437 protein-coding genes, 1 tRNA gene and 3 pseudogenes (1 of these 441 cut by a window edge) are annotated in these 448,183 nt (G+C 66.4%); 237 read left to right on the top strand and 204 right to left on the bottom strand.

Going from position 1 to position 448,183, the window contains the following annotated elements; genetic code table 11:
- Positions 1–1,738: the 5' portion of an AAA family ATPase gene (locus tag ACP3TD_RS17960; protein ID WP_426764335.1), read on the bottom strand. It extends 722 nt beyond the left edge of the window; the window shows 1,738 of its 2,460 coding nt (coding positions 1–1,738); it begins with the start codon at positions 1,736–1,738; the stop codon falls past the left edge of the window.
- A gap of 564 nt (positions 1,739–2,302) precedes the next feature.
- On the opposite strand from ACP3TD_RS17960, the gene ACP3TD_RS17955 reads away from it, so the two are divergent.
- From ACP3TD_RS17955 to ACP3TD_RS17945, 3 genes are all read left to right on the top strand, one after another.
- The gene (locus ACP3TD_RS17955; RefSeq protein WP_426764334.1) at positions 2,303–2,842 is read left to right on the top strand and encodes a hypothetical protein; all 540 of its coding nucleotides are present in this window, start codon (positions 2,303–2,305) and stop codon (positions 2,840–2,842) included.
- A gap of 270 nt (positions 2,843–3,112) precedes the next feature.
- Positions 3,113–6,760, top strand: a complete 3,648-nt coding sequence (gene metH, locus ACP3TD_RS17950) for a methionine synthase (protein ID WP_426764333.1) — start codon at positions 3,113–3,115, stop codon at positions 6,758–6,760.
- A 29-nt stretch (positions 6,761–6,789) separates the two neighbouring features.
- Complete coding sequence (locus ACP3TD_RS17945; protein WP_426764332.1) at positions 6,790–8,022, top strand: saccharopine dehydrogenase family protein; 1,233 nt, start codon at positions 6,790–6,792, stop codon at positions 8,020–8,022.
- Between the two features lie 117 nt (positions 8,023–8,139).
- Here the strand turns inward: ACP3TD_RS17945 and ACP3TD_RS17940 are convergent, their stop codons facing one another.
- Positions 8,140–8,964, bottom strand: a complete 825-nt coding sequence (locus tag ACP3TD_RS17940; protein ID WP_426767289.1) for an alpha/beta fold hydrolase — start codon at positions 8,962–8,964, stop codon at positions 8,140–8,142.
- Positions 8,965–9,170: 206 nt separating this feature from the next.
- On the opposite strand from ACP3TD_RS17940, the gene ACP3TD_RS17935 reads away from it, so the two are divergent.
- Complete coding sequence (locus tag ACP3TD_RS17935; protein WP_169793873.1) at positions 9,171–9,323, top strand: hypothetical protein; 153 nt, start codon at positions 9,171–9,173, stop codon at positions 9,321–9,323.
- A 92-nt stretch (positions 9,324–9,415) separates the two neighbouring features.
- On the opposite strand, the gene ACP3TD_RS17930 is transcribed toward ACP3TD_RS17935, so the two are convergent.
- The 8 genes from ACP3TD_RS17930 to ACP3TD_RS17895 form a co-directional block, all read right to left on the bottom strand.
- Positions 9,416–10,366, bottom strand: coding sequence for a S1C family serine protease (locus ACP3TD_RS17930; protein ID WP_426764330.1), 951 nt, complete (start codon positions 10,364–10,366; stop codon positions 9,416–9,418).
- A gap of 447 nt (positions 10,367–10,813) precedes the next feature.
- Positions 10,814–13,693, bottom strand: coding sequence for an ATP-binding cassette domain-containing protein (locus ACP3TD_RS17925; RefSeq protein WP_426764329.1), 2,880 nt, complete (start codon positions 13,691–13,693; stop codon positions 10,814–10,816).
- Positions 13,690–14,241, bottom strand: coding sequence for a hypothetical protein (locus tag ACP3TD_RS17920; protein ID WP_426764328.1), 552 nt, complete (start codon positions 14,239–14,241; stop codon positions 13,690–13,692). The genes ACP3TD_RS17925 and ACP3TD_RS17920 overlap by 4 nt, the downstream gene beginning before the upstream one ends.
- A gap of 97 nt (positions 14,242–14,338) precedes the next feature.
- On the bottom strand, positions 14,339–14,572 hold the full coding sequence (locus tag ACP3TD_RS17915) for a hypothetical protein (RefSeq protein WP_426764327.1): 234 nt from the start codon (positions 14,570–14,572) through the stop codon (positions 14,339–14,341).
- A gap of 145 nt (positions 14,573–14,717) precedes the next feature.
- Complete coding sequence (locus ACP3TD_RS17910) at positions 14,718–15,836, bottom strand: DUF6226 family protein (RefSeq protein ID WP_426764326.1); 1,119 nt, start codon at positions 15,834–15,836, stop codon at positions 14,718–14,720.
- A 205-nt stretch (positions 15,837–16,041) separates the two neighbouring features.
- On the bottom strand, positions 16,042–17,871 hold the full coding sequence (locus tag ACP3TD_RS17905; RefSeq protein WP_426764325.1) for a BCCT family transporter: 1,830 nt from the start codon (positions 17,869–17,871) through the stop codon (positions 16,042–16,044).
- Positions 17,872–18,135: 264 nt separating this feature from the next.
- Positions 18,136–19,593 carry an SLC13 family permease gene (locus ACP3TD_RS17900; protein ID WP_426764324.1) on the bottom strand — a complete coding sequence of 486 codons (1,458 nt, stop codon included), beginning with the start codon at positions 19,591–19,593 and terminating at the stop codon, positions 18,136–18,138.
- Between the two features lie 12 nt (positions 19,594–19,605).
- Positions 19,606–20,739: a PrpF domain-containing protein gene (locus ACP3TD_RS17895; RefSeq protein WP_426764323.1), complete on the bottom strand. Its 1,134-nt coding sequence runs from the start codon at positions 20,737–20,739 to the stop codon at positions 19,606–19,608.
- Between the two features lie 242 nt (positions 20,740–20,981).
- Between ACP3TD_RS17895 and ACP3TD_RS17890 the strand changes: the two genes are divergently transcribed.
- Positions 20,982–21,920, top strand: a complete 939-nt coding sequence (locus ACP3TD_RS17890) for a LysR family transcriptional regulator (protein WP_056077908.1) — start codon at positions 20,982–20,984, stop codon at positions 21,918–21,920.
- Positions 21,921–21,939: 19 nt separating this feature from the next.
- Entirely contained in the window at positions 21,940–22,791 is an 852-nt protein-coding gene (locus tag ACP3TD_RS17885) for a hypothetical protein (RefSeq protein ID WP_426764322.1), read from the top strand.
- Positions 22,792–22,828: 37 nt separating this feature from the next.
- Here ACP3TD_RS17885 and ACP3TD_RS17880 read toward each other — a convergent pair whose 3' ends face one another.
- From ACP3TD_RS17880 to ACP3TD_RS17850, 7 genes are all read right to left on the bottom strand, one after another.
- Complete coding sequence (locus ACP3TD_RS17880; protein WP_426764321.1) at positions 22,829–23,188, bottom strand: flavodoxin domain-containing protein; 360 nt, start codon at positions 23,186–23,188, stop codon at positions 22,829–22,831.
- Between the two features lie 14 nt (positions 23,189–23,202).
- Positions 23,203–23,364 (bottom strand): hypothetical protein, encoded by a 162-nt coding sequence (locus tag ACP3TD_RS17875; protein ID WP_426764320.1) that lies wholly within the window; start codon positions 23,362–23,364, stop codon positions 23,203–23,205.
- A gap of 185 nt (positions 23,365–23,549) precedes the next feature.
- Complete coding sequence (locus ACP3TD_RS17870) at positions 23,550–24,926, bottom strand: DUF3100 domain-containing protein (RefSeq protein WP_091723243.1); 1,377 nt, start codon at positions 24,924–24,926, stop codon at positions 23,550–23,552.
- Complete coding sequence (locus ACP3TD_RS17865) at positions 24,923–26,224, bottom strand: M20 family metallopeptidase (RefSeq protein WP_426764319.1); 1,302 nt, start codon at positions 26,222–26,224, stop codon at positions 24,923–24,925. Before ACP3TD_RS17865 ends, ACP3TD_RS17870 begins: the two co-directional genes overlap by 4 nt.
- Positions 26,225–26,233: 9 nt before the next feature.
- The gene (locus tag ACP3TD_RS17860) at positions 26,234–27,781 is read right to left on the bottom strand and encodes an aldehyde dehydrogenase family protein (RefSeq protein ID WP_426764318.1); all 1,548 of its coding nucleotides are present in this window, start codon (positions 27,779–27,781) and stop codon (positions 26,234–26,236) included.
- A 91-nt stretch (positions 27,782–27,872) separates the two neighbouring features.
- Entirely contained in the window at positions 27,873–28,838 is a 966-nt protein-coding gene (locus ACP3TD_RS17855) for an NAD(P)-dependent oxidoreductase (protein ID WP_426764317.1), read from the bottom strand.
- 105 nt (positions 28,839–28,943) lie between these two features.
- Complete coding sequence (locus tag ACP3TD_RS17850) at positions 28,944–29,843, bottom strand: MurR/RpiR family transcriptional regulator (protein ID WP_426764316.1); 900 nt, start codon at positions 29,841–29,843, stop codon at positions 28,944–28,946.
- A 439-nt stretch (positions 29,844–30,282) separates the two neighbouring features.
- On the opposite strand from ACP3TD_RS17850, the gene ACP3TD_RS17845 reads away from it, so the two are divergent.
- The 6 genes from ACP3TD_RS17845 (at position 30,283) to ACP3TD_RS17820 (ending at position 35,823) form a co-directional block, all read left to right on the top strand.
- Entirely contained in the window at positions 30,283–31,278 is a 996-nt protein-coding gene (locus ACP3TD_RS17845) for a patatin-like phospholipase family protein (protein WP_426764315.1), read from the top strand.
- A gap of 65 nt (positions 31,279–31,343) precedes the next feature.
- Positions 31,344–31,742 carry a hypothetical protein gene (locus ACP3TD_RS17840; protein ID WP_426764314.1) on the top strand — a complete coding sequence of 133 codons (399 nt, stop codon included), beginning with the start codon at positions 31,344–31,346 and terminating at the stop codon, positions 31,740–31,742.
- Between the two features lie 190 nt (positions 31,743–31,932).
- The gene (locus ACP3TD_RS17835; protein ID WP_426764313.1) at positions 31,933–32,277 is read left to right on the top strand and encodes a DUF3846 domain-containing protein; all 345 of its coding nucleotides are present in this window, start codon (positions 31,933–31,935) and stop codon (positions 32,275–32,277) included.
- Between the two features lie 46 nt (positions 32,278–32,323).
- A complete protein-coding gene (locus ACP3TD_RS17830) occupies positions 32,324–33,970 on the top strand; it encodes a DUF222 domain-containing protein (RefSeq protein ID WP_426764312.1) in 1,647 nt (548 codons plus the stop codon).
- Between the two features lie 378 nt (positions 33,971–34,348).
- The gene (locus ACP3TD_RS17825) at positions 34,349–35,053 is read left to right on the top strand and encodes a hypothetical protein (RefSeq protein WP_426767287.1); all 705 of its coding nucleotides are present in this window, start codon (positions 34,349–34,351) and stop codon (positions 35,051–35,053) included.
- A gap of 92 nt (positions 35,054–35,145) precedes the next feature.
- Positions 35,146–35,823: an AAA family ATPase gene (locus tag ACP3TD_RS17820; protein WP_426764311.1), complete on the top strand. Its 678-nt coding sequence runs from the start codon at positions 35,146–35,148 to the stop codon at positions 35,821–35,823.
- Positions 35,824–36,238: 415 nt separating this feature from the next.
- Here ACP3TD_RS17820 and ACP3TD_RS17815 read toward each other — a convergent pair whose 3' ends face one another.
- Positions 36,239–36,772: a GNAT family N-acetyltransferase gene (locus ACP3TD_RS17815; RefSeq protein ID WP_426764310.1), complete on the bottom strand. Its 534-nt coding sequence runs from the start codon at positions 36,770–36,772 to the stop codon at positions 36,239–36,241.
- Between the two features lie 143 nt (positions 36,773–36,915).
- Between ACP3TD_RS17815 and ACP3TD_RS17810 the strand changes: the two genes are divergently transcribed.
- Positions 36,916–37,641 (top strand): GOLPH3/VPS74 family protein, encoded by a 726-nt coding sequence (locus ACP3TD_RS17810; protein WP_426764309.1) that lies wholly within the window; start codon positions 36,916–36,918, stop codon positions 37,639–37,641.
- Between the two features lie 48 nt (positions 37,642–37,689).
- Here the strand turns inward: ACP3TD_RS17810 and ACP3TD_RS17805 are convergent, their stop codons facing one another.
- On the bottom strand, positions 37,690–38,049 hold the full coding sequence (locus tag ACP3TD_RS17805) for a VOC family protein (protein ID WP_426764308.1): 360 nt from the start codon (positions 38,047–38,049) through the stop codon (positions 37,690–37,692).
- 94 nt (positions 38,050–38,143) lie between these two features.
- Between ACP3TD_RS17805 and ACP3TD_RS17800 the strand changes: the two genes are divergently transcribed.
- Positions 38,144–38,440, top strand: a complete 297-nt coding sequence (locus tag ACP3TD_RS17800; RefSeq protein WP_426764307.1) for a hypothetical protein — start codon at positions 38,144–38,146, stop codon at positions 38,438–38,440.
- A 28-nt stretch (positions 38,441–38,468) separates the two neighbouring features.
- Here the strand turns inward: ACP3TD_RS17800 and ACP3TD_RS17795 are convergent, their stop codons facing one another.
- Positions 38,469–38,897, bottom strand: coding sequence for a VOC family protein (locus tag ACP3TD_RS17795; RefSeq protein ID WP_426764306.1), 429 nt, complete (start codon positions 38,895–38,897; stop codon positions 38,469–38,471).
- Positions 38,898–39,050: 153 nt separating this feature from the next.
- On the opposite strand from ACP3TD_RS17795, the gene ACP3TD_RS17790 reads away from it, so the two are divergent.
- The 3 genes from ACP3TD_RS17790 to ACP3TD_RS17780 are packed head-to-tail and all read left to right on the top strand — an operon-like array spanning position 39,051 to position 40,184.
- Positions 39,051–39,365 (top strand): hypothetical protein, encoded by a 315-nt coding sequence (locus ACP3TD_RS17790; protein ID WP_426764305.1) that lies wholly within the window; start codon positions 39,051–39,053, stop codon positions 39,363–39,365.
- Positions 39,362–39,589, top strand: coding sequence for a hypothetical protein (locus ACP3TD_RS17785; RefSeq protein ID WP_426764304.1), 228 nt, complete (start codon positions 39,362–39,364; stop codon positions 39,587–39,589). Before ACP3TD_RS17790 ends, ACP3TD_RS17785 begins: the two co-directional genes overlap by 4 nt.
- The gene (locus ACP3TD_RS17780) at positions 39,567–40,184 is read left to right on the top strand and encodes a class I SAM-dependent methyltransferase (protein WP_426764303.1); all 618 of its coding nucleotides are present in this window, start codon (positions 39,567–39,569) and stop codon (positions 40,182–40,184) included. Before ACP3TD_RS17785 ends, ACP3TD_RS17780 begins: the two co-directional genes overlap by 23 nt.
- 47 nt (positions 40,185–40,231) lie before the next feature.
- On the opposite strand, the gene ACP3TD_RS17775 is transcribed toward ACP3TD_RS17780, so the two are convergent.
- Positions 40,232–42,106 (bottom strand): Na+/H+ antiporter, encoded by a 1,875-nt coding sequence (locus tag ACP3TD_RS17775; RefSeq protein ID WP_426764302.1) that lies wholly within the window; start codon positions 42,104–42,106, stop codon positions 40,232–40,234.
- Between the two features lie 229 nt (positions 42,107–42,335).
- On the opposite strand from ACP3TD_RS17775, the gene ACP3TD_RS17770 reads away from it, so the two are divergent.
- The 3 genes from ACP3TD_RS17770 to ACP3TD_RS17760 all read left to right on the top strand — a co-directional run bounded on the left by ACP3TD_RS17770 (position 42,336) and on the right by ACP3TD_RS17760 (position 43,803).
- A complete protein-coding gene (locus tag ACP3TD_RS17770; RefSeq protein WP_426764301.1) occupies positions 42,336–42,584 on the top strand; it encodes a hypothetical protein in 249 nt (82 codons plus the stop codon).
- Positions 42,585–42,706: 122 nt separating this feature from the next.
- Positions 42,707–43,033, top strand: coding sequence for an ArsR/SmtB family transcription factor (locus tag ACP3TD_RS17765; protein ID WP_426764300.1), 327 nt, complete (start codon positions 42,707–42,709; stop codon positions 43,031–43,033).
- Entirely contained in the window at positions 43,030–43,803 is a 774-nt protein-coding gene (locus ACP3TD_RS17760; RefSeq protein ID WP_426764299.1) for a cation transporter, read from the top strand. Before ACP3TD_RS17765 ends, ACP3TD_RS17760 begins: the two co-directional genes overlap by 4 nt.
- Before the next feature lie 5 nt (positions 43,804–43,808).
- Here the strand turns inward: ACP3TD_RS17760 and ACP3TD_RS17755 are convergent, their stop codons facing one another.
- The gene (locus ACP3TD_RS17755) at positions 43,809–45,539 is read right to left on the bottom strand and encodes a DUF5671 domain-containing protein (RefSeq protein ID WP_426764298.1); all 1,731 of its coding nucleotides are present in this window, start codon (positions 45,537–45,539) and stop codon (positions 43,809–43,811) included.
- Positions 45,536–46,000: a hypothetical protein gene (locus tag ACP3TD_RS17750; RefSeq protein WP_426764297.1), complete on the bottom strand. Its 465-nt coding sequence runs from the start codon at positions 45,998–46,000 to the stop codon at positions 45,536–45,538. Before ACP3TD_RS17750 ends, ACP3TD_RS17755 begins: the two co-directional genes overlap by 4 nt.
- A gap of 174 nt (positions 46,001–46,174) precedes the next feature.
- On the opposite strand from ACP3TD_RS17750, the gene ACP3TD_RS17745 reads away from it, so the two are divergent.
- The 11 genes from ACP3TD_RS17745 to ACP3TD_RS17695 all read left to right on the top strand — a co-directional run bounded on the left by ACP3TD_RS17745 (position 46,175) and on the right by ACP3TD_RS17695 (position 57,947).
- Positions 46,175–46,780 (top strand): helix-turn-helix domain-containing protein, encoded by a 606-nt coding sequence (locus tag ACP3TD_RS17745; RefSeq protein ID WP_015938467.1) that lies wholly within the window; start codon positions 46,175–46,177, stop codon positions 46,778–46,780.
- 164 nt (positions 46,781–46,944) lie between these two features.
- Positions 46,945–48,276 carry an MFS transporter gene (locus tag ACP3TD_RS17740; protein ID WP_426764296.1) on the top strand — a complete coding sequence of 444 codons (1,332 nt, stop codon included), beginning with the start codon at positions 46,945–46,947 and terminating at the stop codon, positions 48,274–48,276.
- A 12-nt stretch (positions 48,277–48,288) separates the two neighbouring features.
- Positions 48,289–49,695: an FAD-dependent oxidoreductase gene (locus ACP3TD_RS17735; RefSeq protein ID WP_426764295.1), complete on the top strand. Its 1,407-nt coding sequence runs from the start codon at positions 48,289–48,291 to the stop codon at positions 49,693–49,695.
- Positions 49,692–50,984: a CaiB/BaiF CoA transferase family protein gene (locus ACP3TD_RS17730; protein ID WP_426764294.1), complete on the top strand. Its 1,293-nt coding sequence runs from the start codon at positions 49,692–49,694 to the stop codon at positions 50,982–50,984. The genes ACP3TD_RS17735 and ACP3TD_RS17730 overlap by 4 nt, the downstream gene beginning before the upstream one ends.
- Positions 50,985–50,992: 8 nt before the next feature.
- A complete protein-coding gene (locus tag ACP3TD_RS17725) occupies positions 50,993–51,799 on the top strand; it encodes an enoyl-CoA hydratase-related protein (RefSeq protein ID WP_426767286.1) in 807 nt (268 codons plus the stop codon).
- A gap of 57 nt (positions 51,800–51,856) precedes the next feature.
- On the top strand, positions 51,857–52,831 hold the full coding sequence (locus ACP3TD_RS17720; RefSeq protein ID WP_426764293.1) for a dihydrodipicolinate synthase family protein: 975 nt from the start codon (positions 51,857–51,859) through the stop codon (positions 52,829–52,831).
- Positions 52,831–53,646 carry an SDR family oxidoreductase gene (locus ACP3TD_RS17715; RefSeq protein ID WP_426764292.1) on the top strand — a complete coding sequence of 272 codons (816 nt, stop codon included), beginning with the start codon at positions 52,831–52,833 and terminating at the stop codon, positions 53,644–53,646. The genes ACP3TD_RS17720 and ACP3TD_RS17715 overlap by 1 nt, the downstream gene beginning before the upstream one ends.
- A gap of 23 nt (positions 53,647–53,669) precedes the next feature.
- Entirely contained in the window at positions 53,670–55,154 is a 1,485-nt protein-coding gene (locus ACP3TD_RS17710; RefSeq protein ID WP_426764290.1) for an aldehyde dehydrogenase family protein, read from the top strand.
- 176 nt (positions 55,155–55,330) lie between these two features.
- Positions 55,331–55,549 (top strand): hypothetical protein, encoded by a 219-nt coding sequence (locus ACP3TD_RS17705; protein WP_426764289.1) that lies wholly within the window; start codon positions 55,331–55,333, stop codon positions 55,547–55,549.
- A gap of 210 nt (positions 55,550–55,759) precedes the next feature.
- Positions 55,760–57,016 carry an aminopeptidase P family protein gene (locus tag ACP3TD_RS17700; RefSeq protein WP_426764288.1) on the top strand — a complete coding sequence of 419 codons (1,257 nt, stop codon included), beginning with the start codon at positions 55,760–55,762 and terminating at the stop codon, positions 57,014–57,016.
- A 61-nt stretch (positions 57,017–57,077) separates the two neighbouring features.
- Positions 57,078–57,947 (top strand): IclR family transcriptional regulator, encoded by an 870-nt coding sequence (locus tag ACP3TD_RS17695; protein WP_426764287.1) that lies wholly within the window; start codon positions 57,078–57,080, stop codon positions 57,945–57,947.
- A 26-nt stretch (positions 57,948–57,973) separates the two neighbouring features.
- Here ACP3TD_RS17695 and ACP3TD_RS17690 read toward each other — a convergent pair whose 3' ends face one another.
- Both ACP3TD_RS17690 and ACP3TD_RS17685 read right to left on the bottom strand, forming a co-directional pair.
- Positions 57,974–58,888 carry a serine hydrolase gene (locus ACP3TD_RS17690; protein ID WP_426764286.1) on the bottom strand — a complete coding sequence of 305 codons (915 nt, stop codon included), beginning with the start codon at positions 58,886–58,888 and terminating at the stop codon, positions 57,974–57,976.
- Positions 58,885–59,769 carry a LysR family transcriptional regulator gene (locus ACP3TD_RS17685; RefSeq protein ID WP_426764285.1) on the bottom strand — a complete coding sequence of 295 codons (885 nt, stop codon included), beginning with the start codon at positions 59,767–59,769 and terminating at the stop codon, positions 58,885–58,887. Before ACP3TD_RS17685 ends, ACP3TD_RS17690 begins: the two co-directional genes overlap by 4 nt.
- A 79-nt stretch (positions 59,770–59,848) precedes the next feature.
- Here ACP3TD_RS17685 and bla point away from each other — a divergent pair, with 79 nt between their 5' ends.
- Positions 59,849–60,790: a class A beta-lactamase gene (bla, locus tag ACP3TD_RS17680; protein ID WP_426764284.1), complete on the top strand. Its 942-nt coding sequence runs from the start codon at positions 59,849–59,851 to the stop codon at positions 60,788–60,790.
- Positions 60,791–60,826: 36 nt separating this feature from the next.
- On the opposite strand, the gene ACP3TD_RS17675 is transcribed toward bla, so the two are convergent.
- Complete coding sequence (locus tag ACP3TD_RS17675; protein ID WP_426764283.1) at positions 60,827–62,545, bottom strand: PucR family transcriptional regulator; 1,719 nt, start codon at positions 62,543–62,545, stop codon at positions 60,827–60,829.
- Positions 62,546–62,653: 108 nt separating this feature from the next.
- On the opposite strand from ACP3TD_RS17675, the gene ACP3TD_RS17670 reads away from it, so the two are divergent.
- The gene (locus ACP3TD_RS17670) at positions 62,654–64,204 is read left to right on the top strand and encodes a purine-cytosine permease family protein (RefSeq protein ID WP_426764282.1); all 1,551 of its coding nucleotides are present in this window, start codon (positions 62,654–62,656) and stop codon (positions 64,202–64,204) included.
- 67 nt (positions 64,205–64,271) lie between these two features.
- Positions 64,272–65,219 carry a polysaccharide deacetylase family protein gene (locus tag ACP3TD_RS17665; protein WP_426764281.1) on the top strand — a complete coding sequence of 316 codons (948 nt, stop codon included), beginning with the start codon at positions 64,272–64,274 and terminating at the stop codon, positions 65,217–65,219.
- A 170-nt stretch (positions 65,220–65,389) separates the two neighbouring features.
- On the opposite strand, the gene ACP3TD_RS17660 is transcribed toward ACP3TD_RS17665, so the two are convergent.
- The 6 genes from ACP3TD_RS17660 to ACP3TD_RS17635 form a co-directional block, all read right to left on the bottom strand.
- Complete coding sequence (locus ACP3TD_RS17660) at positions 65,390–65,998, bottom strand: DUF1349 domain-containing protein (RefSeq protein WP_426764280.1); 609 nt, start codon at positions 65,996–65,998, stop codon at positions 65,390–65,392.
- Positions 65,999–66,164: 166 nt separating this feature from the next.
- Positions 66,165–67,031, bottom strand: a complete 867-nt coding sequence (locus tag ACP3TD_RS17655) for an AraC family transcriptional regulator (protein WP_426764279.1) — start codon at positions 67,029–67,031, stop codon at positions 66,165–66,167.
- Positions 67,032–67,855: 824 nt separating this feature from the next.
- Positions 67,856–68,293 carry a HEAT repeat domain-containing protein gene (locus ACP3TD_RS17650; protein ID WP_426764277.1) on the bottom strand — a complete coding sequence of 146 codons (438 nt, stop codon included), beginning with the start codon at positions 68,291–68,293 and terminating at the stop codon, positions 67,856–67,858.
- 231 nt (positions 68,294–68,524) lie between these two features.
- Complete coding sequence (locus tag ACP3TD_RS17645; protein ID WP_426764275.1) at positions 68,525–69,295, bottom strand: SDR family oxidoreductase; 771 nt, start codon at positions 69,293–69,295, stop codon at positions 68,525–68,527.
- Positions 69,296–69,614: 319 nt separating this feature from the next.
- Positions 69,615–70,694 carry a DNA alkylation repair protein gene (locus tag ACP3TD_RS17640; RefSeq protein ID WP_426764274.1) on the bottom strand — a complete coding sequence of 360 codons (1,080 nt, stop codon included), beginning with the start codon at positions 70,692–70,694 and terminating at the stop codon, positions 69,615–69,617.
- 61 nt (positions 70,695–70,755) lie between these two features.
- The gene (locus ACP3TD_RS17635; RefSeq protein ID WP_426764273.1) at positions 70,756–71,094 is read right to left on the bottom strand and encodes a nuclear transport factor 2 family protein; all 339 of its coding nucleotides are present in this window, start codon (positions 71,092–71,094) and stop codon (positions 70,756–70,758) included.
- Between the two features lie 191 nt (positions 71,095–71,285).
- On the opposite strand from ACP3TD_RS17635, the gene ACP3TD_RS17630 reads away from it, so the two are divergent.
- The 3 genes from ACP3TD_RS17630 to ACP3TD_RS17620 all read left to right on the top strand — a co-directional run bounded on the left by ACP3TD_RS17630 (position 71,286) and on the right by ACP3TD_RS17620 (position 73,878).
- Complete coding sequence (locus tag ACP3TD_RS17630; RefSeq protein ID WP_426764272.1) at positions 71,286–71,822, top strand: MarR family winged helix-turn-helix transcriptional regulator; 537 nt, start codon at positions 71,286–71,288, stop codon at positions 71,820–71,822.
- A 560-nt stretch (positions 71,823–72,382) separates the two neighbouring features.
- Positions 72,383–72,946, top strand: a complete 564-nt coding sequence (locus tag ACP3TD_RS17625; RefSeq protein ID WP_426764271.1) for a hypothetical protein — start codon at positions 72,383–72,385, stop codon at positions 72,944–72,946.
- 434 nt (positions 72,947–73,380) lie between these two features.
- Complete coding sequence (locus tag ACP3TD_RS17620) at positions 73,381–73,878, top strand: hypothetical protein (protein ID WP_426764270.1); 498 nt, start codon at positions 73,381–73,383, stop codon at positions 73,876–73,878.
- 612 nt (positions 73,879–74,490) lie between these two features.
- Here ACP3TD_RS17620 and ACP3TD_RS17615 read toward each other — a convergent pair.
- Positions 74,491–75,018, bottom strand: a complete 528-nt coding sequence (locus tag ACP3TD_RS17615; protein ID WP_426764269.1) for a suppressor of fused domain protein — start codon at positions 75,016–75,018, stop codon at positions 74,491–74,493.
- 322 nt (positions 75,019–75,340) lie between these two features.
- Here ACP3TD_RS17615 and ACP3TD_RS17610 point away from each other — a divergent pair, with 322 nt between their 5' ends.
- The 3 genes from ACP3TD_RS17610 to ACP3TD_RS17600 all read left to right on the top strand — a co-directional run bounded on the left by ACP3TD_RS17610 (position 75,341) and on the right by ACP3TD_RS17600 (position 76,843).
- Positions 75,341–75,613: a DNA gyrase subunit A gene (locus ACP3TD_RS17610; RefSeq protein WP_426764268.1), complete on the top strand. Its 273-nt coding sequence runs from the start codon at positions 75,341–75,343 to the stop codon at positions 75,611–75,613.
- Between the two features lie 21 nt (positions 75,614–75,634).
- The gene (locus ACP3TD_RS17605) at positions 75,635–75,985 is read left to right on the top strand and encodes a hypothetical protein (RefSeq protein WP_426764267.1); all 351 of its coding nucleotides are present in this window, start codon (positions 75,635–75,637) and stop codon (positions 75,983–75,985) included.
- 441 nt (positions 75,986–76,426) lie between these two features.
- Entirely contained in the window at positions 76,427–76,843 is a 417-nt protein-coding gene (locus ACP3TD_RS17600; RefSeq protein WP_426764266.1) for an SRPBCC family protein, read from the top strand.
- Here ACP3TD_RS17600 and ACP3TD_RS17595 read toward each other — a convergent pair.
- Positions 76,837–77,250: an Hpt domain-containing protein gene (locus ACP3TD_RS17595; protein ID WP_426764265.1), complete on the bottom strand. Its 414-nt coding sequence runs from the start codon at positions 77,248–77,250 to the stop codon at positions 76,837–76,839. The two genes, ACP3TD_RS17600 and ACP3TD_RS17595, sit on opposite strands and share 7 nt — an antisense overlap.
- Before the next feature lie 206 nt (positions 77,251–77,456).
- On the opposite strand from ACP3TD_RS17595, the gene ACP3TD_RS17590 reads away from it, so the two are divergent.
- A complete protein-coding gene (locus ACP3TD_RS17590) occupies positions 77,457–78,263 on the top strand; it encodes an oxygenase MpaB family protein (RefSeq protein WP_426764264.1) in 807 nt (268 codons plus the stop codon).
- Positions 78,256–79,182 (top strand): DUF817 domain-containing protein, encoded by a 927-nt coding sequence (locus ACP3TD_RS17585; RefSeq protein WP_426764263.1) that lies wholly within the window; start codon positions 78,256–78,258, stop codon positions 79,180–79,182. Before ACP3TD_RS17590 ends, ACP3TD_RS17585 begins: the two co-directional genes overlap by 8 nt.
- Here the strand turns inward: ACP3TD_RS17585 and ACP3TD_RS17580 are convergent.
- From ACP3TD_RS17580 to ACP3TD_RS17555, 6 genes and pseudogenes are all read right to left on the bottom strand, one after another.
- The gene (locus ACP3TD_RS17580) at positions 79,170–79,592 is read right to left on the bottom strand and encodes a universal stress protein (RefSeq protein ID WP_426764262.1); all 423 of its coding nucleotides are present in this window, start codon (positions 79,590–79,592) and stop codon (positions 79,170–79,172) included. The two genes, ACP3TD_RS17585 and ACP3TD_RS17580, sit on opposite strands and share 13 nt — an antisense overlap.
- Positions 79,593–79,692: 100 nt before the next feature.
- The gene (locus ACP3TD_RS17575; protein WP_426764261.1) at positions 79,693–81,087 is read right to left on the bottom strand and encodes an LLM class flavin-dependent oxidoreductase; all 1,395 of its coding nucleotides are present in this window, start codon (positions 81,085–81,087) and stop codon (positions 79,693–79,695) included.
- Positions 81,087–82,351 (bottom strand): annotated as a pseudogene (locus tag ACP3TD_RS17570) (LLM class flavin-dependent oxidoreductase). The gene ACP3TD_RS17575 and the pseudogene ACP3TD_RS17570 overlap by 1 nt, the downstream one beginning before the upstream one ends.
- 25 nt (positions 82,352–82,376) lie before the next feature.
- Positions 82,377–83,198, bottom strand: coding sequence for an ABC transporter ATP-binding protein (locus ACP3TD_RS17565; protein WP_426764260.1), 822 nt, complete (start codon positions 83,196–83,198; stop codon positions 82,377–82,379).
- Positions 83,174–84,031, bottom strand: coding sequence for an ABC transporter permease (locus ACP3TD_RS17560; RefSeq protein WP_426764259.1), 858 nt, complete (start codon positions 84,029–84,031; stop codon positions 83,174–83,176). The genes ACP3TD_RS17565 and ACP3TD_RS17560 overlap by 25 nt, the downstream gene beginning before the upstream one ends.
- Positions 84,028–85,128, bottom strand: a complete 1,101-nt coding sequence (locus tag ACP3TD_RS17555) for an ABC transporter substrate-binding protein (protein WP_426764258.1) — start codon at positions 85,126–85,128, stop codon at positions 84,028–84,030. Before ACP3TD_RS17555 ends, ACP3TD_RS17560 begins: the two co-directional genes overlap by 4 nt.
- A 511-nt stretch (positions 85,129–85,639) precedes the next feature.
- On the opposite strand from ACP3TD_RS17555, the gene ACP3TD_RS17550 reads away from it, so the two are divergent.
- Positions 85,640–86,818, top strand: coding sequence for a PQQ-dependent sugar dehydrogenase (locus ACP3TD_RS17550; RefSeq protein ID WP_426764256.1), 1,179 nt, complete (start codon positions 85,640–85,642; stop codon positions 86,816–86,818).
- A 43-nt stretch (positions 86,819–86,861) separates the two neighbouring features.
- Here ACP3TD_RS17550 and ACP3TD_RS17545 read toward each other — a convergent pair whose 3' ends face one another.
- Positions 86,862–87,746, bottom strand: coding sequence for a helix-turn-helix transcriptional regulator (locus ACP3TD_RS17545; RefSeq protein WP_426764255.1), 885 nt, complete (start codon positions 87,744–87,746; stop codon positions 86,862–86,864).
- Positions 87,747–87,884: 138 nt separating this feature from the next.
- Between ACP3TD_RS17545 and ACP3TD_RS17540 the strand changes: the two genes are divergently transcribed.
- The 3 genes from ACP3TD_RS17540 to ACP3TD_RS17530 all read left to right on the top strand — a co-directional run bounded on the left by ACP3TD_RS17540 (position 87,885) and on the right by ACP3TD_RS17530 (position 90,385).
- Positions 87,885–88,292 (top strand): (R)-mandelonitrile lyase, encoded by a 408-nt coding sequence (locus ACP3TD_RS17540; RefSeq protein WP_426764253.1) that lies wholly within the window; start codon positions 87,885–87,887, stop codon positions 88,290–88,292.
- A 111-nt stretch (positions 88,293–88,403) separates the two neighbouring features.
- A complete protein-coding gene (locus ACP3TD_RS17535; protein ID WP_426764252.1) occupies positions 88,404–89,444 on the top strand; it encodes an NAD(P)-dependent alcohol dehydrogenase in 1,041 nt (346 codons plus the stop codon).
- A gap of 191 nt (positions 89,445–89,635) precedes the next feature.
- Positions 89,636–90,385: a hypothetical protein gene (locus ACP3TD_RS17530; RefSeq protein ID WP_426764251.1), complete on the top strand. Its 750-nt coding sequence runs from the start codon at positions 89,636–89,638 to the stop codon at positions 90,383–90,385.
- Between the two features lie 12 nt (positions 90,386–90,397).
- Here the strand turns inward: ACP3TD_RS17530 and ACP3TD_RS17525 are convergent, their stop codons facing one another.
- Both ACP3TD_RS17525 and ACP3TD_RS17520 read right to left on the bottom strand, forming a co-directional pair.
- Positions 90,398–90,988 carry a GNAT family N-acetyltransferase gene (locus ACP3TD_RS17525; protein WP_426764250.1) on the bottom strand — a complete coding sequence of 197 codons (591 nt, stop codon included), beginning with the start codon at positions 90,986–90,988 and terminating at the stop codon, positions 90,398–90,400.
- Complete coding sequence (locus tag ACP3TD_RS17520; protein ID WP_426764248.1) at positions 90,985–93,081, bottom strand: penicillin acylase family protein; 2,097 nt, start codon at positions 93,079–93,081, stop codon at positions 90,985–90,987. Before ACP3TD_RS17520 ends, ACP3TD_RS17525 begins: the two co-directional genes overlap by 4 nt.
- A gap of 155 nt (positions 93,082–93,236) precedes the next feature.
- Here ACP3TD_RS17520 and ACP3TD_RS17515 point away from each other — a divergent pair, with 155 nt between their 5' ends.
- Genes ACP3TD_RS17515 through ACP3TD_RS17500 form a run of 4 tightly spaced genes read left to right on the top strand, consistent with a single transcriptional unit; the run spans position 93,237 to position 97,984 of the window.
- Positions 93,237–94,658, top strand: coding sequence for an extracellular solute-binding protein (locus ACP3TD_RS17515; RefSeq protein WP_426764247.1), 1,422 nt, complete (start codon positions 93,237–93,239; stop codon positions 94,656–94,658).
- Positions 94,655–95,623: a carbohydrate ABC transporter permease gene (locus tag ACP3TD_RS17510; protein ID WP_426764246.1), complete on the top strand. Its 969-nt coding sequence runs from the start codon at positions 94,655–94,657 to the stop codon at positions 95,621–95,623. Before ACP3TD_RS17515 ends, ACP3TD_RS17510 begins: the two co-directional genes overlap by 4 nt.
- A gap of 8 nt (positions 95,624–95,631) precedes the next feature.
- Positions 95,632–96,537, top strand: coding sequence for a carbohydrate ABC transporter permease (locus ACP3TD_RS17505; RefSeq protein ID WP_426764245.1), 906 nt, complete (start codon positions 95,632–95,634; stop codon positions 96,535–96,537).
- 10 nt (positions 96,538–96,547) lie between these two features.
- Positions 96,548–97,984: a glycoside hydrolase family 32 protein gene (locus ACP3TD_RS17500; protein WP_426764244.1), complete on the top strand. Its 1,437-nt coding sequence runs from the start codon at positions 96,548–96,550 to the stop codon at positions 97,982–97,984.
- Here the strand turns inward: ACP3TD_RS17500 and ACP3TD_RS17495 are convergent.
- From ACP3TD_RS17495 to ACP3TD_RS17430, 14 genes are all read right to left on the bottom strand, one after another.
- Entirely contained in the window at positions 97,981–99,090 is a 1,110-nt protein-coding gene (locus ACP3TD_RS17495; RefSeq protein WP_426764243.1) for a LacI family DNA-binding transcriptional regulator, read from the bottom strand. The genes ACP3TD_RS17500 and ACP3TD_RS17495 overlap by 4 nt on opposite strands.
- A gap of 88 nt (positions 99,091–99,178) precedes the next feature.
- On the bottom strand, positions 99,179–99,640 hold the full coding sequence (locus ACP3TD_RS17490; protein ID WP_426764242.1) for a hypothetical protein: 462 nt from the start codon (positions 99,638–99,640) through the stop codon (positions 99,179–99,181).
- Positions 99,637–100,218, bottom strand: coding sequence for an Asp23/Gls24 family envelope stress response protein (locus ACP3TD_RS17485; RefSeq protein ID WP_426764241.1), 582 nt, complete (start codon positions 100,216–100,218; stop codon positions 99,637–99,639). Before ACP3TD_RS17485 ends, ACP3TD_RS17490 begins: the two co-directional genes overlap by 4 nt.
- Positions 100,215–100,802, bottom strand: a complete 588-nt coding sequence (locus ACP3TD_RS17480; RefSeq protein WP_426764240.1) for an RNA polymerase sigma factor — start codon at positions 100,800–100,802, stop codon at positions 100,215–100,217. Before ACP3TD_RS17480 ends, ACP3TD_RS17485 begins: the two co-directional genes overlap by 4 nt.
- Before the next feature lie 129 nt (positions 100,803–100,931).
- Entirely contained in the window at positions 100,932–101,162 is a 231-nt protein-coding gene (locus ACP3TD_RS17475; RefSeq protein ID WP_426764239.1) for a CsbD family protein, read from the bottom strand.
- 63 nt (positions 101,163–101,225) lie between these two features.
- Entirely contained in the window at positions 101,226–101,846 is a 621-nt protein-coding gene (locus ACP3TD_RS17470) for a hypothetical protein (protein WP_426764238.1), read from the bottom strand.
- Entirely contained in the window at positions 101,843–102,424 is a 582-nt protein-coding gene (locus ACP3TD_RS17465; RefSeq protein ID WP_426764237.1) for a hypothetical protein, read from the bottom strand. The genes ACP3TD_RS17470 and ACP3TD_RS17465 overlap by 4 nt, the downstream gene beginning before the upstream one ends.
- Before the next feature lie 93 nt (positions 102,425–102,517).
- Positions 102,518–102,823: a hypothetical protein gene (locus tag ACP3TD_RS17460; RefSeq protein WP_426764236.1), complete on the bottom strand. Its 306-nt coding sequence runs from the start codon at positions 102,821–102,823 to the stop codon at positions 102,518–102,520.
- On the bottom strand, positions 102,820–103,011 hold the full coding sequence (locus tag ACP3TD_RS17455; protein WP_426764235.1) for a DUF2273 domain-containing protein: 192 nt from the start codon (positions 103,009–103,011) through the stop codon (positions 102,820–102,822). The genes ACP3TD_RS17460 and ACP3TD_RS17455 overlap by 4 nt, the downstream gene beginning before the upstream one ends.
- Positions 103,008–103,544, bottom strand: coding sequence for an Asp23/Gls24 family envelope stress response protein (locus tag ACP3TD_RS17450; protein WP_426764234.1), 537 nt, complete (start codon positions 103,542–103,544; stop codon positions 103,008–103,010). Before ACP3TD_RS17450 ends, ACP3TD_RS17455 begins: the two co-directional genes overlap by 4 nt.
- A gap of 129 nt (positions 103,545–103,673) precedes the next feature.
- The gene (locus ACP3TD_RS17445; RefSeq protein WP_426764233.1) at positions 103,674–104,534 is read right to left on the bottom strand and encodes a CPBP family glutamic-type intramembrane protease; all 861 of its coding nucleotides are present in this window, start codon (positions 104,532–104,534) and stop codon (positions 103,674–103,676) included.
- Positions 104,535–104,679: 145 nt separating this feature from the next.
- The gene (locus tag ACP3TD_RS17440; protein ID WP_091723135.1) at positions 104,680–104,874 is read right to left on the bottom strand and encodes a hypothetical protein; all 195 of its coding nucleotides are present in this window, start codon (positions 104,872–104,874) and stop codon (positions 104,680–104,682) included.
- 503 nt (positions 104,875–105,377) lie between these two features.
- Positions 105,378–105,782 (bottom strand): hypothetical protein, encoded by a 405-nt coding sequence (locus tag ACP3TD_RS17435; RefSeq protein ID WP_426764232.1) that lies wholly within the window; start codon positions 105,780–105,782, stop codon positions 105,378–105,380.
- Between the two features lie 9 nt (positions 105,783–105,791).
- Positions 105,792–106,511, bottom strand: coding sequence for a GAF and ANTAR domain-containing protein (locus ACP3TD_RS17430; protein WP_426764231.1), 720 nt, complete (start codon positions 106,509–106,511; stop codon positions 105,792–105,794).
- 73 nt (positions 106,512–106,584) lie between these two features.
- Between ACP3TD_RS17430 and ACP3TD_RS17425 the strand changes: the two genes are divergently transcribed.
- A complete protein-coding gene (locus ACP3TD_RS17425; RefSeq protein ID WP_426764230.1) occupies positions 106,585–107,316 on the top strand; it encodes an ANTAR domain-containing protein in 732 nt (243 codons plus the stop codon).
- A gap of 53 nt (positions 107,317–107,369) precedes the next feature.
- Here the strand turns inward: ACP3TD_RS17425 and ACP3TD_RS17420 are convergent, their stop codons facing one another.
- A complete protein-coding gene (locus ACP3TD_RS17420) occupies positions 107,370–108,134 on the bottom strand; it encodes a Type 1 glutamine amidotransferase-like domain-containing protein (RefSeq protein ID WP_426764229.1) in 765 nt (254 codons plus the stop codon).
- A gap of 58 nt (positions 108,135–108,192) precedes the next feature.
- Here ACP3TD_RS17420 and ACP3TD_RS17415 point away from each other — a divergent pair, with 58 nt between their 5' ends.
- On the top strand, positions 108,193–108,525 hold the full coding sequence (locus tag ACP3TD_RS17415) for an ArsR/SmtB family transcription factor (protein WP_426764228.1): 333 nt from the start codon (positions 108,193–108,195) through the stop codon (positions 108,523–108,525).
- A gap of 12 nt (positions 108,526–108,537) precedes the next feature.
- Entirely contained in the window at positions 108,538–109,035 is a 498-nt protein-coding gene (locus ACP3TD_RS17410; RefSeq protein ID WP_426764227.1) for an SRPBCC family protein, read from the top strand.
- A gap of 97 nt (positions 109,036–109,132) precedes the next feature.
- Here ACP3TD_RS17410 and ACP3TD_RS17405 read toward each other — a convergent pair whose 3' ends face one another.
- Entirely contained in the window at positions 109,133–111,535 is a 2,403-nt protein-coding gene (locus ACP3TD_RS17405; RefSeq protein WP_426764226.1) for a beta-galactosidase, read from the bottom strand.
- A 123-nt stretch (positions 111,536–111,658) separates the two neighbouring features.
- Between ACP3TD_RS17405 and ACP3TD_RS17400 the strand changes: the two genes are divergently transcribed.
- Positions 111,659–112,252: a DUF1992 domain-containing protein gene (locus tag ACP3TD_RS17400; protein WP_426767285.1), complete on the top strand. Its 594-nt coding sequence runs from the start codon at positions 111,659–111,661 to the stop codon at positions 112,250–112,252.
- On the opposite strand, the gene ACP3TD_RS17395 is transcribed toward ACP3TD_RS17400, so the two are convergent.
- Together ACP3TD_RS17395 and ACP3TD_RS17390 are read right to left on the bottom strand one after the other, a co-directional pair.
- On the bottom strand, positions 112,249–112,863 hold the full coding sequence (locus ACP3TD_RS17395; protein ID WP_426764225.1) for a GNAT family N-acetyltransferase: 615 nt from the start codon (positions 112,861–112,863) through the stop codon (positions 112,249–112,251). The genes ACP3TD_RS17400 and ACP3TD_RS17395 overlap by 4 nt on opposite strands.
- Before the next feature lie 16 nt (positions 112,864–112,879).
- Complete coding sequence (locus ACP3TD_RS17390) at positions 112,880–115,063, bottom strand: transglycosylase domain-containing protein (RefSeq protein WP_426764224.1); 2,184 nt, start codon at positions 115,061–115,063, stop codon at positions 112,880–112,882.
- A 179-nt stretch (positions 115,064–115,242) separates the two neighbouring features.
- On the opposite strand from ACP3TD_RS17390, the gene ACP3TD_RS17385 reads away from it, so the two are divergent.
- Positions 115,243–115,872 carry a PadR family transcriptional regulator gene (locus ACP3TD_RS17385; RefSeq protein WP_426764223.1) on the top strand — a complete coding sequence of 210 codons (630 nt, stop codon included), beginning with the start codon at positions 115,243–115,245 and terminating at the stop codon, positions 115,870–115,872.
- Between the two features lie 29 nt (positions 115,873–115,901).
- Here the strand turns inward: ACP3TD_RS17385 and ACP3TD_RS17380 are convergent, their stop codons facing one another.
- The 3 genes from ACP3TD_RS17380 to ACP3TD_RS17370 all read right to left on the bottom strand — a co-directional run bounded on the left by ACP3TD_RS17380 (position 115,902) and on the right by ACP3TD_RS17370 (position 118,716).
- Complete coding sequence (locus tag ACP3TD_RS17380) at positions 115,902–117,275, bottom strand: ammonium transporter (RefSeq protein WP_426764222.1); 1,374 nt, start codon at positions 117,273–117,275, stop codon at positions 115,902–115,904.
- A 361-nt stretch (positions 117,276–117,636) separates the two neighbouring features.
- Positions 117,637–118,431, bottom strand: coding sequence for a carbon-nitrogen hydrolase family protein (locus ACP3TD_RS17375; protein WP_426764221.1), 795 nt, complete (start codon positions 118,429–118,431; stop codon positions 117,637–117,639).
- Between the two features lie 48 nt (positions 118,432–118,479).
- Positions 118,480–118,716: a DUF2630 family protein gene (locus ACP3TD_RS17370; protein WP_426764220.1), complete on the bottom strand. Its 237-nt coding sequence runs from the start codon at positions 118,714–118,716 to the stop codon at positions 118,480–118,482.
- Between the two features lie 84 nt (positions 118,717–118,800).
- Between ACP3TD_RS17370 and ACP3TD_RS17365 the strand changes: the two genes are divergently transcribed.
- Positions 118,801–119,199 (top strand): hypothetical protein, encoded by a 399-nt coding sequence (locus tag ACP3TD_RS17365; protein ID WP_426764219.1) that lies wholly within the window; start codon positions 118,801–118,803, stop codon positions 119,197–119,199.
- 18 nt (positions 119,200–119,217) lie between these two features.
- Here ACP3TD_RS17365 and ACP3TD_RS17360 read toward each other — a convergent pair whose 3' ends face one another.
- The 3 genes from ACP3TD_RS17360 to ACP3TD_RS17350 all read right to left on the bottom strand — a co-directional run bounded on the left by ACP3TD_RS17360 (position 119,218) and on the right by ACP3TD_RS17350 (position 120,409).
- Positions 119,218–119,556, bottom strand: a complete 339-nt coding sequence (locus ACP3TD_RS17360; RefSeq protein WP_426764218.1) for a DUF202 domain-containing protein — start codon at positions 119,554–119,556, stop codon at positions 119,218–119,220.
- Between the two features lie 5 nt (positions 119,557–119,561).
- A complete protein-coding gene (locus tag ACP3TD_RS17355) occupies positions 119,562–119,966 on the bottom strand; it encodes a YidH family protein (RefSeq protein ID WP_426764217.1) in 405 nt (134 codons plus the stop codon).
- A gap of 83 nt (positions 119,967–120,049) precedes the next feature.
- Positions 120,050–120,409: a YnfA family protein gene (locus ACP3TD_RS17350; protein WP_426764216.1), complete on the bottom strand. Its 360-nt coding sequence runs from the start codon at positions 120,407–120,409 to the stop codon at positions 120,050–120,052.
- A gap of 71 nt (positions 120,410–120,480) precedes the next feature.
- On the opposite strand from ACP3TD_RS17350, the gene ACP3TD_RS17345 reads away from it, so the two are divergent.
- The 3 genes from ACP3TD_RS17345 to ACP3TD_RS17335 all read left to right on the top strand — a co-directional run bounded on the left by ACP3TD_RS17345 (position 120,481) and on the right by ACP3TD_RS17335 (position 123,943).
- Positions 120,481–121,506, top strand: a complete 1,026-nt coding sequence (locus ACP3TD_RS17345) for an LLM class flavin-dependent oxidoreductase (RefSeq protein WP_426764214.1) — start codon at positions 120,481–120,483, stop codon at positions 121,504–121,506.
- 143 nt (positions 121,507–121,649) lie between these two features.
- A complete protein-coding gene (locus ACP3TD_RS17340) occupies positions 121,650–122,747 on the top strand; it encodes a ferredoxin reductase (protein ID WP_091723109.1) in 1,098 nt (365 codons plus the stop codon).
- A gap of 11 nt (positions 122,748–122,758) precedes the next feature.
- Positions 122,759–123,943, top strand: coding sequence for a fatty acid desaturase family protein (locus ACP3TD_RS17335; protein ID WP_426764213.1), 1,185 nt, complete (start codon positions 122,759–122,761; stop codon positions 123,941–123,943).
- Between the two features lie 20 nt (positions 123,944–123,963).
- Here the strand turns inward: ACP3TD_RS17335 and ACP3TD_RS17330 are convergent, their stop codons facing one another.
- On the bottom strand, positions 123,964–124,875 hold the full coding sequence (locus tag ACP3TD_RS17330) for a cation diffusion facilitator family transporter (RefSeq protein WP_426767283.1): 912 nt from the start codon (positions 124,873–124,875) through the stop codon (positions 123,964–123,966).
- Positions 124,876–125,018: 143 nt separating this feature from the next.
- Positions 125,019–125,396, bottom strand: coding sequence for an ArsR/SmtB family transcription factor (locus tag ACP3TD_RS17325; protein WP_426764212.1), 378 nt, complete (start codon positions 125,394–125,396; stop codon positions 125,019–125,021).
- 99 nt (positions 125,397–125,495) lie between these two features.
- On the opposite strand from ACP3TD_RS17325, the gene ACP3TD_RS17320 reads away from it, so the two are divergent.
- Both ACP3TD_RS17320 and ACP3TD_RS17315 read left to right on the top strand, forming a co-directional pair.
- Positions 125,496–125,693, top strand: coding sequence for a hypothetical protein (locus ACP3TD_RS17320; protein WP_015938384.1), 198 nt, complete (start codon positions 125,496–125,498; stop codon positions 125,691–125,693).
- A gap of 116 nt (positions 125,694–125,809) precedes the next feature.
- The gene (locus ACP3TD_RS17315; RefSeq protein WP_426764211.1) at positions 125,810–126,652 is read left to right on the top strand and encodes an alpha/beta fold hydrolase; all 843 of its coding nucleotides are present in this window, start codon (positions 125,810–125,812) and stop codon (positions 126,650–126,652) included.
- Between the two features lie 71 nt (positions 126,653–126,723).
- Here the strand turns inward: ACP3TD_RS17315 and ACP3TD_RS17310 are convergent, their stop codons facing one another.
- The 7 genes from ACP3TD_RS17310 to ACP3TD_RS17280 all read right to left on the bottom strand — a co-directional run bounded on the left by ACP3TD_RS17310 (position 126,724) and on the right by ACP3TD_RS17280 (position 133,353).
- Entirely contained in the window at positions 126,724–128,310 is a 1,587-nt protein-coding gene (locus tag ACP3TD_RS17310) for a carbohydrate-binding domain-containing protein (protein WP_426764210.1), read from the bottom strand.
- Between the two features lie 118 nt (positions 128,311–128,428).
- Positions 128,429–129,211 (bottom strand): polyphosphate polymerase domain-containing protein, encoded by a 783-nt coding sequence (locus tag ACP3TD_RS17305; protein WP_426764209.1) that lies wholly within the window; start codon positions 129,209–129,211, stop codon positions 128,429–128,431.
- The gene (locus ACP3TD_RS17300; protein WP_426764208.1) at positions 129,208–129,891 is read right to left on the bottom strand and encodes a DUF4956 domain-containing protein; all 684 of its coding nucleotides are present in this window, start codon (positions 129,889–129,891) and stop codon (positions 129,208–129,210) included. Before ACP3TD_RS17300 ends, ACP3TD_RS17305 begins: the two co-directional genes overlap by 4 nt.
- Before the next feature lie 76 nt (positions 129,892–129,967).
- Positions 129,968–131,092 (bottom strand): GtrA family protein, encoded by a 1,125-nt coding sequence (locus ACP3TD_RS17295; protein ID WP_426764207.1) that lies wholly within the window; start codon positions 131,090–131,092, stop codon positions 129,968–129,970.
- A 6-nt stretch (positions 131,093–131,098) separates the two neighbouring features.
- Positions 131,099–132,097 carry a phosphodiester glycosidase family protein gene (locus ACP3TD_RS17290; RefSeq protein ID WP_426764206.1) on the bottom strand — a complete coding sequence of 333 codons (999 nt, stop codon included), beginning with the start codon at positions 132,095–132,097 and terminating at the stop codon, positions 131,099–131,101.
- A 22-nt stretch (positions 132,098–132,119) separates the two neighbouring features.
- Entirely contained in the window at positions 132,120–132,563 is a 444-nt protein-coding gene (locus tag ACP3TD_RS17285) for a response regulator transcription factor (protein ID WP_426764205.1), read from the bottom strand.
- A gap of 46 nt (positions 132,564–132,609) precedes the next feature.
- Complete coding sequence (locus tag ACP3TD_RS17280; protein WP_426764204.1) at positions 132,610–133,353, bottom strand: ANTAR domain-containing protein; 744 nt, start codon at positions 133,351–133,353, stop codon at positions 132,610–132,612.
- 283 nt (positions 133,354–133,636) lie between these two features.
- On the opposite strand from ACP3TD_RS17280, the gene ACP3TD_RS17275 reads away from it, so the two are divergent.
- The 4 genes from ACP3TD_RS17275 (at position 133,637) to ACP3TD_RS17260 (ending at position 138,051) form a co-directional block, all read left to right on the top strand.
- The gene (locus tag ACP3TD_RS17275) at positions 133,637–134,230 is read left to right on the top strand and encodes an adenylate kinase (RefSeq protein WP_426764202.1); all 594 of its coding nucleotides are present in this window, start codon (positions 133,637–133,639) and stop codon (positions 134,228–134,230) included.
- 26 nt (positions 134,231–134,256) lie between these two features.
- A complete protein-coding gene (locus ACP3TD_RS17270) occupies positions 134,257–135,150 on the top strand; it encodes an NAD-dependent epimerase/dehydratase family protein (RefSeq protein WP_426764201.1) in 894 nt (297 codons plus the stop codon).
- Positions 135,151–135,234: 84 nt separating this feature from the next.
- Positions 135,235–137,142 (top strand): S8 family serine peptidase, encoded by a 1,908-nt coding sequence (locus ACP3TD_RS17265; protein ID WP_426764200.1) that lies wholly within the window; start codon positions 135,235–135,237, stop codon positions 137,140–137,142.
- A 48-nt stretch (positions 137,143–137,190) separates the two neighbouring features.
- Positions 137,191–138,051, top strand: a complete 861-nt coding sequence (locus ACP3TD_RS17260) for a phosphatase PAP2 family protein (protein WP_426764199.1) — start codon at positions 137,191–137,193, stop codon at positions 138,049–138,051.
- Between the two features lie 6 nt (positions 138,052–138,057).
- Here the strand turns inward: ACP3TD_RS17260 and ACP3TD_RS17255 are convergent, their stop codons facing one another.
- Positions 138,058–138,375, bottom strand: coding sequence for a MerR family transcriptional regulator (locus ACP3TD_RS17255; RefSeq protein WP_426764198.1), 318 nt, complete (start codon positions 138,373–138,375; stop codon positions 138,058–138,060).
- 143 nt (positions 138,376–138,518) lie between these two features.
- On the opposite strand from ACP3TD_RS17255, the gene ACP3TD_RS17250 reads away from it, so the two are divergent.
- From ACP3TD_RS17250 to ACP3TD_RS17240, 3 genes are all read left to right on the top strand, one after another.
- Positions 138,519–138,893 carry a J domain-containing protein gene (locus tag ACP3TD_RS17250; protein ID WP_426764197.1) on the top strand — a complete coding sequence of 125 codons (375 nt, stop codon included), beginning with the start codon at positions 138,519–138,521 and terminating at the stop codon, positions 138,891–138,893.
- A gap of 68 nt (positions 138,894–138,961) precedes the next feature.
- Complete coding sequence (locus ACP3TD_RS17245) at positions 138,962–139,339, top strand: hypothetical protein (RefSeq protein ID WP_426764196.1); 378 nt, start codon at positions 138,962–138,964, stop codon at positions 139,337–139,339.
- A gap of 109 nt (positions 139,340–139,448) precedes the next feature.
- Complete coding sequence (locus tag ACP3TD_RS17240; RefSeq protein ID WP_426764195.1) at positions 139,449–140,951, top strand: glycoside hydrolase family 1 protein; 1,503 nt, start codon at positions 139,449–139,451, stop codon at positions 140,949–140,951.
- A gap of 26 nt (positions 140,952–140,977) precedes the next feature.
- Here the strand turns inward: ACP3TD_RS17240 and ACP3TD_RS17235 are convergent, their stop codons facing one another.
- Together ACP3TD_RS17235 and ACP3TD_RS17230 are read right to left on the bottom strand one after the other, a co-directional pair.
- Positions 140,978–142,096, bottom strand: a complete 1,119-nt coding sequence (locus tag ACP3TD_RS17235) for an App1 family protein (RefSeq protein ID WP_426764194.1) — start codon at positions 142,094–142,096, stop codon at positions 140,978–140,980.
- Positions 142,097–142,161: 65 nt separating this feature from the next.
- On the bottom strand, positions 142,162–142,890 hold the full coding sequence (locus ACP3TD_RS17230; protein WP_426764193.1) for a DUF72 domain-containing protein: 729 nt from the start codon (positions 142,888–142,890) through the stop codon (positions 142,162–142,164).
- 70 nt (positions 142,891–142,960) lie between these two features.
- Here ACP3TD_RS17230 and ACP3TD_RS17225 point away from each other — a divergent pair, with 70 nt between their 5' ends.
- The 3 genes from ACP3TD_RS17225 (at position 142,961) to ACP3TD_RS17215 (ending at position 145,894) form a co-directional block, all read left to right on the top strand.
- Positions 142,961–144,769, top strand: a complete 1,809-nt coding sequence (locus ACP3TD_RS17225) for a glycoside hydrolase family 15 protein (protein ID WP_426764192.1) — start codon at positions 142,961–142,963, stop codon at positions 144,767–144,769.
- A gap of 118 nt (positions 144,770–144,887) precedes the next feature.
- Positions 144,888–145,178, top strand: coding sequence for a hypothetical protein (locus ACP3TD_RS17220; RefSeq protein WP_056078112.1), 291 nt, complete (start codon positions 144,888–144,890; stop codon positions 145,176–145,178).
- A gap of 14 nt (positions 145,179–145,192) precedes the next feature.
- The gene (locus ACP3TD_RS17215) at positions 145,193–145,894 is read left to right on the top strand and encodes an HAD family hydrolase (RefSeq protein ID WP_426764190.1); all 702 of its coding nucleotides are present in this window, start codon (positions 145,193–145,195) and stop codon (positions 145,892–145,894) included.
- Here the strand turns inward: ACP3TD_RS17215 and ACP3TD_RS17210 are convergent.
- On the bottom strand, positions 145,891–146,037 hold the full coding sequence (locus ACP3TD_RS17210; RefSeq protein WP_426764189.1) for a hypothetical protein: 147 nt from the start codon (positions 146,035–146,037) through the stop codon (positions 145,891–145,893). The two genes, ACP3TD_RS17215 and ACP3TD_RS17210, sit on opposite strands and share 4 nt — an antisense overlap.
- A gap of 139 nt (positions 146,038–146,176) precedes the next feature.
- On the opposite strand from ACP3TD_RS17210, the gene ACP3TD_RS17205 reads away from it, so the two are divergent.
- Positions 146,177–147,358, top strand: coding sequence for a zinc-dependent alcohol dehydrogenase (locus tag ACP3TD_RS17205; RefSeq protein ID WP_426764188.1), 1,182 nt, complete (start codon positions 146,177–146,179; stop codon positions 147,356–147,358).
- A gap of 19 nt (positions 147,359–147,377) precedes the next feature.
- Here ACP3TD_RS17205 and ACP3TD_RS17200 read toward each other — a convergent pair whose 3' ends face one another.
- The 5 genes from ACP3TD_RS17200 to ACP3TD_RS17180 form a co-directional block, all read right to left on the bottom strand.
- Positions 147,378–148,532 carry a serine hydrolase domain-containing protein gene (locus ACP3TD_RS17200; protein ID WP_426764187.1) on the bottom strand — a complete coding sequence of 385 codons (1,155 nt, stop codon included), beginning with the start codon at positions 148,530–148,532 and terminating at the stop codon, positions 147,378–147,380.
- Positions 148,533–148,626: 94 nt separating this feature from the next.
- On the bottom strand, positions 148,627–149,439 hold the full coding sequence (locus ACP3TD_RS17195) for a bifunctional allantoicase/(S)-ureidoglycine aminohydrolase (RefSeq protein WP_426764186.1): 813 nt from the start codon (positions 149,437–149,439) through the stop codon (positions 148,627–148,629).
- Positions 149,432–150,730: a DUF6986 family protein gene (locus ACP3TD_RS17190; RefSeq protein WP_426764185.1), complete on the bottom strand. Its 1,299-nt coding sequence runs from the start codon at positions 150,728–150,730 to the stop codon at positions 149,432–149,434. Before ACP3TD_RS17190 ends, ACP3TD_RS17195 begins: the two co-directional genes overlap by 8 nt.
- Before the next feature lie 3 nt (positions 150,731–150,733).
- Positions 150,734–152,332, bottom strand: coding sequence for a malate synthase A (gene aceB, locus ACP3TD_RS17185; RefSeq protein ID WP_426764184.1), 1,599 nt, complete (start codon positions 152,330–152,332; stop codon positions 150,734–150,736).
- A gap of 50 nt (positions 152,333–152,382) precedes the next feature.
- The gene (locus tag ACP3TD_RS17180) at positions 152,383–153,828 is read right to left on the bottom strand and encodes an NAD-dependent malic enzyme (protein ID WP_426764183.1); all 1,446 of its coding nucleotides are present in this window, start codon (positions 153,826–153,828) and stop codon (positions 152,383–152,385) included.
- 243 nt (positions 153,829–154,071) lie between these two features.
- Between ACP3TD_RS17180 and ACP3TD_RS17175 the strand changes: the two genes are divergently transcribed.
- Positions 154,072–154,827 (top strand): IclR family transcriptional regulator, encoded by a 756-nt coding sequence (locus tag ACP3TD_RS17175; RefSeq protein WP_426764182.1) that lies wholly within the window; start codon positions 154,072–154,074, stop codon positions 154,825–154,827.
- Positions 154,828–154,911: 84 nt separating this feature from the next.
- Here the strand turns inward: ACP3TD_RS17175 and ACP3TD_RS17170 are convergent, their stop codons facing one another.
- Entirely contained in the window at positions 154,912–156,417 is a 1,506-nt protein-coding gene (locus ACP3TD_RS17170) for a nucleobase:cation symporter-2 family protein (protein WP_426764181.1), read from the bottom strand.
- 135 nt (positions 156,418–156,552) lie between these two features.
- On the bottom strand, positions 156,553–157,461 hold the full coding sequence (gene pucL, locus ACP3TD_RS17165; RefSeq protein ID WP_426764180.1) for a factor-independent urate hydroxylase: 909 nt from the start codon (positions 157,459–157,461) through the stop codon (positions 156,553–156,555).
- 356 nt (positions 157,462–157,817) lie between these two features.
- Between pucL and ACP3TD_RS17160 the strand changes: the two genes are divergently transcribed.
- Positions 157,818–158,003 (top strand): hypothetical protein, encoded by a 186-nt coding sequence (locus ACP3TD_RS17160; RefSeq protein ID WP_426764179.1) that lies wholly within the window; start codon positions 157,818–157,820, stop codon positions 158,001–158,003.
- Here ACP3TD_RS17160 and ligD read toward each other — a convergent pair.
- Both ligD and ACP3TD_RS17150 read right to left on the bottom strand, forming a co-directional pair.
- Positions 158,000–159,244, bottom strand: coding sequence for a non-homologous end-joining DNA ligase (gene ligD, locus ACP3TD_RS17155; protein ID WP_426764178.1), 1,245 nt, complete (start codon positions 159,242–159,244; stop codon positions 158,000–158,002). The genes ACP3TD_RS17160 and ligD overlap by 4 nt on opposite strands.
- Positions 159,245–159,275: 31 nt before the next feature.
- Positions 159,276–160,661: an 8-oxoguanine deaminase gene (locus tag ACP3TD_RS17150; RefSeq protein ID WP_426764177.1), complete on the bottom strand. Its 1,386-nt coding sequence runs from the start codon at positions 160,659–160,661 to the stop codon at positions 159,276–159,278.
- Positions 160,662–161,080: 419 nt separating this feature from the next.
- Between ACP3TD_RS17150 and ACP3TD_RS17145 the strand changes: the two genes are divergently transcribed.
- The 7 genes from ACP3TD_RS17145 to ACP3TD_RS17115 all read left to right on the top strand — a co-directional run bounded on the left by ACP3TD_RS17145 (position 161,081) and on the right by ACP3TD_RS17115 (position 169,994).
- Positions 161,081–161,575 (top strand): nucleoside deaminase, encoded by a 495-nt coding sequence (locus ACP3TD_RS17145; RefSeq protein WP_045732180.1) that lies wholly within the window; start codon positions 161,081–161,083, stop codon positions 161,573–161,575.
- A gap of 6 nt (positions 161,576–161,581) precedes the next feature.
- Positions 161,582–163,156 carry an NCS2 family permease gene (locus ACP3TD_RS17140; RefSeq protein WP_426764176.1) on the top strand — a complete coding sequence of 525 codons (1,575 nt, stop codon included), beginning with the start codon at positions 161,582–161,584 and terminating at the stop codon, positions 163,154–163,156.
- A gap of 97 nt (positions 163,157–163,253) precedes the next feature.
- A complete protein-coding gene (locus tag ACP3TD_RS17135; protein ID WP_426764175.1) occupies positions 163,254–164,522 on the top strand; it encodes an XdhC family protein in 1,269 nt (422 codons plus the stop codon).
- On the top strand, positions 164,513–165,448 hold the full coding sequence (locus ACP3TD_RS17130; protein WP_426764174.1) for an FAD binding domain-containing protein: 936 nt from the start codon (positions 164,513–164,515) through the stop codon (positions 165,446–165,448). The genes ACP3TD_RS17135 and ACP3TD_RS17130 overlap by 10 nt, the downstream gene beginning before the upstream one ends.
- 2 nt (positions 165,449–165,450) lie before the next feature.
- Positions 165,451–168,291 (top strand): molybdopterin-dependent oxidoreductase, encoded by a 2,841-nt coding sequence (locus ACP3TD_RS17125; protein ID WP_426764173.1) that lies wholly within the window; start codon positions 165,451–165,453, stop codon positions 168,289–168,291.
- Positions 168,292–168,345: 54 nt separating this feature from the next.
- Entirely contained in the window at positions 168,346–169,326 is a 981-nt protein-coding gene (locus ACP3TD_RS17120) for an aldo/keto reductase (RefSeq protein WP_426764172.1), read from the top strand.
- A gap of 26 nt (positions 169,327–169,352) precedes the next feature.
- Positions 169,353–169,994 carry a uracil-DNA glycosylase gene (locus ACP3TD_RS17115; RefSeq protein WP_426764171.1) on the top strand — a complete coding sequence of 214 codons (642 nt, stop codon included), beginning with the start codon at positions 169,353–169,355 and terminating at the stop codon, positions 169,992–169,994.
- Here the strand turns inward: ACP3TD_RS17115 and nboR are convergent.
- Both nboR and aceE read right to left on the bottom strand, forming a co-directional pair.
- Positions 169,983–170,648, bottom strand: coding sequence for a nicotine blue oxidoreductase (nboR, locus tag ACP3TD_RS17110; protein WP_426764170.1), 666 nt, complete (start codon positions 170,646–170,648; stop codon positions 169,983–169,985). The two genes, ACP3TD_RS17115 and nboR, sit on opposite strands and share 12 nt — an antisense overlap.
- A gap of 85 nt (positions 170,649–170,733) precedes the next feature.
- Positions 170,734–173,475 carry a pyruvate dehydrogenase (acetyl-transferring), homodimeric type gene (gene aceE, locus ACP3TD_RS17105; protein WP_426764169.1) on the bottom strand — a complete coding sequence of 914 codons (2,742 nt, stop codon included), beginning with the start codon at positions 173,473–173,475 and terminating at the stop codon, positions 170,734–170,736.
- Positions 173,476–173,805: 330 nt separating this feature from the next.
- Between aceE and ACP3TD_RS17100 the strand changes: the two genes are divergently transcribed.
- The 3 genes from ACP3TD_RS17100 to ACP3TD_RS17090 are packed head-to-tail and all read left to right on the top strand — an operon-like array spanning position 173,806 to position 176,988.
- Complete coding sequence (locus ACP3TD_RS17100) at positions 173,806–175,374, top strand: NCS1 family nucleobase:cation symporter-1 (RefSeq protein ID WP_426764168.1); 1,569 nt, start codon at positions 173,806–173,808, stop codon at positions 175,372–175,374.
- 51 nt (positions 175,375–175,425) lie between these two features.
- Positions 175,426–176,184 carry an aspartate/glutamate racemase family protein gene (locus tag ACP3TD_RS17095; protein ID WP_426764167.1) on the top strand — a complete coding sequence of 253 codons (759 nt, stop codon included), beginning with the start codon at positions 175,426–175,428 and terminating at the stop codon, positions 176,182–176,184.
- Between the two features lie 48 nt (positions 176,185–176,232).
- A complete protein-coding gene (locus ACP3TD_RS17090) occupies positions 176,233–176,988 on the top strand; it encodes an SDR family oxidoreductase (protein WP_426764166.1) in 756 nt (251 codons plus the stop codon).
- 12 nt (positions 176,989–177,000) lie between these two features.
- On the opposite strand, the gene ACP3TD_RS17085 is transcribed toward ACP3TD_RS17090, so the two are convergent.
- Genes ACP3TD_RS17085 through ACP3TD_RS17075 form a run of 3 tightly spaced genes read right to left on the bottom strand, consistent with a single transcriptional unit; the run spans position 177,001 to position 180,075 of the window.
- Positions 177,001–177,378 (bottom strand): sterol carrier family protein, encoded by a 378-nt coding sequence (locus ACP3TD_RS17085; RefSeq protein ID WP_426764165.1) that lies wholly within the window; start codon positions 177,376–177,378, stop codon positions 177,001–177,003.
- 46 nt (positions 177,379–177,424) lie between these two features.
- The gene (locus ACP3TD_RS17080; RefSeq protein WP_426764164.1) at positions 177,425–178,441 is read right to left on the bottom strand and encodes an asparaginase; all 1,017 of its coding nucleotides are present in this window, start codon (positions 178,439–178,441) and stop codon (positions 177,425–177,427) included.
- A 47-nt stretch (positions 178,442–178,488) separates the two neighbouring features.
- Positions 178,489–180,075 carry a molybdopterin-dependent oxidoreductase gene (locus tag ACP3TD_RS17075; protein ID WP_426764163.1) on the bottom strand — a complete coding sequence of 529 codons (1,587 nt, stop codon included), beginning with the start codon at positions 180,073–180,075 and terminating at the stop codon, positions 178,489–178,491.
- Between the two features lie 96 nt (positions 180,076–180,171).
- On the opposite strand from ACP3TD_RS17075, the gene purD reads away from it, so the two are divergent.
- Positions 180,172–181,488: a phosphoribosylamine--glycine ligase gene (purD, locus tag ACP3TD_RS17070; protein ID WP_426767282.1), complete on the top strand. Its 1,317-nt coding sequence runs from the start codon at positions 180,172–180,174 to the stop codon at positions 181,486–181,488.
- A gap of 1 nt (position 181,489) precedes the next feature.
- A complete protein-coding gene (locus ACP3TD_RS17065) occupies positions 181,490–182,431 on the top strand; it encodes a phosphoribosylaminoimidazolesuccinocarboxamide synthase (protein WP_426764162.1) in 942 nt (313 codons plus the stop codon).
- Between the two features lie 39 nt (positions 182,432–182,470).
- Here ACP3TD_RS17065 and ACP3TD_RS17060 read toward each other — a convergent pair whose 3' ends face one another.
- A complete protein-coding gene (locus tag ACP3TD_RS17060; RefSeq protein WP_426764161.1) occupies positions 182,471–183,736 on the bottom strand; it encodes a helix-turn-helix domain-containing protein in 1,266 nt (421 codons plus the stop codon).
- A 133-nt stretch (positions 183,737–183,869) separates the two neighbouring features.
- On the opposite strand from ACP3TD_RS17060, the gene ACP3TD_RS17055 reads away from it, so the two are divergent.
- On the top strand, positions 183,870–184,094 hold the full coding sequence (locus tag ACP3TD_RS17055; RefSeq protein WP_015938339.1) for a hypothetical protein: 225 nt from the start codon (positions 183,870–183,872) through the stop codon (positions 184,092–184,094).
- A 178-nt stretch (positions 184,095–184,272) separates the two neighbouring features.
- Here the strand turns inward: ACP3TD_RS17055 and ACP3TD_RS17050 are convergent.
- From ACP3TD_RS17050 to ACP3TD_RS17030, 5 genes are all read right to left on the bottom strand, one after another.
- Positions 184,273–184,349, bottom strand: a tRNA-Pro gene (locus ACP3TD_RS17050).
- Between the two features lie 66 nt (positions 184,350–184,415).
- Positions 184,416–186,242 (bottom strand): ABC transporter ATP-binding protein, encoded by a 1,827-nt coding sequence (locus ACP3TD_RS17045; RefSeq protein WP_426764160.1) that lies wholly within the window; start codon positions 186,240–186,242, stop codon positions 184,416–184,418.
- The gene (locus ACP3TD_RS17040; RefSeq protein WP_426764159.1) at positions 186,239–188,047 is read right to left on the bottom strand and encodes an ABC transporter ATP-binding protein; all 1,809 of its coding nucleotides are present in this window, start codon (positions 188,045–188,047) and stop codon (positions 186,239–186,241) included. Before ACP3TD_RS17040 ends, ACP3TD_RS17045 begins: the two co-directional genes overlap by 4 nt.
- A gap of 132 nt (positions 188,048–188,179) precedes the next feature.
- A complete protein-coding gene (locus tag ACP3TD_RS17035; RefSeq protein ID WP_426764157.1) occupies positions 188,180–189,124 on the bottom strand; it encodes a metallophosphoesterase in 945 nt (314 codons plus the stop codon).
- Between the two features lie 6 nt (positions 189,125–189,130).
- The gene (locus ACP3TD_RS17030; RefSeq protein WP_426764156.1) at positions 189,131–191,449 is read right to left on the bottom strand and encodes a transglycosylase domain-containing protein; all 2,319 of its coding nucleotides are present in this window, start codon (positions 191,447–191,449) and stop codon (positions 189,131–189,133) included.
- A 37-nt stretch (positions 191,450–191,486) separates the two neighbouring features.
- Between ACP3TD_RS17030 and ACP3TD_RS17025 the strand changes: the two genes are divergently transcribed.
- From ACP3TD_RS17025 to ACP3TD_RS17015, 3 genes are read left to right on the top strand one after another with little or no spacing between them, the layout of a single operon-like run.
- Positions 191,487–191,642 (top strand): DUF4177 domain-containing protein, encoded by a 156-nt coding sequence (locus ACP3TD_RS17025; protein WP_011693223.1) that lies wholly within the window; start codon positions 191,487–191,489, stop codon positions 191,640–191,642.
- A 1-nt stretch (position 191,643) separates the two neighbouring features.
- Complete coding sequence (locus ACP3TD_RS17020) at positions 191,644–192,177, top strand: RidA family protein (RefSeq protein WP_015938334.1); 534 nt, start codon at positions 191,644–191,646, stop codon at positions 192,175–192,177.
- Between the two features lie 14 nt (positions 192,178–192,191).
- Positions 192,192–193,103, top strand: a complete 912-nt coding sequence (locus ACP3TD_RS17015) for an NUDIX hydrolase (RefSeq protein WP_426764154.1) — start codon at positions 192,192–192,194, stop codon at positions 193,101–193,103.
- A 103-nt stretch (positions 193,104–193,206) separates the two neighbouring features.
- Here the strand turns inward: ACP3TD_RS17015 and ACP3TD_RS17010 are convergent, their stop codons facing one another.
- Positions 193,207–193,884 (bottom strand): Crp/Fnr family transcriptional regulator, encoded by a 678-nt coding sequence (locus tag ACP3TD_RS17010; RefSeq protein ID WP_009359192.1) that lies wholly within the window; start codon positions 193,882–193,884, stop codon positions 193,207–193,209.
- 219 nt (positions 193,885–194,103) lie between these two features.
- Here ACP3TD_RS17010 and ACP3TD_RS17005 point away from each other — a divergent pair, with 219 nt between their 5' ends.
- Positions 194,104–195,288 (top strand): MarP family serine protease, encoded by a 1,185-nt coding sequence (locus ACP3TD_RS17005; RefSeq protein ID WP_426764151.1) that lies wholly within the window; start codon positions 194,104–194,106, stop codon positions 195,286–195,288.
- A gap of 15 nt (positions 195,289–195,303) precedes the next feature.
- On the opposite strand, the gene aroQ is transcribed toward ACP3TD_RS17005, so the two are convergent.
- Positions 195,304–195,765 carry a type II 3-dehydroquinate dehydratase gene (aroQ, locus tag ACP3TD_RS17000; protein WP_426764149.1) on the bottom strand — a complete coding sequence of 154 codons (462 nt, stop codon included), beginning with the start codon at positions 195,763–195,765 and terminating at the stop codon, positions 195,304–195,306.
- A 75-nt stretch (positions 195,766–195,840) separates the two neighbouring features.
- Between aroQ and ACP3TD_RS16995 the strand changes: the two genes are divergently transcribed.
- A complete protein-coding gene (locus ACP3TD_RS16995; protein WP_426764148.1) occupies positions 195,841–196,869 on the top strand; it encodes a LacI family DNA-binding transcriptional regulator in 1,029 nt (342 codons plus the stop codon).
- A 9-nt stretch (positions 196,870–196,878) separates the two neighbouring features.
- On the opposite strand, the gene ACP3TD_RS16990 is transcribed toward ACP3TD_RS16995, so the two are convergent.
- The 5 genes from ACP3TD_RS16990 to acs all read right to left on the bottom strand — a co-directional run bounded on the left by ACP3TD_RS16990 (position 196,879) and on the right by acs (position 203,296).
- Positions 196,879–197,682 carry a DeoR/GlpR family DNA-binding transcription regulator gene (locus ACP3TD_RS16990; RefSeq protein WP_426764146.1) on the bottom strand — a complete coding sequence of 268 codons (804 nt, stop codon included), beginning with the start codon at positions 197,680–197,682 and terminating at the stop codon, positions 196,879–196,881.
- A gap of 57 nt (positions 197,683–197,739) precedes the next feature.
- Entirely contained in the window at positions 197,740–198,663 is a 924-nt protein-coding gene (locus tag ACP3TD_RS16985) for a carbohydrate ABC transporter permease (RefSeq protein WP_426764145.1), read from the bottom strand.
- The gene (locus ACP3TD_RS16980) at positions 198,660–199,631 is read right to left on the bottom strand and encodes a carbohydrate ABC transporter permease (RefSeq protein WP_426764144.1); all 972 of its coding nucleotides are present in this window, start codon (positions 199,629–199,631) and stop codon (positions 198,660–198,662) included. The genes ACP3TD_RS16985 and ACP3TD_RS16980 overlap by 4 nt, the downstream gene beginning before the upstream one ends.
- Positions 199,632–199,765: 134 nt before the next feature.
- Positions 199,766–201,076: an ABC transporter substrate-binding protein gene (locus ACP3TD_RS16975; RefSeq protein WP_172830004.1), complete on the bottom strand. Its 1,311-nt coding sequence runs from the start codon at positions 201,074–201,076 to the stop codon at positions 199,766–199,768.
- Between the two features lie 207 nt (positions 201,077–201,283).
- Positions 201,284–203,296, bottom strand: coding sequence for an acetate--CoA ligase (acs, locus tag ACP3TD_RS16970; protein WP_426764143.1), 2,013 nt, complete (start codon positions 203,294–203,296; stop codon positions 201,284–201,286).
- A gap of 403 nt (positions 203,297–203,699) precedes the next feature.
- Between acs and ACP3TD_RS16965 the strand changes: the two genes are divergently transcribed.
- From ACP3TD_RS16965 to ACP3TD_RS16955, 3 genes are all read left to right on the top strand, one after another.
- Positions 203,700–205,109 carry a hypothetical protein gene (locus ACP3TD_RS16965; RefSeq protein WP_426764141.1) on the top strand — a complete coding sequence of 470 codons (1,410 nt, stop codon included), beginning with the start codon at positions 203,700–203,702 and terminating at the stop codon, positions 205,107–205,109.
- Positions 205,110–205,177: 68 nt separating this feature from the next.
- Positions 205,178–205,972, top strand: a complete 795-nt coding sequence (gene nth / locus ACP3TD_RS16960; RefSeq protein WP_426764139.1) for an endonuclease III — start codon at positions 205,178–205,180, stop codon at positions 205,970–205,972.
- Positions 205,973–205,988: 16 nt separating this feature from the next.
- On the top strand, positions 205,989–206,666 hold the full coding sequence (locus ACP3TD_RS16955; protein WP_426764138.1) for an NUDIX hydrolase: 678 nt from the start codon (positions 205,989–205,991) through the stop codon (positions 206,664–206,666).
- A gap of 74 nt (positions 206,667–206,740) precedes the next feature.
- Here the strand turns inward: ACP3TD_RS16955 and ACP3TD_RS16950 are convergent, their stop codons facing one another.
- Positions 206,741–206,932, bottom strand: a complete 192-nt coding sequence (locus ACP3TD_RS16950; protein ID WP_056078207.1) for a YegP family protein — start codon at positions 206,930–206,932, stop codon at positions 206,741–206,743.
- A 169-nt stretch (positions 206,933–207,101) separates the two neighbouring features.
- A complete protein-coding gene (locus ACP3TD_RS16945; RefSeq protein ID WP_426764137.1) occupies positions 207,102–208,829 on the bottom strand; it encodes a bifunctional 3'-5' exonuclease/DNA polymerase in 1,728 nt (575 codons plus the stop codon).
- A gap of 129 nt (positions 208,830–208,958) precedes the next feature.
- Here ACP3TD_RS16945 and ssd point away from each other — a divergent pair, with 129 nt between their 5' ends.
- The 7 genes from ssd to ACP3TD_RS16910 all read left to right on the top strand — a co-directional run bounded on the left by ssd (position 208,959) and on the right by ACP3TD_RS16910 (position 214,239).
- A complete protein-coding gene (gene ssd, locus ACP3TD_RS16940) occupies positions 208,959–210,158 on the top strand; it encodes a septum site-determining protein Ssd (protein ID WP_426764136.1) in 1,200 nt (399 codons plus the stop codon).
- On the top strand, positions 210,155–211,453 hold the full coding sequence (locus ACP3TD_RS16935) for a TadA family conjugal transfer-associated ATPase (RefSeq protein ID WP_426764135.1): 1,299 nt from the start codon (positions 210,155–210,157) through the stop codon (positions 211,451–211,453). The genes ssd and ACP3TD_RS16935 overlap by 4 nt, the downstream gene beginning before the upstream one ends.
- The gene (locus ACP3TD_RS16930; RefSeq protein ID WP_426764134.1) at positions 211,450–212,265 is read left to right on the top strand and encodes a hypothetical protein; all 816 of its coding nucleotides are present in this window, start codon (positions 211,450–211,452) and stop codon (positions 212,263–212,265) included. The genes ACP3TD_RS16935 and ACP3TD_RS16930 overlap by 4 nt, the downstream gene beginning before the upstream one ends.
- Positions 212,262–212,870, top strand: a complete 609-nt coding sequence (locus tag ACP3TD_RS16925; RefSeq protein ID WP_426764133.1) for a type II secretion system F family protein — start codon at positions 212,262–212,264, stop codon at positions 212,868–212,870. The genes ACP3TD_RS16930 and ACP3TD_RS16925 overlap by 4 nt, the downstream gene beginning before the upstream one ends.
- A 174-nt stretch (positions 212,871–213,044) precedes the next feature.
- Positions 213,045–213,389, top strand: a complete 345-nt coding sequence (locus tag ACP3TD_RS16920) for a DUF4244 domain-containing protein (RefSeq protein ID WP_426764132.1) — start codon at positions 213,045–213,047, stop codon at positions 213,387–213,389.
- Positions 213,386–213,847 (top strand): TadE family type IV pilus minor pilin, encoded by a 462-nt coding sequence (locus ACP3TD_RS16915; protein WP_426764131.1) that lies wholly within the window; start codon positions 213,386–213,388, stop codon positions 213,845–213,847. The genes ACP3TD_RS16920 and ACP3TD_RS16915 overlap by 4 nt, the downstream gene beginning before the upstream one ends.
- Positions 213,844–214,239, top strand: coding sequence for an Rv3654c family TadE-like protein (locus tag ACP3TD_RS16910; RefSeq protein WP_426764130.1), 396 nt, complete (start codon positions 213,844–213,846; stop codon positions 214,237–214,239). The genes ACP3TD_RS16915 and ACP3TD_RS16910 overlap by 4 nt, the downstream gene beginning before the upstream one ends.
- A gap of 25 nt (positions 214,240–214,264) precedes the next feature.
- On the opposite strand, the gene ACP3TD_RS16905 is transcribed toward ACP3TD_RS16910, so the two are convergent.
- A complete protein-coding gene (locus ACP3TD_RS16905) occupies positions 214,265–216,652 on the bottom strand; it encodes a DEAD/DEAH box helicase (RefSeq protein ID WP_426764129.1) in 2,388 nt (795 codons plus the stop codon).
- Between the two features lie 84 nt (positions 216,653–216,736).
- On the bottom strand, positions 216,737–217,429 hold the full coding sequence (locus ACP3TD_RS16900; RefSeq protein WP_426764128.1) for a GNAT family N-acetyltransferase: 693 nt from the start codon (positions 217,427–217,429) through the stop codon (positions 216,737–216,739).
- Positions 217,430–217,539: 110 nt separating this feature from the next.
- On the opposite strand from ACP3TD_RS16900, the gene ACP3TD_RS16895 reads away from it, so the two are divergent.
- Positions 217,540–218,433, top strand: a complete 894-nt coding sequence (locus ACP3TD_RS16895; RefSeq protein ID WP_314215723.1) for a rhodanese-related sulfurtransferase — start codon at positions 217,540–217,542, stop codon at positions 218,431–218,433.
- 27 nt (positions 218,434–218,460) lie between these two features.
- On the opposite strand, the gene ACP3TD_RS16890 is transcribed toward ACP3TD_RS16895, so the two are convergent.
- Positions 218,461–219,057, bottom strand: coding sequence for a hypothetical protein (locus ACP3TD_RS16890; RefSeq protein WP_426764127.1), 597 nt, complete (start codon positions 219,055–219,057; stop codon positions 218,461–218,463).
- Positions 219,058–219,109: 52 nt separating this feature from the next.
- Positions 219,110–219,613 carry a hypothetical protein gene (locus ACP3TD_RS16885; protein WP_426764126.1) on the bottom strand — a complete coding sequence of 168 codons (504 nt, stop codon included), beginning with the start codon at positions 219,611–219,613 and terminating at the stop codon, positions 219,110–219,112.
- 44 nt (positions 219,614–219,657) lie between these two features.
- On the opposite strand from ACP3TD_RS16885, the gene ACP3TD_RS16880 reads away from it, so the two are divergent.
- The 5 genes from ACP3TD_RS16880 (at position 219,658) to proC (ending at position 226,686) form a co-directional block, all read left to right on the top strand.
- Positions 219,658–221,298, top strand: coding sequence for a DUF7059 domain-containing protein (locus tag ACP3TD_RS16880; RefSeq protein WP_426764125.1), 1,641 nt, complete (start codon positions 219,658–219,660; stop codon positions 221,296–221,298).
- Positions 221,299–221,432: 134 nt separating this feature from the next.
- Positions 221,433–224,171 carry a type I DNA topoisomerase gene (gene topA / locus ACP3TD_RS16875; protein ID WP_426764124.1) on the top strand — a complete coding sequence of 913 codons (2,739 nt, stop codon included), beginning with the start codon at positions 221,433–221,435 and terminating at the stop codon, positions 224,169–224,171.
- Between the two features lie 52 nt (positions 224,172–224,223).
- Positions 224,224–224,643 carry an SseB family protein gene (locus ACP3TD_RS16870; RefSeq protein WP_091722920.1) on the top strand — a complete coding sequence of 140 codons (420 nt, stop codon included), beginning with the start codon at positions 224,224–224,226 and terminating at the stop codon, positions 224,641–224,643.
- Between the two features lie 7 nt (positions 224,644–224,650).
- A complete protein-coding gene (locus ACP3TD_RS16865; RefSeq protein WP_426764123.1) occupies positions 224,651–225,652 on the top strand; it encodes a Ppx/GppA phosphatase family protein in 1,002 nt (333 codons plus the stop codon).
- A gap of 200 nt (positions 225,653–225,852) precedes the next feature.
- Positions 225,853–226,686, top strand: a complete 834-nt coding sequence (gene proC / locus ACP3TD_RS16860) for a pyrroline-5-carboxylate reductase (protein WP_426764122.1) — start codon at positions 225,853–225,855, stop codon at positions 226,684–226,686.
- Here proC and ACP3TD_RS16855 read toward each other — a convergent pair.
- A complete protein-coding gene (locus tag ACP3TD_RS16855; RefSeq protein WP_171059109.1) occupies positions 226,683–227,321 on the bottom strand; it encodes a potassium channel family protein in 639 nt (212 codons plus the stop codon). The genes proC and ACP3TD_RS16855 overlap by 4 nt on opposite strands.
- Positions 227,322–227,361: 40 nt before the next feature.
- Positions 227,362–228,795, bottom strand: coding sequence for a TrkH family potassium uptake protein (locus tag ACP3TD_RS16850; RefSeq protein WP_426764121.1), 1,434 nt, complete (start codon positions 228,793–228,795; stop codon positions 227,362–227,364).
- 104 nt (positions 228,796–228,899) lie between these two features.
- Here ACP3TD_RS16850 and ACP3TD_RS16845 point away from each other — a divergent pair, with 104 nt between their 5' ends.
- Both ACP3TD_RS16845 and ACP3TD_RS16840 read left to right on the top strand, forming a co-directional pair.
- The gene (locus ACP3TD_RS16845) at positions 228,900–230,111 is read left to right on the top strand and encodes an acetoin utilization protein AcuC (protein ID WP_426764120.1); all 1,212 of its coding nucleotides are present in this window, start codon (positions 228,900–228,902) and stop codon (positions 230,109–230,111) included.
- A gap of 77 nt (positions 230,112–230,188) precedes the next feature.
- Positions 230,189–230,872, top strand: a complete 684-nt coding sequence (locus ACP3TD_RS16840) for an ArsR/SmtB family transcription factor (RefSeq protein ID WP_426764119.1) — start codon at positions 230,189–230,191, stop codon at positions 230,870–230,872.
- Positions 230,873–230,875: 3 nt separating this feature from the next.
- Here ACP3TD_RS16840 and ACP3TD_RS16835 read toward each other — a convergent pair whose 3' ends face one another.
- Positions 230,876–232,237: an alpha-hydroxy acid oxidase gene (locus ACP3TD_RS16835; RefSeq protein WP_426764118.1), complete on the bottom strand. Its 1,362-nt coding sequence runs from the start codon at positions 232,235–232,237 to the stop codon at positions 230,876–230,878.
- Positions 232,238–232,304: 67 nt separating this feature from the next.
- Here ACP3TD_RS16835 and ACP3TD_RS16830 point away from each other — a divergent pair, with 67 nt between their 5' ends.
- Entirely contained in the window at positions 232,305–232,997 is a 693-nt protein-coding gene (locus ACP3TD_RS16830) for a FadR/GntR family transcriptional regulator (RefSeq protein WP_426764117.1), read from the top strand.
- 6 nt (positions 232,998–233,003) lie between these two features.
- Here ACP3TD_RS16830 and ACP3TD_RS16825 read toward each other — a convergent pair whose 3' ends face one another.
- Positions 233,004–234,038 (bottom strand): LacI family DNA-binding transcriptional regulator, encoded by a 1,035-nt coding sequence (locus tag ACP3TD_RS16825; protein ID WP_426764116.1) that lies wholly within the window; start codon positions 234,036–234,038, stop codon positions 233,004–233,006.
- A 358-nt stretch (positions 234,039–234,396) separates the two neighbouring features.
- On the opposite strand from ACP3TD_RS16825, the gene ACP3TD_RS16820 reads away from it, so the two are divergent.
- Genes ACP3TD_RS16820 through ACP3TD_RS16800 form a run of 5 tightly spaced genes read left to right on the top strand, consistent with a single transcriptional unit; the run spans position 234,397 to position 240,325 of the window.
- A complete protein-coding gene (locus ACP3TD_RS16820) occupies positions 234,397–235,809 on the top strand; it encodes a Gfo/Idh/MocA family protein (RefSeq protein ID WP_426764115.1) in 1,413 nt (470 codons plus the stop codon).
- 38 nt (positions 235,810–235,847) lie between these two features.
- Entirely contained in the window at positions 235,848–236,813 is a 966-nt protein-coding gene (locus ACP3TD_RS16815; protein ID WP_426764114.1) for an NAD-dependent epimerase/dehydratase family protein, read from the top strand.
- A complete protein-coding gene (locus ACP3TD_RS16810) occupies positions 236,810–237,712 on the top strand; it encodes a 5-dehydro-4-deoxyglucarate dehydratase (protein WP_426764113.1) in 903 nt (300 codons plus the stop codon). Before ACP3TD_RS16815 ends, ACP3TD_RS16810 begins: the two co-directional genes overlap by 4 nt.
- Positions 237,712–238,815, top strand: coding sequence for a mandelate racemase/muconate lactonizing enzyme family protein (locus tag ACP3TD_RS16805; RefSeq protein WP_426764112.1), 1,104 nt, complete (start codon positions 237,712–237,714; stop codon positions 238,813–238,815). The genes ACP3TD_RS16810 and ACP3TD_RS16805 overlap by 1 nt, the downstream gene beginning before the upstream one ends.
- Positions 238,816–238,873: 58 nt before the next feature.
- On the top strand, positions 238,874–240,325 hold the full coding sequence (locus ACP3TD_RS16800) for an aldehyde dehydrogenase (NADP(+)) (RefSeq protein ID WP_426764111.1): 1,452 nt from the start codon (positions 238,874–238,876) through the stop codon (positions 240,323–240,325).
- Between the two features lie 55 nt (positions 240,326–240,380).
- Here the strand turns inward: ACP3TD_RS16800 and ACP3TD_RS16795 are convergent, their stop codons facing one another.
- The 4 genes from ACP3TD_RS16795 to ACP3TD_RS16780 form a co-directional block, all read right to left on the bottom strand.
- Positions 240,381–241,493 carry a M24 family metallopeptidase gene (locus ACP3TD_RS16795; RefSeq protein WP_426764110.1) on the bottom strand — a complete coding sequence of 371 codons (1,113 nt, stop codon included), beginning with the start codon at positions 241,491–241,493 and terminating at the stop codon, positions 240,381–240,383.
- Complete coding sequence (locus tag ACP3TD_RS16790; protein WP_426764109.1) at positions 241,490–243,556, bottom strand: DUF6807 family protein; 2,067 nt, start codon at positions 243,554–243,556, stop codon at positions 241,490–241,492. Before ACP3TD_RS16790 ends, ACP3TD_RS16795 begins: the two co-directional genes overlap by 4 nt.
- 27 nt (positions 243,557–243,583) lie before the next feature.
- Positions 243,584–244,726: an acetylxylan esterase gene (locus ACP3TD_RS16785; RefSeq protein WP_426764108.1), complete on the bottom strand. Its 1,143-nt coding sequence runs from the start codon at positions 244,724–244,726 to the stop codon at positions 243,584–243,586.
- 81 nt (positions 244,727–244,807) lie between these two features.
- Positions 244,808–246,076: an ABC transporter substrate-binding protein gene (locus ACP3TD_RS16780; RefSeq protein ID WP_426764107.1), complete on the bottom strand. Its 1,269-nt coding sequence runs from the start codon at positions 246,074–246,076 to the stop codon at positions 244,808–244,810.
- Positions 246,077–246,442: 366 nt separating this feature from the next.
- Between ACP3TD_RS16780 and ACP3TD_RS16775 the strand changes: the two genes are divergently transcribed.
- The 3 genes from ACP3TD_RS16775 to ACP3TD_RS16765 all read left to right on the top strand — a co-directional run bounded on the left by ACP3TD_RS16775 (position 246,443) and on the right by ACP3TD_RS16765 (position 249,938).
- Complete coding sequence (locus ACP3TD_RS16775) at positions 246,443–247,387, top strand: carbohydrate ABC transporter permease (RefSeq protein WP_426764106.1); 945 nt, start codon at positions 246,443–246,445, stop codon at positions 247,385–247,387.
- The gene (locus ACP3TD_RS16770) at positions 247,377–248,318 is read left to right on the top strand and encodes a carbohydrate ABC transporter permease (protein ID WP_015938286.1); all 942 of its coding nucleotides are present in this window, start codon (positions 247,377–247,379) and stop codon (positions 248,316–248,318) included. The genes ACP3TD_RS16775 and ACP3TD_RS16770 overlap by 11 nt, the downstream gene beginning before the upstream one ends.
- 264 nt (positions 248,319–248,582) lie before the next feature.
- Entirely contained in the window at positions 248,583–249,938 is a 1,356-nt protein-coding gene (locus ACP3TD_RS16765; RefSeq protein WP_426764105.1) for an ABC transporter substrate-binding protein, read from the top strand.
- 156 nt (positions 249,939–250,094) lie between these two features.
- Here ACP3TD_RS16765 and ACP3TD_RS16760 read toward each other — a convergent pair whose 3' ends face one another.
- Together ACP3TD_RS16760 and ACP3TD_RS16755 are read right to left on the bottom strand one after the other, a co-directional pair.
- Positions 250,095–251,540, bottom strand: a complete 1,446-nt coding sequence (locus ACP3TD_RS16760; protein ID WP_426767281.1) for an HNH endonuclease — start codon at positions 251,538–251,540, stop codon at positions 250,095–250,097.
- A 452-nt stretch (positions 251,541–251,992) separates the two neighbouring features.
- Positions 251,993–254,008, bottom strand: a complete 2,016-nt coding sequence (locus tag ACP3TD_RS16755) for a beta-galactosidase (RefSeq protein ID WP_426764104.1) — start codon at positions 254,006–254,008, stop codon at positions 251,993–251,995.
- A 176-nt stretch (positions 254,009–254,184) separates the two neighbouring features.
- On the opposite strand from ACP3TD_RS16755, the gene ACP3TD_RS16750 reads away from it, so the two are divergent.
- The 6 genes from ACP3TD_RS16750 to ACP3TD_RS16725 all read left to right on the top strand — a co-directional run bounded on the left by ACP3TD_RS16750 (position 254,185) and on the right by ACP3TD_RS16725 (position 260,752).
- On the top strand, positions 254,185–255,474 hold the full coding sequence (locus ACP3TD_RS16750) for an ABC transporter substrate-binding protein (protein WP_426764103.1): 1,290 nt from the start codon (positions 254,185–254,187) through the stop codon (positions 255,472–255,474).
- Positions 255,475–255,504: 30 nt separating this feature from the next.
- The gene (locus tag ACP3TD_RS16745) at positions 255,505–256,458 is read left to right on the top strand and encodes a carbohydrate ABC transporter permease (RefSeq protein WP_045729272.1); all 954 of its coding nucleotides are present in this window, start codon (positions 255,505–255,507) and stop codon (positions 256,456–256,458) included.
- Positions 256,455–257,372, top strand: a complete 918-nt coding sequence (locus tag ACP3TD_RS16740) for a carbohydrate ABC transporter permease (RefSeq protein ID WP_091722858.1) — start codon at positions 256,455–256,457, stop codon at positions 257,370–257,372. The genes ACP3TD_RS16745 and ACP3TD_RS16740 overlap by 4 nt, the downstream gene beginning before the upstream one ends.
- A gap of 23 nt (positions 257,373–257,395) precedes the next feature.
- A complete protein-coding gene (locus ACP3TD_RS16735) occupies positions 257,396–258,028 on the top strand; it encodes a Poxvirus protein I5 (protein WP_426764102.1) in 633 nt (210 codons plus the stop codon).
- Between the two features lie 60 nt (positions 258,029–258,088).
- The gene (locus tag ACP3TD_RS16730; RefSeq protein WP_426764101.1) at positions 258,089–259,375 is read left to right on the top strand and encodes an MFS transporter; all 1,287 of its coding nucleotides are present in this window, start codon (positions 258,089–258,091) and stop codon (positions 259,373–259,375) included.
- Positions 259,376–259,465: 90 nt separating this feature from the next.
- Positions 259,466–260,752: an ABC transporter substrate-binding protein gene (locus ACP3TD_RS16725; protein ID WP_426764100.1), complete on the top strand. Its 1,287-nt coding sequence runs from the start codon at positions 259,466–259,468 to the stop codon at positions 260,750–260,752.
- Positions 260,753–260,756: 4 nt separating this feature from the next.
- Here ACP3TD_RS16725 and ACP3TD_RS16720 read toward each other — a convergent pair whose 3' ends face one another.
- Positions 260,757–264,107, bottom strand: a complete 3,351-nt coding sequence (locus tag ACP3TD_RS16720) for a family 78 glycoside hydrolase catalytic domain (RefSeq protein WP_426764099.1) — start codon at positions 264,105–264,107, stop codon at positions 260,757–260,759.
- Entirely contained in the window at positions 264,107–265,384 is a 1,278-nt protein-coding gene (locus tag ACP3TD_RS16715) for a Gfo/Idh/MocA family protein (protein ID WP_426764098.1), read from the bottom strand. Before ACP3TD_RS16715 ends, ACP3TD_RS16720 begins: the two co-directional genes overlap by 1 nt.
- A 238-nt stretch (positions 265,385–265,622) precedes the next feature.
- Between ACP3TD_RS16715 and ACP3TD_RS16710 the strand changes: the two genes are divergently transcribed.
- The 6 genes from ACP3TD_RS16710 to ACP3TD_RS16685 all read left to right on the top strand — a co-directional run bounded on the left by ACP3TD_RS16710 (position 265,623) and on the right by ACP3TD_RS16685 (position 271,270).
- Complete coding sequence (locus tag ACP3TD_RS16710) at positions 265,623–266,297, top strand: YesL family protein (protein ID WP_426764097.1); 675 nt, start codon at positions 265,623–265,625, stop codon at positions 266,295–266,297.
- Positions 266,298–266,484: 187 nt separating this feature from the next.
- Positions 266,485–268,017, top strand: a complete 1,533-nt coding sequence (locus ACP3TD_RS16705; protein ID WP_426764096.1) for an extracellular solute-binding protein — start codon at positions 266,485–266,487, stop codon at positions 268,015–268,017.
- Positions 268,018–268,995: an ABC transporter permease gene (locus tag ACP3TD_RS16700; protein WP_426764095.1), complete on the top strand. Its 978-nt coding sequence runs from the start codon at positions 268,018–268,020 to the stop codon at positions 268,993–268,995.
- Positions 268,995–269,867 (top strand): carbohydrate ABC transporter permease, encoded by an 873-nt coding sequence (locus ACP3TD_RS16695; protein ID WP_015938269.1) that lies wholly within the window; start codon positions 268,995–268,997, stop codon positions 269,865–269,867. The genes ACP3TD_RS16700 and ACP3TD_RS16695 overlap by 1 nt, the downstream gene beginning before the upstream one ends.
- Before the next feature lie 26 nt (positions 269,868–269,893).
- Positions 269,894–270,595 carry a rhamnogalacturonan acetylesterase gene (locus tag ACP3TD_RS16690; protein ID WP_426764094.1) on the top strand — a complete coding sequence of 234 codons (702 nt, stop codon included), beginning with the start codon at positions 269,894–269,896 and terminating at the stop codon, positions 270,593–270,595.
- On the top strand, positions 270,596–271,270 hold the full coding sequence (locus ACP3TD_RS16685; RefSeq protein WP_426764093.1) for a DUF1961 family protein: 675 nt from the start codon (positions 270,596–270,598) through the stop codon (positions 271,268–271,270).
- A 6-nt stretch (positions 271,271–271,276) separates the two neighbouring features.
- Here ACP3TD_RS16685 and ACP3TD_RS16680 read toward each other — a convergent pair whose 3' ends face one another.
- The gene (locus ACP3TD_RS16680) at positions 271,277–272,290 is read right to left on the bottom strand and encodes a LacI family DNA-binding transcriptional regulator (RefSeq protein WP_426764092.1); all 1,014 of its coding nucleotides are present in this window, start codon (positions 272,288–272,290) and stop codon (positions 271,277–271,279) included.
- A 151-nt stretch (positions 272,291–272,441) separates the two neighbouring features.
- Between ACP3TD_RS16680 and ACP3TD_RS16675 the strand changes: the two genes are divergently transcribed.
- From ACP3TD_RS16675 to ACP3TD_RS16625, 11 genes are all read left to right on the top strand, one after another.
- On the top strand, positions 272,442–272,789 hold the full coding sequence (locus ACP3TD_RS16675; RefSeq protein ID WP_426764091.1) for an L-rhamnose mutarotase: 348 nt from the start codon (positions 272,442–272,444) through the stop codon (positions 272,787–272,789).
- A gap of 77 nt (positions 272,790–272,866) precedes the next feature.
- Positions 272,867–274,033, top strand: coding sequence for an L-rhamnose isomerase (rhaI, locus tag ACP3TD_RS16670; protein ID WP_426764090.1), 1,167 nt, complete (start codon positions 272,867–272,869; stop codon positions 274,031–274,033).
- Between the two features lie 5 nt (positions 274,034–274,038).
- Positions 274,039–276,075, top strand: a complete 2,037-nt coding sequence (locus ACP3TD_RS16665) for a bifunctional aldolase/short-chain dehydrogenase (RefSeq protein ID WP_426764089.1) — start codon at positions 274,039–274,041, stop codon at positions 276,073–276,075.
- Positions 276,072–277,586: a rhamnulokinase gene (locus tag ACP3TD_RS16660; protein WP_426764088.1), complete on the top strand. Its 1,515-nt coding sequence runs from the start codon at positions 276,072–276,074 to the stop codon at positions 277,584–277,586. Before ACP3TD_RS16665 ends, ACP3TD_RS16660 begins: the two co-directional genes overlap by 4 nt.
- Positions 277,587–277,590: 4 nt before the next feature.
- Positions 277,591–278,394, top strand: coding sequence for a (Fe-S)-binding protein (locus ACP3TD_RS16655; RefSeq protein WP_426764087.1), 804 nt, complete (start codon positions 277,591–277,593; stop codon positions 278,392–278,394).
- Entirely contained in the window at positions 278,394–279,866 is a 1,473-nt protein-coding gene (locus tag ACP3TD_RS16650) for a LutB/LldF family L-lactate oxidation iron-sulfur protein (RefSeq protein ID WP_426764086.1), read from the top strand. The genes ACP3TD_RS16655 and ACP3TD_RS16650 overlap by 1 nt, the downstream gene beginning before the upstream one ends.
- Positions 279,863–280,516, top strand: a complete 654-nt coding sequence (locus tag ACP3TD_RS16645) for a LutC/YkgG family protein (RefSeq protein WP_426764085.1) — start codon at positions 279,863–279,865, stop codon at positions 280,514–280,516. Before ACP3TD_RS16650 ends, ACP3TD_RS16645 begins: the two co-directional genes overlap by 4 nt.
- A 9-nt stretch (positions 280,517–280,525) precedes the next feature.
- Positions 280,526–281,545: an acetylxylan esterase gene (locus tag ACP3TD_RS16640; protein WP_426764084.1), complete on the top strand. Its 1,020-nt coding sequence runs from the start codon at positions 280,526–280,528 to the stop codon at positions 281,543–281,545.
- Between the two features lie 298 nt (positions 281,546–281,843).
- Positions 281,844–282,947, top strand: coding sequence for a 3-deoxy-7-phosphoheptulonate synthase (locus tag ACP3TD_RS16635; RefSeq protein WP_426764083.1), 1,104 nt, complete (start codon positions 281,844–281,846; stop codon positions 282,945–282,947).
- 182 nt (positions 282,948–283,129) lie between these two features.
- A complete protein-coding gene (locus ACP3TD_RS16630; protein WP_426764082.1) occupies positions 283,130–283,342 on the top strand; it encodes a helix-turn-helix domain-containing protein in 213 nt (70 codons plus the stop codon).
- A 192-nt stretch (positions 283,343–283,534) separates the two neighbouring features.
- Positions 283,535–283,633, top strand: a complete 99-nt coding sequence (locus tag ACP3TD_RS16625) for a 30S ribosomal protein bS22 (RefSeq protein ID WP_003792170.1) — start codon at positions 283,535–283,537, stop codon at positions 283,631–283,633.
- Between the two features lie 78 nt (positions 283,634–283,711).
- Here the strand turns inward: ACP3TD_RS16625 and ACP3TD_RS16620 are convergent, their stop codons facing one another.
- Positions 283,712–284,530, bottom strand: coding sequence for an HAD family hydrolase (locus ACP3TD_RS16620; protein ID WP_091722788.1), 819 nt, complete (start codon positions 284,528–284,530; stop codon positions 283,712–283,714).
- 88 nt (positions 284,531–284,618) lie between these two features.
- Here ACP3TD_RS16620 and ACP3TD_RS16615 point away from each other — a divergent pair, with 88 nt between their 5' ends.
- Positions 284,619–284,873: a glutaredoxin family protein gene (locus ACP3TD_RS16615; protein WP_426764081.1), complete on the top strand. Its 255-nt coding sequence runs from the start codon at positions 284,619–284,621 to the stop codon at positions 284,871–284,873.
- Between the two features lie 91 nt (positions 284,874–284,964).
- On the top strand, positions 284,965–285,669 hold the full coding sequence (locus ACP3TD_RS16610; protein ID WP_426764080.1) for a redox-sensing transcriptional repressor Rex: 705 nt from the start codon (positions 284,965–284,967) through the stop codon (positions 285,667–285,669).
- A 47-nt stretch (positions 285,670–285,716) separates the two neighbouring features.
- On the opposite strand, the gene ACP3TD_RS16605 is transcribed toward ACP3TD_RS16610, so the two are convergent.
- From ACP3TD_RS16605 to ACP3TD_RS16595, 3 genes are all read right to left on the bottom strand, one after another.
- The gene (locus tag ACP3TD_RS16605) at positions 285,717–286,613 is read right to left on the bottom strand and encodes a hypothetical protein (RefSeq protein ID WP_426764079.1); all 897 of its coding nucleotides are present in this window, start codon (positions 286,611–286,613) and stop codon (positions 285,717–285,719) included.
- 112 nt (positions 286,614–286,725) lie between these two features.
- Positions 286,726–287,190 carry a hypothetical protein gene (locus ACP3TD_RS16600; RefSeq protein WP_426764078.1) on the bottom strand — a complete coding sequence of 155 codons (465 nt, stop codon included), beginning with the start codon at positions 287,188–287,190 and terminating at the stop codon, positions 286,726–286,728.
- Between the two features lie 156 nt (positions 287,191–287,346).
- The gene (locus ACP3TD_RS16595) at positions 287,347–287,895 is read right to left on the bottom strand and encodes a YceI family protein (protein ID WP_015938250.1); all 549 of its coding nucleotides are present in this window, start codon (positions 287,893–287,895) and stop codon (positions 287,347–287,349) included.
- Between the two features lie 202 nt (positions 287,896–288,097).
- On the opposite strand from ACP3TD_RS16595, the gene ACP3TD_RS16590 reads away from it, so the two are divergent.
- The 10 genes from ACP3TD_RS16590 to ACP3TD_RS16545 all read left to right on the top strand — a co-directional run bounded on the left by ACP3TD_RS16590 (position 288,098) and on the right by ACP3TD_RS16545 (position 302,158).
- Complete coding sequence (locus ACP3TD_RS16590; protein WP_426764077.1) at positions 288,098–288,778, top strand: histidine phosphatase family protein; 681 nt, start codon at positions 288,098–288,100, stop codon at positions 288,776–288,778.
- A gap of 36 nt (positions 288,779–288,814) precedes the next feature.
- Positions 288,815–289,393 carry a TlpA family protein disulfide reductase gene (locus ACP3TD_RS16585; protein ID WP_426767279.1) on the top strand — a complete coding sequence of 193 codons (579 nt, stop codon included), beginning with the start codon at positions 288,815–288,817 and terminating at the stop codon, positions 289,391–289,393.
- Between the two features lie 15 nt (positions 289,394–289,408).
- Positions 289,409–290,164, top strand: coding sequence for a cytochrome c biogenesis CcdA family protein (locus ACP3TD_RS16580; RefSeq protein ID WP_426764076.1), 756 nt, complete (start codon positions 289,409–289,411; stop codon positions 290,162–290,164).
- Entirely contained in the window at positions 290,164–291,930 is a 1,767-nt protein-coding gene (gene resB / locus ACP3TD_RS16575; protein ID WP_426764075.1) for a cytochrome c biogenesis protein ResB, read from the top strand. The genes ACP3TD_RS16580 and resB overlap by 1 nt, the downstream gene beginning before the upstream one ends.
- A complete protein-coding gene (gene ccsB, locus ACP3TD_RS16570; RefSeq protein ID WP_426764074.1) occupies positions 291,930–293,012 on the top strand; it encodes a c-type cytochrome biogenesis protein CcsB in 1,083 nt (360 codons plus the stop codon). Before resB ends, ccsB begins: the two co-directional genes overlap by 1 nt.
- 201 nt (positions 293,013–293,213) lie before the next feature.
- Entirely contained in the window at positions 293,214–295,268 is a 2,055-nt protein-coding gene (locus ACP3TD_RS16565) for an Hsp70 family protein (RefSeq protein WP_426764073.1), read from the top strand.
- Between the two features lie 70 nt (positions 295,269–295,338).
- On the top strand, positions 295,339–297,357 hold the full coding sequence (locus ACP3TD_RS16560; protein ID WP_426764072.1) for a LuxR C-terminal-related transcriptional regulator: 2,019 nt from the start codon (positions 295,339–295,341) through the stop codon (positions 297,355–297,357).
- Between the two features lie 163 nt (positions 297,358–297,520).
- Positions 297,521–298,684 carry an IniB N-terminal domain-containing protein gene (locus ACP3TD_RS16555; protein WP_426764071.1) on the top strand — a complete coding sequence of 388 codons (1,164 nt, stop codon included), beginning with the start codon at positions 297,521–297,523 and terminating at the stop codon, positions 298,682–298,684.
- Between the two features lie 136 nt (positions 298,685–298,820).
- On the top strand, positions 298,821–300,671 hold the full coding sequence (locus tag ACP3TD_RS16550; protein WP_426764070.1) for a dynamin family protein: 1,851 nt from the start codon (positions 298,821–298,823) through the stop codon (positions 300,669–300,671).
- A complete protein-coding gene (locus ACP3TD_RS16545; protein WP_426764069.1) occupies positions 300,668–302,158 on the top strand; it encodes a dynamin family protein in 1,491 nt (496 codons plus the stop codon). Before ACP3TD_RS16550 ends, ACP3TD_RS16545 begins: the two co-directional genes overlap by 4 nt.
- Here ACP3TD_RS16545 and ACP3TD_RS16540 read toward each other — a convergent pair.
- Together ACP3TD_RS16540 and ACP3TD_RS16535 are read right to left on the bottom strand one after the other, a co-directional pair.
- Complete coding sequence (locus ACP3TD_RS16540; RefSeq protein WP_426764068.1) at positions 302,155–302,772, bottom strand: hypothetical protein; 618 nt, start codon at positions 302,770–302,772, stop codon at positions 302,155–302,157. The genes ACP3TD_RS16545 and ACP3TD_RS16540 overlap by 4 nt on opposite strands.
- A 5-nt stretch (positions 302,773–302,777) precedes the next feature.
- Positions 302,778–303,167 (bottom strand): PLDc N-terminal domain-containing protein, encoded by a 390-nt coding sequence (locus ACP3TD_RS16535; protein ID WP_426764067.1) that lies wholly within the window; start codon positions 303,165–303,167, stop codon positions 302,778–302,780.
- A gap of 62 nt (positions 303,168–303,229) precedes the next feature.
- On the opposite strand from ACP3TD_RS16535, the gene ACP3TD_RS16530 reads away from it, so the two are divergent.
- A complete protein-coding gene (locus ACP3TD_RS16530; protein WP_426764066.1) occupies positions 303,230–303,544 on the top strand; it encodes a DUF4229 domain-containing protein in 315 nt (104 codons plus the stop codon).
- Between the two features lie 48 nt (positions 303,545–303,592).
- On the opposite strand, the gene ACP3TD_RS16525 is transcribed toward ACP3TD_RS16530, so the two are convergent.
- From ACP3TD_RS16525 to ACP3TD_RS16510, 4 genes are all read right to left on the bottom strand, one after another.
- Positions 303,593–304,474, bottom strand: a complete 882-nt coding sequence (locus tag ACP3TD_RS16525; RefSeq protein ID WP_426764065.1) for a 1,4-dihydroxy-2-naphthoate polyprenyltransferase — start codon at positions 304,472–304,474, stop codon at positions 303,593–303,595.
- Positions 304,475–304,549: 75 nt separating this feature from the next.
- Positions 304,550–305,740 (bottom strand): AMP-binding protein, encoded by a 1,191-nt coding sequence (locus ACP3TD_RS16520; protein ID WP_426764064.1) that lies wholly within the window; start codon positions 305,738–305,740, stop codon positions 304,550–304,552.
- Between the two features lie 14 nt (positions 305,741–305,754).
- Positions 305,755–306,708 carry a 1,4-dihydroxy-2-naphthoyl-CoA synthase gene (locus ACP3TD_RS16515; protein ID WP_426764063.1) on the bottom strand — a complete coding sequence of 318 codons (954 nt, stop codon included), beginning with the start codon at positions 306,706–306,708 and terminating at the stop codon, positions 305,755–305,757.
- A gap of 22 nt (positions 306,709–306,730) precedes the next feature.
- Positions 306,731–307,171 carry a VOC family protein gene (locus ACP3TD_RS16510; protein ID WP_426764062.1) on the bottom strand — a complete coding sequence of 147 codons (441 nt, stop codon included), beginning with the start codon at positions 307,169–307,171 and terminating at the stop codon, positions 306,731–306,733.
- A 228-nt stretch (positions 307,172–307,399) separates the two neighbouring features.
- Between ACP3TD_RS16510 and ACP3TD_RS16505 the strand changes: the two genes are divergently transcribed.
- The 4 genes from ACP3TD_RS16505 to ACP3TD_RS16490 are packed head-to-tail and all read left to right on the top strand — an operon-like array spanning position 307,400 to position 312,324.
- Positions 307,400–308,671 carry an ABC transporter substrate-binding protein gene (locus tag ACP3TD_RS16505; protein ID WP_426764061.1) on the top strand — a complete coding sequence of 424 codons (1,272 nt, stop codon included), beginning with the start codon at positions 307,400–307,402 and terminating at the stop codon, positions 308,669–308,671.
- Between the two features lie 4 nt (positions 308,672–308,675).
- On the top strand, positions 308,676–309,623 hold the full coding sequence (locus ACP3TD_RS16500) for a carbohydrate ABC transporter permease (RefSeq protein ID WP_426764060.1): 948 nt from the start codon (positions 308,676–308,678) through the stop codon (positions 309,621–309,623).
- Between the two features lie 3 nt (positions 309,624–309,626).
- Entirely contained in the window at positions 309,627–310,562 is a 936-nt protein-coding gene (locus ACP3TD_RS16495) for a carbohydrate ABC transporter permease (RefSeq protein WP_426764059.1), read from the top strand.
- 4 nt (positions 310,563–310,566) lie between these two features.
- Positions 310,567–312,324: a hypothetical protein gene (locus ACP3TD_RS16490; RefSeq protein WP_426764058.1), complete on the top strand. Its 1,758-nt coding sequence runs from the start codon at positions 310,567–310,569 to the stop codon at positions 312,322–312,324.
- Between the two features lie 3 nt (positions 312,325–312,327).
- On the opposite strand, the gene ACP3TD_RS16485 is transcribed toward ACP3TD_RS16490, so the two are convergent.
- Both ACP3TD_RS16485 and ACP3TD_RS16480 read right to left on the bottom strand, forming a co-directional pair.
- Positions 312,328–313,089: a CPBP family intramembrane glutamic endopeptidase gene (locus ACP3TD_RS16485; RefSeq protein ID WP_426764057.1), complete on the bottom strand. Its 762-nt coding sequence runs from the start codon at positions 313,087–313,089 to the stop codon at positions 312,328–312,330.
- Between the two features lie 51 nt (positions 313,090–313,140).
- Entirely contained in the window at positions 313,141–314,391 is a 1,251-nt protein-coding gene (locus ACP3TD_RS16480) for an Nramp family divalent metal transporter (RefSeq protein ID WP_426764056.1), read from the bottom strand.
- Positions 314,392–314,661: 270 nt separating this feature from the next.
- Between ACP3TD_RS16480 and ACP3TD_RS16475 the strand changes: the two genes are divergently transcribed.
- Positions 314,662–316,122 (top strand): amino acid permease, encoded by a 1,461-nt coding sequence (locus tag ACP3TD_RS16475; protein ID WP_426764055.1) that lies wholly within the window; start codon positions 314,662–314,664, stop codon positions 316,120–316,122.
- Between the two features lie 93 nt (positions 316,123–316,215).
- On the opposite strand, the gene ACP3TD_RS16470 is transcribed toward ACP3TD_RS16475, so the two are convergent.
- Positions 316,216–316,950 (bottom strand): dienelactone hydrolase family protein, encoded by a 735-nt coding sequence (locus ACP3TD_RS16470; RefSeq protein WP_426764054.1) that lies wholly within the window; start codon positions 316,948–316,950, stop codon positions 316,216–316,218.
- Positions 316,951–317,062: 112 nt separating this feature from the next.
- Here ACP3TD_RS16470 and ACP3TD_RS16465 point away from each other — a divergent pair, with 112 nt between their 5' ends.
- Positions 317,063–318,118 carry a DNA polymerase IV gene (locus tag ACP3TD_RS16465; RefSeq protein WP_426767277.1) on the top strand — a complete coding sequence of 352 codons (1,056 nt, stop codon included), beginning with the start codon at positions 317,063–317,065 and terminating at the stop codon, positions 318,116–318,118.
- 110 nt (positions 318,119–318,228) lie between these two features.
- Here ACP3TD_RS16465 and ACP3TD_RS16460 read toward each other — a convergent pair whose 3' ends face one another.
- Positions 318,229–318,405, bottom strand: coding sequence for a CsbD family protein (locus ACP3TD_RS16460; protein ID WP_045729318.1), 177 nt, complete (start codon positions 318,403–318,405; stop codon positions 318,229–318,231).
- A 141-nt stretch (positions 318,406–318,546) separates the two neighbouring features.
- Here ACP3TD_RS16460 and ACP3TD_RS16455 point away from each other — a divergent pair, with 141 nt between their 5' ends.
- The 5 genes from ACP3TD_RS16455 to ACP3TD_RS16435 all read left to right on the top strand — a co-directional run bounded on the left by ACP3TD_RS16455 (position 318,547) and on the right by ACP3TD_RS16435 (position 322,744).
- Complete coding sequence (locus tag ACP3TD_RS16455; protein WP_426764053.1) at positions 318,547–319,008, top strand: SRPBCC family protein; 462 nt, start codon at positions 318,547–318,549, stop codon at positions 319,006–319,008.
- Complete coding sequence (locus tag ACP3TD_RS16450) at positions 319,005–319,679, top strand: pentapeptide repeat-containing protein (protein WP_426764052.1); 675 nt, start codon at positions 319,005–319,007, stop codon at positions 319,677–319,679. Before ACP3TD_RS16455 ends, ACP3TD_RS16450 begins: the two co-directional genes overlap by 4 nt.
- A 120-nt stretch (positions 319,680–319,799) precedes the next feature.
- Positions 319,800–321,026, top strand: a complete 1,227-nt coding sequence (locus ACP3TD_RS16445; RefSeq protein ID WP_426764051.1) for a thiolase family protein — start codon at positions 319,800–319,802, stop codon at positions 321,024–321,026.
- Positions 321,026–321,829 carry an enoyl-CoA hydratase/isomerase family protein gene (locus tag ACP3TD_RS16440; protein ID WP_426764050.1) on the top strand — a complete coding sequence of 268 codons (804 nt, stop codon included), beginning with the start codon at positions 321,026–321,028 and terminating at the stop codon, positions 321,827–321,829. The genes ACP3TD_RS16445 and ACP3TD_RS16440 overlap by 1 nt, the downstream gene beginning before the upstream one ends.
- Positions 321,830–321,835: 6 nt before the next feature.
- A complete protein-coding gene (locus ACP3TD_RS16435; RefSeq protein WP_426764049.1) occupies positions 321,836–322,744 on the top strand; it encodes a 3-hydroxyacyl-CoA dehydrogenase family protein in 909 nt (302 codons plus the stop codon).
- Between the two features lie 22 nt (positions 322,745–322,766).
- On the opposite strand, the gene ACP3TD_RS16430 is transcribed toward ACP3TD_RS16435, so the two are convergent.
- Positions 322,767–323,000 (bottom strand): DUF6480 family protein, encoded by a 234-nt coding sequence (locus ACP3TD_RS16430; RefSeq protein ID WP_056076498.1) that lies wholly within the window; start codon positions 322,998–323,000, stop codon positions 322,767–322,769.
- Positions 323,001–323,074: 74 nt separating this feature from the next.
- Here ACP3TD_RS16430 and ACP3TD_RS16425 point away from each other — a divergent pair, with 74 nt between their 5' ends.
- Positions 323,075–323,683: a GNAT family N-acetyltransferase gene (locus ACP3TD_RS16425; RefSeq protein WP_426764048.1), complete on the top strand. Its 609-nt coding sequence runs from the start codon at positions 323,075–323,077 to the stop codon at positions 323,681–323,683.
- Between the two features lie 8 nt (positions 323,684–323,691).
- On the opposite strand, the gene ACP3TD_RS16420 is transcribed toward ACP3TD_RS16425, so the two are convergent.
- Entirely contained in the window at positions 323,692–323,841 is a 150-nt protein-coding gene (locus ACP3TD_RS16420) for a hypothetical protein (RefSeq protein WP_426764047.1), read from the bottom strand.
- Between the two features lie 159 nt (positions 323,842–324,000).
- On the opposite strand from ACP3TD_RS16420, the gene ACP3TD_RS16415 reads away from it, so the two are divergent.
- Positions 324,001–324,720, top strand: a complete 720-nt coding sequence (locus tag ACP3TD_RS16415) for a tyrosine-protein phosphatase (RefSeq protein WP_426764046.1) — start codon at positions 324,001–324,003, stop codon at positions 324,718–324,720.
- Positions 324,717–326,888: a S1 family peptidase gene (locus tag ACP3TD_RS16410; protein ID WP_426764045.1), complete on the top strand. Its 2,172-nt coding sequence runs from the start codon at positions 324,717–324,719 to the stop codon at positions 326,886–326,888. Before ACP3TD_RS16415 ends, ACP3TD_RS16410 begins: the two co-directional genes overlap by 4 nt.
- Before the next feature lie 67 nt (positions 326,889–326,955).
- On the opposite strand, the gene ACP3TD_RS16405 is transcribed toward ACP3TD_RS16410, so the two are convergent.
- Complete coding sequence (locus ACP3TD_RS16405) at positions 326,956–327,663, bottom strand: DUF4397 domain-containing protein (protein WP_426764044.1); 708 nt, start codon at positions 327,661–327,663, stop codon at positions 326,956–326,958.
- Positions 327,664–327,770: 107 nt separating this feature from the next.
- Entirely contained in the window at positions 327,771–328,202 is a 432-nt protein-coding gene (locus tag ACP3TD_RS16400; protein WP_056076165.1) for a PaaI family thioesterase, read from the bottom strand.
- Positions 328,203–328,326: 124 nt separating this feature from the next.
- Between ACP3TD_RS16400 and paaZ the strand changes: the two genes are divergently transcribed.
- Both paaZ and ACP3TD_RS16390 read left to right on the top strand, forming a co-directional pair.
- Positions 328,327–330,435 (top strand): phenylacetic acid degradation bifunctional protein PaaZ, encoded by a 2,109-nt coding sequence (gene paaZ / locus ACP3TD_RS16395; protein ID WP_426764043.1) that lies wholly within the window; start codon positions 328,327–328,329, stop codon positions 330,433–330,435.
- Between the two features lie 218 nt (positions 330,436–330,653).
- Positions 330,654–331,049, top strand: coding sequence for a VOC family protein (locus tag ACP3TD_RS16390; RefSeq protein ID WP_426764042.1), 396 nt, complete (start codon positions 330,654–330,656; stop codon positions 331,047–331,049).
- A gap of 91 nt (positions 331,050–331,140) precedes the next feature.
- On the opposite strand, the gene ACP3TD_RS16385 is transcribed toward ACP3TD_RS16390, so the two are convergent.
- From ACP3TD_RS16385 to ACP3TD_RS16365, 5 genes are all read right to left on the bottom strand, one after another.
- Positions 331,141–331,890, bottom strand: a complete 750-nt coding sequence (locus ACP3TD_RS16385) for a hypothetical protein (protein ID WP_426764041.1) — start codon at positions 331,888–331,890, stop codon at positions 331,141–331,143.
- A 209-nt stretch (positions 331,891–332,099) separates the two neighbouring features.
- Entirely contained in the window at positions 332,100–332,405 is a 306-nt protein-coding gene (locus ACP3TD_RS16380) for a hypothetical protein (RefSeq protein ID WP_426764040.1), read from the bottom strand.
- 113 nt (positions 332,406–332,518) lie between these two features.
- Positions 332,519–333,163, bottom strand: a complete 645-nt coding sequence (locus tag ACP3TD_RS16375) for a TetR/AcrR family transcriptional regulator (RefSeq protein ID WP_426764039.1) — start codon at positions 333,161–333,163, stop codon at positions 332,519–332,521.
- Between the two features lie 63 nt (positions 333,164–333,226).
- The gene (gene paaK, locus ACP3TD_RS16370; protein WP_426764038.1) at positions 333,227–334,600 is read right to left on the bottom strand and encodes a phenylacetate--CoA ligase PaaK; all 1,374 of its coding nucleotides are present in this window, start codon (positions 334,598–334,600) and stop codon (positions 333,227–333,229) included.
- A 7-nt stretch (positions 334,601–334,607) separates the two neighbouring features.
- The gene (locus ACP3TD_RS16365; RefSeq protein WP_426764037.1) at positions 334,608–335,078 is read right to left on the bottom strand and encodes a hotdog fold thioesterase; all 471 of its coding nucleotides are present in this window, start codon (positions 335,076–335,078) and stop codon (positions 334,608–334,610) included.
- A gap of 284 nt (positions 335,079–335,362) precedes the next feature.
- On the opposite strand from ACP3TD_RS16365, the gene pta reads away from it, so the two are divergent.
- Positions 335,363–337,432, top strand: coding sequence for a phosphate acetyltransferase (gene pta, locus ACP3TD_RS16360; protein WP_426764036.1), 2,070 nt, complete (start codon positions 335,363–335,365; stop codon positions 337,430–337,432).
- 69 nt (positions 337,433–337,501) lie between these two features.
- Here the strand turns inward: pta and ACP3TD_RS16355 are convergent, their stop codons facing one another.
- A complete protein-coding gene (locus tag ACP3TD_RS16355) occupies positions 337,502–337,798 on the bottom strand; it encodes a hypothetical protein (protein ID WP_426764035.1) in 297 nt (98 codons plus the stop codon).
- 140 nt (positions 337,799–337,938) lie between these two features.
- On the opposite strand from ACP3TD_RS16355, the gene ACP3TD_RS16350 reads away from it, so the two are divergent.
- Together ACP3TD_RS16350 and ACP3TD_RS16345 are read left to right on the top strand one after the other, a co-directional pair.
- Positions 337,939–339,099: an acetate kinase gene (locus ACP3TD_RS16350; RefSeq protein ID WP_426764034.1), complete on the top strand. Its 1,161-nt coding sequence runs from the start codon at positions 337,939–337,941 to the stop codon at positions 339,097–339,099.
- 34 nt (positions 339,100–339,133) lie between these two features.
- Positions 339,134–339,310: a GNAT family N-acetyltransferase gene (locus tag ACP3TD_RS16345; RefSeq protein ID WP_426764033.1), complete on the top strand. Its 177-nt coding sequence runs from the start codon at positions 339,134–339,136 to the stop codon at positions 339,308–339,310.
- Here the strand turns inward: ACP3TD_RS16345 and ACP3TD_RS16340 are convergent.
- From ACP3TD_RS16340 to ACP3TD_RS16330, 3 genes are all read right to left on the bottom strand, one after another.
- A complete protein-coding gene (locus ACP3TD_RS16340) occupies positions 339,294–340,490 on the bottom strand; it encodes an NAD(P)/FAD-dependent oxidoreductase (RefSeq protein ID WP_426764032.1) in 1,197 nt (398 codons plus the stop codon). The genes ACP3TD_RS16345 and ACP3TD_RS16340 overlap by 17 nt on opposite strands.
- A gap of 4 nt (positions 340,491–340,494) precedes the next feature.
- On the bottom strand, positions 340,495–340,701 hold the full coding sequence (locus ACP3TD_RS16335; RefSeq protein WP_015938198.1) for a DUF2945 domain-containing protein: 207 nt from the start codon (positions 340,699–340,701) through the stop codon (positions 340,495–340,497).
- Positions 340,702–340,866: 165 nt separating this feature from the next.
- Complete coding sequence (locus ACP3TD_RS16330) at positions 340,867–343,104, bottom strand: S9 family peptidase (RefSeq protein WP_426764031.1); 2,238 nt, start codon at positions 343,102–343,104, stop codon at positions 340,867–340,869.
- Positions 343,105–343,803: 699 nt separating this feature from the next.
- Between ACP3TD_RS16330 and ACP3TD_RS16325 the strand changes: the two genes are divergently transcribed.
- Positions 343,804–344,226 carry an Hsp20/alpha crystallin family protein gene (locus ACP3TD_RS16325; protein WP_426764030.1) on the top strand — a complete coding sequence of 141 codons (423 nt, stop codon included), beginning with the start codon at positions 343,804–343,806 and terminating at the stop codon, positions 344,224–344,226.
- Between the two features lie 376 nt (positions 344,227–344,602).
- Here the strand turns inward: ACP3TD_RS16325 and ACP3TD_RS16320 are convergent, their stop codons facing one another.
- From ACP3TD_RS16320 to ACP3TD_RS16285, 8 genes are all read right to left on the bottom strand, one after another.
- Complete coding sequence (locus tag ACP3TD_RS16320; protein ID WP_426767276.1) at positions 344,603–345,598, bottom strand: ADP-dependent NAD(P)H-hydrate dehydratase; 996 nt, start codon at positions 345,596–345,598, stop codon at positions 344,603–344,605.
- Entirely contained in the window at positions 345,576–346,352 is a 777-nt protein-coding gene (locus ACP3TD_RS16315) for a histidine phosphatase family protein (protein ID WP_426764029.1), read from the bottom strand. Before ACP3TD_RS16315 ends, ACP3TD_RS16320 begins: the two co-directional genes overlap by 23 nt.
- Before the next feature lie 151 nt (positions 346,353–346,503).
- A complete protein-coding gene (locus tag ACP3TD_RS16310) occupies positions 346,504–348,201 on the bottom strand; it encodes an alkaline phosphatase D family protein (protein ID WP_426764028.1) in 1,698 nt (565 codons plus the stop codon).
- 85 nt (positions 348,202–348,286) lie between these two features.
- Entirely contained in the window at positions 348,287–349,402 is a 1,116-nt protein-coding gene (locus ACP3TD_RS16305; protein ID WP_426764027.1) for an LCP family protein, read from the bottom strand.
- Positions 349,403–349,558: 156 nt separating this feature from the next.
- A complete protein-coding gene (locus ACP3TD_RS16300) occupies positions 349,559–350,206 on the bottom strand; it encodes a low molecular weight phosphatase family protein (protein WP_426764026.1) in 648 nt (215 codons plus the stop codon).
- Between the two features lie 135 nt (positions 350,207–350,341).
- On the bottom strand, positions 350,342–350,959 hold the full coding sequence (locus ACP3TD_RS16295; protein WP_426764025.1) for a DUF305 domain-containing protein: 618 nt from the start codon (positions 350,957–350,959) through the stop codon (positions 350,342–350,344).
- A 65-nt stretch (positions 350,960–351,024) separates the two neighbouring features.
- The gene (locus ACP3TD_RS16290) at positions 351,025–351,543 is read right to left on the bottom strand and encodes a hypothetical protein (RefSeq protein WP_426764024.1); all 519 of its coding nucleotides are present in this window, start codon (positions 351,541–351,543) and stop codon (positions 351,025–351,027) included.
- 117 nt (positions 351,544–351,660) lie between these two features.
- Entirely contained in the window at positions 351,661–353,850 is a 2,190-nt protein-coding gene (locus ACP3TD_RS16285; RefSeq protein WP_426764023.1) for a heavy metal translocating P-type ATPase, read from the bottom strand.
- Between the two features lie 299 nt (positions 353,851–354,149).
- On the opposite strand from ACP3TD_RS16285, the gene ACP3TD_RS16280 reads away from it, so the two are divergent.
- Entirely contained in the window at positions 354,150–354,965 is an 816-nt protein-coding gene (locus ACP3TD_RS16280; RefSeq protein ID WP_426764022.1) for a PAS and ANTAR domain-containing protein, read from the top strand.
- A gap of 39 nt (positions 354,966–355,004) precedes the next feature.
- The gene (locus ACP3TD_RS16275) at positions 355,005–355,130 is read left to right on the top strand and encodes a hypothetical protein (RefSeq protein ID WP_426764021.1); all 126 of its coding nucleotides are present in this window, start codon (positions 355,005–355,007) and stop codon (positions 355,128–355,130) included.
- A gap of 39 nt (positions 355,131–355,169) precedes the next feature.
- Here ACP3TD_RS16275 and ACP3TD_RS16270 read toward each other — a convergent pair whose 3' ends face one another.
- Positions 355,170–355,607, bottom strand: coding sequence for a hypothetical protein (locus ACP3TD_RS16270; RefSeq protein WP_426764020.1), 438 nt, complete (start codon positions 355,605–355,607; stop codon positions 355,170–355,172).
- Positions 355,608–355,792: 185 nt separating this feature from the next.
- Between ACP3TD_RS16270 and nhaA the strand changes: the two genes are divergently transcribed.
- The gene (nhaA, locus tag ACP3TD_RS16265; protein WP_426764019.1) at positions 355,793–357,142 is read left to right on the top strand and encodes a Na+/H+ antiporter NhaA; all 1,350 of its coding nucleotides are present in this window, start codon (positions 355,793–355,795) and stop codon (positions 357,140–357,142) included.
- Positions 357,143–357,209: 67 nt separating this feature from the next.
- Here the strand turns inward: nhaA and ACP3TD_RS16260 are convergent, their stop codons facing one another.
- The 3 genes from ACP3TD_RS16260 to trxB form a co-directional block, all read right to left on the bottom strand.
- Positions 357,210–357,443 carry a hypothetical protein gene (locus ACP3TD_RS16260; protein WP_426764018.1) on the bottom strand — a complete coding sequence of 78 codons (234 nt, stop codon included), beginning with the start codon at positions 357,441–357,443 and terminating at the stop codon, positions 357,210–357,212.
- Between the two features lie 89 nt (positions 357,444–357,532).
- A complete protein-coding gene (locus tag ACP3TD_RS16255; protein ID WP_426764017.1) occupies positions 357,533–357,757 on the bottom strand; it encodes a hypothetical protein in 225 nt (74 codons plus the stop codon).
- Positions 357,758–357,902: 145 nt separating this feature from the next.
- A complete protein-coding gene (gene trxB, locus ACP3TD_RS16250) occupies positions 357,903–358,880 on the bottom strand; it encodes a thioredoxin-disulfide reductase (RefSeq protein WP_426764016.1) in 978 nt (325 codons plus the stop codon).
- Positions 358,881–359,000: 120 nt separating this feature from the next.
- Here trxB and chrA point away from each other — a divergent pair, with 120 nt between their 5' ends.
- Complete coding sequence (chrA, locus tag ACP3TD_RS16245) at positions 359,001–360,218, top strand: chromate efflux transporter (RefSeq protein WP_426764015.1); 1,218 nt, start codon at positions 359,001–359,003, stop codon at positions 360,216–360,218.
- Between the two features lie 132 nt (positions 360,219–360,350).
- Complete coding sequence (locus ACP3TD_RS16240; protein WP_426764014.1) at positions 360,351–361,088, top strand: GAF and ANTAR domain-containing protein; 738 nt, start codon at positions 360,351–360,353, stop codon at positions 361,086–361,088.
- A 55-nt stretch (positions 361,089–361,143) separates the two neighbouring features.
- On the opposite strand, the gene ACP3TD_RS16235 is transcribed toward ACP3TD_RS16240, so the two are convergent.
- Together ACP3TD_RS16235 and ACP3TD_RS16230 are read right to left on the bottom strand one after the other, a co-directional pair.
- Positions 361,144–361,869: a GAF and ANTAR domain-containing protein gene (locus tag ACP3TD_RS16235; protein WP_426764013.1), complete on the bottom strand. Its 726-nt coding sequence runs from the start codon at positions 361,867–361,869 to the stop codon at positions 361,144–361,146.
- Between the two features lie 223 nt (positions 361,870–362,092).
- Positions 362,093–362,377 carry a DUF1540 domain-containing protein gene (locus ACP3TD_RS16230; protein WP_426764012.1) on the bottom strand — a complete coding sequence of 95 codons (285 nt, stop codon included), beginning with the start codon at positions 362,375–362,377 and terminating at the stop codon, positions 362,093–362,095.
- 289 nt (positions 362,378–362,666) lie between these two features.
- On the opposite strand from ACP3TD_RS16230, the gene ACP3TD_RS16225 reads away from it, so the two are divergent.
- The 3 genes from ACP3TD_RS16225 to ACP3TD_RS16215 all read left to right on the top strand — a co-directional run bounded on the left by ACP3TD_RS16225 (position 362,667) and on the right by ACP3TD_RS16215 (position 365,463).
- A complete protein-coding gene (locus ACP3TD_RS16225) occupies positions 362,667–363,869 on the top strand; it encodes a carboxylate-amine ligase (protein WP_426764011.1) in 1,203 nt (400 codons plus the stop codon).
- A gap of 192 nt (positions 363,870–364,061) precedes the next feature.
- A complete protein-coding gene (locus ACP3TD_RS16220) occupies positions 364,062–364,436 on the top strand; it encodes a cupin domain-containing protein (RefSeq protein WP_426764010.1) in 375 nt (124 codons plus the stop codon).
- 37 nt (positions 364,437–364,473) lie between these two features.
- Complete coding sequence (locus ACP3TD_RS16215) at positions 364,474–365,463, top strand: alpha/beta fold hydrolase (protein ID WP_426764009.1); 990 nt, start codon at positions 364,474–364,476, stop codon at positions 365,461–365,463.
- 30 nt (positions 365,464–365,493) lie between these two features.
- On the opposite strand, the gene ACP3TD_RS16210 is transcribed toward ACP3TD_RS16215, so the two are convergent.
- From ACP3TD_RS16210 to ACP3TD_RS16185, 6 genes are all read right to left on the bottom strand, one after another.
- A complete protein-coding gene (locus ACP3TD_RS16210; RefSeq protein ID WP_426764008.1) occupies positions 365,494–366,135 on the bottom strand; it encodes a CDP-alcohol phosphatidyltransferase family protein in 642 nt (213 codons plus the stop codon).
- 3 nt (positions 366,136–366,138) lie between these two features.
- Positions 366,139–366,546, bottom strand: a complete 408-nt coding sequence (locus tag ACP3TD_RS16205; protein WP_426764007.1) for a hypothetical protein — start codon at positions 366,544–366,546, stop codon at positions 366,139–366,141.
- 109 nt (positions 366,547–366,655) lie between these two features.
- Complete coding sequence (locus ACP3TD_RS16200) at positions 366,656–367,420, bottom strand: ABC transporter permease (protein ID WP_426764006.1); 765 nt, start codon at positions 367,418–367,420, stop codon at positions 366,656–366,658.
- The gene (locus ACP3TD_RS16195) at positions 367,420–368,190 is read right to left on the bottom strand and encodes an ABC transporter ATP-binding protein (protein ID WP_426764005.1); all 771 of its coding nucleotides are present in this window, start codon (positions 368,188–368,190) and stop codon (positions 367,420–367,422) included. Before ACP3TD_RS16195 ends, ACP3TD_RS16200 begins: the two co-directional genes overlap by 1 nt.
- Positions 368,187–368,558 carry a DUF1048 domain-containing protein gene (locus ACP3TD_RS16190; protein WP_426764004.1) on the bottom strand — a complete coding sequence of 124 codons (372 nt, stop codon included), beginning with the start codon at positions 368,556–368,558 and terminating at the stop codon, positions 368,187–368,189. The genes ACP3TD_RS16195 and ACP3TD_RS16190 overlap by 4 nt, the downstream gene beginning before the upstream one ends.
- A gap of 1 nt (position 368,559) precedes the next feature.
- A complete protein-coding gene (locus ACP3TD_RS16185; protein WP_426764003.1) occupies positions 368,560–368,889 on the bottom strand; it encodes a PadR family transcriptional regulator in 330 nt (109 codons plus the stop codon).
- A gap of 208 nt (positions 368,890–369,097) precedes the next feature.
- On the opposite strand from ACP3TD_RS16185, the gene ACP3TD_RS16180 reads away from it, so the two are divergent.
- Positions 369,098–369,454 carry an SPW repeat domain-containing protein gene (locus tag ACP3TD_RS16180; RefSeq protein ID WP_426764002.1) on the top strand — a complete coding sequence of 119 codons (357 nt, stop codon included), beginning with the start codon at positions 369,098–369,100 and terminating at the stop codon, positions 369,452–369,454.
- Positions 369,455–369,542: 88 nt separating this feature from the next.
- On the opposite strand, the gene ACP3TD_RS16175 is transcribed toward ACP3TD_RS16180, so the two are convergent.
- Positions 369,543–370,289 (bottom strand): ABC transporter permease, encoded by a 747-nt coding sequence (locus ACP3TD_RS16175; RefSeq protein WP_426764001.1) that lies wholly within the window; start codon positions 370,287–370,289, stop codon positions 369,543–369,545.
- Positions 370,289–370,582: a hypothetical protein gene (locus ACP3TD_RS16170; RefSeq protein ID WP_426764000.1), complete on the bottom strand. Its 294-nt coding sequence runs from the start codon at positions 370,580–370,582 to the stop codon at positions 370,289–370,291. Before ACP3TD_RS16170 ends, ACP3TD_RS16175 begins: the two co-directional genes overlap by 1 nt.
- A gap of 354 nt (positions 370,583–370,936) precedes the next feature.
- Here ACP3TD_RS16170 and ACP3TD_RS16165 point away from each other — a divergent pair, with 354 nt between their 5' ends.
- Entirely contained in the window at positions 370,937–371,317 is a 381-nt protein-coding gene (locus ACP3TD_RS16165; RefSeq protein WP_426763999.1) for a hypothetical protein, read from the top strand.
- 36 nt (positions 371,318–371,353) lie between these two features.
- Here ACP3TD_RS16165 and ACP3TD_RS16160 read toward each other — a convergent pair whose 3' ends face one another.
- From ACP3TD_RS16160 to flgN (ACP3TD_RS16140), 5 genes are all read right to left on the bottom strand, one after another.
- Entirely contained in the window at positions 371,354–371,887 is a 534-nt protein-coding gene (locus tag ACP3TD_RS16160) for a hypothetical protein (RefSeq protein ID WP_426763998.1), read from the bottom strand.
- Between the two features lie 172 nt (positions 371,888–372,059).
- The gene (locus ACP3TD_RS16155) at positions 372,060–372,437 is read right to left on the bottom strand and encodes a flagellar assembly protein FliW (protein ID WP_426763997.1); all 378 of its coding nucleotides are present in this window, start codon (positions 372,435–372,437) and stop codon (positions 372,060–372,062) included.
- Complete coding sequence (flgL, locus tag ACP3TD_RS16150; protein ID WP_426763996.1) at positions 372,434–373,321, bottom strand: flagellar hook-associated protein FlgL; 888 nt, start codon at positions 373,319–373,321, stop codon at positions 372,434–372,436. The genes ACP3TD_RS16155 and flgL overlap by 4 nt, the downstream gene beginning before the upstream one ends.
- Positions 373,322–373,324: 3 nt before the next feature.
- A complete protein-coding gene (gene flgK, locus ACP3TD_RS16145) occupies positions 373,325–374,743 on the bottom strand; it encodes a flagellar hook-associated protein FlgK (protein ID WP_426763995.1) in 1,419 nt (472 codons plus the stop codon).
- A gap of 30 nt (positions 374,744–374,773) precedes the next feature.
- Positions 374,774–375,256: a flagellar export chaperone FlgN gene (flgN, locus tag ACP3TD_RS16140; RefSeq protein WP_426763994.1), complete on the bottom strand. Its 483-nt coding sequence runs from the start codon at positions 375,254–375,256 to the stop codon at positions 374,774–374,776.
- A gap of 223 nt (positions 375,257–375,479) precedes the next feature.
- Here flgN (ACP3TD_RS16140) and ACP3TD_RS16135 point away from each other — a divergent pair, with 223 nt between their 5' ends.
- From ACP3TD_RS16135 to ACP3TD_RS15995, 29 genes are all read left to right on the top strand, one after another.
- Complete coding sequence (locus ACP3TD_RS16135) at positions 375,480–376,322, top strand: flagellin (RefSeq protein WP_426763993.1); 843 nt, start codon at positions 375,480–375,482, stop codon at positions 376,320–376,322.
- A gap of 128 nt (positions 376,323–376,450) precedes the next feature.
- Complete coding sequence (gene fliD, locus ACP3TD_RS16130) at positions 376,451–377,767, top strand: flagellar filament capping protein FliD (protein WP_426763992.1); 1,317 nt, start codon at positions 376,451–376,453, stop codon at positions 377,765–377,767.
- Positions 377,764–378,282 (top strand): flagellar export chaperone FliS, encoded by a 519-nt coding sequence (gene fliS, locus ACP3TD_RS16125; RefSeq protein WP_426763991.1) that lies wholly within the window; start codon positions 377,764–377,766, stop codon positions 378,280–378,282. Before fliD ends, fliS begins: the two co-directional genes overlap by 4 nt.
- Positions 378,275–378,622 (top strand): hypothetical protein, encoded by a 348-nt coding sequence (locus ACP3TD_RS16120; protein ID WP_426763990.1) that lies wholly within the window; start codon positions 378,275–378,277, stop codon positions 378,620–378,622. The genes fliS and ACP3TD_RS16120 overlap by 8 nt, the downstream gene beginning before the upstream one ends.
- A gap of 146 nt (positions 378,623–378,768) precedes the next feature.
- A complete protein-coding gene (locus tag ACP3TD_RS16115; RefSeq protein WP_426763989.1) occupies positions 378,769–379,110 on the top strand; it encodes a flagellar basal body rod protein FlgB in 342 nt (113 codons plus the stop codon).
- 1 nt (position 379,111) lies between these two features.
- Positions 379,112–379,504, top strand: a complete 393-nt coding sequence (locus ACP3TD_RS16110) for a flagellar basal body rod protein FlgC (RefSeq protein WP_426763988.1) — start codon at positions 379,112–379,114, stop codon at positions 379,502–379,504.
- Positions 379,504–379,842 (top strand): flagellar hook-basal body complex protein FliE, encoded by a 339-nt coding sequence (gene fliE / locus ACP3TD_RS16105; protein WP_426763987.1) that lies wholly within the window; start codon positions 379,504–379,506, stop codon positions 379,840–379,842. The genes ACP3TD_RS16110 and fliE overlap by 1 nt, the downstream gene beginning before the upstream one ends.
- A complete protein-coding gene (gene fliF, locus ACP3TD_RS16100) occupies positions 379,842–381,440 on the top strand; it encodes a flagellar basal-body MS-ring/collar protein FliF (protein WP_426763986.1) in 1,599 nt (532 codons plus the stop codon). The genes fliE and fliF overlap by 1 nt, the downstream gene beginning before the upstream one ends.
- Positions 381,437–382,471, top strand: coding sequence for a flagellar motor switch protein FliG (gene fliG / locus ACP3TD_RS16095; protein WP_426763985.1), 1,035 nt, complete (start codon positions 381,437–381,439; stop codon positions 382,469–382,471). The genes fliF and fliG overlap by 4 nt, the downstream gene beginning before the upstream one ends.
- Entirely contained in the window at positions 382,461–383,204 is a 744-nt protein-coding gene (locus ACP3TD_RS16090) for a hypothetical protein (protein ID WP_426763984.1), read from the top strand. Before fliG ends, ACP3TD_RS16090 begins: the two co-directional genes overlap by 11 nt.
- Positions 383,201–384,541 (top strand): FliI/YscN family ATPase, encoded by a 1,341-nt coding sequence (locus tag ACP3TD_RS16085; RefSeq protein ID WP_426763983.1) that lies wholly within the window; start codon positions 383,201–383,203, stop codon positions 384,539–384,541. Before ACP3TD_RS16090 ends, ACP3TD_RS16085 begins: the two co-directional genes overlap by 4 nt.
- Complete coding sequence (locus tag ACP3TD_RS16080; protein WP_426763982.1) at positions 384,538–384,972, top strand: flagellar FliJ family protein; 435 nt, start codon at positions 384,538–384,540, stop codon at positions 384,970–384,972. Before ACP3TD_RS16085 ends, ACP3TD_RS16080 begins: the two co-directional genes overlap by 4 nt.
- A 2-nt stretch (positions 384,973–384,974) precedes the next feature.
- Positions 384,975–385,628: a C40 family peptidase gene (locus ACP3TD_RS16075; protein WP_426767274.1), complete on the top strand. Its 654-nt coding sequence runs from the start codon at positions 384,975–384,977 to the stop codon at positions 385,626–385,628.
- A 5-nt stretch (positions 385,629–385,633) separates the two neighbouring features.
- Complete coding sequence (locus ACP3TD_RS16070; RefSeq protein ID WP_426763981.1) at positions 385,634–386,812, top strand: flagellar hook-length control protein FliK; 1,179 nt, start codon at positions 385,634–385,636, stop codon at positions 386,810–386,812.
- A gap of 25 nt (positions 386,813–386,837) precedes the next feature.
- Positions 386,838–387,254: a flagellar hook assembly protein FlgD gene (locus ACP3TD_RS16065; RefSeq protein WP_426763980.1), complete on the top strand. Its 417-nt coding sequence runs from the start codon at positions 386,838–386,840 to the stop codon at positions 387,252–387,254.
- 47 nt (positions 387,255–387,301) lie between these two features.
- Positions 387,302–388,474 carry a flagellar hook protein FlgE gene (locus ACP3TD_RS16060; protein ID WP_426763979.1) on the top strand — a complete coding sequence of 391 codons (1,173 nt, stop codon included), beginning with the start codon at positions 387,302–387,304 and terminating at the stop codon, positions 388,472–388,474.
- Positions 388,475–388,642: 168 nt separating this feature from the next.
- On the top strand, positions 388,643–388,888 hold the full coding sequence (locus ACP3TD_RS16055) for a flagellar FlbD family protein (protein ID WP_015938139.1): 246 nt from the start codon (positions 388,643–388,645) through the stop codon (positions 388,886–388,888).
- Between the two features lie 3 nt (positions 388,889–388,891).
- Positions 388,892–389,722 (top strand): motility protein A, encoded by an 831-nt coding sequence (locus tag ACP3TD_RS16050; RefSeq protein WP_426763978.1) that lies wholly within the window; start codon positions 388,892–388,894, stop codon positions 389,720–389,722.
- Positions 389,719–390,519 carry an OmpA/MotB family protein gene (locus ACP3TD_RS16045; protein WP_364311127.1) on the top strand — a complete coding sequence of 267 codons (801 nt, stop codon included), beginning with the start codon at positions 389,719–389,721 and terminating at the stop codon, positions 390,517–390,519. The genes ACP3TD_RS16050 and ACP3TD_RS16045 overlap by 4 nt, the downstream gene beginning before the upstream one ends.
- A gap of 42 nt (positions 390,520–390,561) precedes the next feature.
- Positions 390,562–391,458 carry a flagellar motor switch protein FliM gene (locus ACP3TD_RS16040; protein WP_426763977.1) on the top strand — a complete coding sequence of 299 codons (897 nt, stop codon included), beginning with the start codon at positions 390,562–390,564 and terminating at the stop codon, positions 391,456–391,458.
- Positions 391,455–392,165 carry a flagellar motor switch protein FliN gene (gene fliN / locus ACP3TD_RS16035; RefSeq protein WP_426763976.1) on the top strand — a complete coding sequence of 237 codons (711 nt, stop codon included), beginning with the start codon at positions 391,455–391,457 and terminating at the stop codon, positions 392,163–392,165. Before ACP3TD_RS16040 ends, fliN begins: the two co-directional genes overlap by 4 nt.
- Positions 392,166–392,723, top strand: coding sequence for a flagellar biosynthetic protein FliO (gene fliO / locus ACP3TD_RS16030; protein ID WP_426763975.1), 558 nt, complete (start codon positions 392,166–392,168; stop codon positions 392,721–392,723).
- A 41-nt stretch (positions 392,724–392,764) separates the two neighbouring features.
- A complete protein-coding gene (gene fliP, locus ACP3TD_RS16025) occupies positions 392,765–393,553 on the top strand; it encodes a flagellar type III secretion system pore protein FliP (protein ID WP_426767272.1) in 789 nt (262 codons plus the stop codon).
- Entirely contained in the window at positions 393,553–393,828 is a 276-nt protein-coding gene (gene fliQ, locus ACP3TD_RS16020) for a flagellar biosynthesis protein FliQ (RefSeq protein WP_426763974.1), read from the top strand. The genes fliP and fliQ overlap by 1 nt, the downstream gene beginning before the upstream one ends.
- Before the next feature lies 1 nt (position 393,829).
- On the top strand, positions 393,830–394,588 hold the full coding sequence (locus ACP3TD_RS16015; protein ID WP_426763973.1) for a flagellar biosynthetic protein FliR: 759 nt from the start codon (positions 393,830–393,832) through the stop codon (positions 394,586–394,588).
- The gene (locus ACP3TD_RS16010; protein ID WP_426763972.1) at positions 394,589–395,668 is read left to right on the top strand and encodes an EscU/YscU/HrcU family type III secretion system export apparatus switch protein; all 1,080 of its coding nucleotides are present in this window, start codon (positions 394,589–394,591) and stop codon (positions 395,666–395,668) included.
- Between the two features lie 63 nt (positions 395,669–395,731).
- Positions 395,732–397,780 carry a flagellar biosynthesis protein FlhA gene (locus tag ACP3TD_RS16005; RefSeq protein WP_426763971.1) on the top strand — a complete coding sequence of 683 codons (2,049 nt, stop codon included), beginning with the start codon at positions 395,732–395,734 and terminating at the stop codon, positions 397,778–397,780.
- Positions 397,758–398,786 (top strand): hypothetical protein, encoded by a 1,029-nt coding sequence (locus ACP3TD_RS16000; RefSeq protein WP_426763970.1) that lies wholly within the window; start codon positions 397,758–397,760, stop codon positions 398,784–398,786. The genes ACP3TD_RS16005 and ACP3TD_RS16000 overlap by 23 nt, the downstream gene beginning before the upstream one ends.
- A gap of 4 nt (positions 398,787–398,790) precedes the next feature.
- Positions 398,791–399,024 (top strand): carbon storage regulator, encoded by a 234-nt coding sequence (locus ACP3TD_RS15995; RefSeq protein WP_364311144.1) that lies wholly within the window; start codon positions 398,791–398,793, stop codon positions 399,022–399,024.
- Between the two features lie 15 nt (positions 399,025–399,039).
- Here ACP3TD_RS15995 and flgN (ACP3TD_RS15990) read toward each other — a convergent pair whose 3' ends face one another.
- The gene (gene flgN / locus ACP3TD_RS15990; RefSeq protein WP_426763969.1) at positions 399,040–399,567 is read right to left on the bottom strand and encodes a flagellar export chaperone FlgN; all 528 of its coding nucleotides are present in this window, start codon (positions 399,565–399,567) and stop codon (positions 399,040–399,042) included.
- A gap of 159 nt (positions 399,568–399,726) precedes the next feature.
- Between flgN (ACP3TD_RS15990) and ACP3TD_RS15985 the strand changes: the two genes are divergently transcribed.
- From ACP3TD_RS15985 to ACP3TD_RS15970, 4 genes are all read left to right on the top strand, one after another.
- Entirely contained in the window at positions 399,727–400,521 is a 795-nt protein-coding gene (locus ACP3TD_RS15985; protein ID WP_426763968.1) for a sigma-70 family RNA polymerase sigma factor, read from the top strand.
- 269 nt (positions 400,522–400,790) lie between these two features.
- The gene (locus ACP3TD_RS15980) at positions 400,791–401,207 is read left to right on the top strand and encodes an MmcQ/YjbR family DNA-binding protein (RefSeq protein ID WP_426763967.1); all 417 of its coding nucleotides are present in this window, start codon (positions 400,791–400,793) and stop codon (positions 401,205–401,207) included.
- Positions 401,208–401,270: 63 nt separating this feature from the next.
- Entirely contained in the window at positions 401,271–402,029 is a 759-nt protein-coding gene (locus ACP3TD_RS15975; protein ID WP_426763966.1) for a phosphotransferase, read from the top strand.
- Between the two features lie 120 nt (positions 402,030–402,149).
- Positions 402,150–402,494: a YciI family protein gene (locus ACP3TD_RS15970; RefSeq protein ID WP_426763965.1), complete on the top strand. Its 345-nt coding sequence runs from the start codon at positions 402,150–402,152 to the stop codon at positions 402,492–402,494.
- A gap of 124 nt (positions 402,495–402,618) precedes the next feature.
- On the opposite strand, the gene ACP3TD_RS15965 is transcribed toward ACP3TD_RS15970, so the two are convergent.
- From ACP3TD_RS15965 to ACP3TD_RS15950, 4 genes are read right to left on the bottom strand one after another with little or no spacing between them, the layout of a single operon-like run.
- The gene (locus ACP3TD_RS15965; RefSeq protein ID WP_426763964.1) at positions 402,619–403,605 is read right to left on the bottom strand and encodes a sensor histidine kinase; all 987 of its coding nucleotides are present in this window, start codon (positions 403,603–403,605) and stop codon (positions 402,619–402,621) included.
- Entirely contained in the window at positions 403,602–404,285 is a 684-nt protein-coding gene (locus tag ACP3TD_RS15960; protein ID WP_426763963.1) for a response regulator transcription factor, read from the bottom strand. Before ACP3TD_RS15960 ends, ACP3TD_RS15965 begins: the two co-directional genes overlap by 4 nt.
- Positions 404,286–404,289: 4 nt before the next feature.
- Entirely contained in the window at positions 404,290–404,985 is a 696-nt protein-coding gene (locus ACP3TD_RS15955; protein WP_426763962.1) for a DedA family protein, read from the bottom strand.
- Between the two features lie 10 nt (positions 404,986–404,995).
- Positions 404,996–405,757, bottom strand: coding sequence for a phosphatase PAP2 family protein (locus tag ACP3TD_RS15950; RefSeq protein ID WP_426763961.1), 762 nt, complete (start codon positions 405,755–405,757; stop codon positions 404,996–404,998).
- Positions 405,758–406,176: 419 nt separating this feature from the next.
- Here ACP3TD_RS15950 and ACP3TD_RS15945 point away from each other — a divergent pair, with 419 nt between their 5' ends.
- Complete coding sequence (locus ACP3TD_RS15945) at positions 406,177–407,115, top strand: AfsR/SARP family transcriptional regulator (protein WP_426763960.1); 939 nt, start codon at positions 406,177–406,179, stop codon at positions 407,113–407,115.
- Positions 407,116–407,284: 169 nt separating this feature from the next.
- Positions 407,285–408,727: a sigma-54-dependent transcriptional regulator gene (locus ACP3TD_RS15940; RefSeq protein ID WP_426763959.1), complete on the top strand. Its 1,443-nt coding sequence runs from the start codon at positions 407,285–407,287 to the stop codon at positions 408,725–408,727.
- Between the two features lie 54 nt (positions 408,728–408,781).
- Here the strand turns inward: ACP3TD_RS15940 and ACP3TD_RS15935 are convergent, their stop codons facing one another.
- The 8 genes from ACP3TD_RS15935 to ACP3TD_RS15900 form a co-directional block, all read right to left on the bottom strand.
- Complete coding sequence (locus ACP3TD_RS15935) at positions 408,782–409,393, bottom strand: hypothetical protein (RefSeq protein ID WP_426763958.1); 612 nt, start codon at positions 409,391–409,393, stop codon at positions 408,782–408,784.
- Positions 409,384–410,205, bottom strand: a complete 822-nt coding sequence (locus ACP3TD_RS15930; protein WP_426763957.1) for an amidohydrolase family protein — start codon at positions 410,203–410,205, stop codon at positions 409,384–409,386. Before ACP3TD_RS15930 ends, ACP3TD_RS15935 begins: the two co-directional genes overlap by 10 nt.
- Complete coding sequence (locus ACP3TD_RS15925; protein ID WP_426763956.1) at positions 410,205–411,314, bottom strand: hypothetical protein; 1,110 nt, start codon at positions 411,312–411,314, stop codon at positions 410,205–410,207. Before ACP3TD_RS15925 ends, ACP3TD_RS15930 begins: the two co-directional genes overlap by 1 nt.
- A gap of 19 nt (positions 411,315–411,333) precedes the next feature.
- The gene (locus ACP3TD_RS15920; protein ID WP_091722551.1) at positions 411,334–412,896 is read right to left on the bottom strand and encodes a hypothetical protein; all 1,563 of its coding nucleotides are present in this window, start codon (positions 412,894–412,896) and stop codon (positions 411,334–411,336) included.
- Between the two features lie 2 nt (positions 412,897–412,898).
- A complete protein-coding gene (locus ACP3TD_RS15915; RefSeq protein ID WP_426763955.1) occupies positions 412,899–414,224 on the bottom strand; it encodes a hypothetical protein in 1,326 nt (441 codons plus the stop codon).
- A gap of 44 nt (positions 414,225–414,268) precedes the next feature.
- The gene (locus ACP3TD_RS15910; RefSeq protein WP_426763954.1) at positions 414,269–415,045 is read right to left on the bottom strand and encodes a hypothetical protein; all 777 of its coding nucleotides are present in this window, start codon (positions 415,043–415,045) and stop codon (positions 414,269–414,271) included.
- 48 nt (positions 415,046–415,093) lie between these two features.
- Complete coding sequence (locus tag ACP3TD_RS15905; protein ID WP_426763953.1) at positions 415,094–415,798, bottom strand: hypothetical protein; 705 nt, start codon at positions 415,796–415,798, stop codon at positions 415,094–415,096.
- Between the two features lie 215 nt (positions 415,799–416,013).
- Positions 416,014–417,294: a hypothetical protein gene (locus ACP3TD_RS15900; protein WP_426763952.1), complete on the bottom strand. Its 1,281-nt coding sequence runs from the start codon at positions 417,292–417,294 to the stop codon at positions 416,014–416,016.
- Between the two features lie 415 nt (positions 417,295–417,709).
- Here ACP3TD_RS15900 and paaA point away from each other — a divergent pair, with 415 nt between their 5' ends.
- From paaA to galU, 12 genes are all read left to right on the top strand, one after another.
- Positions 417,710–418,729, top strand: coding sequence for a 1,2-phenylacetyl-CoA epoxidase subunit PaaA (gene paaA / locus ACP3TD_RS15895; RefSeq protein WP_426763951.1), 1,020 nt, complete (start codon positions 417,710–417,712; stop codon positions 418,727–418,729).
- The gene (paaB, locus tag ACP3TD_RS15890; protein WP_426763950.1) at positions 418,726–419,106 is read left to right on the top strand and encodes a 1,2-phenylacetyl-CoA epoxidase subunit PaaB; all 381 of its coding nucleotides are present in this window, start codon (positions 418,726–418,728) and stop codon (positions 419,104–419,106) included. The genes paaA and paaB overlap by 4 nt, the downstream gene beginning before the upstream one ends.
- Positions 419,103–420,017 carry a 1,2-phenylacetyl-CoA epoxidase subunit PaaC gene (gene paaC, locus ACP3TD_RS15885; RefSeq protein ID WP_426763949.1) on the top strand — a complete coding sequence of 305 codons (915 nt, stop codon included), beginning with the start codon at positions 419,103–419,105 and terminating at the stop codon, positions 420,015–420,017. Before paaB ends, paaC begins: the two co-directional genes overlap by 4 nt.
- Entirely contained in the window at positions 420,014–420,544 is a 531-nt protein-coding gene (gene paaD, locus ACP3TD_RS15880; RefSeq protein WP_426763948.1) for a 1,2-phenylacetyl-CoA epoxidase subunit PaaD, read from the top strand. Before paaC ends, paaD begins: the two co-directional genes overlap by 4 nt.
- Before the next feature lie 10 nt (positions 420,545–420,554).
- Positions 420,555–421,796, top strand: coding sequence for a 1,2-phenylacetyl-CoA epoxidase subunit PaaE (paaE, locus tag ACP3TD_RS15875; RefSeq protein ID WP_426763947.1), 1,242 nt, complete (start codon positions 420,555–420,557; stop codon positions 421,794–421,796).
- Between the two features lie 28 nt (positions 421,797–421,824).
- Entirely contained in the window at positions 421,825–422,607 is a 783-nt protein-coding gene (locus ACP3TD_RS15870; RefSeq protein WP_426763946.1) for an enoyl-CoA hydratase/isomerase family protein, read from the top strand.
- A gap of 245 nt (positions 422,608–422,852) precedes the next feature.
- Positions 422,853–423,431, top strand: coding sequence for a hypothetical protein (locus tag ACP3TD_RS15865; RefSeq protein WP_426763945.1), 579 nt, complete (start codon positions 422,853–422,855; stop codon positions 423,429–423,431).
- A gap of 11 nt (positions 423,432–423,442) precedes the next feature.
- Positions 423,443–423,715, top strand: a complete 273-nt coding sequence (locus ACP3TD_RS15860; protein ID WP_426763944.1) for a PqqD family protein — start codon at positions 423,443–423,445, stop codon at positions 423,713–423,715.
- Between the two features lie 44 nt (positions 423,716–423,759).
- Entirely contained in the window at positions 423,760–424,932 is a 1,173-nt protein-coding gene (locus ACP3TD_RS15855) for a hypothetical protein (protein WP_426763943.1), read from the top strand.
- Between the two features lie 79 nt (positions 424,933–425,011).
- On the top strand, positions 425,012–426,571 hold the full coding sequence (locus ACP3TD_RS15850; RefSeq protein ID WP_426763942.1) for a polysaccharide biosynthesis tyrosine autokinase: 1,560 nt from the start codon (positions 425,012–425,014) through the stop codon (positions 426,569–426,571).
- A 7-nt stretch (positions 426,572–426,578) separates the two neighbouring features.
- Entirely contained in the window at positions 426,579–427,484 is a 906-nt protein-coding gene (locus tag ACP3TD_RS15845; RefSeq protein WP_426763941.1) for a nucleotidyltransferase family protein, read from the top strand.
- A 60-nt stretch (positions 427,485–427,544) separates the two neighbouring features.
- Positions 427,545–428,435, top strand: a complete 891-nt coding sequence (gene galU / locus ACP3TD_RS15840; protein ID WP_426763940.1) for a UTP--glucose-1-phosphate uridylyltransferase GalU — start codon at positions 427,545–427,547, stop codon at positions 428,433–428,435.
- A 27-nt stretch (positions 428,436–428,462) separates the two neighbouring features.
- Here galU and ACP3TD_RS15835 read toward each other — a convergent pair whose 3' ends face one another.
- The 8 genes from ACP3TD_RS15835 to ACP3TD_RS15800 form a co-directional block, all read right to left on the bottom strand.
- Positions 428,463–428,900, bottom strand: coding sequence for a VanZ family protein (locus ACP3TD_RS15835; RefSeq protein ID WP_426763939.1), 438 nt, complete (start codon positions 428,898–428,900; stop codon positions 428,463–428,465).
- A 110-nt stretch (positions 428,901–429,010) separates the two neighbouring features.
- Positions 429,011–429,610 carry an LPXTG cell wall anchor domain-containing protein gene (locus ACP3TD_RS15830; RefSeq protein WP_426763938.1) on the bottom strand — a complete coding sequence of 200 codons (600 nt, stop codon included), beginning with the start codon at positions 429,608–429,610 and terminating at the stop codon, positions 429,011–429,013.
- A gap of 177 nt (positions 429,611–429,787) precedes the next feature.
- Positions 429,788–431,461, bottom strand: a complete 1,674-nt coding sequence (locus ACP3TD_RS15825; RefSeq protein WP_426763937.1) for a DUF4012 domain-containing protein — start codon at positions 431,459–431,461, stop codon at positions 429,788–429,790.
- 200 nt (positions 431,462–431,661) lie between these two features.
- Positions 431,662–432,975 carry a UDP-glucose dehydrogenase family protein gene (locus ACP3TD_RS15820; protein WP_426763936.1) on the bottom strand — a complete coding sequence of 438 codons (1,314 nt, stop codon included), beginning with the start codon at positions 432,973–432,975 and terminating at the stop codon, positions 431,662–431,664.
- 48 nt (positions 432,976–433,023) lie between these two features.
- Positions 433,024–434,460: a sugar transferase gene (locus tag ACP3TD_RS15815; protein WP_426763935.1), complete on the bottom strand. Its 1,437-nt coding sequence runs from the start codon at positions 434,458–434,460 to the stop codon at positions 433,024–433,026.
- Positions 434,461–434,516: 56 nt separating this feature from the next.
- Positions 434,517–435,491, bottom strand: a complete 975-nt coding sequence (locus tag ACP3TD_RS15810; RefSeq protein ID WP_426763934.1) for a GDP-L-fucose synthase family protein — start codon at positions 435,489–435,491, stop codon at positions 434,517–434,519.
- A complete protein-coding gene (gene gmd / locus ACP3TD_RS15805) occupies positions 435,491–436,519 on the bottom strand; it encodes a GDP-mannose 4,6-dehydratase (protein WP_426763933.1) in 1,029 nt (342 codons plus the stop codon). Before gmd ends, ACP3TD_RS15810 begins: the two co-directional genes overlap by 1 nt.
- 44 nt (positions 436,520–436,563) lie before the next feature.
- Positions 436,564–437,808 carry a glycosyltransferase gene (locus ACP3TD_RS15800; protein ID WP_426763932.1) on the bottom strand — a complete coding sequence of 415 codons (1,245 nt, stop codon included), beginning with the start codon at positions 437,806–437,808 and terminating at the stop codon, positions 436,564–436,566.
- Between the two features lie 554 nt (positions 437,809–438,362).
- Here ACP3TD_RS15800 and ACP3TD_RS15795 point away from each other — a divergent pair.
- Entirely contained in the window at positions 438,363–439,613 is a 1,251-nt protein-coding gene (locus ACP3TD_RS15795) for a glycosyltransferase family 4 protein (RefSeq protein ID WP_426763931.1), read from the top strand.
- Positions 439,614–439,937: 324 nt separating this feature from the next.
- Positions 439,938–440,764: pseudogene (gene istA, locus ACP3TD_RS15790) on the top strand (IS21 family transposase); the annotation flags it as partial.
- Positions 440,765–441,195: 431 nt separating this feature from the next.
- Here istA and ACP3TD_RS15785 read toward each other — a convergent pair.
- A pseudogene (locus tag ACP3TD_RS15785) lies at positions 441,196–442,262 on the bottom strand (IS110 family transposase).
- Between the two features lie 783 nt (positions 442,263–443,045).
- Positions 443,046–443,981, bottom strand: coding sequence for an O-antigen ligase family protein (locus ACP3TD_RS15780; RefSeq protein ID WP_426767270.1), 936 nt, complete (start codon positions 443,979–443,981; stop codon positions 443,046–443,048).
- A gap of 921 nt (positions 443,982–444,902) precedes the next feature.
- On the opposite strand from ACP3TD_RS15780, the gene ACP3TD_RS15775 reads away from it, so the two are divergent.
- The 3 genes from ACP3TD_RS15775 to ACP3TD_RS15765 all read left to right on the top strand — a co-directional run bounded on the left by ACP3TD_RS15775 (position 444,903) and on the right by ACP3TD_RS15765 (position 447,662).
- On the top strand, positions 444,903–445,718 hold the full coding sequence (locus ACP3TD_RS15775) for a glycosyltransferase (protein ID WP_426763930.1): 816 nt from the start codon (positions 444,903–444,905) through the stop codon (positions 445,716–445,718).
- A 73-nt stretch (positions 445,719–445,791) separates the two neighbouring features.
- Entirely contained in the window at positions 445,792–447,117 is a 1,326-nt protein-coding gene (locus ACP3TD_RS15770; protein ID WP_426763929.1) for a hypothetical protein, read from the top strand.
- 131 nt (positions 447,118–447,248) lie between these two features.
- Complete coding sequence (locus ACP3TD_RS15765) at positions 447,249–447,662, top strand: transposase (RefSeq protein WP_426763928.1); 414 nt, start codon at positions 447,249–447,251, stop codon at positions 447,660–447,662.
- A 70-nt stretch (positions 447,663–447,732) separates the two neighbouring features.
- Here ACP3TD_RS15765 and ACP3TD_RS15760 read toward each other — a convergent pair whose 3' ends face one another.
- Positions 447,733–447,987, bottom strand: a complete 255-nt coding sequence (locus ACP3TD_RS15760; protein WP_426767268.1) for an IS110 family transposase — start codon at positions 447,985–447,987, stop codon at positions 447,733–447,735.
- Positions 447,988–448,183: the final 196 nt, after the last annotated feature.

The following is a 448,183-nucleotide window of genomic DNA, read 5'->3' as shown; positions in this document are numbered from 1 at the left end:
GGTTGCCGTTCTCGTCAACGAGCTCCATTGATGCTTTGGTGGCCAGAACGCTGATGCTCTTCAGATGAAGCTCGGCATCGGATAGGAGTTCCGTTACACGTGCGCCGGCTTTTCCTTCGAGTGAGATGCTCCGCCTCTTTCGGAGCTGATTTCGAAGCTCGTCAACTCGACTTGAAGTTGCGGTCCACATGGGAGATTCCGCAGCAGATACGCCATCCGCTTCCCAGCACGCGGCGAAATCCTCGACTGCCCGTGCTCTGGCAATGCGCCATTGCTTGGTCGCATCGGTCCGCGCCACGGCCTCATCCATCAAAGTTCGCGCGTCATCGGAGTGAAGCCAATCCGACAGTTCTGCCGTTGCAGTCAGAACCGAGTGTTGCGTGGCAATCCCTGCTTCGCGTGCACCATTGAATTTGTCCAATACCTTCTGCCCGAAGGAACTCAACGCATTGATGGGATCAGACGACTCGGCCTGAGAACCGATTTTGATGGTGGCAACCAGCAACTCGTTTGCAACGATTGCCAAGGCTTTCGTATCCTGGGCCACCCTCGCCCTCAAGGATGACAGATTCTGATTTCGTTTGACGGTTTCCCCCAGCGTTTTCAGCCAGCTTGGGCTCGGAGCCGCGCAAACGGGGCACGTGCGGTCCTCCAGATGGCGGTTCTTGGCTTCGTCGTGTAATTGTTCCAATGTCCCCGCAAGATATTGCTCAGCCGTTGTGCCGGCCTTCTCAAATTCCTTTATGGTAACTAGAACATTCGTGGCCGCCGTCGAGAGTCTTTCCTTGGTGTCAGCAGGCATTGAGTCGGAATTTAGGCCCGTCTCGAGCAATCCTGCGTCGTTCAGCCACTTGTCCTTGCAATCGCCGATGATGGGCTCAGGTACCGGGTCGAGAGGCGTTGTATTGCCGACAGAACGTCGATCGTTGTCGATCTGGGAAAGAGAGCGCATAGCCTCGTTTTTTGCGCTGCGCCACCGGTTTAATGCTTCCGCGGAAGCATTGCCCCGGAGGGTGATCGTCTCCTGAAGCGCGGTGAAACTTCCACCCAAGGCCAACAAGCCCTCGAAATAAGTTGCTAAGTCTTTGCTCAACTGCACTCGACGCTCAAGCGATGCGTAGGCGAAGACGGGTTGATGGCTAACTAAGGCCTGATGCCAGTTCGACCCGAGATCGACTTGCTGTGAGCCGTTCAGGCTTTCCAGGCGGGCATCGTGGGATTCGACGTCTCCTGTCTCACCCAAGACTGTCGCCAAAACTAAGCGGTCCCCCTGCGAGGAGAGGGTCACTTCGACTCGGGCCGATGATGAACCCCTCGCGAGATGTACCGGATCCCAGAGGGCAGCTTTACCGGCTCTCCCCCCAGTCGCTGCTGGTATGCTCCCGGACAGAGCCAGGTCAATCGCATCGCTAATACTGGACTTACCTGCACCGTTCAGACCATGTAGGACCGTGATTCCTGGCGTCGGATCAAAAACAAGCACAAGCGGATCGTCGTTCAGAATCCCGCGATAGTTGCATATGGAGATCCGCTCAAGTCGCCAACTCCGACCCGGATCCAGCCAAGGTGTGCCATCGCTTGATGAGCCGGCAAGTTCCGACGCAACGGCATGAAGACGATCCCAGCTTTCGGTGTTTTGGCGCGCCGTTGCTCGTCTCTGAGCAATCTCATTCACGATCTCTTCAAACGAAAACATCGTGAGAGCATCGGTTTGCTCTTCTTCGACTACCAGCGTCACGCATTCCCCCAGTTTTGAAGCGGCCTCGACGGTACAACGGATTTATCCTCGCATACTCAATGGTTAGTAGAGCATTCATGCTAGGGGTGCTGCTTGACGCCAAGCCTTGTCCGCTAAGTATCGTTTTTTGGAGTCGTCTACCCGGAATCGCGAAATTAGGGTGCCCGCCATGGCCTGAGGCATCGAAGTTGTCTCCACCAAGCACTACGGGATTCACCCTTCGTTGAAGATGCCAGTTAAATTGATTAAACCTGTGCATTGAACGGCGTTCGGGCGTCGAGAGGCACGGCCACGAAGGTGTGCAAGTGATTGCACCCCTTACCGACCATTCCACGCCGCTGGGGGAATGGCGATTTTTTGATACCAGGAGCCGACTGGACGCAGTCGATGTCATGCCTCTTGCATCACTGGTCCGTCATATGGTTCGGTCTGGCGGGTATTCTAAGTGCATCCCGGCCTATCCGCGTGGATATACTCACCAAAGCCTACGTCTCGCTGTCTTGAGAAAACTCTCGTGACAGCCATTTATTGATGATTAATCTAATTTACCGATATGATCCCCAAATGGAATTACTTAATCTGGATAAACCCGTACGAAATCACATGTCGCAAGAAATCGAGAGGGACGTGCAGGGAGGGGTGCTCTACGTGAGTCGCCGCCTCACTGATGAAGGAGCGAGTTCTTGGCCTGATCTGCTTCTGGCCGCCGCTGTTTCTGGTACGCCGAAATCTCTGGCGGAATCTCTGTTTTCCACTAGTGCGTTGCGTCTGACAGAGACTTCACAACGAAACGGGAAGCAATACGAAAAAGCAGTCCCCATCAATGCGGCCGAGACGCTTGCCGAGGGGGAGTTCAACAGATTTTACATCCGTGCGGTTTGTCTCCAAGCTACGAAACTGGGTCATGATGATGTGGAGGTATACCGGGCCAAGGCAGTGGTCAACCCTAGGATTGAGTCCGAAGATTTGATAGGTAGCCGCTTCTCTGCCGGACGTCTGTTGGGCGACATGCGTACGTCGACCTGGGCCGAGAGCGTTTTTGGGTTGCCTCCCGGTCCGAACTCTGGACTGAGTGTGAAAATTGTCGATTCGCAAAGCAATTGAGCATTTCGGGGTGAAGGTCTGTTGATCATTGCGGCATGCCTCGGAAGCGGAACCCGCCACAATATCTGCCTCTCCGAGGGCGGCCCGATGGCAGTCCGCGTTTCCGGTTCCGTTTCTTGCGGCGCCATCTGGAGCGAAAGCCCCAAATCCCGATGTGCGCCAAATCAACATGGATGGTCTCGCCGGCCCACAGGAGTACCGCACCAACCCGCCGCCGTAGCACACCGACACACAGCGCAACGTGTCAGCCCCCACCCGTAACCTGATGAGATGCTTCGTTTTGCTCTGGATATAGACTCTGTCGCCCGTCCCGTCCGCGCGCAGGCGCTCCTGGACGCGGTCAACCACAGGGTCGTCATTGCCGACGGGGCCATGGGCACCATGCTGCAGGGCCGGGAGCTGTCCCTGGAGGCGGACTTCCAGAACCTGGAGGGCTGCAACGAGATCCTCAACGACACCCGGCCGGACGTCATCGCGGACATCCACGACGCCTACTTCGCCACCGGCATCGACGCCGTGGAAACCAACACCTTCGGCGCCAACTGGTCCAACCTCTCGGACTATGGCATCGACGACCGCATCACCGAGCTCGCCCTCAAGGGTGCCAAGATCGCCCGCGAACGCGCTGAGGCAGCGGAAGCAACAGACGGCCGCATGCGCTGGGTCCTCGGCTCCATGGGGCCCGGCACCAAGCTCCCCAGCCTCGGCCACACCACCTACGACCACCTCAAGCAGACCTTCGCGCTCCAGGCCGAGGGCCTCATCGACGGCGGCGCGGACGCGTTCCTCATCGAAACCAGCCAGGACCTCCTGCAGACCAAGGCTGCCGTCAACGGCTGCAAGCAAGCCATTGTCGCCAAGGGCATCCGCCTCCCCATCTTCGTCGAAGTGACGGTCGAGACCACCGGAACGATGCTCATGGGCTCCGAAATCGGCGCCGCGCTCACCGCCCTGGAACCGCTCGGCGTTGACGCCATCGGCCTGAACTGCGCCACCGGCCCGGACGAGATGAGCGAGCACCTCCGCCACCTCTCCAAGCAGTCCTCCGTGGCCATCGCCTGCATGCCCAACGCCGGCCTGCCCGTCCTCGGCGCCAACGGCGCGCACTACCCGCTCTCACCCGCCGAGCTCGCCACCGCGCACGAGCAGTTCGTCCGCGAATTCGGTCTGGGCCTGGTGGGCGGCTGCTGCGGTACGACGCCGGAGCACCTGGCCGCCGTCGTCGAACGTCTTGCGCCCTTCCGCAACAAAGCCGTGCCCGCCACGGCGGACAAAACAGCTCCGGCACGAGTACCCACCGAGCGTGAAGCCGGCATCGCCTCCCTCTACCAGCACGTGAACTTCGACCAGGAGTCGGCCTACCTGGCCATTGGTGAGCGCACCAACGCCAACGGTTCCAAGGCCTTCCGCCAGGCCATGCTCGAAGAGCGCTGGGACGACTGCGTGGACATCGCCCGCGAACAGATCCGCGTCGGCGCGCACCTGCTGGACGTCTGCGTGGACTACGTGGGCCGCGACGGCGTCGCGGACGTCAAGGAGATCGTCTCCCGTTTCGCATCGGCCTCCACCCTCCCGCTCGTCATCGACTCCACCGAACCTCCCGTCCTGCAGGCAGGCCTGGAACTCATCGGCGGCCGCCCCGTAGTCAACTCCGTCAACTATGAGGACGGCGACGGTCCCAACAGCCGCTTCGCCCGCATCATGCCGCTGGTCAAGGAACACGGCACCGCCGTGATCGCCCTGACCATCGATGAACAGGGCCAGGCCCGCACCACCGAGGGCAAGGTGGCCATCGCCTCCCGCCTCGTCGACGCCCTGGTGGGCGAATGGGGGATGCGTGTCGAGGACATCATCGTCGACGCGCTGACCTTCCCCGTCGCCACCGGCCAGGAAGAGACCCGCCGGGACGGCATCGAAACCATCGAAGCCATCCGGCAGATCACCGCCAAGTACCCCGGCATCAACACCACGCTCGGTGTCTCCAACGTGTCCTTCGGCCTGAACCCTGCCGCGCGCATCGTCCTGAACTCGGTGTTCCTGCATGAAGCTGCGGAAGCGGGCCTCACCAGCGGCATCATCGACGCCGCCAAGATCGTCCCGCTCGCCTCCATCCCGGAAGACCAGCGCAAGGTGGCCCTGGACCTGGTCTGGGACCGCCGCGAATACGACGCGGACGGCAACACCACCTACGATCCGCTAGCCATCATGCTCGACATGTTCGCCGGCGTCGACACCGCTGCCCTCAAAGACCAGCGCGCCGCCGAGCTCGCGGCGCTGCCCACCGGCGCACGCCTGGAGCGGCGCATCATCGACGGCGAAGGCAAGGGCCTCGAAGCGGACCTGGACCTGGCCCGCAGCGAAGGCATGACCCCGCTCGGCATCATCAACGACCACCTGCTCGAAGGCATGAAGGTGGTGGGCGAGCGGTTCGGCGCCGGCGAAATGCAGCTCCCGTTCGTGCTGCAGTCCGCCGAGGTGATGAAGAACGCCGTCGCCCTGCTCGAGCCGCACATGGAGAAGTCCGACTCTTCCGGCAAGGGCACCATGGTGATCGCCACCGTCCGCGGCGACGTGCACGATATCGGCAAGAACCTGGTGGACATCATCCTCACCAACAACGGCTACAAAGTGGTCAACATCGGCATCAAGCAGGGCATCGCCGAGATCATGGCCGCCGCGGAGGAGCATAACGCGGACGTGATCGGCATGTCCGGGCTGCTGGTGAAATCCACCGTGGTGATGAAGGAAAACCTCGCCGAGCTGCAGGCCCGCGGCCTGGCCAAGAAGTGGCCGGTCATCCTGGGCGGCGCAGCCCTGACCCGCGCCTACGTGGAGCAGGACCTGGCGGAGCAGTTCGACGGGGTGGTCCGCTATGCCAAGGACGCCTTCGAGGGCCTCGCCCTCATGGAGCCGCTGGTGAAGGTGGCCCGCGGCGCGTCCCCGGACGACGTCGGCCTGCCGCCGCTGAAGAAGCGCATCCATCGCAGCGGCCCCACCTTCACCGTCACCGAACCCGAGGCAATGCCCGGCCGGTCTGACGTCGCCGCGGACAACCCAGTGCCCGCCCCGCCGTTCTGGGGCACCCGCATTGTCCGCGGCGTCTCGCTGCACGACTACTCCGCGTTCCTCGATGAGCGCGCCACCTTCATGGGGCAGTGGGGCCTCAAGCCCGGCCGCGGCGAGGACGGTGCCTCCTACGAGGAACTCGTGGAACGCGAAGGCCGCCCGCGCCTGCGCTACTGGCTGGACCGCATCCTCGGCGAAGGCATGCTGGACGCCTCCGTCGCGTACGGCTACTTCCCCGTAGTGTCCGAGGGCGAACAGGTAGTGGTGCTGCACCACGGCGAGGATCCCGACGGCGTCCTGGGCCAGGCGGGCCTGCTCGCCCCGGATGGTGGTTCAGGCGGCCCGATCGGCACCGACCGCCTGCGCTTCAACTTCCCGCGCCAGCGCCGCGACCGGCACCTCTGCCTGGCCGACTTTGTGCGCTCCCGCAAATCCGGCCAGATCGACGTGCTCCCGGTACAGCTGGTCACCGCCGGATCGAAGATCGAGGAGTTCACCTCCAAGATGTTCGCCGCCAACCAGTACCGCGCCTACTACGAGCTCAACGGCCTGGTCATGCAGCTCACCGAGTCCCTGGCCGAGTTCTGGCACTCCCGGATACGCAAGGAATTGGGCTTCGCCGCCGAGGAACCCAAGGACAAGGCAGGCCTGTTCAAGCTCGACTACCGCGGCGCACGGTTCTCCCTTGGCTACCCCGCCTGCCCCGACATGGAGGACCGCCGCAAGGTGGTGGAGCTGCTGAAGCCCGAGCGCATGGGCGTGGTCCTCAGCGATGAGCTGATGCTGCACCCCGAGCAGTCCACCGACGCCTTTGTGTTCCACCACCCGGAGGCCAAGTATTTCAAGGTGTGAGTTGAACGCCGCTGTGAAAGGCTGCAGTCATGGACACCTCATCGCGGGAACATGACCTCGTTCTCTACGGAGCGACGGGTTTCGTTGGCAGACTGATCGCCGGCTACATCGCCGAGCATGCACCGGCCGGTATGCGGGTCGGACTCGCGGGCCGGTCCACGTCCAGGCTCGAGGCGGTTCGGTCGCAGTTGCCGGCCGCGGCGCACGGATGGGCCCTCATCGAAGCCGACTCCGAGGACACGGACTCAATGGCCGCCATGGCTGCGACCACACGCGTGCTCTTCACCACCGTCGGTCCATACGCGAAACACGGACTGCCCGTCGTCGAGGCCTGTGCCCGGGCCGGTACCCACTACGGAGACCTCGCCGGTGAGGTGTCCTTCATCCGGGAGGCTATCGACCGCTACGACGATCTGGCCAAGATGAACGGGGCCCGGATAGTGCACTCCTGCGGCTACGACTCCGTGCCGTCCGACCTCGCCGTACTGCTGCTGCATCAGGCGGCAGAAGCCGATGCCGCAGGCGGTTTAGCCGAGGTCCAGCTCGTTGCAACGGCCAAGGCTGGCATCAGCGGAGGCACGATCGAGTCGATGCGCGGGCAGCTCGACGCAATGCGATCAAGCACCGCCCTGAGGTCACTAGCTGCGGACCCCTATGCCCTGAGCCCCGACCGTACACGGGAGCCGACGACACCACAGCCGCCTGACGCCGGTCCCGTGCACCGTTCCGAGGACGGCACCTGGACTGCGCCTTTCATCATGGCCCCGTTCAACACCCGGATAGTTCGCCGCAGCAACGCACTGCAGGGCTGGGCCTACGGCCGCTCCCTTCAGTACGGCGAGGTGATGGGAGTGGCACCCGGACCGGCAGGAGCGGTCACCGCCAGGGCAATGGCACTCGGGCTTCGGTCATTCATGGGCGCGATGGCTTTCCCACCCAGCCGGAAAGTGCTCGATCGCTTTCTTCCGGCACCAGGTGCGGGTCCGAGCACCGGCACGCAGCACGCAGGCTGGTTCCACTCGCAGGTGACCGCCCGTACCGAATCCGGCCAGCGCTACCAGGCCGTTGCTGCTGGCCCCGGTGATCCCGGCTATGCCGCCACCGCCGTGATGGCAGGGGAGAGTGCACTTGCTCTTGCCCTCGACGGTGACAGGCTGCCGACCGCTAATGGGTCGCTGACACCGGCCACTGCACTCGGCACCGTGCTCATAAGGCGGCTCCGAGCCGCCGGCCACACCTACCAGGTAACTAAACTGGCGTGAACCCAGGTCCTGCAGATCACTTGAGGTTCCGCCAGTACCATCTGTTGCCCAGGCAACCGCGGGGTGCTTGGTCGAAGTAGGCTTCAAACCGGGCGGGGGAGGGGCCAGCGGCGGCTGTCACGAGCGGGTGTCGAGGTACTGCAGAATCGCCCGGGCCGTTTCCTCCGGAGCGCTGACGTGGGGGCAGTGCCCGGTGGCCTGAAGCTGCACCAGGGTGCTGTGTTCCAGATTCTTGTGCAGGTAGGCGCCCACTTCCGGCGGGGCAAGCCGATCGTCGGAGCACTGCAGAATCAGGCAGTTGGTGCGCACCTTTCTCAGTTCAGGCCGGGTATCGGAGAAGAAGGTTACCCCGGCGAAATGCCGTGCGATGGCCGGATCTGTCCGGCAGAAGCTGGCCCGCAGGTCCTCCGCTAATTCCGGCTCCTGCGGGTTGCCCATAACCATGGGCGCCAAGACTGCGGCCCAGGCGAAATAGTTGCTGTCCAGAGATGCCAGCAGGCCCTCGATGTCTTCCCTGGAAAACCCGCCCACGTAACCGTCGTACGGGTCATCCGTATGACGGGGCGAAGGAGCAAGCAGGACCAGGTGGGAGAAACGGTTGGGGTCCTGCACGGCGGCGATCACGGCGATCATCGTGCTGACGCTGTGTCCCACCAGGATGACGTCCTCCAATTCAAGGGCGGCGCAGATCTCCAGCAGGTCCGACGCGTACCCATTGAGGGACCCGTACTTCTCCCAGTCATAGGCGCTGATATCCGAGTGTCCTGCACCCACATGGTCGAAAAGCACCAGCCGATAATCATCAGCGAAATAGGGCAGCAGTTTCCGCCACATCGCCTGATCGCAGCCAAAACCGTGGGCAAACATCATCACGGGCCCATCATCCCGCCCTGATATGGTCACGTTGTTCCGGCCGATTACCGCAGCAGCTGCTTCGATCACTTTCTCACTGACCCTCCGCCGGGTGGCGTCCACTCCCAGACTATCCACGGGAAACAACGAATTCTAAGGATCCTCCCACTATGACCGTCAAGGCTGTGTCGATCCAGCCCATTACGTACTGACGCGGTCCATCCACCCGGAGGCCAAGTACTTCAAGGTGTGAGTTGGTGCCCGTTTCCGCTGCTCAGACGGCCTAAGCTTCCCGTATGGGAATTATCATCACACTGCTTATTATCTGGCTGGTCCTCTCAGTCCTCGGCTTCGTCGTCAAGGGACTGCTCTGGCTGGCCTTCATCGGCCTGATCCTGTTTGTGGCCACCGCCGTATGGGGCTGGTTCAAACGCAGGGCCAACGTCTGACCTGAAACGTCCGACTTAAGGAAAGCGGACGACGGCGGGAGGTTTCCCGCCGTCGTCCGCTTTTTTGTGCCCGTGGGCGGCAAGCCGCAGACCTAGTTACAGGGTTGGGGCTTGCCGTGAGGCAAGGAAGTTCCGGCTATGCGCCACGCTGCTCCGTCCCACACGATGGTGTAGGTGATTCGCCAATTGGAACAGGTTTGTCCATCGACTCCGTGCTGGGCGTCCTGTCGTGTCTGCAAAAGGACGTTAGCTTCCAGGGAATCTCCTGCCCCTGTTACGTTGACTACGTCGAGCTTCGTCCAGTACGACGAGCCGAGTCCTTCACTCCACTTTGCCTCGCCGCCGAAACTTGCCCCCAACTCCGGTGTGAACTGTTTGAAAGCTGCAGAGTAAGCGCCGCGGTTGATGCCTTGGCCGTGCAGTAACAAGGCCTGGCCGATGTTGTTGGCCTGATCATGGTTCGAGCTGACTTTCATGGGGAATATCCCGGAATTTGGCGCGGGCGCCTCCCCGCAATCTACGGGCGCCATCGGTACTCCCCGTTTTTGCCATTCTGATACCGCTTCTGTAACCCTAGGTGCGGTGACTGCATAGGCCATGCCTTCCGAGTCTTTCCGGGTTGCGCTAACTACTCCGGTGACTTTCCCTTCCAGGTTGAGCAGAGGTCCACCGCTGTTTCCGGGATTGATTGCGGTGTCTGTTTGCAGCATGTTGCCGATAACTCCGCTCCCGAAGTTGATGTCGCGGTTCAGCCCGCTTACAACACCCCTGGTAAGGGTTAATGACTCTCTCTGAGGAAAGCCGAGTGCGGCAACTTCGGTTCCAATTGGTGGCTCCGAGGATTGAAACTGGAACTGATGGCCTGCCGCTTTAGACTCCAGGCGTACCAGTGCCAGGTCTGCAAGTTCATTGAACCCCAAGATCACGCCGCCCACCGAGGTGCCGCCAAAGTCGATGCTGATGGCTGCAGCATCGTCAACGACGTGGGCCGCAGTGACCACAAGATCAGGAGCGACCAAAAATCCAGTGCCGGTGGAGTTCACGGCGCAGCCTGTGACGCTCAGTTGTCCCACCCCGGACTGCACTTCGGCCACTACTTCCGGCCAGGATGTAGGCGCCGCCCGCTCCGATGACGTGGGCGGTGCAGTGGTCGGCGAAGGACTGGGGGCAGGGCTGGTTGGTGACGGTTGTTGCGTCACCGTGGGAGACGTTGTCGGTGAACTATCCCGAGGCGGTGTGGCGACAGGCGCGGTACATCCGGCGAGCAACAGCGCGGAGAGGGAAACTGCGGTAATAGATGGAAAAATTGCCGGGGCTGGAAGCTTTCTGGTCTCCATTGAATTCAGTCCTAACGCTCGGCCGGCAGCCGCGGAAGACGGCTAACTAAAAGCTAATCCGGGAAAAGAACAATTTCCGTATCAAGACCCCCCTATTTTTCTGGAGCGTAAATAGGGGGGGGCTTGTTTACCGTCTCAATAGCTCAGCAAACCCTAGGAAGTGAACTGGTGTCGGGTCCCATTCGTGGATGGTTCAGGCGCATGGACACCCTGGGCGCGGGCTTTCGCAATCCCGCCGGAGACCGGCTTCACCCGGCGCAGTGCGGCGAGAATGGCCCGGCCCACCACGATGATCCCGACGACGGTGGTGACCGCCCGCAGCGTGTCCCACCCCGCCGTCGAGGTCAGGAGCGAGTACAGCAGGAAGCTGCTGAGGTTGGTGCTTAGCGGCGCCCCCGGCACGTATGAGATACCGGTGCCGGCACCCACAGCGAAGGGCCAGAACCACAGGTTGGTCAGCAGCCCGAACAGGTACGACGCCACAACCCCGTACCCGCACAGCATCCACAGTTCGGCCTTCCCTCGCACCGTCTTGGGGAGCAGCCCGGCCCCGGCGCCTACCCACGCACACGCGAACACCTGGAACGGCGTCCACGGCCCGATCCCGCCCCACAGCGAACTCGACAGCGCGATGGTGGCGGCACCCAAGAGGAGTCCGAACCGGGCCCCGAACGCCCGGCCGGCCAGGATCAGCAGGATGAACACAGCCTCCACGCCGCCGACGCCAGTGCTCGCCACCCGCACCGCCGAGCCCACCGCTGCGAGGACGCCGAGCAGTGCCACGGTATGCGCTGAGCGCACCGATCCGTCCAGCAGAACCACGATGGCGACAGCCGCCACGGGTGCGATGGCCAGGGCCGCGTAGGGGAGCGCAGCGGCGGCGTCCGCCGGGAGGGCCGCCGCCAGCAGGGGCCAGCAGAAAGCACCGAGCGCCAGCAGGTTCGCGGCTGCGAGGACGGCGAGCTCAACAGGCCGCGGCATCCGGAGGCGATGCGACTTCTGCCGGGCCGGGACGTCAGGCAGCCTGTCGAGGAAACGGGGAGTCGAGAACGGTTGGGCCGGGATGGCGGGGACGGCAGCTGCGGATTTTGCGGGCGGCAACGCAACCGCGGGCGCCACGCCGTCACGCATCGGCAGGATCCGGGCGCCGAGGCCGTGGGCGAAGGAGTGGTCGTGGGTGGCAATCAGGACCGCAGCGCCGTCGTCCGCCGCAGCACGCAACGCCGACGCGACCGCAGAACGGGCTGCCGGGTCGAGGCCGCGGGTGGGCTCGTCGATGAGGAGGACCTGGGGCCGGTCCAGGGTCTGCAGTGTGATGGCGAGGATTCGGCGTTCTCCGGCCGAGAGGTCCCGGGGATGCTCGTACCCGATCGGCATACCGGCGTTTCCGCGCAGCCGGGCGAGATGCTCGGCCGCGAAACCGGGGGCCTGGGGTGCTGCATCTTTGCGCCGGGCCAGGCGACGTTCAGCCGCCTTGAGCTCGCCCGCCACGGTATCCCTGGTGAAGAGGTCATCCGAGGCGTCCGGCACCAGGGCCACCCTGCCGCCGTCGGCTGTTCCCACCTCGATCGTTCCCTTGTCGGCTTTACCGCGGTCGCCCTTAACCTCACTGAGCGCCAGCGCCACCAGGACGGAGGACTTCCCGGCGCCGTTCGGCCCCACCAGGGCCACTATCTCGCCGCGGTGCAGGGTCACGGAGGCGTCCCGCACCAGGGGGTTGCCGCTGCGGTGTACGGCGAGGTTTTCTGCCGCCAGTACGGTCACGGCAGCCGGGGCAGGAAGGACAACGGGAGGAGCCTCGGGAGGCGCAGCGTCAGCCGCCGGAGCCGCGCCCGGAACCAGTGCGCCGTCCCGGATGGTCCACCACGAATCGGCGATGGGGACCAGTGCCTGGGCCCGGTGTTCGGCCACGATGACGCAGACACCGGCGTCGCGGGCGAGGGCGTGGAGCACGGCGATCACGCGGGCGCGTGCCGTGGTGTCGAGGTCCGCCAAGGGCTCGTCCACCAGGAGCAGTGCCGGCTGTTCCACCACCGCGGCGGCGATGGACAGCAGCGTTGCCTCGCCGGCCGAGAGGGTGCTGATGGTCCGGTCCAGCAACGCCGAAACGCCGATGCGATCCGCCACCTCCTGCACGCGGGCCTTGGAATCGGCGGCTGAAACACCTCGCAGGTCGAGGGCCAGCGCGATCTCGTCCCGGACCCGGGTGGTGGCGAACGCGGCGCGGGGGTTCTGCAAAACGACCCCAACCACCTGGGCCGTCTCCCGCGGCGGGGTGGACACCCGGCCCAGCCCGCCAACGCGCACCGTCCCGGCCACCTCGCCGCCGTCAACATGCGAAAGGAGCCCGGCGATGCCCCGCAGGATGGTGGACTTGCCGGAGCCGGTGGGCCCGGTCATCACCGACACTGTCCCGGCCAACGGTGAAAACTCGGCGACGCGGAGCTGCGTCCCGCCAATGCGGAACCGGGCGTCACGCACCTGAAGCGGGCCGCCGTCGTCGTCCATGGAAACGGAGGTCCCCCGGCTGCCGAAGCCACGCAGCTCCAAAGCGGCGGCAACCCGGCCGGCGTGCTCCAGCGTCCGCTCCAGGATCGGCACCAGGGCGCGCGGACCAAACCGTTCGCTCCGCAACCGGAACGCCAGGCGGACGGAGGTGACGGCGTCGGCAAGTGCGGGTAGGGCGGACCACGCCACCACCAGCATGCGGGCGATGCCCTGCAGGGGGCCGCGGCGGGCCAGGTGTACGAAGCCGCGGGCCACGTCCACCCAGGCGTTCAGCAGGCCGAACGCGAGGATGGTCGCGGCAATGGGAAGGGCTGAAACGACTGCCGCCCACACCCCGGGCGCCGAAACCGGGCCGAGGAGGACCACATGGGCGTAGGGGGCCGGCAGCCGCAGCGGAGGCAGGTCGAGCAGGAGCGGCGCACCGAGGCCGGCCCCGTTGAAGAGAACCCGGTAGATGACCCGCGCCGCGATAAACACAACGGCGAGAACCGCCGCTGCGCGTAACGGCGCGGGTCGGAAAATCATGCCGAGGGGGCTGCCGGTTCGTTGTCCACCGTGTAGAGCAGTTCAAGGCTCTCGCCGGGGTTGAGCTTCAGGCTGTCCAGGCCTTCCTGCGCGTAACCCCACGCGCCGGCCGCGGGCTTCACCCAGAGCGCCCAATACGAGACGGTGTTCTTGTCATCGCACGCTTCGCGCGTAGTGCCGCCCTTGTGCTTGATGTCGAAGTCCGCGGCCGGCACACCGTTGACGCGGCACGCGAAGCTGGTGGGGTACTTGGCGGTGCCCTCGATCTTCACGCCGGCTTTGCCCAGCACGTCCGATGCCAGGGTGGCTCCGTTCGCATCCACGCAGACGGAGGTGTCCGCTGCGGCCTGGTCCAGCGAACCGGAATCGACGATGACCTTCACGCCTTTGCAGGGGCCGGCGTCGGCGCTGGCGGACGCGCCCGCGGAGGAGGCGGGGGCGGAGGAGGAGGGCTGGGTGGCGGCTGGCGTGGAACAGGCGGCGAGGGTCAACAGGACACCGGCGGCGAAGGAGCTCGCGGCGGCGGTGCGCATCGTAGTCAAAGTCACCTGTCAAGGGTAGGGCGTCGCGGGTGCGGATACAGGTGCCGTCACGCTGTGTGACGCTCCGTTCCGGGCCGGCTTCCCGGTCAGCAAAACTCCGGCGCTATTGCCAGGTTCTGGATTTGCTGAGAAGGTCCTGGTTGATCCACTTGCGGAGCAGGACGATGTCGAGCGCTATCCCGGCCACCACGATGGCGGTGAACAGCCACAGGGGCATGCTCCAGAAAATGACCGCCAGGATCAAAACGACAAGGATGGCTGCGGAGATGTAGCCGTACAGCCGGCGGCCCTGAGTTGCCCGCCTCGCCTCAGCTGCCTCGCGAAAATTGTTCAGCACTGCACTTCCCCCTGTGATGGCTGGTACCCGCCAGTGTAGCGGTGCGCCGTTTGCGGGCTTCGGCCGCACGCACCGCAACGGAAGCGTACGACGCCGGGTGGGCACCCGCCGTCGTACGCTTGCCGTCAGTGCCGTGCCCCGGTACTCAGCGCTGCCGCAGCGGCCAGGGTTCCCAGCCGCCCTGGACGTCCCTGAGCCGGATTTCCGCCTCGTGGAGCCTGGCTTCGTCAACGGGGCCGGGCTCGCCTTTGCCGCTTTCAGCGCCGGAACCGTCGAACGCCGTCAGTGCATACTCCCGCCACCGCCGGCGTCCCACCGGGTAACGTTCGGCATATCCGCCGGCCGCCACGCTGAGAACCAGCCGCTCCAGCCTGCCCGCTTCCGTCAGGACGGTCTCATCACACGCATCGCAGCCACACACGGGAAAATCGCAGCCACACACGGGAAAAGGGAAGTCGTGCAGCTCTCCGGCATGGACCACAACTCCCGGGAAACCGGTCAGGACGAAGGTCAGCGGGGCAGCGCCGGAAGCCCGCGGCGTGACCCTGATGGGGGCCACCACGTCCCGGACATCCAGCACCAGGTCTGCAGTCAGCGCATTGTCCTCGCGGACCTCCACGTCGTACACGGCCGCCAGGTGATCGATGAGGGCGCGGGCCACCAGGTGCAGCCCCGCGAACCTCTCAGTGTGGCTGGTCACGCTGTACCGTTCCGTGTCCGGCGGCCCGTCGCCCCACCTCCGGCCGTAGGGGATGACAGAGCCGTCTTCCGCGTAGTACGTATCCTCCGGGAGGGCGGGCCGGACATAGGCGCGGGCTGCTGGCAGGGATGCCGGCTGCGGCTGCACCATTGGCGGATCGGGCCGGTCCGCGGCCCATTCGGACACCTTGGTGATGAAGCCCTGGAGCGTTGCCTCGTCCACTTCGCGCAGGGCGTCGAGCAGGCGGCCAACTTCGAACCGCAGCTCGTCCGTTCCCACCATGGCGGGCGCGCCCTCGTACGCTGTCCATTCCGCATCCGGCCTGGCCCGTGCGAGGGTGTTGCCCGCAAACACGCCAGCCGCGTTCTTCAGCGTTGCGTCCGCGGCGATGTCCTGGCCGACGTCACGCAGGAACCGAAAGAGCCTGGTGGGATCCGCGGCAAGCTCCCCGGCCTCGACGCCCTGGTCCGTGCAGAACCCGACGAACCGCTCATAGCCACCAAGGTGCCGGACAGGCGGAGCCGGGTCGGGCGCCAGCCGGTAGGTTGCACTGCCGCGCGCCATGGGCTCCGGCAATCCTGTTGGCTCTCCCTCGAACAATTCCCCCGCTGACCCCATGCCGCGATCCTAGCGGAGCGGCAGCAGGCCACAGCCCTGGGAGCAGCGCCGGTTGCGGGCTGCGGCCCCATTCATCAAAAAGGAAGCGTACGACGCCGGGTGGGCACCCGGCGTCGTACGCTTCCTGTCCTGCTTGCTTGCCGGAGCCCGGCTAGGGTTTCGGGCGCCCGGCGGCGGGTTCGCGGCCCGGCGCACCGGGTTCGGAAGCCTCTGTGGCCGCCCGCTCGCTCAGCTGGGCCTCAACGGCTTCGCTGATCTGGTCCTGGACCTGGTCTGCCAGGTGCTCCTGGTAATGCTCCTGGACCGAGTCGGCCATGGTCTCCTGCACGTGCTCGGTCACGTGGGCGGTCATCTGGTCGCGGGCCAGCTTGCGCTGCGCCCGCATCAGCGTGGCGTGCTCCAGGTGGAAGGCCTTGGCCGTGGAGATGCACATGAGGATGATGACCACACTGAACGGCACCGCCGTCAGAATCGCGGCCGTCTGGATGGCCTGCAGGCCGTTGGCCAGAAGCAGGGCAATGGCAACGGCCGCGGAGGCCAGCGCCCAGAAAATGCGCAGCCAGTTTTTGGGCTCCACGTCCCCGCCGGTGGAAATCATGCCCATTACCAGGGCCCCGGAATCTGCTGACGTAATGAAGAAGATGGCAATCAGCAGGATGGCGCCCACCGTGAGGATAGTTCCGCCTGGCAGGCTGCCCAACAGGTTGAAGAGTGCTCCCTCGGTGTCCACCGTGCCGTCGTCGCCGATCAGGCCTCCGGCGCCGAAGAGCTCGCGGTATATAGCCGCGCCGCCCAGCACCGAGAACCACAGGAAGCCCACTGTTGTTGGCACCAGCAGGACGCCGGCCACGAACTGCCGGACGGTGCGGCCCTTCGAAATGCGGGCAATGAAGATGCCAACGAAGGGCGCCCAAGAGATCCACCAACCCCAGTAGAAGGTGGTCCAGGCGGCCTGCCAGGCTTCACCTTCGGCACCGGAGAATGCCAGGGTGTTGAAGGTCAGGCCAACAACGTTCTGCAGGTAGTTGCCAATGGACTGGACGAACTCGCGCAGCAGGAACAGTGTGGGACCGGTGAACAGCACCACCAGCATCAGCAGCGCGGCCAGGATCAGGTTGGTGTTGGACAGCCATTTCATGCCCTTGCCCACCCCGGACACCACGGACACGATGGTCAGCGTGATGATGCACAGGATCAGGCCGATCTGCGTCATGGTGGTCGCCTGGACAATGTTCGCCTGTTCAAGGCCAGATGAGATCTGCAAAACGCCAAGGCCCAGCGAGGTGGCCACGCCGAAAAGCGTGCCCACCAGGGCAACGACGTCGATCAGGTTGCCCCAGCCGCCGGCCACCCGCCGGCGGCCCAGCAGCGGCTCGAGGGTCCACCGGATGGAAATGGGACGGTTCCGCCGGTGTACCGCGTAGGCGATGGACACGCCCACCACCACGTAGATGGCCCAGGCGTGGAGTCCCCAGTGGAGATACGTCTGCGTCATGGCCTGCTGGGCGATCACCAGTGGTGAGCCTTCAACACCCGGCCGGGGAGACGCGAAGTGGTTCAGCGGTTCGGCCACCCCGAAGAAAACGAGCCCAATGCCCATGCCCGCAGCGAACAGCAGCGCGAACCAGGACATGATGGAGAATTCGGGTTCGTCCTCGTCCTTGCCCAGCTTGATGTCGCCGTAGCGACTCAGGCCGATCCAGAGGGCGAAGACCACGAAGAGCGCAATCGCCGCCACGTAGTACCAGCCGAACCACTTGATGACGTTGCCCTGGATGCTGGTGAACAATTCCGTGGCGGCGGCGGGGAAGATGGTGGCGAAGAGAACGAATACCACGATGATGGCCGCTGCGGGCCAGAAGACCCAGCGGGTCACAGTGGACTTTGTTGCTAGAGGCGGATTTGAAGCCCCTTTGGTGGAATCGGGCGGTGATTCCCGTGGTGGTTTGCTGATGGTCCCGGTGCCTGGTTCGGCGGACATTCCCAGTTTCTCCTTATGCGCTTTCTGCAAAACGCTCAGACTGCTTTTCGGACACTTCTTTTATCGGTCTTGTCTGTCTGGTTTTAGGGGTGTTGCCTTCAACTGTACTGATCCTGAGAGTCGGCTGGGAGCGGGCGTGGTCTTGCCCACATGCCAAAAGGCAGGACCCGTGGCGGGTCCTGCCTTTTGACTGACGGATGCGCGCTCCTGCGCCCGACTTTCGGGGTTCCTGTTGCGAAGGGAGTGCGGGAGCGGCATCCGGGCTTACATGATGCCGGTGGGAACCAGCAGGACCCAGGCCAGTGCGGGGGCAACCAGCACCACGCCGCCGGCGTACATCATCAGCTGCTTGTACACGCGCTGGCGGTCGTCCTCACGGGCGTTGGCCACCACCAGGGCGCCGTCGGTGGAGAAGGGGGAAACGTCCACCACGGTGGCGGCGATGGCGAGTGCGGCCACCGTGCCGGAGGCGCTCAGCGAGCTGGTGGCCAGCAGCGGCCCGGCCAGCGGGATGAATGCGGTGAGCAGTGCCGTGGAGGATGCGAAGGCCGAGCCGACGCCGATCACGTAGCAGAGGACCAGTGCCACCACCAGCGGTGCGCCCAGGGCCAGCGCCATTTCGGCGAGGGTATCGATGACGCCAACGTGCTGCAGGAGGGAGATGTAGGTGATCATGCCGGCCACCAGCAGGACGGTGGACCAGGAGACCCCGCCGATGAAGGTCTGGTGTTCCTTGATGTTCACCAGGGCCAGCAGGAGGCCGGCGGAGAGGGCCACGAAGCCGATGGGCAGATGGAAGCCCAGCGCGCAGACCAGCATGGCAACAATCAGCACCAGGGTCAGGATCTGCTGGCCGTGCGGGCGGCCGGTGCTGCCGGTTTCGAGGTCGGCGTGCTGGCCGTCGCCTTCGCGCAGCTTGCCCAGCAGGGCGAACAGCACCACGGTCAGCACGGAGAGGATCAGGTTGATCGCGAAGCTGGCGGTGAAGAGTGCGCCCTGCGAGATGGGGAAGCCGTTCTTCACGGCGATGTCGTGCACCAGCACACCTGCAACGGAGAGAGGGGAGAAGCCGCCGGCGTGGGCGCCGTTGATGAGGAACGCGCCCATCACTACCGGGTGGATGCGGGACTCGTAGGCAAGGCCGATGGCAGCGGGTGCCAGGAGGGCGACTGCGGCGGGGGAGAAGGTGCCCAGCGAGGTCAGGGCTGCGGCCATCAGGAAGAACACCCAGGGGAGCAGGAGCGTCTTGCCCCGGACCAGGCGGACGCAGGTCTGCACAATGATGTCGATGGTGCCGTTGCGCTGCGCCATGCTGAAGAAGTAGGTGACGCCGATGATGGTGATGACGATGTTGGCGGGGAAGTCCGCCAGGATTTCCTTGTCATCCATGCCGAGCATGAAATAGCCGACGCCGAAGGACGCCACCAGCCCCATCACGCCGATGTTCAGCGGCCACTTGGTGGCGACGACGAACATCACCACCAGGATGATCAGCGGGATGATCTGTACTGCGGTCATGCTCGGCTCCGATCCTGCGGTTGGCGCCTGGTTGAAGACGCCTCCCGCCAGGAACAGGGCAAGCGCACCCAGGAGGGTGATGCTTACGACCGCCATCAGCAGGATACGGCGGCGGCGGTTGGGGCGCGGTGACCGCTGGTCCGGGGACTGTTGGTCCCGGGTTTCCTCAACGGTTTCGGTGGGCTGCTGCACAGTGTTAGTCATGGCGGGTACTCCTCATCGAGTGGCTCCCGCGAGGGCTTCTGCGGCAGCGTTGCCGAGGGCCTCGGGGAGGTGGATAACGGTGGTGGCGATGGTCCGGGCCGTGCGGTCGACGCCGACGAGCACTCCGCCGTCGTTCTCTTCGGTCCAGGTTTCGAGGACCCCGGCGGGGGTCCGCAGCTTCAGCGCGGCACCCTGGGTGCCGCCTGTCATCTGGTGCAGGACGGTGCCCGGCGTGCGGGCTGCCAGGGTCAGGGCGATGCTGCCGGTGATGGCCAGCGCCGGGTGGGGGCGCCCCATCGACAGCATCATGACGTTGAGATCGCTGGCTTCTGTTCCTGCCGAAGATGCGCCTGCCGGAGCCGGGGCTGCGGCGATGGCGAGCTTCGGGATGGCCCGCGCCGCGCTCGCCGTGGTGGCGGCCAGGCCCATGCGGACGGCGGCCTGGCGGCGGATCTGGTCCAGGGTGTCGAGTTGAAGTTCGACGCCGGGCAGCCAGCTTTCGTACCGGGCGGGGTCCAGGCCGAGGTCCTCGGCGCGGACGATCACCACGGGGGCGCCAGCGTCCACCATCGAGACCGTCCAGCGGGTTCCGCCGGCGGTGATGGTGTCCGTGGCGGATCCGGTGGGCAGCAGGGCACCGGTGGTTTTCCCGGCGGGATCCTGGAAGCCGAGCCCCACGCGGTAGCCGGGGAACGGAACGCCCGGCATCTGCGCGTCGGGGACGATGGGCAGGGCGCCGGCGGGGGTGGCTACCCGCTGGACAATGACCTGGCCGGTATTGGTGTTGCGGGTGACAATCCTGGTGACGTCGCCGGTAGGGACCACCCATCCCTTTTCGATGGCGTAGAGGCCCACCACTGCCGAGCAGTTGCCGCAGTTGCTGCCCCAGTCCACGGCCGCCTCTTCAATGCCCACCTGGGCGAACGTGAAGTCGACGTCGATGTCCTCGTTGTCCGGACGGTGCAGGATCATGGCTTTGCTGGTGGTGGAGGTTGCTCCGCCCACGCCGTCGATCTGCCGCGAGTCCGGGCTGCCGAATACACGGGGGAGCAGCGAGTCCAGGCTGGTGTCCTCGCCCAAATGGCCGGCTTCAAACACCCAGCATTTGCTGGTGCCTCCGCGCATCCACTCTGCTTCGATCTTCATTGGTCTTTCACATCTCCTCATTGCCTCGGTTACTTCGAGGGGCCCTGATAAAAGATTGATCCGGATCACAAGTTAAGACAATGTTCAATAATTGAAGGGGGATGTAGCATTGCTTCAATCACTGCGCTTTCAAATGCTCAGCGTCGGTAATCGGCAGCGCACGGTGCAGGGCGGGCCGTTGGCAGCGCAAGGAACCAGCTCCGCATGAACCGTTTTAACCAATTCCGCCAAGGGGTAAAGCAATGCTTCACGACGACGAGGCGCAACTTTTCGATGTACGCCGCCTGGCAGTGCTCCTGGAGGTGGTGGAGCAGGGTTCCATCACCGCAGCGGCGGACCTGATGATGTATTCGCCGTCCGCGGTGTCCCAGCAATTGCGCAAGCTGGAGCAGGAAGTGGGGCAGCCCTTGCTGACCCGCCGCTCCCGCGGGGTGGTGCCCACCGAAGCGGGCCAGGTGCTGGCCGGACACGCCCGCCAGATCCTGCGCCAGATGAAGGCGGCCCAGTCAGACCTGGACCAGATCGCCGGCCTCAAGCGGGGTGCCCTGACGGTGGGCACGTTCCCCACGCTGGCAGGGTCCTTCCTGCCGATCGTCATCCGCGCCTTCAAGAAGCGGTACCCGGCCATCAGCCTGTCGCTGCGGAGCGCCCGCTTCGACGAGCTCGTGGCAGACCTGCAGTCCGGGGTGACGGGCCTCTGCCTGCTCTGGGACTACCCGTGGAACAGGTTCCAGAACGATTCCATCCGGGTCACCGAGGTGTTCCGCGAGAGCACCGTCATCCTGGTGGCGGCCAGCCACCCGCTGGCCGGTAAAGAACAGGTGAGTATGGAGGACCTGCGCAACGAGTCCTGGATCGTCCGTGCGGAGGCGCACCCGGTGGTGGAGGTCCTGCAACGTTCCGCGCACGACGCCGGGTTCGAACCGGCCATCGGGTTCCTCGCCAACGACTACCAGGAGGCCCAGGCCATGGTGAGCGTGGGGATGGGCGTGGCCATGGTGCCCAAAACCGCCGTCGCGCTTCAACACCCGGACGTCCGCGTGCTCAGCCTCGGCGACGAAGCGCCGCTGCGCCGCGTCCTGCTCGCCCAGCGCCAGGACAAGGTCTACGCGCCGGCCGAAGTGGCTTTCCAGACCACGCTGCTGGAGATCGCCCGCGAACGGGCCGGCGACTACCTCTAGGTCGCCTACCCTTGGACTTGTGGGGGTTAGGGATTTACTGAAGAACGACGTGTGGGCCGGGCGGATTTTCTACGGCACCCTGATCGCTGTGTTGCTCGGAGTGTTCGCGTGGCTGGCCGGAGGCAGGATACTGCAGACCCTGCCGTTCCTCTCGATCGGCGCGGTCTACGCGTTCGTGCTGTACCGCGTGGTCTCGCAGTCTGTCAGGGCTTTCGTGGTGATGCAGTGGACCCTCCTGCTGAACTACTTCACCCTGATTTCAATCGACGTATCGGACCGGCTGGCCATCCCGGCGTCGGCGCCGTGGTTTGCCGGGTTCCTGGTGGGCGGCATCATCGGCGGCCACGTCTGGTCAGGGCGTGGGACGGGCGCGGAGTTCCGGCAGCCGCGCAAGCGCGTCCTCAGGCACGACGGCACGTACGACGGCGGATGGCGGCTCGCGCTCATCAATGCCGCCTGTGCGGCGGTGCTTTTGGCGATGGGAACTGTCCAACTGCTGCTGCTCTCACCGACACCGGCCAGCGTTGCCGTTCTGGCCGCGGCCACCTTGGCGGGCTGGGCGCTTTTCCGGTTCCCGCCTCCCCTTGGCATCAGGAACGGGCTCCTGCTGGTGATTCCGGTGGTCTTCTTCGTTCTGATCTTCCTTGCTGGCGCCAGCGGCCAGTTGGGGATGCCGGCCGCGTGGGCGTACGGCGTCCTCGCCGGCATCCTGATCGGCGGGCGCTACTGGTCCGGGCCGAGGCTGGGTGCGCCCCGGCCGCCGTTCGTCGTCCCCGGCCAACGCCGGCGGAGGCGGAAGCGCCGTCCCAAGGCGAAACAGGCGAAGCTGAGCGCGCCGAAGGACCAGGCTTCGGAGCCCGCAGCGCGGTAGGAATCCCCCGGTAGTCCGCCCGACGCTGCCCAGGGCGTCAGCTCCCTGGCTGGAGCCTTGCCAGGAAGTCCTCCGCGAAATGCTTCACGCCGTCCCACTCCGTGTAGACGTAGTCGCGGGACGTGTCCGTGTCTGGTGAGCCCTGGCTGCTGGCGATCCGCTTCATGATGAGGCGTTTGACGAACCCGTAGTGGGTGTAGGGGATGGCGCCGCTGAACAGCCCCACCTGCGCGGGCCGCCAGCCGGTTTCATCCTCGAATTTCCCTACGTAGCCCCCGGCGCCTTCGGTGTCGCCGTGCGCCGCCATGCTCACCGAGAACAGCGCGGACGGCAGCCGCTCCAGGGTGCCGCGGTTCTTCCGGACGAAGTCCCCAACGTACTTCTCGTGCTTGCCCACGTGGACGGAGGCCCCTACCAGGACAGCGTCGTACCCGTCAGGGATGCATCGCCGGCGTCCTTGATGTCCGCAGCTGTGGCGTCATGGCCGTGCGCCTGGAATACGTCCGCGATGAACTCGGCGATCCTCGCCGTCTGCCCCTCGGTGGTCCCGTAGGGAATATAGATCCTGCTCATCGCCGGCCTCCTCAAGCTGCCCATGCCCGTCAAATCCACTCTGCCAAGCCCCGCCCCGAGGACGTAGGGCCGAACGTCCCCGGCGCGCACAGCTTTCCGGACGCACCACCAAACGGAAGCGGACGACGCCGGGATGCCCCCGCCGTCGTCCGCTCCTGTTGGGTGCCGCCAGGGCCGTGCGTGTGTCAGTGCCAGAGCCCCAGGGCGAACTCGGCGATCACCGTGGAGAGCAGGAACGAGGCCGTGATGGCCACCAGGCCCACCGGGATGATCTTCCAGCCGATGTTCTTCAGCAGCGGGATGTCCTTGCCCAGGGACAGGCCGGCCAGCGTGAGCATCACCGTGGCGATGGAGAGGAAGTCCACGGTCTTGACCGCGGCGTTCAGCGGCTCGGCCCCGAAGAACCACGGGCTGGAAATGTAGGCGCCGATGGTGGTGATGAAGACGATCGCCGAGATCTTCCGGGTCAGTTTCGCCAGGACGATGCTGACCAGCACCAGCGCCAGCATCACGGCGTAGCCGCCCACAATGCTGAGGCTGAAGCCCTTGGCCGCCACCGACGCCGTGCCGATGCCGAGCACCGTCAGCACGGACAGCGAAAGCCACAGCGGCAGCTTGATCGCCGCGGACGATTCGGCCACGCGCTCGCGGAACAGCCGGTTTTCTTCGGCCTGTGCTGCCTCACGCTCGAGGTCGGCCGCGCTGGGCCCTGCGGTGGGGCCGGCGGCACCGGCTGCCACTGCCTGCCGGCTTTCCTGCTTGCGGGTCAGCGCCCGGTAGAACTTGTCCGCCAGCGGCAGCGCAATGTAGATGCCCACATAGACGCCCAGCACGGTGGTGATCAGGTTGGATACGGCGGCCATGCCCAGCACTGCTTCCTGGTCGCCCGGGTAGGCAGCGGTGATGCTCGCCACCGAGGCGGCCATCATGGACCCGGACCCCACGCCGGCGCCCATGGCCAGGGCCAGCGGATCGAAGATCTTCCAGTTGGCCACCAGCGAGGTCAGCAGCGTGATGAACACGGCGCCGAACAGCGTCCCGAACACGTACATGGCCAGCACGCCGCGGTACTGGTCCGAGTCCGGCCCGTACTTCTCGGAGACCATGGCGAAGGACGGTTCGCGGTCCAGCGAAAACGTGGCACCTACGGTGGCTTTGCCCATGCGCAGCAGCACGGCCAGGGGCAGCGCCAGCACGATGGTGCCCAGCAGGTGGCCCACTTCCTGCAGCAGCAGCGCCGGGCCCGCCTTCAGCAGGGTGGGCAGGCTGGGTCCGATGTTGAACGCGAGCCGCGCCACCAACAGCAGCACCGCCACGCCCACCAGGGCGGCGGCCACCCGCTGCAGGTCGATGCCCAGCGGCTTGAACTTCTGGACGGAGACCAGCAGGCCGAGGATCAGGCCCCACACCATGGGGAAGATGATGATGGCGCCGATTCCAAGATCGATCTTGGCCTGCCCGATGAACTGGACGGCCAGGGCGATGACGAACGCCAGGGCGGCGATGGGGATGGTCAGCCTGGTGCCGGCCTTATCGGTCCGGGCTGTTTTGGCAGTGCTCATGATGCGCCTTCCTGGGTGAAAGCTTCCTGGGGGGAAGTACGACGGCGGTACGCCGCCTGGGTGAAGCGATTCCGTTGGGTGGGGGTTGAGGCAGCGGCGGCGACGGTCCAGGCCAGGGCAGTGCCTGCCTCGAACATCACGCCGTACGCCGGGGGAGTGTCCGCCAGGGCGGCGAACGCATGCGAATGGATGGGGACGTCCGCGCCCGGAATGCTCAGCCACGGGTGCAGGGACGGGATGACCTGGGAAATGTTGCCCATGTCCGTGGACCCGCCGCTGAGGCCGGAGGACCGGGACGTGTCCTTGCCGAACGCGTCCATCGCGGAGGTCCAGTGCGCCGCGAGGTCGTCGTCCTGGAGCAGCGGTTCGTACAACGGCTCGGTGTCCTCATACTCCAGCGTGGTTCCGGTGGCAACCGCGGCGCCCTCGAAGCAGCGGCGGACGCGTTCCAGCAGGGCATGGAACTCCGGCAGGGTGAAGGCGCGGCACTCGAACTCCACCACGGCCTTCTCCGGAATGATGTTGGTGACGTGCCCGGCCTCGGCCACGTAGCAGGCGATCCGGTGGTCGCTTGGGATCTGCTGGCGGAGCAGGCCGATGGCCACCTGGCTGAGGACTGCCGCGTCGGCTGCGTTTACGCCCTGGTGCGGGGCAGCTGCTGCGTGGGCTGCCTTGCCGGTGAACGTCGCCTTGTACCGGCCCACGGCCTGGGCGCTGGTCCCGGCCGGGTTGTAGGTGAGCCCGTCCTGGACGGGGTGGACCATCAAAGCCAGCCCCACGCCGTCGAACGCGCCCCGCTCCAGCATCAGCGCCTTGCCGCCGCCGTGCTCCTCCGCCGGGGTGCCGATGGCCTTGAGCGTGATGCCGAGCTCGTCCACATACGGCCGCAGGGCCAGTGCCGCGGCCACCGATGCTCCGGCGATCAGGTTGTGCCCGCATGCGTGGCCGATGCCCGGCAATGCGTCGTACTCCACGCACAGCGCGACGGTGAGGTCGCCGCTGCCGGCGCTCGCGGTGAAGGCCGTGGGCAGCCCGGACGTTCCGCGCTCCACGGTGAAGCCGCCATCCTCCAGCAGCGCGCTGATGGCTTCCGCTGACTGGACTTCCTCGAAGGAGATTTCCTTGTAGCCGTGGATGTTCCGGGCCAGCGCCTCCACTTGGGGCTTCCAGCGTTCGACGCCGTCCGCCAGGGCCGCGCGAAGGGCGCCCGCCGCCGGGGTAGGGTCAGTGCCGGTTGAGTCAGTGCCGGTGGGTTCTGTGCTCGTGGGCTCAGTGCCGGCGGTTTCGGTGGTTTCCATGGGGGCCTCCTAGTAGGACAGCGACGGGAACGGGGAGCCTGCCGCCCGGGTGGGCACCCAGATGGCCTTGGCCTGCGTGTATTCGTCCAGCACGCCCGGGCCTGAGGAACGGCCGTGGCCGGAGTCGCCGAAGCCGCCGAACGGCACGGCCACGTGGATGGTCTTGTAGGCGTTGATCCAGAACGTCCCGGCCTTGACCTCGCGGGCCACGTGGTGGGCGCGGGAGACGTCCGAGGTCCACACCGCGCCGGCCAGGCCGAAGTTGGTGTTGTTGGCGCGGGCGATGGCCTCGGCTTCGGTGTCGAACGCGTCGGCGCCCACCACCGGCCCGAAGACCTCCGTGGTTTCCAGGCGGTTCGCCGGGGTGACGCCATCCAGGAGCGTGGGCATCACCCAGTGGCCGCCCTTCAGCGCCGAGCCGCTCAACGACTCCGGCAACGTTGCCCCGGTAAGGCGACGGCCGCCGTCGTCCACTCCCGCCTCGATCAGGCTGGTGACCGTGGCAAACTGCTGCGGCGTGATGATGGGGCCCACCTCGGTGTCCGCGCTCAGGGGATCGCCCACGCGGAGCAGGGCGGCCTTCGCGGCCACCATTTCCACGAACCGCGCGTGCACGCTGCGTTCCACCAGCAGCCGGGACCCGGCCACGCAGGACTGGCCTGCGCCGGAGAAGATGGCTGAGATGGCGCCTTCGGCAGCGCGCTCCAGGTCGGCGTCGGCGAACACGATGTTGGCGCTCTTGCCGCCGAGCTCCAGCAGCGCCGGGATTCCTGCCTGGGCTGCGGCGACGGCCACGCGGCGGCCCGTGGGAACGGATCCGATGAAGCTGACCTTGCCCACGCGCCGGTCAGTGGTGAGGGCTGCGCCCACAGTCTGTCCCAGCCCGGCGGCCACGTTGAAGACGCCTTCCGGAAGGCCTGCCCCGTAGGCGATTTGGGCCAAACGGACGGACGACGCCGGAGTGAACTCACTGGGCTTGATGATCACGGCGTTGCCTGCGGCCAGCGGGGCGGCGGAGTTCCAGCCGGCCGTGAACAGGGGTGCGTTCCACGGGGTGATGGCGACCACGACGCCCCACGGCACGCGCTCGGTGTAGGTGTGCCAGTTACCCGGGACGGGGATGGTCTGGCCGGTGAGCTTGTCCGCCCAGCCGGCGTAGTAGCCGAACATTTCAGCCACCTTGGCGGCTTCGACGCGGGCGTCGCGGATGGGTTTGCCGGTGGTGGCGGATTCCAGGATGGCCAGTTCTTCGGCGTGCTGTTCCACCGCGCGGCTGACGTTGCGGAGGATGGCGGCCCGCTCGAAACCGTTCAGTGCGCCCCACACTTTGGCGCCCGCCGTCGAACTTTCCAAGATGGCGTTGGCGCCCTCGACGCCGGGGTCCGCGTAGGTGGCGAAGGGTTCTCCCGTGGCGGCGGCGGTGAGGGTGATGGCGTCGCCGCGGCCGGTGGCAACGCGGCCGGCCACGAACGCGCCGAGGCCGTTGGGGAAGGCGGCGTCCAGGACTGCCTTGGCGGTGGCCGCCGAGGAGGATGTTGGTGCTGTGGTGATGCTCAAGATGCTGTGTCCTTCGAAAATTAGCGCTTTGGGGGCTGTTGGCTGCGGGGCCGGAGGCCTGGTCTTTCGGACCGGTATTTCAGGCGGTGACTCAGGCCGCGGGGGAGGTGGTTTCGGGGGTGGCTGTACTGGTTTTTGTTCCTGTGGCTGGTGCGCCGTTTGTGCCTGGTGCGCCGGCGGGGGTGACGGCAGGTGCCACGGTGCGGGCGATCTCGGTGAAGTCGGCTTTGGGACCGAGCACTGCCAGGGCGTCCTGCCACTGGTTGGCCACCGTGGCCAGCAGCGCCGGCTTCTCACCGATCTGCTCCGCGATGTCCACGGCGAGGGACGCATCCCGGGCCATCAGGCCCATGGAGAAGCCGGAATCGTGGGTGCCGGTGAGCACCCAGTTGGGGTACATGTTGGCTGAGACCTTGCTGCCGCCGGACGCGCCGCTGATGCTGGCGGCCGCCGTCGCTGGGTCGATGCCGTAAGCCTTGGCCACGCCCAGCGCTTCGCCCACGGAGGCGAGGTTTGCGGCTGCCAGGACGTTGTTGAGGAGTTTGACCACGTTGCCGCTGCCCGGACCGCCGATGTGGCTGTAGTTCCCGCCGGTGAGGGCGAGCAGGACCGGCTCTGCGGCGGCCAGGGCGGCGTCCGTGGCACCCACGAACGCGCTCAGCGTGCCTGTTGCGGCGCCGTCGCGACCTCCCGAAACCGGTGCATCGATGAAGGCGGCGCCCTGTGCTTCGGCGAGTTCGGCCATGTGTTTGCTGGTGGCCGGCTCGGACGTGGTGGTGTCCACGATTGCCACGGTGCCCGGGACGGCGAGGAGCTGCGGCACCGTGGTTTCCACGATGCTGGCTGCGGGGAGGGAGAGCACTGCATAGGGTGTCCCGGCAACGGCGGCGAGGTTGTCAGTGGTGCTGATGCCGGTGCTTGCTGCCGCTGCGCGGGCTGCGTCCGAGGGGTCGAAGCCGGTGACTTCCCAGCCGGCTTTGTGCAGGGTGGCGGCCATGGCTCCGCCCATGGCGCCTAGGCCGATGACGGCGATGCGGCGGTTTTGTGGCTCGTTCATGCGGGTACTCCTGAGTGCCGGTGGCGGTTGTTGGCTGCTGGCGCGGATCGGCGCGGAGGGTTTTTACCCGGGCGTTGCCGACCTGCGGTGTTTAGTTCAGGGTGCTTAGTCGAGGTAGATGTCCAGGTCTTTCCAGAGCTGCTGGGTGCGGCGGATGGCGGCCCGGCTGCGTTCCGGGTGGGCGGCTTCCATGCCGGCGAGCAGGCCGTAGACCAGGGAGTTGGCGGCGGTGACCGACTGGAAGAAGGAGATGCCTTCGGAGGCGACCACCAGCAGGTGGTCGGCGGCGGTGGCCAGGCGGCCGCGGCGCAGGTCGCTGATGGCGATGACAGTGGCGCCGGCCTGCTTGGCGGCTTCGGCGGCGATGATGATGTGCTTCACCGAGCGCCACATGTTGATGACCACCAGCACGTCGCCGGGGCCCAGGCTGTTGGTGCTGGAGGCCAGGTGGACGCCGGCTCGGTTTTCCAGCGAGATGGGGTAGCCCATGGTGGAGCCGAGGTGGGCCATGACGCCGGCCGGCCCGGCGAACGAACCGATCCCTACGACGGTGATGGACTTGGCTGCGGCCATCGCCGCGATGGCCGCCTCGGCTTCCTCGGAGGTATTGGAATCCAGTGTCAGGCGCAGGTTTTCGATGTCGTGCGTGATGGCCTCACGGAGGGGGCTGCGGTGTTCGCCGTGCTCGGTGAGGGTGTCCTCGGTGGAGATCATCACGAGGTAGCGGGAGCGGAGTTCGCGCTGCAGGTCCGGCCAGCCGCGGTAGCCGAGGTGCTGCGCCGTGCGCACCACGGAGGAATTGTTCACGTCCGCGCGCTGGGCGATCTCGGCGATGTCCGCGTAGGAGGAGAGCTGGGGGTTGCGGGTGATGATCTCCACCACGCGGCTCTGGGCCTTGGTGAGCGGAACATCCGGCAGCGCGTCGCCCAGCCAGGCGCCCGACGAGGTGCCAGCCTCGCCGGCCTCTCCCGTAGCGGCATTCTCGCTGATGGCGTTGGTGTTCAAGATGTACCCGTCCTGTAACGCTTATTTGTTGTGCTGGCCCCTGTGGCCGGCTGTGCCGTAGATCACTCTGCAAACGCAATTGCATCAAATGTACTCTGCAATTTTGATTGCGGCTAGGTGTTTTCGTTTCGGGGATGTAAAACCTTGGCCATTGCGCGGCGGCGCGATGTTGTGCAACGATTCCGGTGATCGTGACCCGACCGCAGGAGGTGAGACCCATGAACGCTGTATCCGTAATGGGTGCTCCCCGGCGGTCCCCGATCACGCGGCTGAGCTAGCCGCCGCCGGGAGCGCCCCACCAGGCAATTCGCGAAAGGCGACTCCCATGTCTTCACCTTCTTTCTTACCTTTTGATGCGGCTTCGGCGGCCTCTTCGGTGTCTACTTCAGCACCTCCTTTAACTGCGTCTTCTACCGCGGGCATTGATGCCACCCCACGGATGCCCCGGTCCGGTGAGAGGGCTTTGGTCCTGGGTGGCGGCGGTTCAACCGGCAATGCGTGGCTGATCGGCGTTATCGCCGGTTTGTCCGGGGCCGGGCTGGATGTCACCGACGCCGACCTTGTCATTGGGACATCGGCCGGCTCGACCGCGGCGGCCCAAATCTCGGGCGCAACCCCGGCTGAGCTGCTGACCGCCATCCTTGACGCTCCGGCCCTAAGCCGCAGGTCGGCGTCGTACACGGTACCTGAGCGTCCTGCCTTACCTGGACCAGCGGCGGGCGGTGCAACTTCTGGGATGGTGGATGCAGGATCCCGGCCTCAGGCCGGCGTCGCCAGTCCGGGTATGGGTACCCAGCGGCCGTCACCGGCTGGCGGGGCGGTGAACCACCTGGAGCGAACGGGCAGGATCATCGCGGCGTCCGTGGACGCGGCCGACATGCGCCGCAAAATGGGCGCCGCGGCGCGAGACCTGGCTGCCGACTATGATCCCTCGGGCCGCTGGCGGGCCACTGTGGCTTCGAGGTTGCCGCACCAGCAGTGGCCGGACCCGTACACGCTCATCACGGCGGTGGACGCCACAACGGGCCAGCCCGTTGTGTTCGACCGCGACAGCGGGGTGGACCTCGTGGACGCAGTGGCCGCCAGTTGCGCCAGCGGGTTCGCGTACAGCGCCGGCGGGGGTGCCTATATCGACGGCGGCTACCGCGCAAACGCCGAAAACGCCGACCTGGCAGCAGGATATGCGCGCGTGCTCATCCTCTCTCCATTTAGCGGCAGGTCGCGGACGCCCGCTGACTGGGGGATGCATCTCGCAGCGCAGGTCAGCGGGTTGCGTGCCGGCGGCAGCAGGGTGGAGACGGTCTTCCCGGGCAGCGCCTATGAGCACCTGTTCGGCGCCAATGCAATGGATGTGTCGCTGCGGCCGGCCGCGGCCCGCGCTGGATATCAGCAGGGACTGGGCCTCGCCGAGGAACTTGTCGAATTCTGGCGCTGACTCTCTGGAAAACGTCCGGGTTGGGTTTTTCGGGGTGTAAAAACTGGGGGTGGTCCTGGTTTTCCATGACCCAATTTGTGCTATTTCTGGAGAATCCGGAAAAGCCAAGGCGATGCCGGTCTTTTTCTGTAATCCGACGCTTACAGAAAAAGACCTGGAAGACGCTTCTCGGTGGAAGGAAGTCAGCCGGGTTGACCGCCTTGGTCACGCCTGCTTGCCCGGTTTCGCAGGGATGCCCTTCAACGGCGGGTGCTTCCCGGCAGGACTGGCATAAAAATAAAAAGTGGGTATGGTATCGGTTAACGCAAGCACAGAAAGGCGTGATTCCGATGTCCGGAAAATCCTCCAAAGGCGGCGCTGCGAAAAAAGCGGGCAAGTCGATTCTGGAAAAACGGGCCGATAAAAAGGCCAGGCACGAAAACAGTGAACTGAATTTCGCAAAGCCGCGCAAGAACCAGCGCTAAGAGCCCGCGGGCGGCTGGATGGGGAACTCCTAGCCCCGTCCGGCCGCCCGCGTCATTGTGCGGCAACTGCGGTTCGGCGCCCGGACCCGACGCCCAGCGCTCAACGTCCGGCCTATGGCTCACAGCGCCAATCGATCGGCTTATGGCGCCGGGTGAACGTCGCCCAGCGCACGGACGAAAGACACAAATCATGAACACCCTCCTCAACGCCCTGGTGATCCCCGCCAGGCTCAACCACCCCGTCCACATCCGGTCCTTGCAGTTGGACGCCGCTTCCCAGCAGCGTGTAGCAGCGGGGGAAGTTGCGGTGCTGGCGGGACAGGACTGGCGCGCTTACCTGAGCAATGAGTCGGGCCGGGTCTTCCACAATGTGCGGGCGGAGGTCCTTCTCCGCGAGGCCGGAGTGGACGTGGAGAGCACTATCCACGGGACCGTCACGTTCCTTGGCCACACAGAACCTTTGGAGGACGCAGACGCTCCCCGCCACCTGATCAGGCTGGCGGAGCAGCTGTTCGATATGCCGCTCGCCGCCTAGCCGAGCAGCCACTCCGAATGTCAGACCCTCCTGCCATGCTTCAGTTATGGAAACCGGAGCGGTCACGGGTGCGGGAGGCAAGGCCAGGGTGGCCGCTGCCGTTGCATCGGTGGCCGGGTTGGTTGATGAACTTGCCTGTGTTGTGCGTGGTCCCCTGGCGGCACCAGGCAATGACAGCTGGGGCCACACTGACCGCGGCGATGGCACCGGCCGCGATTCGAGAGGCAATAGCGCCCACCGCAATGCCCGTAGCGGCGGCGCCAGCGATAACGCCCGCAGCCACGGAATCGGTAGCCATGGCGTATGCCGTAGCGGGGCTCCCATCTCTGCTGATCCGTTGGGGGAGTTGGCCGAATCGTGCTTGGCAGGACTGGAAGTGCTGGCCCGGGTCGAAGCTGCCACGGCGGCTGCGAAGGTCCGGCTGGTAGCCGCCTACGCTGAGGCGTCAGCCCAGATCGAGGGCCCTGCCGCCGATGCCTATGAGGCTTCGGCGCGTGAGAAGTCCTTAGTGGCGGAGGTCGCATGTGTACTCACCGTCGGCGAGGGTGCGGCCTCCGCCTTTCTGGGTGAAGCGTGTGCGTTGACGAGCACTTTACCTGCGGCATTGGACGAGCTGCAGGCGGGCGCCATCTCGTGGCAGCATGCACGGATTCTCGCTGATGAAACAGCGGGTCTGGAACCTGCGCGGGTCAAAGCATTGGAAGCACACTTCTTCGATCCGGATGCGCCCCATGCTGCCCGTGGTGCCGCTCCCGGGGAGCTGGTGCCGTCGCGCTTCCGCAGGAAGGTCCGGGCCTGGCGTGAGCGCCAGTATCCCGATTCGCTGGAGTTGCGGCGTGCCGTGAGTATGGCCGATCGTCGCATGGAGTACCGGCCCTTGGCTGACGGGATGGCCCAGATCTGCCTCATACTTCCCGGTGAAACCGCCTGCGCAATCTGGAACAAGGCCACCTCCATCGCACGCGGTTTGCAGAGCCCCGATGACCCGCGCACGCTGAGTCAGCGTAGGGCAGACGTCAGCGCCAACCTGCTCCTTGGATGTGTCGGGCAGGACCTGGAAAAGCTTCCAGCGCCGAAGGCTGACATTTTGGTTACCGTCCCCGCTTTCTCACTGTTTGGCGCCACGGACGAGCCGGGGGAGGTGGACGGTTTCGGGCCTGTCCCTGCGTCGGTGGCACGGAGGATCGTTGCCGAGGGAGCTGGGTCGTTTTACCGGGTTCTGGTGGACCCCCGGGATGGGGCGCCGCTGGAGATCGGCAGGACGAACTACCGGCTCCCTGAGAGTTTGAAGCGCTGGTTGAGGATGCGGGATGGCAAGTGCACCTTCCCGGGCTGCAGCAATCACACGCCGGACAACGAGAACGACCATCTCACGGCATGGCAGCACGGCGGGGCAACGGGAGTCGATAATTTGGCACAGTTGTGCCCCAAACACCACAGGCTCAAGCACCAGACCACGTGGACCCCCAGCCCCGCCAGCAAGAATGAACCGCCGGGCTGGACCTCACCCACAGGTCGCCACTATCCGGCGGAACAACCGGACTGGGTGTCACCACGGCTGCCACTCGCGCTTCTTGCCGGGGATTCGGCCATGCCTCCACACATTGACGGCGAAACTCCCGATCGAGTTGGCCGTGACGCCGGGGATGTCAGCCCGCTGGAGGATGCCCTCATTGCGTACCTCGCTGCCTAGCGCTTATAGCTAAACTGTCATTCACAAGTCGCCTTTACTTGCACTCGCGGATTCCGGGGAAGTAGAGGCGCGTTCTACGCAGTTGTCTCGTGACACGCTTGCGTCCGGTGGGGGATCCCCACTGGGGCACCCAATCCTCTGTTGTCCACAGTTCAGAGAGCGCCCCTTCAAACGCATGGGGGCTAAGACTCTGGCGAACCAGCGGGGATGACCACAGTAGCCGGCGGCGGAACGCACCGTCCGTTTCCTGTTATCCAAACTGCGGGTGCGTTGACCTCTGGCGTCTCTTGCCGTCAGTGTTGGCTGGGCGTAACGTCCGCAGCATAAGGTTTGTTGTTGGAGGCCGCCATGCGTGCGCTGCTACGCCATTTCATCTCCATGACATCAGTCTTGTCCGTCTGCTTCGGCCTTTCGGCGTGCACCCCCGCCGAGGCGCCATCCCCCGCACCGTCTACAGAGGTCCGCACGGCGCCAGCGCTGCCCACGATCCCACCGCTGCCGGACAGCGGCGACATCGACGCCGGTAAATACGTCGTCACCAGCTTCGCCGAGAATTTCGAGATCACCGTCCCAGATGGCTGGGTGAGTGAAGACGGCGACGGGCTGCGCAAGGACGACCCGGATCACCCGGGTGAAAGGGCGGTCTTCGTGGGCTGGTGGCACTCCGACCATGTGCCGAAGGACGCATGCGCGTGGCAGGGCGCGCTCGTCGAGGTCGATCCGTCGGCCAAGGCGTTCGTCGACGCGTTGACGGCGCAGACGTCAACGGCGAGCACCCCTCCCGCCGAGGTCGCGGTGGGAGATTACTCCGGCGTCGAATTCGACCTCTCCGTCGAGGGCGACGTGGACATCAAAGCCTGCGACAACGGTCAGTTTTGCGTTCACTCAGATTATTCGAACCTATGCACCCGCTGGTACTCGAGCGTCGCTGAGCGCGAGACCTACCGGGTGGTCAACCTGCACGGCCAGCGAGCTATGTTCTGGATGGTCCAATTCCACGAATCGGTCAATCCGGAGCTGGTACGAGAGGCACGCACCGTTTTCGACTCGATCGCGTTCAAGCTCCGACAAGTGACCAGCTGATGCGATAGCGCTCCCCTAACCGTCGCACGATAAAGGATCCTTAAACCCGCGCTTGAAGCGTCCGGTGGGCCGCCGGTTATGGGACCAAACGCGTGGTCGACGATCTACTGGCCGGCGCACTTGAGCGCGGGATTGCCAACGATTCCCTGTGGCAGAGTTGCTCCATGCGCCTGCTCGTGATTTTTGGTCCGCCTGCTGTGGGAAAGATGACCGTTGGACGCGAGGTCGCTCGGCAAAGCGAGTTTCGTTTGTTCCATAATCACGCGCTTATCGAGCCTCTACTTGAGGTGTTCAACTACGGGACGCCACCGTTTACTCGGCTTCTTGGCGATTGGCGCGCGGCAGTCGTCCAGGAGGCAGCCCTTTCGGGCACCGACTTGCTGTTCACATTTGTCTGGGGCCTTGAGCTGCAGACAGACGCCGACGAGCTTAGGAAATACATCCGCCCTTATGTCGAAAAGGGTGCAGAGGTAGCGTTCGTCGAACTGGCGGCAGATCTGGATACGCGGCTACAACGGAATCGAACCGAGCTGCGACTGGCTGAGAAGCGATCGAAGAGAAACGTGGAGTGGTCTGACACGAATGTTCGCGAAATGGAGCGTTTTCTTATGAATACTGACCTCGATGTCAGTTTGGATAAATCTTTGCCAGCAACCGCTCTTCTGGCTGAACACCGGCATATGCGGCTGGACAACGGCGGCCTTGCACCGCAGGAGGCAGCGGCTCGGATTCTCGCCTGGTTGGACAGCTTCCCGACGCGCCGCTCGTAGCCGGCTGCAAAAGCCTGGCCGGAGATGGCAGCGGTTGCTTCACCTATGGATTCCCGAACTGCTTTCGGCAGCCAGCGAGAAGTCAAGAAGCCTGCACCAATCTTTAACGCCTTGCCGCAACCCAGTGGAATAAAAGGGCAACCACAACAGCGATCACAGCCCCGACGAGCAACGCTTGGACCGCCCCAAGAGCTTGCCAGAGCAACGCTCACGTCACAAACCCAGCGAGAAAAATGCTCAGCGACCTCAAGACCTTGTTCGGCATCCCCATAAGTGGAAAGTAACAGAATGCTTGGTTATGCGGCAGTCAGAGGGCGGACGAGGCAGCCGGAATGAGCGCGCTGCGTTCAGCTCACCCATGCGTAACGCCTGGATTGAAGCGTTGTACGCCCGTCAGCCTTGGCTGCAGCAACGGCTAGAGGCGCAGCTCCATGAAGACGCTGTTCCGGTCCAGGACGTAGCCGGCAAAAGGCGCGCATTCCGTGAAACCGTGGCGAGCGTAGAGCCGCCGGGCAGGAGCGAAGTAATCCTCGGTTCCGGTCTCCAGGCAGACGCGCTCGAGCTCCTGGGCCCTGGCGTGGCCGATGATGTGCTTCAGCATGAGGCTGGCCACCCCGCGCCCACGCGCCGCCGCTGCCGTGCGCATGGACTTGATCTCGCCGAGCCGGCCAGCGCCGTGAAGTTCGGTTCCGCGAGCTGCGGCGCCGTGAGTCTCTAAAGCTTCGACATCACGCCCGGGCTCGGGATCATGAAGCTTGAGGGCGCCGCACCCCAAAAGCTCGCCGTCCTCGCGCGCTGTCCAGAAAGTGATCGAGGGCACGGACAAGGCAGAGTGGTCCAGGGCGTGCACGCTCTCAGCAGGCGAAGTGGCGAACATGTCCGCCAGATGTTCGCTCAGGAGCTGGTGGACATCACCGCGTACGGGATCGTCCCGGTCAATATCGATCATTCACTCAAATTTACCGGCTGGTGGCTGCCCGTCCGGACCCGGCAGCCACCAACTAAACCCAACCGCCGGCTGGATGCTTCTTTTGGAGCAGATAGGTACGAAAGGCCGTTGTTAGGACGGCCCAGCAGGTCCACCATGGCCGTATGAACGCTGAAGCACCGGCTGCGGTGAACCTCAACCTGCCCCAGCAATTCCTGCTGCTGGCAACGAATGACAAAGACGGAAAACCCGAAGTGCCTCTGTTCGCCCTCAGGACCACGGTGGCCGGCGCAATCCTGGCCGAGCTGGACCTGGTCGGCGCGATCGAGCCGCAGGGCAAGCACATCCGGGCCACTGGATCGGCCGCCAGGGACGACCTTGCACCTGAACTGGAACTGATCCGCGGAAAGTCCCGCCCCCATACTCCCGCCCGATGGGTTTCCATCATGGAAGGCCGTGCCCAGGTTCACCGGATCTACGAGGGCATGGCGGCCCTCGGCCTTGTGGAACACCTGGGGGAGAGGCACCTCGCGCGCTTCCGGCCGGTGCGTTATCCGGAAAAAGACCACGAACCCGAGGCGGCTCTCCTCAACAGGATCAAGTCAGCACTCAGCGGAGCCACCCCTGCCACCGTGGTGCCTGAGTCACCGGCCGACGGCGCAGCGGAGGAGTCGGCGACACAATCCAACAATCCAGCAACGGGGGCACAGAAGACGAGGACCCTGGCCCTCATCGCCCTGCTTGAGGCAGCAGGTCTACTGCACAAGCTGTTCCCGGACGCTGACAGGAACTGGGCGAGCGGTTTGGCCAAGGACTACTGGCCGGCGCGCGCCGTTGAGGACGAGTTGCGGCTCATCCGGCTGGCGGAGGAGGAAACCGCAATGCTCTAAGACCGCGGAGGACGGCACCGGAGCAAGAACCGCGTAAGGCGGCCATACTCAGCCGTCGCTCTTGTCGATGACGCAGAACCGGTTTCCGTCGGGATCCTCAAGGACGATGAAGTCGGGGTCCTCCGGGTAGAGATCCCAGTCCACGCGCCGGGCGCCAATCGAGACGAGACGCTCCACCTCGGCACCCTGGTCCTCCGCATACAGGTCCAGGTGGATCCGCGGGCGGTCCTGGACAGGGGTTTCGCTCCGCATGAGCGAGAGCAACGCGCCAGGGCCCGACGGCGGCGCGAGGGTTACCCACGTGTCGTCACCGGGTTCCCGCGGGACGTAGCCGAGGGCTGAGTTCCAGAAGTCGGTAGCGGCGGCGACGTTGTTGACGCCGAGGACGATGGTGCCGATGGTCAACATCCGCCCAGCCTAGACCCGTCCCATGCTGCCTGTCAGGGCCTCGCATGAGCCTTTCGCGCTGGTGGGACGGGTGCGCCCCGCTAGACTCGCCTCCATGGGGGAGCACAACACACCTGAAGACCGCATGCCGTCCAAACGCACAAAGTGGCGTGCCGCCGTCGTACCTTCGCTGGCCGTTGCCGTGGTACTGGCGGGGTGCCTGACCGCCTGGCTGAACCGGAACGCGTCCTTCTCTTTCGCCTATGCGCCGAACAGCAACAGGCCGTTCACCGGCGTCGGCGCGGACCTCATTACCGAAGGAACGCAGGCGGGCCTGGCCGTCGCCGTCGTGGGCCTGCTGGTGCTGGCGTTCTGGGCCGGTTTCAGGGTGGGCCGGCGGCCTGGCCGGTAGAACATCTCCGCCGCAGCTGATTCCGCCGCTAGTCCTCGTACCCGATCAGCCAGTGGAGCCCGTGCCGGTCGATGACCTGGCCGTCCGAAGCGCCCCACGGTTTTGGCGCGAGGGAATCAACCACGGTGCCGCCGTCGGAGAGCCTGCGGAACCATTCGTGCAGCACTGACGGTTCCGCCGTCCCCAGCAACGAGAGCATGACGCCTTCGGTGCGGACGCTCGCCTCGCCGGCCGCCGCGTCCGAGCCCCCTAGCGCCACGACGCCGGTGAGCGTTCCGTGGGCGATGGCGTCCGGGGAGCCGTCGCTCCTGCTGAAGTCCTGGTAAGTGTGCAGGGCAAGTTCACCGCCGAAGACATCGCGGTAGAAGCTCAGGGCTTCCCGCGCTGTTCCGGGAAAGCTGACATAGACCTGGGGCCCTGGCGTGCGAACTGTGTCCTGCGAAGGGGTATTGATCATCATCCATCCTCGGGTTCTGCGGAATCGGGCTGTTCCGGAATTTCATCCGGGTGCCGGCTGCGGGTGTAGCCCTTACGCCGGGCATCCGCCCAGCCTAGACCGGGAGGGCTGAGCCGGGAAGGGCGGTCCGCGCCCACGGCTAGACTCGCAGGCATGGGGGACAACGAAATACCTGAACAGCGAAAACCGTCCAAACGCACCGGACTCAGTGCCGTCGTGGTGCCTTTCCTCGGCCTCGCCGCGCTGCTCGTGGGGTGCATTGTCGCGTGGAACCAGCAGGCGAACGCCAGCTTTGGCTGGTTCGCCTACTCGCCGCTAAGCAACGACACCTTCAGCGGATCCGGCATGACGTTCGTTACCCAGGGGACGCAGATCGGGTTGGGCATCGCGGTGCTGGGCCTGCTGGTCCTCGCTTTCTGGGCCGGTTATCGGAGTGGCCGGCGGCGCGGGCGGACGACGAATCGATGACACGCCGCACTGACTTTTGGGCGCTTGCCCTGGTGGCCAGCGCCACGCTGATGGTGTGCGGCGCCGTCGCAACCTGGAACTTCGCCCTGGTTGCCGATGAACACGGCATCAGGGAAGGCGGGCTCTCTTTCACCATCCTGCTGGGCTTCGGCGTCGCCGCGTTCATGGTCAGCCTGCCGGGCTTTTTCGCAACCAGAAGCCGTGCACGGGCGCCCCGGGACTGACGGCCAGGTCCGGGCCGCCTATGCGGCACGCGCGGCCGAGTACATTTCCAGGTTCGGATCGCTGGAATTCACCCATCCTGAGGACAGGACGCTCATCGCGGAATGGGCTGAACCGCTGACGGGGCACGTGCTGGACGTGGGCTGCGGACCCGGCCAGTGGAGCAGTTTCCTGGCGGACCAGGGCAAGCACGTGCACGGCTTCGACCCGGTCCCGGAGTTTGTGGAGCACGCACACGCGCGGTTCCCGAATGCCGCCTTCCGGGTTGCAGGGTTCAAGGACCTCCCTGTTGCCGCTGGTTCCGCGGCCGGCATCCTGTGCTGGTATTCCCTGATCCACACCGAACCGGCGGACATGCCCCACGTCCTCGAAGAATTGGCCGGAAAGCTGGCGCCCGGCGGAGCCCTCCTTCTCGGGTTCTTCGAAGGCGCCCGGGTGGAAGAGTTCCCGCACGCCGTGGCCCCTGCCTACTTCTGGCCGGCCGCCGGCCTTGAAGAACGTCTCCGGGACGCGGGGTTTGACGTCGTTTCCGTAACGAGGCGCACCGAAGCGGGTGTCCGGCCGCACGCGGCAATCAGCGCCTGGCTCCGGCACTGAGGGCCAGGCTTATCCGAGCCACGCCAGCTCACCCAACCAGAGCCAGTTCACCCCAGCAGGTCGTCCTGGTAGCACCAGCGCCAGTCCTCGCCGGGCTCGATGCTGCGCATGACGGGGTGGCCGGTCGCTTCGAAGTGCCTGGAGGCGTGGGTGGCGGGGGAGGAATCGCAGCACCCCACGTTGCCGCATTCCAGGCACATGCGGAGGTGGACCGTCGTCGTTCCCTCCCGGACGCAGTCCTCGCAGATCGCGCCGCCGGGCACTTCCCTTGGTTGCGCGGACTCCAGGTGGTCGCACTCACCGCCGGGTTTGGCCACGCCTTCGCCGCCGCCGCCGCCCGACGGGTCAATCTCGTCCAGGGACACGTCCAGCATCGATTCCTCAACATCCAGCCGCTCAAGGACAGCGCTCAGGACCTCGTGCGCGTACTCGCCACCCCGCCGGAGCTCCAGCACCTTCTCGCGCTCGGCCTCCAGCATCGCAAGCCGCAGCCGGGCATAGCGCTCGCTGGGCGTGGACGTTTCCGCCGACGGCCGCCCCAGCCGCTCCCACGCCGCGAGCCCGCGTTCCTGCGTGCGCCGCTTCAGCATGGACACCACCTCCGGCGGGTCGTCATCCGTCCTGAGTTCGTGCAGCTTCGCGACGCCCGCGGCGGTGGCCAGCTGCATGAGCGATGCCTGGTTCAAAGCATCCTCGCGCTGGTCCGGCCCCTGCACCCGGAGGATCCGCACCAGCGCCGGCAGCGTGAATCCCTGCAGCGTCAGCGTTCCGCCCACCACCACCAGGGCAGCGAGGATCAGCACTGACCGGTGTTCCAGGTCCTCCGGCAGGACCAGTACGGCGGCCAGGGTGACCACGCCCCGCATCCCGGCCCACGACACAATGGCCGCGTACTGCCACGGCGGTGCCGGATCCTTCCGCTGCACCGACGGGATCAGCCGCGGCAGGTAGGTGGCCGGGAATACCCACACCGGCCGGAGGAAGAGCACGGCCAGCAGGATGACCGCACAGCCGGCCCAGATCCTGCCCGCGCCCAGGGAATCGTCCTGGACGCCGTCCACGATGGTGCGCACCTGCAGCCCGATCAGCAGGAACACCGAGTTCTCCAGCAGGAACTGCACAGTGTTCCAGTTGCTTCGCTGGCTGAGCCGGGCCGCGCCGTTGGGCATGGACGGCGCCTTGGTGCCCATGATGAGGCCGGTGACCACAACGGCGAGCACACCCGAGGCGTGGATCGCCTCCGCCGGCAGGTACGCCACCAGGGGCGCCGCCAGCGACGTCGACGTATTGATGGCAACGTTCCGGATCCGTTTGCGGAGCATGGTGAGCACGTACGCCGCGGCGATGCCCACCACCAGTCCGCCGCCCACAGCCAGCACGAAGTCCCCGGCAATCCCGGCAACGGACACCACTCCAGAGATGGCGGCGATCGCGGCGCGCAGGCAGATCAGGGCCGTGGCGTCATTGACCAGCGATTCGCCCTCGAGGATGGTGACGATCCGGCGCGGCATTCCCACCTTCCGCGCGATCGCCGTCGCAGCCACCGCATCCGGCGGCGCCAGGACGGCCCCCAGAGCGAACGCGGCGGCCAGCGGAATCTCCGGAAACAGCCACCAGACCACCAGGCCGACGGTGAGGGTGCCGAAGATGACATACCCCACCGAGAGCAGGCCGATGGCGCGGCGGTTGGAGCCGAAATCATAAAGCGATGTGCGCAGCGCAGCCGCATACAGCAGCGGCGGCAGCAGCCCCACCAGCACCAGTTCCGGGTTCAGCTCGATGTCCGGTATGAACGGGAGGAACGAACCCGCCACCCCGATCAGAACCAGCAGCAGCGGCACCGAAACGTTGAGCTTCCGGCCGAGGGCGCTGCCGGCGCACACCACGGCAACGAGGACCAGAAGGCCCAGGGCGATTTCCATGGGGTCATTCTCCCAGCAACGCCGCCACAGGGAACGGAAGACCAAAGGGAACGGCCCGCTCACGACGGCGCGACGCGGTCAGCGCGGCGAACGGACGGCCCGCAAAGCAATCCACCTAGGCGAACGCACGACGGCGGGAGGCGGCCGCCGTCGTCCGCTTCCTTGGCGACGTTCCCGGCCTGAGCGCCGTGACCGTTTACTCCGGCGGGCCGGAGGGTAACCATGGAATATGACTGATTCCGGAACCGGCGGCGCCGACGACCCCTTCGATGGCAGCGACGAAATCGTAGGAGGAACGGCCCCGGAAGAGACACCCGAGTCCATTGCCGACGACGTGCGGCACGAGATCCAGCTGGGCCACGTCCAGGACGATGTCAGCACTGTCCTCGAGGAACGGTTCGAGGAAGCCGGCATCGATGCGCGGCCCGAAGAGGTGGACGACCTCGCGGAGGAGATCGAGCGGGACGCGTCCAGCTAATCCGGAGGCCCAGCTAACCCGCTTGTCCGGCCGGACCACGGGGCCAGACAGTCCACGGGTCCAGGCGGCTCGGCTGTAATACAGCCTTGAATGAATACATCCTGCGATGTATTGTCCATGACATGGACACACTCACCCACGCCCCGGTCCTGGCGCGCTTCGGCTACGCCGTCTCGGACCCCACCAGGGCACAGGTCCTGCTGGCCCTCGCCCAGGCACCGTCATATCCGTCGGATCTGGCCGACTCCATCGGAGTGTCCCGGCAGAGCATGTCCAACCACCTCACCTGCCTGCGCGGCTGCGGGCTGGTGGTGTCGGTCCCGGACGGCCGCCGGACGCGCTACGAACTCGCCGATGCCCGGCTGGGCCACGCCATCACGGACCTCCTTGGCGTTGTCCTCGCCGTAGACCCGGCCTGCTGCGCGCCCGACGGCGAGTGCCTGGCATGAGCCGACCCCTGGCCCAGCGCCTTCCGTCCGAGCGGCGGGCCATCCTCACGCGCCGGATCCGCCTCTTCGCAGCTGCCACCATCACCTACAACGTCGTCGAAGCCGTGGTTGCGCTCTGGGCAGGCGGCGTAGCCGATTCGTCGGCATTGATCGGGTTCGGACTGGATTCGGTCATCGAGGTCGCGTCGGCCGTGGCCCTGTCGTGGCAGTTCTCCGCCAAGGACCCGGAGCGGCGCGAGCACCTCACGCTGCGGATCATCGCCATCTCCTTCTTCGCGCTCGCCGCCTTCGTCACCATGGACGCCGTTCGGTCCTTGGCGGGCGGGGGAGAGGCCCAGCACTCCACCCCCGGCATCGTGATCGCCGCCCTGAGCCTGGCCATCATGCCCGTGCTCTCATGGGCCCAGCGCCGGGCAGGACGCGAGCTTGGCTCCCGGACCGCCGTGGCCGACTCCAAGCAGACACTGCTCTGCACCTACCTTTCGGCGGTGCTGCTGGTGGGGCTGGTCCTCAACAGCACCCTGGGCTGGTGGTGGGCGGATGCTGCAGCGGCCATCGTGATCGCCGGCATCGCGGTCCGCGAAGGCTTCAACGCCTGGCGCGGGGACGTGTGCTGCGCGGTGCCCCACGCGGAGTCCCAGGAAGTGCCCCACACCGGCGACGTCACCAGTAGCGAGCAGGGCGCAGACGCCTGCTGCCCCGGGTGCGCTTCGTCGGAGCCACAACCGCAGCCACAGTCCCTGGGACTGACCGTCCGCAGCAAGAACTGAGCACCTCAGCCCTGAATGTCCGGAGGCGGCGCGGCCAGCGGGACCACGTCCAGGCTGCCCGGGCCCAGCATGATCAGGATGTGCGGCGCGGTCACGTCGTCCAGTGCCGCCATCAGCTGCTGGATGATTTCGTCGGGCCGGGCAGCCGGTGCCCCCGGCGCAAGGATGGACGACGGCGGCAGGCCGGTGCCGCCGTCGTCCGCCCTCAGCCAGGCGGTCACCTTGGCGCCTCCCGTGGTCTCAGCAATGGCCCGCGCCAAAGCACTGACGTCAATGGTGCCCGGGGGATAGCCGCTGACCAGCGTGACCTGATCTGTTACCCGACGTCGGGCGGGCGCCGCGGCTGCCAGCAGCGTGCGGTCGTGCCGCCACAACGTGAAGTGGTAGCCAGCCACTAATCCAGCCGCCACCAGCAGGCCCAGCGGCGCCCGGATCCGGTCCAGGAGGCTTCCACCCGAGACGTCGCCGAGCAGGTACTGGAACACCCGGTAGCCCGTCACCAGCAGCGTTATCAGGGCAACCACCGCGCTGACACCAAAGAACGCCACTAGGTAGATGCGCCGGCCTGGTGGGATTTCGCTTGCTGTCCGGGGCTGGTGCCGTGGCTTCCACGCCAGCCACCACACCGGGCCGCCCACTACGAGAGAGCTGATGCCGCCCAGCAGCAGGGTGCGCGCGGCGCCGCCGGCCAGCGGTGAGACGGCGGCAGCCAACAGGGCGTTCACCACCACCCCCACGCCGGACGCCGCTGCGGCAAGCGCAACCGCCGAGGTAACCAGGAGGCTGGCGCGCCTCGTTTCGGTGGAACGGGTGACCGCCACCGCCCGGTGGTAGCGCCACACCACCGCACCGATGGCCGCGGCCGAGATTGCCAGTGCGAGGGGCTCCAGCAGCAGGTTCACAGGATCGCTGCGGTCGAACGCGAGCCGCAGGAGGACGAACACCACCACGCCCACACCGCCCAGGGCTGCGATCCCCGCAATGAAGATGCCGACGGCGATCATGGCCACATCCGCCAGCGCGGTCCGGAAATGCCGGCCGCCTTCCCTGAACCAGTCCCACCACCACACCAGGGCGCCGCCCGCGGCCCACACCAGCGAACGGACCGGGGCATACCACCATGGCTCAACCGCTGCGCTGAGCGGGAAGCCGCGGATGGCTACGTCCAACAGTCCGCTGAGGGCGGCAACCGCCGCGCCGGCGCCCAGCAGCAGGCCGAAGACCGAGCCGAGGAGTGTCCTGACGTCCTCCAGGTGCGTCGACGGCTTGGCGGGGTGCTTCCACATCCACCGGTGCCAGAGCCAAATAGCCGCCCACACCAGGCCAGTGGCGAGCGGGGACTGCCACTGGCTTGCCTGCGTATCGATGAAAGACGTTGCCAGATTCAGCAGCGAGGTGGTGGCGAGGATGAGCGAGACGGCGTACATCCCGGACAGGTACAGGCCCCAGCCGGCGGCGTGGCGTTCCGCGGCGTCGTCGAGGCGCCGCCAGGCAAACCACCACAGCAGCAGGGCCAGCGGCCCGCCGATCAGGGTGAAGGCCAGGGGCAGTGCCAGGCTGGCAGGATCGCCGGTGACCAGCACGGAAGACGCACGGAAGAGCCGTTCCAGCAGCCCGCTCACACCCGACGCCGCAATCACCACCAGGGCGAAGAGCAACACATAGAGGATCAGGCGGCGGAGGGTGGCCAGGCCGCCGGCGGGGGCACGGGTGGTGGTGGCTGCCGGCGTGGTCATGGTTTAGCCGGAACCACGGAACAGGCTGTCAGGATGTAGGGCGGCTGGTCGATCTTCCAGGTGCCGTCGACTTTCAGGAGCGAGAACACGTCCTCCATCTCGTACTCGGACGGGCCAAACGGTCCGCCCTGGGACTGCTGGACGATCGAGACCCGCACCGTGGCTGAATCGGCGCGCTCCGCCGTCGAGACCAAAACGACGCGCGCCGGCCGTGGCTCGCCCTGGAAGCCTCCCCGGCATCTGCTCCGGGCGGCATCGGTGAGGTATAAATCGGCGGCGGCGTTGTCGCCGTCGATCACGGCTTTGCTGTACCGCTGCACCACCCCTGCGGGGCTGGCCTCATCCAGTTGCGCGGGCTCGCCGCGCGTGAAGACCACAGCCAGCGCAACCACCACCAGCAATCCGACGACGCCGATCAGCGCGAAAAGGATCCGGTCCGGTTTCCGCGCGGCGTCGCTCATGGCGACAGTATGCGCCCTGGCCAGGGGGTTTTGTATGTGTCTTTCGGCCCGGCACGGGGACTCAGTGCAGGGGTGCCGAAGGGCGAATCTTCAATATAGTTAGGAAAATCCGTTGACGGGGCGGAAATCTTCACTATAGTTGTGTGAGTAGCATCACCCAGTGAAAGATAAACGATGACCACCGAGACTAGCACCACCGCCCCGCCGGCCACCAGCGAACTGCTGGCCACTGTCGGCAACAAGGTGCGGTCCATGCGAAAGGACCGGGGAATGACCCTGGCCCGGCTTTCGGAAATCACCGGACTTAGCCAGGCGATCGTCAGCCAGATCGAACGCGGAATGGCCAACCCGTCCTTCACAACCCTCGCGCAGCTGGCCCACGGACTGGACATCCCCGTGGGACGGTTCTTCATCGGCCAGGACCAGTCCAGGTCCCCGGTGGTCCGGAGATCCGCGCGGCGCAACCTCCAAAACGTCACCCGCGAGTCCGTCGGCGAAGCAATTCATGAGCTGCTCACCCCGGACCGCGATGGCACCATCGAAGCGCAATGGATCAGCACGCCCCCAGGGCACGACACCAGCGCAACGCCCTTCACCCACAGCGGGGAAGAGTTCTGCTACATCATCTCGGGCCGGAAGGACGTCTACCTTGACGGCGTCTGCTACAGCCTCGAAGAGGGCGATTCCATCACCTACTCTTCGGAAATCCCCCACTGGTACAAGAACAGCTACGAAGAGGTATGCGTAGCCATCTGGGTCAACGCTCCCCACGCGTTGTAGGCCTGCCGGCCTTAACCGGCGCCGGCGCTTACCCCTAACCGTCCGGACACGTCTCCGTGGCCGCTGACACTCCTTGCCACTTTCGCATCAGGCGCCTCCTCCAACAGGCGTTCCTGCGTCATACCCTCTTACGCCCTCCAGGGCGCAAGCGTAAGGAAAATCCCATGCTTGACACCCAAACCACGGACAATGCTGTCCCGACACCCCGCACCACCCATTCATCCCCCCAAAAGAACGAGAAGTTCACGCCGGAAGTCCGCAAAGGCCTGCTGGGCCTTGGCCTCGGCAATGCCCTGGAATGGTACGACTGGATGGTCTTCGGCCTCCTGTCCGCCTTCATCGGGCCCAACTTCTTCCCCAACACGGACCCGCTGTCCGCAACGCTGAACGCGCTGGCCGTGTTCGCCGTCGGGTTCGCCTTCCGCCCCCTCGGAGGCATCCTCCTGGGCACGCTGGCGGACAGGATCGGCAGGCGCCGGGTGATGCTGCTGTCCATCATGCTGATGGCCGGCACCACCCTGATCATTGCCGTCACCCCCAGCTACGCCACCATCGGCCCCCTGGCTGGCATCATCCTGCTGGTCTGCCGCGTCCTGCAGGGCATTTCCACCGGCATCGAAGCCCCGCTCTCCACCTCGCACGCCGTCGAACTGGCTCCGGAGGGCCGCGAAGGCTACGTGGCCGGCATCATGTCCTTCTACGTGAACATCGGCATCCTGCTGGCCTCGTTGGTCAGCTTCCTCTGCAGCCTGGTGATCGGCGGGGCGGCCATGGGGGACTGGGGCTGGCGCGTGCCGTTCATCCTCGGCGCCCTCTTCGGCTTCGTGGTCCTGTACCTGCGCCGCTCCCTGCCGGAAACCCTCAAAGAAGAGGAGATGGCCACCAACACGCCCCGCGCTGTCTGGTCCGGTGTCCGCAAGCACTGGCTCTCCGTCCTGGCCATCATCTTCGTAGTGGGCGCAGCCCAGGCCTACAACTACGCCTGGAACGTGGGCCTGCCCAGCGCAGCCCGCAGCGGCTTCAAGGAAGACCCCACCGCCGTCTTCGCCCTCACCACTGTCCTTGGAGTCATCCTGGTGGCGGGCTCCTGGATCATCGGCAAGCTTGCCGACGGCAGGGCAATGTCCCGCTGGTTCCTGGTGACCCGCGTCCTGGCCATCCCGTCAGTGTTCCTCATGCTGCTCTACGTACAGCCCGGCATCGGCGCATTCGCGGCGGTCCTGCTGGGTGGCTCGGTGGTGCTGGTGCTGAACATGACCCTCTACAACGTGGTCAGCTCGTCACTGATGCCCAAGAACATCCGCGGAACCGGAGTGGCCCTGGGCTACGGCATCGGCGTCGCCCTCTTCGGCGGCACCGCCTCCTACCTGCTGGTCTGGTTCCAGTCCCTGAACCTCACCTGGATCTTCCCGGTCTACGTGGCCGTCCTGTCCATCCTCAGCATCGTCTTCTACATCGCCGCACGCCGCTCCAACGGCATCTTCGTCGGCAAGTAAGGAACCCCTCCCATGAACACCACACCCAGCTTCGCCGCGCCCGGAAACACCTCCACGGGCTCCCTGGAACTAGCCACCACGACGGCGGACCTCACCGCCCCCGTCATCTCCCGCTCCGACGTCCTGGTGGTGGGCGGTGGCCCCGCAGGCGTTGCCGCCGCAGTCACCGCGGCCCGCTCCGGCGCCAAAGTTACCCTGCTGGAACGCTACTCATCGCTGGGCGGCCTCGCCTCCGGCGGCATGGTGCTGGTGCTGGACGACATGATCAACGGCCAGGAAATCACCGTCACCGGCATCGTCTCTGAATACGTGGAGCGGCTGCAGAAGCTCGGCCTGGCCATTGTCCCGCCTGCCGATGACCGCAAGACCTCGGAGGAACTGTGGAACAAGTGGGGCCGCTACGGCACCTTCGACTTCCACTCCCACACCAACCCGAAGCCCATCTGCTACGCCGCAGCCTTCGACCCCGACGGCTGGAAGCGGGTCTCCAACGACCTGGTCCGCGAAGCCGGCGTGGACCTCCGCCTGCACTCCTGGTTCTCCCGCCCCATCGTGGACAACGGCGTGATCAAGGGCGTCATCACCGAAACCAAGATGGGCCCGCAGGCCTTCATGGCGGACGTGGTCATCGACACCACGGGCGACATCGATGTCGCCTCCCGTGCCGGGGCCAGCTACGCCAAGGACAATTACATCACTACGCTCGTCTTCCGCCTGGGCAACGTGGACACCCGGGCCGCGGAAGCGTTCGAGCAGGCCAACCCCAAGGAAGCCCGAGCCATCAACCGCAAGATCAAGCGCCTCCTCGGCGGTGCCTGGGAACTGTGGTGGCTCAAGACCCCCATCGACGGCGTGGTCTGGTGCAACGCCCCGCACATGTCCGGCTTCGACGGCACGGACCCGGCCGACATGACCGCCGCCGAGTTCGCCGCCCGCGACCGGATCTCCGAGGCCGTGGACTACGTCCGCGCCCACCTCCCCGGCTTCGAAAACTGCTACATGCTGGACGTCGCCTCCCAGATGGGTGTCCGGCAGACCCGCCTGCTGCAGGGCGAATACGTGATGACCAAGGACGACGTCACCCAGCGCCGCCACTTCGCCGACACCGTGGCCCGCGGCCGCGACTACTACTACCCGTACCGTTCGCTGCTGCCCAAGGAAGTGGACCAGCTGCTCGTTGCCGGCCGCCACTACTCCGCCACCCCGGAGGCGCAGAAGATGTCCCGCGAGATTCCGCCCTGCATGGCCATGGGCCAGGCCGTCGGCGTCGCCGCTGCGCTTGCCGTGGAGAACAACGTGCTGGTCCGCGACGTCTCCGCCCTGGACATCCAGCAGGGCATGCGCCGGCACGGCGCAGACCCGGGCGACGTCCCGTCGTCGAACGCCACGATTGATGCTGACGCGGCGGTGCCGGCATGAGCAGCGCGACTCTGGAGCAAAGTACAGAACGCACAGAAGAGGCAGCAGGAGGCACGACGACGGCAGGCGCCTCCGCATCACCCCTCGCCGGGGATGCGCGGCCGGGCACCCCGCTGCCGCTGGACGGCATCAAGATCGTGGACTTCACCCAGGTGTTCATGGGACCGTCCTGCACCCAGATGCTGGGTGACTACGGCGCGGACATCATCAAGGTGGAACGCCCCGGTGCCGGGGACATCTCGCGAAACTCGTTCCCGGACCCGGACGGCCAGGACAACCCGATCTTCCTCTCCATCAACCGCAACAAGCGCAGCGTCTCCATCGACACCCGCACGGAGGAAGGCCGGAGCGTCCTGCACGCGATCATGGCGGACGCGGACGTGGTGGTCAGCAACTTCCGCTCCGGTGTGATGGAGCGGATGGGCTTCGGCTACGAGGAGCTCAAGCAGGAGAACCCGGGCATCATCTGGGCCTCCGGCACCGGATTCGGCCCGGTGGGGCCGTACTCGCATAAGGGCGGCCAGGACGCCATCGCCCAGGCCTACTCCGGGGTGATGTGGCGGCGTGAATCGGACGACCAGAAACCGGCCATCTACCCCACCACCCTCTGCGACTACATCACCGGCATGCACCTGATGCAGGGCATCCTGCTGGCACTGCGCACCCGGGAAACCTCGGGTGTGGGCCAGAAGGTGGAGGTGACCATGTACGACTCCATGCTGCACCTGCAGATGCAGGAAGCCTGCATGCAGCTCAACCGCGGGTACGAGGTCAACTGGGGGGCCATGCCGCTGAGCGGCGTCTTCGAAACCACGGACGGCGCCGTGTGCATGGTGGGCGGCTTCACCCCGGACCCGCTGGCCCGGATCTCCGACGCCCTGGGCCTCGAGGAGGACCTCACCGAGCGCCCCGAGTTCGCCAACCTGGAGCAGCAGTTCAAGCACAAGCCCGCACTGCAGGCCATCTTCCGGGAACACATCGCCACCAACACCACCGAATACTGGACCGGCAAACTCGAGGAACAGGGGCTGCTGAACGCCCCCGTCCACACGCTGGAACAGGCGCTCGCCGATGCCCAGACGGAAGCCAACGGCATGATCGTGGAGGCCGAACACCCCGGCGTGGGCACGGTGAAGATGCTCAACGCCCCCATCCGGCTCTCGGCCACGCCGCCCACCGTCCGCCGCGTGGCGCCCCGCCTCGGTGAGCATAACGTGGAGGTGCTGCTGGAGAACGGGTTCGACGCCCAGACCATCGAGCGCCTGCAGCAGCTGGGGGTCCTGCGGTGAGCGCCACCATGGAAGAAGTCACCGAAGAACGGGTTGACCAGGTCACGCTGGACATCACCGATGGCGTGGCCACCGTGGTGATCGACCGGCAGCACGTCCTCAACGCCGTGGACGGCACCGCCCAGGCCCGGCTCAACGAGATCTGGGACCAGCTCGAGCACGATCCCTCTGTGAGGGCCGTGGTCATCACCGGCGCCGGCACCCGCGCGTTCTGCGTGGGGGCGGACATGTCCGCGTCCGCCGTGGACAAGACCGGCCTGGAGTACTGGGCCGGGCTGGACCCCAACGGGTTCGGCGGCCTGAGCCTCCGCACCACGCTGGACGTGCCGGTGATCGCCCGTGTGAACGGCTACGCGCTGGGCGGCGGCATGGAAATGGTGCTCGGGGCTGACATCGTGGTGGCTTCGGAGAACGCGAAGTTTGGTCTGACTGAACCCCGCGTGGGGCGGTTGGCGCTCGACGGCGGCATCCACCAGCTGGTGCGGCGTGTCCCCTACACGCAGGCCATGGGCTTGCTGCTCACTGGCCGGAAGGCGGACGCGGCGGAGATGCAGGCCATGGGCCTCGTCAACGAAGTGGTCCCCGCGGAGGAGCTCGACGCCGCGGTGCAGCGCTGGGTGGACCGGATCCTTGCCTGTGCCCCCACCTCGGTCCGGGCCGTCAAACAGATGGTCACGCAAACCAGCCACCTCACCGCCACAGAAGCCCGCGGGCTGCGGCTCCCGGCCCTCATGGCCGCACTGGACAGCGAGGACTCGGCCGAGGGCGTCCGTGCCTTCCAGGAAAAACGCCGGCCCGTGTGGCCCGGCCGCTGACCTGCCACCGTCCCTCCGCCCTTACCTTCACGCTTCGCATTGAAAGGAAACAGAACAATGCAGCAATCCCTTGCGCCCAAAAACCTGGCCCCTGACGCACTGCCCGCAGGCGTGTGGGGCGTGGTGGCCACCCCGTTCCAGGGCAGCACCCTCGACGTGGACCTGGATAGCCTGTCCGAACTGGTGGAGCACTATGAAGCCATCGGCGCCACTGGCCTCACCGTCCTTGGCGTGTTCGGTGAAGCCGCCGCGCTGACGGCGGAGGAACGGCGCCACGTCTTGGAAACCGTTGTCGAATGCACGTCGCTTCCGCTGGTGGTGGGAGTCACCTCGCTGGCTACCAGGCCGGCCATCGAGGAAGTCCGGGCGGCGCAGGAGATGGCGGGCGGCCGACTGGCCGCAGTGATGGTCCAGGCCAACTCGGCCCGGCCGGATGCGGTCACCGCCCACCTGGATGCCATCCACCGCGCCACCGGCGCCAAGATGGTGCTGCAGGACTACCCGCTGGCCAGCGGCGTCAGCATCGCCACGGCGGCACTGATTTCCGTGGTCAACGCGTGCCCGTTCGTCATCGCCGTCAAAGCCGAAGCCCCGCCCACCAGCGTGGCCATCGCCGAGCTGAGCGCCGCCGTCGACGTGTCCATATTTGGCGGCCTGGGCGGGCAGGGGCTGCTGGACGAACTCCAGGCCGGTGCGGCGGGAGCCATGACCGGATTCTCCTACCCGGAGGCGCTCATCGCCTGCGTTGCCGCATGGCAGGACCGGGGCTACGGGGCCGCCCGCATCGAACTGCTGCCGTACCTGCCGCTGATCAACTTCGAACAGCAGGCCAAGGTGGCGCTGGCCATCCGGAAGGAATGCCTCCGCGAACGCGGCCTGATCAAGGACTCCGGAGTCCGGCCACCGGCGGCAGGCTTCCCCGAAAGCCTGCGCGCCGCCATGCACACCCACCTCAGCGAAGCAGCCGATGCGCTCGGCAGCGCCACGGCCCAGGCGCAGTCCCCGGCACTCACCACCGCAAGGAGCTACTGATGGATCTCGGAATCGCCGGCAAGACCGCCCTGGTGGCCGCCTCCACCGGAGGTCTGGGCCTGGCCGTGGCCCGGGCGCTTGCTGCGGAAGGCGTCCGCGTGGCCATCGTGGGCCGGCGCCGGGACCGCGCCAAGGAGATTGTGGCCGAACTCCAGGCCGCGTACGGAATCGGCAGCGGTATCAACACTGCAGGCTTCGACGCCGTCGCCATCGAAGCGGACCTGACCACGCCGGAGGGCATTGAGTCCGCCGTCGAGCAGACCGGGGCGGATCTGGGCCCCATCGACATCCTGGTGCTCAACGGCCCCGGGCCCAGACCGGGTGCCGCAGCGACGCTCAGTGCGGAAGACATGGCTGCCGCCTTCGACCTGCTGGTCAAGCCGCACCACGCGCTGGTGTCCCGGGTCCTGCCGGGCATGCGGGAGCGCCGGTGGGGGAGGATCCTCGCCATCGGTTCCAGCGGCGTGACCGCACCGCTGCCCAACCTGGCCATCTCCAACACCGGACGGGCCGCGCTTGCCGGCTACCTGAAAACCCTCGCGGCGGAAGTGGCCCTGGATGAGGTCACGGTGAACCTCCTGCTGCCCGGCCGGATCGCCACTGACCGGGTCACCCAGCTGGACCAGGCCGCAGCGAAGCGCCGCGCCGCAACGCTGGAAGAGATCCAGCTCGAATCCCGCAAGACCATCCCCGCCCGCCGCTACGGGGAACCCGCCGAGTTCGGTGCGGCCGCCGCCTTCCTCTGCAGCGCCCCGGCGTCGTACATCACCGGCGTGGCGCTTCGCTGCGACGGCGGCCTGATCCGCAGCCTCTAGCCCAACGTTCCAAAGGACCCACTATGACCTCCACCGTTATTGACACCGAAACCAGCCAATTCACTGCCTCCCATGCCATCACCGCCCGGCACCTCATCAACGGCCAATGGCTGGGTGAAGCGGACACGGAGCGGATGAACCCTGCCCGCCCCGGCGAGATCGCAGCGGTTTCCCCCAGCGGCAGCGCTGCGGACGTGGATGCCGCGGTCACCGCCGCGGCGGCAGCGCAGCCTGCCTGGGCGGCCCTGCCCGCACCCTCGCGCGGCGCCATCCTCATCGCCGCCGGCAACCTGCTGATTGAGCGGCAGACCGCCATCGCCGAAGACCTGGTCCGTGAAGAGGGCAAGACCCTGGCCGAGGCCAAGGGCGAGGTGAAGCGCGCCTCAGACGTGCTGCGGTTCTTTGGTTCGGTCGGCTGGGCGGCCACCGGGGAGGTGCTGCCCAGTGGCCTGCCGGACACCACCATCACCACCCGCCGTGAGCCCTTGGGTGTGGTCGGCCTGATCACGCCCTGGAATTTCCCCATCGCCATCCCCGCGTGGAAGGCCGCCCCCGCGCTGATCAGCGGCAACGCCGTGGTGATCAAGCCGGCCGAGCTGACTCCGCTCTCCGCCACTCACCTGGCACGGGCCCTGCAGGACGCCGGGCTGCCCGCCGGGGTCTTCAACGTGGTCCACGGGAAGGGACGCGTAGTGGGAGAGGCGCTGGCCCGGGACGCGCGCATCGCCGGGCTCTCCTTCACCGGTTCCACCCGTGTGGGCCTGGGGCTCCAGGACATCCTGAACACCCGCCGCGCCCGCGTCCAGCTCGAGATGGGCGGCAAGAACGGCGTCCTGGTGCTCGATGACGCAGACCCCGCCAAGGCCGCGCAGGTGGTGGCCGCCGGCGCGTTCGGACTTACCGGCCAGGCCTGCACCGCAACGTCGAGGGTCTACGTCACGCCGGGTGTGAAGGAGAAGTTCCTCGCGGCACTGGTGGCCGAAGCCGCGCAGTACACCGCCGGGGACGGCCTGGACGGCACGTCGCGCATGGGTGCCGTGGTGAGCCGGCAGCAATTTGAGCAGGACCAGGAAGCGGTGCGCGCCGCCGTCGAACGTGGGGCCACCCTCCTGCACGGAAAGTACGACGGCGACCCCTCCGGTGCGCTGTTCTTCCCGGCCGCGGTGCTCACCGACCTGCCCGCCGACGACCCCGCGGTCACCGAGGAAATCTTCGGTCCCGTGGTGGCGGTCCTGGAAGTCCAGGACTACGAAGCAGGCCTGGCGGCGGTCAACGATTCGCGCTACGGCCTCACCGCCGGCATCTGCACCGATTCCCTGGCGCTGGCCACCGATTTCGCTGCCCGCGCCCAGGCCGGCGTGGTGAAGGTGAACAGGCCAACCGCCGGGCTGGACCTGAACGTGCCTTTCGGCGGCGTGAAGGACTCGTCAACGAACACGTTCCGCGAGCAGGGCCGGTCCGCGCTGGACTTCTTCACGTGGGGCAAGACCGTCTACACCGGGATCTGACAGGACCCGGAACGCGGCGGGCTCCAGGCACTGACCCAGGATCCGCCCCCAGCGGTGGCCCCGCACCGAACGGCCCCCAGGTACCTGCCTGGCGGCCGTTCGCGTCCCCGCAAGCAGTGTCCCGCTGTCGTCCGCCGGCCCTACCCGCACCACAGCCGCGGTGGGACGATGTTCCTATGCAGGAAAACAGGGTTGACAGCCCGAATGATGCAGGCCCGCATCTGCATGCCCACACCGCGCCCACCACGCAGCAGATGCGCACGGTGGGCCAACGCCGCCGCGACGCGGAGGAGAAGCTGGAGCACCACCTCCGCGAAGCCCGCCACAAGGATCATCCGCACGGGGATGAGTCAGCAGACGAACCGCGCCAGGATGACGGGGAGCGTTCGAACTAGGGAACCTGGTTGTTTTGAACGCAACAATCGAAGGGGTTCGCCGCAAGGCGGACCCCTTCTTGATGCGTCAGTGGATGCCCTTTTTCAATAAAAGCAACGTCAGGCCTTGACGTGTGCTGCATCACGGATCTAACTTAGAGCAACACGGTTGCAATGAACGCAACTTGTTCAAGCTCTTTCACAGAACTGCCCCGCAGAAAGGCGCATTCCATGACCATCACCGCCGATAACGCCTCATCCATCGCCGAACTCGAGCGCCTCAAAGTCCTCCACAACGGCACCAAGGGCAAGCTCACGTTCTCCGACGCCGAGTTCGAGCGCCGCCTGGGCGGCCTCCGCCAGATCATGGCCGCCAAGAGCCTGGATGCTGTCATCCTGACCAGCTACCACGGCATCAAGTACTACTCCGACTTCCTCTTCACCACGTTCGGCCGCAACTACGCCTTGGTCGTCACCTCCGACGACTCGGTCACCATCACCGCGAACATCGACGCCGGCATGCCGTGGCGCACCTCCTACGGCGAGAACATCGTCTACACCGACTGGCGCCGCGACAACTTCTACTTCGGCCTGCAGGAGGCCCTGCGCCAGCGCGGCGTCAAGGCAACCCGCCTCGGCGTCGAGGATGACTTCCTTCCCGGACTGACCCGCGAGAAGATCGCCGCCGCGTTCCCGGGCGCACAGCTCCTGGACATCTCGCAGGACGCCATGCGCCAGCGCATGTTCAAGTCCGCCGAGGAGATCGAGGTCATCAAGCACGGTGCCCGCATCGGCGACCTGGGCGGCGAGGCCATCCGCAACGCCATCCGCGAAGGCATTTCCGAGTACGAGGTGGCCCTGATCGGCACCGAGGCCATGGTGCACGAAATCGCCAAGACCTTCCCGGACCGGGAAGTCCGCGACACCTGGGTGTGGTTCCAGTCCGGCATCAACACCGACGGCGCCCACAACTGGGCCACCACCCGCAAGCTGCAGCAGGGCGACATCCTCTCGCTCAACTGCTTCCCCATGACCTCCGGCTACTACACCGCACTGGAGCGCACCCTCTTCCTGGGCCAGCCGGATGAGCGCTCCCTCGAACTGTGGAACATCAACGTGGAGGTGCACAAGCGCGGCCTGGAACTGATCAAGCCCGGCGCCGTCTGCAAGGACATCGCCGCCGAACTGAACGAGATCTACATCAGCCACGGGCTGCTGGCCAATCGCACCTTCGGCTACGGCCACTCCTTCGGCGTCCTCAGCCACTACTACGGCCGCGAAGCCGGGCTCGAACTGCGCGAGGACATCGACACCGTCCTGGAGCCCGGCATGGTGGTCTCCATGGAGCCCATGATCACCGTCGCCGACGGCCTGCCGGGCGCCGGCGGCTACCGCGAGCACGACATCCTGGTCATCGGCGAGGACAACTCGGTGGAGAACATCACCAAGTTCCCGTTCGGCCCGGAGAAGAACATCATCGAGGCCTAACCGTCCAGCACTGGAAGCGGCGTCACGCACACGTGGCGCCGCTTCCGCCGTTTAGGGAAAGATGGTGTCCACCATGACTCCTGCAAAGACCAGCCAAAAAGACGCAGCGGACAACGACGCCGCAGGTGACAACGGCAGCGCCGGCACCGGTACCAATGGCGCGGCGGACGCCAAAGGTGCCTCCGTCGTCGTCAACGCCATCGCCGTGCTGCGCACCTTCAGCGCCGAGGAACCCCTGCTGGGAGTCACCGAAATCGCCGGCCGCGTGGGCATGCACAAGAGTTCCGTTTCCCGGATCCTGGCCACCCTGGAGCAGGAAGGCCTGGTGGAACGGGACCCCGAAACCCGCCGGTTCCGCCTGGGCCTCGGGCTGATCGCCGTGGCCGGGCCGCTGCTGGCGGAAATGGACGAGCGCCGCGTGGCGTATCCCGTGCTGCGCAGGCTCACCGAGCAAACGGGGGAGACCAGTGCCCTCATGCTCTGGAATGGTGACGAGGCAATCTGCGTGGAGCAGATTGCCAGCCCCCACCAGATCAAACACACCACACCCCTCGGCGCGCGCTACCGGGACGCCATGAGTGCCTCGGTCCAGGTCTTCCTCGCCCACCAGCCCGCCGAGCGGGTCCGCGAACTGCTGCGCAGCGGCGCCGTCACCTTCCCGGGAATGGACGACGCCGGACTGGCGGCTTACGAGGCCAGGCTCAAGGAAGTCGCGGGGCGCGGCTGGGCCGGGAACTACGGCGAATCCTCCATGGACGAAGTGGGCGTCGCCGCGCCCGCCTACGACCACCGCGGCGACGTCACCGCCGTCGTTCTGATCCCAGCCCCAAGGTTCCGCGTCTCGCGGGAACGGCTGGAAGACCTCGGCGAAGCCTGCATGGACGCGGCCGCCCAGGTCACCACGCGGCTGGGTGGGCGCAGCCCTCAGTAGGAGCTACGGCGCGTCTTTTTGCGCTGTTACACGAGTTCGTCGTGCAGGATGCGGGCAGCCTGACCCATCGCCTGCTCCGCTGAAGGCTGGACGGCCGCTGGTACCCGGCTGCGCGTCAGGGCTACAACGGCCAGGGCCGGGCCGTCCGCGTGTTCGACGACGCCGGCCTCGTGCCGAAGATGGACGAAAGAACCCGTTTTCGAATACCAGGTTGACATATCTGCTGAAAAATCCGGCGCGAGGCGGTGCCGGAAAACGTTGGCGGCAAGCATCTCACGGAGGGGCGCCGCCACCGCCGGGGAGACGGTACCGTCCCAGATTTTTTGCAGCAGATCGGCGAGACCCCGCGCGGTGCCGGCGTTGGCCCGTTCAACGTCCAGTTGGGGCAGAGGAGACGGATGCCCCTGCTTGTCAGCCTGAACGACCAGTGAGTGCACGGTGGCGGCATCGCGGACGGCCGCCTGCGTGGCGAGCGAGGCATAAAGTTCGCCAATGGGATGGCGGAGGATGATGCCGCTGGTGCCCAGGGCCCGGAGCCACGCTGTGACGTCCCCGGGGGAAACGATGCGGAAGACTGCGTCAGCGGCGGTGTTGTCGCTGATCTCTATGGCGAGCCGGATGAGGTCCCCCACGGCAATCGTTGCCGGATGGGCAAAACGGGCAATGCCGGGGCCGCCCAGGGAGCGGCTTGCGCCGTCAATTCGCACTGGCATGCTGAGGTCGAACCCGCCCCTGTGGGCGGTGTCCAGCGCAGCCGCCGCGAGCGGCAGCTTCGCCAGGGACGCCAGCGGATAGGGCCTGTCGGCGTCCAGTGCCAACTCGCGTCCGGTGCCGAGGTGGCGCACCAGAAGGGACCCCGCAAGGCCTGCGGACTCCAGTACTTGGGCTGCCTGGCGCAGGGCACTCGCCCCGGCGCCGGCGTCGTACGCAGTCAAGCTCAAAGTTGCTCCCCTGGATCGGCGCCGAGTGCTGCGGCGATGTCCCGCCGAAGGGCTGCATCAAACAGTCGCCGCCCTTCCGGTGTGCGCACCTCCAACCGGTAGGACCGTGCCACCGGCAGCTGCCGGACTTCAAACCATTGCAGGCCCCACGCGGCAGCCTGCCCCCGGGTGCAAAGAATCCAGTCGTCGCCGGCCATGGCTCCTGCGAGTGCGTTGACCAGGCCGGGAGACTCGGCCACCTGATGTGCTGCCAAACCACATTCCGCAGCGGACTCCCGGAGCGCGGAGAGCAACTGGCTGGAGGCATCCTCGGCCAACACCACAAGATTGGAAGCCTCCTCCGGCCCCCGGGCGCGGGTGGGCCGCAAAGCTGCGAGTGTGAGTGGCCTGCGCCGGTCGGTCACCTGCGCGAGGCCCAGCGGCACCACCCAGTCAGCCCGTGCCGTCTCGACCGGAAGCAGGGCGGCGTCCGCTTCGCCGAGCCGAAACCGTAAAGTACGCCGCTCCCGGCCGACTTCCTCTATTTCGAGGTCTGTCCCCGCCCCGAGTGCCCGCACCCTCAGGGCCGCCCACAGCGCAGGATCGAGATCGCAGGGCACAAGCAGCCGGACTGTGCCGCGATGGTGCGATGCCGCGGCATCGATCAGCGAGCGTTCCGCGCCAAGCAGGGCCTGTACATGCTCGAGGAGCACCGTACCCAAGGACGTCAATCGCACTTGGCGCGTGTTCCGCTCGAGCAGCGCCCCGCCGAGTTGGGCCTCCAAACCCGCAACCCGGCGGCTTATGACGGGCTGCGTCGTCTGTTCATCCCGCGCGGCTGCCGAGAAGCTTTGCCGGCGGGCGACGGCCACGAACGCGCGCGCACCGCTGAGGAGGTCCATCCACCAATCATGCCGTTGACGCATAAATCCTGCTATTTCTGTCTTTGAGCGGACCACAATTTCATCCCAGACTGGCCGCATGGATCACCTTCACAAATCCCAGCTCCAAGAGCCGTCACCCCAACCCACCCGTCGCAGGGTCCTGATGTTCGGTGCAGGAGGGGTGCTGGCGGCCGGCGTGGCAAGTACGGCAGGCCAGGCCTCCGCGGCATCCGGCCCGGGCAACGTCGGCCGGCGTCTCGACACGGCGCTCAGCGGCCTCGAGTCAGTCCATGGCCTCACGATCGGCGTCGCGGCCGGCCGGTTGGGAGAGTCTCCTGCCTATGCCTACAGGGGTGGAGACGCCTTCCCGATGTGTTCCCTGTTCAAGACCCTGGCCGTTGCCCGACTGCTTCGCGACCACGCGTACGACGACGGCTTCTGGCAGCGCAGGATCTCATTCCGTAAGAACCAGATTGTGCAGGACTCCGTCATTTGCGCTGCCGACAAGGACCGGAACATGAGCGTGGAAGAGCTTGCCGATGCTGCCCTGCGTTTCAGCGACAACACCGCTGGCAATCTCCTGCTCGGACTCATGGGAGGTCCGCCGGAGATTGGCATCTATGCGCGGTCGCTCGGTGCCCTGTCCACCCGCCTCGACCGGTGGGAACCGGAGCTCAACGAGGCGCTTCCCGGCGACGTTCGCGATACCAGCACGCCCAGTGACATCCACAGGCTGTACGAAGCACTCCTGCTCGGCGACGCACTGGACACCCTGGGACAGGCCCGCCTCCGCGGGTGGATGCTCCGCAATGCCACTTCCGGTAAGCGGCTCCGGGCAGTGGTACCGCCCGGAGCCGAGCTCGCGGATAAGACTGGTGCCGGCAGCTACGGGGTGGTCAACGATGCCGGCGTGGTGTGGCCGGATGATGGCCCTCCGCTGGCACTTGCAGTAATGACCAGGACCGACCGCCCGGATGCTGTGAACAACAATGCTGTGGTGGCACGCGTAGGCCAGCTCATTTTCGGCGAGCTTCTCTGATCGTCGTCGGCCCTCACCCCTGGCGGACGCGGCGGGTCAGGGCAGGCCGGCCATCCGAACCGCCAGGTGCAGGGCCGCCAGCCTGCCGGTGCCGCGCGGATCGCCGCCGCACAGATCGAAGATGCGCTGCAGCCGGTGGTGCATCGACTGCCGCTCCAGGTGCAGTTCGCGGGCCGACTGGGCCGTGTTGCAGCCCGAATCCAGCCAGACCTGCAGTGTCTCCATCAGCTGGGACTGCCGCTGCGCATCATGCTGCAGGACGGCGCGCAGCTGATGGCTGACGAACGCCTCGCGCGCTGATGCCGCCAGCCCCGTCAGCGCCAGGCTCTCCACGGCTGCGTCGTCGGCGTCGAGCACCACCAGGCCGTGGGCCGGCGGCCGCCTCCGTGGTGAGGCGTTCCGGCGCCGCACCTGGCGCACATCCAGGGCACGGCGTGCCTCGGCCAGGGACCAGGCGGCATCCGCCACCCCGTCAACCAGCGGGCCAACCGAAATCACCGCATCGTGATTGCCTTCCAGTGCCTGCAGCGAAGCAAGCAGCTCACGCCGCACCCGGGCAGTTTCGGCGCAGGGGAGTCCGGCCATCACCACCAATTCCGCATCGTCCAGATAAGCGGCGCTGGGGATCCTGCCGGCGCCCAGGAACGCCTCGATGGCCCCGCGCATTTCCTGCGGGGACGCCGCGTGGACCGCTGCCACCACCAGCGGTGAATCAAGCGGAAACCCTGCCCCCGGGGCCAGCTGTTCCAGGCGCCATTCAGGGGCGGACGTGAGGACGGCGCGCATGAGCTCGGCCCCGGCCTGGGCGTGCAGGCCGGGCGGCGTGTGCTGCAGCAGCGCCAGGCCAAGGATGTCGACGGCGCGTTCCCCGGCCACCTGCGCCAGCGCAGTGTCCGCGCCGTGCGGCACCAGCACCTCCAGCCTGCCCATCAGGACGCCGCGCACGGGAATGTCCACGCTCATGGCAGTTCCGGTTGGCTCGTTGGGAGCTGACGGCGCCTCCGTGTCCGGTGTCCCGGTGGCTGCGTCCGCCCCGGCACCGTCCGTACCTGCGAGGGTTCCGGCGGCGTCGCCGGCCCCGCCGCCGTCGCCGGCCGTACCGCTGCCATGGCCCGTGCCGCCGTCGGCCGTCCCGCCGCTGTCCGTGCCGGCGTCGTACGCTGCCTCGCGTTCCGCGGCGTCCAAACCCTCCGGCAGCGCGCTGCCCAGGTCAACGCCCCACGGGGAAACAAGACGAACCGCTGACCCGGTGATGCCGGCCAGGACGCCAAGGATCTTGTCCAGGGACGCGCCGTGGGCCAGCTCGGCAGCCATGGCCCGGGTGGCGGCGTCCGCCTGGTGCAGGTGCCCGGCCGATTCGCTGACCAGGATGGAATTGATGGCCTGCATGACGCCCACGAAGGGCACCACTTTGCGCAGCTCCACCACCGGAAGCCCGTATTCCGCCGCCGTTTCCAGCATGTCGGCGGGTACCTCGGGAAGCACTCCGCCGGTCTCGATGGCCAGGGCCGCAATGCCGCGCTGGGCCAGTTCACGGACGTAATCCCCGCGCCTGGCGGGCGTGGCCGTGGCCAGGGTGATGCCGCCGCACAGCAGCAGCTCACCACCGCGCAGCAGCGGCGCAATGTCCAGGACTTCGCTCGAGTGCACCCAGCGGACCGGCTGTGCGGACGTGTCCGTGCCCAGGGGATGGACCACGGGCTCGGCAGCGGTAAGGGCTGGATGGGCGAGTATTTCACCAAGAGACACTGACACGACGGTCCGTAACGTAGAAGGGGAATCTGTTCGACACATCGTATCTTGTTCACTGTGATTGGGGCCACATAGCCTTAGTAGTACGAAATCCACCTCACGGAGGCCCCCATGCACGAAAAGCTTTCAACTTCAGCGCAAAGGCGCGCTGGTTCTGACGCAAACGGCCACACAGACCACTCCACCATCGACCACGAAGCCTGGCTCCAGCCCATCCCCGAGTCCGCCCGCACCCGCAAGGTGTCTGGCCAGTTCTGGATCTGGGCCGGCGCCAACCTGGCACCCATCAACTGGGTACTCGGGGCACTCGGGATCCACCTGGGACTCGGCTTCGCGGACACCGTCACCGTCCTTGTCCTCGGCAACCTGATCGGCATGCTGCTCTTCGGCTGCTTCGTCCTGCTGGGCCAGAAGACCGGAGCCACCGGCATGGTCCTGGCCCGCGCAGCCTTCGGCCGGCGCGGAAACTACCTGCCGGCCGCCATCCAGGCGCTGCTGGTGATCGGATGGTGTGCCGTCAACACCTGGATCATCCTGGACCTGGTGATGGCCCTCTTCGGAACGCTCGGCTGGGTGGACCCGGAAGCCCACAACTACGCCTGGAAGATCGGCGTGGCCACCACCATCATGGCTGCCCAGGTTGCCATTGCATGGTTCGGCTACAAAGCCATCGCCGCCTTCGAAAAGTGGACGGTACCGCCCACCATCATCATCCTCGCGGTCATGTCCGCCGTCGCCTGGTTCGGCATGAAGATCGACTGGGGCTACGCCGGCCCCGCAGGTAACATCCTCGAAGGCTCCGAACGCATCGCCGCCATGAGCGCCGTGATGACCGCCATCGGCATCGGCTGGGGCATCACCTGGTTCACCTACGCCGCTGACTACTCCCGCTTCGTGAGCACCTCGGTCCCCAAGAAGAAGGTCTACCTGGCCTCGGTCCTGGGCCAGTTCATCCCGGTGGTCTGGCTGGGCATCCTCGGCGCCAGCCTTGCCACGAACAGTGGCGAAGTTGACCCCGGAAAGCTGATCGTCCAGAACTTCGGCGTCATGGCGTTGCCGGTCCTGCTGATGGTGCTGCACGGCCCCATCGCCACCAACATCCTGAACATCTACACCTTCTCCGTTGCCACGCAGGCCTTGGACATCACCATCAGCCGCCGCAAACTCAACCTGTTCGTTGGCGTCTTCTCCCTCGCCGCCGTTGTCTTCTTTATCTTCCAGGAGAACTTCGCCGAGGTGCTGGACGCCTGGCTGATCGGCCTGGTGGCCTGGGTGGCTGCCTGGGGCGGTGTCATGCTGGTGCACTACTTCTGGCTGGAGAAGCGCTGGCCGGGCGGAGCCGAGCGGCTCTTCGACGGCATCGGCACCCGCCGCCTCCCCGGCGTCAACTGGGCCGGCGTCACCTCGCTCCTGGCCGGCATCTTCGCCACTTGGATGTTCATGTACGGCCTGGTACCCGCCATGCAGGGCCCCATCGCCGTGGCCCTGGGCGGCTGGGACCTCTCCTGGCTGGCCGGCGGACTCACCAGCGCCGGCGTCTATGCACTCCTCGGCCCGCGGGTTCACCGCCGCTACGTCACCGGCACCGGCACCGACGCCAAGCCCGCGGCTGCCCCGGCTGCCGAAAAACCGGACAGCGCCGCAGCCCTCCCGGTCATCTGATCCGCACGTCCACTCAACACCTCAGCTGTACAGGCGGGCGCACTGCGCCCGCCGAAAGGAATCCATCGTGAACCAGCCCGCCATCGCGGACCTCCTGCACCCCATCACCTGGCCTGAAGGCTTCAAGGCAGCAGCGTCGTTCACGTTCGATGTTGACGCCGAATCGTGCACCATCGCCCACGACCCCACCAGCACGCGGCGGATGTCGCTGATGACCCACCAGTCCTACGGGCCCAAGGTGGCGGTGCCGCGGCTGCTGAAGATCCTGGAGCGCCAGGACACCCGGGCCACGTTCTTCATCCCCGGCTTCACAGCGGAGTCCTACCCGGACATCGTGCGGCAGATCGTGGACGGCGGGCACGAGGTGGGCCACCACGGCTACCTGCATGAGCCGATGCAGGGCATCGATGCCGCCACCGAGGCCAGCTACATGGACCGCGGACTCGACGCCCTGGCCAAGGTGGCAGGGGTGAGGCCGGTGGGATACCGGGCGCCGTGGTGGGAACTGAACTGGCACTCGCCGGGCCTGCTGGCGGACCGCGGGTTCCTCTACGATTCGAGCCTGCTCGACGGCGACGCCCCCTACCGCTTCGCCGTTGCCGCCGACGATCCCCGGGACATCGTGGAGATCCCCGTGGACTGGACGTTGGACGACTGGGAGCAGTACGCCTTCTACCCGGGAGTCACCGGCAGCGGCGTCATCGAAAGCCCTGCCAAGGTCCTCGAAATGTGGACGCTCGAGGCTGAAGCCCACCACTCGCAGGGCAGCTGCTTCGTCCTCACCAACCACCCGTTCATCTCCGGCCGGCCCTCCAAGGCCGTGGCCCTGGAACAGCTCATCGAACGGGTCAAGGGCATGGACGGCATGTGGGTGACCACCATGGAGGAGATCGCGCGGCACACCAAGGCCTCGGTCACCGAAATCCACACCCACGCCCGGATCGACGTACCGGTATTCCCGGGTGCGGGTGCAGCGTTCACGCCGGCGGCAGTGCGGGAGGGCGCGCTGAAGTAGGCCAAGCCAAACAGCAGCGGACGACGGCGGGAGGTTCCCGGCGTCGTCCGCTTGCGTTTTGCGCGGGCACCCGGGGGTGTCAGTTTCAAACGTGGGCTGCACAGAATGTCCGGAGTCCTCCGCACAGGCCGGCCCGGCGATTCCACTCACGGATGAGTGGTGCTGCGGCTTTAGTCGTGTTCAGGGTGCAGGGTCGCATCTGCATCGGTCTCAACCCATCGGGTGAAGGTGGTCGTGAGGTTAGCCCGAGTGGGCGAGGCACAAAATGGGCCCGCCTCGGCATTTACTGTTTCATCCAGAGGAGCAACGCGGATGAGCCGGAAAGACTCATCCCCGGCGCGGGCCCTGATGGTGACGGCGTTACCGGCCCTGCTCAGCCGCACTGTGATTTCCTGATTGATCCACTCAGGGACGGGTGCCACCGACCAGTCGGAGACCCCATGTGTTACGACGGCTCCAACCTGGGGGACTCCGTCGGACACCTCCACGCCGGCCTTGATCCAGACGGAGTCCGAAACGTGCAGGTAGATTCCCGCCTGGTCGAACTGCTCGGTGTAATCCAGAAGGAATGAAACCTCCACGGCCCCCTCAGCGGGCAGCGGTGCCAACAGGGCATGCGCACTGTCATGGACGAAGCCGTACGAGGTGTGCCTCCACGCGTCACTGTTCTCGGCTGCGGTTACCCGCAGAGTCCGGCCATCAGCGATGACACGCACGGGCGGGTTGCGCCACCTTCCCCGGTCCCAGGAATCGTGTGCTTCCCTTATCACTTGTGTCACGTCAGATCCCCTAAGTCGATCGTTCAGTCCGTAAGCCCTATTCAAGCAGTGGCACATCCAACACGACGGCGACTGCCCACTGACCGATCCTGGGTCGCTTGAACGCTGTAGCAGAGTGGGCCGTGTGCCCGCCGGATGGCCATTGTCCTGCCGTCGGACTGATCTGTCAGGCGCGTTCTACCGGGAGCCACAATTCGCAGCTCGCTGTGCTGAAGTCGGCGGCGCGATCCAGGACTGCCACAATCGAGGGGCCCGGGCGAAGCCGCCACGGGTTGGCCGGGAACCAATCGGTGGCAGTGGAGGCCCAGGTGGATTGCAGAACTTCCGGGTACGCCCCTTCGGAGTGGAACACCGCCCAAGTGCCTGCGGGTACCTCGATCGCGTCGAGCTCGTCGGGAGCCGGTGTCGTTTCGGTGACGGCGACGCCATGGAGGTAGGTCAGTTCGCTGCCCTCCGTGTAGTCCGGGTCGACGTCGGCACTCACCTGGAGCAGGCCCACGGGGTCGGTGTTGCTCAATTCCTTGAGCCGGGCGTGCTCTGCTGCTGGCAGTGAAGCGATGTGCGCCTGGATGTGCGGGTTTGGGCCGTGGTGAATAAGCGGTACACGGGCCGAACGGCCGATGAGTCGGAATGCCGGCCGATCTGCGATGCGGGTGTCCATCGTGGTGTTCCCTTCTACGGTCAGGCGGAACCTGAGCTGTGGTTGCGTGCGAAGGGGTCCGCCGTCCCGGCGCACGTCGCCGGGACGGACGCCGTGCACTGATCGGAATGCCCGGCTGAAAGCCTCGGTAGAGCCGTAGCCATACCGCACCGCGATTGCCAGCAGCTCGCCCGTTCCGAGAACGTCCGCTGCAGCCACCGTCATTCGGCGCCTGCGGATGTACTCGGAGAGCGGCATACCGGCCAGCGCCGAGAACATTCGGCGGAGGTGGTACTCCGTCATGCCGAGATTGACCGCCAAGTCATTAATGGTGATCTCCTCAGTGAGGTGACCATCGATGAAATTGACGAGTTGGTTCAGCGCTGCGATCACGGTTCCCCCTTCGAGTACAAGCCTGCCCGTGTAGTTCACCCCGCACCCTACTAGTGAGGTCCGATTCGATCGCCGCTCACCTTGCAGAGCGCCCATGAGCCGGTGGCCCAACGGACGGCTTCTGCGTTCGACGCTTCGACGACGGTATTCGGGCCAGGGCTGGACTCCGATCAGTATCGGCTGCTCCGACGCGCTGGTATACAGGCTGGACGGAGCCACCGACCTGTATGTAAAGATTTGCAGCCTGACCACCAAACGGCAGTGCCCGGTCGGTCCGTGCCGAACACTGGCCGGCCGACAAGCGCACGAACGTCATCGACGCCCTGGCCGATTTCACCCACACCCTGCATGACCTTCCAATCGAGGACTGCCACTACGAACGGAATTCGTCAGCATCTGGTTGATCTGGAGCGGCTGGACCCCACCTTTGCGGGTTGGACACCCCAGCAACTCCTCGATGAGCTTCTCTCCACGGTTCCCACCTTCGAAGACCTGGTTGAAGTCGAGGACGGATATCTACGCCAGTCTTGACTGCTGCGACCAAGCGGTCCTGAAGTGCTGCCTCGATAGCATGCTGAGTCTCCGCGTCCAGGGGCATAGTACGCAGGCCCTTATCCCATGCGGCCTCATCGAAGGAGAGGCGGACCATGCCTTCACGTTCCTACTGACGCGCGAAGGTCGACTTGCCCACGCCAGCCGGCCCGCACATAAATATCACTCGACTCATATCGATGATCGTATAAGCCGGTCAGGCGGCGCCTACGAAGCGCCCGGTAGAGGATCCCTTTACGGACCTCGTCTTTTCTGATGTGGCGGTGCGCGGGTCAGTTGCCGTCCATGATTCTAATGACAGCTCTTTCTGCGGCGCGCCTCACCCTTAGCTGGGAATCACCGGCCAGATGTGCCAGCAGCGGGAGAGCTGACTCGATCCGGTGACGAGCGCAGACCTTCGCTGCCGCCTCGCGTACCCGCCACTGTTCGTCGCCCAGCGCTTCTATGACCGCCGGTCCCGCCGAGGCGTCGTATGCGTACAGCAAGCCGCGTGCCGCCCACACCCGAAGCCAGTAGTCCGGCCCGCTCGCGCCGCCGGTAACCGCCCATCGAGCGGGCGGGCCACCCAGTGCATAGATCAGTTGCGCGTCCGCCCCTGAACCCCGAAGAAGCGCGACGCACCCGGCAATTACAGCCTTGGTTCCTCGGGCAGCGCATTCGCGTTTCACGCTCTCACCCGGGGATATGCCCCACTGAGATCTGCTCGTCATGCGCAGAGGTTACCAGTCGAGGTCGACAGTAAATCATGTCAAGCTTCCGCTCGAAAGGCGGTCATACCGGAGCGTCCGTTGAGGGATGGTTCACCAGGCAGGTGATGGGGCGCACTCAGTGGGGAGATCCGGCTTCCTTAGCGGCCCGTCTGCCCATGGTGGTATCCCAGCCGGCCTCCGCCCCGCTTGGCTGGGTCTCATCCGTCGCTTTTTCGGTGTGTGGCCGGGCCGTCATCGGGTTGGCACAGTTCCGCCGTCGACGTTCACTTCGACGCCGACGATGCCCGAGGCTTGGTCGGAGACGAGGAAGGCGACTGCGTTTGCAACTTCCTCGGGTTCCACGGGCCGGCCCAGTGGGATGCCCCCGAGTGCGTCCATTAGCGATTGTCGAGCGGCTTTGCGGTCGGTGCCGTTTGCTGTCGCGATGCGGGTAATGAGCGATTCTGCGGTGGGGGTGCGGATGAACCCTGGAGAGACGGTGTTGACTCGTACGCCGTGCGGTGCGCACTCGTTGGCGAGTGCCTTGCTGTAGGTGCTGAGAGCTGCTTTCGCTGCGGCGTAGGCGAGCGTTCCGTCGTACAGGGGCATCTGTGCCTGGATTGAAGAAACGTGGACTACTGCGCCGCCGCCGCGGGTGAGCATGCCGGGGATGATCGCCCGGTCGAAGTGGACCGCTGCGAGGAGGTTTAGGCGGAGTGCGTGATCCCAGTGTTCTTCTTCGAGCGCGCGGAAACCTCCGCCTGGGGCGTTGGATCCTCCGGCGACGTGGACGAGGATGTCCACGTCGCCGACGCGCTGTGGCACGGTGCTGAGTTGTGCGGGGTCCGTGATGTCGACCTCGAGCGATGCCTGGGCAGGGTGTGAGGGTTCGGTCGGTGTGCGACCGAGAACGGTGACGTGGGCGCCGGCGGAGACGAGTGCTTGAGCAACTGCTCGTCCGGTGCCCTTCGTGCCTCCGGATACGAGGGCGCGTTTACCGCTAAGGGATGTCGAGTTAGTCATGGTGTCCTTTCGGGGGTACGGGGTCCATTGGGGCGGCCGTCAGGCCGTCGACCGTGGAATCGCCTGCCGATTTGTCGGTATGTCTTCTTTGAGCGGACGAGCCGGTGTGATTGTTGCTGCAGATCGGGGTGGTTCTCCTTGGGAGTGAAATTGCGTCACAGGGGGTAGGTCATGGCTGTGAGTCGCGGGGACTGGATCGGCAGCGCAGCCTTTTGGTACAGGCTGATGGTGCGTGGGCACCGCGCTGCCTTGTCCGGACGCGACGGCTCACGGACGCTGTTCTCGAGGGCCGCGGATGATGGGGGTGTGTCGTGTGTGTTTAGGCGGTCACCTCGAAGGAGGATTGTGCGGAGCGTTGCCCGTTGGCTTGCGTCATGAGTGAGTGCTGCCCGGGCCGGATCGTGCGGGTGCTGAGCGTGGCGAAGCTTCGTTTGCCGGAGACCGTCGCTGCGTGCTTCGCCGTTATCAAACGAGTGGCGAGCTTGAACACTTTCTCGCTTTGACCGCCCTTGGCCGTCGGGGATAAAAGGACGAAGTCGACGACCACGTGCGCGTCGTGGTCACTCAGGTTCTGAACGGTGAGCGTGAAGGTCAATGTCTCGCCGATCCGGACCCGTTTGGTGTCCAGGGTGGGTGCGGCGAGTCCGAGGGGTGTGTTTGAGTAGCCGAGGAGCTTGAGGGCGTCGGTATTGCCCTGCTTGACGAGCGTGCGGAGGCCGCGTCGGACGGTAGGAGTGAGACCCTGTTGTTCCGCCCACCCGGCGGCGATCGCTGAAGCGACGTTTGGGTGATCACGGCTGATGTCGTTGAGATGGTTGCCAACACTTCGACGAACATAGGCACTGGGGTCGTTTGGCAACCGATCGATGATCGGTGATGTCACTCCTGGCATGCCGATCAGTGCCGGCACGCGCTTGGCCCAGGGGAGCCGGGGTCGTGTTCCCTCACTGGCGAGCCGGCGCACGTGTTCGTCGGGCGATTCTGTCCATTCGGCGGCGATCCCGAGGGAGCGTCGGGGGTCGGCGATGAGAAGGTCGCGGATGGCGAATTCACCGGTGAGGCGAGTTGTCAGCTTCGCCAGCATCCGGTGCGCGTCGTCGAAGGCTATGGTGCTGGCGTCGTTGAGTGCGCGGTGAACGATAGCTTCCGAAAGCGGCCAGATCATCCAACCGTCGAGGCGCGGATCCTCGAACATGGCGTTGCTCATGGCGTCAGTATCCCGGTAGGACGTTGGGAGGACGTTCAGTAAGGCGGCGCGTATCAGGTCAACGCGGGCGCGCAGCTTCAGGCCGGCCAACTCATTGCTGGCGCTTCGGAGAGCGGAGGTGTCGATGCCGGCATGGCTGCCCATGATGCTCGAGAGGTTGTCGATCACTGTTGAGTTGATCAATTCATCCATTGCACCCATTGATTCATTCCTCTTTCGGTGCGGGGAGCCGAAGCTCCCCGCACGGTTGGTGTTAGTTCGTGAAGCGAATGCTGAGAGCGGCGATCCGGCCGGCGTCGAGGATGAATTCGAAGGCGAAGGGCAGCGGTCCACCTGGGAACTCACCGTCTGCAGACGCAGTGAGCACCACGGCGCCATCATCCATGTTGGTATAGGACGTCGGAGCGAGAGTGATTCTGGGTGCGATCTGGTGCTCCTGAATCCACTCCTTTATCTCTGTCGGCCCGGTGTAAGTAGCGCCGTCATCGCTAACCGTCGCACTCGGCGCGAAAACCGTGAGCAAAGCGTCAGCGTCGTGTCGATTCGTGGCGTTGATGAAGTCCCCAACGGGGCCTGCGGGAATCGTAGTCATGGTTCGTTCTCCAGTCGAATGTCGTTTCTCTGTATCGGATACGGGACCAGGCAAAGCTCGCTGATTCCCACCATGAGAGCGTGGGCAACAGGTCCCTAACAAAAGTATTTACTGTCTTCTACGACAGTAGTAAGTGTCGCATACGACAGTTTATTCCCTGCCTGGGATGTGGTTTGCGATAAGGTCGCGGTATGGCAGCTGCTCGGGGTAATCGTGACCCAGATGGGACGAGGCGGTATAGGTCCGACCTCCTGATGGACCTGAGCCGGCTTATCTACTTGTGGGAGTCCCCGCAGTTCCAGTCAGAGGTGCTGACACAGTCGGGTGAGCCGCTGGACCAGTCCTCGCATCAGCTGCTTCGTCTGCTCGGCTTCTCTGGTCCCCTGCGGCCCTCCCAGATCGCTGAGCGTCTAAAAACGGGCGCATCCAATGTGAGCAAGATGTTGCACCGTCTGGAGGCCAACGGCTGGTTGGAGCGTAAACCAGACTCGGCGGATGCGCGGGCAACTCTCGTTGGCCTCACCCCGGCAGGTATCGAAGCGGCGCAGCATGTGTTCGATCTCGGGGACGACATGATCGCTCAGGTGCTCACGGGGTGGAACCCTCGTGACGTGGAGCAGTACACGCGCCTCACGCGTCGCTTCGTCGATGATGCCCACGTTGCAGCTGCGGTCATGCGTGCCCGCGGCCTGTCCCGTACCTGGTCCGCCGACCACTCGCCTTCTTGAAAGACGCGTCGCCCGTATCGCCACCGCATCTTGTTGCCAGTCAGTCATCGTTCGCCCGCAAGCGGATCCCCAAACGGAGGGTGGTTTACCGTTCTCGGAAAGCTGTCTAGGCTCTGGCTATGACGGACAAGGGACAACCGCGACGATCAGCATCGTGGCCATGGACAGAATGGTGGCCCTGGACCATCGCTCTTGTGTTGCTGTCTGCTGTTGCCACTTTTGCGCTCAGCATCGCGAGTCAGGGCTGCAGTGCCAGCACGGTCGACGGTACGAGCCTCTGCCGAGACTTCTATCTCATTGCCCCCGATATTCGCCCGACGTTTATGACTGTTGTAGCGACGCTTGCCGCTTACCTCGCCTACAGGCTCATTGGGTCAGTGAAACGATCGAGAATGGGAACGGATCTCTAGATACCGTCCTTGGGGCAGCGAAGCGTGAAAGGCATAGCCGTCCGTATACCGATCCTCAACCTGACGGCCATCGCCAACGAGGCGCATCTTGAGGGATGCCCTGCTGGAGCCGATATTTCTTTTGTTGGTGTTCTGTGATCAGGATGGGCTATGAACCTTGATACGGTCCTCGGCAGGACCGATAGCCCCACCGTGCTGGATGAGATCATAGCTCTTAGAAAGCACACTTCCGTGAGAGCAAAAGGCGTCAGCCAGTCCGGGCGGAGCCACTATCAGTTTGTCGCCCAGCTTGATGCGAAAGCGCAAGCGTGGCATCTGGTCGACGACGAGGGCCGGAGGTCGTCGGCAGTCGGCACCTGGCGTTTACACGAAGGGGATGCTTCGACGGTATTTGTCTTTCCGCGAGGCATGCCGGAAACCGTCCAACTGCTCTATCCAGAGGCGCTCCTTATGTGGGGCCGGCGCGGTGAGAGCTTCTACCCGGTGCTCCTTCAGGAGATCGGTCGGCGGTCACTACTGATCACATTTGAGCACGTAGAAGACCCGGCCTTTCGGGCCACGGCTGTAGTTAATCGGTCCACAGGGATCATCGAGAAACTGGCCGTGCTAGGAGACATCGTCATTCTTGCCGACGTGGAGATTGGCGTTCAGCTTGATCCGGAAATCATGCCCGAGTTCCTGCCAATCACCGATTGGATCCGACCCGACTACTGACATGGCGGTGTTGTTCGTCTGACACTGTGCAGCAGTCGGGTGCACGGCAAGGGATCCTTTGCGGGCGTACTCTGAGAGCGCAAAGACGGTGCCATGCGCGCAGTGGGAATTCAGCCTAGGGCCCAACATCTCTAATAAAGATGAAAGACCTCTCTGATCAGCCAAACAATCATCGATAGACCGAAAAACATGAGAACGAGGAACCATATCCAGCCGCCACAACCGCTAAATTTTTTGAGCACAATCAAAAAATATCCCAGCTCAGGGCTCTCGTGTCAGTGACGGGCCGCCTACTTTCTCCAGCAATGTGCTGTTTGGGTGGGACGTGACGTCCAAGAATTGGGAGCTTGGCTAGGCCGTGGGGACGCCCGGTGATGGATCCCTCTACGGGCCGCTGCACGCAACCCACCTGCTGCTGAGCATAGGCTGGGTCTATGCCTATGCAGTGGCTTACCCGGGAAGTGTTTGCAGGAAGTCTCTCTGTCCGCGAAGAAGAGGAAAGGGACCAACAATGGAGGGATGCTCGTCAGTTGGTCCGGTCTCAGCTCCACTCCGGTGCAGAGCAGCTTTTCGAGATCAACGTCCACGACGGAGTCATCGAAAGACTTCACCAGGTCGACACTGACGCTGTCGAACTCCGCGCGCTGATCGGCGATAACGAATTCGGGTATGAATGGCTTCACGTCTGCTATCGGGGTGCCACATTGACCATCATCGAACCGGGCTTTGCAGAAACGGCCGGCCCCTTCGAACTGCTAAGAGATGAACTAACTGCCGCCGACTATGGTAGTTTCCTGCACAGCATGATCACCGAGCCCTGCGGAGAGTTCGACATAGTCTTTACCTCCGTGCATGTGACTCGCTCTCCAACAAGCCCTGACGAGCGAAGGGCTCTCTTTGCCAGAGCGGTGCCGCTCAAATCGCCGAACTGACGGCACACGAACTAGCGTCCGGTGGAGGATCCCCAACGGGGCATTGGGATCCAGGTAGCGAGACAGGATCCTCTCCACGCTCCTTCGCGGCTGGACTAGCCGCATCGGAAGGCGGTTGAGATGCGTACAGCCTGAGACCCCTACACTGAGGCCAGGGGGATAGATGACTAACAAAAAAATTCAGTGGCCCTGGAACCTGCCGTGGCCGTGGATAACATTCATCGTTGCCACCGTTCTTGTTTCCGCGCCGATTCTTTTATTCCGTATCCGGGGCTGCGGACGATACGTAAGCGGAAATGACACCGAAACCGCGTGCACCATGCAGCCATTGCTCGGATATGAACTGACCTGGATTGTCGCCATAATCACTCTCGGCTTACTCATTAGATTTGCCATAGGACTGGCCCGGGCTGTCGCATACACTCGGCAGTCACGCTGAAGTCGTCTATAGCTGCATTCTTCAATACGTGGCAGCTGGGCGTCCGGTAAGGGATCGGCTTACGCGCGTGACAGAACCTTATGAGTGCAGTGGCGGCTATCAGGGCCGGTCTTATGAAAACGCCGCCGCACTCAATGCTGTCGTGATGCAGCGTGCCCAGGCCTTAGCCGCAGTTAGACGATGGAAGCCCGATTGATTTCCCAGTAGCGAAGACCGGCTTCCTCAAAGCGTGACTCCAACGCCTCAAGACCGTCGGCGATTTTGTGGTTGCGTTCGCCTTTAGTAATCGGTAGTAGCCAAAGGAACTGCACGTGACGGTCGCCGACGTGTGCGATCTCCAAGTCAGGGCCAAACGGGTATGGCAAGGACACCAGGAAGTAATCGCACTGTGAGCCCGCCATCCACGGCTCCCCTAAAGGCAGGGTATGTCCTAGGCCCAGCTTTCCTCCTTCGTGGTAGAAGACAGTCATCGCGAGGAGTTCGACGGCTCGGATGTCTTCGGTAGCCGTGCAGAGTATGAATTCTGTCCCAACATTCTTTGCGTCGGTTGCAGCCCAACCACCCACAGATACGTAGGTCCAGAGCTTTTTAGGACTTGAGGGGGCTACTCTCAAAACTCGGAAGTGGGGGTTGTGCTCCAGTATCGGACCGGAAGGCCAAGTAAAGGCTTGAATTTCGCGCCCATCGAAAAAGTTGCGCACATGCTGTTCGAGCGTCCCGCAGACGTCGTCACAGGGGGGGGAAATCGGCCACGGCTACACACTAACCCAGCGGAAGAGAGTACTGGGCGCTTTCGTCGCCAATGCAGAACTTCCAGTCGGGCTCCATATGGTCCTCCAAAATGATGCTTGCCTTTCGGCAAGCTTAGACACCTTGGCGTAACGGTAGCCCTCCAAAAAACCTCGACTGAATAAGGATGGGTGCCCGGTAATGGGTGGCTCAACGGAAGCCGCTGCGTCCTATCAGGAATCGTCGAACTGGACGAAAAATGCTCCGAGGCTTCGGTCGTGCAAGAATCACGGCATGGATGAGGATGCGCGACGCGCGAGGGACGAGTTAGCGACACTTGAGGCTCTTTTGCGCGCAATGGATCGGCGCGATGAGGTGTTCCAAGTGGTTGAAGATTCAGAGACCGTGGATGAAGCAATCAGTCGCGTGGGTCAGCTGCTGGAGATCGGAGCCGTAAGCAGCCGGGCGGTCATCGACCTACAGGTGAGAAGGTTCACCCGAGGCCAGCGCCGGGCCATGGCTTCCCGTGCAGGAGAACTTAAATCAATGTTGCTCGATGGCCGCTAAGTGTCCGGTGAGGATGGATCTATGGATTTAGCTGGACACATCGTTAGGGAAATTGATCGCTACTGGGCGGATGAGGTGAACATTCTCGGTTACTGGCAGGACGGGCCGGCTACAGTCTGGGTTGTGTATCGCCGAACTATTGACCCCGCGGTGGTGCTGGGGCGTCGGCTCGCATTCAACTCAAAAGCGGCGGATGGCACCATTGAGGGCTTCGCCCGTGATGTGGCCATAAACATGGCGGAGCCAATTGGTCGTGCCACCAGCCGTCCTGATCAACACGGGGTTGTTTGGGTGGGCGTTCCTATGGACCGCCGGATCCCTGATCCTCCTAACGAGGTCTTGCAATTTCTGAGGAACGACGAGCCCAGCTAACTTTCGATTTCTAACATACGAGATTTCGAGAGGCTAGTGCCTGCATTGGAGCGCTGTCGTCGTTCGCTCCACCCAGCCCGTAAGGCGGTCCCCTACTGCGACGACCAGGGTCTGAACTGCGTCTTTGCAGCTGTCCTGATTGCGGTGTCCCGTATACCCCGCCCGCAAAATTGCCCGGTGAAGGTCCCCTAAACGCTACGCACTTCAACGTCTCTTAACCCGTGAGATGCGGGGCGTATTATCCTGATGCACATTTCTGCGGCGCAGGGTCTTGGCACCCGCCATTCACGCAAGCCTTCTAGCGCCTGGCGTTTCCCACAACCATGTCTCGAGACCTGCCCGAATCGGTGTGCTGGTGGCTGGATGGCCGGCTTTGGCGGACGCGGTGTCTTACCGGCGTGCTAGACAGGTTGGAAAGAACCCGGACAAGGAGAACCCGGCATGACCATCGCCATCCGGCTTGAACACCGCTTCGAACATCCCCAGGACGCCGTCTGGGCTGCCCTGACCACACCGGAACTGCTGGCCCGCTGGTGGGCACCCGGGAACATCGCGCCGGTTGTTGGCCACCGGTTCACCATGGATATGGGCAACTGGGGCCAGCAACAGTGCAAGGTCCTCACTGTGGAGCCGGGCACTGCCATCAGCTTCCTGTTTTCCGAGGGCATGCTGGACACCACCGTCACCTGGCGGCTGGAATCCGCTGCGGACGGAACGGTGCTCCATTTCGAGCACGCCGGCTTCAACCCGGAAACGCGCATGGGCCGGACCGCCTACGAGGGGATGGGCAGCGGCTGGCCAGGCCTGTTGAACCGGATCGACGGGGAGTTGGCCGGCCAGCCTGACGGTCGTCAGTAACCACCGGGCCGGTCCTGCAGGAGTGCCCGCAGGAGGTTGGTGGTCTGGTCCGCGCACTGCTTGATGCCGCGCAGGTGCGCGGCCGCCAGCCGGGGGAGGGCGGTGGCCGAACCGTTGCCGCGGGAGGCGGTGCGCAGTGCCCGCTCCAGCTCCAGGGCCAGGCCAGCCAGCCGCTCCGCGCCGATCATCTGGCTGGAGGTCTTCAGGCTCAGGATTGCATCGAGGGCACCCGGAGCGTCGCCGGTGGTGAACGTCAGGCGCACCTTCTGGATCCGGTGCGGCAGGTTGGCGATGAAGTCCTGGATGAACACCTGCCACACGCCTTCGTCGTCGTCCAGGTCGGAGCGCAGCCGTTCCAGCACCGCCTTGTCCAGCAGCGGCAGCGCGTAGCCGTCTTCCTGCGTCACGGTCCTCCACCCCGCACGTCCCGCTGCCGGCCCATGGTGCGCCTCCCGCTGTCCGCATACCTGCGCGATGCTGTGGCAGGACTTTCAACGGACGGTACGTCCCCGCCGGGCCGGAGCGCATGAGTGGTGGGTACTCGCATTTCCGGGTACCGACCCCTGCTTACAGTGGTGTTCACCTCCGGTAGCCTGTTGGGATGGTTCGGGGAATGGCTGAGTTCGGCGGCGAGGGCATCATGCTCGCCGGGGCTGGCCGTGCCCTGCTGCTGCAGCTTGCCAACCCGGCCGTGGGACGCGGCGTGGAAGAACACAGCAACTTCGAAGGCCGCCCGGTCAACCGGCTCAAGGGCACGCTCACCTACGTGTACGCCATCGTCTATGGCACCGACGAACAGGTGAAGGAAGTCCGCCGCCGGGTGAACCGCGCCCACGTGCCGGTCCGCCGCCCGGACACCGCGGAGTCGCCCGGCTACAGCGCCTATGATCCCGCACTCCAGCTGTGGGTGGTGGCCACGCTCTACGACACCGCCCGCACCGTCATTGAGAAGATTTACGGCCCCATCGACGCCGGCACGGCCGATGCGATGTACCGCGACTATGCGCGGCTCGGCACCGCCCTGCAGGTTCCCGAAGGCATGTGGCCGCAGGACCGGGCCGCGTTCGGCCGCTACTGGGACGAACAGGTGGCCACCCTCCAGGCTGGACCTGCCGGCATCCGGGTGGCGCACGGCCTGCTCTACCCCAAGCACACCGCCCTCTGGTACCGGGCCATCATTCCGCCGGCCAGGTTCCTCACCGCAGGGTTCCTGCCGGACCGGCTCCGCCAGGACTTCGGCCTGCCGTGGAACGACCGCCATGAGCGCCGCTTCAACAGCACCATGCGGATGCTGTCGCTTACTTACCCCAGGCTTCCGCGGGGGATCCGGCACGGACTCAAGGACTACCTCCTGGGCGAGCTGGACAAGGACATCCGCAGGAACAGCCGGTCAGCCAAGCGTCAGGGAGTCAGTGCGTAGTTCCACCCCGGTTGAGCAGCGGATCGATGAAAGTGCCCGCCGCTTCCTCGCCACCGCGCCGGCCAATGGTGCCAAAGCAAAGCTCACGGAGTTTGTGGTGTTCGGCCTCAAACAGGGCTGGGCCTGCATCTTCGGCGCGGCCCTCCTGGCGGTGCTCATGGCGGCCCGCCTCTGGTACCCGGACAGCGCGGCGCTGGCCCGCAACGACTTCCTGACCCTCGCCGCCATCGTGATCCAAATCCTCATGATCGCCTTCAAGCTCGAAACCCTGAAGGAACTGCGGGTCATCGTGCTGTTCCACCTGGTGGGGACCTGCATGGAACTGTTCAAGACGGACGTGGGGTCCTGGTCCTACGAGGCCGAGGGCGTGCTCCGCATCGGCGCCGTGCCCCTCTTCAGCGGCTTCATGTACGCGGCCGTGGGTTCCTACATGGTGCGCGTCTACCGGCTCTTCGACCTCCGGTTCGCGAACTACCCACGCAGGTGGATCACCGCAGTCGTGGCGGCGGCCATCTACGTCAACTTCTTCAGCCACCACTACATCTGGGACCTGCGCTGGGTGCTGCTCGCCGCCGTGGTGGTGGTCTTCGGCCGCTGCGTGATGCACTTCCGGGTGTTCCGGCGGAGTTTTCGGATGCCGCTGGTGGTCTCATTCCTGCTGGTGGCGCTGTTCATCTGGATCGCCGAGAACATCGCCACCTGGTCCGGGGCGTGGCTCTATCCCAGCCAGGTGGCCGGCTGGCACCCGGTGGGCCTGGAGAAACTCGTGGCCTGGTTCCTGCTGATGATCATTTCCGTGGTGCTGGTGGCCTGGGTCTACAAGCCGGCGCCCCCGGATGAAGAAAGCGGACGACGGCGGGAAGTTCCGCCGCCGTCCGCCACGCTGCCCGTGGGCACGGGCGAGGGTCAGTCCTCGTAAGTGTTGGCGATGTACACATCGCACGGGGCGTTGTGCGCCACGCTGTTGGCCACGCTGCCCAGGAGCCGGCCGATGCCGCGCATCCTGCGGTTGCCCACCACGATCAGGCGGGCATCCAGGCGGATGGCCTCCTTGATGAGCGAATCGGCGGGCTTGCCGCGCGCAGCGAAGTGGGTGACCTGCACTCCCGGCCTGGAAACGCCCAGGGATTCGGCAACATGCTGCGCGCTGTCACCCCGGAAAACCGTCACCTGGTCAGAGCCCGAACCGAAGGTCTCGGCGCTCTCCGACTCGAACCCGGTCACCACGTGCAGCGACGCTCCGAGCGACTCCGCCAGGTCCAGTGCCACTTCCGCGGCTTTCCGGGCAGATGCGCTGGCATCCACACCTACAACGACTACTCCACTCATGGGGGCTCCTTCATTCGGGGGCAATACCGTCAAGGGGCCAGTCTAAAGGAGGGTCCAGCGGACGCGGCGGCGGCACATGGACCGAGGTGGCGGTGTCCGGTCAGGTGTTTGCCGCCAGCAGTGGCTCGCCGGGGGAGTGCTGGCTCCGCTGGACGGCGCCGGGTTGGCCGGGTAAGTGCCGGCTCCGGCTGTACTGGCTTTCGGGACGGGCCAGGTCGAAGTGCTCACGCAGCGTCCACCCGGAGTATTCGGTGCGGAACAGGCCGCGGGACTGCAGGATGGGGACCACCTCGTCGGCGAACGCATCGAAGCCCCCGGGCAGCCACGGCGGCATGATGTTGAACCCGTCCGCGGCCCCGCCCTCGAACCAGCGCTGGATTTCGTCCGCCACCTGCACGGGAGTGCCGGCAAAAACATAGTGCCCGCGGGCCCCGGCAAACCGGTACAGCACCTGGCGGACAGTGAGGTTTTCGCGGCGGATGATGTCCAGCACCAGCTGGCTGCGGCTGTCCGCCTTACCTGCGGTGGCCAGCAGCTCCGGCGGGAACGGCCCGTCCAGCGGCACCCCGTCCAGGTCGATGCCCAGCAGCTTCCGCAGGATCCCCAGCCCGTATTCAGGCTGGGTGAGCTCGTCGAACTCCTGCTTCAAGGCCTTCGCTTCAGCCTCGGTGGAGCCCAGGTACGGGCTGTTGCCGGGCAGCACCAGGAGCTGGCCGGGGTCGCGGCCGAACGCCGCCGCCCGGGCTTTGATGTCCGCGTAGAACCCCTGCGCGCTGTCCAGTGACTGGTGGGCCGTGAACACCGCCTCCGCATGCTCGGCGGCAAAGGCCTTGCCGTCCTCTGACGAACCTGCCTGCACGTGGACGGGCCTGCCCTGTGGGGAGCGCGGCGTGTTCAAGGGGCCGGCCACACGGAAGTACCTGCCCTCATGCTCCACCTGATGGATCCGTGACGTGTCGGCGAAAACGCCCGTGCCGGCGTCGGCCACTACTGCGTCGTCCTCCCAGCTGTCCCAGAGCTTGCCCACCACGCGGACGAAGTCGTCAGCCCGGTCGTATCGTTCAGCGTGCGGCGGGTACTCGTCCAGCCCGAAGTTCTGCGCCGCCCGCTCCGCACCGGTGGTCACGATGTTCCAGCCGGCGCGGCCGTTGCTGAGGTGGTCCAGCGAGGCGAACAGCCGGGCCGCGTTGTACGGCTCCAGGTAGGTGGTGCTGGCAGTGCCGATCAGCCCGATCCGCTCCGTGGCCACCGCAATGGCGGACAGCCACGTGAACGGTTCGATCCGGAACCGGGTGGCGAACCGGACATTGCTTTCCAGCGCCGGGCCGTCCGCGTAGAACACCGCGTCCAGCTTGGCGGCCTCGGCCCGCTGCGCCAGCTCCTGGTAGAACCGGATGTCCAGCAGCCGGTCGGTGTGGGACCTCGGGTGCCGCCAGGCTGCCTCGTGGTGGCCGCCCGGATAGATGAACAGGTTGAGTTTCAGCTGCCGGCCCATCAGAACGCGGAGCCGATCGATGCGAGCTCCGGAGCGGCCGCTTGGGCGTACTGGTTCTTCGGGCGGGGAAGGCCGTAGTGCTCGCGCAGTGTCCGTCCGGCGTACTCGGTGCGGAACAGCCCGCGCTCCTGGAGGATGGGCACCACCTGGTCCACGAACGTTTCCAGCCCGGAGGGGAGCACCGGCGGCATGATGTTGAACCCGTCCGCCGCGCCGCCGTCGAACCATTCCTGGATGGCGTCCGCCACCTGCACCGGGGTGCCCGTGAACGTGCGGTGCCCGCGGCCGCCGCCCAGCCGGCCGATCAGCTGCCGCACCGTGAGCTGCTCCCGGCGGGCCAGCTGCACGATCAGCGGGCGTACTCGGGCTTGATCAGCCGGTCCAGTTCGCGCTCCAGCTCCAGGGCTTCCTCCACGGTGGCGCCAATGACGGGAACGATTCCGGGGAGGATCTTGATGGTTTCCGGGTGGCGGCCGGCAGCGGCGGTGCGGGCCTTGAGGTCGCGGTAGAACTCCTGCGCGTCGGCGAGGCTCTGGTGCGCGGTGAACACTGCGTCCGCGTACTTCGCGGCAAGATCCTTGCCGTCCTCGGACGAGCCTGCCTGCACGATCAGCGGGTGGCCCTGCGGGGAGCGGGGCACGTTGAGCGGTCCGCGGACCTTGAAGTGCTTGCCCTCGTGGTCCACGGTGCGGATCCTGTCCGCGTCTCCCCACACCCCCTCTTCCTTGTCGGCCAGCACGGCGTCGTCCTGCCAGCTGTCCCACAGCTTCTGCGCCACCTCGATGAACTCGCCGGCACGCTCGTACCTGACGGCGTGGGCTGGCTGATCGTCCACGCCGAAGTTCCGGGCGGCGTCCGGTCCGGCCGTGGTCACCACGTTCCAGCCGGCCCGTCCGCCGCTGGCCCAGTCCACCGAGGCGAAGCGGCGGGCCAGGTTGAACGGTTCGTTGTAGGTGGTGGAGGCGGTGGCGATCAGCCCGATCCGCTCCGTGGCGCCGGCGATGGCGGTGAGGAGCACTGTGGGTTCGAGCTTGCCCGCAGGTCGGCGGCCCACCTCGCCGAACAGGACGGGGGAGTCGGCGAAGAAGATCGAGTCCAGCTTGCCGCGTTCGGCGGTGCGGGCGAGGTTCTTGTAGTGCTCCACGTCGGTGCTGGCCTGCGGGTCGCTCTCCGGCAGCCGCCAGGAGGCCTCGTGGTGGCCGGTGCTCATGAGGAAGGCGTTGAGGTGGAGGTGGCGCTGCGGTTCAGCGGGCGTGCTGCTCATGGAAGTCTCCTTGGAAAGTTTTGGGTTAGCGGCCGACGGCGGCGGGCTGGGCGGGGTGGACGGGTTCCGGGGTGTGCGCGGCTTCGACGCCCAGGGCGGTGAGCAGGTCGCGGCGGAGCGCTTCGTGGCCGGCGGCATCAGCTGACGAACCGATCTCCGGTGCAACGGTGCGCACGGTTGTGATCCGGCCGTGGTCCAGCACCACGATCCTGTCGGCGAGGGCGATGGCCTCATCAACGTCATGGGTGACCAGCAGGACCGCCGGCCGGTGTGCGGCTACGAGGTCCTGGAGCAGGCCGTGCATCCTGATCCGGGTCAGCGCGTCGAGGGCACCGAACGGTTCGTCGGCCAGCAGGAGCTGCGGCTCACGGACCAGGGACCGTGCCAGGGCAACGCGCTGCTGCTCACCGCCGGACAGCTCATGCGGCCAGGCTTTTTCGCGGCCGCCGAGCCCCACCTCGGCGAGGGCCCTGCGTCCCCGGCTCTCGGCGTCGTGCTCCCGTAAACCAAGGGTGACGTTGCCCAGGACCGTGTCCCACGGCAGGAGCCGGGAGTCCTGGAACACCACTGACACGCGGTCCGGGACGCTGATGACACCGCTGCCGCGGACGTCGTGGTCCAGCCCGGCCAGCGCCCGGAGCAGGGTGCTTTTGCCGCAGCCGCTGGGTCCAAGGAGGGCCACGAATTCCCCGGGTGCGATGTCCAGGTCCACGCCGTTCAGGACGCCTTTGGGCCCGAAACTGCGCACCAGGTCCCGTACAGACACCGCAGAACCGGCGGCGTCCGGGCAGGAGTTGGTGAGCGGACGGGGTGCGACGGCGGTCAGCCCGCCAGGGTGCGCTGCCATGAGAGGGCCTTTCGTTCGATGAAGCGGACAATGCCGTCGGAGAAGAGGCCAAGGATGCCGTAAACAGCAAGGCCGAGGACGATGATGTTGGTTTGGCCGTAGGTGCGGGCGAGCTCCATCATGTAGCCGACGCCGCTGGTGGCGTTGATCTGTTCCACCACCACCAGGGATACCCACGCGCCGGTCACCGCGAAGCGCAGGCCCAGGAAAAAGCCGGGCAGGGCGCCGGGGAGGACCACCTTGCGGATGAAACCGGCCCGGCTCAGGCCCACGGTCTGCGCCAGTTCCACGTAGCGCAGGTCGATGCCGCGCAGCCCGGCGTGGGTCTGCAGGTAGATCGGGACGAACACGCCCAGGGTGATGGTGAGGACCTTCATGGTCTCGTCGATGCCGAACCACAGGATCAGCAGCGGGATCAGGGCCAGTCCGGGGATGGCGCGCTTGATCTGCACCGGACCGTCGATCAGGGCTTCCCCGATCCGGCTCAGCCCGGCCAGGAGGGCCAGGGTTGCGCCGACCACGATGCCGAAGAACAGTCCCAGGCCCGCGCGCTGGGCGGAGATGGCGAGGTTTTCCTGAAGCCGGCCGTCGGCGATCAGCTCGCCGGCGGTGGCCACCACTGTCCAGGGTTCGGAGAGGATCCGGGGATCGAGGATGCCGGTGGCGGATGTGACGGTCCAGAGGGCCAGCAGCGCGCCGGGGCCGAGCAACCAGGCGAGCCGGCGGCGCCTGCCCGGGCCCAGCCGCCTGCCGGTGGGCCGGACGTCTTCACGCTTGTGGAGGTCCGGGTCCAGATGGGGTTCGACGGCGGGACGGTCCAGTACGGCGCTCATGCGGTGCCTGCCTTGGCGGCCGCGGCGAAGGACGTGCCGCCGATGGCCTCGAACCGGGTGTCGTAGAGGTCCGTGGCCTTCAGCTGCGGCTTCTTCTGTTCGCGGGACAGCAGGTCGATGGTTTGCTGATGGCGTTCGATTGCCTCGGTCCACGAGGTGGGGATGTCCCGCTTGCCGGTGGCCTCGATCAGGTACTGGCCGTCCTCGCGGGACAGGCCCTGGTCCTTGACGTAGTAGCCGGCCAGCCATTCCTCCGGGTGGTCTTCCACCCAGCGCTGGGCCTTGCCCCATACCTCCACGTACTTGGCCAGTGCCGCTGCCTTGGCGGGGTCGGCCAGGACGCTGGCGGGGGAGTAGAGGTGGCCGGGGTCATCCCGCAGGCCGTGGCGGAGGGTGGTGGCGCCGTCGGCCTTGTATTTGGCGAGGTAGCGCTTGATCTGGACCCCGCCCAGTGGTGCGGCGTCCACCTGCTTGCTGGACAGTGCGGAGGCGTAGGCGTCGCCGGTGCTGGGCAGTTCCACGAGCTTCACGTCCTCCTGCTTGAGCCCGGCCTTGTCCAGGATGCGCAAAACCAGGGCGCCCTGTGCCTGGCCGGGGCTGTACGCCACCTTCTTGCCGCGCAGCTCCTCAAGTTTCGAGATCCCGGCGCCGGGCGCGACGCCGAGTTCGTAGATGGGGTGGTTCACGGCGTCCTGGCGGTAGACGGCGGCGATGATGCGCACGTCCAGACCGGTCCAGGTGGCGTGAATGGGCGGAATGTCCGCCACCGAGCCGACGTCCAGGGCATTGGCCCGGAAGGCCTCGGTGGTCTGTGGGCCGCCGGAGAGGTTGGCGAACTCCACATTGATGCCGGCCAGTTCCTTGTCCAGGCCGGAGAGTTCCAGTGCCACGCGGATGCTGGGGTCGCCCACAGTAATGGTGGTTCCGGGCGGAACCGATGACGCCAGCGGGGCGAGGGCTTCCTGGCTGATCCGCTCACCGCCTGCGGTGGCGGAACCGCCGCAGGCGGTTAGGAGCCCGACGGCGGGAATCGCCAGGAGTGCCCCGAGCGCACGGCGCCGGGTGAAAGCGGGTGGAGAGGATGCTGCGAAGGACATGGGTGCCTTTCGGAAGAAATGCGGGCAAATCCGGGCAGGGCAAACCAAGGCTCGTGGCCCGGAAGGCGGGAAATGGATGAAAGGGGAGTGCCAGCGTCGGACGAATCAGGCCCGACGCGCCGGCACCCGCTGTGTGGAAATCGGTGGGGCTGCGGCCGAAGCTAGCGCCGTGTTGCTGCCATTCGGCGGGGCGGAGACATTCGGGGGCGGCAACAGTGCGGACCCCATGTGGTGCTGCGGTGCATGCGGCTGGATGAATCAGACATCAGGTCCTCCTGTCCTCGATGGGGCTGGCGCGGGTTGAAGCTGGTGCGTGCTGCAAAGCGGCCTGGCCGGGACCGTGGGAACTACCTAAGCACGCACGTCAGGGGCTTGGCCAGCACTTTGCGGCGGACGCTCAACGGGACGCAACGGCGCTACATATTGGGGCGCTGGAGGGTCAAAACAGGCAACGCTGCGCCACGAACCGCAACGGGGCTTCATGTGACTGGACGGCCCGGAAGCTGCCCGGATGCGGGACGATAGAGGCCAGGCACGAAATGCGAAGGGGAAGCATGTGAGACCAGGAATCCTGCCGGCAGCCGTCCTCGGGGCGGTTCTGGTGCTCGTTGGCTGCACGCCGACGCCAACACCAGGCCCTTCCACGGGCTCGGCAACACCCCCGGATCCGGTGTCTGTTGGTCCCGGCAGTCCCGGCCCGGCGTCGTCGGCTGCCAGCCCCTCCGCTGCCGCCATCACCGGGGATCCCGAGCCGGTAACTTCTGATTTGGCCGCACCGTGGTCGGTGGTGTTCCGCGACGGCGTCCCGTTGGTCAGTGAACGCAACAGCGGCCGGATCCTGGAGCTCGCCGCGGACGGCACGGCCCGGTCCATCGGCACCGTGGACGGCGTGGCCGCCCGCGGGGAAGCCGGTCTCCTGGGCCTCGCCGTGGGCGGAGGCGGTGACCTCTTCGTCTACTCGACGGCCGGGGACGGGAACCGGGTCCAACGCTTCCCGGTCACCGGAACGCCCGGCTCGCTATCCCTGGGGCAGCCGCGGACCCTCCTCGACGGGATCCCGGCTGCCGGGAACCACGACGGCGGGCGGATCGCCTTCGGGCCCGACGGCATGCTGTACGTGGCCACCGGGGATGCCGGGCGGCGGGATGACGCCCAGGACAGGGACGCCCTGGCCGGAAAGATCCTGCGGATGACGCCCGAGGGCACCGTCCCGGCAGGCAACCCGTTCCCCGGATCCCTCGTCTACAGCTACGGACACCGGAACCCGCAGGGAATCGCCTGGGCGGATGACGGAACCATGTTCGCCACGGAATTCGGGCAGAACACGTGGGACGAGCTCAACATCATCACAGCCGGAGCGAACTACGGCTGGCCCAGGGTGGAGGGCATCGCGGACCGGGACGGCTTCGTGGACCCGGTGCAGCAGTGGCAGCCCGGCTCGGCCAGCCCCAGCGGGATGGCCCACGCCGGCGGGACCCTGTTCATCGCCAACCTGCGCGGGCAGGTGCTGCGGTCCGTCCCGGTCTCGGATCCCTCCACTTCCACGGAGCACTTCGGACGGGAGTTCGGCCGGCTCCGCGACGTCACGGTGGCCCCGGACGGCAAGCTGTGGGTGGTCACCAACAACACCGACGGGCGCGGCAGCCCACGGCAGGGCGACGATCGGATCCTCGCCGTACCCCTGGGATAGCTTCTTAAGGAAGGGCCAGGAGATTGCGCGCTGTTGAGCCCGGTCAGCTCCGGGCGCCCGCCTGGGCCAGTTCCACGATGTTCTCCGTCGCCGCCCAGGACGCGAGCAGCTTCAGGGCCTGGTCCGAGGCGCTGCCGGGGGTGGCCGGATAGACCGTCAGGGAGTGCCCGGGGTCTTCCTCCAGCCCCAGGACCTGGTAATTCAGCTCCAGCAGGCCCACTACGGGGTGCTGGAAAAACTTGGTCCCCGCGTAGTGGCGCCGGACGTTGTGGGCGGCCCACCGGGTGCGGAACTCGTCGCTGCGCATTGACAGCTCACCGATGAGTTCGGCAATGCCTTTGTCATGCGGGTTCCGCCCCGCCTCACGCCGGAGGATAGCCACATTGGTGTTCGCAGCCCGTTCCCAATCGGTGTAAAACGTGTGCGCCCTGGGATCCAGGAAAATGAACCGTGAATGGTTCGCGGGCCTGGCGGGGACCCGGTACATGTCCGAGTACAGCGCGTAGCCCAACGTGTTCGCGGCCAGGATGTCCAGCCGGTTGTTGCCGATGAACGCAGGCGCTCCGGTGATGGTGTCCAGCAGGTACTGCAGCTCCGGGCGCACCCCCGCCGCCGGTGCGGGGGCGGTACGTTTCCGCCCCGACGTGTTGGCGGTGCGGGCAAGGTCGTAAAGGTGGTCGTGCTCGGCACGGTCCAGTTCCAGTGCGCCGGCGATGGCATCCAGCACGCTGTCCGAAACCCCCGTCAGGTTTCCCCGTTCCAGGCGCGTGTAGTAGTCCACGCTGACGCCGGCCAGCCTGGCCACTTCCTCCCGGCGGAGCCCCGGCACCCGCCGCCGCCCACCGTAGGGCTCAATGCCTGCCTGTTCGGGCGTGATGCGCCCGCGGCGGGTGGAAAGGAACTGCCGTACCTCGGCTCGGTTATCCATACAGGACACGTTACGACGAATGCCCGGGCCCTAAGGAGGGTCTGCCATAACCCGTTACAGCAGGGCCCTCGCTACCGCTCCGCGGACCGGGTTTGATGGATCGAAGGCAAGCAAAGCCCCGAGGCGGAAGGAAACACCATGAACATCGAACCAGCACGCGAAACCATCAAGAACCCGCCGGAACAGTTCTCCGGTGACGTCTGGGTGGACCTCATAGCGGCCCCGAACGGACCCGAGCAGCGCGCCGTCGTCGCCAAGGTCCGCTTCGCCCCCGGCGCACGCACGGCCTGGCACTCCCACGCCCGCGGCCAGTACCTGCACGTGACCTCCGGGGTGGCCCGCTTCGGCAGCCGCGACGGCACCATCATTGAAGTACACCCCGGCCAGACCCTCTACACGCCGCCGGGGGAGGAGCACTGGCACGCCTCCGCGAACGGTACCTTCATGGGACACATCGCCATCCTCGAAAACGATGAGGATCCAACCGCCACCACCGCCTGGGCTGAGCACATCACGGATGAGCAGTATGAAGGCCGCCAAGGGTAGGACTGCCAGTACTAGGTACAACAGGGCCACCGAGGCAGGCCCGTTTTGCAGATTCCAGGCACACAGCGCCGGTAGCATTTTAGAGATCCCCCCAAGAAGCACAGGAGAACCATGACCACCGTCAAGGCATACGCATCCCCGTCCGCCACCGAGGACCTGGTTGCAACCACCATCGAACGCCGCGAAGTCGGACCCCACGATGTCCTGATCGACATCAAGTTTGCCGGCATCTGCCACTCCGACATCCACACCGTGCGCGGTGACTGGGGACCCCAGCAGTACCCGCTGGCCCCAGGCCACGAAATCGCCGGCATCGTCACCGAGGTTGGCTCCGAGGTCACCAAGCACAAGGTCGGCGACCGCGTCGGCGTCGGCTGCATGGTGAACTCCTGCCGCGAGTGCGTGAACTGCCAGAAGGGCGAGGAGCAGTACTGCCTCAAGGGCAACGTGGGCACCTACGGCGCTGTTGACCGCGACGGCACCATCACCCAGGGCGGTTACTCCACCCACGTCGTCGTCACCGAAGACTTCGTGGTGACCATCCCCGAAGGCCTGGACCTCGACGTCGCCGCCCCGCTGCTGTGCGCCGGAATCACCACCTACTCACCGCTGCACCACTGGGGTGCCGGTCCCGGCAAGAAGGTCGCCGTCGTCGGCCTCGGCGGCCTCGGCCACATGGCGGTCAAGATCGCCCACGCCATGGGCGCTGAAGTGACGGTCCTGTCGCAGTCCCTGAAGAAGCAGGAAGACGGCCTCCGCCTGGGCGCCGACAAGTACTACGCCACCAGCGACGAGAACACCTTCTCCGAACTCGCCGGACACTTCGACCTGATCATCAACACGGTCAGCGCCTCGATCGACATCAGCTCCTACCTGCAGCTGCTGACCCTCGACGGCGCACTGGTCAACGTTGGTGCTCCGGCCGAGCCGCTCCCGGTCAACGCCTTCGCCCTGATCGGCGGACGCCGGTCCTTCGCCGGCTCCATGATCGGCGGCATCCGCGAAACCCAGGAAATGCTCAACTTCTGTGCCGAGCACGGCATCGGTGCCGAGATCGAGGTCATCCCGGCCGAGAAGATCAACGACGCCTACGAGCGTGTCCTGGCATCGGACGTCCGCTACCGCTTCGTGATCGATACCGCCACTTTCTAAACCAGCAAACGCCCGACGGCGGCCCGCTCCGGAAGGAGCGCGGCCGCCGTTCGTGCGTTAACGCCAGGCGGTGGCTTGAACCCCCTGTTACCGGGCGCAACGGTTGGGCTGCAATCCTCCCCAGCCCGGCCTAAAACGGGGAAGCAGCCCCACAATGGAAGGACACATTTTGCGAGGCCCGGGAGGGTGTCATGAAAACGTTCCGCGGGCTGCTTCCCGTCCTGGTCCTGGCTGCCGTGGCCGTCGCCGGCTGCGGACAGCAGGCCAGCCCGCCGGTGGCCACAGCCACGGTGTCAGGATCCGTTCCCGTCACCACTGTTCCGCCCGACGGGACCGGAACGCCATCAGCGCCAACGCCCGCCAGCACCTCAATGAGCACTAACACCCCAAAGTCCTGGACAACGTTTACGACGGCGGACGGGCAGCTGGCGTTCGACCACCCCGCCGGCTGGGGCGTCAGGGATCCCGCCGGGGAACTGCCCGAAGGTGGCGGGGCCTTTGCCGAGGTCACCAACCAAGCCGGGAAACCGCTGGCGACGCTGCGGACAAACATGGCCACCGGCTCCACCTGCACGGAGAAGTACCCATTCACCGAATTTGAGTCCCAGCAGCTCCCTGCCTTGGCGCAGGCCGGAACAGTCCCGCGGTTCGTGTTTGAAACCCGCGGCAACAGCAGCACCCCAGGCCCTGCCAACACCCCGGCAGCCGCCTACGGCATTACCGTTTCCGCTGCGCCCGCCGGCGACCTGGCCTGCCCGATCTTCCAGTTCTTCACCTGGCCGCCCACGGCCGCCATGTTCGGTGCGTTCTACAATCCGGACAACAACACGACTCCGGGCGCGGAAAACCTTCCGTACTTGGAGCAGGCCCGGAAATACATGGACACCACCGAATACCAGGACATCCGCCGGATGATCACGTCGCTCCGCCCGGCGGGGTAGCCGTCCGGTGACTTACAGCCCGGTCTGTGCCTCGAAGGCCGCCCGGCCCAGGAACATCAGCTGTGCCTCCTTCTCGGCGAGCTGCACCACGGCTCCCCGTTCGAACCCGAAACCGGCCAGCCGGCTGATGGCCTTGCTGTTCCGGGCATCCGGTTCTGCCACCACCCTGTCCTTCGCCGGATCGGATAAAGCAAAGCGCATCAGCCCCGCCACCAGCCGCGGCGTGTAGTTGGGCACCGGCGCTGCGGCGGGTGCAAGGAACAGATGGATGCCGATGTCGCCGGGCAGCGCCGGGTATACCTCGCCCACGGGATCGTGCTGCGGCTGGTAGGTCTGGAAGATGCCGGCAGGCTCACCATCCACCACCATCAGGTAGCCGTGATGGGTGTCCAGGCTGTCCAGGAACCGGTAGACATCCCGCACCTCGTCCCGGCTCCAGCCGTTCATGCCCCAGAACTTCGCCCGCTCCTCACGCACCCAGCTGTGGATCAGGTCCGCATCGTCCTCCGGCGACAGCCGGAACAACCTGAGCATCCCCAGGCCCTCCAGCTCCTCCCCGTAGACGGCCTCACGGGTGCGGCCTGAAGCGTCTGTGCCCATCATGGTTCTCCTTCGTCATGGTTTTCCCTGCTCAGCTGGTCCCAGTCCGTAATGACCGGCAGCAGTTCACCGGCGGCCCACAGCGGCAGCTGGCTGAGGAAGTTTGCGTCCCCGGGGTCGCCGGATGTCCCGAACGGGACCACCCACCGGCTCCTGGACCGGTCGCCGAGGTCCCACACATAGCGGGCCACCGGTCCGCGGAACGATGCATCGGTCACCCCCGGCAGGTTTTCGGTGGAAAGCACACAGCCCGTGTCACCGGACAGCGGGGTCATGGGGACACGCGGTGCCTTCGCACCGGCGGACGGGTGGTCCGCCAAGGCGTGCAGCGGCAGGGCAACGTGGGTTTGGCCCCAGGCAGCGGACGACGGCGAGGCTGCCGCCGCCTCGAGCGCCTCGGTGGCCGCTGCTGCCACGTCCAGGCCCGAGGCGTCCCCCTTCGCCACAATGGTCTCGAGTGCAAAACCCACCCTGGACACCGGGTCCAGCCACGGGCTGAACAGCGGGGAGTGGCCAGTGGGCCTGGCCAGAGGAGCCAGCAAGGGAGCGGAAGCCAAGGCCCGGACGAACGCCGAGCGCCAGCCCGCGAAGGCAGCTGCCAGCGAACTGTCCGCCCGCATGCCACCGTCCCATCCGAGCAGGCTGCGGCGAAGGTCAGCCGCTGCCGACGACAGGGGAGCTGCGGTCCCGCACCGTTCCAACACCGCCCGCAGCGCGGGCCAGGACCCGAGCCTGCTGTCCATATGGGTGCGCTGCATACTGCCCGCGTCGAGGCCGCTTCCTGCTTCCGCCAGCAGCTCGCGGATCCTGTCCGCCCTGTGGGAAGGGGCAAACTCCAGGCCGGTCAGGTGGCCCCCGCCGGACGCGCGGTCGTTGGCGTTGACCGCAAGCGTTTCCACGTCCGAGGCCGGCAGCGCCACCCAGCCGCCGGTCCATTGATGCCCTTGGGATTCGGCGGGCACCGGACGCACCCGGTTCCCGTGGTTTCGCTCGGGGACTGCACCGGCCACGAACTGCCGGACGCCGCCGGCCGAATCGGCGGCCAGGACACAGTTGACCGGCTCCACCCAGGCGCCGAATGCCGCCTCGACATCCGCTGCGGACCGGCACCGCAGCAGCGGCAGGAGGGCCTCGAAACCCAGCCGTCCGCCCACCCGCGAGGGCATCCGCAGGCTCAGCGTGCCGCCGTCGTACCCGCTGGTGATGACGGGACCGCGCACAGTCTCGACAACCTGGACCGCCTCGGTGGCGCCGCCGCGTACCCGGATCTGCTCCTCATGGTCCGCCGCCACCGGTTCCCAGCCGTCGGGGCCAAGGGCGTACAGGGTCCCGCCGTCCCGCCGCAACTGCTCACGGTAAAGGTCCTGGTAATCGGCCATGGCATTGGTGACGGCCCACGCTGCCGCGCCGGCATGGCCAAAGTGCGGCAGCCCCGGGACGCCCGGAAAAGCCAGCCCCACGGCGTCGAACTCGGGGCAGGCAAGCCGCACCTGCTGGTAGACGCCGGGCAACTCCATGAGCCGGTGCGGGTCGCCGGCCAGCAGGGGGGAGCCGCCGGCGGCCAGGCTCCCCGTGACCGCCCAGGCGTTGCTTCCGGCCCATACCGGCGCCTCAATGCTGAAGAGGTCCACCGCGTCCGGTCCGAGTGTGTGCGCCACATGGTCGCGCCAGAGCTTGTTCGGGAAGGTGCTGAACAGAATGTGGTGGACCAGGAAGACGCCCAGCGGGGTCCACGGATCCCACGGCCCGGGTTCAGTGCCGGTGTCCCGGAACTCCTGCGCCTGCCGGCGTCCGCGGGACAGTGCGTCGTTGATGCCGTCCACGTAGGCCGTGACCCAGCGCTGCGTTTCCCGGTCCAGGTTGTCGAAGCAGCGGCGGGCGGTGTCATTGATGCGCGCCTGGCGGGCGAACCTGTCCCACAGGAGGCCGTCACTGCCAAGGTGTTCGGCGGTGCGGCCCTCGGACCGCCAGCGCTCCATTTCGATCTGCCAGGAACGGTCGGCGGCGGCGTTGCTGCCCTGCAGGAACGCCAACTCCTCCGTGGAGTCGGCGCGAAGATGCGGGACGCCCCAGGGGTCGCGGTAAGTCACTGGCACGAAAAGAATCCTTCTTCTTAGGTAATCCTAAGTAGGGTACGGCCCTTGCCGGAACTGCCCAAAAAATGACCTCCGTAGGCCAGCGCGCTGTGACGCTTGACACGTGTTAGGTCACGGGTCTACAGTTCCTAACACGTGTTAGGAAGGAACTAGACATGACCGGAGCCATAAACGGGCACCTGCGGCAGATCACCCGCCGCACCGCCCTTGGTGCCCTGGGCGCTGGAATCATCGGAGCATCCGTGGCGTCGTGGCCGCGGCTCTCCGGGACGGACATCCCCGGCCGCGGGGACAACAGCCTCAGCATCGCCATTTTGGGCACCGCAGCGGACGCCGCCGCCCGCCAGCGAGCCATTGACGCTTTCAGCCGCATCCACCCGGATATCAAGGTGAAGGTCCAGGCCATCCAGGCCGTGGACTGGAAGGACTTCTTCACCAAGATCCTCACCATGGTGGCTGCCGGCACCCCGCCGGACGTGGTGTACGTGGCCACCGAAGGCGCCCAGCTCTTCGCCGAGAAGCTGGCCCACCCGCTGGACGAATACATCCGCCGGGACGCCGCGGACATGCGGGAGTTCTTCACCGATGTCCACCCCAGCCTGGTGGAAGCGTTCATGTACAAAGGCAGCCTCTACCAGCTCCCCATGGACTGGAACGCGGCCAACATGTACTACAACACCGCGGCTTTCGCGGAAGCGGGACTGGACCGCCCGGCGGACGACTGGACGCACCTCGATTTCCGCAACAACCTTGCCGCCATGCGCAAGGCCAGGCCCTCGGACTTCACCCCGTACTACTGGACCAACCGGCTGTTCGGCGGCGTGGTGCCCTGGCTCTACGCCAACGACACCAGCTTCCTCAAGGAGACCCGGTCCACCGGCGGAGAATGGCTCTGGGACGGCTTCTACGCCGGTGACCCTTCCCGCAACCTCCGTTCCGGCGGCTACCAGTGGCTGGAACCCAACGCCAACGATGACCGCGTCTTCGAATCTTTCGACTACCTCCGCGGCCTGGTCAAGGACGGTCTCGGTGTCCGCCCCGAAGAAGGCGGCGGCAACTCCCTGGTGGGCCTGTTCGCCTCCAACAGGATCGGCACCACCCCGGCCGGCGGCTATTGGGTGCAGGGCCTGCACGAGGCAGGCATGGCCGAAAACGGTTTCGACGTCCAGTTCTTCCCGCGCTGGAAGACGCAGCGGCACCAGTTCGGCACCGCCGGATACGCCATGATGAAGACCGCCAAGGACAAGGACGCCGCCTGGGAATGGATCAAGTTCAGCTCCAGCCGCGAGGCAATGGAACTGATCTTCCCCAACCCCGCCACCACGCCGGCCCGCCGATCCATGGTCAACGGGGAGCTTTACGCCGGCAAGGGACCCGCGCACTGGAAGGTCTTCTACGACACCCTGGACAGGTTCCCCACCACCGGCCCCATCCCGGCGCCGCCCCAGCAGGCCGCCGTCGAAACGGCCCTGATGAAAAACGTCTCACTCGCCGTCAGCGGCGACGAACAGCAGCTCAAGCAGGCCCTTGCATCGATGCAGCGCGACCTTGAAATTGCCTTGAGGAGGCAGCCATGAGCACCACCATCCCGCCGCGGGAAAGGCCGCGGCAGGCAGCCCGGCCGGACAAGCCCGCGCCGGCCCGGGGCAGGAAAGGCGCCCCCGGCAACCGCCACAGCCAGCGCTGGCTGGCCTGGGTCTTCCTGGCCCCCACCATCCTGGGCATGGGCCTGTTCACGCTGATCCCCATCGTGGCGTCCGTGGTCCTTGCCTTCTTCCGCTGGGACATCATCTCGGCCCCGTCCTTCGTGGGCTTCAGCAACTTCGCCGAAGTGGTGCAGGATCCCACCGTCCGGGTGTCATTCGTGAACACCATCGCGTTCGTGGTGGTGGCCGTGGCCCTGCAGCTGGGGCTGGCCCTCGCCCTGGCCATCATGGTGCAGGAGAAGATGCCGGCTTGGCTGCGGGTGTTCTTCCGCTCCGCCTTCTTCTTCCCGCTGATCCTCTCCGCAGCATCGGTGTCCATCTTCATGCGGTACCTCTTCAACGAACAGTTCGGCGTGGTCAACTGGCTCCTGTCGCTGGTGGGCATCCCCGCGGTCCCGTGGCTGACCACCCCCGGCGGGTCCGCCGCCGTCGTGATCCTGGTCTACGTCTGGCAGAACTTCGGCTTCTCGTTCCTGCTGTTCATCGGGGGCCTGGCCTCCATACCGGTGGAGACCTACGAGGCCGCGTCGATCGATGGAGCCACAGGTTGGCGGAAGCACCTCCACGTGACGCTTCCGCTGCTCAGTCCCACCACTCTGGTGGCGTCCGTGATGGCCATCATCAGCGCCCTCCAGGTGTTCGACCAGCCGTACGTCCTCACCCGGGGCGGCCCGGGCGACTCCACCCGCACCGCCGTCATGGTGATCTTCGAATCGGCCTTCCAGCGGCTCGAATTCGGCCAGGCATCCGCCATCGGCGTGCTGCTCACCCTGATCATCATGGCCATCACGGCCGCGCAGTTCCGGCTCAGCAAACGATTCGTCTTCTACCAGTAAGGCCAGCCATGACCACCACCACTGAGCACGGCCTGGCCTCCGGTCCCACGCCCCGGCTCTCCGCGGGCCTGCCCGCCGTCCGCACCAACCGGCGCAGGCTCAGCTGGAACACCGCCCTGCGCGTGATCCTGCTGCTGATCGCCGCGGCCCTGACCCTGGGACCGGTGCTGTGGACGCTGTCCACCTCGCTGCGTTCACCGTCGGAATCCTTCAAGCTGCCGCCGTCGTTCATCCCCTGGAACCCCGACTTCACGTCCTACGGCCAGGTGTTCCAGCAGCTGAACATCTTCCTCCTGGTCCTCAACAGCGCCCTGGTCACCGGCCTGATCGCCGTGGGCCAGATGGTGTCCGCGGCGCTCGCCGGCTACGCCTTCGCCCACCTGAAGTTCCGCGGACGCGGGGCACTGTTCTCCATCGTCCTGGCCACCATGATGGTGCCCGCGCAGGTGACCATCGTGCCCGTGTTCATGCTGATCCGCGGCATGGGCCTGTCCGATACCCTCCTGGCGCTGATCCTGCCGGCCATCCCGACGGCGTTCGGCACGTTCCTGATGCGGCAGTACTTCCTGGGACTGCCCACGGAACTCGCCGAGGCCGCCTCGATCGACGGTGCCTCACCCTGGCGGACCTTCCGGTCGGTCTACGCGCCGCTGGCCATGCCCGGCATGGCGATCGTGGGGATCCTGGCGTTCAACTTCCACTGGAACGAGTTCTTCCGGCCCCTCATCCTCACCATCTCCGAACAGAACTTCACGCTTCCGCTGGGCCTCGTCTCGCTTCAGGGCAACCTGGGCACCGGCAGCATTTCGGTGGTCCTGGCAGGAGTGGTCCTGTCCATGATCCCGGCGCTGGTGGTCTTCATGTTCGGCCAGCGCGCACTCCAGGCCGGCCTCACCGCCGGCACCGGCAAATAAGCACCGGCACATGACAAACCGGCACGCAACCTCCACCCTGAAAGGCTCCACCATGCCCACCCCGGACCTCGCCGCCATCTCCTTCGACGACGTCGCCGCAGCCCACCCCGATGCTGCCTTCCCGCGGTTCCACCCGCGCCCCGCCCAAGGCTGGATCAATGATCCCAACGGCATCAGCTACATCAACGGCCGCTACCACGTGTTCTTCCAGTACAACCCGGACTCGGCCCGGCACCACCGGATCGCCTGGGGGCACGTCAGCTCCGCGGACCTGGTGCGCTGGGAAGAACACCCTGTGGCGCTGCGCCCCCAGCCCGGCGGCCCGGACGAGTACGGCTGCTGGACGGGCGTGGTGACCGACGACGCCGGGGTCCCCACCGCAGCGTACTCGGGCGTCCGCGGCGACGGCGGGCACTCCGAGGTGGTCATCGCCCGCGGTTCGCAGGACCTTGTGGACTGGGACCAGACAGGGCACGTTGCCGCACGGATGCCCGACGGCGGAGACGTCACGGCAGTGCGCGACCCCTTCATCTTCCGTTTCAACGGCAAGCGGTACGCCATGCAGGGCGCCGGCCTGGCCAACGGACACGCCGCACTGCTCCTCTACACGGTGGAGGACCTGTCCGACTGGAAGTACCAGGGCGTCTGGCTCACCACGGAAAACCCGGTGGCATCGCAGTTCACGCCCGCTGAAATCTGGGAGTGCCCTCAGCTGGTCCAGGTCCCGGACAGCTCCGGCGCGGATACCTGGGTGGCGATGTTCTCCCTGTGGCTCTCCGGCGACGCCCACGAGCACGCAAACGGGGTGGGCCACCTGATCGGCTCGCTCATCGAGGACGCTGCCACGGGACTGCCGGTGTTCACGCCCCGCAGCGGCGGATCCTCGGACCAGGGGCGCGACTTCTACGCCCCGCAGGTTGTTGCCCTAGGGGACCGCGCCCTGCTGTGGGGCTGGGCCAACGAGGGGCCCGGCCGCGACGGGCGCCGTGGCCGCAGCCAGGAGGAGATCGACGCCGCAGGCTGGGCCGGGGTGCTCACCTTCCCGCGGGAGCTGTCCGTGGTGGACGGGACGCTTGCGGTCACGCCTGCCCCGGAAATTGAGGCTTACCGCGGTGGCCCGGTGGCCCGCCCGGCCGAGGGCCGCGTGGAACTGCCGCCGTTCGCGGAAGCCGTGGTGACCCGCGCCGGTGGCGCGCCGGATGCCAGCGCGGGGGACGCCGTCGTCGAACTCCTGCTGGTGGGCGAGGACGGGCAACAGGCCGTCTTCAGCGGACCCCTTGCCGACGGGGAGGAACTGCGGATCTACGTGGACGCCTCGCTGGTGGAGGTCTACCGCACCGGGGCCGTGGCCACCACCCTCCGCGCGTACCCGGCGGCGGGGGAGAAGTGGCAGCTGCTGCTTCCGGCCGGCGCTACGGCCGACGTGTGGGAGCTCAGCCAGCCCTAGCGCTCAGTAGGCACCGGGCCGGTGGACTCTCGGACCACCAGGCGGCAGGGCACCATCGTTTCGGTGCCGCTGCCGCCTGGCGCGCCGTCTGTTTCACTGCCTGTTGCACTGCCTGTTTCATTGCCTTCGGCCACGTGCGTCCGGTGATGCGTCACATCGCCCAGCAGTGCGGTCATGGCGGTTGCGCCCATCTCCCGCAGCGGCAGGGCCATGGTGCTCAGTGCGGGCACCATGGACTTGGCCACGCGGAATTCGTCGTCGTAGCCCATGACGGAGATGTCCTGCGGGACGCTCAGGCCCAGCCGGTAGCAGGCCAGCACCACGCCGATGGCCAGGCGGTCGTTCGCGCACAGGATGGCGGTGGGGCGGTGGCCAGCCTCGGCGCCGTCCAGGAGCTTCATGGCACCGTGGAATCCGGCGTCAATGTCCCAGCCCACTTGCAGGACCCTGGCTTCGTTCACTGGCAGCCCTGCCCGGAGGAACGCGTTCCGGTAGCCCTCGATCCGGCGCGGTGCCGCGGGCGTGAGCGAGTCACCGGCCAGGAACGCGATGTCCCGGTGGCCCAGCGACATGACGTGCTCGGCGGCTTCCCGCCCGCCACGGACCTCGTCCGGGATCACCGCTCCAACCCCGGCTTCGGGGCGGTCATCAAAACAGTTGGCCAGGATGGACGGCACCCGCTCCATGTTCGGCGGCACGTGCAGGGGACGCAGGCCCACCGTGACGTACATCAGCCCGTCCACCTGCCGGTCCAGCAGGGTTTCCACAGCCCCTTCGTCCCGGGAGCCGTCCAGTTCGGTGTCCATCACCACGGTGACGAAGCCATGTTCACGGGCCACGGCGTCCGCTCCGGCGATGATATTGCCGTCGAACGGGCTGGTGACCACCTGGTCCGAGACGATGCCGATGATCCGGGACTGCCGGTTCCGCAGGCTGAGGGCGATCTTGTTGGGCGTGTAGTTCAGGGTGGCCGCAGCTTCGCGGATCCGCTGCTGGCTTTCCAGCGCCACGTTGCCGTCGCCGCGTCCGTTGAGGACCAGGGAGACGGCGCTCCGCGAAACACCGGCCAGCTTGGCGACGTCCAATGCGGTGGCCTTGCGATTCATGGTGATCCTCTGGTGGCAAACAACTGTGATGCTGCAGTTTACCTAACGCGTGTGAGGATGCGCTGCCGCCGCACGTGCACAGCTGCCGCTACTCGGGGGATATGCGCGCCACGGTGACCTTGACCGAAACCTCCGCGGGTGCAAAGTGGGCGCGGACCACCGCGGCCACTGCCCGCACCACGTCCGGAGTCCGGGCGTCGGCTCCCACGCCGATGCGGACTGTCACGTCCGTGGCACTGCCGTCCGCCCGGGCTTCAACCAGCGGGCCGTCGTCGGGATCGCCGGCGCCCTGGTCGCCGGCACCCGGCTGGCCCGCTGCCTGCTGCAGCAGGGACAGGGCGCCGGCCGGCAGCCGCTGCCACAGGGGCCGGGACGGAAAGACGTCAGTGACGCCCTCCACGCCCAGGACGGCGGCACGCAGGGAGCCCGGTGCAGCGGCGCCCGGTGTCCCTGCCTTGCTGTTTTTGCGTTCCACTTCCTGCCCGTTGCGCGGAAGTCCGTCCCGCACCTCTTCCCGCTTCGCGGGAGTTGGCTGCGTCGGCACTGTCATGGTTCCTCCCGGGGAGTGTCGATCACGTCCGTGATGGTGATGTCGATGGCGGCGATGTTCAGCTCGGTGTGCCGGGCCAGGGTTTCCCCGAGGTCCTGCCGGAGTGCTTCCGCGCTGCCCAGCAGTGGATTGCCGAAGGCGACGGCAAGGTCCAGGTTGACGGTGATGGCTTCACCGGGGACGGTGACATCTCCTTCAAGCCGGACCCTGCCTGCCACGGCCCCGGGCGCGAGGTCGGTGACGGAACGGACCAGGGCGAGGACCGAGCCTTCCGTTTCGGTAAGGGTGTCCGCCGGGTGCTCGGACCGCAGCGGGATGGAACGCCCGGGCCGGAGCTCGAGCTTGAGGTTGGCCAGGATGTTCTTCATCCAGTCATCGTTGCCGCTGCCGGCCTCGGCGAGGTCGTTGCTGAACAGCTCGCTGCCGGCGGTGGAGAGCCGGCGCAGCGAGTCGAGGCCGTTGCGGCAATCAGGGCAGGTCTCGATGTGGCGGGGATCGGGGAATTCGCCGGTATCCAGGTACTGGCTCAACTCCTCGAGCGTGTGCCCGCACTCGAACGTGTCGTGGGGGATGCTCATCGCCATCCTTCCATTTCGCGGACCAGTGTAATCCGGGCCCGGGCAAGGCGGCCACGGACACTGGCTGGGCTGATGTTCAGGGTCTGCGCAATCTGCTCGTAGCTTTGTCCGTTGAACTCCTTAAGTACCCAGCAGCGGCGCTGTTCCTCGGGCAGCCGGGACAAGGCGGCCTTCAGGGCTTCGGTACCCGAGGCCGCTACGGCGGACGACTCGGGGCCGGGCCCGGTGGCTGCAGGTTGCATTCCTGCTCCGCCCTCTTCCAGCGCAGACAGGCTCGTGTGGGTCCTGCGCCGGCGCAGGTAGTCGATGCTCCTGCTGCCCGTCAGCCGGAGCAGCCAACCCTTAACTGCAGCGGGTTCGCGCAGCGATTCAAGCTGCTTCCAGGCCTGGACCAGGGCTTCCTGGACAACGTCGTCGGCGTCGGCGTACGATCCGGTCAGCCGGCGGGCGCATGCCCGCATGTGCGGCCCGTACCGCCGGGCGAGGGCCTCGAAAGCCGCTGTATCGCCGTCGGCTGCCCTACCGGCCAGGATGGCATCGGGGACCAGGTCCAACTGGTCCCGCACCAAGGGTGTTCCTGTCACCTGACTCTGCTTTCATTATCGGCGCTCCCATGCCTGCTGGGCGTGAAAGAAGTGCGCCGGTCGGACGGACTGGCGTCAGGGCGCGTTGCGCCATGGTTGGCTGCAACGCGCCCGACGTCCAGGGGCTGGCTACTCCTTGCGGAAGCTTTCCTTGACCTTCTCCGCAGCTTCCTTGAGGTTGTGCCCGATGTCCTTGGCAGCGTCCTTGACCTTCTCGCCGGCTTCCTGGACCTTCGCCTGGGCCTGGTCGTGCTGGCCTTCGCGCTCGAGCCGTTCGCTGCCCGTGAGCTTGCCTAGGCCTTCCTTGGCGGCGCCTGCGTGGTTGGTGGCGGCGTTGTTGATCTTGTCGTCGAGTCCCATGATGATGCCCTTCTCTCGGTGTTCCTGTTGTGCTCCTGTGTGTCCGAAACACAGCAGCCTTTGTTAGCTGGTGCGGTGTGCACCCGCCAGCCGGGTCCTGGTTCCACCTGCTATTCGGACCAGAACGGTGGTGCGATGGCCCAGCAGGGCTTCCATGCCGGTGACCAGTGCCTCGGCGAGGTCGGCCACCTCACGCGGAGACGCTCCGCGGCGTGCCTGCAGCGTGATGCGCAGTCCTTGGGTTGTGGTGCGCCGCCGGCCGCGTCCGCGCCAGGCGGACACTGAGCTGCCGACCACGGCCCGGTTGCCTTCCAGCGCGGCCTCTACGGCGGATTCGAGGTAGGAAATGTCGACGGCGGTGTCCCCGAGTTCGGGGTCCGGCTGCCGGGCTGCCTCGCTGGTCCGCCCGCCGCCCTGCCGGGTCAGCCACATGATGCTGACCGCGGCGCCGAGGAGCAGTACGGCGGGCACGGCCAGTGCCCACCAGCTGCCCAGGGGTTCCTGCAGGGGTGCGGTGTCCCGGAGGTTCCGCCAGCCCCCCAATAGGCTGGTGCTGACGGAACTCCAGCAGTCCCTGACGCCGGCGTCCATGCCGGCACCCGCGGTGAGGGTGCCTGCGGCCAGCAGGACCAGCCCAGTGGCGGCCAGGAAGAAGCGGTTCAGGGCGCGGTTGGTGTGGTTCATCGTCCCAGTGCTCCTTCGGTGGCGATGCGGATATCGGTGCTGAGTTTCCGTCCCAGGCGGCAGGAAGCGATCTCCTTTTCGGCAGCCCGGCTGACGGCTTCGCGGTCCAGGGGAGCGCCCGACGTCGGCCGGATGGCTACCTGGGCGCGGGCCCGGCTGATGGTGGTGGCAACCTGTTCGGGGGCGAGTTTGGCGGTCAGCTGCACCTGCCTTGAGACGGCTGCCGCGATGACCTGGTCGTCAACCACCACCGCGGCCCGTTCGGCCTGCATGGCCCGGCGTCCCTTGCGGCCGCCCTTGAAAGCCGCCACCAACAAGGTCAGGCCCAGGACGGCGGCGGCAACCCCTGCCGCGGTCAGTTCGGCCGGTTGCGTGGTTTGCGGCGCTGTGGCCGCGGCGTCGGCAAGCCGGCCGGGGCTGGCCACCAGGGCCTCCTGTCCCAGCAGGGCGAGGATGCTTTCGGTGCCCAGCCACAGGAAGGCGGCCAGGAGGAGCACCGCAGTGGCGGCGGACAACCCGGCGCGCGATGAATGCGTTTCCCGCCGGACAATCCTGCTATGGGTTCGGGCCGTGCCCACGGTGACCTCCTGGTGGCTTGCTGGATGTGCTGCTGATATTCGGTGCTGCCGCCCTGGCCGCGGGCAGCCTGTGTGCCGCCGCGGGAAGGCTTCTCATGCAGCCCCGAGCCTGATATTGATCTTGCCGATCTCCATGCCCGTGACCTGGCGCCCCATGAAGGAAATCTTCAGCCGGGCAATCTCCGCCTGTTCAAAAAGGGGAGGCCGGCCCTCCGGGGCCGGCGCCATCAGGGTTGGTGCCGGCAGGCGGACCAGGAGGTCCACCCCCAGCTTCCCTGCATCGTCCTGCAGTGACGCGGAAACGTCGGTGTGGGGAACGCCGAACGCCTGGCACGTCACGGCTTCCACGGTTTTCCGAAGGGCGGCCGGGGCGATGCGGGTGTGGCCCTGGCGGTTCACGACGACGTGCGGCGGCCGCGCAGGGCGTCAAACACCTCGGCCAGGTCCAGGCGGCCCTCGGCAGCGCGTCCCAGGACCGCACCGATGCCCATGAAGAGCAGGGTCAGGATGAAGCCCCAGAATCCGAAGGCCAGTGCCACTACCGCCAGGACTGCTCCGGCTGCCGCGCCGCCGATGACCGGCGTCATGCCACCCTCGGCTCGTGGCCGGCGTCGTCAGCCTCGCCGTCGTTGTCCTCGGACGGGACGTGGATGTCCGTGATGGTGATGTTGACCTCGGTGACTTCCATGCCCACCAGGTCCTCCACTGCGGAGTAGACGGCGTCGCGGGCGTTGTCCGCCACCTGCTGGAGGGGGTGCGGGTACTCGACCACCAGGGTCACGTCCACGGCCACCTGGGTCTGGCCCACCTCAACGCTCACGCCCTGGGTGAGGTCCTTCTGGCCCACCCGCTCGCGCAGGTTTCCGATGGCCCGGGCAGCACCGCCGCCCAGGGCGTGGACGCCGTCGATTTCCTGGATGGCGATGCCGGCGATCTTTGCCACTACGCCGTCGGCGACGGTGGTGCGGCCGCGGCCGTCGTGGCCTTCGGCAGTGCCCAGGGAGTGGGTAGCTGCCGGCTTCTTCTGCGAGGTGTTACCCGGTGCGGTGGGGGCCTGCGCTGCGTTGTTCTGCGCTGCGTTGCCGGTCTGCTGCGTGCTGGCGTTTGTCTGCGTGGTCATTACGTCACTCCTGCTCGGTTGGCGTTCTGTTCCAGGCGCGGGTTTGCGCCGTTACAGGTAAGACGCAGCCGGGCGGGAGATCGTCACGGTCCTTTTCGAGTGACGTGCATCACATGCACCGAGAAGCGGTCAGTACAGGAAAATATTGATCCATTCGCGGTTGTGCGCATGGATCAGGACCAGGAACAGCACGAAGTCGAACAGCAGGTGGACGCTGACAATGTAGGACAGCGATTTGGTCACCGTGAACAGCCGGGCCTGCAGCAGGGCGAACGGGAAAATGAAGAACGGCGCCCAGGCGTGGAAGCCGAGCTCCCACAGGAACGAGGTGAACAGCACGGCCTGAAGCAGGTTGGCCTGCCAGTCCGGAAGGTGCCGGCGGAGCAGCGTGAAGGTGGTGCAGATGAAGAACAGCTCATCCCAGATGCCCAGGACGTTGGTGCCCAGGAAAAGCCTGGCTATGCCGTCAGCGTCACTGACCGCGGGCCAGTTCCCGTAGACGCCGGTCCGGATCATGTACACGGGCATCAGGGCGTAGCCGATCACCAGGACCGCCGGCAGGTACCACTTTTCCGCCCGCGTCCACGGCTGCCCGGTGCGGATGGGGAACCGGATGGCGTGGTCCCCGGTAATGAAGCGGGAGGCGGCGTAGGGGATGCCCACCGCCAGCACCATGGCGGTGCCCATGATGGCCATGTGCTCAGTGCTGATGTCCGTGGTGATGGGCACCAGGCTCATGGCGGTCAGTCCCACGGCGATCAGGGCCAGGTCGATCAGCAGCTTCCGGCTGAGGAACCCCGCCAGGACAAGGGCGGCTGCCAGGAGGAGAAAGCCGGAGATCCGGTCTTCGCGGGCGAAAAGGAGGAATCCAGCGGCCGACAGCATTACCGCCGGAACAGCGGCCAGCCTGGCCCGGGCCGGCGCCGGCCCAGTCTCCCCGGCTTCGGGATCCGACCAGTGCATGCGCATGGATTTACCGCCAGCCTGCATCTTCCAAACCTTTGGGTCGTGGGTGTTGCCACGACTCTACTGGACGCCCTGTTTTGCGTAACGACTGGCGGCGGGAGGGGCCAAAAAGAAAGCGGACGACGACGGGAGGGCCCGTCGTCGTCCGCTTCCGTGCGGTGCTGGTTGCCTAGGCGGTGGCCAGGGCGCCGCTGTTGCGCAGGCTCAGCGTGAAGGTGTTCGGGCCACTGCAGGTCACGGCCACCTGGCAGGTGGTGGTGTTGTGGCGGGAGGAGAGATCGGTGATGGCAGCATCAAGGGTGTGGTGGAGGGCTGCCTTGTCCCAGATCTTCAGGGTTACGGAGTGAGTGGCATCGAACGTCATTATTCAACTTCCATTTCTTGCGGTGGGCGGCCTGGCTGAACAGGCCGGGTCCTCGTCGGTGAGGCAATCAGATGGGAAAGCGCATTCCCGTTCTTCCATGGTGCATGCCGCTGCCGGAGTTGGCAACCAATCGAGCCGCAATGTGAGCAATCACACCGGGCCCATGCGGCGCCAGGGGATTCACGGTTCTGTACTTTCTGTGGACCCCGGCGGGAAAGCCGGGAAGCGGCCTGGCCGAGCTCTGAGGCGACGGCGGCCGGGGGCGCACCGGTGCGCTTCATTGCTTCACCAGGTGGGTAGAGGGCCGGATATTCTCCAGCCCCGTCCCTCCATAGTGCACAGGGCTTTGGGTGCCGCCCAACCAGATGGCCGAATATTGCAGGTGAAACTCATCACACCCGTGCCGCGGTGGCGGCGGGCGGAGGGCGGTAGCAGTAGAAGGGGTGGCGCGGCGTAAAGCCGTGGGGTGGGGCCGCAGGTAAACCCCGGTGTGGCAGCCCGGACTATCCTTCCGGCGTCTCCGCCAGTCCATCCGGGCCGCCGGCAAGGCCGCTGTCGTCGTCCGGCCCTTCTTTCAGGGGGCCCTGCCCGGTGGCTGCGCCGGTATCCTGGGCAGGCTCCGTGATGACGGGCTCCGTGTGGCCGGGTTCGTCACTGAAATCATCCGAGTACGGGGCCCTCGGCCTGGGTAGGTCATCGATCAGTTCGTTGGCAGCCAGCGCCAGCAGGTCGCGCTGGATGGCCGGGAGCGAAAGGAGTCCCTGCAGGTACGCTTCCACCTCGTATTCGCCGGCATCGCCGGACAGGCTGAAGTATTTCAGCCACAGTTCGGACAGTGGGATGTCCGCCGCCCTCATCGCTGCGCGGAGGCGCAGCCGCTGTTCCGGTTCGTTCGGATCGAAGCCCATGAGGCTGTCCTAGGCCCTGGGCGCCGGCGGCCCGGAAAGGACAGCCTCGCTCACCTGCTGGAGGGTGGCCCCCCGGTCCCTGGCTTCCTTGATGAGTTGCCGCAGGGCAGCCTCGTGGGGAACGCGCTGCCGTTCCATCAGGACTCCGCAGGCGCGGTTCACCACGTCCCGGCTGTACAGCGACTGGCGCAGCCCCTCAGTCAGCTTGTGCGGAGCTTCGGTGGCCTGGATGTGCGCGATAAGGGTGGCCGCCGGTGCTGCGAAAAGCTCCAGGAGTCGTCCGCTGGAGCCGTCGTAGGTGTGCGCCCCGGCGGAGTAGAGCTTCAGTGAGCCGATGGCTTCCTTGCCGGCGATCAGGGGAGCAGTGACCACCGAACGGACGGGAAGCTGCTGGACGGCCCGCCGCCATTCCGGCCAGCGGTGCTCGCCGTGGACGTCGCGGACCAGCACCGGCTTCTCCGTTGCCCAGGCGGTGAGGCAGGGACCTTCCCCGAGCTCGTACTGCACGGCGTCGGCCTGCTGGACAATGCTGTCCGTGTAGCCGCTGCTGGTGCGGGTGCCGCGCGAATCCAGCAGGGAAACGCCGGCGCCGATGGTTCCCGGCACAGAGTCTTTGGCGGCCTGGGCCAGGGAGTGGACAGCTGCCACCACTTTTTCCTCTGTCAGCAACAGGCCGCGGATGCGGGCAATGAGCATACTGAGCTCGTCAAGGGGAAGCTGCTGGGCCATAGCTCCCAGCATATGCCAATCGATTTGGCGGGTCAGGAAGTTCCCCTGTTGGCTGCCGCAGTAGGATAGGCGCATGTCGAAATCGGCTGACAATAACGTTGTCCACGAACTCCAAGAGATCCTCACCGGCGCTGAGAGCGTGGTGGAGTTCCTCTCCGGGCTGTCCGGAATTGCCGCAGCTGCTGTGTCCGAAGCCTCCAACCACCGGATCGAATGTGCAGTCACCCTGAAAGTCCAGCGGCGGCCCGCGACCGCGGCCGGCAGCAGCGAACGGGCCGTGGAGCTGGACCGTGTTGAGCAGGCCCTGGGCGACGGTCCCTGCATCGAGGCGATCCGTGAGATGGCCCCGGTACTGGTTGAAGATGTCGCCGCGGACCAGCGCTGGCCCGCCTACAGCAAGGCTCTGCTGGGTGCCGGCGTGCACAGCACGCTGGGCGTTCCGCTGGAGATCACCGACGGCGCAAGCGCGGCCCTCAATTTCTTTGCTGACAAGCCAGGTGCGTTTACGGAAGAGGTCTACGCGAAAGCCGTGGGCTTCGCGGCCTCGGCGCATAACACCTTCAATCTCTCCGTACGGCTCAACAGGGCCCAGAACCGTGCAGACGATCTTGAGGCGGCGCTGGAAAGCAGGACCGCCATCAACCTCGCCTGCGGTGTCATCATGGCGCAGAACCGCTGCTCCCAGGCCGAGGCCATGGAAATCCTCACCAGGGTGTCCAGTAACCGCAACCGCAAACTCCGCGATGTGGCAACGGAGCTGATCCAGCAGCTCTCCGGAGACCGCATCCAGACCCACTTCGAGTAGGCACCCCCCCTGCGTGGATTGCCGACGGCGGCAGGCGGCCTGCGCCGTCGTCGTTAGTTTCGTGGCGGTTCCGCCGTCCGTGCTGTAACCACCGCGGCTCCTCCGCCAAGGCCCGGCCCGCGGTCAGCGCCTCCCCGGATGTCCCAGCACGTGCCCGCGCCAATCACCGTGTAATCGCCGGCGTCCGCTGCGGCAAGGATGATGGCCGTGCCCTCGTCGATTGCCACAGCGTGGTCCACCAGTCCGGCCGCCACGGCGCCGACGGCCCGGCTCAACGTGCCGGCCTGTGCGGCGTGGACATCAACCGAGAACGGTGCAATCCCCAACCCGGTGCGGAATTCCAGGTCAGCCAGGCCTTCGGAGCACTCCTCGCCGCAGACCTCGACCCCGTCGACGAGGTATCCACCAATCAGCGCCCGGCCCGGCGCCACCATCGCACCCGCGGAAAAGCCGAGGTAGGGAACGCCCTCTTTCACCAGTTGCGCGAGCCTGGGGGACGCATGTTCGACGCCGCGCAGGTAAGCAGGCGTCAGTCCGCCGCCCACCACCACGCCGTCCACAGCGGCGAACGCCGCGGGATCCGCGGGGCCGCCGCTGCCGAGCAGTACGGGAACCACGTCACAGGCAATCCGCTCCTGCAGCGGACCGGCATAGTCCGGCAATCGGGTCATCGGGGCGCCGCCGCTGTCATGAACCACCACGGCAATGCGGGGCCGCCGTCCCGGTCCTGCCATCAGCTGTGCCTCGGCGCTAAACCTGTCAAACACTTCCGGGAACGATTCTGCGTCCGGCCCGGCACCCACCAGGAAAATGCTCATGCCCCTCAAGATACAGAACCATTGACACGCCGTTCGTGGCGGACTATCGTACAACCAAATGGTTGTAGATCAGCTCCGCGAGACCGAACTGGACCGCCTCTTCCAGGCGTTTGCCGATTCCACCCGCCGCGACATCGTCCGCCGGGTGACCGTTGGCGAGTTCTCGGTTTCCGGCCTCGCAGCGCTCTACGCCATGAGCTTCGCCGCAGTCCAAAAGCATGTTGCGGTGTTGGAGCGTGCCTCCCTGGTGACCAAGGAGAAGCGCGGAAGGGAGCAGATTGTGCGGGGTAATCATGAAGGCCTGCAGAAAGCCCGCCGGCTGCTCGACGAATACGAACACATCTGGCGGCAACGCGCCGCCCGGATGGCCGGCATTCTCGCTGAAGGTTAGGAAGGCATTGCCATGACAGTCATCAGTACGGACAAGAACTTCGAGGCCCTGAGCCTTACCCTGGTTGCCGAGTTCGAGGCCGGCGCGGAACGCGTGTGGCAGCTCTTCGAGGATCCGCGGCAACTGGAGCGCTGGTGGGGTCCGCCCACGTACCCGGCAACGTTCTACCAGCACGACTTTGTGCCCGGCGGCAAAGCCAGCTACTACATGACCAGCCCCGAGGGCGAAAAGTTCCACGGCTGGTGGGAGTTCACCAGTATCCAGGCGCCGCGGCAGCTGGAATTCAACGACGGCTTCGCGGACAGCGACGGCAAGCCCACCGGTGAGCACGGAACCAGCCACGCCACAGTGACACTGGAAGAGCTCGGGGGCCGCACCAGGATGACCATGCTCTCCGCCTTCGAGTCCGAAGAGCAGCTGGAACAGATGATGCAGATGGGCATGGAAGAAGGCCTCAAGGAGGCCGTCGGCCAGATGGACAGCATCCTCGCCGAGCACGCCAACGCCTGACGCGGCGGGCTGACTGCGCCGCACACAAAGAAGCGGACGACGCCGGGGCCTCCCGGCGTCGTCCGCTTCGGTGTGCACTGGCCTGCTGCCGGGCGGGTTACGCCGCCGGCGCCTCCCGCCAGGCGGTCCAGCCGACCAGCCGGACAGAATCCAGCGCGGCAAAGTCTCCCTGCGACGCTTCCCGGCGCCGTTGCGCCTCGGCGGGCAGCCAAACCCTGGCTGCCGGGGAAAGCGGCAGGATCTCAAGGACGACGTCGGCACCAGGCCCGATTCCGACGTCGGACACGTTAAGGGCCCAGGGGGAGCCGTCCCAGAACCTGTCGGCCACTACCGCGCCGTCCACCAGCAGCCGGGCCACATCCCCGGCCCAGTGGATTTCCAGCTCGGTGTGCGCTCCGGCCAGCGCTTGGCCGGGAAGAGGCAACCGGTAGGCCTGGGCCAGCTCGGTGATCACCGCAGGGTCCGGCGCCGCGGCCCGGTTGGCGGAGGAACCGTAGGTTGCGGGGACAGGGCCTGCCGCCTTGACCAGCTCGGCGGCAACGTCCACGCTGCCTGCGACCAGCACCTCCGGGACCGCCGGGAGTGTGGCTGCGGGTTCGAACGAGCGTGCCCCCGGGCGGTAGCGCAGCACTTCAGGGATGGCCCGGGACCGGCCCGCCAGGTTGCCGCTGCCATCCAGCCACACCGGATCACCGGAAAGGACCAGTTCGCGCCGGGCGGGGCTGCCCAGGACCCAGGCGGTGTCCACAACTTCTGCCGGAAGGACCAGGATGTCCAGCCGGGCATTTCCGTAGCGGGCGGTGGCCACTGCGGGTTCGTTGCCGTGGATCCGGTAGGAGCCCGCAGCGTCCGATCCTCCAGCACCATGAACCTCTGTTCCGGCGGCGAAGCAGAGTTCCACGGGTATTTCGGGCTCGGCCGCGAGGACCAGGGTGGGCAGTGAATCCGGGTCCTCGGCGGAGGGCTCCAAGAATGTCAGTGGGGAGGCCGTGGCCCAGGCGATGGTCACGCCGGCCACCTTGAGGTTCACGGGCCAATGCGCCACGGTGCCCGCCGGGATGTCCACCGGCTGCCCCGGAAAGGTGACCGGGCCGGCGTCGAGCGCTATCTCGAAGCGGGCGTCGTCGTAGGTGGGCAGCGGAATGTGCGGCTGGTGCCACGTGATGAACACAAAGCCGGCGGTGCCGTCGCTCCGGAGCGCCCAGCGAAGGGTGGCGGTGTCCTCGATGCCGTGCGGCAGGGCCCCGGGGAGGGATGACGGCATCTGCGCCAGCCGGTCGCCGAAGGCTGCCAGGAAGGCGTGCTGCTTCCGGAGGGCGGCGAAGCTGCCGGCCAGCCGGCCGGACGCGCCGATGGGGGCATGGAAGTCGTAGTCGAACCGGGGCAGGTCGTTCGGGTAGCCGGTTTCCTGGGATTCCTGGAGCCCGTCGGCAGGGTTCATCCCGCCGGCGAACATGTAGTAGCCCTGCCAGGCCGAGCCGTTGCCGATCTTGTTGTGCGCCACGGCGGCCACGTCCAGCCCCTGGGGCCAGGGGCGGCGCTGGTAAGCCGTGGCCATGCCACCCGCCAGCTCGCACGTGGCTGGCGGGAAAAGCGCCGACGGCGTCCGGGGTGCAGGTGCCGCTGCGCCAGCCCCGCCGCCCGTACTGCCTGCATCCTCGGCGCCGTTACCCACGAACTCGCGGATGTCCGCGCCGATGCCCGGATCGTCCCACACATGGCTGAAGAAGTAGTGCTCCCTGAACGTGGGATCCCAGGGGGCGTCCGCATCTACCCAGAACCCGTCGCCGTAACCGCCGAACAAGGGGAGGACCTCCCCGGCCGGCAGGTCCGCGCCACCCCAGGCCGTGGCGGTCCAGATAGGTGCGGTCATACCGGCGTTCCTGGCCAGTTTCTTGAGCTCCACGAAGTGGCCGGGCTGGTCGTACAGCTCGTTTTCCAGCTGGATGCCCATCACGTTGGTGTCCGGCCCGGTCAGCTGGTGGAGTTCTTCCCCGAGGCGCCCGAACCAGCCCTTCACCAGTTCAAGGTAGTCGGGATCGTTGGTGCGGTGTTGCACCGGCGCCTCCTGCACCCAGTCCGGGAAGCCTCCGTTTCGGACCTCGCCGTGGCACCAGGGACCGATGCGCAGCACCACGTCCAGGCCAATCTCCGCGCACAGGCGGACGAACGCACCCACGTCCAGGCCGCCGTCGAACCTCACCTTGCCCTCGGTCTGCTCATGGTGGATCCAGAAAGCGTAGGTGGCCACCACCGTGATGCCACCGGCCTTCATCAGCCGCAGCCGCTCCTCCCACCGTGCCCGCGGCACCCTGCTGTAGTGCAGCTCGCCGGACACGGGAAGGACAGGCTGCCCGTCGGCCTCCAGGTAGCGGTTGGTGACGCGGTAGCGGTGGTGCCGGTCAAGGGTGTTGCTCATTGCGGGCAACGTCAGGGGAGTTTCCCATGGCGTGTGGGCGGCGCGCAGGACGGACGGGGAACCGCTGGAGGGTGATGGCATGGGAGGAAGTATTGCACACTCGGGAAGCGTTTTCTTGGCGTGGTTCCTGCTGGGCGTTGAACCCGGCGGGATGCTTCGAAATACTGGGAGGACGGCATCAACCAAGGCAAGGCGGTGACACGGATGGGCGGCGGGGCGTCGGAATACCGGAAACGGCTGGAGCGCGCGGCCGAGGTCCGCTCCTACCGCGGGGCGGGCATCAGTCCGGAGGAAGAAGCCGCCCTGGACGCGCTTGACGCCAAGGAGCGGGGGAAGCGCCGCAAAGTCAGCGACTCAGCCCGGGCTGAGTACCTGGTCCGTGACGCGATGGCGCAGGGAAAGTTCGACGACCTCAAATACGCCGGCAAGCCTATTCCCGGGCTGGGCGACTCTTACGATCCCGACTGGTGGGTCAAGGGCCTGCTGCAGCGCGAGAACATCAGCGGGTTGGGACCGCCTGCCATCCTGCTCCGGGCGGAGGATGCCGGGCTGGACGCCGAGTTGGATGCGCAGTACACCGAACAGCAGGTCCGCGACCTCCTGGCGGATTTCAACCGCCGCATCATTGATGCGCGCCGCCAGCTCCAGGGCGGGCCGCCGGTGGTCACGCAGACCCGTGACGTGGACGAACACGTGGAGAGGTGGCGGGCCAGGCGTGCCGCACGGACGCCTGAGGTGGTGGAGGAGCCCATGCCGGAGCGCTCCTGGTGGCAGCGGCTCTGGAAAGGGCCGGGCTAGGCTGCCGGGTTCGCCAGTTCGTACAGCTCGCAGAGGGCGTTGTAGTACCTGCTGGTTTGCCCCTGGTGGAGCAGGCCGATCCTGGTGCACACTCTTTGCGACGCTGCGTTGGCGGGGTTGGTTACGGCCACCACTTTGGGCAGGCCGCCTGCGAACGCGTAGTTAAGGACCGCCGCCGCGGCCTCGGTGGCATACCCCTTTCCCCAGTGGTCCGGGTGGAAGTGCCAGCCGATCTCCGAGTCATCCGAGGGCTGCAGGGGGAGTTCAGCGCCCGACGCCGGAATGGACTTGAGAAGCAGCGTCCCGGCGAGTGCGGGCTGGCTGTGTCCGGGGTTTCTTGGCTGCGCCGGGTTTGTATGCTGCGCGGGGTTTGATGGATGGGCTGCGCTTTTCAGCTGCACGGCCCAGACGGCGTGGACCGCGTGGTCCATGGCCCGCCACGCCCGGATGCGGTCCTCGGCTTCACCGCGGTCCAACATCACCCGGGACGGGTTTCCGATGAAGCGCTGCACTTCCCAGCGGGAGTACAGATCCAGCACAAAGCCGGCATCCTCGGGCTCCCAGGGCCGGAGGATCAGCCGCTCTGTTTCAAGGTTCTCCACGCCGTTCATTGTGCCCGCGTTTTTTCTACCGCTTGGGAGCCGGGGTGGGTGTCGGACCAGGACCAATCATCGACTGGGGAGGCCCAGGGAATGGCACGGCGGGATACAGCGGGACTGCCTTCAGCATGTAGTTTGCCCACTGCGGACCGGCAATCATGTACCCGTCGAGGCGGGGATAGAACGTTCCATTGATGGTGACGTTCTGGCCTGCACGTTTCTGCCCCTCAAGTGCGTCCCCGAAGAAGGATGCCGTGGCCACTCCGCTGGTGTACCCAACAATCCAGGTGGCGCCGTTGTTGTTCGAGGTGCCGGTTTTGGCGGCAGTCGGCCACTTGTCGTGAACCTTCGGCTGGATCCAGAATCCCGAACCCCTCACCAGCACGTCCTGAAGGACGCTGTTGACGCCGCGTGCCACATCCGGCTTCACGGCATCCCTGCACTCCGTTGTTTGGGCGGGAAGTTTTCCACCCGTGGCGTCCTTGATGTCCAGCAGGGCGATGGGGTTGCAGTAGCGGCCGTCGTTGGCGAAGGTGGCGAAGGCGTTGGCCAGGTGGAGGGGTGCCACGCCGGTGGCTCCGAGCAGGTTGCCCAGCTGATGCATGGTGATGGGTGTTCCGTCCAGGCCGCTGTGCAGGCCCACTGCGTCAACCATCTTTTGGATGCCGCAGAAATCCAGCTGCGCCGCTGACGCGAAGGTGGCCGTATTGATCGAGTTGTAGAGGCCGAAGTTGATGGGCATCTTTCGGTAGAAGCCCTCCTCCGAATTCTGCAGGTCATCCGCCGCACCCAGCTCGGGGTTGTTTTGCGCTGTGCTGTAGGCGCCCAGCACCTTGCCGCAGCTGGAGCGCCACGGGAACCCGAGCGGATAAACGCGCCGTGAAGCATCAATTTCGGTGGTGAGGGACTTGCCCTCGTTGAGCCACTCCGCGAAGGTGAACGGCTTCATGGTGGAACCGGTTTGGAAGCCGCCTGCCCCGTTCAGGTCATTCCCCTGCGGATCGCGGGCATCCACGTTGAAGTTCAGCTGCGTGTCGAACTTGCCCGGTTCGGGCAGGAACACTGTGTTCTGCGCCATGGCCAGGATCTTGCCCGTTCCCGGTTGTACCGTGACCAGGGCTGCACCCCACTTGTCCGGATTTGCGCCCGCTGTGCTGTCCACCTGGGCCTGAGCCGCCGCCTGCAGCCTGCTGTCCAAGGTGGTGACGATGGTCAGTCCGCCCCGGTACAGCTTGCGCTCGCGTTCGACTTCATTGGGCCCGAAGGCGGGGTTGTTGAGGATCAGGTGGGAGATGTAGTCGCAGAAGTAGGGGGCCATGGCGGCGTTGGCGCAACCCTGACGTTCCGGGGTGATCTTGAGTTCCACCGGCGTGGCTTTTGCTTCGTCGTGCTGCGCCTGCGTGATTCTCTTGAGGCGAAGCATCTCGTCAAGGACCTGGTTGCGGCGGGCCAGCGAGTTCCCGGGGTTGATGGCCGGGTTGTAGAAGGTGGGGCTGTTGACCAGCCCGGCCAGGAGGGCGGCCTGCGGCAGTGTGAGGTCTTTTGCGGTGGTGCCGAAGAAGTAGCGGGCCGCCGCCTCGACGCCATAGGCATCGCTGTTGAAGAAGACGATGTTCAGGTACCCCTCAAGGATCTGGTCCTTGCTGTACTTCTTTTCCAGGGCGATGGCCAGCCTCATCTCGCGCAACTTGTCGCCCATGTCCTTCTGGCCGCTCAGGACCACTTCGTCCGGCCGGTCCTGGGACAGCCGCGCTTCATTGACCACGTTGGTGACGTACTGCTGCGTGATGGTGGATGCGCCCTGCTGGTCCCCTTTCGTCACGTTGGCGATCACAGCCCGGAGGATGCCCTGGGGGTCGATTCCCGCGTGCTCGTAGAACCTGCTGTCCTCAATGGAGATGATGGCGTCCTTGATGTACGGCGACATCTGGTCCAGTGGAATCCGCACGCGGTTCTCGGCGTAGAACATGGCGATCGGCTGGCCGTCGGAGGTGAGCACCCTGGTGGATTGCGACGGCGGCTGGACCGTCAGCTCTTTTGGCAGGCCCTCGAAGAATCCGATCGAATTGCTGACTCCGATTCCGGCTGCCGCAACTGCCGGGACCACCAGGCTGGCCACCAGCACGCCGCACATGGCACTGGCTGCGAGGAACCCCACGAATCGTCCCAGGGCGGCTCCGAAACCGCTTCTGCGCTTCTTCTTCTTCGCCATCTATCAGCCCTCAAGCTTGGAGGTGCGTCCAGACTACGCCGCTGGTATGGGTTGATCCAGAACTTCGAAGGTCAGGATACGGTCACAAAAAATGCTTGACCGGCGATATTTAACGACATATCGTTAAGTATCGCCGAAGAGATCGGCGTAAATAAGAAAATCGAAAGGTGGATGCCATCATGAGAGGCATTTCTGACGAAAAATTCCCCGGCCCAGAGTTCGCAAAGGGCCGGTTTGAACGAGCCAGGGGACGCCGGGGACCGCACGGTCACCGCGGCGGCGGCGGGTTCGGCCCAGGTGTTGGACCCGGGTTCGGCCCTGGTTTTGGTCCTGGCTTTGGCCCGGGTTTCGGCCCCGGATTCGGGCGTGGGGGGCGGCGGGCCAGCCGTGGCGACGTTCGCGCAGCCATTCTCTCGCTCCTGGCGGAGTCACCGTCGAATGGTTACGGGCTGATCAAGACCATCGCCGAGAAGACCGAAGGGGCCTGGCGACCAAGCCCGGGCTCCGTCTACCCCACGCTCCAGCAACTGGTGGACGAAGGGCTGATCGAGGCCATGAGTGAAGGCCGCGGCACCGAGTTCTCGCTCACCGCGGCCGGCCGGGAGTACGTGGCCGGGCACGCGGAGGAGATGGACAGTGCATGGAACGCGGTCCCGGAAGGGTCGGACCGCGAGTTCCACCACAGCATCGGCAAACTGATGGGCGTTATCCACCAGTTCCGCAGCGGCGTCACAGAGGAGCAGCGGACCGCCGCCATCGAGAAGCTGGACGAAACCCGGCGCGCACTCTACAAAATCCTGGCGGACTAGTGGCGGGGCTGCCGGAGTACGGGCGGCCGTCAGGCGAAAGTATCTTCCTTTGCCTGACGGCCCGGGCCCTGGGTGTCTGAAACCTCGCGGTCTGAACCGTCGGCGGCCTGGCGGTCTGCGGAGTGCCCGCCGGCCGGAATGTGGCCGAATACCGCCCGCAGCGGGTTGAAGCCGGCGCCCACCTCGTTGAACGCGTAGGCGCTCTCGGCGTGCTCGGACAGGTCCACGCCAGCCGTTTCGGCTTCGTGGCTGACCCGGAAGCCGATGGTCTTGTTGATGGCGCGGCCGATCACCAGGGTGCCCAGCCCTGAGACCAGCAGCGTGATGACTACCGCCGCCGTCTGGGCAATGAGCTGCTGCACGCCACCGCCGTAGAAAAGACCCCCGGCCTGGCCGGCTGACGGCAGGGCAATGAACCCGAGCGCCAGGGTGCCGATAAGTCCGGCGCCGAGGTGGACGCCCACCACGTCCAGGGAGTCATCGAGTCCGAAGCGGTACTTGAGGTCAACGAAGACGGCGCACGCAGCACCTGCCATCAGGCCCAGGCCGATTGCGGCCACCGGGCTGATGTTGGCGCAGGAAGGCGTGATCGCCACGAGGCCGGCCACCACGCCGGAGGCGGCCCCCAGGGAAGTGGGGTGGCCGTGGCGGATCTTTTCGGTCACCAGCCAGCTGAGCATGGCTGCGGCAGGAGTTACCAGGGTGTTGATCCAGATGAGGCCGGCCTGTTCGGCGCTGGTCGCCGCTCCACCGTTGAATCCGAACCAGCCGAACCACAACAGGGCCGCACCCAGCATGATGAAAGGGAGGTTGTGGGGGCGGTGGTTGGGGTCTTTCGCAAAGCCGTGGCGCTGGCCCACGATGACGGCGAGCACCAGCGCGGCCGTGCCGGAGCTGATTTCCACCACGGCGCCACCCGCGAAGTCGATGACCTGGCCGAAAATGGCCGTCACTGCACCGCCGGCGCTCATCAGTCCGCCGCCCCAGATCATGTAGGCGAGGGGGCAGTAGATCAGGGTGATCCATACCGGCACGAACACGGCCCAAGCGCTGAACTTGGCACGGTCTGCAATAGCGCCGCTGATCAGGGCCACGGTGATGATGGCGAAGGTTGCGCTGTAGCCAGCCTTGATCAGGTCCGGGGAGCCCATCAGGTTCTGCAGCCCGAAATTGGTGAAGGGGTTGCCGAAGATGCCCAGGAAGCCGTCGCCGGTGGTCATTGAGTAGCCCCACAGGACCCAGACAACGCCGACGATGCCCGCGGAGATGAAGCTCATCATGATCATGTTCAGCGCGGCCTTGGCGCGGGTCATGCCGCCGTAGAAGAGACCGAGCCCGGGGGTCATCAGCAGTACCATCGCTGCCGAGATAAGCAGCCAGACGTGTTGGGCAGAGATCTCCACCGGTGGTCCCTTCGCATGAGGTTCAACGGGGTGATGTGCCACCCCGGCTTTTCCCCCGGGGTCTATTTTTCGTCGCCCATGTTTCATCCGATGTTGCGGAAAGTTGCCGTTACGTTACACAAAACGCGCCTGCGTGAAGTTCGCGTGTCAGCAATGTTTCAGGCATGTAAACGCCCTCCCACCGATAAGGCCCGGACAGCCCTTGCCCGGCCTGCGCGGGCCCGCAGCCAAAGGTGCACAGGAGAATCCCAAGGTGAGCTCCCGCCGTCGTGCCCAGATCGGCGAAGGTTTCCCGCCCGTGAACGGCGACTCACCGCCGTTGAGCTGAGCTGCTATGGCTCCGGTGGCGACGGGCCTGCCCCTAGAACTGGCGGGCGTTGGCCAGGACGGGCAGCTTGGTGCGGACGTCCTCAATGATGGTGGGATCGACGTCCACGACGGCGAGTTCCGGCTTTCCGCCCAGCGCAACCAGGGCGCTGCCCAGCGGGGAGATGACGGCGCTGTGGCCGATCCCCGTGGGGGCGCTGCCGGCGGGCCCGGCACCGATGGTTTCGGGGTCGCCCTGGCCGCAGGCCACCACGAAGGTGGTGCTGTCCAGGGCCCTGGCGCGCACCAAGAGGTCCCACTGCTCTGCTTTGCCTTCGCCGGCACCCCAGGACGCGCAGACAATGTTGACCTGCGCCCCGGCGCGGGCATTGGCCGTGAAGAGGGCCGGGAAACGGACGTCGTAGCAAGTGGCCAGGCCGAAGACCGTCCCGTTGAGCTCAAACGTCACCGGGCTCTGGCCGGCGTCCACCGTCTTGGACTCGGTGAAACCGAAGGCATCAAACAGGTGCACCTTGTCGTACGAAGTGTCGAGGCTGGGCCCGGTAACCAGGAGGGTGTTGCGGACGCGGCCGTCCTTCCCCGGCGTGAACATCCCGGCCACGATCGCAATGTCCAGTTCGTTGGCGATGGTGCGGACCTTGTCCGCCCACGGGCCGTCCAGCGGCTCTGCGATATCGGTAAGCGAATGGCCGAAGGCACGCATCGCGGCTTCGGGGAAGACCACCAACTCCGCGCCGGCCGCCTTGGCCTGCGTGGCGTACCCCCGGATGAGCTCCAGGTTGGCTGCCGTATCGGCGCTGCTGATGACTTGGGCGACTGCGAGGCGCATGGATGAACTCCGATCTGTTGTATCCATCATGCACGCCCGTGCCCAGGGCTACTGCTTGTAACCCTCCACCTCGCGGACGGGACGGGTCTCGGCTTCATCGGGATTCTCGCCGGAGTCTTTTTTCGCCCGGCGCTGCCGCAGCAGGTCCCAGCACTGGTCCAGGCTGATTTCCACTTGGCGCAGCCTGGCGTGGTCCGGCGCCTGGCCATCCCCGGGCCCCTCCCGAAGGGAATGCTCCTCGTCCACGAGGGCCTGGATACGCGTCAGGATGTCTTCGTCATTCATGCTCTCCCCTTCGTTCGGACCGGTCTCCTCAGGGTACGTAGTCTGTGCTGATGCCACCAGCCCCCGGGCGGTACCATCAAGGTCATGCCCGATGTGCTCGATATGGCAGGACCAATCCTGGAAATGCTGACGTGGATGTGCCTGCCCGTTGGCTTGCTGCTGCTCTTTTACGTGGGCTTCCAGCGACGCTTCGTGCACCCCTGGGACGTGGCCGAGGCCGTGGTGTACTCGGACCAAACCGGCGTGGGCTTCAGGTGGCTGGACCGGAAGCACCAGGTGCACAATGCCCCCATGTCTCCCCATGACATCAGGGACCTGGCGGTGGGCGATACCCTGCCCGTTTACTACCATCCCAAGCGCCCCACGCAATGGCAGATCACTCCGCCTGAGGAAGCCGCGAAAACAGCCTCGGTGCTGGGGCGTGTCCTGACGGCCATTGGTTCCGTGGCGCTGCTGGCAGGCTTCGTCCTGCCCATGTTCTAGGCGGCGGCTTCCCGCACGTCACCCGGCGAGCACCACACCGATCCCCAGGACTCCCAGGGCAATACCGGTGAAAGCCGTCCAGAGCACCGCGGTGATGTCGGCGTCCACGTGTTCCCGGGAGACACCACGCGACTTGGCGCCGTACCGCCTGCGCTGCGTGAGGTAGATGGCCAGGGCAGCCCCGGCAGAGACCCCGAACAACAGCAGGATGGGAAGCCCGTGGTGCGGCAGCCAACGCAGGAAAAGTGCGCTCGCCGTCACCAGGGCCAGCATGGTCCGGCCCCAGGCCAGCGAGGTGCGCTCCGGCTGCAGGCCCGGATCACCGTGGGTATCTCCCGCTGGAAGGGACGGTGCCACAGGAGTCAGCGCCAGAGGACAAAAACGAGGACGACGGCGGCCGCCACCGCGCCTGCCCCGGCCAGCAGGGGCACAATGAGCGGCAGGGGAAGGGGCGCCTTGTGCCGCATGCTGCGTTCCACGCGGAGCCACCTCAGCGCGGCCCCGGCGCTGAGCAGCATGCCCAGCAGGAGCAGCACGATGGCCAGGCCCTTGCGGACGGGTTCCAGGAACAGGTCCGAGGTGAATGCCTCGATGGCGATGCCGCCGGCCAGCAGGGCCAGGGAGGTCCGGATCCAGGCGAGGAACGTCCGTTCGTTGGCGAGGGTGAACCTGGGGTCCGGTTCCTCGCCGCCGGGCAGCAGCCGTTCGGCGATCTTGCCGCGCGGCGGCGGTGCGTCGTCTCCCGGTGCTTGCTGGCTGTTGGTCACGGTGCCAGTTTAGCGGCGCCGCTGTGCGCGCCCTTGGCCCCGTTTCAGGGGACCGTGCATGCTGCGGCTGCCTGAGCTCGGGGTCAGCCGGCGCTTCGCGGGGCAAACATGATGACTGCCACCCCCAGCAGGCAGATGACGGAGCCGGCCACGTCCCACCGGTCGGGCCGGAAACCGTCGAAAATCATTCCCCAGGCGAGGGAACCGGCAACGAACACCCCGCCGTAGGCAGCCAGGATCCGGCCGAAGTGGGCGTCCGGCTGGAGGGTGGCCACAAAGCCGTAGGCGCCCAGGGCAATCACGCCCAGTCCCGCCCACCACCAGTCCTTGCCTTCCCGGACCGCCTGCCACACCAGCCAGGCCCCGCCGATTTCTGCCACGGCGGCCAGCACGAACAGCACGATGGTCTTGAGGACGCTGACGGTTTCTTCCGGGATACCCACCCGGCCATCATGCCAGCCGGGAATCCCGGCAACGCGGGAATGCCACTGGGCAGCCGGAGGTTGGGGCAGGTATGGAGCGCATGGGATTCCTTTCATTCGGCCACTGGGGACCCGGCCAGGGTTCCCGCACCAGGACCGCGGGCGAGGCGCTGGTGCAGGGCATCGAATTAGCCGTAGCCGCCGAGGAACTCGGTGTGGACGGTGCCTTCTTCCGGGTCCACCACTTCGCCCGCCAGCAGGCCTCGCCGTTTCCGCTCCTTGCGGCCATCGCAGCACGCACCCGCCGGATCGAGATCGGTACCGGTGTCATTGACATGCGCTACGAGAACCCGCTCTACATGGCGGAGGAAGCGGCAGCCACTGACCTGATCAGCGGGGGCAGGCTTCAGCTCGGCATCAGCCGCGGCTCACCCGAGCCGGCCCGGCAGGGCGCGTCGGCTTTCGGCTACGTGCCCGGGGACGGCGAAACCGACGCCGACATGGCGCGCCGCCACACCGAGCTGTTCCGTAAAGCGATCACGGGAGCAGGAGTAGCCGAAGCCGACCCCCGGTATGCAGGTGGTGCCACGGGCCTCCTGCCCGTTCAGCCGCAGTCGCCCGGACTGGCGGAGCGGATCTGGTGGGGAGCCGGCACCCGCAAAACGGCCGTCTGGGCGGCGGAGCTCGGCATGAACCTGATGAGCTCCACCCTGCTCACCGAGGACACTGGCGTGCCTTTCCACGAACTCCAGGCGGAACAGATCCAGCTGTTCCGGGATACCTGGCATGCAGCCGGCCACTCCCACCAGCCGAGGATCTCGGTCAGTCGCAGCGTGCTGCCCATCGTGGACGACGAGGACCGCCGCTACTTCGCCGGCAGCGCCCTCCGCGACGGCCGGGATCAGGTGGGCATCATTGACGGGCTCACGGCGCGGTTCGGAAAAAGCTATGTGGGCGAGCCCGACCGGCTCGCGGAGGAACTGGCGGCGGACACCGCTGTCCAAGCGGCTGACACCCTGCTGCTGACCGTCCCCAACCAGCTGGGCGTGGACTTCAACGCCAAGCTCCTTGGCCACATTGCGCAGTTCGTGGCCCCGTCACTGGGATGGAGCCGGTAGGACGCTGGGAACCTTTGACGAGACCGAACCGTTACTCTTAAGGTGCGGTGTGGGGGCTTCGCGCCCCAACTACACTGTGACTGCTGAACGGTCATATGACGGAGAGAGAGAAATATGGCTCGCGCCGCCCTAGGCTTTAACGCATGATCCGGCTACGACAGCTGGCCCAAGCGGCTTCGGTACTCACCACCCCTTTAACGCCAGAGGACGTCCTCTCGCTTTTCAACCCTGTCTACTCAGCACGGCAGCTCAGGGGCGTCGTCACCAAGGTGGTCCAGGAGACCGCCCAGTCGGCCACAATCTTCTTCCGTCCCGGCCGCGGCTGGAAGGCGCACCTTGCCGGGCAGTGGGCCCGCATCGGCGTCGAACTCGACGGGGTCCGCCACTGGCGCTCCTACTCACTCAGCGCCCCCGCCGGCAAGGACCCGGCCATCACGGTCACGGACGTCGGTGCCGTATCCGGCACCCTGGTGCGTTCCACCAAGCCCGGCGATGTCCTGTTCCTGGCCCCGCCGCAGGGTGACTTCGTGCTGCCGGAGCATCCCCGCCCCCTCCTCATGGTCACCGCGGGCAGCGGCATCACACCGGTGATGTCCATGATCCGTACCCTGGTGCCGCGGCGTCCGGATGCCGACGTCGTACTGGTCCACTCGGCCCGTACCCCCGGGGACAGCCTGTTCCGTGAGGAACTGGCGGAGCTCGCAGACCAGTTCCCCAACTTCAGGCTGGCGCACTGGTACACCGGCGAGCAGGGCCGGATGGACTTCTCCAGCACCAAGGAGCTGGACGAGATCTGCCCCGACTGGAAGGAACGGGCAGCCTACGCCTGCGGCCCGGACAGCTTCCTGGATGACGCCGAGGCGCTGTGGAAGCGCGCCGCCCTCACCACCGCCGCGCCCGGCACCGATGTCGCGGTGGCCGGAGATGCCGGCAACCTGATGATCGAACGCTTCAACACCACCTTCAACGCCGGGGTGGGGCACGACGGCGGCCTCGTCACCTTTGAAGCCTCGGACCGGGAAGTGGAGGCCGACGGCGACACCCCCATCCTCGACATCGGCGAGGACGCCGGGGTGCTGATGCCCAGCGGTTGCCGCATGGGTATCTGCCACAGCTGCCTCACCCCGCTCCTGGCCGGCCAGGTCCGCGACCTCCGCACCGGCGAAATTCACGGCGATCCCGGCCAACTGATCCAAACGTGTGTCTCGGCAGCTGCCGGACCCGTCAACCTCGAACTCTGAGGAGCAGAATAATGTCTGTCATCTCACCCGCTAAGGCCGCCTCCACCGGAGGGGCGAACGCCGGCACGTCAAGGACGCGCCCCGGCAAGCTTGCCGATTCCGGCAGCCCCACCGTACGGCCGCCTGCTGCCGCCCACCTGACGGACGAGCAGGTGGCGGAGCTGGGCCGCGAGCTCGACGCCATCCGTGACGAGGTCCTCGCCAAGCGCGGCGCTGAAGACGCCGCCTACATCCGCCGGGTGATCAAGGTCCAGCGCGGCCTTGAAATTTCCGGCCGCGCCGCACTGCTGGTTGGCAAGAACAAGGCTGCCTGGGTCACCGGTACCACCCTGCTGAGCCTGGCCAAGATCCTGGAAAACATGGAAATCGGGCACAACGTGCTGCACGGCCAGTGGGACTGGATGCGGGACCCGGATATCCACTCCACCACCTGGGAGTGGGACTTTGTCACCCCCTCGCGCTCGTGGCAGCACACCCACAACGACCTGCACCACCGCTGGACCAACGTGGTGGGCAAGGACAACGACGTCGGATACAACCTCCTGCGGATGGACGAACAGCAGCCGTGGAAGCCGATGAACCTTGGCAACCCGCTGTACAACGCCATCCTGGCACCCCTCTTCGAGTGGGGCATCGCCATCTACGACCTCGAACTGACCGAGTTCAAGGAAGGCAAGAAGTCCAAGGAAGCGCTGCTCAAGGACCTCAAGGCCCTGGGCAAGAAGGTGGTCACGCAGTTCACCAAGGACTACGCCGCGACTCCGGCTGTTGCCATGCTGACCGGTTCCGGAAAGCAGGCGCTCTACGGAACGCTGACCGCCAACGCCGTGCGCAACGTCTGGGCCCACGCAGTGATCTTCTGCGGCCACTTCCCGGAAGGCACGGACACCTTCACGGAGGAAATGGCGGAAGGCGAAACCCGCGGCGACTGGTACATCCGCCAGATGATCGGCTCCGCCAACATCTCCGGATCGAAGTTCATGCACATCATGACCGGTAACCTCTCGCACCAGATCGAACACCACCTCTTCCCGGACCTGCCCTCCAACCGGTACGCCGAGGTTGCTCCCAAGGTCCGTGAAATCTGCCAGCGCTACGGTCTGAAGTACACCACCGGCCCGCTGCTGAAGCAGGTCGGCTCCACCTGGGGCAAGATCTTCAAGCTGGCGCTGCCGGGCAAGACCGCCCGGGCCTGACCACAGCACCGCCGCCGGCTCTAGGACCGCCTGCCGGGTGACAGGACCATGTCATCCAGCTTCGGCAGGGCGTGCCTGAGCCGGTGGCCCGCCTGGTCCAGCACATCCTGGGCCGAGGACAGGCTGCCGTCCTCCACCAGCAAGATGGCGGTGCCCTGCAGCCGGTGGCCGCTCCAGCGCAGCTGCAGGCGCTGCACCCCAAGAACTCCCGGGGTGCCTTCCAGCGCCACGGCGGCACGGGACACCAGGTCGGGTTCAATGCCGTCCATGAGCCGGCGACCGATACTGCGGACGGTTCCCCACAGCAGCACCATGATCGCCACTGAAATCAGCAGGCCCACGATGGGGTCCGCCAGCGGGAAGCCCAGCATGACGCCAAGGGCACCCAGCACCACAGCCAGGGATGTGAAGCCGTCCGTCCTGGCATGGACGCCGTCGGCCACCAACGCGGCGGAGCCGATTCTGCGGCCTACCCGGATGCGGTACATGGCCACGGCCTCGTTTCCGGCGAAGCCGATCAGCCCGGCCGCCATCACCCAGCCGAGGTTCTGGAGCGGCTGCGGATGGATCAGCCGGTCCATGGACTGCCAGCCAGCCACCACGGCCGAGAGGGCCACCACCCCCACGATGAAGAGCCCGGCCAGGTCCTCCGCCCGCCCGAACCCGAACGTGTAGCGGCGGGAGGCCGCCTTCCGGCCCAGGATGAAAGCGATCCACAGCGGCACCGCCGTCAGGGCATCGGAAAAGTTATGGATGGTGTCGGCGAGCAGCGCCACGGAACTGCTGAAAAGCACCACCATGAACTGCAGCACGGTAGTGCCCAGCAGCACGAACAGGCTGATTTTCAGGGCGCGGATCCCCTCGGTGCTGGCCTGCATCGCATCGTCGATCGAATCCGCGGAGTCGTGCGTGTGGGGCACGAACAGCTCCATCAGCCAGCCCCTGACGCCGCTGTGATGATGGTGGCCGTGGTCATGGCTGTGCTCGTGACTGTGGTCGCCGTCGTGCCCGTGGCTGTGGTCGTTGTGGCCGTGCCCGTGGTGGGTGGGCTGGGCCGCCTGCTGGCCCGGCCCGTTCACGAGGCGTGCCCCTCTCCGCCTTTGCCGGGCAGTCGGTGGTGGGCCGGTTCGCCACCCAGTGCGTGCTCCGCCTGGAAGATGGCGTCGGCCACGAGCTGGCGGGCATGCTCGTTCTCCAGCCGGTACAGCACCCGGGTCCCGTCCTGGCGGGTGGAGACCATGCGGGCCAGCCGCATTTTCGCCAGGTGCTGCGAGACGGCGGCAGGGGACTTGCCCACCACGTCAGCCAGTGCACCCACGGCCATTTCGCCCTCGCGCAGCGCCAGGATGATCCGTACCCGCGTGGCGTCGGCCAGCATGGAAAAGACCTCCACGGCCAGCTCCACGTATTGGCTGTCCGCGCCCAGCGAGCATCTATTCTTATCTGCATTCATGCGCATATAGTGTCATATGAAGGCCCTGCCCCGCACTATGGTGCCGGGGCGCCGCAGTTGGATAATGGATCGCACAGCTGCGCGGCCTTTGGAGGAAAGATGAAATTCGTGGGAGCCCTCATCGTCATCTGGCTGATCATCGGCGGCGTGGCCGCCTGGCAGCGGGGCTATTTCGGCGGAGCGCCCGGGTCCTGCGCAGAAGCAGGCACCGTCGCCGTCACAATCGTCGCGGGGCCGCTGAACTACATGGGCGTCAACCCGCAGATCACCTGTGAGCTGCCGCAGCCGTCCCAGTAGGCGGACAGGGCCGCCCCGCGGCTGGAGAACGGCCGGAGCGGTCCTAGAGTAGGGACTGCGCAGGTATTGGCATGCCGCCCGCCTGCTCCGATCAGTCTCGAAAGGAATTCGCCGCGATGGCTTTCATTACCGTTGGAACTGAAAACAGCACCGACATCGAGCTCTACTATGAGGACCACGGCTCCGGCCAGCCGGTGGTGCTGATCCACGGCTACCCACTGGACGGTGCCTCTTGGGAACGGCAGGCCACTGCCCTCCTGGCTGCCGGCTACCGCGTGATCACCTACGACCGGCGCGGCTTCGGGAAGTCCAGCAAGACCACCGAAGGCTATGACTACGACACGTTCGCGGCGGACCTCAATACCCTGCTGACCACGCTGGACCTCAGCAACACCGTCCTCGTGGGATTCTCCATGGGCACGGGCGAGGTGGCACGCTACCTGGGCACCTACGGGTCGGAGCGCGTTGCCAAGGCCGCCTTCCTCGGGTCCCTGGAACCGTTCCTGCTTAAGACCGACGACAACCCCGGCGGTGTTCCGCAGGAGGTCTTCGACGGGCTGAAGGAAGCCGTCACCGCGGACCGGTATGCGTTCTTCACCGGGTTCTTCAAGAACTTCTACAACTCGGACACGTTCCTGGGCACACCCCGCCTCAGCCAGGAGGCCGTCACCGCCAGCTGGAACGTGGCCGCAGGCTCCGGTGCCACCGCGTCCGTGGCCGCGCAGGCCACCTGGATCACGGACTTCCGCCAGGACATCCCCAAGATCGACGTTCCTGCGCTGATCGTGCACGGCACCGCGGACAACATCCTGCCCATCGACTCCACCGGGCGGCTGTTCGCCAAGGCACTGCCGGAGGCCGAGTACGTGGAAATCGAGGGAGCGCCGCATGGCCTGCTCCTGACCCACGCCGCCGAGGTCAACGAAGCCCTGCTCGGCTTCCTGGCCAAGCAGGGCTGACCGGCCAAGCTGGGTTAATAACATCCGGCGACGGCGGGAAATCGCCGTCGCCGGATGTTTGAGCCGGAGGCTTACCTGCGGAAGCCGCCTCCGCCGCCGGGTCCCTGTTCCGCCGTGTATTCGCCGGCGGTGATGATGTCAACCTTCGTGGCGCCGTCGAGCGAGCCCTCACCCAGGCCCGCGCTCACCGTGGCCGTGCCCCCGGTGTAGACGGTGTATTCGGTGCCCGCGGTGATCGCCGCTGAGGAGAACACCAGCGACGCAGCGGCCTTGGTGGTGACGAACGCTGCCACCACGGTCCCGGAGGGATCGGCGATCTGGATGACGGTGCCCGCCGGGACGGACGAGCCGAGCGTCACCTGCAGGCCGGACTGGGTGGAGGACGCCCCGGGGGTGACCGCCATGCCCGCGCTGCCGGCAGCGGCCACGGTGCCGCCGGATACGGCGAGTTCGCCGTTGACGTCCAGGGCACCGTTCCCGTCATTCGTGGGGCCATTGACCACCACGGTGCCGCCGGAAATGGTGGCGTTGCCGTTGGAGTCGAGGCCATCGCCCTGCGCATTGATGGTCAGCAGGCCACCGCTGATGTCCACGGTGTAATCGCCCGCTTCCATGCTGCCGCCGCCTGCTCCTGTACTGGAGGAGGCCGTGCTGCTGCCGCCCGAGGCGTTCACGCCGTCGTCGTTGGAGGTGATGTTGGCGGTGCCGCCGGACACTACGATGTGCTGGGCCTCCAGGCCCTCCTCGGATTCCTTGACGGTGGTGTCGCCGGCGGCGATGGTGAGGGTGTTGAAGGCCTTGACGCCGTCATCGCCGGCCGTCACGGTGAGGGTGCCGCCGTTGAGGAGGACCCAGCCGCGGCCCTCGTCCTCCTCGTTGTCCGACTTGAAGCCGTCGTCGGCCGCGGTCACCTGGTAGGCGCCGTCCAGCAGCACGGCATAGTCCTTTCCCACGATGCCGTCGTCTGCCGCGTCTACCGTTACGGTACCGCCGGCCAGGACCAGCCCGTCCTTGCTGGAGATGCCGTCGTTGTAGTTGCCGTCCACGGCCAGGGTGCCCGGGCCGGCGATAGTGAGGTCCGCCTTGGAATAGAGCGCGGCGTTGGGGGCGTCCGTTCCCTGATCGGCGTAGGTGGCGGCGTCGCTGATCGAGTTGTTGGTGCCGTCCGCCAGGTAGATGATCGCCTCGTCTGCGCTTTCCACCATGAAGGGGGACCCCGTGGAGTTGGCCAGGGTGGCGCCGTCCAGGATGATGCGGATGGTGTCCTCTTCGCCGGCGGCCACCACGATCCTGCCGTCGGTGAGCGACCCGCTGAGGCGGTAGGTGCCCGCGGCACTGAAGGTGACAGTGTCGCCGTCTACCGAGACGCCGGATAACGGCCCCGAGGCCACGGCACTGGCGCCGTCAGCCAAGGTGACGGCTACTTCGGAGGCGGCATCCCAGGTGAGGTCGTCGCCGTCGAAGTGGGTGTCCTGGGCAAGCGTGTCCAGTGACACCGCCGTGGTGGTGCCGGCGGAGCTGGAGGAGACCGGGCTGGAGGAACCGGTGTTTGAGGTGCCGGTGATGCCGGTGGGGGACGTGCCGGCCACGGAGCAGCCGGCCAGGCCGATGGCGGCTGCCATGGCTGCAACGGAAAGGTAAGTGCGGAGGCTTTTCATGGAGTGTCCTTGGGTGGGGGAGCAGGTGGTAAGGCGTACAGGATGGTGTGCCGGGCAGCGTACTGTTGGCCAGTCGGCCAGCCAGGCGCCCAGTCAGGCGGGTCGGAAGGGCGGCCTCTCAGGCGGCTGGGCGGAGGGGGAGGCTGCGGGACAACGTGCGGTTCCACCGGTTGGCGGGAAGCTCGGGCCGGAGGGCGGCCATCCCGGTGGCGAACTTGGAGATCCGGGACGGCCTGACGCCGGCCGCCCAGAGGTGCCGGTCCAGCGGCCCGGCGGTTGAACAGGATTTGGTCTCGAGGATGACGGCGTCGTGCAGGAGCCACGGCTCCCGGCCGGGCCGCTGCCACGTCACACCCGTATCGATGGTGGCGCGGCTGCCGGACTCCCGGAGGTAGAAGGTGGTGCGCTGGTACCGGGTTTCGAGGACGGGTTCCAGGGTTCCGGCGGGGACCGAACCTACTGCGGCGGCCAGAGTTTCCCGGACGTAGTCCAGCCCCTCGGCAGTCAGCCGCGAACGGTCTTCGGGCAGGTATGGAATGCGTTCCTTGACGGTTGCTTCCCGGGCGCCCTCGGTCTTGACCTCCAGGAAGCTGATGGCGCTGTCCACATAGGTCCGCGTGCGGATCTTGTAGCGGCGGCGCCGGCCGTGGGCTGCCAGCAGGTAGCTGTCCAGGGCGGCGGTGTCGAAGTAGACGGAGTCATAGGCGAAGCTGCGGGCGCCATCCATTTCCAGGACCCGCATGTCCGCCCCGAAGCTGGCCAGCAGGTGCCGTGCGGTCCCGGTGGCCAGCACGTACTTCCGGTCCACGCGGGTCTGGAGTGCGGCCTCCTCGTTCAGTTCGTCCAGTCCCACGGAGGGGAAGAGATGGAGGTTCCCGACGGCGGCGCCCGCCGGATTCATCGCACGCCTGCCTGGACGTGGCCGGGAAGCTGCTCCGGGCTGGGGATGTACTCAGCGGCGGGGATGGTGCCTGCTGTGGCGGGCGCCGTCGTCGTATCTCCCGTGAGGGTTCCCGGGACGGAAGGGGCGGGGTAGACGGCGGGGGAGTAGGCGTAGCGGACGTCCACGATGGTCTTGTCATTGACCAGGTCCAGCTGCTGGATGGTGGCGGAGTGGACCTTGCCGTGCAGCACTTCCTCCAGCCGGGCGTACAGCTCGCCGTCTTCGGCGATGGCCCGGTCCAGGATGACGGTCTGGTGGCGGTGCGCCGGCAGGACCTTGGGGTGGTCGCCCACGAACATCACCAGCAGGATCAGGGCCATCAGCGAAACGGTCAGCCAGAGCGGCTCGATGCCGAGCCCGGCGATCAGGCCCAGGGCCAGCGCCGAGAAGTAGTAGGCCACCTCGTGCTGGGCCAGTTCGGTGGAGCGGAGCCTGATGATGGACAGGACGCCGAACAGTCCCAGCCCCAGTCCCAGCCCGGCCGCTGAGCCTGACAGTGCTGTGGCGACGGCCAGGACCCCCACGTTCATGCCGAGGTAGGAGACCACCAGGTCGCGCCGGCGGTGGCGGCGGAGGTAGAGGGCGAAGGTGAGGATGCTGATGGCTGCCAGGTCGGCGAGGATGAAAATGAGGTTCATGGAATTCTCCGGAATGTTTTTCGGTGGGCTGTTTCTTACGATGCCCGGCCATACTGTGCAGGTGCTGTGACGGAACCTAGCCGGATATATGAGCTTCGGAGGGGGATTTGCCGGCAGCCTTTCCAGCCTCTTCGCGTGCGGGTTCTGCGGCAGGAAGACGATCTTGTTTCCGGGCGAAAAGCCAGCGCTGCTGTACCGAGAAGCTGATGGCGAGCAGCATGATTTCGGCCAGGATTTTGGCCGCCGGGGCCGGCACGGCAATCGCCTCGAGGGCCCGGATCAGCGCAACGTTGGCGACGAGGAGTACCGCCACCAGGCTGAAATAGCGGACCCCCACGGACCGGGCCGGTCGTTGCCTGCCGTGTTCGAACACCACATGGCGGTTCACCAGGAAGTTCACGGCGGAACTCACCGCCCGGGCTCCCAGCACGGCCAGGAGCAGCGAATCCACCAGAACCGTGAGCAGCAGGAACACCGTGGTGTCCACCAGGAACGCCGTGAAGGACGAGCCGAGGAACTTCAGGAGCGGGGCGTAGATGCGCACGGAGTCTGCCAGCGGGCGGAAGTGGGAACCGGCGTTGTGGTCCAGGTACACGGTGGCGATATCAATGGACTGGATGGAATAGCCGGCGTTTTTCGCTTCCAGCAACATGTTCAGCTCGTACTCGTACCGGTCGCCGCGGACGGACCGGAGCCAAGGGAGCATGGCGGCCGGGTAGCCGCGGAGTCCGGTTTGGGTGTCCGGGATGCGCTCGCCGGTGGCAAGGGTGAACAGCGCCTTCGTGGCCGTATTGCCGAGGCGGCTGCGGGCAGGCACGTCGCCCGTGAAGCTCCTGCTGCCGAGCACCATGGTGGCCGCTCCGCGGGGATCGCTGCCGTTCCCGTGGAGTTTGCCGGCCACCCTGAGGATGTCCGTCACCATGTGCTGGCCATCGCCGTCGGCACACACCACGTCATGGCCGGGCAGGTTGTCCGCGATGAAGCCGAAGCCGGCCTTCAGGGCGAAGCCCTTCCCCCGGTTGCGTGCGTAGCTGAGGACGTGGCACCCCAGTGCCCTGACGTCGTCGAACACGTCCTTGTAGGCGGGGCCGCTGCCGTCATCAACCACCACGACGGCGGTCCACGGCTCGGCGGCGCGGATCCGGCGGATCAGGGCGGGCAAATGGTGGTCCGGTTCGTAGGCCGGGATCAGGATGATCATGGCCGCCTACCCGGCGATGTAGAGGATGTCGGAGGTGCCGCGTTCCTTGTTCTCGCCCAGCGGGTTGTTGACCAGCCCGCCGTTGAAGTACATGGTGGACGAGCCGCCGCCGTCGATGTTGTACGCGGTGGTGGCGCCCAGGCCCTGCATGATTTCGGCCAGGCCGGTCATGGTGACGCCGGCGCTGTAGCCCGGGCTGCGGCCATCCACCACCACGAACACCAGGTGGTTCTCATCGATGATGCCCACGGCCGTGCGCGGCTGCTTGCCCTGGATGGAGTGGTTGCCGAAGTTGGTGTCCACCTCCACGTCTTCGATGCCGGAAGCCACCTCACCGTTGTCCAGGAGGGACGGGCCGAAGGAGAGGGTATTCCAGACGCCGTCCGCCACTAGCTGTTCGGCGGTGGTGCTGGTTTCGTCGTAGACCTTGACCGTGCCGTCGCGGTAGAAAGCGAGGCCCTGGCGGGCGCCTTCGTCGCGGAACACTACGCCGTTGCGGATCACGATGCCGGTGTCCCGGAACCCGTAGTAATCGCCGTTGATGGCGAAGATGGCGTTGTTCGCCTGGGCGATGGCGGAAGTGGTCTCCGTGATGTTCTCGCCGAAACTGTCGTTGGCGAAGGCGGACTGCAGCGCGGTGGCGTCATCGAGCACGACGTCGGCAACGTAGTACGTGACGGTGCTGTCGCCGCTGCCGGTGGTCACCGTGGAGATGCTGATGTTGGACGAATCCGACGTGTAGGACGTGTCAGTGGTGACTGCCGCCGTGCCGGATCCGTCGCTGGACGCGGTGGTGGTGCCGGACTCGGCAGTGCCGCTTTGGGCGGTCCGGGCCTGGCTGGCTTGGTACGCGGAGACGTCCGAAATTTCCACATGCTGGACCACGAACCGGTCGAGCGCCCAGGCGGTGGCGCCGCCGGCGGAAAGAGTAAGGGCTAGGGCCCCGGCGAGGACGGCTCGCCTGACGCGGCCTGGTTTACGTTCGGTGGTCTGCTGGGATGTCATGCCCCATTTCTACAGAGGCCAGTTAGCAGAAGGATTTGCCGTTGATGTGATTGGCCTGTGAAATGTGGGGAGCCTCGAGGCTGGAGGCCGCCGGGGCAGGCGCAGTGGGGCAAAGCCGGTTGGCCAGGTCCTTGAGTTCCTTCGGGTGAAAGGGCTTGGTGAGGTAGGCGGCTGCACCCGAGGCCATCCCGGCCAGGACGTCGTCCTCTTCGGAGCGGGCGGTCAGGAACAGCAGCGGCGCCTTACTCAGCGCCCGGACGGCCCGCGCCACCACGTGGCCGTCCATATCCGGCAGCCCAAGGTCCAGCGTTACCAGCGAAACCGACGGGTCGGCTGCGGCGGCGATGCCCTCGGCGCCGCTAGCCACTGCCCGCACATCGAATCCGGCGCGCGTCAGGACCACGGTGATGAGACCGCGGATATCGTCGTTGTCCTCCACCACAAGGCAGACACGTTGTTGTTCCATCGAAGCCCCCCAGGCCAAAAGATGGCATCAGTCTAGCGTGGCGGGGCTAGCCGTCGTAGTGTGTCTTCGCCGGTCCCTGGCCCAGGGAGTTAACCACTGCGCTGGCCACCTCGTGGAGTTTGGAGTTGCGGGTGCTGGATGCGGTCTTGAGGATATCGAAGGCGTCCTGCTGGCTGCACCGGTTCTGCGCCATGATGATGCCCACTGCCATATCGATCACGGTCCGGGATTCAAGGGTGGCGCGCAGGTTTGCCGCCGTCTCGCTGTAGTGGGCAAAGCGCACCGCCAGGCGGAGGGCCAGCGAGGTCTGGCCGACGAAATCCTCGGCGAACTTGAGCGCCCGCCCCTCGAAACGGTGCGGCCGCCGCGAATACAGGAGCAGGGCGGCCTTGGTTTCGCCCTCCAGCCGGAACGGCAGTGCAAGCACAGAACGGATCCCTTGGCCCAGGACGGCCTCAGCGTACTCCGGCCAGCTGCCGTCTTTTTCCAGGTCCGGCACATGCACGGTCACCTTCTCCAGGGACGCCGTCAGGCTGGGCGTCTGCGGGTACTGGTGCTCGAGGAGGCCGATCGATGCGGCTTCCGGGCTGCTGCTGGCCACGGTAGCGGGCTTGCGCTGCCGCAGCAGGGCGATGGCGCACAACATCTCATCGCCGGGTTCGGAAAGATTGCGTGCGGACACCTGCGCCAGTTCATTAAGGAAGTCCTCAACGTCGGAGCTGCGGAGGACCAGCTCGTGCAGGTGTTCAGTGATGGATATATCAGTTTTAGCTGTTGACTCGCTGGCCACGATTCTCTGGTGCCATTCGCTCAGGTCAAAACGAGCCAGGCACCGTGGACACCGGCCGGCGGAAAGCCGGAAAGGGGTTCAGGTCGCTGGATCGACGAACTTTCCAACGGCCTGCTGCTAAACCGATATTCAGAAGTATATACATGGCTTTGCAGGCGAAAGTGTCATGTTTCCGCGCCTCCACGACTGGCGGGACGCGGGGTGTTACCGGCAGAATGAAGCGGTCGCCGCGGCTGCGGTGGCAACCGGACGCCAACGGACACTTCGCCGGAGGGACGCGAACATGACCAGACTGCTCATCATCGGTCCGCCGGGTTCGGGCAAGGGGACGCAGGCCGAACACCTTGCCCGCCACTTCAACGTTCCGGCCGTCTCCACGGGGGACATTTTCCGCAGCAATGTGAGCAGGGAAACGGAACTTGGCCGCCGGGCTGCGGGATATCTCGACGGCGGCAGTTTCGTTCCGGACCACCTCACCAATGCGCTCGTCAGGGACCGGCTGCAGGACACGGACGTCCGTTCCGGTTTCCTGCTGGATGGCTATCCCCGCACGGCGCCGCAGGTGGCGGAGCTGGACAACATGCTGGCCAGCCAGGGCAGGGCGCTGGATGCGGTCATCGAACTGCTGGCCCCTGACGCCGAACTGGAGCAGCGCATGCGCCAGCGGGCACAGGAGCAGGGCCGCTCGGATGACACCGAGGAGGTGTTCCGCCGCAGGCTGGAGCTCTACCACACGGAAACGCATGAAGTAGTCTCGGCCTATGCGGGCCGCGGACTGTTGGTGTCCGTGAACGGCATGGGAGACCCCGGGGAGATTACCGCCCTGGCGATCGCCGCCGTCGAGAAATTCCTGGCGTCTTTCCATCCCCGCACCTGACCGGCCCCACCAGAAAAGGACACCCCATGAAGATTGCCGTAACCGGCGGAAACGGAAAACTTGGCCGGCATGTGGTCCGCCGCCTCACGGATGACGGCCACCAGGTCCTGACCCTGGACCGTGCCGGAACACGCAGCCCCGGGCTCCTGGTGGTGGACCTGCGTAATTACGGCCAGGTGCTGGACGCACTGTTGGGGGTGGATGACCGCCACGACGGGTTCGACGCCGTGGTGCACCTTGGTGCCATACCGGCGCCGGGCATCCTGCCGGACGCCGCCACGTTCGAGAACAACATGCTCTCCACCTACAACGTCTTCCAGGCCGCGCGGCGCGCCGGGATCAAGAAGGTGGTGTATGCCTCCAGCGAGACGGTGCTGGGGCTGCCGTTCGACGTCGACCCGCCCTACATTCCCGTTGACGAGGAGTACCCGGCCCGGCCCGAAAGCACGTACTCCCTGGTCAAGAAGCTGGAAGAGCAGATGGCCGTGGAAATGACCCGCTGGGACCCGGACCTCAGCATCGTGGGACTGCGGTTCTCCAACGTCATGGACATCGAAGACTACGAGCGCTTCCCGTCCTTCGACTCCGACGCGATGCTCCGCAAGTGGAACCTCTGGGGCTACATCGACGGACGCGACGGCGCGCAGGCGGTGGTGAAGGCACTCGAGAACGGAAAACCGGGGTTCGAAGCGTTCATCGTGGCCAACGCGGACACCGTCATGAGCCGGTCCAGCGCCAGCCTCGCCGCAGAGGTCTTCCCCACCGTCAAGGTCACCAAGGAACTCGGCGAGCACGAAACCATGCTGTCCATCGACAAAGCCCGGCGGCTCCTCGGATTCGAGCCCGAGCACAGCTGGCGCGACCACCAGGGCGCGGTCGCAGCCGGCGCCGATGGGGGTGCCGGAGACCAGGGGGACTGAGTCTCCGCAGGAACCCCCAAGGGTTCGCGAAGGATCCTGCAAGGACGCCGCGGCGCAGCGCAACGGGCTCCTATCCTTTTGGTAATGGCGGTGCTTCCCCGGGCCGCCAATCAGCCAAATTCCAAGGACCCCGCCATCCGTACCCCATTCTTTGCGCTGCCCTCCGCCGCAGCCCTGTTCTCCGCCGTCGCAGGTCTTGCCGTCCTTTGCGCCTCGGCCCTGGCGACGGCGGGACCGGCGGGCGCCGCGCCCACGACGGATCCCGGCGCGGCCGTACGCTACATCGTCCAGTACCGGGCCGCCACGGACGTCGACGCAGAGGCGGCCGGCCTGCGGAAGCAGGGCATCGGCGTCGGACGCACCTTCACCCACGCGGTGCGGGCCGCCGTCGTTACCGCCAACCCGGCCCAGGCCGCGGCGCTGGCGCGGTCCGCACGCGTCGCCTCTGTGGAACCGGACGCGCCGGTCAGCCTCGCGGGGTCACAGCAGCCTGCGCCCTGGGGGCTTGACCGGGTGGACCAGCGGCCGTTGCCGTTGTCCGGCTCCTACACGTGGACGGCCACCGGTTCCGGCGTGACGGCGTACGTGGTGGACACCGGGGTCCTGGCCCAGCACGCCGAGTTCGGCGGACGGGTGGCGGCCGGATGGACCGCGGTGAACGACGGCCTGGGCTCCGGGGACTGCAACGGCCACGGCACGCACGTTGCCGGTACCGTCGCCGGCTCCACCTACGGTGTGGCCAAAGCCGCCACAGTAGTGCCCGTGCGCGTGCTGGACTGCAGCGGCTCCGGGCATAACTCCGATGTTGTGGCGGGACTCGACTGGGTGGCCGCCAACCACCCCGCCGGCGCCCCGGCAGTGGTCAACCTCAGCCTGGGCGGCACGGCCAGCACGGCCGTGGACGCGGCCATCCAGGCAGTGATGGACGACGGCGTCGCGGCAGTGGTTGCCGCGGGCAATTCCGCCGTGGACGCTTGCGGCAGTTCGCCGGCCCGGGTGCCCGGGGCCATCACCGTTGCCGCCAGCGATTCCGCGGACCGGCAGGCGGCCTTCTCCAACTTCGGCTCCTGCGTGGACCTGTACGCACCGGGCGTTGGCATCACGTCCGCGTACTACACCTCCACCAGCGCCACGGCATCAATGTCCGGAACGTCCATGGCCTCCCCGCACGTTGCCGGGGCCGCGGCGCTGCTGCTGTCCCAGAACCGTTTACTCACCCCGGCGCAGGTGTCGGCCGCCCTGGTTTCCACCACAACAACCGGGGTGATCGGCGGAGCGTCCGGCGGAACACCCAACCGCCTGCTCTTTGCGGCAGGCACAGCTCCTGCTCCTTCCCCGGTTCCTGCGCCCGCTCCTGCTCCTGCCGTGACGTCGGCGTCCCCGGCGGTGAACTCCACGGCCGTTGCCGCCGGAACCAACGTGACGGCAACCTTCAGCGCTGCGGTCCAGGGCGTTGGCGTTGCAACGTTCACAGTGAAGAACTCCGCCGGCGGCACCATTCCCGCCACCGTCACCTACAACGCCGCCACCCGGACAGCAACACTCGACCCGTCCGGGAACCTCCCGGCAGATGGCACCTACACGGCCACCCTGACCGGTGGCACCACGGCCATCCGTGATGCCGCCGGGACACCCCTGGGCACCACCAGTTGGCGGTTCACCACCGGACCCGCCCCTGTAGTCACGGCCTATACCCCTGGCAGTAACGCCCTGCTGGTCCGGCGGGCGAACAACATCACCGCCACCTTCAGTGAGGCTGTGCAGGGCGTGGGCGGATCCTCCTTCACGGTGCGGAACGCGGCCACCGGGGCGCTGGTTGCCGCCACGGTTTCGCGGAACGGCGCCACCAACCAGTGGATCCTCGACCCCCAGCAACCACTTGCCGCCCGGACCAAATACACGGTGACCGTTGGCGGCGGGACGGCCATCCGCGACCTTGCCGGGAACCCGCTGGCCGGAAAGAGCTGGCAGTTCACCACGGGATCCCTTTAGCAGCGATAATCTTCACCCTAAGCAATCTTCTTATCGAAGCTGCGCTGGATGGATACTCACTGGGCATTGACCCACGCGGCAAGGACGGACACCACGGTGGCACAGGACGAAACAGCAGGCTCCGGAACGTCCCACACGGCGGCCGGCAGGAACACCGGACGCTGGCGGGCCTTCCACGACAAGTTCGTCGTGGAGGAACGCTTTGTGGAACCGGAGGACCGGCGGGGCCTCTACCGCGCCTCGGTCATCCTGGCTGTGGTTGGCGTGGCACTGTTCATCGCCACCCTGGTCAGCGTGGTGCAGGCGGAGGGCCTGTCCGCTGCAGACAGCCCGGTCCGCGACTGGCTGCTGACAGAGCGCTCCGGCGCCCTCACCGCCGTCATGATCTTCCTTGCCGTGGTCTTCGGCCCCATCGCGCTGCCCATCATCGTCCTGGTGGTCATCGTGGTCTGGGGATTCGCGGCGAAGCACGCCTGGCGCCCCATCCTCCTGGCTTCAGCCATGCTCAGCGGCGTCATCATCTCGCAGATCATCCTCCACATCGTCCAGCGGTCCCGCCCGCCGGAGGACACGATGCTCTTCGGAATCGACCACACCTTTTCCTTCCCCTCCGGCCACGTCCTGGGCGCCTGTGACTTCCTGCTGGTGGGCACGTTCCTCATCTTTTCGCGCCGCAGGGACACCCGGGCCACCGTGTTCGGGTTCATCGGTGCCGGTGTGGGCGTCGTGCTGGCGTCGGTGAGCAGGCTGTACCTGGGCTACCACTGGCTGACGGACACCCTTGCCTCGTTTTCGCTCTCGCTGCTGATCCTGGGCGGCGTGATTGCGCTGGATACCTGGCGGACAACGAGGATCCCGGGCGAACGGGTCACGGGGGAGCTGTCCAAGGCAGAAACCCCGCGCGACTGAGACCTGTCAGCCCGACGGCCGCTGCCGGGCGCGCTTCAGGGCGCTGTGCAGCTTCAGGTTCGCGGCTTCGAGTTCCAGCACCATAGCCACCCCGGCAAGGTTCAGGCCCTGTTCCAGCAACTCGCCAATCCGCAGCAGCACCGCGATGTCATCCTCGCTGTACTGCCGCGTCCCGCCGGAGGTCCGGGCCGGCGTCAACAGGCCCTTGTTCTCGTAAAGGCGGATGTTCTGCTGGCCCGTGCCGGTGAGCCGGGCCGCTACCGAAATGGCGTAAACCGCAGTGGAACCGGGCCGCGCGGAAGGCGGGACCTGCGGTTCTGCCATGCGTCCTCCAGGTACTTGGTGCGGTCTTGCTTCAGTTTTTCACGGGTGCTATAAAAAATCTATATCAGCCACCATAGAAGTTGCGTTGTAAGCAGAAGACTCGAAACACCTGCCCCGCACCAACGAGCTGCAAGGAGTGGGCGATGATGGCCGGCCCTCCCGACTACTACGCCATCCTGAACGTGCCGCCCGACGCCGGCCGTCTGGACATTGCGCGGGCCTATCGCGGCCTCATGCGCACCCACCATCCCGACGTCGGCCCGGCGGATCCCGCCCAGGGCACGCCGGACGACGAGCTGCTGCGGATCATGGACGCCTACGGGGTGCTGGGCGACCCGTCCCGGCGGGCGGCCTATGACCGGCAACGGGCTTTATCGACGGGCACGACCATATCGACAGGCCATCCCCTGTCCACAACCCGGCCCGTCGCTGTCCGGAAGGTACCCGGCAACGGCGGAGCCGCCGGAGACATCATCCGCGTCACGCCCGTGCGCTGGGAAAGCGGGCCATGGGCCTGATTCCGGGAAACCGGGGAAGTATCCAACGCATTCACAACATCACACACAACGAGGAAGGAGAGAGCCGCATGAGCGAGTGGCGGCGTTACGATTCACACCTGATCCCGGCGTTCCATGAGCGCTTTGAACAGCGGTGGGGCAAAGGAACGGCGCCCTTCCTGGATCCTGAAGCCCACGAGGAGCCGCTGCCGCGGGCGCAGTGGATCAACCCGTCAACCGGCGCAGCCCTTGCGGTGGTGCCGGTGTGGACCGTGGATGAAAGGCAGCAGCGGTCCTTCGGCGTTTTCTACCTGCCGCCTGCGGGTGACATCTGGGTCCTGAGGCCGGGTTACACCGCCTACCTTGAACCTGCCGACGGCGAACCCGAACACCTGGTCACCCTGCGCAATGATGCGTTCCGGAAGGCTGTGGCCCACGCCAAGGATTTCCTCTTCGGCTCCCAGTAGCCGTCCGCAGCAGGCTCGCTGGCGGGCACCGCAGCAGTTCCTCGTCAGGGGGCCTTTGCTGTGCCATCCTGAGACGTACTTATCCGCCGATCACCACAGAGGCAGCCCGATGCACATCTCCGCCAAGGACCTCGCAGCAATCATTCCCCCGGGGTTCACGCTCGGCGTCGCCACCGCTGCCATCCAGATCGAGGGGGCCCTGGACGAGGACGGCCGCGGCCCCGCAGGCTGGGATGTTTTCGCCGCCAAGCCCGGGGCGATCGTGGAGGACCACAGCCCCGCGGTGACCACGGACCACTACCACCGGATGCCGCAGGACGTTGCCCTCATGAAGCAGCTGGGAGTGGACTCGTACCGGTTCTCCTTCGCTTGGCCGAGGATCCAGCCCACCGGCCGCGGACCCGCCAACAGTGCAGGCCTCGCGTTCTACGACCGGCTCCTCGACGAGCTCCTGGCCAATGGAATCTCGCCGATGGCCACCATCTACCACTGGGATACGCCGCTGGCGCTGGACGAGGCGGACGGCTGGATGAACCGTGACACCGCCTACCGGCTGGGGGAGTATGCCGCCATCCTTGCGGAAAAGTTCGGCGACCGGGTTGCCCGCTGGGTCACCATCAACGAACCGGCCACCGTCACCACCAACGGCTACACGCTTGGCCTGCACTCCCCGGGCAAGGAGCTGATGCTGGGTGCCTTCCCCACGGTGCACCACCAGCTGCTGGGCCATGGACTTGCCGTGCAGGCGCTGCGTGCCGCCAAAGTCCCCGGCGAAATCGGGATGACCAATGTCTACTCACCCATGGTCCCCAACTCCATCAATCCGCTGGACAGGATCAGCGCCGGGCTCATGGACCTCGCCCAGAACCGGCTGTACGCGGATCCCGTCCTCACCGGAAAATACCCGGACCTCATCAGGGCCGCGAAGTTCTTCTCCTCCTTTGAGCATCCCGAGGAGGACATGGAGCTGATCTCCCAGCCGCTGGATTTCTACGGGCTCAACTACTACATGCCCACCAAGGTGGCCGTGGGCCCCGGCAGCGGGGCTGTCCCGGCCAGCATGGCCGAAGCCATGGGCAGCGACCTGAGCGCGGCTGGCAGCGGCGGCACGCCGTTCCACGTGGAAACCTGGCCCGAAGCGGACATTACGTCCTACGGCTGGCCGGTAAAGCCTGAGTACATCGGGGTGGCGTTGAAGGAAATGGCTGAGCGCTACCCCAACCTCCCGCCCGTCATCCTCACCGAAGGCGGCGCCAGTTTCGAGGACATCATCGTCCGGGACAAATCCACCAACACCAGGTTCATTCCGGACGAGCGGCGCCTGAAGTACCTCTCGGACCACCTTGAGACGGCCCTGCGCGCCACCGCTCCCGGTGGTGAAGCGGAGTCCGTGGACCTGCGCGGCTACTACGTCTGGTCACTGCTGGACAATTTTGAGTGGTCTGCAGGCTTCAACCAGCCGTTCGGGCTGTTGCACGTGGACTTCGAGACCCTTGAGCGCACCCCCAAGGCGTCCTACTTCTGGCTGCAGGAACTCATTGAAGAGCGGGACCTGTTCCAGGCTGCAAGTGCGGCAATCGCCCAGGCCGTCATCCCGGAGGACGCCGCCTAGGGCCACGTTTCAGGCGGAGCTGGTTCCTAGAGCAGGTCCAGCATGCCCAGCTGCTTGGCCATGCCGGCCCCGTCGGGGGAGTAGATCCACGGCACCTTGGACGCGGTATGGTCCCCGTCCTCGGAGTGGCCGCCGGCAAAAACCGACTCGCTGACGGACAGCTGGCGGATGGCGATGGCCGCCACCTTGTCCGGGTTCTCGGAGGCGAAGCCGGAGTAGATGGCTTCGTCGTGCTGGCCGTTGTCCCCGATGAGGAGCCACCGCATGTCCGGGAACTCCTTGCTGAGCCGTTCCAGGTTGCGGTGTTTGTGCTCCTGGCCGCTGCGGAACCAGCGGTCCTGCGTCAGGCCCCAGTCCGTCAGCAGCAACGGGCCGGACGGGTACATGTTCCGGCCAAGGAACCTGGCAAGGGTAGGGGCAGCGTTCCACGGCCCGGTGGAGAGGTAAATGACGGGGGCATCGGGGTGTTCGATGGTCAGCCGGTCCAGCAGCACGGCCATCCCCGGCGTTGCCATGCGCGCCCGCTCGCTGAGGACGAACGTGTTCCACAGGGCCAGGAACGGACGGGGCAGCGCCGTCACCATCACGGTGTCATCAATATCGGACACGATGCCGAACTTCACGTCAGGGGCAATGACGTGGATCAGGGCTTCAGCCGGCTCGGTATCCTCAGCCTGCAGTGTCGCTGTGTGCCAGCCCGGCGACAACTGTACGTCCACCTCGGTGTCCACCAGGCCGCCCCGGTCCGCCTGTACGTGGGTGACGACATCGCCGATGGTAATCTCGACGTCGGTGAACTGCAGCGGCACGCCGGTAAATGCGCGCCAACCGCGGACGTTCTGGGCAGCGTTCTTGGCCTCCTGCTCGGCCTTGCTGCCGGGAAGCGGCTTCTGCGTCATCAGCACGCGGCCCAAGACCCGGACGCGGCTGGTGGATCCGTAGCCCTGGTAGGCAATGGTCCGGGGCACGAAGTCCCAACGCCTGGCGAGCCGGATCCGGAAGCTGTTGAAACCGTCAGAGATGTGGTGGGCCAGGCGGAAGGCATGGTTCCCGCTAAGCTCTGGCCGGCTCACCGGAATCTGTCCCGGCTGCCCGGAAGCGTGCTGGATTGCGGGCTGGGTCGGGTTCTGCGGCGCCGGGTCCATGGTTCCACTCTGCCACAGGGCAGCAGCCTGTGTGGCGGCGCGCGGGCCGGCGGCACAGTATGACGTCAGGCGCCCAGGATGGCGCGCAGGGTCCGGGCGTTGCGCACCGCGTGCCCGCCGCCGTCGTTATTGAAATACGCGTACACGTCCAGCCCGTTGGCTGCCCAGCCGCGGATCCTCTCCGCCCACCAGTGGAGGTCGTCGTCCGAATAGGAGCCGGCGTAGAGGTGCTGGTGGTCAGGCCCGTGCAGCCGGACGTAGGTGAACGGGGCAGTGGTCTGGAGCAGGCACGGCAGATTGGCTCCGCTCATGATGCAGTAGGCGGCGCCGTGCCGCTCGAGAATGGCCAGGACTTCCGGACAGTTCCAGGTGGGATGGCGGAATTCCACCGTGACCCGGATCCATTCCGGCACGGCGGCCAGGAAGTAATCCAGCCGGGCGTCGTCCCGCTCCAGCTGCGGCGGAAGCTGGACCAGGAGTACCGCCCGCTTGTCCCCGAGTTCGTGCCAGCAACGGGCAATCCGGTCCACCCAGACTTCGGGCTGGTACAGCTTCCGCGCGTGCGTCAGGCCACGCGGAGCCTTGACGGACATGCTGAAGCCCGGGGGCAGCCGGCGGTTCCAGCCGGCAAAGGTGGTGTCCCGGGGCCAGCGGTAGAAGCTGGCGTTCAGCTCCACGGTGCTGAACTGCGCGACGTAGTGGGCCAGCCGGTCCTTCGCCGGCAAACCGGGCGGGTACAGGACGTTCTCCCAGTGGTCATAGCTCCAGCCTGAGGTGCCGATATGGACTGCCACCCCTGCAGGCTACACCGGGTCCCCTGTCAGTTGCCCGGAACGGGGAGCGCGTTTGTGGCAGGGTAAGGTCATGGCGCGAATCGAAGATTATGCGGTGGTAGGCGACCTTCAGACCGGTGCGTTGATCAGCAAAGAAGGTTCCATCGACTGGTTGTGCCTTCCCAAGTTCGACTCTCCGGCCTGCTTCAGTGCGCTGCTTGACACACCCGATGCCGGCCGCTGGCTGCTGGCACCCGAAAGCGGCGGCCCGTGCACCCGGCGCGGATACCGGGACGGCAGCCTGATCCTGGAAACCGAATGGGACACCCCCGACGGAACGGTGCGCGTCATCGACTTCATGCCGCCGCGTGACTCCGTGGCGGACATCGTGCGGATCGTCGAGGGCGTCAGCGGCACCGTGAAAATGCACTGCGAGCTGGTCCTGCGCTTCGACTACGGCCACATCGTTCCGTGGGTACGCCGGGACAAGCACGGCCTGCACGCCATCGCCGGGCCGGACGCTGCTTACTTCGTGACGCCGGCGGAGGTGCACGGCGAGAACATGCACACGGTGGGCGACTTCACCGTCAGCGCCGGGGAACGCATCCCGTTCGTCCTCACGTGGGCTCCCAGCCACGTGGGCCGTCCGCACCCGGTGGACGCAGAAAAGGTCCTTGACACCACCTTCGCCTTCTGGCGCGGCTGGACCACCCAGTGCACGGTGCAGGGCGAATACCAGGACGCGGTGGTGCGCTCGCTGGTAACCCTCAAGGCGCTGACCTACGCACCAACGGGCGGCATCGTGGCTGCCGTGACCACCTCCCTGCCCGAACAGCCCGGTGGTCCCCGCAACTGGGATTACCGGTACTGCTGGCTGCGGGACGCCACCATGACGCTGCAGGCGCTCCTGGCCGCCGGCTACACCGCCGAAGCGGCGGCCTGGCGGGAATGGCTGCTGCGTGCGGTGGCCGGGGATCCCGCTGACCTGCAGATCATGTACGGCATCCATGGCGAGCGGCGCCTGCCCGAGCTTGAGCTGCCCTGGCTCAGGGGATACGAGAACTCGACGCCCGTGCGGATCGGCAACGCGGCAGCCGAGCAGCTCCAGCTGGACGTGTGGGGCGAGGTGCTGGACTGCCTGGCGCTGACCCGCAATTCACTGCTGAAGCATCCGGACGATTCGTGGGACCTGCAGTGCGCCCTGATGACGCACCTGGAAACCATCTGGGACCAGCCGGACAACGGGCTGTGGGAAATGCGCGGCCCCCGCCGGCACTTCACCCACTCGAAGGTGATGGCGTGGGTTGCCGCCGACCGGATGGTGAAGGGCGTCAGGGAGTCCGGGCTGCCGGGGCCGGTGGAGCGGTGGGAGGCGTTGCGTGACACCATCCACCGGGACGTGATGGCCAACGGATTCGACGCGGAACGCAACACCTTCGTACAGTCCTACGGCAGCCCGGAGCTTGACGCCAGCCTGCTGCTGATTCCGCGCGTGGGCTTCCTGCCGCCGGACGATCCCCGCGTCATCGGGACCATCGAGGCGATCCAGCGCGAGCTGACCGAGGACGGGTTCGTGCTGCGCTACCGTCCGGAAAAAAGCGACGACGGCCTGCCGGGGAGCGAGGGCGTCTTCCTCGCGTGCTCGTTCTGGCTGGTGGAGGCGCTGCTCGGCGCGGGGCGGCACGAGGAGTCGCGCGGACTGTTCGAGAGGCTCCTGGAACTGCGCAATGACGTGGGGCTCCTGAGCGAGGAATGGGCAGTCCGCGCGGGCCGGCAGCTGGGCAACACCCCGCAGGCTTTCAGCCACTTTGCCCTTGTGACTAGCGCTTTGGAGCTGCATCAGGATACCGTTCGGCGGAGTGACACCCCTATCCCGCCGGAGTCGGCGGGGCGGCGCTGAGGCGGTGCCGGTACGGGGCTGAACTTTCCCTTCGCAGAATAGATAAGTAGACTTACTAACACCTCATGGAGTGCTCCACAAGCACAATGCGGTGACTGACGGAGGAGGAGTGATTCGCATGGCCGGGTATTTTGAGCTCGTTGATGCCCCTGACGGTGGCTACAGGGTCAGGATGATGGACGGGGCGGGGCACCTGATGGCAATCTCGGTGACCTTCCCAACGAAGCGGGCGGCGGTGGCTGGAGTGGCCATGGCCCGTGAAATTGCAGGAACAGGGCTCATTCGCGATAAAAGCCTGGACGGTGCCGGGACGGTGATCAGGGAACGGGTCCGGCCGGTGGCAACGCCCAAGGAAGAAGCTGCCCGGCACAAGAAGGCCCCGGAGGCCAGGCGGGCCGCGGTGGGCTGATGGGCGAGCAGGACATGCCCCCTTCGCCAAGCGGAACACGCCGCCGGGGTGTTCTCTTTGACGTTGACGGAACGCTGATCGATTCGTCGTACCTCCATACCGTTTCCTGGTGGGGCGCCTTCCGCCAGTTCGGCTACGACATTCCCATGGCCTCCATCCACTATCTCGTGGGCATGGGCGGGGACCGGCTGGTTGACACCCTGCTGCCCGTGGACCGGGACCGCAGCGCCGATGCGGACATCATGGACAGCCATGGCGCACTGTATGGCGCCCACTGGCCCTCGCTGCGTGCTTTTGACGGTTCGAAGGACCTGCTGGCCCAGTGCCATGCCGGTGGCCTCGCCGTCGCCCTGGCCTCATCCGCCCGGGAAAAAGACCTGCAGGTCATGAAGGGAATCCTTGACGCTGACGCGTTCATCGATGCCGCCACCAGCTCCAAGGACGCTGAGGAGAGCAAGCCTGCCCCGGACATCCTGGCTGCTGCCCTCGAAGCGATAGACGTAGAGCCTGCCGATGCTGTCTTCGTTGGAGACGCGGTCTGGGACATGAAGGCCGCGGCCGCGCTTGGCATCCCCGCGGTGGGTGTCACCTGCGGCGGAATCAGCGCCGATGTGCTCCGGGAAGCCGGCGCGGTGGACGTCTACGAGGGCCCTGCCGACCTGTTGCGGAACCTGGCCGGCAGCGCCATCGGGAAGCTGCTGAACCGCGGCAGCTAGCCCGGGGTTTTCATGGACGAGCCGTCTGTCGCGTCCTTCCCGGTGCCGTTGCAGGCGGATTTGACCCAGGGCACGGCCACCTTCACGGAACCGTCGCCGTTCCTTTCGACGTCCGTCACGACGACGGCCAGGCTGGCTCCCATGTCCGCAATCCGGGTCCGGTAGCTGGCCGACAAGTATCGGGACTCCAGGAAATAATCAGCATGCTTACTTTTTGCCCGAAAATTCGATAGCGTCGAATGAAGGGCGCACGGCCCGGACTGCGAGGAAAAGGAGAACACCGTGAAAGCACTGACCTGGCAAGGAAAACGATCAGTCAGCGTCGAAGAAGTACCCGACCCCGTGATCCAGGAGCCCACCGATGCGATCGTGCGCATCACCTCCACTGCGATCTGCGGGTCCGACCTGCACCTGTACGAGGTCCTGGGACCCTACATGCACAAGGGCGACGTCATCGGCCACGAACCCATGGGCATCGTTGAAGAAGTGGGAAGCGCCGTCACCAACCTGCGCAAGGGTGACCGCGTAGTGATCCCGTTCAACATCTCCTGCGGCTCCTGCTACATGTGCAAGCAAGGGCTGCAGTCGCAATGCGAAACCACCCAGGTCAAGGAAAAGGGCTCCGGAGCAGCCCTCTTCGGCTACTCAGAACTGTACGGCTCAGTGCCGGGCGGGCAGGCCGAGTACCTCCGCGTCCCGCACGCGGATTACGGACCCGTCAAGGTGGGGACCGAACTGCCGGACGAGCGGTACCTATTCCTTTCCGACATCCTGCCCACGGCCTGGCAGGCGGTGGAGTACGCGGACGTGCAGCCCGGCGGCACCCTCGCAGTGCTGGGGCTCGGGCCGGTGGGCCAGTTCGCCGCCCGCATCGGCGTCCAGCGCGGCTTCAACGTGGTGGGCGTGGACCCCGTCCCGGAACGCCGCGCCATGGCGGCCCGGCACGGCGTGGACACGTTCGACTACAGCAAGTCCCTCGGGGACGAACTGCGGGAAAAGACGGCCGGAAGGGGCCCTGACGCGGTGGTGGACGCCGTCGGAATGGAAGCCCATGGCTCCCCGGTGGCCGGATTCGCGCACCAGGCACTCGGACTGCTGCCGGACAAACTGGCACAGAAGGCCATGGAGACCGCCGGCGTTGACCGCCTCGCCGCACTGCACACGGCTATCGATGCCGTCCGGCGCGGCGGAACGCTGTCCCTCAGCGGAGTTTACGGCGGCCAGGCCAGCCCCATGCCGCTGCTGACCATGTTCGACAAGCAGATCCAGGTGCGGATGGGCCAGTGCAACGTGCGGCGGTGGACGGACGACATCCTCCCGCTGGTGGAGGACGACGCCGATCCGCTGGGCGTCATGGACCTCGTCACCCACCGCTCGGGCCTGGACGGGGCACCGGCACTCTACGAGAAGTTCCAGAAGAAGGAAGACGGCTGCATCAAGGTTGTCCTCAACCCGGGCGCCTGAGCCGCAGCACGAACGACGCTCAGCACAGGTGGTTGAGCGCGTCCTGGGACACGTCCGTCAGCTCGGAAATCAACGGGTTGACACCCAGGGTAGGCGGTTCGGGGGGATAAGCCACCGCCATGGCCAGCCGGGTCTTGCCGTCCTCGCTGGCCATGGCAATGGTTCCGTAGCCGTCGGTATCGCCGGACAGGCCGTAGTAGAAGCGGTTGTTGCAGGTGTTGTTCCAGCGGCGCAGCGCAAAGCCGTAGTACTGCAGATAACCGCCCTTCATGGCCGTCACGCTGTCCGGCGGGAGCAGTTCCCCCGTCAGGAGCGCGGCGTAGAACCGGTTCACTTCCGGGAGGGTCGAAACTGCTCCGGACGAGGGAGCCTCCGCCTGCCATTCGGGCATGCTGGCATCCAGCCGCGCGCCGCCCACCGTGACGTAGCCATGGACCATACCTGGAAGGCCCGGCCCGCCCAGCCGGGTTGCAGCCAGGCCCAGCGGACGCGCTATGTCCGTGTCCAGGACCTGTGCGATGTCATGGCCGCGGAGCCGTTCCACGATCAAGGCCAGCGCCGCATAGTCGGTCCGTGAGTAGTTGAAGATCCGTGCCAGCCGCGGCTCCCATGGGACGGTGGCCGCCAGAGCCAGTTGCTGTTCGAGGCTGACCTTCCGGACCGTGACCTGTTCCCAGGGACCGGATGCCAGCAGGGGATCGGTGAAGTCGGGCAGCCCCGATTCATGGGTCAAAAGCTGGCGAACACTGACGGGGCTGGGCAGATGCAGGACGCTCCCGAATTCCGGCAGGTAGCGGCTCGCGGGGTCGTCAAGGCCGAGTTTTCCTTCCGCCACCAGCTTTAGCACGGATACCGCCACGAATGATTCGGTGATGCCGCCTACCCGGACGGGGTCGGACGCCGTTGCGGGTTCGCGGGTCTCAAGGCTTCGCACTCCGGCCGCGTGCGTCCAGTCCTTGCCTCCGTACCGGACGTCGATCAGGACGGCGGGTGCGCCCTCGCCGATCATGTGGTCGCTGAAGGCTTCCAGGAGGGCGAAGGCGGCAGCCCTGTCCGGGTCCGTCGGCATGGGGGCCGGCGGGCGGGGTTCGCCGGTGCAGCCGGCAGCTGCGATGAGGGCCGTGCACAGGGCAGCAACCGCCCGTATCCATCCGCCGACCCGGCGCGCACCCATGGACCCATTTTCCCTCCAACTGGGTAGCAGCACATGTCCTTTTGGGGGCCCAAAACGGGCATGTGCTGCTACTGGGTTGGGAGGTGGCAGGTGCTTAGGTGAGGCGCACCTGGCGGTTCATGTCCTTGTAGAGCAGGTAGCGGAATTCGCCGGGTCCGCCGGCGTAGCATGCCTGCGGGCAGAAGGCGCGCAGCCACATGAAGTCGCCGGCCTCCACCTCCACCCAGTCGTTGTTGAGCAGGTACATGGCCTTGCCCTCCAGGACGTACAGGCCGTGCTCCATGACGTGGGTTTCGGGGAAGGGGATGACGCCGCCGGGCTGGAACGTCACGATGTTCACCTGCATGTCGTGCGCCAGGTCGCTGGAGTCGGTGAACCGGGTGGTCTTCCAGGCGTCGTTGGTGTCCGGCATGGACGTCGGCTGGACGTCCTTTTCGTTGGTGACGAAGGACTTGGCTTCGAAGCCTTCCAGCCGTTCGTAGGCTTTGCGGATCCAGTGGAAGGACACGACGTCGTCCGACACGTTCTCGAGGCCCCATTCCGCGCCGGCAGCAAGGTACGCGTAGCCGCCCTCCTCGAGCTGGTGCAGTTCGCCGTCAAGGGTGAGGTTGACCTGCCCGCGGGTCACGAAGACGACGCCCTCGACGCCGGCTTCGAACTCGGCCTTGGGTGCGCCGCCGCCGGGGCCGATCTCCACGATCAGCTGGGAGAACGTGGTGGCGAAGCCCGAGATGGGGCGGGCGATGATCCAGGAGCGGGTGTTCGCGAAGCCCGGCAGGTTGGACGTGACGATGTCCGTCATGACGCCCTTGGGGATCACGGTGTAGGCCTCGGTGACGATGGCCCGTTCGGTGGTCAGGTGCGTCTGCGGGGGCAGGCCGCCGGTGGGGGAGTAGTACTTACCCATGGAGGAGATCCTTTGCTGAGGTGGTGGAAGTGGCGAGCCGCGGGTGCGCCAGTGCGGTGAGCTGGGGAATCCCGACGCCGGCCAGCGCCTGGACTTCCTCGGCACCTACGGCGCCGCACTGGACGCCGCGGAGGACGAAGGCGGCCAGGGCACGGGCGGTGGCGGGCTCGTCCATGACGCCGCCTTCGGTGCGTTCGACATAGTTGCGGAGGCGGGCTGCGGCAGCCGGGAGGCCTTCGCGGTAGAAGGCATAGGTGGCGGCGAACCTGCTGGGCAGCTGGGCGGGGTGCAGGTCCCACCCCTGGTAGTAGCCGCGTTCCAGGGACCGGCGGACCAGCCGTCCGTGCAGCCGCCAGGCGTTCTCCACGTTGTCGCCCACCGGAATGATGTTGGTGGACCCGTCGGAGAGCCGGATGCCGGTGCCGGCAACGGCCAGCTGCATGACTTCCTTGGCGAAATCGGCCACGGGGTGCTCCATGGACTGGTATTCGGCGGAGATCTGCAGCGACGCGGAGTAGTCATAGGTGCCGTAGTGGAGCCCGCTGATGCGGCCCGGGACGGCATGCGGCAGCTGCGCCACCGCCGAGGTGCCGTCCGGGCCCAGGATCAGCTGGGGTGTTTCCACCTGGACCTCGAAGCGCAGCCGCCCGGCGGGCAGCGAATGGACTTCCTCCAGCCGGGATACTGCGTAGTCCATGGCCCGGACCTGGTCCACGGTAGTGACCTTGGGCAGGGTCAGGACCAGTCCCTCCGGCAGCTCACCGGCAGCGGCGAGTCCGGACACGAACAGGTCCAGGGTTCGCAGGCCGCGGGCCCGGGTAGCCGCTTCGAAGCATTTGAAGCGGATGCCGATGAACGGGGGAGCGGACCCGGCGGCGACGGCCTGGGCCACCGCGGAAGCCGCGGCAACAGCGGCGGCGTCCTCGGCGTCGTCGCCCCTGTCCCCAAAGCCGTCCTCGAAGTCCAGGCGCAGGTCCTCGATGGGTTCGCTGGCGAGCTTGGCTTCGACCCGTGCGGCCACAGCCTCGGCGAGGCCCGGTTCCTGCCCCAGGAGCCGGCCCAGCGTGCCGTAGCCGCCGTGCGCGTCCACGGTGGCCCGGGCCTCGGCGCCCCACTGGGCAGCGAACGACGGCGTGAACCGGTCCGCGGGTACGTACACCGTGTGTACGGGCTGGCGGGAGCCGTCGTCGCCGGGGTAGTTCTGCTCGAGCAGCCGGTCGGTGGCGGCCAGTTGCCCGTCGATGGACGCGAGGTCTCCCGCGGACAGCGAGGGTTTGGGTGTTGCGGCCATGGCTCAGCCCACCAGTTCGTAGGCGGGGGTGGTGAGGAAGTCCGTGTAGCCGTCCGAGAGGCAGATGTCAGCGATCAGGTCGCTGGCCGGCTGGTAGTACCGGCTGAACGCTTCGTCGCCCACTTCGGTGCGGAGCCGTTCGGTTTCCTCGCCCAGGATCCGCTCCACCAGGTCCTTGGTGACGGTGTTGCCGGTGTCGGCGAGGACGGACTTGTTGCGGATCTGCTGCCAGACCTGCGAACGGGAGATCTCCGCGGTGGCGGCGTCCTCCATGAGGTTGTGGATGGCAACTGCACCGTTTCCGGACAGCCACACGGCCGTGTAGGCCACCGCAACGTACAGGTTCAGGCGCAGCCCGGCCTCGGTGACCTGGCCCTCGGCGGAGGAGACGTCCAGCAGCTCGGCCGCGGTGACCGAAACTTCTGGGCGCTGCCGGTCCACCTGGTTCGGCTTGTCGCCGAGCACGGAATCGAACACCTCACGGCAGGTGGACACCAGGTCCGGGTGAGCAACCCAGGAGCCGTCGAACCCGTCGTTGGCTTCACGGGTCTTGTCCGCCCGGACCTTTTCGAAGGCCGCTGCGGTGACCTCCGGGTGGCGGCGGTTGGGGATGACGGCGGCCATGCCGCCCATGGCGAAGGCACCGCGGCGGTGGCAGGTCTTGACCAGCAGCTCGGTGTAGGCGCGCATGAAGGGCGCGGTCATGGCCACGGAGGCACGGTCCGGCAGGACGAACTCCTCACCGGCGTCACGGAAGTACTTGATGATGCTGAACAGGTAGTCCCAGCGGCCGGCGTTCAGGCCCGAGGCGTGGTCCCGCAGCTCGTAGAGGATTTCGTCCATCTCGAACGCGGCCGGGATGGTCTCGATCAGTACCGTGGCGCGGATGGTGCCCTGGTGCAGTCCGAGGAAGTCCTGGGCGAATACGAACACGTCGTTCCACAGCCGGGCCTCGAGGTGGCTTTCCATCTTCGGCAGGTAGTAGTACGGGCCCTGCCCGTTCAGCACCAGCTGCTTGGCGACGTGGAAGAAGTGCAGGCCGAAGTCCACCAGTGCGCCCACGGCCGGTTCGCCGTTGATCAGCAGGTGCTTTTCCTGCATGTGCCAACCACGTGGGCGGGCCACCACAACGGCGAGCGGCGCGTCGGTGCGGAGCTTGTATTCCTTGCCCTCGTCCGAGGTGAAGCTGAGCGTGCCCTGGGCGGCGTCGCGGAGGTTCAGGATGGCGTCGATGACGTTGCCCCAGGTGGGTGTGCTGGCGTCCTCAAGGTCCGCCAGCCACACCTTGGCGCCCGAGTTCAGCGCATTGATGGCCATCTTTGCCGGCGAGGCAGGTCCTGTCATCTCCACGCGGCGGTCCTGCAGGGCCGCAGGCGCGGGCGCGACCTTCCAGTCGCCGTCGCGCACGTCCTGCGTCTCCGGCAGGAAGTCCAGCTTGCCGGTGTCGGCCACGCGCTGCCGCTTGGCGGAACGGGCCGCCAGCAGCTCGTTGCGGGTGCCGGCGAACCGGTTGTGCAGTTCCTCCACGAACGCCAGCGCCTTGGGGGTGAGGATCTCCTCCGCGCGGTTGATCGGCAGGGGATCTGTGACAGTGATGGCCATTTCTGGTCCTTTCCTTAGGCTGAAGACTTGTGCTGAAGTCAGGCGGTGAATCAGGCGTTGGCCAGGGCGGCTTCCGGTTCCGTTTGCTCCGACGCTGCGGCGGTTGCCACGTTGGCGGCGTGCGCTGCGGCGGCAACGGCTGAGGCAACATCGGCGGCCACATGGGGATCGAAGACGCTGGGGATAATGTAGCTGGCATTGAGCTCATCGTCAGCTACCCGATTGGCGATGGCTTCCGCGGCGGCCACCAGCATTTCGGGCGTGATGTCCGAGGCTCCGGCGTCCAGCAGGCCCCGGAAGAAGCCGGGGAAGGCCAGCACGTTGTTGATCTGGTTGGGGAAGTCGCTGCGCCCGGTGGCCACCACTGCCGCGTGCTTGGCGGCGATGACGGGGTCAATTTCCGGCGTGGGGTTCGCCATGGCGAACACGATCGCATCCCCGGCCATGGAGGCCACCTGCTCTTCACCGATGACGTGCGGGGCGCTGACGCCGATGAAGACGTCCGCGCCGACGAGGGCCTCGTGCAGGGTGCCGGAGAAGCCTTCCTCATTGGTGTTTGCGGCAATCCAGCTGCGGTGTTCGTCGCTGTAGGTTTCGCCGGAGTGGATGGCACCGGAGCGGCCGGCGGCGACGATATGTTCTGCGCCCTGGGCCTTCAGGAGCTGGATGATGGCCGAGCCCGCGGCGCCGACGCCGGAGACGACGATCCTGACCTCGGACAGCTTCTTGCCCACCACGCGCAGCGCGTTGACCAGGGCTGCGAGGGTGACGATGGCGGTGCCGTGCTGGTCGTCGTGGAACACCGGAATGTCCAGTTCCTCGCGGAGGCGGTTCTCGATCTCGAAGCAGCGCGGTGCGGCGATGTCCTCAAGGTTGATGCCGCCGTACACCGGGGCCATGGCTTTGGCGATCATGATGATTTCTTCGGTGTCCTGGGTGTCCAGGCAGACCGGCCAGGCGTCCACGTTGGCGAACTGCTTGAACAGGGCTGCCTTCCCTTCCATGACGGGGAGGGCGGCGGCGGGGCCGATGTTGCCCAGGCCCAGGACGGCGGAACCGTCCGTGAGGACGGCGATGGTGTTGCGCTTGACCGTCAGGTTGCGGGCCGCGGCGGGGTCTTCGGCAATGGCCAGGCAGACACGGGCGACGCCGGGGGTGTAGGCACGCGAGAGATCGTCGCGGTTGCGCAGGGCTACCTTGGGGACCACCTCGAGCTTGCCGCCGAGGTGCATCAGGAAGGTGCGGTCCGAGACGTGCTGGACCGTGACGCCGTCGAGCGCGTTCAGGGCGTCCTTGACGCGGGCGGCGTGTTCGTCGTCGGTGGTGTTGCAGGTGACGTCCACAACGAGGGTCTCGTGGTGGGACTCGCTGACGTCCAGGGCGGTGATGGCGGCGCCCGCCGCACCCACTGCGGCGGCGAGCTCGCTCGTGGCGCTGAAGCTGGATGGCGCTTCGACGCGCAGGGTGATCGAGTTTCCGGGGCTGGGGTTCGCCATTGAATGTCCTCCTGTTGGGGCCGTGCATCGGCCTGTTCCGGTAAGCCTGTTCTCTACGAATGTTTTCGTATTATGGATATTATTATCTGCAAGATGGAAATACAAGCCCTCCGAATGCGACTGGAAGAGCTGGGTGCAGACGCGTCCCCGCAACTCCGCGCTTGATGTATGTTGGGTGTTCTAAGCACTCTTTTCACGATGTGGATAAGAGTTGTCGGATTCCGAGCCGTAGGAGACAACGGAATGGCAGAAAAAGCGTCCGGTGGCGTGCAGTCGGTAGAGCGCGTCTTTGAACTGCTGGAGCTGATCACTGATGCCGGCGGCGACGTTACGCTGAGCGAGCTGTCCTCGTCCACCGACCTGCCGCTGCCCACTATCCACCGCCTGCTGCGGACCCTGGTGTCGCTGGGCTACATCCGCCAGCTGCCCAACCGCCGCTACGCCCTGGGTCCGCGGCTGATCCGGCTCGGCGAAGGCGCCAACAAGCAGCTTGGTGCGGTGGCCCGTCCCCAGCTGAAGGCCCTGGTGGACCAGCTCGGCGAGACGTCCAACATGGCTGTGCTGGATTCGGACATGGTCATCTACGTGGCCCAGGTTCCCTCGCTGCACTCGATGCGGATGTTCACCGAGGTGGGCCGGCGCGCCCATACCCATGCCACCGGCGTGGGCAAGGCCATCCTGGCCCAGCTCGACGACGAAACCGTCCGCGGCATCGTTGCCCGCGCAGGGATGCCCACACCCACGGTGAAGAGCATCGGTGACGTCGAGGAACTCCTGGCCGACCTTATGCTGATCCGGGAACGTGGCTACTCCATCGACGAAGAGGAACAGGAACTGGGCGTCCGCTGCTTCGCCATGGCCGTCCCCAACGCCCCCACGCCCACGGCGATCTCCGTCTCCGGGCCGGTGTCCCGGGTGGACGAGCACTTCGCGGACAAAGCCGTGCCGGTCCTCCGCCAGGCGGCCGAGACCATCTCCCGCGAGCTGAACCGCACCTGACAGGCCTAGAACCTAAAACTACCCACGACGGCGGCCCGCACCTTTGGCGGAAGGTGCGGGCCGCCGTCGTTGGCTGCGTCTTTGCTAATGCTCTGATGCCTTTTGGGCTGACTCGACGCGGACTTCCTTGCCGTCGCAGTCGAGGAGTTTGCCGCCCTCGAAGCGGTCGCCGTCCACCAGGCACTTGATGTCCTGTTCCTGCACTACGCGTTCGGTGCCGGCCACAAAGACGGACTGGTTGTCCGAGTTGCCGGCCTTGAGGTGGTTGAACAGCAGGTTCAGCAGGATTGCCATGACCGCTGCCGAGCTGATGCCGGAGTGGAAGATGGTGCTGAACCAGGACGGGAAGCGGTCGTAGAACGACGGTGCGGCAATGGGGATCATGCCGAACCCGATGGACGCTGCCACCACGATCAGGTTCATGTTGTTCTTGTACTCCACCTTGGAGAGCGTACGGATGCCGCTGGCGGCCACGGTGCCGAAGAGGACCACTCCGGCGCCGCCCAGGACGGGTGTGGGGACGGCTGCGACAACCCGGCCCAGGACCGGAAGCAGGCCGAGGATCACCAGGATCAGGCCGCCGGCGCTGACCACGAAGCGGCTCTTCACACCGGTGATGGCCACCAGGCCCACGTTCTGGGCGAACGCGCTCTGCGTGAAGGAGTTGAACAGCGGGGAGATGGCGCTGGAGAGCATGTCCGCGCGGAGGCCGTTGCCGATCCGCTTGGAGTCCACCTTGGTGCCCACGATTTCGCCTACGGCGATGATGTCCGCTGACGTTTCGGTCAGGGTGACCAGGATGACGATCAGCATCGAGATGATGGCCGCGATCTCGAAAGTGGGCGGGCCGAAGGCGAACGGGGTGGGGAAGGCGACGATCTCGCCCTGGCCCACCTTGGAGAAGTCCGCCATCCCGAACGCGAAGGCAATGCCGGTGCCGAGCACCATGGCCAGGAGGATCGAAAGCCGGGAGATGGCCGCGCTGCCCACCTTGCTCAGGAGCAGGACGATGCCCATGGTGGCAGCGGCAAGGCCGATGTTGGCCATGCTGCCGTAGTTGTCCGCCTTGCTGTTGCCGCCCATGGCCCAGTTGGCGGCCACGGGCATCAGGGTCAGGCCGATGGTGGTGATCACGGTACCGGTCACCACGGGCGGGAAGAAGCGGATGATCTTCGAAAACAGCGGGGTGATCAGCAGGCCGATGAGCGAGGCCGCGATGACCGATCCGAACACGGCCTGGATGCCGCCGCCGCCGTGGACGATCGCCACCATGGTGGAGACGCCTGCGAAGGATACGCCCTGGACCAGGGGAAGCTGGGATCCGAAGAACGGGACGCCGATGGTCTGGAGGATGGTGGCGAGGCCACCGACAAAGAGGCAGGCCGCAATAAGCAGGCCGATGTCCTGCGAGGACATGCCGGCCGCGGCACCGATGATCAGGGGAGGGGCGATGATGCCGCCGTACATGGTGAGGACGTGCTGGAAGCCGTAGGCGAACGTGCTTCCCAGCGGGAGCCGCTGGTCTTCCGGGCGGCCTGGCTGGACGTTGTGTCCGGCGGCTGCGGCGGCCGGTTTCTTCTTGGTGTTCATGGCAGACTTTCTTGGTTCATGGCAGACGTCATCGTCTGGCTAACGTTGTCTGGCTAACAGGTGAAGCTGTGGGGTGGTGTGGACGGGTTCAACCACCGGGGGCCGGGCCCGTCCACACCAGAAAGCGGGCAGGCTTTAGCAGAAGCCGGCGATGCCGGACCAGGCTGCGGGTGCTGCGGTTGCGTCGTCACGCTGGACGGTGGCCTCGATCAGGCCGTACGGGCGGTCGGCTGCGAAGAATACTTCATTGGGGTTGTCCAGCCCGAAGGGGGACAGGTCCACCAGGAAGTGGTGCTTGTTGGGCATGGAGAACTTGATCTCGTCGATCTCGCTGTGGGCCTCCAGGACCTTGGTGCCCATGTCGAACAGGGTCTGCTGCAGGGCGTGGGAGTACTTCTCGGTGAATCCTTCGAGCAGGAGGCCCTTGACGTCTTCGTAGCTCTTGTTGAAGTCAAGGGTGCTGAAATCGGTGCCGGTCTTGAAGCGCCAGCGGGCCGAGACGTCCGTGGCGAGGATGCGGTCAGTGGTTTCCGGGAGGGTGGTGTAGCGGTCCCGGGGGTAGCCGACGAAGCCTGATTCAGTGGATTTCAGGACGGTCAGGTCCTTGAGCCCCGAAACGAGGTGGCTGGTGGCGCCGTCGCGGACCAGGACGGCGGTGCGGACTTCCTGGCCGTTGCGGACGAACGAGTGGTCGTGTTCGCTGCCGTGGGCCTGGATGCGGTTCCAGGAGTAGGACTCGGCTTCCCAGCGGCCGCCGCTGACCCAGTCGAAGCTGGAGGTGAAGTGCTCGCCGAGGCGCAGCAGGAATGCTTCCGGGGAGCCGATGCCATCGCGGGCGAAGGCGTAGATGGTGTTCTTCTGGGTGTCCGTGGCCACCACGTGGGCGTTGTCGCCCTCCAGGTGGGCCGCGGAGAAGTCGCCGCGCAGCTGCGAGGTGACGTTCAGGTCTTCGATCTCGTGGCGGTTGGTGTCCCTGGTGATCTTGACGACGCGGACTTCGGCCTTGCCGTACTGGTTTTCGCCGAGAATGATCTTGCTGCTCATGGTCTTTTCCCAATCTCCGGTAAGTGGAACCTAGGTTCCATCACTGAAATTAAGCGCGCATTTCAAGCGCGTTTCCGGTGGAGCCGACCCAACAAAAAAGAGCCGGCATCCATTGATGCCAGCTCATTACGACCCTGCCTGCTGCTCCCAGGTTACGTGACCTGCGCCACGAGTTGCCTTACAGCGTACCCCCGCAAACCGGTGGTGTACATCACAAGTTCAAAAATCCGATTGTGACCGGCTGGCCCGTAGCGGCGCCCGCAGGACCATTGACTCAGCGTTGTGGATCCGTCTACTCTTTTCACATAGCAAAAATAAGTTTCCGTAATACGAAATACGAAATCGAGGAGGATCAGATGTACCAGCAGGAGTCACAGGCAGTTGCACCGGCGAACACGGCGGGCCGTACGGTCCCGGAGTTCTACCTCCCCCTCGGCGGCGGGACCGATCCGGACTTCTATGTTCCGGAGGACCGAGTCCACGAACCCAGCCGCTTCTCGCGCTGGATTTCCGCCCTCCCGGGTTTCGGCCGGCAGCGCTAAGCCCCGGGGCGGCCGGACCATTCCTTTCCGGCCCACGGATCGTAGTCCGCAATGAGGTCTTCCTGGCCCGGCCGGTCGGCGTCCGGGACGTGCTGGAGGTTGACCCGCACCCGGTACCAGAGCGAGCTTGAACCCCGCATCCCGTCCACCAGGACGTCTGAGGGCTGCAGGGATTTGACGACGACGGCGTGCCCGGACTTCCATTCCTCCAGCGCCTTGAGCGCCTCCGGCTTGGTTTTGGTGCGTGCCACCTCGATCAGCGGCATCAGGGATTGCCGGCGCCCGGTGCCGTTTGCGCCGCGGGGCGCCTTTTCTGCCGGGCCCAGGTCCTTCGCCAAAGCCAGCAGCCCGTCCAGCGACCCGGCGGCGCCGTCAATGCCCGCGTGCGGATCCCCGATATCCGCGAACCGCTCCAGCACAGTGCGGACCGTGAAGCGTTCCGGCCGGACGGTGCGGACCTCGTCCCAGGTGAGCGGCGTGGACACCCGCGCGTCGGGCAGCGCACGCACCGAGTAGGCCGATGCCACTGTGCGGTCCTTGGCATTCTGGTTGAAGTCCACGAACACGCTCTCGCCGCGTTCCTCCTTCCACCAGCGCGCGGTGGCCAGGCCCGGGGCCCGGTTCTCCACCTCGCGGGCCAGGGTCTCGGCGGCCAGCCGCACATCCTTGTAGGACCACTCCGGCGCAATGCGCACCAGGATATGCAGCCCGCGGGACCCGCTGGTCTTCGGCCAGCCCACCAGTCCCATATCGTCGAGGACCTCCTGCGCCACATAGGCCACGTCCACGATCTGCGACCAGTCCACTCCCGGCATGGGATCCAGGTCCACCCGCAGCTCGTCGGGATGCTCCAGGTCCTCGGCGCGGACCGGGTGCGGGTTCAGGTCCAGGCAGCCGAGGTTCACCACCCAGGCGAGGCCCGCCGCGTCACGGATGACAGCTTCCTCCGCCGACGTCCCGGAGGCGTAGTGCAGCGTGGTGGTGTCGATGAACGGCGGATGGTTTTCCGGGACGCGCTTCTGGAAGAACGGCTCGGCGTCGATGCCCTTCGGGAACCGCTTCAACACCATGGGCCGGCCGCCGGCGCCCCGCAACGCACCCTCCGCGACCGCAAGGTAGTACCGCACCAGGTCCAGCTTGGTCAGCCCCGGCTCGGGGAACACCACTTTGTCCGGGCTCGAGATCCGGACCTCAACACCCTCGATGTCCAGGATCTCGGCCGGCGTCTTTGACGGAGTCATGGCGCCACGCTAGCAGCGGCGCTGATGCCTGTCAGCCGTTGACCAGCCTGCGCGCTGCAGTGGAGTGCTCCGCAATCAGCGCGGGGATGTCCAGGCCGGGGATCCGGCCGTCCACCACGCGCCACTGACCACCCACCATCACCCGGTCGGCCCTGTCGGCCGCGCACAGCAGCAGCGCCGCAATGGGGTCATGGCTGCCGGAGAAGCGGAGGTCGTCCAGCTTGAACAGCGCGAGGTCGGCCTGCATCCCGGGTGCCAGCTGGCCCAGTCCCTTCCGGCCCAGTACCGCCGCAGAGCCCCGTGTGGCCCAGCCGAGCGCGCGCTCCACCGGAACGTCCGCACCGTAGCGGAGGCGCTGCAGGTACAGGGCCTGCCGGGCTTCGAGGATCATGTTGGAGGCATCGTTCGACGCCGAACCGTCCACTCCCAGCCCCACGGGAACGCCCGCGTCCTCCAGTTCCAGGACCCTGGCCGTTCCCGAGGCGAGGCGCATATTGGAGGTGGGGCAGTGCGCGACGGCGGTGCCGGCCGCGCCGAGGCGGGTGATCTCCGGATCGCTGAAGTGGATGCCGTGCCCCAGCCAGGTGCGGTCCGTCAGCCAGCCGACGCTGTCCAGGTAGTCCACGGTCCGCAGCCCGAACCGTTCGCGGCAGAAGTCCTCCTCGTCCAGCGTTTCGGCCAGGTGCGTATGGAGCCGCACATCCAGCCGTTCGGCAAGGGCCGAGCTTTCGGCCATGATTTCCTTGGTCACCGAGAACGGCGAGCACGGGGCCAGGGCGATCTGGATCGCCGCGTCCTCGCCGCGCTCGTGGTACTCCGAGACCAGGCGCTCGCTGTCCGCCAGCACCACCTCCGGATCCTGCACCGTGGACTGGGGCGGCAGGCCGCCGTCGTCAGTCCCCAACGTCATGGAGCCCCGGGTGAGCGTGGCGCGCATGCCCAGCCGGCGCACCGCGGCAACCTCGATGTCGATGGCGTCTTCGAGGCCGGCCGGGAACAGGTAGTGGTGGTCCGCCGCGGTGGTGCAGCCGGACAGCAGCAGCTCGGCCAGGGCAACCGTGGCGGCCAGCTCGAGGTCCTTCGGCGTGAGCCGCGCCCACACCGGGTACAGGTTCTGCAGCCAGGGGAACAACGGGGCGTTGGCCACCGGACCCCACGCGCGCGTCAGCGTTTGGTAGAAGTGGTGGTGCGTGTTGATCAACCCCGGGAGCAGGACGTGGCTGCCGGCGTCGAACGTCTGCGAGCAGGGTGCGGACGGCTGCTGGCCCGCGGCGAGGACCTCCGTGATGACGCCGTTGCTGATGACCAGCCCGCCCGAGGCGTCCAGGGAATTGGCAGTGAAAGCGGCCAGCGGATTCCGGATCCAGAGCCGGGAAGCGGCATCAGGGGCAGCGGAAGCGGGGGAGGGAAGAGTCATGGAAGGCATCCTTGTCTGAGCGGAGTTCTGCACGTTCCAGCTCAGTGAGGCCCTGTCTGCTGATCCAGGTGGCCGGCTGCCAACTGCCATGCGGCGGGGCGGTCCGGGTCCGCACCACCGTAGGGAATGCGGTGACCCGCGTCAATGGCCGCGGAATGTGACCGGCGGCCTGCCGGGGGTGTGAGCACGACGTAACGTGGATTTCACATTGCGAAATTAAATTTCCAGAAACCTATGGCGTGGACCACAAACCGGTGCTAATCTCGATTCTGCCAAAGGCGGGCACCCGAACCCGGGAAGCTATCTACCAGGCGCAACTAAACCTTCACAGCACATGCTGAAGCCTGGTAACCGTTCGCACCTGGTTCCTCTGGTCCTTTGCGCGGCTTCAGGCTTCCCGGCACTAAGGAAGTCGCATCATGAGTACCACCGTCACGGCCGAGCAGTTCCTGGCCCGATCCATCCGGCTGGCAACAGCCAACGTCCTCAACAGTGGCGGGCCCTTCGGCGCCATGATCGTCACCGCGGACGGCAAGACGTTCGACGGCGTCAACCGCGTCACCGCGGACAACGATCCCACCGCCCACGCCGAAGTCACCGCCATCCGCACCGCCTGCCGCGAGCTCGGCACCTTCGACCTCAGCGGCGCCGTCCTCTACACCAGCTGCGAGCCATGCCCCATGTGCCTGGCCTCGGCACTCTGGGCCCGCGTGGAGCGCGTGGTCTTCGCCGCGGACCGCCACGACGCCGCCTCGGTGGGCTTCGACGACGCCGTCTTCTACGAGTACTTCGACAACCAGGACAGGGACTCCCTGATGCCGGTCTCCAAGCTGGAACTGGCCGATCCCCAGGCGCCGGCCCCGCTGGAGCCGTTCAACACCTGGAACACGCTCGAATCCAGGATTGACTACTAGGGCCCGATGGCTGACATGACAATCCTGGACAACTCCTCTGAAAAGCAGGCTGCACTGTTCCCGAATGGAGACAACAGTGCAGAGCCCACAGGGGCACGCGACACGAAAACGGCAACCGGGCGGGGACGGCAAGGAAGCATCCCTCCGGCGCCGAACAACATCCTTGACCGGTTCTTCCACATCACCCGGCGCGGCTCCACCGTGGCCCGCGAGTTCCGCGGCGGCCTGGTCACGTTCTTCACCATGGCGTACATCGTCATCCTGAACCCCCTGATCCTGGGCGGCTTCAGCGCGGACAACGCCCCCGCCGACGTGGCGGGCGGCTGGCTCTCCGCAGCACAGGTGGGGGCCGTCACCGGCCTCACCGCCGGCGTCATGACCATCCTCTTCGGCCTCATCGCCAACCTGCCGTTCGGTCTCGCAGCCGGCCTCGGCATCAACTCCTTCCTGGCCGTCTCCGTGATCCAGGAGGTCACGTGGCCCGAAGCCATGGGCCTGGTGGTGATCAACGGCATCCTGATTGTGCTGTTCGGCGTCACCGGCGCCCGGACCGCCATCTTCCGCGCAGTACCCAAGGAACTTAAGGCCGCCATCACCGTGGGCATCGGCCTGTTCATTGCCTTTATCGGCTTCGTGGACTCCGGCTTCGTCCGGCCCACCGCGGGCGGTCCCCCCGTCCAGCTGGGCGACGGCGGCTCCATCACCTCCATACCCACGCTGGTGTTCGTTGTTGGCCTCCTGGCCATGGGCATCCTGGTGGCACGCAAGGTCCAGGGCGGCCTGCTCATCGGCATCGTCGGCACCACCGTGCTGGCCGCCGTCGTCGAAGCCTTCATGAAGATCGGCCCCGCCAGCGCCACCAACACCGGCGGCTGGCACCTGAACACCCCCGTCCTCTCCGGCCAGCTCGTGTCAGCTCCGGACCTGGGCCTGGTGGGCCAGTTCGACCTCTTCGGCTCGTTCGCCAGGATCGGCGGGCTTGCAGCCACCATGCTGGTCTTCACTCTCGTGTTCACCAACTTCTTCGACGCCATGGGCACCATGACCGGCCTGGCCAAGAGCGCCGGCGTCGCACACAAGGACGGAACGTTCCCGCGGCTCAAGTCCGCCTTCATCGTGGAAGGCTTCGGCGCTGTTGCCGGCGGTGCCACGTCCGGTTCCTCCAACACGGTCTACATCGACTCCGCTGCCGGCATCGGCGAAGGGGCCCGCACCGGCCTGGCCTCCGTGGTCACCGGCGTGCTGTTCCTGGGCTCGATGTTCCTCACACCGCTCACCAGCGTGGTGCCGCTGGAGGTCGCCGCTGCGGCCCTGGTGGTTGTGGGCGCCATGATGATGGCCCAGATCCGCGAGATCAAGTTCACCAAGTTCACGGTGGCGCTGCCGGCATTCCTCACGATCGTGACCATGCCGCTGAGCTACTCGATCGCCAACGGCATCGGCGTGGGCTTCGTCAGCTGGGCCATCATCGGCGCCGCGTCCGGAAAGGCGAAGAAAATCCATCCGCTCATGTGGGTGGTCAGCGCCGGGTTCCTGGTGTACTTCGCCCGCGGGCCCATCAACGCCCTGCTGGGCGGCTGACCCGCCGCGCGCCCGTTCGGCCGCGGCAACCTTCCCCAACCACCTGCTAGGAACGACAATATGGACACCACCGCCGCGCGGAAGAAGGAGCACCACAATGCTTGACCTGATTCCCCTGCTCGGCAGCTGGACGCCCCACCTGGACGGACGGTTTGCCGTGGCCACCATTGTGGGCGCCGGCGGTTCGGTGCCCAGGCCGGTGGGCACCTCCATGCTGGTTGCTGAGTCCGGGGCTGTGCTGGGCAGCCTCTCCGGCGGATGTGTGGAGGGCGCCGTCGTGGCGCTGGCGCAGGAAGCCATGGACGACGACGGCAGCCGCCGGAGGACCTTCGGCTTCAGTTCCACTGACGCCTTCGCCGCCGGGCTCACCTGCGGCGGAGAGCTGGACATCCACGTGGAACCCGTGCCCGCCGCCGTGCCCGGCGGTACTCCGCACCCGCTGCGCGCAGCCCTCATCCAGCTGGTGAGCGCTTTTAGCGGCGAACCCGTTGCCCTGGTGCGGCGCCTGTCTCCGGACGGCGCCGCCGGGGGAGGGGCCGCCGTCGTCCTGCCGGATCCGGCCAGGGCCAGCGCGGCGGCGCCGGAACTCGCGGCGCTGTTGAGTGCCGTGGGACCCGGCCGGGCAGGGACGGAGATCCCTGCCCTCGTACAGTCGCTGCTGCGGGCCGGCGGAGCCGGGCTGGTTCCGCTGGCCGGTCCGGACGGCTGCCTTCCGGACCGGGCGGCGGGCAGCCATGGGAGACCGGCGCTGCTGGTGGAATCCCGGCTGGCTCCGCCGCGGATGATGGTGTTTGGCGCCAACGACTTTGGCGCCGCCCTGGTCCCCGCCGCCAAGCTCCTGGGCTACCACGTGACCCTCGTGGACGCCCGCCCGGCCTTCGCCAACCAGACCCGGTTCGCCGCAGCGGATGCTGTAGTCACGGACTGGCCGCACCGGTACCTGGCGGCCGAGGCAGCGGCGGGCAGGCTGGACAGCCGAACCGTGGCGGCCGTCCTCACCCACGACCCCAAGTTCGATCTTCCGCTCCTCGAAACGGCTCTAGGCCTCGACCTCGCCTACGTGGGGGCCATGGGATCGCGGCGCAGCCACCTGCAGCGCGTCGACGACCTGCTCAGTGCAGGCATCCCCCCCGGCCGGATCGCCCAGCTCCATTCACCCATCGGCCTGGACCTCGGCGCCGTCACCCCGGCGGAGGTGGCCGTGTCCATCACGGCCGAGCTCATCGCCGCCCGGACCCGCGCCGCCACCGGCATTCCGCTCCGGGACCGTTCCGGGCCCATCCACGGGCACCACGCAGACCAGGCTTCGACGGCCGGTCCGTCGGCACCCACCACCCTTTACCAGCAGGAGAACGCATGGACATGAACACCATCGAGGCCGTGGTCCTCACCACAGACCCCGCACAGTGGCGCGACGGCGACGCCTGGCTCGCCGGCGGCACGGTCCTGTTCTCCTACGGCAGCTACGCCTTCGGACCCCGGCCGCTCAGGCGCCTCCTCGACCTCGGCGCAGCAGGCTGGACACCTGTCACCGTCACCGGCGACGGGATCGACCTCGCCGCCACCTGCACCATCGCCGAGCTGTACCGCCTCCCGGAATCCCCGGACGCCTCCGGCCTGCCCTGGCCGGCACTGGACCTGGTCCGGCCGTGCTGCGACTCTTTCGTTGCTTCCTTCAAGGTGTGGAACATGTCCACCGTGGGCGGCAACCTGTGCACCTCACTGCCTGCAGGGCCGGTCATCTCGCTGTGCGCGGGACTGGACGGCATGGCCACCATCGTGGGCCCCGGCGGCACCAGCCGCAGCGTACCCGTCGCCGACTTCGTGACCGGGGACGCGGAAAACTGCCTGGCACCGGGCGAGCTGCTCCGCAGCGTCTACCTCCCGGCGTCGGCCCTGTCATCCCGCACCGCCTTCCGCCGCCTGTCCCTGAGCAACCTGGGCAGGTCCGGGGTACTGCTGATCGGAAGGCTCGACGGCGGCACCGCCCTGGTCCTGACCGTCACCGCAGCCACCAAGCGGCCCGTACAGCTGCGCTTCGACACGATCCCGGACGCCGACCATCTGGCGGCCGCGCTCGAGGATGCCATCCCTGCCGGCCTCTACCACGACGACATCCACGGGCTCCCGGCCTGGCGGCGGGACATGACCTACCGCCTGGCCGAGGAAATCCGTGCCGAACTGGCAGCACCCGAGGGGACAGGAGCGGCGGGCCCCACCGTGTCCGGCGACTTCTGGCCGCCCCGGAGCGCCCCGGCCTCCGGTTCCACAGCACTTCCGAAAGGGGCCTGACCATGGCCATCAACATCAACGGCGCACCGGCCGAGACGGATCCACGCCCGGGCCAGTGCCTCCGGACCTTCCTCCGGGAACAGGGAAACCTCGGCGTCAAGAAGGGCTGCGACGGCGGCGACTGCGGTGCCTGCACCGTCCACGTTGACGGCACACCGGTCCACAGCTGCATCTACCCCGCCGTCCGCGCCGACGGGCGCGCCGTCACCACCATAGAGGGACTGGCCGCCGCGTCCGGCGACGGTCCCGGCCTGCACCCCGTGCAGCAGCAGTTCATGGAGCGGCAGGGCTTCCAGTGCGGCTTCTGCACCGCCGGCATGGTGATGACAGCCGCCACGTTCGACGACGAACAAAAGGACAACCTGCCCCGCAACCTCAAGGGCAACCTCTGCCGCTGCACGGGCTACCGCGCCATTGCTGACGCCGTCTGCGGCCACGCCGGGCACCCGGATCCGCAGGGGCAGGGCTCGGGTATCGCCGGGGCAAGCCAGCCGGACCCGGAACCCGGCCAGCTCGGCGACGACGTCCCCGCGCCCGCCAGCCGTGCGGTGGTCACCGGCTCGGCCCGTTACACCCTGGACATCCCGCAGGAGGTGCAGCAGGCCCTGCTGCACCTGAAGCTCCTCCGCTCACCGCACGCCCACGCGCGGGTGGTGTCCATCGACAAGGACGCTGCCCTCCGGATCCCCGGCGTGGTGGCCGTCTTCACCCCTGACGACGCCCCGGAGCAGCTTTTCTCCACCGCCCAGCACGAACTCTTCACCGACGATCCGGACGATACCCGCGTGCTGGATGACGTGGTCCGGTTCATCGGGCAGCGCGTGGCCGCCGTCGTCGCCGAATCCGTAGCTGCCGCCGAGGCAGGCGTGCGGGCGCTGAAGGTCAGCTACGAAGAACTGCCCGCCGTCTTCACGCCGCAGGATGCCCTGCGGCCCGGCGCCCCGCTGGTGCACGGCGACAAGGACGGCGCCACCGCCCGGATCTCCCGGCCGGACCGCAACGTGGTGGCGGAGCTGCATACCGAACTGGGAAGCGTGGCCACTGGCTTCGCGGAAGCAGACTTCATCCACGAACAGACCTACCAAACCCAGCGGGTTCAGCATGTGGCGCTCGAAACCCACGCGGCCATCGCCTCCGTTGATGCCGACGGCCGGCTCCAGGTCCGCACCTCCAGCCAGGTCCCGTTCCTGGTCCGGCGAACCCTGTGCCGGGTGTTCGGGCTGGAGGAGGACAAAGTGCATGTGGTGGCAGGCAGGGTTGGCGGTGGCTTCGGTGGCAAGCAGGAAGTCCTCACCGAGGACCTCGTGGCGCTCGCGGCCCTGAAGCTGAAGCGGCCCGTGCAGCTGGAGCTCACCCGCACCGAACAGTTCACCGCCACCACAACGCGGCATCCGTTCACCATCGAGCTCAAGGCCGGGGCCAGCAAGGACGGCCACCTCACCGCCCTGGAGCTGGACGTGCTCACCAACACCGGTGCCTACGGAAACCACGGCCCCGGCGTCATGTTCCACGGATGCGGCGAATCCCTGGCCGTGTACAAGTGCGACAACAAAAAAGTGGACGCCCGCGCCATGTACACCCACACGGTCCCGGCCGGGGCGTTCCGCGGATACGGGCTGAGCCAGATGATTTTCGCGGTGGAGTCCGCCATGGACGAACTCGCCGCCGGCATCGGCATGGATCCGTACGAGTTCCGCCGCCGGAACATGGTGCGCGAAGGCGACCACATGCTGTCCACCCACCCGGAACCCGAGGAGGACGTGCACTACGGCAGCTACGGGCTGGACCAATGCCTGGACCTGGTGCGCGGCGCCCTGGACCGCGGCCTGGAACGGTACCGGGCCGCCGGCTTGGACCGGCTGGGACCGGACTGGATGACCGGCGAGGGCACCGCACTGTCCATGATCGACACCGTACCGCCGCGCGGACACTTCGCCCACTCGCGGATGCGGCTCCTGGCCGACGGAACGTACCAGGCCGACGTCGGCACGGCGGAGTTCGGCAACGGCACCACCACCGTCCACGCCCAGCTTGCCGCGACCGCGCTGTCCACGGAGGCCGCCCGGGTGGCGGTGCGGCAGTCCGACACGGACCTGGTAGAGCACGATACCGGCGCGTTCGGCTCGGCCGGCACGGTGGTGGCCGGAAAAGCCACGCTTGCTGCGGCCGAGGAACTGGCTGTCCGCATCCGGGCCTTTGCCGCGGGCATCCGGCAGACCCAGGCCTCCGCCTGCGTCCTCGACGGAGACACTGTGGTGGTGGACGGGACGCCCGTGGCACTGTCGGAACTGGCGCAGGCAGCTGAGGAGGCCGGCGTCGAACTCGCTGCCGAGGGCCGCTGGGGCGGAACGCCGAGGTCCGTGGCGTTCAACGTGCACGGCTTCCGCGTGGCGGTGAACCGGAACACCGGCGAACTGAGGATCCTGCAGAGCGTGCAGGCGGCCGACGCCGGCGTGGTGGTGAATCCCCGGCAGTGCCGCGGCCAGATCGAGGGCGGCATTGCCCAGGCCATTGGTGCGGCGCTGTACGAGGAAGTGGTGGTGGATAGCGCCGGCAAGGTCACCACGGACATCCTGCGGCAGTACCACATCCCCACCTTCGCGGACGTGCCGCGGAGCGAGGTGTACTTTGCCGATACCAACGACAAGCTGGGCCCGCTCGGTGCCAAGTCCATGAGCGAAAGCCCGTTCAACCCGGTGGCACCGGCGCTGGCCAATGCCATCCGGAACGCCACCGGAGTGCGGTTCGCGTCGCTGCCCATTGCCCGGGACCGGATCTACCTGGGGATGAAGGAGGCCGGGTTGGTGTCCGCGGACCACGTCCATTCCCAGCCGGTGCGTTGAACCGGCGGGCCGTAAAATTCCGGTGGCTGCCGGGCTGCCCCCTATAGTCGGGGGATGGAACAACGGATTTTAGGCAGGACCGGACGGAACGTCTCCATCGTGGGGCTGGGCACCTGGCAGCTTGGCGCGGACTGGGGCAACGTGAACCCGGCCGCGGCCCAGTCCATCCTGGCGGCGTCCGCCGAGGCCGGTGTCACCTTCTTCGACACCGCTGACGTGTACGGCGACGGCAAGAGCGAACAGGCCATCGGCAAGTTCCTGGCAGACAACCCCGGGCTGGACATCACCGTGGGCACCAAGATGGGCCGCCGGATGGACCAGCGCCCTGAAAATTACACGCTGGCCAACTTCCGCCAGTGGGTTGACCGCTCGCGGAAGAACCTGGGAACGGACGCCCTGGACCTGGTCCAGCTGCACTGCCCGCCCACGCCGGTGTTCAGCAGCAACGAGGTCTACGACGCCCTGGACACCCTGGTGTCCGAAGGCGCCATCCGCAACTATGGCGTCAGCGTGGAGCGGACGGACGAAGCCCTGGAAGCCATCCGGCGCCCGGGAACGGCCTCGGTCCAGATCATCCTGAACGCTTTCCGGCTCAAGCCCCTGGACGAGGTCCTGCCCGCCGCGAAGGCAGCGGGCGTGGGGATCATCGCCCGCGTCCCCCTTGCTTCAGGGCTGCTGTCCGGGAAATACACCAAGGACACCACGTTCGCGGACAACGACCACCGGAACTACAACCGCGACGGCGGCTCCTTCGATGTGGGGGAGACCTTCTCCGGGGTGGACTACCAGCTCGGCCTGAAGGCTGTGGCCGAGTTCGAACAACTGGTTCCCGCCGGCGCCACCACCGCCCAGGCCGCCATCGCCTGGATCGCCGCACAGGACGGCGTCACCACGGTGATACCCGGTGCCCGCAACGTGGACCAGGCCGTGGCGAACGCTGCCGCCGCTGACGTGGCTGTCACCGATGAATTCGGCGAAGGTGTCCGCTGGATCTACGACCACTATTTCCGCGAGGCCATCCACCCGCGCTGGTAGCCGTGATTCCAGGTCCGGACAGTTCCATGCGGCCCGCGGACAGCGTCGACGCGTTCATTGGCGCGCTCGCTGCCGTGGAGCCCGGTGCTGACTCGACCAACTTCTTTGACCACACAGTCCCGGAAAATGCGCTGCGCCGGAACAACCTGAAGCTTTATTTGCAGGAGATGCTGGAACGCCGGCCACCGATCCTGCTGGTGGGCGAGGCGCCGGGCTTCCGGGGCATGCGGATTACCGGCGTGCCCTTCACCAACCGCACCATCTTCGAGGGACCGGCCAACAGCTTTGGGCTGTTCGGGCCCGGCAAGGGATACGTCCTGCCGCCCGAGGCTGCGGGGGTTGCGGCGGAACCCACGGCAACTGTGATGTGGGAGGTCCTGGCCGAACTCGGCGTCCTGCCGCTGCTGTGGAGCGCTTTCCCGTGGCATCCGCACATGCCGGGGCAGCCGCTGACCAACCGCACGCCGCGGCCGTCCGAAGCGGCCCTCGGCACCCCGTTCTGGCAGGCACTGGCGGAGCTGTTTGCTGTCCGCACCATAGTGGCCGTGGGTAACGTGGCACACCGCAGCCTGCTCCGTAGCGGACTGGATGCGCCCAAGATCCGGCACCCCGCCCACGGCGGCCGGGCCGGCTTCAAGGGCGGGTTGGAGCAGCTGCTACTGAAGTAAGCCCAGCTGGTCCGGCGTGTCGATGTCCTCGCCGGTGGACTGGTCGCTGCAATCCACCTCATCCACCATCCCGGGGTTGGCGCGGAGGAAGCCCCGTGCCCCGGCGTCACCGGTCACCGTTGTGGCAACAGCCGAACGCAAAGACGCGTCGATGAGGAGTGGATGGCCGCGCTGGAGTTGGCTGCGCTGGAGTTGGCCGGGCTTGAGATGGTTGCGTGGACTGCCGTCAGGGAGATCCCGAGGGCGGTACGCGGCGGCGGTGACCCGGCCCGGGCGGTGGGCGGCGAGCAGCCGCGCCACCGTTTCCGGGGTGAGTCCGGGCTGGTCTACGAGGGCCACCAGCAGGTGGTCCGCCGGATCTGCGGTCCCTTCACCGAGCAAGAAGGAACTGCCCATGCCGGACTGCCAGTCCGGATTGGCGGCAACCCGGCAACGGCCCAGATCGGCCGCCTCGACAACCTCCGCAGCACCCGCGCCGAGGACCACAACCACGTCACGGCAGCCGCCATCGAAGAGTGCTCCGGCGATGGCCTCAACCAGCGGCCGCCCGCGGTAGGGCAGCAGCGCCTTCGGCCCGAGGCCCAGGCGGGTGCCCGCTCCGGCCGCAAGGACGACGCCCGTGGTGCGCCGCTTCCGCTCGCTAGCTGTTGTCATACCTGCACCCTAGTCATAAAGGCGGCCGGAGCAGTTCCCTCGACAACTGTCCCAGCCGCCTGGATGACCTTCAGGCACTGCCTTGTCAGGCGTCGCCGCCCACACCGCCAGTAGTGCCGGCGTTGACGTCCAGGAGCTTGTACCGGTCCATGGCGTACGACGGCGCGTCCGCCTCCACATCACCCCTTGCCGCGAGCAGCTGGAGCACTTTGACCACGATGGAGTGGGTGTCGTTTTTGAAGTAGCGGCGGGCTGCTGCGCGGGTGTCGGAGAAGCCGAAGCCGTCTGCGCCGAGGGTGGCGTATTCGTTGGGGACGAATTGGCGGATCTGGTCGGGGACGGCTTTCATGTAGTCGGAGACGGCGACGACGGGGCCGGTGGCGCCTTCGAGTTGTTGGGTGACGAACGGGACCCGGGCGGGTTGTTCGGGGTTGAGGAAGGCTTCTTCTTCGGCGGCGAGGCCGTCGCGTCGGAGTTCGTTCCAGGAGGTGACGGACCAGACGTCGGCGGAGACGGACCAGTCTTCGGCGAGGATGCGCTGGGCTTCGAGGGCCCAGGGCACTGACACGCCGGACGCCAGGATCTGCGCCTTAGGTCCTTCAACTCCCGACGCCGAGACCCGGTGGATACCACCCAGGACACCCTGCACATCCAGGTTTTCCGGTTCCGCCGGCTGGACAATCGGCTCGTTGTACACCGTGAGGTAATACATCAGGTTCCGGTCATCCGAGTCCGGCCCGTACATGCGTTCGAGGCCGTCGCGGATGATGTGGCCCATTTCGTAGCCGTAGGCGGGGTCGTAGGTGACCACTGCCGGGTTCGTTGATGCCAGGAGGGGGGAGTGTCCGTCGGCGTGCTGGAGGCCTTCGCCGGTGAGGGTGGTCCGTCCTGCGGTGGCGCCGATGATGAAGCCGCGGGTCATTTGGTCTGCTGCTGCCCAGAAGGCGTCGCCGGTGCGTTGGAAGCCGAACATGGAGTAGAACACGTAGACCGGGACCAGGGGTACGCCGTGGGTGGCGTAGGCGGTGCCGGCGGCGGTGAAGGCTGCCACGGCGCCGGCTTCGTTGATGCCGGGGTGGATGAGCTGGCCGGCGGGGGATTCCTTGTAGGCCAGGACGAGGTCGCGGTCCACGGAGAGGTAGTTCTGGCCCTTGGGGTTGTAGATCTTCGCCGTCGGGAAGAACGCATCCATGCCGAACGTGCGGGATTCGTCCGGCACGATGGGCACAATCCGGTTCCCGAACTTCTTGTCGCGGAGGAGGTCCTTGAGCAGGCGCACGAAGGCCATGGTGGTGGCCGCCTGCTGCTTCCCCGAGCCGCGCCTGGCCGCATCGTAGGACTTGGCTTCCGGCAGCTCGACGGCCTCATGCTGTGAACGGCGTTCCGGAACCGACCCGCCAAGGGCCCTGCGGCGTTCGTGGAGGTAGGCGATTTCGGGTGCATCGGCACCCGGGTGGTAATAGGGAGGGCGATATGGATCGGCGTCCAGTTGCTCGTCCGACACAGGGATGCGGAGGTAGTCCCGGAAGTCCTTGAGGTCCTCCACCGTCAGCTTCTTCATTTGATGCGTGGCATTCCGGCCTTCAAACCTGGGTCCGAGTCCGTAGCCTTTGACGGTTTTGGCGAGGATGACGGTGGGTTTGCCCTTGAATTCGGTGGCGGCTTTGTAGGCTGCGTAGACCTTGCGGTAGTCGTGGCCACCGCGTTTGAGGTTCCAGATCTGGTCATCGGTGAGGTCCGCGACCATGTCTTTGGTGGCGGGGTCCTTGCCGAAGAAGTGTTCGCGGACGAACCCGCCGGATTCGGCCTTGTAGGTCTGGTAGTCCCCGTCGGGGGTTTCGTTCATGATCTTCACCAGGGACCCGTTGGTGTCCTGGGTGAGGAGGTCATCCCATTCCCGGCCCCAGACGACCTTGATCACGTTCCAGCCCGCGCCGCGGAAGAACGCTTCGAGTTCCTGCATGATCTTCCCGTTGCCCCGGACCGGCCCGTCGAGGCGCTGGAGGTTGCAGTTGATCACGAAGTTCAGGTTGTCCAGGTTCTCGTTCGCGGCGAGCTGGAGCAGGCCGCGGGACTCGGGCTCGTCCATCTCCCCGTCGCCCAGGAACGCCCAGACCTGCTGGTCGGAGGTGTCTTTCAGTCCGCGGTTGTGCAGGTACCGGTTGGACTGGGCCTGGTAGATCGCGTTCATCGGGCCGATACCCATGGACACGGTGGGGAATTCCCAGAAGTCCGGCATCAGGCGCGGGTGCGGGTAGGAGGACAGGGCGTGGCCCTGCCGGGACTTTTCCTGCCGGAACCCGTCCAGGTCCTCTTCGGTGAGGCGGCCTTCCATGAACGCGCGGGCGTACATGCCGGGGGAGGCGTGACCCTGGAAGAAGACCTGGTCCCCGCCGCCGGGAGCGTCCTTGCCGCGGAAGAAGTGGTTGAAGCCGACCTCGTACAGGGTCGCAGCACCGGCGTAGGTGGAGATGTGCCCGCCCACCCCGATCTCGGGCCGCTGCGCCCGGTGCACCATGACCGCGGCGTTCCACCGCATGTACGCCCGGTACCGGCGCTCGTACTCCTCATTGCCCGGGAACGGTGCTTCCTGGTCCACGGGGATCGTGTTCACGTAATCGGTGGTGGTCACCATCGGCACCCCGACACTCTGCGCGCCCGCACGCTGCAGCAGGCTCCGCATAATGTACTGGGCACGCTCGGTACCCTGTTCCCGGATCAACGCATCCAGGGACTCAACCCACTCCGCAGTCTCTTCCGGATCACGATCAGGCAGCTGGTCAGTCAACCCGCTGAGGATATGGGAGGTATCTTCTCCTGCAGCCACGGGAGCCTCTTTTCATCTTCGAATGGCCCATGTTTTCGTATTGTGAGAAAACATTTCTGTATGACGAGATTATCTGCGAGGTAAGGGTCGGGTCAATGCGGCCGCCTGCCACTTCCGCCTATGGCCGCAGTCGGGGCCTTCCCAACCATTTATGACTGTTCTGGGGCGTGGCACTGCCTTGACGGTACGTGACCCAGGTCATACGCTGGTTTTCACTATTCAATATCTCGATTCCGCAGAGTGGAATAACAGAAACGACGGGGACCAGCAGTACTGACTCCCATCGTCGGACTCACCACCCCGGAAGCCCCAATGAATTGAGACAACCTTATGAAGACCCCTCCTCCGGCGGGCGTTGACGCGGCCCAGGAGCTGACAACGCCGTCAGTTGCTCCCACCCATCCGTCCGTCAGCGTTGACGACCTGTGCGAAGCAGCAAGCGCAGCATCAGGCAAGAACATCAGCCCCACCCTGTACAACGTGGACCTTGCCCCCACCAAGCGTGAAGGCCGCAGCTGGACCAGCTACAGCATCTTCACGCTGTGGGCCAACGACGTTCACAGCCTCGGAAACTACGCTTTCGCCATTGGCCTGTTCGCCCTCGGCCTCGGCGGCTGGCAGATACTCCTGGCCCTGGGCATCGGAGCGGCGCTGCTGTTCGGACTGCTGACCCTCTCAGGCTTCATGGGCGTTAAGACCGGCGTTCCCTTCCCGGTGATGAGCCGGATCAGCTTCGGCATCAGGGGAGCCCAGATCGCCAGCCTCCTCCGCGGCGCCGTCGCAGTGGCCTGGTTCGGCATCCAGACGTACCTCGCCTCCGTCGTGTTCCGCGTAATGCTCGTGGCCATGTTCCCCGCATTGGCCGACCTGGACAAGGACTCCATCCTGGGGCTGTCCACCCTTGGCTGGGCCGCATTCCTGGTCCTGTGGGTGGTGCAGCTGGTGATCGTGAGCTTTGGGATGGAGATGATCCGCAAGTACGAAGCCTTCGCCGGCCCCGTCATCCTGGCCACCATGGCAGCCATGGCCATCTGGATCTTCATGGAAGCGGGCGGGTCAATCGCCTGGTCATCGAACAACGCCCTGGAAGGGCTGGACATGTGGCGGACCATCTTCGCCGGCGGCGCCCTCTGGGTATCCATCTACGGCACGTTCGTTCTGAATTTCTGCGACTTCACCCGCTCCGCCGTCTCCAAGAACGCCGTGGTGCGGGGAAACTTCTGGGGCATCCCCATCAACATGCTGCTCTTCGGAGCCATCGTGGTGGTCATGGCCGGCGGCCAGTTCAAGATCAACGGCACCATCATCCAGAGCCCGTCGGACATCGTCCAGACCATCCCGAACACGCTCTTCCTGGTCCTGGCCTGCCTGGCCCTGCTGATCCTCACCATTGCCGTCAACCTGATGGCCAACTTCGTTGCCCCCGTTTACGCCCTGACTAACCTGTTCCCCAAGCGGCTCAACTTCCGCCGGGCCGCCGTCGTCAGCGCCGTCATCGGCCTGGTGATCCTGCCCTGGAACCTCTACAACAACCCCCTGGTCATCCTGTACTTCCTGGGCGGCCTCGGTGCGCTGCTCGGCCCGCTGTTCGGTGTGGTCATGGCCGACTACTGGCTGATCCGCCGCGGCAAGGTCAACGTCCCCGAGCTCTACACTGCTTCACCCGACGGCGCTTACTTCTACCGCAACGGCGTCAACCCGCGGGCCCTCACCGCCATGGTGCCGGCCGCCGCCGTGGCCCTGTGCATCGCCTTCGTTCCGGCGCTGGCCGCCGTGGCGCCCTTCGCCTGGTTCTTCGCGGCCAGCATCGCCGCAGTGGTGTACTACTTCGCTGCCGACCGGACACAACGGCTGGAAGACCGCGACGGCGAGTCCATCGCCGTCGCCAGCACCCACTGACCAGGGTCCACCCACCGCCGCCCACCGCCGCAGCCCCGCAAAGGAAACACCATGCGCATCCTCGTTGCCAACGTCAACACCACCGAGTCCATGACCGAATCCATCGCCGCCTCTGCCCGTGCGGTTGCCGCGCCGGGTACGGAGATCGTGGGCATCACGCCCCGCTTCGGCGCCGATTCCTGTGAGGGGAACTTCGAAAGCTACCTGGCGGCCATCGCCGTTATGGACGCGGTAACGTCCTACCCGGAGCCGTTCGATGCGGTGGTCCAGGCCGGCTACGGCGAGCACGGCCGGGAAGGACTGCAGGAACTCCTGGACGTCCCGGTAGTGGACATTACCGAGGCCGCGGCCAGCACTGCCATGTTCCTGGGCCACAAGTACTCCGTGGTGACCACCTTGGACCGCGCCGTACCGCTCATCGAGGACCGGCTCAAGCTCGCCGGCCTGGACGCCCGTTGCGCCTCGGTCCGGGCGAGCGGAATGGCGGTACTGGAACTTGAGGAAGAGCCTGAGCGGGCCGTGGAGGCAATCGTCAGCGAGGCCATGCGGGCCGTCACCCAGGACAAAGCGGAGGTGATCGTCCTGGGCTGCGGCGGGATGGCCGGGCTGGACGAACAGATCCGGCAGCGCGCAGGAGTTCCCGTGGTGGACGGTGTGGCCTCGGCCGTCACCATTGCGGAGTCGCTGGTGCGTATGCGGCTGTCCACCTCCAAGATCCGGACTTACGCTGCGCCCCGGCCCAAGACCGTCATAGGCTGGCCGCTGAACAGCGCCGGAACGGCGGCACAGCTGCAGAACACACGTCCGTAGGACCCTGCTGCGGGACAACCAGCCGTAGAACGAGGAGCACACGTGAGAATGTCCCACTCCGAAGGACGGGTGGCCGTGGTCACCGGCGCCGGCTCCGGCATCGGTCGGGAGGTGGCACGCCAGATGCTGGCCGACGGGTACCGGGTAGTCCTGGCGGGCCGGCGGGAGTCTCCGCTCAAGGAAACCGCGGCGGACCATCCCGGCGCGTTCGTGGTGGCATGCGACGTCTCCCGGCCGGACGACGTCGAACGCCTCTTCTCGGCCGCCCTTCAGCGGTGGGGCCGCGTGGACGTCCTGTTCAACAATGCCGGCGTGTTTGGCCCGGCCGCGAGCGTGGACGAGATCAGCGTGGACGACTGGAACGCCACCGTGGCCGTAAACCTGACCGGGTCCATGCTGTGCGCTGCGGCCGCGGTGCGGGCCATGAAGGCCCAGGAACCGCAGGGGGGCCGGATCATCAACAACGGGTCCATCGCGGCCCACTCGCCCCGGCCGCGGACCGTCGCCTACACGGTGACCAAACACGCCATGACGGGCCTGACCAAGAGCATCGAACTGGACGGACGCGGGTTCGGGATCACCTGCGGGCAGATCGATATCGGCAACACCGCCACGGAGATTATGGACACCATCGGCGTGGGCTCCGGTGCGCTGCAGGCCGATGGGACCCGCCGGGTGGAACCGACCTTTCCGGTGGCGGACGCGGCCCGTGCGGTGCTGATGATGGCCAACATGCCGGCGTCGGCCAGCGTGGGCTCCGTGGTGGTGACGGCTGCGGGTATGCCCTTCATCGGCCGCGGCTGAACCGGCCCAGGCCTAGAGCGGCAGGAGTCCCGACAGGTCTGCGCGGAGCCCGGACGCGGCCACCTTGCCAGCCCCGACAGCGTCCGCCCAGGCGAGCCCGCCGGTGGCCATCGCAAGCCACGTGGCGGCGTCGCACTCTATGACGTTCGGCGGTGTGCCGCGGGTGTGGCGCGGCCCTTCAACGCATTGGGTGACGCCGAAGGGCGGCACCCGGACCTCCACGGAGTTGCCCGGCGCGCGGGCGGTGACTTCCTCCAGGGTGTAGCGCACGGCAGTGGCCAGGACATTCCGCGGGAGGGGGGCGTCCGACGGCGACCGGGCCGCTTCCAGCCACGCGTCCAGGGCCGCTTTGCCTTCCTTCACGTCGACGCGGCGGCGGGCGGTTGCCATGGTTCCATCCTTAGTTCCGGTGGCGGTTGGATCAGTGCGGGGTTGGTCAGTCCAGGAGAGCGGAAACCGCGGGGCCCAGGCGGATCCTGCCCACGGGGCGGCCGCCGCCCAGCACGGGGTCCACCACTTTTTCAAGGACGCTGGCCACGACCGGGATTTCCACGGCGCCGGCCGCGGCCAGCAGCGTCAGCGCCACCAGGGATGTGGCACGAAGGTTCCCGTCGAGGATCTTGACGGCCACCGAGACACCCTGCGGTGTGGCCATGGCGAGCACGCCCTCGGCGCCGATCTTGGCAATGACCTCCAGCTCATCCATCACCAAGGTGTTGGCCTCGCCCCGGCCCTGCACCGCCCACGGGTAATCGAGCATGGACGTGGCAATCGTGGCGGCGCGGGCGTTGGAGGTTTGGTCGCCGGGGGCCTTGGCCAGGAGGGAGTACCCCCGGGCCAGGCCCTTGAGGGACAGCGCCGCCACTGGGGCTCCGCAGCCGTCGATCCCCAGGTGCGCGATTTTCTCGCCGGTGTATTCCTCGATGACGCTCCGCACGCGCTGCTGCAGCGGGTGGTTCGGCTCAAGGTAGCTGTGCGTATCCCAGCCGTTTTCGGTGCAGGCCCAGAGGAACGCGGCGTGCTTGCCGGAACAGTTGAAGGCCAGCCGGGATTTGCCCTTCTCGGAGCGGACCAGCCAGTTCCGCGCGGTTTCGTCCTGCGGCCATGCTTCGGGGCACTGCAGCTGGTCCTCCCGCACCCCGGCGGCTTTCAGCATTCCCGCCACCACGTCCATGTGGTCCAGTGAGCCCGTGTGGCTGCCACAGGCAACGGCCACCTGGGCTCCCCGCAGCGGGACGCCGGACTGCATGGAGGCCAGGGCCTGGAACGGTTTGAGGGCCGACCGCGCGTAGATGGGGGTGTTGATGTCGCCGAGCTCCGTCACCACGGATCCGTCAGCGGAAAGAAGGACAGCCGAGCCGATGTGCCGGGACTCCACGAAGCCGCTGCGTTCTATCACGGCCAGTTCGACGGCGGAGTCCACGGTAAAGGTGGCGTGGGGATTGTGCGGCATGCTGCCAGTCTAGGGGGAACCCCCGGGCGGGACGGGCCGACGCGGCGTCACTCCACCGTGACCATCAAGGACTGCCAGCCCGAGGCGCCGTCCGGGACGGGGTCCGCGCGTTGCTCCGTCTGCACCTCGCCCGTGCCGTCCGTGGCGCGGACCTTGATGTAGTGGGGGCCCGGCGTGGCGTCCCACTCGTAGGACCACTGCCGCCAGGTCACCAGCGATGCCTCGGTGGACAGTGTGGCCTCCGCCCAGTCCGCGTTGTCGATCTGGATTTCCACTTTGGTGATGCCCCGGGTCTGGGCCCAGGCGGTGCCGCCCACGGCAACCTTCCCGGCGGGGACCTTGGCGAAGGACTTGGGCACGTCCACCCGCGCCATGGTCTTGATGGGTCCGCGTTCGGACCAGCCGCGCTCGGTCCAGTACGCCTTGCTGTCCGCGAACCGGGTGACTTCCAGGTCCACCACCCACTTGGTGGCGGAGACGAACCCGTACAGGCCCGGCACCACCATCCGCACCGGGTAGCCGTGCTCCAGGGGCAGTGGCTCGCCGTTCATGCCGATCGCCAGCATGGCGTCCCGGCCGTCCTGTAGTACTTCCAGGGGCGTGGACGCACTGAAGCCGTCGATGGAGGTGGAAAGGACCATGTCAGCTCCCTCCTTGGGCTTGGCCCGCTTCAGCACTTCCCGGAGCGGCAGTCCCAGCCACTTGGCGTTGCCCGCCAGGTTCCCGCCCACCGGGTTTGAGACGCAGGTGAGCGTCACGTGCGATTCGATGAGGTCGGCGTCGAGCAGGTCCTGGAACGTCAGGCGCACCTCTTCCTCCACCAGGCCGTGGACCCGCAGCTCCCAGTCGTCGGCATTGATCTCGGGAACGCTCAGGGCAGTGTCGATCCGGTAGAAATCGTTGTTGGGGGTCACCCACGGCGGCGCACCGTCCACGGGCGACTGGACGCCGGCGGGAATGGCAGGGGCAGCCGTGGCTGGTGCGGGGAGCTGGAGCGCGTCGCGTGCCTTGGCGATATTGCTGCGTGCGGCACCGAGCAGCCGGCCTCCCGTGGCTGCGACGCCGGCCGCAACGGCGGTGATTCCGGCCGCGGCGAAGAACCTCCGGCGGCTGCTGCCCTCGCTCCCAACCCGTACATAGGCGTCGTCCGCCAGGTCTGCCGGCGCCTCGGGCCAGGCCTTCAGGGCCTGCACCCGGTTCACCAGGAATCGGAGCACCGCCACACCCGCGAAGGTCCCGAGGACCGCGGGGATGGCATCAACGGCCGAAACACCCGCCCGCGTCACCACGCACGCCACGATCACCGCGCCCATGAACAGGACGCCCAGGACGCCCAACGCCCACTTTCGGTACGCCACGACACCCAGGACACAGGCCAGGACAGTGATGGTCAGGCCCATGCCGACGAACAGGGCCGCCTTGTCGTTGGTGCCGAACGTGGCGATGGCGAAGTCCTTCAGCCACCCCGGGGTGAAATCAATGAAGGTGGAGCCAAGCGCAAAGAGCGGTGTGGCGCGGGCGGTGAAGAACGCGCCGAGCAGCTCCGCCACGGCAAGTACGACGGCGGCAGCCACCACACCTGCCAGCGCAGCCAGGGGAGCGGGTCCAGTGAGGCGGTTCCGTAGCGTTGTCATGGCAGGTGTTCGGAGCGGAACAGCCCCGCGGATGGCAGCGGGCGGCAAGGACACAGCTTAGGAGCGGGCAGGGTCCACAAAGTACGCTTGGAGACTGTGAAGGTACTCGTCATCGGCCCCGGAGGCCGCGAACACGCCATTGTCCGCTCCCTGCTCGCCGATCCCAACGTGTCCGAGGTCCATGCAGCACCCGGTAACGCCGGCATCAGCAAGTTGGTCCCCACACACAAGATCAACGGTAATGATCCCGACGCCGTCGCGAAGCTGGCCACCAAGCTGGCCGTAGACCTCGTGGTGGTGGGCCCCGAAGCCCCGCTGGCCGCAGGCGTGTCCGATGCTGTCCGTGAGGCAGGCATTCCCGTGTTCGGCCCCAGCAAGGCCGCCGCGCAGCTGGAAGCGTCCAAGGCGTTCGCCAAGGAGATCATGGCCGAGGCAGGTGTGCCCACGGCGATGGCACTGGTGGCCACCAACGCCGAAGAGGCCGCATCAGCACTGGACACCTTCGGCGCCCCCTACGTGGTCAAGGACGACGGCCTCGCCGCCGGCAAGGGCGTGGTGGTCACACGCAACCGCGAGGAAGCCCTGGCCCACGCCCAGTCCTGCTTCGATGCCGGTGGGTCGGTAGTGATCGAGGAATTCCTGGACGGCCCCGAGGTATCCCTCTTTGTCCTCTGCGACGGACACAACACCGTGGCACTTTCGCCCGCCCAGGACTTCAAGCGCATCTTCGACAATGACGAAGGCCCCAACACCGGCGGCATGGGCGCCTACACCCCGCTTGAGTGGGCCCCCGAAGGCCTCGTCCAGGAAGTCCTCGACCGGGTGGCCCAGCCCACCGTCAACGAAATGGCCCGCCGCGGCACGCCCTTTGTCGGCGTCCTGTTCGTCGGCCTGGCCCTGACCTCACGGGGCACGCGGGTTATCGAATTCAACGTCCGCTTCGGCGACCCCGAGACCCAGGCCGTCCTGGCACGGCTCAAAACGCCGCTCGGCTCCCTGCTCCTCTCCGCCGCCAAGGGCGAACTGGACACCGCGGAAGAGCTGCGCTGGTCCAAGGACACCGCCGTCGCCGTCGTGGTTGCGTCCGAAAACTACCCGGACACTCCGCGCACCGGAGACCGCATCCGCGGCCTGAAGAAGGCCGAGGCACTGGAGGGCGTGCACGTCATCCACGCCGGAACCGCCCTGGACGACGACGGCAAGGCAGTTTCCGCCGGCGGCCGCGTCCTGGCGGTGGTCGCCCTGGGCAGTGACCTGGTGGAGGCGCGCGAACGCGCCTACGACGGCGTGGAACTGGTCCAGCTGGACGGCGGACAGTTCCGCAGCGACATCGGCCGCAAGGCCGCCCGCGGCGAAATCAAGGTGCCGTACGCCGCCACGGGTGCGCTGCCCATCACGAAAGCGAAGGCCTAGCATGAGCGAAACTCCCGCATCCCGCGGCTTCAGCAGCGCCAGCACCCTGGACCTGCCGGGCTGGACCCACGTCTACTCCGGCAAGGTCCGCGACCTGTATGAGCCCGCCGACGAGTCAGTCAAGGAACGCGTGGGCCAGGACTGTGTGCTGGTGGTGGCCAGCGACCGGATCAGCGCCTACGACCATGTGCTCTCCAGCGAGATCCCGGACAAGGGCCGCATCCTCACCCAGCTGAGCCTGTGGTGGTTCGACCAGCTGGGCGTGGAGCACCACGTCCTGGGCTCCACCGTCGAAGAAGGCGTCCCGGCCGAGGTCGAGGGCCGGGCCATGATCTGCAAGAAGCTGGACATGTTCCCGGTGGAATGCATCGCCCGCGGCTACCTCACCGGTTCCGGGCTGCTCGAGTACCGGGCGTCCGGTACCGTCTGCAACATCCCGCTGCCGGACGGCCTGGTGGACGGCTCCCGCCTGGAGCACGCCATCTTCACGCCGTCGGCAAAGGCAGCTGTTGGCGAGCACGACGAGAACATCACCTACGACGCCGTGGTGGCGCTGGTGGGGGATGACATCGCGGCCCGCCTGAGTGAACTGACGCTGAAGATCTACACCACCGCGGAGAAGATTGCCCGCGAGCGTGGCATCATCCTGGCCGACACCAAGGTGGAATTCGGCTACGACGCTGTCTCCGGTTCCATCACGTTGGGCGACGAGGTGCTGACGCCGGACTCTTCACGCTTCTGGGACGCCGCCACCTACCAGCCGGGCCAGGCCCAGCCGTCCTACGACAAGCAGTATGTCCGGGACTGGCTGACATCCGCCGAGTCCGGCTGGGACCGGGCCTCGGATACCCCGCCCCCGGCGCTGCCGGCCGGAGTGGTGGACCGCACCCGCAGCCGGTACGTCGAGGCGTACGAGAAGATCACGGGCAAGACCTTCGCCTGACGGGGCCCCAGCTGTCCCCGCCGGCTTAGTGCTGCTGCGCTAGCTGGCCTTCGCAGCGTTGGCGGCCCGCCGCTGGGCCAGCTTGATCTCCAGGACCGCGTCCAGTGCCTGCTGGACGCGGTCCGCCGCACCCGCCGCACTGAAGGCCTTCTGGGCCTCCTGGAGGTGGATCAGGGCCTCCTCCGACTCGCCGGCGGCCTTGAGGGACTTGCCCAGGAGGAGCGAAACCTCGCCAGCGGTGTGTTTGGCCAGCGAGGCCCGTTCGGCATGGATTTCGCGGAGCTTTTCGACGGCGGCCACAATGTCCCCGGTCAGGTACAGCCACCGGGCTCGGATGAACGCAACCTCCAGCTGGTCCGACTTGTTGCCGCCCACGATGGACAGGGCCAGCTCGGCCCGCTCGATGGATGACAGGGTTTCCGGTTCCACGATCCCCGAGGAGAGCCGCACCGCGGCGGAAGCCTTGTTGAACCGTGCCCACAGTTCGATGTCATTCGCGGGGGAGAGCAGGCGGGCAGCGCGCTCGTGGTGCTTAATGCCCTCCTGGTAATCGTGGCGCATGAAGGCCACGTTGCCGATCACCCAGGCGACCTCACCGGCCAGCTGCGACATGGAGTGTTCATCCACATGGTCGTTCATGTCCTGGCAGTACTTCCAAGCCTCATCCAAGCGGCCACTCTCGGCCAGGGCGCCGATCAGGGCCCGGTGTGCGCCGATGATGAGGGTGGAGCCCTTGGGCAGCTGTGCGCAGAGCTTGACAGCCTCCATGGCATGGTCCACCGCGGCGCCGAGCTGGCCCTGGCCCTGGCAGATGCCGGCGAGCATCTGGCGGGCGCGGACAGCGAGGCCCGCGGATTCAGTGGCCATAGGGTGTTCCAGCAGGTGCTGCATGATGCGCTGGCATTCCTGCCAGTTGCCCTGCTTGATCAGGCATTCCGCCTGCATGTAGGTCATGTTCCACCACGCGCTGGTGTTCCTGCCGTCCAGCGCGATCTGCGCGGCTGTGGCGGCGTGGCTGGCGGCCAGCGGGTAGTCCCGCAGGTCCCAGGCCTGCCGGGCGTACAGACCGGCCAGGACGTATTCGGCGTCGCTTACCGAGATGGGCTGGCTCCAGGCTTCCAGCGCCTTGGGTGCCAGCTCCAGCCTGCGAGCCAGCTCCTCGATCACTTCGGCCGTGGGTTCCCTCCGGCCGGTTTCGAGCAGTGAGATGTAGCTGGGTGAATACAGGTCCTTGCCCAGTTCAGCCTGCGTCAGCCCCCGTTCGAGACGCTCCGCGCGGAGCTTCTCCCCGAATCCGTTGCCCACGGCGTTTCCTCCTCTTCCGGACAGTCTTTCCACCAAATGCTTGACAGTCCCTGTGGAAAACATTTTACAATGTATGTCAACAAGGACAGTGCTGGCTTTGTAACGAATCCGACTCGTATTGAGGAACCTATTTATGTTGAAGAAGATCGCAACAGCGGCTGCGCTGGCCGGTGCCCTTGCTTTTTCTGCTGCGGCTCCGGCCGTACTGTCCACCGGTTCCATTGCTGATTCCACGGGTACTTCGGTAGCCGTTGGTAACTGGCCGGACCCGATGTCCAAGAAGGTCAAGGACACCAAGAAGGACACCTCCGGTACCACGTACACCACGTACGTTGGCAACTGGCCGGACCCGATGTAACAGCTTCCTCAACCCAGGAGGCGAGGACAGCCCCGGAGCACTGCTCCGGGGCTGTTTCCTTTAACCTTGGACTGCCCTGCCCCGGCCGCGCCCGGACCTCCTGCGGGCGTCATCGCCGCTGGCTAACGTGGCAGGTAAAGCAAAAGAGGGCCTCCGCAAGGAGACCCTCTTTTGTTACTGGTCGGGATGACAGGATTTGAACCTGCGACCTCGTCGTCCCGAACGACGCGCGCTACCAAGCTGCGCCACATCCCGATCCGCTGCAAAAGCAACTTTACAAGAATAGCGGATGCCGGGTCCCGATGCGAAATCGGCGCCCACTCAGACCAATGAGTCCCTCCAAGCACCGTGCAGATCGGCGAACCGGCCGCCGCCGCTGATGAGGTCGGCAGGGCTGCCGTCCTCCACGATCCGCCCGTCATGGACTACCAGCACCCGGTCCGCCGTTTCCACGGTGGACAGCCGGTGGGCGATGATCAGCGCCGTCCGGCTCTCCGCGTCCGTGCCGGCCAGCAGCCGGGCCAAGCCGGTCTGCACCAGCCGCTCGGAGGGGATGTCCAGGGACGAGGTGGCTTCGTCCAGGATCAGCACTGCCGGCCGGGCCAGGAACGCCCGGGCGAAACTGATGAGCTGCCGCTGGCCCGAGGAGACCCGGCCGCCACGCTTGTTGACGTCCGTGTCGTAGCCTTCAGGGAGTTCAACGATGAAATCGTGGGCACCTACCGCGCGTGCAGCGTCCTCGATTTCGTCCCGCGACGCCTCCGGACGGCCCAGGGCGATGTTGTCCGCCACCGAGCCGCTGAACAGGAAGGCCTCCTGGGTGACCATGACGATGTTGCGGCGCAGGTCCGTGCTGCTGAGGTCCCGCAGGTCCACCCCGTCCAGGGTCAGTGTCCCTGACGAGACGTCGTAGAAGCGGGCGATCAGCTTGGCCAGCGTGGACTTGCCGGCGCCGGTCTGGCCCACCAGGGCCACGGTTTGCCCGGCAGGGATGTGCAGGTCCAGCCGTGGGACCACCAGCGGGCCGGAGCCGTAGCGGAACTCCACGCCGTTGAAGTCGATCCCGCCGCGGGCGTTTTCCAGGGCCACCGGGTTCTTCGGCGGCCGCACGGTGGGGACCTCCTCCAACAGGCCGGAGACCTTCTCGAGGGCCGCCTGGGCGCTTTGGAACGAGTTGTAGAACATGGCCATCTGGTCCACGGGCTGGAAGAAGCGTTTCGTGGAAAGGATCAGGGCCAGCAGGACGCCGACGGCGAGGTCCCCGGATAGGACCCGGAAGCCGCCGAACAGCAGCACCACCGCCACGCATACGTTGCCGATCAGCACCAAGCCCGGCTGGAAAATGCCGTTCAGGTTGATGGAACGGACCGTCACCTGGCGGTAGTCCTCGGCCAGCTGCCCGTAAGTCTCTGCGTTCTCGCGCTCCTTCCGGAAGGCCTTGACGGCGCGGATGCCGGTCATGGTCTCCACGAAGTGCACGATCAGCCGGGCTGACACCACCCGGGACTCCCGGAAGGCGATCTGCGAGTGCTTCTGGTACCAGCGGGCCAGGAAGAACATCGGCACGCCGGCGGCAAGGACCAGCAGGCCGCTGCGCCAGTCCAGTGCGAAGACCGTTACCGCGGTGAACACCATGAACAGCAGCCCGGAGGCCAGTGAACTGACGCCCGAATCCAGGAGTTCGCGGAGCGCCTCGAGGTCCGAGGTCTGCCGGGCGATGATCCTGCCGGAGGTGTACTTCTCGTGGAACTCCAGGCTGAGCCGCTGGGTGTGCCGGAACACGCGCACCCGCAGGTCCAGCAGCATTGCCTGGCTGAGCCGGGCCGTGGAGGTGACATAAAGGGCGGTGAGGCCCGCCGTCGCCACCGCTGCCAGCAGGTACGCGACGCCGGTGAACACCAAGGGCAGGTTGTCTCCGGCCTGCAGGGCGGGCAGCGCGCGGTCGATGCCGAAAGCGATCAGCGCCGGGCCTGCCACGCGGGCGGCCTGGGAGAGCACCACCATGGCGATAGTCAGCCAGAACCGTACCCGGACCGGGCGGATGAGTGAGCGCAGCAGGGCGAGCGAGCGCCGCCGTACTGCCCGGCTGTCGCTCTTGCTGAGGTGGGCGTTGTCTTCGTTGGCGGTACCGAACGTTGCCGTGCTCATCGGGTCACTTCCTCGGCCTGGTCCTCGAGTTCCGACAGTTCGGAGTCCAGGTCCCGCGGCTCCTGGTCGAGGCTGGCGATGACGTAGCGGTAGTGGGCGTTACTTGCCAGCAGTTCGGTGTGTGTTCCAACGGCGGCGATCCGGCCGTCCTCCAGCAGGGCCACCCGGTCCGCCAGCGCCACGGTGGAGGGGCGGTGCGCCACAATCAGCGTGGTGGTGTCCTTCAGGACCTCCCGGAGGCGGGCCTCCACGAGTTCCTCGGTGTGCACGTCCAGCGCGGAGAGCGGATCATCAAGGACCAGGACGCGGGGCCGGGCGGCAATGGCACGCGCCAGTGCGATCCGCTGGCGCTGGCCGCCGGAGAGGCTGAGTCCTTCCTCGCCGATGAGGGTGTCCACGCCCTCGGGCAGGGAGTGCGCGAACTGCGCCTGGGCAACGTCCAGCGCCTCCTCCAGGACGTCGTCCGTCCTGTCCCGGGCGCCCAGCAGGACGTTGTCCCGGACAGAATTGGAGAAGAGCGTGGTGTCCTCGAAGGCGACGCCCACCACCTGCCGGAGCTCTCCGACGTCGAACTCCTTCAGGTCCACGCCGTCGATGGTGATGGAACCGTCGCTGACGTCGTACAGGCGGGGGACCAGCTGGATCAGGGCGCTCTTGCCGCTGCCGGTGATGCCCACCAGCGCCATGGTTTCGCCCGGCCGGACCTCCAGGTTGATGTTCTTCAGGATGGGTTTGTCCGGGGCGTCCTCGAACGCGAAGGAGGCGTTGTTGAAGCGCAGCGCCCCGGCCAGCGTTGCGGGGGCGCGGGGCTGGGGCGGGCTGGTGATGGTGTTCTGCGTGTCCATCACCTCGTAGTGCCGGTCGATAGCGGTCTTGGCGGTGAGTGCCATGGCCAGCAGCATCCCGGAGAACTCCACGGGGGAGGCGATGACCGCTGCCGTGGCGAAGAAGGCAACCAGCGATCCGATGCTGAGCTGGCCGCTGGCGCAGAGCATGACCCCCACCACCAGTCCGGCGCCCAGGGCGAGCTCGGGGAGCAGGGTGACCACCATGGTGAAGGTCGCCTGGTGGCGGGCCTTTTCGATCTCTGTCTGGCGGAGTTCCTCCGCCTGCTCGTTGAAGTTCTCCAGCGCCTCCCGGCTGCGCCCGAAAGCCTTCAGGACGCGGATGCCGTGAACGGACTCCTCCACGGTAGTGGCGAGATCGCCGGCCTGGTCCTGGCTGCGCCGGGCAACCTTGCTGAACCTGGTGCGGAACCGGAAGCTGTTGATGGTGATGGGAACGGCGGCAGCCAGGAAGATCAGGGCCAGCTGCCAGCTCATGGAGAACATGGCCACGATGCCGATGATGACCGTCAGTGTGGTGACCACCAGCATGATGGCGCCGAAGGCCATCCAGCGGCGGAGGAAGTTCAGGTCCGTCATGGCCCGGGACAGCAGCTGCCCGGAACCCCACCGGTCGTGGAACGACACGGTCAGGTCCTGCAGGTGGTCATAGAGGGACACCCGCATGCGGGTTTCCACGGTGGTGGCGGGGTTGATGACGAACTGGCGGCGCAACGCCACCAGGCCCGCTTCTGCCACGCCCAGGACCAATATGACGCCGGCCGAGATCCACACAGCATCGGATGCCCCGCCGGGCTTCAGCGATTCGTTGACCAGCACCCGCAGGACCTGCGGGATGGTGAGGGCCACGATACTTGCCATCAATGCGCACAGGAGCCCGAGCAGCAGCCGGGGGATGATGGGCCGGACATGGGGGTAGAGACGGCTGATTGACCTGAAAAATGGAGTTTGCTTCGCCATGCCCGCTTCTAAAGCTCTAAAACGAATGTAGTTTCCCGTAGCAACTACCCTATGCCATCACGTGAGACGATTCACAGGATCCAGAGCACATCAGCCAGCTTGCTGACTTATTGCATTCCGTAATGCGTGCGGTCAGCTGGGGGAGGTGAGGGTCAGCAGGACGGCCTCGGGCCGGCAGGCGATCCTCACCGGGGCGAAGCGCGAGGTGCCGATGCCGCCGGAGACGTTGACCGGCGTCGTACGTCCGTTGCTCTGCCAATCGTTCAGGCCCTTGGCCCGCCAGGTGGGGAGGTCGCAGTTGGAGACCAGCGCACCGTAGCCGGGGATGCACAGCTGCCCGCCGTGGGTGTGTCCGGCCAGGAGCAGGTCCGCGCCCTCGCCCGTGAAGTGGTCCAGCACCCGCTGGTAGGGCGCGTGGATGACCGCCACCCGGAGGTGGTCCTTGGCGTCCTGGTTCCGGGTCCCGCGGGGCCAGCCGGCGTAGCGTTCCCGGTTCAGGTGGGGGTCATCCACGCCGGAGAAATCGAAGCGCATGCCGTTCAGGACCAGTGACTGGTTCCGGTTGGTCAGGTCCACCCAGCCGCCCATTCCGAATCCGGACCGCAGCCGTGGCCAGTCGAGGGCCACCGGCTTGGGTTTGGCCTTGGACGGGCCCATCAGGTAGGACGCGGGGTTCTTCAGGGTGGGCGCGAAGTAGTCGTTGGAACCCGGGACGAAGACGCCCGGGAATTCCATCAGCGGCTTGAGGGCAGCCAGGAGGGGCTCCACGGCCTTGATGTGGCTGAGGTTGTCGCCCGTGTTCACCACGAGGTCCGGCCGGAGTGTGGCCAGCTGCCCGAGCCAGGCAGCCTTCTTGTCCTGGCCCGGAACGAAGTGGATATCGCTGAGGTGCAGGATGCGGAACGGCTCCCTGCCGGGGGGAAGGATGGGCAGCGTCTCTTCGCGCAGGACGAACTGGTTCTTCTCCCATAGGCCGTACCCGAAGGCGGCCAACCCGGCCGCTGATCCTACCCCTGCGGTTACGGCAAAGCCGCGCCCGATTGTCCGGGCGCGGCTTACCAACGTGTCCATGGTCATGGCCGGCTAGTCTTTCCCGCTGTTGTTGCCATTACCGTTGCCGTTGTTGCTCGGCTGGGGAGCCGGCTGGCTTGCTGCCGGGGCGGACGGTGCCTGCGGTGCCTGAGTGGCCTGCGGAGCGGTGGTGGCCGGGGTGGTGCTCCGGGTGGTGCCGTTTACCAGGTTGCTCGGCGGTGCCGGGAACGGATCGGTGCCGTAGCCCGGGGCAATCTGGGACATGTAGTTGGAGAACATCGGTCCGGCGATCATGTACCCGTCAATGCCCTGGTAGAACTTGCCGTTCACGGTGATGTTCTGACCCGGACGGCCCTGGTCGCCGAGAGCGTCACCGAACCACGTGGCGGTGGCAAGGCCCGTAGTGTGGCCAACAACCCAGGTGGAGCCGTTGTTGTTGGACGTACCCGTCTTGGCGCCGATGGGGAAGCTGGTGCGGGTGGAGATCCGGGGCTGGATCAGCGAACCGGAGCCGCGGTTCAGGACTTCCTGCAGTGCGTAGTTCACGCCGCGGGCAACCTCGGGCTTGATGGCGTCGCGGCAGTTGGTGGACTGCGCCGGGAGCTGCTTGCCCGTGGCGTCCGTGACGGACGTGATGGCAATGGCCTCGCAGAACTTGCCGTCGTTGGCGAACGTGGCGAACGCGCTGGCCATGGTCAGCGGCGACGTCTGCGTGGAACCCAGCAGGTTGCCCAGCAGGTTCATGTCAATCTTCGGGTTCGGCTCCGAGCCGTCCGCCGACGGCAGGCCGCTGTGGAGTCCTACGGCGTCAACCACCTTCTGGATGCCGCAGAAGTCCAGCTGCGCGGCCGAAGCGAACGTGACCGTGTTGATGGAGTTGTACAGGCCTTCCAAGACGGACAGGGGCCGGTACCACTGGCGTTCGGCGTTCTGCAGGTCATCGGCGGTGCCAAGGCCCGCGTTCTTCTGCGCCGTGCTGTAGCCGCCGGTTACCTTGCCGCAGGAGTTCCGCCACGGGAAGCTCAACGGATACACGCGCTGGGCGGCGTTGACCACGGTGTTCATGGACTTGCCCTCGTTGAGCCACTCCGCGAACGTGAACGGCTTCATGGTGGAACCGGGCTGGAAACCACCGATGCCGTTGAGGTCGTTGCCGTCCTTGTCCATCTGGTCCACGTTGAAGTTCAGCTGCGAATCGAAACCCTGGTTCGGCAGGAACGTGGTGTTCTGGGCCATCGAAATGATCTTGCCCGAGTTCGGCTGGACGGACACCAATGCGGCGCCCCACTTGTCGGGGTTGGCACCTGCGGAGGCGTTGACCTGGTCCTGGGCAACAGCCTGCGCCTTCGGGTCAAGCGTGGTGGTGATGGTCAGGCCGCCGCCGTAGATCAGGCGCTGGCGCTCTTCACGTTCGGCACCGTAGGCCGGGTTGTTCTCCAGGAGGTGCAGAACGTAGTCGCAGAAGTACGGGGCGGAGGAAGCATACGCACAACCCTGCTTGGGCTGGGTCACCTTGGGCTCCACCGGGGTGGCCACTGCGGCGTCGTGTTCTTCCTTGGTGATCTTGCCTTGGTTCAGCATCAGGCCAAGCACCAGGTCGCGGCGCTGCTTGGAGCTCTCCGGGTTGGTGATGGGATCGAAAGCGGAGGGGCTGTTCACCAGGCCGGCCAGGAGCGCTGCCTGGGGGAGCGTCAGGTCCTTGGCGGAGGTGCTGAAGAAGTACCGCGAGGCGGCTTCGATGCCGTACGCGTCGCGGTTGAAGAAGACGATGTTGAGGTAGCCCTCAAGGATCTGGTCCTTGCTGAACTCCTTCTCGAGGGCGATGGCCAGCTTCATCTCGCGGAGCTTGTCGCCCACGCCCTTGTTAACGCCGTTGAGCTTGATCTGGTCCTCGTTGCCTTCGGCGGCGAGGTTGGCGTTCAGCACGTTGTTCACGTACTGCTGGGTGATGGTGGATGCGCCCTGCTTGTTGCCGCGGGCGGTGGCAGCCAAGGCACGCAGGATGCCGGTGGTGTCCACGCCCCCGTGCTCATAAAAACGGCTGTCCTCGACGGCGATGACAGCTTCCTTCATGAACGGCGAGATCTGGTCCAGGGCAACCTTGGTGCGGTTTTCCGTGTAGACGCTGGCAATCTCGCTGCCGTCCGCGGCCAGGATCCTGGTGGTCTGGTTGGGCGGATCGACCTTCAGTTCTGCCGGGAGGGTGTCGAAGAACTCGATCGAACCGCTCGCTGCGCTGCCGGAGACGGCAGCAGCCGGCACCAGGAGGCCGGCCACCAGGACACCGCAGACAGCACTCACGCCAAGGAAAATGAGGATCTTTCCGAGGGTGGTGGCAGTGTCGAATAAGGGGTTCGTACGAGTTGCCATGTTTTCCACTTTACCGGCAAGGACTAGTCTTTCTCTCATGACCAAATGGGAGTACGCGACGATTCCGCTCATTATTCACGCCACAAAGCAGATCCTGGACCAGTGGGGAGAAGACGGCTGGGAGCTCGTCCAGGTCGTCACAGGACCTGACGGCAACGGACTGGTTGCCTACCTCAAGAGGGAGAAGCAGTAGCATGAGCACCCCCGCAGAAGCCCGCACCGGCGCGGAATCAGCCCCCGTTTCAGCTGTTGAGCAGCGCCTGGCTGAGCTCGGCCTGACGCTTCCCGAGGTTGCCGCCCCCGTGGCCTCCTACGTTCCCGCCGTCATCTCCGGCAACCACGTCTACACCTCCGGCCAGCTGCCGTTTATTAACGGCAAACTCGAAGCTACGGGCAAGGTGGCCGCCGGCGCCGAAGCGTTCGCCGACGAGCCCACGGTTTCCCCCGAAGACGCCCAGAAGTACGCCGCAGTGTGCGCTGTCAACGCCCTCGCCGCCGTCAAGAGCGTCATTGGCGACCTTGACCGGATCACCCGGATCGTCAAGGTTGTGGGATTCGTCTCCTCGGACCCCACCTTCACCGGGCAGCCCGCCGTGATCAACGGTGCCTCGGAACTGCTGGGCCGCGTCCTCGGCGACGCCGGCCAGCACGCCCGTTCCGCCGTCGGCGTTGCCGTCCTTCCCCTCGACTCCCCGGTGGAAGTCGAACTGATCGCCGAATTCAGCTAGGACCGGTCCTTTCCTTGCCACAGCTCGCCCGCCGTCTTTTTGCACTCCCCGAGGAACTTGTTGGAGCAGCGCAGAGCTGGCTTGAACACGGCGAGCGGACACCCCGGGCTGCACGCCTGGCGTCCTCGGTAGTCCTGCTGCGGGATTCCCCCAACGGCCTGGAAACCTGGCTGGCCTACCGGCCGGGTTCCTCGCCGCTGGGGGTCCTTGCGTTTCCCGGCGGATCGCTGGACACGGCCGACGACGATCCCATGGGCTGGCTGGGCCCCTCACCCCAGCACTGGGCTGAGCAGATGGGAACGGACGACGTCGGGCTGGCACGCCGGCACGTCGTGGGCGCCATCCGCGAACTCTTCGAAGAGACCGGGATCCTGCTGGCCGGGCCGGACATGTCCAGCACCGTCGAGGCCACCTCCACTGCCGAGTGGATGAGGGCCCGCGTTGCCGTGGCCGAACAGGAAAAAACCCTTGCACAGGTTCTGGACAAGCGCGGCCTTCTGCTGCGTACTGACTTGCTGAAGTCCCTGGTCAACTGGCGCACCCCCGACTTCGCGCACCGCAGGTTCGATACGCGCTATTTCGCCGCCACGGTCCCTATGGGCCAGGAGCCCACGCTGCTGGACGGCAAAGGCATCTGGGGCCGCTGGGTCAACGCCGCGCAGGTCATCGAAGGGCGCAACACCACAGCCCTCGGCGATGAAGCCGGGCAGGAGAACACCACCGGGCGGACCCTGGGCAAGCTCCTGGTGCCGGGCTCGGAGATCATGCTCGAAAAGATGGCCTCGGCCAACGGCTGCATCGCCTACCTCAGCTACAAGCGCAAGGCGCACGTCTACCAGCCGGTCCTCGTGGAAGAGGACGGACAGCTGATGCTCGAAGTGGAAGCCGCCAAGACCACCCCCGGCGACCCCCAGCGCGAACGCTAACGCCACGCGCCCCATGAGCGGGCGTGTCCGGGCAACCGACGGCGAAAGGCCGCCCTTCACTGAGGAAGGGCGGCCTTTTTCGTTTCGCTTAAGTGCGCAGCGCTTAGCGGGAGCGCTGCCGGAGTCGCTGCATGTCCAGGATGACGACGGCGCGGGCTTCCAGGCGGAGCCAGCCTCGCTGGACGAATTCGGCCAGGGCCTTGTTGACGGTTTCGCGTGAGGCGCCCACCAGCTGCGCCAGCTCTTCCTGGGTTAGTTCGTGGGCCACCAGAACGCCGTCCGTGGCGGGACGGCCGAAGCGGTCCGCGAGGTCCAGGAGGGCCTTGGCCACACGGCCGGGGACGTCCGAGAAGACGAGGTCCGACAGCGAGTCGTTGGTGCGGCGGAGGCGGCGGGCCAGGGCCTGCAGCAGCTGGGCGGACACCTCGGGGCGCGTGCGCAGGAGGTTGTTCAGGCTCTCGTTCTTGAGCCCGGCCAGCCGGGTCTCGGAAACGGCGGTGGCCGTGGCGGTGCGGGGGCTGGGGTCGAACAGTGCCATTTCCCCGAAGAGCTCGCCCGGCCCAAGGATGGCCAGGAGCGATTCGCGGCCGTCCGGGGACGTGCGCCCCAGCTTCACCTTGCCGGAGACGATGAAGTAGAGCTGGTCACCCTGGTCGCCTTCGCGGAAGACGGACGCGCCGCGGGAGAGGTCCACCTCGGTGAGCTCGTCCGTCAGCAGACGGAATGCGTCGTCGTCGAGCGTGGCGAAAAGGGGTGCTCGGCGCAGTACCTCGATGTCCATGAAATCTCCTGAGTAAAAGTATCGTCTGTGGCGCTTTTGCCATTGTTTCAGAATTTTCAAGCTTCTGTGACGAACTTGGCAGCCGAAACGCCTATAAGACGGCCTGCGACGGGGCTTGCCTGTCCCGGCCGGGAGGCCCGTTGTGACGGGGATGACGTCACAGATGATTGTCAGGGACCCCCACTAGAATGAGGCTTCAACTGTTTATAAGGAGCCTTCGTGGTCGGCTTGACTGTCCTGGACCTGATCCTGATCCTGGCGTTGCTGTCCTACCTGGTCTACGGGCTGCGTAACGGCTTCCTCGTCACTGTTGGCGGCTTGGTCGGCTTTGCGGCCGGCGCCATCGCCGCGTTCTTCGCCGTCCCGCTGGTCAGCGGCTTTGTTGCGGACTCCGGATGGAGGCTGACCGCCATCGTGGCTGCCGCCGTCGTACTGGTGGTGCTGGGCCACGGCCTGGGCACCATGGTGGGCCGGCAGGTCCGGGGCGCCGTGCGCATCCGGCCGCTGCGCGCCGTGGACCGGCTGGTGGGCGGCGCGGTGAACGTGGTGGTTTCGGCGCTGGTGATGTCGATGCTGGCTTTCAGTGTCAGCTCCCTGGGTGTGCCGGTGGTGTCCCAGCAGCTGGCCGAATCCAGGGTCATCCGCTTCATCGACGGACTGACTCCCATCCCCGTCAAGGCCACCATGGCGCAGCTGCGCTCCACGGTGATCGGCAACGGCATCCCCACCCTGATCGAGGGCCTGGGGCAGGGTCCGGCTGTTCCCGTTCCCAACGCCAGCACGGATACGCCGGCACTTAACCGGGCCGCCGCATCGGTGCTGCGCATTGCCGGAACTGCGTACGAGTGCGGCCAGAACCAGACCGGCACCGGCTTTGTGGTGTCCGAGGACCGCGTGGTCACCAATGCGCATGTGGTGGCGGGCGTGTCGCAGCCCGTGGTGGAGATGCCCGACGGCGATGCCATGCCCGGGCGCGTGGTCTACTTCGACAGCAGGCACGACCTCGCGGTGCTGGCCGTTGACGGGTTGCCTGCGCAGCCGCTGTCCCTGTCGGCAGACCTTCCCGGCGGCAGCCCGGCCGCGTTCTCCGGCTACCCCCACGGCGGACCGTTCCAGTCCAAGCCGGCCACCGTCCAGGACATCGCCACCGTCCTGGTGCCCGATATCTACGGCAACAACCCGGCCCCCGAAGACATCTACCGGTTGGCCGGTGACGTGCAGCCGGGCAACTCCGGCGGCCCGCTGCTCACCACTGACGGCCAGGTGGCCGGAGTCATTTTCGCCAAGGCCACAACGGACTCGGACGTGGGTTTCGCCATCACCATGGATGAGCTGAACCCGGTGGCCGCGCAGGCATCCTCCCTGAGCGCGCCGGTGTCCTCCGGCCAGTGCATCCAGAAGTAGGGGCTCCCGAAGCAGCTAGAGGGTCTCGGCCAGGTAGTCGATGGCCAGCCGGTATCCGGTAACGCCTGCGCCCACAATGACGGCGGCGCACACGGGCGACAGGTAGGAGTGGTGCCTGAATTCCTCGCGCCGGTGCACGTTGGTGATGTGGACCTCGACGGCGGGAAGCTGCACGGCGGCGAGGGCGTCACGCAGTGCCACAGAGGTGTGGGTGAAGGCGCCGGCGTTGATGACGATGCCTGCCGCTGTTTCGCGCGCGGCGTGGATGACGTCAAGCAGGACGCCTTCATGGTTGGACTGGACGCATTCCACCGCGAACCCGTGCGCCTCGGCTGCCGAGCGTGCCAGCTGCTCCACGTCGGCGAGGGTTGAGGTGCCGTACTTTTCGGGCTCCCTGGTGCCGAGCAGGTTCAGGTTGGGGCCGTTGATTACCAGGATGGTGCCGCGGCCGGTGTCCGGGGTGGAGGCTTCAGTCATGCTTGCCAATCTATCGGCTGGCCCGGCGTGCCGTGCATTCTTACGTGCCTCCTCCTGTCGGAGCCTGGAGCTAGCATGTACTCCATGACCATTTCGGCTGTGCCGGGGCCCCGGGGGCCTGTGACGCGCAAGGATGTTGCGCGGTTCGCCGGGGTCAGTACTGCCGTGGTGAGTTATGTGGTTAATGGTGGTCCGAAGCGGGTGGCGCCGGCTACTGAGGCGAAGGTCCAGGATGCCATCCGGCGGTTGGGGTACCGGCCAAATGCTGCGGCGCGGGCGTTGAAGCTGGGTTCGAGTGAGACCATCGGGCTGGTCATTCCGGATAACAGCAACCCGTTCTTTTCGTTGCTGGCCCACGCGGTGGAAGAGGCCGCGGCCGAGCTGGGGTATGCCCTGGTGCTGACCAATTCGGACGGGAACGTGGCCAAGGAACGCCGGAACGTCCGCAACCTGGCGGCCCGGCAGGTGGACGGCGTCATCGTCTCGAGTGTGTTGATGGAACCCGGGGCGGCGGACTTCGAGTCGGCGGAGGTCCCGGTGGTGTTGTTGAACCACAGTGGCGAGGCGCCGGGGTTCAACAGTGTGGGCGTGGACCTGGTGGCTGGTGCGCGGGCTGCCGTGGAGCACCTGATCGGTCACGGGCACACGCGGATCGCGTTGGCGATGGGGACGAACACGGGCAATTACTATGACGGCCGTGAGGAGGGCTGGCTGCAGGCCCTGGCTGGGGCGGGCCTGCCGGAGGGCCCCATTGTGCGGACTCCGTTCACGCGGGAGGGCGGTTACGCTGCGGGCAAGCGCTTGCTGGCCGGGGCGGAGCGGCCCACGGCTATTTTTGCGACGTCGGACCTGCAGGCCGTGGGGATCCTGCGGGCGCTGCACGAGGCGGGCCTGTCCGTGCCCAGGGACATGGCGTTGGCGTCCTTCGACGGGTCGGCGGAAGCGGAGTACAGCTGGCCGCCCCTGACCACGGTCAGGCAACCGGCAAAAGCCATGGCCGAAGCCGCGGTCAACGCCCTGATCGGCACCGGCCGCGGCAACACCCCTGAACACCTGATATTCCCCGCCGACCTCCAGGTCCGCCAATCCTGCGGCTGCCCCTGACTATCTGCCTCAGGCCGGCTTGCCGAGGGCGGGCGCGAGCCGCAGCCTGCCAACCCTGTCCTGCAGGATGCGCTGCGCATCGGATCCGAGCCCGGGATCGCTGATGACCTCGTCCACGTCGTCCAGTGACGCAATGGAACTGATGCCCAGCACGCCCCATTTGGTGTGGTCTGCCAGCACCACGGTTTTGCGGGCTGCGGCCACGAAGGCCCGGTCCGTCTCGGCTTCCAGGAGGTTGGGGGTGGTGAAACCGGCTGCCGAGTCCATGCCGTGGACACCGAGGAACAGCAGGTCCAGGTGCAGTTGCTTGAGTGCGCTTGTGGCGATGGGTCCCACCAGGGCGTCCGAGGGCGTGCGCTGGCCGCCGATCAGGATCACTGTGGAGCTGTAGCGGGCCGGGCCCGTGGAGGCGGCGTGGTGGAACAGGTCGGCGATGCGCACCGAGTTGGTGACCACCGTGATGGGCGGTCCGTTGACCAGTTCCTTGGCAAGCGCCCACGTGGTGGTCCCGGCGCTCAGCCCCACCGCCATCCCTTCCTGGACCAGCGCCGCAGCCTCCACCGCAATGGCCCGCTTCTCCGCTGTCAGTTGGGTGGACTTCTGCTCGAAGCCGGGTTCGTGGGTGCTGGCATCGCCGGGAAGCTTGGCGCCGCCGTGGATGCGCTCCAGCTTGCCGCCCTCCTCCAGCAGTTCGATGTCCCGGCGGACCGTCATCAGCGAGACGCCCAGTTGCTGGGCGAGGTCCGAGACGCGGACAACCCGTTCGCGCTGGACGACGTCCACTATTGCCTGGTGGCGTGCTGCGGGGAGCATGGAGATCCTTTCGTGCTGCGGTGGGGGAGCGGTCTCCCCGTCACCTTCCATGATGGTCTACCCCTTGCTGGAACCCAGAGTCAGGCCCGCAACAAACTGCCGTTGCAGGAGCAGGTAGATCACCAGCGTGGGGATGACGGTGATCACCGCCCCCGCCGCCAGGAGGTTGTAGTTGCTCAGGAACTCGCCCTGCAGGTTGTTGATGGCTGTGGTGATCGGGAGCCGGTTGCCGCTCTGGATGAAGATCAGGGGCCAGAAGTAGTCGTTGTAGATGAAGATGACCTGGAGGGTGCCGAGTGCCGCGAAGGCCGGCCGGCAGAGCGGCATGATGATTTCCCGGTACTGCCGCCAGATGCCGGCGCCGTCCACCAGCGCCGCCTCCGTCAGGTCCGCCGAGAGAGCCTTCATGTAGTTGGACAGCACGAACGTGCAGAAACCCATCTGGAAGGCGGTGTTGACGGCGATGACGATGATGTAGGTGTTCAGCATGTTCCCGGAGTCGCTGAACGAATAGGGCACTTCGAAGTGCTTGGCCATTTCGAACAGCGGCGCGGCAAGGACCTGCGGGGGCAGCAGGTTGCCGGCGGTGAACATGATGAGCAGCGTGACGTTGAACTTCCAGCTCACCCGGCTGACGGCAAAGGCCATGAGGGAGGCCAGGAACAGGGTCAGCAGCACGGCGGGGACGGTGATGATGACGGAGTTCCAGAAGTACGTGGCGAACCCGCCCTGGGTCCAGGCCTGCACGAAGTTATCGAAGTTGAAGTCACCGGCGAAGCTGAAGTACCCGTGTTCGTTGGTGGAGGCCACCGGACGGAGCGCCGTGTACAGCGACCAACCGAGGGGAACCAGCCACATCACCGCCATGACCAGCAGGAAGATGTGCGTGCCGTAGTGGCGTTTGGGCCGGCTGCCGGTGCGCGGAGCGGCAGCTGCCGGGGCCCGGCCGTTGCGGACCGTGGGTGCTGGGGTGGTGCTCATACTCTGTTCTCCTTGCCAAAGGTGCGGCTGAGGTAGAAGACGATGGGGACGAGGGAGATGACCAGCAGCACCACAGCCAGGGCGGAGCCGACGCCGATCACCTGGCCTTCGCCGACGAGGTTCTGGATCACCAGGGCGCTAAGCATCTCCAGGCCGTTGGTGCCGCGGTTGATCACGTACACCACGTCAAAGGCGCGCAGGGATTCGATGATGGTGATCACCACGATGACGATGTTGATGGGGCGCATGGCCGGGAACACCACCCGGAAGAAGGTCTGCGCGGCATTGGCGCCGTCAATGGATGCCGCCTCCCGCAGGCTGGGGTCCACGCCTTTCAGACCGGCTAAATAGAGGAGCATGACGTAGCCGGCGTGCCGCCAGGTGGCCGCGATCATGGCGGCCCAGATGTTCACGGACGAGTCCCCGAACCAGTCGACGGCCTGCGGTGTCCCCGCAGTGCCGAGGAGGAAGTTCAGGAGGCCGTTGTCGCGCTGGTAGAACAGCTGCCAAATGATGCCGATGAGGGCGAGGGAGAGCATCACGGGTGCGAAGAAGATGCTCTGGTAGATCTTGCTGCCGCGGATGTTCTGGTCCAGCAGCACCGCCAGCAGCAGGCCGAGCGGCGTAGCGATCAGGGCCAGGAAAAGGAGCCACATGAGGTTGTGCTGGACGGCCGGCCAGAAGGGCGGGTAGTCCTGGGTGATGTACTGGTAGTTTTCGGTGCCCGCGGGACGGATGTCGGCCAGGTCCAGGCCATTCCACCGGGTAAAGCTGAGCCCGATGGACATCAGCGTCGGCAGCCATACCAGGGCCAGTTCAATCAGGGTGGGGATGCCCACCATCAGCGACAGGACTGCCTTGTCCCGGCCGGTCAGGCGGCGCACCCGGCCGCCCCTGGTCCGGCCGATCCGGCCGCCGCCAGGTTCCTGCGCTTCCGGCGGGATCAATTCTTGCGCGGTGCTGCTCATGGAAATCTTCCCTCTGCTGGTGGGACGCCGCTGGGGCGGTGCTGGGTGGGGACGCTGGAAGGGAACGGACGACGGCGGGCGTGCGCCGCCGTCGTCCGTCCTGCAGTGCTGCGGTGCCGGTGTGCTGTGGGCGGCTACTGCGCGGCGTAGAGGGTCTTGGCCTGCGCCTCGAGGTTTTTGACGTCCATCTTGCCGTCCTTGATGAAGCTCTGGAGGGCGGGAATCATCACGTTGTTGGCCATGGCCGGCAAGGCGTCACGGTCGAAGAACTGGCTGATGTACTTCGCATCCGCGATGGTCTCGGCACACTTCTTGTTCAGCGGGCTGAACTTGGAGGTGTCGGTCCCCTTGGCGGTGGCGATGTTGGAAGCATCCACTGCGGCGTAGGCGTCCTGCGCTTCGGGTGTGCCCAGGTACGCCATGAAGTCCCGCGCAGCCTTGTTCTCGCCGCCCTTCTTGGAGAGCAGGAGGCCGTCGATGGGGGCTTCGACGGCGTCCCGGCCCTCCATGGCGATCTCCGGGAACGCGAAGAAGTCGATGTCGGCCAGCACTGCCGCATCGGTGAACTGCTGGGTGACGAACGAGCCCAGCAGGTACATGCCGGTCTTCTTTGACTCAAGTGACTTGGCTGCGTCCTGCCAGGTCTGGCCGAGGGCCCCGGGATCCTGGAACGGCAGCAGCGCCGACCAGGTGTCAAAGACCGCGCTGACCTTCTGCTGGTCCCAGGATTCCTTGTGCGCGCACAGGTCGACGTGGAACTGGTAGCCGTTCAGCCGCATGTTGATGTAGTCGAAGGTGCCCATGGCGGGCCAGCCGTCCTTGTCCGCGAAGCCGATGGGGATGATGCCGTCCCCCTTCATCTTGGCGGCCAGGGTCTTGAGGGCGTCAAAGGTTTCCGGAACCTCGTACCCCTTCTCGGCCCACAGGCTCTTCCGGTAGAAAAACCCCCACGGGTAGTTGTAGTTGGGAACGAAGTACAGCTTGCCGTCGGGCCCGGTGGAGGCCTTCTTCAGGGCATCGGAGTAGTTCGCGCCGATGGTTTCCCAGACGTCGTCGATGGGAGCCAGGAGTCCCTTGCCGGCGTAGTACTGCATCCGGTAGCCGGCAAACCAGGTAAAGGTGTCATCCGGGGAACCCTGAAGGTAGGAGTTGATCTTGTTCTGGAAGTCGTTGTGGGGGACCGTGTTGGTGGTGACCTTCTTGCCGGTCTTGGCCGTAAAGGCATCAGTGACCGCCTGGTAGGCCCGCTTGGGCACGTCGTCGGAGGAGCCGGAGCCGAAGGTCAGTCCGCCGGAATCGGTACCTGTTGCGGACGGTGCGCTGCCGCCGGTGCAGGCTGCGAGGAACGGGATGCCGGCCAGGCTGGCAGCGCCAACGCCGGCGGTCTTGAGGATGCTCCGCCTGCTCGGGAAGGCAGTTGCGGACGCATCAAAAGGTGAAGCCATGTTCTCTCCCTTGAGTAATAGCAGCATGTGAGGCACCTCACATAAGTACGACTATAACCTCGCAAAACAGAACATGGAACAACGCTTAATAACACTTCTGCAATTGTTATTTTTGAATCGTCACAAACCCCGAATGACCCCTTTTATCCCGGAAATACGGGGTAAACGGGGCCATTCGGAGGTGAAGCGGAGAATAGTAAGCCGGTGTTACTTTCTGAGCGACTGAGCGATCTGCTGCATGATCGTGGGATCGGCCAAGGTGGTGGCGTCGCCCGGGTCGCGGCCTTCGGCGACGTCCTTGAGCAGGCGCCGCATGATCTTGCCGGAGCGGGTCTTGGGCAGTTCCGGGACCACCAGGATGTTCTTGGGCTTGGCGATGGGGCCGATTTCCTTGCCCACGTGGTTGCGGAGTTCCTGGACGGTTTCGTCGCCGTTGTTCGCGGCGTCACCGCGCAGAATGACGAAGGCCACGACGGCTTGGCCGGTGGTCTCGTCCGAGGCGCCCACGACGGCGGCCTCGGCCACGGCGGGGTGGGAGACCAGGGCGGACTCGATTTCCGTGGTGGAGAGGCGGTGCCCGGAGACGTTCATGACGTCATCCACCCGGCCGAGGAGCCAGATGTCGCCGTCCTCGTCCTTCTTGGCGCCGTCCCCGGCGAAGTACATGGTCTCGAACCGGGACCAGTAGGTGTCCTTGAACCGTTCGGGGTCGCCCCAGATGCCGCGGAGCATGGCCGGCCAGGGTTCACGGATCACCAGGAACCCGCCGTGCCCGTCGGGTACGGACTGACCCATTTCGTCCACTACGTCCACGGCGATGCCCGGCAGTGGCACCTGGGCGGAGCCGGGTTTCGCCGCGGTGACCCCGGGAAGCGGGGCGATCATCTGGGCCCCGGTCTCGGTCTGCCACCAGGTGTCCACGATGGGCGCCTTGTCCCCGCCGATGACCGTCCGGTACCACATCCACGCCTCGGGGTTGATGGGTTCACCCACGGAGCCGAGTACCCGGATGGAGGACAGATCGTACTTGTCCGGGATGTCCCGGCCCCACTTCATGAAGGTGCGGATGGCGGTGGGCGCGGTGTACAGGATGGAAACTTTGTACTTTTCCACGATCTCCCACCAGCGGCCCTGGTGCGGGGAATCCGGAGTGCCCTCGTACATGACCTGGGTGGCGCCGTTGATGAGTGGTGCGTAGGTGACGTAGGAGTGCCCGGTGACCCATCCGACGTCGGCCGTGCACCAGTACACGTCCGTCTCCGGGTGCAGGTCGAACACGGCCTTGTGGGTGTACGCGGTCTGGGTGAGGTAGCCGCCGGTGGTGTGCAGGATGCCCTTGGGCTTTCCGGTGGTGCCGGAGGTGTACAGGATGAACAGCGGGTGCTCGGAGTCGTGGCCCACGGCGGTGTGCTCGGGGGAAGCTTCACCGACGGTTTCGTCCCACCAGAGGTCGCGGCCCTCGTGCCAGTCGACGTCCTGGCCGTTGCGCTTGACTACCACCACGTTCTGGACAGTGTGCCCATCCTGGGACAGGGCTTCGTCCACGGCCGGCTTCAGCGCACTGGGCTTGCCGCGGCGGTACGTCCCGTCAGCGGTGACTACCAGCTTGGCCTCAGCATCGTCGATGCGAGAGCGCAGGGCATCGGCCGAGAAGCCGCCGAACACCACGGAGTGGACCGCGCCGATCCGTGCGCAGGCGAGCAGCGTGATGACTGCCTCGGGGATCATGGGAAGGTACACAGCCACGCGGTCGCCCTTGGAAACGCCGAGGGATTCGAACGCGTTCGCGGCCTTCTTCACTTCCTCGGTCAGCTCGGCGTAGGTGTAGCTGCGGCTGTCGCCCGGTTCCCCTTCGAAATGGATGGCGACGCGGTCGCCCAGCCCGTTTTCCACGTGCCGGTCCAGTGCGTTGTACGCGGCGTTGACTTCGCCGCCCACGAACCACTTGGCGAACGGCGGGTTGGACCAGTCAAGGGCTTCACTGAAGTCCTTGCTCCAGGTGAGCAGCTCACGGGCCTGCTTGGCCCAGAAAGCCGGACGGTCGGCATCGGCCTCTGCGTAATCACCGGCCTTAACCACTGCATTGGCCGCGAACTCCGGCGTGGGCGGGAAGGTCCTGGTCTCATGCAGCAGGTTTTCAAACGCGTCGCCCTGCTGTGCACCCTGTCCTGCCGGGGCAGCGGGGACGGTAGCCGTGGAGCTTGGAGTGTCCTGGGACATGTGAACCTCATCATTCATCGATCTTTGCTGCGCGGGATGCAGGTCACGGCCGTGCCGGGCCGCAAGCACGACACCGGGCACCGGCCGATCACGGACATACCGCAAAGAGCTGTTCCGGAATACACCCTAACTCTTGCCGGCGCGGCCATGTGTGCCTTGTCACAGTTGTGCCCGTAAGCGGCATTTTTTGTGCGGTGAATGGTTTCTGTGGCAGTTCGGGGAGGTCCCCCTGCCGCCGTTTCAGCTAGTGATCAGCCGGGCTGTTGACTAGGCTGAAATGAAATTGTGACTTTACTTCGGGCCCGCGGGCCGGGCTCCGGGCCCGGCCGGGGGAACGGTGTTTCGACGGCACATCGTGGATCGGCCCAGGCCGGTTCCGTGCCGCCATGCTAAGGAGAGCAGAATGAACCAGCCCAGCTACGGCCAGAAAACCGGCCCTGCCACGGAAACGGGTACCGGCCAGGCCGGCGCCGCCGGGGCAGGCCAGCAGGCCGCACCCCAAGGCGCCGGGACGCCGTTCCGCCTCGCCAAGGATTCCAACCAGGCAGTGCTTGGCCCCTTCACCGTGCGGGACCTGACGGTCTTCGTGGCCACCATCGTCCTGTTCGTTGCTTCGCTGCTGCCCATCTTCGGCGCACGCTACAACCTGTGGAACCTGAACAACCTTTTCTTCCTGGGCCTGGGAATCCTGTTGCCGCTGATTGTCAGTGCACTGTTCGCTGCCCGCCGGTTGGCGCCCGCCACAAAGATCCGCGTGGGCTCCCTCTCCGTTGACCAGTTCGCCTCGGTGTCCGCGTGCTTCGCAGTGGCGTTCTTCTTCATCTCCGTTGCCGGGGCCTATGTTCCCAGCCTGCTGGTGGGTCTGATCGGTTCCATCATCCTGTTTGTCGCCACCGTACTGGGCCGGTTCGTGCCCTATCTCTCCAGCGACTTCCTGGGCCGCGCCGAAGCGCCCGCGCACGTGGCGGCCCGCGAATCCGCAGTACCCGCACCGGCGCCCCGCGCCCCGAAGCAGCCCAAGCCTGAGGCAGCGGACAAGCCCGGGTCCCACCCTGAAGCGGATTCCCACCACAAGCATGAAGCCACCCCGAAGTCCCGGCTGGGCGGCAAGCTGTTCGGTGGGGCCGGTGCCGGATCTTCAGCGGTAACGCCTGAGTCCTCGCACCATACGCCTGGGTCCTCGCCCCACGCACCGGCGGCGGCCACCACGCCGGCAGTGCGCCCGTCGGACGCCGTGGCACCCGCCACCGCTGCCGCTCCCACCGCGGCTCCGGCTCCGGCAGCAGCAGGAGCAGCTGCGGGCACTCCCGTATCCACGGCGCCCGAAGCAGCCGACCACGCTCCCGAGGTGGACGCCGGCCCGCCAACCCAGGCCGCCGACGTCGTCCGCCCTGCTGCAGCACCGGCCGCAGAGGAAACACAGCGCGCCAACGTTCCCGCCGCTTCCGCGGGCCAGCAGGCGGCAACGCACGACGCCGGAGGTTCCCCGGCTGCCTCCGCTCCGCAGCGAACGTGGGAGCCGCCGGCCGCCACCGCTGTGCACCAGCAGATCCGGGTCGAAGAACCGATCGGCGCCACCGTCGATCCGACGAGCCACGACGCCGAGGACGAGCACCCCGTCCACGAGGCCTTCTGGTTTGCCGTGGCCCAGCACCGCACCGCGTTCGATCCGCACAGCGGTTCCCCCGCCTTCGTCATCGAACCCGGCGGCTGGGTCCTGGCCCTGGAAGACCGCGGACACGAGTTCTTGGTGCAGCACACCGACGGACGCCTGGGAGTCCTCCGCGACCTCAGCAACATCGAGCGCGGCTAGCCCCCATGGCCGCGCCGCGGGCCGCCGGAAAGGGCGGGCAGGCTGGGTCCGGTGGGCAGGCTGCAGGGATGCCGGTGGTTTCGTCCGAGTCGGCACTGGCCCTGAAGCGGCGTGCCCGGCGGATCAACCGTGCGCTGGCCGAAAAGTACCCCTACGCCCACGCGGAGCTGGACTTCACCAACCCGTTTGAGCTGCTGGTGGCCACGGTCCTTTCTGCCCAGACCACCGACGTCACCGTCAACCTGGTCACGCCGGTGCTCTTCGGACGCTACCCGGACGCCCGTGCCATGGCCGAAGCGGATCCGGCCGTGCTTGAGGAAATCCTCAAGCCCACCGGGTTCTTCCGGGCCAAGTCCCGGAACCTGCTGGCCCTTGCCACCCGCCTGGTGGACGAGTACGACGGCGTGGTCCCCGGCCGGATCGAGGACCTGGTCACGCTGCCCGGCGTGGGCCGCAAAACTGCCAACGTGGTCCTGGGCAACGCCTTCGGAATCCCCGGAATCACCGTGGACACCCATTTCGGGCGGCTGGCGCGGCGATTTAACTGGACGCAGTCGGACGATCCTGTCCAGGTCGAATCGGACGTGGCAGAACTTTTCGAGCCGCGCGACTGGACCATGCTCTCGCACCGGGTGGTATTCCACGGCAGGCGCGTCTGCCACTCCCGGAAGCCGGCCTGCGGCGCCTGCCCGGTGGCCAACTGGTGCCCCAGCTACGGGCTCGGGGAAATGGATCCGGTGAAGGCCGCCAAGCTCCTCAAATATGAGCTCGCACCGGGCAACGAGGCGTTGCTGGAGCAGCTGCAGGCTGACACGCACCGGGCGGCGGAGATCCGGATGGCGTCGCAGCGGCGGCCCCTTTGAGTGCCGGGGAATACCTGTGAGCGCCAGGGAGGACCTGCTGGGGCTGGCGCGGCGTGCAGCGTCCGGATCCAATACCACCCCGGACCCGCGGTGGGCGGCCCTGACCGTCGACGCGAGCCTGGCCCGCCGGGCCGCAGTGCTGATGCTGTTCGGCGCCCTTGATGACGTCCCCGCGGTCTCCGGCAAGCCGCTGGCCCCGGCCGATCTCGACGTGCTGCTGCTGGAACGGGCCCATACGCTCGGTTCGCATCCCGGTCAGGTCGCCTTCCCGGGCGGAAGCCTGGATGCGGGTGAATCCGCCGTGGACGCAGCCCTCCGGGAGGCCGAGGAGGAAACCGGCCTGGACTCGGGCGGCGTTGAAGTCCTGGGCACCCTGCAGCAGCTCGGCCTGGCCCACAGCAACTTCCTGGTGACCCCTGTGCTCGGCTGGTGGGCGTCGCCGTCGCCGGTGCGCGTGGTGGACTATGCAGAATCCGCCCAGGTTTTCCGGATCCCCGTCCGCGATCTCCTGGACCCGGACAACCGGGTCATGGCCACCGTCCACCGGGCAGGGCGGGCGTTCGACAGCCCGGCCTTCACGGTGAACGGCGTGGTGGTGTGGGGTTTCACCGGCATTGTGCTCAGCGGCCTCTTCGACCAGCTGGGCTGGTCCGTGCCCTGGGACAGCACCAGGCTGCACCCCATCAGCGTGTAGGAATTAGGGCGGCCGCGCGCGCCATTGAGCGCGGCCACCCGGTTGTTGGGGCCTTTTCAGGCCTTATGGATGGGTCAGGCCTGCTGCTGCCGCAGGTCGACCACGATTCCTGTCGCGGCGTTCTCGCGCATTGCGTTGACGCCGTCCATCAGCTTGTTCAAGGATTTGAAGCTTGGTGAAACGGCAACGATGTTGCCCTCTGCGTCCGTAAGCCGGAGCCGGTAGGACTCGTCTCCTGCCCGGTGAATCTCAAATCTGCCCGCCATGCCGGACCTCCCCTGGTATGCGTCGTCGCATCAGCCGTCCGACCGGTCTGCATCAGTCGCCGCTACAGACTGTAATCCGCGTCACGCCGCGCGTCGAGCTACTGCCCGGTAGGTTACTTTCTCCGTCATATGGGTAGTAACCCGGGTTGGTCAGTCCGCGCTGGGAGGCTTACTTGGCCAGGTCGTAGGAGTCCACCACGGCCACGCTGACGGGAAACTCCACCGGGATGGGGCCGAACAGGAGGTCCTTCGCAGCGCCGGCGGCATCCTCGATCGCCCTGATGCACTCGTCCACGGCGCCCGCCGGGGCATGCACCATGACTTCGTCGTGGAGGAAGAACACCAGTTCCGGACCGGCACCGCCGGGCCCTGCACCGGTGCCGTCCGCGCGGAGGGTGCGCAGCCGCCGTCGTAATTCCGCCAGCCAGCATGCCGCCCAATCCGCGGCCGAGCCCTGGACAACGAAGTTGCGGGTAAACCGGCCCCGGGACCTGGCGATCGACTCGGCACGGCGCTGCTCTTCAGCGGTGTCCGAGCGCTGGCTTTGGTACCAGCGCTGCGACGGCGGCGGGCTGCTGCGCCCCAGCCGGGTGGTTACCGTGCCGCCGGCCTCGCCCGCCCGGGCGGCCTGTTCCACGAAGTCCACAGCCCGCGGATACGTCCGCGCCAACTGCGGCATGAGGCGGCCGGATTCGCCGGACGTGGCACCGTACATCGCCCCGAGCAGGGCCACCTTGGCTTTCGCGCGGTCGCCGCCGAAGCCCTTGGCGGCGATGCCCGCATAAAGGTCCTGGTCCCGCGCGGCTTCGGCCATCACCGAGTCCCGTGCCAGTGCCACCAGAACCCGCGGCTCCAGCTGTGATGCGTCGGCGACGATCAGCTTGTAGCCAGCATCCGCGTGCACGGCACCACGGATCTGCCGGGGGATCTGGAGGGCGCCGCCGCCCCGCGACGCCCAGCGGCCGGACACCACTCCGCCCACCACGTACTCGGGCCGGAACCTCCCGCCCGCCACCCAGGCATCGAGCCAGGACCAGCCGTTGGCCGTATGCAGCCGCGACAGTTTCTTGTACTCCAGCAGCGGGCCGATGACCGGATGGGAAGAGTCTTTGAGCTCCCATTTGCTGGTGCTCTTGACTTCGATGCCGTTGCGGTGCAGGGCGCGGATGAGTTCCTGCGGGGAGTCCGGGTTCAGCATGGGGGTGCCGAGCAGTTGCCGCAGTTCGGCGGCCAGCGCCTCCAGCCGTGCCGGCCGATGCCCGGCGGGCGGACGCGGGCCGAGGTAGCCGGTCAGGATTTCCTCGTGCAGGTCTTCCCGCCAGGGCACGCCGGCGTATTGCATCTCGGCGGCGATCATCGCGCCCGCTGATTCAGCTGCCAGCAGCAGCTGCAGGCGGCCGCGCATGCTGCCATCGGTGCCGGCCCCGGCCAGGGCGGACTGCTGTGCTGCGTACTCGGTCCGCAGCTCTTCGGGGGTATGGCGCAGGGGCGGCGCGCTGCCCGGGTCCTCGAACAGGGCGCCCTGGTCCGCCGGGGGAGCAGGGGGAAGCAGCGACTTCGGCGGCAGGACCGCATCGTCCACGGGGGTCCTGTCCGACGTGCGGGCGTACTCGGTGTGGGCCGCGAACTGCGAAAAGGCCAGGATGTTGCCGCAGAGCGTGAGGTCGTAGCAGCGCTCCAGCTCCACGCCGGACCGCAGCAGCGCCGGGTACCAGTCCTGGGTACGGTGCCAGATCCAGCGGGGCGGCGTGGGGCCGCTTTCCATCTGGCGGACGACGGCGGGAAGGTCGACGGTGCTGACGACGCGGACTCCGGGATTGGCCGGCTGGGGTTCGCCTGCCTGGGTGAGTTCCTGCAGCGCGGCCCCGGAGGGGTGGGCGGCGAGCAGGACATACATGCTCCAATTGTGCACGCTTGGCGGGACGCTTCCGTACAGCGGTACACCTCACCCATCTCCACACCAGCCTTATCCACATAGCCGCCGGCGGACCTTACCTGCCGCCCCGGTTGCGTGGAGAGTGGCTCCATGAGCAGGCACCAGATACTCCCACCACCGTCGGGGCAGGGCCCTGCCGGGCCCACCGGCAATGCCCCGGGCTCCCCGCCGGCAGGTACTTCGCGGGCACCCGCCGGCCCAGCGGGCGGGTCCACTGACGCGTGGCTGCCTGACGCGTCCGGCGAAGTGCTGCTGGTGACTGCGTCGGCTTTCCTCCGCTCGGAGGTGGAACGGATTGTTGCTGCCGCCGGTGGACGCCTGCGCGTGGCCGCGGATGCAGCAGAGGGCGGCCGTCACTGGGACGGGGCGGCGGCGGTGCTGGTGGGCAGTGACATCAGGGAGCTGCCGCCCCGGCGGCGGGCGCCTGCCGTCCTTGTCGGCCTGGACGGTGAAGGAGACAGCCTGTGGCATCTGGCCGCCGCGCTTGGAGCCGAACGCGTGGCCGTGCTCCCGGATGCCGCTGCCTGGCTGGCTGACCATCTGAGCCGGTCACGGACGCCGGGGCCCGGTGGCCTGGTTCTTGGCGTGACCGGCGGCTGTGGCGGTGCGGGCGCCACTACGGCGGCCATCTGGATTGCGCAGGCAGCGGCGGGCATGGGTGCGCGGGTGTTGCTGGTGGATGGCGATCCCTGGGGCGGCGGGCTGGAACTGGCCATCGCCGCCGAGGACTACCCGGGGTTGCGCTGGCCGGACCTGTCCGATGCCCGGGGCAGCATCGACCCCCTCCAGCTGGCCGACTCCCTGCCTGTGTCCGGCGGTTTCTCGTTCCTGTCCTGGCCCGCCAGCCGCGAACAGCCCGATCAGGTGGCAGCCCCCGCTGCCGCCGGTGTCCTGGACGCTGCCCGGCGGGGTTACGAGCTGGTAGTGGTGGATATCGGCCGCCGTGCCGAGCCGCTGAAGACGTTCGCCTGGGACTGCGACCGCATCTTTGTGGTGGTGCCGGCCCAACTAAAGGCAGCCGTTGCCGCGGTGCGGTTGCTGCAGGAATTCCCGCCTGTGGAAGCGTCGGTGCTGGTGCGGGGCAAACCGGGGGCCGCCATTGACGGCCCGCTCCTCGCCGAGGCCATCGGGCTTCCCGTCCTTGGCCGGGTGCCCGAACTGCGCGGCATGGCTGCTGCCGTGGAATCCGGCAGGCTCCTGGATCTTGGCAGGCGGCGCAGCGTGCGGCGCTTCGCCGGCACGGTGCTGGATTCCCTCGGTGACGGGCTGCCCGTCGGAGAACCGGCATGACCCCGGGCGAAGGGGACGCATCCGGGGCTGTTGCGGCACCTCCCGATGTTTCCGCGCTTCCGCCACGGTCCCGGCGAAGTGCCCGGATCCTGGAAGGGCAGCGGCGCGGATCCCACCCGGGCGGGGCCCAGGCCCGGGGCCGTCCTGTCGATGCGGGCCTCCTGGAATCGGTGCGCGAATCGATGATGGCCGAGGCCGGGGCTGTGACTCCGTCCCGGGTGGCCGCCGCGGTCCAGGCCACGGGAAAGCTGCTGGGAACTGCGGGAGCGCTCGCCGCAGTGGAACGGATCAGCGCGGAACTCAACGGATTGGGTCCCCTGCAGGAGCTCACCCGGGACCCCGCGGTGACGGACATCTTCGCCAACGCTCCGGACTCCGTATGGGTGGACCGGGGGCGTGGCATCGAGCGTGTGGCGGTGGCATTCGAGGGCGAATCCCAGCTGCGCGCGCTCGCCTGCAGGCTGGTGGCCGCGGGCGGGCGGCGGCTGGACGACGGGTCGCCCTGCGTCGATGTCCGTCTCCCGGGTGGCTACCGTGTCCACGCTGTCCTGCCGCCCGTCTCCACGGCGGGGACCCTGTTGAGTATCCGCATCAGGCGCGAGCACGTTTTCGGCATGGACGAGCTGCAGGCGGGAGGTATGTTCAGCCGACCGGTCCGGGACGTACTGGAGAAAGTAGTGGAGCAGAGGCTGAGCTTCCTGGTCAGCGGCGCCACCGGCTCGGGAAAGACCACCCTGCTGTCAACGCTGCTGGGGCTGTGTGCGGCGGGGGAACGGCTGGTCCTCATCGAGGACGCCTCGGAGCTGAATCCTGTCCACCCGCATATCGTTTCCCTGGAGTCCAGGCACGGAAACCTGGAAGGCGGCGGCGAAGTGGACCTGGGCGAACTGGTGCGGCAGGCCCTGCGCATGCGCCCCGACAGGCTGGTGGTGGGTGAGTGCCGCGGCGCCGAGGTCCGGGAGCTACTTACCGCCATGAATACAGGCCACAGCGGCGGAGGCGGCACCATCCACGCCAACACGGCGGCCTCGGTTCCGGCCAGGCTTACGGCACTCGGTGCGCTGGCAGGGATGAGTCCGGACGGCGTGCGGCTGCAGGCAACCAGCGCGTTGGACGTAGCCATCCACGTCGAACGGACGCCCCGGGGACGCGAAGTCACGTGCCTCGGTGTTTTCGTCGATTCTCCGGAGGGGCTGACGGTGGTGCCAGCCCTGGAAACTGCGGGCGGTGTCGTCGGGCCCGCGTGGCCGGCGCTGGCCGCGCGGCTCGGCATGGACCCGGAGGACATCCGGTGATTGTCCTGCTGGCGCTTACCCTGTCCCTGGCGGCGCTGCTGCTGCTCAGGCCGCCCCGGGGTGCTGCCGCGCGGCTCCGCCGTGCCGCGGGCCAGCCTCCCGCCCGTGCGTCCGATCTGATGGGCAGGCCCGCCCCCAGACCATTCTCGCGCCGTGGACAGAGGGGATCGGGAAAGAACGCCACTGTGGGGGCACCCCTGACCGTCCTGGTGCAGCAGCTGGCTGCGCTGCTCAAGGGCGGCCGGACACCCGCCAGGCTGTGGGACGAACTCTGGACCGTCTATGGAACGGACGGCCCGCAACCATCCGCCGGGGATGCCGCTGCCGGTCCGGCCAAGGGAGGGCTGTCGGACGGTTCCCTGGCCGTGCTGGCCGCAGCACGCGGTGCCGCGGCGCGTGGCACACCGGTGTCGGCGGCCATCAGGCGGGCGCTGCCGGAGGTGTTTCCCGGCGGGCGCCGGGAGGCAAGGATCTGGTCCGAGCTGGCAGCCTGCTTCGATATCGCCGAGGCCAGCGGATGCCCCCTCGCTGATGTGCTCACCCGCTTTGCGGCCCAGCTCGAGGTGGAGGCCGACGCGGACGCGGCGCGCCAGACTGCCCTTGCCGGCCCAAAAGCCACGGTCACGCTGCTGACCTGGCTGCCGATGATGGGCCTTGGGCTCGGGATGGCACTGGGCGTTGACCCGCTTGCCATGCTGTTGGGTACGCCTCTTGGCCTGGCTGCCTTGCTGGGCGGCGCGGCCCTGACCGTTGCCGGCAGGCTTTGGTCCTCGCGCCTGGTGGCAACTGCCGCGGGAACCGGGAAGCTGTGACGGGCCAAGGCATCGCGGCATTGGGGCTCTTCGCCGTCCTTGCCGCCGCAGCCTTCCTGGCCTCTGCCGGAAGCGGCAGGGCCCGGGCACGGCTCCGCACCCTCGAATTGCATGGCCCAGGTCTGGGGCATCCGCCCATAATCCCGGAACCCCGCAACCGGGCCGGACCCGGCCTTGCCGACACCGCCATGATGCTGGAACTCGTGGCGGCCATGCTCGACGCCGGTTCCAGCATCGGTCGCGCCCTGGAACTGGTCTCCATGTCCGCCTCGGCGAAGTACAGCGAATCACTGCGGCCGGTGGTTTCAGCCCTGGCCATCGGTGCCGACTGGGAAACGGCCTGGCGCAGCTCCGCCGTCCGCCAGCCCGACATCCTCGAGCTGCGGGATGCACTGGGCTTCGCTGCGCTGACCGGCGCGCCGTCGTCGGCCATCCTCTATGCCCAGGCGGCCAGGCTCCGCCGGGAACGGTTCCGGGCCGCCGAAAAGCGTGCCGCATCGCTGGGCGTCAAGCTCGTCATTCCGCTGGGACTGTGTTCGCTCCCCGCCTTCATCTGCCTCGGCGTCGTCCCCGTGCTGCTGGCCCTGGTGCCTTCAGGCTCCTGACCGCGGCAGTGGGGTTCAGCGGCCCCGGGCAGGAGCCCGCTGTCCAGTCCTCCACAGCGGCTGGCCGCCACTGCTTATCCACTTACCAAAACAGGGACCTTACCGGCCGCCGCCCGCGCCGGAAGAGTCATCACCAGCCGGAAGAATCTCCGGCGCTACGGAAGGAAGAACCACATGTCAATGAATCACCACCGTCACACTTTTGCCGGCACGTCCGCGCTCGCCGCCCGGCCCGCTCCCGCAGGCCGCAGCGCCGGTGGGCCACAGTCCATCGGCCGCGCACGGGACAGCACCCTGCCGGCAAACGTCGTGGAGCTTCGGCCCGGGGCCGGTACGTCCCGCCGCCGGCGGCGTTCCGTCCGGCTGATGGGGTCGGAAGCCGGAATGGCCACCGCCGAGTACGCCATCGCTACCCTCGCCGCGGTCGGATTCGCGGGCCTTCTGGTCTTCATCCTCCGCAGCGATGAAGTCCGGGGTTTCCTGCTGAACCTGATCCGTACGGCACTGGCGTTGCCGTGACAGCTGCGCCGGCCGTGCCGGGTGCACCGGCCGCGCGGGGAGCCGCTCCGCGGCGGGCGAATACTGCAGCTGCGTGCAGGGGTGCGGTCACAGCCGAGTTCGCCGTCACCCTTCCCGTTGTGGTGGCCTTGCTGGCCATGCTCCTGGCCGGAGCCGCCGCCGGTGTCACCCAGCTGCGGATCGAGGAGGGGGCACGGTCCGGCGCCAGGGCCCTGGCCAGGGGCGAAGACCCCGCCACCGTGGCGCAGACCGTCCGCACCCTCGCGGGTGGAACAGCAGCCGCCACGGTGGCAGCCGAGGGCGAATGGTTTAACGTCACCGTGACGGACCGCGTGGGAGGCCCGCTGGGAACATCCATCCCGTGGACCCTCACTGCCCGGGCGTCCACCCGAGCGGAGCGCACGGCCGGTACGCCCGCAGGGAGCAGCGGCCTCACCGACGGAAAGGGCAACAGGTGACAGCGGGCCGCCCGGGTCAACGCCGTGGTCAGCACGCCCGCCCGGGCCCCGATCACCGGGAACGGGGATCAGGCACCGTCCTCGCGGCCGGGCTGGCGTTGGTGGTCCTGATGGCAGCCGTGCTGGTGATGCTGCTGGCCCAGTCAGCGGTGCAGGCCAGCCGTGCAGCGTCGGCCGCGGACCTGGCAGCGCTCGCAGGGGCCGACGCCCTGCGCGGAATATCGGCAGGCGAGCCCTGCACCGTGGCCAACGACGTCGCATCCCGGCACGCGGCACGGGTCCTCAGCTGCGTAGCGGGCCCCGGGCAGACCCTCGAGGTCCGGACGGAACTGCAGGAACGTTCGATGCTGGGCGCGGCCACCGGGCGCGCTCGTGCCGGACCGCCGCCCTAGGCGGCCTGCGGCGACGGCCGGGAACCTAGGCGAGCCGGGATCCTGTGTACGGCTGTTCAACCGGCGCGGACTCTGTGGCGTCCTTCAGCAGGACGCCCAGGAGGGTGATGGCGGCTGCCTTGTCCAGCGGGTTGTTCTTGTTGCCGCATTTGGGTGACTGGACGCAGGACGGGCACCCGGACTCGCACTCACAGGCTTCGATGGCAGCCCGGGTTGCCGCCAGCCACACCTTGGCCTTTTCGAAACCGCGCTCAGCAAATCCGGCGCCGCCGGGGTGCCCGTCGTACACGAAGATGGTGGGTACCCCGGTGTCGGCGTGCAAGGCCGTCGAGACACCGCCGATATCCCAGCGGTCGCTGGACGCCACCAGCGGCAGCAGGCCTATCGCGGCATGTTCGGCAGCATGCAGGGCCCCGGGGAACTGGGCCTCGATGAGACCGGCGGCGGTGAGGGAGCGGTTGTCCACCACGAACCAGACCGCCTTCGTGAACAGGTCCCTTGCCCCGAGTTCCAGCGGCTCCTCGCCCAGGATTTCATTGGAGACCAGGGCCTTGCGCTGGAAGGAGACAACCTGGGTGGTCACCTTCACGCCACCGAAGTGGACAGTGACGTCGCCCCACTGCATGGTCCGCTGTGTTTCCAGCACCTCAATCTGGGTGACGTCCCGGGCCGTGGTGTAGTAATCGGGGTTGGCCCGGCGGACCACCACGCAGTGGTCCTCCTCATTCAGGTCTTCCACCACATAGCTGTCGCCCTGGTGGATGTACACGGCGCCGTTGTGCGCCTGGTAGTGGGTCTGGGGAGAGTCCATGGTGCCCAGCAGCGAGCCGGTGTCCGCGTCCACGATGCTGACGGGGCCGCCGCCGTCGGCCCTTAAATTGACCATGGCTGCCGCGCTCTGGGGGTGGGTCCAGAACCAGCCGGCCGGGCGGCGCCGCAGGTACCCCTGCGCGACCAGCCGGTCCAGCAACCCCTCGGCCGTGTCGCCGAACAGGCCCAGCTCGCCCGGACCGAGGGGAAGCTCGGCTGCGGCAGCGCAGAGGTGCGGACCCAGTACATAAGGGTTGGCGGGGTCGAAGACCGTGGCTTCCACCGATACGTCGAAAATGGCCTCGGGGTGGTTCACCAAAAAGGTGTCCAGGGGATCGTCGCTGGCCACAAAGGCCGCGATGGCATCCTGACCGGCCCGGCCCGCCCGCCCGATCTGTTGGAACAGGGACGCCCTGGTTCCCGGCCATCCTGCCACCAGCACGGCGTCCAGTCCGGATATGTCGATACCCAGTTCCAGCGCCGACGTGCTGGAAACCCCCAGCAACTGGCCTGACCGCAGGGCCTTCTCCACCGCCCGGCGTTCCTCCGGCAGGTAGCCGGACCGGTAGGCGGCCACCCGCTGCGGGAGGCTGGGATCCACCTCGTCCAGCAGGCGTTTGGTGATGGTCGAAATGGTTTCGGCTCCCCGCCGCGACTTGATGAACGCGATGGTCCGGACCTGGGCAGAGACAAGGTTGGCCAGGAGGTCAGCGGTCTCGGCCACAGCGGTCCGCCGCTCCTTGGCCCCGTTTTCACCGCGTAACTCGGTCAGCGCAGGCTCCCAGAACGCCACAGTGGTGGAACCGTGGGGTGAGGCGTCCCGGGAAACGGCCTTGACCGGTGCACCGATCAGCCGGGAGAAGGACGTGTCAGGGTCGGACGCCGTGGCGGACGCTGCAATGAACACCGGCTCAGGAAAGGAACTGCCGGCCCCGTAGTAGGCGCAGATCCGGCGGAGCCGCCGCATCAGGTTGGCTACATGGGAGCCGAACACGCCGCGGTAGCTGTGGGCCTCGTCCACGATGACGTAGCGGAGGCGGCGGAAGAATCCTGCCCACCACGCATGGTTGGGCAGGATGCCGAAGTGCAGCATGTCCGGGTTGGCGAGGATGAAGTTGGCGTGGTCACGGATCCAGCGCCGGGACGCGGGGTCCGTATCGCCGTCGTAGGTTTCGGCCCGGACAGTGGGCAGCCTGAGCGCACGGATGGCGTTCAGCTGGTCCGCGGCCAGGGCTTTGGTGGGGGAGAGGTACAGGGTGACCGCTCCGTCGTCGTGGATCTTCCCGGGCTCGGCCAGCACCCGCAGCTCAGACCGGTGGATGGCGTCCAAGGCCGGCAGTTGGTAGGCAAGCGACTTTCCCGACGCCGTTCCCGTGGCCACCACCACGTGGCCGCCGCCATGGGCGATGTCTGCCGCCTCCACCTGGTGCCGGTACGGCTCCCCGATGCCCAGCGAGCCGTAGGCCCCCACCAGATCCGGGTGCACCCAGTCCGGCCACGGCTCATGGACCGCGGCGCGCGCGGGAATGGTCCGGACATGACGCAGCTGCTCCGGGTCCGGGCCGCGGCCCAGCAAAGGGATCAGGGAGTCATGGGGATTCACCACAACATTGTTTCACCCGGCACGGACACCGCCGGCCGGGTTCGCCATCGGGGTAACGGACCTCAGCGCAGATTGGCGGCGGAGTCAGCTCAGGGACAGATCCGAACCGTCGTGCGACGCCGAGAGCATCAGCACCCGCGAAACAGTGCTCCACCCCAGGTGGGAGTACAGCTTCTGGCCGTCGATGGAGGCCAGCAGCAGCCCCGTCTGCACGTCGTGTTCGAAAGCCTGCGCTGCCAGCGCCCGCATGATGAAGCTGCCCAGTCCGCGGCGCTGGAACGCCGGCTCGGTGATGATTTTGTCGAAGACGGCCGTCTCGCCCACCACGAACACCCTGCCGCTGGCGGCAAGCGCCTCACCGGACTTGACCTCGGCATAGTGCACGCCGTGGTGGGTGGACGTGGTCAGGGACAGGTCGTCGTCCGAGAGCCAGGGGTCCTCGGCATCCTGCGTTTCCATGTCCACAATCATCATGGTCTGGGAACCGGAGGTGACGTTCAGCCCGTGCCTGGCCGCCAGGGCGGTGTACCGGGGAATGTCATTGGTGAGAATCGTCAGGACCCGCGGCGCGGCTTCCGCAGTCTTGGCGGCCAGCTCAGCGAACTCCTGGTCAGTGGGGTCGGCGGCGAAGTATTCCCATTCCCCGCTGGTGTCGGACCGGAGCGCGGCGGGGAAGCGGCCTTCGGTGGATGTCTGGTACCCGCGGCAGCCGGCCCAGCCCGCCACCCACACTTCAAGAAGGCCAGTGATGTCTTCAATCAACGTTTCCGGACTCATGGCATGAAGACTATGCCAGCCCGATCACAAGCAACAGGGTGCGCCCCAGAGCTTATGCAATTCGTGATGGAGCGGACACAGCCCTTGGAAAGACGGATACCCTTAAATACGTGGCTTTGAACCGAATCGTCCTTTTTTACGGCTTTACCCCCATCCCGGATCCCGACGCAGTGCGGCTCTGGCAGCGTGCGCTCTGCGAGAAGCTCGGCCTGACCGGCAGGATCATCATCTCCAAGGACGGCATTAACGCCACCGTGGGCGGCGAGATCGGCGCGGTCAAGCAGTACGTCAAGACCACCCGCGAATACAACGGTTTCCACGGCATCGACGTGAAGTGGTCCGACGGCGGCGCGGAGGACTTCCCCCGGTTGAGCGTCAAGGTCCGCGACGAAATTGTCTCCTTCGGCGCGCCCGGCGAGCTCACCGTGGACGCCGGCGGTGTGGTGGGAGGCGGAACGCACCTGAAGCCGGAGGAACTGCACGAACTGGTGGAGGCCCGGAAGCAGTCCGGCGAAGAAGTGGTCTTCTTTGACGGCCGCAACGCCTTCGAGGCCCAGATCGGCAGGTTCAAGGATGCCGTGGTGCCGGATGTGGCCACCACGCATGACTTCATCAAGGAGCTGGATTCGGGCAAATACGACGCCCTGAAAGACAAACCGGTGGTCACCTACTGCACCGGTGGAATCCGCTGCGAAGTCCTGTCCAGCCTCATGGTCAACCGCGGCTTCAAGGAGGTCTACCAGCTCGACGGCGGGATCGTCCGCTACGGCGAGGCCTTCAAGGACCAGGGCCTGTGGGAGGGCTCGCTGTACGTCTTTGACAAACGCATGCACCTCGAATTCAGCGACGAAGCCAAAACCATCGGCGAATGTGTCCGCTGCAAGGCACCCACCAGCAAGTTCGAAAACTGCTCCAATCCCAGCTGCCGCACCCTCACGCTGTACTGTGCGGACTGCGCCGCCAGCCCGGAGACCCTCCGCTGCCCCGGGGGCTGCGCGGCCTGAGCTGCCGCGCGCGGCCAGCCTGCACTTTCACAACTTGCGGAGCCGGAACGCGTAGTTCGCTTCCGTCCTGGCCTCCACGGTGACGGTCAGGACAGTCGGCGCCGAAAGGTAGATGACGTTCTCACGGTTGATGCCGCAGCGAAGGCCCAAATCCACCAGGGTCAGGGTGTCGCTGCGGACGGTAAAGTTCACGCGGCGCTGGCTCCGGCATGCAAGTGTCAACGCATAGGTCCCTGTTACCAGGACGGGAGAGGCGTCGGACCGCACTTCGCCGGCGGCCAGCACGCCGGCGCCGATGTGGACAGCGGGCTGCGGGGCTTCCGGCAGCGTGCGGGCCACCCACCCGTCCAGCTCATCCTGGCCCACGGGGTCGCGCGTCAGCGGGTCCCTGGTGAAGAGGGGCCCAGGGGCGGCGGTCGCCTCGGCCCCCGCCGACGCGGCGTAGCTCCGGCCGTCGTCGTACGTGTATTCGCAGCCGCCCAGCGCCAGGCCGGCCGCCAGCACAACGCCAACGACGGCGCCGGCCGGCTTCCGCGCTGGCGCCGCCCGTGCTGTCGCGGGTGTTGTCCCTTCGGGGGACACCCCCACGGGACGGGGCACGGAGAATCTCCGCACACTGGGCATATCACGACTTTATGCCTGCGGGCGCCAGCCTGCCAGAGCAGGAACCACCGTATTAACGCGCTGCCGCCGGAGCCAGCTGGTAGGCGTAAATGAGCGGCGCATCAACGCTTGAGGTGCTGATTTCGAGCCGGCCCGCTTCGGGGAGCGCAACCTTGGACGTCTCCTTGCTGCCGTTGCAGGCAGCCCCCGCTTCGGTGATCGCGGCCCCGTTCAGCGATACCGCGAAGAAGGCCTTTCCGCCGCCGTCGCAGGTGGCCGTCAGCGTGTAGTTGCCCGCGGGGACGTCGGCCGCCTCCTGCACGATGCGGTCGCGGTTGAGGATCTTGCCGGCGTCGTCAAGCACCGCGTCCGGGGCCGTGGGGAGCGCCGTGGTGCGCCACTGCGGAACATCGGCGTTTTCCACCGAAACAACTGATGAGCAGCCAGCCAGGGCCAGGGCAGCCAGCGCGGCAGCAACGGCTGCTGGGACCTTCAGCTTCGGCCCGCCGGACCGTTCCGGAGGGTGGGCGGCGGACCGCACGCGGGCACGCGCCAGGAAGGGAAGGCTGGAAGGCATGCCTCAACGCTACCTGCTGTCCGGTCCCGGACTAAACTTGTCCGGTGCCTGAAACCCCCTTTGAGTTCACTGCCGGCAACACTCCCGACGCTCCCCGCAGCGATCTGCCCCACCTGCTGCGGGCGCTCGCCGCGGACCTGCGGCGGCTGGACTACACGCTCGACGGCGTCGCGGGCCTCCTGGGCCCGTCAGCGTCCGCCGCCCTGAACCGGGACCAGATCATCCCTGCGATGCTGGCCGTGGACCGCGCCGTCCGGGAGGACGCCGCTGCGGCGCCCCTGGCCGCCGTCGTACGCCTCTGGCTCCTGGCCGAACCGCAGGACAGGGCAACGCTCGACGCCGCCCTGCCGGGGATCCGCGCGGAAGGCCTGGAAGAGCTGGGGCTGCTGCAGCCCGTACCCGGCACCGGCCGCCTGTGCGCCAAAGCAGACCTGCGGCCCTACGGCTGGGAGAAGAATGAAGACGGCAGCGGCGGCGCCGAACTGTGGGTGGCCAGCGACCTCGCCGCGCACCAGCAGGCCGGCGTCCTGCGGCATGACCACGTCCTGGGCATCGGGCAGGCTTCCACCACCCTGGTGCAGACCACCGTCCGCCGGCACATCGCCCGGGCCTTGGACCTGGGAACGGGCTGCGGCATACAGTCCTTCCACCTGCTGCACCACTGCGAGCACGTCACGGCCACCGACATTTCCGAACGTGCCCTGGCCTTCACCCGCTTCAACATCCTGCTCAACGCCGAGGCCCTCTCGGTTGACCCCGGCCGGCTGGCTGACCGGGTGAGCCTGAGGCTCGGCTCACTCCTGGAGCCCGTGGCGGGCGAGGAGTTCGGCCTGGTGGTGTCCAACCCGCCGTTCGTCATCACCCCGCGCAGCGCCGGCGAGGACGCCGCGGACCAGTTCACCTACCGCGACGGCGGCCTGCCGGGCGACGAAATCGTCGCTTCCCTCGTGGCGGACCTTCCCACGGTGCTGGCGCCGGGCGGCACGGCACAGATGCTGGGCAACTGGGAAGTGGCAGCCGGTACCGAATGGCACGAACGGCCGCAGTCATGGGTCCGGCCCGGCACCGACGCCTGGTTCATCCAGCGCGAGCAGGTCAGCCCTGAGCAGTACGCGGAAACATGGCTGCAGGACGCTTCCGAGGGCAGGGACCGCGACCACTACCGCAACGCCTACGGGGCGTACCTTGCCGACTTCGCCTCCCGGAACGTCGAAGGCATCGGCTTCGGCATGGTGTGGCTCCGGCGCCCGGCGGCAGAAGCACAGCCCGTCCTCCGGCGTTTCGAGGAAATCAGCTACCCCATCGAGCAGCCCGTCGGCCCCCACCTGGGCGCCGCCGTCGAACGCAGCGACTGGCTGGCGGCGCACTCTGTGGCGGACACGTACCTGCTGGTGGCCGGGGATGTCACGGAGGAGCGCCACCAGCGGCCCGGTGCCGAGCACCCGGGCGTGATCCTCTTGCGGCAGGGTGCCGGGCTGCGGCGCACCAACCTCCTCAGCACCGAACTCGCCGGGTTCGTGTCAGCGTGCGACGGCGACCTGACCGCCGGCCAGATTGCCGGCGCCCTTGAGGCGCTGCTGGGCGGCGGGGACGACGGTTCCGCGGAGGGTTCCTTCCGCGGGAGGCTGCTGGCCGAAGTGGAAAATTTGGTCCGCGACGGCTTCCTCCTGCCGGCCGAAAACTGATCTTCCACCCGTGGTCTCCGCGTCCCTTTTGGTACCCCCCGTTTTCCACATGAATGCGCAGGATTGTCCAAAATATGGTGAACTAGGCCAGTATGGGCTCATCTGCCCCAGCAACCTTTTTCTGTAGGAGCACCGTGCCAAGCAAGGCCAAAACCGGCAAGAAACTCGTGATTGTGGAGTCTCCGGCCAAGAGCAAGACCATCGCCAAGTACCTCGGCGAGGGCTTCATTGTTGAGGCCTCCATCGGTCACATCCGCGACCTGCCGCAGCCGTCGGAGCTCCCCGCCGAACTCAAGAAAACCTCGGTAGGCAAGTTCGCCGTCGACATCGACCACGACTTCAAGCCTTACTACGTGGTGTCCCCGGACAAGAAGAAAAAGGTGACTGAGCTCAAGGCTGCGCTCAAGGACGCCGACGAACTTTATCTCGCAACCGATGGGGACCGCGAGGGCGAAGCCATCGCGTGGCACCTGCTGGAAGTGCTCAAGCCCAAGGTCCCCGTGTACCGGATGACCTTCGGTGAAATCACCAAGGAAGCCATCCAGCGTGCCATGGGCAACCTGCGCGACGTGGACCAGGACCTGGTGGACGCACAGGAAACCCGCCGCATCCTTGACCGCCTCTACGGCTACGAAATTTCCCCCGTCCTGTGGCGCAAGGTGGCCCGCGGCCTCTCCGCCGGCCGGGTGCAGTCCGTGGTCACCCGCATGGTGGTGGACCGCGAACGCGAACGCATGGCCTTCAAGGCCGCGTCCTACTGGGACCTGACCGGACAGTTCGGTGCGGATTCCGGTTCGTTTAAAGCGAAGCTGGCCTCCGTGGACGGCGCCAAGGTTGCCACCGGCCGCGATTTCAACGACGACGGCGTCCTCACGTCCAAAAACGTGGCGCACCTGAACGAGGAGCTGGCCGCGTCCCTGGCCGCCGGGCTGCAGGACGCCCCCTTCACGGTCCGCTCCGTTGAAACGAAGCCCTACACCCGCCGCCCCGCCGCGCCGTTTACCACCTCCACGCTGCAGCAGGAGGCTGGCCGCAAGCTGCGTTTCTCCTCTAAGAGCACCATGCAGATCGCCCAGCGGCTGTATGAAAACGGCTACATCACGTATATGCGTACCGACTCCTCGGCGCTGAGCGATGAAGCCTTGACGGCAGCCCGCCGCCAGGCCTCCGAGCTTTACGGTCCGGAATACATTCCCGGTTCCCCCCGCGTCTACACCAACAAGGCAGCCAACGCGCAGGAAGCCCACGAGGCCGTCCGCCCCGCCGGTGACTCCTTCCGTACCCCCGCCCAGGTTGCCTCCCAGCTCCGCGGCGACGAGTTCCGCCTCTACGAGCTGATCTGGAAGCGCACCGTCGCCTCGCAGATGGCGGATGCCAAGGGCTCGACGGCGACCATCCGCCTGGGTGCCGTGGCTGTCAGCGGCGACGCTGCCGGCCGCGATGCCGAGTTCAGCGCTTCCGGCACCGTCATCACGTTCCCCGGCTTCCTTGCCGCCTACGAGGAAGGCAAGGACGAAAGCCGCGGCGACGACGACTCCGACGAGGCCCGCCGCCTGCCCAACGTGGCCAAGGGCGATTCGCTGAAGGCCTCGGACATCGTGGCAGTGGGCCACGAAACCTCGCCGCCTCCGCGCTACACCGAAGCGTCCCTGACGGCGGAGCTGGAAAAGAAGGGCATCGGACGGCCCTCCACCTACGCGTCCACCATCTCCACCATCCAGGACCGCGGCTACGTCCGGAAGCAGGGCTCCGCGCTGGTGCCCAGCTGGATCGCGTTCTCCGTGATCCGTCTGCTCGAGCAGCACTTCTCGGATTACGTGGACTATGAGTTCACGGCGGACATGGAAGGTGACCTGGACAAGATCGCCAACGGCCAGGCCGCCGGAACCTCGTGGCTGCGGCACTTCTACTTCGGTGAAGACTCGGACCCCGGCCTGCTGAGCATCGTGAACAACCTCGGTGAGATCGACGCCCGCGAGATCAACTCCATCCCCATCACCGACCAGATCACGCTGCGGGTGGGCAAGTTCGGACCCTACCTTGAAAGCTCCGCGGCCACGGTTGATCCCAAGACCGGCGAGATCGTCGAGTCCCCGCGCGCCAACGTCCCGGAGGACCTCGCCCCGGACGAGCTCACCGCCGCCAAGGCTGTGGAACTGATGGAGACGGCGGCGCCGGAGGAACGCGTTTTGGGCGCTGATCCGCACACCGGGCACACTGTTGTCGCCAAGAACGGCCGTTACGGCGCCTACGTCACCGAGGTCATTCCCGAAATGACCGAGGAACAGATCGCTGCCCAGCCGGTGGAGTACTACAAGAACGGCAAGCCCAAGCCACCCAAGAAGCCGGTCAAGGCCAAACCGCGCACCGGGTCGCTGTTCAAGTCGATGACGGTTGAGTCCGTCACCCTGGACGAGGCGCTCCAGCTGATGAGCCTGCCCCGGGCATTGGGGGAGGACGCCGAAGGAAACCTCATCACCGTCCAGAACGGACGGTTTGGCCCGTACCTGAAGAAGGGGACGGACTCCCGCTCCATCGGAACCGAAGAGGAAATCTTCACCATCACGCTTGAACAGGCGCTGGAGATCTACTCGCAGCCCAAACAGCGCGGTGCCCGTGCCGCGGTGCCGCCGCTGGCCGAGTTCGGTCCGGATCCGGTGTCGGAGAAGAACATCGTGGTGAAGGAAGGCCGGTTCGGCCCGTACATCACCGATGGCATCACCAACATCACGGTTCCGCGGGCCACCTCGCTGGAGGAGCTCACCCGCGAACAGGCGGTGGAACTGCTCGCCGAGAAACGCGCCAAGGGCCCGGTCAAGCGGACCGCCACCCGCAAGGCGCCGGCCAAGAAGAAGGCAACGGCCAAGAAGTAGCAGCGGGGCCGGCGCGTTTGCGCCGGCCACCGTATCGTGATCGGCTAGGGGAATGACTGAACAGACCGGAATCGCCGATCCCACGCCGCTTAACGACCTCGAGGAGAAGCTCGCCACGGGCAATGATCCCGACGCGAACCCAGTGGACGTCATCCTGTCGTTCCTGAACAGCGAGGTCTACATCATCAGCTCCGACGGCATCGAGGGAGAGGACTCACAGGTGGAGCCCCTGGTCCTGGGCAACTCCGAGGGCGCCCCCGTCCTGGCCGTCTTCTCGCACCCCACCCGCGTGGACCAGCAGTACCTGGATGCAGCGCCGAACGTGCTGGGAACCCAGGGCGCGGCCATCATCGCCAACATCGGCGAGGAACTGGGCCTTGTGATCAACCCCGGCGCAGCCTACGGATTCGAGATCAACCCTGAAGGCGTGGCAAACATCAAGCGCGACTTCAAGCGCGCTGACGAGCAATAATGTCACCATGCGGCTAGGCGTCCTCGATATCGGGTCCAACACTGTCCACCTCCTGCTGGTGGATGCCCACCCCGGCGCGCGGCCGCTGCCGTTCGCCTCGCACAAACGGCCGCTGTCCCTGGTGCAGTACCTGGAACCGGACGGCAGCATCAGCGACGAAGGCCAGCATGAGCTCACCGAGTTCGTCCTCGAAGCCTGGGAGTTCGCCGCCCGCCATAAGGCCGAGGACCTCCTGGCCTTCTGTACCTCGGCCATCCGCGAGGCCACCAACGGCCCCGAGGTCCTGGCGCGCGTCAAGCACGAGACCACAGTGACGCTCCAGGAGCTGACCGGCAGCGAAGAGGCGTCCATGACGTTCTTTGCCGTCAGGCGCTGGCACGGCTGGGGCGCGGGCCCCATCCTGAACCTTGACATCGGCGGCGGCTCGTTCGAAATGGCGTTCGGCCAGGACGAGCTCCCCGAAGTCGCAACTTCGGTACCGCTGGGAGCCAGCAGGCTCACCCGGGACTGGCTGGCAGAGGACCCGCCCTCGGCCAGGAGCGTCAAGGAACTGCGGCGGTACATCCAGTCAACGCTGAAGCCTGCCGTCCGCGAGTTCGACGGCCTGGGCAGGGCCAACCTGGTGGCCGGAACGTCCAAGACCTTCCGCTCACTGGCCCGCATTGCCGGTGCAGCGCCCAGCGCGGCCGGCCCCTACGTCAAACGGGAACTGAACGCTACGGACCTCGGCGTCTGGGCGCAGCGCATTTCCGCCATGAAGGCCGAGGACCGGCTGCACCTGCCCGGTGTCTCCGAGGCGCGGGCCCACCAGCTCCTGGCCGGTGCGCTGGTGGCGGAGGCCGCCCTGGAGCTGTTCAAGTTCAAGAAGCTCCGGATCTGCCCGTGGGCCCTGCGTGAGGGCCTCATTCTGCGCCGGCTGGACCAGCTGGTGTTCGACGGGCCGCTGGAGCCTGCTCCGCACATTGCCGCGCCGCCGGCCGTGCAGCCACGTTCTAACAGAACCGGTTAAAAGCGGAAGCACCGGGGTGGCAACAGGAAAATGGGGGAAAACCTGTTGCCACCGCCGGTGCCCTGGCAGGCATCCCCATGCCTGCCGCATCACTCGCACCCTCAATGAGGTAATAACTACATTAGGACCGCAAGTTGTGCGCCCCCTGCACTGAACATGGGAGTTGCCTGTGAATGGGGGCGGCCTGCAATGATGGAGCCATGAGCAACCGAATCGCATTCCTTGGCTGTGGGTCCATGAACGAAGCCATCCTCGGCGGCCTGGTGGAAGCCGGCACCAACCCGGCAGACATCGTGGCAACAGTCCGCCGGGCCGAGCGTGCCGCTGAACTGGCCGAGCGGTACCACGGCATCACCGCGATCGCCGGCGAAGAGGAACCGGACAACAACCGGCAGGCCGCGAAGGGGTCCGCCGTCGTGATCCTTGGCGTCAAGCCGGTGGGCATTGCGGACCTGGCCCGGGAGATCAGCCCCGCGCTCACCCCGGACACGATCGTGGTCAGCGTCGCCGCAGCCGTCTCCATCGCCCAGCTTGAAGCCGCACTCCCGGCCGGGCAGCCCGTCATCCGGACCATGCCCAACACCCCGGCGAAACTGGGCCGCGGCGTCATCTCCGTCTCGCCCGGCACCAACTGCACACCCGGCCAGCTCCAGCAGGTGAAGGACCTCTTCCAAGGTGCGGGGACCGTCGTCGAAGTGCCCGAGGAACAGGTGGATGCTCTCTCGGCCATTAGCGGCTCCGGCCCCGCCTACGCCTTCTACCTGGCTGAGGCCATGGCCTCGGCAGGGGAGGAGCTGGGCCTGGACCGCGATCTCGCAGTGCTGCTGGCACGGGAGACCGTGGCGGGCGCCGGTTTCATGCTGGCAGAGCCCGGCGCGGATCCGTCGGCGCTGCGCAAGTCAGTAACCAGCCCCAACGGCACCACCGAACGCGCCATTGCCACCTTCGATGAACAGGGCATTCCGTCCATCATCGCGGCCGGCGCGCGGGCAGCAGCGGACCGGGCGGCGGAAATCACCAAGCAGCTCGGCTAAGGGCGGGCCGCGAACCGCTCCAGCAGGTCCACGTGGCCTGAGACGATCAGCATGTCGCGGGAGGAAACCTTGGTCTCCGGGCGGGCGTAGGTGAAGTCCTCGCCCGGGGACTTCACCCCGACGATTGTCACGCCGTACTTTGAGCGCACCTTCGACTCATCCAGCGTGAAGCCCACCGTTTCGCGCGGCGGGTACATCTTGACGATGGCGAAGTCGTCATCGAATTCGATGAAGTCGAGCATGCGTCCGGACACCAGGTGCGCCGCCCGGACGCCGGCGTCCGCTTCCGGATAGATCACGTGGTTGGCGCCGATCCGGGTCAGGATCTTGCCGTGGGACGGCGTAATGGCCTTCACCCACAGGTGCTCAATACCAAGGTCCACCAGGTTCACCGTGATCAGCACCGAGGACTCGATGGAGGTGCCCACGCCCACCACTGCCGAGCTGAACTCCTGCGCACCGAGCTGGCGCAGGGCGTCGATGTTGGTGGCGTCCGCCTCCACCACATGGGTCAACAGCGGGGCCCACTTCTGCACCAGGCTCCGGTCCCGCTCGATCGCGAGGACCTCGCGGCCCTGCTTGACCAGCTGCTCGGCCGTGGACGAGCCGAAGCGGCCCAGCCCGATAACCAGCACCGGCGCGTTGTGGGCGGGGCGCCGGGAAGCTTCTGACGAACTAGCCAATGATGGGCCTCTCTTCGGGGTAGTGGTACAGCTGGCTGCGCTGGCGCAGGGCCAGGGCAGCGGCGAGGGTCACGGTGCCCACGCGGCCGGCGAACATGAGCGCGGTGAGGACGTAGACACCCTCGGGCGCCACCTCGGCGCTGAGCCCGGTGCTCAAGCCAACGGTGGCGAAAGCCGAAATCGTCTCAAACAGTACCCGGTCCAGGGACGCGCCGCTGATCTGCAGGAGCAGGAAGGCGGAGACGGAAACCAGTGTGGCACCGGCAACAATCACGGAAATGGCCACCCGCATGGTGCCCTGCGGAATGGTCCGGCCGTACACCTTCACGTCCGCGTCACCTCGGGCCTCGGCAATGATGGCCAGGAACATGACGGCGATGGTCGTCACCTTGATGCCGCCCGCCGTCGACGCCGAGCCGCCGCCGGCGAACATCAGCGCGTCCGTGAGCAGCTTGGTGGTGGACTCCATGTGGTTCTGGTCCACCAGGTTGAATCCGCCGGATCGGGTCATGACAGAGGCAAAGAGCGAATGGGTGATCTTGTCACCGAACCCCATGGGCCCGATGGTGCGGGCGTTGTCCCACTCCATCAGCGCCCACAGGAATGCTCCGGCGGCCAGGAGGATGAAGGAGACCTGGATGGTGAGCTTGGTGTGCAGATTCCATTTCTTCCAGTTCAGCCCGTTTTGCTGCAGGACCATCACCACAGGAAAGCCGAGGCTGCCCAGGAAGACGCCCGCCATGAGGGGAATCAGGATCCACAAGTCCGTCTCGTAGGGCACGATGCCGTCCGAGTGCGGGGTGAAGCCGGCGTTGTTGAACGCTGAAATGGCATAGAAGATGCCGTGCCAGACGGACTGCCAGAAGGGCTCGCCGAGGGTGAGGAAGCGGGGGACCAGGGTCAGGGCCAGGATGCCTTCGATGGCCACCGACGTGGTGATGACGATGCGGAGCAGTGTTCCCACCTCGCCCAGGCGCCCGGCGTTGTTCATGGACTCTGCGGCGATGATCTTGCCGCGCACGCCCAGCCGCTTGCTGACCATAAGCGCCAGGAGCGAGGCCAGGGTGAGGGTGCCCAAACCACCGATGAAGACGCCCACCAGGATTACCAGCTGTCCGAAGAAGGACCAGTGGACTGCGGTGGACACTACGGTCAGCCCGGTGACGCAGACCGCCGAGACGGCCGTGAACAGGGCCTGGTGCGGCGGTGTGGCCGTGCCGGAGGCGGAAGACACCGGAAGGGACAGCAGGAAGGTGAACACCAGGCACACCCCGGCGAATGCGCTGAGCGCGAGCCGGGCGGGGGAGGTGTTGGCGATGTCGTCGATGAAGTCGCGCAACCGGGTAAAGATCCAGAGGCCCTCCCGCTCCTGCGCTGGGGGGTGCCAGCTGGCCGGGGTCCGGGGCCTCGACTGGCTTTGCGTCATGTGTGGCTTTTCCTCGGTCGAATCTGCTTCCCCCAGTAGTAAACCACTAAAGGCCGCGTCATGGCCGGGCCGGCAGGGTGCTGTGCTCAGGTAGCCTGTGATTGATGACATACCTGCCCGGCCTCCGCCAGCCCGCGCCGCCAACGATGGTCGTATGGGGCGCTGACATGACGGCGTACAACTTTGGCCACGGGCACCCCATGGCGCCCGCGCGGATGGAGCTCACCGCGCGCCTGGCGGCAAGCCTGGGCCTGTTCGACCTGGATCATGTGGCGGTGGAAGCGCCGGGCGTGGCAACGGACAGCGAACTCGAAGCAGTCCACTCGGCTGACTACGTGGCAGCGGTGCGGAAGGTCAGCGCCGATCCGTCCACGCCTGACGAATCGAGGGGACTGGGCACCGAGGACGACCCCGCATTTGCCGGCATGCATGAGGCCGCCGCCCGGCTGGCTGGCGGCTCGCTGCTGGCGGCCTCCCGGATCCTTGACGGCTCGGCCGTGCACGCCGTCAACTTCGGTGGAGGCATGCACCACGCCGCCCGGGACAGGGCCAGCGGCTTCTGCATCTACAACGACGCCGCACTGGCGGTGCAGAAGCTGCTCGACGGCGGCGTCCGCAAGGTGGCGTACATCGACGTCGATGCCCACCACGGCGACGGAACGGAAAGCATCTTCTGGAACGATCCCCGCGTGCTGACACTCTCGCTGCACGAATCGGGAATGACCCTCTTCCCCGGTACAGGCTTCGCCAACGAGATTGGCGGCCCGGAGGCCGAGGGGACGGCAGTAAACGTGGCTCTGCCCTCGGGAACCGGGGATGCGGGATGGCTGCGGGCGTTTTATGCGGTGGTTCCCCAGGTGGTGGCCGCCTTCGGGCCGGAGGTGATTGTCAGCCAGCACGGCTGCGATTCGCACCGGACGGATCCGCTGACCCACCTCAACCTCAGCGTGGACGGCCAGCGTGAGGCCGCGTCCGCCGTCGGGAACCTTGCCGCGCAATTCTGTGGCGGACGGTGGATCGCCACCGGCGGCGGCGGATACAACGTGGTGGACGTGGTGCCCCGCGCCTGGAGCCACCTGGTGGCCATCGCGGCGGGCCGGCCGGTGCCCCTCCGCACCCCGGTGCCGCAGGACTGGCGCGACTACGTCGAAACCAAATACGGTGCCACGGCGCCGGAACTGATGGGCGACGATGTCGAGCTGTGGTGGCGCTCCTGGGAGGTCGGGTTCGACCCCAACGACGCCGTGGACCGCACCGTCATGGCCACCCGCAAGGCCGTTTTCCCACTGCATGGTCTGGACCCCTGGTTCGACTGACGTGGGCTCCGTCCCATTCCCTGAAGACCCCGAAATAGTTGATGCCTTTCGGCGTATATGTCGTTAGGGTGGGAGGCATGGTGACAGACGACGTATTTGCCGTCATTGCGGAATCAACCCGGAGGGACATCCTGGTTGCGCTGTGCCACGGGGACAAAGCTGTGGGTGAACTGGTGGAGGAACTGGCAGCAAGCCAGCCCACCATTTCCAAGCACCTGAAAGTCCTCCGCGAGGCGCAGCTGGTGAGCATGCGCGCGCAGGGCCAAAAACGCTACTACGCGCTGAACCGGAAGCCCCTTGAGGGCGTGGCCAGCTGGCTTGGGATGTTCGACGTCGGCGCTCTCGCCACGGTGCCTGACGCCGCTACCGCGACCGAAGCTACAGCCGGCACGAAGCCCGCCGGCTCCGCCGCACAGAAGCCGGCCGCGGCCACTGCTGCCCCGGAACCTGCCGCCGCTGAATCTGCCCCGGCTAAATCTGTTCCGGCCGAATCCGCCGCCGAACCGGCAGCTGCCAAACCAGCTGCCGTCGTTGAGCAGACGCCCGAAGCGGTTCCCGCCGGCGCTGTGTCCGCCGATGTCCTGGTGCGGGACGGCGCTGAACTGAGTCCCGCCGTCGTTATTCCGGGCGGCACCTCGGCACCGCTCAGCGACGACAGTGTTCCGCAGCAGATCGGCAGGTCGGTGGGGCGTGCCGCCACCCGGGCTGCCGACCTGCTGGCCAACCTGCCCAACCTGCCGAAGTTCGGGCGCAAGAAGTAAGGCCTACTTCCCGAGCAGGCGGACGTGCTCCGGCGTCAGGTCGGCGATCCGGCTGACGCCGAGCAGCGCCATGGTGCGGGCCATGTCCTTTTCCAGGATCTGCAGCGTGCGGTCCACCCCGGCCCGGCCGCCGGCCATCAGGCCGTAGAGGTAGGCCCGGCCGATCAGCGTGAAATCGGCGCCCAGGGCCAGCGCCGCGACAATGTCCGCGCCGCTCATGATTCCCGTGTCCAGCATGATGGCGGCGTCAGTGTTGTCCGCGGTGAAGGCCTGCCGGACTTCAGGGAGCAGGTGGAAGGGGATCGGTGCCCGGTCCAGTTGGCGGCCGCCGTGGTTGGACAGGACCACCCCGTCGGCGCCGTGGTCCACCACGCGGCGGGCGTCCTCCACCGTCTGGATGCCCTTGACCACCAGCTTGCCCTTCCAGGTTTCCCTGAGCCAGTCGAGGTCCTCGAACGTGAGCGTGGGGTCGAACATGGAGTTGATGAGGTCTGCCACGGTGCCGGTGTAGCGGGAGAGTGAGGCGAAGGTCAGCGGCTCATGCGTGAGGAAGTTGAACCACCAGGCGGGACGGTACGAGGCATCCAGGACGGTCTTGAGGGTCAACGCCGGCGGGATGGTCATGCCGTTGCGGACGTCCCGCAGGCGGGCCCCGGCCACTGCGGTGTCCACGGTGACCATGAGGGTGTCATTGCCGGCCTTCGCGGCCCGTTCGATGAGTTCCAGTGACCGGTCCCGGTCCGTCCACAGGTAGAGCTGGAACCAGTTGCGGCCGTTCGGCGCTGCAGCGGCCACGTCCTCGATGGAAGCCGTGCCCATGGTGGACAGCGTGTAGGGGATGCCCGCAGCCTCGGCCGCCTGGGAACCGGCGTACTCACCCTCGGACTGCATCATCCGCGTGAAGCCGGTGGGCGCGATGCCCATCGGAAGGCGGGAGGGCTTGCCCAGGATGTCCGTGCTGAGGTCGATGGCGGACACGTTCCGCAGGATGCCCGGCCGGAATTCGATGTCCAGGAAAGCCTGGCGCGCGCGGCGGAGGGTGATTTCCCCTTCGGCCGCGCCGTCGGTGTAGTCGAACGGCGCCTGCGGGGTGCGGCGCTTGGCGATGTCCCGGAGCTCCCAGATGGTGCTGGCCCGCTTGAGCCGCGCGTTCCTGCTGAAGTCCGGCTTCTTGAACTGCATGAGCGGGGCCAGGTCCGAGTACTTGGGGACGCGGCGGCGCAGCGCCGCAGGCAGGGCAGCGGCGGTGGAACCGGCAGGGGCGGACGACGCCGGAGCCCCGGCAGGTGCCTTGGCCGCGGGAATGTCTGTGGCATCCGGCGCTGGGGTGGCCTCCGGGTTGTTGGGCTGGATGGTGTGGGTCATGGCGTCCTCCTGTGGTCTAACCACACTCTAGACGCTGTGGTCCAACCACATCAAGTACTATTCATCCATGCGCACCCACCAGTTGGTCCTGCACTGGATCGAGAACGAACTCTCAGCCGGCAGGCTGGCCGTGGGCGGCAGGCTGCCTGCCGAGCGCAGCCTCGCCGAGCAGTTGAAGGTCTCGCGGACGTCGGTGCGTGAAGCCATCCGGGTCCTGGAAGCCATGGGAGTGGTGCGGGCCGGCGTGGGATCGGGGCCGGAGGCAGGCACGGTGGTGATTTCGGACCCCGCCGCGGCCCTCGGCTCCGCGCTGCGGCTGCATGTGGCAACCCGGCACCTGCCGGTGGCGGACATCGTGGAGACCCGCGTGCTGCTGGAGTCCTGGGCAGCTGCCAAAGCGGTCCCGGACGCGCCGGCGCTGGACGAGGCTGCGGCGCTGCTGGAGGCCATGGCGGCGGAAAGCCTCCCCGCCAGCGACTTCCTGGCCCTCGACGTGCGGTTCCACCTGGCGCTTGCCGATGCAGCGGGAAATGCGGTGGTCAGCGCCATGATGGGTTCGCTGCGGGAATCGATCCAGGGTTACGCGGCTGATCTCACCGCCAACCTGCCGGACTGGGAAGCCATGTCATGCCGGCTGCGCACGGAGCACCGGGACATCCTTGCCGCCATCAGGGCGGGCGACGGCGGGACCGCGGCACGGCTGGTTGCTGCCCATATCGAGGGGTTCTACCAGGAAGCCGGGCTGGCCCCGGGCCGCTGACCCCGCTCAGCCGTGGACAGCGGTCCGCGCTGCCCTGGCGGGGCCGCTGCTCGAACGCACCTCAAGCCGCGGCTGGTACCTGCTGCCCGGGGCGTCGTTCTCCTCTTTGCGGATGAGGGCCCGGAGTTGGCGCCAGGCCTGCTCGCCCAGCTCGGTGATGGGCACAGCCGCGGTGGTGAGGGCCGGCGTCGTGTACTTGGCAAAAGGAATGTCATCGAAGCCGGTGACTGACATGTCGCCCGGGACGTTGATGCCGCGTTCATGCAGGCCGCTCATGAGCCCCATGGCCACCAGGTCGTTGAAGGCCAGGATGCCCGTGGCGCCTGATTCCAGGACCGCATCCACGGCCTCGTGGCCGGTATCGAAGTCCGAGCCGCCTTCCAGCATGGTGACGTCCACGTGGGGGTGGGCCGCCTTGAACGTTTCCAGGCCCTGCAGGCGCATGCCGTTGGAGGCACTCCGCGGCGGCCCTGCCAGGAACGCCAGCCTGGTGTGGCCCAGCTCCACCAGGTGTTCGGCGAGGTCCTGGACGCCCTGCCCGTAGTCCACCACCAGGCTGGGCACGCCAGTGGTGGCGGTGGTGCGGTTGATCAGCACGAGCGGGTGCAGGGACGGCGCGATCTCTTCCAGCTCGGCATCCGTCATGCGGGGTGCGCACAGGACGAGGCCGTCACAGCGGCGGCGTGCCTCACCGGCGAGGATGGCCTCCTCGCTGGAGACCTCGAAGGAGTCGGCGATCAAAACGCGGTAGCCATCCTGGGCAGCGGCGCGGCTCAGCCCGCGCAGGATCGCCTGGAAGGTGGGGTTGGCCAGGTCCGGCACCACAATTCCGATGGTGTCCGTTTTGCCCAGCGCCAGGCTGCGCCCGACGGGGTTGGGCTGGTACTTCAGCTCGGCCGCCGCCGCGCGGACGCGGGATGCGATCTCCGGATCCACCGTGTAGTTACCGTTCATGACGCGGGAAACCGTGGCGTGCGAGACGCCCGCCTTCACGGCGACATCCGCGATGCCGATTCGGCCCGTTGCCGATTTCCTGACCATAGGGAACCTTTCCTAGCGCCACGGACTTCGGGTCCCGGGCCGGATTGCCAGCGCTGCAGCAGCTTCCGGCCGCCTGATGGCGGTGTGTTGAGAGACAGCATATAACGCGATGGGAAAGCGATTTCTATTGTTTTCCCGTGTTTTCCCACGCTTTTCCCGCTTTTCCGTGAACCCCTGGACGTACCGGGGATAGAAAACGCTTTCTCCCAGCGCCCATAATGGTTGACGGAAGCAGGGTGCTGTTGATACAAATCATATAGCGAATCGAGAAAACGCTTTCTCAACGGTGCTGCAGTGCGCCGGCGCCACCTCCCCGGATCACCCAACAAGCCGGGCACCAGTCTTTGAAAGGGACCCCATGGTCAACACAGCCGAATCGAGTCCAGCAGTGGCCACCGGAGCCCACCCCGGAAACGGCGGCAAGGCCCGCTTCGCCCTGATCGGTACCGGCGGACGCTCCGAGATGTACATCCGCGCCATCTTCGGCAAGCACGCCGACACCGCGGAGCTCGTGGCCTTCTCCGACGTCAACCCCGGCCGGGTGGAGTTCTACCAGAAGCTGATCCAGGAACTCGGCGCCCCGGGGCCCATCGCCTCGTTCGACCCCAAGGACCTGACGGCGTTCGTCCAGGCCAACAACATTGACCGCGTCGTGGTCACCACGCCGGACTACACGCACGCAGACTTCATTGTGGAGGGGTTGCGCGCCGGCGCCGACGTCGTCGTCGAAAAGCCGCTCACCATCGACGCCGAAGGCTGCCGCCGGATCACCCAGGCTGTGCAGGAGACCGGCCGCAACGTGGTGGTCACCTTTAACTACCGCTACTCGCCCCGGAACAGCGCCCTCAAGGAAATCATCCAGAGCGGTGTGATCGGCAAGGTCACCTCCATTGACTTCAGCTGGGTCCTGGACACCGTCCACGGCGCCGACTACTTCCGCCGCTGGCACCGGGAAAAGAAGAACTCGGGCGGCCTGCTCATCCACAAGGCCTCCCACCACTTCGACCTGGTCAACTGGTGGATCGACGACGTCCCCGAGCGCGTCTTCGCGTCCGGCGGCCTGAAGTTCTACGGTGACACGAACGCGGCTGAACGGGGACTCGGCGCCCGTCCCGAACGCGGCACCCCGGCTGCGGACACCCCCGCCGGCGAACGGGATCCGTTCGCCCTCGACCTGCGTGAAGATGAGCGGCTCAAGGCCCTCTTCCTGGACAACGAGCACTACGACGGCTACCGCCGCGACCAGGACGTCTTCACCGGCGGCATCACCATCGAGGACAACCTGGCACTGGTGGTGGAGTACCAGGGCGGTCCCCGCCTGAGCTACTCCCTGAACGCCCACAGCCCCTGGGAGGGCTACCGCGTGGCGGTCAACGGCACCGAAGGCCGGGCCGAACTCGAGGTGGTGGAACGCGCCGCCGTCCTGCACAGCACGGACAAGAAGACCGTTGTTGATCCCAGTGCCACACCTGTCGAGGAAGAGGATGCCGTCCGCCGCAACGGTGAACGCCTGGTGGTCCAGCGCCACTGGGAGCCTGCGTACGAGGTGCCCATCGTCAACGGCGAAGGCGGCCACGGCGGCGGCGACGCCCTCCTGCTCTCCGACCTCTTCAACGGCCCCGGCGAGGACCCGCTGGGCCGGCCCTCCGGTTACCTGGACGGCCTCCGCTCCGTCTCCGTCGGCATTGCTGGCAACCGTTCGCTCGAATCAGCACTGCCCGTGCGCATCGAGGACCTGGACCTCGGCGTCGACCTCCGGCGCGCCCCCTGATGCCCGCACCCACGATCACCGGACTCTAAGGAACAACCATGAGCAGGATCTTTGTCACCGGCGGCTCCGGCCGGCTGGGACGCAGTGTGGTGGCGGGGCTCGCCGAAGCCGGCCACCACGTCATCTCGGTGGACCGCGACGCCCTGCCGGCCGAGCTGCTGCCGGCGGGCGTCGAACAGGCAACCGCGGACCTGCTGGCACCGGGGGAGGCTCTTCGCCTGCTCCGGGATGCCAGGCCCGACGCCGTCATCCACCTCGCCGCGATCGCCGTGCCCTTCAGTGCACCCGAGGACGTCATCTTTGCCACGAACACGCGGCTCGCCTTCGCCGTCATCAGCGCCGCGACGGAGCTGGGCGTGCCGAAAATCATCACCGCCAGCAGCCCCACGGTGCTCGGCTACGGTTCGCCCGCGGGTTGGCTCCCGCCGTCGTTCCCGCTGGATGAACGCACGCCGGCCAAGCCGTGGAACGCCTATGCCCTGTCCAAGCTCATCGCGGAGCAGACAGTCCAGATGTTCGCCGCGGCCCAAGGGGACAGGATCCGTTACGCGGCGTTCCGCCCGTGCTTCGTGATCTCCCCTGAGGAATGGGAAGGCGCCGCCACCCAGCAGGGCCACACCCTTGCCGAGCGGCTCGCCGATCCCGCATTGTCCGCGCCGGCCCTGTTCAACTACGTGGACGCCCGTGATGTGGCGGAGTTCCTGGACCTGCTGCTGGACAGGATGGAGTCCATCCCGAACGGCGAGACCTTCTTCGTGGGCGCAGCCGATGCCCTGGCCACCGCGCCTTTGGCAGAACTCATGCCCCGGTTCCTGCCCGGCAGCGATGCCATCAGCGGCGGCCTCACCGGCACCAGCCCCGCCTTCTCCATCGCCAAGGCGCAGGAACTGCTGGGCTGGCAGCCCAAGCGCAGCTGGCGCACTGAACTCAAGTCCCACCAAACCCTCAACGACGAGACTTCCGCGCTGGTGACCGCCGGCAGCGGAACCAAGGAGACATCATGAAATTCGACGGCGTACTCTTCTTCCCCGTCACACCGTTCACGGCCGAAGGCGCCGTCGACGTGGACCTGCTCAAGGAGCACATAGCTTCACGGCTCCCGTTCGGCCCCGGCGGCGTCTTCCCCGCCTGCGGCACCGGCGAATTCCACGCCCTCAGCATCGAGGAGGTCCGCACCGTGGTGACGGCCGCCGTCGAGGTTGTGGCAGGCAAGGTTCCGGTGGTTGCCGGTGCCGGCGGGCCGCTGGGCCACGCTCTCGCCGCCGCCAAGGCAGCCGAGGAAGCAGGGGCCGACGCCCTCCTTGTCCTGCCGCCCTACCTGGTCACCGGCCCCACCGACGGCCTGGTTGCCTACATTGAGGCTGTTGCCGACGCGAGCAGCCTGCCGGTGATCGTCTACCACCGCGGCAACGCCAAGTTCACGGCCGCCTCCATGGTGCGCCTGGCCGCCAACCCCAAGGTGATCGGTTTCAAGGACGGACTGGGCGATGTGGGCCTGGCGCAGGAGATCGTCTCCGCCGTCAGGGCCACCGGACGCGAGGACTTCGCCTTCTTCAACGGCCTGCTCACCGCCGAGCTCACACAGGGCGCGTACCGCGGCCTGGGCATTCCGCTCTACTCCTCGGCGGCGTTCGCCATGGCACCGGAGATCGCCAAGGCCTACTACGACGCCTACGTCTCCGGTGACGAGGACCGGCGCAACGCACTGCTCGAAGGCTTCTACGCTCCCTTGGTCCGCCTGCGCGACCAGACCCCGGGCTTCGGCGTCTCGCTGATCAAGGCGGGCCTGCGCCTGGGCGGCCTGCCCGTGGGCCCGGTCCGTCCGCCGCTGGTGGACCCCACCGAGGAACAGCTGGTGGAGCTCAAGGCCATCCTGGCCAGGGGCTACGAGCTGGCCGGCTGATGAGTGCCCCCGCAGCCGTTGCCGTCCGCACCGTTCCCCGGATCACCGGGCTGACCACCCGGCTCCTGACCGTCCCGCTCCGCCGGCACTGGGGTGCGGAGGCGCCGGAGAACCACGTGATCGCTACGGAGATCCACACGGACGACGGCGGCGCGGGGCTCGGTTTTTCCTGGACCCCTACCATTGGCCCGCAGGCGGTCAAGGCGCTGCTGGACTACGACATCGCCCCGTTCGTCACCGGCCTGCCCGCCAACCCGGAAACGGTGTGGGATGCCGTGTGGAAACGGCTGCATGAGGCCGGCGGCGGGGGACTGACCACCATCGCGATGGCCGGACTCGACCTTGCCCTCTGGGACCTGCAGGCGCGCAACGCCGGCACCTCGGTGACCGGCCTGATCGGCCAGCGGCAGGAGTCCGCCGAGGTCTACGGATCAGGGGTGAACCTGCACTACACCCTGGACGAACTGGTGGCCCAGACCGAACGCTGGGTGGCCGCCGGCCACCAGGCAGTGAAGATCAAGGTGGGCAAGCCGGACCTCCGCGAAGATGCTGAGCGCGTGGCGGCGGTCCGCTCCGTCCTGGGACCGGACCGCCGGCTCATGATCGACGCCAACCAGCGGTGGGAACTGCCCACCACCTTCCGGGCACTGGAGGTACTCTCCGAATACGGGCTCGACTGGCTGGAGGAACCCCTCCGCGCGGACGACCTCTGGGCCTACCGCCGGCTGCGGAAGCACTCACCGGTGCCCATCGCCCTCGGCGAAAACCTGCACACCATCTACCGGTTCCGCGATTTCATTGAGGCGGAGGCGGTGGACATCATCCAGCCCAACATCATCCGGGTTGGCGGGATCACCCCGTTCCGGCGGATCGTGGAGCTGGCACGGACCAACAGCATCAAGGTGATGCCGCACCTGCTGCCGGAGCTGTCCGGGCAGCTCGCGCTGACCCTGGCGGAGCCCACGCTGGTGGAGGACGTTGAAGAGGCGTCCTTCGAGCAGCTGGGCATCCTGGACGGGCCGTCGCCGGTCCGGTTCAGCAACAGCAGGGTGACCCTGGCGGACCGGCCCGGACTGGGCTTCCGTTTCCGGGATGTTGTGTGAGCACACGGCAACCACGCACTGTAACGAAGAACGTACATAAACAGAACAGGTACCTGACGTGACAACTGCAACGCTTTCCCTGTCCGAACTGACCGCGGCGGCTACCGAGGCCGCCCGCACATCGGCAGCGGCTTCCGACGCCGAGCGGGCCGGCTGGCTGAATGCGGTGGCCGAGGCCCTGGACGCGAACGCCGCGGAACTGGTGGAGATCGCCGATTCCGAGACCAGCCTGGGCACTGCCCGGCTGACCGGGGAGGTGGCCCGCACCACCGGCCAGCTGCGCCTTTTTGCGCGCGTCATCACCGAGGGCTCCTACCTCGAAGCAATCATCGACCACGCGGACGCGTCATCCACGCCGCCGAAGCCCGACCTGCGCCGCATCCTGAAGCCCATTGGCCCGGTGGCCGTGTTCTCGGCGTCGAACTTCCCGTTCGCCTTCTCCGTTGCCGGCGGCGACACCGCCTCGGCCCTGGCTGTTGGCTGCTCCGTCATCGTCAAGGCACACTCCGGCCACGTGCGGCTGTCCGAGCGGACGGCGGAAATCGTCGCTGACGCACTCCGTGGCGCCGGCGCACCGGATGGCCTCTTTGCGCTGGTCAGCGGCCGGGAAATGGGGACAGCACTGGTGCAGGACCCTGCCATCAAGGCCGTCGGCTTTACCGGCTCCATCCCGGGCGGCCGGACACTCTTCGACCTCGCGACGTCCCGCCCGGAGCCCATTCCGTTCTACGGCGAGCTGGGCAGCCTCAACCCGGTGGTCATCACGGCCGCTGCACTGAAGGAACGCTCCGGCGAACTCGCCACCGGGCTGGCGGGTTCGTTCACGCTCGGCGCCGGGCAGTTCTGCACCAAGCCGGGCCTGGTGTTCATCCCGGCCGGAACGTCCTTTGCCGCGGACGTGGCAGAGGCCAGCAAGGACAAGCCGGCCCACGGCATGCTCACCAGCCGCATCGCCGAGGCCTATCCGGACGGCCTGCGCAGCTTTGCGTCGGTGGACGGCGTGGACGTGGTGGGCGGCACCGTGGACCAGGACGCTGCGGCCAACGGTGCAGCGCCGGTGGTCTTTTCCACTACTGCCGCGAAGGTGCTGGAACGCCCGGAGCAGCTGCTGGAGGAGTGCTTCGGCCCCACCACCATGCTGATCGAGTACACGGACCAGGAGGAACTGTCAGCGGTCCTGGCCAAGGTGCCCGGCAGCCTGACCGCCACACTCCACGCCCAGCCCGGCGAGGAGATCGGTGAGCTCGTGGAGCAGTTGTCCGGTCTCGCCGGCCGGGTCCTGTTCGAAGGCTGGCCCACCGGCGTTGCCGTGAACTGGGCGCAGCAGCACGGCGGCCCGTACCCGGCCACCACGTCACTGTTCACCTCGGTGGGCGCGACGGCGGTCCGCCGCTTCCAGCGGCCCGTTGCCTACCAGGACGCCCCGGAAACGGTGCTCCACCCCGCCCTGCGGGAGGACAACCCGCTGGGCATTCCGCGCCGTGTGGACGGCGAACTGGTGCTTCCGTAGCCAACCAACAAAAATCCCCCGGAGCCTTTCGGTTCCGGGGGATTTTTTGTGCTTCCTACAGCTGCAGCGTCGCGGGCCGGTCCAGCCCGTTCACGGTGGTGGCGGGCCAGCGGGGATCGACGGTCAGGACCTGGAGCCCGTTTTCCGTGAGCTGCACGGTGTCCTCGATCTTGACGCCCGGGCCGGATGGGTTCCATGTGAAGGCCTGGCCCGGCACCACAGTGTCCGTGGCTGCGGCGGTGACCCGGGGATCGCGGCCTGCGTAGCCGGCCGGGCCGCCCTGGTGGTGCTGCTCCCACTGGTCGGCGCCGAAGCCGTGCCGGGTGTAGGCGGCCTGGATCTCGGCGAAGATGCGGTCCAGCCGGGCGCCGGGAACCGTCGCGTCGAAAATGTCGGCTTCAACTGCCGCGATCCGGGACTCGGCGTCGCGCTCTTCCGGTGTTCCGGCGTCGAACCTTGCCCAGCGGGTGATGTTGGCAACCAGGCCGTCGCGGCGGGCGCAGATGACCGCCATGGCGCGGCGGCCCAGCGGCGCGTGCGTGGCCAGCGGGTGCCGGAACCCGCTGCGGCTGCTGCCGTTGCACAGCAGTACCAGGGGCTCAGCGCCCACGGAAACCACCCGGGCTGCCAGCGCCGACGCCAGCTCGAACTCCGTGGTCTCCGGGCGTGCAGTGGACAGCACATCGGTCATGATGGCGGCGACGTCGGCGCTCAGCCGGGCGTAGCGGGCGCTCTCGGCCGGGAGCAACTGCTGGCGCGCCGCCCGTAATTCGGTGGCGGCGTCGGCTTCGGCCAGGAGGGATCCGCCGGGGACGCTTCCGACGTCGGCCGCGGCCTGGTGGAGGTTCCCGTACCAGGGCACGCTGTGGAGGGCCACGCCTTCGGGCAGTTCCTCTGCCGCGATGCGTCCGGCTTCATTGTTGAATGTCACCAGGTGGTCGCCGGAGCGGTCCACCAGCAGCGCGGCGATGGGATCACCGGCGAGGCTGATGTGCACGCGGCTGCCGTCCAGGTACCAGGCCAGGGCGGTGTGCGTGGTGAGGAGCAGGGCGTCCTTGCCCGATGTATCCAGGATGTCCAGCACCCGCCGGCGCTTCACCGCCCGGTCCCGGACCGAGGCCGGGGCGGTGCGGACAGCCTGCGGCGGTGCAGCTGTTGTCTGGGTCATGAGAGGTCCCCCTGTTGAGTGATCAGTGCTTCGATGTCGTTCGTGCCCAGGATGCCGTCGGCCACCAAGACGGAAATGCTCCGGCGCACGGGGCTGCCGGGTTCTGCGATAACAGGCGAGTCCCAGGCGAGGGACTGGCCCACTCCGGGGTAGCCATCCACCCGGACGAACCAGGGATCGGTGGAGGATTCCGGGGCAACGAACACGAGCGTGGCGTCGCCGGCCCGGTCCGTTCCCGCACCGAAGGTTCCCGTCCAGGCAAGCCACCGGGACACCGTGCCGTGGACGCCTGCTTCACCGGTTCCGGCCGGTGACCAGACCTTTGCGCCACCGCATTCCGGGAGCCGCCAGAAGAATCCGCCGTACCCGCCCTCGAAGCGGCCGTTGGAACCCGGGCTGCCCAGGCTGACCGGCTGGTCGCCGGCAGGAGAGAGGGCGAACTCGAGGGTCAGGCGCCAGGCCGACGCGCTGACGCCGGACCAGCTCCAGCGGCGTTCCTCCTTGAGGATCGGGCCGCCGTCGGGCCCGGTCCAGGTCAGTTGTTCCTCAAGCCGGCCCTGATGCCCGGCGTCCGTTGCAGTGACGGCGATGCTGCCGTGGTCTGGCCGCCAAACGTACTGCCCGGCTTTACGGGTGTAGGTGCGGCCACCCCAGAAGTTGACGCCGTCCACATCCTGCAGGGCCACGCCGGCGCCGAGGTGCCACACGTGGTCCAGCGGCTGGTGGTCCGTGACCACGGTCCCGGCCAGGGTGCGGACGGGGTGCAGGTAGGGGCGCGGTGAGGAGACGGCGCGGATGTTGCTGCCGTCCTGATAGTCGGCCACGGGGTGCCCGTCCACCGTCAGCGTCCGGACGGGCGGAAGCTGCCGCGCCCAGGGAACGCCGAGTTCGGCGAAGGTGGCCTGGGCCTTGGCGGCGCGGTCGAAGAGGTCCACGACGCCGTGCACCACGGGGTGGGCGTCGTCGCCCTCGCCCTCCCAGGTGATGTGCGCGGAATCAATCGGCTCGGGCGCCGGCGATGTGCGGATGGCTTCGAGGACCGAGGTGAAGGCGCCCGTGTCCGCCACCGCGGACAGGAGCGGGGCTCCGGTGGAGCGGGCCTCGAGCAGGTTTTCCAGCAGGTCGGTGCGGCCGTACTTCTCCCGGCGCTCGCCGTCAGGCGTGCTGACCACCACCTCGTCCTCGGTGTAGAAGAACGTGATCTCGCCGCGGGTGCCGTGGACGGTGACGGACGGGTTCACCTGCTCAGGAGCGCACAGCGTCAGGGTGCACAGCAGTGTGGTGCCGTGGGCGGTCCGGACCCGGATCACCGACGTGTCGTCGCTCTCGGTGTCATGCGCCCGGTAGAGGTCTGTTTCCACGGAGGCCACATCGGCCAGTGTGTGCGCCCCGGCCATGTGCAGGGCGGTGGCTACGGCGTGGGCCAGAGCGTTGGTGGCTACACCGTCCACCACGTCGATGCCGTCCAGGCTGCGCTTGCCGGCCCACCGGGAACGCTTGAAGTAGGCCTTGGTCCGCACCCACTGGCCGCTGGCGCTGAGGCCCAGCACCTCGCCGATCCCGCCGGACTCCACGAGGTTCCTGATGGCCGGCAGGGCATGCGACCCCAGGCTCTGGAAGCCCACCTGGATGAGCCGGCCCGAGGACTCTGCCGCAGCCAGAACGTCGGTGAACTGGGCCATGGACGCCACGGGAGGCTTCTCCACGTACACATCCAGCCCGGCGGCCAGGGCGGCGGTGGCCAGCGGCGCGTGGGTCTGGATGGGGGTGGCGAGGATAACGATGTCCGCGCGCACTTCGGCAGTTGTCTGGGCTGCAAGGAGGCTGTTGAGGTCCGGGAAGACGGCCACCGTGTCCTTGAGCCGGCCGGGCGCCGGCGGGTTGGGATCGGCAACGGCCACGAGCTCCAGCGCCCCTGTCTCCTCCAGCCGGGCCAGGTTCGCGAGGTGGCGCTCGCCGAAGCCGTGGACGCCCACCAGTGCAATGCGGGGGACAGCGGTGCCGGCAGCGGCACGGTCCTCGGGGCGGCTGCCCGGTTCCGCGGTGGCGGAGTGCGAAATCATCAAAGGGTCCTTCTGGGGTTGGGGTGGTCAGGAGGCGGGTGACGCTGCAAGGGCAAGGGACGCGGCCAGGAATCCGATGGCTTCATCCTGCATGGCCGCAGTGAAGACGTGCCCGCCGGGCCAGAAACTTCCGGTGTAGCGGCCGCCGCCGTTCAGGGCCTCCAGGGTTCGGTGGGCCTGGCGCATGCCGTCCTCCGGGAAGAGTTCGTCGGCCAGGGCGTATTGCACCAGGAACCGGGCGGCGGAGCGGCCCGTGAGTTCCGGCCAGTCGCCCAGCTTCCACAGGCCCGGAGTCTGCAGGAGCCAGGAGTGGGCGTCCAGGTAGGCGGGCAGCAGGGATTCGAAGGTGGTCATCATGCAGGTCACCACTGAGGCGCGGATGCGGGGACTTAGGGCGGCGAGGGCCAGGGACCGGCCGCCGCCGCCGGAGAAGCCTACGCAGCCCAGACGGTCCGCATCGACGCGGGGCAGGTGGGCGAGGATTTCCAGCGCCGCAAGGTCGTCGTGGGCCACCATGCCGGCCAGGCTTGTGCCCAGCAGTCCGGCGGTCTTAGCCACGGTTTCCTCGTGGAACCCGGCGGCCGCGTTGTAGTGGTCCGCTTCGGAGGGTACGACGCCGTCCTGCCGCCATTGTGCCCGCCTCGCCTCCAGCGCGGAGGAGGTGCGCCACGGGGGCGTTGAAAGGTCGAATCGGCGGCTGCCCCAGGCGAAGGAATCATGGGCCAGCACGGCGAAGCCCTGGCGGGCGGTTTCGGAGGCAAGGGCCCGGCCGTCGTAGTGGCCTGCGCGGGCGGCGGCAGCGGACGGGTGGCTGTCAGGAAGGTCCACCAGCCGGTCCGCCCCGCCGAACTTGTTGCCGCCGTGGCAGTGCAGGGCAAGGACGCCGGGCAGGGTTTCCGTACTTCCGGCCGGACGCGCAAGCCAGCCCGTGGTCCGCGGGCCGAAGCCCAACTGCCAGCTGAGCTGGGAGGTGGTGACGTCGTCGTGCGTTATCTCCCAGTGCACCGTGACGTCCGGCCGGCCGGAAGCGCCGGGGACGCCAAGTGCGTCGGCGAGGCCCTGCGCGGCAGGGGTGGCGGCGGTGTACCGCGGATGATCGCGGACATAGGCGGGCCAGTCCTCATAGCCGCCGATGGCGCTGGGCCTGGATTCCTTTGTATCGGCTGCCACTGGCCTGCCTCCTGTCTGCTGAAATGCCGTGGGGTGAAGAAGAACCGGCCCCGGTCGGGCTGACCGCGGCCGGTACCGGGCTTAGCCCAGGTTCGAGTTGACCTCGCTGATGACGCCCTTCGCCGCATCCTGCGGTGAAATCTTTCCGAAGAGTACATCGGTGTTGTATCGGTTCAAAACTTCCAGCGTGGAAGAGGAACCTGCCGGGAACGGCTTGGGCGGCTGAACGTTCAGCTCGGCAACTCGGTCCAGGTAAGCGGCCTCCTTCTGCTGGGTTTCCTTCAGTAGGGGAGTGATGCCGGCCTTCAGTTCGGTGTTGGCGGGCATGCCGCGGTCGCTCTTGATCTTGCTGGCGGCGTCCATGTTGTTCACCAGGTAGTTGATGAAGAGCGCAGCTTCCTTGGACTGGGCCGACTTGGCCGAGATGGCGTATTCCATGGAGGAACGCAGCCAGGTGCCCGGCTGCTTGCTCTCGCCGGGGAGCTTCACCATGGTCAGTGGAGCACCCGAATATGAGGTCATCTGGTTGCTCCATGAGACTTTCATGGCCTGCTTGCCCTGGCCCATGAGCGTCAGTTCCGGCTGGGCGGAGCCGTCTTCGACGGTTTGCGAAGCGGAAGGTGCGCCGCCTGTTTCCATGAGCTTCTTGTTGAACTCGAACCACTTGGCGAGGGTGCCCTCGCTGATGCCCATCTTCCTGCCGTCGTCCGTGTACAGCTCTTCGCCGCTCTGGCGGGCCCACACGGCAACGAACGAATCGTTGGACATCGGCGTGGTGCCGAACGTGCCGGCCGGCGACTTCTTGCTGATCTTGGCAGCAATATCGACGTAGTCGTCCCAGGTCCAGGTCTCGTCGTCCGGCAGCGGTACGCCCGCGGCTTCGAACACCGTGGGATCCAGGACCATGGACATCGCGTTCACGCCTGCCGTGATGGTGTACTGCTTGCCGTCGAGCTGGCCCAGTTCCACGGTGCCGTCGGCAAACTTCGACGTGTCGATCTGGTCCTTGACCTTGTCCAGGTCGAGCAGCACTCCACGGGACGCGTACTCGCTCGGGTACGAGCCGCTCATGGCAAAGACATCCGGGGTGGTGCCGCCGGCAATCTGGGTGGCCATCTTGTCCCAGTAGGAGCTGAACTCGGTGTTCTCGCCCTGCACCTTGATGGTGGGGTTGGCCGCTTCGAAGTCCTTGATGACTTCAAGGGTGGTCTTTGCGCGGGAATCGTTGCCCCACCAAGCGAAGCGGATGGTCACGGGATCCTCCGCCGTGCCCACCTTTGCGGCCTGTGGACTGCTGCCGCAGCCCGTCAGCGCCAAGGCCAGGACCGCCGTTGCCGCAGCAACCCCCATTACTGACTTCTTCCGACGAAACCTCATTGTCCTGCCCCTCAGGTGGTGTCCTACAGTTGAGTGATGCCCGTTACAGAAAACGCTTTCTCAAAAACTAACAAAGGGCTATACAGGAGTCAAGAAACCGTTTACTTTGGTACGGAGCCGCTTTTTCATTCAGCACCACCCGCGGCCGGTTCCAGCCGATTTTCAAGCCGGCGCCGGGGCGGCACGGGGAGCTGACACTCATCGCCCAGGCGATGACCACAACGTGGAGGCCACGATGACCAAAGGAGACCACATGGCCGTAAAGCACATACCCAGGGCACTGTGCCCGGCAGGAATGCCGGGTGCGGCGGGCCTGACGCCCGGAGCGGGGGAGCAGCAGTGAGTGCCATCAGCGAACTGAGTTCCATCAGCCGGCGGAAGGGCAAAGCCACTCCCGAGGAGAAGAAGGCCAACGGCCGCGATAACAAGGCCGCCTATATTTTCCTGTTGCCGTGGTTGGTGGGCCTGGTGGCCATCACTGTCGGCCCCATGGTGATGTCGCTGTATCTGTCCTTCACGGATTACAACCTGCTGCAGCCCCCGGAATGGACCGGGGCGGATAACTTCATCCGGATGCTCAGCGACGCCCGCCTGCACAACTCCCTGCGGGTGACGTTCACCTACGTGTTTGTCGGCGTCCCGCTGCAGCTGGCAGTGGCGCTCCTGATCGCACTGGTCCTGGACAAGGGCCTGCGTGGACTGCCGTTCTACCGCTCGGTGTTCTACCTGCCGTCCCTGCTGGGCGGTTCCGTGGCCGTGGCCATCCTCTGGAAGCAGATCTTCGGCACCACCGGCCTGGTGAACCAGGTCCTGGCCATGTTCGGCATCCAGGGTCCGGGCTGGATCTCCGATCCGGGTACCGCGCTGGGGTCCATCATCCTGCTGCACGTCTGGACGTTCGGCGCCCCCATGATCATCTTCCTCGCGGGCCTGCGGCAGATTCCCGTGATGTATTACGAGGCAGCGAAGGTTGACGGTGCCACGACGCTCCAGCAGTTCTGGCGGATCACCATGCCGATGCTGAGCCCGATCATCTTCTTCAACCTGGTCCTGCAGATCATCGGTTCGTTCCAGTCGTTCACGCAGGCGTTCATCGTCTCGGGCGGCAACGGCGGGCCCTCGGACTCCACGATGTTCTTCACGCTGTACCTGTACCAGAAGGGCTTCGGCCAGTTCGACATGGGCTACGCGTCAGCCATGGCGTGGGTGCTGCTGCTCATCATCGGCGTCTTTACCGCCATCAACTTCATCGCTTCTAAGTATTGGGTTTTCTATGACGACTAACCTGGAGACGCTGCCCGCCTCGGACAAGAAGTCCGCAGGAGCCGGTAAGCCTACGAACCACCGCAAGCCCCGCGAGTCCCGCGGCACCCTGGCCTTCAGCCGGGCGCAACGGACCAAAGCGCTGACGAAGCACGCCATCCTGATCCTTGCCGGCGGCCTGATGATCTACCCGCTGCTGTGGATGGTTGTCTCATCCCTGCGGCCCAACGAGCTGATCTTCCGCGAACCCGGACTCTGGCTCAACAGCCTGGAGATGAGCAACTACACCTCCGGCTGGTCCGCCCTGACCCACCCGTTCGGCCACTACATGATCAACTCCGCAATTGTGGTGATCGGGTCCATCCTGGGCAACCTGATTTCCTGCTCGATGGCCGCCTACGCCTTCGCCCGGCTGCAGTTCACCGGCAAGAAGCTGTTCTTCGGCATCATGCTGCTGACCATCATGCTGCCGTTCCACGTCATCATCGTGCCCCAGTACATCCTGTTCTCCCAGATCGGCTGGGTAAACACGTTCTGGCCGCTGATCGTGCCGAAGCTGCTGGCCACGGATGCGTTCTTCGTGTTCCTGATGGTCCAGTTCATCCGCGGCATCCCCAAGGACCTGGACGAGGCCGCCCGCATTGACGGGGCCGGACACCCGCGGATCTTCCTGCGGGTCATCCTGCCCCTGATGGTTCCGGCCCTGGCCACCACCACCATCTTCACGTTCATCTGGACCTGGAACGACTTCTTCGGCGCCCTGATCTACCTCACAGACCCGGATATGTTCACAGTCCCCGTGGCCCTGCGCGCCTTCGTGGACTCCCAGTCCGCCACCAGCTGGGGCTCACTGTTCGCAATGTCCATCGTGTCCCTGCTCCCGGTCTTCCTGGTCTTCCTCTTCGGCCAGCGGTTCCTCATTAAGGGCATCGCCACCACCGGCATCAAGTAACCGAACACGCGTCACGCACTACCTTGGAACGGCCCGCCCCTGTGGCGGGCCGTTCGCCGTTGCTCGCTGCAACCCGCAATCAAATCGAGACAAAAGATCTTGCCCGGACATCTTGTACTACAAGTTTGGCACTTGTAATATTGCACTTAGAAAGCGTTTTCCCGGAGCGGATTCCCGGGTTCCCGGAGACGCCCTTCCGCTCGCATCACAGCACCTACGAGCATCATCCCCAGCACCACAGATCAACGAAGATCGGAGTACCCAGTGCCGCTATTCCCCCGTCCTGCAGCTGCCCGGCAACCTGCAGAGACCCCTTCCTCCCGCCCGGCCCGCCGATTCCGCAAGACGGGCGCCGTCGCAGCGGCAGCCGCCGTCGTGATGGCCCTCAGCGCCTGCGGCGGCGGATCCGCCCCGCAGAGTGCCGACGGAACAGTCGAGCTCCGGTTCTCCTGGTGGGGCGGCGACAAGCGCGCCCAGCTGACCCAGGAAGCCATCAAGCAGTTCGAAGCAGAGAACCCCAAGATCAAGATCAAGCCGGAGTTCGGCGACTGGAGCGGATACTGGGACAAGCTGGCCACCCAGGTTGCCGCCAATGATGCACCGGACATCATCCAGATGGACGAAAAGTACATCACCGAATACTCCAGCCGCGGTGCGCTGCTGGACCTCTCCAAGTACGACATCGACACGTCCAAGCTGGACGAAGCCGCCCTCAACGCCGGCAAGGGCGACGACGGGCTGACGGGCATTCCTGCCGGCATCAACGCCGCCACCATCCTGGCCAATCCCAAGGTGTTCGAAGCTGCCGGTGTCCCGCTGCCGGACGATTCCAAGTGGACTTGGGAAGACTTTGGCCGCATCGCCGCCGAGGTGACCGAGAAGTCGCCCAAGGGCACCTACGGAGCTGCCGCCTACGGCACTGACGAGGCTTCCCTGGGTGTCTGGCTCCGCCAGAACGGCAAGTCCCTGTACACCTCCGACGGCAAGCTCGGCTTCGAGCCCAGCGACATCGGCGAATGGTGGGCATTCCTGAAGGACCTCAGCAAGAACAAGGCAGTGCCGTCCGCGTCCGAGGTGGTTGAGGCCGAGGCAGCACCGCTGGACCAGAGCGGCCTGGCAACGGGCAAGAACGGGCTGGCATTCTGGTGGTCCAACCAGGCACCTGCCCTTGAAAAGGCATCCGGTGCGGACCTGAAGATCCTGCGGTTCCCCTCCAAGACCGGTTCCTCAGCCGACGCCGGGCTTTGGTACAAGGCATCCCAGTTCTGGTCCGCATCTTCCCGGACCAAGCACCCTGAGGAAACCGCCAAGTTCATCGACTTCCTGGCCAACAACGTCAAGGCCGGCGAGACACTCCTGGCCGACCGTGGCGTCTACCCCAACTCGGAAGTCCGTGCTGCGATCGAATCCAAGCTGACCCCGGCCGACGTGAAGGTGGTCAAGTTCATTGACCAGATCAAGGGCGAACTCGGTGAGGCTCCGGCCCCGCCGCCGAAGGGTGCAGGCGCCATCCAGGAGATCATCAAGCGGTACACCTCCGAGGTGCTCTTCGAACGGCTGTCCACGGATGAAGCAGGCAAGAAGGCCGTCGACGAGATGAAGTCGGCCATCAGCAGCTAACCCCGAAGCAACCAGATTTCACGCCGCCAACACGGCTCTGGACAGCCTGGCAGGAAGCCTCCTCCGGCCAGGCGTCCGACGGCGGGTGGCAGCTCCGTCCCGGCAGGAACCTTTGGTTCCTCCCGGGACGGAGTTGTTTAAGCCGGGGCTGTCGTGTCAGGGACCACCGGCACTGATGATGCGGCCGAGGACTTGGACGGATGGTCGTGGGGGCGGTTGGTTGCCGGGTGCCCGCGCCGGGGCTCGGGCTGTGCCCGCATGTTTGCCCGGGCTGCTGGCGTGGGTGAAGGCTGTCCCGGGGAGTGGTGGTGCGGTGGAGTGGTAGGTGTGTCCGGTGGGGGTTCGGAGCTTCACGGTGTGGCGCGCTCCGGGATTGGATGCTGTTGCAGCTGACCAGCCGGGGCTTTCTTTGGTGTGGTTGCAGGCTTCGCAGAGTCCTTGGCCGTTGGCGGTTGTGGTGTTGCTGCCGTGGTGCCAGGGGATGATGTGGTCGTGGTGGCGGATGGGTGCGTCGCAGTATGGGGTGCGGCAGGTGTCGTCGCGGGTTTGGAGGAAGCGTTTGAGTCCTGCCGGGAAGAGCCGGGCTTTGGAGTCCATCCCGATGAGGTCACCGGTGCCGGGGGCGGTGTAAAGCCGCCTCACCCAGACCGCCATCCCGGACTCGGGCTGGTCTCCGGTGACCAGTTCGCGGGCCCAGGCGGCGGGGACGATGCCGTAACCGGTGAGCCGGGCGGGTTCGGTGTCGGCTTGGAGGAGGGTGCGGTCGGTCATGATGAGCTGGACCTGGACCCCGCTGATCCCGCCCGGGGTCCCGGTGATCCGTTCGACGAGGGTGTCGGCCATGGCCTGGCCCGTGGACCGGCCGTCCCCGGCGGAACGGAGGGTGCCGGCTTCCCTGGTAAGGGCCGCGTAGACCGCTACACCCTGGGCGACCGGAAGCAGCGCGGTCAGGCGGGCCATCGTGTCCGGGGCCGGGCGCAGGCTGACCGTCCGTCCACCCACCGCGTTGGCGGCCCGCCTGGCCACCGACGCAGGATCGCGCCGGTACGCGGCGGCCCTGACCGCGGAGACGATGGTCCGGTCCCCGGCACCATCAAAAGTGCCGGTATCGGCGGCGAGTTCCTCATCGACCCCGGCCCGGTCCTCGGGTGAGAGGCAGATGGTTTCCTTCACGACCAAGGTGGTGCGCCACTCACTCAACCGCCCGGACCGGAACGCCGCGAAAGTGCGGGGCATCCCGGTCAGGGTCTTCGCCAGTCCCAGCAGCCGCCCACCCCGGGAAGGGGACTCCCGGCGCGCCAGCGCCACCTGCGCCCCGACCCCGGCACCCTGTTCGTCGGCCGGGACACCGGCAGCACCCTGTTCCCGCCGCTGGGCCAGGTCAAAAGCCACAGTGATCTCGGCCTGCCTCGCCGCCGCCACAGCCTTCAAATCCTCAAGCTGCCGGAGCTGATCGATCATCCCCGCACCATCACCAGCAACCGGCACCACCGCCAGGATCTTCAACGCCTCAACCACGCCCAGGGCACCAACACCCGACGAGTGGCCGGCGGCCGGGCTGGGACCGGCGTGCGAGGCAACATGGGCGGCCGAAGCCTGCATGATGGCCGGCCCGGCGGCAGCGCGTTGGAGAAGGGCAGATCCAGCTGAGGCCGGAGAAGGAATGTGAGCAGCCGAGCCGAGTGCGGTGGCCCGCGCGGCGTCGGCGGGCGAAGCAACTCGGGCAACCGGGGCGGCCGGATGTGCGTCAGCAGCAGCCGGAATACGGGCAACAGAGCCGGGCGTGGAGGTGTCCTTGACAGCAGGTGGCACGGCAACCGCATACCCCGCCTCCACTGCCGCCACCCCAACCGTCTCCATCACCAAAGTCTTCCAGCACCCACCGACATTCCCCACGCCCCCAAAGCCCTATGTGGAAAACCCCCGACGATCCCAAGGCAGGCACGTGCAGCAGAGAAAGGGGCGGCTGATGAGGGCGGCCAAGTACCCACGCGAAAGCAAAACGGCGGCGCCCAAGGAGGCGCCGCCGTCGTACGTCTGTAAAGCGAGGGTGCCTAGCTCTCCCTGATCACCGCGATGCTGCCCGCCGGAACGGAGCCGCCAAAGGGCTCGCCGGTCAGCAAATCGGTGCCGGTGGCGGAAACAGCGGCGGAGGAGCGGGTGTGGTTGATGGCGAACAGGAAGCCCTGCCCGTCGGCCGAGCGCCGACGGACCAGCTCGACGCCGGCGTCGGCGGCAGCCGCGGGGGAGACGCCCGATTCGGCGAGCAGCCGGTCCACCAGCGCGTCGACGCCGTCGCGGTCCGGGAAGGTGGCCAGGTACCAGGCGGCACCCCCGCCCACGGGCCGGCGGGTCAGGGCAGGCACTCCCTCCAGCGGATACTCCGTGAAGGCCTGAACCGCTTCGGCGCCGGCCAGATGGACGTGCTCGCTCCACACCGAGGCAACGGTGCCGTCGTCGAGCTTCAGCTGCGATCCGGCCAGCAGCGGGTGGAACTCCTCCACCCGAACGCCAAGGAGGTCCCGGAAAGCTCCCGGATACCCGCCCAGCCGGATGTGGTCCTGCGGATCCGCGATCCCGCTGAAGTAGCTGACCAGGACTGTGGCACCGGCGGAGGCTGCCGCGGCGATGCTGGCGGCATCGGCGTCGGACACGGCGTAGAGCGTGCAGACGAGCACCAGGTCGTAGCCCTCAAGCGGGGCCGACGGGTGGACGATGTCCACGGAGACGCCCTTCAGGAACAGTGACCGGTGGAACGCCCGCAGCAGGTCCAGGTACTTCACGTCGATGCTGGGCTTCGAATCGATCTCGCTGGCCCACCACGCCTCGTAGTCGAAGACGATGGCAGCCCTCGACTCCACCCGGGAACCGCGGACCGGTTCGAGTAGCTTCAGTGCCGCCCCCAGGTCCACCACCTCGCGCCATACCCGCGTATCCCGGCCGCCGTGCGGCACCATGGCGGAGTGGAACTTTTCTGATCCTGCGAAGCTCTGCCGCCACTGGAAGAACATCACGGCGTCCGCGCCGCGGCCCACGTGCGCCAGCGAGTTCCGGAGCATTTCGCCGGGCATCTTCGGCTGGTTGCGGGGCTGCCAGTTGACGGCCGACGTCGAGTGTTCCATCAGGATCCACGGGTCACCGCCCGCAATGCCCCGGGTCAGGTCCGCGCTGAACGCGAGTTCAATGTGCCGTTCGGGGTCGGCGGCCACAAGGTAGTGGTCGTTGGCGATGACGTCCAGGTCCTTGGCCCAGCTGAAGTAGTCCATTGATTTCGTGGCGCTGGAGGCCATGAGGTTGGTGGTGCAGGGAATGGTGGGTGTCACCTCGCGGAGCACGGCCACGAGTTCGCGGTAGTAGTCCATCAGCGCCCAGGAATTGAAGCGCTGGAAGTCCAGTTGCTGCCCGGGGTTCAGCGTGCTGGGGGCAACTGAGGGCGGCAGGATCTCCTCGAACGACGCGTAGTTCTGGCTCCAGAACGCGGTGCCCCAGGACGCGTTAAGCGCGCCGATGGTGCCGTAGCGACGTTCCAGCCATCTCCGGAAGGCGGCTGCGTCCTCTTCGCCGTAGAATTCGGAAATATGGCAGCCCAGCTCGTTGTCCACGTGCCAGAGCGCCAGCGCCGGATGGTCCTTGTACCGTTCGGCAAGGACCCGCGTGATGCCCGTGGCGTAGCGCCGGTAGGCGGCCGACGACGGCGTGTAGTGCCGCCGTGAGCCCGGTCCCAGCACGGTTCCGTCAGCCGTGACGGGCAGGATTTCCGGATGCTTGCGGACCAGCCACGCCGGGGGAGCGGCGGTTGCGATGGCGAGGGCAACCTTGACGCCGATGCCTGCGAGGTTGTCCAGTACCTCATCAAGCCAGCCGAAATCGTACTGGCCCTCAACAGGTTCCAGCAGGGCCCAGGAGAAGATGCCGACGCTCAGGAAGTTCACGCCGGCTTCCTGCATCAGCTCAAGATCCTCCAGCCGGACGCTCACGGGCCACTGCTCGGGGTTGTAGTCGCCGCCGAATCCAAGGCCTTCGACATTGCTCCAAACACTTGCCGGACCGTTATTTTCCTGCGTTGCCATGGGACTCCTATGTCTGCTGAAGCGGTGGAACGGGACGGGGAAACCCGTGGATTGGAAAACGCTTGCCCAATTACGGGAATACGGATATTGTATCGTTTCAGAAGCCGTGTAAGCCAGCTCACTACTTACGTTGTAGATGAGATCAGGGATTGCACACATTGAGCAAGGAGGCTCCCGTGATCAACAGAAGGCATTTCCTTACAACCGTAGCCGTCGGCACCGCATCTGCCGGCGTACTGGCGGCCTGCGGAACCGGATCCAGCACCTCAGGACAGACCGGTTCGGCGGACAACCCCGTCACCATCAACTACACCTGGTGGGGCAACGACGACCGCGCCGAGCGCACCCGCAAGGCCATTGCGTTGTTCGAATCGAAGAACCCGGACATTAAGGTCAACGGCAACTTCACCGACTTTGCCGGTTACTGGCAGAAGCGTGCCACCGAAGCTGCGGGCGGCGGCCTGCCCGACGTCATGCAGTGGGACCTGTCCTACCTGCGCGACTACGGCCAGCGCAACCAGCTGCTGGACCTGGGCACGGTCAAGATCAACACCGACGCCTTCGAAAAGTCCCTGCTGCCTTCCGGCCAGATCAAGGGCAAGACCTACGGCATCCCCACCAGTACCAATGCCTTCGCCGTCTACTACGATCCCGCCAAGCTGGCCTCCCTGGGCATCGCCGAGCCGGACGGCAGCTGGACGTACAAGGAATTCAACTCCTTCCTCACCGAGGTGGGCAGCAAGAGCAACGGAGCCCTCTTCGGCGGCACCGACTACACGGGCGTCTGGTGGATGTTCAACGTCTGGCTGCGGCAGAACAACATCGAGGCCTTCACCTCCGAGGGCAAGCTCGGCTTCAGCAAGGACGACCTGAAGAAGTGGTGGAACCTCACCGCTGATCTTCGCGGCACCCCGGCGATCGTCTCCGAAGAGCGAGTCACCCAGCTGGCCCCGAAGTCGCCGTTCGGCTCGAATGTCACTGCAACCGAAGTCACCTGGGACAACTTCATGGCCGGCTACCTCGGCGACAGCGGCGCGAAGGAACTCAAGCTCGTCCCGGTCCCCTCCGACGACGCGGACAACCTCGGCCTGTTCCTGAAGCCGTCCATGCTGATGGTGGCCAGCGCCAAGACCAAGTTCAAGGACGCCGCTGCCCGCTTCATCGACTTCATGGTCAACGACCCCGAGGTAGGCCAGATCTTCAAGACCTCCCGTGGCGTGCCCGCATCGAAGACCCAGCGCGACGGCACCACCTTCGAAGGTACTGACAAGATCGTGGTCGATTACGAAACGTCCATCTCCCAGTACCTCAAGGACGCCCCGGAGCCGCCGATCGTCGGCTTCGGCACGCTGGAGACCTCCTTCAAGCGCATCGCCTCGGACCTGAACTACGGCAAGCTGGACATCAACGGTGCCACCGACGCCTGGTTCAAGGAAGCCGAAGACCTTATCAAGCAGAACGCCTGATACAGGCTTCACAACTGACGGACTGAACTCGTGACTCAAAGCCCAACACTGAGCAGGCGTTCGACGCAATCCGGTCCTGCCCCGCTTCGCAAGTCGAAGCGGGGCGGGGTGGATGCCCGCGCCGGCTACACTTTCCTGCTGCCCTGGTTGCTGGGATTCATTGCCCTCACCGTTGGGCCGATGATTTCCTCGCTCTACCTGTCCTTCACCAACTACAACCTGTTCGAACCGCCCAAGTGGATCGGGCTGGATAACTACATCACGCTGTTCCAGGACGAACGGTTCCTGCAATCCGTCGGAGTGACCGTGGGCTACGTGGTCTTCGGCACCCCGCTCAAGCTCGCCGCCGCGCTGGCCGTAGCTATGCTGCTCAACAGCAAGCGCCGCGGCCAGGGCTTCTACCGCTCCGCGTTCTATGCTCCCTCGCTGATCGGCGCCTCGGTATCGATCGCGATCGTGTGGAAGGCGATGTTCGGCGATTCGGGCCCGGTGGACCAGGGCCTGTCCTTCTTCGGGATCAACCTCGGCGGCTGGGTGGGCAACCCCACCATGACCATGCCGATGTTCATCCTGCTCACGGTGTGGCAGTTCGGTGCACCCATGGTCATCTTCCTCGCCGGGCTCAAGCAGATCCCGAACGAACTCTACGAAGCAGCGTCCATGGACGGTGCCGGGCCGGTGCGGAAGTTCTTCAACATCACCTGGCCCATGCTCTCGCCGGTGATCTTCTTCAACCTGCTGATGGAAACCATCCACGCCTTCCAGATCTTCGCTTCGGCGTTCATCATCTCCAACGGTGAAGGCGGCCCGGCCGGTTCCACCCTCTTCTACACCCTCTACCTGTACCTGCGCGGCTTCAGCGATTTCCGGATGGGCTATGCCTCGGCAATGGCCTGGCTGCTGGTGATCGTGGTGGGCATCATTACCCTGATCTTCTTCAAAACGTCCAAGTCCTGGGTCCACTACAGCGGTGATTCGAAATGACAACCATGGCAACGCCTACCAAGTCCGCACCGGACGCCGGCACGCCGGTGTACAACCCGAAATCCGAGTCCGTCGGCGCCAAGCGGGCCAAGAGCACCGTCTTCCACATCGTTGCCCTCATCCTGACCGGGATCGTGCTGTACCCGGGGTTGTGGATGATCGCGTCGGCGTTCAAGCCGAACTCCGAGATTGGCGGCGGAAACACCTCGCTGTGGTCAGAGAACTTCAGCTTCGATAACTTCGTCACTGCCCTGGACGGCATCGGCGGGGTGTCCACGATGCAGTTCTTCACCAACTCGCTGATCCTGGCCCTCGGTGCGGTGGTGGGGACCATCCTCTCCGCGTCCGTCTCGGCCTACGCGTTCGCCCGGATCAAGTTCCCGGGCCGGAGCGTGTTCTTCGGCATGATGATTGCCACGCTCCTGCTGCCCTTCCATGTGGTCATCATTCCGCAGTACATCATCTTCCAGCAGCTGGGCCTGGTGGATACGTACATTCCGCTGCTGATCGGCAAGTTCCTCGCCGCCGACGCGTTCTTTGTGTTCCTCATGGTCCAGTTCATGCGCGGCCTGCCCGCAGAGCTTGACGAAGCGGCACGGATCGACGGCGCCGGACACGTGCGGATCTTTGGCTCCATCATGCTGCCACTGATGAAACCGGCCCTGATCTCCACCTCGATCTTCTCCTTCATCTGGAGCTGGAACGACTTCCTCGGCCCGCTGCTCTACCTCAACACTCCGGAAAAATACCCGCTGCCTCTCGCGCTGCGGCTCTTCCAGGACCAGACCCAGTCCTCTGACTACGGCGCCATGATCGCCATGTCAGTCCTGGCCCTGCTCCCCGTGCTGATCTTCTTCCTGATCTTCCAGCGCTACATTGTTGAAGGCGTCTCCACCCAGGGCCTCAAGGGCTAACGGGACAAGGGAGCACGAAGGAAATGAGCATCATGGACCGCACCACACCCGCATCGAAGCACCACGAACCCATTCCGGTGAACCGGTTCGCCCTGTTCTCCGAAACCCTTCTGGCAGGGGTGCTGGTGCTGGTGCTGTCCGTGCCCCTGGTGACCATCCCCGCCGCCTACGCGGCGGGGATCGCCCACCTCGAACGGCACCTCGACGGCCGCGACGATTCAGTCCGCAGCCTGTGGGGGACCTTCAAGGCTGCCCTGCCCGGCAGCTGGAAACTTGGCGCGCTGACGGCAGGAGCCGCCGTTGTCATCGTCCTGAACCTGCTGCTGGCCTGGGTGGGCCAGCTGCCCGGCCGCGAAGTGGTACTTCCTGCCACCCTGGTCCTGGCGGCCTGCGGAGCCATCCTGCTGCTGCGCACCGCAGCGGCCTGGTCGGATTTCCCGGGTGCCGGCACGTCCGCGAAGGACCGCTGGACGTCCGCCCTGGAAACGGGCCGCGCGTTGTCCCTGAAGGACTGGACCGGATCGGCCCTGCTGGCCGCTGCGCTGTTCGGCGCCGCAGTGTTCGTCTGGATGCTCGTGGCACTCTTCGTGGTGGTGCCGGGCACCCTGATCCTCGCCTCGGCGGCCGTCAAGATCCGTTCCGCCCGCCACACCTGATCCACCACCGGCTCAACCGCACCACTACACCTTCCGCCCCACAACCGAGTTGAGTCAGACGTGCCTTCCGACCGCCCGAATTCCGAGCAGTCCGTCCATCTTTCCCTCGAGAGTCAACCCCGGTGGTACCAGCCGCTGACCCGGCACAACTACAGGCTCTTCCTGGGCATGCAGGTAGCGGGCAGCGTGGGTGTCTGGATGCAACGCCTCGCCCAGGACTGGATGGTCCTGCAGCTGACCGGCAGTCCCGCAGCCGTAGGCGTCGCCGTCGCCCTCCAATTCCTCCCCATGCTGATTGTCGGGCCGCTGTCCGGGCTGGTGGTGGACCTGTTCCCCAAGCGCCGGATCATGATGGTGTGCCAGTCCGTGATCGTTGTCCTTGCCCTGGGCCTTGCCGTGTGGGTGGCCAGCGGGACCATTACAGTGTGGGCCGTGTATGCGAGCTGCGTCGCCTTGGGCATTACCTCCGCTATCGACGGCCCTGCCCGCCAGGTGTTCGTCAACGAAGTGGTGGGTGACGCCGCCCTGCGACCAGCCATCGGCCTCAACAACGCCCTCAGCCAGCTCGGCGCCATGGCCGGGCCCGCCCTCAGCGGGGTGCTGATCGCGCAGGACGGCCCCGCCGCGGCCTTCGCAGCGAACGCCGCCATTGGCGTGTTGGTTCTTGGCCTGATCGCCGCCATCCGCACGGCTGAGCTGTTTCCCGGCATTCCCGCTGCCAGGGGCCGCGGACAGCTGCTGGCCGGCTTCGCGTACGTGCGGGAACGGCCCCGGCTGTTGCTCCTCATCCTGCTGGCGGGCCTGCTGGGCGCCTTCGGCATGAACGGGCCGGTGGTCCTCGCAGCCTTCGCGGAGCGGGTTTGGCACAACGGCGTGGAGGGCTTCGGCCTCTTCAACACCGTCAGTGCCGTGGGCGCACTTGCCGGTGCCCTGCTCGCGGCCCGGCTCCGGAATATGGGCCGGCGCGGGATTGTGGCCGCGGCCGGCCTGTTCGGACTGTCCCAACTGGTGGCAGCCCTCATGCCCACGCTCTCGCTCTTCATCGCCATGCTGGTGGTGGTGGGACTCATGACACTCCTGTTCCTGACGAGCGCCGCCACGGCCGTCCAGCTCGAAGCCGGCCCCGCCATCCGCGGCCGGGTGATGGCCCTGTACCTGCCGCTGCTGCTGGGTGGGCACGCCCTGGGTGGCCTGCTGGCCGGGTGGCTGACCGAACAGTTTGGCGTCCGCACCGGGCTGGTGGTCACGGGTTGCCTGGGCATGCTGTCCGCAGCTGCCATCGGCTTCCTGCTGTGGCGCCACGGCAGGGCTGCGAAGGCCCGGGAAGCCCCGTCGACGAAGTCCTGAACAGTCCTTGACGCGTGCGCTGGATCACACCTACGCTGTGGGAAACCGGTTTCTATCTGCTACCAGCATCCCGACGCCAAAGGACAAACGATGATGTTTCGCGCCCGAAAGCCCCTGCTGCCCAAAGCTGCTGCCGTCACGGCTGTCCTCGCGCTGACGCTGACGAGCTGCGGAGGCTCGCCGCAGGCTTCGGACGGCCCGGTGACCCTGCGCTTCAGCTGGTGGGGCTCGGATACCCGGCACAAAATGACCGAAAAGCTGATCGAGGCCTTCGAGGCCGAGAACCCCAACATCAAGGTCAAGGGGGAGTACGGCGACTGGAGCGGCTACTGGGACAAGCTGGCCACCCAGGTGGCGTCGCAGGATGCCCCGGACATCATCCAGATGGACGCCGCGTACCTCGGCGAGTACTCCGGGCGCGGCGCGCTGCTGGAGCTCAAGGACGTTGACCTTTCCAAGTTCGACCAGCCCGTGGCCGATTCCGGCAAGGTGGAAGGCAAGCAGTACGCCGTGACCAGCGGCGTCAACGCCATGGTGGTGATGGCGAACCCGGCCCTGGTGTCTGCCAGCGGCGTGGCCCTACCCGACGACAAGACCTGGACCTGGGATCAGCTGGACAGCACGGCTGCGGCGATCACCCAGGCCAGTGGCGGGAAGGTGTACGGCACGGGCCAGGTCAATTCCGACGCCGCGGCCAACCTGTGGTTCCGGCAGCACGGCAAATCTCTGTTCACCGGCGACGGCAAGCTCGGATTCGATGAGTCGGACCTGGCCGAATGGTACGAATACCAGGCCAAGATGCGGGATTCCAAGGCCGTCCCGCCGGCATCGGTCATCACCGAAGACGCCACCGCCTCGATTGACCAGCAGGGTCTGTCCACCGGCAAGTTCGCCATGAACATGTACTGGTCCAACCAGCTGGGCGCCCTGAGCAAGGCCTCCGGGCAGGACCTGGAAATTCGCCGGCCGCCGAGCGTGGACGGCAAGGCGGCGGATGCTCAGCAGTTCTACAAGTCGTCCATGTTCTGGTCCGCCAGCTCACGGACCAAGCACCCCGCTGAGGCGCAAAAGTTCATCGACTTCGTGACCAACAACGCCAAGGCCGGCGAAATCGGGCTGGCTGACCGCGGCATCCCCGCAAACTCGGATATCCGTGCAGCCGTGGTGTCCAAGCTGACCCCGGCCGATGCCAAGACGGCGAAGTTCATCGACGAGATCTCCAGCGAACTGGGCGGCGCCGTTCCCGTTCCGCCCGCTGGAGGAAGCGCCGCGGTGGAAGCCCTGACCCGCTACTCCCTGGAAGTGCACTTCAACAGGTTGTCCCCGCAGGAGGCCGCGAAGAAGGCCCTGGACGAAGCGAAGAGCGCGCTGCTCTGACCGGCTAGGCCTGCGGTTCGAAGCTCCAGGTGCCGGTGTGCACGCGGAAGTCGCGCGTCGCGCCGGTGTTCGTACCGTCCGGGAGGGAACGCACGACGGCGGCATCCGGCGTCGGTCCCTTAATTCCGTAAGTGCCGGCGGGCAGACGGACAACCGCTGTGACGCCAGCGGGGACGGTGCATTCCAGCTCCACCAGGCCGTCCCTGCGGCGCCAGCTGGCGTCCGCGTAGCCGTTGGCCACCGGGATGCTTCCGCGGGCGTGCTCCAACCGGCACAATGGCGGCTGGATGAGCAGTTGGCCGCCACCGGGGGACTGGAACCGGATGCCCAGCAGGTGCTCGAGGATTTCCTTGACCACCGAGGCGGACCAGGCGTGGGATTGGCTGTAGTCGGTGCCGGGCTCCAGATCCCAGGCCTCCCAGGTGAAGGTGGCGCCCCGTTCCAGGAGCTGCGCCCAGCCCGGCTGGTCGGGTGACGTCAGAAGGTCCAGGACCGCGTCAGTCCTGCCTTGTGCCAGCAGAGCCCGCACCAGGCGGTGGACCGTCAGTGGCCCCTGCCGCATTCCCATGTCCGCTATCCGCCGGGCGTCGGCCTCAGCGCACCCGGCGTCCGTGATGCCGAGGGACAGCGGGAACGACGCCGCGTGCTGGGAGGCATGGGCACTGGGGGAGCCGTCGCCGTAGAGCCCGTCCACCATCACACCGTCCACACGGAGCCGGTCGCGGATGGCCGCCGCCAGGGTGCGGGCAGCCTCGGCGTAGCGGGCCGCCGTTTCGTGCTCGCCCGCGAAGCCGCAGAGCCGGACGGTGGACAACAGTGCGGAGTAGGCCTGGACGTTGACGGTGGTCTTGGCAGCGCACTCCATGTCATAACCGAAACGCCCCGGTGCCGGCCAGTCCACGATGCCGTGCAGGTACGGGCCGGAGCCGCCGCCCAGCCTGGTGACCAGCCCCGACGTCGGGCCTTCCGCCGGAATGTACCGCAGCGCGTAGTCGGCCGTATCGCAGAGGTGCGGCAGAAGCTCCCGGATCAGGGCGAGATCGCCGGTGCGGTGGTGATATTCCTCGGCCCACTCCGGCAGCATCAGCGAGAAATCGGGGATGTCCCGTTTGCCGTCACCATTGGGATAGACCGCGTTGTAGCGGCCCTTGTCCTCGCCCGCGGTCCAGTACCTGCCCGCCGACCAGCCGAACCCCCGCAGCGCCTGGGCCGTGTAGGCGTGCTCGCCGAAAAGCGACATGGTGGCGTAGGAGATGTTCACGGCGTCCGCCAGGAACTGGCCCTTTTCCCGGGTGGGGGTGTCCACGAACTGCTCCTGCACGCCGTACAGCGCAGAGTCGCGCAGGAGGTTAAAGACGGCGTCCAGTGTGGGGTCCGAGCTGCTGAAGCGGCCTTCGCCGGGGTGCTTGCCGTGAACCACGACGACGCCGAGCCGGGACACGTCCGCGGCGTCCACGCCGGGAAGCTCCAGGTAGCGGAAGCCAAGGTGCACGGTGGCCCGGTACTGCTGCGGCCCGGCGGCCTGGGTGTACGGGAAGGACATATCGGTGTTCTGGGTGGGTGTCTTGCCGGTGTCCACCCGGCCGTCGACCCGAAGGTTGTAGCCGGCCCGGATCATCACCGTGCGGCCGGCCACGCCGTCGAGGAAATCCACCTCGGGCCGGCCGGGAAGCACCTGGCCGAAGTCCGCCACAAGCGTGCCGTCATCGGCCGTCAGGAACGCGCGGGGCGCAACGAATTCCTCCGACATGGAGGTCCGGCGCGGATGCAGCGCGGGGCTTTCGGGGGTGGGGTGGCTCCCGCAGCCGACGGCGGGCGGCAGGTCCTGCAGGGGAGCGGCGGCCAGTGCGGCGGCAGCGTGCCCGTCCAGGTGTTCAACGGGGTCGCCTTCGTCGTTCCGGTACCCGGCCTGGCCGTACGGGGCCTCGGCGGCGCGCCAGCCCGGACCCGAGCCGAACACATCGCGGCGGCCGTCCGCATAGTCAACGCTGAGCCGGACCAGCAGGCCGGGAATGCCGGCGGCCCGTCCCTGTCCCGGGCCGTACCAGTGCAGCAGGGCCGCCAGCGGAATTTCAGCGCCATTTGGTGCGTCCCCGCCACCCGGTCCGGACTGCCGGGATGCCAGCAGCTCCGTCACGTCCGCGGCATCGTAGTAGCCCTCGCCGGGATAGCCGAAGGATGTTGTGGTGAGGCACGGTGTGCCGGCGAGGGACAGCTGGGCATGGTGCCGGGCGGCGGCGTAGAGCCGTGCCCGCCGGACGGTGCCGCTGAGCCGGACCGAGGTGCGGAACAGGGTCCATTCGTCCGGCTGGCGGTGCGCGGTGGTGCGCGTCCAGTGCGCCAGGGCAGCGTGTGCGTGGTGTTCGCCGGCATCGAACCGGTGGTCCAACAGGACGGTGCCGGTGTCTGAGCTGGCGCCTGTCCCGGAAACCCGGAGGCACGCGTACTCGGCCTGGCTCCGGGGACCTTGGTGGAGGGCCAGCCTGCCGGAGGTGCCAGCCGGGAGTGGCTCCTCGAACACCAGCAGTTCTTCGCCGTCCAGGGAGGCGCGGATGGTGTGCCCGTCATCGGTAACGGTGAGGTCCTGCCACGTCCCCGGAACCAGGTCCTTGCCCGGGAGGCGTTCCTGCCGGACGGTGTGAATGCGGTCTGCGCTGGCCCTGGCCAGGACGGGTGTGTCCGGGGCCGAAGCGGCAGGAATGTCCCACTGCGGCACCTGCCGCAGCAGCAGCTCGCCGGCCGTGTTGAGTTCGAGCAGCAGCCCCGTTCCGGGGCCGGTGCTGCGGAGGATCAGGCCGGCCCAGCCCATCACGGGCCGCACCCGCGCCTCCAGCCGGAAGCCGCGGACCGGAGGGCACGGCAGGGGCAACCCGGGGGATCCCGCCACCCGGAGGGCGTTGTCCAGGATCTCCAGCGGGGCGCGGCCGCCCGGGGCGCGCCTGATCCAGCCGGCCTCCCAGGCGGAGTCCGAAAGCCCGGTGCCGAAGGTGCGCCAGGCAGACCACGAGCCCTGGACGCCGGCCGCGTCGCGAAGGCGCACCCGCCAGGAATAGTCTGCGTCGTCGTCGAGCACGGGCCCGCCATAGGTACCGCGCTGCGAAGCTGAGGGCACGCCCCGGGAGCTCCACACCTGGTGGCCGCCGGCGTCCTGCACAGTGACTTCGTAAGCCGTCTGGATGGCCCGGGAGGGGTCGGTGCCGTCCGTCTGCTCCAGCTGCCAGCTGAACGTGGGCTGCCCGGACGCCGTGAGGCACTCGGCCAGGCCGTCGGTCAGGAGGCCGGTGGCGAGCAGAGCCCCGGCGGTTTCCTGTGTTGTGTCCGCGGTGGTGGGGGCTGCGCCGCCTGAAGGGTTCATCAGGCTGACGGCACCGGGAAGGAGACCGGTGTGGACGCAGCCCACGGGAGCCCCAGCTCGCTGAACGTTGCATGTTCGCGCCCGGCACGCTCCAGAGCGTCCTCGATGTTTGCCACCACAGCGTGGGCGGATTCGCCCTCGCCCTCCCACTGCACGTAGGCGGGATCGATCGGCGCGGGCAGCGGCGCGGTCCGGACTGCCTCGAGCACCAGCATGAACGCCCCGCTGTCCAGGAGGGAGCTCAGCAACGGGGTGCCAGCGTTGCGGTGCTCGAGCAGGTTCTCTGTGAGGTCGTCCCGGCCGTAGGTTTGCTCGGTCTGGCCGGAGGCTGTTTCCACCACCAGGCGGTCCTCGGTGTAGTGGAAGACCGCAGTGCCGGCGGAGCCGTGAAGGGTCACGTACGGCTCAACGGATTCGGTGGCGCAGATGGTCAGGGCGCAGGTGATGGGCAGTCCGGCCGCCGTGCGGATGCGGATCACCGAGGTGTCATCCGACTCGATGTCGTTGGCCCGGTACAGCTCGGTTTCCACGGACGCGACATCGGCAACGGTGCGGGCGCCGGCGATCCGCAGCGCCGTTGCCACGGCGTGCGCGAGCGGGTTGGTGGCCACGCCGTCCACCACGTCCACGCCGTTGATGCTGCGCTTGCCTGCCCAGCGCGACCGTTTGTAATAGGCCCGGTCCCGGACCCAGCGGCCGGTGGCGGAGATGCCTTCCAGGTTTCCGATGGTGCCGGCGGCCAGGAGTTCCGCGATGGCCGTCAGCGCATGCGAGCCCAGGCTCTGGAAACCAATCTGGACGCCGTGCCCGGACGCTGCCGCGGCGTCGCACAGCCGGTTGAAGTCCGCCAACGAGGCCACGGGCGGCTTCTCCAGGTAAAGCTCGGCATCCGTAGCCAGGGCGGCCAGCGCCAGCGGAGCGTGCGTCTGGATGGGGGTTGCCACAATGACGACGTCCAGGTTCTCCGTTGCGGCCAGCAGGTCCTCCAGCCCTTGGTACACCGCGGCCGACGGCGGCACGGAGCCAGGTGCCGGTGGCTGCGGGTCCGCGACGGCCGCCAGGTCGACGGCGCCGGCCGCCTGGAGGCGCCCAAGGTTCCGGAGGTGGTGGGTGCCGAAGCCGTGCACGCCTACCAGCGCGATCCGGGCTGCCGGGCCTGAGCCCTGCTGGCCGGTCCGGAGTCCTGCCGCTTCGGCCGCCTCACCGGTAGAAGCGTTACCGGCGGAAACATTATCGGCGGAAACATCGGGAATATGGGTGCCAGCGGACGTTCCCATGGTTCTCCATTCTGCCCTCGAGGGCACGCTTACAGGGCGCGGGCTTCGTGCAGCAAGCGCTTTCCAACCATTAGTGTGCGCCACCCCCAGCAACGGAGTCCAGTTATGTAACGATTCAAAAAATGGCTTGACCCCGCCCTGTGCTTGGGTCTAGATTTTCGAGAAACCGATTACCGGCGTGATGCGGACCACTCGCGCCTTCGCCTCTGCAACGATGGAGAAACGGAAGGGAAGTGCCATGCTGTCCGGAACCTTCGCCGCTCGGGCCTATTCGTTCTTTGACACCCTTCTGTGGATCGCATGCCTCAATCTGCTGTGGCTGGTGTTCACCCTGCTCGGGCTGGGCGTGGCCGGGATCGGACCCGCTACTGCAGCGGCGCAGATCCTGGTGCGCAAGCGCGCCCGGGGGGAAGCGGCGCCGCTGCTGCGCGGGTTTGCGGCGGAGTATTTCCGGAACTTCGGCCGCGCCAACCTCCTTGCCCTGCCGCTGCTGGCAGTGGCAGTGGCGCTGGCCATGAACTGGAACTTCTTCTCCGGTGGGCGGGACCTCTTCCCGCAGCTGATGGCGGCCGGAATTTTTGTGGCGGCCATCTTCCTGGCGGGTGCGGCCTGCTACGTGTTCCCGATGTATGCCCGCTACGAACTGCCCCTGGGGCAGTACCTGATGCTCTCGTCCCGCTTTGCCATGCGGCACCTTGCCGGTACGGTCATCCTCCTGTTCGTCTCGGCGGCCGTGGTGTATGCCAGCACCACCGTCCCAGGGCTCATTCCGTTCTTCAGCATCGGCGTGTGGCTCTACACCACGGGCTGGCTCTGCGACCGGTTCTTCACCGCCAATGACGAGTCGGTTGCCGCCGGCGCCGAACCGGCAACTGCCGGCGCCGCACCCGTGCCCGCCGTCTCCACGGCTTGACCGGCTGACCGCCTGACTGTCGCCGCGCGGCCCCGGCCCGGCTCCCGCTTCGGTGGGGTCCGCCGGAGCGCCGTCCATAGACCAGCCCCACCCCGCGCCCTCACCCTGCCCTCACGTCCATGAATGAAACGTATCAACCTCGTCTGAATAACCAACGAAACCCCGAAGAAGTGGAAAAGGAAAAGCCATGATCCGTAGGAAACTCACCCTGGCGGCCGCCGTCGTCACCATCTCCGCCATTTCCCTCACCGCCTGCAGCGGCGGCGGCAATGAGCCCGCCGCGGACCTCACCAGCGTGTCCATCATGGCCCCGTTCCTCGAGGCCCAGCCGCCCAGCGTGGACGGCGCCGTCCAGAAGAAGCTGGAAGAACTCACCGGCAAGGACATCAACATCAACTGGACGCCCAACTCCTCGTACGAGGACAAGACCAACATCACGCTGGCAGGCTCCGACATCCCGCAGATCATGGTCATCCAGGGCAAGACTCCCGGCTTCGTCAAGAACGCCGAAGCAGGCGCCTTCTGGGACCTGACCGACAAGCTCGACAAGTACCCGAACCTGAAGACCACGTTCCCCGACATCCAGGAGAACGCCAGCATCAACGGCAAGGTCTACGGCGTCTATCGTGGCCGCGCGCCCATGCGTGCAGCGGTGATGTTCCGCCAGGATTGGCTGGACAAGCTGGGACTCCAGGCGCCCAAGACCACCGAGGACCTCTACAAGGTGGCCAAGGCTTTCACCGAGCAGGACCCGGACGGCAACGGCCAGAATGACACGTGGGGCATCACCATCCCCAAGTGGGGCGCCCTGGGCACCAACAGCCCCTACGACCTGATCGAGGAATGGTACGGCGCCGGCAACCGGTGGACCGAGAAGGACGGAAAGCTGATCCCCAGCTTCGAGACCGACGAGTTCCTTGAGGCCAACCGGTTCGTGAAGAAGATGGTGGACGAGAAGCTCATCAACCCTGACTTCGCCACGTTCGACGGCACCAAGTGGAACGAGCCGTTCTTCAACGGCAAGGGCGGCATCATTGTGGACGTCGATTCCCGCGTCAGCGTCCTGGTCAACCTCTTCAAGCAGGCCGATCCCAACAACTTCCAGAACAAGGTGGGCTTCGTGGGCAACCTCGAAGGCCCCGACGGCGAACTCCACGCCCACCCCACCGACGGCTACTCCGGCTTCCTGGCCGTTCCCAAGTCCAGCGTCCGCACCGAGGCCGAGCTGGACAAGGTCCTCGAAGTCCTGAACACCCTGAACGGCAAGGAGGTGGCCACCCTCCTGAACAACGGCATCGAAGGCGTCAACTTCACCGTGGAGGACGGCAAGGCCGCCACCATCAAGCCCGAAACCCCCGAGGGCAAGGCAGTCAGCACCGACATCAAGAGCTACGCGCAGCTGGGCATGAACGTGGCCGGCAACAACTTCTACCCGGTCAAGCAGGCCAGCGACTACGAGCAGCAGGTCTTTGACAAGCGCACCGAAGTCATGGCCGAGGACCTCAAGAGCGCCGTGTACAACCCCGCCGCCCCGTACGTCTCCGCCACCTACGTGGCCAAGGGGGCGCAGCTGGACAACATCGTGGCGGACGCCCGGATCAAGTACCTCGCCGGACAGCTCGATGAGCAGGGCCTGAAGGACGCCATCAAGCTCTGGGACACCAGCGGCGGCAACAAGGTCAAGGAAGAGATCAACAAGCTGTGGCAGGACAACAAGTAAATGGCAGCCCCCGTCGTCGAGGCTGAGGCCTCAGGGCGGGCGGCCAGCCGGCCGCCCGCCCGGGAGCGGAAGAACGCCAAGTTCTCCGTCCATTTCGCGCACTACAAGTGGCTGTACCTGCTGTTGTTGCCTGGCGTGCTGTACTTCGCGGTGTTCCGATACGGCCCCATGTACGGCGTGTCCATCGCCTTCAAGGACTACGTCCCGTTCCTCGGCGTCAACGGCAGCCGGTGGGTGGGGACCCAGCACTTCGAGGACTTCTTCTCCAACCCTGACTTCCCGCGCCTGCTGGGCAACACGCTGATCCTGGCGTTCCTGAACCTGGGCATCGCATTCCCGCTGACCATCGTTCTGGCCCTGCTGCTGAACGAGGTCCGCCTCTCCATCCTCAAGCGCACGGTCCAGACCCTGGTGTACATCCCGCACTTCCTGTCCTGGACCATCGTGGCGTCGCTGAGCTTCCTGCTGTTCGCGCTGGACATCGGCCCGATGTTCCAGTTCCTGAACAACGTGATGGGCACCAACATCGACTTCCTGTCCGATCCCGCCTGGTTCCGGCCGCTGATCGTGCTGCAGGAGATCTGGAAGAACACCGGCTGGGGAACCATCATCTTCCTCGCCGCCTTGTCCACCGTGGACCAGGACCAGTACGAGGCCGCGATCATCGACGGCGCCGGACGGTTCCGGCGGGTCTGGCACATCACCCTGCCCGGGATCCGGTCCACCATCATCGTGATGCTGATCCTGGCGATCGGGCAGATGCTCAACACCGGATTTGAACAGATCTACCTGATGACCAACGCCCTGAACCGGGACGTCGCGGATGTCTTTGACACCTACGTGTACTTCGTGGGCATCACCCAGGGCGCTTACTCCTACTCCACCGCGGTGGGCCTGTTCAAATCCCTGGTGGGCCTGGTGCTGATCTTCGGCACCAACTGGCTGGCCAAGCGGTTCAACCAGAGCGGACTGTTCTAATGAAGATCCACAACACCACCGGCGGCCGGGTGTTCGACGCCGCCAACTACGTCTTCCTGTCCTTGGTGGGCATCGTCACCCTGCTGCCGTTCGTCTATGTCTTCGCCGGCTCGTTCGCCACCGAAGCGGAAATCACCCGGAGGGCGTTCTTCGTCTGGCCCGAGCAGTTCAGCCTGGGCTCCTACGAGTACATCTTCTCGACGCCGGCCTTCACCAGGGCGCTCATCACCACCATCCTGGTCACCGCCGTGGGCACGGTGGTCCAGCTGGCGTTCACGGTGACCATGGCCTACCCGCTGGCCAAGAAGACCCTCCGGGGACGCAAGCTCATCCTGTCCCTGGTGGTCTTCGCCATGGTGTTCTCCGGCGGCATGATCCCCACCTTCCTCCTGGTCAAGGACCTGGGCCTGCTCAACTCCTACTGGGCCCTGATCCTGCCGGCGGCGATCAACCCGTTCAGCCTGATCATCATCAAGAACTTCTTCCAGGAGCTCCCTGCGGAGCTGGAGGAATCGGCCAAGATGGACGGCGCCACGGAGATCGGCATCCTTTGGCGGATCCTGCTGCCGCTGTCCAAACCCGTCCTGGCTACGTTCGCCCTGTTCTATGCCGTGGGAATCTGGAACGACTTCATGTCGCCCCTGCTTTACCTCAGCGACAACTCCAAGTGGACCCTGCAGATGTACCTCCGCCAGGTCACCGCGGCCTCGGACCTGCTGGGAACCGGCAACGTGGACCCCAACTACATTCCGCCGGAACAGGGCATCAAGTTCGCCGTGATCGTGGTGGCCACCCTGCCCATCCTGATCTTCTATCCCTTCCTGCAAAAGCACTTTGCCAAGGGCATGCTCATCGGCTCCGTCAAGGGCTAGAAACCGCCACTCACAGAGAGAAGACCATGAAGATCCTGCTCGCCGGTGATTCCACCGTCGCCAACTGTCCCACGCACGAGTACCCCATGAGCGGGTGGGGCGCGCAGCTGGCCCCGCACGTCTACCGGCGGGCAGCGGTCCACAACTTCGCCAAGGGAGGGGCCAGTACCGGGTCCTTCCGCGAGGAAGGGCTGTGGACGGCGCTGCTGGCAGAGGCCGGCGAAGGCGATCTGGTCCTCATCCAGTTCGGCCACAACGACCAGAAGAAGCAGCACCTGGCAGCGCGCACCGGTTACGCGGCCAACCTGCGCACCATGGTGGGGGAGGTGCGTGCCCTGGGCGCGGCTCCAGTGCTGTGCACCTCCGTGGAGCGGCGGCACTTCCGGGACGCGCCGTCGTCGTCCGCCGGTATGGGTGACGTGCTGGAGGAAAGCCTGGAGGACTACCCCGAGGTGGTGCGCGAACTGGGGCTGGAACTCGGCGTCCCGGTGATCGACCTCAATGCCTGGACGCGGGAGCTTTACGTCCGCCTGGGCCGGGAAGGATCCGTGGCGCTGTTCTGCCATTTCGCGCCGGGGGAGCATGCCTACTGGCCGGACGGGCTCGCGGACAACACGCATTTCTCCCAGGAAGGCGCCGCAGTGGTTGCGGAGCGCGTGGCAGCCGGGCTTGCGGAGCTGGGGCTCACCGCCCCGGCCCTTGCGGGTACGACGGCGGGAGGCGCCTGAGTGGGCACCGCCACACGGAGCATCGGGGTGCTCTACAGCAACGCGCTGGACGGCCCGGCGGACGTCGCGGACTGGGTGGCCGAAGGGCCGCTGAACCTTGGCACCCACTCCGGGGCGCTGGAGCTGTCCGGCGCACTGGACGACGCCGAATTCGGCGACCACGCGCACTGGACGTTCTGGTGCCCGGAGGAGTTTCCGGACGGAATCCGCATCAGCTGGGAGTTCCGGCCGCTCGAAGAGCCGGGCCTGGCCATGCTGTTCTTTGCAGCCGCCGGCCAGGGCGGCCTGGATCTCTTCAGCCCGGACCTGGCCCCGCGGACCGGGTTCTATCCGCAGTACCATTCGGGGGACATCGATGCCCTGCACGTCTCGTATTTCCGGCACAAGTACGAGTCGGAGCGGGCCTTCCGGACGTGCAACCTCCGCAAGAGTGCGGGGTTCGAACTGGTGGCGCAGGGCGCTGACCCGCTGCCGCCCACGGACGACGCGGTGGACTTCTACCGCCTGGAAGTGGTGAAGGACGGCCCGCTGGTGTCCTTTGCCATCAACGGGTTGACCCTGTTCGAGTGGACAGACCCGTCGGGCAAGGTCCTCGGCGGCGGCCGCATCGGGTTCCGGCAGATGGCCCCGCTGCGGGCCGCCTACCGGAACCTGGTGGTGGAGAAGCTGCGCTGACGCGTCCTACGCTTTGCCGGTGCTCTGCCGGACCACGAGCTCCGGAGTGAACACCACCGCGCGGTGCGTGGCGTTCCGGGACTCCACTTCCTCGGTGAGCAGCTCGATGGCGGTGCGGCCCAGGGCCTCGGTGGGCTGCCGGATGGAGGACAGCGGAACCACTGCCGAGACGGCAAAGTCGATGTCGTCATACCCGATCAGCGCCACGTCCTCCGGGATGCGGAAGGTATGGGTCATGGTGAGGGACTGCATGACGCCGAGGGCCAGGAGGTCGTTGGCGCAGAAGATGCCGTCCGGCAGCTCCTCCGGCCTGCGTTCCACCAGCATGTTGCCCACGCTGCGGCCGGCCAGGACGGTCATCCCCTCCGACGCCAGCACTTCCAGTGTTGCGTCGGGCTCCTCCTTGACCGCGCGCTGCGCCCCCTGCAGGCGGTCCGATACCTGCCGGATGGACGTGGGGCCGCCGACGAACGCGAGCCGGCGGCGGCCGGTGTCCAGCAGATGCCGCGCGGCCAGATACCCGCCGGCGTCGTCATCCACCGAAACCGAACTGAACCTGGATTCGTCCGCCAGCCGGTCCACCAGGACCGTGGGCACGCCGCGCTCGCGGAGGAGGTCCAGCCGCTCGGTGACGTCGCCAACGGGGGAAATGAGGAGGCCCTGGACCCGCTGCTCCTGGAAAAGATCGATGTAATTGGCTTCGCGGCCGGCGTCGTGCCCGCTGTCGCCCAGCAGCACCGCGCTGCCGTGGACGCTGGCGGCATCCTCAGCCGCCCGCACCACCGATGTGAAGAACGGGTTGCCCACGTCCAGGACAATCAGCCCCACGGTGCGGCTGTGGCCGGCGCGGAGCTGGCGGGCCGCGTCGTTGCGGACAAACCCCAGTTCGTCGATGGCCTTCAGGACGCGTTCCTTGGTGCGCTGGGAAACCCTGTCCGGGTAATTCAGCACGTTGGAGACGGTGCCCACGGCAACGCTGGCGTGGTTGGCAACGTCCTTGATACTGGCGGTGCGGTTCATGATTCTCCGAGCTGCTGGTCCGGATGCCCTGACTTCCACGGGCCATTTGCTGGGGCCGGGTGGAAATGCTTGACACCTACTCAGGTTCAAGAGTACTTTGAATCGTACCAATGAAACGATTCAAATATCCGCGAGTTCAGGAGAGTTCCAGATGAGGGTGTGCTTCCGGTCCTCGATCCAGCCGGCGCTGATCGACGAGTACAAGCGGCGCCATGCCGCGGTGTGGCCGGAGATGCTTCTTGCCCTGAAGGAAGCGGGCTGGAACAACTACTCCCTGTTCCTGGCGGACGACGGGCTCCTGGTGGGTTACGTCGAGTGCGACGACTTCGACGCCGTGCGAGCCCGCATGGCGCTGACCGAGGTCAATTCGCGCTGGCAGGCAGAGATGGCCTCTCTGTTCGAGAACACCGGCCAGGCGCCCGACGAGGGGTTCCAGGTCCTGGAAGAAGTGTTCAACCTTGACGGCCAGCTTGCGGCCGCAGGCTCCACAACCCAGTAACCAAAGCCAAACCCAGCTCCTGCAGCGGGGCAGTACCCAACAGACCACAGCAGCACAAGACACCGGAAAGAACCATCATGAATGACGTAGCAAAGGCGCTGGGCAGGCTCGGAGAGCTTGCCATCGAGGTCCCTTCGTGGGCCTATGGAAATTCAGGCACGCGGTTCAAGGTGTTCGGCACGCCCGGCACGCCGCGCACGGTCCAGGAGAAGCTGGCCGACGCCGCCAAGGTCCATGAGCTGACCGGCCTGGCACCCACCGTGGCGCTGCATATTCCGTGGGACAAGGTGGATGACTACTCCGCCCTGAAGGAGTACGCCGCCGGCCTGGGCGTGGGACTGGGCACCATCAACTCCAACACCTTCCAGGATGACGAGTACAAGTTCGGCTCCCTGACGTCCTCTAACGAGGCCGTGCGCCGCCGCGCCATCGAACACCACCTGGACTGCATCGACATCATGCACGCCACGGGCTCCCGCGACCTGAAGATCTGGCTGGCGGACGGGACCAACTACCCGGGCCAGGATGATCTCCGCGGCCGCCAGGACCGCCTGGCCGAGTCCCTGCAGGAAATCTATGCCGCACTGGGTGACGAGCAGCGCCTGGTCCTGGAGTACAAGTTCTTCGAGCCGGCCTTCTATCACACCGATGTTCCGGACTGGGGCACGTCCTACGCCCAGACGCTGGCACTGGGCGAGAAGGCGTTCGTCTGCCTGGACACCGGCCACCACGCCCCGGGCACCAACATCGAATTCATCGTGATGCAGCTGCTGCGCCTGGGCAAGCTGGGTTCGTTCGATTTCAACTCGCGCTTCTACGCCGACGACGACCTCATTGTGGGTGCTGCCGATCCGTTCCAGCTCTTCCGCATCATGCACGAGGTGATCCGCGGCGGTGGCTTCGGCAAGGAATCCGGTGTGGCGCTCATGCTGGACCAGTGCCACAACCTGGAAGAGAAGATCCCGGGCCAGATCCGGTCCGTGCTGAACGTCCAGGAAATGACGGCCCGCGCCCTGCTGATCGACACCGCTGCCCTCACCGAGGCCCAGCGCGCCGGGGACGTCCTGGCCGCCAACGGCATCTTCAACGACGCCTTCTACACGGACGTCCGTCCCGCCCTGGCCGAGTGGCGTGAATCCCGCGGCCTGCCCGCGGACCCGACGGCCGCCTACAAAGCCAGTGGCTACCAGAAACAGATCAACGAGGACCGCGCAGGCGGCCAGCAAGCCGGATGGGGCGCCTAATTACTATGAGCAACAAGACTGTGGAAGACCTGATTTCGCGTTCCAACCGCCTCGGCGCGGACAAGCGGAACACCAACTTCGCCGGCGGCAACACCTCCGCCAAAGGCACCGGGAAGGATCCGGTCACGGGCGAGGACGTCGAACTCCTGTGGGTGAAGGGTTCCGGCGGGGACCTCGGCACGCTGAAGGACCAGAACCTTGCCGTGCTGCGGCTGGACCGGCTGAACGCGCTGAAGAACGTCTACCCCGGCGTCGACCGTGAAGACGAAATGGTGGCTGCCTTCGATTACTGCCTGCACGGCAAGGGCGGCGCAGCGCCGTCGATCGACACCGCCATGCACGGACTGGTGGACGCCGCGCACGTGGACCACCTGCACCCGGACTCCGGCATCGCCATCGCGACGGCGGTGGACGGCGAAGCGCTGACGTCAAAGGTCTTCGGCGACAAGGTGGTCTGGGTTCCATGGCGCCGCCCCGGTTTCCAGCTGGGCCTGGACATCGCCGCGATCAAGGAAGCCAACCCGCAGGCCATCGGCACCATCCTGGGCGGCCACGGCATCACCGCCTGGGGCGCCACCAGCGAAGAAGCAGAGCAGAACTCGCTGTGGATCATCGACCAGGCCGAAAAGTACATCAGGGACAACGGGAAGGCCGAGCCCTTCGGCGCCAAGCTCCCCGGTTATGGGGCCCTGCCCGACGCAGAGCGCCGCGCCAAGGCCGCCGCCCTGGCACCGGTGATCCGGGGCCTCGCCTCCACGGACAAACCGCAGCTGGGGCACTTCAGCGATGACGCCGTCGTCCTCGACTTCCTCGAAGCCGCCGAGCACCCGCGCCTGGGCGCGCTGGGCACCTCCTGCCCGGACCACTTCCTGCGCACCAAGGTCAAGCCGCTGATCCTGGACCTGCCCGCCGACGCCTCCATCGAGGACTCGATTGCCAGGCTCACAGAACTCCACACTGCCTACCGCGAGGACTACCAGGCCTACTACGACCGCCACGCAGACCAGGACAGCCCGGCGCTGCGCGGCGCGGACCCGGCCATCGTGCTGGTTCCCGGCGTGGGCATGTTCTCCTTCGGTGCGAACAAGCAGACCGCCCGGGTGGCCGGGGAGTTCTACATCAACGCCATCAACGTGATGCGCGGCGCCGAAGCGATCTCCACCTACGCCCCCATCGAGGAATCCGAGAAGTTCCGCATCGAGTACTGGGCCCTGGAGGAAGCCAAGCTGGCCCGGATGCCCAAGCAGAAATCGCACGCCACCCGCATCGCCCTGGTGACCGGTGCGGCGTCCGGCATCGGCAAGGCCATCGCCACCCGCCTCGCCGCGGAAGGCGCGTGCGTGGTCATCGCCGACCTGAACCTGGAGAACGCCCAGAAGGTGGCCGAGGAACTGGGCGGACCAGATGTTGCTATCGGTGTCCAGGCCGACGTCACCGACGAGGCCCAGGTGGCCGCCGCGATCGACGCCGCGGTGCTCGCGTTCGGCGGCGTGGACCTGGTGGTCAACAACGCCGGCCTGTCCATCTCCAAGCCGCTGCTGGAAACCACGGAAAAGGACTGGGACCTGCAGCACAACGTGATGGCCAAGGGCTCCTTCCTGGTGGCCAAGGCCGCTGCGAAGGTCATGATCGCCCAGGGCCTGGGCGGGGACATCATCTACATCTCCTCCAAGAACTCCGTGTTCGCCGGCCCCAACAACATCGCCTACTCCGCCACCAAGGCAGACCAGGCCCACCAGGTGCGCCTGCTCGCCGCCGAACTGGGCGAGCACGGTATCCGCGTCAACGGCATCAACCCCGACGGCGTGGTCCGCGGCTCCGGGATCTTCGCCGGCGGCTGGGGCGCCAAGCGCGCCGCGGTCTACGGCGTGGACGAAGAGAAACTGGGCGAGTACTACGCCCAGCGCACCCTGCTCAAGCGCGAAGTCCTGCCCGAGCACGTGGCCAACGCCGCCGCCGTCCTCACCAGCAACGAACTGTCCCACACCACCGGCCTGCACATCCCCGTGGACGCCGGAGTGGCCGCAGCATTCCTCCGGTGAACACGTTGTCACACGATATCGACGGCGCGGACACTCCCTCTGGCGCCTTCGCCGGCAGCGTCTTCGCCGCCGTCGATATCGGCGCCTCGTCCGGCCGCGTCATGCTCGGCCGTGTTTCACCGGAGTCCGGGGTGTCGCTGGAAACCGTCCACCGCTTCCCCAACGGCGTGGTGGAGATCGACGGCGGCCTCCGCTGGAACTTCGACGCCCTCCTCGCGGAGGTGCTCGCAGGCCTCCGCACGGCCGCCACGGTGGCCGCCGGGCAGGGCGAAAGGATCGCCAGCATCGGCATCGACACCTGGGCCGTGGACTACGGCCTGGTGGACGCTGCGGGTAACCTCGTGGCGCAGCCGTTCAGCTACCGCGATGACCGCAGCCGGGCCGCCGTGGAGCCTGTCCACCGGAAACTGGACCCGGAGCGGCTGTACGCCACCACCGGCCTGCAGTTCCTGCAGTTCAACACGATTTACCAGCTGGCCACCGAGAAGGACCTCGACGGGCTGCAGGCCCTCCTGATCCCGGACCTTATCGCATTCCTGCTCACGGGAGCCCGCCGGACCGAGGCCACCAACGCCTCCACCACCGGCTTGTTCGACGCCGTGGCGGGGGAGTGGGCCACCGAATTCCTGGCGGCGCTGGGACTGCGGAAGGACCTGTTCCCGCCGCTGATCCAGCCCGGCGAGGCGTTCGGCACCCTCCTCCCGGCCATTGCTGAAGCGGTGGGCCTGCCGTCCAGCACGCCCGTGGTGGCCGTGGGCTCGCACGACACCGCGTCCGCCGTCGCGGCAGTCCCGGCTGATACGGACGCCGACGGCGGGGACTTCGCCTACGTCTCCTCCGGCACCTGGTCCCTGGTGGGCCTGGAGCTGCCGAACCCGGTCCTCACCGAAGCCAGCCGGGAGGCGAACTTCACCAACGAACGCGGCGTGGACGGCACCGTCCGGTACCTGCGCAATATCGGTGGGCTCTGGCTGCTCAGCGAATGCCAGCGCACCTGGGCCTCGGAAGGCTTCCAGCCGGACCTGGTGGCCCTGTTGGGCGCGGCCGCCGCGCTCCCCGCCGGCGGACCGCAGATCAACGCGGATGATCCATACTTCATCGCCCCGGACAACATGCCTGAACGCATCCGGGCGGCAGTCCGGCGCACCGGCGCGCTGCTGCCGAACGACCCCGCAGCCATCACCCGGTGCATCATGGACAGCCTCGCTGCCGGATACGCCCGGACACTGGCCGACGCCGAACGCCTGGCGGACCGCTCGGTGGGCGTGGTGCATGTGGTGGGCGGCGGGTCGCAGAATGCGCTCCTTTGCCAGCTCACGGCCGATGCCACCCGGCGCCCGGTCATCGCCGGGCCCGTGGAAGCGACAGCCCTGGGCAACGTGCTCGTGCAGGCCCGGGCGGCAGGCGCCGTGGCAGGCGGGTTGCCCCACCTGCGCAGGATCATTGCCGCTGGAGCCAGCCTGCACCGCTACGAGCCCCTCGACCTCCCCGTTACCGCCTCCCGGAATTGACACTATGAAAATCGCACTATTCGCCACCTGCATCGTGGACGGCATGTATCCGCGGGCCGCCCAGGCCACAGTGGCGGTCCTGGAACGGCTGGGCCATGAGGTGGTCTTCCCCAAGGGCCAGGCCTGCTGCGGCCAGATGCACGTCAACAGCGGCTACTTCAAGGAAGCCGTGCCCGTGGTGGCCAACCACGTCCGGGCTTTCGAATCGGAGGACTACGACGTCGCCGTGGCGCCGTCAGGGTCCTGCGTGGCGTCGGTGAAGCACCAGCACCCCATGGTGGCCCGCCGCGCAGGGGATGCCGGGCTCGAGGAGCGGGCAACCGCCGTCGGGAAGAAAACCTACGAACTGTCCGAACTGCTGGTGGACGTCCTGGGTGTCACCGATCCCGCGGGACAGCTGGGCTCCTACTTCCCGCACGCGGTGACCTACCACCCCTCCTGCCACGGTATGCGCCTGCTCAAGCTCGGCGACCGGCAGGCCGGCCTGCTCCGCGGCGTGAAGGGACTGGAGCTGCTGGACCTGCCCGAGGCGGACCAGTGCTGCGGGTTCGGCGGCACGTTCTCCGTGAAGAACGCCGACGTTTCCTCGGCGATGCTGGCGGACAAGACGGCGAACATCCGCAGCACCGGGGCGTCCGTGTGCGCCGGCGGGGATTACTCCTGCCTGATGCACATCGGCGGCGGCCTTTCCCGGGAGGACTCAGGTGTGGCTACCCTGCATCTGGCCGAGATCCTCGCCAGCACCGAATCCGAACCAGTCACCGTTCCAGGACCCGCCGGACAAACCGTGAAAGTGGTGGTCAAATAATGTCCCGCACCGCACTTGGAATGCCCGGCCTGCGGCCCGGCTCCGGGAACCTCTTCGCTGAGGAGAAGTTCCCCGCAGCGGCCAGGCGGGAGCTGGGCAACAGCCAGCTCCGCCGCAATTTGAAGCACGCCACCTCCACCATCCGCACCAAGCGCCTCAACGTCACCGGGGAACTGCCGGACTGGGAGGAGCTGCGCGAGGCCGGCAGCGCCCTGAAGACATCGGTGATGGCGCGCCTGCCCGAACTCCTGGAAGCCTTCGAGGCCAACGTCACCGCCCGCGGCGGCACGGTGCACTGGGCCCGGGACGCCGACGAGGCCAACCGCATCATCCACGGCCTTGTGAAGGCCGAGGGCGTGGACGAGGTAGTCAAGGTCAAGTCGATGGCCACCCAGGAAATCGGCATGAACGAATACCTCGAAGAACACGGCATCGCCGCCTACGAGACGGACCTGGCCGAACTCATCGTCCAGCTGGACCACGACAAGCCCAGCCACATCCTGGTCCCGGCAATCCACAAGAACCGCACCGAGGTCCGGGACATCTTCCTCAAGGAAATGCCCGGCGTCGATCCGGACCTCACGGACGAACCGCGCCGCCTCGCCATGGCCGCCCGCGCCCACCTGCGCGCCAAGTTCCTCACCGCCAAAGTGGCGATCTCCGGTGCGAACTTCGGCATCGCAGACTCCGGGACCCTCAGTGTGGTGGAGTCCGAAGGTAACGGCCGCATGTGCCTCACACTCCCCGAAACCCTCATCACGGTCATGGGCATCGAGAAACTGCTGCCCACGTTCTCCGACCTTGAAGTGTTCCTGCAGCTCCTGCCGCGCTCCTCCACCGGCGAGCGGATGAACCCTTACACCTCCCTCTGGTCCGGGGTCACCGAGGGCGACGGGCCTTCGACATTCCACGTCATCCTGCTGGACAACGGACGGACCAATGCCCTGGCCGATGAGATGGGCCGCTCGGCCCTGCACTGCATCCGCTGCAGCGCCTGCATCAACGTCTGCCCCGTCTACGAACGCACCGGCGGCCACGCCTACGGCTCAACGTACCCGGGCCCCATCGGCGCCATCCTGTCGCCGCTGATGACCGGCGTCGAAGCCGAGGAGAACGGTTCGCTGCCGTACGCGTCCTCGCTCTGCGGGGCCTGCTACGATGCCTGCCCGGTCAAGATCAACATCCCGGACATCCTGGTCCACCTCCGCGGCAAGGACGTGGACGCCCACCGCGGCGGACTCCCGTCCCAGCTGGACGTCGGGCTCAAGGCAGCCTCCTGGGCGCTGTCCGACGGACGCCGGCTGGGCGCCGTCGAAAAGCTCCTGCCCCTGGGCCGCGCCGCTGCCGGGAAGGACAAAAAGATCAAGAAACTGCCGGGCATCGCCGCCGGCTGGACCCAGAGCCGCGACATCCCCGCGCCCCCGTCCCAGTCCTTCCGCGACTGGTGGGCCAAGGAGCACAAGGAATCATGAGCACCCGCCAACACATCCTCGCCGCCGTCCGCACCGCGCTGCAGGACGCCCCCGCCGTCCCGGACATCCCGCGGGCCTACCGGTTGGAGGGGAACCTCAACGCGCAGGAACGCATCGACGTGCTGGTGGACCGGCTGGAGGACTACAAAGCCGGCGTGACGGTGGTGGACGAAGCCGCCGTTCCCGCCACCCTCCAGGGCCTCCTCGCCGGCGCGGGCTCCTACGTGGTGCCCGCCGGGCTGGACCCGGCCTGGCTCGCGTGGGAGACGGAACCTTCCAGGGTGAAGTACGACGGCGGCGGGCACGGCGCGCGGTCCGTCACCGAACTCGACGCAACAGACGCCGTCGTGACCTCCAGCGCGGTGACCGTCGCCGAATCCGGGACCATCATCCTGGACGGCAGCCCCGACCAGGGCCGCCGCGCCATCTCGCTGATCCCGGACCACCATATCTGCGTGGTCCACAGCCGCGACATCACCCAGATCCTCCCCGAGGCCCTCCGTCGCCTGAACGGCACCCGGCCGCTCACCATGATCAGCGGCCCCAGCGCCACCTCGGACATCGAACTCGAACGTGTCGAAGGCGTCCACGGTCCACGCCGGCTGGATGTCATCATCATCAAGCAGCCCGGGAACGTTCCCGCGTCATAGGATCTAGCCATGCCCCTCTTTGACCTTCCCCTGGCCCAGCTCCGCGGCTATACCTCCGACGTGACACCGCCCAACGACCTTGCGGCGTTTTGGGACACGACCATCGAAGAGGCGCGGGCCTTTCCGCTGGAGGCTACCTTCGAACCTGTCGAGAACTACCTCAGCCTCATCGACACGTTCGACGCCACGTTTGCCGGGTACGGCGGGGCGCCCATCAAAGGCTGGCTGCACCTGCCGGCCAACCGTGAACCGGGTGCACGCCTGCCCGTGGTGGTCCAGTATGCCGGCTACTCGGGCGGCCGCGGCCTGGTCAACCAGGACACCCGCTGGGCCCAGGCGGGCTATGCGCACTTCATCATGGACACCCGCGGGCAGGGTTACGGGGGCCTCATCGGCGATACGCCGGACCCGCACCCTTCCGCGGGGGACGTAGCCCACGCGGGCCTCATGACCCGGGGTGCCGGAAGCAGGGAGGACTACTACTACCGGCGCGTCTACGTGGACGCCTTCCGGGCCGTGGAAGCCGCGCAGTCCCATCCCGCCGTCGACCCCCGCAAGGTGGTGCTGGCCGGCGTCAGCCAGGGCGGCGGCATCGTGGTGGCCACGGCAGGCCTTGCGGCCGGGAGGCTCGACGGCGTCATCGCCGCGCTGCCGGACGTCCCCTTCCTGCAGGACTTCCCGCGCGCCATCGACATCACACCCCGCGGCCCGTACCCGGAAATCGCCCAGTTCCTTGGCCGCCACCGCGACCGGTACGACTCCATCCTCGAAGTCCTGCGGTATTTCGACGGCGTCAACCTGGCCCGCTGGGCAACCGTGCCGGCGCTCTACTCGGTGGCGCAAATGGATGACGTCTGCCCGCCGTCCACGGTCTTTGCCAGCTTCAACGCCTACGGCGCGGGTGACGCCGGTTCTTCCGGAACCGGGGCGGCCAAGGAGATCGAGGTCTACCGGTTCAACAACCACGAAGGTGGCCAGGAACACCAGTGGATCAGGCAGCTGTTGTTTCTGCGCAAGATCTTGGGCTGACCTGCCCCCCCAACCCAACTAAGTAGCAGTAGATGTCGTTTTGGAGCCTCAAAACGACATCTACTGCTACTTAGTTGCGAGGCGATTTGGCGGTTCGGCTGGCGTGAGCCTATGGTCTTCCCATGACTAACCGTTGGTATGCGTATTTTTCGTTGGCTCTGGAGGGGCCCGCGTCTAACTGACACGCATCCAACTTTCCTTCAGAGCCAACAGGGCAGAGATCATTCTCTGCCCTTCGCCGTTTCTCCGGCGGGTTCTGAAATCCGGGCCCGCTTCCCATCTGGAACAGGACCCGAACATGAGCACCGCAACAGCCGCAGCAGCACAATCCACCTCGAACCTGCGCGTCAGCGAATTCACTCCGCTGCCCACCCCTTCCGAACTGATCGCGGACCTGCCCCTCGACGCGCAGGCAGCGGCCGTCGTCGAACGCGGCCGCGATGAAGTCCGAGCCATCATGGACGGCGTGGACGACCGCCTGCTGGTGATCGTGGGCCCGTGCTCCATCCACGACCCCAAGGCCGGGCTGGAATACGCCCGCCGGCTGGTCAGCCAGGCTGAGAAGCACAAGGAAGACCTGTTGATCGTCATGCGGACCTACTTCGAGAAGCCGCGCACCACCGTGGGCTGGAAGGGCCTGATCAACGATCCGCGGCTGGACGGCAGCCACGACATGGTCACCGGGCTGCGGACCGCACGCCACTTCCTGCAGCAGGTCACAGCCCTTGGACTGCCCACCGCCACCGAGTTCCTCGAACCGATCAGCCCGCAGTACATGGCTGACCTCATCTCCTGGGGCGCCATCGGGGCCCGCACCACCGAGAGCCAGATCCACCGCCAGCTCGCTTCCGGACTCTCCATGCCCATCGGCTTCAAGAACGGGACCGACGGCGGCCTGCAGGTTGCCATCGACGCCTGCGGTGCCGCCGCGGCAGCCCAGGCGTTCCTGGGGATCGACGGCGACGGCCGGGCCGCGCTGGTGGCCACCGCCGGCAACCCGGACACGCACGTCATCCTCCGCGGCGGACGCAAGGGCCCCAACTACTCGACGGCCGACGTCGAAGCCGCCTCCGCCACCCTGGCCGGCAAAGGACTGAACCCGCGCCTGATCGTGGACGCCAGCCACGCCAACAGCGGCAAGAGCCATCACCGCCAGGCGGAAGTGGCCTTGGAAATCGGCGCGCAGCTCGAAGAGGGCGGCTCCGCCGCACAGGCGATCGCCGGCGTGATGCTCGAAAGCTTCCTGGTGGGAGGCGCCCAGAACCTGGATGTCATGGAGCACGCTGCGGGCCGGGATGAGCTGGTCTACGGGCAGAGCGTCACTGATGCGTGCATGGAGTGGGACGTCTCGGCGTCGGTGCTGGAACAGCTGGCCGCCTCAGCCCGCAAGCGCCGCGGCTGACGAGGCCTACGGGAAGGGTGGGACGCCGGGCAAATAGGGGGACCCTACTACTTTCACTTCTGCCACAGGAACATCTAGAGTATCTGGATAGGTGGTTGGTGGATGGCTCAGCATCGGAACACCGCATTTGGTACGAACCGGGGGTCCACTGTGTCCATCCGTCAGCAAAGGAAAATAGGGAAATGTCCGCAGAACAGAACTTCTCGAACGCGAAGTTCCTGACCGTGGCAGAAGTTGCCCAGGTCATGCGCGTCTCCAAAATGACCGTCTACCGCCTGGTCCACTCCGGTGAAATGCCGGCAGTACGCTTTGGCCGCTCCTACCGCGTGCCCGAGACTGCTGTGGACCAGTACCTCAGGGGAGCCGTGGTGGACGGGCAAACAGGCACCGCCTGATCCAGTACCGCCGCAAATCCGGTATTCGTCCCGGGTGAACGCCGTGCCGGTTAGAAGCCGCCTCCCGGAAGCGGTACCCTGTTAAGGAACGTTTTACGTCATTGTAAGAATCTGTCAGTTGTTCAGTTCGTAGCTTTGTCCGCGGACCATTTCCATCAGACAGGTACTGCATCTAGTTTGTAAGGAACTTTCGTGGGTTCAGTTATCAAGAAGCGTCGCAAGCGTATGGCCAAGAAGAAGCACCGCAAGCTGCTTCGCAAGACCCGTCACCAGCGCCGCAATAAGAAGTAGAGATACTTCGAACAGCGTGGAAATGCCCGCCGCCTTCCGAGGTGGCGGGCATTTCTTTTGCCCTCAGCGGTGCCGGCCTTACGCCCGGGGGCCGCGGATCCTCGCGAAGCCCTTCCAGAGGCCGTACACGGCGCCGCCCATGGTTGCGGCCTTGAGGCCGAAGGTCGCAGCCCGGCGGCCGGCGCGGAAGTCGTACACCGGCCAGTTGTTGTCGCGTGCGTGGCGGCGCAGCTTGGCATCCGGGTTGATGGCCACGGGATGGCCCACCAGGGACAGCAGCGGAATGTCGTTATAGGAGTCGCTGTAGGCCCAGCAGCGCTTGAGGTCCAGGTCCTCGGCGTCGGCGATGCCCTGCACCGCCACCGCTTTGGCGGAGCCGTGCAGGATGTCTCCCACCAGCCTGCCCGTGTACATCCCGTCCGAGACCTCGCCCACCGTTCCCAGCGCCCCGGTCAGGCCCAGCCGGGTGGAGATGACGGTGGCAACTTCAATGGGGGTGGCGGTGACCAGCCAGACGCGGCGGCCCACCCTGAGGTGCTGTTCTGCCAGTGCCTTGGCTCCGGGCCAGATCCGAGAGGCGATCATCTCGTCGTAGACCTCTTCGCCCAGCGCCTTGATGTCGTCCACGGCGATGCCTGCAGCGAGGGTGAGCGCGGAATCACGGACAGCGTGGACGTCGTCGATGTTCTCGCCGCGGGCCACGAACTTGAACTGCTTCCAGGCGAAACCGGCTGCCTCGGCCAGCGTGAACGCCCCCCGCTGGTGCATCTTCCGGGCAACGTGGAACAGGCTGGCGCCGCGCATGAGGGTGTTGTCCACATCGAAAAACGCCGCTTCGCCCGGCTGCGGCGCAGCGACCGGCCGGGTCACAACTGCGACGTATTTCTCCTCGGGCATGGACTTGAGTCTAGTCAATCCACCGGGCGGCCGCGGTCGGCATGCCGGGCGTGGTGTGGGCATGCTTCAACGGCGCTACCGTTAAAGCATGCCCACACCCCATGTTGTCCTGGTCACCAAAGCGAACTGCCACCTGTGCGAGGACGCGCGCGACGCCGTCGGCCGGGTCACTGCCGCTTTGGGCCTTACGTGGAACGAAGAGTTGGTGGACAACCAGCCCGAACTGCGTGAGCGCTACGCGGAGGAAATCCCCGTGGTCCTCGTGGACGGTGTGCAGCGCGACTTCTGGAAGATCGACGAAGCCCGCCTGGAACGCGTCCTGCAGCGGGCCATGGCGCAGTAGGGGGAACGGTCCGACGTGACGGTGCCTGCTTTGTTGGCACCGGCGATGGGGCTCTAGAGTGGAGGCACAACGCGATGCAAGGGAGGGGCTGGTGACTTCGCTGGACTCAACTCCCCAGGCTGTCCCGGACCTGCCGGACGCCACGGGTACGCCAGCCAAGCAGATTCCGCCCGCAGCGGTGGCACGGCTGACGATCTACCTCCGCGCCCTCAACACCCTGCTGGCCGACGGCATCGAGCGGGTGTCATCCGAATCTCTGGCCGAAGCCTCCGGAGTCAGCTCCTCCACCCTTCGCAAGGACCTCTCCCACGTAGGCTCCTACGGCACCCGCGGAGTGGGCTACGAAGTCCAGTACCTGAGCCGCCATATTGCTGCCGCACTGGGCCTGACGCACGACTGGAAGGTGGCCATTGTGGGCGCCGGCAACCTGGGCAAGGCCCTGGCCCGGTACGGCGGGTTCGAGTCCCGGGGATTCGACGTTGTGGCCATCTTCGACGCCGACCAGATGGTGGTGGGAAACGAAGTGGGATGGCTGCGGGTCAGCGATGTCGCGGACCTGGAAGCGGTACTGCACCGGACCGGAGCCAACATGGTGGTGCTGGCACTGCCGGCAGCGGTAGCCCAGGGGGTCTGCGACCGTGTGGTGTCGGCCGGCGTGCGGAGCGTCCTGAGCTTCGCCCCCGTGATGCTGCAGGTTCCCGAAGGCGTCAACCTGCGCAAGGTGGACATGGCCACCGAGCTTCAAATCCTTGCCTACCACGCACAGCGGGCGCAGGCCCCGGAGCAGACTGCCTAGAAAACGGCAGGTCCGGAACCCGCGCCCGCGGGAGTGGAACTAAAGGGTCAGCGGCCGTACGGGCTGCCGAAACCGCCACCATAAGGGTTGGCGAAGGGCTGCTGCTTCCGGAAATACGGGGCAGAGGCCGGCAGGTACAGCAGCACGATGGCCGCGATGCCCAGGACGGTCCCGAGCGTGCCGAACGTGGGGATGCCGAACAGCCCGAAGACCGACAGGCCCGCGAAGACCGTTCCCAGGATGCGTGCCCAGTTCTTGCCCTTGCGGACGAAGAAGGCCACCAGGAAGTACAGGCCGGCGCCGAGGATGGCGAACACCACAAGGGTTCCGCCAATGAAGCCCTGGACGTCGTCGTACGTCACTCCCGCGGCGCCGCTCGACTCCATCTGGTCCTCGAACGTCTGGCGGAATGCGGGGTCGTTCAGCTGCCCGAGGCCCGTCAGCATGGAAATTACGAAAATGGCTGCTGCCGCGAGCAGGAGCCAGAAGGAGATGTTGACCAGCTGGGGAACGCCGTTGCTGCCGGCCGCCTGGGGCTGCTCGGACGGGTAGGGGGCCTGGCCGTACGGCGACTGGCCGAACTGCTGCCCGCCCGGGGCGTTCTGCCCGAACTGCTGCCCGTAACCCTGGCCGTACTGCTGGCCCTGCTGGGGTGCGTTTTGGCCGTATTGCGGAGTGGCCGGCGGCTGCGAACTGAACTGCTGGCCCTGCTGCGGCGCGTTCTGCCCGTACTGGGGAGCGTTTTGGCCGTATTGCGGCTGGTCCTGGCCATGCTGCGGCGCATTCTGGCCGTACTGGGGTGCGTTCTGGCCATACTGCGGGGCGTTTTCGCCAAAGCGCGGCGGCTGGTTGCCGGCATCGCCGTTGGAGTTCGGGTTGCCGGTGTTTGAACTGCCGGAGTGGGGATCGTTGGATCCCGGCGGCGGGACAGGGGGAGTGCTCATGAGCGGTCCTCTATTCATGTCGGGTTACAGGTGGGTTGCCGAGGATCGGTCCAGTGCCCCTACCCCCAGCATGACTTAAGACCACCGTACCCCCGGCCGCCGCCCTTGGGGATCATTCGGAAGAGGTATTCCGGCGCGGACTTCCGCGGAACCAGGCCTGCGCCTTCGGCAACCACATCAGGACGGTAGCAGCCAGCGCCACCACGAACGCCACCCAGTTCCCGGCCTGGCCGGTGCCGGCGGAGCCGTTCACCACGGCGAGTCCAAGGGTGCTGGCCGCCAGCACGGTGAGGGCCACCCGTGCCCAGGACCGCCCCGCTTTCATCTTGAGCGCGAACACCATCTGGGCCGCCCCCACCGCGGCGGCCAGCAGCATCAGCACCACCACGCCCATGGCGGCCGCCGGTGCGGCTGCGAACAGGACCAGCGAAGCCAGCATGCCCAGCAGGCCGCCCAGCATGGACAGGACACCGCCCACAAACCAGATCCAGAAGGAGACCTTGAGTTCAAGGGGCAGCCCGGCGAGGGAAAACATCGCGGCAGCCCCGCTGCGGGGAGCGGTGGGGGAGTTGCTCATGGCGTTCACTGTAGCGCCGTCGTCGTGCGTGGCCGGGCCTCGCGCCGCCGCGCCGCATGTGCCGGGCCGGGCGCTGCGTAAGGGCCCCTGCTTAAACGGGAAACCCCGGCCCACCCTGGGGGGCGGCGCCGGGGTTTCGCCCGAAGGATTCGCAGCTTATGCAGCGGGGGCGATGAAAGCCAGTTCCAGGTTGATGGCAACCTTGTCGCTGACCAGCACGCCACCGGTCTCGAGGACGGCGTTCCAGGTCAGGCCGAAGTCCTTGCGGCTGATGGTGGTCTCTGCGGAGACGCCGGCGCGGGTGTTGCCGAAGGGATCAACAGCCACGCCGTTGAATTCGGTTTCGAGGGTCACGGGGCGGGTGACGCCCTTGATGGTGAGGTCGCCGGTCAGTTCGTAGCTGTTGCCCTTGGCCACCAGGCCGTTGGACACGAAGGACATTTCCGGGAACTTCTCCACGTCGAAGAAGTCCTCGCCCTTGACGTGGCCGTCGCGGTTGGCGTCGCCGGAGTCGAAGCTGGCGGTGTTGATGGTGGCGGCGATCTTGGACTGGGCTACGTCCTCGGCGAGCTCGAGCGTGGCAGTGGCGTCGGTGAACTGTCCGCGCACCTTGCTGATGCCGGCGTGCCGGACGGTGAAGCCGATTTCGCTGTGGGAGTTGTCGAGGGTCCAGGTGCCGGTGGTGACGTCTGCGGGAAGTGCCATGATGTTGCTCCTTGTGTCTGCGTGCCTGCGGGGTTCTGCTGTTGAAACTTCATCGGTTGAAGTCTCAACTAACTTGCTGCATCCAGTATAAACATGCATTTGCATCTTTTGTTCCCGCCTTCGGAACATTTCTTCAAAAACTTCAGTTCTACTCTTTGTAGAAGATTTCGGATCGCAGGCCATCTTTGAGAAACTGGTAAACATGCCCCAAGCCACTGTCCATCTGCTCCGCCACGGCGAGGTCCATAATCCCGACGGCGTTCTGTACGGACGGCTGCCCGAATTCCACCTCTCCGAACTGGGGCGGGAGATGGCCCGGATGCTTGCCGGGCACTTCCGGGAACAGATGGAAGCCGGTGCCAGGATCACCTATCTTGCTGCCTCTCCGCTGGACCGGGCCCAGGAAACGGCGGCCCCTACGGCAGAAGCGTTGCGCCTGCAGATCCACACCGACGCACGCATCATCGAAGCCGAAAACTACTTCGAGGGCATGAAGGTCACCAAGGCCGAACTGCGCCGGCCGAAGCACTGGCCGCGGCTGGTCAACCCGCTGCGGCCGTCCTGGGGCGAGCCGTACAAGCAGCAGGCAGCCCGCGTCATGGAAGCGGTCCAGGACGCACGCCTGCGCGCCATCGACTTTGCCGGCGGCGACTACGGCACCAACGGCCCCGAAGCCATCATGGTCAGCCACCAGCTGCCCATCTGGGCCACCCGCCTCAGCGCGGAAGGCAAGCCGCTCTGGCATGACCCGCGGAAACGCGAATGCACCCTCACCTCCATCACGTCCCTGGTGTTCGACGACGACGGCAGCCTCCTGCGCGTCCAGTACAGCGAACCGGCGGCGTCCCTTCTTCCCGGTGCCGCCAGCACCCCTGGAGCCTAAGCAGTGACCCACAACAACCTGACCTCCCGCCGCAGCGTGCTGGCTGCCGGTGGCCTCGCCCTGACTGCGCTCACCATGGGCCTTTCGGGCTGCGCCCAGGAAGACGCCCTGGCAAAGCAGGCCAGGGCCGGCGACAACAAGAACTACGTGGCCGGCGACGGCTCCGTCACCGAGTTCGCCGCCGCGGACCGAAAGGACGCCATCCAGGTCAACGGCACCCTCTTCAACGGCACTGCTGTGACCCCGGCGGACTTCCAGGGCAAGGTGACCATCCTGAACTTCTGGTTCGCCGCGTGCGCCCCGTGCCGGGTGGAAGCCCCCATCCTCGAGGAGCTCCACCAGGAGTTCAAGGACCAGGGCGTGCAGTTCTACGGCGTCAACCTCCGCGACGAGAAGGCAACCGCGGAAGCGTTCGACAAGACGTTCAACCTCACCTACCCCAGCTTCGACGACAAGGACGGCGGCGTGCTGCTGTCCGTCTCGGGGCTGGTTCCTCCCGGCGCGGTACCCACCACCCTGGTCCTGGACAAGCAGGGCCGCGTGGCTTCCCGCGTCCTGGGCGAAATCCAGAAGGGCACCCTGAAAGCCCTGATCACCGCCGCCGTGGCTGAGTAGCGGCGGCGCGGTCCCGTGAACAGCCCCTTCGCCGAAACCATCCTGAACGGATCCATCCTGCTCGCCATCCCCGTGGCGCTGCTGGCCGGCCTGGTCTCTTTCCTCTCTCCCTGCGTACTTCCCCTGGTTCCGGGTTACCTGGGCTACGTCACCGGGCTCAGCGGCGTGGACCTGCAGAAGCAGCGGCGGGGCCGGATGTTCGTGGGCATCGGACTGTTCGTTCTGGGTTTCTCCGTGATCTTCGTCCTGCTGGGCGGGGCCTTCGGACAATTGGGCACCCTGATTACCGGCTCCCAGAATGCCTGGATCACCCAGGTGCTCGGCGTGCTGGTCATCATCATGGGAGTGGTGTTCATGGGTGGCCTGGGCTGGCTGCAGCGTGACGCCAAGATCCACGCCAAGCCGCCCGCCGGCCTGTGGGGGGCGCCGCTGCTGGGCCTGACCTTCGGCCTGGGCTGGGCACCGTGCATCGGACCCACCTACTCCGCTGTCCAGCTGCTGAGCCTTTCCGGCGGCTCGTCAGCAGCGAAGGGCGCCTTCCTGGCGTTCGTCTATAGCCTTGGCCTGGGCATCCCGTTCCTGCTGATCGCGCTTGCTGTGCGCCGCGGCATGGGTGTCATGGCATTTTTCCGCAAGCACCGGCTCGCCATCCAGCGGACGGGCGGAGGCATCCTGGTGGTGCTGGGTGTGCTGATGGCCACCGGCGTCTGGGGGACCTGGGTGACCGAGCTGCAGTACTGGTTCCAAACCGACGTGAAGTTGCCGATCTGATGAGCGAGCGTGTGAACGTAAAGAAGAAGTCCCCCGCCCCGGATGCGGACAAGGTGTCAGCGGCAAAGGCCGACGCCGCGCTGCCCGCGCTCGGCCCCAAGGAGATGCTGCGGTTCGCCTGGACCCAGCTGACCAGCATGCGCACAGCGCTGTTCCTGCTGCTGCTCCTGGCCGTGGCCGCGGTTCCGGGATCGCTGTTTCCGCAGCGCCCGGCCAACCCCTCTGTGGTCACGCAGTACATCAAGGACCACCCTGACTACGGCAAGTTGCTGGACAGCCTGCAGCTCTACGACGTCTACTCCTCGGTATGGTTCTCCGCCATCTACCTGCTGCTGTTTATCTCCCTGATCGGCTGCGTGGTGCCCCGCGCCATCGCCCACTACAAGGCCATGCGCTCCCAGCCGCCCCGGACGCCCAAGCGGCTCTCCCGCCTCCCCGAGTACGGCACGCTGGTCATTCCCGCCGACGCCGGGATCCCGGCGTCGGACGCCATCCACGGCGCCGCCGGGCTGCTGAGGAAGCGCGGCTACCGCGTTGAGGTGAGGGACGACGACGGCGCGCGGCCGTCTTTGGGCGCAGAACGCGGGCTCTCCAAAGAAGTGGGAAACCTGATTTTCCACACTTCCCTGATTGGGGTCCTGGTGTCCGTGGCCATCGGCGGCCTGTTTGGCTACAGCGGCCAGCGGATCCTGGTGGAGGGCGACACCTTCGTGAACACCCTGGTGGGCTATGACCAGTTCACGCCGGGCACCAACTTCCAGTCCAGCCAACTGCAGCCCTACTCAGTGCAGCTGGACAAGTTCGACATCACTTTTGACCGCGAATCGCAGGGTAAGTTCGGCCAGCCCATCGACTTCTCGGCAGCTGTCACCACCAAGGAAAACCCTGACGCGCCCGCCAAGAAGGAGACGCTGAAGGTCAACGACCCCATCACCCTGGGCGGCACCAGCATCTACCTGACCGGCAACGGCTACGCCCCGGTGGTGACCATCCGCGACGGCGACGGCAACGTGGCCATGCAGGGCCCGGTGGTGGCCAAGCTGCAGGGTGACAACTACTACTCATCGGTGGTCATCAAGGTCCCCGACGCCAAGCCGGACCAGCTGGGGTTCCAGGGCTTCTTTCTGCCGACGGCCTTCGTTACGGAGCAGGGCGTGTCCTTCAGCGGCGATCCCGATCTCTTCAACCCGCAGCTGTCCCTGAACTCCTACTACGGCGACCTTGGACTGGATACCGGCTCGCCGCAGAACGTCTTCGAGATCGACGTCAAGGACCTCACGCCGCTGAACGCCCGCAACCTCGACGCCGGCGGCATCACCCTGTCACCCGGCTCCACCTACACGCTGCCGGACGGCAAGGGCTCCATCAGCTTCGACGGCGTCAAGCGGTACGTCGGCGTGGACATCCACCACAACCCCGGCCAGCTTTACGCCCTGATCTTCGCGCTCCTGGCGGTGGCCGGCCTGATCCTCTCCCTGTACGTCAACCGCCGCCGCGCCTGGGTACGCACCGGCACGCATGACGACGGCCGGACCATGGTGGAGTACGGCCTCCTGGCCCGCGGCGAGGACCACCGCCTGGCCGGGGAAGCTGCCGCGATACGCACCCTGCTGGCCCAGGAATGGGGCCTCGCGGCCGATCCGCAGCAGGACGGCGACCGGCAGGAAGATTCCACGCAGTCCCAGCAAACTCCCAGCAGCCTCGGCGATAATGGCGCAGGCACCCCCACCCCAGCAAGCCCCGCAGGGCCCGAAAAGGACCAGTAATGCCGTTTGGAATCAACGAAACCATGGGCCAGTACAGCGAGCTCTTCATGCTGCTGGCGGCGGGCACGTACACCGTAGCCTTCATAGCCTTCGCCTGGGACCTGTCCAAGAGCAGCCGGGCCCTCCAGGCCATCGACCTCAAGGCCGCACAGGCCGTGGAACCGGCGAAGGTTCCCGCCGCAGTGGGTGCGGGCAACCGTGCCGAGTCCAGCGTCGGCGGGCCGGCCGGCCGGGCCGAGCGTCCGTCGTCGTCCGCGGCCTCAGGCACCCCGACGGGCGGCGGCATCATCACCGCCGGCGCCGACATGAAATACTCCGCCGCGCGGCGCGCCCCTGCCCGCGTTGCGGTGGCCCTCACCGTCCTGGGCGCCGTGATTCATGGCGCCGGCGTGGTCACCCGGGCACTCGGAGCCGGCCGCGTGCCGTGGGGCAACATGTACGAGTTCCTCACCACGGGCGCTTTCGTGGCCATTGCCGTGTTCCTGCTGGTCCTGATCCGCCGCGACCTCCGGTTCCTGGGTACCTTCGTGGTGGGCCTGGCCATCATCATGCTGGTGGCCGCGTCCGTGGCGTACTGGACCCCGGTGGGCCACCTGGTCCCTGCACTGCAGAGCTACTGGCTGATCATCCACGTCTCCATCGCCGTGCTGTCCTCGGCCCTGTTCACCCTCACCTTCGCCATGTCCGCGCTGCAGCTGGTCCAGTCGCACCGGCAGAAGACCGTGGCCGCCGGCGGTGAGGACAAGCTGGGCTTCATGCGCCTGGTCCCTTCAGCCCTGAGCCTGGAAAACCTGTCCTACCGGATCAACGCCATCGCCTTCATCGGCTGGACCTTCACGCTCATGTTCGGTGCCATCTGGGCCGAGAAGGCGTGGGGCCGGTTCTGGGGCTGGGACACCAAGGAAGTCTGGACCTTCGTTATCTGGGTGGTGTACGCCGGCTACCTGCACGCCCGCGCCACCAGGGGCTGGACCGGAACCCGCGCGGCGTGGCTGTCGATCGTGGGCTACCTGTGCGTGGTCTTCAACTTCACCATCGTGAACCAGTTCTTCAACGGCCTGCACTCCTACTCGGGCCTCTGACACCCGGACAGGCCACGGCGGGCTCCTACGGCCCTGAACAGGGCTTTTGGTCGGGTCACTGCTAAAACTCCGGGGGCATCCCCGGTAAATAACCATTCGATGTACCAACAGGGCTGTTCCGGGTCCTGTTGGTGATGCTACGTTGGTGACGTTCGCCTGTGATGAAGCTTGCTGGCGAAACACCAGTTGTCCGAGGTAGCAATGACCTACGTTCTCGCCGTAGACGTCGGGACCAGTTTCACCGCAGCCGCGGTTGTCCGTTTCAACCAGGGAGTTCCACCCGTTCCGGAGTGCCTGCCGCTGGGCCTTCGGGGCACCGCAGTGCCCTCCGTGGTCTACTACCCCGAGCAGGGTCCCGTCCTGGTGGGGGAGGCCGCAGAACGCCGCGGGCTCGCCACCCCGGAACGCGTTGTGCGGGAGTTCAAGCGCCGCATCGGCGATGCCGTGCCCCTTTCCCTTGGCACCCTGTCCGTCCGCCCTGAAGAAGTCTTCGCCACCGTAGCCCGCTGGGTGGCGGACCGGGCGGCCGAGCGCGAGGGGGCAGCGCCGTCGGACATCATCCTCACCCACCCCGCAGCGTGGGGCAGCCACCGCACCTCCGCGGTCCGGGAAGCACTGGCGGCCACGGGCCTGCATGACGTGACGCTCCTGACCGAACCGGAAGCCGCGGCACTGCACTACGCGTCCCAGGTGCGGGTTGAGGAAGGCAGCACCATCGCCGTCTACGACCTCGGCGGCGGCACGTTCGATACCGCCGTGCTGACGAAGGCGGGCGATGACCGGTTTGAAGCGGTGGGGCGTCCGGAGGGCATTGACGACCTCGGCGGCGCGGACTTCGACGCCGCCGTGTTCCGCTACGTCGCCGAACACACCGGGGGAGCCCTGGCAGACCTGGACCCCGCGGACCCGGATGTCCTGGCCGCCCTGTCCAGGCTGCGGCGCGAATGCGTGGAGGCCAAGGAAGCACTGTCATCGGACAGCGAGACCACCATCCCGGTGCTGCTGCCGGGCTACCAGCAACAGGTACGCCTGGTCCGGTCCGAGTTCGAAGCCCTGATCGAGGAACCCGTCCGGGAAACAGTGGATGCGCTGGAGGAATCGCTCGCGCAGCTCAAGCTGGCGCCGGCGGACCTGACTGCCGTCCTGCTGATCGGCGGATCATCACGGATACCCCTCGTGGCGGAGCTGATCTCCGAGCAACTGGACCGCCCCATCGCCGTGGACGCCGATCCCAAGTCGTCCATCTGCCTCGGCGCGGCGGTATCCGCCGTGCTTTCCCGTGCAGCCGACGAGCGTGCCGCGGCTCCTGTTTCAGAGGCCCCGCAGCTGCCGGCGGCGGCGTCCGGCGAAGAGCCGCTGGACACCGGCGGACACGTTCCCGCGCGGCTGGCCAGCTGGTCCCGGAAGGGTACGACGGCGGCCGGCGCCTTTGCAGCGCTGGGTCACGGCCCGGGCCACAGCCACGGCGGGGCGCACGCGCCGAAGCCGACGGTGCGGCTCACCGCCATCGCAGCTGCGGCCGCCCTGTTTACCGTGCTGTCCGCCACCGCTGCCCAGAGCCCGGGCGGCCTCAGCGACCTCACCTCGGTGTTCGTTCCCCAAGCCGGCGCCGACAGCGGTCCACCGGCCCAGGCGGGCGGGACCGGATCGTTGACCGGAGGCGGCGGTGCCGCGGCCGCCGGCACAGCCGGTGACGCCCAACCGCTGGCAGGCATTGACGCCGGCGTGCAGAAAAAGACGTCAGACGCCGGTCCCGGGCTGAACGTCGAGGCCTCGCCAACCAGCAAACCCTCCGCAGCGGCTACCAAGGCTGCGGACGGCTCACCTGCTCCCGCCGCGGGCGGACCGGCTCCGGCTCCGGGATCAGGCACCGTACCCGGGACCACCGGAGGCGATACCGGCTCCGGGACCGGGTCCGTTCCTGCCGTGACGCCCACCACCGGAGCGGGGACGGTGGATCCGGCCCCGGGTACGCCGGCACCTGTTCCCACTGACCCCGCCACCGTGGTGCCCGTGCCTGACCCAAGCACCACCCCGCCGGCTCCGGATCCCACCACGAATCCGCCGGTTCCGGACCCCACCACGAATCCGCCGGTTCCGGACCCGACGACGAATGCGCCGGTGCCCGAAACACCGGAACCCAGCAGCGCTCCGGCGCCGGACCCCACACCAGCTCCGGACCCCGCACCGGTCCCGGACCCCACACCAGTTCCGGCAGCCGGCTCTGACGCTCCCACCACGGAACCGGCGGCCTAGGATGGCCAGCTTCCAGCCGCGGCCCCAGGATGCGGCAGAACTCCTGGGCTCCCGGTTCAACCATTCAGGAATGAACCACAGCGAACCCCCGCCCGACGCGGCCGAGGCCATGGCCCTACAGCTCAAAGGTGAGAACGCCGCTGTCCGGGAACTGCTCCTTGCCTTGGCAGTGGGGTTCGTCCTTCCTGGGCCGCTGCCTGCGGACCTGGAGCGCAGAATCGACGCCGGCGAGGTGGAAAGCCTTGACGTGCTGATCGGACAGGCGGAGCAGGCAGGACTGCTCACGGACGGAACAGTCGTGGGGCCGGCCCGCAACGCCTTGCTCACGGCAGCGCCCACGTCCAAGGTCCACGCACTTCAGCGTGAGCTGGTCACCCTCTACGCCGCGGACGGCCAACCGATGGGCGACTTCGCCCGGGAGCTTGCCCGCGGCGGGCTGGCGGACCAGCGCGTGGCCGCGGAACTTGAACATACCGCGGACAAGGCCCTCGAACACGATCCGGCCCTGGCGTGCAGCCTTTACGAGGAAGCCCTGGTGGCCGGGGCGGATGAAACCGGCACCGCTGCGCGCCGTGCCCAGGCGGCTGCCGCCAACGGTGACCTGGACTCGGCCACCCGGATCATCGACACCCTCCTGGTGAGCGTCGATCCACCTGATGTGCGCCGTGGGGTGGACGTGGCCGCAGCAGTCTGGGCGCACAGGGGAATGCTGGCGCGGAGTGCCGACGCCTACAGCTGGCTGGGTGCTTCCAGGCTGGGGTCCTCGGCGCCTCTTGCCGCCGTCGCAATGGTGGGTTGCGGCAACCGTTCCGGAGCGGACGCATTGTTCCGGGCCGAGGCGCCACCGGAATCGCCCACGTTGCTGGCGGCCGCGCTGGCCGGAACGGGCAAGGGAATCCTGGAATCCCTCGCCGAGGATCCTCAGCAGGCCCTTCCCATCCTGATTCACGCCTCAGACATGCTGAACGCGGCCGGCTCTGCGCTGCCGCTCCCGGACACTCCCGCCGCCCTCGCCGCACTCCTGGCGCTCCACAGCGGGGAACCCTACCTGGCAGAGACCGTGTGCCGGGCAGCCGCCGCTGCGGGCCAAGGCGGTAACGCGGCAAAACCGAGGCTTTTCCTGCTCCAGGCGTGGTCTGCCATGCAGCAGGACAAACTCGAGGACGCACGGCTCTCCATCAACGAAGCGTCCAAGGCGAACCATTGGCCACTCGTTCCACGCGATGAGTTTTTGCGCGCCGCCCTGGAAGTGGGGCTGGCCAGGCGCAACGGCGAAATCGCCGAGCTGGTGCTGGCGTGGGAACGGGCCCGTGAGGCGATGCTGCACATCTCGGTTGATCTCTACAGCCTGCTGCCGTGGGGTGAACTGGTGATCACCGCTGCCCGGCTCCGGGAGACGAGGCGGATCGCCCACTACTTCGAGGAGGCCAACCAGTTGCTCGAACGGCTGGGAAGCCCGCCGCTGTGGGCCGTGCCGTTCCACTGGGCCGCAGTACAGGCCGCACTCCTCAGCGAAAACCCGGCCGCACTGGCGCCGCATGCCACGGCCCTGGCCCGGGCGGCTAAGAACAGCCACCTTGCCGCCGTGCTGGCCGGTGCCGGCAAAGCCTGGGTTTCCGTCCTTGCCGGTAATTTTCAGCCCGCCGATGTGGAAGCGGCGGCACGGGGACTGGGCCGGATGGGCATGCCCTGGGAGGGTGCCCGGCTCGCCGGACACGCGGCCGCGCGGGCTGGTGAACGCAAGGACATGGTGCGCCTGCTGTCCTGTGCCAGGGACCTCCACCCGCAGGGAAACGCAACCGGCAACGGGAGCTCCGGAACGGGCGAACCGCGGGCAACGGCCACGGCGGAGACCGGCAACGGCATGCACCCGGACGGCTCGGGCCTGAGCGAGCGGGAAAAGGAGGTGGCACGGCTGGTCCTCGAGGGCAAGACCTACCGCGAAATCGGCGAGGCCATCTATATTTCCCCCCGCACGGCCGAGCACCACATTGCCAGGATGCGGCGCCGGCTGGGGGCGGAGAACCGTTCGGACCTCCTGGCCCGGCTGCGGCTCGCCCTGGCCGCCGAAAATCCCCCGCGGGAGTAAACCCCTAATGCCCCTAACGGACGGTGGCGCTGTTCCCCGGCGGGGCAACGGCCGGTAGGGGGAACCGGCCCGATGCCCGGGCCGGTACGGGGCCCGTACGTTGGTTCCAACCCGGCAACGATGCCCGGTGATCCGCAATACAGAGAAGATTGAGGACCACGAAATGACACTCGCAAATGATCTCGTCCAGTTCCTGATGAGCCTCTTCGGCGACCGCCAGGCGGCCCAGGACTTCCTGGATGATCCGGAGCGCGTCCTGGAAGACCACGGCCTGGGCGGCGTGTGCTCCGCCGACGTGGATGCCGCAATGCCCGTAGTGCTGGACTACGCCCCCATCACGGTCAACGCTTCCAGCTTCGACCGCGAGTACAACACCGGCGGCAACCGCGCCGACACCGGCCAGAACGGTGGCGGCGCCGGCGCAGTGACCCCGCCTCCGGCCGGCGGCGGTAACGGCGGACACCACGACCACGACCACGACCACGACCACGATGACCATGGGCACGCGATCCAGCAGCTGCACCACATCGTGAACAACTACTCCTACACCTCCACGGTGGATGACCGGGACAACATCGTTGACCAGTCCGTGAACCAGAACATCTGGGCCGACGGCGACGTCAAGCAGTGGTTCGACAACGATTCCGTGATCGCCTCCGGCGACCGCTCCATCGCTGCCGGTGACGACGCCGACGTCGACGACTCCAACAACATCGAGGACTCCTACAACGACAACTCGGACAACTCGACGGACAACTCCACCGATAACTCCATCCGTGCCGGCGGCGACGTCAACATCGGCAACGAAGAGACGGACATCGACGACTCCTTCAACACCGACGTGGACCTTGACGTGGACGACTCGTTCAACGACAACTCCGATAATTCCGATAACTCGGACAACTCCACCAACGGCTCGTACAACGACAACTCGGACAACTCGGATAACTCCACCGACATTGACGTGGACCTGGACAACGTGGGGAACACCACCAGCACCGACAATTCGGACAACTCCATCAACACGGACGTGGACATCGAGGACTCCTTCCAGGACAACTCGGACAACTCCACCAACACGGATATCGACGTCGCCCTGGACAACGTCGCCAACACCACGGACAACTCCGACAACTCGACCAGCACCACCGACAACTCGGACAACTCCATCAACACCGACGTCGAGATCGAGGACTCCTTCCAGGACAACTCGGTGGAGGTTGAGGATTCCTTCCAGGACAACTCGCTGCAGGTGGAGGACTCCTTCCAGGACAACTCCGAGATCAACACCGACATCGAGGTAGAGGACAACACCGTGATCCTCTGATCCCGGTCCGGGCAGAAAGCCCGGCAGGAGGGGAAACCCTCCTGCCGGGCTATCCCCGGCTTAGCCCGCATTCCAACCCGGAGCCCGACGCAAAGGACACACTGTGGCAGAAGCAGGACCGGCAAAACCAACACCCATGACAGCGGGACAGCTGATCAAGCTGGTGGAGCACGGCCTCCAGTTGGCCCGGACGGCAGACCGCGCCGACCTCCGCAAGCGCCTGGAGCAGGCCGCGGGACGGCTGCGGGACCCGAGTGTCCGCGTCATTGTGGTGGGGGAGTTCAAGCAGGGCAAGAGCAAGCTGATCAACGCCCTGGTGAACGCGCCGGTCTGCCCGGTGGACGACGACATTGCCACCTCGGTGCCCACAGTGGTCCGCCACGGCGAACCGGCCTCGGCAGCCATCCTTGTTCCCAAGGCAGATTCCGACGGCGGTGAGGAGGGAAGCGTTGAACGCCAGCCCATCCCCATTGAGGACATCGCCGCCTACGTTTCCGAGCAGGGCAATCCCGGCAACAGCAAGAAACTGGTGGCAGCCGAGGTGTACCTGCCGCGGAAGATCCTCACCGGCGGGCTGACGGTCATCGACTCACCGGGTGTGGGCGGCATGGGATCTTCCCACACCCTTACCACCCTCACGGCGCTGCCGACGGCCGATGCCATGGTGCTGGTTTCCGACGCCTCCCAGGAATACACCGAACCCGAGCTTCGCTTCCTCCGCCAGGCAATGCGGATCACTCCCAGCGTGGTGGGTGTCCTGTCCAAGACGGACCTTTATCCGGAGTGGCGGCGTGTGGCGGACATGGACCGGTCCCGCCTGGACGCCGTTGCACCTGACATCCCGCTCTTCCCGGTGTCCTCGGACCTCCGGCTCGAGGCCAGCCGGCTGCAGGACGCCGAGCTGAACAGTGAGTCCGGGTTCCCGGCACTGGTCCGGCACCTGCGCAATGAAATCGTGGGCAAATCGGAGCGGCTCCAGCGCCGGCACGTCAGCCAGGATCTGCTCTCGGTCACCGAAAACCTGCGCCTGTCCCTGCAGTCCGAACTCGATGCCCTTGAGAATCCCGCCGGCACGCCCCGGATGATCGCCGGCCTGGAACTGGCCAAGACCGAAGCGGATGATCTCCGGAAGCGTTCGGCCCGCTGGCAGATCACGCTCAGCGACGGCATCAGCGATCTCATCGCGGACATGGAGTACGACCTCCGCGACAGGCTCCGCCGGATCCAGCGGGAAGCCGAGGCAGCCATTGACCAGGGTGACCCCGGGCCCACATGGAACGAGTTCTCCAAGTGGCTGGAGGAATGCTCCGCCGCAGCCATCTCGGACACCTTCGTGTGGACCAGCGAGCGGGCCCACTGGCTGGCATCGCAGGTGGCCGAGCACTTTGCCGCCGACGAGGTAAGGATCCCGGCGCTGCGGGTTTCGGACTCCGGCGACGCCCTGGACCCCGTGGAGGAGATGCCGGCGCTGGACCCGGGCCGCATCAACCCCATGCAGAAAGTCCTGATCGGCATGCGCGGTTCCTATGGCGGCGTGCTGATGTTCGGCCTGCTGACCGGGATCTTCGGCATGGCGCTAATCAACCCGCTGTCCGTGGGCGCCGGCCTGCTGCTGGGACGCAAGGCCTACCGGGAGGACCGGGAAGCCCGGCTTAAGCGGCGGCAGGGCGAGGCTAAGGCCCTGGTCCGGCGCCAAATCGATGACGTCACGTTCCAGGTGGGCAAGCAGCTCAAGGACCGCCTGCGGCTGGTGCAGCGGTCCATCCGGGACCATTTCACCGAAATCGCCGAGGAACACCACAGGTCGCTGTCCGACTCCGTGGCCGTGGCCCAGAAGGCAGCCACCACGTTCACCCTGCAAAAGGACGTGCGGATCAGGGACATCAAGGCAGAACTCAAGAAAGTGGACGCCCTGCACGCGGCAGCGGCCGCGGTGGCGGCTGAAGTGGCCGCGTCCCGGCCCCTGGCGCCGGCGGCGGCCGGATGACTGCAGATACCGTTGCCGGGGCCGCGGGCCTGGTCCGGGACGCCCTGGACGTCTACGCTGACGACCCCGCTGCAGTGGCCCTGCTGGAGGGGTACGGGCAGCGGCTGGCAGAGCCCCTCCGCATTGCCATCGCCGGCATGGTCAAAGCCGGCAAATCAACGCTCCTGAACGCCGTCATCGGCGAGGAAATCGCGCCCACGGACACCGGTGAATGCACCCGGATCGTCACCTGGTACCGGTACGGCCGCACACCCCGCATCATGCTCCACCCGCGCGACGGCGAGCCGAGGCCGCTGCCGCTGAAGCGCGTGGACGGGCGGTTGGTGTTCGTCCTGGGTGACGTCCGGGCCGAAGACGCCGAGCGGCTGGAGGTCGAGTGGCCCTCGCCCACGCTGCGGACCATGACGCTGATCGATACCCCCGGCATCGCGTCGCTGTCCGAAGATGTTTCAGCCCTCGCCACCGGATTCCTCACTCCGGCGGACGCACCGTCGCAGGCGGACGCAATCGTATACCTTATGCGGCATATGCACGCTTCGGACCTGCGGTTCCTGGAATCGTTCAAGGACACAGAATCGGGAAGGTCCGGTACCGTCAACGCCCTGGCCGTGCTGTCCCGGGCCGATGAGGTGGGCGCGGGCCGCATTGACTCGCTGCTCTCCGCCGGCGACATCGCCGAACGGTACCGGCGCGACCACAACCTCCGGAAACTCGCGCTCGGGGTGGTCCCGGTGGCGGGCCTGCTCGCCCAGACCGCCCGCAGCCTCCGGCAACAGGACTTCGCCTCGCTTCAGCTGCTGGCGGGGCTTGACCGTGCGGCCCGGGAAAAGATGATGCTCTCGGCGGACCGGTTCCTCCGCGGCTCCGAACCCGAACGGCTGACCCCAGAGGCCCGCGCTTCACTGCTTGCCAGGTTCGGACTGTTCGGCATCCGGCTGGCCGTGGTCCTTATCCGCAACGGCTTCAATGAACCCACCCCGCTGGCCCACGAACTTGCCCGGCGCAGCGGGCTGGATCCGTTGCTGGAACTGCTGGAGCGGCAGTTCCAGGCCCGGGCCGGGGCCCTCAAGGCGCGTACGGCTCTGGTGGGGGTCGAGGCGCTCCTGCGGTCCAGTCCGCGCGAAGGAACGGAGGAACTCGCCGGCTCCCTTGAGCGGCTGCAGGCCAATGCCCATGAATTCCGCGAACTGCGGCTGCTGGCAACGCTGCGCACCACGGGTGTCTCACTGAAACCCGATCTTGCCGCTGACGCGGAACGCCTCGTCGGCGGGCTGGGTGCCGCCACCTACGTGAGGCTGGGCCTCGAGGCTGCCGCCACGCCGGATGAGCTTTCCGACGAAGCCCGGCGGTGCCTGCTGCGGTGGCGGGCCCTTGCCGAGAATCCGCTCACGGAACGCTCGGCCATCGAGGCCTGCCGTGTGGTGATCCGCAGCTGCGAGGGCGTACTGGCGGAGTCATCCGCCCTTCAGCGGCAGCGCACCGCCTAACCGCGGACTGTGCGGCGGCTCTTGAGCCAGGCGCTGGTGGCCGGGAGGAACAACAGGATCAGTCCCACCAGTGCCAGGAGCAGTTGGGCTCCCCAGAGCACCACGACGTAGTTGGCGCTCTCGCCTTCCGGCATCAGGAACGCCGTGGCGAGCAGCGTCACCACGGCATGCACCGCCAGCAGCGGGACCAGCGCCCAGCGTGCCCAGCCGTGCCGCGCCAGGGTTGCGCCGAGGAGTGCGGCCTCGAGGAGCATCACCAGCAGCAGTGCCCCCACGCTGCCCCAGAACACGATGCCGCTGGCGGTGCTGACGGCGTCCGCATCTCCGCCGGGGGCCATCCCGTCCACCACCGTGCGCAGGCGCTCAAGATGCCCGTCGCGGCTGAGGAATGAGCCCACCAGGACGGCCAGTCCCGCTACGAAACTGAGGAGCCACAGCGTCCGGGCAAGCCGCACGGTACCGGGGACGGGAGGGACGACGGCGATGGGCGCCGGGGCCGCGTAGGACAGGCCCGGCCGGGGCGGGGGCGAAGGGTGGGCGTCTGGCCCTGACGGCGGGGCTGTTCCGGTGGGCGTGGTGCGCAGCCGTTCTTCTCCGTCAGGGTCGTAAGCCATGGGCCCTACTTCAGTCCGTCGGTATCGTGGTCGTTTTCGTGCTTGCCCTTGTTACCGTCGGCGTCCTTGGCCTTGGCCTCGAGATCGTCCTTGAGCTTCTTCAGCCGCGCGGCTTCTGCCTCGTTGCGGCGGCGGACCTCGAGATTGCGGAGGAACTCCGGATCGTCGTCCGGGGCGGTGGGGTGGCGGTAACCCTGCTGCTGCGGTGCTGCGTCACGGGGACGGCCAATGAGAAGCCAAAGAATCGCGCCCAGCACCGGCAGGATGATCATGACCACGATCCAGGCGGGTTTGGAAATTCCGCGGGTGAGACGGCCATCGGTACGGATCACGTCCACGAGGCCATACACAAAGATGACGAGGACTGCCACGGCCAAAGCCACACGGAGAAGCATGCCACTAAGTCTATCGTCCGCAGGCGCAGGGGGTTGCGGGCGGGAGGCGGCTAAACTTGAATGTGGCCTTTTTGAAATATTCCCTGATCCGCCTGGCGCTCTTCGTGCCGTTGTTCGTCGTTTTCATGCTCCTGCAGCTGGGCGCCCTGATGTCGGTGGTCTTCGCCGGAGTGATCGCGTTCGCCGTGAGCTACCTGTTCTTCCAGAAGCAGCGGGACGCTGCAACGGCAAACCTGCACCACCGTTTCTCCGGCAAGGCCAAGCCGCTGCGCTCCGCGGGCGAGGTCCAGGATGCCAACGCCGAGGACGCCCTGCTGGACGCCAACCCGGACGTTGCCATCAGCAATGACGCCAGGAACCCCAAGCCCCGCAATTGACCCGGCCCGCCGGCCACGGCGGTTTATCCGTGGCCGGTAGAAGGCGGCTCAGAAGCCGTGGCTGAGCACCAGTCCCAGTGAGAACAGGACGCTGTAGCCAAGGTTGATCAACCCGGTTTGCTTGAGCACCGGGATCAGGCTCTTGCGCTTGCGGCCATTGATCATCAGCCAGGCCGGCATCAGGCAGGCCGGGATCAGCAGCAGGACAATCAGCATCCACGGCCGCCCCGGAGCCAGGATGACCACCAGCAGGATGGCGACGGCAAGCATCAGCACGTAGCTTTCGCGGGCGTGCTTGTCTCCCAGCCGCACCGCGAGGGTCTTCTTTCCTGCCTGCATGTCCGTGGGGATGTCGCGGACGTTGTTGGCCATGAGCAGGGCGGTGGCGATCAGCCCGGTACCGATGGCGCCGATGACGGCTGGCAGGCTGACCTGCCCGGCCTGGGTGTAGGTGGTTCCCAGGGTGGCCACCAGGCCGAAGAAAACGAACACGAAGACGTCGCCCAGGCCCATGTAGCCGTAGGGGTTCTTGCCGCCGGTGTAGCCCCAGGCGGCCATCACGCAGCCGAGGCCCACCAGGATGAGCCACCAGCTTTGGGTGATGATCACCAGTGCCAGCCCGAACACCATGGCGCCGGCGAAGGTTGCGAACGCAGCCCGCTTGACGTGCTCCGGCTTGGCGGCTCCGGAGCCCACCAGGCGCAGCGGACCCACGCGGTCGTCGTCTGTTCCGCGGATGCCGTCCGAGTAGTCGTTGGCGAAGTTCACGCCTACCTGGAGCAGGAGGGCCACCAGCGCTGCCAGGATGGCGTTGGGCAGAAGGAATGAATCCATTGCGTAGGCGGCGGCGGAGCCGATGAGCACCGGCGCAATCGCGGCGGGAAGCGTCCTCAGGCGTGCGCCTTGGATCCATTGGGCGGCTGTTGCCACGGTCAGTACCTCATGTTGTTTTGTGTAAGCGGCAGGATGCCAGGCAGGCATGCGCCGCAGTAGTGCAGGTCCACTCTACTTTCCCTGGTGCAGGGCGCTGAGTTCGGCGGTCATGGCCAACCGGTCCGGTTTCCCGTTCGGCAGCATCTTCAGGGCAGGCGCGGTGAGGACGGTTTTCGGCGCAGCAAAGCCCAGCTCCCGGTGCCAGGAGGCCCGGAGACCGTCGACGTCGGCGGCAGGACCCGCGTTGTCGTCGCCCGTGGCGCCTTCCGGGGCGAGTGCCACGTAGGCGGCCACGGCCTGGCCCCATTCCCCGGACGGAACGCCTGCCACGAAAGCCGCCGCAACGCCGTCGGACTTTTCCAGCTTTTCCTGGACGTCCGCGGCGGAAACCTTCATGCCGCCGGTGATGATCATGTCGTCGGCGCGTCCCAGCACGGTGAGGCGGCCGTCGTCGTCAATCCTGCCGATATCGCTGGTGCGGTACCAGCGGACGCCGTCCTCTTCGAAGAAGGTGCCGGTTTCCTCGTCCGGGGCCTCGATGTAGCCGGCGGCAATGGTGTCGCCGCCCAGGTGGATACGGCCGTCCGGGGCCACCCGGACGGACACGCCTTCCAGCGGGTAGCCGTCGTAGACGCAGCCTCCGGAGCTTTCCGCCGAGCCGTAGGTGGTGACTACGCGGACACCGGCTTCCCGGGCAGCATCGAGCAGCGCGGGCGGGGTGGGGGCTCCGCCCAGCAGGATGGCGTTGAAGCGGCGGAGCACTGCGAGCGTGTCAGGGGAAGGATCGTCCAGGAGCCGCTGCAGTTGGGTGGGGACCAGGGACGTGTACCGGATCTTGTCCGTGAGCTCGAGGGCGGCGGCGGTGAAGGCCTCGGGCGTGAAACCGCCGGACATGTCCATCACCCACGGCCGGGTGCCGGCGAAGAGTGAGCGCACCAGGACCTGGATGCCGGCGACGTACTGCACGGGGAGGGCCAGCAGCCATTGGCCTTCGCCCTTGAGCGCCAGTGCCGTGGCCATCGACGAGGCCGCCAGGGACTCCACGGTCAGGACCGTGGCCTTGGGCGCACCGGTGGAACCGGAGGTACGGACCACTGCCACCGCGTCGTCGCAGCCCGGGGTTTCGATGTGGCCCACCACGAGGGCGCCGTCGGCACCAATGGAAGGATCGACGGCGGGACCCTCGCCGTGGAGCGCGGCGGCCAGGGCCTTGAGCGCGGGCTCGATGTTGAGGTGGCTGGTGCTGGGGGAGGTGCTGTTCATGTACCGCTCCTGCCTTAGAAGTAGTGCGGGAAGCCGGACCAGTCGGGCTCCCGTTTTTGCAGGAAGGCTTCCTTGCCCTCCACCGCCTCGTCGGTCATGTAGGCCAACCGGGTGGCTTCGCCGGCGAAGACCTGCTGGCCCGCCAGGCCGTCATCGGCCAGGTTGAAGGCAAACTTGAGCATCCGGATGGCCTGCGGTGACTGCCGTGCAATGTCCGCGGCGTACTCCAGGGCCACGTCCTCGAGGCGCTCGTGGTCCACGGCCTCGTTGACGGCGCCCATCCGGACCATGTCCTCTGCGGAATATTCGCGTGCCAGGAAGAAGATCTCACGAGCCGCCTTCTGTCCGATCTGCCGGGCCAGCAGTGCCGAGCCGTAGCCGGCGTCGAAGCTGCCCACCGTGGCGTCGGTCTGCTTGAACTTGCCGTGCTGCCGGGAGGCGATGGTCAGGTCTGCCACCACATGCAGCGAGTGCCCGCCACCGGCCGCCCAGCCGTTGACCACCGCGATGACCACCTTGGGCATGGTGCGCATGAGCCGCTGGACTTCCAGGATGTGCAGCCGGCCGGCGCGGGCGGGGTCGATGGTTTCCTGCGTCTCGCCGTCGGCATACCTGTAGCCGTCCCGGCCGCGGATCCGCTGGTCCCCGCCGGAGCAGAACGAGTGGCCGCCGTCCTTGGGGGAGGGGCCGTTGCCGGTGAGGAGGACGGTGGCCACATCCGGGGTCATCCGGGCGTGGTCCAGTGAACGGTAGAGCTCGTCCACGGTGCCGGGGCGGAAGGCGTTGCGTACCTCGGGACGGTTGAAGGCAATCCGGACGGTGGGCAGGTCACGCACCCAGCCGCCGTCGGCGTCCCGCTCTACCTGGCGGTGGTAGGTCATGTCCTGGAAGTCCTCGAAACCGGCTACCACCCGCCAGCGGGTGGGATCGAAGACATCGGACACCGGGGCGGGAATTTGGTTGCTCACCGTCCAAGTCTAGTAATCGTGCTTAGCTGATGCAGAACTCGTTCCCCTCAGGGTCCGCCATGGTGTGCCAGGAGTGTGGTCCCTGACGCGCCGTCCACAGGAACGTGGCGCCCCGGGCTTCCAGCTGGCTCCGGACGTCGTCCTTGTCCCGTCCGGCGAGGTTGACGTCCCAGTGCACACGGTTCTTGACCACCTTTTCCTCCTCGCCGGTCTGGAACAGGAGGCGGCGGCTGGGCGCCCTGGACTCGATTTCATCGGACGGGCGGATGGCGGCCCCGTCCTTCCACACCAGGTTCCCGTGATGGGTGGTGGTCTGGTCCTCGGTGGCGAAGCCCTGTTCGATCATGGAGCGGATGAACCCGGCATCCTGCGGCTCCACCGACCATTCGAGGGTTTCGGCCCACCAGTCCGCGAGCTGGTGCGGCCTGCGGCAGTCGATGACAATCTGGATATTCAATCCCATCCCACAACGGTAAAGGCGCATGCTCCCGAGCGGTAGGGGCACGCTTTCCCACGATGGAGAAGGATCTACAACGCTGAAAAGTGCTCTTGACAATATGTCATGACATAGGTCACAGTTGGGTCCGGAAAGGCTTTTCCTTACCGGCAGGGCTGCCGGAATGGGCTTAGCTTTCACCATCGGCAAAGGCCTTGCTACAAGGCCAGTAGCACTGAGAGACAGGACAGACCATTGTCAGAGAAGACAAGAATCTCAAGCATCACCCGCCGCCAGTTCGGCCTGACCGCATTCGGACTGTCAGCACTTGCTGCCGGCCTGACTGCCTGCGGCGGCGGGGGCGGCTCCTCGGACTCCGGGTCCAAGACGCTCCAGCTGGTCCTCTCCGGTGACACCAACCAGGGCGGCGCTTTCGCGGCGGCGGCCAAGAAGTACAAGGAAGCCACGGGAATCACCATCGAGGTGGTGGACGTGCCCACCGCGGACATCACCACCAAGCTCAAGAACGCGGCCACCGCCAACGATTTGCCGGCCCTGGCCCGCGTCACGGGCCTCGACCCGCTGTGGGCCAACCAGCTGCAGGACCTCTCGGACATCGCCAAATCCCATGGCATTGACGAAAAGTACCTGCAGGAATCCCCGGACGGCATCATCCCCGCCATCCCCTCGGACCTCACGGCAGTGGGTCTGTTCGTCAACAAGAGCCTGTTTGATAAGGCCGGCGTCAAATACCCCACCGCCATCGAGGGCACCTGGACCTGGGACGAGTTCATTGCCGCCGTCAACGAGGTCCGGGAAAAGGCCGGCGCCAAGTACGGCTTTGTCATGGACCGCTCCGGGCACCGCCTCCGCGCCATGATGTACGAGTTCGGCAGCACCGCCTTCGCCAAGGAGAACGGCAAGTACGCCGGCGACAGCAAGGCCGTGGAAACCCTGGAGTACTTCCAGAAGATCAACGACGACAAGACCATGCCCAAGTCCGTCTGGCTCAGCGGCGAGGACGGCAACGCCATGTTCAAGAGCGGCCAGGTGGCCGCGTACTATTCCGGCAGCTGGCAGGTGGCCGACTTCAACAAGAACATCAAGGACTTCGAGTGGCTCTCGGTGCCGCTGCCCAAGAAGGAAGTCAACGCCACCAACCTCGGCGGCGGCTTCATGGTGGCCTTCAAGGACACCGGCGCGGACGAGGAAGCCAAGAAGTTCATCGACTGGTTCTACGAGGACGCCAACTACACCGAGTTCGCTCAGCTGGGCGGCTACCTGCCGGCCAAGGACCTCAAGGTGGAGTACCAGTTCCAGCAGCCGTCCTTTGAGCTGTACCAGAAGCAGATCGCCGAGAACGACGCCAAGGGCGATAACGCCATCAAGCGCGTGGTGGCAGAGGCATACGCCGAAACCCCGTTCTCCGGGGACCCGCTGCGCGAAGAGACCGTGAAGATGCTCTCCGGCAGCCAGGATGCCAAAACCACGGTGGACAACATCGTGAAGCTCTACAACGGCGCCTAAGCCAGTGGCCAACCCAACAGTCAGTACTACTACCGCGGCTCCCGGGAAGCCCCCCACGGGGGCGGTCCGGAGCAAGTCGCAGCAGAAGCGCCGCAACCGCTACGTCATCGCCCCGCTGGTCCTGGTGGGCGTGAACGTGGTGCTCTTCCTGGTCTTCTTCGTCTGGCCGGGCGCCCTGGGGATGCTGTACTCGTTCACCGACTACCGCGGAGTGGGCAAGCTCCACTTTATCGGCCTGGCCAATTTCCAGAAGCTCCTCGCGGACAGCACGTTCTACGCGGCGCTGGGCAGGACGTTCGCCTACACGGTCCTTTCCGTGCCGCTGGTGTACGTGTGCTCGCTGGGGGTGGCCTCCCTGCTGGTCAGCAAGGCCGTCCGCGGCCGTACGGCGGCGAAGATGGTGATCTTCCTGCCCTGGCTGATCTCGCCCATCGTGGTGGGCGTGATCTGGAAGTGGCTGTTCGGCCAGGACTTTGGCTTCGTCAACTTTGTCATCTCCCTGCTGGGCGGAAGCCCCGTCCCGTGGTCCAGCAACGGCAACCTGGCGCTCGCGGTGGTCATCTTCGCCTCGGCCTGGGGCGGTACGGCGTTCAACATGCTCCTCTTCATCGCCGCGCTGAAGAACATTCCCGAGGCACTGCTGGAGGCGGCAGAGCTGGACGGGGCGAACGCGTGGCAGCGCTTCCTGCACGTCACGCTCCCGGGCATCGCGCCGACGTCGTTCATGGTCATCCTGCTCTCCACCATCCATGCGATGAAGGAGTTCGCGATGATCCAGGCACTTACCAACGGCGGGCCCGGCACGGAGAACACCCTGATTGTGCAGTACATCTACAAGACCGGTTTCGAGCAGTCCAAGGTAGGCTACGCCAGCGCCGCCTCCATGGTGCTGATGCTGGTCCTGCTGGCCATCGCGCTGATCCAGCTGCGGTTCAACCGGAAGAAGGGCTGACCCATGGCAACAGCTGCCAACCTGCCTCCCGCCGTCGCCGAGGAAGCGGCCATCGGGGCGGCAAAGACCCCCGCTTCGCCGCCCACTTCCCCGAAGAGGAAGCCGCGGGGAAACCGGGAGGCCCGCGCCAAGGCATCCGTCCCGCTCACCGTGGTGACGTGGCTGATCGCCGCGATCTACGCGTTCCCGCTGCTCTGGTTCCTGCTCAGCTCCTTCAAGCCCGGCAGCGAACTCTTCAGCTACCCGCTGTCCATGATTCCGCGCGAATGGACCTTCCAGGGTTTCGTGGACGCCTGGGAGCGGGTGGACTTCGCCCAGTACTTCCTGAACACGGCGACGGTTTCCATCGTCACCACTGTCCTCACGGTCTTCTTCAGCGCCTGCACCGGATACGCCCTAGCCAAGTACAACAACAAGGGCACCCGGCTGTTCTTCGTGTGCATCCTTGCCACCACCATGCTGCCCACCGAGGTCATCCTGAATCCCACGTTCTCGGTCATCCGGGACCTGGGGCTCTACAACTCGCTGGCCGGCATCATCGTGCCCTCCGTGCTGACGGCCACCGGCGTCTTCATGTTCCGGCAGTTCTTCCTGACCGTCCCGGACGACCTGCTGCACTCCGCCAGGATCGACGGCGCCAGCGAGCTGGCCATCTTTTTCCGGATCATGCTCCCGCTGTCCAAGCCCATCCTGTTCACGCTGGCCATCTTCTCCTTCCAGTGGCGCTGGAACGATTACATCTGGCCGCTGATCGTGCTCAACGACCCCAAGTGGTACACGCTGCAGGTGGCGCTGCGCAGCATCGTGGGCGCGGAAAACATCGACTGGCCGGTGCTGCTGGGTGCCTCGGTGATTTCCCTCCTGCCGCTGGTGTTCGTGTTCTTCGTGTTCCAGAAGTACGTGCTCAACGCCGATGTCAGCGCCGGACTGAAGGACTAGGGCCGTGGAAACGACAACAACTGACACCGCTTTCCGCGCCCGGGTGGTGGAGGCGGCGGGCAGGAGCGTTGCAGCGTTCCTTGCCACGCACGACGACGACGCCGCGGCCCTTCCGCACCGCGCCGCCATGGGCAGGCTGCTGGCTTTGGCCGCGGTCACCACGGAGCCCGGCTCCGCCTTTTACGCCGCCGGGGGGAATGTTGCCGCCGCGGACGTCACGGGTGGCGCGATGCGCCGGTGCCTGGACCGGCTCGAACAGCTGCAGGGCCCCACCGGCCTGTTCGATGGCACCAACCTCTGCTCCCCGCCGGATTCCGCCTTCACCCTCAACGATGCGTGCATAGCCCTTCGCATCATCCGTGGCCTGGAAACGCCCGGGGAGGCACTCACGGACGCGGAGGCCCGGCTGGGCGGAATCATTTCCCGCGCCACCGACGCACTGGTGTCCGGGGGAGTCCACACCCCCAACCACCGCTGGGAACTGAGCGCCGCCCTGGCCAGGATCAACGCGCTGCAGCCGCGGCAGGACATCGCGGACAGGATCAATGAATGGCTGGCCGAAGGTATCGACCAGCTGCCGGACGGCATGTACTCCGAACGCAGTGCGCTGTACGCCTCGGCCGTGACCAACCCGTCCCTGCTGGCCATCGCTGACCATGCAGGCCGTCCTGGGCTGCTGGACCACGTCCGCCGGAACCTCACGGCATTCCTGCCCTGGTTCAACCCGGACGGAACCCTGGAATCCGTGTTCTCCCGCCGGCAGGACCAGTGGATGGACTTCGGGGCCGCCCCCTTCCTGCCGCTCTACCGGCGCATGGCCAACCAGGACGCCAACCCGGACTTTGCCGCGGCTGCAGCCTGGCTGGGGACGCTCCCGCTGCACGAACCCGCCAAACTGCTGGCCGTGCTGCGGCTTGACCCCTGGCTGCAGGCCGGCCTTCCGGATGAGAAGGCAGGAGCCACAGCACCGGACAGCACGCTGCCCGTTCCCCTCACTCCGGCCGACGCTGCCCTGGAGGCTTGCGGCGCCTACCGGTTCCGGGCTGCCGGGTCCGCCACCACGGTGTTCGGTGGCTGTGACAGCCTGGTCCCGGGCGTGGTGTCGGGGCTGGCCAGCAACTCCACGTTCTTGCGGTTCGCCCACGGAGCGGCGGTCCTGTCCGATGTGCGGCTGTCCCGCAGCTTCTTCGACCTGGGCCCGTTCCGCAGCCAGCACACGGTACGGAACGGCGCCACGGTCCGGCTGTCCGAGGAGCTTTCAGCGAACTTCTACCTGCCACTGCCCGCCGCCCGCAGGCGGGAGGACGGCGTTTACGCGTTGGGCCACGAGGGCCGGTTCAGCGCCAGCATGGACTTTCCAGGCCGGCCCACGGTGGTTCACCGGCTGGGCACGGAGATTGCCGTCCGGGCCGAGCCGGGGCAGACCGTCCTGGAGCTGGATTTCGACGGTGCGGACACCGCCTTTGCCCTGGAATTGACCTTCCGGCCCGGGGGCGTGCTCGACGGCGTGGTCCCGGCTTCAGGGACGCCGGGAGCCTTCCAGCTCGTGCAGGGGGCCGGCAGCTACCGGGTGGGCGCTGACACCATCGAGTTCGGGCCGGGCCTGCCGGCCGATCCCGACACTCCACCCGAGTACAACCCGGGCGAAAACTACCGCTACCTGGCGGGGACCAATGCTTCGGCCGGGGTCAAGGTGTTCATCACGGGACGGACGGCCGGCAGCCACCGTCTGGTGCTGCGGGGAAACACCGGAGCGCCCTAGGAATCAGGCCTGCGCCTGCTGGAGCTGTTCAAACAGCTCCGGCGGGATGGCGTAGATAAAGACCACCGCCAGCAGGTTCTTGGCAGCGTGGACGAAATAGGAGAACATCACGTTCCGGCCGGTCCAGACGTAGACGAACACCAGGGTGGCGCCCATGGCTAGGTAGGGCAGCAGCGCCGTCAGGGTGATGGCTTCCTGGCCGGCGATGTGGATGCCGGCGAACACCACCACGGACAGGGCGCAGCAGAGCCAGATGTTCAGCCGCCTGCTGAGCTTGCCGATCAGGAGGTGCCGGAAGATGTACTCCTCCACGAACGGGCCCACCACCACCAGCACGGGCACAATCAGCCAGGCCGGGACCTGCTGCATCAGCGACTGCAGGCCGGCCTGGTTGGCGGAGGTCTGGGCTTCCCCGCCCGCAGCCACCACCACGGCCGTCAGGATCATCATGACGATTACGGCCGCCGGCACCATCAGCAGGGTGAACCACGGGCGGGTGGCCAGGACCAACAGGTCCCGCACCACCACCCGCCGGGCCGCCAGGAACGCAAGGACCGCCACGGATCCGTAGAAGATCAGGTTGACCAGGTAGGACGCCGCCGCCGGGGAGGGCGCCAGTTGCTGAAGCGCCGGCGCCAGGAGCTCACCGGCCACGGTGAAGACGCCGGCAATGGCCACATACGTGCCGAGGGCGGCGAAATCCAGGGGAGCGAAGCGGTACAGCTCCGGCTGTGGTGCGGGCGGGCGGCGGTGCGTGGTGGCCATGGTTTCAGCCTAGCTTCCGGATGCCCCCGGGAGCGTTTTCGGAATCAGGCTTCAGGATTGCCCGGCGATGGTCAGCGCGATCAGCACGCAGTTCAGTCCCACGATCAGCGTGGCGCTGGTCCAGCCGGCGATCTTCAGGGCACGGGAGTCAACGTGGATGCCCATGATCTCGCGTTTGCCGGTCAGCCGGATCAGCGGGATCAGTGCAAACGGAATGCCGAAACTGAGCAGCACCTGGCTGAGGACCAGCGCGAGTGTCGGCTCGATTCCTGCCCCGAGGATTACCAGGGCGGGGATGAGGGTGATGACCCGGCGGACCAGCAGTGGAATCCGGACTTTCAGCAGGCCGCCCATGATGGTTGCGCCGGCGTAGCAGCCCACCGAGGTGGACGCCAGGCCCGATGCCAGAAGCCCCACGGCGAACACGACGCCGATGGCGGGTCCCAAGGCGGCGGAGACGGCGGCGTGGGCTCCTGCGATGGTGTCCGTTCCCTCGATGCCGCGCAGGCTGGATGCGGCCAGCAGCAGCATCGAGATGTTGACCACGCCGGCCAGCAGCAGCGCGCCCAGCACATCGAACCGGGTGGCCCGGATCAACCGGGTCCGCACGGCCGGGTCCGGGGAAAAGCCGAACCGGTCACGTGCCAGCGCAGAGTGCAGGTAGATGGCGTGCGGCATCACCGTGGCGCCCAGCATGCTCGCGGCGAGCAGGACGGTGTCCGTTCCCTCGAAACGCGGAACCAGTCCGCCCAGGGCGCTGCCGGCGTCGGGCGGGTTGACGAACAGGCCGGCCATGAAGCCGACGGCGATCACTCCGAGGAGGACCAGGACGGCGTACTCGAAGGACCGTTGGCCGCGGGCGGTCTGCAGCGCCAGCAGCAGCATGGAGGCGATGCCGATGATGACTCCGCCCAGCAGGAGCGGCAGCCCGAACAGCAGGTTCAGGGCCACGGCGCCGCCAATGACTTCGGCCATGTCAGTGGCGCCGGCAACCACTTCGGCCTGCACCCAGTAGAGGCGCCGGGAGCGGGTTCCCAGCCGCTTGCCGAGGATTTCCGGCAGGCTCAGGCCGGTGGCGAGGCCCAGTTTCGCGGACTGGTACTGCACCAGGACCGCCATGGCGTTGGCAATCACCAGCACCCAGACGAGCAGGTAGCCGTAGTTCGCGCCGGCGGTCAGGTTGGCGGCGACATTTCCGGGATCCACGTAGGCGATGGCGGCGACGAATGCCGGGCCCAGCAGCAGGAGCCGTGACCACAGCCTGCCTGCGGCTGGCCGTACCTGCAGGGTGGGTGCTGCCATGATCATCTCCTCGCCGTTGCGGTAATGACATGAGAATACCGCAAATTTAGGCATGCCGAAAAGTATCTTTACGGACTGCCGTAGCAGGGTGGGTGTAGTGCGCGTCACGTGGCACCCGGGTGGATCTTGTACGATGGATAGGCCGCGCGAAGCTTCGGCAAGTCGAAGACTTACGCTCACAAACGGCCGTCCCAACGGCTGAAGGCCGAATATGTGAGCTGGATCATTCGCTTCCGGATGCGGCCAACCCCCAACCCACAAGGAACCGTTGTGCCTCAAAGTACCCCGCCCGAAATCAAGAACAGCACGGCATCATCCACCGCCGTCGACCCGTCCCTCAGCGCCGAGGGCTACAGCAAAACGCTGGGCAGGCGCCACGTCACCATGATCGCCATGGGCGGCGCCATCGGCGTCGGCCTCTTCATGGGAGCCGGCGGCCGCCTCGCCTCCACCGGCCCGGCCCTCATCTTCTCCTACGCCATTGCCGGCGTCATCGCCTACCTGCTGATGCGGGCCCTGGGCGAACTCATCATGTATCGCCAGACCTCCGGCTCGTTCGTCAGCTACGCCGGTGAAATGTTCGGCCGCAAGGGTGCTTACCTGTCCGGCTGGATGTACTTCATCAACTGGGCCATGACCGGCATCGCCGAACTCATCGCGATCGGCCTCTACTTCCAGTTCTTCTTCCCCAACGTCCCCGTTGAACTGTCCGCCATCGCCGCGCTGGTGCTGCTGGTGGCCGTGAACCTCTTCAGCGTCAAGGCCTTCGGGGAATTCGAATTCTGGGCCTCCTGCCTCAAGGTCGCCGCGATTGTCATCTTCCTGGCCGTGGGCACCTTCATGGTGGTCACCAACGCCAAGGTGGGCGACGGACACGCCTCCGTGGCCAATCTCTTCCATGACGAAGGCGGCATGTTCCCCAAGGGCGCGCTGGTCATGATCCTTGTGCTGAACGCCGTCATTTTCGCTTACAACGCCATCGAACTGGTGGGCATCACCGCCGGCGAGATGCAGAACCCGGAACGCGAAGTCCCCAAGGCGATCCGCGCCGTCGTGGTCCGCATCGTCGTTTTCTACGTCGGCTCTGTCTCCCTGCTGGCCATGCTGCTGCCCTCGGACCAGTACAAGGCCGGGACTTCCCCGTTCGTCACCGTCTTCGGCCAGATGGGCCTGGGCTGGATGGGCGACGTCATGAACATGATCGTCATTACGGCCGCCCTGTCCTCCTGCAATTCGGGCCTCTACTCGATCGGCCGAATCTTCCGCACCATGGCCAACAACGGCCACGCGCCGCAGTGGCTCACCCGCATGTCTACCCGCCGGGTCCCGTACATGGCTATCCTCGCCATCGGCACCGTCTACCTGGTGGGCATCCTGCTGAACATCTGGCTGGGCGGTTCGCACGCGTTCGACCTCGCCCTGAACACGGCCTCCATCGGCGTGATCTTCACCTGGGGGTCCATCTTCGCCAGCCAGATCGCGCTGCGGAAGAAGAAGGGCAGCGTGTCCACCCTGCCCATGCCCGGCTCGCCGTGGACCAGCTGGGCCGGCCTCATCGCCCTGCTCGTCATTGCAGTCCTCATCGGCTTCGACACCATGACCAGCAAGGACGGCGAGGTGTTCTACCTGGGGCTGTGGACCCTGGCCACCATTCCGTTCTTCGCCGTGGTCCTCTGGCTGGGCTGGCAGAAGGTCAAGAACAACGCACCCAAGAGCGAGCTCTTCAGCTAAGGCTGCAGAACTGCCGGGATACGCACGACGGCGGCCCGCCCCTGAGTACCGAAAGGCTCGGAGGGTGGGCCGCCGTTTTCGTAAGTCCTCCGGTCAGTCCTTCAGGTACCGCGCGAAGTAGTCCTCAATCCGCCGCCACGCCTCCGGGGCGGACTCCGGATCGGGGCCCACACCCATGACGCGCATCAGGGGCCGGAGGGGTGCCGGGCCCAGCCCTTCGTCATTAAGGAAGCTGTGGCCGGCGCCGGGAAACTCCTGCACGCTGTGCTCGATGCCCAGTTGGTCGAGGGCCGAATCGAGCCGGGCGGCCGCTCCTTTAAGTGACCTGTCCGCACCGCCGTAGTTGGCCACGATGGGGCAGGCGCCGCGCAGGGCCTCCACGAGGTCCTCCTGCTCCTTAGGGAGGCGTCCGTAGTTGACCGCCGCGGCCTGGAACCCGTCCTTGGCGGCCAGCAGGGCGAACCCGCCGCCCATGCAGAATCCGATCACCCCCGTTCTGCCGTTGCTGAGGTCCAATTCCGCAAGCCAGGTGCGGGCCGTGGCGATGTCGGTGAACGGCCGGCCCGTGCGGGCCACCATGGCGCGCATGGTTCCCACCAGGCACCGCCGCGCCCCGCCGTCGCTGTACAGGTCCAGCGCCAGGGCAAGGTAGCCGACCCGGGCCAGCCGGTCCGCGTGGCGGCGGGTCTGGTCATCCAGGCCGAAGGCTTCATGGATTACGACGACGGCGGGAAAGGGGCCCTCGCCCTTGGGTACAGCCAGGTAGCCGCCCAGCGAGGGCGATCCGCCGGCGGCCATGCTCTCGGTGCTCAGGTCCACGTTCGTCATGGCCCAAGGCTAGCCGCACGCGGGGAATGCTGGCCCAAGGCTAGCCGCACGCGGGGAATGCTGGTGCAGGGCGGCGGCGCGGGGCAGACTGGGGCATGTGGGCGAACCCTGGGTGCTGCATGTGGATCTGGACCAGTTCATCGCGGCCGTGGAAGTGCTCCGCCGCCCTGAGCTTGCCGGCAAACCTGTGATCGTAGGTGGCCGGGGCGATCCCACCGAACGGGCCGTTGTCTCAACCGCCTCCTACGAAGCCCGGGCCTACGGCGTCGGATCCGGGATGCCGCTGCGCATCGCCGCGCGGAAAGTTCCTGACGCTGTCATTCTGCCGGTGGACCAGGAGGCCTACCTCCAGGCCTCGGGGGAGGTGATGGGCGTGCTGCGCTCCCAGCCCGGCGCCGTCGTCCAGGTGCTCGGCTGGGACGAGGCGTTCGTCGGCGTGCAGGCCAGTGATCCCGAGGCCTACGCCCGCCAACTGCAGGAAGCGGTACTCGAGGCCACCAGGCTGCACTGCAGCGTGGGCATCGGCGACACCCTGGTCCGCGCCAAGGTGGCGACCACGTTCGGCAAACCGGCTGGTGTTTTCCGGCTGACGGCGGAGAACTGGCTGGACGTCATGGGGAACCGGCCCACCATCGACCTGTGGGGAGTGGGAACCAAGGTGTCGCGCCGGCTGGCAACGCTGGGGATCACCACGGTGTCCCAGCTGGCGGCGGTGGACCCGGGCATTTTGGTCCCCGAGTTCGGTCCCAAAATGGGGCCCTGGTACGCGCAGCTCGGGCGGGGTGACGGTTCCTCGGTGGTGGATGACACCCCATGGGTGGCGCGCGGCCACAGCCGGGAGACCACGTTCCAGCGCGACCTCACGGAACCGGCGCAGGTGGATGAAGCTGTCCGGGAACTGGTGGCGGCGGTGCTGGAGGATGTTGCCGCTGAAGGGCGGCCGGTGGTCGGGCTGACGCTCAAGGTCCGGTACGCCCCGTTCACCACCAAAACCTATGCCCGCAAAATTCCCGAAACCGCGGACCCCGGGGAGGTGCTGGCCCGAGCCCTCGGCCTCAGGGGCAAAGTGGAACCGGACCGGCCCATCCGGCTGCTGGGGCTGCGGGCTGAAATGACCATGCCGGACGACTCGAGGCAGGGGCATACGCCAACCCGCAGTGGCTGGTGACCCACAAGCCCTGTCACGCCCGGGCAGCAAAATGGCGGCGAATCCGGGGGATCCGCCGCCATTGTCTACCGGTTCAGCACGCCGTTCGCTGCGGCCGCCCCGGTAAAGGACTAGTTGCGCTTGAACTCGTCCTTGACATTTTCGCCGACCTTCTTTGCATCAGCCTTGACCTGATCGGTCTGGCCTTCTGCCTTCAGGCGGTCGTTGTCGGTTGCGTTGCCAGCAGCTTCCTTGGCCTTACCGCCCATGTCTTCTGCTGCGTTACTGATCTTGTCTCCGAGGCCCATGGTGTGGCCTCCTTTCGTTTCCGTCGATCAAACAATGCCCTTTCACACTAACACGAAGCATGCTTACTAATTCAAGCCCCGGCGGGCCGCGGGCGGTCGGCCGCCCTGCCTTTGTCCGCCCGCGGCGATAGGCTCGACGTCATGGACCAAAGCCTCAGCCTGACCCAGCACATCCATGCTTCGCCGGAAAGGGTGTGGGCCGTAATCACGGATATCCGGAACGCACCCGGGACGCTGTCCGGGGTGGAGGCGGTGCAGCTCCTGACGGACGGTGCCTACGCCGTGGGCACCCGCTGGAAGGAAACACGGAAGATGTTCGGCAGGTCTGAAACCGTGGAGATGTGGGTGGACAGCGCGGAACCGCCCCGCACCACCACCGTTAAAGCCGCCCAGGGCGGGGCGGCTTACAGTACCAGGTTCAGCCTGGCCAACCGCGACGGCGGAACGGACCTGACGCTGACCTTTGGTGCCAAGCTGTCCAAACCCACGGCGGCCACCCGGGTCCTCGCCGCAGTGTTCGGCAGGCTGGGCATGGCGGCAAGCGGCAAAGCGCTCGCCAAGGACCTGGCGGACATCGCGGCCAAAGCGGAATCCGCCCGGTGAGCGGGTCCGGAACCAGGCGGCCCAAGGCTGCCGTCACCGCCCCGCGGCTTTCGCCGGTCCGGCTTGAGGACCTTGAGGACCGCGGCCTGGACTTCCGCCGCGGCGGGCGCCATGAGGGTGCCCGCTACAACCGCCTGGACGCCGATGGGCTGGAGCTATCCGGCGCAGACTTCTCCGAGTGTGAACTCCAGGGCGTTTCCTTCAACGAAGCCCAACTCCGCGGCGCCGGATTCCGCGACACCGTCATCAGCGAGCTGTATGCCCCCGTTTTCAGGGCCGCCCGCAGTACCTGGCGGGACGTTGAGATCAGCAACCCCCGGCTCGGTTCGGCCGAACTCTACGAATCAGGGTGGCAGTCCGTCCGGATCGAAGGCGGCAAGCTGGACTACCTGAACCTGCGCGGGGCGAAGCTGACGGACGTGCTCATCACCGACTGCATCATCAACGAACTGGACCTTGGTTCGGCAGCGGCAACGAGGGTGTCGCTGACGGGCTGCACCATCGGAGCCCTGGACCTTACCGGCGCCAGGCTTAAGGACTTCGACCTCCGCGGGGCTGACTTCCGCAGCGTCAGCGGCATCGGCAACATGGCCGGCGTCGTCATGGACGAATACCAGCTGGGACTGCTCGCGCCGCTCCTGGCCGCACACCTGGGCATCACCGTCATCTAAGTGGGGCTACGCGTGGCCGGGTCTGCCGTGTACTATTTACAGAACGAACGGTCGGTAAGTAGTGCATTTGCGATGCCGGCCGCCGGTGACAGTGCTGTTAATCGCGTGAAGGGTGTTTCCATGGCTGCAAGCGCAGGTCCCCAGGCTTTCCTGGTAGGCGGAGTCCGGACTCCGGTGGGCAGGTACGGAGGTGCACTCTCGGCGGTCCGGCCCGATGACCTGGCCGCGCTGGTGGTCCGTGAAGCCGTGCAACGCGCCGGCCTGGACCCGGACAGCATCGACGAGGTGATCCTTGGCAACGCGAACGGCGCCGGTGAAGAGAACCGCAACGTCGCGCGGATGGCGGTCCTCCTGGCCGGGCTGCCGATGCACATCCCCGGAATTACCGTCAACAGGCTTTGCGCGTCCGGGTTGAGCGCCATCATCCAGGCCAGCCACATGATCAAAGCCGGCGCCGCGGACATCGTGATCGCAGGCGGCGTCGAGTCGATGAGCCGGGCGCCCTGGGTGCAGGAGAAGCCGAGCGCCGCCTTCGCCAAGCCCGGGCAGATCTTCGACACCTCCATCGGGTGGCGCTTCACCAACCCCCAGTTCCAGCACGGTGCGTTGTCCCGGGACGGCAAGATGACCTATGCCATGCCTGAAACCGCCGAGGAAGTGGCCCGGGTGGACGGCATCTCCCGCGAGGACGCCGACGCCTTTGCCGTCCGCTCCCACGAACGTGCCCTCGCCGCCATCGACGCCGGCCGGTTCAGGGACGAGATCGTCCCGGTCACCGTCAAGACCCGCAAGGCCGAAACCGTGGTGGACACCGATGAGGGTCCCCGCGCCGGCACCACCGCCGAGGTGTTGGCGAAGCTCAAGCCCGTGGCGCATGGCGGGTCGGTGGTCACGGCCGGGAACTCTTCGTCGCTGAACGACGGCGCCTCCGCCATCATCATCGCGTCCGAAGCGGCCATCGAGCGGCTCGGCCTGACGCCGCGTGCCCGGATCATCGACGGCGCCTCAGCCGGATGCGAGCCCGAGATCATGGGCATCGGCCCGGTCCCGGCCACGCAGAAAATCCTGAAGCGGTCCGGCCTGAGCGTCGGTGACCTGTCCGCCGTCGAACTTAACGAAGCCTTCGCCACGCAGTCCCTTGCCTGCATCCGCCGGCTGGGCCTGGATCCGGACATTGTGAACAACGACGGCGGCGCCATCGCTTTGGGCCATCCGCTCGGTTCCAGCGGCTCACGGATCGCCATCACCTTGCTGGGACGGATGGAGCGCGAGGACGCCAAAATGGGCCTCGCCACCATGTGCGTCGGCGTCGGCCAGGGCACGGCCATGCTGCTGGAGAAGATCTGATGCCGGGCGCAGTGGATCTGGCGGCCGAAAAGTTCTCCGCGCTTCTGGTGGAGGAGCAGGGCGACCGTGTGGTGGTCCTGCTGAACCGCCCCGAGGTGCGCAACGCCATCGACCAGCAGATGGTGGATGAGCTGCACACAGTCTGTGCCGCGCTGGAACAAAATCCCAAGGTCCTGATCATCGCCGGCGTGGATGGCCTGTTCGCCTCCGGCGCCGACATCGCCCAGCTCCGTGAGCGGCGGCGGGACGATGCCCTGCAGGGGATCAACTCCACCATTTTCGTGCGGATCGCCAAGCTGCCCATGCCCGTCATCGCAGCCGTGGACGGGTACTGCCTGGGCGGCGGCGCGGAGTTGGCCTACGCGGCCGACTTCCGGATCGGGACCCCGGATGTGAGGATCGGCAACCCGGAGACCGGGCTGGGGATTCTGGCCGCCGCAGGTGCCAGCTGGCGGCTCAAGGAGCTGGTGGGGGAGCCGGTGGCCAAGCAGATCCTCCTTGCGGGCAAAGTGCTGGGCGCCGACGAGGCCCTGGCCGTCAACCTCATCACCGAGATCCACAGCCCCGCGGAGCTCCTGGGTGCCGCCCACAGCCTTGCTGACCGTATCGCCCGGCAGGATCCCCTCGCCGTCCGGATCACCAAGTCCGTGTTTCATGCCCCCGCTGAAGCGCACCCGCTGATAGACCAGCTGGCCCAGGGCATCCTCTTCGAATCGCAGGCCAAGTTCGACCGCATGCAGAAGTTCCTGGACCGCAACGCGGCCAAGAAGGCTGCATCCTCCGACACCGCTGACGGAAAGTAGAAATCCATGAGCAACACTGCAAATCCTTCTGGCCTGCCTGCTGATCTTTCCCCTGACCTGCCCGCTATTCTTCCCGATTTCGTCGGGGTGTTGGGTGGTGGCCGGATGGGTGCGGGCATCGCGCACGCGTTCCTGATCAAGGGCGCCGATGTGCTGGTGGTGGAGCGTGATGAGCAATCTGCCGAGGCTGCCCGGGAGCGGGTGGAGTCCGCTGCGGCCAAGAGCATCGAGCGCGGTGTGGTGGACGCGAACCTGGACGAGATGGCTTCCCGGCTGACCGTGGGCGTGGACTATGACGCGTTCAAGGACCGGCAGCTGGTGGTCGAGGCCGTGCCCGAGGACTGGGATCTGAAGGTTTCTTCGCTGCGCGGGATTGAGGAGCGGCTGGCGCCGGAGGCGTATCTGGCGTCCAACACGTCATCGCTGTCCGTGAACGGGCTCGCTAAGGAGCTGCAGCGGCCCGGGAACTTCCTGGGGCTGCACTTCTTCAACCCAGTGCCGGCGTCCACGCTGATCGAAGTGGTCCTCGGCGAACACACCGCACCCGGACTCGCTGACGCGGCGAAAAGGTGGGTGGCGGCTTTGGGGAAGACCGCCGTCGTCGTCAACGATGCGCCGGGCTTTGCCTCGTCCCGGCTCGGCGTGGCAATCGCCCTGGAGGCGATGCGGATGGTCGAAGAGGGTGTGGCGTCGGCTGAGGACATTGATAACGCCATGGTCCTGGGCTACAAGCACCCCATGGGGCCGCTGCGGACCACGGACATCGTGGGCCTGGACGTGCGGCTGGGCATCGCTGAGTACCTGCAGTCCACGCTCGGTGACCGGTTCGCCCCGCCGCAGATCCTCCGCGACAAGGTGGCCCGCGGCGAACTCGGCCGCAAGACCGGCAAGGGCTTCTTCGACTGGCCCAGCTAGGACAACCCGGGAAGTGCGGCGCTTAGTCGAAGAAGCCGACGATGTAGCCGATGAAATACAGCAGGAACAGCAGGACGCCTGCGCCGATGGCTCCAAGCCAAAAGATCTGCTGGCCCCGTCCGGAACCAGGTTGCCGGGGTTCCTGAGTGCCCGCCACCGAGCCTTCCCCGGGCGGGGTTTCGCCCGGGGGAACTCCGCCGCCGGGTTCCAGGCCTGTGATCTTGTCGTCTTCCGGGTCCGGATTGGTTCCTGACACGTTAACTCCCTTGCTCGCGGTCTGGGGCTTTCCCCAGCGTAACCGGCCCCGGTGTTTGGTCCTAGGCTGGTGCAGTGACTTTCCTTGAGCCCCTTACCCTGACCGGCCGGTACGTAATCCTCGAGCCCCTCGACCCAACCCACCATGACGGGCTGGTGCAGGCGGCGGAGGACGGCGAACTCTGGAAACTCTGGTACACCTCAGTACCGTCTCCCACCGAGATGGCGGGCGAAATCCGGCGCCGCCTGGCGTTGCAGGAGCAGGGGTCCATGCTGCCGTTCACCACGCGGCTGATCGACCCGGAAACCGGCGGTCCCGGCCGGATCATCGGGATGACCACCTATATGAATGTCGACGCCGGCACTCCCCGCGTGGAGATCGGCTCCACCTGGAACGCGGCGTCAGTACAGGGCAGCGGAACCAACCCGGACTCCAAGCTCCTGCTGCTGCAACACGCGTTCGAGACGCTGGGCTGCCCGGCAGTGGAGTTCCGCACGCACTGGCTGAACCACCAGTCCCGCGAGGCAATCGCCCGGCTGGGCGCCAAACAGGACGGCGTCCTCCGCAGCCACTCCCGGACCAACGACGGGCTGCTGCGTGACACCGTGGTGTTCTCCATCCTGGAACACGAATGGCCCATGGTCCGCGCCGGCCTGGAGTACCGCCTGGACCGGCGCGGGTAGGCGCCAGGTTACGGCTGGTTCAGCTCGAAAGCACCCTGGCCGACCAACGCGGCATAGTAGCCATGCCGGTAGCCGAGGCCGTTGGGATGAAAATTCGCCGGGTCGAGGACGCCGGCCGAACTGACGTTGATCCAAGGTTCTGCCGAGCCGATACTCATCGCAGTTCTCCCTTGAACATGACCTCGGGCTGAGGGCAGACAGGTCTGACGGTACCTCCGGGAGAACCCCGTTTGCACGGGTGAAGGGTACGCGGCTTTCGCCGTCCCGGTACCCGTTTGTGACATGCGGGGTCCACCTGCTTGTGGTTAGCTGTGCGGATGGAGAAAGCGGGCGGGTCCATGGACTGGGATGGTGCTGTCAATGCCTGGCATGTTGCCGGCGGTGTATACCGAATGGGCCGGCGGGAATGGCTCACGGAAGCAGGCTGGCGGCAGGCGTACGACGACGGCGTCCGCACGGTAGTGGATCTCCGTAACGCCGCGGAAGCCCGGCGCCGGGACACTGATCCGGTGGTGCCTGCGGCGGCGCTGCACGGACTGGCCGTGGTGTCGGCTCCCACAGAGGAAGCCAACCACCAGCAGTTCGCCGCACTGACCGGACCCTACCTGAACGACCCCGCCTACTACGCGGACAACGCCCGACTGTTCCCGAACAGGATCGTGGCAGTCTTTCGCGCCCTCGCGGACGCCGCAGACCGGGGAGCGGTGGTGCTGCACTGCGCCGCGGGGCGTGACCGCAGCGGCCTGGTGGCGGCCATGGTGCAGGACCTCGCGGGGGACTCGGACCACCAGATCGCCGAGGGCTATCGTCGGGCAGCGCGTGGCATCAATGAGCGGTACCGCACCCATGGGCCACCGCACAGCCGGGAACGCTACCTGGCCGACGCCGAACTGGCGCCTCTGCTGGAGCAGCGCGGGAAAGCCGTGGTGGACTTCGTGCGGACCCTCGACAGCCGTGGCTACCTCCTCAAGAACGGACTCAGTGACGCCGAACTCGACGCAGTGCTGTCCCTGTGTGGAGCGGGTGTGGCCCGATGACCCCGCCGTCAGTGCTCAGGTACCTCTCGCTGGGTGCCGTTGCAGGCATCCTTGCGTCGTCGGCCTACGTTGCTGCGCCGGCCTGGGCTGCCGATGGCCAGGCCGCAGCCACGGCGTCCCCCGATGCGCCCGCCGTCGGAACGCCGGCCGGCGGAACATCTGGGGCCGGAACGCCAACCGCTGGAGCACCTGCCGCCGGAACGCAGGGCTCCGGGCTGTCGGAAGGCGCCCTCGACGCCGCCGTCCAGCGGGACCTCGGACTCACCCGGGAGCAGTTCACCGCGGCCGGAGAGCTCGGCGCCCAGGCGGCAGCCGCGGCCGCCCAGTTGCGTGACGTCCCCGGATACGTCGGGATCCGGCTGGCCGACGGCCACGTGGTGGTCACCGGATCCGGCCCGGAGTTCCTCGCCAAAGTGGCAGCTCTCGCCGGGAACCTTCCGGACCTCGCCGTGGAGGCCCCGCAGGCCCGGCGTACCGACGGCGGCGCGGCACCCTCCGGCGGGGGAGCGTTCGACGGCTCACAGCTGGCGGTCAGTACCGAGCAGCTCTTCCAGGCATATGTGCGCGACGTCGGCCCCGAGGGCCTGCAGGCAGTCATGGCCGCGGACGGGAAGTTCGTCATCCGCACAGGGGCGCTGAACGCACCCGAGTCGGCCGGCCAGGCCGGTGGGGTGGCGGCTGACGCAACAACCGCTGACCTAGCAACCACTGCAGGGACGGCCGGAACGACGGCGGCCGGCGGCTCCGGCAAGGTCTCGCCAGCCGACTTCGTGGCCCGGTACGCCAACGTGGAGCTCGACGGCGGCGCCCCCCTCAAGCCCGAGGCCGATGTTCCCGGCGGCGTGGGCTACATCGCCGATACCGGCTGGATCTGCTCCACCGGGTTCTCCGCCTTCGACCCCGCGGGACTGCCCGCCGTCCTCAGCGCAGGGCACTGCGCCTCGGACGGGCAGGCTGCAACGGCAACCCTGGAGTTCCAGTTTGTCCGGAAGGACCAGCTGGGCGAGTTCGGGTTCAGCCAGTTTGGCGGCCCCGGCAACTCCCGCATCATCGAGAACCCCGTGGACCCCGAGAACCCCGGAAACGTGGGCACGGACATCTCGGTGATCCACAACATTCCGAAGGGACTGGATCCGCTGCCCGCCGCCAGCACCTGGGGTGATCCTTCGCAGCCCGGCCCCGATGTGAAGATCATCGGCACCGCCGATCCGGTCCTGGGCATGCCCATCTGCCGCTCCGGCCGGACCTCGGCCTGGTCCTGCGGAACAGTGGACGCCGTGGGAATCTACGTGGTGCCCGGCCCCGACTTCGCCGCAGACCCCACCGATCTCCGCGCCTTCCGCGGATTCCTCTCCTATGGCGTCCAGTCCAGCGGCGGCGACTCCGGAGGCCCCTACGTCAGCGGCAACTACGCCTTGGGAACCCACGCCGCCGGTGACGCGCCCCCCGCGCCGGGCGAGCCGGCGCCCGCCAACTTCGCCGTGGGCGCCACCCTCTCGGAAAGCCTGGCCGTCCTTCCCGGCTACCAGCTGGAACTGTTCCTCAACAAGCCTGCCGTCAGCTCGCCCGCCCCCGGCGGAACCTACGAACCGGGGCAGGCCATCAGCGGCAACGTCCCGGCAGCCCCCGCCTCCGCCGTCGCCGCAGGCTCCACGGTCAGGATCACGGTGGAGGGCAAGGACCCGGTGGAGGTCCCTGTCGACGCCGCGGGCAACTGGAGCTTCGCCGCACCGGAAGGCAACGGACCCCTCCGCTTCACGGCCGAGACGGTTAACGGCTTCAGCACCTCAGGCGCCGCTGAGTTTGAGTTTGCCCAGGCAGCAGCTGAGCCGCCTGCGCCGGAGCAGCCTGCCCCCGGGAACCCGGTGCCCGGGGTTCCCGCCCCGGAGCCGCCAGCACCGGAACTGCCCAAGCCCGTCATGCCCGCCGACCCGGCACCCGTCCCCGCTGACCCGGCCCCGGCTGTGCCCGCCCCCGCGGCACCGCAGCCGCCTGCGGACGCAGGTCTCGTCGTCGTACCTTTTGATGCCGGTACGTCCCCCGTGGACCTGGCAAACACTGGACCGTCAGGGCTGGTTCCCGCAGCCCTCGCAGCGGCCGCGGCGCTCGCCGTCGGAATCATCCTGACAGTCCTGGTGCGCCGCAGGGGCCGGCGTTCGGCCAAATGAACAGCGGAAGGGCGGGACGCGTAAAGTGCCCCGCCGTTCCGGCGTAGAAAGCGGGTTGGGCCGGCCGTCAGTGGTGGCCGTGCCACCTGTTCGTGCCGTCAACCACCTGCACTGCCACGCCCAGGGTGCCGTCAGCCAGGCTTCCCCACGCGTAAACGATGGTGTTCTTCCCGCCCTCAACGGTGACGTCCGCCGGGCCGATCACGGGATCGGTGGTGCCGGCTGCAGCCACCGACGCCGAGTAGGTACCGGCCTTGAGCTTCAGCGTGGCCTCATCCGGGTTGCTCAGGCCTTCGATGACCGCTTTCCCACCGGCCAGCACGTCGACGGCGGGAGCTGCCGCTACGTGCCGGACCGTCAGCTTGCCTTTGCTGTCGTTGCGGGGAGCCTTGGTGTCGTTGGTGAAGAGGGTCGCGATGGGGGCGCCATCGGCATTGAGGTGGGCCACGGCGGTGTAGTTGCCGCCTTCTTCGAGCTCCACGTCCACCGGTCCGATGACCGGGTTGTCGGCGCTGGTGGCGTCGGCGGCGGTGATGGCGATCTGGTAGTCGCCGGCGGCCAGTTCCAGCGGTCCTGCAAGGGTGCCGGGCTTGAAGTCGTCCAGGGTGAGGGCGCCGTTGACCCACACATCCACGGTCAGGCCGGGAACGCCATGAAGTACGGACAGCACCGCGGGGTCGTCATTATGGTGCCATCCGCCTGCCTGGGCGGGGGCGGCGAAGGCCAGGGAAGCGGCAAGTGAAAGTGCTCCGGCGGCGTAGCTGATTTTGCGCATATCAAACTCCTTGAAGGATGCCCGGTGGCCGGGCTGTTTATGCTTACGCGCTTAATACCGCGGGAACGGGGTCCTTGGATGCAGGCCGGGGAAACATTTCTTGGTGCCTAGTGTTTGTGCTTCCGCAGCAGGTTGGTGATGCGCAGGGTGCAGAGCCGCTGGCCGGCCTCGTTGGTGATGAGTACTTCGTGGGTGGTCAGCGTGCCGCCCAGGTGGATGGGCGTGGCCGTGATGGTGATCTGGCCTTCCCGGGCTGAGCGGTGGTGCGTCGCGGAGACGTCGATGCCTACCGCCGTCTTGCCCATGGTGCTCGCATGGATGACCGCCGCCCAGGACCCCACGGCCTCACCCACCGCCAGTGAAGCGCCACCGTGCAGCAGGCCGAAGGACTGCCGGTTTCCCTCCACGGGCATGGTGGCGACCACCCGCTCCACGGACTCCTCCAGGATTTTCACCCCCATCTTCTCGTCGAGCTCACCGAGGGTGATCTTCCACAGTTCATGCTCTGTGGGGGAGTGGTGCGGGGCGGCGTCGCTCATGTGCTCTCCTAGTGCGCTGCGGGGACATTCCTGTATGGTACTTATATTACCGAACGGACGGTCAGTAATCATTCCAGTATTCACTGACCGTTTGTCTGCCCCTTTTTGGAAGGACCCGTCAACGATGACCACCACTGCCACAGCGCCCCACGCCACGCTCGATACCGTGGAGACGGTGCCCAGCTTCATTATGGACTCCTGGTGGACGCCCGAAACCGGCTCCGCCGCTGCCACCCCGGTCCGCGACGCCAGCACAGGCGAGCTCCTGGCCAAGGTGAGCACCGAGGGGCTGGACCTTGCGGCCGCCGTGGACTTCGGCCGGACCACCGGCCAGGCCGAGCTGGGCAAGCTGACCTTCCACCAGCGCGCCCTCAAGCTCAAGGAGCTGGCGCAGTACCTGAACGCCCGCCGTGAACACTTCTACGGCTTCTCCTACCAAACCGGCGCCACCAAGATCGATTCCATGGTGGACATCGACGGTGGCATCGGCGTGCTCTTCACCTTCGGCTCCAAGGGCCGGCGCGAACTGCCCAACTCGCAGGTGGTGGTGGACGGGCCCATGGAGGTGCTGTCCAAGGACGGTTCCTTCGCCGGCGAACACATCTACACCCGCATCCCCGGCGTCGCAGTGCAGATCAACGCCTTCAACTTCCCGGTGTGGGGCATGCTGGAAAAGTTCGCCCCCGCGTTTATCGCCGGCGTACCCACCATCGTCAAGCCCGCCACCCCCACCGGCTACGTTGCTGCTGCCGTGGTGAAAGCCATCGTGGAGTCCAACGTCCTTCCCAAGGGGTCGCTGCAGCTGGTCTCCGGCTCCGTCCGCGGGCTGCTGGACGTGCTGGACTACCGGGACCTGGTTTCCTTTACTGGATCCGCCGCCACCGCGAAGTCCCTGAAGGCGCACCCGAACGTGGTGGAGGGCGGCGTCCGGTTCACCTCCGAAACCGACTCCCTCAACGCCGCCATCCTCGGCCCCGACGCGGTGGAGGGCACCCCGGAATTCGAAGCCTTCGTCAAATCCGTGGTCACCGAGATGACCGTCAAGGCGGGCCAGAAGTGCACCGCCATCCGCCGCGCCATCGTGCCGCAGGAACTGGTGTCCGCGGTTTCCGCCGCCATCGGCAAGCGCATCCAGGAACGCGTGGTGGTGGGCGATCCGCGCGCCGAGGGCGTCACCATGGGTGCGCTGGCGTCCGTGGAACAGCTGGAGGACGTCCGGGCGGCCGTGCAGTCCATGCTCGACGCCGGCGGTGAGCTCGCGTACGGAACCCTTGATTCGCCGTCGGTCACCTCCGCCGACGGAACCACCGGCGTGGTGGACGCCGGCGCCTTCATGGCCCCCGTGGTCCTCAACTGGGACAACCCCGAAGCCGAGGCGCTGCACTCGCTGGAAGCCTTCGGCCCGGTCTCCTCCGTGGTGGGCTACACGGACCTCGCCGACGCCGTCCGGCTTGCCGCCCGCGGCGGCGGCTCACTGGTGGCCTCCGTCTGCACCAACGATCCCGACGTGGCCCGTGAACTGGTCACCGGCATTGCCGCGCACCACGGCCGTGTCCTCATGCTGAACCGCGAAGACGCCCGCACCTCAACCGGCCACGGCTCACCCGTCCCGCACCTGGTGCACGGCGGCCCCGGCCGCGCCGGCGGCGGCGAGGAGCTTGGCGGCATCCGCTCCGTCCTGCACCACATGCAGCGCACCGCCATCCAGGGCTCGCCCAACATGCTCACCGCCGTCACCGGCGTCTGGCACGCCGGCGCGGACCGCAACTTCACGGTGGACACCGAGGGGACGCACCCGTTCCGCAAGCATCTGGAGACCCTGCGCATCGGCGATGCCGTCCGCTCGGACCTGCGGCAGGTCACCCTGGAGGACATCACGGCCTTCGCCAACACCACCTGGGACACCTTCTACGCCCATACCAACCAGGAGGCCGCCGAGGCCAACCCGTTCTTCCCGGGCATCGTGGCGCACGGCTACCTCCTCCTGGCCTGGGGCGCCGGACTTTTCGTGGAGCCCGCACCGGGCCCGGTCCTGGCCAATTACGGGCTGGAGAACCTGCGCTTCATCACTCCGGTTGCGGCCGGCGACTCCATCCGGGTGACCCTCACCGCGAAGAAGATCACCCCGCGTGAAACGGACGAATACGGCGAGGTGGCCTGGGACGCCGTCCTCACCAACCAGGACGACGAGATCGTGGCCACCTACGACGTCCTCACCCTCGTCGAGAAGTAGCCCCGACGCCCCATCACCTTCTGTCGGTTTTTCCTTGACGCGCCATCACTTTTTGGAAGAAAGTGGTGGCGCGTTTGGGTTTTCGGGACGGGAGGTGGTGGCGCATTTGGGCTTTGGGGGCGGGGGTTGCGGGGGTTGCGGGGCAAAAGGGGGAGGGTGTTTCGCGGCTCCCCGGCGTAAGATTCTGCCTCGTAGGAGGTGGCCACATGAACCTCAAAATGAGCACAGCCACAACCATCCTGCCGGTCGATGACGCAGCCCGCGCCCGCAGTTTCTACACCGGGAAACTCGGACTCCCGCACCGCGGAATGACAGACGATGGAAGCGAATTACTCGGCACCGACGGCGGCCCGATGCTGCAGCTGATGCCCGTGTCGGACGGCAAGCACTCCGAGCACACGGCCTTGAGCTTCGAAGTGACGGACATTGAACGGACCGTCCGGGACATGGAAGCCATGGGCGTGCGGTTCCAGGACTACAACCTGCCCAACCTTCGGACCGAAAACCACATCTGCACCACCGACTCGGAAAAGTGCGCGTGGTTCATGGACACCGAGCACAACATCCTCTGCGTCCACGAGCGGCTGAACGGCCAGCCGGACTACCAGGTCTAGGAAGCACTAACAGCAGCAGGGGCGCTCCGGTCGGATCGGGGCGCCCCTGCGTCGGTTTCTCGCCCGGCCCGCTGGCGGGCCGGGCCGGTCCCTACTTGGACCAGACGATCGGGTTCTTGCGGTACGGGTTGTCGCTGGAGCTTGCGTAGCTGAAGCCCGAATCGGCGTAGTCCGCCGAGACGATCTCGTCGCCGGCGGGTGCGAGGAAGACCTGGCACGAGGTCATGGTGCTGCCCACCTTGTAGCTCAGGTTGTCACTCGAGCCGGTGGTCTCAAACCGCTTGGTGGGGCACTGGTCCAGGGAGCCGATGATGATCAGCTTCTGGGCATCCGTCCCATCCTTCAGCTGGGCGTTCAGGCGGGGTTCGCTGATGCCGGCGGAGGGCTTGCTCAGGCTGTCCAGGGTGTGTTCGGTGAAGACGTAGTACGGCGTCTGCCCGGCGAACTTCGCGGCGTCCTTCAGGGCGGCAAGATCGGCCTCGGCACCAGCGGTGATCTTGGTGACGCTGGTGGTGTAGGTGGCTTCCGTGTACTTGGCGTCAGCCTTATCCTTGCCCGTATTGGTGTGGGTAACTGCCTTTTCACCCAGGCCGAGCTTTGTCCCGGGAGCCGTAAGGTCCTTCGCGGTTCCGGAGGCACCGGCCGGGGAGGCGGCTGAAGCGCTGGCTGACGAGCTGGCGGAGCTGCTGGGTGACGCCGACGCTGAAGTTGCCGCTTCGGTTGACGGCTGGCTGTCGGATGCCGCAGGCGCCTCGGCTGCGCATGCGGACAGTCCCAGCCCCAGGACGGCGGCAACGCCCAAAGCGGTCAATGGGCGCGAAGAAGTGCGGTTCCTGATCATGATTTCCCCCTGATGATGTGATGCGAACACGGGTAACTATAACGTATGGATTTATTGCCTTGCCGAGATGCGAAGGCCTTTTGTGTGGTTGGTGGTTCCGAGCTTACGGCGCAAAAACAGGCCCGGCGATGGGCAGGGCTGCCCATCGCCGGGCCTATAAGTTACTGCGCGCCCGGGCTGATTACCGCCCAGGGTTTAGTGCGGGAGTGTCAGGACTCCGCGCCGCCGTGCAGCCCGTCGTCGCTGCTGTCATCCTCGCGGCCGGTGCCCTTGCCGGACTCGCTCTGGTCGGAGAGGTCCATGTTGCCGCGGGCCTCTTCCAGGGTGGGACCGCCGGCCGGGACGCTGTAGGTGTCCGGCCGGATGCCGTGCGACTGCTCCTCGATCAGGGCCTGCTCCTCGCTGAAGCGGATGACGTTTGCTTCGTCGGCTGCGTCCCCGGGGATGTCCTCCCGGATCTTGGACGGATCCGGAACGATGAATCCTGCGTCGGGCTCTTCTTTGTGGGTGCTCATCTTCCCTACCTTCCTGTAGTCAGTGGCTTTCTACCACCGTAGCCTTGAAGCAGGGAAAGTACCAAGCACCCTTATTACTTGCGGAGTGCCCGGTGACAGTGCTGGCCGCCGGGTCAGGTGGTGGAGGTCGCGTGCCCGTGCAGGCCGTCGAAGGCCATGGTGATCACATCGTCCGCGAGCTTCCCGGGGCTCAGGGAACCCCCGGGCTTGTACCACTCCACGATGGAGTTGATCATGCCGAACAGGAGTCGGGTAACCGTGCGCGGGTCGATGTCCTGGCGCAGCGAACCCTCATCCCGGGCGGCGGAAATCAGCGCCGCAACCTTGTGGTCGAAGGTACGGCGGCGTTTCAGCGCGTCCCGCTCGATCTCGGTGTTGCCCCGCAGCCGCAGCAGCAGGGTGACGAAGGGCAGGCGCTCCACGAGGACCGCCACGGTGCGGCGCAGCACGAACTCCAGCCGGGCATCGGCGGCACCTGCGGTGGCCTCGGGCTGTTCTAGGATGGACTCCAGCCCGCCCAGCGCGTGGTCCAGGGCGAGCTTCAGCAGGTCGCCCTTGGACGGCACATGATGGTAGATGGCCGACTTGGAGATGCCCAGGTTGTCCGCGAGTATCCCCATGGACGTCGCGTCGTAGCCATGGCGGTTGAAGACGTCGACGGCGATGCGCAGCACCGATTGCTGGTCGTAGCCGGGACGGCCGCGCTTGGCTGATCCGTTGGTGGCTGCGCCGTTGGTGCTGGTGGTCTGGCTGGGCATAGTGGCTAGTTTCTCATGAACGGTCGGTAGGCCCGGACCGGGGCCCGGGCCTGCCGGCTCCGTCTATCCCTTGGGCCGCATGTCGTAGATGCGGCGAAGCTTGCCGTTGGAGCGCTCAAGCGATCCGGGATCCACCACGTCCACCGTGCACGAAGAACCCACGTGGATCTTGATCTGCTCCTTCAAGGCGCGTGCCGCCGTCGTGCTCTGCTCAATGGTGACGGCGTCCCGCCGTTCGATCCGGACGGTCAGCTGGTCCATCCGCTGCCCTTCCGGGCGGGTGAGCTCAAGCTGGAAGTGCGGGCTGAGCTCGGGGATGCGGAGGGCAATTTCCTCGATCTGGGACGGGAAGAGGTTCACGCCGCGCAGGATGATCATGTCGTCGCTGCGGCCGGTAATGCGTCCCATCCGGCGGTGGGCTGGGCGGGCGGTGCCGGGCAGGAGCCGGGTGAGGTCCTTGGTGCGGTAGCGAATGATCGGCAGGGCTTCCTTGGTGAGCGAGGTGAAGACGAGTTCGCCGTGTTCGCCGTCGCGCAGGACGTTTTCCTTGCCCGCCAGGGGGTTGAAGGGGTCAATGATTTCGGGGCGGAAGTGGTCCTCCCAGATGTGGCTGCCGTCCTGCGTTTCCACGGCCTCGCCGGCAACGCCCGGCCCCATCACCTCGGACAGGCCGTAGATGTCGCAGGCCTTGATGTTCATCATGACCTCGAGCTCGTGCCGCATCTCCTGCGTCCATGGCTCGGCGCCCAGGACGGCGAACTTCAGCGACGTGGAGGCGGGATCGATGCCCATGTGCGCCATGGCGTCGGCGATGGTGAGCAGGTAGGTGGGCGTGGCCAGGATGGCGTCCGGCTTGAAGTCCTGGATCAGCTGGATCTGCCGTTCGGTCTGGCCGCCGGACATCGGGATCACGGTGCAGCCCAGGGCCTCGGCGCCGGCGTGCGCGCCCAGGCCGCCGGTGAACAGGCCGTAGCCGTAGGCGTTGTGGACCTTCATGCCGGGCCGGATGCCGGCGGCACGGAAGCTGCGGGCCACCAGCTTGGCCCAGTCGGCGAGGTCCTGCCTGGTGTACCCGACGACGGTGGGCCGGCCGGTGGTGCCCGAGCTGGCATGGATGCGGGCTACTTCGTTCTGCGGCACGGCGAACATGCCAAACGGGTATTCGGCGCGCAGGTCGTCCTTGGTGGTGAAGGGGAAGTTGCCGAGGTCAGCCAGCTCGCGGAGGTCGTTCGGGTGGATGCCGGCTTCGTCGAACTTGCGCTTGTACAGCGGCACGCGCTCGTAGGCGTAGGCAACGGTGTGCTGCAGGCGGCTGAGCTGGAGCGCCTCGAGCTCGTCGCGGGAGATGGTCTCCTCGCGGTCCAGGAGGGCGTCGGTGCCGGTGGCTGCGGTGTCCACGGAGGCGGCGGCGGGGGTTTCGGGGGCATGCAGGGTCATGGTTTTCCTACTTCTTGGGGATGGTGCGGCTGCGTCCGCGGAACTCGGCGATGAGCTCGCCCGGGGTGCTGGTGCCGGGGTCCGCGCCGGGGGTGTGGGCGTCGGTGGCGAAGATCTGGATGTCGTACAGGCCGCTGCGGCCGGCGCTGGAGCGGCGGTCTGCCACGGCGGTGAGGACCTGGCCACGGAACGCCGGCTTGAGGAAATTGATATCGACGCCGGAGGCAACGGTGATGGTGTTTTCCTCGCCGGGCGCCGGGCTGATCGGGTTGCACGCCAGGGCGAAGGCGGTGTCGCCGAAGGCGAAGATCATTCCGCCGTGGGCCATGCCGAAGCCGTTGAGCATTTCCTGCCGGAGGGTCATCCGGATGGTGGCGTGGCCGTCGCTGAGCGCCAGGACCTCGATGCCCATCCACTCGGAGGCATAGTCGTTTTCCAGGATGGGGTGGGTGGCCCCGAAGAGTGTTGCTTCAGCCATGCGTCATTGCCTCCAGCTTTATTTACCGAATGTTCATTAGGTAATCCCATCAGGGGGTCCGATGTCAAGGGTGGCGCCGCCCGGCCCGGGTCTTCCCGCCCGGTTACTTTGCCGGCTCCGGGCACCGAAGCGGGGGACACGCCGTCGTCCGCGGCGCGCCGCACGGTGGGATGGGAAGCAACCGGGCGGGAACGCACGACGGCGGCGCGCACCTTTGTTCTTTGGGGCGCCGGAGGTGCAAGGATGGGGGGACCGGCACCAGCAAGAACAGCAAAGGGCGGACCATGGCCAAAGGCATCTACGTCAGCGCAACCACCCCGGGCTCGGGCAAGTCCCTTGTGGCCCTCGGCCTGGCGGACACCCTGCACCGGCACGCGGACCGGATCGGCTTCTTCAAGCCCGTGGTCCAGGGCCCGGTGGCCAGCGAGGACCCCATGGTCACCCTGATGAAATCCCGGTTCGCCCTGGAGGATGAACGCTGCCGCGGCGGCCTCACCTTCGAGGAAGTCCGGACGCTGCTGGCCGAGGGGCAGCGCGAAGAGATCGACGCCCGCTGCGTGGAAATCTTTGCCGACATTGCCCGGCACTGCGACGTGGTGATCGTGGAGGGGACGGACCTCACGGGCCAGGACGCCGCCGTCGAATTCGACCTCAACGCTCGCCTGGCCAACAACCTCGCAGCCCCCATCGTGGCCGTGGTGGGCGCCAAGGGGCGGACCGTCGCGGAGGCCGCTGCCGCCGTCGAGGTTGCCCGCAAGGAACTTGCCGCCGAGAAGTGCTCGCTGCTGGCCATCCTGGTCAACCGGGCGGACCCGGACGACGTCGAGGCTATCGCTGCCGCCATCAAGCCCGGCGCCTCCAAGCGTCCCGTCTATGTCCTGCCCGAGCTGGAGGAGATCGCCCGCCCCACCACAGGCGAGGTGGCCGCGGCCCTGGGCGTCCGGCAGATCGCCGGCCGGGCCGACATGGAACGGGACGTGAAGGACATCAAGGTGGCCGCCATGAACGTGGGCAACTTCCTCAACGTGCTGGACGAGGGCGCCCTGGTGATCGTGCCGGGGGACCGGGCGGATGTGATGGTGGCGTGCCTGGCGTCATCGTTCTCGCCGGAGTTCCCGGTAGCCTCCGCCCTCATCCTCACCGGCGGGCTCGCCCCGGATGCCAACATCTACCCGCTCCTGGCCCAGGCGCCCTTCCCCGTTTTTGCCGCCGGCGCGGACACCTACACCGTTGCCCGGCGCGTGTCCGAGGTCCGCAGCGAGATCTGGTCCGGGCACCGCCGCAAGGTGGCCTCGGCCCTGGGCCTGTGGTCCCGGCGCGTTGACGAAGCCGAGCTGGTGGAGCGGCTGCACCTGCCCCGGCCGGAACGCATGACGCCGCTGCGGTTCCTGCACGACCTGATCGAACGTGCCCGCGCCCAGCGGCGCCACGTGGTGCTGCCGGAGGGAACAGACGTGCGCATCCTGCGCGCCGCCGAGATCCTGCACCGCCGCGACGTCTGCGATCTCACGGTCCTCGGACCCGAAACGGACGTGCGCGAGCTGGCCGCCTCCCGCGGCATCGACCTCACCGGCATCAACATCGTGGACCCGGCAACCTCGGAGCTGCGGCAGCAGTTCGCCGAGAAGTACGCCGAACTCCGCGCCCACAAGGGTGTCGACCTGGCCAAGGCGCTCGAAATCATGCAGGACGTCAGCTACTTCGGCACCATGATGGTCCAGCTGGGCGTGGTGGACGGCATGGTCTCCGGCGCCGCGCACACCACCGCCCACACCATCCGGCCGGCCCTGGAATTCGTGAAGACCCGCGAGGGCGTGAAAATTGTCTCCTCGGTGTTCCTGATGCTCATGCCGGACCGGGTGCTGGTGTACGGGGATTGCGCCGTCAACCCGGACCCCAACGTGGAGCAGTTGGCGGACATCGCGCTCGCGTCCGCGGAGACGGCAGCACAGTTCGGGGTGGAGCCCAGGGTGGCGATGCTGTCCTACTCCACCGGCGGCTCCGGTTCAGGCGAGGCCGTGGACGAGGTGCGGCAGGCCACCGAGCTGGTGCGGGAGCGCCGGCCGGACCTCGCCGTCGAAGGACCTATCCAGTACGACGCCGCCGTGGACGCCTCCATCGCCGAATCCAAAATGCCCGGTTCGTCCGTGGCCGGGCAGGCCACCGTCTTCATCTTCCCGGACCTGAACACCGGCAACAACACGTACAAGGCGGTGCAGCAGAGCTCCGGGGCTGTGGCCGTCGGGCCCGTCCTGCAGGGCCTGCGGAAGCCGGTCAACGACCTCTCCCGCGGCTGCACGGTGGAGGACATCGTCAACACTGTGGCCATCACGGCCATCCAGGCCCAGGCCTAGGGACAGTACGACGGCGGCACCCGGCTTTGGTGAAAAAGCCGGGTGCCGCCGTCAGAGCGTTCGTTGTGCCTAGCTGTTGTCCGGCTTGGCGAGGCTGTCGTCGTCCTCTTCCTTGGCCGGCTCATCGGACAGCCCCTGCGGGGTCAGGTCCAGGCCCTCGCGGTCCTCGGGCGCCTCGGGGGCGTCCCCGGTTTCGGCGGCCTTGAGGTCCCCGGTATCGTCCAGCGCCGGGTTGGCGCCCTCCACACCCGCAGGGTCCTTGGAACTGGAGGCCCCTTCAGTCCCGCCCGGCTGAAGCGGCGCGGTGCTGCTGGATCCGGTGTTGGTGGGATCGTTCTCTTCGTTTGAAGTGGGGTCGTTCGTCATTGGGAATGTCCTCTCGACGTGGTGCAGCCTGTCCGCCGACCATAGGCACAGCCGGGCTGCATGCGCAAGGAAACCCGCCTGTCAGTGCCGCCACCTATAGTGGGGGTTGAACTGCAGAAGCAAGCCCCAGGAGGCCCCGCATGCTCGTGCTCGTCATCAACTCCGGTTCGTCCTCGCTCAAATACCAGGTGCGGGATGTGGCCGCCGGGACGGTGCTGACCGAGGGGCTGATCGAGAAGATCGGCATGGGCAACGGCGGTGACGGTGACGGTGAAATCGTGGGCCCGCGGGACCATGCTGAGGCGCTGGAGCAGGTGGAAGCGGCCATCCATGAAGAGCTGGGTGACCTGGAGCTCGGCGCCGTGGGCCACCGGGTGGTGCACGGCGGGGAGCGGTTCGCGGAGCCGGTGTTGATCGACAACGAGATCACCCGTGCCATTGAGCGCCTCAACCCGCTGGCGCCCCTGCACAACCCCGCCAACGTCCTGGGCATCCGGGCCATCACCAGGAAATGGCCGGACATGCCCCAGGTGGCCGTGTTCGATACCGCGTTCCACCGGACCCTTCCCGAACATGCCTGGCGTTACGCTGTCCCGGACGAGCTCTACACGAACCACGGTATCCGCCGGTATGGCTTCCACGGCACCTCGCACGAGTACGTCGCCCGCCGCGCCGCTGCGTTGCTGGATCTGCCCGTGGAGGAGTTCGACGCCGTCATCGCCCACCTGGGCAACGGCGCCTCCGTCACGGCGATCCAGGGCGGCCATTCCGTGGACACCTCCATGGGCTTCACCCCGCTTGAAGGCCTGGTGATGGGGACCCGCTCCGGCGACCTTGACCCGTCCATCCTGGTGTTCCTGGGCCGCGCCGGCTGGACCCCCGAGGACCTGGACTCCATGCTCAACCGGGAGTCCGGGCTCAAGGGCCTGGCCGGCAACAACGACATGCGCTCCGTGGTGGAGGCCTCTGAGGACGGTGATGCCAAAGCGACCATGGCGCTCGCCGTCACGTCCTACCGGCTGGCCAAGTATGTCGGCGGCTACCATGTGGCCGTCGGTGGGGCCAAGGCACTGGTGTTCACGGCGGGGATCGGCGAGAACTCACACCAGTTCCGGGCACTGGTGGCCGACCGCCTGGGCGCGCTGGGCATAGAGGTCGACGCCGGGTTGAACACTGCCCGGTCCAAGGAGCCGCGCGTTATTTCCACGCCGCAGTCCGCCATCCCCGTCCTGGTGGTTCCCACTGACGAGGAGCGCGCCATCGCTGAGGCGACGGCCGCCGTCGTAGGTTCCGGCCGGTAGCGGGGAGCTTGGCCTGCGCCGGATCGAAGCGCGGATGGACGAACTCAACACCGCCTCCGCCGCGCTCTGCCAGCGCCTGGGCATGCGGCTGGAGGGCCGCCACGTGGACAAATGGTTCTACAAGGACAAGTGGGCCACGGAGATGATCTACGCGGTGCTCGCGGACGAGTGGCGTGGAGGTGCTTCGGGGGTCCCTACGCCCGGCCCTTGAGGATGAGGTTCCAGTAGACCTGCGGGAAGACGTCGCGATCCACCACCCAGGACGCTTTGCTTTCGTTCCAGGTGGGGATTCGGGGAATGGTGGGCATGGGCCGGTAGCGGTCGTCGAACTCGGCGAACACCACGGTGTCGCGTGAGACAGTGAACGGGCAGACCGAATAGCCGTTGTACTTCTGCGTGAGCGGCTTTCCTTTCCGGGCGGCTACCAGGTTCTTGGCCAGGACCTTGGTCTGTTTGCGCAGCGCCCCGCCGGACTTTGAATTGGTGGTGCCTGCGGCGTCCCCCAGGGACCAGACGTTGGGGTAGCGCAGGTGGCGGAGAGTCTGCCGGTCCACCTCCACGAAGCCGCCCTTATCCGCCGGGGCCGGGAGGTCGGTGGCCTTCAGCCAGTCCGGCGCTGACTGCGGCGGCACCGCGTTGAGGACGTCATACTGCAGGGTTTCCTGGCTGCCTAAGCCGAGGTTGCGGATGGTCGCCTCCCGGCGTGTTGCGTCCACGGACACCAGTTCGCTGTCCGTCCGCAGCTCAATGCCGTACTCGGCGATCTTCCGGTCCAGTTCGCGGTCCACCTCCGGCACGCCGAACACGGTGGGGTAGGGCTGCACCATCACCACGCGGATCTTGTCCAGGACGCCCTGTTGCCGCCAGTAGTCGCAGGCCAGGTACATGGGCTTCTGGCTGGCTCCGCCGCACTTGATGGGCCCGGCAGGCATGGTGAACACGGCGGTCCCGGAGGTCAGGCCGCTGAGGAGGGTCCAGGCTTTCGATGCCAGCTCGAACTCGTAGTGGGTGGCGCCGTGCGGTGAATGGACAGCATCAGCCAGGCCCGGCACGGCGTCCCAGTCATACTGCAGCCCGGGGCAAACCACCAGCTGCCCGTACCCGACAGTTGAGCCGGATGCCAGCGTGACCGTGTTGGTGTTCGCGTCCACGTCCACGGCGGCATCCCGGATCCATTCGACGCCGGGCGGGATCACCGCGGCCTGGCTCCGGACGGCCTCCTTCGCCTGTGCGCGGCCGCCGGCAATGTGGGAAAACAGGGGCTGGTAGAAGTGGTGGTCCTTGGGCTCGACGAGCGCCACGTCCTTCACCCCGTAACGCTCCAGCCGCGCCGCCAGCGACACTCCTGCGTTGCCGCCGCCAATGATGACCACTTCATGCAAAGCGGCCACGGCGCTACTTCTTCTCGGTCAGTGCCGACGCCTTGTGCGCTGCCCGGGCGCCGGTCTTGTCCGACTCCACCACGTACTGCGGTTCATCCTTGCTGGCGCGGTGGGTGTTGCCGTCCAGTTCGAAGTCGCTGGTCTTCTTCTCAACGATCTTTCCGTGCGTCTTGCCCTGGGAGGTGTTCCACTCCACGTGCGTTCCCTTGCTGAGTGACATTGCTGCTCCTTCGGCTTCGTGCGGCGGAAAACAACTGCCCAACAATAGTAAGCATGGTGATCATTTCTGGGTACCTGTGAAGGGGACGGCATCCGGGCGCGGGGGAGAAGGCGGGCGTACGACGGCGGCGCGGGGCCGCCATCGTACGCTCCGCTCCAGGAGGGCCTACTTCAGCCCGGCCCCCGGCAGCAGTTCGGTGGCGCCCAGGGAGTCGGCGATGAACGCGTAGTCCCATGCCCGTTCGCGCCACTGCACGTACCGCCCGGAGGCGCCGCCGTGGCCGCCGTCCATTTCGATCTTCATGAGGATCGGCTCGGATCCGGTGGTGCGGTTCCGCAGTTCCTGCACCCATTTGGCGGGCTCCACGTAGAGGACGCGGGTGTCGTTGAAGGACGTCACGGCGGCGATTTTGGGGTACGCCATGTCGCGCACGTTTTCGTAGGGCGAGTAGGACTTCATGTACGCGTACACGTCAGCGTCGGTAATCGGGTTGCCCCATTCCTCCCACTCGAGGGCGGAGAGGGGCAGGTCCGGGTCGAGGATGCTGGTGAGCGGGTCCACGAACGGCACCTGGGCCACGACGGCCTTGTACTTTTCCGGTGCCATGTTGGCGATGGCGCCCATCAGCAGGCCGCCCGCCGAGCCGCCCAGCGCCGCGATCCGCGAAGGGTCCACCCACCCAGAACCGGCCAGCCAGTCCGTGGCGTCCACGAAGTCCGTGAACGTGTTCTTCTTGGTGAGCTTCTTGCCGTCCTCGTACCAGTGCCTGCCCAGCTCACCGCCGCCGCGGATATGGGCGATCACGAACACCACGCCGCGGTCCAGCAGCGAGAGCCGCGCGATCCCGAACCCGGGGTCCATGCTCAGCTCATATGAGCCGTACCCGTATACCAGGCCGGCCGCCGTCGAATCCTGCCTGATGTCCTTGTGCCGCAGGACGGACAGCGGGATGCGCGTGCCGTCCGCCGCCGTCGCCCATTCACGGGTGGCCACGTAGTCGCTGCCGTCGTAACCGCCCAGGACGGGGCTCTCCTTGCGCAGCAGCAGCTCGCCGGAGGGCTGCTCCGCGGTGGGCAGGACGAAGTCGTAAATGCGCGACGGCGTGAAGTAGGACGTGTAACCCAGCCGGATGACGGGTGCCTCGTAGTCCGAGCCGCCCACCCCTGCGGTGTAGAGCTCCTCGTCAAACGCGGGTTCCACCGGGGCCTGCTGCGCCGGCGTGCCCAGCCCGGCCAGCCCCATCACCTGGACGCGCTCGATGGTGTCCTTGCGGATGGAGGCGATGAGGTGCGTGGAGGTGACGCTGGCACCGTTGACGCGGACGTCGTCGGAATGCTCGACGACGGTCTGCCAGGCCTGCTCCGCCAGCGGCTTTGCCAGCTCGGCGGGGTCCGCCAGGGAGACCATGGAGTTGATGGCGCCGCGGTTGTGGGTGAGCAGGATCTTCTCGGCCCTGACGCCGTCCGGGCCATCGAGCAGGAACGGCTCAGCCTCGTACAGGACGCGCTCGTCCCGCGAAATGACTGTGATGAGCTGCTGTGCGGGGTCGTCGAAGCGGAGCAGCCGGGTTTCGCTGTACTCGGAGCAGCCGATGCCCAGGACCAGGTAGCGCCGGTCCGAGGAGAGCTCGAAGCCGAGCCACATGGCGGTGTCGTCCTCCTGGTAGATCACCGTGTCCTCGCTGACCGGGGTGCCAAGGACGTGCGCCTTCACCTGATACGGGCGCCAGGAGTCATCCACCACGGTGTAGAAGAGACGGCTGCCGTCGGGGGAGAAAGAGACGCCGTAGAAGATGTTTTCAATGACGTCCGGGAGCAGTTCGCCGGTGCGGAGGTCCTTGATCCGGAGGGTGAAGCGTTCGTCGCCGGAGTTGTCCACGGCGTAGGCGTAGAGGGTTCCGTCCACTGTCACGGCGGTGCCGCCCACGGAGAAGAACGGCTTGCCCTCGGCCTCGACGTTGCCGTCCAGCAGGACTTCTTCGCCGGGAATTTCGACGCCGGGCTCCACGGCCGGCGGGGTCCAGTCGGCGATCCTGTCATCGGTGTCGCTGGCGCGGACACGGCACTGGATGCCGTACTCCTTGCCCTCCACCGAGCGGCTGAAGTACCACCAGCCGTCCTTGCGGTGCGGAACCGAAAGGTCGGTTTCCTGGGTGCGGCCCTTGATCTCCTGGAAGATGGCTTCGCGCAGCGGTTCCTGGTGGGCGGTGACCGCTTCCTGGTAGGCGTTCTCGGCCTTCAGGTGCTCCACCACCTCGGCGGACTCCTTGTCCCGCAGCCACTCATAGTTGTCCACGTAGGTGTCCCCGTGGTGCGTCCTTTCGGTGGGCACCTTCTTGGCCACGGGCGGGATGGCGGCGGACGCTGGCGTGCTGGCGGAGTTCTGCAGCGGAGTGGAGGTCATGGACTCAATATATAGACCGGGCACCCCGCCGTGGCCGGCGTTCGCTACCGGGGAAGAAACCCCTCTCGTTTCCCCGCCACCCCCGGTTGTAGGGCACGTAGCACCCGACGCTGGGAGCCCTAAGTGGCAGGGGAGCGGGGAACTCTGGGCGCGGGCGTGGGGGTGAGAGCCGCCGGATGTGGGCGGGCGTTGCGGGGGGGAGCGGGCCTGTCCGGCCGGGGGTGGCAGGCGTATCGTGTTCAGTTCAAGGCACCTGGCTTGGTACAGGCGCCGCCCAGCGTGAGAGGGGAAGATCCATGACCATCCCGCCAGTGCACGAACCGTCGCCGTTCCCGCCGGAGCCCGGTCCGGATCCAACATCGCCTGATCCCACGCAGCCCGGCCACCCAGGGCCTCCGGCGCCCAGCCCGTTCCCCGCTCCCGAGCCTCCCGGACCGCTTCCTGTCCCGGACCCCGGGCCGGCACCCCTCCGCCCTGATCCCACGCGGGATTAGCCGGCCACGTAGAACCCTTCGAATGGGCCCTCTGCAGATCTGCGGAGGGCCCTTTGGCTTGCCCCGGGTCCTGCCCTGGCCCCCAAAAAATCTTCACCGGCTGGGCTTGCATACCTGTGCCGCCGGTGCTAAAAAATCTATATCAGCCACCATAGATCGGCTGAAAACTTACACAGTGTTGGACCACCCTTATGAGGAGGAAGCCATGTTGATGCGAACCGATCCGTTCCGCGAGCTGGACAGGCTGGCCCAGCAGGTCCTCGGCACGGCGGCCCGTCCGGCAGCCATGCCGATGGACGCCTGGCGGGAGGACCATGACTTCGTGGTCGCCTTCGACCTTCCCGGAGTTTCGCCTGAGTCAGTGGACCTGGATGTTGAACGGAACGTGCTGACAGTGCGCGCCGAACGCCCGGACCCCGCCACCAACAACACCGAACTGATCGCCTCCGAACGGCCGCGCGGTGTCTTCAGCCGCCAGTTGATCCTGGGCGACACCCTCGATACGGAAAACGTGAAGGCCAGCTACGACGCCGGTGTCCTGACGTTGCGGATCCCGGTCGCCGAGAAGGCCAAGCCGCGCAAGATCGAAATCGAGATGAAGGGGGCCAAGCAGGAAATCGCAGCCTAATCCCGCTGAAAATCGCTAAGGGATCGGGACGCCGGGCCTTTGTGTTGACTGCCTTCTTGGGCGATTCGCCACTTTGTGCACGCCACAGCGCCAGACAGCGCACCGGCAGCTGTGCCCGCGCTTCCTGATACGGCGGCCCCCGGCTTTCGGCCGGGGGCCGTCCAAGTTACCGGCGGGGATGCCTTGTGATGGGCGTCCCGGCGGGTGTAGAACGGGGATACCGGGAGGATCCGAACGCGTTGTATCTGCCAGTTTTGGGCGATTGCCACTATGGAACGCCACAGCGCCGGTAGCGCATCGGCAGTTGCGAGTGATCCCCTCCGAGACGGTGGCCCTCCGCGTTAATGCAGGGGGCCATCCGCTTGCCGGGGCTGGGTCAGGTACCAAGCTCCAGCATCAGCGCCGGCAGTTCGTCGGCGAGCTCACGGGCCAGGAATCCGAGCGGTCCCATCCTGCTGGCCAGCCGGTCCGCCGCTGCCGCGTGCAGGTGCGTGCCCCAGCAGGCTGCCTGCGCGCCGGTGGTTCCGCGGGCCCGCACACCGGCGATCGCCCCAGCCAGGACATCCCCGCTGCCCGAGGTCCCCAGCCCGCCGTACCCCGTGGTGATCTTCCACAGCCCGGACTCCTCCGGACCAACGCCTGGCGGCCGGGCGATCAGGCCCTGGCAGCTCACCACCGCGCCGAACCTGCGGGCGATTTCGGCCACGTCCGTTTCCAGGTCCTCAGTGTCCCGGCCCAGCAGGATGCCGGCCTCTGTGGGGTTCGGGGTCAGGATCAGCCGCCCGCGCCACGGCCCCACCAGGTCCTCCAGCTCCGTGAGCGCGGCCAGCGCAAAGGCGTCAAGGACGACGGCGGGACCTCCTTCCCGGCCGGACGCGCCGGAGCCTGCGCCGCCGTCGTCGTGCTTCCCACCGGCTTGCCCGTCGCCGGCAGCGTCCCCTGAAGAACCGGCTGCTTCTTCGCGGGCCAGGAGCGCCTCAAGAAGCTCCCGTGCCAGGTCCGGATCGTCGAGCCCGGGGCCCACCAGGATGGCGTCGGCCGAGTCCAGGTTGGCCGAAATCCGGTCCACGCCCTCAGCCGTGACGGAGCCGTCAGCGGTTTCCGGGAGCCCGAGGGCACCGCACTCGGGCAGGGCGACAGCCACCTGGACCGCCACGGATTCGGCCACGGCGAGCGTCAGCTTCCCTGCGCCGGCCCGCAACGCGGCGGCGCCGGCCAGCAGTGCAGCACCCGGGGTGGCGCGCGCACCGCCCACCACCAGCACCGAGCCGCGCGAATACTTGTCCTCGCCAGGAGCAGGCAGCCGCCAGTCCCGCAGCAGCGATGGCGTCACCAGCTCCGGGCCGGAGTCACCGCGGCCGGACACTGGCATCTCCGGCATGTTCGGTGACCGCGACGCCCTGTTCGGCCAGGTGGTCAGCGACGTTGAAGCTCTCCAGCGTCCAAGGCCCCGCACCGGACGGCCGCACATACCGGGTCATCGACGCGTTCAGCACCGACGTGCTGGCCGCGAGGTCCAGCAGCTCCTGCTCGGACATGCCCTCGAGGAGGTAGCGGAACAGCAGGATGACGGCGTCGTGGCAGACCAGCATCACCCGGTGCCCGGTGCCGAGGTTGTTCAGCTCGGCCAGCACGGAGCGAAGCCGGAGCGCCACATCGGCCCATGATTCCCCGCCCGGCGGACGGTAGTACAGCTTCCCCTGCCAGGACCGCCGTTCGGCCTCCTCCGGGTAGCGCGTCTCAACGCCCACCCGGGTCAGCCGGTCCAGGATGCCCAGTTCGCGGTCACGCAGCCGCTCGTCCACCTGCACCTTCACGGACCAACCGGCGGTTCCGACAGCGATTTCCGCCGTCTGGTGTGCCCGCGCATAGGGGGAGGACACCACAGCGTCCGGCCGGCAGTCCTCGGCGATCCGCGCCAGGGCCGTCCCCAGTGCGGCGGCCTGTTCCTGGCCCACATCGGAGAGGTTCACGTCGGCATCGCGTGCCGGCACCTCAATGATCTCAGCGCCCGCCAGGTGTGCCTCGGTGGCGGCAACGTTACCTTCGCTCTCGCCGTGCCGGATCAGCAGCAGCTCCACCGCGCCGGCCTCCTGCACCGCTTCCGTCAGTCCGTCGTCGTCCATGAAAATCACTCCCCGTCCGCGTCCGTGCCGAATCCGGAACACTACCAGCGGCCGTACCCACAGGGCCGGAAAGATAAACGGACGGACGGACGGACGGTGGCGTGGCACCCGCTGCCCGAGTCCAAGGGTGCCACGGCCACCGTCGTGGGTCCTACCGCTCCGGCGTCAGCACCTTGGAGAACACTGTGGCGCCGTTGGCATTCCGGAGGCTGGCGGTGAAACTGTTGTCCTCGCCCAGCTGGACGTGCCCGAAGAACTGGTTTTCGCCGTCGCGGGGTGATTCGCCCGGGAAGCGGCCCGCCTTGGCGAACACCACCTCCGGGCCGAAGGTGCCGTCCATGGCGTTGGGTCCGAACGAGCCCGCGGCGATGGGCCCGGCCACGAACTCCCAGAACGGGTCGAAATCGGTGAACGCTGCGCGCTCGGGGGAGTAGTGGTGGGCCGCGCAGTAATGCACGTCTGCGGTCAGCCACACCACGTTCTTCACGCGGTTCTTCTTGAAGGCGCTCAGCACCCCGGCGATCTCGAGTTCGCGGCCCAGGGGAGCGCCGTCGTCGCGGTTGGCCAGGCTCTCCTGGTTCACGGCACCGTCCGGCACGATGATGCCCAGCGGGAGGTCCGCGGCAATGACCTTCCACGTCGCCTTGGACTTCGACACCTCCCGGATCAGCCAGTCCACCTGCTCCTGGCCCAGGATGTTGGTGGCGTACGCCTCCTTGCCGTCCGTGTTGGGGGACTTGAAGGTGCGCATGTCCAGGCAGAAGATATCCAGCTGCGGGCCGCGGGAGATCTTCCGGTAGATGCGGGCCGGCTGGTACTGGCCGCCGTCGTCGAACGTGCCCGGCCGCCACAACGTGCTGCTGTCCGCGATGGGCATGTTTTCCTGCCAGGCCTGCCGACCGCGGGCAGCGAGGACGTTGACGTCCCGGACGGAGTAGCGGGGGTCGTCCAGGATTTCGCCGGGGTACCAGTTGTTGGTGGTCTCGTGGTCGTCCCAATTGGCGATCACCGGGACGTCCGCGAACATGGCGCGCATGTTGGCGTCCATCATGTTGTAGCGGTGCCGGCCTCGGTACTCGGTGAGCGTCTCGGCCACCTTGGACACCTCCTCCGTGACCAGGTTCCGCCACACCCGCCCGTCCTTTTCCACCACGGTGTCGGTAAGCGGGCCGTCCGCGTACACGGTGTCGCCCGAGTGGATGAAGAAATCCGGCCGGGTCTGGTGCATGGCCCGGTAGCCGAACATGCCGCCCACCTCTTCGTTGATGCCCCAGCCCTGGCCCGCGGTGTCGCCGGTCCAGACGAAGCTTTGCGCGTACGACGCCGGGACGTCGCCTCCGTTGTTTGTGTCACCGGCGCGTCCCTTGCCGTTCACCGCGCCCCTGTCCGGTGCAGTGCGGAAGGTGCCGCGGGCCGATTCTCCGGCCGCCCCGCCGTCGTCCTCGAAACTGATCTCCAGGGCGAACCGGGTGTTGGACGGGAGGTTTCCCGCGTGGATCTTCGCGGTGAAGTCGGACGCCTGGGTGGCCCGGGGCCCGCGGATGACCCGCTCAAAGGCGCCCCGACCGCGCAGGACCGCGCCGCCGTCGTCCACTGCCCGGAGCACCGCCGTCATGCGGCCTGCCTCCGAGGACCGGGACCACAGGACAGCCGAATCGGAAGTGACGTCACCGGTGGCGATGCCGCTGGGGAGCGTCAGCCGGTTCCGGACCAGGGCCACACCGGCTGGTGACCGGGTGGGTGCGGCGGGCGCGGTGGCGTTGGCGGCGTTTGCTGCGGCCGGGGCGGAGGCAAGTGCGGCGGCGAGCACGGAGCCCTTGACGATGGTGCGGCGTGGGATGTCAGTCATGCCCTCCACCCTTCAGCCGCCGTGCGCACAGGTCTTTTCGGCAAGGTGAACGGCGGGTAAGCCAGGGTTGAACAGCGCCCGTTCCCTACTCCCTCGCGAGCTCGCCGATCCGGCCCTCCCGCAGCGCTGCACCCACCGCTGCGATGCCGCCGTAATCCGGGAACAGCACCGACTGCCCGGCAATGAACCCGGACCCCGCCGTCGGAAGCGTCATGCTGCGGATCGCACCGGCATCCAGGTTCCGCAGGCTGTAGGCCAGGATGGCGGCCTGGATGGGGTCGAAGCCCTTGTCCACGGTGAGGCAGCAGGACGCGAACTCCACGAGGGACCGCACCGCTGTGACGTCGTTCAGCGCCCCGCCGGCGGTGAGGCGGGCCAGGATGGCGCGGAGCATGATCTGCTGGTCGCGGACCCGCTGGAAATCGCCGTCGGCAAACGCGTACCGCTCCCGGGAGAACTCCAGTGCCGCCTGGCCGTCCAGGTGGTTCATGCCGGCGGGGAACACATGCTCGGTTTCGATGGTCGACTGGAACGGGACGGGCACGTTGACGTCGATGCCGCCCAAGCCATCCACCAGGATCCTGAAGCCGCCGAAGTCCAGCATCAGGGTGTGGTCGATGGTGATTCCGAGCAGCTGCTGCACAGCAGCCGTCTGCATGTCGATGCCGCCGTACTGCAGCCCTGCGTTGATTTTGGCTCCGCCCAGACCGGGGACGTCCACCCATGTATCGCGATTGATGGAGATGAGGTAGAGGTTTCTGCGGTCCGCCGGAACGTGGACCACCATCAGGGTGTCCGCCCTTTGATCCTGGACTTCGCCGGTGGCTGCCGTATGAGCGGCGGCATCTTTTGCTGGTGTGCCGCGGATGTCGCTGCCGATCACCAGGATGTTCATTGCCCCGGGCGGCAGTTCCGCGATAGGCGGTGGTGCCGGTGGCGGCGTTTCCGATGGGCTTTCCGACGGCGTGGGGATGGTGGTCTCGCTTTGGGTGGCGGTGCCCTGGGCGGCCGGCGGCGTGACGTTGCCGGCGCGGGTAAGGCTCACCACGGCCACGACGGCGGCAGCCACCAGGACCAGGGCCAGCAACGCGGCGATCCAACGGCGGCGGCCGTGCGCCACCATCCACCGGCCGTGCTGTGAGGTGCCCGGGTTCCTGGGTCCGGCAGGACCGGATGGGTCCGAACCGCCTGGTGTGCTCATAGTGCCCCCTCACCTCACCGTGACTGTGGTGGGATCAGTGTCCGCCCGCCGGTGCCCGGTTGGCTACAGCCGTGGCCAAACTGTCACCTGCAGGGTGGTCACGGGCCGGACTCAGCTGGGTGCCGCCGTCGTGATGACACCGAATTCGCAGGGACGCTACAGCGAGTTCGGGACGTTCCCGCGAGCCGGAGAGTTGAGGCGGGCGTGCCGCAGGATGGACACGATGGCGGGGGCCAGCTCGTCCTCCATCTGCCGGTACACCTCGGGGGAGCGCCGGTACGGGTCAATGATGTCGTTCTCGGCGGAATCCGCCGGCAACGCCAGGTGCCGGACGCCTGCAGCACGGGCCGGGAGGCTCCGCCAGTACGCGGTGTTCGCGGCCAGCGGGTCGGCGTCACGGTGTTCCTCGGCGGGGGCGTCCGTGGCACGGCTGTCCAGCACATCGAGCATCCGGGCGAACTCGCGGATGGTGAACGTCCGCTTCAGCATCGACGCGTCCTGCTGCAGCACCTCGCCGCGGTGGCCGGAGGTCATGGTGAGCACCAGGTCAACGCCGCGGAGGATCCTGGAGTTGAGCTGCCGGGCCTCGAAGCCGTCCGGGTTCCCGCCGTAGGTCCGCACGATGTCCGCCGAAATCGGCTGCATGGGATCGCTCACCATGGCCCGGGTTCCGGCGCTGGCCACCTCGAACCCGCCGGGCACCACCTGGTTGAGCCCTGTTTGCAGCAGCCGTTCGGCCACAGGCGAGCGGCAGATGTTGCCCGTGCAGACGGTCAGGATTCTTACGGGTGCGGGGATATCCAAGGGAAGTTACTCTTTCCAGCCGATGCCGGGACCGTACAGTCCGTGCCTCTCAACTTAACACGCACACGCCCGACGGCGGCCGCCCCACCCCGCACGCGCGCCCACCACTGGCGGGCGCGCGGCGGAGCGAAGGAGTTACAGGCCGGCCAGGAGTTCCTTCATCTCAGTGATTTCGGCTTCCTGGGCCTTGACGATGTCGCGGGCCAGCTGGATGGTCTGGGGGTACTTGCCCGAACCGATTTCCTGCTGGGCCATGTCGATGGCGCCTTCGTGGTGCCCGGTCATCTGCTCGAGAAAGAGGCGGGCGGCGTCGGTGCCCTGTGCGGCCTTGAGCCGGGCAATGCCGTCGTCATCCACCATGCCGCCCATGCCGTGGCCGGAGTGGTCGCTCATCATGGTGGGCACGTTCCAGCCCTCCAGCCAGCCGGTCATCTGCTTGATCTCGGGTGTCTGCGCGTCCTTGATCCGCGTGGCGAGCGAGGCCACCGGGGCAGGGATGCCGGGCTTGGCCAGCAGGATGTCGCTCATCTCCACGGCCTGCTGGTGGTGCGGGATCATCATCTGGGAAAACATGATGTCCGCCTGGTTATGGTCCGCGTTGGCGTCCGGCATCATGCTGGACATCGGCGCGGAGCTGCCGTGGTCCATGGGCATGGTGCTGCCGGGGGTCCCGGATCCGGTCCCGCAACCGGCGAGCCCCAGGGAGGCTGCGAGGGCGGCTGCGAGGGTCAGCGTCTTGAATTTCGTGGTCATTGTTGGTCCTTCAGGGAAGTAGTTGAACTGGCTCGGTGCGCGGGTGGCCGCGCGGCGCAGTCGGCTTACGTCCGGCTGATGGACAGTTCGCAGGGCGTCGGGCTGGGCGGGATGAAGGAGTAGCCGGTGGCCCCGCGGGTACTGGCCGCCGGCGCCAGGAGTGTGATGTGGCCGGCCGGGGGCGGGACGGCCGCCAGCGATCCGGCCTTTGCCAGCGGGGTGCAGGACGCGCCGGCTTCCCGCGCATCCGGGCAGCCTGCGCTGCAGGATTCGGAGGCGGTGAAGGATGGGCCCGCACCAGCTGCGTCTGCCGTGCTGGCTGGGTGGCCAGTTGCAGAATGTCCGACGGCGGCGTGCCCGGCCGTATGCCCCACGGCGGCGTGTTCCTCCGCGGTATGCCCAACGGGAGCATGCCCGACGGCGGCGTCCCCGGCAGTGCGGGTGACGTCCGTGTGGGCTGCGTGGGACGAATGGTCCGCGGTCATAACGTGCATGCCGAAGATCCCGGCCACGATGGCCAGCACCGCAGCCAGTAGCCCCGCGCGGAGGAAAGCTGCCGACAGGACGCTGGCGCGTGCGGTCATGCTGGTTCCTCCTTCGCGGGTCTGGACTGGATCATTCTGGACTGGGCTGCTTTGGATCGGGCTGGACTGGACTGCTGCTGAACGGGACTGCTTCAGGACAGGCGGTGCCCAGTTCTTTCAACGTACCTCGGACGGGTTGAGTTTCACCCGCCGCAGCAGCTGGGCATTCAGAGCCACCACAATAGTGGATGCGGACATCAGGACGGCTCCGGCTGCCGGTGAGAGCACCACTCCGGCGAACGCCAGGACACCCGCGGCCAGCGGCACGGACAGGATGTTGTAGCCGGTGGCCCACACCAGGTTCTGCCACATCTTGCGGTAGCTTGCCCGGGAGAGGTCCACCATGGACAGCACCGCACGCGGATCGTTGCCGGCCAGCACCACTCCTGCTGATTCCATGGCCACATCCGTCCCGGTGCCGATGGCGATGCCCACCTCTGCGCGGGCCAGCGCCGGAGAGTCGTTGACGCCGTCGCCCACCATGGCCACCTTCATCCCGCGGGCCTGCAGTTCGGCCACCTTCTTGTCCTTGTCCGCGGGCAGGACTTCGGCGAACACCTCGTCGATGTTCAGGTCCTCGGCCACAGCTTGGGCCACCTGCCGGGCGTCGCCGGTGATCATGCCCACCTTCACGCCGCGGTTCTGCAGCGCCGCCACGGCCTGGCGCGACTCCGCACGCACCGCGTCCTCCAGGCTGACGGCGCCCAGCACGCGGCCGTCGTCGTCAATCACATGCAGGACGGCAGCGCCGCGGTCCATCCACGCCCGGGTGGACTGCGCCAGCGCGGAAGGTTCGACGGCGCCCAGCTCGCGCAGGAGCGCGGGCCCGCCCACGTGCACGGTGCGTCCGTCCACGCCGGCTTTGACGCCGCGGCCGGTCAGGGAGGTGGAACCGGTGGCAACCGGAAGGGTGAGGTTCCGTTCGCGGGCCGCCCGGACGATCGCCCGGGCCACGGGGTGCTCGCTGTCCGACTCAACGGCGGCGGCCAGGGCCAGCAGCTCATCGGGATCCACTCCTTCGGCAGCTGCCACATCCTTGAGCTGCGGTGCGCCTGTGGTGAGCGTGCCGGTCTTGTCGAAGAGGACAACGTCGATGGTGCGCATCCGCTCCAGCGCCATCCGGTTCTTGATCAGCACCCCGGCGCGGGCTGCCTGTTCAGTGGAGATGGCGATCACCAGCGGAATGGCCAGGCCCAGGGCGTGGGGGCAGGCGATGACCAGGACGGTCACGGTGCGGGTGACGGCTTCCGGGATGCTGCCCAGCAGGGTCCAGGCGATGAATGTCAGGACACCTGCGCCGGCGGCAAAGTAGAACAGGAAGGCTGCGGCGCGGTCGGCCAGGGCCTGGGCGCGCGAGGATGACGACTGGGCTTCGGCCACCAGCCGCTGAATGCCAGCCAGGGCGGTATCGTCGCCCACTGCGGTGACCCGGACGCGGACGCTGGTGTCGGTGGCCACGGTTCCGGCCACCACGGCGTCTCCAGGCCCGCGGGGCACGGTCTTGGATTCGCCGGTGATCATGGATTCGTCAACCTCGGCCTGCCCTTCCACTACCGTTCCGTCGGCAGGCATCCGGGCGCCGGAGCGGACCAGGACCAGGTCGTCAGGCTGGAGTTCGGAGGCGGGAACGGTTTCGGTGCCGGTTTCCGTAATGCGCTCGGCTTCGTCTGGCAGCAGCGCGGCTAGGGCATCCAAAGCCCCCTGCGCCGATCCCAGGGCGCGCATCTCGATCCAGTGGCCCAGCAGCATGATGGCCACCAACAGGGCAAGTTCCCACCAGAAGTCCAGGTCGAACCCGCCGATGCCAAGGCTGGTGACCCATGAGGCGGCGAACGCCACCGTGATGGCCATGGCGATCAGCAGCATCATGCCCGGCCGGCGGTCCTTCAGCTCCTGCAGCCCGCCCTTGAGGAACGGCTGGCCGCCGTAGAGGAAGATGACGGTTCCCAGGACCGGCGGGATCCAAGCCGAGCCCGGGAACACGGGCGCCATGTAGCCCAGGAGGTGGCCCACCATGGGGCTGAAGTAGACCACGGCAACAGACAGGGCCAGCGTGAGCCAGAACCTGTTCCTGAACATGGCGGTGCTGTGCCCGGCGTGTTGGCCCGTCGTGTGGACCGTGTGGTCGTCATCGTGGTGCAGGTGGGCGCCGTGCTGCAGGGATGCCGCGGTGTTCGCGTGGCCGGGAGCTTGCCCGGGGCCGGGGACGCGCCCGTGCCCGGAAGGGGCGGCAGCAGCCCGGGCGTCGGTGGCCGCGCCAGCGGATTGGCGGCCGCCGTCGTGATGGTGATGGGAATGGTCTTGCATGGGAGTCAGGTCCTTTTCTTGCTGAAGGAAGAATCCTTGTGGACAAGCAGGCGCTGGGATTGAACGGCTGTGAAAGCTGGGCGCCCCAGGGGCGCCGGCCGGGACATACCACTTCACTGACAACACTTTGAAGATACCCCTAGGGGGTATAGATGTCAAGGGCTGCGGACGGCGTGCGACCGGGGAACCAGCGGTCCTGCCTATCAACTTAATCTGGCGTCCGTCATACTTATATAAAGGCCCGCGCGGGGAGAGCATGCCTGTGCGGGCGGAGCGGATGCTACATGGAGGTGGCCCCTGTGAAGGATGTGCCCGGCCCTTACACGTATTCGAGTGCCTTGGGGGACGACGACTGCGTCGCCGGAACCTACACGGCGGAGGTGGATGGCTGGAAGCTCTCCTGGTCCGATGGGATGTACCAGCTGCACGGCTACCGCCGCGGCGACGTGGTTCCCACCCTGGAACTGCTGTTCGCCCACAAGCATCCCAAGGACCGGCCTCGTTGCGAAGCCATCGTGGCCCAGGTAGCCGAAACCGGTGGGTACTTCTGCATGTACCACCGGATCATCGATTCCAAAGGCAAAACCAAAAGGGTGTTGTCCTCAGGCGAAGGCATTATTGGCCCGGACGGCAAGGTCACGGTGATTGAGGGCGTGATGGTGGACCTCACCTCAACCCTGCAGCGCGAAACCGAGCAGACCGCCCGTGATGCGGTGGCCGGTGCTACGTCCACCCGCACCGTCATCGACCAGGCGCGGGGTATCCTCATGGGCCTGCTCGGCATCGGCTCCGACGAAGCCTTCCAGCTGCTGGTGGCCACCAGCAGCTACCGGAACGTCAAGCTGGTGGCAGTGGCGGCGGAACTGGTGCAGCTGGCCAACTCGGAGGACGCGCGGGAGTACCTGATCAAGGCCGTTAGGGCCATCGCGGAACGGGCGCCCGCAGCTTCGGGGGACCGGGACAAGCCCAGGGAACAACAGGCCGCCCGGGCGGCACCGGAACGCCGCGCCGCCCCTGGACCTTCCTCGGTAGCTGCCGGACGCTCCGCCGTCCCCGGCCCAGCGCCCCGCCCTCCCACGGCACGCCCGGGCGCCGGCCGCCGCCCCACAGGCTGACGCCCAGCGGGATCCATCCACAAGTCAGCATGCTGCCGAATGACTGGTCTTCGGGCGCCGTTCGAAGGATCCGGCCAGCGGACCCACGCCGCGCTGGTGGACAGCGAAGTCCACGTCATCAAGGATGCGCCGCACGGCTGCAACGTGAGCCACGCGGAGGAATAAAAACCGCGTGGTGATCGGATTCTTGGCGAAGTAGGCCGGTTACTGGCTTACGTACACGTTCTGATGGATGCGCCTTAAGCCTTCAGACTCCAGTTGGACGGCGTCGGCATAGTCCGGCACCAGGACTGCGGGCCGTTTGTCGGTTCCGCTGACGGTCACGATCTTGTTGCTGGAGCTGCCAGCTGCCGCCGCGCATCCCGCGTAATCGGTGACTTGCTGGTTCACGTTGACCACGGCCAGGCAGGCCTGGGCGCCATCAGAACTCTGCGCTGCAAAAAACTTCCGGCCGTCATCTTCCACCAGGAAACGCAGGGTGGTGCGGTCGACCTGTTCCAGAAAGTTGGCATCGTATGGGAACGTATCCTCGGGTCCGGCAGGGGCTTTCAGCGCATCAAGGCCGTACCCGTCGCTCGCGCAGCCACCGAGCAGCAGTGGAGCCGCCAGCACTGCAACCGTTGCCGCGTCTTTGAGCTTCATCATCTGTTTCCCCCCAGGATCGTCACTACCGTGCCAATGACGCTATCGCACCTTTTTTGGTGGGTCTTGTCATACGCAAGCAGACCGTTTCGTCTGCGCCGTCCAATGGCCGGTACGATGGATAAAGGTGAGCCGGGAAGTCTGGTCGGCATAGTTTCGTCGACCCCCAAAGTCAGGACCCTGCCGTGACCTCCGCCCCGCAGCCCCCGCACAACCCCCAGCCCCGCCGCTCCATCCTGGCCCGTGGCTCTTACGCCGAAGCCTTGCGCATCGGCGAGATCCTCCGCAAGGAAACCGTGGGCGGCGCCCTCCTCGTGGCCGCCGCGGTGATCGCCCTCATCTGGGCCAACTCGCCGGCGTCGGACAGCTACTTCGCCCTCAGGGACATCACCGTGGGCTACGAGCCCTGGCACCTGGAGCTGAGCCTGGGCGCCTGGGCCGCCGACGGGCTCCTCGCGGTGTTCTTCTTCCTGGTGGGCCTGGAGCTCAAGCGCGAATTCGTGGCCGGGGACCTGCGCCAGATCAGTACGTCCATCGTCCCGGTGCTGGCCGCCGCCGGCGGCGTGCTGGTCCCGGCGGTGATTTACGCCGCCGTGAACTTCTCCAACCCGGAGGCACTGCGCGGCTGGGCCATCCCTACCGCCACTGACATCGCGTTCGCCGTGGCGGTGCTGGCAGTGATCGGATCGCACCTGCCCAGCGCCCTCCGCATTTTCCTCCTGACCCTGGCCGTGGTGGACGACCTGATTGCCATCAGCATCATTGCGTTCTTCTACTCCAGCGACATTCAGGCGGGTCCGCTGCTGCTGGCCCTGATTCCGCTGGCTCTGTTCACATTCCTGGTCCAGAAGTACCGCCGCTTCTTCGGCACCCACATGGCCGCGGCCTGGCTGATCCTGCTGCCGCTGGGGTTTGCTGCCTGGGCGCTGGTGCACGCCTCCGGCATCCACGCCACGGTTGCCGGCGTGCTCCTTGGCTTCGCCGTTCCGGTAATCCGGTCGCAGGCGAGCGGCGGGCCGGAAGCCGGGCCCGGCCTGGCGGAAATTTTTGAGCACCGGTTCCGGCCGATCTCCGCCGGCATTGCCGTGCCGGTTTTTGCCTTCTTCTCCGCCGGCGTGGCCGTGGGCGGCTGGGAGGGACTCGGCTCGGCATTGACCGACCCGGTGGCGCTGGGCATCATCCTGGCGCTGGTCCTGGGCAAGCCCATCGGCATCCTCGGCGCCACGTGGCTCCTGACCAAGACAACAAAGGCAAAGCTGGACGATTCCTACCGATGGATCGACATCTTTGGCGTTGCCCTGCTGGCCGGCATCGGCTTCACCGTGTCCTTGCTGGTGGCCGAGCTCAGCTTTGGCCAGGGCAGCATCCATGACGACCATGCCAAGGTGGGCATCCTGACCGCGTCGCTGCTCGCCGCCGTCCTGGCCAGCATCATCCTCCGCACCCGGAACCGGCAATACCGGCAGGCCGAGGAACTGGAAAAGGTTGACGCGGACCAGGACGGCATCCCGGACGTCTACCAGGGCCGCGGCTAGGTAAACCCCACGGACGCACGACGCCGGCACCTACCCGTGTGCCGGCGTCGTGGTTATCTGTGGCCGGCTAGGCCGGGGCGAGTCCCAGCAGGGGGTCCGCGGGTGCCTCCACGTGGCGGATCTCCAGCGCCTCCGGGTCCAGCAGCTTCCGCGCACCGGTCCGTGCGTCCAGGATCCAGAACAGATCCAGTGCTGGCACCACCCCGGTTACCCGGCCGCTGTGGAACAGCTTGCCCCGGTGCCACGCCTCGATGTTGTCTCCAATGCGGAGCTGACTGGTACTGACTCCCTGTGCCTCCATGCGGGCTGCCTCCTGCTGGTTGTGTCCCCGTAACCCCAGCTTGCCGTGGCGAGGTTGCAGGAGTGTTTCCGCAGGGTGATCTTTCTGTGTCAGTTGGGGTTGGTGCGCCGGATGCTCAGCATGTGAAGAAGCAGGGCACGCTGTGGCTGGCCCGGGTTGCGGTCCACGAACAGGCTGAGGGAAGCGCGGGCGCCGGCCTCACGGGGGTCCGCGCCGCTGAGAATCTCCTCGATGATCTCCATGGCCTGCAGCTGGAGGTCCAGGAGGGCCACTTCTTCGCTGATGGACAGCGGAGTTCTGGGATTGCCGGTCATGGCGTGCCGCCTTCGTACTGGGAGCCCACCCCGGGGAGGAGCAGCTGCCTCTCCCAGGCCCATCCAATGAATGTACTAAGTTTACTTACAACATCTGCTGCGGCAAGGTTTTCCGGCCCCCACTTTTCGGCACACCTGCGGCGGATCAGCCGTGCGTGGGCTCCTCCACCAGGGCGGTGGCGATGCTTGAGGCGTCGTCCAGTGCTGCCAGGTACCGCTCGGCATCCAGGGCGGCGGAGCAGCCGGTACCGGCTGCGGTGATGGCCTGGCGGTAGCGGTGGTCTACGGCGTCACCGCAGGCGAAGACGCCGGAGAGGTTGGTGCACGTGGTGGGGGAGTCCACCTTGATGTAGCCCTCGTCATCCAGGTCCACCTGGCCGGTCAGCAGTTCGGTGCGCGGCAGGTGGCCGATCGCCACGAAGATGCCCGTGGCGCCGAGTTCCCGGGTTTCGCCGGAGCGTGTGTCCGCCAGGGTGACTCCGGTGACTTTGGTGTCGCCGTGGATGGCGGTGATGGCCGAGTTCCATTCGAACCGGATCTTGGGGTTGTCCTTGGCGCGCTGCGCCATGATGCGGGAGGCGCGCAGTTCGCCCTTGCGGACCACGACGGTCACGGACTTTCCGAAGCGGGTCAGGAACGTTGCTTCCTCCATGGCGGAGTCGCCGCCGCCGACGACGATGATGTCCTGTTCACGGAAGAAGAACCCGTCGCAGGTGGCGCACCAGGACACCCCGTGCCCGCTGAGCTTCTTTTCCTCGGGCAGGCCCAGTTCCTTGTAGGCGGAGCCGGTGGCAAGGATGATCGCGGGTGCCTCGTGAGTCTCCCCGGCGCCGGTGACCACGCGCTTGACGGAACCCTTCAGGTCAACGGACGTGACGTCGTCGAACACCACCTTGGCACCGAATTTCTCGGCCTGCTGCTGGAGCCCGTCCATGAGTTCCGGGCCCTGGATGCCGGCGGGGAAGCCGGGGAAGTTTTCCACCTCGGTGGTGTTCATCAGCGCACCACCCGCGGTGACGGAACCGGCCAGCACCAGCGGGGCCAGGCCGGCGCGGGCGGCATAAATGGCGGCGGTGTAGCCCGCGGGGCCGGAGCCGATGATGATCAGCTGTTCGTTGCTCATGGGGTTCTCCTTGGAGGTAGCGGGCGTGCGCGCCCCTCCAGTGGAGCAATGGTCATCGGCCCCTGTCAATCCGCTGCATAATGGGCGCATGACCCCACCACAGCTCCCCGTGGCAGCCCCATGACCGGCGAAGCATCAGGATCAATCATTGCCCGCGGCTCGGCCTGGGAGGTCTTCCGGGTCTTCCTCAAACTGGGCCTCACCTCGTTCGGCGGCCCCATCGCGCACCTGGGCTATTTCCGCGACGAGCTGGTACGGCGGCGCAAGTGGGTGGACGACAGGGAATATGGGGACCTGGTGGCCCTGTGCCAGTTCCTTCCCGGGCCCGCCTCCAGCCAGGTGGGCTTCGGCATGGGGCTGCACCGCGCCGGCCCCCTCGGCGCGCTGGCCGCGTTCCTCGCCTTCACCCTCCCGTCGGCGGCACTGCTGGTCGCCTTCGCCCTGGGAGCCTCGCTGTTCCAGGGTGCCGTGGGGTCCGGGATCCTCACCGGACTGAAGATCGTGGCCGTGGCCATCGTGGCCCAGGCCGTGTGGGGGATGGCCAGGGCACTCACCCCGGACCGGGAGAGGGCAGCGATCGCGGCCGTCGCGGCCCTGTCCGCCTCCCTGCTGGCCGGTTCCGCCGGCCAGATCTCGGCAATACTGTTCGGCGCGCTCGCCGGGCTGTTGGTCTGCCGGCGGGGCACCACCGATCTCACCGGACAGATGCGATTCCCCGTCAGCCGGACAGCGGGCATCATCTGCCTGGCCCTGTTCGTGCTGCTGCTGCTGGGCCTGCCGGTGCTGGCGCTGACCACCGGCTCGGCCGGGATCACCCTGTTTGAGGCGTTCTACCGGGCCGGGGCGCTGGTGTTCGGCGGCGGGCACGTGGTCCTCCCCCTGCTCCAGGCCGGTGTGGTGGACCCCGGCTGGGTGTCCAACCAGCAGTTCCTGGCAGGCTACGGCGCCGCGCAGGCGGTGCCGGGGCCCCTGTTCACTTTCGCGGCCTACCTGGGCACGGCGTCCGGATACGGTCCGGGCGGCGTGGCGGGCGCCGCCGTCGCGCTCGCCGGCATCTTCCTGCCAGGGTTCCTGCTGCTCACCGGCGTGCTGCCGTTCTGGAACTCATGGCGGTCCCGGCCCGGGGCGCAGGCCCTGATGCGGGGCGCCAACGCCGCCGTGGTGGGCATCCTGGCTGCCGCCCTGTACAACCCGCTGTTCACCACTGCCATCACCGGGCCGGGCCCGTTCTGCCTGGGTCTGGTCTGCTTCGTGCTGCTCATCGCGTGGAAGGCGCCGCCGTGGGCCGTGGTCCTGGTGGGCGCGGCCGGGGGAGTGCTGCTGGCGCTCGCCGGCTGACTCCGGGAAAGCCAGCGGCTGGGCCCGAAGCGGTGCCGTGGGAGTAGGCTTTAATTGCCGTCCGGTCCTGGGCGGCTCGGGTCCCGGTTCAGTCCGTGGGTGGCTGTGCCGGGCAGCACCAGGAAGCCCTCCATGGCCACAGACAGAACCGACGAGCTGGTAGCCAAGCGCCTCGGCGAACTGGTGCTCACCAGTTCCCATGTTGAAGAATTCCTCCATGACCTGGCCGTTGAGGCCGCAGCCGAGCTCTCCTCGACGGGGCAGCAGGTGTCCTGTTCCATCACCGTGGTGCGGCGCAAGAAGGCAGCAACGGCAGCCAGCAGCGATGGACGCGCCAGGGCCATGGACGAGGTGCAGTACGCCTTCAACGACGGCCCGTGCCTGTCGGCCATCCGCCTGGCCACCACCATCCATGTCCCGGACCTGCACAACGAGCGCCGCTGGCCGAAGTACCTGGAAGCGGTGAACAAAGGAACCCTCAAATCCATCCTGGCGGTGCCCGTCCCCGTGGACAATGACGCACGGGCAGCCCTGAACCTCTACTCCGACGGCAAGGATGCGTTCCCCGCCGACGCCGTTGCCTCCGCCGAACGGTTCGCCCGGGAAGCCAGCCAGTCCCTGCGGCTTGCGCTGCGGATTGCCCAGCTGACGGATGCGCGCGACGACCTTGCCGCCGCCATGGCTTCACGCACCACCATCGACCTCGCGGCCGGGGCCATCATGGGCCAGAACCGGTGCAACCAGGAAACGGCCATGGCCATCCTCAAGAGCGCCTCCAGCACGCGCAACATCAAGCTCCGGGACGTCGCTGCCCGGGTGATCGCCTCGGTGGCCGCCGACGATACCGTCAGCACCCACTTCGACTCCTGACGCCGCGGTCATAGGCACGGCAGGACGTACGACGCCGGCTTGCCGCCACGGTGCCTTACTCGCCGTTGTTCCCGGGAGCGGCAGCCCCGGCCACCAGCAAGGCGCTGACCTCAGCCAGGGTGCCACCGGATTTCCTGGCCTGGGTGATCAACCGGCCCAGGGCATCATCGTGGCCGATGCCGTGCCGCTCCATCAGCATCCCGCAGGCCCGGTTGATGGTGTCCCGGGTGGCGAGCGTGGCTTTGAGGTGGCCCGCCATCCGCAGCGGAACCTCGGTGCCCTGGACGTGCGCCAGCAGCGTGGCGGCGGTTCCGGCGAACAGGGGGAGCACCCGGCCGGTGGACCCGTCGTATTGACCCGGCAGCGCCGAATAGATGTTGAGGGCGCCCAGCGCCTGGCCGCCGGCCATCAGCGGAGCACTGGCCACGGAACGGACCGCAGTGTCCAGGACAGCGGCACGCCAGTTCGGCCACCGCTGGTCCGTGTGCACGTCTTCCACGAGCACCACTTCTTCGGCGGACCATGCGGTGAGGCACGGACCTTCGTCGAGTTCGTACTGGACGGCGTCCAGCTGCTCCACCAGGGGATGGGTGGCGGCGCTGCTGATCCGGTTGCCGCCGGCGTCCAGGATGGACACCCCCGCCTCCGGGTGGCCCGGCAGGGTTTCCTTGATGGCCCGGGCCATCAGGGCGACGGCGTGGCTTGCCTTTTCCTCGGTCAGCAGCAGTCCGCGAATGCGGGCGATGGTGTCCGAGAGGTCGTCGAGGGGGAGCCGCTTCATGCTCTGCAGGCCTGTTCCGCGTCTGCATCCATTGCCGCCGGTGGACTGCAGCGGCTACTCGCGCCGGCCTGTGCAGAGGGGGCCGGGGAGGACAGGCCCTGGTGCCCGTCACGATTCAGAATGTACCTGCGTTAGCGGGGGAAGTACAGCGGGAGGCGGGCGGGGGACGGCAATGCACCCGGAGCGGAAGCCGCCCCCGGTGCAGGTGCCTGAAATTACCGGCTCAGGCGTGTGCGTAGGTGAGGCAGTCCGCGTTGTCCCGGCCCGGGCCAACATGGACCTCGGGTGCCTGGCACATCAGGTGGTCGTTGTGGACGCATTCGCTGCGCTGGCAGGCCCCGACGTCGGCGAGCACCTTGGGCAGGCCGCCGTGGACGCCCACCTCAATGAATGTGGCGCAGTGGGCGTGGTTTTCGTCCCCGCCCACGGTGATGGCGGCGGCGTTGCAGTTCGTGTGGTCGTTAAAGGAACAGTTCGTTACGCTGCAGTCCGCGACGTGCGTTGTCATGGAAAGTCCTCCTTGGCCGGCCACCCCGGGCGGGCAGCTCCGTTTGACCACCGTAGACCCGGGTGGGCCAATCAAAAAGACCCAATTGTCTTGCCTAATTGGCACCCGACCGCGTTCGCTGGCCGAGCCGCCCTGGCCGGTGGTTGCGCTGACCGCTGCGCCCTTTCCAACGGGTGCGCTTGCCGGTCGAACCCTTCCCGCCGGCCGATCCGGTGCTTATCCTGTACTTCTCGGCGGCAAGCAGCGACCGCCAGCAGATACCCACGGCGTGGCCAACGGGAGGGCTGGCATGGACGGGCAGGAAACGGCGGACACGGCGATGGACACCGTCCGGAATAACGGCACCGCACCACCCGGTTCCAGGACCTTCGGGGTTGAAGAGGAACTGCTGCTGGTGGACCCGGGCAGGGGTGACGCGGTGCCCATGGCCGGCGCCCTGCTGGACCTCTACGTCCGGCCGTTCGAGTCCAGTGCCGGTCCGGTGCTGACGGCCGAGTTCCAGCAGGAAATGATCGAAGTGGTCACCCCGCCGCACTCCACCCTTGCCGGTCTCCAGGCGGACATCGTTGCGGGGCGTGACATTGCCCGGCGGGCCGCTGAGGATGTGGGCGTCCGGGTGGCCGCCCTGGGTACCTCGCCCCTGCCGAGCGATCCGCACCCGGTACGGCTGCGCCGGTTCGCGGCCATGGTGGAGGAGTACGGACTGACCGCCCGGGAACAGCTGACCTGCGGCACCCACATCCACGTGTCCGTGGACTCGGACGCAGAGGGGGTGGCGGTGCTGGACCGGATCCGGAACTGGCTGCCGGTGCTGGTGGCCCTCAGCGCCAACTCTCCGTTCTGGCACGGCGAGGACACCGGATACGCCAGCTACCGGTCCCAGGTGTGGAGCCGGTGGCCGTCCGCCGGGCCGCTGGACATCCTGGGCACCCCGGACGCCTACCACCAGCTGGTGCACGACATGGTGAGCACCGGCGTCGCAATGGATGAAGGCATGATCTACTTCGACGCCCGGCTGTCCCGGCACTATCCCACCGTGGAGGTGCGGATCGCCGACGTCTGCATGATGCCGGAAAACACCGTGCTGCTGGCCGGGATCGTCCGCGGGCTGGTGGAGACGGCTGCCCGCGAATGGAAGGCCGGAACCGACCCCGCGCCCGTGCCCACCGCCCTGTTGCGGCTGGCCGTGTGGAAGGCCAGCCGCTGGGGGCTGCGCGGGGAACTCCTGGATCCGGTGACCAGCAGGCCCGGGCCGGCCCTCGGCGTCGTCAATTCCCTCCTGCACCATATCCGCGCGGCGCTGGAGGACATGGGCGACCTGCAGCGGGTGGAGGAGCTGACGGACCAGCTCCTGCACACCGGCACCGGAGCCGTCCGCCAGCTCGAGGTACTGCACCGGACGGGCGACCTGGAGGACGTGGTGGACGACGCCGCCAACTGCACCGTGGGGTCCGGAATCCAGGGCGCGCAGCGGGGGATATCGGGGGATTGACAGCGGCCCGTCCTGGGCGCACGCTGTTACCGCTGGGGCCTGCATTGGTGCGGCCTGGACGCCGGCGCGGCTGTTGAAAGCCCGGCGTGGAAACTGTGGCGTTGAACGCCGCGGGCGGGCGGCCAACCATCCCGGAGCTGCCCCGGCGCCCCGGACGAACAGTTGAAAAAGCTCCCTTGTCTGGAGAATGAAATGGCCGGAGAAACTGCCACAGCGCTTGAAGCGAAATCCTTTGATGAACCCGACGAGAAGCGCCGTCCCCCGAACACCGTGGTGGATGTGGTGCACATTGGCGGCACCACCCTGGCCCGGCTCACCTTTGAACGCGGCTGGCGCTGGTCAGAGACGGTGAAGACCGTGGTCAAAACGGACAGCTGCCAGGTCAACCACGTGGGCATCTGCACCTCGGGGACACTGACCGTCGAGATGGACGACGGCACACGGACCACTGTCAGCGCAGGCCACGCCTACGCCGTTCCGCCCGGCCATGACGCCTGGGTGGAAGGCGATGAGACCTTCGTGGGCTACGAGATCCTGAGCGCAGCCGCGTACGCCAAGCCCGAGTGAGCCGCGCCTGATTTCCGCCTGATCCCGCTCCCCGCGCATGTTCCGCCTAAGGGAAGCCACCGACGCCGGGCTTCGGAAGAAGCCCCGGCGCGGGTTGCGCCGCGCCGGGTTCGTCCTGCTCGCCGTCGTGGGCCTGGTCCTGGCCTCCACGCTGCTGAACCTGTTCCTGGAGTCCCGGGAGCGGGCCACCGTCCAGCCGTACGGGGAGCGGGTGGCGGTGGCCGGTGGCAGCCTGAACGTGGTGCGGAACGGGCAGCAGGGCCAGGCCATCGTGCTGCTCAGCGGCCTGGGCACCCCCGCCCCAGGCCTGGACTTCCAGCCGCTGGTCCGTGAGCTCAACGGCTTCGACGTCACGGTGGTGGAGGGGTTCGGCTACGGATACAGCGATCCGGACGCCGGCCCGCGGAGCAACGGGAACATCAGCAACGAACTCCATGAAGCGCTGGCAGCGCTGCAGGTTCCGCGGCCCTACGTCCTTGCCGGTCACTCCATCTCCGGTTTCTACCTGCTGGACTACGCCAACCGGTACCGGAGCGAGGTGGCTGCGGTGATCGGCATCGACGCCAGCATCCCCAAACCCGGGGACGGGCCTGTTCCGGAGCCGCAGCCAGGCCTCAACTGGGCCCGGGCCCTGTCCGCCACCGGGCTGCTGCGGGCCGTGGCGTCGGTGGCCCCCGCCGTCGTGGATCCCGGCAGCAGCGCCTTCACCGACGACGAGCTCAAGCGCATGCGCATGATGTGGTCCTGGAACTTCGGCAACCCGGCCGTGGAGGACGAGACGGCCCGGATCGCCAACAATGCCGCGGCGCTGCGGGGCGTCACGTACCCGGATGACCTGCCGGTCCTCGCCTTCATCGCCGACGAAAAGACTGACCGGACAGCGGAGAAGGTCTCGGCGGCGGAAAACCTGCTCAAGAACGTGGCGCGGCACCAGGTGCTGCCGCTCGAGGGCGGGCACTACCTGCACTGGACGCAGGCTCCACGGATGGCCGAGGCTATCCGGGCGTTCGTCGGCCCGAACGGATAATTCCCGGGCGGAATGCCCGGACCCTCTCTTTCAGGCTGCGGGGCCGCGTGCGGTTGCCGCCCGCGGCGTTGCCGTTCGGGACGCAGCCCCGGACGTAACGTGGCGCCGTTCAAGCGCGACGACGTCACGGCCAAAGGAGAACAGGAGCAGCGGGAGGGCCACGGCCGGAGCGGCGGCAGCAAGGGCGGGCGGCATGCCAGGGACCAATGCCGTGACCAAGGCAATAAGCAGGGCCAGCGGCTGTACCGCGCCGATCAACTTGCGGGCCGTGCTCCGCGGCAACGGCTCACCCAGGTGCGGCCGGACAAGCCCGGCTGCCGCCACCACGTAGTACATCGCCCCGATGGTCAGCGTCCACAGGCCCACCACCGTCACCGTGGCCACGGACAGGACCAGCACCAGGAAGGCATCCGTGGCGGAATCGAACCGGGCTCCCGCCTCCGAAGCGGTCCCGGTCCGCCGCGCCACGCGGCCGTCCACAGCGTCGAGCAGGAGTGCCGTGCTGCCCAGGATTACCAAGAGCAGGCCGGTCCCCGGGCCGGGGACCTGGCCCGGCACCTGCCCGGCAAACAGCGGCGGGACGGCCAGCACGGCGCAGGCGGCGGCCAGGGCGGCGCGGACCAGGGTGATCCGGTCGGCCGGCGTCGGACGCCAGGTTGCGATGGTCTCCACCATCTAAGTATCCCGGCGCACAGTGCCATGACGCTCGGCGTCCGGGATGCCGCGCCGGCTCCGGCTGCTGCGGACCAGGCCCGCCGCGGCCAGGATGGTTCCGGCGCCCTCCGCCACGGCGCTGAGGGTCTTCGAGAAGAACCACACAGGATCGTACATAGCCGGGAACGGGCCGAACGCCGGGACATCAACGTACCGGTAGAGCATCACGGCGGCGAACGCGCTGAAGGCCACCACCAGTGCTGCGGCATAGGAGGCGCGGCTGCCGCGGATCACCACCCACAGCCCCACGAGGACCGCGGCGGCGGCCTCGAGCAGGAACAAGGTGCCCTGGCTGATGACGCCGGGCGGCGCGTCCTGATGGCCCGGGGCGAGGAAGAGGTGCACCCCGGCATCGATGAACAACGCCACAGCCGTCAGTATTCGGAGGACCACACTGATAAAACGTCCAAAACGACGAACTGGTTCACCGCGGGCCACGGTGAACCAGTTCAACGGGAACCAGATCAACCGGCAATCTTCAGCCGGACTTCCGGCGGTAGATGGCCGCCGCGAATCCGTAGGCGACGGCCAGGATGCCCACCAGCCAGGCCAGCGCCGTCCAGATGCCGCTGCCCACTGGTTCCTGGGCGAGGAGCGCACGGAGGGTGTCCACTATGGAGGTGACCGGCTGGTTCTCGGCGAACCAGGCCACCGGGCCGGGCATGGAGCCGGTGGGCACGAACGCGGAGCTGATGAACGGCAGGAAGATCAGCGGGTAGCTGAAGCCGCTGGCCCCGTCCACGGTCTTCGCCAGCAGGCCCGCGATCACCGCGATCCACGTCAGTGCCAGGGTGAACAGCGCCAGGATCCCGACGACGGCGAGCCACGCCGCCACGGACGCCCCGGACCGGAAGCCCATTACCAGGGCCACGCCCACCACCATCGCCACGGCGGCAAAGTTTGCGGCAAGCGAGGTGAGCACATGGGCCCAGAGGACGCTGGGCCGGGCCACGGGCATGGACCGGAACCGTTCGAAGATGCCGCCCTGCAAGTCAAGGAACAGCCGGTACGCGGTGTAGGCCACGCCGGAGGAAATGGTGATCAGCAGGATGCCGGGCAGCAGGTAGTTGACGTACGGCCCGCCCGTGCCGGTGCTGATGGCCCCGCCGAACACGTAGGCGAACAGCAGCATCATGGCCACCGGGGTTACCGCCGTGGTGATGATGGTGTCCGGGCTGCGGAGGATGTGGCGCAGCGAGCGGCCGGTGAGAACACGGGTGTCGCTGAGAATGTGCGTGGTCATCACAGTTCCTTTCCCACGAGGGACAGGAAGACGTCCTCGAGGGAGGGCTGCTTCTCGACGTATTCCACCGTGGCCGGCGGCAGGAGTTGCTTGAGTTCGGCGAGGGTCCCGTTCCGGATGATGGTGCCCTGGTGCAGGATGGCGATGCGGTCTGCCAGCTGCTCGGCTTCGTCAAGATACTGCGTGGTGAGCAGCACGGTGGTGCCCCGGCCGGCGAGCTGCCGGACGGTCTGCCACACCTCAAGGCGCGCCTGCGGGTCCAGGCCGGTGGTGGGTTCGTCGAGGAAGATGACGGGCGGGTTGCCGATCAGGCTCATGGCGATGTCCAGCCGGCGCCGCATGCCGCCGGAGTAGGTGGCGGCCCTGCGGTTTCCCGCCTCGGTGAGGGCAAACCTGGCCAGGAGCTCGTCCGCGATGGCGCGCGGTTCGGGCAGGTGGCGCAGCCTGGCCACCAGCACCAGGTTTTCCCGCCCGGTAAGCACCTCGTCCACCGCGGCGAACTGGCCCGTCAGGCTGATAGACCCGCGCACTTCAGCCGGCTCCGCGCCGACGTCGTACCCGTGCACCGTGGCGGTGCCCGCGTCCGCTGCCAGCAGCGTGGACAGGATGCGCACCAGGGTGGTCTTGCCGGCGCCGTTGGAGCCGAGGAGCGCGAAGATGGTCCCGGGCGCCACGTCAAAGTCGATGCCCCGCAGCACGTGCAGGTCCTTGAACGACTTGTCGATGCCCCGCACCCGGATGGCGGGTTCCGGCGCGGCTGCCGCGGTCATGGCTTGGATTCCTTCCTCTTCGCATCGTCAACGGCCTCGATCAGCCGGGCGCGTTCCTTGTCGATCCAGCGCTTGCCCCCATAGGCCTGGGCGAACGATTCGGCGAACTCCACGGGGTCGCTGCCCACGATGTCGCCCACCGGGGTGCCGTCGATGGCGGCCCGTTCCCAGAGGTCGGCGAGGCCGGAGATCATCTGCACCATGGTGTCGCCCTCGGTAACTCCGCCGTAGTACATGAGGTACCTGTTGAAGGCCGCGGCGGCGGTGAGGTACGGCTCGGGCAGCGCATCGAGGCGTGCCTTGGCCTGCTTGTACTGCTTCTTCTGCTCGAGCGGGCCGGTGAGTGCTTCGGTCCATTTGGCGGCCATGTCAGTTACCTTCCTGGTGGAGCTGTTCGATTCGTTCTGCGAGGAAGCTCCACGTCCTCCAGAACTCTGCAAGTTCCTGCGTGCCCACAGCGTTCAGCGAGTACACCTTGCGCGGCGGGCCCTTCTCGGACGGGACCTTCTCCACGTCCACCAGGCCGCGCTGTTCAATGCGGACCAGCAGCGCGTACACGGTGCCCTCCGCAATGTCCGCAAAGCCCTGGTCCCGCAGCCGCGTGGTGATCTCGTAGCCGTAGGCGGGCCGGGTGGCCAGGATCGCCAGGACGATGCCTTCCAGCGTGCCTTTGAGCATCTCCGTCATCTGTTTGCCCATGTGCTGCTCCCGCTACTTAGTGTTGCTGACTACCACTACATAGTAACACTGAGTACCGTTGGCGCAAGAGATTTTTTCCGGGCCTCTTTGGCGGGCCTTTTTGCCCTTGAAGATGGCGTCAGTGAGGCGTTGACTTAAGTTGCGGGCAGCAGTGTCCGCGGGACGGAAGGGCAGCAGGCCCCACCGTTCCGAACAGAAAGGAAATTCAGTGACTAAGTGGTATCGGTGGCAGGACTGGGCAACAGTCGCCGCCGGGCTCTTCACTGCGGTCGCGGTCCTGTGGACCCGGCAGCTCAACTTGTCCACAACCTGCATGCTCGTTTTCGGCGGGCTGCTGGTGGTCAGTGGCCTGATCAACCTGGCCATGCCCGGAATGCCTGCCGTGGAATATGTCCAGGCAATCCTCGCCGCAGGGCTGGTCCTCTCGCCATGGCTGGGGACCTACACAGGCGCCACGGGAGCGGCGCTGACATCGTGGATCGCAGGTGGCGCGGCGCTGGTGGTTACAGCAGCCGCCATCAAGCCGAGCACCGACGTCCGCCACGCCTACCGCGTCTCGCATTAGCACCGGAATCCGCCACGGCCGGGGCGGCGCGGAGCGGGGTTGTCCCGCCACCAGTAGCCGAGGCCGTGGCGGAGCTATGTCGGGGCGGTCAGGCAACCGCCGGCCGCACCTTGACGCCGCGCAGCGAGCGGAGAAGTACGACGGCGGTGACGGACCCCGCTGCCATGATGGACGCGAGCACCACCACCTGGAACCGGCCCGCCTCCAGCGGTGAGGCGCCGCCGAAGATGGCACCCACGAACGCGCCGGGAAGGGTGACCAGGCCGGTGGTTTTGGTCTGGTCCGTGGAGGGGATCAAGGCCGAATGCACCGATTGCCGGGCCTGCCCCAGCGTGGCCACACCGGCGGTGGCACCCAGCGCCAGCCACCCTTCCACTTGGTCCCACTGCTCATTCACGGCCTGGAAGAACCGGCGTCCGGCCAGCACGGCGATGGTCATGCAGTTGCCGGTCACAATGCCGCCCACCGCCAGGACGTACCGCGGCGTGAAGTCGATCGCGCCGGTTGCGAACACGACGCCCAGGGTCACCGTGATGCCCAGCGCCATCGTTCCGGCCACCACGGCAAACCGGTGCCACGACCAGCCAAGCCGGCGCGCCGCCGTCGTGGCCGCCACGCTGAACATGACCAGCAACGCCGCGCCCACCCACAGCGGATCGCTGATGATGCCGCCCAGGATCAGGCTGATGAGGGCCAGTTGGGCGGCGCCGCGGAGGATGGCCACGGCGGGGGCGAGGTACGACGGCGTCCGGGAGCCCCAGAGGACGCCCACCGTGAGTGCCACCAGGATGGCGAGCGCCGCCAGGGTGGGCAGCAGGCCGGCAAGGTGGGGCATCAGGCCAGCGTATCCCGCGTGGTGAGCGCGGCGGCAACGACCACGGCTTCTTCGAGGGTGGCGGGCATCGCGGAGTGGAAGGCAGCCAGGGCATCGGCTCCCCGGACACGGGAGGCCAGCACCACCACATGGACCACCTCGTCGAACGCAGCGCTGCAGGCGAGCACATCGCCCAGCCCGTGCCGCCAGTGCGGCCCCGGCCCGGCGTCAGGCTGAAACACCACCCACCAGCCGGCACCGCCCGTGTCCAGGAAGACGTACCCGCCCGAAGGGTGGAGCGCGATTGCGTTCACTCCGCGGCCGCCGTACCCCTCCACCGTTTCAGGAGGGGCCGCGAACCGGAACCCCGCTGTCGTGTTGGGGAAGATCGTCCCAGCGCATATGCCCTGCCTTTCCGCCCGTGCCAACCCTGCACGTCCATCACACGCCTGCAGGCCGGAAAAGAGGCCGGTTTGCTGGCTATTTTGACGGGTTCTTGACGCACCCCTCCGGTCGCGGGAGCCGGCGCCGGATGCTCAGACCAGACCTTGGCCGGATGTGCGCGTCACCAACGGTAACCGCGGACGACGGCGGGAGCCCGGTTTCGCGGTCACGCCCGCTCAGGTAAAGGTCAGGGGCGTGGCCGGTGCCGTGGTTGGATGGTTGGCATGGGGAAACGGTTGGATGGCGGCGTCTTGATGGTCTTTGCCGTCACTTTGCTGTTCCTGTCGGTGCTGTCGACGTTCATGGTGTTCGGGTCGGGTTTCGATTGGGACCCCGACGATTATCCGCCGGGGTATTGGAAGGCTGAAATCCCGAAGCGCCAGTGGATCATGGCTATCGGAATTGCCGTACCCGCTGCCTCGATGGCCACCGCGGCTGCTTCGATGTTCGCCCTGCCCCGCCGTCCTGTTCGCATCATTGCCGGCGGACTGGTGTCGGTGCTGGCCCTGGTGCCCTTCGTCGTCAGCTGGTACCTCGGGGACGATGCCGTGGGCACGGCGCAATATTGGGCGGCCTACACGGGTCCGGGCAGCTACCCGCGGTAACGGACCTCCCCAAGCCTCGTCCCGCCGTCGTGATCTCTAGAAGGAACCCGGGACGCGCGGAGTAGCGGCGGCGTAGACGTTGTCGTGGACTTTCTTGAACCCGCCCTGCTCGAGCTCGGCGGTGTTGTAGCCGTCCGGCACCAGGACAGCGGTGACGATTCCGGTGGACCCGGTCCGCACGATTTCCTGGTCGCTCTTGGTGCCAGAACCGCAACCCGCGACCCATTGGCGGGGGTGGTTATCCGGGTACACCGTCAGGCAGGATGTGGTGCCGTCTGCGTTCTGGCTGACGAAGTACCGGATGTCATCGGCATCCGCCACGAGCCGTAGCGTGTGCTCGCCCTCGGGGACGGGAGTCACACCCTCCGGGAGGGTGTCGGCTTCCGTGGCGGGACGGTCCAGGACGGCCAGGCGCGGCGGGCCGGACAGAGAGTTCAGCAGCACCCCGAAAGCCAGCGCGGCGACGATCGCGAGAATGATGAGGACGGGCATGTTCAAGGTCTTGCCTGCAACCCGTGGCGCCTTCACCGTGGGTGTGCGCTGATCTTGATCGATGTTTTCGTGTTCCATGCGTCTGCCCCCTCAGGCGTTGGTTCCCCGAGCCTACCCGGTCCAGCTTTCGATGCGCTGGTTCATTGTCGATGCGCACATTCGATGTCGACGCCCGGATATGCGCGTCGATAACAGCAGAAAGCGCACGACGTCGGCGCTCGCCACAGTGCCAAAACACCCGCGGCCGGGGTTAGGGCTGCTTCCCGCCGAGCTCCGCCTGCAACGGGTAGGCCGTGCTGTCCAGGATGAGCTGCGTGCAGAGGCCGGTTTCCGGGTTCAGCACCAGGGGCGCCGCAAGGTTGACTGTGGGTTTACCGTCGCCGGGGTTCACCACCAACAAAGTGGTGGTTTGGCCAGCGGCCGTAGCGTCCGGAGGAATGGCTGGTGAGTAACCGGGCGCGTAGACCACTGCGTCTGCAAGGAACAGCCGCAGGGCCGCACCGCCGTGGGCTTCGAGCGCGAAAAGCCCCAACGCCCCATCCACGCTTCGCAGCGTGAAGCTGTCCAGGCTTTCCAGGCCGGGCATCGGTGTGGTGAAGGTGACCGGCATTGTGGTGATGGTGCTCATCGCAGGAAATCCATCAGGGACGGCTGGAGCACCTTGGCCGTAACCGCCAAAGCTACCTGGTAGTTGGTTTCCTGCAGTTTCAAATCGAGCACCACCTGTCCTATGTCCGCGTCCTCGATGGCCGCACGCCGGGACTCCAGCGTAACCTTCTGCGCAGCAACAGCGTCCCGTGCCTGTTCCATCAGCGACTGGCGGGTTCCCACCTCGGCCCTGCCGCTGATGACAGTTTTGAGCCGGTCATCGATAGCGTCAAGCCGGCCCGAAGGATTTGCCCCGGCACGGATGGTGGCGATGACGTCATTTACCAAGGCGAAGACCGAGCCGGCCCCGTCGCCAAAGATCGCACCACCGTCGGCGTCCACCCTTACGGTCCTTCCGGCATCCACCCGCCGTTCAACGGACGAACCAGCCGCGCCATTGAACGTTGGTGGCTGCCCGGTGCTGAATGCGGTGGCCGCATCGGAGTTGCCCGCGAAGACGTTGCGGCCCAGGTACTTGGTGTTGGCGCTGGCCAGCAGGTCCTTGCTCAGCCCTTCGATCTCGGCGGCGATCGCGTCCTTGGCTGGCTGGTTGAGTGACCCGTTGGAGGCCTGCAGCGTGAGGTCGCGGATACGGTTCAGGACATTGGTTGCCTGTCCCAGGGCGGAGTCGGCGGTGTTCAGCCAGCCGGTGCCGTCACTGATGTTGTTCGAGTACTGGTCCGCCGCGTGCAACCGGCCACGCGTGGCCAGCGCAGTGGCGAGGGCCGCGGGGTCGTCCGAAGGCCGGGTGATGTTCTGCAGGGTGGCGCCCTTTTCCTGAAGCGCTGCAAGCTTCGCCTGCCCCGCCTGCAGATTGCGCTGGGCGGCCGCCGCCATGGTCTGGTTGGTGACTCGGTTCAGCATGTTTTACCTTCCCACCAGTCCGGTGCGGTTGATCAGGACGTCCAGGGCTTCGTCGACGGCGGTCATGACCCGTGCGGCGGCCTGGTAGGCGTGCTGGTTGGTGAGGAGGCTGACGTTCTCCTCGTCCAGGCTGACGGAAGCGCCAGAATCGCGCTGCCCCCGGGCTGAAATGCTGGCGGCCGTAGACAGCTGCTCGTGCTGCTGGGCTGAACGCGAAAGGACACCGATACCGGTGACGACGGCGGCCCACGCCTTATCCGGGGACGTCGCGGAGGTGCCGAGCTGGGCAAGGGAGTCGGCAACGCTGCCGTCCAGGGTGCCGGCTCCGGCGGCTCCGGTGGCGATCCCGGCAGCGTCGCGGGGGACTACGCGCAGCGACATTGCCGGCGAACCCGTGGGGGTGGACGCAAAGAAGTCGAGGTTTGCCGCGCCTGTGGTCGACTGGCCGCTGCGGTGCACGGCATTGACTTTGGCCGCCAGCTCAGCGGCAAACGAATCGTAGGAGGAGGCAGCCTCGGCGATGGCCCCGCCCGTGCCGCCTGCTGCCGGGGAGAGGAGCGACACCGCACCGGCGATCCGACCGCCGTCGAGGCCTGCTGGCTTCCCGGGCCGATCACTCCACTCGACCTGGACGGCCGTGCCTGCTCCCGTCATCGTGGTCTGTCCGCCGAGGATGAGGGTCCGGTGCGACGTGCCCAAGACCAGCGCGTTGCCGCCAATCAGGACATCCGCAGTGCCGTCCGTGTTCTCCCGAACAGTTCCGCCAGCAAGGGCGGCGATGGTTTCGATGGCGCTGTTGCGGGCGTCGATAAGCTCGTTGGCGGATCCACCCGAGGCCACCACTGAACGGATCGTGGAGTTGTATCCGGCCACCTGGGCTGCGGCGTCATTGACCGCGGCTGTGTTGGCGGCGGCTTCGGACCGGACCTGCGTCCACTGCGCGTCGAGCGCCCGGTATCCGGCGGAAACCCTGTCTGCCAGGGTCGTGGCGGCCTGTAGCAGCGCGGCAGCCGGCGCGGATTCGCCCGGGTGGTTGGAGACTCCCTGCCACGCGCCCCAGAAGGACTGCAGCGCCGTCGTGATGCCGTTCTCGCCGGGCTCCTGCAGTGTCTCTTCGATCCGCTGCAGTGCTGTGGAGCGGACGGAGGTGAAGCCGGCCTGTGCTGCGGTGGACCTCACTCCGGCGTCCAGGAAGCCGTTGCCGAGCCGGGTAATGCCGTCGACGGAGACGCCCTGGCCCGGGCGGACCCCAGCGGACGTCAACCCGATGGCGGCCGGGGCGCCGATGGACGCCTGCTCGATCCGCTGCCTGGTGTATCCCTCTGTGCCGGCATTGGCGATGTTCTGGCCTGTGAGGTTGATGCCCTGCCGGGCCGCGGTGAGGCCCAGGTAGGCCGTATTGAGTCCGCCGAAAGTGCTCACTGCTGTCCTTTGCTGGTACGGCTTTGCCGGTCAGATTTTCTGGTCGAACAGCCGGGACGTCGATGCGTTGCCGGTCCGGCCCTGGGAGTCGTAGGTTGCTGCGGAGGGACGCAGGTCCGCTGCCGTCTCCTGAGTGGAGCGGACGGCCGCACGCAGGAATTGTTCGTTGGAATCGCGGAGTTCCTGGATGGCGGCTGTTTGGCGCTGCATGGCGGTCAGGTGCGTGGACAAGATGCCGGCCCATGCCGCGTCAGGTGCGGCCGAGGCGAGTTCACTCAAGGACGATTCGGCGGGCAGGCCCCACTGCTCTGCCACCGCAGCCACCTCCACGGCCCGGGCCAATCCGGCTTTGGACAGGCGATCGAGGACCTGTTCCACTTCCTTGGTGCCATGGGGGAGCCAACGGGACTTGCCTGCGGTGAGCAGCAGCTGCTCTTCTTCGAGCTTGAACGTCAAGAGATCCAGGAGCTCGCGTTCGCGCCACAAAAGGGCCGAAAGTTCGTGGATGGCCATGGGCTGGTCAACTCCAGTTCAGGGGGTTGGCGTCTTGTCATGGAAAAACTATCGGCCGGTGTTGCGGGCGCGTTAGGAGCTGTTGCCCGGTTGTCCCCGCCGTGGCTACAAACGAGTGGCATTTGTTTTTTCTGCTAACCGCAATTGTTTTACGTCCGATAGCTGGTTGTGAAGGCCCACGGATGGGCCTTCGAACAAAGTCCCACATCACGGAGGAAACACCATGGGAATGCAGATCAACACCAACGTGGCCGCCAACAACGCGTTCCGCAACCTGAACAACACCCAGAACGACCTGTCCAAGTCGCTGGAGAAGCTGTCCAGCGGCCTGCGCATCAACCGGGCTGCCGACGATGCAGCAGGCTTGGCCATTTCGGAGGGCCTGAAGTCCCAGGTCAATGGCATGGGAGTTGCAGCCCGCAACGCCCAGGACGGCATCAGCGTCATCCAGACCGCTGAAGGCTCCCTGTCGGAGGTCCACTCCATCCTGCAGCGCGTTCGCGACCTGGCCGTCCAGGCAGGCAACGACTCGAACAACGCAAAATCTCGTGAGGCAATTACGACCGAGGTAAAGGCTCTTGGCGAAGAACTGAGCAGGATTGGTGCTTCGTCGGAGTTCAACGGCACCAAGTTGCTGGATGGTGTTACGACTTCCCTGACTTTCCAAGTTGGGGCCGGGAGCACCGCCAACGATCAGATTGCTGTCAAGTTCACCGACGTTGCCGCAATCGGAACTGCTGTGACAGCCTTGGGTACAGCAGCTACCGACGGGTTCAAGGATGCGGCGACGGCGCTGACAACCATCGCAGCAATCGATACCAACATCAAGGACGTATCGTCCGCCCGTGCAGAGCTGGGTGCGAGCCAGAACCGCTTTGAAAGCGTCATCCGCAACCTGAACGTCTCCAAGGAAAACCTGTCGGCAGCCAACAGCCGCATCCGCGACACGGACATGGCTGAGGAAATGGTGAAGTTCACCAAGAACAACATCCTGTCCCAGGCCGGTACGGCCATGCTGGCCCAGGCCAACCAGTCCAGCCAGGGCGTCCTGCAGCTCCTGCGCTAATCCGCTCCGGCCAGTAACCGGCAGCATTGATTGACCGGTGAGGGCCGGGCGGAGTGATTTTTCGCCCGGCCTTCGCCGTCAGCACACAAATGCAAGAACCACGCTAAGACCACCGAGGAGCAGCACCGATGGGAATCTCCCTGGACGGACTGGCCAGCGGCCTGGACACCACTGCGCTGATCAATTCCCTCATGCAGGTGGAGGCGATCCCGCAGACCCAGCTCAAGAACAAATCGGCGGATATCCAGTCCATGGTCTCCGCCCTGCAGGCATTGAATACCAAGGTCGCGGCGCTGGCAACGCAAGCCACCGCCACTGGAAAAGCAGGAGCCCTGGAACTGGTCAGCGCCACGAGCAGCAGCGACAAAGTCACAGTCGTCACCACCGCCGCAGCGAAAGCCGGCTCCATTGATTTCACCGTGACCAGGCTGGCCCAGACCCAGGTCACTGTGTCTGAGGCCGTCGCCGCGTGGCCCCAGAGCACCCTCACAGTAACGTCGGGTGGCACCTCCAAAGACATCACCGCGGCCAGCACATCACTGGACGACGTCGTTGCAGCAGTCAACACGGCGGGCGCCGGAGTGACCGCGGCCAAAGTGGCAGTGGGAGGCGGACAGTTCCGCCTCCAGTTCACGTCGACCGCCTCCGGCCAGGCCGGGGCATTCACTGTCACCAGCTCCGGCGTCAACATATCGGAAGCAAAAACGGCCCAGGACGCGGAAATCCAGCTGTGGTCGGGCCTGGCCACCCCGCAGCCCATCACCTCATCCACCAACACCTTCACGGACCTCCTCCCCAGCATTTCCGTATCCGTCAAGGAAACAACCGCGGCACCGGTGACCGTGACCGTGTCCCGCGACGACGCAGCAATCAGCAAGGTCGCTTCCGACCTGGTCTCAGGAGTCAACGGCGTCCTGTCCCATATCGCCTCCAGAAGTACCGTCAGCTCGTCCGGAACCACCACCAGCGCAGGAATCTTCACTGGCGACAGCACCATTCGGGAAGTGAACCAGAAACTGCTCTCCGCCGCTTCCGCGCCGGTTGGCACGCCGCCGCGCTCACCCTCGGACATCGGCATCAGCATCACCAAGACCGGGACGATGGAGTTCGATGACAAGAAATTCGCGGCCGCGCTGGCCACAGACCCTGCCGGCGTCCAATCGAAGGTGCAGGAACTTGCCACGCGCATCGCAGCAGCAGCCAACACCGCATCGGACAAATACGACGGAACTTTGACCAACAAGATCTCCGGCCAACAGTCCACTGTGAAGGACCTTGCGGGCCGGATCAGTGACTGGGACCTCCGGCTGGAATCCCGGAAGCAGACCCTCCAACGCACCTACTCCGCCCTCGAAGTGGCGCTCAGCGGCATGAAGGCCCAATCGGCCTGGCTGTCCTCACAACTTGCCGGCCTCTCCACCTCATCAGGAAGCACCTCATCATGACTCCCACCTTCAGCCAGCCGGGCAACACCGCGCAGCGCAACCAGTACCTGACCGACTCGGTGCTGTCTGCCCCGCCCGCACGGCTGCTCACCATGCTCTATGACCGGCTCCTGCTGGACCTGGCCCGCGCGGAAGCCGACCAGAACGCCGCCAACTGGTCCATGGCCTCCGTGCACCTCCTCCATGCGCAGGCCATCCTCACCGAGTTGTCCTCCTCCCTCAAGGTCGATGCCTGGGACGGCGCCAGTGGCCTGCTGGGCATCTACAACTACGCCTCCACAGCGCTGATCAACGCCAACATCCAGCGCGACGCCGGCCTCACCCGCGAAGCGATCGACCTGCTGGAGCCGCTGAGGCAGACCTGGCACGAGGCCGCCGCATCCATCTCTGCAGCGGCGCCGGCAGCACCGGCCGCCCCCGCAGCGCCTGCGGGCGTGGCCGCCTTCCCCGCCTCGGCACGGGGCACGTGGGACGCTCCGTTCCCGTCCGGCGGCGGGACCCTGGGCGTTGCCTAGGGGAACAACGTACGACGACGGCACGCACCCGGGTGCGGACCTGGAGGTTGCAGGGTGGACTGCTATCCTCGACGCAATGGAGGCGGCCGCCGACCATGCGGAGGCGCTGCTCGGCAAGCCGGACCACGGTAACCGCGGCGACTGGACTCCGGCCGGGATTCCCGGGCCCTTGCCGCAGCAGCTGCGGGAGCGGGCACTCCTCCTGGCTGAACGGCAGGACACCCTGGTTCAGCGGCTCGAGGAAGCCCGGATGAGCACGCAGCGCCAGCTCAACGCTGTCAGCTCGGTACCGGGAGTTGGGGCGGCTTCCGCCGCCGTCTACCTCGACATCACCGGCTGAGGTCCGCCGGACCGGCCCACAGAAAATCACGTACTGACAGTTCCTAACGCGCCGCCTGTCAGTGCCGATAACTCCTGACAGAGCACGGATCGCTCGACGCCACGGCCATGGATCGGCCTCTGTTTCATTACCCAGGCAGGATTGCCGTGCTCGAATCCGTGACCTCCGCTGCGCTGGCCAGTGCACTGGATGGCTTGGCGCTGCGTCAGCGCACCATCGCCAACAACATCGCGAACATCAACACGCCCAACTACAAGGCCAAGCGGGTGTCTTTCGAGGATGAACTCGCGGACTCCGTGCGCCGCGGCAACGGGCATACCTCGGCCTCCGTGGAAGCCTCGTTGGAGCCCACCCAACTCAACGGCAATAACGTGAACCTGGACACCGAGACGCTGTCCAACATCGATACCGTACTGCGCTACCAGTTCGCCGCCAGGGCGGTCAACGGACAGTTCACGTCCCTCCGCGCGGCGATGCGGACCAACTGACATGACTTTTGACGCCATCGGCATTGCGGGCACAGCCCTCACCGTCCACCGGAAGTGGCTGGACGCCGTCTCGGACAACCTGGCCAACATGAACAACGCCTCGCGCACCGACGGCGAAGCCTTCCGTGCGCGCTACATCGAAGCTGCCGAAGGCGCGGACGGCACCGGAGTCTATGTGCGGAGCACCCCGGAAGGTGACGCCGAAGGGCGGATTGTCTACCAGCCGGACCACCCCCTTGCCGATGCGGAGGGCTACGTCCGGTACCCGGACATTGACCTCGCCGAGCAGATGGGCGCCCTCATCGTGGCCCAGCGCGGCTACCAGGCCAACGCCCAGGTGGTTGACCGCGCCCGCGAAACTTACCTTGCAGCACTTGAGATCGGAAAAGCCTGATGCCCATCGACGCACTCGGACCCATCAGCGGATTTGGCGGCCTTGGCGGCGCCGTCCAGCCCGTCCGCGGCACCGGCTACGGCGACGGCGCAGTATCCGCCGCAGGCTCGGCATCCGGCGGTGGATTCGCCACCGCCCTGACCGGCGCCGTGGACAACCTCCAGCAGCTGCAGTCCACCTCCAAGGAGCTGGCAGTCTCCGCCGTCACCGGCAACCTGGACGACATCCACGCTGCCACGCTCGCCTCCAGCCGCGCCCAGATCACCCTGGAGCTGGTGGCAGCCGTCCGCAACAAAGGTGTTGATGCCTTCAACGAGATCATGAGGATGCAGGCCTGATGCCGCCACAGATCACCGCGTTCTTCGCCCGGATGGGATCCGGGATCAAGGGATTCTCCGCAGCCCAGCGCACCCTGGCGATCATCGGCGTCGCTGTGCTGGTCCTCGGCACCGTCGCCCTGACATCCTGGCTGGCCAAACCCGCCTACACGCCGCTGTTCTCGGGCCTGAAAGACACGGACGCCAACGGCATCGTGGAGCAGCTGCGCAAGGACAACGTCCCTTACGAGATTGCCAACGGCGGCTCCACCATCCTGGTTCCCGAGGAGAAGGTTTACGACGAACGGCTCAAAGCCGCCGCCGCCGGGCTGCCATCCGCCGCGGCAACGGGCTACTCACTGCTGGACAAGCTGGGCGTCACGTCCTCCGAGTTCCAGCAGTCGGTGACCTACAAACGGGCCCTCGAAGGTGAACTTGCCACCACCATCCAGGCCATGGACGGCGTCAAGACGGCAGCGGTGCGGCTCGCCATCCCGGAAAAGTCGGTGTTCGTGGACAAGACCCCGGACGCCACGGCATCGGTCTTCGTCGAGACCCAGCCAGGCACCACCCTCTCTCCGGACAAGGTGCAGGCCGTGGTGCACCTGACCTCCGCGGCCATCGAAAACCTCAAGCCGGCCAACGTCTCAGTGGTGGATTCCCAGGGCAATGTCCTCTCGACCGTGGGCGGCGGAGCTGCGGGCTCCTCCTCCAAGCAGGCGGCCGAGTATCAGGAACGCACCACAGATTCCGTCAAAGCCGTCCTGGACAGCGTGGTGGGACCCGGAAATGCCACCGTGGCCGTTGCCGCCGATGTGACAGGGGAATCCGCCCAGCAGCGCAGTGAGACGTTCACCGCGGCTGCTGATGTGCCTGCCCTGAGTGAAAGCACCAAGTCCGAGACCTACACGGGAACCGGTGGGGAAGCCGCCGGAGTCCTGGGCCCGGACAATATTGCCGTACCCGGCGGCACCAACGGCAACGGCACTTTTGACTCCACGGACAGCACCAAGAACAACGCCGTCAACAAGGTCACCGAGGACCGCATCATTCCCCAAGGGGCGGTCAAGCGGCAAACGATCTCCGTGGCCATCAACCAGGCAGCCGCGGCAGGGGTGAACCTGGCATCGGTCCGGGCCCTGGTCACCTCCGCCGCGGGAGCCGATCCCGCCCGTGGCGATGTGGTCACCGTGGAGGTGCTCCCCTTCAGTACAGCGGCCGCGGACAACGCCGCCGCCTCCTTGGCAGAAGCCAAAGCCGAGGCCGAGGCTGCCCAGCAGGGCGAGTTGATGAAGACCCTGGTCATCGCCGGCAGCATCCTGCTGGCGGCACTGGCCCTGATTGTGGTGGCGCTCATTTCCTGGCGCCGGCGGCAGCGCCGGGAGCCTGTGGATCTGGGTGTCGGCATCGAATACCCGGTGGCCCCAGTGACCGCGCTGGAACCGGCGCCGGCCACGTCAGCCATCCAGCTGCCGCTTGCAGAACCGCTGCCGCTTCCTGGCGCGGACGTGCTGGACGGTGAACGCCGCCGGGCACAGATCGAGGCCATGGTGGCAGAAAGCCCGGCCCGCACCGCTGACTACCTCCGCGGCCTGATGGATGAGAGGCAGTCCGTATGACCTCCGGGCAGTCCGCCGCGGAGCTTGCCATGCTGTCCGGCGCCCAGAAGGCCGCGGTGGTCCTCATGCAGATGAGCCCGGACAGCGCCGCCGCCGTCATGGCCCAGTTCTCCGAGTCGGAGGCGGAGGACATCGCCGCCGAGATCGTGCGCCTGCGCCGCGTATCGCCAGCCGTCGCCGACCAGGTGATGGGCGAATTCCACGACATCGCCGTCAGCGGGCGGCGAGTTGCCCGCGGCGGCCAGGAACTCGCCGTCGGGCTCCTCGAAGCGTCCTTTGGCGCCGACAAGGCGGCCGGCTTCATGGACCGCCTCGCCTCCACCATGGCCGGAAAGTCCTTCGAATTCCTGGAAGTGATGGACTCCGGCCAGATCCTGGCGCTCATCGACAGCGAGCTGCCGCAGACCATCGCCCTGGTGCTGGCACACTTGCGTCCCGCCAAGGCCTCCGCCGTGATGACCGGACTCGGTGATGCGCAGCGCAGCGATGTGGCGCGCTGCATTGCGGTGATGGGCTCACCCACACCCGAAGCTGTGGGCATCGTGGCAGAGACGCTAAAGAAGCGCTCCGGTGCCGTGGTTTCGCAGGGCAAATCCACGGAAACCGTGGGCGGGATCCAACCGCTCGTGGACATCATCAACCGCTCCGACGTGGCCACCGAACGGTCCGTGCTGGACGGCTTGGAAACCCTGGACCCGGCACTTGCCACTGAAGTCCGGGCCAGGATGCTGACATTTGTGGACATCGTGAAGCTGGAGCGGCGGGACATCCAACAGATCCTCCGCGGCGTGGCACCCGAAGTGCTGGCCGTGGCCATGAAGGGCGCACCGGCGGTGGTCCTCGATGCCGTCCGGACCAACGTATCCGGCCGCAACCAGGAGATTCTCGAAGGCGAGATGGCGAACGCCGGACCCGTCAGGGCGTCCCAGGTGGAGGAGGCCCGCGCGGACATCGTCAAGTCCATCCGCGAGCTTGAAGCCAGCGGCGCCATCGTGGTGCGGCGCGGCGAGGAGGACGACCTTGTCTACTGAAGCCCGGTCTACGGAAACGACCCCGGCCCGGGTCCTTTTCCCGCAGGTCCAGGCCGCCGCGCCCTTCGATGCCCAGGACCGCGGGTTCACCCAGGGGCACGCTGCGGGGTACGCGGCCGGCCTCCGCGCAGCAGCGGCCCAGCAGGAACGGCAGGCACTGGAACGGCAGGCCGAATACGACGCGGCCCTGGCATCCGCCCGTGAATCGTCGGACAGGGCCGTGGCCCTGCTGGCCGCTGCCGCTGCCGCCTTCCAGCAACGCTTCGAACTCGTCCTGCAGGACGCCGAGGCGGTGCTCGCCGCTGGCACCATTGACCTCGCCGAAGCGGTGCTGGGCTACGAGTTGCACGACGGCGAACGCACCGCCCGTGCCGCTCTGCGCCGTGCGCTGGGCACCGGAAGGCGCACCGGAGAAAGTGCCGGGAACCCGGGCGGTAACGGCAACGGTTTGGACGTACATCCCGGCCAGCGAACCGGCCCCGGTGTGGCGGCCGTGCGCCTGAACCCGACAGACCTCCACATCCTGGAAGTCACCGGTGCCGTCAACGCGGCCCGTGCTGCCGGCGTCGAACTTGTCCCCGATCCGGCAATGGACCGTGGCGACGCCATGGCGCGGTACCCCGACGGATGGCTGGATGCCCGGCTGGGGGCCGCCCTGGACCGTGCCCGCGCCGCACTCCTGGACCCGGAAGCCCACGCGTTGCCGCCGGAAAATCCCGGAGGACGTGCATGACCGCCACCTGGCGCCCGTACGGCCCGCGCTTCGCCGACGCCCTCCACGCCGCCGCCCCGGAACGGACCGGTACCGTTACGGCTGTGCTGGGCCTCGGCCTGGAGGTCGCCGGACTGGACTGCGCCGTGGGCGACCTCGTCACAGTCGGCGAGTCTCCCGGCCTCGACGCCGAGGTGGTCGCCTCGGTCAGCGGCGGGCTCCGTTGCATGCCCCTGGGCCGCCTGACGGGCATCGCGGCAGGGGACCCGGCCCGGTCAAAGGGAAAGCCACTGATGGTTCCCACCGGCCCCGGGCTGTTCGGACGGGTCCTTGACGGCCTGGGCCGCCCCATTGACGGGAAAGGGCCGCTGGTCACCGGACGCCATGTCCCGGCGGACAACGAGTCTCCGTCCGCCATGCACCGCGCCCGGGTGGAGGCGCCGCTGCACACAGGTGTGCGGGTGCTGGACACCATGGCCACCCTGGGCCGCGGCCAGCGCATGGGCCTGTTCGCCGGGTCGGGCGTGGGAAAGTCCTCACTGCTGTCCATGGTGGCCCGCGGCACGGACGCCGAAGTGTCCGTCATCGCCCTGGTGGGGGAGCGCGGCCGCGAGGTACGTGAATTCCTGGAAGACGACCTTGGACCCGAGGGCCTGGCCCGGTCCGTGGTGGTGGTGGCAACCTCGGACGAACCCGCCCTGATGCGCCTGCGCTGCGCCGTGACCGCCACCCGGATCGCCGAATCCTTCCGCGAAGCGGGCCAGGACGTGGTCCTCATGATGGACTCGCTGACCCGCGTGGCCATGGCCCAGCGCGAGATCGGCCTGTCCGCCGGAGAACCGCCGGCAACGCGCGGCTACCCGCCGTCCACCTTCTCCCTCCTGGCCCGGCTGCTGGAACGCGCCGGCACCGCCGAGGCCGGATCGGTCACCGGGATCTACACGGTCCTGGTGGACGGTGATGATCACAACGAACCCATCGCCGACGCCGCCCGCTCCATCCTGGACGGGCACGTGGTCCTGGACCGCAAGCTGGCTGTGGCCGGGCATTTTCCTTCCGTCGATGTGCTGGGATCTGTCTCGCGTGTGGCCTCCAAGGTCAACGCTCCGGGCAACACCGCGGTGGCGGCGGTGTTGCGGAAGGCGCTCGCGGCCCGCCGGAACGCCCAGGACCTCATCGACGTCGGCGCCTACCACCGGGGCACCAACCCGCTGGTGGATGCCGCCCTGGACAACGAGGCCGCCATCAACAGCTTCCTGCAGCAGCGGATGGACGATTCCACCCCCCACCACGACTCCTGGCAGGCCCTCACCGCCCTCACCGCACGCCTCGGAGCCACGCTCGAAGGAGCCGCATGAACCGCCAGTTTCCCCTCGCCGGACTCCTCCGCCTGCGCAAGATGCAGGAAGACCAAGCAGCCGCCGGGATGTCGCGGGCCGCTTCACGGTCCCGTACCGCGGGTGAACGCCGCGCCGCTGCGCGGACCGAACTTGGGGACTCCGGTGCCACCGCCTCAAGTTCAGCGAGCCTGCTGGCCATCGCCGCTGCCCGTGCTTCCTCGCAGAGCATGCTGGCGGACCTGGACGCGCTCGCCGCCGCGGCGGACGAACAGCTCGCCGACGCCCGGGCAGATTACACGCAGGCGCGGCGCAGCGCCGTCGGCCTGGAAAAACTGGAGGGCAGGCACCACGCCGAGCGCGCCGCCGCCGATCTGCTGGCCGAGCAGGGCGTCCTGGACGAAATTGCTTCTACCGCCTGGCACCGCAACGCTGGGGAGGCCTCGGCGTGAGCATGACCGACATCATCGGCCGGATCGGGACCATTGAGTCCATGATCGAGCAGCTGTCCACGCCCAGCCGGGCCCAAAACAGCACCGCTGCACCAGCCGCTGCCGCCAACGCCGCGGCCTTTGAAACCGCCTTGGCAGCAGCCGCCGGCGGGACCTCGTCGGGTTCCTCGCTGGCTGCCGACGGCCTCTCCGGGCTCGCCGCGCTTACCGGCGCCGGGACACTTTCCGGCGTTGCCGGCCTTGGCGCGAGCATCCCGGCTTTACCAGTGCAGGCCGGAACAGCCACGGGTACCGACGTGGTGGCTACGGCCAAAAAATACATTGGCGTCCCGTACGTGTGGGGCGGTACCAACCCGGCCACCGGCATGGACTGTTCCGGCTTCGTCCAGCGCGTCTTCAAGGACCTTGGGGTGGAACTTCCGCGCGTAGTCAGCGACCAGATGAAGGTGGGAACGCCCGTGGCGTCGCTGGCCGAGGCCAGGCCCGGAGACCTGCTGGTGAGCTTCGGCGGCGAACACATCTCTATCTACCTGGGCAACGGCAAGGCCATCGACGCGCCCGTCCCCGGCCAGACCATCCAGATCCGCGACGCCTGGGAACAGCAGTCCAACCTGACCGCCATCCGCAGGATCGTTCCCGCAGCGGGGGCATCGTGATGCCGGTGCCGCTCCTTGCCGCTGCTTCCGCTGCGGGGCCGGCGCCGGTTCCGGGCGGGAACGCCGACGGCGGGGCGTCATTTGGCGCCGCGCTGCAGGAGGTCCTCGCAGGGCTGGCGGGCGGCGACGGCAGCAACGGCCCGGGCCAGCACGCGTCCGACGACGGCGACAGCACCACGGGAGCGCAGCCGGACCTGCCGGCCGGCGCAGCGGGCGTGATGCCCGCACTGATGGTGCCGGGCCAGAACCAGGTCCTGCAGCCGGGATCCGGGGCCGCCGTTCCACAACCGGGGACCCTGGCAGCGGGCTTCCCCGCGGCCGGTTCTGCTGATATGCCTGCCGCTGGACTGCTTGCGGCGGGATTTGCGGCTGGCGCGGCGAATGGCGAAGCTTCCAGCCCAACCACGGAGGCGGCAACGGCCCAGGCGCCGGCCCCGCCCGTCGGCTCCGCCCAGGCACAGCCCGCCCAGGAACGGCAACCCGGGGCCGTCGGTAAACCCGGACTCGCGGTGCCCGGCAGCCGGGCCAGCGGCCCGCTCGGTGCCGAGCCCCCGGCGTCGAACCGGCCGGTAACCGCGCAGGTCCGCCAGCAATCCCTGGAACCGGTCCAGCCGCAGGCCTCGCTTCCCGGGCAGGGCCAGGTTGCAGCGCCCACCGCGCCCATCCAGCTCGCGGCTGCGGTCCAAACTGCCCAGCCCACCACACCCTTCAGCGCGCCCAGCGCCGCACCCGGCTTCGCTTCGGGCTCCCTGGCGCCGCAGCTGGCCGGGCCGCTGTTCTCCCTTGCGGCCGCAGGTCCGGGGCAGCATGTGATGACCCTGAAAGTCACGCCGGAGGACCTGGGCCCGGTTACCGTCCGGGCCCACATCGACGGCGCGGGCGTGCGGATTGAACTGTTCGCCCCCGGGGATGCCGGCCGGGATGCGCTCCGGTCCATCCTGCACGAGCTCCGCCGCAGCCTCAGCGAATCCGGGATCGCCGGATCCGGCCTGGGCACCAGCCTGGACCTGTCAGACCACGGGGCCCCGCCCGGTTGGGATAGCAACGGACACCCCGGAACCCGCGAGCACGCCCCGCGGCAACCAACCGCCCCGGCACCCGCCGGGACCGCCGCCGCGGTCCCGGCGCGCGCCGCCGTCGTTCTTCCCTGCGACGGCGCCGGAAGCCTGGACATCCTGGCATGAGAACAACCCTGAAGGAGAGCAACCCATGACCGTCCAACCCGTCGGCGCCGCCACCCTGCAGACCGGAACCGCGGCGCGCCAGCCGGTGCAGTCCCTGGACTCGGACACCTTCATGAAGCTGCTGGTCACGCAGCTCAAATACCAGGATCCGGGTGCCCCGATGGACACCAACCAGATGATGGCGCAGTCCGTCCAGCTGTCCATGATGGAGAAAATGACCGAGCTCTCCACCGGCGCCAAGGAGAGTTTCTCGCTCCAGATGCGCACCGCGGCGGCGCAGATCGTCGGCTCCGAGGTGGCGTACGCCCTGCCTGACGGAACCGCCGGGTCTGGAATCGCCAGTGCGGTCTCCTTCACCACCGGCGTGCCCGTGGTGACCGTGGGCAGCAGCAAAGTACCGCTCGATTCAATCTCCGGGATCAGCGTCCCGGCCAGCACGTAGAACCCCGCACCCCCAAACCTCCACCCCATCCCACGAAAGGCCCACCCATGTTGCGTTCCCTGTACTCCGGCATCTCCGGACTCCGCGCCCACCAGACCATGCTGGACGTCACCGGCAACAACATTGCCAACGTGAACACCACCGGATTCAAGGCGTCCGCAACCCAGTTCCAGGACACGCTCTCGCAGATGACGCAGGCAGCAGCCGCAGGACAAGACGGCGCCGCGGGGTCCAACCCGGCCCAGATTGGCCTCGGCGTGCGGGTGGCCGGCATCAGCACCAACTTCGGCCAGGGCTCGGCGCAGAGCACCGGGCGGGGCTCGGACATGATGATCTCCGGCGACGGCTTCTTCATCACAGGCAAGGGTGCCCAGAACTTCTACACCCGCGCCGGCGCCTTCGAACCGGACAGCGAGGGCCGGCTGGTCAGCCCGGACGGCGGCATCCTGCAGGGCTGGACCGCGGCCAACGGCGTGCTCAACACCGGCGGCCCGCTGGGCAATATCGTGCTCTCGCCCAACGCCACCTCTCCGGCCACCGCCACTACCCGGACCACCCTGGAAGGCAATCTGCCCTCCGACGCGGCGGTGGGGACCGTCGTCGAACGCCAGGTGAAGGTGTTCAACGCCGACGGCGCCGCGCGCACCCTGAACTTGACCTTTAGCCGCACCGGCGCTGGCTGGGACGTGGCGGGCGTGGACGCCAACGGTGCCACCGGGACGTCTGCCGTGGCCTTCCAAAACGGTGCCCTCACCGGCGGCGGAACCCTGGCCGTGGGCGGCATCACCGTGGACCTGGCCGCGGTGACCGGGTATGCGGGGATGAGCACGCTGACAATCGCCACCCAGAACGGTTCCGAGGCCGGCAAGCTGGAGTCCTACTCCCTGGCCGCCGACGGTTCCCTGGTGGGCTCCTTCAGCAACGGCAGCCGGGAGGTGCTTGCGCGGGTGGCCCTGGCCCGGTTCGCCAACCCCGGTGGACTGGAGAAAACCGGTGGCTCCAGCTACGTTGCCTCCGGAAACTCGGGTGCCGCCCAAGTGGGAACGCCGGGGCAGGCCGGCATGGGCACCCTGGCCACGGGCTCGCTGGAAATGTCCAACGTGGACCTCTCCCAGGAATTCACCAACCTGATCGTCGCCCAGCGGGGATTCCAGGCAAACGCCCGGATCATCACCACGTCGGACGAGGTGCTGCAGGAGTTGTCCAACCTGAAGCGCTAATCCATAACCCCTGTCATCCCCAACCCTCCATCCATTGCTCCGTAACCGCCATTTTGGCGCTCATAACGGCGGTTACGGAGCAGTCGATGAGGGGGAGCTAACCGGAAAGCCTGGCCGGCCGACAGTAGGGAGGGAACACCCCCACCCCGGACAGAGCAGAAACGGCCCATGATCGTTGTCACCCGCCTCAACGGCACCCGCTTCGCGGTAAATCCGGATGTCATCGAACGGATCCACGAAAGCCCGGACACGCATCTGGTCACGCTCGACGGCGCCACGTACGTGGTGTTGGAAAGCCTCAGCGAGGTGGTGGAGCTGATCGCGGATTACCGGGCCTATGTCCTTCGACGGGCACGGGACCTGCCACCCGCCACCGGGCACCCGCTCAGCATTGTCCGGACACCCGAGGAGTAACCCATGGATCCCGCAACAATCATTGGACTCTTCCTGGCTTTCGGGTCCGTTTATGTCATGGTCACCCTGGAGGGGGCGCACGTCGAGGCGCTCCTCCTGCCTGCCCCCATGATCCTGGTCTTCGGCGCCACTCTTGCCGTAGGCCTGGCGGGCAACACCCTCCGGGATGTCATCCAGGCGTTCAAGGACTTGCCCAGGGCGTTCGTGGCCAGGCCGGCCAAGCCGCAGGACAGCATCGATCTCCTGGTGGGATACGCAGAGAAAGCCCGCAGCGAAGGGCTTCTGGCACTTGAGGATGAAGCCAGCACGGCGAAGGACCCGTTCGTATCCCGGGCGCTGCAGAACATCGCCGACGGCACTGACGCCGAAGATTTGCGCACGCTCATGGAAGACGAGATCGACACCAAGATGCGCCGCGACCGGATCTCCAGCAAGTTCTTCGCCAGCCTGGGCGGCTACGCCCCCACCATCGGCATCATCGGCACCGTAGTGTCGCTGACCCACGTCCTGGAGAACCTGTCCACACCGGACCACCTGGGGCCCATGATCGCCACCGCCTTCGTGGCCACCCTCTGGGGACTGGTGTCGGCGAACTTCCTGTGGCTGCCGTTCAGTTCCCGGCTCAAACGACTCTCGGACCTGGAAATCGAGCAGATGACCCTGCTGATGGAGGGCATGCTGGCCGTGCAGAACGGCACGCAGCCGCTGCTGCTGGCTGAGCGGCTCCGGGCCATGGTCCCGGCCAACCAGCTCGGCAAGTCCGGCGGCAAGGGTAAAGGTAAGGGCAAGGAGCAGGCCACGGAAGGGCTCGCTGACCTGGGCCGGGCCGCTTGAAAAGGCGCCGCCGCAGGGGCCACGAACCGGAGGAAGAACACGTCGACGAACGCTGGATGGCCTCCTACATGGACATGGTCACCGTGCTGATGTGCATGTTCATCGTCCTGTTTGCCATGTCCACCGTGGACCAGGCCAAATTCGACAAGCTCCGCAATTCCCTGGCCACCGGGTTCGGTGCCGTGGCCAGCCAGACCGTGGACACCGCCAGCGGAACCGTGGTGCCGCCCGAACAGATGGACAAGGACGCTGAAGCGTTCTCCTCCCTGGACCTCGCCATCAAGGAAGTGGACAAGCTCACCGCGCTGCAACAGCAGATGGAAACAGCGCTGAAGGCCCAGCGGCTCGATTCGAACGTGGAATTCCAGATCACCGAGCGGGGCCTGACGGTGAAGCTGGTGGGCTCGCAGGCGTTTTTCCTGCCGGACCGCCCGGAACTGACCCGGCGCGCGAGCCAGGTGCTCGACACCATCAGCCCCACCCTGGCCCCTGCCGGCCTGGAAATCATGGTGGAGGGGCACGCGGCCAACGGCATTACCGCATTCCCGTCCACCTGGGAACTGTCCTCGGCACGGTCGGTCAACGTGCTGCGCTACCTGGTGGACCGCGGGGGAGTGGCGCCGGGCCGGATCGGGGCCGTGGCCTTTGGCTCCGCGCGCCAGGTCAACGACGATTCCACCGAAGAGCTCATGGAACTGAACCGGCGCGTTGATGTGGTGGTGCTCTCGGACAAGGCCGAGGCCATCCGCGACCTCATACCGCAAGCGGTCGACATTGAGGCAACACGCAAGCCCTGACAGCTGCTTACGCCGGGACAGCGGCTGCCGATAGTTGCACCCGTGAGTGAACTGGAGGACCGGCAGGCGCCGCGGCAACGGAGCGTGGATGTCTACGACTTCCGCCGGCCTACCACCCTGCCCCGGCAGCACAGCCGGGTCCTTGAAGTCGCCTTCGAAACCTTCGCCCGGCAGTGGGGAACCCAGCTGACCGCGAAGGTAAGGGTCAAGTCCTCCGCCACCCTGGAACAGCTCAGCATGCAGAGCTACGACGAGTACGCCGCCTCCCTGCCGTCCGTGACCTCCATGGTTCTGTGCCGGATCGATGGCAGCGAATCCCGGTTGGTCCTGCAGTTCCCCGCCACCGCAGCGCTGGCCTGGATCAGCCGGATGCTCGGCGGTTCCGGGGACACCGCCGTCCCCGAGCGGAAGTTCACCCAGATCGAGCACGCCCTGGTGCGCCGCATGGTGGAGGACAGCCTGGAGGACCTGAAGTACTCCCTGGGGTCCCTGCTGGCCGCGCCGCTGGCCATGGACGTGGTCCAGTACAACTCCCAGTTCGCGCAGGCGGCCGCCCCGGGGGAGCTGATGATTGTGGCAGCCTTCAGCGTTCAGGTGGGCGAGTTGCCCAGCGCTGCCACGCTGGCCATCCCGGCGGACGCCCTGCTGCCGGGCCTGGGTGCCGTGAATCCCACCGCCCCCACGGCCGACGCCGGCGCCCTGGTCCGCGCCCAGGTGGCCCAGGTGCCGGTGGACGTCGCCGTGCAACTGGCCTGCACATCGGTGACGCCCGCGCAGATCCTGGGGCTCGCCGTCGGGGACGTCCTGCCCCTGCCGCACCCCGAGAACAGCCCGTTCGACGTCACCATCAACGGCACCCGGCTGGCCACTGCGGCGCCGGCCCGGAACGGTTCGCGCGCCGCTGCCGTCATTGTCACCACCGAGGAGAACCCGCGATGACCATCACCCTGAACCTGCACGAATCCTCGGCTCAGCAACTGGCGCTGCACCTGCCGCACCCGGGCGTCCTGTCGGTTGCCGGGATTGTCCCGGCGCTCTCCGCCGCCGCGCATGCCCCGCAGGCCGTCACGGCAGCGTTCGTGGGTGCAGTCACCGCGGACCTTGCCCTCATCCTGGCGGACAGGTCCTTCCTGGCAGCCGCGGGCGGAGCCTCCTCCGGCCTGGTATCCGCCGTGGACGTGCTGCGGCCCGCCATGGAAGCCGCCGCCACCGTGTTCGGTGCCGGCGTGCTGGGGGAGCTGCGCGAAGAGGATGCCGGCGCGCTGCTCTCCGATCCCGAGACCGCCGTGTTCGAACTGGCCGGCGGAGCCGGGCCTGCCGGCTGGTTCGCCGTCCGCGTCCGCGAGCACGGCACGGTGAACGACGTGCAGCGGACCTCCGCCGACGTGTCCGTCCCGGCGCGGCTGGGCCTCATCAGCAACGTGGAAATGTCTCTCACCGTGGAAATCGGGCGTACCCGGATGTCGGTCCGCGACGCCCTGGCCCTGGAACCGGGCAAGGTCATCGAGCTGGACCGGTCCGCCGGGGCCCCCGCGGATGTGCTGCTCAACGGGCGCCTGATCGCCCACGGCGAGGTGGTAGTGGTGGACCAGGACTACGCCGTCCGCATCACCCGCATCCTCGACACCGCCGAGGGACTCGGGTAAATGGACTCACTCATCCTGGGGCTGCGCGTCCTCGTGGCCCTCGGTGCGGTGCTGGGCCTCATGTGGTACCTGCAGCGCCGCGTGACCAAGGCGAAAGGCCACGGCCGCCGCCGCGCCAGCCGGACACTGAGCGTGGTCAGCCGCCAAAGCGTCGGCCAGAAGGCTTCGGTGGTGGTGATCGACGCCGGCGACAGGCGGTTCCTCCTCGGCGTCACCGAGCACAGCATCAATGTGCTGCACGCAGGCGAGATTCCGCCAGAGGCGGTGGAAAGCAGAGCTCTGGAGGTCGCCGGCGACCTCGCGGAAGAACGTACGACGGCGGCGCAGCGGCCCGCGCTGCCGGCCCGCCCGCCGCGGGCGGTCGCCGCACCCGCTGCCACCTCCGGCGCGGACGGTTTCGCCGCCGTCTTCCAGGAAGCTGCCGGGATGCCCCGGCGCGCCGACCTGCACCGGCGCGTGGCGTCGTCGTCCATTCAAACCTCCAGGCTGCACGGCTCGCTGTTGGCCGGGTCCACGTGGCGGCAGGCTGCCGAGGCCTTCCGCGGACGCCGGACTTGAACCCAACCGCGCGGTGGCACCCGGTGGGGAGGGTGTGGCAGGTGGCCGCCTGGGCGGGCCTGCTCGCCGTCGTCCTCGTCCTGCTGTCCGCCTGGCTGGGCGCCCCCTCCGGGCACGCCGCACCGCTGCCGCCCACGCCGCCCACTGATCCGGCCCAGCCCGGCAGCGGCAACGTCAGCATCGAGATCAACGGCCTGGACGGCCAGCCCTCCACCGCCGTCGTCACCCTGATCGGCATCACCCTGCTGTCCGTGGCGCCTGCGCTGCTGCTGATGATGACGTCCTTCACCAAGATCTTCGTGGTGCTGGCCATGACCCGGAACGCGTTGTCGCTGCCGTCCATCCCGCCCAACCAGGTGCTCGCAGGCCTGGCCCTGTTCCTCTCCCTGTTCGTCATGTGGCCTGTCCTGACGGAGATCAACACGGACGCGGTGCAGCCCTATTTGAACGGCAACCTCGACTTCAACGGTGCCTTCTCCGCCGGCGCCGGCCCGCTGCAGCACTTCATGCTGGGGCATACCCGCGAGGAGGACATCGCCCTGATGACCCGCGCTGCCCGGATGCCCAACCCGGAGAATCCCGAGGCCGTGCCCCTGCAGACCCTCATCCCGGCGTTCATGATCTCGGAGCTGCGGGCCGCGTTCATCATCGGGTTCGTCATTTTCATCCCATTCCTGGTGATCGACCTGGTGGTCTCCGCGGCCCTGATGTCCATGGGCATGATGATGCTCCCGCCGGTGATGATCTCGCTGCCGTTCAAGATCCTGCTGTTCATCCTGGTGGACGGCTGGGGCCTGGTCATCACCTCGTTGATCCAGAGCTATACCTGATGGATACCAACGCCGTCCTGGACATCTGCCTTCAGGCCATGATCGTGGCGGCCAAGCTCGCCGCCCCCGTGCTGGTCACCGCCCTGGTGGTGGGCCTTGCCATTTCGCTGCTGCAGTCCATCACCCAGCTGCAGGAAGCTACCCTGTCCTTCGTGCCCAAGGCCGTGGCCGTGGCCATCGCCCTGGTGGTCTGCGCGCACTGGATGATCACCGAGATGGTCGCCTTCACCAACGAGCTGTTTACCCGCATCCCCGGGCTGCTCGGGGGAGGGTGAGGTGGACATCCCCATCAACCAGCCGTGGCTGGAGGCCATGCTGCTGGCCTCGGTCCGGATGATCGCATTCCTGGTGGTGGCACCTCCGTTCGCGCACCACGCCATCCCCGCCCGAGTGAAGGCCATGCTGGGCCTGGGGCTCGGCCTGGCGGTGTCCGGCCGCGTGGCTGACGGGTATGTCCCGCTGGGCACGGCAGGGTTCATCACGGCCATCGTCCTGGAGCTGGCCACCGGCCTGGCGCTCGGGTTCCTGGTGTACCTGGTGTTCGCCGCCATCCAGTCCGCCGGCAGCCTGATCGACCTCTCCAGCGGCTTCCAGATGGCGCAGGCGTTCGACCCCCAGATGATGGTCAACGGCGCCCAGTTCACCCGGCTGCTGCAGATGGCGGCGTTGGCACTGCTGTTCGCGTCGGACGGCTACCAGCTGGTGATCGGCGGGCTCACCGGCAGCTTCGCGGCGTTTCCCTTGGCTGGGGGAATTGATCTTGCCCGCCCGGTGGAGGCCATGGTCCAGGCCGTGACCGGGATGTTCCTGTGCGCCGTGCAGATCGCCGGGCCGCTGATGGTGGTCTTGCTGCTGGCCGACGTCGGGCTGGGCCTGCTGACCCGCGTGGCCCCTGCGCTGAACGCCTTCGCCCTCGGCTTCCCGCTGAAGATCTTGCTCACACTGGTCTTGGCCGGGTTTCTGTTCCTGGGGCTGCCGCGCATCGTGGCGGTCCTGACGGAGCAGGCGGCCAACACCCTGATGGGGGTGGGCTGAGTGTCGGACTCGCAGGAGAGGACCGAGCAGGCCACGGACAAACGGATGCGGGAGGTCCGGTCCAAGGGCCAGCTGTCCCGGTCCCAGGACCTGACCGCGTGGCTGGGCGTGGGGGCAGGGGCTGTGATGCTGCCGTCCACCATCGACCGTGCTTCCAACGCCGCCGTGGACCAGGTGTTCAGCGTCCGCGCTATCACGGAGAGCCCGGACCCCGCCAAGGCGGTCCATGCGCTGGAGCTGGGCCTGGCTTCGATGGCCGGCGTCCTGGCGCCCATGTTCGTGGTGGTTTTCCTGGTGGTGCTGGCCGGTTCCGCGGTCCAGGGCGGGGTGCATTTCAAGAAGTTCCGGGCCGAGTTCGAACACTTCAACCTGGTCAGCGGCATCAAGCGGCTTTTCGGCATGCAGGCGGTGTGGGGCGGCCTCAAGGCGCTGCTGAAGGCTGTGGTGGTCGGGATTGTCCTCTACTCGGTGGTGCAGGGGCTGATTCCCGTGTTGCTGACCGCGGGCGGGCTCCCGGTGTCCGGCGTGATCGCGGCAGCGGGGGACGGCATCGGCGCGTTGGTCCAGTTCGCCGTGGCAGCCGGCCTGGTGCTCGCGGCGGTGGACGTGCTGGTGGTCATGCGCCGCAACCGCAAGAAGACCCGCATGTCCAAGAAGGAAGTCACGGACGAGAACAAGAACACCGAAGGCGATCCGCTGGTCCGATCGCACCGCCGCTCACGGCAGTTGGCCATGAGCAGGAACCGCATGATCGCCGCCATCGCCGATGCCGACGTCGTCCTCGTTAACCCCACGCACGTCGCCGTGGCGTTGAAGTACGACGCCGGGAAGTCGGCTCCGCGGGTTGTGGCCAAGGGTGCGGGGGTCATCGCCGCCCGGATCAGGGCCGAGGCCGAGGCCAGGGAGGTGCCCATGGTGCAGGATATTCAGCTGGCCAGGGCCCTGCATTCGTCCTGTGAGCTGGGCCAGGAGATTCCGGTGGAACTGTACCGGGCGGTGGCCGGGGTCCTGGCGTTCGTCATGTCGCTGAAATCCCGCGGTGCAGCGCGGGGGATGCACCGAATGGCCGAGGCCCTATGAGACCGCCGTCCATACCTTTGACTCCCCATCCCCTGACCAGCACCGGCCCCGAAAGGACCACCCATGAATAAACGACTCGCCAGGCTGGCCGTGCCGGTGGGCATCGTGGGCATTGTGCTGCTCCTCGTGGTCCCGGTCCCTGCGCCGCTGCTGGACTTCCTGATTGTCTGTAACATCCTGCTGGCGCTGCTGGTCCTGCTCACCAGCATGTTCGTGAAGAAACCGCTGGATTTCTCCGTCTTTCCGTCGCTGCTGCTGGTGGCCACGCTGTTCCGGCTGGGCATCAACGTGGCGTCCACCCGGCTGGTGCTGGGACAGGGCTACGCGGGGCAGGTGATTGAGGCGTTCGGGCACGTGACGGTGGGCGGGTCCATGATCATCGGTGCCGTGGTGTTCCTCATCCTGGTGGTCATCCAGTTCGTGGTGGTCACCAAGGGTGCCGAACGCGTGGCAGAGGTGGGCGCCAGGTTCACGCTGGACGCCATGCCCGGTAAGCAGATGGCCATCGATGCGGACCTCAACGCGGGTCTTATCACGGACACGGAAGCCAGGAAACGCCGTGCCGAGGTCTCCGCCGAGGCCGATTTCTACGGCGCCATGGACGGTGCCTCCAAGTTCGTCAAGGGTGATGCGATAGCGGGCATCATCATTATCATCATCAACTTCCTGGGCGGCATTGCCATCGGTGTCCTGCAGCGCGGCATGGAAGCGGGGGACGCGCTGAACACGTTTGGCCTGCTGACTATGGGCGATGGCCTGGTGACGCAGATCCCGGCGCTGCTCATGGCGGTGTCCACCGGCATGATTGTCACCCGGTCCAACGCCGAGGAGGACATGGGCAAGACGGCCTCCTCCCAGCTGACGCAGTCACCCAACGCCCTGCTCATCGCCGGCCTGGCGGCCGTGGCCATGGGCCTGATCCCGGGGATGCCCATCCTGCCGTTCCTGGTGGTGGCAGGCCTTCTGCTGTTCGCTTCCCGCCGGCTGGCCGCGCAGCAGAAAGCCAAGGCCGAGCTGCTGGCTTTGGAAGAGCAGGCCGCGGGGGTCCCGGAGGAAGACCCGAACGAACGCATCATGGAGGACATGCGCGTCCACCCGGTGGAGATCCTGCTGGCCCCGGACCTGGTGGACATTGTCTCCGGCGCCTCGGATGACCTGCTGGCCCGCGTCCGTTCCCTGCGGCACAAGATCGCCATGGACCTCGGCGTCGTGATCCCTCCGGTGCGCACCCGGGACAGCGTGGAGCTGCCGCCCGCCACATATGCCATCCGCATCGCCGGGGTGGAGGCCGGGCGCGGCACTGCGCCCGCCGGGAAGATGCTGGCCCTTGGGGACTTCCTGGACGCCCTCCCCGGTGCCTCCACGGTGGAACCCGTGTTCGGGTTGGCCGGTAAGTGGATCCCGTCCGAGATGCGGCACAGCGCCGAAATGACCGGCGCCACCGTCATCGACAGGGTCTCGGTGTTGGTCACCCACCTGTCCTCGATCGTGTCGGCGAACGCCGCCCGGCTGCTGTCCCGTGAGGATGTGCGGGTCCTCACCGAGGGCGTCCGTAAGCAGAGCCCCGCGGCCGTGGAAGAGCTCACGCCGGGGCTGCTGTCCCTGGCGGAGATCCAGCGGGTGCTGCAGGGACTGCTGGAGGAACAGGTGCCTATCAACGATCTTCCGCGGATCTACGAAGCCCTGGCGCTGCGGGCCAAGGCATCCACGGATCCCGAGGCGCTGATTGAGGCGGCCCGCCAGTCCCTGGGGCCGGCATTGGCCGCCAAATACCTGGATGGGGGAGTGCTGCACGTGGTCATGATCGACCCCCTGCTGGAACAGTCCATGCTGGAGGACCTCCGGCCCGGTGAGGGCGGAACCCAGATCGTCATGAACCAGCCCCGGCTCGACGCCGTGCTGGGCTCGCTCAAGCAGTCCCTTGAATCGGCAGCAGCCGTGGGCCGGCAGGCGGTCCTGGTGTGTGCACCTGCCCTTCGCCCGGCGGTGCGGCGGCTTGTTGCAGCGCCCGACGGCGGCGTGACAGTGCTGTCCTACCGTGAAGTCACGTCCGCGAACGTGGGCATCGAGACGGTGGGGGTGGTCCGGCATGCCGAAGCACTTCAGGCTTAAGGGCCCGTCCCTGGAAGCTATCCGGGACAAGGCCGTGGCCAGGCACGGGGCCGGAGCCAGGATTATCGCGGCCGAGAAGGTCAGCAACCCGGGCATTGCGGGGCTCTTCGCGGGCGACCGGTTCGAGGCCACCGTGGAAGTCCCGGATGTAGTTGCGTCTACCGCCGTTGCCTCGCCCTTGGGGTCCGCTGCCATGCCGAACGTTTCCGGAGGCGTTGAGCGTACGACGGCGGAGGGCGGCTCAGCGTCTGAAGCCCACCCCGCGCTGCGGCGCACCGCCATCGCGGCGCTCCTGGAGGAGGCGGACGCCAGTGAGCGGCTCTTGCACACTACGCGCCCTGGCGACGGCAGGGGACCGGCGGTGCCGCCCGTCGGCGGGCCGACCCTGCCCGCCGGTGAAACCGCCCCCGCCCCGGTCTCCACCGCCGGTGCCGACTTCGCCGGACTGTTGGCGCAACTGGGCAGCGAATACGGGGAGCCGCCGCCCGCCCTCGTCCGTTCCACTGACGAACCCAGCGCACCCAAACCGCGGAAGCTCGCGCCCCTGGCCGGCGCCGGGGACCTGGTCCTGCTGCTGGGCCTCGGTGACGATGCCCTGGGGCCCGCCCTGGAAATCTCGATGGCCGCCGGTGGCTGTGACGTCCGGACCGGCGGCAAGCTGTCCGCGTTCGGCCACCTGCATGTGGCGGACCGGCAGTCGGCCACCGCGGCGCGCGCCAGCTCCGTCACCACCGGGCAGACGCTGCTGCTGGCCTATGGGCTGGGGCGGCCCCGGGACGTCGCCGCCCAGGCTGCACTTCTCGACGCCATCGGGGCGGACCAGGTCTGGGCCGTGGTGGATGCCCGCCGTAAGGCCGAGGACACTGCCGCGTGGCTGGCTGTCCTGGTGGACCGTGTGGCTGTTGACGCGCTCGCCGTAGTGGGCTCGGAGGATACGCTGAGCCCGGGAACGGTGGATGGGCTGGGCCTGCCGGTCGGTTGGCTGGATGGCAGAAAGGTAGATTGAGAACATGTTGGTTCTGACGCGCAAGCCGGGCGAGAAGATCATGATCGGTGATGACATTGTCATCACCGTCATGGAGGGGCGCGGCGATGGCGTGCGGATCGGGATCGAGGCGCCCAGGGGTGTGACCATCCAGCGCAGCGAGGTGGTGGAAGCCATCGCAGCGGCGAACGTGGCCGCGTCGCAGGCCGGACCGGAAACCGAAGAGCTGCTGAAGTCCTTCCTGCCGCCGGCCGGCTAGCTGTCTGTGGGAGCCTCAGCCCAGCCCCAGGAACTCCTTCACCAGCGGTTGTGAACATTCGTCCACCAGTTCCAGTGCGCGGGTGGCCGCCGACTGCTGTGCCAGGTAGCCCAGTTCGTCGGCCGGTTCCGGTGAGTTCACGGCAGCGTCGGCATCGCGGGCAAATCCTTTGATGGCCGAGTCCAGTGCTCCGACGTTTGCTTCCCTGGCGGATTCGATGCGCTGCAGGAGGCTGGCCATTTCCTGCTGGTGCTTGGTCAGCAGCTCGCCCAGGATCCCTTCCGGCGCCGCGGCCACCAAACCAGGCAGCGTGGCTTCCCCAGGTACGTTCCATTCTGCAGCCACTCCGGCGGCCTCAACATTGCGTGCCAGAGTCTCGAATCGAAGGTTCTGCAAAACGGATTCCAGGTCAGCTGAAGTGAAAGTGAGCCACTCGGTGTGGCCGGCGTTCAGGTATAGCAGCTGTGTTTCAAGCCGGAAAAGCAGCAATTCGAGCTGGCGTCTCTCGCGCCACAGGGACGCTGAAAGTCCCTCTGCCCCCATGGTCCCCCGATCGTCTTCAGGTTCGGCCTGACGGGCGGATGCGAATCGCCCTCAAACGTTTACTTGAGACTACACTCTTTGAATGGCGAATAAGTGATATTCTTCGCTCAGTGCTGCGCGGCAGCACCATCACTTCGGGTCTCGTGGGGGGACTTACATTTGAATCGCGAACAACGCAACGGGCTGGTTTTACAGCACCTTCCGCTAGTCGGTTACCTGGTCTCAGAGGTATGCGCCAAGGCATCACATTTGTCACGCGACGATTTGGCGTCGGTGGGTTCCATCGCCCTGATCACCTCCGCGGATTCCTTCGATCCCGCCATGGGAGTGCCCTTCGGGGCCTTTGCGCGGCGGCGCATCATTGGTGCCTTCGCGGATGAGATGCGCTCCCAGGACTGGGCTACCCGCTCGGTCCGGAGACGCATCAAGGAAACGATGGGTGTGGAGGAAACCCTCCGAGGCCTGCTCGGACGGAACCCCACCGTGTCCGAGATGGCGGCCGCCCTGGGAGTTGAGCGAAGCGTCGTGGAGGCTGCCCTGGCCGATGCCGCCCGGACGCTGACTCCGCTGGACGACGTCATTGTGGAAACCTACGCCGCGGAGACCGCCTCGCCGGAGCATTCAGTCCTGGCTGATGAGCGGGTCAAGTACCTGCGCGCTGCTGTGGATGCCCTGCCGGCGAAGATGCGGTACGTCGTCGAAGAGATCTACCTTGCCGGGCGCACTGTAAAGGAACTTTCCGAGGAACTCGGATCCACCCACGCTGCCGTGTCCCAGCAGCGGTCCGAGGCCATCCGGCTCATGCGGGACGGGTTGGCGGCCCATTACGCTGACGACCCCGCCGCGGCGTACACGCCGGAGTCCAGGATCAACGCCAAGCGCAGGAGCGATTACATGACGCAGATGGGCGTCGCGACGCTGGGCGGAATCACCCGTCCGGTCCTCTCCGCTTAGTTCCCCTGCTTCTGCTGCGCTCGTTCTCGACTCGCTCTATCAATTTCGACGCGGATGTTCGTCTGCGGACCCCGGATTGTGGGTGCCCCAGCGATTATGCGCGGCGACTTCGCGGGGTGCGCGTCGCCACCCTCCCACGCGTACGACGGCGGCGCCCACCGGGGGACAGATCGGGTACATGAAGCGCCGGGCTGCTCCGGGGCGCCCCACGTGTCAGGCACGGGCCTGCGGTATTGCCGTCGTCCGTGGAGCGGGGCTACGTTGTGGCCATGGAACGCATGGCCGTACCCGAAGACATCGATGCCATCTGCAGCGGCCTGCCCGAGGTGGAGCTCGGGATTTCCTGGGGCGACCGGCCCACCTACAAAGTGCCGCGCGGGCCGAAAGGGCGGGGCTTCGTGCTGTACCGGGCACCTCACAAGACGGCGGTGGACCCGGACACGGGGGAGCAGTACCAGGACCTGCTGGTGATCATGGTCCCGGACGACGCCGCCAAGGAAGCCCTGGTGGAGGACCCGTCCGTTCCGTTCTTCACCATCCCCCACTTCGACGGGTACAACGCCGTCCTGGTGCAGGAATCCCGCCTCGGTGAGATCTCCCGGGATGAGCTGGCCGAGATCCTGGTGGAAGCCTGGGCCACCCGGGCGCCGAAGAAGCTGTCCGCCGGGTTCTTCGCCGGCCGTTGACTGCGGGAGTGCACGACGGCGGCCAGCACCGTCCGGACGGCCGCACCCGGGTAGGGTGGCCGGGTGAGCGCTGATGAGCAGGAGCTGACCGGCGGGAACGCGTCCGCAGGCGTTGTCCGGGTCGGAAATACCGTCCGGAAACCCTGGCTGGATACCTCGTCCGCTGTGCAGGCCTACCTGGCCACGCTGCGGCAGGCGGATGTGGACGTTCCCCAGCCGCTCGGCCGGGACCACAAAGGCCGGGCCGTAGTCGAGTTCATCAGCGGCCAGTCGGCCATGGACCAGCTGCCGCTGGGCTTGCAGGACCTGGCCCGGGTGGGCGGCATGATCCGGAGGATCCACGACGCCAGCGAAGCCTTTGCCATCCCCAACCCGGATTCCTGGGAGATGCTGCTGCCCGCCGGGAAGCCGGACCTGATGTGCCATAACGACCTCGCACCTTGGAACCTCATCATCGGCGAGCGCTGGGTTTTCATCGACTGGGACGGTGCCGGCCCGAGTACCCGGCTGTGGGACCTGGCGTATTCGGCACAGTCATTCGGGCTCCTGGTCGAAGGCGAACCGGTGCAGGACGCGGCGCTCAGGCTTCGCGCCGTGGTGGACGGGTACGATGCCGATGCCTCCTTACGGGCGGCGCTTCCCGCTGCGATGGCCCGGCGGACGGCGGCCATGCACCAGCTCCTGGAGTCCTCCCACCAGTCCGGATTCCAGCCCTGGGCGGACATGTTCGTCAACGGACACGGTGCCCACTGGCAGGCGGCCGCACAGTACGTCGAACGGAACCAAAAAGCCTGGGCGGACGCGCTCGCACCAGGCGCCTGACCGCCGTCGTCCGTGTCCGTAACGCCCGGGCCGGCGCTTCGCCGGCCACGCGCAACGACCCATGTGCGGAGCCGTGATCGGGGCCTTCCCGGGTGAGGGGCCGCGTGGCACTATCGACCCATGACCAAGTACCTGATTTCCTTTCCGGGCAAGGGCCAAGCCATGAACCTCACTGAAGAGGAGTTTCCCATTGTGGTGGCCGAGTCCCATGCTGTGATCGAGGAGGCCAAAGCTGCCGGCGTGTACGTCTTCGGCGGCGGGATTGCGGAGGACATCGCTCCCGTGCTGGTCCAGGCCGACGGCTCGGTGGGCACGGACACCTACCCGGGCTCGGACATCACCGGCGGGTTTACCGTGTTGGAGGTGCCCACCCGGGCGGAGGCCGAGCAGTGGGCTGCGAAGATCGCGGCGGCATGCCGTTGCGCGCAGGAGCTGCGCGAGTTCATGTACGATCCCGCCAGCTGACAGCCCGGCCCCGCTGCGCAAATGCGTTTTCGACCCGCACATTCGTCAGCGCACCGGATATATCCCGGGCGAAGTCGAGCATGCGGGTCGCATTCGGAGATCAGTGCCGGGACAGGTCTAAACATCAGTCCCGAGCCACCGGCAAGGCGAGCCGCATGGTGGTCCCGTCCGGCCCGGTGCGGGCCACTTTCACGGTGCCCCCTGCCCCGGAAGCAATCTCGCGGACCAGGGCCAGGCCGATCCCGAAGCTCCGCTTTCCAGGAGCGTTGCCGGGCCCGGGTGCACGGACGAAACGGTCGAAAATCCGGTCCGGGTCAACACCGGTGATCCCCGCCCCGGTGTCCGACACCTGAAGCACCGCAAACGATCCCTCCACCGACGCGCTGATGGTGATGCTCCCGCCGTCGGGCGTGTGGGTGAGGGCGTTGTCCGCCAGGGCCAGCACCGCGCGGCGCAGGGAACCGGGATCGATCCGCGCGGAGGGGGCACCGCTGGAGGTGAATGCCAACCGGATCCCCTGCTGCTCCGCGAGGTCCTGCAGGTCAGCCGCCACGGACCGGCCCACGGAGGCCACGTCCACGGGATTGGCGGCCTCAGCAGCACCCCCGGTGGCCGCGAGGAGGAGCTCGTTCACAATCCCGGTCATGGTGCCGGCATCCTCCCTGATCCGTGCCAGCGCCTGCCCGGTTTCGGAGCCGGGCTCGGCCTTGCGCTGGGCGAGCTGGATGCGGGTGTCCAGGATGGTGAGGGGCGTGCGCAGTTCATGGCTGGCGTCCTGCACGAACTGCCGTTGGCGGGCCAGCGCTTCACCCAGGGGGCGGATGGCGCTGCGGGCGCTGAGCCACCCCACCACCCCGGCCAGCACAACGCCTGCCAGCCCGGCCAGGATCATGCCCTCGATCAGGTCCTTCGAATCGAGGTACGTGTAGGCCTTCCCGGGCGCCGTGGACCCCGGCAGCACAGGGTTGGCGAGCTTGTACATCAGGAAGGCGGTGGCGGCGGCAAGGAGGCAGAGCACCAGCACCGCGCACGCTGCCGTGATCCGCAGGGCCACCTTCAGCGAGGCCCGCCGGAGCGTCTCGGCGTCGCCGGATGCGGGAGCCGGCGTCATGACGGGTCGCCGATCTGGTAGCCCACGCCGTGCACGGTCCGGACCACCGTCCGGGCGATTTTCCGCCGCAGATGGTGGACGTAGGTATCGATCACCCCGGGCTGGTCCGTGGGGTGGAAGTGGTCCGCGAGCAGTTCGTCGCGGGTAAACACGCGGCCGGGTTCGGCCGCGAGGGCAGCCAAAACCTCGGCCTCCTTCGCGGTGAGCGACACCGTGTCGCCGTACACCGACCGGACAGCGCGCGACGCCGGGTCCAGCTCCCAGGTGCCGATGCCCACCAAGGCGGTGCCGCCGTCGTCGGGCGTACTGTACGTCCGCGTCAGGGCGCGCAGCCGCGCGGCCAGCTCGCCGGCGTCGAACGGCTTGGTCATGTAGTCATTGGCACCGGCGTCCAGGCCCTGCACTTTCTGGTCCGTGTCGCCCAGCGCAGTGAGGATGAGGATCGGTGCGGCCACGCCCTTGGACCGCAGGGCGGCGATCACGCTGACCCCGTCCATCACGGGCAGGCCGCGGTCAATCACCATCACGTCCCACGGCTGAGTGAGGCCCAGGTGCAGGCCCTCCTGCCCGTTGGCGGCCAGCCGGACCGCATAGTCCGGCTCCAGCAGCTCGGCGATCAGCGGACCCAGCACAGGATCGTCCTCAACGAGCAGCAGGGCCAGCCGTTCCGCGGTTGTCATGCGCCTATTCTTTCCCAGCCGGCCCGGTTGCGATGTCAGCGGCGGCGCTGTCAGCGGCAGCAGCTTTGCGGCGGCGCTTCAGGAACTCCACCACCCACGGCACCACGGAGACCAGCACCATCACCACGGCGATGACGTCGATGTTCTTCGCCACGATCTCGTAGTGCCCCAGCCACGTGCCCAGGAGCGTCACGGACGTCGCCCAGACTGCCGCGCCCACAATGTTCCACAGTGCGAAGGACCGGTATTCGTAGCGGGCGGCCCCGGCGGTGAGCGGCGCGAAGGTGCGCACCATGGGCACAAAACGGGCGAGGACGACGGCGGCGCCTCCATGGCGGCGGAAGAAGTCTTCGGTGGCGGTCAGGTGCGCCGTTTTGAGGATGCGGGCATCGTCCTTGAACCAGCGGCGGCCGAACTTCCGCCCGATGATGTAGCCCACTTGGTCACCGGCGATGGCGGCCGCGGTGATCACGCCGATCAGCACGGGCAGTGCCAGCTGCAGCTGCTGGTGCAGGAGCCCGGCCGTGAAGAGCAGCGAGTCGCCCGGCAGGAACGGGAACAGGACGCCGGATTCGATGAAGACCATCGCAGCGATCACGCCCAGCGCCGCCGGCCCCAGGCCTTCCAGCAGGCTGGCCGGGTCCAGCAGGGACGGTGAACCGGCGGCGTGAACCACGCCTGAAGCAAGAATGTTGTGCATGTGTGGTCCCTTAGATCCGGCCCGAGGGGCGCATAGTGGCGGCGGGGAGGCGCTCCAGGAGTTGCGGGGCGAAGCGGTTCCAGAGCCCCGCGAGCAGGACCGCTGCGGCGCTCGCGGCCAGGAAGGACGCCGCCACATCCGTGGGGTAATGCACGCCGATGTAGAGCCGGGACCAGGCCACCACCACGGCCATCAACGTACCGGCCACGGCCACGGTCTTGGCCCAGCGGGTGCCGCGGAAGTGGAAGTACAGCGCGAATGCCAGGGCAACGGCGAAGCAGGTGTGGCCGCTGGGGAAGCTGTTGGAGCCGGTCTCCGGGGCGAGGGGGTCGAACAGGAGGGCCGGGTTGGGCCGCTGCCGGGCGAAGATCAGCTTGAAGGCCTCGCTCGCCACCCAGCCCGAGCATGCCGTGAGGCCGAACGCCACGGCGCCTGTCAGGTCGCGCCGGAACACCCAGATGGCCAGTGCGGTGGCGGCGATGAGCAGCAGCCCCGCCACCGGGCCGAACAGCAGGTTGATCCCCATGGCCACGGCAGTCAGTGCGGCGGCGTGGTGCAGGCTGAGGGCCTGGTCGAATCCCAGTTCTGCGGCGGTATCGCCGGGCAGCAGCTGCACGGCCAGGCCAATCATCGCGACGGCGGCGCACAGCAGCGCTCCCACCGGCAGCCAGTGTCGGGGCTGGGGGAGTGCCCGGAACCGGGTGCCGACGGCCGGGGAAGCCGTGGGCGCGGGGTGCTGTTGACCACGTGAGTTGTCTGTTGGCTGGTGCATCGGCTTCCTTGGGGAGGGGATCAGGCCGCTGTCCGGCCCACGTTCAACCCTCCCAAGGCGTCCTTAAGAAAGGCTTAAGAACTCCTGTGCCCGTTGCAGTCCGGGCAAGTGTGCATTCCTGCCCAGTTACTGCCCGAGGCCAGCGGCCGGAAACCCCCAACACGCCGGTTGGCCTGCGAGTCGTGGCTGGGCGGGAACCTGTAACCGGGCGGGAGCGCACGGTGTGGGTGCCGTCCGGATGAGCAAAGCGCTGACGTTCTTGCCATTTATGAGAGACAGCCCTCCCAACCTGATTAGGGGCTAACGTTCATTGACTTTCCATTTCAAGCTGGGGATGCTCGTTCCTACGTGTTTCAGGTACTTTAAACCGGTCGAGGTGTCCCGTGGGCAATGGCGTCTGTGGACATTTGGAATTGAATTTGCTCCGGTATTGGCAACTGCGCCGTGACGGAGAAATTGTCCGCGTTGCCGCCAGGCAGCAGCGTCTCATCGCCGTGCTTGCCGTCCACGGGCCCAGCCTGCGGATCTATCTGGCCGGTTTGTTGTGGCCGAACTGCCCTGAGCCGAGGGCGCTGGAAAGCCTGAGGGTCAGCACCCATCTGGTGACACGCCAGGTGCCGGGGCTGCTGGCAAAAAACGGACCGATGCTCGCCCTGGACCCTGCGGTGCAGGTTGACCTGCATCGGGTCCGTGCCCTGCTCCAGGACGGCTCCGCCGGCTTCGGGCAGGCCGCCCGGGCGCTCCTCGACTTGCGCGGGGCCGAGCTGCTGCCCGGGTGGTACGAGGACTGGGTGGTCTTTGAGGAAGGCCGGTTGCGCCAGTCCCGGCTCTGGGCCCTGACCACGCTGTCCCGCTCGCTGCTGACGGCAGGTGACTGTGAAGGCGCGGCGGAAGCCGCGGTGGCCGCACTGGATATTGAACCGCTTTATGAGAGCGCAGTGCGGGCTTTGGTCATCGCCGAAATACGGATGGGAAATTCCGCCTCAGGCCTGTTGGCGTATGAAAAGTATGCGGTGAGCCTGTGGCAGGAAATGGGCGTGGTGCCTTCCGAGGAACTCGTGAAACTCATCGACGAAGTCCAGGGCCCGGTCCATCCGCAGGTGCACAGCGGCCGGAAAACACCGGTGGACTATTCAGCCGTTCTGGTCCCACAGCCACTCCCGCACGGCCTGGACCACTTGCTCCCGGTCGGCGGCGGCGAGGCTGCCGTGGCGTCCGGGGCCTTCGCTGAAGGTCACCCGGGCACGGAAGGCGGGGTCGCCGTCGGCCTCGATCCACGTGCGGATGACAAGCGTCCCGCCGCTGGCGGGAGCGGCGGAACCGGCGGGGGCGCTGTCGTCGATCATGCTGTCACCTGACTCCTTCTCTGTAGCCCTGATCATGCTGCAGGAACCGTCTGCAACCCGCTGTTTTTACGGAAAGATTGACGCAAGATCGGCACACCCGCGTTACCGGTCCGCGCGACGGGACGCACCGGTAACGGGGCAGTAACGCCGGCCGTGGTCTCCTTCCTCAGGCGGTCGCAACGTGGGCGGCGGAACTGCGAGGGGCTCGATGCCGTGGGTGATGGACCTCAGTGGCCGGCAGGCCTGGGCCGGGGAGGCGATAGCAACTCTCCGTGCCGGGGACATCGCGCTGGATCCCGTTGATGCGCCGGGCAGCGGTGCGGCAGCGGGGTTGATCGTGGCGCAGGAACTGACCCGGGACCTGGAGGCGGCGCTCGCGGCTGCGGAGCACGGCCGGTGCCGGGTGATGGTCATCGGCCCACCGGACGGCCGCCTCAAACCCTGGCCGGTCCTCGAGGCAGGGGCAGCGGAGTGTGTTGCCTGGCACGGGCACGCCGAGCCGGTGATGGCGTGGCTGCAGCGGGTGGAAGAGGTGGAATCGGTCCTGGACTCCCAGCCGGTCCGGGAGCGGCTGGCCGGGCAGAGCCCTGCGCTCCGGGCGGCCCTCCGGGATTTAGTAGTGGCAGCAAAGTTCGGCGCTGCGCCCATCCTCATCCAGGGCGAGACAGGAACAGGCAAGGAGTTGGCGGCCCGGGTGGCGCACGCCGTCAGTAGCCAGCGCGGCAACCTGGTGGTGGTGGACTGCACCACCATTGTTCCCACGCTCATGGGGAGCGAACTGTTCGGACACGAGCGCGGTGCGTTCACCGGTGCGGTGAGCGTGCGCACGGGTGCCTGCTCCGGCGCGGACCAGGGTTCCCTCTTCCTGGACGAGGTGGGCGAGCTTCCCCTGGAACTGCAGCCGGAGTTGCTTCGCGTGGTGCAGGAAGGCACATACAAGCGGGTGGGCGGCGACAGGTGGCTGCACAGCAAGTTCCGGCTCATCTGCGCCACCAACCGCGACCTCCTCAGCGAAGTGGCCGGCGGCGGCTTCCGCACCGACCTGTACCACCGCATCGCCGCCTCCGTGGTCACCATGCCGCCCCTCCGCGACCGGCTGGAGGACATCCTCTGCCTGTTCGCCAGGTTCTGCCGCGAAGCCACTGGGGCCCGGACCGATCCCGAGGTGGACCCGGCGGTCCAGGACGCCCTCGTCAGCCGCAGCTACCCCGGCAACCTCCGGGACCTCAGGCAGCTCGCCTTCCGCATCGCCGCCCGGCACGTGGGCCCCGGCGCCATCACCCCCGGCGACGTTCCCCGCGATGACAGGCCGCAACCATCCCGGGGGCCGCTGGGCAAAGACGCGTACGACGGCGGGACCTCCGCCGCGAATCCGCTCACCGCGGCGGTGGCTTGGGCCGTTGACGCGGGCCTGGGGCTGCGCGAGATCAAGGAGCACGCCGCGGAGGCAGCCGTTGCGCTGGCGGTGGAGCGCAGCGGCGGGAACGTCCATGCGGCCGCCTCCATGCTGGGGCTCACGGACCGCGCCGTCCAGCAGCGGAAGGCCCGCAAGACAGGGCCACAAGCAGGGCCGCAGGCGGAACCGGAGGCAGCTTCGTCAGCAGGTCCGCAGGACGGTTCCTGAGCAGCGCCAGCTCCAGTGGCGGGCCACCGGCGAGCCAAGCGCTGGCGCCGGCACCTAAACGCCGTGGGACAGCTCGTTGGCCACTTCCCGCCAGTACCGGTCGCCGGTCTCGTCGGCGAGTTCCCGGAACAGATCCCCCAGCTCCCGCCAGAGCACGTCAGGTCCCTTCCTGCGCAGCCGCTGAGGCCTCTGCTGCGGCCGGTGGAAGGTGCCGGCGAACCGCTGCCGGACCAGCGGCTCCACCGCCAGGCCGAACAGATCCGGCTTGCCAGGGTGGGGGAACGGCATCGTCTTGGGCAGCTCAACCTTGGCCAGCTCCCGGCGCGAAACCAGCAGCCGTTCCAGGCTGGGCATCGGGCCCTTCTTCAGCAGCTCGTCGCGCTTCAGCTCATGCGCGAACACCCTCACGTGGGTGGGCGGGCCCTTGTCCGACCAGGGCGAGTAGGTGACCAGCCACACCGAGGTCCGGTCCGGTTCGCTGCCCGCCATCCACGCCGGCCGCTTGCCCGTGGAGGTTCCCCGGGCCGCCGCGCTTTGCTGCACGTAGCGCTGCAGCTGATACAGGCCCTTCCGGATCGCCGCATCGTTGTGCGGCTTGATCTCCGCAAGTCCTGGCCCGCCGACGGCCTTGCCTCCGACGGTCAGCCCGGTTGTTTTCATAGCCATGCCGTGTTCCTCCTGTCGGTGCCACTTTGATCGGTGCGACTTCGCCCATTGCCCGCGAAGGCGGTGCGGCGCCCGCCGGTCCTCCGCGCCGGGCCGGTCAGCTGCAGGACGTTGCCGCCCAGGATGAGGGCCCGTTCGGCGGGCGGCAGGTCCAGCGCGAAAATCTTGGCGAGTTCGGGGGCCGGGTGCAGGTAGGGGCCGTCGCTGCCGTACAGCACTTTCCGCGCCCCCGCCCGGGCCACCGCCTCCGTCAGCAGGTCGAAGTACCGCACTCCGGAGGTGTCGGTGAAGATGTTGGGCACCATGGCCAGCGCACCGATCAGCCGGCTCTGGGCCCGCCAGTCATCGGAGAAGGAAGACAGGTGCGGCACGATCCACGCCACCCCGGGATGACGCTCTGCCAGCCACACAACCTGCTCCACGTCGCCGCCGGGGTCGAAGAGCACCGGCATCTGGTGGCGTTCCGCGGCGAGGCCCACCTCGTCCGTCGCCGGCCCGTCGGACCAGTGCACCTTGATCCCGCAGGCGCCGCGGCCGTGGGCTTCCGCCACGATGGTGCCTACCCGTCCCCGGTCCTCGGTGGCGTTGACGAACACGTACCAGAGCCACCGGCGCGGGGCCCGCCCGGCCAGGTTCGCCACGGTCCGGTTGGCGGCAGCGTAGGCACCCACGGGTGCGGCCATCAGCACGGCCCGGTAAATCCCGACGGCGGCCGCGCGCCTCCGCCACAGCGCAAAGGAGGCGGCGGGGTCGGCAGGGCCCAGCGGCACCCCGGCGGTCCCCACATGGACGTGCGAGTCCACGATGTCCATCAGGCCGCCCGCCTGTCCCGCGCCACGGCGGAAAGTCCGCGCACCAGCCGGTCGAGTTCGGCCTGAGTGTGGTCGGCCCGCACCACCGCGGACAGCACGGCACCGGGCCGGCAGCGGGGCAGCTGGACGAGTGCCTCCACACCCCTCGCAGCCAGGGCCGCATGCCACCGTCGCGCCAGCGGCAGCGACGCCACCGGGGTTCCCACGATGGGAAACGGCTGTCCCATCGGAGGCAGCCCCAGCCCGCGGAATGCCTGCCGGAGCCACCGGGTCAGCCGCCACAGCTTGGTCCGCAGGGCGGGGAGGCGGCCGTTGCGGAGGGCCCCGATCCCGGCGGCAAGGTCGGCGGCCGACGGCGGGCTGCTGTGCATCCGGTTCTCCCCGTGCCGGGCCAGCAGATCAATCGCGGCCCGGTCGCCGGTGATCACCGTGACCGGGGTGCCGTACGCCTTGGCCAGCGACCCCAGCCACAGCACATGCTCGTGGTTCAGCCCCAGCCAGCGCGCCGTGCCGGTCCCGTCGCCAAAGCCGCCGCCCGCAAAGTCCGTATCGCCAAGGCCGCCGTGCCCGCCTGGCCGACGTCCGCCGTCGTGATTCCTCCTGCCCAGTACGCCGAACGCCAGCGAATCATCCACGATCACCCGGCCGCCGGTCTTTCCGGCCAGCGTCTGCAGCCGGGCCAGGGGAGCAGGCCGCTCGCAGCCCTGGCACCAACCGTCGGTCACCAGCCACGTCCGCGTTGAGGGCACGACGGCGGGCGGCCGGAAATGCGGGTATGTCGCCACCCGCACGCCGCGGGATACGGAGGCCCGGCAGGCCCAGTGGGTGAGGGGATAGGCGCCCTCGTCCACCAGGAGAAGGTCCCCGGGGCGGGGGAGCGACTGCAGGACGTCCATCATGCCGTGCAGTGCGGAGCGCGCCACCAGGCCGGCGCCGGCGTGCTGGCGGGCGGCCACAGTTGAGGCGAGGTCCGCGGCGGCCGGCAGCTCCCGCAGCGCTGCCGGCACCCCCGCGGTGAACTCCGCCCACGGCGCCAGTGAGGCGCTGGGGTGGCGCTGGCCCAGGAACAGTGCGGAGGTGAAGTCCGTCCCGCGCAGCGGGCTAGGCATCTCTTGACCCGGCCTTCGCCTAGTACCGCACAAGCTTCCGGGCCAGCCGGCGCTGCAGCAGCGCGGACGGCATGGTGGTGTCCACCCGCTCGCTGAGGTCCGCCCCTGTCACGGCCCGGTAGGCGTGGATGTAGCGCTGCACGGACGGCTTCCACTTGAGCGCCCAGTTCTTGGCGTCGTCGCTGGCCATGCCCGACTCGTTCCACCGGCCGTGGCGGACGGACAGCAGCAGCTGCTCGCCGTGGACGGCCAGGTCGTAGAAGTGGGTCACGCTGGTATCGGCCCACTCCTGCATCAGCTTCATGGTGTCCACCCGGCCCATCCATTCCTCCTGGTAGGGCACCATGGTGCGGCCGCCCAGGAACTCGCGCATCTCCGGCTGGGCCAGCATCCACTGCACGTCCAGGGTCTCGATCCGGGCGGTCAGTGAAACGTCGGCGAACTGGTTGTTGGCTCCGGCCGCGAGGACCAGGTGCAGTTCCTGCAGGTTGCTCAGCAGCGGAAAGGCGTCCGCGTCCACGGTCTTGTCGCTGAACTCCTTGTAGTAGCGGTGGCAGGCGTTGAGCAGGCCATGGAAGGCGTCCAGGAACTGGGTCCGCCGTTCCACGAGCGTCTCCGACGGCGGGATGGCCCGGCCGATAAGCTGCAGCCCGTACTGGTACTCGTACTCGGCGGCGCGGCGGCGCAGCGAGAGCCGGTCCTTCTCCGCCTCGGCCAGCCCCCAAAGGAGGCCTCTCAGCGGCAGGAGCGGGCTGACGGCGAGCCGGGACAACGCGTCCCCGCCGGCCGGGGTCCGCCGGTTCTGGAACCGGGCAATGATCCGGTTCAGCGACTGGAACAGCATGCCCTCCTCCAGCCAGTACACGTAGATCAACTCGACGAAGGGCACCAGGTCAAGCGGGTAGGGGCCGTTGGGGATGCCGCTCGGGAACGGGCTGGCGAGGTCCTTGTCCTGGTCGCTGACGTAGGACAGCGGAATGGCTTGGCTGCTGTGCGGGGCCGGTCCCCAACTGGTGCCCTTCTTGCCCGATCCGAACTTGTTGCCCAGCGCCCCCTTGGAAACGAATTCGACCGAGAGGGCGTGCAGGTTCTGGTACGTCATCCCGCCGAAGGGCGGGAAGGCATTGAAGCTCTTCTTCCGTGTCTTCGCGAATGCGGCGAAGTTGGTGTAGGTCAGGTTCCCGGATACCCCGGAAATGAACTCCCAAAGCTGGGAATGGCCGCTGTTGGGGGAGGCGTTCGGTTCCAGGGCCACCTTGACCACCGGTGCGGACTCGGGCGCCTGCACATCGATCCGGTCGATGATGGTCCAGTTCCCTACGATGCCGCGCATGTTGGGCCGGAACCGGATCCTGTACTCCATGGCCTCGGGAAGCTGGACTTTCAGGTCCAGGGCCTTGCCGCGGCTCATGGTCTTGCTGAAAACGCCGCCCTTGTTCCCGCCGATGGGCACGCTCCTGCCCCGTTCGTCCAGGACCTGGAAGTCGTAGTCGCCCAGCGGGTCCGAAGATTCCAGCTGGAACCGGATGCCCACGTCCTGTCCGGCGTAAACCGGTGCAACCGGCCGTCGATTGAAATCCATGGCTATCTCCTTGTTGGTAGTGCTGGTGTGGTGGGGTTCTGCGGTGCGAGCAGGCCCGGTGGTGCGGGGCTGCCCATGAGGTCCAGGCTGCTGCGCACGGCCCACGCGGTGAGCAGGGATGACAGCTGGGCGCTTTCCTCCCCGGCGGTGATCCGGCCGGCGGCCTTCGCCTGGCCCAGCACGGCGAACACCAGGGCGGGCCGTTGCCGGGCCATGATGCCGAAATCGTTGCCCCAGGCTTCGTGCAGGCTCAGCAGCCGGTCGGGCTGCCGCTGGCGGACGGGCCAGATGGTGCCCAGCTTCCGGCCGCCGGCCAAGGCCACAGGGTGGTTCATGAGGACCTCCACCAGGTTGCCGATATGGGACTCGCGTTTCCTGATCCAGGCGAGGTGGTGGTCCGGGAGGCCGGCCACCGGGTACATCGCCCGCCACACCGCCGCCAGCTCCCGCCACTGCGGGTGTGGGTAGAGGGCGTTGCCCAGTGCCGCGGAGATCAGCACCCGCAGGTACGGCATCGGGTGGGGGTCGGTGCCGCCGGGGCGGAACACGAAATAGCGGGGAAGGCTGACCACCGCCAGGAGGCCCACCGTGGAGGTGATACCCACCGTGGCCACGGACCACATGTCCGCCACGATTTCGCTGATCCAGAGGGACCACACGTCCCAGCCGCCGTCCGGGTCCTGCGCTGCCCGCCGGTCCAGCTCGGCCCGAAGTGAAGTGACCAGGTCCAGCTGCGCGGCCCCCTGGTGGCCCACCTCGTGCGCCAGGGAGGATGCGATCCCGCTGCCCACCATCCGCTCCCGGGGTAGCCGGATGATGCCCACCGGGTTGGGCTTGCCGCCGGGCAGCCGGGTCTTGGCGCGCCGGATCGCAGCACCCGCGCCCCGGGCGAGGTAGACCACCAGCCGTGCGTCGCCGTCGTCGTACCGTCCCAGCCGCAGCGCATCCTGGGCGAGGATGTCCAGCCCGGAAAGCCAGACCCCCGTGGAGTGTTCGCTGCGCTGGGTGACCACCTCGGTGAACATGTCGAACTGGGACAGGACCACGTTGAACTGGAGGCGGATGAGGACGAAACGGCGCTGCTGTTCGGCGGGGGTGGCGGTCCGCCCGTCGCTGTGCAGCCAGTCGAGGAAGTCCCCGATCTGGACACGCAGTTCGTGGCGTCCGGTGTGCAGGAACCGTTCGATCAGCAGCTGGGCGTCGCGGGGGAGGGCGGCGGCGAGGACCATTGTTTCGTGCATGACGAAAGGCTTGATCTGGTCCAGCCGCGACATCAGGCCGGTCGCTTCACTCTCGATCAGCGCCGTGCCGATGCTGTTGGTGTCCACCTCGATCGCCTGCCGTCAGCCGTCTGCCGTGTCCGCTCCGCCGGTCAGAGACCCAGCAGGATGACGCGCCCGTTGCGGCGGATCCAGCGGCCCTCGTCCGCGCTGCCGTCCTGGCCGCCGCCCTGGCCGGCGTCGGAATTTCCGTTCTGCTGGCCGCTGTCCCAGCCCTCGTCCGGGGCGCCCCAGGTGGCTCCGGAGTACTGGTTGTTGTAGATCCGGGTGCCGCCGCGGTAGCCCTGGTTTCCGCGCCGGGCGGCCTGGCGGGCGCGCAGCAGGGATGGGGCGTAGCGGCGGGCGGCTGCGGTGGCTGCGGCGCGGGCGGCCACGTTGGGTGGGACTGAGACGGGGGTCCGGGCGGCGTTGCGGTAGGCGGCCCGGGCGAACCGGACGTAGCGGCGGGCGGCTTCTTCCTCGGCCTCGGATTCGTCCATGGACTCGGCTTCGTCGGCTTCGAGCAGGCCGCCGGCCATGGAGCCGAGCTTGCTGCCGATGGCTGTCCCGACGCCGGGAGCCACGAAGGAGCCGATGGCGCCTCCCACGATGGGCAGCGCCGTCTTGGCCACCGATTTGAGCGCGCCGCCCAGTGCTTTGCCGATGGGGGACTTGATGAACTTGGAGGCGCCCCGGACCACGCTGCGGGCCAGGCTGCCCAGGAACTGGTCCAGTTCCTCCTCGGAGCTGACGCTGAGGAGTTCCATGGCCAGTTCGGTTTCGAGGTTCCCCTCGTGGTCCGATTCGCCTTCGTAGCCGCTGAAGCCGCCTTCGTCCTCTTCTTCCTGCGCCCAGGGGCTGGCGGACTCGGTCTCGTAGTAGGTGCTCATGGCAATGTCCTTTGGGTTGGGTGGTGCTCGGGGGTGGGTTGTGCCGGGTTAGCGTGCGTTGAGGATGACGATGTTGCGGCCGCGGCGGATCCACCGGCCGCCGGAACGTCCGGACTGGCCGGGCTGGCCGGGGCGTTTGAGGAGGCCGGGGAGGTGTTGCCGGGCCGCGGCGGTGGCTGCCTGCTGCGCTGCCTGGACGGCGGGCACACTCTTGGGCGTGGCGGCGGTCCGCTGTGCGGTGTCGGTGGCGAAGCGGACGAAGGCGCGCGCAGTTTCCAGGTCGCGGTCCTCGGCGGAGAGGCCCTCCAGCTGCAGGCCGGATTCGAACTTGCTGCCCAGCCACTTGCCCACCTGTCGTCCGGCCTGGCCGCCGGCGCCGGGGACGAAGTAGTTGCCCACCGCCTGTCCCAGCTGGGGCAGGGCCTTCCTGGCGGCGGACTTGAGCACGTTGCCCACGGCCTGTCCTGCCGCGCTGCCGGCAAAGTCGCGGGCGGCGGAGAAGGCCTTCTTGGCCAGGTCGCCGAGGAACTGGTCCAGTTCGTCCTCGTCGCTGACTTCGAGCAGTTCCGCGGCGAGGGCGAGCTCGTCGGCTTCGCGGCTGTCCGCCTCTCCCCACAGGCCCCCGGCCTCGCCGGCGTCTTCGCCCTGGAACGGTGACTCGTCCTCGAAGGAGTAACCGGACTCCTCATCCATCACCTCGCCCCAGGTACCTTCGTCCTGGCCTTCGAACAGTGCCCTATCGATGTCGTGCATGAGTATTTCCTTTCCGGAGTCTTGCAGGCGCCGCCGTTGGGGGCGCCACCGCGGAACACCGCATACCCTCTTACTGCACAATTCGTGCCAACCCTTTGGGGGCTTGGGTTGCGGTTTCCGGGGCCGGGTTTCCGGGCGCTGACAAGCGCGGGGCCGAACGGGGGTTCGCCGCGGCGAAAATAGATTCGCGTGGGGCTGGTGCGGCGAAGTTGCGCTCAGGCGCCCTGCTGCAGCGTGTGACGGTACTTGTTCACGGTCCGCCGGGCGACGCTGAACCCGCCGCGGGCCAGCATCTCCCGGAGATGCTCGTCCGAGGCGGGACCCGCCGTCGTGATTGATTCCCGCAAGGCAGCCCGCGCAGCCAGGCCCTTGCCGAACATGCAGGCGAGGTCCTCCACTGTGCCGCCGGGCAGCCGGAGCCGCTTGCCGCTGACGGCCCGGCTCACCGTGGACGGGTGCAGCCCGAGTTCCTGCGCGACGGCGGTCCGCGTCAAGGGTTTGTGGTGCCCGGTGCCGCGGTCCAGGAAGTCCTTCTGGTGCGTCACCGCGCATTCGGTGATGCGGAGCAGGGCGCCGGCGCGGCGGTCGATCTGGTAGAGGAGCCGCTGCGCCGCAAGTTCATGCTCTGTGAGCCATTGCGCCGCCTCGGTGGTGCCTGACGCCCCGCGCAGGCCGGCGGAGAGGTCCGCCACCTGCAGCCCGAACCAGGCGCTCGCCGGCACCTCCACCTCCAGGGACCCGTCCGGCCGTCTGTACAGGAACACGTCCGCGGTTGGAGCCGCTTCTGCAACGGACGCAGTTTCCGCGGAAACGAACGGCTTCAGCTGGTCCTTGATGAGCGCCAGGCCTTCCCGGACCTGGGCCTCGGTCAGTCCCATGGCGCGTACGACGACGGCAGTGCTTCCCGCGGCCAGGTCGCCGAGGTGCCCGCGAACCAGGTGGGGGAGCCAGGGCGGGACGTGGCCCTGCTCTGCGAGCGCGTCAGCCTGGGCGGCCAGTAAATTGGTGATGCTGGTGGCGGCGATGCCGGGCGGGCCCACGGCCTTGATGGCGCGGACGGCTTCGTGGACGTGCCCGGGCTCCAGGTTTTCAGCTGCGGCGATCGCTTCCGGTCCGGCGTCGAGGAGCCCGCGTGGGGTCAGGTGCGCGATGACCAGGGTGAGCGCGTGGCGGCAGTCGGACCGGACTTCCGTTCCGGCGTCGGCTTCAAGCGTCGCGAAGGGGTCATAGGCCGGTTCCATGCCGCCGGGGAACTGGGCAGCGGTGGCCCGCCCCGTGCAGCGGGGGCAGGTTCCGGAGGCGACGTGCCTGCCGCAGCCGGGGCAGGGGTGGCCGTCGGCGCGCTCCAGGACCGGGTTCTCCGCGAGGGCACGCTCGGTAGCCTGGGTAACTTCATCGTGGGTCATGGCCAGCATGCCCATGGCGTTCAGCAGCCCGGGCAGCGCCCGAAGTTCAGCATGGACGCCGGCCTGCAATTGCAGGCTCTGATTCGTCACTCCGCTTGCCATGGCCCCTTCAGTACCCCCTCAAACGCGCGCTCACTTTTGGCGTTTCCCAGGGGACGCGCGTTCATTGGTTTCAGGTTGGTTCGTTTCCATTTGTCACAACGGCCGTTACTGCAGCGTTACGCCGGACCGCCCACGGTGGCGAATTCCCGCGATGCTTCGAAGGGTGCCCGCCCAACTAGGTCGCAGTAGATGTCGTTTTGAGCCCCCATAACGACATCTATTGCGACCCAGTTGGGGAGGACGGCGCGAAAGGCATCCGCGTCCGGAGGGGGAGCCGCCACAAGTGAGCGCGCGTCGAAAAGGGGAGGCACGCTTGACGCCCCCAAATGCTTCCGCATATCCTGAACGAACGGTCGGTAAATAAATCCGCGCCGTCCCGGAAGGTCATTGCATAGGAGCAACCATGGCAGCGCAGAACCTGCAGTCAGTGCCCGCTGAGCCCACAACCGAACAGGCCCAGGCGGCCCAGCAAGAAGCGGACACAGCCGGCCAGGCCCACTTCGACCGCGTTATCGCCGAGGATTCGCGCATTGAGCCCAAGGACTGGATGCCGGCCGCCTACCGCAAAACGCTGCTGCGCCAGGTGTCCCAGCATGCCCACTCGGAGATCATCGGCATGCAGCCGGAAGCCAACTGGATCTCCCGGGCCCCCAGCCTGAAGCGCAAGTCCATCCTCATGGCCAAGGTCCAGGATGAGGCCGGCCACGGGCTCTACCTCTACAGCGCCGCCGAGACCCTCGGCCAGAGCCGGGACAAGATGATGGACGACCTCATCGCCGGCAAGGCCCGCTACTCCAGCATCTTCAACTACCCCGCGCTCACCTGGGCGGACATGGGTGCCATCGGCTGGCTGGTGGACGGTGCAGCCATCTGCAACCAGGTCCCGCTGTGCCGCGCCTCCTACGGCCCCTACGGCCGCGCCATGGTCCGCATCTGCAAGGAAGAATCCTTCCACCAGCGCCAGGGCTTCGAGATCCTCCTGGAGCTCTCCAACGGAACAGCAGCGCAGAAGCAGATGGCGCAGGACGCCGTGAACCGCTGGTACGCCCCGGCGCTGATGATGTTCGGGCCGCCGGATGACGATTCGCCCAACTCCAAGCAGTCCATGGCCTGGAACATCAAGCGGTTCAGCAATGACGAACTCCGCAGCCGCTTCGTGGGCATGATGGTGGAGCAGGTCCGGGTCCTGGGCCTCACCCTCCCGGATGACCAGGTCCGCTACAACGAGGACACCAAAAAGTGGGAGCACGGCCCGCTGGACTGGCACGAATTCCAGGAAGTTCTTGCCGGCCGCGGTCCCTGCAACGCCCAGCGGTTGGAACGCAGGCGGGAAGCGCACGACGACGGCGCCTGGGTTAGGGAAGCAGCGGCGGCTTACGCAGCAAAACAGTCAGCAAAGCAGCAGAAGGAATACGCAGCATGAGTCCCCACGGCAACCCGGAAGCCCCCGCAAGCGGCGCCGCAGAAATCAACCGCGAAGCCCCCAAAGTCTCCCCTGCACCGCAGGAGCACCATGACCGCTCCGCCTGGGGCCTCTGGGAGGTCTTCGTCCGGTCCAGCCGCGGCCTGAGCCACGTGCACGCCGGCTCGCTGCACGCCCCGGACGCCGCAATGGCCCTGAGGAACGCCCGCGATCTCTACACCCGCCGCAACGAGGGCGTCTCCATCTGGGTTGTCCCGGCCGACGCCATCGCCGCCAGCGATCCCGATTCCAAGGGCAGCTTCTTCGAGTCCCCGCAGGGCAAGGACTACCGGCACGCCACGTACTACACCAAGAGCGAAGGGGTAAAGCACCTGTGAGCACCCCCGAAACCACCACAGGCCACGGCGACATCTCCACCGGTGTGGCCGGCGGCGACGGAAACGCGAGCGCCACCCGCATCACCCCCGGCAACGCCCTCCGCCCGGAGGACATCGCCCTCGAGGTCAAAACCGGCCTGGCCAAGCCCACCGAGGATGTGGCGGAATACGCGCTGCGCATCGGTGACGACGCCCTGATCCTCGCCCAGCGCCTGGGCCACTGGATCTCCCGCGCCCCGGAGCTCGAAGAGGACATCGCCCTGGGCAACATCGCCCTGGACCAGCTGGGCCACGCGCGCAGTTTTCTCACCTACGCCGGCGCCACCATGACAAACGAGGACGGCACCCCCAAGTCCGAAGATGACCTGGCTTACTTCCGCCGCGAGCATGAGTTCCGGTCCGTCCAGCTGTTCGAGCAGCCCAACGGCGACTTCGCGGCCACCATCGCCCGCCAGTTCGTGGTGAGCTACTACCAGTTCGAGCTGTACCGCCGCCTCACCGCATCCACGGACGCTACCTTGGCCGCCATCGCCGCCAAGGCCGTGAAGGAAGTGGATTACCACCGGGACCACAGCGCCCAGTGGATACTGCGCCTGGCCGGCGGAACAGACGAATCAAGAAAAAGGATGATCCACGGCCTCCGCACCATGTGGCCATACGTTGCGGAACTGTTCCGCGACGACGAACTGACAGCCAGGCTCGCCGAGGCGGGCGCCGCCGTCGCGCCTTCCAGCCTGAAAGAGGACTTTGACCGCCTCACCGGCGAAGTCCTCCAAGAAGCCGAGCTGGAGGTGCCGGACGTTCCGGCGGCCCCCGGCGGCGGCCGCGAGGGCAGGCACTCGGAGCACCTGGGCTACCTTTTGGCGGAAATGCAGGTGCTGGCCCGCGAGCATCCCGGAGCCAGCTGGTGACTGCCGTGTACATTTCGGACTTCGAATCCCGATCCCGGACCCCGCGGCAGGACGCCTGGGACATCGCCGCCACGGTGTGCGATCCGGAGATCCCGGTGCTCACCATCGAGGACCTGGGCATCCTGCGGGACGTGCAGGTGACGGATAAAAAAATCACCGTCACCATCACCCCCACGTACTCGGGCTGCCCGGCCATGGACGCCATCCGGGACGACGTGATCACTGCGTTCGCCAAAGAAGGCTACGCGGACGTCACCGTGGACCTGGTCCTCGCCCCGGCCTGGACCACGGACTGGATGACCGAGGCCGGCAAGGCGAAGCTGCAGGAGTACGGCATCGCCCCGCCGTCGGGCATGTCCAACGCGGCAAGGCATGCCGGCCCCATCCGGCTGCAAATGGCCGTGAAGTGCCCGCAGTGCTCCAGCCTGAACACCAAGGAACTCACCCGCTTCGGGTCCACGTCCTGCAAGGCCCTGTATGTGTGCCAGGACTGCAAGGAACCGTTCGACTACTTCAAAGTCCTCTAAGGAACTCCCCATGACTGTTGTCCGCCAGACCGCCGCCGAGGAGGCGCAGGCCACCGGCCGCCGTCGTCCGTCCTTCCACACGCTCGCCGTGAAGGAGGTGCGCCGGCTCACCGAGGACGCCATCGAGGTGTCCTTCCACGTGCCCGCGGAGCTCGCCGGCCAGTTCGACTACCTGCCCGGCCAGTACGTGGCGCTGCGCACCAAGCTGCCCAATGACGACGGCGAGCTGCACGAGGTGCGGCGCAGCTACTCCATCTGCGCCGAGCCGCGCAGCTTCGAGGACGGCAGCAGCGAGATCCGGGTGGCCGTGAAGAAGGACCTGGGCGGGCTGTTCTCCACCTGGGCCAACGCCGAACTGAAGGCCGGGGACACGCTGGACGTGATGAGCCCCATGGGCGCGTTCATCTCCAAGCACGGCCGGGACGGCACGGCCGTGGAGCAGAACCGGATGAACTCCATGAACAACCCGGAGGCGCTGGCCGGGGACGTGGCCGCCAGCGGTGAGGCGAGCTTCGTGGCCATCGCGGCGGGCTCCGGCATTACCCCGGTGATCGCGATCGCCCGGACGCTGCTGGCTGCCAACCCGGAGTGCCGGTTCGACCTGATCTACGCCAACAAGGCCGCCATGGACGTGATGTTCCTGGAGGAGCTGGCGGACCTGAAGGACAAGTACCCGCAGCGGCTGGCCCTGCACCACGTGCTGAGCCGTGAGCAGCGGATCGCGCCGCTGCTTTCGGGCAGGATCGATGCCGAGAAGCTGCAGCAGCTGCTGGGCACCGCCATCCACGCGGACGATGTGGACGAGTGGTTCCTGTGCGGGCCGTTCGAGCTGGTGCAGCTGTGCCGGGACACCCTGGCCGAGCGCGGCGTGCAGCCGGAGAACGTCCGGTTCGAGCTGTTCACCAGTGGCAAGCCGGACCGCCCGGAGGGCCACGCCGGCCGTCCCGTCATGGTGGACGAGTCCCAGGAGACGTACAAGATCACGTTCAAGCTGGACGGCCTGCAGGGTGACGTGGCCAGCCCCACCCATGCCCGCGAGTCCATCCTGAACGCTGCGCTGCGGGTGCGGCCGGATGTGCCGTTCGCGTGTGCCGGGGGAGTGTGCGGCACCTGCCGGGCCAAGGTGGTCACCGGCACGGTGACCATGGACGAGAACTACGCGCTGGAGCAGGATGAGCTGGACAAGGGCTACGTGCTGACCTGCCAGAGCCACCCCACCAGCAAGGAAGTCACCGTCGACTTCGACGTGTAGGTATTTTCAGCTTCAACGGAGGAGTTCCATGATTTCCCTTTCCATCAGCAACGGCATCGCCGAGGTTGTCCTCAACGCACCGCACAAGCTGAACTCGCTGGACGAGCAGGCGCTGCGGGATTTAACCCAGGCGTACGACGACGCTGCTGCCGCCGCCTCGCGCGGTGAGGTGCGGGCGCTGCTGCTCAGGGGAGAGGGACGCGCCTTCTGCGCGGGCCGGGACATTGCCGGGGTCACTCCGGAGAGCGACGACGCCGCCGCGTACCTGAGCGGGCTGGCGGAGCCTTTGCTGAAGAAGATGACTTCTTTTCCTGCCCCTACCTTTGCCGCCGCCCAGGGGGCCTGCCTCGGGGTGGGGTTGGGGCTGCTGCTGGCCACGGATGTGGTGTACGTGGCGGAGAACGCGAAGTTCGGCTCGCCGTTCGCCAGGCTGGGGGCCACGCTGGACTCGGGCGGGCACTGGTACTTCACGGAGCGTCTGGGCATGCACCGGACGCTGGACCTGATCTACACGGCGGACCTGATGTCGGGCGCCGAGGCGGTGGCGCAGGGGATGTTCAGCCGGGCCATGCCGGCGGAGTCCTTACTGGAGTCCACGCGGGAGATTGTTTCACGGGTGGCCGCCGGGGCGACCGGTGCCTTCGTTGCATCTAAAGAGCTGGTGGCGCACATCCGCGACCAGCGGCTGGGCCTGTGGGCGTCCATGCAGGAGGAGAACGCCGAGCAGGCACGCCTCTGCAAGACCGACGACTACGCCGAGGGTTTCCGCGCGTTCCAGGAGAAGCGCGATCCCACGTTCACCGGCCGGTGATGTGTCTGGCCGGGCCTCGGTGGCTGGGCCTGACTAATTCGTCCTGCCTGCCTTAACCGGACTGTCGCCGCAGGTCAAGTGCCCTTTGCTCAAGAATCCAGGGAGTCTTGAGTGAAACTTGTGTCTCGTTTGCAGAAATCTTTGTGTGTGTTCGGAACAGTAGAAGCAGCCGGTAATCACCGGTGAAGCTCACTGCCGACCTTTGAATGGGTCGGCCGTGGCTGAAACCTACTGTGGGGGCACAATTGTCTGAGATTTTGAACGAAGAGCTCGAGTCGAAAGAAAGCGGTTTCAGCCGCCGGCGCGTGGTAGCAGGCGTGGCGTGGTCCCTTCCCGTCATCGCAACAGCCATTGCTTCTCCGGCCGCTGCTGCATCGCCGCCCGGAAAGGTGGAAGCGCTTCTCGACTTCGCCACGAGTGAAGTGGCCACCTTTGTGCAGTCTGGTAAAGAAGGAGCTTCAGGTCAGAACCGGACTGGCAAAGGGCCGATAGCTTTTCATGTAAAGAACGCAAGCGGTCTTCCTTCAGGACCCATAGTTGGGAAAATCACAGTCACGTCGGTCGCCACAACTGATCCGCGGGTAGGCATCTATACCTTTTCCGCCACCCCACTTACGGACAAATCCCTGGTGACGGCCGGCTCATTCGCCGCAAGCTTCAACTTGGCCAGTGGTGTTCAGAACGGTACGACAACTACGTTTCCATTCACGTTTTACTACACCGGCGGCAAGAGCTCGTCCGTTGGCAAGGAGTTCACCCTTACTGTCTCCTTCAGCTCACCGGCGGGCTTGCCCGATCTGGCGACCAAGCTGACGCTGAGCTAGAGGGCCAGGCGATGGTCTGGAAGCGTGGCGGACTCGTGGCGGAAGCGCGTACAGGGGGGCAGCGGGTTGCTTTGCTCCATCTCGATGAGTCCCAACCTGTTGTCCTCGAAGGCCCGGCAGCTGTCATCTGGGAGCTTATTGACGGACAGCGTTCCGAGCAGGAGATCTTCAACGAGCTTGAAGCGAGCTTTGAGGACGAGCTGGGGCAGATGCAGGCCCAGGCCGAGCTCTTCCTGGCCAGTCTGGAAGCCCGTCGCCTGATCGAACCGGCCAGCGCCGCCTAGCGGCACCGAGATTTGGGGGAACCGTGGGGGATGTTCTCGTATCGATGCAGCAACAGGAAGAAGTGCCGCTGGCTACGCGCGGCGATCTGCTGCGGCTGCAGATCCTGGGTGTCGAGTTCGTTGTTCGGTGGGGCGAAGGGCTCAACCAGGGGCAGCGGCAGGGCATGGCCGCAGCCTGGTCCCGGTGTACCAACGTCGTGCGGGAAGCCCCGCCGTTGCCTGCCGCACCGGCCACCGTTCAGCCGTTCTCTGCCTCCGTAGCCTACAAAGCAAGCGATCGAGCCGTTGAGGAGTTCGAACTCGGAGCTTTGTCCCTCGAAGAGTTAGCCGAAAATCTGACTTCGCGGCTGACAGTGGCGGCCATTCTGGCGAACGCCGGAAAGCTGACGATGCTCCACGCATGTGCCGTAGCAGACCCCGCCACCGGAGCAGTCGTCGCGCTCGTTGCCAAGTCCGGTACCGGCAAGACAACGGCAGCCTCAGTGCTTGGAAAGACCTACGGCTACGTCACGGATGAGACGGTGGCTATCAGTCCGGGCGGTTCCGTGGTCCCGTATCCCAAGCCATTGTCGGTGAAGCAGGGCGCGGGAACACCCAAGCGGCAGGTAGGACCGGGCGACTTGGAGCTCCTGGAGGCCCCGCCAGGGCTTCAACTCAGCTCGCTGGTCCTGCTGGACCGGGTTGAAGCTGCGGAGCCGGTTGCGCCGCTTCTGCGCCGCGTCCCGCTGGCAGACGCCGTGATGGCCCTGATCCCGGATTCGTCCTCCCAAGGAGAGATCAACCAGCCGCTTCAGTCACTTTGCCGCCTGATCGGCAGCGTCGGGGGAGTGTGGCAGGTGACGTACTCGGAAGCGACGGACCTTCAGTCCGCTCTGGCGCCCCTGTTCGAAAAGCAGCCGCACGCGAAACAGGAATGGGAACCACGGGCCGGAGTGACCGCCACGGCCGGCGAGGTTCCGGCCGGTTTCGTTCAGCGGGCAGGACACAAGGATGCCGTCGCTATCGAGGATCAGCTGCTCGTCATGCTGGACAGCGGAATCGTACAGCTCGCGGGGATCGGACCGGCCATCTGGGAAGCCGCCTCAGACCCGCTCACGCCGGGCCAGCTCACTGAAGCCGTGGCAAAGGTGCACGGTACGCCGGAAGGTTACCGTGGCGCCGTCGTACGCGCTATGAACCGCCTGATTTCCGAAGGCGTCCTGGAAGAGGGCGTCTGACCCCGCCCCCAAGGCCAACCAATTTTCTGCCCAGCCGTACTGCGGAGCGCAGACCAAAAGACGTTAGTTAGGAACCACTATGAGCATTACGGCAGCTCCTTCAGAGGCGTCGGCCGGCCTGGATCTCAGGGAGTACCTTCAGGTGGTCCGGACCTACTGGAAAGGGATCGTCAGCCTCACGCTGCTGGCCACCATGGCGGCCATGGGCTGGAGTGTGCTCCAGCCGAAGGTCTACTCATCCGATTCCAGCGGAATCGTGGTGACGCCGGGCTCGGACAACGTGAGCCTGTCCCTCGCCGGCGACAGCCTGGCCAAGGCCAAGGTCAAAAACTACGAATCCGTGGCAAAGTCCAGGCTCGTGGCGGACCGGGTCATCTCGGCCCTGCAGTTGAATATCACCGCGGATGCCCTGCTCGGCAGCATCAGCGTCAAGGTGCCGCTGGACACGGCGGAGATCCGGGTCACCGCAGAGTCTACGGATCCGGCTACCGCCCAGCGTGTGGCCGATGCCTGGGTCAATGGGCTCGCGGCACAGGTGGAGGCCATTGAGACGGCGCCCGCGGCCCCCAGCGGAGCAACGTCCGACGCCGGAACCCCGGAAGGTGCCACGGCAACAGCAGTCCGGGTGCTTCCGTTGGGCAAAGCTCTGCTGCCCGCGAGTCCCACATCGCCCAATACCAAGCTGAACCTCGCATTTGGGGCGCTTTTGGGTCTGGCGATCGGTGTGCCATACGCGGCTACCCGCCGCAACCTTGATCGGCGCATCCGTTCCGCGGCCGAGATCGAGCAGCTTTTCGGTATTCCCGCCATCGGGACCCTTCCCTTGGATCACCGTCTGGATGCCCGGAGCACGGTCCTGGATGCGGGCATGTCTGCCAATGCCCACGGCGGCGGGGGAGCGATGGCTGAAGCCCTCCGCGAACTGCGGACCAACCTCAGCTTCCTGGACGTGGACCAGCCGCCGCGGATCATCGTGGTCACCAGTTCCGTGCAGTCGGAAGGTAAGTCCACCGTCACGGCCAACCTGGCGGTCACCATGGCCGCCGCCGGCGAGAAGGTGGTGGTAGTCGACGGCGACCTTCGCCGTCCCACGCTGGTGGACGTTTTCAACCTGGTTCCCGGCGCTGGCGTCACCGATGTCCTCGCCGGTACAGCCGAGCTGGAGGACGTGCTCCAGCCGTGGAGCGCGCTGCCGAACCTGTCAGTGCTGGGGTCGGGCCGTATCCCGCCCAACCCCAGCGAACTGCTGGGTTCGCGCGCCATGAAGAACATGCTCACGGCCCTGGCCCAGAACGCGACGGTGCTCATCGACGCGCCGCCGCTGCTTCCGGTGACTGATGCCGCCGTCCTGTCCCGGGTGGCGGATGGCGCCATCGTGGTGATCCGGACCGGCAGGACCACACAGGACCAGCTGGCCCAGTCGCTGGGGAATCTGGATAAGGTGAAGGGACGCGTCCTGGGAGCGGTGCTGAACTACGTTCCCACCCGCGGAGCTGGCTCGTATTCCTACTACGGGACGTACGCGGCGGCGCCGGACAATACGGCCGGCACTGCTATACCGCCGCTCGTTGCCTTCCAGAATGAGGCGACGGACGGGACCTTGGAAGCGGCGCTCAGCGGACGCAGGGCGAGGGTTTAGGTGGCCCATGAACAACCCGAACGAGAATATCGAACTAAGCGTTTCTGAGGGCGTGCTTCTGGGGCATGCCCTCGTGGCCCGCGTGGCTGCTGAACTGGGCATCAGGGTCTTCTTCATCAAGGGGCCCGTCAGCGTCCTCCAGGGGCTGCGCAGGCCGAAGACTTCAGGTGATGTGGATGTGTTTGTGTCACCAAAGGACCTGGAATCGGTGGTGGGGGCACTGCAAGAGAAGGGATGGCGGAAACGTCCGGTTGATCCTGACAGTAAGACGTTTTCCAAACACTCTGTGACGGTGGACCACCCGGAGTGGCCGTGCTGCATCGATGTCCATTTCCGTTTCCCCGGCATGGAAGCTGCGGCCTCTGATTGCTTCGAGACGATGTGGGCCAACACGGAGCGAGCTGCCTTGGCCGGCCAGGAAATTCGCGTTCCGTCCAGGCCGCTGGCCATTCTGATCCTGGCGCTGCATGCGCTGCGGTCGCCTGACCTGCCGTCCTGCCGGGAAGAACTTGAGTTCCTTACCGACTTGACGCGCGGGGAAATGCTGGCGTCCGAGATTTTAGAGCTTTCGGTCGCCACCGGCAGTTTGGCGGCCATACGCCCGTTCCTCGGAGACCTCCTCCCGGCATCTGCACTGCCCGTATGGCCGGAGGCGTCCACGGAATGGCGCAACCGCCTGTTGGCACAGGAACCCGGTAGCGCACGCATCATTGCCCTTGTTCAGGCGCCCTGGCACGAAAAACCCATGATGCTGTTGCGGGCGGTCTTTCCTGGGAAGCAGGTTCTTCTCAGCCGAGACGTCCATGCGGACACGTCGCCGCAAGGACTCCTGGTTCTGCACGCTGCCCGATGGGGCCGTTTCCTGCGCGCCTTTCCGAAAATTGCACGCGACCTAAAGCGATACGGCGGTTGAGCTTGTAGACTCCTGCGTTTTCGATTGTCTTTAGTGGGAGAGAATTTATAAAGTTCAGCTATGACTATGGGGAGAGCCGTAACGAAAGCCGTCATTCCTGCTGCCGGATTGGGAACTCGCTTCCTGCCGGCCACCAAGGCAATGCCGAAGGAAATGTTGCCGGTGGTTGACCGCCCGGCCATCCAGTATGTTGTTGAGGAGGCCATCAAGTCCGGCCTGGACGACGTCCTGATGATCACGGGCCGCAGCAAGCGCGCCCTCGAAGACCACTTCGACCGCGCACCCGGCCTGGAGCGCCTGTTGGAGCAGAAGGGTGACAAGGACCGGCTGCAGTCCATCCAGGCTGCCTCTGAGCTCGGTCCCATCCACTACGTCCGTCAGGGCGAAGCCAAAGGACTCGGCCACGCGGTGTTGTGCGGCAAGCAGCATGTAGGGAACGAGCCGTTTGCAGTGCTGCTCGGTGATGATCTCATCGATGAGGCTGAGGACCTGCTGAGCACCATGATCGAGGTGCAGCAGAAGACTGGCGGTTCGGTGATCGCCCTGATCGAGGTGGATCCGTCGCAGATCAGCGCCTACGGCTGCGCCGACATCACAGCCGTCGAGGGCGAGGACTATGTCCGCGTCAACAGCTTGGTGGAGAAGCCGGCCGTCGCCGACGCACCCTCCAACCTCGCCGTCATCGGCCGGTATGTGCTGCACCCGTCCGTCTTCGGGGTGCTGGAGAACACCGCACCTGGCCGAGGCAATGAAATCCAGCTGACGGATGCCCTGCAGACTCTGGCTGCCGGCGAAGGTGAAGGCGCCGGCGTGTACGGTGTCGTTTTCAAGGGCCGCCGCTTCGACACCGGGGACAAGCTCAGCTACCTGAAGGCCGTGATCACCCTTGCGTCAGAGCGCGTCGAGTTTGGTGAGGATCTGAAGACCTGGTTGAAAGGTTTCGTCAACTAACTGTCAAATCCGACTTACTGGAGTTCATCACCGCGGGGTGGGGGCGGCCTCCAGTCGCTTATGAGCAACAGCCGATAACAGGGCTCCTATGATGGCACCTGACATGTTTGTCAAAATGTCCGTTGGACTGGCAAATCTGTCGTGCAGGAAAATCAGTTGGCCCAGTTCGATACATCCTGAAACGAGCAGCCCTAGGGCTCCTATCTGCCACCAACGCTTTTCCGGAAAGGAGAGCGCGCTGACGAACCCGACCGGGATGAACAGCATGACATTGGCGGCTGCTTCCACAAATTGGTAGTTGAACCAGCACGGAATTCCATGGTCGTGAAGGAAGCTCAGGGTGTCGGCGAGAAGTCCCTGGACCGGACGGTCGACTGGGGTTGGCCAGAAGGCGATGAGCGCGAGGGGGATCAACATGGCGGCGAGGACGGTTTGCCAGAGTCGCTGGTTGCGTAGATGCTTCACACGCCCATTCCCATAGTTCTACTTGATACCAGACTGCTTAAACGCAAAAGGTGGGTGGTCTCCGTTCTGGAGACCACCCACCTTTCGTTGGTGCTATTGCTTGATGCCCCTTAGGCAGTGGCTTCAGCCTTGGCGCGGCGGCGGACCACCACTACCGAGGTTGCGCCGGCTGCCAGTGCGCCGGCACCGACCAAGGTCCAGAGGACCAGGCCGGAGTCTGTGCCGGTGTTGGCGAGCCCCGCACCGGAGCCGGTGTTGGCCAGCGGTGCGCCACCGGCGTTGCCGCCCGTGTTGGCCAGTGAAGCAGCAACTGTAACAGTAACGGGACCAACCGTAACGCCCGAAGTGTTGCCAGTGGCCGTAATGGAGTACGTGCCAGCCTCGTTGAGCGCGATCGGAACGGCGATCTTGCCCTGGGCATCAGCCGTGGCGGTGAGCGTCTGAGGTGCCTGGAAAACGGGGATCTTGGCCGACACAGCGGTGCCGCCAGCGTTTGCTGCGCCGCCGGTAACGACTGTTACGGTGATGGTGACGGTTTCACCGGCGAGGAAGCCTTGGCCGGTGAAAGTGAAGGTTTCGCCCGGTGCAACCGTGCCGTCTGAAACGCCAGCAGCCGGCGGGAGCGCCGGGTAAGTTGCGGCCATGGCGGGTGCCGAACCGATAAGTGCGATGGAACCGGCAAGCGCGAGTGCTGCGAGTGTTTTCTTCATGTGTGTCCCCCCGGAGACGTGTAAGTTTTGATACCCGATGTGGGGAAATTCCCCTCCGCACGAGACCGAGTGCAGACCTACGGATAGATATCCCACAAGAAATCTACCATCTGGCTTGGCTTGTGACCAACCTCAATCCAGCCGGTTTACATATTGTTAACGTTAGCGTCACTAGCCTTACTGACAAGGAGCGAGCTTTGTCGGCAATTTGACCTCTTTGACGGGTTGTACAGACGGCGTGACATCCAGTTCCGGCTCAGTGTGCTGGACGATTTTTCCGAAAGTGAACTCAACCGTCTTACTTTCCCCTGGGGCAAGACGCTGGGCAATGACACCTACAGGACGGTTCGCGTGGAGGTGTGGAGCGAACGCAATCTTCTGTCCGTTCTCATTGGCGGACTCGACCAGTGCCTGGACGGGCCCATAGGCCACTATGTTTGTTTGCACGGTACCCGGCGGTATGCCGTATTCCCCGCCGCCGGTGACGTACGGCGCCAAGGAAGTGGCTGCGTCGGACGGAGCCGTATTTTTGCTGGTGATTCGTACCGTAGTCTGCTCGTATCCATCCTTCGGACATTCCTTTATGAGCTGCACAGTTCGCTTTAAGTAGTAGTCCATCTTGGCGCCGGTTCCATCGTTGAAGTAGACCCCAAATTGGGCTGGAGAAATGCTGACACCTGTCACCGACCCACTCAGTGGGTACTTTGAAATTGTTGTCTGGTCGCCGGCCGTGCCGGACCATACCAATACCCTGCCCTCGGCGGTAGCCTGTGAGATTCCTTCGACTAGTAACTTGGCGTCTCCCTTTCCGGAGGACAGAGCCCTAAATATCTCTTGCGCAACACCAGCAAAATAGATGTCCTGTTGCTCCGGCTTCTCAATTTTCGCATAGACGTCCGAGAGGAGTGTCTGGACTACGTTCTGCTCGTTTAGTTCACTAGGTAAGCCGAGTTCGGTTAGGGGCTGGAGCCCATGGCTCTTAATTGTTACCGGTCCCGTGACCTTTAAGATGTAACTGAGGGCGACGGGATCAATGGAAAGTACTCCATCAACACGCTGACCTGTTTTCCTATTCCACATCTCAGTTGCCAAGGTGGCAGCAGTCGGAAAATCGGGAGTGAGATTTACGTCCTGCATATATTTCCCCAAGCGCCCAGAATAGATGTTTTTTTGTTCGGCGTCTATGGGAAGGATTGGGGACATAGCGCCGACATTAGCGGCACTGTTTTGGGCGCTGAGTGTGAGTTTTCCTTTGTCGAAACTCAGAACCGCCAATGCTCCTGGTATGCCTCCAGATGCGCGAGCTTCGGCGTTGTTTTGGACCATTAGCAGGTAGTTTTTGGGTCCTTGGCTGCCAAGCATCGAAGGAAGTAATTTGGATGCGTCCGCTGATGCGTCGAGTGCTCCGGTGACGGAACGTAGTTGAGAGCGAGCCTCTTCAAGGGGATCAGCTAATTGGGGTACGAGTCGACTGGAGTCGATGCCTTCCAAGCGTTCGGCGGATGAGCGTACAGCCTGTGCTGCTGAGACGATCGCTGGAGAAGCTGCTTCGAGCGGTGCAAGGTTGGTTGGCGAGTCGCCCGGGAGCAGTGTATCCCAGTCGAGTGAGTCGATGACCTGAGTAAGGGGTGTCAACCCCAGCGTAGCAACATCATCTGCCGACCGAGCCATCTCCGACACCGCACTTAGGTTTGGGCCTAATCCGGGAATGCTCGACGCCAATACCCAGACTGGATCGTTGACCGCCGTCTTTGCAGCGGCTGTATGGCGACGAATTTGTGTGGCCACTCCATTTGCATTGGCCGTATCATTAGCTACAATTTCACCCTTGAGATCGTCGACTAATTGCATGGCAGATGCGAGTTCATTTTGTACTGTAGCGGCTTTGAAACTTAGCCAGGCTCCGGTCCCTACTGCGATTAGAAGAAAACTACCAGCCCAAGCCAGAGTTATCGTGCGCTTCCGGCCGAACTTTTTCGTTCTAGTACTCTGAAATGACGGCGCTGGGGTGGCGTCGTCATGAATTCGGGGTACCTCCTTTTGAGTCATAGTCAGGAACGTCCCAGGCCACGGTAGGTCCATCCGGCCGCGCGCCATTTCGAAGGGTCCAGTACGTTGCGACCGTCGAGAATTCTCTTGGAGGATACCGAGACTGCCAGCTCGTAGGGGTCCAAGTCGCAGTATTCCTTCCACTCAGTCAGTAGAAGCAAGGCATCTGCGTCCTGAACAGCAGTCCCTGAGTCAGCCTCGTAATTAAGCTCCGGAAACCTCTGGTATGCGTTGGATAGTGCCTTCGGATCGGTTACCGTCACGACAGCCCCCTGCAGCTGAAGTTGCGCCGCAATGCTCAGAGCAGGAGAGTCCCTTACGTCATCACTTTCTGGCTTGAATGCAGCGCCAAGAACTGTGATCCTCTGGCCCAGGAGAGATCCACCGCAAAGTTCGCGCGAAAGCTCCACTACGCGGGTGCGGCGGCGCATGTTGATTGCGTCAACCTCGCGGAGGAACGTAAGTGCCTGATCAGCACCAAGTTCTCCAGCCCTCGCCATGAACGCTCGGATATCTTTGGGAAGACAGCCTCCGCCGAATCCAATGCCAGCGTTCAGAAACTTGCGACCGATGCGATCATCCATCCCGATTGCGTCCGCCAGTTGCGATACATCGGCTCCTGCTGCTTCGCAGAGTTCCGCCATGGCGTTGATGAATGAAATCTTCGTGGCGAGAAACGAGTTCGCCGCGGTCTTCACAAGTTCGGCGGTCGGGTGGTCGGTGACCAAGCGAGGAGTTCCCGACGCGAGTGGAGCTGAATACACCTCGTCGAGGATGGAAACGGCGGGATGTTCCTCCGAACCGTCGACTACGCCATAAACGAATCGGTCAGGGTTGAGAGTATCTGAAACGGCGTGACCTTCACGCAGGAACTCTGGATTCCAAACCAAGTGGGCACCGGGCTGTTCTTTTCGAACGAGTTCAGCAAGCCGCGAAGCTGTTCCAACTGGCACTGTGGATTTGCCCACAACGAGGTCCCCTGGTGAGAGATACGGCAGAATTCCATTTGCCGCGGCGTCCACAAAGCTAAGGTCAGCCCCATTTTCGCCTTTCTTCTGCGGAGTTCCGACGCAAACAAAGTGAACGGCGGATCCCCGAGCCTCCGCTAGGTTGGTGGTGAATGATAGTCTTCCAGTTTCCTGGACCTCCCTTAGCAGGTCCTCAAGCCCCGGTTCGTAAAATGGTGCGCGTGCGGCGGCGAGTTCGGCGATCTTTCGCTCGTCCACATCGATGCCAACCACCTCGTGGCCCAACTTAGCCATGCAAGCCGCGTGTACGGCCCCAAGATAGCCGCAGCCGATTACAGATATGCGCATTCTTATCATTCCTTCCGCAATGGGTCAGTTGTCTGCGACGCAGCAAGATCAATAGGCCCCGGTGCTGCGAAAAACAGCCCGGACAGTCCGGAGAATGATTACCAAGTCGCCTGCAAGCGACCAATTCTCCACATAATACAGGTCAAGTCTCACAGAGTCCTGCCACGAAAGATTTGAGCGTCCACTGACCTGCCACAATCCCGTAAGACCCGGTTTGACTAGAAGTCGGCGCCGTACATCACTTTCGTAAGCCTCAACTTCCTGAGGAAGTGGGGGCCGTGGGCCAACAAGGCTCATGGACCCGCTCAGAACGTTTACCAGTTGGGGTAATTCGTCGAGGCTAAGTCTTCTGAGAAAGCCGCCAATTCGTGTGACACGAGGATCATTCTTTATTTTGAAGAGAGGCCCACTGCCTTCATTCATTTGAATTAGCTCGGCAAGAATCTCCTCTGCATCAACACCCATCGAACGGAACTTGAGCATATGAAAAGGTTTGCCCTCTATTCCAACGCGTTCCTGCCGAAATAGGATGGGCCCTTTGCTGTCTAGTCTTATCAGCAAGGAGACCACGACCATTACAGGTAATGCGACCGTCAGCAGCACGCAAGCGGCTAGTACATCAAACAGGCGCTTAGCGACTCTCTGCCCGCCCTCAAGTGTCGGAGTCGTAACGTGGATGAGGGGGAGGCCAGCTACTTGCTGTGTGTGTATACGTGGGCCTGCGATATCGGTAAGTGCTGGCGCCATTATTAGGCCGATATTCCGTGAGGCCAGCTCCCACCCCAAATGTCGAAGCGTCTGGGGATGAAGCTGCACACCCGCCGACACCGCTACGGCATCAGCGCCGCAAGATTCAATAGCCGCCACTATGGATTCCGCGTCCGGCTTGCTGCCTACGACCGGTAGGCCGGACCGCAGGTCTACTGCTGATACGTCATCCGTACCGGGCATATAGGCTGCAACGGGAAGGTACCCGGCATACTTAGCTCGACGTAAGGAGGCGGCCAAGTGCTGAACTGCGCCAGGACCCCCCAGCAATAGCAACCGGGACATACTTCTACCTTGGCCCCGCTTGATATTCAGATGCTGCCGAATGAGCCATCGTCCAAGCAAAAGCCCAAGCAGCCCCACAGGCAGAGCCAATCCAACATAACCCCGGGCGGTATCTATCCGGAGGACGTAAGAGATGATGGCTATCATTCCGAAAAGCCAAAGCGAGGCAGCAGCCACCCTTTTGTATTCATCCGGCCCAGACCCCAAGATGCGGCTATGCCGGCTGTTCCAGGCGCCGAGCATAAACCACCAGACGAGAGCTAACGCAACTGATAACCACAAGTAGGTCAATTCCTGTCCAGCGACCACAAAGTCCGGCTCAACGCCAAACCTGATTATGAACGCGCCCAGAACTGCCCATATGACCACAAATGCATCGACTACTCCGAGTAGTCGCGATGAACGTCTCCGCCAGTTCGCGTCGTCACTCACCGAAATCCCCAATCTATGAGCTATCTGCTTCGTAAGCGTCAAGCAAAACTCCCGGCTTAACTCCGAATTGCTTGAAGGTTATTCCGGTACCACGCCACCGTGTTCTGAACGCCTTCTTGTAGTCCGATAGAGGACGACCAGCCGGCTTCCGCTAGTCGCGAAACATCTAGGAGTTTTCTGGGCGTACCGTCTGGTTTGCTGGCATCCCATTCCATGTCCCCCTGGTAACCGACCGCCTTGGCAACGATGGTCGCCAGTTCCCGGATAGTGACATCGGTGCCTGTTCCCACGTTTACCTGCGAAGCACCATCGTAGTTCTCCAAGAGGTGGAGACATGCAGAGGCCATGTCGTCAACGTGCAAGAATTCGCGACGAGGCGAACCGGTTCCCCAGTTCGTAACGATTTGAGTTCCAGACCGAGCGGCCTCGTCATACCGCCTAATCAAAGCAGGCAAGACGTGCGATCCTTGTGGCGAAAAGTTGTCCCCCGGACCGTAAAGATTCGTCGGCATCGCCGAGATCCACGGGAGACCATATTGGCGGCGAACCGCTTGGATCTGCATGATTCCGGCGATCTTGGCGATTGCGTATGCATCATTTGTGGGCTCGAGATGCCCCGTAAGCAGGGAATCTTCGCGGATAGGCTGCTCCGCAAATTTAGGGTAGATGCAAGACGAGCCGAGGAATAACAGTCTTTCCACGTCGAATTCTCTCGCCGCGTCAAGAACATTGACTTGAATTCTAAGATTATCGCTTAGAAAATCTACAGGGTAGGTGCTATTGGCCAAAATTCCGCCGACCTTGGCGGCTGCAAGAACTACAAATTTGGGCTTTTGATCCGCAAAAAAGGCGAACACAGCATCGCGGTCTTTTAGGTCTAGCTCAGAGGACGTTCGACCGACAAGGTTAGTAAAGCCTTCTGATTCCAGTTTGCGCCAAATTGCAGAGCCGACTAGCCCGCGATGGCCAGCTACGTAGAACGGAGCCGAACGATCCAGTCGAGATGGGCGAAAATCTTGGAGCTCGTTCATCAGTTCCTCCAGCTGGCTAGGTCGACGGTGTCGATCCAGTGGTTACCAGCGTGCTTAAGCGCTTCGATGTCGGCATCAACCATGATTCGCGCGAGTTCCGGAGTGTGGACAGAAGCCTTCCAGCCCAGTTTCTCCTGAGCCTTCGACGCGTCGCCTACCAGGGCATCCACCTCCGTGGGGCGGAGGTACCGCTCATCGAAGCGAACGTGATTCTCCCAGTTCAGACCAGCATGCTCGAACGAAATCTGCAGGAAATCTCTGACGGTGTAATTGCCACCAGTCGCCAAAACGAAATCGTCCGGCTCATCGGCCTGCAGCATTTGCCACATTCCCTCTACATACTCTGCGGCGTAGCCCCAGTCCCTCACCGCGTCCAAGTTGCCCATGTACAGGAGATCCTGTTTGCCGGCCTTGATGGCAGCCACCGCGCGAGTGATTTTCCTTGTGACAAAAGTTTCGCCACGGCGGGGTGATTCATGGTTGAAGAGGATGCCATTCACTGCGAACATTCCATAGGCTTCACGGTAGTTCTTCGTAATCCAATAGCTGTACACCTTGGCAGCTCCGTAGGGAGAGCGGGGGTAAAACGGAGTTTCTTCATTCTGGGGCGGTGGAGTGGCACCGAACATCTCAGAAGAGGATGCTTGATAAAACTTAGTCTCGATTCCAGCCATGCGTACTGCTTCAAGAAGGCGGATTGTACCGACGCCCGTTGTGTCTGCAGTGTGCTCGGGCTCGTCAAAGGACACCCTAACGTGGGACTGGGCAGCCAGGTTATATACCTCATCCGGCCTTATGTCGGCGAGAAGGGTGACCAAGCGCGCACCGTCGCTGAGATCTCCATAGTGAAGAAAGAGCTTGGCCTTAGGATCGTGAGGGTCAACGTACAGGTGATCAACCCTCGTAGTGTTGAAAGTCGAAGCTCGCCGTATGAGACCGTGAACTTCGTAACCTTTGGAAAGAAGCAGTTCGGCTAGGTACGAACCGTCTTGGCCCGTAATACCGGTGATGAGTGCACGCTTGGTCATGTTACCCCCAGAAAATAGTTGCTCAACAAAAAGAGTCGCCCGACCTATCGGCCGCGCGACAATGCCAGACTCGTGATGAACTCATCATAGTGGGCGACAGCCGCCGATTCCGACAATGTTTCACGGCGGAACCTCAGAGCATTCGCTGCCAGTCTGGCGGCGGTCGAGGGCTCATTCGAGAGGGCTTCTGCCATCTCCACCAAAGCCACCGGGACAGCAGCATCCACACGAACACCACCACCAGAATGTGCTATCTCATATGCGGTGACGCTGTCACGGTCCGTGGCAGCTAGGACCGGGACACCTGCATTGAAATAGGAGGTTAGTTTGCTCGGAACTGCCATGTCTTTGACACCAGGCAACTCGTTGACAAGCAAGACGTCTGCAGCCGCGAGTGCGAGCTGAAATTCACGTCCGGGAAGGGGATCGACAAAGGAGATATTGGACACACCGTGCGCAAGGCGCTCAAGGCGGCCGCGCTGGTTGCCGTCGCCCATCAGCACGAACTTCACGTGGCTTCCTCGGCTACCAGCTATTCGGGCTGCCTCGATCACGTTCTCCAACCCCTGTTTTTTACCCATATTTCCCGCATGTAGGACTACCACGTCAGTAGCACCCCAACCCATTTTGGAACGCATCTCGTCTAGACCTGATGTCGGCGAAACATCTAGATGTGTCCAGTTTCGGATGACCTCAACACGGCCTGGTGGCACACCCAATGAATCGACCATATGCCGCTTAAAACGTTCGTGAATTGCCGCCACTCCGTCTGCGGAGCAAAGAATCTTGGACTCCAACGACGAAGCCAATCGAGCCAATTTCGTTCCACCGGTTCCGGTTTGAACGACTCCGCGGCTGTAGAGGTCTTGTATCCAGATGCCCACAGCTGGCCTGTTGGGCCTCAGTCGAATTCGTAATATTGCAAGGGCACAAGCGAAGAGCGCGGGGCTGACTACAAGCACCACATCAGGTTTGTGCCAGATGGCGCACATTAGGCGCAGCCCAAAGCTCAACTCCAAGTGCAGGCGACCTAGGGCAGTGGGCTTCTTCGGAACATGATGACGCAGCCGTTTAACAGATACTCCGTTGATTTGTTCTTCCCTCGTCCAGCCCGAGTAGCCCTCTTTGAGACTCCATTCCGGGTAGTGAGGATAGCCGGTGATCACGTGAACTGTGTGGCCAGCTGCAGTAAGCCCTTCTGCCAAGCTAGCAGTGTACGGGGCGTTGCCGGTGGGCTCAGGAGCGTAGTTCAGGCCCAGTATGGTTATACGCAGTTTTTGTTGAGTCACAGGTGCAAGAATAGTCGTGCCAACACGTCACGGCCCACCGGAGGATCCGCAAATGCACCCAGATGTACTATCAAATTCGGATGTCCGAGTCGTTTCCTTGCGCGACGCGCCGGGCGAGCGGCAAGCTTGGGATAGGTCATTAGCCGTAATTTACCTCTGGGGAGTAGCGGAACTGCTCTTCGTGTCAAACCCTTGGCAGATCAGCTCATCGCTCCGCGTACTGGTGTTGAAGGCGTTTGGTGCAGAGATTGGCGAAGGAGTCGTGTTCCGCCCCAGAACTCGGGTCAAGTTCCCGTGGAAGCTACACATCGGCAATAACAGCTGGATCGGTGAAGGCGTGTGGTTTCACAACCAGGATCACATCTACGTAGGTTCCGATGTTGTGATTTCCCAAGAAACTATGCTCACCACAGGAAGTCATCGTCATCGTTCGGACATGGGTTTGATAACGAGCCCAATACACATCGAAGACGGAGCCTGGATAACGTCAAGGTGCGTGGTGCTTGGCGGTAGGCGGGTAGGGAGGTCGGCCATAGTTCGGCCTTTGACCGTTGTTGACGCTGATATCGAAAAAAATACCATCAGCGGCGGCCAGATGGATAGCCCGAAGCGAAGGTTCTGATGCGACGATCTTTGTATTCACTTTTGAGGCAAAACCGATATTTGGAAGAACGCAATTGAAAATTCTACGCGTCGTAACTCTTGCTAGCGCAACCGGAAAATACGGCGGTCCTTTTGATACTGCCATTAGTCAGGCGCGGCTGATCGCAAATATTGACGGCCAGGACGTCACTCTACTCGCAGGTCACATGCGCAACGATAGACCAGCGATTATAGGGGCGAAATTTGAATTCGTTGGTCGAGATGTTTATCGAGTCCTAGCGAGGACTGGATTCTTTACATGCTTCTCCTGGAAAATGCTCGCTGAAATTTTTCGTCAGGTCCGTAGGGTGGATATAGTACACGTCAGCTATGCCAGAGAGTTCATTCCACTGATGACCTCGGCACTTGCGATTATGTTTCGAAAACCGCTAGTTCTCCAGCCTCATGGAATGTTGACCACGCGAACCAGTGCCGTGCATAAGGTCGTAGACCTGTTGGCTGCGCCCATGTTCCGCAAGGCAAAGCGCGTGATCGCACTAACCGGTGTGGAGCGGACGCAATTGGAGGGCTGGGCCCACTGCAATGGTGAGAACTGGATAGATGTGATTGGAAACCCGCTTCCGTATGTACCTAGCAGCGAAACAGGTTCACCAAGATCACACAAGGCCGTCTTCATCGCGCGGTTGGAGCCTCGCAAGCGCGTTTCAGACTTCGTCGAAGCTCGTCGCATCGCTCATGACAACGGGTGGAATGAGGTATATGAGGTTGTCGGGCCGGACCAAGGAGATGGGGCGGCAGTACAGTCTGCAGCGGAGTCCCTCCCTGGCCTTATTTATGGCGGAGCTATTCCTTCGTCATCGATTGAAGCAGTCCTGGGCTCCGCAGGGGTCTTCGTGCTCACCTCCGACAACGAGCCGTGGGGAAATGTGCTGGTTGCAGCGTTGGCAACAGACCTTCCTGTTGTCGTTACGCAGTCCGCTGCTCTCGCTGATGAGGTTGATCGAAATCGTTTAGGTCTGGTGGTTCCTGATCGTGATCCCCGAGCTGTCGCCGAGGCCGTACATAGAATCCTTGGAAGCAATTGGCGCACCGCTGAAGAAGCCAGAGCCGCCCGAGACTTCGCCAGGAAGCGCTTTGATCAGGTCGAGATTCGGCAGAAGTTGTTGAGTACTTACATCGCGGCCTCGGAAGGGCGCGTATAACTGGCCATCACCACGAGCGCTGCATGCAGAGGTTGCTACCACGGAGGCAGTTCTGATGATTGTCCCCACGGTCGTTTCCTAGGGCGGGGCATTGGGGGTACGCTCAGGCGGCCGTTGCAGCGACCTGATTATGGTAGAAGGTTAGCGGTCCTACCGGTCGGTTGGTGACGCGGCTGGCTGGTGCGGCACCTTCGGGTACGGTGTTGGGCCTGCGGCGATCGTGGTTGACTATGGCAGTTTGATTCAGGACCGGTGTGACGGTTTGAATCAGGACCACCTCAGTGTTGCTTTCATCTGTTGAAAGCGAACATTTGGAGGTCCCAGATGAGGGTACGCATGGAACTGTATGCCAAGATCCGCCGAGATGCCCGTTGGAGGGCATTTCGATCCGCGGGCTGGCAAAGCGGTACCGGGTCGTCAGGGAGACCGTCCGACAGGCCTTGTCGGATGCTGTCCCACCGGCTTGGAAGAAACCGATAAGGTCATCGCCCAGACTGGATCCGTTCAAACCTGCATCGATGCAATTTTGACGGTAGATACCTCAGCGCCGCGGAAGCAGCGCCATACCGCCCGGCGGATCCTGACCCGGCTGATCGAGGAGCCCGGCGCGGAAGAACTGTCGTACTCGACCGTGCGTGACTACGTGCGGATCCGCCGGGCGCAAATAGATGTGGAAGCCGGTCGCAGGGTGGGAGTGTTCGTGCCGCAGGAACACGCACCCGGTGCCGAAGCCGAGGTGGACTCCGGGGAACTCTGGGGTAGTGCTCAACGGTGTGAAGACGAAATGCCACATGTTCGTCTTCTGACTCTTACATTCCGGCAAGGCCAACCACCGAATCTATCCCACCCAAGCCCAAGAAGCATTTTTGGAAGGCCACATCGAGGCGTTTCATGAAATCGGGGCGGGCCGGTCAGACAAATCCGCTACGACAATCTCACCAGTGCGGTCACCGCTGTGGTGTTCGGGCAGGGCCGCAGCGGCAGAAGAACGACCGGTGGGTGTTGGTCCGCTCGCACTATGGCTTTGGTGCCTTCTACTGCCAGCCCGGCATCGGTGGGGCGCACGAAAAGGGTGGGGGGGTGGGGGCGATGCGGGCTGGTCCCGTCGCAACCGCCTCTCCCCAATGCCGGTCGTGGAGTCCCTGAGAGATAGTGCTTGAAGGTCGCGCGAGCAACGCGATCATCTCTTGGGTCGTTACTGCAAGTTGTCTCGTGATGTACGGGTATGCCTTCTGGTCCTACCGCCGGGCTGTGAAGAATCCACCGACTGGCGATTAGAGGGTGGGCCAGCATCGCCACGTGCATTGGAGCCAAAATCCTATTGGTCAATCACCGACAGCCAGTCTTGCCAACTGAAAACGGGGCCACGGGTTGGCGGTTCTATTGTGTGTGGTCCGGGGTGTCCTCGGACCACACATTTTCGGTCGGCGCTAACACGTCCAACGGGTAGTGCAGGAGTGCGTAGCCTCGGACCTGGCGACGGCCTCTGGGCCGTACCGGGCCCGGGCATTCGCTTCGCCCTGCACCCGCCCGTAAGCGCCAGCCGCCTCCTTCCGGGCTGCGCCCGACTCTTCTATGTCTGTCAAGCGGCATTTGTGGTGCAGGAAGCGTTGAGCGTGCGGTGTACGCGTCGGGCCAGATAGCGCTTGATGCATCGACTGATTTCCCTATTTGTGTGGCCTTCTGCCCGCCGCTTCTCGACGTATTTCCGGGTCTCGGGATCGTGGCCATTTTGGTGAGCGAGACCATGTGTAAGGCGCGGTTCAGGCTTCTGTCGCCCCCGCGGTTCAGGCGGTGGCGGACGGTGTTTCCTGAAGACGCAGGGAGCGGGTTGACGCCCGCCAGGGACGCGTAGGCGGCCTCGTTTCGAACCCGCCCGTGGTGGGACCAGGTGGCGAGGCAGGTCGCTGCAGCGACGGGCCCAAAGCCCGGTTCCTGAAGCAGGGGCGCGGCCTCGCTGAGCTGCACCAGCTCGGTCAGTTGGTTCTCGTTGGATTTGAGCTGTTCATCGAGTTCGAGAACACGCCTGGCCAGGCGAACCGCCTCGGCGCGGGCAATGGACAGGGAGAGCTCCTCCTCGCGTGCACGCCACCGCGAGACGTCAGTGATCTGCCCGCCTGAAAGAGGCTTCCGGGCGTCCAGTCCCAAAACGTGTGTGCGCGGCAGCGCGGTGAGCGCGTTGACCGAGCGGGTCCGCTCGGTGCTCATCGCATCGCGTGCCGTGATCAGGATCCGCAGGGCTTGACGGACCCCGTCGTTCACCCTGGGCCGGCGCAGCTTCTCCAGCGGCAGCGGCAGCACGGCCGCGCCGATCCGGTGGGCGTCCAGGGCATCGGACTTCCCAACGCCGCGGCGCTTCCTGGCATCCATGCGTGGTGCCTCGGCGATCGGGAAGCCCTCGGCGGCAACAGTGCCGGCCAGGACAGCCCCGTAGGATGCGGCGCCTTCGATGACCCAGAGCGTGTCAGCGTCTGCCCCGGTACGGCGGGCGACCCAGGCGATGGCCCTGCTGATGCCGGCAGGCGTCGTGGGAAACTCCCGGGTATCCAGCAGTTCGCCGGTCCCGGCGGCGAGGACGGCGTAAACATGATTCCGGGCGTGGGTATCAACCCCCACGACAAACGGGTGGGAATGCGCAACGATAGACATGGCGGTGCAGCACCTTTCCTCAGCGATGGACAAGGTCCCGCTAAAGGCCGGTACCGGTCCGGGTAGGAATCACATCGGAACAGCACCGTGACGAATCATGCGCTCAACAACGCGGACAATCTTCTGATCAAGTCACCGAAGTGGGCCGGACAGGTACCGGCCGACCACCCCGACGGAAGGACAAGTCGGACGCAAGACACTAATGGTCATAGTTTCTTTGAGTCACAACCACCGAGGCGGACGGCCGATACCATCCTGCCAGCCAGTCCCAGACCAGCTGCTGATAAGACTCACAGAGCTTCTTGACGTCCACGTGGATCATTCGCCCGGCCACGCATATTCGTACCTGCGGGCCGGATCCCGGCCCCGCGCTCTGATCCCGGTTGCCGGATCGGTGAACCGAAGCGGAGGGCAGAGATATCGGACCATGATGCTGTGAACCGTGGAGACGTTCAGGTGCAGCTGATAAGCGATCCAGGCCGGACCCCACCGGCGGTTACCCGCAGTCCGAGCACACGCCTCTCGGCGCGCATCGGGGTCCGGTACGGGCAGGTCAGTGGCCGGCTCCCACGGTCATCCAGGGCGCGGCCGTCGGAATGGAAACGTTGAAGCGCTCAGCAGCCCGACGCAGCATAGCTACATGACGGCTAGTTTGAGGAGTCCGGATAGCCGAGAACAGCATTGCATGCCACGAGTACTATGCATCTGAGATAAAGGACTAGAACGAACGGACATGTGCCGCGCCGTCTCCATTCGACCCTCTTCACCCTGGGAACGAATTCTTCATTTCCGCAGATGTAGCTGTGAGCGGATGGCAGGTGGCGTTTGCTTAGCATTGCTACCCGAAATTGTCCCCACTGATCGTCCAGCAGCGTCAAGGAAACCCATAGTGCTATTCCCGGTTTCAGTATCTACGCAACGCCAATTAGCGGCTAGCAACAGAATGCCAGCAATGAGCCCAACGCTGCTCCAGTCGGGAAGTCCGAAGGAGACTGGACGCTCCGATATGCCAGCCCATGCCAGTGCCGTGACGTAGAGAGTGCTGGGGAGGAATCCGTCCCAGCCTTGCTTAATCCAAAGGAGGGTTAGCCCTACGAGACCTGCCGCAGCGAAGACGCCGCCCTGCAGAGCTACATCTAAGAACTGATTATGGGGCGAGTACCCAGCAGAAGCGCCGAACGCACCAGTCGATTGTCGTATATCCGCCCATCCGTACAGTCCCCGTCCGAACAACGGATCCTCGGCTATAGCAGACACTGCAAGGTTCCAAAGCTGTGAACGCCCAGTAAAAGCTCCGGGGTTGTCGCGACTGCTTACGACCAAAAATGTAGCAACCGCAAATCCGGCCACAGGCGCCAGCAACGCAAGGCGTCTAATTGCCACTCGAAGGGTACTTGTGCGGTGTCTCGACCTTATAGCTAGGAGCAGCCAGACGGACCCTACGGCCAGTAATGCGATCAGCGAAGTGCGACTTCCGGAAGCGAGTACTAAAATGCCAACTGCGGCACCAGCGAGCAATCTGACGAGCCGATCGCGAAGAGCAAAAAGCAAAGGAATAAGTAGAATCAGAACCAAGCCCAGGGAATTTTCGTGACCCAATACACCGCTGAACAAAACTCCGGTAAAACCGCATTTGTCATTCCGGCAGGATGTTAGCGCACCTGGCGCGCCCGACAGGCCATATAGAGATGAGCCAGCTGTAATAGACAGCGCGAGCATAAGACCACCCACGCCCAGCGATGCGAGGCTATGCTTCCTCAGTAGGAGTACTACGCCCAGCGCCGTAATTAGCAGAAATCCTCGGGAGATGCCCTCAGCTGTGCTGAACGCCGTCCCGGCCCAAATACATCCAGTTACAAGAACAAAAAGGACGGCAGCATGGATGTTGCCGACGGCTCCGAGACCAGTCCGTCGAACTAGCTGGATGCACTCGTAACCTAGGTACGCAACCAGCAACAAGTCACTTACTGTAGACAGTTGATCATAAATAGGACCATTAACGGTGACGGGTTCCCCGAGTAGGGTGTAGTAACTGTGTTGCTGTCCGGCGACTTTCGAGGCGATTGAAGGCCCACTGGTCGCTAAGAACACCACAGCGAGCCCTGTAGAACTCATCGTCCAAGAGCCGAGCAACCGGAGTTTTACCGTCCGAACGGCAGCAGCAAAACTGAGGAGGATCGCCAGGCACAGGAGCACCTGTAGGAGGACGGGGGCAGACACAAAACTCCTTGATTCGGTAAGCAGTAATCCCTGACTCATGACGGAGAACAGCGAGGTCTTGCGTAAGTAATGGCTGCGTTGCTGACCGCTAACTATCCTCCAGCATAGCTCGCGTAGCGAAGAAAACGTCACCGGTCCGGTCCATTCCGTGGCCAATAGACGACGCAGCACCTTGGGGCCGGATGACTCCCACTGCTCGACGAAGGCTCTTTGATGCCGACCGTGGCCGACAGCCTGTTCATGTGAGCATTGGAAGCGGATTCTACGCGGCAGGGAACGATGGCAATGTCCCAACTGGATACAGAGGCTGGCGGTTCGGCGACCGGGGACGATCCCACTAATAGGCCCATCCCGCTCCCGCTCTGCGCAGCGAATAGACTTGAGCTAGATGAGTGTGTACTTCTCTGGAAGGAAATTTGTATGACTAATCCAAGAATTTCAATTGTGACAATAAGTTACAACCAACGAGACTTCCTAATGCGGAACATCGCGAGCGTTCGTGGGCAAGCCTTTCCGGATTACGAGCATATATTTGTTGATCCGGGATCTACAGACGGCTCTCGTGAACTTATAACGAATATGAACGATGCCAACCACACAACAATTTTCGAATCCGACAGCGGACCTGCCGATGGACTAAACCGTGGATTCTCGAAAGCGCGAGGAGACGTCGTTCTCTATCTAAACTCTGATGATGAGTTGGCCCCTAATGCTCTTAGGATCATCGACGAATTGCACTCCGACAACGCTGAAGCGGATGTTATTATCGGAAACGGTTGGACCATCGATTATCGAGGGAATCCCATAAAGTACATCAGAAGCGATAAGTTCACTCCGGTTCGTCATGCTTTGTCCGTAGGAATTGTACTGCAGCAGGCAACCTCATTTAAGAGGCGGTTGTTTTCGTCCGGTCTGTCGTTTAACACGACGAACCCAGTCAACTGGGATGCCGAGATACTTTACGAAGCCTATAGCAAGCACGCCCGCTTTCTGAGAGTGAACGATACCTTGGGGTATTTTAGGCTTCATGCCGAATCTATTACCGAGGGCGGCCGTCACGAAGATCTTCTTCGCCGCGAGAGGAATCGACTTCGAAAAGTTGCAATTCCGTACCTGCCTGCGACTATAACTGAACTCGTGGGCGTTGTACCTCGCACTTTCAAGTTTCTTCAAAATCGCGCGCATTTGCGACTTCTTAACCCTAAGTTCCCGGGACTTGTAGGCGAAATCCGTTGAAGTCGCAGTCTCGGATACTATCGTTGGGGAAAGTCATAATTAATCGCGTTCTATCTGCACTGCAGATAAACGGATGATGAATAGTCGTGGCCCGATATTTCTATTACTGCGCCAAGCTTTAGCTGGTTCCGGTGTAAGGATTGTTGGGGTGCCCATTGTTGCGGTCATCGGCCTTTACAATACTTCGCTGATTGTTGCTCAGACTGGCGTTTCCACGTATGGAATAGTCAACACCGTGGCAACTCTCGGTGCGTTGTTGCCCTTTGCCGACCTGGGCATTGGCGGTTCCGTAACAACGGCTGTTGCCCTAAGAAGCCAGTTGCGTGCCGGTGAGCCCTTGGTTCAAGAACGTATAGCGGGCGCTTATAAGGTGCTCATCTGTGTAGCGGCAGCCCTAGTCTTAACTTCCATCGGCATGGGCTTTTTTGGGCTCTGGGACGAAGTATTTGGTCGAAATATAGATCCTCGCGATCAGTGGATTGTTTCGATCGGTTTTATGATATTTGCCGCCGGTATTCCATGCGGTCTGGGTGCGCGCATTCTGGTGGGGCTCGGACGAAATGCCCTTGCCGTGTTTATTGGAATGACTTCATCCTTGTTTGCATTAGTTTCTACTCTCAGTCTGATGCTATTGAGCAGCCTTCCAATGTCCTTTGCGCTGTCGGGATTCATAGGTGCGCTTATCTCTAATGTAATCGCATCTTTTATAGGACTAAGACTCTTGAAGCGCGAGGGTGTAGTTCTACTGAAGCCATTTTCGCGACTGAAGCGCTTTCCTATCCGCAAGCTTTTGTCCGGTTCGGGATGGCTTTTTGTTGTTACTATTGGTTTGCCGCTGGGTCTTGAGACGGGTCGCCTAGTACTTTCTCATAGGTCTACCAGCATTCAACTTTCAGAGTTCGCTCTGGCGTCGCAAATTTATGTACTGGCTTGGTCAGTTATAGCTACTTCGGCAGGTGCCCTTTGGACCATTTTTGCTCAGAAGCGTTCGCGTCCTCGGGAGTCATACTATATTTGGCGTCTGATGGTGGGTGTCTTCGGCGTTGGGGGCCTAGTTGCCGGCTTCCTTCTTTGGAAAATAGGCCCATACTTGGGGCACGTTATTTCTAGAGGAGAAATCGCGATTGGTGAAGATACATTTCTCGCTTTTGGCTTGCTCCTTTTAGCGCAATCTCTTCACTTACCCGCAGGTAGCATGCTTACGAAGCCCGTTGAATTGCGTTACCAGGCTATTTGCGTTGCGGTGATGGCGACTTTGAGTTTGTCAATTGGAGTCGTTTTCTCCGCGACTTACGGTGCACCTATAATTGCCTTTGGTGCCGCCGTGGGGGTTTTTGCCGGGCAGTTTGTCCCCGACATAGTTGCCGTCCGCCGGTTTCTGTTCCATACGGACCGGTAAAGGATGGTGTCCGGGGTAAGGTTTCGACAGGAGCTGGGTTGTTATTGCCGCAATGACGAGACTCGTCATAACCTCTCGCAGCAGGTCAAGGCCGATGCGGTCGGGCCATCGACAAGGCTTGGGCCCACCGGATGCTGCTGCTGCTGCGTGACGGCGACAACCTCAGCTGCCCGGCCGCTTTCCGGCTTGAGGAAGTGTTCGCCGTCGACGATCCAACCGGCACCCTCCGGGCGGTCTGGAAGGTTGAAGAACAACTCCGGGTCCTGCTGCGCACCGGCTCCCTGGAGGACGCCGCCGCAGCGAAACAAAGCTCGAAGAACTTTGTGAAGGCGGCAGCCAGGCCCGAGACGAACAGGCTCTACCGCACCGTCTGCAGATGGTGGAAAGAAAATGAGGTGCTCATCATCACCGGCGCCACGACAGGCAAGGTCGAAGCCAACAACACAGCGATCAAGAACACCAAACGCACCGCCCGCGGGTACCGCAATGCAGTCAACTACAAATCGGTTGTTCTCTTGAGAAGTGCCGTCCGGACGGCGGCATAACACTCATTCCAGGGACCCATTTTCCCACGAACCGCGAAGAGCTCGTTTCCTCAGCCGGCCGGTGAGCCGGTCAGCCCGATCCGCCGGATGCCTCAGGAGTCTGATAGCCGCCCAGGAGGAGCGGGGGCGCTCTTCTCGGAGTAATCGAACGCACGCTCAGGGGTGGGAAGTATTCCAGCAAGGTGGCGCGAGGCCGGTTGATCGACCGGACAGGGGCGCAGATCAAATCCGTACGGCAGGCGGTGAGGAGCCGCAGGTCCACGCTGATTTGATGGTCACCCCTGAGGGGCTGCAGATCCGTGCGGATCCGAGCCTGGTCAGCGATGATTCTGGCATCTTTCGCGTCGGTCTCGCCATCTCCGCGGTAGGTCGCGAATCAGGGCCTTACTGACGTATCGACAGTATCGAATCTTATGGCCGCTTCAGTTGTAGCCACTCTTCCGGACTTTGCGCCCTGTTGTTTTCGAACCCCCAAGTTAAGCGTGAGTTCTGTCAGGCCCCCTGCTGCATGCCGCACGTGC

The organism is Pseudarthrobacter sp. 1G09 (assembly GCF_050038305.1).
In the GTDB taxonomy this organism is placed as follows: domain Bacteria; phylum Actinomycetota; class Actinomycetes; order Actinomycetales; family Micrococcaceae; genus Arthrobacter; species Arthrobacter equi.
This window is presented reverse-complemented; position numbering and strand designations above follow the sequence as displayed.

What these genes read in the sequence shown, in the direction of transcription:
- ACP3TD_RS17410 (WP_426764227.1), top strand. Translation starts at nt 108,538, where the DNA reads ATGACAGTCATCAGTACGGACAAGAACTTCGAGGCCCTGAGCCTTACC.
- ACP3TD_RS17010 (WP_009359192.1), bottom strand. Translation starts at nt 193,884, where the DNA reads ATGGACATCGAGGTACTGCGCCGAGCACCCCTTTTCGCCACGCTCGAC.
- ACP3TD_RS16195 (WP_426764005.1), bottom strand. Translation starts at nt 368,190, where the DNA reads ATGACCGCGGCAGCCGCGCCGGAACCCGCCATCCGGGTGCGGGGCATC.
- ACP3TD_RS16890 (WP_426764127.1), bottom strand. Translation starts at nt 219,057, where the DNA reads ATGCCCAGTGTGCGGAGATTCTCCGTGCCCCGTCCCGTGGGGGTGTCC.
- ACP3TD_RS15860 (WP_426763944.1), top strand. Translation starts at nt 423,443, where the DNA reads ATGGTCTGGAAGCGTGGCGGACTCGTGGCGGAAGCGCGTACAGGGGGG.
- ACP3TD_RS16200 (WP_426764006.1), bottom strand. Translation starts at nt 367,420, where the DNA reads ATGACCACGCACATTCTCAGCGACACCCGTGTTCTCACCGGCCGCTCG.
- resB (WP_426764075.1), top strand. Translation starts at nt 290,164, where the DNA reads ATGAGCGAGCGTGTGAACGTAAAGAAGAAGTCCCCCGCCCCGGATGCG.
- ACP3TD_RS16650 (WP_426764086.1), top strand. Translation starts at nt 278,394, where the DNA reads ATGTCCCGCACCGCACTTGGAATGCCCGGCCTGCGGCCCGGCTCCGGG.
- ACP3TD_RS16725 (WP_426764100.1), top strand. Translation starts at nt 259,466, where the DNA reads ATGATGTTTCGCGCCCGAAAGCCCCTGCTGCCCAAAGCTGCTGCCGTC.
- ACP3TD_RS16825 (WP_426764116.1), bottom strand. Translation starts at nt 234,038, where the DNA reads ATGGTCAGGAAATCGGCAACGGGCCGAATCGGCATCGCGGATGTCGCC.
- ACP3TD_RS17685 (WP_426764285.1), bottom strand. Translation starts at nt 59,769, where the DNA reads ATGGACCTCCTCAGCGGTGCGCGCGCGTTCGTGGCCGTCGCCCGCCGG.
- ACP3TD_RS17790 (WP_426764305.1), top strand. Translation starts at nt 39,051, where the DNA reads ATGGGGGACAACGAAATACCTGAACAGCGAAAACCGTCCAAACGCACC.
- ACP3TD_RS17385 (WP_426764223.1), top strand. Translation starts at nt 115,243, where the DNA reads ATGAGAGGCATTTCTGACGAAAAATTCCCCGGCCCAGAGTTCGCAAAG.
- ACP3TD_RS17710 (WP_426764290.1), top strand. Translation starts at nt 53,670, where the DNA reads ATGACCTCCACCGTTATTGACACCGAAACCAGCCAATTCACTGCCTCC.
- ACP3TD_RS17255 (WP_426764198.1), bottom strand. Translation starts at nt 138,375, where the DNA reads ATGGCAGAACCGCAGGTCCCGCCTTCCGCGCGGCCCGGTTCCACTGCG.
- ACP3TD_RS16945 (WP_426764137.1), bottom strand. Translation starts at nt 208,829, where the DNA reads ATGTATGTCCTGCTCGCCGCCCACCCCTCCGGGGCCGCGCTGCAGGAA.
- ACP3TD_RS17620 (WP_426764270.1), top strand. Translation starts at nt 73,381, where the DNA reads ATGCCTATGCAGTGGCTTACCCGGGAAGTGTTTGCAGGAAGTCTCTCT.
- ACP3TD_RS17925 (WP_426764329.1), bottom strand. Translation starts at nt 13,693, where the DNA reads ATGATTTTCCGACCCGCGCCGTTACGCGCAGCGGCGGTTCTCGCCGTT.
- ACP3TD_RS16695 (WP_015938269.1), top strand. Translation starts at nt 268,995, where the DNA reads ATGAAGATCCACAACACCACCGGCGGCCGGGTGTTCGACGCCGCCAAC.
- ACP3TD_RS15810 (WP_426763934.1), bottom strand. Translation starts at nt 435,491, where the DNA reads ATGAACGAGCTCCAAGATTTTCGCCCATCTCGACTGGATCGTTCGGCT.
- ACP3TD_RS17635 (WP_426764273.1), bottom strand. Translation starts at nt 71,094, where the DNA reads ATGACTACGATTCCCGCAGGCCCCGTTGGGGACTTCATCAACGCCACG.
- ACP3TD_RS16820 (WP_426764115.1), top strand. Translation starts at nt 234,397, where the DNA reads ATGGTCAACACAGCCGAATCGAGTCCAGCAGTGGCCACCGGAGCCCAC.
- ACP3TD_RS17325 (WP_426764212.1), bottom strand. Translation starts at nt 125,396, where the DNA reads ATGAATGCAGATAAGAATAGATGCTCGCTGGGCGCGGACAGCCAATAC.
- ACP3TD_RS16590 (WP_426764077.1), top strand. Translation starts at nt 288,098, where the DNA reads ATGCCCCAAGCCACTGTCCATCTGCTCCGCCACGGCGAGGTCCATAAT.
- ACP3TD_RS16470 (WP_426764054.1), bottom strand. Translation starts at nt 316,950, where the DNA reads ATGACGAACGTGGACCTGAGCACCGAGAGCATGGCCGCCGGCGGATCG.
- ACP3TD_RS16355 (WP_426764035.1), bottom strand. Translation starts at nt 337,798, where the DNA reads ATGACGAACGACCCCACTTCAAACGAAGAGAACGATCCCACCAACACC.
- ACP3TD_RS16835 (WP_426764118.1), bottom strand. Translation starts at nt 232,237, where the DNA reads ATGACCCACACCATCCAGCCCAACAACCCGGAGGCCACCCCAGCGCCG.
- ACP3TD_RS17830 (WP_426764312.1), top strand. Translation starts at nt 32,324, where the DNA reads ATGGAAACCGGAGCGGTCACGGGTGCGGGAGGCAAGGCCAGGGTGGCC.
- pucL (WP_426764180.1), bottom strand. Translation starts at nt 157,461, where the DNA reads ATGAGCAGCAAGATCATTCTCGGCGAAAACCAGTACGGCAAGGCCGAA.
- ACP3TD_RS16640 (WP_426764084.1), top strand. Translation starts at nt 280,526, where the DNA reads ATGCCCCTCTTTGACCTTCCCCTGGCCCAGCTCCGCGGCTATACCTCC.
- ACP3TD_RS17040 (WP_426764159.1), bottom strand. Translation starts at nt 188,047, where the DNA reads ATGGCGAAGCAAACTCCATTTTTCAGGTCAATCAGCCGTCTCTACCCC.
- ACP3TD_RS17150 (WP_426764177.1), bottom strand. Translation starts at nt 160,661, where the DNA reads ATGACTCTTCCCTCCCCCGCTTCCGCTGCCCCTGATGCCGCTTCCCGG.
- ACP3TD_RS17415 (WP_426764228.1), top strand. Translation starts at nt 108,193, where the DNA reads ATGGTTGTAGATCAGCTCCGCGAGACCGAACTGGACCGCCTCTTCCAG.
- paaB (WP_426763950.1), top strand. Translation starts at nt 418,726, where the DNA reads ATGAGTCCCCACGGCAACCCGGAAGCCCCCGCAAGCGGCGCCGCAGAA.
- ACP3TD_RS16735 (WP_426764102.1), top strand. Translation starts at nt 257,396, where the DNA reads ATGAGCATCATGGACCGCACCACACCCGCATCGAAGCACCACGAACCC.
- ACP3TD_RS16330 (WP_426764031.1), bottom strand. Translation starts at nt 343,104, where the DNA reads ATGACCTCCACTCCGCTGCAGAACTCCGCCAGCACGCCAGCGTCCGCC.
- ACP3TD_RS16315 (WP_426764029.1), bottom strand. Translation starts at nt 346,352, where the DNA reads ATGGACGACGACGGACTGACGGAAGCGGTGCAGGAGGCCGGCGCGGTG.
- ACP3TD_RS16085 (WP_426763983.1), top strand. Translation starts at nt 383,201, where the DNA reads ATGACCGCCACCTGGCGCCCGTACGGCCCGCGCTTCGCCGACGCCCTC.
- ACP3TD_RS17845 (WP_426764315.1), top strand. Translation starts at nt 30,283, where the DNA reads ATGCCCCGGTCCGGTGAGAGGGCTTTGGTCCTGGGTGGCGGCGGTTCA.
- ACP3TD_RS16510 (WP_426764062.1), bottom strand. Translation starts at nt 307,171, where the DNA reads ATGGGATTGAATATCCAGATTGTCATCGACTGCCGCAGGCCGCACCAG.
- ACP3TD_RS16185 (WP_426764003.1), bottom strand. Translation starts at nt 368,889, where the DNA reads ATGGGCAAACAGATGACGGAGATGCTCAAAGGCACGCTGGAAGGCATC.
- ACP3TD_RS17745 (WP_015938467.1), top strand. Translation starts at nt 46,175, where the DNA reads ATGACCACCGAGACTAGCACCACCGCCCCGCCGGCCACCAGCGAACTG.
- ACP3TD_RS17815 (WP_426764310.1), bottom strand. Translation starts at nt 36,772, where the DNA reads ATGATCGATATTGACCGGGACGATCCCGTACGCGGTGATGTCCACCAG.
- ACP3TD_RS17740 (WP_426764296.1), top strand. Translation starts at nt 46,945, where the DNA reads ATGCTTGACACCCAAACCACGGACAATGCTGTCCCGACACCCCGCACC.
- proC (WP_426764122.1), top strand. Translation starts at nt 225,853, where the DNA reads ATGAGCAACCGAATCGCATTCCTTGGCTGTGGGTCCATGAACGAAGCC.
- fliE (WP_426763987.1), top strand. Translation starts at nt 379,504, where the DNA reads ATGCCCATCGACGCACTCGGACCCATCAGCGGATTTGGCGGCCTTGGC.
- ACP3TD_RS16160 (WP_426763998.1), bottom strand. Translation starts at nt 371,887, where the DNA reads ATGGAACACGAAAACATCGATCAAGATCAGCGCACACCCACGGTGAAG.
- ACP3TD_RS15925 (WP_426763956.1), bottom strand. Translation starts at nt 411,314, where the DNA reads ATGCCTAGCCCGCTGCGCGGGACGGACTTCACCTCCGCACTGTTCCTG.
- ACP3TD_RS17455 (WP_426764235.1), bottom strand. Translation starts at nt 103,011, where the DNA reads ATGACGCCGGTCATCGGCGGCGCGGCAGCCGGAGCAGTCCTGGCGGTA.
- ACP3TD_RS16705 (WP_426764096.1), top strand. Translation starts at nt 266,485, where the DNA reads ATGATCCGTAGGAAACTCACCCTGGCGGCCGCCGTCGTCACCATCTCC.
- ACP3TD_RS17670 (WP_426764282.1), top strand. Translation starts at nt 62,654, where the DNA reads ATGCACGAAAAGCTTTCAACTTCAGCGCAAAGGCGCGCTGGTTCTGAC.
- ACP3TD_RS17225 (WP_426764192.1), top strand. Translation starts at nt 142,961, where the DNA reads ATGGCGCGAATCGAAGATTATGCGGTGGTAGGCGACCTTCAGACCGGT.
- ACP3TD_RS17045 (WP_426764160.1), bottom strand. Translation starts at nt 186,242, where the DNA reads ATGAGCACGGCAACGTTCGGTACCGCCAACGAAGACAACGCCCACCTC.
- ACP3TD_RS16780 (WP_426764107.1), bottom strand. Translation starts at nt 246,076, where the DNA reads ATGGGGGTTGCTGCGGCAACGGCGGTCCTGGCCTTGGCGCTGACGGGC.
- ACP3TD_RS17055 (WP_015938339.1), top strand. Translation starts at nt 183,870, where the DNA reads ATGTTGAAGAAGATCGCAACAGCGGCTGCGCTGGCCGGTGCCCTTGCT.
- ACP3TD_RS16005 (WP_426763971.1), top strand. Translation starts at nt 395,732, where the DNA reads ATGAATAAACGACTCGCCAGGCTGGCCGTGCCGGTGGGCATCGTGGGC.
- ACP3TD_RS17310 (WP_426764210.1), bottom strand. Translation starts at nt 128,310, where the DNA reads ATGAAAAGCCTCCGCACTTACCTTTCCGTTGCAGCCATGGCAGCCGCC.
- ACP3TD_RS15910 (WP_426763954.1), bottom strand. Translation starts at nt 415,045, where the DNA reads ATGAGCACCTACTACGAGACCGAGTCCGCCAGCCCCTGGGCGCAGGAA.
- ACP3TD_RS17235 (WP_426764194.1), bottom strand. Translation starts at nt 142,096, where the DNA reads ATGGACCCGGCGCCGCAGAACCCGACCCAGCCCGCAATCCAGCACGCT.
- ACP3TD_RS16595 (WP_015938250.1), bottom strand. Translation starts at nt 287,895, where the DNA reads ATGGCACTTCCCGCAGACGTCACCACCGGCACCTGGACCCTCGACAAC.
- ACP3TD_RS17200 (WP_426764187.1), bottom strand. Translation starts at nt 148,532, where the DNA reads ATGGGTGCGCGCCGGGTCGGCGGATGGATACGGGCGGTTGCTGCCCTG.
- ACP3TD_RS16335 (WP_015938198.1), bottom strand. Translation starts at nt 340,701, where the DNA reads ATGTCACTCAGCAAGGGAACGCACGTGGAGTGGAACACCTCCCAGGGC.
- ACP3TD_RS16850 (WP_426764121.1), bottom strand. Translation starts at nt 228,795, where the DNA reads ATGACGCAAAGCCAGTCGAGGCCCCGGACCCCGGCCAGCTGGCACCCC.
- ACP3TD_RS16985 (WP_426764145.1), bottom strand. Translation starts at nt 198,663, where the DNA reads ATGAGCACCACCCCAGCACCCACGGTCCGCAACGGCCGGGCCCCGGCA.
- ACP3TD_RS17840 (WP_426764314.1), top strand. Translation starts at nt 31,344, where the DNA reads ATGACCCAATTTGTGCTATTTCTGGAGAATCCGGAAAAGCCAAGGCGA.
- ACP3TD_RS16965 (WP_426764141.1), top strand. Translation starts at nt 203,700, where the DNA reads ATGAACCAGCCCAGCTACGGCCAGAAAACCGGCCCTGCCACGGAAACG.
- ACP3TD_RS17475 (WP_426764239.1), bottom strand. Translation starts at nt 101,162, where the DNA reads ATGGGACTCGACGACAAGATCAACAACGCCGCCACCAACCACGCAGGC.
- ACP3TD_RS15770 (WP_426763929.1), top strand. Translation starts at nt 445,792, where the DNA reads ATGATGAATAGTCGTGGCCCGATATTTCTATTACTGCGCCAAGCTTTA.
- ACP3TD_RS15960 (WP_426763963.1), bottom strand. Translation starts at nt 404,285, where the DNA reads ATGACAACCGCGGAACGGCTGGCCCTGCTGCTCGTTGAGGACGATCCT.
- ACP3TD_RS17420 (WP_426764229.1), bottom strand. Translation starts at nt 108,134, where the DNA reads ATGAGCATTTTCCTGGTGGGTGCCGGGCCGGACGCAGAATCGTTCCCG.
- ACP3TD_RS16975 (WP_172830004.1), bottom strand. Translation starts at nt 201,076, where the DNA reads ATGGCTTCACCTTTTGATGCGTCCGCAACTGCCTTCCCGAGCAGGCGG.
- ACP3TD_RS16445 (WP_426764051.1), top strand. Translation starts at nt 319,800, where the DNA reads ATGGCTGCAAGCGCAGGTCCCCAGGCTTTCCTGGTAGGCGGAGTCCGG.
- ACP3TD_RS16550 (WP_426764070.1), top strand. Translation starts at nt 298,821, where the DNA reads ATGACAGCGGGACAGCTGATCAAGCTGGTGGAGCACGGCCTCCAGTTG.
- ACP3TD_RS17190 (WP_426764185.1), bottom strand. Translation starts at nt 150,730, where the DNA reads ATGGCCGCAACACCCAAACCCTCGCTGTCCGCGGGAGACCTCGCGTCC.
- gmd (WP_426763933.1), bottom strand. Translation starts at nt 436,519, where the DNA reads ATGACCAAGCGTGCACTCATCACCGGTATTACGGGCCAAGACGGTTCG.
- ACP3TD_RS16950 (WP_056078207.1), bottom strand. Translation starts at nt 206,932, where the DNA reads ATGGCGGGCAGATTTGAGATTCACCGGGCAGGAGACGAGTCCTACCGG.
- ACP3TD_RS16345 (WP_426764033.1), top strand. Translation starts at nt 339,134, where the DNA reads ATGGACGAACTCAACACCGCCTCCGCCGCGCTCTGCCAGCGCCTGGGC.
- fliO (WP_426763975.1), top strand. Translation starts at nt 392,166, where the DNA reads ATGGACTCACTCATCCTGGGGCTGCGCGTCCTCGTGGCCCTCGGTGCG.
- ACP3TD_RS16885 (WP_426764126.1), bottom strand. Translation starts at nt 219,613, where the DNA reads ATGCCTTCCAGCCTTCCCTTCCTGGCGCGTGCCCGCGTGCGGTCCGCC.
- paaZ (WP_426764043.1), top strand. Translation starts at nt 328,327, where the DNA reads ATGACCACCACTGCCACAGCGCCCCACGCCACGCTCGATACCGTGGAG.
- ACP3TD_RS16230 (WP_426764012.1), bottom strand. Translation starts at nt 362,377, where the DNA reads ATGACAACGCACGTCGCGGACTGCAGCGTAACGAACTGTTCCTTTAAC.
- ACP3TD_RS17560 (WP_426764259.1), bottom strand. Translation starts at nt 84,031, where the DNA reads ATGAGCGCCGTACTGGACCGTCCCGCCGTCGAACCCCATCTGGACCCG.
- ACP3TD_RS16900 (WP_426764128.1), bottom strand. Translation starts at nt 217,429, where the DNA reads ATGAGTCCGGAAACGTTGATTGAAGACATCACTGGCCTTCTTGAAGTG.
- ACP3TD_RS16460 (WP_045729318.1), bottom strand. Translation starts at nt 318,405, where the DNA reads ATGGGCCTCGGAGACAAGATCAGTAACGCAGCAGAAGACATGGGCGGT.
- ACP3TD_RS16845 (WP_426764120.1), top strand. Translation starts at nt 228,900, where the DNA reads ATGACATACCTGCCCGGCCTCCGCCAGCCCGCGCCGCCAACGATGGTC.
- ACP3TD_RS17535 (WP_426764252.1), top strand. Translation starts at nt 88,404, where the DNA reads ATGACCACCGTCAAGGCATACGCATCCCCGTCCGCCACCGAGGACCTG.
- ACP3TD_RS17035 (WP_426764157.1), bottom strand. Translation starts at nt 189,124, where the DNA reads ATGACCATGGACACGTTGGTAAGCCGCGCCCGGACAATCGGGCGCGGC.
- ACP3TD_RS16665 (WP_426764089.1), top strand. Translation starts at nt 274,039, where the DNA reads ATGAGCAACAAGACTGTGGAAGACCTGATTTCGCGTTCCAACCGCCTC.
- ACP3TD_RS17490 (WP_426764242.1), bottom strand. Translation starts at nt 99,640, where the DNA reads ATGACAGTGCCGACGCAGCCAACTCCCGCGAAGCGGGAAGAGGTGCGG.
- ACP3TD_RS16480 (WP_426764056.1), bottom strand. Translation starts at nt 314,391, where the DNA reads ATGGCAGCACCCACCCTGCAGGTACGGCCAGCCGCAGGCAGGCTGTGG.
- ACP3TD_RS16535 (WP_426764067.1), bottom strand. Translation starts at nt 303,167, where the DNA reads ATGCTTCTCCGTGTGGCTTTGGCCGTGGCAGTCCTCGTCATCTTTGTG.
- ACP3TD_RS17855 (WP_426764317.1), bottom strand. Translation starts at nt 28,838, where the DNA reads ATGAACGAGCCACAAAACCGCCGCATCGCCGTCATCGGCCTAGGCGCC.
- ACP3TD_RS17555 (WP_426764258.1), bottom strand. Translation starts at nt 85,128, where the DNA reads ATGTCCTTCGCAGCATCCTCTCCACCCGCTTTCACCCGGCGCCGTGCG.
- ACP3TD_RS17700 (WP_426764288.1), top strand. Translation starts at nt 55,760, where the DNA reads ATGACCATCACCGCCGATAACGCCTCATCCATCGCCGAACTCGAGCGC.
- ACP3TD_RS16240 (WP_426764014.1), top strand. Translation starts at nt 360,351, where the DNA reads ATGGCCACAGACAGAACCGACGAGCTGGTAGCCAAGCGCCTCGGCGAA.
- ACP3TD_RS16990 (WP_426764146.1), bottom strand. Translation starts at nt 197,682, where the DNA reads ATGCTCCCCGCAGCACGCCACCAGGCAATAGTGGACGTCGTCCAGCGC.
- ACP3TD_RS17865 (WP_426764319.1), bottom strand. Translation starts at nt 26,224, where the DNA reads ATGGAAACCACCGAAACCGCCGGCACTGAGCCCACGAGCACAGAACCC.
- ACP3TD_RS16375 (WP_426764039.1), bottom strand. Translation starts at nt 333,163, where the DNA reads ATGCCCAGCCAGACCACCAGCACCAACGGCGCAGCCACCAACGGATCA.
- ACP3TD_RS17725 (WP_426767286.1), top strand. Translation starts at nt 50,993, where the DNA reads ATGGAAGAAGTCACCGAAGAACGGGTTGACCAGGTCACGCTGGACATC.
- ACP3TD_RS17145 (WP_045732180.1), top strand. Translation starts at nt 161,081, where the DNA reads ATGAGTACCACCGTCACGGCCGAGCAGTTCCTGGCCCGATCCATCCGG.
- ACP3TD_RS17600 (WP_426764266.1), top strand. Translation starts at nt 76,427, where the DNA reads ATGACCATCGCCATCCGGCTTGAACACCGCTTCGAACATCCCCAGGAC.
- ACP3TD_RS17425 (WP_426764230.1), top strand. Translation starts at nt 106,585, where the DNA reads ATGTCGAAATCGGCTGACAATAACGTTGTCCACGAACTCCAAGAGATC.
- ACP3TD_RS17875 (WP_426764320.1), bottom strand. Translation starts at nt 23,364, where the DNA reads ATGAGCAGGATCTATATTCCCTACGGGACCACCGAGGGGCAGACGGCG.
- trxB (WP_426764016.1), bottom strand. Translation starts at nt 358,880, where the DNA reads ATGAGCAACGAACAGCTGATCATCATCGGCTCCGGCCCCGCGGGCTAC.
- ACP3TD_RS15995 (WP_364311144.1), top strand. Translation starts at nt 398,791, where the DNA reads ATGTTGGTTCTGACGCGCAAGCCGGGCGAGAAGATCATGATCGGTGAT.
- ACP3TD_RS16075 (WP_426767274.1), top strand. Translation starts at nt 384,975, where the DNA reads ATGACCGACATCATCGGCCGGATCGGGACCATTGAGTCCATGATCGAG.
- aroQ (WP_426764149.1), bottom strand. Translation starts at nt 195,765, where the DNA reads ATGACTGAAGCCTCCACCCCGGACACCGGCCGCGGCACCATCCTGGTA.
- ACP3TD_RS17260 (WP_426764199.1), top strand. Translation starts at nt 137,191, where the DNA reads ATGGATACTCACTGGGCATTGACCCACGCGGCAAGGACGGACACCACG.
- ACP3TD_RS16720 (WP_426764099.1), bottom strand. Translation starts at nt 264,107, where the DNA reads ATGAACCCTTCAGGCGGCGCAGCCCCCACCACCGCGGACACAACACAG.
- flgN (WP_426763994.1), bottom strand. Translation starts at nt 375,256, where the DNA reads ATGGCCATCCACGAACTTTCGGCCCTTTTGTGGCGCGAACGCGAGCTC.
- ACP3TD_RS16415 (WP_426764046.1), top strand. Translation starts at nt 324,001, where the DNA reads ATGGAGAAAGCGGGCGGGTCCATGGACTGGGATGGTGCTGTCAATGCC.
- ACP3TD_RS15830 (WP_426763938.1), bottom strand. Translation starts at nt 429,610, where the DNA reads ATGAAGAAAACACTCGCAGCACTCGCGCTTGCCGGTTCCATCGCACTT.
- ACP3TD_RS16260 (WP_426764018.1), bottom strand. Translation starts at nt 357,443, where the DNA reads ATGGAGGCACAGGGAGTCAGTACCAGTCAGCTCCGCATTGGAGACAAC.
- ACP3TD_RS15955 (WP_426763962.1), bottom strand. Translation starts at nt 404,985, where the DNA reads ATGCACAACATTCTTGCTTCAGGCGTGGTTCACGCCGCCGGTTCACCG.
- ACP3TD_RS16000 (WP_426763970.1), top strand. Translation starts at nt 397,758, where the DNA reads ATGCCGAAGCACTTCAGGCTTAAGGGCCCGTCCCTGGAAGCTATCCGG.
- ACP3TD_RS17115 (WP_426764171.1), top strand. Translation starts at nt 169,353, where the DNA reads ATGCGGCCCGCGGACAGCGTCGACGCGTTCATTGGCGCGCTCGCTGCC.
- ACP3TD_RS17545 (WP_426764255.1), bottom strand. Translation starts at nt 87,746, where the DNA reads ATGGATAACCGAGCCGAGGTACGGCAGTTCCTTTCCACCCGCCGCGGG.
- ACP3TD_RS16770 (WP_015938286.1), top strand. Translation starts at nt 247,377, where the DNA reads ATGACGACTAACCTGGAGACGCTGCCCGCCTCGGACAAGAAGTCCGCA.
- ACP3TD_RS17805 (WP_426764308.1), bottom strand. Translation starts at nt 38,049, where the DNA reads ATGTTGACCATCGGCACCATCGTCCTCGGCGTCAACAACGTCGCCGCC.
- ACP3TD_RS17735 (WP_426764295.1), top strand. Translation starts at nt 48,289, where the DNA reads ATGAACACCACACCCAGCTTCGCCGCGCCCGGAAACACCTCCACGGGC.
- ACP3TD_RS16400 (WP_056076165.1), bottom strand. Translation starts at nt 328,202, where the DNA reads ATGAGCGACGCCGCCCCGCACCACTCCCCCACAGAGCATGAACTGTGG.
- ACP3TD_RS16755 (WP_426764104.1), bottom strand. Translation starts at nt 254,008, where the DNA reads ATGGCAACGCAGGAAAATAACGGTCCGGCAAGTGTTTGGAGCAATGTC.
- ACP3TD_RS16555 (WP_426764071.1), top strand. Translation starts at nt 297,521, where the DNA reads ATGACACTCGCAAATGATCTCGTCCAGTTCCTGATGAGCCTCTTCGGC.
- ACP3TD_RS16690 (WP_426764094.1), top strand. Translation starts at nt 269,894, where the DNA reads ATGAAGATCCTGCTCGCCGGTGATTCCACCGTCGCCAACTGTCCCACG.
- flgL (WP_426763996.1), bottom strand. Translation starts at nt 373,321, where the DNA reads ATGCTGAACCGAGTCACCAACCAGACCATGGCGGCGGCCGCCCAGCGC.
- flgN (WP_426763969.1), bottom strand. Translation starts at nt 399,567, where the DNA reads ATGGGGGCAGAGGGACTTTCAGCGTCCCTGTGGCGCGAGAGACGCCAG.
- ACP3TD_RS16600 (WP_426764078.1), bottom strand. Translation starts at nt 287,190, where the DNA reads ATGAGCAACTCCCCCACCGCTCCCCGCAGCGGGGCTGCCGCGATGTTT.
- ACP3TD_RS16110 (WP_426763988.1), top strand. Translation starts at nt 379,112, where the DNA reads ATGACTTTTGACGCCATCGGCATTGCGGGCACAGCCCTCACCGTCCAC.
- ACP3TD_RS17495 (WP_426764243.1), bottom strand. Translation starts at nt 99,090, where the DNA reads ATGAATCGCAAGGCCACCGCATTGGACGTCGCCAAGCTGGCCGGTGTT.
- ACP3TD_RS17140 (WP_426764176.1), top strand. Translation starts at nt 161,582, where the DNA reads ATGGCTGACATGACAATCCTGGACAACTCCTCTGAAAAGCAGGCTGCA.
- ACP3TD_RS17755 (WP_426764298.1), bottom strand. Translation starts at nt 45,539, where the DNA reads ATGACCACGCCGGCAGCCACCACCACCCGTGCCCCCGCCGGCGGCCTG.
- ACP3TD_RS16700 (WP_426764095.1), top strand. Translation starts at nt 268,018, where the DNA reads ATGGCAGCCCCCGTCGTCGAGGCTGAGGCCTCAGGGCGGGCGGCCAGC.
- ACP3TD_RS16760 (WP_426767281.1), bottom strand. Translation starts at nt 251,540, where the DNA reads ATGCAGGCTTCGGCCGCCCATGTTGCCTCGCACGCCGGTCCCAGCCCG.
- ACP3TD_RS17590 (WP_426764264.1), top strand. Translation starts at nt 77,457, where the DNA reads ATGGCTGAGTTCGGCGGCGAGGGCATCATGCTCGCCGGGGCTGGCCGT.
- ACP3TD_RS17335 (WP_426764213.1), top strand. Translation starts at nt 122,759, where the DNA reads ATGTCTGTCATCTCACCCGCTAAGGCCGCCTCCACCGGAGGGGCGAAC.
- ACP3TD_RS16615 (WP_426764081.1), top strand. Translation starts at nt 284,619, where the DNA reads ATGCCCACACCCCATGTTGTCCTGGTCACCAAAGCGAACTGCCACCTG.
- ACP3TD_RS16680 (WP_426764092.1), bottom strand. Translation starts at nt 272,290, where the DNA reads ATGAACCGCACCGCCAGTATCAAGGACGTTGCCAACCACGCCAGCGTT.
- ACP3TD_RS17720 (WP_426764293.1), top strand. Translation starts at nt 51,857, where the DNA reads ATGCAGCAATCCCTTGCGCCCAAAAACCTGGCCCCTGACGCACTGCCC.
- ACP3TD_RS16295 (WP_426764025.1), bottom strand. Translation starts at nt 350,959, where the DNA reads ATGACCACGAAATTCAAGACGCTGACCCTCGCAGCCGCCCTCGCAGCC.
- ACP3TD_RS17265 (WP_426764200.1), top strand. Translation starts at nt 135,235, where the DNA reads ATGGCGGTGCTTCCCCGGGCCGCCAATCAGCCAAATTCCAAGGACCCC.
- ACP3TD_RS17300 (WP_426764208.1), bottom strand. Translation starts at nt 129,891, where the DNA reads ATGAACCTCATTTTCATCCTCGCCGACCTGGCAGCCATCAGCATCCTC.
- ACP3TD_RS16935 (WP_426764135.1), top strand. Translation starts at nt 210,155, where the DNA reads ATGACCCCGGGCGAAGGGGACGCATCCGGGGCTGTTGCGGCACCTCCC.
- ACP3TD_RS16155 (WP_426763997.1), bottom strand. Translation starts at nt 372,437, where the DNA reads ATGAGCACCATCACCACAATGCCGGTCACCTTCACCACACCGATGCCC.
- ACP3TD_RS16565 (WP_426764073.1), top strand. Translation starts at nt 293,214, where the DNA reads ATGACCTACGTTCTCGCCGTAGACGTCGGGACCAGTTTCACCGCAGCC.
- ACP3TD_RS16740 (WP_091722858.1), top strand. Translation starts at nt 256,455, where the DNA reads ATGACAACCATGGCAACGCCTACCAAGTCCGCACCGGACGCCGGCACG.
- ACP3TD_RS16385 (WP_426764041.1), bottom strand. Translation starts at nt 331,890, where the DNA reads ATGATCAGGAACCGCACTTCTTCGCGCCCATTGACCGCTTTGGGCGTT.
- ACP3TD_RS16305 (WP_426764027.1), bottom strand. Translation starts at nt 349,402, where the DNA reads ATGAGCACACCAGGCGGTTCGGACCCATCCGGTCCTGCCGGACCCAGG.
- ACP3TD_RS16645 (WP_426764085.1), top strand. Translation starts at nt 279,863, where the DNA reads ATGAGCACCCGCCAACACATCCTCGCCGCCGTCCGCACCGCGCTGCAG.
- ACP3TD_RS17895 (WP_426764323.1), bottom strand. Translation starts at nt 20,739, where the DNA reads ATGAAGATCGAAGCAGAGTGGATGCGCGGAGGCACCAGCAAATGCTGG.
- ACP3TD_RS15820 (WP_426763936.1), bottom strand. Translation starts at nt 432,975, where the DNA reads ATGCGCATATCTGTAATCGGCTGCGGCTATCTTGGGGCCGTACACGCG.
- ACP3TD_RS17250 (WP_426764197.1), top strand. Translation starts at nt 138,519, where the DNA reads ATGATGGCCGGCCCTCCCGACTACTACGCCATCCTGAACGTGCCGCCC.
- ACP3TD_RS15950 (WP_426763961.1), bottom strand. Translation starts at nt 405,757, where the DNA reads ATGCACCAGCCAACAGACAACTCACGTGGTCAACAGCACCCCGCGCCC.
- galU (WP_426763940.1), top strand. Translation starts at nt 427,545, where the DNA reads ATGACTATGGGGAGAGCCGTAACGAAAGCCGTCATTCCTGCTGCCGGA.
- ACP3TD_RS17320 (WP_015938384.1), top strand. Translation starts at nt 125,496, where the DNA reads ATGAAATTCGTGGGAGCCCTCATCGTCATCTGGCTGATCATCGGCGGC.
- ACP3TD_RS16165 (WP_426763999.1), top strand. Translation starts at nt 370,937, where the DNA reads ATGGGGAAACGGTTGGATGGCGGCGTCTTGATGGTCTTTGCCGTCACT.
- ACP3TD_RS17510 (WP_426764246.1), top strand. Translation starts at nt 94,655, where the DNA reads ATGAGCACCACCATCCCGCCGCGGGAAAGGCCGCGGCAGGCAGCCCGG.
- ACP3TD_RS16920 (WP_426764132.1), top strand. Translation starts at nt 213,045, where the DNA reads ATGTCAATGAATCACCACCGTCACACTTTTGCCGGCACGTCCGCGCTC.
- ACP3TD_RS16790 (WP_426764109.1), bottom strand. Translation starts at nt 243,556, where the DNA reads ATGATTTCGCACTCCGCCACCGCGGAACCGGGCAGCCGCCCCGAGGAC.
- ACP3TD_RS17785 (WP_426764304.1), top strand. Translation starts at nt 39,362, where the DNA reads ATGACACGCCGCACTGACTTTTGGGCGCTTGCCCTGGTGGCCAGCGCC.
- ACP3TD_RS17645 (WP_426764275.1), bottom strand. Translation starts at nt 69,295, where the DNA reads ATGACTAACTCGACATCCCTTAGCGGTAAACGCGCCCTCGTATCCGGA.
- ACP3TD_RS17095 (WP_426764167.1), top strand. Translation starts at nt 175,426, where the DNA reads ATGCGCATCCTCGTTGCCAACGTCAACACCACCGAGTCCATGACCGAA.
- ACP3TD_RS17305 (WP_426764209.1), bottom strand. Translation starts at nt 129,211, where the DNA reads ATGAATCCGGCGGGCGCCGCCGTCGGGAACCTCCATCTCTTCCCCTCC.
- ACP3TD_RS16325 (WP_426764030.1), top strand. Translation starts at nt 343,804, where the DNA reads ATGTTGATGCGAACCGATCCGTTCCGCGAGCTGGACAGGCTGGCCCAG.
- ssd (WP_426764136.1), top strand. Translation starts at nt 208,959, where the DNA reads ATGAGCAGGCACCAGATACTCCCACCACCGTCGGGGCAGGGCCCTGCC.
- ACP3TD_RS17900 (WP_426764324.1), bottom strand. Translation starts at nt 19,593, where the DNA reads ATGACTAACACTGTGCAGCAGCCCACCGAAACCGTTGAGGAAACCCGG.
- ACP3TD_RS16350 (WP_426764034.1), top strand. Translation starts at nt 337,939, where the DNA reads ATGCTCGTGCTCGTCATCAACTCCGGTTCGTCCTCGCTCAAATACCAG.
- ACP3TD_RS17485 (WP_426764241.1), bottom strand. Translation starts at nt 100,218, where the DNA reads ATGAGCATCCCCCACGACACGTTCGAGTGCGGGCACACGCTCGAGGAG.
- ACP3TD_RS16495 (WP_426764059.1), top strand. Translation starts at nt 309,627, where the DNA reads ATGGCAACAGCTGCCAACCTGCCTCCCGCCGTCGCCGAGGAAGCGGCC.
- paaK (WP_426764038.1), bottom strand. Translation starts at nt 334,600, where the DNA reads ATGACCCTGCATGCCCCCGAAACCCCCGCCGCCGCCTCCGTGGACACC.
- ACP3TD_RS15905 (WP_426763953.1), bottom strand. Translation starts at nt 415,798, where the DNA reads ATGCACGACATCGATAGGGCACTGTTCGAAGGCCAGGACGAAGGTACC.
- ACP3TD_RS16520 (WP_426764064.1), bottom strand. Translation starts at nt 305,740, where the DNA reads ATGAACAGCACCTCCCCCAGCACCAGCCACCTCAACATCGAGCCCGCG.
- ACP3TD_RS16065 (WP_426763980.1), top strand. Translation starts at nt 386,838, where the DNA reads ATGACCGTCCAACCCGTCGGCGCCGCCACCCTGCAGACCGGAACCGCG.
- ACP3TD_RS17405 (WP_426764226.1), bottom strand. Translation starts at nt 111,535, where the DNA reads ATGCCATCACCCTCCAGCGGTTCCCCGTCCGTCCTGCGCGCCGCCCAC.
- ACP3TD_RS16060 (WP_426763979.1), top strand. Translation starts at nt 387,302, where the DNA reads ATGTTGCGTTCCCTGTACTCCGGCATCTCCGGACTCCGCGCCCACCAG.
- ACP3TD_RS17075 (WP_426764163.1), bottom strand. Translation starts at nt 180,075, where the DNA reads ATGACAACGCTACGGAACCGCCTCACTGGACCCGCTCCCCTGGCTGCG.
- ACP3TD_RS17515 (WP_426764247.1), top strand. Translation starts at nt 93,237, where the DNA reads ATGACCGGAGCCATAAACGGGCACCTGCGGCAGATCACCCGCCGCACC.
- paaE (WP_426763947.1), top strand. Translation starts at nt 420,555, where the DNA reads ATGACTGTTGTCCGCCAGACCGCCGCCGAGGAGGCGCAGGCCACCGGC.
- ACP3TD_RS17375 (WP_426764221.1), bottom strand. Translation starts at nt 118,431, where the DNA reads ATGCGCCTCGCAGTCGCCCAAGTCATCAGCAGCGCCGATACGGCAGCC.
- ACP3TD_RS17390 (WP_426764224.1), bottom strand. Translation starts at nt 115,063, where the DNA reads ATGGCGAAGAAGAAGAAGCGCAGAAGCGGTTTCGGAGCCGCCCTGGGA.
- ACP3TD_RS16545 (WP_426764069.1), top strand. Translation starts at nt 300,668, where the DNA reads ATGACTGCAGATACCGTTGCCGGGGCCGCGGGCCTGGTCCGGGACGCC.
- ACP3TD_RS16275 (WP_426764021.1), top strand. Translation starts at nt 355,005, where the DNA reads ATGACTGGTCTTCGGGCGCCGTTCGAAGGATCCGGCCAGCGGACCCAC.
- ACP3TD_RS17540 (WP_426764253.1), top strand. Translation starts at nt 87,885, where the DNA reads ATGAACATCGAACCAGCACGCGAAACCATCAAGAACCCGCCGGAACAG.
- ACP3TD_RS15855 (WP_426763943.1), top strand. Translation starts at nt 423,760, where the DNA reads ATGCAGCAACAGGAAGAAGTGCCGCTGGCTACGCGCGGCGATCTGCTG.
- ACP3TD_RS17090 (WP_426764166.1), top strand. Translation starts at nt 176,233, where the DNA reads ATGTCCCACTCCGAAGGACGGGTGGCCGTGGTCACCGGCGCCGGCTCC.
- ACP3TD_RS16080 (WP_426763982.1), top strand. Translation starts at nt 384,538, where the DNA reads ATGAACCGCCAGTTTCCCCTCGCCGGACTCCTCCGCCTGCGCAAGATG.
- ACP3TD_RS16560 (WP_426764072.1), top strand. Translation starts at nt 295,339, where the DNA reads ATGAACCACAGCGAACCCCCGCCCGACGCGGCCGAGGCCATGGCCCTA.
- ACP3TD_RS17550 (WP_426764256.1), top strand. Translation starts at nt 85,640, where the DNA reads ATGCGGGACGATAGAGGCCAGGCACGAAATGCGAAGGGGAAGCATGTG.
- ACP3TD_RS16410 (WP_426764045.1), top strand. Translation starts at nt 324,717, where the DNA reads ATGACCCCGCCGTCAGTGCTCAGGTACCTCTCGCTGGGTGCCGTTGCA.
- ACP3TD_RS17530 (WP_426764251.1), top strand. Translation starts at nt 89,636, where the DNA reads ATGAAAACGTTCCGCGGGCTGCTTCCCGTCCTGGTCCTGGCTGCCGTG.
- ACP3TD_RS16980 (WP_426764144.1), bottom strand. Translation starts at nt 199,631, where the DNA reads ATGAGCAGCACCGCGCAAGAATTGATCCCGCCGGAAGCGCAGGAACCT.
- ACP3TD_RS16050 (WP_426763978.1), top strand. Translation starts at nt 388,892, where the DNA reads ATGGATCCCGCAACAATCATTGGACTCTTCCTGGCTTTCGGGTCCGTT.
- ACP3TD_RS16440 (WP_426764050.1), top strand. Translation starts at nt 321,026, where the DNA reads ATGCCGGGCGCAGTGGATCTGGCGGCCGAAAAGTTCTCCGCGCTTCTG.
- ACP3TD_RS17430 (WP_426764231.1), bottom strand. Translation starts at nt 106,511, where the DNA reads ATGGCCCAGCAGCTTCCCCTTGACGAGCTCAGTATGCTCATTGCCCGC.
- ACP3TD_RS17730 (WP_426764294.1), top strand. Translation starts at nt 49,692, where the DNA reads ATGAGCAGCGCGACTCTGGAGCAAAGTACAGAACGCACAGAAGAGGCA.
- ACP3TD_RS17450 (WP_426764234.1), bottom strand. Translation starts at nt 103,544, where the DNA reads ATGACCACGCAGACAAACGCCAGCACGCAGCAGACCGGCAACGCAGCG.
- ACP3TD_RS17605 (WP_426764267.1), top strand. Translation starts at nt 75,635, where the DNA reads ATGGATTTAGCTGGACACATCGTTAGGGAAATTGATCGCTACTGGGCG.
- ACP3TD_RS17770 (WP_426764301.1), top strand. Translation starts at nt 42,336, where the DNA reads ATGACTGATTCCGGAACCGGCGGCGCCGACGACCCCTTCGATGGCAGC.
- ACP3TD_RS17435 (WP_426764232.1), bottom strand. Translation starts at nt 105,782, where the DNA reads ATGGGCTTCGATCCGAACGAACCGGAACAGCGGCTGCGCCTCCGCGCA.
- ACP3TD_RS16435 (WP_426764049.1), top strand. Translation starts at nt 321,836, where the DNA reads ATGAGCAACACTGCAAATCCTTCTGGCCTGCCTGCTGATCTTTCCCCT.
- ACP3TD_RS16055 (WP_015938139.1), top strand. Translation starts at nt 388,643, where the DNA reads ATGATCGTTGTCACCCGCCTCAACGGCACCCGCTTCGCGGTAAATCCG.
- ACP3TD_RS15970 (WP_426763965.1), top strand. Translation starts at nt 402,150, where the DNA reads ATGACCAAGTACCTGATTTCCTTTCCGGGCAAGGGCCAAGCCATGAAC.
- ACP3TD_RS16635 (WP_426764083.1), top strand. Translation starts at nt 281,844, where the DNA reads ATGAGCACCGCAACAGCCGCAGCAGCACAATCCACCTCGAACCTGCGC.
- fliG (WP_426763985.1), top strand. Translation starts at nt 381,437, where the DNA reads ATGACCTCCGGGCAGTCCGCCGCGGAGCTTGCCATGCTGTCCGGCGCC.
- ACP3TD_RS16675 (WP_426764091.1), top strand. Translation starts at nt 272,442, where the DNA reads ATGAGGGTGTGCTTCCGGTCCTCGATCCAGCCGGCGCTGATCGACGAG.
- ACP3TD_RS17825 (WP_426767287.1), top strand. Translation starts at nt 34,349, where the DNA reads ATGACATCAGTCTTGTCCGTCTGCTTCGGCCTTTCGGCGTGCACCCCC.
- acs (WP_426764143.1), bottom strand. Translation starts at nt 203,296, where the DNA reads ATGTCCCAGGACACTCCAAGCTCCACGGCTACCGTCCCCGCTGCCCCG.
- ACP3TD_RS16215 (WP_426764009.1), top strand. Translation starts at nt 364,474, where the DNA reads ATGTTCCGCCTAAGGGAAGCCACCGACGCCGGGCTTCGGAAGAAGCCC.
- ACP3TD_RS17935 (WP_169793873.1), top strand. Translation starts at nt 9,171, where the DNA reads ATGGGAATTATCATCACACTGCTTATTATCTGGCTGGTCCTCTCAGTC.
- ACP3TD_RS17020 (WP_015938334.1), top strand. Translation starts at nt 191,644, where the DNA reads ATGAGCACCCCCGCAGAAGCCCGCACCGGCGCGGAATCAGCCCCCGTT.
- ACP3TD_RS16630 (WP_426764082.1), top strand. Translation starts at nt 283,130, where the DNA reads ATGTCCGCAGAACAGAACTTCTCGAACGCGAAGTTCCTGACCGTGGCA.
- ACP3TD_RS17445 (WP_426764233.1), bottom strand. Translation starts at nt 104,534, where the DNA reads ATGCAGGCTGGCGGTAAATCCATGCGCATGCACTGGTCGGATCCCGAA.
- ACP3TD_RS17760 (WP_426764299.1), top strand. Translation starts at nt 43,030, where the DNA reads ATGAGCCGACCCCTGGCCCAGCGCCTTCCGTCCGAGCGGCGGGCCATC.
- ACP3TD_RS15980 (WP_426763967.1), top strand. Translation starts at nt 400,791, where the DNA reads ATGGAACGCATGGCCGTACCCGAAGACATCGATGCCATCTGCAGCGGC.
- ACP3TD_RS17955 (WP_426764334.1), top strand. Translation starts at nt 2,303, where the DNA reads ATGGAATTACTTAATCTGGATAAACCCGTACGAAATCACATGTCGCAA.
- ACP3TD_RS17650 (WP_426764277.1), bottom strand. Translation starts at nt 68,293, where the DNA reads ATGACGAGCAGATCTCAGTGGGGCATATCCCCGGGTGAGAGCGTGAAA.
- ACP3TD_RS16455 (WP_426764053.1), top strand. Translation starts at nt 318,547, where the DNA reads ATGGACCAAAGCCTCAGCCTGACCCAGCACATCCATGCTTCGCCGGAA.
- nth (WP_426764139.1), top strand. Translation starts at nt 205,178, where the DNA reads ATGCCGGTGGTTTCGTCCGAGTCGGCACTGGCCCTGAAGCGGCGTGCC.
- ACP3TD_RS16605 (WP_426764079.1), bottom strand. Translation starts at nt 286,613, where the DNA reads ATGAGCACTCCCCCTGTCCCGCCGCCGGGATCCAACGATCCCCACTCC.
- ACP3TD_RS17215 (WP_426764190.1), top strand. Translation starts at nt 145,193, where the DNA reads ATGCCCCCTTCGCCAAGCGGAACACGCCGCCGGGGTGTTCTCTTTGAC.
- ACP3TD_RS17500 (WP_426764244.1), top strand. Translation starts at nt 96,548, where the DNA reads ATGACAAACCGGCACGCAACCTCCACCCTGAAAGGCTCCACCATGCCC.
- ACP3TD_RS15775 (WP_426763930.1), top strand. Translation starts at nt 444,903, where the DNA reads ATGACTAATCCAAGAATTTCAATTGTGACAATAAGTTACAACCAACGA.
- ACP3TD_RS17580 (WP_426764262.1), bottom strand. Translation starts at nt 79,592, where the DNA reads ATGAGTGGAGTAGTCGTTGTAGGTGTGGATGCCAGCGCATCTGCCCGG.
- ACP3TD_RS16225 (WP_426764011.1), top strand. Translation starts at nt 362,667, where the DNA reads ATGGACGGGCAGGAAACGGCGGACACGGCGATGGACACCGTCCGGAAT.
- ACP3TD_RS16810 (WP_426764113.1), top strand. Translation starts at nt 236,810, where the DNA reads ATGAAATTCGACGGCGTACTCTTCTTCCCCGTCACACCGTTCACGGCC.
- ACP3TD_RS16815 (WP_426764114.1), top strand. Translation starts at nt 235,848, where the DNA reads ATGAGCAGGATCTTTGTCACCGGCGGCTCCGGCCGGCTGGGACGCAGT.
- ACP3TD_RS16795 (WP_426764110.1), bottom strand. Translation starts at nt 241,493, where the DNA reads ATGACCCAGACAACAGCTGCACCGCCGCAGGCTGTCCGCACCGCCCCG.
- ACP3TD_RS15765 (WP_426763928.1), top strand. Translation starts at nt 447,249, where the DNA reads ATGCTGCTGCTGCTGCGTGACGGCGACAACCTCAGCTGCCCGGCCGCT.
- ACP3TD_RS17795 (WP_426764306.1), bottom strand. Translation starts at nt 38,897, where the DNA reads ATGATCAATACCCCTTCGCAGGACACAGTTCGCACGCCAGGGCCCCAG.
- ACP3TD_RS17120 (WP_426764172.1), top strand. Translation starts at nt 168,346, where the DNA reads ATGGAACAACGGATTTTAGGCAGGACCGGACGGAACGTCTCCATCGTG.
- ACP3TD_RS17695 (WP_426764287.1), top strand. Translation starts at nt 57,078, where the DNA reads ATGGTGTCCACCATGACTCCTGCAAAGACCAGCCAAAAAGACGCAGCG.
- ACP3TD_RS16805 (WP_426764112.1), top strand. Translation starts at nt 237,712, where the DNA reads ATGAGTGCCCCCGCAGCCGTTGCCGTCCGCACCGTTCCCCGGATCACC.
- ACP3TD_RS17630 (WP_426764272.1), top strand. Translation starts at nt 71,286, where the DNA reads ATGGCAGCTGCTCGGGGTAATCGTGACCCAGATGGGACGAGGCGGTAT.
- ACP3TD_RS17705 (WP_426764289.1), top strand. Translation starts at nt 55,331, where the DNA reads ATGCAGGAAAACAGGGTTGACAGCCCGAATGATGCAGGCCCGCATCTG.
- nboR (WP_426764170.1), bottom strand. Translation starts at nt 170,648, where the DNA reads ATGACAACAGCTAGCGAGCGGAAGCGGCGCACCACGGGCGTCGTCCTT.
- ACP3TD_RS17400 (WP_426767285.1), top strand. Translation starts at nt 111,659, where the DNA reads ATGGGCGGCGGGGCGTCGGAATACCGGAAACGGCTGGAGCGCGCGGCC.
- ACP3TD_RS17100 (WP_426764168.1), top strand. Translation starts at nt 173,806, where the DNA reads ATGAAGACCCCTCCTCCGGCGGGCGTTGACGCGGCCCAGGAGCTGACA.
- ACP3TD_RS15825 (WP_426763937.1), bottom strand. Translation starts at nt 431,461, where the DNA reads ATGCAATTAGTCGACGATCTCAAGGGTGAAATTGTAGCTAATGATACG.
- ACP3TD_RS17365 (WP_426764219.1), top strand. Translation starts at nt 118,801, where the DNA reads ATGCCCGATGTGCTCGATATGGCAGGACCAATCCTGGAAATGCTGACG.
- ACP3TD_RS17240 (WP_426764195.1), top strand. Translation starts at nt 139,449, where the DNA reads ATGCACATCTCCGCCAAGGACCTCGCAGCAATCATTCCCCCGGGGTTC.
- ACP3TD_RS17345 (WP_426764214.1), top strand. Translation starts at nt 120,481, where the DNA reads ATGGAGCGCATGGGATTCCTTTCATTCGGCCACTGGGGACCCGGCCAG.
- ACP3TD_RS16870 (WP_091722920.1), top strand. Translation starts at nt 224,224, where the DNA reads ATGACTGAACAGACCGGAATCGCCGATCCCACGCCGCTTAACGACCTC.
- ACP3TD_RS17330 (WP_426767283.1), bottom strand. Translation starts at nt 124,875, where the DNA reads ATGGAGCTGTTCGTGCCCCACACGCACGACTCCGCGGATTCGATCGAC.
- ligD (WP_426764178.1), bottom strand. Translation starts at nt 159,244, where the DNA reads ATGACTCCGTCAAAGACGCCGGCCGAGATCCTGGACATCGAGGGTGTT.
- ACP3TD_RS17270 (WP_426764201.1), top strand. Translation starts at nt 134,257, where the DNA reads ATGAAGATTGCCGTAACCGGCGGAAACGGAAAACTTGGCCGGCATGTG.
- ACP3TD_RS17610 (WP_426764268.1), top strand. Translation starts at nt 75,341, where the DNA reads ATGGATGAGGATGCGCGACGCGCGAGGGACGAGTTAGCGACACTTGAG.
- ACP3TD_RS17525 (WP_426764250.1), bottom strand. Translation starts at nt 90,988, where the DNA reads ATGATGGGCACAGACGCTTCAGGCCGCACCCGTGAGGCCGTCTACGGG.
- ACP3TD_RS17295 (WP_426764207.1), bottom strand. Translation starts at nt 131,092, where the DNA reads ATGATCATCCTGATCCCGGCCTACGAACCGGACCACCATTTGCCCGCC.
- ACP3TD_RS17835 (WP_426764313.1), top strand. Translation starts at nt 31,933, where the DNA reads ATGAACACCCTCCTCAACGCCCTGGTGATCCCCGCCAGGCTCAACCAC.
- ACP3TD_RS17800 (WP_426764307.1), top strand. Translation starts at nt 38,144, where the DNA reads ATGGGGGAGCACAACACACCTGAAGACCGCATGCCGTCCAAACGCACA.
- ACP3TD_RS17125 (WP_426764173.1), top strand. Translation starts at nt 165,451, where the DNA reads ATGGCCATCAACATCAACGGCGCACCGGCCGAGACGGATCCACGCCCG.
- fliD (WP_426763992.1), top strand. Translation starts at nt 376,451, where the DNA reads ATGGGAATCTCCCTGGACGGACTGGCCAGCGGCCTGGACACCACTGCG.
- ACP3TD_RS16995 (WP_426764148.1), top strand. Translation starts at nt 195,841, where the DNA reads ATGTACTCCATGACCATTTCGGCTGTGCCGGGGCCCCGGGGGCCTGTG.
- ACP3TD_RS17160 (WP_426764179.1), top strand. Translation starts at nt 157,818, where the DNA reads ATGTACCAGCAGGAGTCACAGGCAGTTGCACCGGCGAACACGGCGGGC.
- fliF (WP_426763986.1), top strand. Translation starts at nt 379,842, where the DNA reads ATGCCGCCACAGATCACCGCGTTCTTCGCCCGGATGGGATCCGGGATC.
- ACP3TD_RS17030 (WP_426764156.1), bottom strand. Translation starts at nt 191,449, where the DNA reads ATGGCAACTCGTACGAACCCCTTATTCGACACTGCCACCACCCTCGGA.
- ACP3TD_RS17195 (WP_426764186.1), bottom strand. Translation starts at nt 149,439, where the DNA reads ATGGGTAAGTACTACTCCCCCACCGGCGGCCTGCCCCCGCAGACGCAC.
- ACP3TD_RS17715 (WP_426764292.1), top strand. Translation starts at nt 52,831, where the DNA reads ATGGATCTCGGAATCGCCGGCAAGACCGCCCTGGTGGCCGCCTCCACC.
- ACP3TD_RS16420 (WP_426764047.1), bottom strand. Translation starts at nt 323,841, where the DNA reads ATGAGTATCGGCTCGGCAGAACCTTGGATCAACGTCAGTTCGGCCGGC.
- ACP3TD_RS16190 (WP_426764004.1), bottom strand. Translation starts at nt 368,558, where the DNA reads ATGGCCGCCAAATGGACCGAAGCACTCACCGGCCCGCTCGAGCAGAAG.
- ACP3TD_RS17625 (WP_426764271.1), top strand. Translation starts at nt 72,383, where the DNA reads ATGAACCTTGATACGGTCCTCGGCAGGACCGATAGCCCCACCGTGCTG.
- ACP3TD_RS15965 (WP_426763964.1), bottom strand. Translation starts at nt 403,605, where the DNA reads ATGACGCCGGCTCCCGCATCCGGCGACGCCGAGACGCTCCGGCGGGCC.
- ACP3TD_RS16235 (WP_426764013.1), bottom strand. Translation starts at nt 361,869, where the DNA reads ATGAAGCGGCTCCCCCTCGACGACCTCTCGGACACCATCGCCCGCATT.
- ACP3TD_RS16310 (WP_426764028.1), bottom strand. Translation starts at nt 348,201, where the DNA reads ATGACTGACATCCCACGCCGCACCATCGTCAAGGGCTCCGTGCTCGCC.
- fliN (WP_426763976.1), top strand. Translation starts at nt 391,455, where the DNA reads ATGACCATCACCCTGAACCTGCACGAATCCTCGGCTCAGCAACTGGCG.
- ACP3TD_RS17470 (WP_426764238.1), bottom strand. Translation starts at nt 101,846, where the DNA reads ATGAACCACACCAACCGCGCCCTGAACCGCTTCTTCCTGGCCGCCACT.
- ACP3TD_RS16405 (WP_426764044.1), bottom strand. Translation starts at nt 327,663, where the DNA reads ATGCGCAAAATCAGCTACGCCGCCGGAGCACTTTCACTTGCCGCTTCC.
- ACP3TD_RS16320 (WP_426767276.1), bottom strand. Translation starts at nt 345,598, where the DNA reads ATGCCAGTGTCCGGCCGCGGTGACTCCGGCCCGGAGCTGGTGACGCCA.
- ACP3TD_RS17065 (WP_426764162.1), top strand. Translation starts at nt 181,490, where the DNA reads ATGAGCGAAACTCCCGCATCCCGCGGCTTCAGCAGCGCCAGCACCCTG.
- ACP3TD_RS17135 (WP_426764175.1), top strand. Translation starts at nt 163,254, where the DNA reads ATGCTTGACCTGATTCCCCTGCTCGGCAGCTGGACGCCCCACCTGGAC.
- ACP3TD_RS17575 (WP_426764261.1), bottom strand. Translation starts at nt 81,087, where the DNA reads ATGGGCCGGCAGCTGAAACTCAACCTGTTCATCTATCCGGGCGGCCAC.
- ACP3TD_RS16655 (WP_426764087.1), top strand. Translation starts at nt 277,591, where the DNA reads ATGAAAATCGCACTATTCGCCACCTGCATCGTGGACGGCATGTATCCG.
- ACP3TD_RS17370 (WP_426764220.1), bottom strand. Translation starts at nt 118,716, where the DNA reads ATGAATGACGAAGACATCCTGACGCGTATCCAGGCCCTCGTGGACGAG.
- ACP3TD_RS15935 (WP_426763958.1), bottom strand. Translation starts at nt 409,393, where the DNA reads ATGGCTATGAAAACAACCGGGCTGACCGTCGGAGGCAAGGCCGTCGGC.
- ACP3TD_RS17440 (WP_091723135.1), bottom strand. Translation starts at nt 104,874, where the DNA reads ATGACGTTCGATGCCACTCACTCCGTAACCCTGAAGATCTGGGACAAG.
- chrA (WP_426764015.1), top strand. Translation starts at nt 359,001, where the DNA reads ATGACCGGCGAAGCATCAGGATCAATCATTGCCCGCGGCTCGGCCTGG.
- ACP3TD_RS15845 (WP_426763941.1), top strand. Translation starts at nt 426,579, where the DNA reads ATGAACAACCCGAACGAGAATATCGAACTAAGCGTTTCTGAGGGCGTG.
- ACP3TD_RS17810 (WP_426764309.1), top strand. Translation starts at nt 36,916, where the DNA reads ATGAACGCTGAAGCACCGGCTGCGGTGAACCTCAACCTGCCCCAGCAA.
- aceB (WP_426764184.1), bottom strand. Translation starts at nt 152,332, where the DNA reads ATGGCCATCACTGTCACAGATCCCCTGCCGATCAACCGCGCGGAGGAG.
- ACP3TD_RS17080 (WP_426764164.1), bottom strand. Translation starts at nt 178,441, where the DNA reads ATGCCGCACAATCCCCACGCCACCTTTACCGTGGACTCCGCCGTCGAA.
- ACP3TD_RS17905 (WP_426764325.1), bottom strand. Translation starts at nt 17,871, where the DNA reads ATGTCCGCCGAACCAGGCACCGGGACCATCAGCAAACCACCACGGGAA.
- fliS (WP_426763991.1), top strand. Translation starts at nt 377,764, where the DNA reads ATGACTCCCACCTTCAGCCAGCCGGGCAACACCGCGCAGCGCAACCAG.
- ACP3TD_RS16135 (WP_426763993.1), top strand. Translation starts at nt 375,480, where the DNA reads ATGGGAATGCAGATCAACACCAACGTGGCCGCCAACAACGCGTTCCGC.
- ACP3TD_RS17765 (WP_426764300.1), top strand. Translation starts at nt 42,707, where the DNA reads ATGGACACACTCACCCACGCCCCGGTCCTGGCGCGCTTCGGCTACGCC.
- ACP3TD_RS17315 (WP_426764211.1), top strand. Translation starts at nt 125,810, where the DNA reads ATGGCTTTCATTACCGTTGGAACTGAAAACAGCACCGACATCGAGCTC.
- ACP3TD_RS16285 (WP_426764023.1), bottom strand. Translation starts at nt 353,850, where the DNA reads ATGCAAGACCATTCCCATCACCATCACGACGGCGGCCGCCAATCCGCT.
- bla (WP_426764284.1), top strand. Translation starts at nt 59,849, where the DNA reads ATGGATCACCTTCACAAATCCCAGCTCCAAGAGCCGTCACCCCAACCC.
- pta (WP_426764036.1), top strand. Translation starts at nt 335,363, where the DNA reads ATGGCCAAAGGCATCTACGTCAGCGCAACCACCCCGGGCTCGGGCAAG.
- ACP3TD_RS16865 (WP_426764123.1), top strand. Translation starts at nt 224,651, where the DNA reads ATGCGGCTAGGCGTCCTCGATATCGGGTCCAACACTGTCCACCTCCTG.
- ACP3TD_RS15780 (WP_426767270.1), bottom strand. Translation starts at nt 443,981, where the DNA reads ATGCTCGCGCTGTCTATTACAGCTGGCTCATCTCTATATGGCCTGTCG.
- ACP3TD_RS17910 (WP_426764326.1), bottom strand. Translation starts at nt 15,836, where the DNA reads ATGGCGCGCGGCAGTGCAACCTACCGGCTGGCGCCCGACCCGGCTCCG.
- ACP3TD_RS16830 (WP_426764117.1), top strand. Translation starts at nt 232,305, where the DNA reads ATGCGCACCCACCAGTTGGTCCTGCACTGGATCGAGAACGAACTCTCA.
- ACP3TD_RS17395 (WP_426764225.1), bottom strand. Translation starts at nt 112,863, where the DNA reads ATGAACGGCGTGGAGAACCTTGAAACAGAGCGGCTGATCCTCCGGCCC.
- ACP3TD_RS15920 (WP_091722551.1), bottom strand. Translation starts at nt 412,896, where the DNA reads ATGGATTTCAATCGACGGCCGGTTGCACCGGTTTACGCCGGACAGGAC.
- ACP3TD_RS16390 (WP_426764042.1), top strand. Translation starts at nt 330,654, where the DNA reads ATGAGCACAGCCACAACCATCCTGCCGGTCGATGACGCAGCCCGCGCC.
- metH (WP_426764333.1), top strand. Translation starts at nt 3,113, where the DNA reads ATGCTTCGTTTTGCTCTGGATATAGACTCTGTCGCCCGTCCCGTCCGC.
- ACP3TD_RS16540 (WP_426764068.1), bottom strand. Translation starts at nt 302,772, where the DNA reads ATGGCTTACGACCCTGACGGAGAAGAACGGCTGCGCACCACGCCCACC.
- fliQ (WP_426763974.1), top strand. Translation starts at nt 393,553, where the DNA reads ATGGATACCAACGCCGTCCTGGACATCTGCCTTCAGGCCATGATCGTG.
- ACP3TD_RS16290 (WP_426764024.1), bottom strand. Translation starts at nt 351,543, where the DNA reads ATGACCGCACGCGCCAGCGTCCTGTCGGCAGCTTTCCTCCGCGCGGGG.
- ACP3TD_RS17180 (WP_426764183.1), bottom strand. Translation starts at nt 153,828, where the DNA reads ATGGCGAACCCCAGCCCCGGAAACTCGATCACCCTGCGCGTCGAAGCG.
- ACP3TD_RS16270 (WP_426764020.1), bottom strand. Translation starts at nt 355,607, where the DNA reads ATGAAGCTCAAAGACGCGGCAACGGTTGCAGTGCTGGCGGCTCCACTG.
- ACP3TD_RS17130 (WP_426764174.1), top strand. Translation starts at nt 164,513, where the DNA reads ATGGACATGAACACCATCGAGGCCGTGGTCCTCACCACAGACCCCGCA.
- ACP3TD_RS17640 (WP_426764274.1), bottom strand. Translation starts at nt 70,694, where the DNA reads ATGGATGAATTGATCAACTCAACAGTGATCGACAACCTCTCGAGCATC.
- ACP3TD_RS16220 (WP_426764010.1), top strand. Translation starts at nt 364,062, where the DNA reads ATGGCCGGAGAAACTGCCACAGCGCTTGAAGCGAAATCCTTTGATGAA.
- ACP3TD_RS16840 (WP_426764119.1), top strand. Translation starts at nt 230,189, where the DNA reads ATGGTGACAGACGACGTATTTGCCGTCATTGCGGAATCAACCCGGAGG.
- ACP3TD_RS17220 (WP_056078112.1), top strand. Translation starts at nt 144,888, where the DNA reads ATGGCCGGGTATTTTGAGCTCGTTGATGCCCCTGACGGTGGCTACAGG.
- ACP3TD_RS15870 (WP_426763946.1), top strand. Translation starts at nt 421,825, where the DNA reads ATGATTTCCCTTTCCATCAGCAACGGCATCGCCGAGGTTGTCCTCAAC.
- ACP3TD_RS17210 (WP_426764189.1), bottom strand. Translation starts at nt 146,037, where the DNA reads ATGGGAGCCAGCCTGGCCGTCGTCGTGACGGACGTCGAAAGGAACGGC.
- ACP3TD_RS16255 (WP_426764017.1), bottom strand. Translation starts at nt 357,757, where the DNA reads ATGACCGGCAATCCCAGAACTCCGCTGTCCATCAGCGAAGAAGTGGCC.
- ACP3TD_RS16365 (WP_426764037.1), bottom strand. Translation starts at nt 335,078, where the DNA reads ATGGCTGAAGCAACACTCTTCGGGGCCACCCACCCCATCCTGGAAAAC.
- ACP3TD_RS17275 (WP_426764202.1), top strand. Translation starts at nt 133,637, where the DNA reads ATGACCAGACTGCTCATCATCGGTCCGCCGGGTTCGGGCAAGGGGACG.
- ACP3TD_RS17245 (WP_426764196.1), top strand. Translation starts at nt 138,962, where the DNA reads ATGAGCGAGTGGCGGCGTTACGATTCACACCTGATCCCGGCGTTCCAT.
- ACP3TD_RS17945 (WP_426764332.1), top strand. Translation starts at nt 6,790, where the DNA reads ATGGACACCTCATCGCGGGAACATGACCTCGTTCTCTACGGAGCGACG.
- ACP3TD_RS17285 (WP_426764205.1), bottom strand. Translation starts at nt 132,563, where the DNA reads ATGGAACAACAACGTGTCTGCCTTGTGGTGGAGGACAACGACGATATC.
- rhaI (WP_426764090.1), top strand. Translation starts at nt 272,867, where the DNA reads ATGAATGACGTAGCAAAGGCGCTGGGCAGGCTCGGAGAGCTTGCCATC.
- ACP3TD_RS17290 (WP_426764206.1), bottom strand. Translation starts at nt 132,097, where the DNA reads ATGACATCCCAGCAGACCACCGAACGTAAACCAGGCCGCGTCAGGCGA.
- ACP3TD_RS16175 (WP_426764001.1), bottom strand. Translation starts at nt 370,289, where the DNA reads ATGCCCCACCTTGCCGGCCTGCTGCCCACCCTGGCGGCGCTCGCCATC.
- ACP3TD_RS17025 (WP_011693223.1), top strand. Translation starts at nt 191,487, where the DNA reads ATGACCAAATGGGAGTACGCGACGATTCCGCTCATTATTCACGCCACA.
- ACP3TD_RS17890 (WP_056077908.1), top strand. Translation starts at nt 20,982, where the DNA reads ATGCTTCACGACGACGAGGCGCAACTTTTCGATGTACGCCGCCTGGCA.
- ACP3TD_RS16380 (WP_426764040.1), bottom strand. Translation starts at nt 332,405, where the DNA reads ATGAGCACCCACAAAGAAGAGCCCGACGCAGGATTCATCGTTCCGGAT.
- ACP3TD_RS15930 (WP_426763957.1), bottom strand. Translation starts at nt 410,205, where the DNA reads ATGGACATCGTGGACTCGCACGTCCATGTGGGGACCGCCGGGGTGCCG.
- ACP3TD_RS17870 (WP_091723243.1), bottom strand. Translation starts at nt 24,926, where the DNA reads ATGAGCACTGCCAAAACAGCCCGGACCGATAAGGCCGGCACCAGGCTG.
- paaA (WP_426763951.1), top strand. Translation starts at nt 417,710, where the DNA reads ATGGCAGCGCAGAACCTGCAGTCAGTGCCCGCTGAGCCCACAACCGAA.
- ACP3TD_RS17565 (WP_426764260.1), bottom strand. Translation starts at nt 83,198, where the DNA reads ATGGCAGCGCACCCTGGCGGGCTGACCGCCGTCGCACCCCGTCCGCTC.
- ACP3TD_RS16710 (WP_426764097.1), top strand. Translation starts at nt 265,623, where the DNA reads ATGCTGTCCGGAACCTTCGCCGCTCGGGCCTATTCGTTCTTTGACACC.
- ACP3TD_RS17175 (WP_426764182.1), top strand. Translation starts at nt 154,072, where the DNA reads ATGGCAGAAAAAGCGTCCGGTGGCGTGCAGTCGGTAGAGCGCGTCTTT.
- ACP3TD_RS17170 (WP_426764181.1), bottom strand. Translation starts at nt 156,417, where the DNA reads ATGAACACCAAGAAGAAACCGGCCGCCGCAGCCGCCGGACACAACGTC.
- ACP3TD_RS17775 (WP_426764302.1), bottom strand. Translation starts at nt 42,106, where the DNA reads ATGGAAATCGCCCTGGGCCTTCTGGTCCTCGTTGCCGTGGTGTGCGCC.
- ACP3TD_RS16485 (WP_426764057.1), bottom strand. Translation starts at nt 313,089, where the DNA reads ATGGCCACCACGCACCGCCGCCCGCCCGCACCACAGCCGGAGCTGTAC.
- ACP3TD_RS17750 (WP_426764297.1), bottom strand. Translation starts at nt 46,000, where the DNA reads ATGAGCGACGCCGCGCGGAAACCGGACCGGATCCTTTTCGCGCTGATC.
- ACP3TD_RS16620 (WP_091722788.1), bottom strand. Translation starts at nt 284,530, where the DNA reads ATGCCCGAGGAGAAATACGTCGCAGTTGTGACCCGGCCGGTCGCTGCG.
- ACP3TD_RS16715 (WP_426764098.1), bottom strand. Translation starts at nt 265,384, where the DNA reads ATGGGAACGTCCGCTGGCACCCATATTCCCGATGTTTCCGCCGATAAT.
- ACP3TD_RS17505 (WP_426764245.1), top strand. Translation starts at nt 95,632, where the DNA reads ATGACCACCACCACTGAGCACGGCCTGGCCTCCGGTCCCACGCCCCGG.
- ccsB (WP_426764074.1), top strand. Translation starts at nt 291,930, where the DNA reads ATGCCGTTTGGAATCAACGAAACCATGGGCCAGTACAGCGAGCTCTTC.
- ACP3TD_RS15850 (WP_426763942.1), top strand. Translation starts at nt 425,012, where the DNA reads ATGAGCATTACGGCAGCTCCTTCAGAGGCGTCGGCCGGCCTGGATCTC.
- ACP3TD_RS17085 (WP_426764165.1), bottom strand. Translation starts at nt 177,378, where the DNA reads ATGGCAACCGCCCGCCGCCGCGTCGACGTGAAGGAAGGCAAAGCGGCC.
- ACP3TD_RS17340 (WP_091723109.1), top strand. Translation starts at nt 121,650, where the DNA reads ATGATCCGGCTACGACAGCTGGCCCAAGCGGCTTCGGTACTCACCACC.